434 protein-coding genes, 6 tRNA genes, 1 pseudogene and 1 riboswitch (2 of these 442 only partly in view) are annotated in these 461,373 nt (G+C 55.2%); of the genes and pseudogenes, 249 read left to right on the forward strand and 192 right to left on the reverse strand.

The features are described 5' to 3' along the window. Positions 1–2,110, forward strand: partial view of a putative bifunctional diguanylate cyclase/phosphodiesterase gene (locus ACWWD9_RS01050; RefSeq protein WP_455867443.1) — the 3' portion only. 59 nt of this gene lie to the left of the window's left edge; the window shows 2,110 of its 2,169 coding nt (coding positions 60–2,169); the start codon falls outside the window, past its left edge; the stop codon is at positions 2,108–2,110. Between the two features lie 31 nt (positions 2,111–2,141). Here ACWWD9_RS01050 and ACWWD9_RS01055 read toward each other — a convergent pair whose 3' ends face one another. Together ACWWD9_RS01055 and ACWWD9_RS01060 are read right to left on the reverse strand one after the other, a co-directional pair. After that, positions 2,142–3,545 carry an ArnT family glycosyltransferase gene (locus ACWWD9_RS01055; RefSeq protein WP_455867444.1) on the reverse strand — a complete coding sequence of 468 codons (1,404 nt, stop codon included), beginning with the start codon at positions 3,543–3,545 and terminating at the stop codon, positions 2,142–2,144. A gap of 307 nt (positions 3,546–3,852) precedes the next feature. Further along, entirely contained in the window at positions 3,853–4,782 is a 930-nt protein-coding gene (locus ACWWD9_RS01060) for a LysR substrate-binding domain-containing protein (protein ID WP_455867445.1), read from the reverse strand. A gap of 96 nt (positions 4,783–4,878) precedes the next feature. Here ACWWD9_RS01060 and ACWWD9_RS01065 point away from each other — a divergent pair, with 96 nt between their 5' ends. Then, positions 4,879–5,895 (forward strand): zinc-binding alcohol dehydrogenase family protein, encoded by a 1,017-nt coding sequence (locus ACWWD9_RS01065; RefSeq protein ID WP_455867446.1) that lies wholly within the window; start codon positions 4,879–4,881, stop codon positions 5,893–5,895. 51 nt (positions 5,896–5,946) lie between these two features. Here ACWWD9_RS01065 and ACWWD9_RS01070 read toward each other — a convergent pair whose 3' ends face one another. The 7 genes from ACWWD9_RS01070 to rnk form a co-directional block, all read right to left on the reverse strand. Further along, a complete protein-coding gene (locus ACWWD9_RS01070; RefSeq protein ID WP_455867447.1) occupies positions 5,947–6,933 on the reverse strand; it encodes a vWA domain-containing protein in 987 nt (328 codons plus the stop codon). Continuing rightward, on the reverse strand, positions 6,930–7,454 hold the full coding sequence (locus ACWWD9_RS01075) for a hypothetical protein (protein ID WP_455867448.1): 525 nt from the start codon (positions 7,452–7,454) through the stop codon (positions 6,930–6,932). Before ACWWD9_RS01075 ends, ACWWD9_RS01070 begins: the two co-directional genes overlap by 4 nt. Then, positions 7,451–8,434, reverse strand: a complete 984-nt coding sequence (locus ACWWD9_RS01080; protein WP_013443397.1) for a VWA domain-containing protein — start codon at positions 8,432–8,434, stop codon at positions 7,451–7,453. Before ACWWD9_RS01080 ends, ACWWD9_RS01075 begins: the two co-directional genes overlap by 4 nt. After that, a complete protein-coding gene (locus ACWWD9_RS01085) occupies positions 8,431–9,357 on the reverse strand; it encodes a nonribosomal peptide synthetase MxaA (RefSeq protein ID WP_455867449.1) in 927 nt (308 codons plus the stop codon). Before ACWWD9_RS01085 ends, ACWWD9_RS01080 begins: the two co-directional genes overlap by 4 nt. After that, positions 9,354–10,217, reverse strand: coding sequence for a DUF58 domain-containing protein (locus tag ACWWD9_RS01090; protein WP_013443395.1), 864 nt, complete (start codon positions 10,215–10,217; stop codon positions 9,354–9,356). The genes ACWWD9_RS01085 and ACWWD9_RS01090 overlap by 4 nt, the downstream gene beginning before the upstream one ends. 4 nt (positions 10,218–10,221) lie before the next feature. Beyond that, positions 10,222–11,256, reverse strand: coding sequence for an AAA family ATPase (locus ACWWD9_RS01095; protein WP_455867450.1), 1,035 nt, complete (start codon positions 11,254–11,256; stop codon positions 10,222–10,224). A gap of 136 nt (positions 11,257–11,392) precedes the next feature. Next, positions 11,393–11,749 carry a nucleoside diphosphate kinase regulator gene (gene rnk, locus ACWWD9_RS01100; protein WP_013443393.1) on the reverse strand — a complete coding sequence of 119 codons (357 nt, stop codon included), beginning with the start codon at positions 11,747–11,749 and terminating at the stop codon, positions 11,393–11,395. A gap of 131 nt (positions 11,750–11,880) precedes the next feature. Here rnk and ACWWD9_RS01105 point away from each other — a divergent pair, with 131 nt between their 5' ends. Continuing rightward, on the forward strand, positions 11,881–12,786 hold the full coding sequence (locus ACWWD9_RS01105) for a LysR family transcriptional regulator (protein ID WP_455867451.1): 906 nt from the start codon (positions 11,881–11,883) through the stop codon (positions 12,784–12,786). Positions 12,787–12,881: 95 nt separating this feature from the next. Here the strand turns inward: ACWWD9_RS01105 and ACWWD9_RS01110 are convergent, their stop codons facing one another. From ACWWD9_RS01110 to ACWWD9_RS01155, 10 genes are all read right to left on the reverse strand, one after another. Further along, on the reverse strand, positions 12,882–13,271 hold the full coding sequence (locus tag ACWWD9_RS01110; protein ID WP_013443391.1) for a hypothetical protein: 390 nt from the start codon (positions 13,269–13,271) through the stop codon (positions 12,882–12,884). Between the two features lie 89 nt (positions 13,272–13,360). Next, complete coding sequence (locus ACWWD9_RS01115; RefSeq protein ID WP_455867452.1) at positions 13,361–14,857, reverse strand: alginate export family protein; 1,497 nt, start codon at positions 14,855–14,857, stop codon at positions 13,361–13,363. Then, the gene (locus ACWWD9_RS01120; protein WP_455867453.1) at positions 14,835–15,560 is read right to left on the reverse strand and encodes a M17 family peptidase N-terminal domain-containing protein; all 726 of its coding nucleotides are present in this window, start codon (positions 15,558–15,560) and stop codon (positions 14,835–14,837) included. Before ACWWD9_RS01120 ends, ACWWD9_RS01115 begins: the two co-directional genes overlap by 23 nt. Positions 15,561–15,584: 24 nt before the next feature. Next, positions 15,585–15,815, reverse strand: a complete 231-nt coding sequence (locus tag ACWWD9_RS01125; RefSeq protein ID WP_013443388.1) for a DUF1427 family protein — start codon at positions 15,813–15,815, stop codon at positions 15,585–15,587. Further along, the gene (locus ACWWD9_RS01130; protein ID WP_015831144.1) at positions 15,815–16,051 is read right to left on the reverse strand and encodes a DUF1427 family protein; all 237 of its coding nucleotides are present in this window, start codon (positions 16,049–16,051) and stop codon (positions 15,815–15,817) included. Before ACWWD9_RS01130 ends, ACWWD9_RS01125 begins: the two co-directional genes overlap by 1 nt. Next, positions 16,044–17,684 (reverse strand): MFS transporter, encoded by a 1,641-nt coding sequence (locus ACWWD9_RS01135; protein WP_455867454.1) that lies wholly within the window; start codon positions 17,682–17,684, stop codon positions 16,044–16,046. Before ACWWD9_RS01135 ends, ACWWD9_RS01130 begins: the two co-directional genes overlap by 8 nt. Before the next feature lie 6 nt (positions 17,685–17,690). Next, positions 17,691–19,571, reverse strand: coding sequence for an amidohydrolase (locus ACWWD9_RS01140; RefSeq protein WP_455867455.1), 1,881 nt, complete (start codon positions 19,569–19,571; stop codon positions 17,691–17,693). 64 nt (positions 19,572–19,635) lie between these two features. Beyond that, a complete protein-coding gene (locus ACWWD9_RS01145) occupies positions 19,636–20,301 on the reverse strand; it encodes a hydrolase (RefSeq protein WP_013443384.1) in 666 nt (221 codons plus the stop codon). A gap of 139 nt (positions 20,302–20,440) precedes the next feature. Next, a complete protein-coding gene (locus tag ACWWD9_RS01150) occupies positions 20,441–21,319 on the reverse strand; it encodes an SDR family oxidoreductase (protein ID WP_455867456.1) in 879 nt (292 codons plus the stop codon). A 48-nt stretch (positions 21,320–21,367) separates the two neighbouring features. Next, positions 21,368–22,069 (reverse strand): pirin family protein, encoded by a 702-nt coding sequence (locus tag ACWWD9_RS01155; protein WP_455867457.1) that lies wholly within the window; start codon positions 22,067–22,069, stop codon positions 21,368–21,370. A gap of 158 nt (positions 22,070–22,227) precedes the next feature. Between ACWWD9_RS01155 and ACWWD9_RS01160 the strand changes: the two genes are divergently transcribed. Further along, on the forward strand, positions 22,228–23,172 hold the full coding sequence (locus ACWWD9_RS01160; RefSeq protein ID WP_015831138.1) for a LysR family transcriptional regulator: 945 nt from the start codon (positions 22,228–22,230) through the stop codon (positions 23,170–23,172). Here the strand turns inward: ACWWD9_RS01160 and ACWWD9_RS01165 are convergent, their stop codons facing one another. The 6 genes from ACWWD9_RS01165 to ACWWD9_RS01190 all read right to left on the reverse strand — a co-directional run bounded on the left by ACWWD9_RS01165 (position 23,173) and on the right by ACWWD9_RS01190 (position 29,520). Next, the gene (locus ACWWD9_RS01165; protein WP_015831137.1) at positions 23,173–24,000 is read right to left on the reverse strand and encodes a helix-turn-helix transcriptional regulator; all 828 of its coding nucleotides are present in this window, start codon (positions 23,998–24,000) and stop codon (positions 23,173–23,175) included. Positions 24,001–24,169: 169 nt separating this feature from the next. Further along, entirely contained in the window at positions 24,170–24,616 is a 447-nt protein-coding gene (locus ACWWD9_RS01170; RefSeq protein ID WP_013443379.1) for a MarR family winged helix-turn-helix transcriptional regulator, read from the reverse strand. A 55-nt stretch (positions 24,617–24,671) separates the two neighbouring features. After that, complete coding sequence (locus ACWWD9_RS01175; protein ID WP_455867458.1) at positions 24,672–25,661, reverse strand: catalase family peroxidase; 990 nt, start codon at positions 25,659–25,661, stop codon at positions 24,672–24,674. A gap of 251 nt (positions 25,662–25,912) precedes the next feature. Next, positions 25,913–26,716 carry an EAL domain-containing protein gene (locus ACWWD9_RS01180; protein ID WP_013443377.1) on the reverse strand — a complete coding sequence of 268 codons (804 nt, stop codon included), beginning with the start codon at positions 26,714–26,716 and terminating at the stop codon, positions 25,913–25,915. 101 nt (positions 26,717–26,817) lie between these two features. Further along, positions 26,818–28,623, reverse strand: coding sequence for a GGDEF domain-containing protein (locus tag ACWWD9_RS01185; RefSeq protein WP_455867459.1), 1,806 nt, complete (start codon positions 28,621–28,623; stop codon positions 26,818–26,820). A 261-nt stretch (positions 28,624–28,884) separates the two neighbouring features. After that, positions 28,885–29,520, reverse strand: a complete 636-nt coding sequence (locus ACWWD9_RS01190) for a TetR/AcrR family transcriptional regulator (protein ID WP_455867460.1) — start codon at positions 29,518–29,520, stop codon at positions 28,885–28,887. A 151-nt stretch (positions 29,521–29,671) separates the two neighbouring features. On the opposite strand from ACWWD9_RS01190, the gene ACWWD9_RS01195 reads away from it, so the two are divergent. From ACWWD9_RS01195 to ACWWD9_RS01220, 6 genes are all read left to right on the forward strand, one after another. Then, positions 29,672–30,844: an efflux RND transporter periplasmic adaptor subunit gene (locus ACWWD9_RS01195; protein WP_455867461.1), complete on the forward strand. Its 1,173-nt coding sequence runs from the start codon at positions 29,672–29,674 to the stop codon at positions 30,842–30,844. Between the two features lie 9 nt (positions 30,845–30,853). After that, positions 30,854–33,985: an efflux RND transporter permease subunit gene (locus tag ACWWD9_RS01200; RefSeq protein ID WP_455867462.1), complete on the forward strand. Its 3,132-nt coding sequence runs from the start codon at positions 30,854–30,856 to the stop codon at positions 33,983–33,985. A 2-nt stretch (positions 33,986–33,987) separates the two neighbouring features. Further along, positions 33,988–35,391, forward strand: coding sequence for an efflux transporter outer membrane subunit (locus tag ACWWD9_RS01205; protein WP_455867463.1), 1,404 nt, complete (start codon positions 33,988–33,990; stop codon positions 35,389–35,391). A 78-nt stretch (positions 35,392–35,469) separates the two neighbouring features. Continuing rightward, positions 35,470–36,936 (forward strand): MocR-like pyridoxine biosynthesis transcription factor PdxR, encoded by a 1,467-nt coding sequence (gene pdxR / locus ACWWD9_RS01210; RefSeq protein WP_455867464.1) that lies wholly within the window; start codon positions 35,470–35,472, stop codon positions 36,934–36,936. 167 nt (positions 36,937–37,103) lie between these two features. Continuing rightward, on the forward strand, positions 37,104–37,754 hold the full coding sequence (locus tag ACWWD9_RS01215) for an FMN-dependent NADH-azoreductase (RefSeq protein ID WP_455867465.1): 651 nt from the start codon (positions 37,104–37,106) through the stop codon (positions 37,752–37,754). A gap of 165 nt (positions 37,755–37,919) precedes the next feature. After that, complete coding sequence (locus ACWWD9_RS01220; RefSeq protein ID WP_455868125.1) at positions 37,920–40,397, forward strand: methyl-accepting chemotaxis protein; 2,478 nt, start codon at positions 37,920–37,922, stop codon at positions 40,395–40,397. Positions 40,398–40,511: 114 nt separating this feature from the next. Here the strand turns inward: ACWWD9_RS01220 and ACWWD9_RS01225 are convergent, their stop codons facing one another. Further along, complete coding sequence (locus ACWWD9_RS01225) at positions 40,512–41,243, reverse strand: siderophore-interacting protein (protein ID WP_455867466.1); 732 nt, start codon at positions 41,241–41,243, stop codon at positions 40,512–40,514. Positions 41,244–41,278: 35 nt separating this feature from the next. On the opposite strand from ACWWD9_RS01225, the gene ACWWD9_RS01230 reads away from it, so the two are divergent. After that, positions 41,279–41,749, forward strand: a complete 471-nt coding sequence (locus tag ACWWD9_RS01230; protein ID WP_455867467.1) for a MarR family winged helix-turn-helix transcriptional regulator — start codon at positions 41,279–41,281, stop codon at positions 41,747–41,749. Between the two features lie 84 nt (positions 41,750–41,833). Here the strand turns inward: ACWWD9_RS01230 and ACWWD9_RS01235 are convergent, their stop codons facing one another. After that, positions 41,834–50,557 carry a GH36-type glycosyl hydrolase domain-containing protein gene (locus ACWWD9_RS01235; protein ID WP_455867468.1) on the reverse strand — a complete coding sequence of 2,908 codons (8,724 nt, stop codon included), beginning with the start codon at positions 50,555–50,557 and terminating at the stop codon, positions 41,834–41,836. 28 nt (positions 50,558–50,585) lie between these two features. After that, positions 50,586–50,714, reverse strand: a complete 129-nt coding sequence (locus ACWWD9_RS01240) for a hypothetical protein (RefSeq protein WP_013443364.1) — start codon at positions 50,712–50,714, stop codon at positions 50,586–50,588. A 279-nt stretch (positions 50,715–50,993) separates the two neighbouring features. Between ACWWD9_RS01240 and ACWWD9_RS01245 the strand changes: the two genes are divergently transcribed. From ACWWD9_RS01245 to ACWWD9_RS01255, 3 genes are all read left to right on the forward strand, one after another. Continuing rightward, positions 50,994–51,722 (forward strand): Crp/Fnr family transcriptional regulator, encoded by a 729-nt coding sequence (locus ACWWD9_RS01245; RefSeq protein ID WP_013443363.1) that lies wholly within the window; start codon positions 50,994–50,996, stop codon positions 51,720–51,722. 143 nt (positions 51,723–51,865) lie between these two features. Then, entirely contained in the window at positions 51,866–53,173 is a 1,308-nt protein-coding gene (locus tag ACWWD9_RS01250) for a diguanylate cyclase domain-containing protein (protein ID WP_455867469.1), read from the forward strand. A 194-nt stretch (positions 53,174–53,367) separates the two neighbouring features. Further along, the gene (locus ACWWD9_RS01255) at positions 53,368–54,066 is read left to right on the forward strand and encodes a Crp/Fnr family transcriptional regulator (RefSeq protein ID WP_455867470.1); all 699 of its coding nucleotides are present in this window, start codon (positions 53,368–53,370) and stop codon (positions 54,064–54,066) included. Positions 54,067–54,097: 31 nt separating this feature from the next. Here the strand turns inward: ACWWD9_RS01255 and ACWWD9_RS01260 are convergent, their stop codons facing one another. The 8 genes from ACWWD9_RS01260 to ACWWD9_RS01295 all read right to left on the reverse strand — a co-directional run bounded on the left by ACWWD9_RS01260 (position 54,098) and on the right by ACWWD9_RS01295 (position 57,515). Further along, the gene (locus ACWWD9_RS01260; protein WP_455867471.1) at positions 54,098–54,307 is read right to left on the reverse strand and encodes a hypothetical protein; all 210 of its coding nucleotides are present in this window, start codon (positions 54,305–54,307) and stop codon (positions 54,098–54,100) included. Between the two features lie 8 nt (positions 54,308–54,315). Further along, positions 54,316–54,672, reverse strand: a complete 357-nt coding sequence (locus ACWWD9_RS01265) for a YqjK family protein (RefSeq protein ID WP_455867472.1) — start codon at positions 54,670–54,672, stop codon at positions 54,316–54,318. After that, complete coding sequence (locus ACWWD9_RS01270; RefSeq protein ID WP_013443358.1) at positions 54,669–55,061, reverse strand: phage holin family protein; 393 nt, start codon at positions 55,059–55,061, stop codon at positions 54,669–54,671. The genes ACWWD9_RS01265 and ACWWD9_RS01270 overlap by 4 nt, the downstream gene beginning before the upstream one ends. 3 nt (positions 55,062–55,064) lie before the next feature. Next, positions 55,065–55,385 carry a DUF883 family protein gene (locus ACWWD9_RS01275; protein ID WP_015831120.1) on the reverse strand — a complete coding sequence of 107 codons (321 nt, stop codon included), beginning with the start codon at positions 55,383–55,385 and terminating at the stop codon, positions 55,065–55,067. 30 nt (positions 55,386–55,415) lie between these two features. Next, the gene (locus tag ACWWD9_RS01280; protein WP_159354854.1) at positions 55,416–55,607 is read right to left on the reverse strand and encodes a hypothetical protein; all 192 of its coding nucleotides are present in this window, start codon (positions 55,605–55,607) and stop codon (positions 55,416–55,418) included. Positions 55,608–55,637: 30 nt separating this feature from the next. Continuing rightward, positions 55,638–55,955: a BON domain-containing protein gene (locus ACWWD9_RS01285; RefSeq protein ID WP_455867473.1), complete on the reverse strand. Its 318-nt coding sequence runs from the start codon at positions 55,953–55,955 to the stop codon at positions 55,638–55,640. Positions 55,956–56,300: 345 nt separating this feature from the next. Then, the gene (locus tag ACWWD9_RS01290; protein WP_455867474.1) at positions 56,301–56,906 is read right to left on the reverse strand and encodes a DUF1294 domain-containing protein; all 606 of its coding nucleotides are present in this window, start codon (positions 56,904–56,906) and stop codon (positions 56,301–56,303) included. Positions 56,907–57,068: 162 nt separating this feature from the next. Continuing rightward, positions 57,069–57,515, reverse strand: coding sequence for a hypothetical protein (locus ACWWD9_RS01295; protein ID WP_455867475.1), 447 nt, complete (start codon positions 57,513–57,515; stop codon positions 57,069–57,071). Positions 57,516–57,824: 309 nt separating this feature from the next. Between ACWWD9_RS01295 and ACWWD9_RS01300 the strand changes: the two genes are divergently transcribed. After that, the gene (locus ACWWD9_RS01300) at positions 57,825–58,817 is read left to right on the forward strand and encodes an alpha/beta fold hydrolase (protein ID WP_455867476.1); all 993 of its coding nucleotides are present in this window, start codon (positions 57,825–57,827) and stop codon (positions 58,815–58,817) included. Between the two features lie 149 nt (positions 58,818–58,966). Here ACWWD9_RS01300 and ACWWD9_RS01305 read toward each other — a convergent pair whose 3' ends face one another. Further along, positions 58,967–59,845: a LysR family transcriptional regulator gene (locus ACWWD9_RS01305; protein ID WP_041370223.1), complete on the reverse strand. Its 879-nt coding sequence runs from the start codon at positions 59,843–59,845 to the stop codon at positions 58,967–58,969. Between the two features lie 151 nt (positions 59,846–59,996). Between ACWWD9_RS01305 and ACWWD9_RS01310 the strand changes: the two genes are divergently transcribed. Then, the gene (locus tag ACWWD9_RS01310; RefSeq protein ID WP_455867477.1) at positions 59,997–60,926 is read left to right on the forward strand and encodes a pyridoxamine 5'-phosphate oxidase family protein; all 930 of its coding nucleotides are present in this window, start codon (positions 59,997–59,999) and stop codon (positions 60,924–60,926) included. 31 nt (positions 60,927–60,957) lie between these two features. Here the strand turns inward: ACWWD9_RS01310 and ACWWD9_RS01315 are convergent, their stop codons facing one another. Beyond that, positions 60,958–61,683, reverse strand: coding sequence for an AraC family transcriptional regulator (locus ACWWD9_RS01315; protein ID WP_202943913.1), 726 nt, complete (start codon positions 61,681–61,683; stop codon positions 60,958–60,960). 143 nt (positions 61,684–61,826) lie between these two features. Between ACWWD9_RS01315 and ACWWD9_RS01320 the strand changes: the two genes are divergently transcribed. Next, positions 61,827–62,708, forward strand: a complete 882-nt coding sequence (locus ACWWD9_RS01320) for a DMT family transporter (protein ID WP_159354858.1) — start codon at positions 61,827–61,829, stop codon at positions 62,706–62,708. Between the two features lie 49 nt (positions 62,709–62,757). Here the strand turns inward: ACWWD9_RS01320 and ACWWD9_RS01325 are convergent, their stop codons facing one another. Both ACWWD9_RS01325 and ACWWD9_RS01330 read right to left on the reverse strand, forming a co-directional pair. Next, positions 62,758–63,528 (reverse strand): alpha/beta hydrolase family protein, encoded by a 771-nt coding sequence (locus tag ACWWD9_RS01325; protein WP_455867478.1) that lies wholly within the window; start codon positions 63,526–63,528, stop codon positions 62,758–62,760. 69 nt (positions 63,529–63,597) lie between these two features. Further along, the gene (locus ACWWD9_RS01330; RefSeq protein WP_455867479.1) at positions 63,598–64,131 is read right to left on the reverse strand and encodes a carboxymuconolactone decarboxylase family protein; all 534 of its coding nucleotides are present in this window, start codon (positions 64,129–64,131) and stop codon (positions 63,598–63,600) included. Between the two features lie 63 nt (positions 64,132–64,194). On the opposite strand from ACWWD9_RS01330, the gene ACWWD9_RS01335 reads away from it, so the two are divergent. After that, positions 64,195–65,055: a cupin domain-containing protein gene (locus ACWWD9_RS01335; protein ID WP_455867480.1), complete on the forward strand. Its 861-nt coding sequence runs from the start codon at positions 64,195–64,197 to the stop codon at positions 65,053–65,055. Positions 65,056–65,259: 204 nt separating this feature from the next. After that, on the forward strand, positions 65,260–66,930 hold the full coding sequence (locus tag ACWWD9_RS01340) for a DUF4153 domain-containing protein (RefSeq protein ID WP_455867481.1): 1,671 nt from the start codon (positions 65,260–65,262) through the stop codon (positions 66,928–66,930). 75 nt (positions 66,931–67,005) lie between these two features. On the opposite strand, the gene ACWWD9_RS01345 is transcribed toward ACWWD9_RS01340, so the two are convergent. Then, complete coding sequence (locus ACWWD9_RS01345; RefSeq protein WP_015831108.1) at positions 67,006–67,758, reverse strand: GntR family transcriptional regulator; 753 nt, start codon at positions 67,756–67,758, stop codon at positions 67,006–67,008. 169 nt (positions 67,759–67,927) lie between these two features. Here ACWWD9_RS01345 and ACWWD9_RS01350 point away from each other — a divergent pair, with 169 nt between their 5' ends. Genes ACWWD9_RS01350 through ACWWD9_RS01365 form a run of 4 tightly spaced genes read left to right on the forward strand, consistent with a single transcriptional unit; the run spans position 67,928 to position 72,934 of the window. Beyond that, positions 67,928–68,758: an ABC transporter ATP-binding protein gene (locus tag ACWWD9_RS01350; protein WP_455867482.1), complete on the forward strand. Its 831-nt coding sequence runs from the start codon at positions 67,928–67,930 to the stop codon at positions 68,756–68,758. Between the two features lie 30 nt (positions 68,759–68,788). Then, positions 68,789–69,796 carry an ABC transporter substrate-binding protein gene (locus ACWWD9_RS01355; protein ID WP_455867483.1) on the forward strand — a complete coding sequence of 336 codons (1,008 nt, stop codon included), beginning with the start codon at positions 68,789–68,791 and terminating at the stop codon, positions 69,794–69,796. A 3-nt stretch (positions 69,797–69,799) separates the two neighbouring features. Then, positions 69,800–70,555: an ABC transporter permease gene (locus ACWWD9_RS01360; protein WP_455867484.1), complete on the forward strand. Its 756-nt coding sequence runs from the start codon at positions 69,800–69,802 to the stop codon at positions 70,553–70,555. 9 nt (positions 70,556–70,564) lie between these two features. Beyond that, positions 70,565–72,934, forward strand: coding sequence for a hypothetical protein (locus ACWWD9_RS01365; RefSeq protein ID WP_455867485.1), 2,370 nt, complete (start codon positions 70,565–70,567; stop codon positions 72,932–72,934). Between the two features lie 117 nt (positions 72,935–73,051). On the opposite strand, the gene ACWWD9_RS01370 is transcribed toward ACWWD9_RS01365, so the two are convergent. The 3 genes from ACWWD9_RS01370 to ACWWD9_RS01380 all read right to left on the reverse strand — a co-directional run bounded on the left by ACWWD9_RS01370 (position 73,052) and on the right by ACWWD9_RS01380 (position 75,829). Beyond that, entirely contained in the window at positions 73,052–74,524 is a 1,473-nt protein-coding gene (locus tag ACWWD9_RS01370) for a hypothetical protein (RefSeq protein ID WP_455867486.1), read from the reverse strand. A gap of 180 nt (positions 74,525–74,704) precedes the next feature. Then, positions 74,705–75,349, reverse strand: a complete 645-nt coding sequence (locus ACWWD9_RS01375; RefSeq protein ID WP_455867487.1) for a hypothetical protein — start codon at positions 75,347–75,349, stop codon at positions 74,705–74,707. A 39-nt stretch (positions 75,350–75,388) separates the two neighbouring features. Then, positions 75,389–75,829: a winged helix-turn-helix transcriptional regulator gene (locus ACWWD9_RS01380; RefSeq protein ID WP_455867488.1), complete on the reverse strand. Its 441-nt coding sequence runs from the start codon at positions 75,827–75,829 to the stop codon at positions 75,389–75,391. A gap of 57 nt (positions 75,830–75,886) precedes the next feature. Here ACWWD9_RS01380 and ACWWD9_RS01385 point away from each other — a divergent pair, with 57 nt between their 5' ends. Genes ACWWD9_RS01385 through ACWWD9_RS01400 form a run of 4 tightly spaced genes read left to right on the forward strand, consistent with a single transcriptional unit; the run spans position 75,887 to position 78,846 of the window. Next, positions 75,887–76,318 (forward strand): nuclear transport factor 2 family protein, encoded by a 432-nt coding sequence (locus ACWWD9_RS01385; protein ID WP_455867489.1) that lies wholly within the window; start codon positions 75,887–75,889, stop codon positions 76,316–76,318. A 44-nt stretch (positions 76,319–76,362) separates the two neighbouring features. After that, positions 76,363–77,223 (forward strand): SDR family oxidoreductase, encoded by an 861-nt coding sequence (locus ACWWD9_RS01390; protein WP_455867490.1) that lies wholly within the window; start codon positions 76,363–76,365, stop codon positions 77,221–77,223. After that, a complete protein-coding gene (locus tag ACWWD9_RS01395) occupies positions 77,220–78,047 on the forward strand; it encodes a pirin family protein (RefSeq protein ID WP_455867491.1) in 828 nt (275 codons plus the stop codon). Before ACWWD9_RS01390 ends, ACWWD9_RS01395 begins: the two co-directional genes overlap by 4 nt. 40 nt (positions 78,048–78,087) lie before the next feature. Then, positions 78,088–78,846: a siderophore-interacting protein gene (locus ACWWD9_RS01400; RefSeq protein WP_455867492.1), complete on the forward strand. Its 759-nt coding sequence runs from the start codon at positions 78,088–78,090 to the stop codon at positions 78,844–78,846. A 111-nt stretch (positions 78,847–78,957) separates the two neighbouring features. Here the strand turns inward: ACWWD9_RS01400 and ACWWD9_RS01405 are convergent, their stop codons facing one another. Together ACWWD9_RS01405 and ACWWD9_RS01410 are read right to left on the reverse strand one after the other, a co-directional pair. Continuing rightward, positions 78,958–79,677 (reverse strand): TSCPD domain-containing protein, encoded by a 720-nt coding sequence (locus ACWWD9_RS01405; RefSeq protein WP_013443335.1) that lies wholly within the window; start codon positions 79,675–79,677, stop codon positions 78,958–78,960. 69 nt (positions 79,678–79,746) lie between these two features. Beyond that, a complete protein-coding gene (locus ACWWD9_RS01410) occupies positions 79,747–81,891 on the reverse strand; it encodes an adenosylcobalamin-dependent ribonucleoside-diphosphate reductase (protein WP_455867493.1) in 2,145 nt (714 codons plus the stop codon). Positions 81,892–82,259: 368 nt separating this feature from the next. On the opposite strand from ACWWD9_RS01410, the gene waaA reads away from it, so the two are divergent. Continuing rightward, positions 82,260–83,576 carry a lipid IV(A) 3-deoxy-D-manno-octulosonic acid transferase gene (gene waaA / locus ACWWD9_RS01415; RefSeq protein ID WP_455867494.1) on the forward strand — a complete coding sequence of 439 codons (1,317 nt, stop codon included), beginning with the start codon at positions 82,260–82,262 and terminating at the stop codon, positions 83,574–83,576. 158 nt (positions 83,577–83,734) lie between these two features. Here the strand turns inward: waaA and ACWWD9_RS01420 are convergent, their stop codons facing one another. The 5 genes from ACWWD9_RS01420 to ACWWD9_RS01440 all read right to left on the reverse strand — a co-directional run bounded on the left by ACWWD9_RS01420 (position 83,735) and on the right by ACWWD9_RS01440 (position 88,800). Next, positions 83,735–84,340: a hypothetical protein gene (locus tag ACWWD9_RS01420; protein WP_455867495.1), complete on the reverse strand. Its 606-nt coding sequence runs from the start codon at positions 84,338–84,340 to the stop codon at positions 83,735–83,737. 6 nt (positions 84,341–84,346) lie between these two features. After that, positions 84,347–84,907 carry an isochorismatase family protein gene (locus ACWWD9_RS01425; protein ID WP_455867496.1) on the reverse strand — a complete coding sequence of 187 codons (561 nt, stop codon included), beginning with the start codon at positions 84,905–84,907 and terminating at the stop codon, positions 84,347–84,349. Between the two features lie 82 nt (positions 84,908–84,989). Then, a complete protein-coding gene (locus ACWWD9_RS01430; protein WP_455867497.1) occupies positions 84,990–85,652 on the reverse strand; it encodes a protein-L-isoaspartate O-methyltransferase family protein in 663 nt (220 codons plus the stop codon). A gap of 95 nt (positions 85,653–85,747) precedes the next feature. Next, the gene (locus ACWWD9_RS01435; RefSeq protein WP_455867498.1) at positions 85,748–87,121 is read right to left on the reverse strand and encodes a sigma-54-dependent transcriptional regulator; all 1,374 of its coding nucleotides are present in this window, start codon (positions 87,119–87,121) and stop codon (positions 85,748–85,750) included. After that, on the reverse strand, positions 87,121–88,800 hold the full coding sequence (locus ACWWD9_RS01440; protein ID WP_455867499.1) for a sensor histidine kinase: 1,680 nt from the start codon (positions 88,798–88,800) through the stop codon (positions 87,121–87,123). The genes ACWWD9_RS01435 and ACWWD9_RS01440 overlap by 1 nt, the downstream gene beginning before the upstream one ends. Positions 88,801–88,908: 108 nt before the next feature. Here ACWWD9_RS01440 and ACWWD9_RS01445 point away from each other — a divergent pair, with 108 nt between their 5' ends. From ACWWD9_RS01445 to ACWWD9_RS01520, 16 genes are all read left to right on the forward strand, one after another. Next, complete coding sequence (locus ACWWD9_RS01445) at positions 88,909–89,904, forward strand: hypothetical protein (RefSeq protein ID WP_455867500.1); 996 nt, start codon at positions 88,909–88,911, stop codon at positions 89,902–89,904. A gap of 65 nt (positions 89,905–89,969) precedes the next feature. Then, positions 89,970–90,443 (forward strand): hypothetical protein, encoded by a 474-nt coding sequence (locus ACWWD9_RS01450; RefSeq protein ID WP_455867501.1) that lies wholly within the window; start codon positions 89,970–89,972, stop codon positions 90,441–90,443. Positions 90,444–90,668: 225 nt separating this feature from the next. Next, positions 90,669–91,310, forward strand: coding sequence for a thermostable hemolysin (locus tag ACWWD9_RS01455; protein ID WP_455867502.1), 642 nt, complete (start codon positions 90,669–90,671; stop codon positions 91,308–91,310). An 8-nt stretch (positions 91,311–91,318) separates the two neighbouring features. Further along, on the forward strand, positions 91,319–92,845 hold the full coding sequence (locus tag ACWWD9_RS01460; RefSeq protein ID WP_455867503.1) for an AMP-binding protein: 1,527 nt from the start codon (positions 91,319–91,321) through the stop codon (positions 92,843–92,845). Further along, a complete protein-coding gene (locus ACWWD9_RS01465; protein WP_015831089.1) occupies positions 92,832–93,512 on the forward strand; it encodes a TenA family transcriptional regulator in 681 nt (226 codons plus the stop codon). The genes ACWWD9_RS01460 and ACWWD9_RS01465 overlap by 14 nt, the downstream gene beginning before the upstream one ends. Further along, complete coding sequence (locus ACWWD9_RS01470; RefSeq protein ID WP_015831088.1) at positions 93,509–94,333, forward strand: SDR family oxidoreductase; 825 nt, start codon at positions 93,509–93,511, stop codon at positions 94,331–94,333. The genes ACWWD9_RS01465 and ACWWD9_RS01470 overlap by 4 nt, the downstream gene beginning before the upstream one ends. Then, the gene (locus tag ACWWD9_RS01475; protein WP_015831087.1) at positions 94,330–94,977 is read left to right on the forward strand and encodes a tetratricopeptide repeat protein; all 648 of its coding nucleotides are present in this window, start codon (positions 94,330–94,332) and stop codon (positions 94,975–94,977) included. Before ACWWD9_RS01470 ends, ACWWD9_RS01475 begins: the two co-directional genes overlap by 4 nt. Before the next feature lie 137 nt (positions 94,978–95,114). Continuing rightward, positions 95,115–95,226, forward strand: a riboswitch (TPP riboswitch). Between the two features lie 67 nt (positions 95,227–95,293). Next, positions 95,294–97,177 carry a phosphomethylpyrimidine synthase ThiC gene (thiC, locus tag ACWWD9_RS01480; RefSeq protein ID WP_013443319.1) on the forward strand — a complete coding sequence of 628 codons (1,884 nt, stop codon included), beginning with the start codon at positions 95,294–95,296 and terminating at the stop codon, positions 97,175–97,177. Positions 97,178–97,310: 133 nt separating this feature from the next. Beyond that, positions 97,311–98,657, forward strand: a complete 1,347-nt coding sequence (locus ACWWD9_RS01485; RefSeq protein ID WP_455867504.1) for a pseudouridine synthase — start codon at positions 97,311–97,313, stop codon at positions 98,655–98,657. Between the two features lie 86 nt (positions 98,658–98,743). Further along, positions 98,744–99,139, forward strand: a complete 396-nt coding sequence (locus ACWWD9_RS01490; RefSeq protein ID WP_159354893.1) for a YidB family protein — start codon at positions 98,744–98,746, stop codon at positions 99,137–99,139. A 118-nt stretch (positions 99,140–99,257) separates the two neighbouring features. Further along, a complete protein-coding gene (locus ACWWD9_RS01495; RefSeq protein WP_455867505.1) occupies positions 99,258–100,076 on the forward strand; it encodes an undecaprenyl-diphosphate phosphatase in 819 nt (272 codons plus the stop codon). Between the two features lie 3 nt (positions 100,077–100,079). Next, positions 100,080–100,715, forward strand: a complete 636-nt coding sequence (locus ACWWD9_RS01500; protein ID WP_013443315.1) for an exopolysaccharide biosynthesis protein — start codon at positions 100,080–100,082, stop codon at positions 100,713–100,715. 93 nt (positions 100,716–100,808) lie between these two features. After that, complete coding sequence (locus tag ACWWD9_RS01505; RefSeq protein WP_455867506.1) at positions 100,809–103,499, forward strand: AsmA family protein; 2,691 nt, start codon at positions 100,809–100,811, stop codon at positions 103,497–103,499. A gap of 151 nt (positions 103,500–103,650) precedes the next feature. Next, positions 103,651–104,757, forward strand: coding sequence for an A/G-specific adenine glycosylase (gene mutY / locus ACWWD9_RS01510; RefSeq protein WP_455867507.1), 1,107 nt, complete (start codon positions 103,651–103,653; stop codon positions 104,755–104,757). Between the two features lie 125 nt (positions 104,758–104,882). Continuing rightward, a complete protein-coding gene (locus ACWWD9_RS01515; protein WP_455867508.1) occupies positions 104,883–106,499 on the forward strand; it encodes a SulP family inorganic anion transporter in 1,617 nt (538 codons plus the stop codon). Between the two features lie 123 nt (positions 106,500–106,622). Continuing rightward, positions 106,623–106,988, forward strand: a complete 366-nt coding sequence (locus ACWWD9_RS01520) for a hypothetical protein (protein ID WP_013443311.1) — start codon at positions 106,623–106,625, stop codon at positions 106,986–106,988. Positions 106,989–107,140: 152 nt separating this feature from the next. Here the strand turns inward: ACWWD9_RS01520 and fae (ACWWD9_RS01525) are convergent, their stop codons facing one another. The 3 genes from fae (ACWWD9_RS01525) to ACWWD9_RS01535 all read right to left on the reverse strand — a co-directional run bounded on the left by fae (ACWWD9_RS01525) (position 107,141) and on the right by ACWWD9_RS01535 (position 108,408). Next, on the reverse strand, positions 107,141–107,692 hold the full coding sequence (fae, locus tag ACWWD9_RS01525; protein ID WP_013443310.1) for a formaldehyde-activating enzyme: 552 nt from the start codon (positions 107,690–107,692) through the stop codon (positions 107,141–107,143). Between the two features lie 103 nt (positions 107,693–107,795). After that, the gene (locus ACWWD9_RS01530) at positions 107,796–108,239 is read right to left on the reverse strand and encodes a GNAT family N-acetyltransferase (protein ID WP_015831080.1); all 444 of its coding nucleotides are present in this window, start codon (positions 108,237–108,239) and stop codon (positions 107,796–107,798) included. Further along, positions 108,226–108,408, reverse strand: a complete 183-nt coding sequence (locus tag ACWWD9_RS01535) for a hypothetical protein (RefSeq protein WP_013443308.1) — start codon at positions 108,406–108,408, stop codon at positions 108,226–108,228. The genes ACWWD9_RS01530 and ACWWD9_RS01535 overlap by 14 nt, the downstream gene beginning before the upstream one ends. Before the next feature lie 88 nt (positions 108,409–108,496). Here ACWWD9_RS01535 and ACWWD9_RS01540 point away from each other — a divergent pair, with 88 nt between their 5' ends. Continuing rightward, the gene (locus tag ACWWD9_RS01540) at positions 108,497–108,877 is read left to right on the forward strand and encodes a DoxX family protein (RefSeq protein ID WP_015831078.1); all 381 of its coding nucleotides are present in this window, start codon (positions 108,497–108,499) and stop codon (positions 108,875–108,877) included. 78 nt (positions 108,878–108,955) lie between these two features. On the opposite strand, the gene ispH is transcribed toward ACWWD9_RS01540, so the two are convergent. The 3 genes from ispH to ACWWD9_RS01555 are packed head-to-tail and all read right to left on the reverse strand — an operon-like array spanning position 108,956 to position 111,378. Continuing rightward, the gene (ispH, locus tag ACWWD9_RS01545) at positions 108,956–109,882 is read right to left on the reverse strand and encodes a 4-hydroxy-3-methylbut-2-enyl diphosphate reductase (RefSeq protein WP_455867509.1); all 927 of its coding nucleotides are present in this window, start codon (positions 109,880–109,882) and stop codon (positions 108,956–108,958) included. Between the two features lie 48 nt (positions 109,883–109,930). Next, on the reverse strand, positions 109,931–110,848 hold the full coding sequence (locus ACWWD9_RS01550) for a CobD/CbiB family protein (protein ID WP_455867510.1): 918 nt from the start codon (positions 110,846–110,848) through the stop codon (positions 109,931–109,933). Next, complete coding sequence (locus ACWWD9_RS01555) at positions 110,845–111,378, reverse strand: GyrI-like domain-containing protein (RefSeq protein WP_015831076.1); 534 nt, start codon at positions 111,376–111,378, stop codon at positions 110,845–110,847. The genes ACWWD9_RS01550 and ACWWD9_RS01555 overlap by 4 nt, the downstream gene beginning before the upstream one ends. A 171-nt stretch (positions 111,379–111,549) precedes the next feature. Between ACWWD9_RS01555 and purU the strand changes: the two genes are divergently transcribed. Further along, positions 111,550–112,404, forward strand: a complete 855-nt coding sequence (gene purU, locus ACWWD9_RS01560) for a formyltetrahydrofolate deformylase (RefSeq protein ID WP_455868126.1) — start codon at positions 111,550–111,552, stop codon at positions 112,402–112,404. Between the two features lie 93 nt (positions 112,405–112,497). Here the strand turns inward: purU and lysA are convergent, their stop codons facing one another. Both lysA and lptM read right to left on the reverse strand, forming a co-directional pair. Further along, on the reverse strand, positions 112,498–113,745 hold the full coding sequence (lysA, locus tag ACWWD9_RS01565) for a diaminopimelate decarboxylase (RefSeq protein WP_455867511.1): 1,248 nt from the start codon (positions 113,743–113,745) through the stop codon (positions 112,498–112,500). A 61-nt stretch (positions 113,746–113,806) separates the two neighbouring features. Continuing rightward, a complete protein-coding gene (lptM, locus tag ACWWD9_RS01570) occupies positions 113,807–113,965 on the reverse strand; it encodes an LPS translocon maturation chaperone LptM (protein ID WP_013443301.1) in 159 nt (52 codons plus the stop codon). 169 nt (positions 113,966–114,134) lie between these two features. Between lptM and ACWWD9_RS01575 the strand changes: the two genes are divergently transcribed. The 6 genes from ACWWD9_RS01575 to ACWWD9_RS01600 are packed head-to-tail and all read left to right on the forward strand — an operon-like array spanning position 114,135 to position 121,071. Then, the gene (locus ACWWD9_RS01575) at positions 114,135–114,575 is read left to right on the forward strand and encodes a type IV pilin protein (protein WP_455867512.1); all 441 of its coding nucleotides are present in this window, start codon (positions 114,135–114,137) and stop codon (positions 114,573–114,575) included. After that, a complete protein-coding gene (locus ACWWD9_RS01580; RefSeq protein ID WP_455867513.1) occupies positions 114,575–115,144 on the forward strand; it encodes a GspH/FimT family pseudopilin in 570 nt (189 codons plus the stop codon). The genes ACWWD9_RS01575 and ACWWD9_RS01580 overlap by 1 nt, the downstream gene beginning before the upstream one ends. Next, the gene (locus tag ACWWD9_RS01585; RefSeq protein ID WP_455867514.1) at positions 115,138–115,599 is read left to right on the forward strand and encodes a type IV pilus modification PilV family protein; all 462 of its coding nucleotides are present in this window, start codon (positions 115,138–115,140) and stop codon (positions 115,597–115,599) included. The genes ACWWD9_RS01580 and ACWWD9_RS01585 overlap by 7 nt, the downstream gene beginning before the upstream one ends. 2 nt (positions 115,600–115,601) lie before the next feature. Then, the gene (locus ACWWD9_RS01590) at positions 115,602–116,714 is read left to right on the forward strand and encodes a PilW family protein (protein ID WP_455867515.1); all 1,113 of its coding nucleotides are present in this window, start codon (positions 115,602–115,604) and stop codon (positions 116,712–116,714) included. After that, the gene (locus tag ACWWD9_RS01595; RefSeq protein ID WP_455867516.1) at positions 116,714–117,325 is read left to right on the forward strand and encodes a pilus assembly PilX family protein; all 612 of its coding nucleotides are present in this window, start codon (positions 116,714–116,716) and stop codon (positions 117,323–117,325) included. Before ACWWD9_RS01590 ends, ACWWD9_RS01595 begins: the two co-directional genes overlap by 1 nt. Positions 117,326–117,336: 11 nt before the next feature. Further along, positions 117,337–121,071: a pilus assembly protein gene (locus tag ACWWD9_RS01600; RefSeq protein ID WP_455867517.1), complete on the forward strand. Its 3,735-nt coding sequence runs from the start codon at positions 117,337–117,339 to the stop codon at positions 121,069–121,071. Between the two features lie 62 nt (positions 121,072–121,133). On the opposite strand, the gene gshB is transcribed toward ACWWD9_RS01600, so the two are convergent. From gshB to ACWWD9_RS01625, 5 genes are all read right to left on the reverse strand, one after another. After that, the gene (gshB, locus tag ACWWD9_RS01605) at positions 121,134–122,069 is read right to left on the reverse strand and encodes a glutathione synthase (protein ID WP_455867518.1); all 936 of its coding nucleotides are present in this window, start codon (positions 122,067–122,069) and stop codon (positions 121,134–121,136) included. Between the two features lies 1 nt (position 122,070). Further along, on the reverse strand, positions 122,071–123,348 hold the full coding sequence (gene gshA / locus ACWWD9_RS01610; protein WP_041362419.1) for a glutamate--cysteine ligase: 1,278 nt from the start codon (positions 123,346–123,348) through the stop codon (positions 122,071–122,073). 419 nt (positions 123,349–123,767) lie between these two features. Further along, the gene (locus ACWWD9_RS01615; protein ID WP_455867519.1) at positions 123,768–125,204 is read right to left on the reverse strand and encodes an ammonium transporter; all 1,437 of its coding nucleotides are present in this window, start codon (positions 125,202–125,204) and stop codon (positions 123,768–123,770) included. A 12-nt stretch (positions 125,205–125,216) separates the two neighbouring features. Further along, the gene (gene glnK, locus ACWWD9_RS01620; RefSeq protein ID WP_013443291.1) at positions 125,217–125,555 is read right to left on the reverse strand and encodes a P-II family nitrogen regulator; all 339 of its coding nucleotides are present in this window, start codon (positions 125,553–125,555) and stop codon (positions 125,217–125,219) included. A 97-nt stretch (positions 125,556–125,652) separates the two neighbouring features. Then, complete coding sequence (locus tag ACWWD9_RS01625) at positions 125,653–126,471, reverse strand: TorF family putative porin (RefSeq protein WP_013443290.1); 819 nt, start codon at positions 126,469–126,471, stop codon at positions 125,653–125,655. A 242-nt stretch (positions 126,472–126,713) separates the two neighbouring features. Between ACWWD9_RS01625 and ACWWD9_RS01630 the strand changes: the two genes are divergently transcribed. From ACWWD9_RS01630 to ACWWD9_RS01650, 5 genes are all read left to right on the forward strand, one after another. Further along, positions 126,714–126,980 carry an accessory factor UbiK family protein gene (locus ACWWD9_RS01630; RefSeq protein WP_455867520.1) on the forward strand — a complete coding sequence of 89 codons (267 nt, stop codon included), beginning with the start codon at positions 126,714–126,716 and terminating at the stop codon, positions 126,978–126,980. Between the two features lie 9 nt (positions 126,981–126,989). Then, positions 126,990–128,480 carry a YifB family Mg chelatase-like AAA ATPase gene (locus ACWWD9_RS01635; protein ID WP_455867521.1) on the forward strand — a complete coding sequence of 497 codons (1,491 nt, stop codon included), beginning with the start codon at positions 126,990–126,992 and terminating at the stop codon, positions 128,478–128,480. A gap of 13 nt (positions 128,481–128,493) precedes the next feature. Further along, complete coding sequence (locus ACWWD9_RS01640; RefSeq protein ID WP_455867522.1) at positions 128,494–129,537, forward strand: VIT1/CCC1 transporter family protein; 1,044 nt, start codon at positions 128,494–128,496, stop codon at positions 129,535–129,537. A gap of 249 nt (positions 129,538–129,786) precedes the next feature. Next, complete coding sequence (gene metH, locus ACWWD9_RS01645; protein WP_455867523.1) at positions 129,787–133,656, forward strand: methionine synthase; 3,870 nt, start codon at positions 129,787–129,789, stop codon at positions 133,654–133,656. A 442-nt stretch (positions 133,657–134,098) separates the two neighbouring features. Beyond that, positions 134,099–136,213, forward strand: coding sequence for a TonB-dependent receptor (locus ACWWD9_RS01650; protein WP_455867524.1), 2,115 nt, complete (start codon positions 134,099–134,101; stop codon positions 136,211–136,213). A 94-nt stretch (positions 136,214–136,307) separates the two neighbouring features. Here ACWWD9_RS01650 and ACWWD9_RS01655 read toward each other — a convergent pair whose 3' ends face one another. After that, positions 136,308–137,576 carry an EAL and HDOD domain-containing protein gene (locus tag ACWWD9_RS01655; protein WP_455867525.1) on the reverse strand — a complete coding sequence of 423 codons (1,269 nt, stop codon included), beginning with the start codon at positions 137,574–137,576 and terminating at the stop codon, positions 136,308–136,310. A gap of 185 nt (positions 137,577–137,761) precedes the next feature. Here ACWWD9_RS01655 and mpl point away from each other — a divergent pair, with 185 nt between their 5' ends. Genes mpl through ACWWD9_RS01670 form a run of 3 tightly spaced genes read left to right on the forward strand, consistent with a single transcriptional unit; the run spans position 137,762 to position 140,458 of the window. Continuing rightward, complete coding sequence (gene mpl / locus ACWWD9_RS01660; RefSeq protein ID WP_455867526.1) at positions 137,762–139,135, forward strand: UDP-N-acetylmuramate:L-alanyl-gamma-D-glutamyl-meso-diaminopimelate ligase; 1,374 nt, start codon at positions 137,762–137,764, stop codon at positions 139,133–139,135. An 8-nt stretch (positions 139,136–139,143) separates the two neighbouring features. Next, positions 139,144–140,088, forward strand: coding sequence for a TonB family protein (locus ACWWD9_RS01665; protein ID WP_455867527.1), 945 nt, complete (start codon positions 139,144–139,146; stop codon positions 140,086–140,088). A gap of 52 nt (positions 140,089–140,140) precedes the next feature. After that, positions 140,141–140,458 (forward strand): (2Fe-2S) ferredoxin domain-containing protein, encoded by a 318-nt coding sequence (locus ACWWD9_RS01670; protein ID WP_013443281.1) that lies wholly within the window; start codon positions 140,141–140,143, stop codon positions 140,456–140,458. A gap of 30 nt (positions 140,459–140,488) precedes the next feature. On the opposite strand, the gene ACWWD9_RS01675 is transcribed toward ACWWD9_RS01670, so the two are convergent. Both ACWWD9_RS01675 and ACWWD9_RS01680 read right to left on the reverse strand, forming a co-directional pair. After that, positions 140,489–140,902 carry an HIT family protein gene (locus ACWWD9_RS01675; protein ID WP_159354911.1) on the reverse strand — a complete coding sequence of 138 codons (414 nt, stop codon included), beginning with the start codon at positions 140,900–140,902 and terminating at the stop codon, positions 140,489–140,491. Positions 140,903–141,014: 112 nt separating this feature from the next. Continuing rightward, entirely contained in the window at positions 141,015–141,671 is a 657-nt protein-coding gene (locus ACWWD9_RS01680) for a pyridoxamine 5'-phosphate oxidase family protein (protein WP_013443279.1), read from the reverse strand. Between the two features lie 288 nt (positions 141,672–141,959). On the opposite strand from ACWWD9_RS01680, the gene ACWWD9_RS01685 reads away from it, so the two are divergent. The 3 genes from ACWWD9_RS01685 (at position 141,960) to ACWWD9_RS01695 (ending at position 144,286) form a co-directional block, all read left to right on the forward strand. Beyond that, positions 141,960–142,256 carry a hypothetical protein gene (locus tag ACWWD9_RS01685; protein WP_230346114.1) on the forward strand — a complete coding sequence of 99 codons (297 nt, stop codon included), beginning with the start codon at positions 141,960–141,962 and terminating at the stop codon, positions 142,254–142,256. Between the two features lie 281 nt (positions 142,257–142,537). Then, the gene (locus ACWWD9_RS01690; RefSeq protein ID WP_455867528.1) at positions 142,538–143,341 is read left to right on the forward strand and encodes a 2OG-Fe(II) oxygenase; all 804 of its coding nucleotides are present in this window, start codon (positions 142,538–142,540) and stop codon (positions 143,339–143,341) included. 369 nt (positions 143,342–143,710) lie between these two features. Then, a complete protein-coding gene (locus ACWWD9_RS01695; protein ID WP_455867529.1) occupies positions 143,711–144,286 on the forward strand; it encodes a hemerythrin domain-containing protein in 576 nt (191 codons plus the stop codon). Positions 144,287–144,398: 112 nt separating this feature from the next. Here the strand turns inward: ACWWD9_RS01695 and ACWWD9_RS01700 are convergent, their stop codons facing one another. The 8 genes from ACWWD9_RS01700 to ACWWD9_RS01735 form a co-directional block, all read right to left on the reverse strand. Continuing rightward, positions 144,399–144,857 carry a hypothetical protein gene (locus ACWWD9_RS01700; RefSeq protein WP_455867530.1) on the reverse strand — a complete coding sequence of 153 codons (459 nt, stop codon included), beginning with the start codon at positions 144,855–144,857 and terminating at the stop codon, positions 144,399–144,401. A gap of 179 nt (positions 144,858–145,036) precedes the next feature. Continuing rightward, positions 145,037–146,038, reverse strand: a complete 1,002-nt coding sequence (locus ACWWD9_RS01705) for a hypothetical protein (protein ID WP_455867531.1) — start codon at positions 146,036–146,038, stop codon at positions 145,037–145,039. Further along, positions 146,035–147,477, reverse strand: coding sequence for a hypothetical protein (locus ACWWD9_RS01710; protein ID WP_455867532.1), 1,443 nt, complete (start codon positions 147,475–147,477; stop codon positions 146,035–146,037). Before ACWWD9_RS01710 ends, ACWWD9_RS01705 begins: the two co-directional genes overlap by 4 nt. A 321-nt stretch (positions 147,478–147,798) precedes the next feature. After that, entirely contained in the window at positions 147,799–150,633 is a 2,835-nt protein-coding gene (gene treY, locus ACWWD9_RS01715) for a malto-oligosyltrehalose synthase (RefSeq protein WP_455867533.1), read from the reverse strand. Next, a complete protein-coding gene (gene treZ / locus ACWWD9_RS01720) occupies positions 150,630–152,585 on the reverse strand; it encodes a malto-oligosyltrehalose trehalohydrolase (protein WP_455867534.1) in 1,956 nt (651 codons plus the stop codon). Before treZ ends, treY begins: the two co-directional genes overlap by 4 nt. Continuing rightward, positions 152,557–156,156, reverse strand: a complete 3,600-nt coding sequence (gene treS / locus ACWWD9_RS01725) for a maltose alpha-D-glucosyltransferase (RefSeq protein ID WP_455867535.1) — start codon at positions 156,154–156,156, stop codon at positions 152,557–152,559. The genes treZ and treS overlap by 29 nt, the downstream gene beginning before the upstream one ends. Beyond that, positions 156,157–158,310 carry an alpha-1,4-glucan--maltose-1-phosphate maltosyltransferase gene (locus ACWWD9_RS01730; RefSeq protein ID WP_455867536.1) on the reverse strand — a complete coding sequence of 718 codons (2,154 nt, stop codon included), beginning with the start codon at positions 158,308–158,310 and terminating at the stop codon, positions 156,157–156,159. 493 nt (positions 158,311–158,803) lie between these two features. Beyond that, a complete protein-coding gene (locus ACWWD9_RS01735; RefSeq protein ID WP_455867537.1) occupies positions 158,804–160,252 on the reverse strand; it encodes an iron-containing redox enzyme family protein in 1,449 nt (482 codons plus the stop codon). A 258-nt stretch (positions 160,253–160,510) separates the two neighbouring features. Between ACWWD9_RS01735 and ACWWD9_RS01740 the strand changes: the two genes are divergently transcribed. Both ACWWD9_RS01740 and ACWWD9_RS01745 read left to right on the forward strand, forming a co-directional pair. Beyond that, the gene (locus tag ACWWD9_RS01740) at positions 160,511–161,452 is read left to right on the forward strand and encodes a methyltransferase (RefSeq protein ID WP_455867538.1); all 942 of its coding nucleotides are present in this window, start codon (positions 160,511–160,513) and stop codon (positions 161,450–161,452) included. 5 nt (positions 161,453–161,457) lie between these two features. Further along, on the forward strand, positions 161,458–162,768 hold the full coding sequence (locus ACWWD9_RS01745) for a phosphoribosylamine--glycine ligase (protein WP_455867539.1): 1,311 nt from the start codon (positions 161,458–161,460) through the stop codon (positions 162,766–162,768). A 28-nt stretch (positions 162,769–162,796) separates the two neighbouring features. Here the strand turns inward: ACWWD9_RS01745 and ACWWD9_RS01750 are convergent, their stop codons facing one another. Together ACWWD9_RS01750 and ACWWD9_RS01755 are read right to left on the reverse strand one after the other, a co-directional pair. Beyond that, the gene (locus tag ACWWD9_RS01750) at positions 162,797–162,988 is read right to left on the reverse strand and encodes a hypothetical protein (RefSeq protein WP_455867540.1); all 192 of its coding nucleotides are present in this window, start codon (positions 162,986–162,988) and stop codon (positions 162,797–162,799) included. Between the two features lie 81 nt (positions 162,989–163,069). Then, on the reverse strand, positions 163,070–163,396 hold the full coding sequence (locus tag ACWWD9_RS01755) for a hypothetical protein (RefSeq protein WP_455867541.1): 327 nt from the start codon (positions 163,394–163,396) through the stop codon (positions 163,070–163,072). Between the two features lie 275 nt (positions 163,397–163,671). Here ACWWD9_RS01755 and ACWWD9_RS01760 point away from each other — a divergent pair, with 275 nt between their 5' ends. Next, positions 163,672–163,905, forward strand: coding sequence for a DUF2171 domain-containing protein (locus ACWWD9_RS01760; RefSeq protein ID WP_013443261.1), 234 nt, complete (start codon positions 163,672–163,674; stop codon positions 163,903–163,905). Positions 163,906–164,014: 109 nt separating this feature from the next. Here the strand turns inward: ACWWD9_RS01760 and ACWWD9_RS01765 are convergent, their stop codons facing one another. Beyond that, positions 164,015–165,886, reverse strand: coding sequence for a methanol/ethanol family PQQ-dependent dehydrogenase (locus ACWWD9_RS01765; RefSeq protein WP_015831030.1), 1,872 nt, complete (start codon positions 165,884–165,886; stop codon positions 164,015–164,017). Between the two features lie 484 nt (positions 165,887–166,370). Between ACWWD9_RS01765 and ACWWD9_RS01770 the strand changes: the two genes are divergently transcribed. Together ACWWD9_RS01770 and ACWWD9_RS01775 are read left to right on the forward strand one after the other, a co-directional pair. After that, the gene (locus ACWWD9_RS01770; protein WP_455867542.1) at positions 166,371–167,858 is read left to right on the forward strand and encodes an aminotransferase-like domain-containing protein; all 1,488 of its coding nucleotides are present in this window, start codon (positions 166,371–166,373) and stop codon (positions 167,856–167,858) included. A gap of 528 nt (positions 167,859–168,386) precedes the next feature. Next, positions 168,387–168,923 (forward strand): hypothetical protein, encoded by a 537-nt coding sequence (locus ACWWD9_RS01775; protein WP_455867543.1) that lies wholly within the window; start codon positions 168,387–168,389, stop codon positions 168,921–168,923. 120 nt (positions 168,924–169,043) lie between these two features. Here the strand turns inward: ACWWD9_RS01775 and ACWWD9_RS01780 are convergent, their stop codons facing one another. From ACWWD9_RS01780 to ACWWD9_RS01835, 12 genes are all read right to left on the reverse strand, one after another. After that, on the reverse strand, positions 169,044–170,342 hold the full coding sequence (locus ACWWD9_RS01780) for a sensor histidine kinase (protein WP_455867544.1): 1,299 nt from the start codon (positions 170,340–170,342) through the stop codon (positions 169,044–169,046). Between the two features lie 857 nt (positions 170,343–171,199). Then, positions 171,200–172,180 carry a lipoyl synthase gene (gene lipA / locus ACWWD9_RS01785; protein ID WP_455867545.1) on the reverse strand — a complete coding sequence of 327 codons (981 nt, stop codon included), beginning with the start codon at positions 172,178–172,180 and terminating at the stop codon, positions 171,200–171,202. Next, entirely contained in the window at positions 172,177–172,818 is a 642-nt protein-coding gene (gene lipB / locus ACWWD9_RS01790; protein WP_455867546.1) for a lipoyl(octanoyl) transferase LipB, read from the reverse strand. The genes lipA and lipB overlap by 4 nt, the downstream gene beginning before the upstream one ends. A gap of 2 nt (positions 172,819–172,820) precedes the next feature. Further along, positions 172,821–173,087 carry an HP0495 family protein gene (locus ACWWD9_RS01795; protein WP_455867547.1) on the reverse strand — a complete coding sequence of 89 codons (267 nt, stop codon included), beginning with the start codon at positions 173,085–173,087 and terminating at the stop codon, positions 172,821–172,823. Then, on the reverse strand, positions 173,080–173,952 hold the full coding sequence (locus ACWWD9_RS01800) for a D-amino acid aminotransferase (protein WP_015831021.1): 873 nt from the start codon (positions 173,950–173,952) through the stop codon (positions 173,080–173,082). Before ACWWD9_RS01800 ends, ACWWD9_RS01795 begins: the two co-directional genes overlap by 8 nt. Before the next feature lie 4 nt (positions 173,953–173,956). Then, a complete protein-coding gene (locus ACWWD9_RS01805; RefSeq protein WP_455867548.1) occupies positions 173,957–175,093 on the reverse strand; it encodes a D-alanyl-D-alanine carboxypeptidase family protein in 1,137 nt (378 codons plus the stop codon). 18 nt (positions 175,094–175,111) lie between these two features. Beyond that, on the reverse strand, positions 175,112–176,083 hold the full coding sequence (locus ACWWD9_RS01810) for a septal ring lytic transglycosylase RlpA family protein (RefSeq protein WP_013443250.1): 972 nt from the start codon (positions 176,081–176,083) through the stop codon (positions 175,112–175,114). Further along, positions 176,083–177,177 (reverse strand): rod shape-determining protein RodA, encoded by a 1,095-nt coding sequence (gene rodA / locus ACWWD9_RS01815; RefSeq protein ID WP_013443249.1) that lies wholly within the window; start codon positions 177,175–177,177, stop codon positions 176,083–176,085. The genes ACWWD9_RS01810 and rodA overlap by 1 nt, the downstream gene beginning before the upstream one ends. Then, a complete protein-coding gene (mrdA, locus tag ACWWD9_RS01820) occupies positions 177,170–179,101 on the reverse strand; it encodes a penicillin-binding protein 2 (protein WP_013443248.1) in 1,932 nt (643 codons plus the stop codon). The genes rodA and mrdA overlap by 8 nt, the downstream gene beginning before the upstream one ends. A gap of 6 nt (positions 179,102–179,107) precedes the next feature. After that, positions 179,108–179,584, reverse strand: a complete 477-nt coding sequence (gene mreD, locus ACWWD9_RS01825) for a rod shape-determining protein MreD (protein WP_015831018.1) — start codon at positions 179,582–179,584, stop codon at positions 179,108–179,110. A gap of 6 nt (positions 179,585–179,590) precedes the next feature. Further along, entirely contained in the window at positions 179,591–180,535 is a 945-nt protein-coding gene (gene mreC, locus ACWWD9_RS01830; protein ID WP_455867549.1) for a rod shape-determining protein MreC, read from the reverse strand. A gap of 128 nt (positions 180,536–180,663) precedes the next feature. Beyond that, a complete protein-coding gene (locus ACWWD9_RS01835) occupies positions 180,664–181,707 on the reverse strand; it encodes a rod shape-determining protein (RefSeq protein WP_013443245.1) in 1,044 nt (347 codons plus the stop codon). A gap of 201 nt (positions 181,708–181,908) precedes the next feature. On the opposite strand from ACWWD9_RS01835, the gene gatC reads away from it, so the two are divergent. From gatC to gatB, 3 genes are read left to right on the forward strand one after another with little or no spacing between them, the layout of a single operon-like run. Next, complete coding sequence (gene gatC / locus ACWWD9_RS01840) at positions 181,909–182,196, forward strand: Asp-tRNA(Asn)/Glu-tRNA(Gln) amidotransferase subunit GatC (RefSeq protein WP_013443244.1); 288 nt, start codon at positions 181,909–181,911, stop codon at positions 182,194–182,196. A 24-nt stretch (positions 182,197–182,220) separates the two neighbouring features. Next, positions 182,221–183,684 (forward strand): Asp-tRNA(Asn)/Glu-tRNA(Gln) amidotransferase subunit GatA, encoded by a 1,464-nt coding sequence (gene gatA, locus ACWWD9_RS01845; RefSeq protein WP_455867550.1) that lies wholly within the window; start codon positions 182,221–182,223, stop codon positions 183,682–183,684. Positions 183,685–183,686: 2 nt separating this feature from the next. Next, complete coding sequence (gene gatB / locus ACWWD9_RS01850; protein ID WP_455867551.1) at positions 183,687–185,117, forward strand: Asp-tRNA(Asn)/Glu-tRNA(Gln) amidotransferase subunit GatB; 1,431 nt, start codon at positions 183,687–183,689, stop codon at positions 185,115–185,117. Between the two features lie 53 nt (positions 185,118–185,170). Here the strand turns inward: gatB and ACWWD9_RS01855 are convergent, their stop codons facing one another. Both ACWWD9_RS01855 and pyrE read right to left on the reverse strand, forming a co-directional pair. Next, positions 185,171–185,710 carry a DNA-deoxyinosine glycosylase gene (locus ACWWD9_RS01855; RefSeq protein WP_455867552.1) on the reverse strand — a complete coding sequence of 180 codons (540 nt, stop codon included), beginning with the start codon at positions 185,708–185,710 and terminating at the stop codon, positions 185,171–185,173. Between the two features lie 28 nt (positions 185,711–185,738). After that, complete coding sequence (pyrE, locus tag ACWWD9_RS01860; protein ID WP_013443240.1) at positions 185,739–186,398, reverse strand: orotate phosphoribosyltransferase; 660 nt, start codon at positions 186,396–186,398, stop codon at positions 185,739–185,741. Between the two features lie 6 nt (positions 186,399–186,404). Between pyrE and ACWWD9_RS01865 the strand changes: the two genes are divergently transcribed. Then, positions 186,405–187,199 (forward strand): exodeoxyribonuclease III, encoded by a 795-nt coding sequence (locus ACWWD9_RS01865; protein WP_159354943.1) that lies wholly within the window; start codon positions 186,405–186,407, stop codon positions 187,197–187,199. An 18-nt stretch (positions 187,200–187,217) separates the two neighbouring features. Here the strand turns inward: ACWWD9_RS01865 and ACWWD9_RS01870 are convergent, their stop codons facing one another. Beyond that, a complete protein-coding gene (locus tag ACWWD9_RS01870) occupies positions 187,218–188,483 on the reverse strand; it encodes an AmpG family muropeptide MFS transporter (RefSeq protein ID WP_455867553.1) in 1,266 nt (421 codons plus the stop codon). A gap of 47 nt (positions 188,484–188,530) precedes the next feature. Here ACWWD9_RS01870 and ACWWD9_RS01875 point away from each other — a divergent pair, with 47 nt between their 5' ends. Then, positions 188,531–189,196 (forward strand): sulfite exporter TauE/SafE family protein, encoded by a 666-nt coding sequence (locus tag ACWWD9_RS01875; protein WP_455867554.1) that lies wholly within the window; start codon positions 188,531–188,533, stop codon positions 189,194–189,196. A gap of 31 nt (positions 189,197–189,227) precedes the next feature. On the opposite strand, the gene metW is transcribed toward ACWWD9_RS01875, so the two are convergent. Together metW and metX are read right to left on the reverse strand one after the other, a co-directional pair. After that, positions 189,228–189,848, reverse strand: coding sequence for a methionine biosynthesis protein MetW (gene metW / locus ACWWD9_RS01880; protein WP_013443235.1), 621 nt, complete (start codon positions 189,846–189,848; stop codon positions 189,228–189,230). After that, positions 189,845–190,984, reverse strand: coding sequence for a homoserine O-succinyltransferase MetX (gene metX, locus ACWWD9_RS01885; protein WP_015831010.1), 1,140 nt, complete (start codon positions 190,982–190,984; stop codon positions 189,845–189,847). Before metX ends, metW begins: the two co-directional genes overlap by 4 nt. 28 nt (positions 190,985–191,012) lie before the next feature. On the opposite strand from metX, the gene ACWWD9_RS01890 reads away from it, so the two are divergent. Together ACWWD9_RS01890 and ACWWD9_RS01895 are read left to right on the forward strand one after the other, a co-directional pair. After that, positions 191,013–191,576: a gamma carbonic anhydrase family protein gene (locus ACWWD9_RS01890; RefSeq protein WP_455867555.1), complete on the forward strand. Its 564-nt coding sequence runs from the start codon at positions 191,013–191,015 to the stop codon at positions 191,574–191,576. Between the two features lie 41 nt (positions 191,577–191,617). Next, complete coding sequence (locus ACWWD9_RS01895) at positions 191,618–192,163, forward strand: DUF6806 family protein (protein ID WP_455867556.1); 546 nt, start codon at positions 191,618–191,620, stop codon at positions 192,161–192,163. Between the two features lie 118 nt (positions 192,164–192,281). On the opposite strand, the gene prmC is transcribed toward ACWWD9_RS01895, so the two are convergent. The 4 genes from prmC to hemA are packed head-to-tail and all read right to left on the reverse strand — an operon-like array spanning position 192,282 to position 195,965. Next, complete coding sequence (gene prmC / locus ACWWD9_RS01900) at positions 192,282–193,175, reverse strand: peptide chain release factor N(5)-glutamine methyltransferase (RefSeq protein ID WP_455867557.1); 894 nt, start codon at positions 193,173–193,175, stop codon at positions 192,282–192,284. 3 nt (positions 193,176–193,178) lie between these two features. Further along, positions 193,179–193,619, reverse strand: a complete 441-nt coding sequence (locus ACWWD9_RS01905) for a DUF2127 domain-containing protein (RefSeq protein WP_015831006.1) — start codon at positions 193,617–193,619, stop codon at positions 193,179–193,181. Positions 193,620–193,625: 6 nt separating this feature from the next. Further along, on the reverse strand, positions 193,626–194,708 hold the full coding sequence (gene prfA, locus ACWWD9_RS01910; protein ID WP_455867558.1) for a peptide chain release factor 1: 1,083 nt from the start codon (positions 194,706–194,708) through the stop codon (positions 193,626–193,628). A gap of 9 nt (positions 194,709–194,717) precedes the next feature. Next, positions 194,718–195,965 (reverse strand): glutamyl-tRNA reductase, encoded by a 1,248-nt coding sequence (gene hemA / locus ACWWD9_RS01915; RefSeq protein WP_013443228.1) that lies wholly within the window; start codon positions 195,963–195,965, stop codon positions 194,718–194,720. A gap of 171 nt (positions 195,966–196,136) precedes the next feature. Between hemA and rpe the strand changes: the two genes are divergently transcribed. The 8 genes from rpe (at position 196,137) to hemB (ending at position 203,139) form a co-directional block, all read left to right on the forward strand. Beyond that, positions 196,137–196,835 (forward strand): ribulose-phosphate 3-epimerase, encoded by a 699-nt coding sequence (rpe, locus tag ACWWD9_RS01920; protein ID WP_013443227.1) that lies wholly within the window; start codon positions 196,137–196,139, stop codon positions 196,833–196,835. Positions 196,836–196,887: 52 nt separating this feature from the next. Further along, entirely contained in the window at positions 196,888–197,580 is a 693-nt protein-coding gene (locus ACWWD9_RS01925; RefSeq protein WP_455867559.1) for a phosphoglycolate phosphatase, read from the forward strand. Between the two features lie 144 nt (positions 197,581–197,724). Then, entirely contained in the window at positions 197,725–199,239 is a 1,515-nt protein-coding gene (gene trpE, locus ACWWD9_RS01930) for an anthranilate synthase component I (protein WP_455867560.1), read from the forward strand. A 2-nt stretch (positions 199,240–199,241) separates the two neighbouring features. After that, a complete protein-coding gene (pabA, locus tag ACWWD9_RS01935; RefSeq protein ID WP_455867561.1) occupies positions 199,242–199,808 on the forward strand; it encodes an aminodeoxychorismate/anthranilate synthase component II in 567 nt (188 codons plus the stop codon). After that, positions 199,808–200,833, forward strand: a complete 1,026-nt coding sequence (gene trpD / locus ACWWD9_RS01940) for an anthranilate phosphoribosyltransferase (RefSeq protein ID WP_455867562.1) — start codon at positions 199,808–199,810, stop codon at positions 200,831–200,833. Before pabA ends, trpD begins: the two co-directional genes overlap by 1 nt. Beyond that, a complete protein-coding gene (locus ACWWD9_RS01945) occupies positions 200,830–201,291 on the forward strand; it encodes a DUF3465 domain-containing protein (RefSeq protein WP_013443222.1) in 462 nt (153 codons plus the stop codon). The genes trpD and ACWWD9_RS01945 overlap by 4 nt, the downstream gene beginning before the upstream one ends. 41 nt (positions 201,292–201,332) lie before the next feature. Beyond that, entirely contained in the window at positions 201,333–202,121 is a 789-nt protein-coding gene (gene trpC, locus ACWWD9_RS01950; protein ID WP_455867563.1) for an indole-3-glycerol phosphate synthase TrpC, read from the forward strand. A gap of 13 nt (positions 202,122–202,134) precedes the next feature. Next, positions 202,135–203,139 (forward strand): porphobilinogen synthase, encoded by a 1,005-nt coding sequence (gene hemB / locus ACWWD9_RS01955; RefSeq protein ID WP_455867564.1) that lies wholly within the window; start codon positions 202,135–202,137, stop codon positions 203,137–203,139. Between the two features lie 32 nt (positions 203,140–203,171). On the opposite strand, the gene ACWWD9_RS01960 is transcribed toward hemB, so the two are convergent. Continuing rightward, positions 203,172–203,831 (reverse strand): hypothetical protein, encoded by a 660-nt coding sequence (locus ACWWD9_RS01960; protein ID WP_015830998.1) that lies wholly within the window; start codon positions 203,829–203,831, stop codon positions 203,172–203,174. 107 nt (positions 203,832–203,938) lie between these two features. After that, complete coding sequence (locus ACWWD9_RS01965; RefSeq protein ID WP_013443218.1) at positions 203,939–206,302, reverse strand: penicillin-binding protein 1A; 2,364 nt, start codon at positions 206,300–206,302, stop codon at positions 203,939–203,941. A 160-nt stretch (positions 206,303–206,462) separates the two neighbouring features. Here ACWWD9_RS01965 and ACWWD9_RS01970 point away from each other — a divergent pair, with 160 nt between their 5' ends. From ACWWD9_RS01970 to ACWWD9_RS02020, 11 genes are all read left to right on the forward strand, one after another. Then, positions 206,463–207,536: a pilus assembly protein PilM gene (locus ACWWD9_RS01970; protein WP_455867565.1), complete on the forward strand. Its 1,074-nt coding sequence runs from the start codon at positions 206,463–206,465 to the stop codon at positions 207,534–207,536. Then, the gene (locus tag ACWWD9_RS01975; RefSeq protein WP_455867566.1) at positions 207,533–208,114 is read left to right on the forward strand and encodes a PilN domain-containing protein; all 582 of its coding nucleotides are present in this window, start codon (positions 207,533–207,535) and stop codon (positions 208,112–208,114) included. The genes ACWWD9_RS01970 and ACWWD9_RS01975 overlap by 4 nt, the downstream gene beginning before the upstream one ends. Beyond that, positions 208,111–208,743, forward strand: coding sequence for a type IV pilus inner membrane component PilO (locus ACWWD9_RS01980; RefSeq protein WP_013443215.1), 633 nt, complete (start codon positions 208,111–208,113; stop codon positions 208,741–208,743). The genes ACWWD9_RS01975 and ACWWD9_RS01980 overlap by 4 nt, the downstream gene beginning before the upstream one ends. A 14-nt stretch (positions 208,744–208,757) precedes the next feature. After that, the gene (locus ACWWD9_RS01985; RefSeq protein WP_455867567.1) at positions 208,758–209,291 is read left to right on the forward strand and encodes a pilus assembly protein PilP; all 534 of its coding nucleotides are present in this window, start codon (positions 208,758–208,760) and stop codon (positions 209,289–209,291) included. Positions 209,292–209,300: 9 nt separating this feature from the next. Beyond that, positions 209,301–211,445 carry a type IV pilus secretin PilQ gene (gene pilQ / locus ACWWD9_RS01990; protein ID WP_455867568.1) on the forward strand — a complete coding sequence of 715 codons (2,145 nt, stop codon included), beginning with the start codon at positions 209,301–209,303 and terminating at the stop codon, positions 211,443–211,445. Positions 211,446–211,510: 65 nt separating this feature from the next. Then, positions 211,511–212,017, forward strand: coding sequence for a shikimate kinase (locus ACWWD9_RS01995; RefSeq protein ID WP_013443212.1), 507 nt, complete (start codon positions 211,511–211,513; stop codon positions 212,015–212,017). A 5-nt stretch (positions 212,018–212,022) separates the two neighbouring features. Beyond that, complete coding sequence (aroB, locus tag ACWWD9_RS02000; RefSeq protein ID WP_455867569.1) at positions 212,023–213,102, forward strand: 3-dehydroquinate synthase; 1,080 nt, start codon at positions 212,023–212,025, stop codon at positions 213,100–213,102. After that, on the forward strand, positions 213,099–214,226 hold the full coding sequence (locus tag ACWWD9_RS02005) for a deoxyguanosinetriphosphate triphosphohydrolase (protein WP_013443210.1): 1,128 nt from the start codon (positions 213,099–213,101) through the stop codon (positions 214,224–214,226). Before aroB ends, ACWWD9_RS02005 begins: the two co-directional genes overlap by 4 nt. Before the next feature lie 364 nt (positions 214,227–214,590). Next, the gene (locus tag ACWWD9_RS02010) at positions 214,591–215,793 is read left to right on the forward strand and encodes a porin (protein ID WP_455867570.1); all 1,203 of its coding nucleotides are present in this window, start codon (positions 214,591–214,593) and stop codon (positions 215,791–215,793) included. Between the two features lie 68 nt (positions 215,794–215,861). After that, complete coding sequence (locus ACWWD9_RS02015) at positions 215,862–216,113, forward strand: hypothetical protein (protein WP_015830991.1); 252 nt, start codon at positions 215,862–215,864, stop codon at positions 216,111–216,113. Between the two features lie 89 nt (positions 216,114–216,202). Beyond that, positions 216,203–217,345, forward strand: coding sequence for a tetratricopeptide repeat protein (locus tag ACWWD9_RS02020; RefSeq protein ID WP_455867571.1), 1,143 nt, complete (start codon positions 216,203–216,205; stop codon positions 217,343–217,345). Positions 217,346–217,386: 41 nt separating this feature from the next. On the opposite strand, the gene ntrC is transcribed toward ACWWD9_RS02020, so the two are convergent. The 4 genes from ntrC to glnA form a co-directional block, all read right to left on the reverse strand. After that, a complete protein-coding gene (ntrC, locus tag ACWWD9_RS02025; protein WP_013443205.1) occupies positions 217,387–218,775 on the reverse strand; it encodes a nitrogen regulation protein NR(I) in 1,389 nt (462 codons plus the stop codon). A gap of 44 nt (positions 218,776–218,819) precedes the next feature. Further along, the gene (gene glnL / locus ACWWD9_RS02030) at positions 218,820–219,902 is read right to left on the reverse strand and encodes a nitrogen regulation protein NR(II) (protein WP_013443204.1); all 1,083 of its coding nucleotides are present in this window, start codon (positions 219,900–219,902) and stop codon (positions 218,820–218,822) included. A gap of 123 nt (positions 219,903–220,025) precedes the next feature. Beyond that, positions 220,026–220,517 carry a DUF4124 domain-containing protein gene (locus ACWWD9_RS02035; protein WP_015830989.1) on the reverse strand — a complete coding sequence of 164 codons (492 nt, stop codon included), beginning with the start codon at positions 220,515–220,517 and terminating at the stop codon, positions 220,026–220,028. Positions 220,518–220,631: 114 nt separating this feature from the next. Continuing rightward, positions 220,632–222,041: a type I glutamate--ammonia ligase gene (gene glnA, locus ACWWD9_RS02040; protein ID WP_013443202.1), complete on the reverse strand. Its 1,410-nt coding sequence runs from the start codon at positions 222,039–222,041 to the stop codon at positions 220,632–220,634. 267 nt (positions 222,042–222,308) lie between these two features. Here glnA and ACWWD9_RS02045 point away from each other — a divergent pair, with 267 nt between their 5' ends. The 4 genes from ACWWD9_RS02045 (at position 222,309) to ACWWD9_RS02060 (ending at position 225,190) form a co-directional block, all read left to right on the forward strand. Then, positions 222,309–222,764, forward strand: coding sequence for a rhodanese-like domain-containing protein (locus tag ACWWD9_RS02045; RefSeq protein WP_015830988.1), 456 nt, complete (start codon positions 222,309–222,311; stop codon positions 222,762–222,764). A gap of 18 nt (positions 222,765–222,782) precedes the next feature. After that, positions 222,783–223,607: a shikimate dehydrogenase gene (aroE, locus tag ACWWD9_RS02050; RefSeq protein WP_455867572.1), complete on the forward strand. Its 825-nt coding sequence runs from the start codon at positions 222,783–222,785 to the stop codon at positions 223,605–223,607. Next, positions 223,604–224,296 carry a monofunctional biosynthetic peptidoglycan transglycosylase gene (gene mtgA / locus ACWWD9_RS02055; RefSeq protein ID WP_455867573.1) on the forward strand — a complete coding sequence of 231 codons (693 nt, stop codon included), beginning with the start codon at positions 223,604–223,606 and terminating at the stop codon, positions 224,294–224,296. The genes aroE and mtgA overlap by 4 nt, the downstream gene beginning before the upstream one ends. A 66-nt stretch (positions 224,297–224,362) precedes the next feature. Beyond that, positions 224,363–225,190, forward strand: coding sequence for an HDOD domain-containing protein (locus ACWWD9_RS02060; RefSeq protein ID WP_013443198.1), 828 nt, complete (start codon positions 224,363–224,365; stop codon positions 225,188–225,190). A 67-nt stretch (positions 225,191–225,257) separates the two neighbouring features. Here ACWWD9_RS02060 and uvrA read toward each other — a convergent pair whose 3' ends face one another. Next, complete coding sequence (gene uvrA / locus ACWWD9_RS02065; protein WP_455867574.1) at positions 225,258–228,071, reverse strand: excinuclease ABC subunit UvrA; 2,814 nt, start codon at positions 228,069–228,071, stop codon at positions 225,258–225,260. A 227-nt stretch (positions 228,072–228,298) separates the two neighbouring features. Between uvrA and ACWWD9_RS02070 the strand changes: the two genes are divergently transcribed. The 3 genes from ACWWD9_RS02070 (at position 228,299) to ACWWD9_RS02080 (ending at position 231,269) form a co-directional block, all read left to right on the forward strand. Next, a complete protein-coding gene (locus tag ACWWD9_RS02070; RefSeq protein ID WP_455867575.1) occupies positions 228,299–229,675 on the forward strand; it encodes an MFS transporter in 1,377 nt (458 codons plus the stop codon). 2 nt (positions 229,676–229,677) lie between these two features. After that, positions 229,678–230,175 (forward strand): single-stranded DNA-binding protein, encoded by a 498-nt coding sequence (locus tag ACWWD9_RS02075; protein WP_013443195.1) that lies wholly within the window; start codon positions 229,678–229,680, stop codon positions 230,173–230,175. A 227-nt stretch (positions 230,176–230,402) separates the two neighbouring features. Continuing rightward, positions 230,403–231,269, forward strand: coding sequence for an AraC family transcriptional regulator (locus ACWWD9_RS02080; RefSeq protein ID WP_455867576.1), 867 nt, complete (start codon positions 230,403–230,405; stop codon positions 231,267–231,269). A gap of 76 nt (positions 231,270–231,345) precedes the next feature. On the opposite strand, the gene ACWWD9_RS02085 is transcribed toward ACWWD9_RS02080, so the two are convergent. The 5 genes from ACWWD9_RS02085 to ACWWD9_RS02105 form a co-directional block, all read right to left on the reverse strand. After that, positions 231,346–232,770, reverse strand: coding sequence for an efflux transporter outer membrane subunit (locus ACWWD9_RS02085; protein ID WP_455867577.1), 1,425 nt, complete (start codon positions 232,768–232,770; stop codon positions 231,346–231,348). Further along, positions 232,767–235,976 carry an efflux RND transporter permease subunit gene (locus ACWWD9_RS02090; protein WP_013443191.1) on the reverse strand — a complete coding sequence of 1,070 codons (3,210 nt, stop codon included), beginning with the start codon at positions 235,974–235,976 and terminating at the stop codon, positions 232,767–232,769. Before ACWWD9_RS02090 ends, ACWWD9_RS02085 begins: the two co-directional genes overlap by 4 nt. Before the next feature lie 35 nt (positions 235,977–236,011). Then, entirely contained in the window at positions 236,012–237,247 is a 1,236-nt protein-coding gene (locus ACWWD9_RS02095; protein WP_455867578.1) for an efflux RND transporter periplasmic adaptor subunit, read from the reverse strand. Positions 237,248–237,317: 70 nt separating this feature from the next. Continuing rightward, positions 237,318–238,124, reverse strand: coding sequence for an alpha/beta hydrolase (locus tag ACWWD9_RS02100; protein ID WP_455867579.1), 807 nt, complete (start codon positions 238,122–238,124; stop codon positions 237,318–237,320). A gap of 45 nt (positions 238,125–238,169) precedes the next feature. Next, positions 238,170–238,925 (reverse strand): SDR family NAD(P)-dependent oxidoreductase, encoded by a 756-nt coding sequence (locus ACWWD9_RS02105; protein WP_013443188.1) that lies wholly within the window; start codon positions 238,923–238,925, stop codon positions 238,170–238,172. A gap of 133 nt (positions 238,926–239,058) precedes the next feature. On the opposite strand from ACWWD9_RS02105, the gene ACWWD9_RS02110 reads away from it, so the two are divergent. From ACWWD9_RS02110 to ACWWD9_RS02125, 4 genes are all read left to right on the forward strand, one after another. Further along, complete coding sequence (locus ACWWD9_RS02110; protein ID WP_202943912.1) at positions 239,059–240,003, forward strand: LysR family transcriptional regulator; 945 nt, start codon at positions 239,059–239,061, stop codon at positions 240,001–240,003. A gap of 65 nt (positions 240,004–240,068) precedes the next feature. After that, positions 240,069–240,144 (forward strand) — tRNA-Val (locus ACWWD9_RS02115). Positions 240,145–240,158: 14 nt separating this feature from the next. Beyond that, positions 240,159–240,235: transfer RNA gene (locus tag ACWWD9_RS02120), tRNA-Asp, on the forward strand. A gap of 302 nt (positions 240,236–240,537) precedes the next feature. After that, positions 240,538–241,350: a hypothetical protein gene (locus ACWWD9_RS02125; RefSeq protein WP_455867580.1), complete on the forward strand. Its 813-nt coding sequence runs from the start codon at positions 240,538–240,540 to the stop codon at positions 241,348–241,350. A gap of 168 nt (positions 241,351–241,518) precedes the next feature. On the opposite strand, the gene ACWWD9_RS02130 is transcribed toward ACWWD9_RS02125, so the two are convergent. Together ACWWD9_RS02130 and ACWWD9_RS02135 are read right to left on the reverse strand one after the other, a co-directional pair. Continuing rightward, positions 241,519–241,809 carry a MoaF-related domain-containing protein gene (locus tag ACWWD9_RS02130; protein WP_455867581.1) on the reverse strand — a complete coding sequence of 97 codons (291 nt, stop codon included), beginning with the start codon at positions 241,807–241,809 and terminating at the stop codon, positions 241,519–241,521. 136 nt (positions 241,810–241,945) lie between these two features. Continuing rightward, the gene (locus ACWWD9_RS02135) at positions 241,946–242,392 is read right to left on the reverse strand and encodes an SRPBCC family protein (RefSeq protein ID WP_455867582.1); all 447 of its coding nucleotides are present in this window, start codon (positions 242,390–242,392) and stop codon (positions 241,946–241,948) included. 193 nt (positions 242,393–242,585) lie between these two features. Here ACWWD9_RS02135 and ACWWD9_RS02140 point away from each other — a divergent pair, with 193 nt between their 5' ends. Together ACWWD9_RS02140 and ACWWD9_RS02145 are read left to right on the forward strand one after the other, a co-directional pair. Continuing rightward, on the forward strand, positions 242,586–243,257 hold the full coding sequence (locus tag ACWWD9_RS02140; RefSeq protein ID WP_013443183.1) for a response regulator transcription factor: 672 nt from the start codon (positions 242,586–242,588) through the stop codon (positions 243,255–243,257). Then, positions 243,254–244,669 (forward strand): sensor histidine kinase, encoded by a 1,416-nt coding sequence (locus ACWWD9_RS02145; RefSeq protein ID WP_455867583.1) that lies wholly within the window; start codon positions 243,254–243,256, stop codon positions 244,667–244,669. Before ACWWD9_RS02140 ends, ACWWD9_RS02145 begins: the two co-directional genes overlap by 4 nt. A gap of 65 nt (positions 244,670–244,734) precedes the next feature. On the opposite strand, the gene ACWWD9_RS02150 is transcribed toward ACWWD9_RS02145, so the two are convergent. Further along, a complete protein-coding gene (locus ACWWD9_RS02150; RefSeq protein WP_455867584.1) occupies positions 244,735–247,506 on the reverse strand; it encodes an EAL domain-containing protein in 2,772 nt (923 codons plus the stop codon). Positions 247,507–247,848: 342 nt separating this feature from the next. Here ACWWD9_RS02150 and ACWWD9_RS02155 point away from each other — a divergent pair, with 342 nt between their 5' ends. The 5 genes from ACWWD9_RS02155 to ACWWD9_RS02175 all read left to right on the forward strand — a co-directional run bounded on the left by ACWWD9_RS02155 (position 247,849) and on the right by ACWWD9_RS02175 (position 252,489). Beyond that, the gene (locus ACWWD9_RS02155; RefSeq protein WP_013443180.1) at positions 247,849–248,964 is read left to right on the forward strand and encodes an aminomethyltransferase family protein; all 1,116 of its coding nucleotides are present in this window, start codon (positions 247,849–247,851) and stop codon (positions 248,962–248,964) included. 53 nt (positions 248,965–249,017) lie between these two features. Further along, the gene (locus ACWWD9_RS02160) at positions 249,018–249,617 is read left to right on the forward strand and encodes a dimethylamine monooxygenase subunit DmmA family protein (protein WP_455867585.1); all 600 of its coding nucleotides are present in this window, start codon (positions 249,018–249,020) and stop codon (positions 249,615–249,617) included. Next, positions 249,614–250,567, forward strand: a complete 954-nt coding sequence (locus ACWWD9_RS02165) for a PDR/VanB family oxidoreductase (RefSeq protein WP_455867586.1) — start codon at positions 249,614–249,616, stop codon at positions 250,565–250,567. The genes ACWWD9_RS02160 and ACWWD9_RS02165 overlap by 4 nt, the downstream gene beginning before the upstream one ends. Before the next feature lie 11 nt (positions 250,568–250,578). Next, positions 250,579–251,619 carry a heme-dependent oxidative N-demethylase family protein gene (locus ACWWD9_RS02170; RefSeq protein WP_455867587.1) on the forward strand — a complete coding sequence of 347 codons (1,041 nt, stop codon included), beginning with the start codon at positions 250,579–250,581 and terminating at the stop codon, positions 251,617–251,619. A gap of 69 nt (positions 251,620–251,688) precedes the next feature. After that, positions 251,689–252,489: a TorF family putative porin gene (locus tag ACWWD9_RS02175; RefSeq protein WP_455867588.1), complete on the forward strand. Its 801-nt coding sequence runs from the start codon at positions 251,689–251,691 to the stop codon at positions 252,487–252,489. A gap of 55 nt (positions 252,490–252,544) precedes the next feature. On the opposite strand, the gene ACWWD9_RS02180 is transcribed toward ACWWD9_RS02175, so the two are convergent. Next, positions 252,545–253,945, reverse strand: coding sequence for a PAS domain-containing protein (locus ACWWD9_RS02180; RefSeq protein ID WP_013443175.1), 1,401 nt, complete (start codon positions 253,943–253,945; stop codon positions 252,545–252,547). A 47-nt stretch (positions 253,946–253,992) separates the two neighbouring features. On the opposite strand from ACWWD9_RS02180, the gene ACWWD9_RS02185 reads away from it, so the two are divergent. After that, a complete protein-coding gene (locus ACWWD9_RS02185) occupies positions 253,993–255,819 on the forward strand; it encodes a histidine kinase (RefSeq protein WP_455867589.1) in 1,827 nt (608 codons plus the stop codon). A 60-nt stretch (positions 255,820–255,879) separates the two neighbouring features. Continuing rightward, positions 255,880–256,533 carry a two-component system response regulator NarL gene (gene narL, locus ACWWD9_RS02190; protein WP_041370575.1) on the forward strand — a complete coding sequence of 218 codons (654 nt, stop codon included), beginning with the start codon at positions 255,880–255,882 and terminating at the stop codon, positions 256,531–256,533. 138 nt (positions 256,534–256,671) lie between these two features. Here the strand turns inward: narL and ACWWD9_RS02195 are convergent, their stop codons facing one another. Further along, a complete protein-coding gene (locus tag ACWWD9_RS02195) occupies positions 256,672–257,001 on the reverse strand; it encodes a hypothetical protein (RefSeq protein WP_013443172.1) in 330 nt (109 codons plus the stop codon). Beyond that, positions 256,998–258,074 (reverse strand): DMT family transporter, encoded by a 1,077-nt coding sequence (locus tag ACWWD9_RS02200; RefSeq protein WP_013443171.1) that lies wholly within the window; start codon positions 258,072–258,074, stop codon positions 256,998–257,000. Before ACWWD9_RS02200 ends, ACWWD9_RS02195 begins: the two co-directional genes overlap by 4 nt. A 314-nt stretch (positions 258,075–258,388) precedes the next feature. Here ACWWD9_RS02200 and ACWWD9_RS02205 point away from each other — a divergent pair, with 314 nt between their 5' ends. From ACWWD9_RS02205 to ACWWD9_RS02310, 22 genes are all read left to right on the forward strand, one after another. Then, positions 258,389–260,086, forward strand: a complete 1,698-nt coding sequence (locus ACWWD9_RS02205) for an APC family permease (protein ID WP_013443170.1) — start codon at positions 258,389–258,391, stop codon at positions 260,084–260,086. Between the two features lie 197 nt (positions 260,087–260,283). Continuing rightward, on the forward strand, positions 260,284–262,476 hold the full coding sequence (locus ACWWD9_RS02210; RefSeq protein ID WP_455867590.1) for an oxidoreductase: 2,193 nt from the start codon (positions 260,284–260,286) through the stop codon (positions 262,474–262,476). A 109-nt stretch (positions 262,477–262,585) separates the two neighbouring features. Further along, on the forward strand, positions 262,586–264,709 hold the full coding sequence (locus ACWWD9_RS02215; protein ID WP_455867591.1) for a heterodisulfide reductase-related iron-sulfur binding cluster: 2,124 nt from the start codon (positions 262,586–262,588) through the stop codon (positions 264,707–264,709). Then, a complete protein-coding gene (locus ACWWD9_RS02220) occupies positions 264,678–266,111 on the forward strand; it encodes a hypothetical protein (RefSeq protein WP_455867592.1) in 1,434 nt (477 codons plus the stop codon). Before ACWWD9_RS02215 ends, ACWWD9_RS02220 begins: the two co-directional genes overlap by 32 nt. After that, positions 266,108–266,911: an electron transfer flavoprotein subunit beta/FixA family protein gene (locus ACWWD9_RS02225; protein WP_455867593.1), complete on the forward strand. Its 804-nt coding sequence runs from the start codon at positions 266,108–266,110 to the stop codon at positions 266,909–266,911. The genes ACWWD9_RS02220 and ACWWD9_RS02225 overlap by 4 nt, the downstream gene beginning before the upstream one ends. Further along, positions 266,908–267,870: an electron transfer flavoprotein subunit alpha/FixB family protein gene (locus ACWWD9_RS02230; RefSeq protein WP_455867594.1), complete on the forward strand. Its 963-nt coding sequence runs from the start codon at positions 266,908–266,910 to the stop codon at positions 267,868–267,870. The genes ACWWD9_RS02225 and ACWWD9_RS02230 overlap by 4 nt, the downstream gene beginning before the upstream one ends. A 194-nt stretch (positions 267,871–268,064) precedes the next feature. Next, a complete protein-coding gene (locus ACWWD9_RS02235) occupies positions 268,065–268,319 on the forward strand; it encodes an FmdB family zinc ribbon protein (protein WP_455867595.1) in 255 nt (84 codons plus the stop codon). Between the two features lie 22 nt (positions 268,320–268,341). Then, a complete protein-coding gene (locus ACWWD9_RS02240; protein ID WP_013443163.1) occupies positions 268,342–268,962 on the forward strand; it encodes a DUF502 domain-containing protein in 621 nt (206 codons plus the stop codon). 10 nt (positions 268,963–268,972) lie between these two features. Further along, complete coding sequence (aspS, locus tag ACWWD9_RS02245) at positions 268,973–270,757, forward strand: aspartate--tRNA ligase (protein ID WP_015830955.1); 1,785 nt, start codon at positions 268,973–268,975, stop codon at positions 270,755–270,757. A gap of 32 nt (positions 270,758–270,789) precedes the next feature. Further along, on the forward strand, positions 270,790–270,861 hold the full coding sequence (locus ACWWD9_RS02250) for an SEC-C metal-binding domain-containing protein (protein ID WP_455868127.1): 72 nt from the start codon (positions 270,790–270,792) through the stop codon (positions 270,859–270,861). Between the two features lie 10 nt (positions 270,862–270,871). After that, positions 270,872–271,825 carry a tetratricopeptide repeat protein gene (locus tag ACWWD9_RS02255; RefSeq protein ID WP_455867596.1) on the forward strand — a complete coding sequence of 318 codons (954 nt, stop codon included), beginning with the start codon at positions 270,872–270,874 and terminating at the stop codon, positions 271,823–271,825. A gap of 11 nt (positions 271,826–271,836) precedes the next feature. Continuing rightward, entirely contained in the window at positions 271,837–272,433 is a 597-nt protein-coding gene (locus ACWWD9_RS02260; RefSeq protein WP_159354993.1) for a 2OG-Fe(II) oxygenase, read from the forward strand. Between the two features lie 23 nt (positions 272,434–272,456). Beyond that, positions 272,457–272,984 (forward strand): adenine phosphoribosyltransferase, encoded by a 528-nt coding sequence (locus ACWWD9_RS02265; RefSeq protein WP_455867597.1) that lies wholly within the window; start codon positions 272,457–272,459, stop codon positions 272,982–272,984. A 79-nt stretch (positions 272,985–273,063) separates the two neighbouring features. Further along, positions 273,064–273,531, forward strand: a complete 468-nt coding sequence (gene nudB / locus ACWWD9_RS02270) for a dihydroneopterin triphosphate diphosphatase (RefSeq protein ID WP_455867598.1) — start codon at positions 273,064–273,066, stop codon at positions 273,529–273,531. Positions 273,532–273,617: 86 nt separating this feature from the next. Then, positions 273,618–274,715 (forward strand): quinolinate synthase NadA, encoded by a 1,098-nt coding sequence (nadA, locus tag ACWWD9_RS02275; RefSeq protein WP_013443157.1) that lies wholly within the window; start codon positions 273,618–273,620, stop codon positions 274,713–274,715. 60 nt (positions 274,716–274,775) lie between these two features. Continuing rightward, complete coding sequence (locus tag ACWWD9_RS02280; protein ID WP_455867599.1) at positions 274,776–275,528, forward strand: endonuclease/exonuclease/phosphatase family protein; 753 nt, start codon at positions 274,776–274,778, stop codon at positions 275,526–275,528. Further along, entirely contained in the window at positions 275,525–276,682 is a 1,158-nt protein-coding gene (clsB, locus tag ACWWD9_RS02285) for a cardiolipin synthase ClsB (RefSeq protein WP_455867600.1), read from the forward strand. The genes ACWWD9_RS02280 and clsB overlap by 4 nt, the downstream gene beginning before the upstream one ends. A 250-nt stretch (positions 276,683–276,932) precedes the next feature. Then, positions 276,933–277,008 (forward strand) — tRNA-Thr (locus tag ACWWD9_RS02290). A gap of 158 nt (positions 277,009–277,166) precedes the next feature. Continuing rightward, entirely contained in the window at positions 277,167–277,460 is a 294-nt protein-coding gene (locus ACWWD9_RS02295; RefSeq protein ID WP_455867601.1) for a type II toxin-antitoxin system HigB family toxin, read from the forward strand. Next, positions 277,441–278,667, forward strand: coding sequence for an ImmA/IrrE family metallo-endopeptidase (locus ACWWD9_RS02300; protein WP_455867602.1), 1,227 nt, complete (start codon positions 277,441–277,443; stop codon positions 278,665–278,667). The genes ACWWD9_RS02295 and ACWWD9_RS02300 overlap by 20 nt, the downstream gene beginning before the upstream one ends. A gap of 1 nt (position 278,668) precedes the next feature. Continuing rightward, on the forward strand, positions 278,669–279,829 hold the full coding sequence (locus ACWWD9_RS02305; protein ID WP_455867603.1) for a beta family protein: 1,161 nt from the start codon (positions 278,669–278,671) through the stop codon (positions 279,827–279,829). Between the two features lie 12 nt (positions 279,830–279,841). Further along, on the forward strand, positions 279,842–280,090 hold the full coding sequence (locus tag ACWWD9_RS02310; RefSeq protein ID WP_455867604.1) for a hypothetical protein: 249 nt from the start codon (positions 279,842–279,844) through the stop codon (positions 280,088–280,090). A gap of 46 nt (positions 280,091–280,136) precedes the next feature. Here ACWWD9_RS02310 and ACWWD9_RS02315 read toward each other — a convergent pair whose 3' ends face one another. Next, positions 280,137–282,212, reverse strand: a complete 2,076-nt coding sequence (locus ACWWD9_RS02315; RefSeq protein WP_455867605.1) for a TonB-dependent receptor — start codon at positions 282,210–282,212, stop codon at positions 280,137–280,139. A gap of 221 nt (positions 282,213–282,433) precedes the next feature. On the opposite strand from ACWWD9_RS02315, the gene ACWWD9_RS02320 reads away from it, so the two are divergent. After that, a complete protein-coding gene (locus ACWWD9_RS02320) occupies positions 282,434–283,024 on the forward strand; it encodes an FxDxF family PEP-CTERM protein (protein ID WP_013443151.1) in 591 nt (196 codons plus the stop codon). Positions 283,025–283,121: 97 nt separating this feature from the next. Here the strand turns inward: ACWWD9_RS02320 and ACWWD9_RS02325 are convergent, their stop codons facing one another. The 4 genes from ACWWD9_RS02325 to ACWWD9_RS02340 are packed head-to-tail and all read right to left on the reverse strand — an operon-like array spanning position 283,122 to position 287,627. After that, positions 283,122–285,044: a diguanylate cyclase domain-containing protein gene (locus ACWWD9_RS02325; RefSeq protein ID WP_455867606.1), complete on the reverse strand. Its 1,923-nt coding sequence runs from the start codon at positions 285,042–285,044 to the stop codon at positions 283,122–283,124. 52 nt (positions 285,045–285,096) lie between these two features. Further along, positions 285,097–285,873: a phosphatase PAP2 family protein gene (locus ACWWD9_RS02330; RefSeq protein ID WP_455867607.1), complete on the reverse strand. Its 777-nt coding sequence runs from the start codon at positions 285,871–285,873 to the stop codon at positions 285,097–285,099. Continuing rightward, a complete protein-coding gene (locus ACWWD9_RS02335; RefSeq protein ID WP_455867608.1) occupies positions 285,870–286,676 on the reverse strand; it encodes a metallophosphoesterase family protein in 807 nt (268 codons plus the stop codon). The genes ACWWD9_RS02330 and ACWWD9_RS02335 overlap by 4 nt, the downstream gene beginning before the upstream one ends. A 12-nt stretch (positions 286,677–286,688) precedes the next feature. Continuing rightward, the gene (locus ACWWD9_RS02340; RefSeq protein WP_455867609.1) at positions 286,689–287,627 is read right to left on the reverse strand and encodes a diacylglycerol/lipid kinase family protein; all 939 of its coding nucleotides are present in this window, start codon (positions 287,625–287,627) and stop codon (positions 286,689–286,691) included. Positions 287,628–287,806: 179 nt separating this feature from the next. On the opposite strand from ACWWD9_RS02340, the gene ACWWD9_RS02345 reads away from it, so the two are divergent. The 5 genes from ACWWD9_RS02345 to ACWWD9_RS02365 all read left to right on the forward strand — a co-directional run bounded on the left by ACWWD9_RS02345 (position 287,807) and on the right by ACWWD9_RS02365 (position 293,568). Further along, a complete protein-coding gene (locus ACWWD9_RS02345; RefSeq protein ID WP_455867610.1) occupies positions 287,807–290,062 on the forward strand; it encodes a putative bifunctional diguanylate cyclase/phosphodiesterase in 2,256 nt (751 codons plus the stop codon). A 281-nt stretch (positions 290,063–290,343) separates the two neighbouring features. Next, positions 290,344–291,681, forward strand: coding sequence for a LysM peptidoglycan-binding domain-containing protein (locus tag ACWWD9_RS02350; RefSeq protein WP_455867611.1), 1,338 nt, complete (start codon positions 290,344–290,346; stop codon positions 291,679–291,681). Further along, a complete protein-coding gene (locus ACWWD9_RS02355; RefSeq protein ID WP_455867612.1) occupies positions 291,668–292,438 on the forward strand; it encodes a hypothetical protein in 771 nt (256 codons plus the stop codon). The genes ACWWD9_RS02350 and ACWWD9_RS02355 overlap by 14 nt, the downstream gene beginning before the upstream one ends. Positions 292,439–292,502: 64 nt before the next feature. Beyond that, positions 292,503–292,811 (forward strand): N-acetylmuramidase domain-containing protein, encoded by a 309-nt coding sequence (locus ACWWD9_RS02360; protein WP_455867613.1) that lies wholly within the window; start codon positions 292,503–292,505, stop codon positions 292,809–292,811. After that, complete coding sequence (locus tag ACWWD9_RS02365) at positions 292,798–293,568, forward strand: hypothetical protein (RefSeq protein ID WP_455867614.1); 771 nt, start codon at positions 292,798–292,800, stop codon at positions 293,566–293,568. Before ACWWD9_RS02360 ends, ACWWD9_RS02365 begins: the two co-directional genes overlap by 14 nt. A gap of 172 nt (positions 293,569–293,740) precedes the next feature. Here ACWWD9_RS02365 and ACWWD9_RS02370 read toward each other — a convergent pair whose 3' ends face one another. The 6 genes from ACWWD9_RS02370 to ACWWD9_RS02395 form a co-directional block, all read right to left on the reverse strand. Further along, positions 293,741–294,316 (reverse strand): ABC-type transport auxiliary lipoprotein family protein, encoded by a 576-nt coding sequence (locus tag ACWWD9_RS02370; protein ID WP_455867615.1) that lies wholly within the window; start codon positions 294,314–294,316, stop codon positions 293,741–293,743. 28 nt (positions 294,317–294,344) lie between these two features. Further along, a complete protein-coding gene (locus ACWWD9_RS02375) occupies positions 294,345–295,289 on the reverse strand; it encodes an MlaD family protein (protein ID WP_015830938.1) in 945 nt (314 codons plus the stop codon). 6 nt (positions 295,290–295,295) lie between these two features. Next, on the reverse strand, positions 295,296–296,090 hold the full coding sequence (locus ACWWD9_RS02380) for an ABC transporter ATP-binding protein (protein ID WP_015830937.1): 795 nt from the start codon (positions 296,088–296,090) through the stop codon (positions 295,296–295,298). Continuing rightward, entirely contained in the window at positions 296,087–297,202 is a 1,116-nt protein-coding gene (locus ACWWD9_RS02385) for an MlaE family ABC transporter permease (RefSeq protein ID WP_159355009.1), read from the reverse strand. Before ACWWD9_RS02385 ends, ACWWD9_RS02380 begins: the two co-directional genes overlap by 4 nt. A gap of 268 nt (positions 297,203–297,470) precedes the next feature. After that, the gene (locus ACWWD9_RS02390) at positions 297,471–297,938 is read right to left on the reverse strand and encodes a GNAT family N-acetyltransferase (protein WP_159355010.1); all 468 of its coding nucleotides are present in this window, start codon (positions 297,936–297,938) and stop codon (positions 297,471–297,473) included. 2 nt (positions 297,939–297,940) lie between these two features. Beyond that, the gene (locus tag ACWWD9_RS02395; RefSeq protein ID WP_013443137.1) at positions 297,941–298,588 is read right to left on the reverse strand and encodes a helix-turn-helix domain-containing protein; all 648 of its coding nucleotides are present in this window, start codon (positions 298,586–298,588) and stop codon (positions 297,941–297,943) included. A 214-nt stretch (positions 298,589–298,802) separates the two neighbouring features. Between ACWWD9_RS02395 and ACWWD9_RS02400 the strand changes: the two genes are divergently transcribed. The 8 genes from ACWWD9_RS02400 to ACWWD9_RS02435 all read left to right on the forward strand — a co-directional run bounded on the left by ACWWD9_RS02400 (position 298,803) and on the right by ACWWD9_RS02435 (position 308,296). Then, positions 298,803–300,044, forward strand: coding sequence for an FAD-dependent oxidoreductase (locus tag ACWWD9_RS02400; protein ID WP_159355011.1), 1,242 nt, complete (start codon positions 298,803–298,805; stop codon positions 300,042–300,044). Positions 300,045–300,090: 46 nt separating this feature from the next. Further along, a complete protein-coding gene (locus ACWWD9_RS02405; protein WP_013443135.1) occupies positions 300,091–300,354 on the forward strand; it encodes a sarcosine oxidase subunit delta in 264 nt (87 codons plus the stop codon). Then, a complete protein-coding gene (locus ACWWD9_RS02410) occupies positions 300,351–303,251 on the forward strand; it encodes a 2Fe-2S iron-sulfur cluster-binding protein (RefSeq protein ID WP_455867616.1) in 2,901 nt (966 codons plus the stop codon). Before ACWWD9_RS02405 ends, ACWWD9_RS02410 begins: the two co-directional genes overlap by 4 nt. Positions 303,252–303,253: 2 nt before the next feature. Next, positions 303,254–303,913 (forward strand): sarcosine oxidase subunit gamma, encoded by a 660-nt coding sequence (locus ACWWD9_RS02415; RefSeq protein ID WP_455867617.1) that lies wholly within the window; start codon positions 303,254–303,256, stop codon positions 303,911–303,913. A 48-nt stretch (positions 303,914–303,961) separates the two neighbouring features. Then, positions 303,962–305,296: a type III glutamate--ammonia ligase gene (gene glnT, locus ACWWD9_RS02420; protein ID WP_013443132.1), complete on the forward strand. Its 1,335-nt coding sequence runs from the start codon at positions 303,962–303,964 to the stop codon at positions 305,294–305,296. 87 nt (positions 305,297–305,383) lie between these two features. Then, complete coding sequence (locus tag ACWWD9_RS02425) at positions 305,384–306,280, forward strand: class II glutamine amidotransferase (protein ID WP_013443131.1); 897 nt, start codon at positions 305,384–305,386, stop codon at positions 306,278–306,280. Next, a complete protein-coding gene (locus ACWWD9_RS02430; RefSeq protein ID WP_013443130.1) occupies positions 306,268–306,960 on the forward strand; it encodes a GltB/FmdC/FwdC-like GXGXG domain-containing protein in 693 nt (230 codons plus the stop codon). The genes ACWWD9_RS02425 and ACWWD9_RS02430 overlap by 13 nt, the downstream gene beginning before the upstream one ends. A 1-nt stretch (position 306,961) precedes the next feature. Beyond that, on the forward strand, positions 306,962–308,296 hold the full coding sequence (locus tag ACWWD9_RS02435; RefSeq protein ID WP_455867618.1) for an FMN-binding glutamate synthase family protein: 1,335 nt from the start codon (positions 306,962–306,964) through the stop codon (positions 308,294–308,296). Positions 308,297–308,395: 99 nt separating this feature from the next. Here ACWWD9_RS02435 and ACWWD9_RS02440 read toward each other — a convergent pair whose 3' ends face one another. Together ACWWD9_RS02440 and ACWWD9_RS02445 are read right to left on the reverse strand one after the other, a co-directional pair. After that, a complete protein-coding gene (locus tag ACWWD9_RS02440) occupies positions 308,396–311,272 on the reverse strand; it encodes a DUF3857 domain-containing protein (protein WP_455867619.1) in 2,877 nt (958 codons plus the stop codon). Positions 311,273–311,347: 75 nt separating this feature from the next. Then, positions 311,348–312,361 (reverse strand): hypothetical protein, encoded by a 1,014-nt coding sequence (locus ACWWD9_RS02445; RefSeq protein ID WP_455867620.1) that lies wholly within the window; start codon positions 312,359–312,361, stop codon positions 311,348–311,350. Between the two features lie 234 nt (positions 312,362–312,595). On the opposite strand from ACWWD9_RS02445, the gene ACWWD9_RS02450 reads away from it, so the two are divergent. From ACWWD9_RS02450 to ACWWD9_RS02480, 7 genes are all read left to right on the forward strand, one after another. Beyond that, positions 312,596–312,820 carry a hypothetical protein gene (locus ACWWD9_RS02450; RefSeq protein WP_013443123.1) on the forward strand — a complete coding sequence of 75 codons (225 nt, stop codon included), beginning with the start codon at positions 312,596–312,598 and terminating at the stop codon, positions 312,818–312,820. A gap of 155 nt (positions 312,821–312,975) precedes the next feature. Beyond that, complete coding sequence (locus tag ACWWD9_RS02455) at positions 312,976–313,683, forward strand: type 1 glutamine amidotransferase (protein ID WP_015830930.1); 708 nt, start codon at positions 312,976–312,978, stop codon at positions 313,681–313,683. A 127-nt stretch (positions 313,684–313,810) separates the two neighbouring features. Next, positions 313,811–314,359, forward strand: a complete 549-nt coding sequence (gene fae, locus ACWWD9_RS02460; RefSeq protein ID WP_013443121.1) for a formaldehyde-activating enzyme — start codon at positions 313,811–313,813, stop codon at positions 314,357–314,359. A gap of 123 nt (positions 314,360–314,482) precedes the next feature. After that, positions 314,483–314,902, forward strand: coding sequence for a secondary thiamine-phosphate synthase enzyme YjbQ (locus ACWWD9_RS02465; protein ID WP_013443120.1), 420 nt, complete (start codon positions 314,483–314,485; stop codon positions 314,900–314,902). A 5-nt stretch (positions 314,903–314,907) separates the two neighbouring features. Next, the gene (locus tag ACWWD9_RS02470; protein WP_015830929.1) at positions 314,908–315,108 is read left to right on the forward strand and encodes a hypothetical protein; all 201 of its coding nucleotides are present in this window, start codon (positions 314,908–314,910) and stop codon (positions 315,106–315,108) included. After that, positions 315,108–315,704: an NAD(P)H-dependent oxidoreductase gene (locus tag ACWWD9_RS02475; protein WP_455867621.1), complete on the forward strand. Its 597-nt coding sequence runs from the start codon at positions 315,108–315,110 to the stop codon at positions 315,702–315,704. The genes ACWWD9_RS02470 and ACWWD9_RS02475 overlap by 1 nt, the downstream gene beginning before the upstream one ends. Positions 315,705–315,706: 2 nt before the next feature. Continuing rightward, entirely contained in the window at positions 315,707–317,554 is a 1,848-nt protein-coding gene (locus tag ACWWD9_RS02480) for a monovalent cation:proton antiporter-2 (CPA2) family protein (RefSeq protein WP_455867622.1), read from the forward strand. A 49-nt stretch (positions 317,555–317,603) separates the two neighbouring features. On the opposite strand, the gene ACWWD9_RS02485 is transcribed toward ACWWD9_RS02480, so the two are convergent. After that, entirely contained in the window at positions 317,604–318,032 is a 429-nt protein-coding gene (locus ACWWD9_RS02485) for a CBS domain-containing protein (RefSeq protein WP_013443116.1), read from the reverse strand. 180 nt (positions 318,033–318,212) lie between these two features. Between ACWWD9_RS02485 and ACWWD9_RS02490 the strand changes: the two genes are divergently transcribed. The 22 genes from ACWWD9_RS02490 to xerD all read left to right on the forward strand — a co-directional run bounded on the left by ACWWD9_RS02490 (position 318,213) and on the right by xerD (position 333,267). Continuing rightward, on the forward strand, positions 318,213–318,722 hold the full coding sequence (locus tag ACWWD9_RS02490) for a MarR family winged helix-turn-helix transcriptional regulator (protein ID WP_013443115.1): 510 nt from the start codon (positions 318,213–318,215) through the stop codon (positions 318,720–318,722). A gap of 49 nt (positions 318,723–318,771) precedes the next feature. After that, the gene (locus ACWWD9_RS02495) at positions 318,772–319,155 is read left to right on the forward strand and encodes a YybH family protein (RefSeq protein WP_013443114.1); all 384 of its coding nucleotides are present in this window, start codon (positions 318,772–318,774) and stop codon (positions 319,153–319,155) included. Between the two features lie 10 nt (positions 319,156–319,165). After that, positions 319,166–320,083 (forward strand): DMT family transporter, encoded by a 918-nt coding sequence (locus tag ACWWD9_RS02500; protein ID WP_013443113.1) that lies wholly within the window; start codon positions 319,166–319,168, stop codon positions 320,081–320,083. Positions 320,084–320,191: 108 nt separating this feature from the next. Beyond that, the gene (locus tag ACWWD9_RS02505; protein WP_455867623.1) at positions 320,192–320,917 is read left to right on the forward strand and encodes a YebC/PmpR family DNA-binding transcriptional regulator; all 726 of its coding nucleotides are present in this window, start codon (positions 320,192–320,194) and stop codon (positions 320,915–320,917) included. Between the two features lie 28 nt (positions 320,918–320,945). Further along, entirely contained in the window at positions 320,946–321,482 is a 537-nt protein-coding gene (gene ruvC / locus ACWWD9_RS02510) for a crossover junction endodeoxyribonuclease RuvC (RefSeq protein ID WP_455867624.1), read from the forward strand. A 73-nt stretch (positions 321,483–321,555) separates the two neighbouring features. Continuing rightward, positions 321,556–322,134 (forward strand): Holliday junction branch migration protein RuvA, encoded by a 579-nt coding sequence (gene ruvA, locus ACWWD9_RS02515; protein ID WP_159355021.1) that lies wholly within the window; start codon positions 321,556–321,558, stop codon positions 322,132–322,134. Positions 322,135–322,155: 21 nt separating this feature from the next. Continuing rightward, a complete protein-coding gene (ruvB, locus tag ACWWD9_RS02520; protein ID WP_013443108.1) occupies positions 322,156–323,193 on the forward strand; it encodes a Holliday junction branch migration DNA helicase RuvB in 1,038 nt (345 codons plus the stop codon). An 8-nt stretch (positions 323,194–323,201) separates the two neighbouring features. Then, positions 323,202–323,615 carry a tol-pal system-associated acyl-CoA thioesterase gene (gene ybgC, locus ACWWD9_RS02525; RefSeq protein ID WP_013443107.1) on the forward strand — a complete coding sequence of 138 codons (414 nt, stop codon included), beginning with the start codon at positions 323,202–323,204 and terminating at the stop codon, positions 323,613–323,615. Beyond that, a complete protein-coding gene (gene tolQ, locus ACWWD9_RS02530) occupies positions 323,615–324,289 on the forward strand; it encodes a protein TolQ (protein WP_013443106.1) in 675 nt (224 codons plus the stop codon). The genes ybgC and tolQ overlap by 1 nt, the downstream gene beginning before the upstream one ends. Before the next feature lie 9 nt (positions 324,290–324,298). Then, a complete protein-coding gene (locus tag ACWWD9_RS02535; RefSeq protein WP_015830922.1) occupies positions 324,299–324,685 on the forward strand; it encodes a biopolymer transporter ExbD in 387 nt (128 codons plus the stop codon). Positions 324,686–324,691: 6 nt separating this feature from the next. Continuing rightward, positions 324,692–325,474 carry an energy transducer TonB gene (locus ACWWD9_RS02540; RefSeq protein ID WP_455867625.1) on the forward strand — a complete coding sequence of 261 codons (783 nt, stop codon included), beginning with the start codon at positions 324,692–324,694 and terminating at the stop codon, positions 325,472–325,474. 68 nt (positions 325,475–325,542) lie between these two features. Beyond that, the gene (gene tolB, locus ACWWD9_RS02545; protein ID WP_041362382.1) at positions 325,543–326,817 is read left to right on the forward strand and encodes a Tol-Pal system beta propeller repeat protein TolB; all 1,275 of its coding nucleotides are present in this window, start codon (positions 325,543–325,545) and stop codon (positions 326,815–326,817) included. Positions 326,818–326,891: 74 nt separating this feature from the next. Continuing rightward, the gene (gene pal / locus ACWWD9_RS02550) at positions 326,892–327,428 is read left to right on the forward strand and encodes a peptidoglycan-associated lipoprotein Pal (RefSeq protein WP_159355023.1); all 537 of its coding nucleotides are present in this window, start codon (positions 326,892–326,894) and stop codon (positions 327,426–327,428) included. A gap of 6 nt (positions 327,429–327,434) precedes the next feature. Beyond that, entirely contained in the window at positions 327,435–328,247 is an 813-nt protein-coding gene (gene ybgF, locus ACWWD9_RS02555; RefSeq protein ID WP_455867626.1) for a tol-pal system protein YbgF, read from the forward strand. 101 nt (positions 328,248–328,348) lie between these two features. Beyond that, on the forward strand, positions 328,349–328,987 hold the full coding sequence (gene queE, locus ACWWD9_RS02560) for a 7-carboxy-7-deazaguanine synthase QueE (RefSeq protein ID WP_455867627.1): 639 nt from the start codon (positions 328,349–328,351) through the stop codon (positions 328,985–328,987). A gap of 1 nt (position 328,988) precedes the next feature. Further along, on the forward strand, positions 328,989–329,666 hold the full coding sequence (gene queC / locus ACWWD9_RS02565) for a 7-cyano-7-deazaguanine synthase QueC (RefSeq protein WP_455867628.1): 678 nt from the start codon (positions 328,989–328,991) through the stop codon (positions 329,664–329,666). 111 nt (positions 329,667–329,777) lie between these two features. After that, entirely contained in the window at positions 329,778–330,029 is a 252-nt protein-coding gene (gene rpsP, locus ACWWD9_RS02570) for a 30S ribosomal protein S16 (protein WP_013443098.1), read from the forward strand. 52 nt (positions 330,030–330,081) lie between these two features. Further along, a complete protein-coding gene (rimM, locus tag ACWWD9_RS02575) occupies positions 330,082–330,567 on the forward strand; it encodes a ribosome maturation factor RimM (RefSeq protein WP_013443097.1) in 486 nt (161 codons plus the stop codon). Then, positions 330,567–331,379 (forward strand): tRNA (guanosine(37)-N1)-methyltransferase TrmD, encoded by an 813-nt coding sequence (trmD, locus tag ACWWD9_RS02580; protein WP_013443096.1) that lies wholly within the window; start codon positions 330,567–330,569, stop codon positions 331,377–331,379. Before rimM ends, trmD begins: the two co-directional genes overlap by 1 nt. A gap of 17 nt (positions 331,380–331,396) precedes the next feature. Next, the gene (rplS, locus tag ACWWD9_RS02585) at positions 331,397–331,780 is read left to right on the forward strand and encodes a 50S ribosomal protein L19 (RefSeq protein ID WP_013443095.1); all 384 of its coding nucleotides are present in this window, start codon (positions 331,397–331,399) and stop codon (positions 331,778–331,780) included. A 111-nt stretch (positions 331,781–331,891) separates the two neighbouring features. Next, positions 331,892–332,374, forward strand: a complete 483-nt coding sequence (locus ACWWD9_RS02590; protein WP_455867629.1) for a methylated-DNA--[protein]-cysteine S-methyltransferase — start codon at positions 331,892–331,894, stop codon at positions 332,372–332,374. After that, positions 332,371–333,267: a site-specific tyrosine recombinase XerD gene (gene xerD / locus ACWWD9_RS02595; RefSeq protein WP_455867630.1), complete on the forward strand. Its 897-nt coding sequence runs from the start codon at positions 332,371–332,373 to the stop codon at positions 333,265–333,267. The genes ACWWD9_RS02590 and xerD overlap by 4 nt, the downstream gene beginning before the upstream one ends. 23 nt (positions 333,268–333,290) lie before the next feature. Here xerD and ACWWD9_RS02600 read toward each other — a convergent pair whose 3' ends face one another. From ACWWD9_RS02600 to folB, 3 genes are read right to left on the reverse strand one after another with little or no spacing between them, the layout of a single operon-like run. Continuing rightward, the gene (locus tag ACWWD9_RS02600) at positions 333,291–333,671 is read right to left on the reverse strand and encodes a YchJ family protein (protein ID WP_455867631.1); all 381 of its coding nucleotides are present in this window, start codon (positions 333,669–333,671) and stop codon (positions 333,291–333,293) included. Continuing rightward, positions 333,668–334,720 (reverse strand): TIGR03790 family protein, encoded by a 1,053-nt coding sequence (locus tag ACWWD9_RS02605; RefSeq protein WP_455867632.1) that lies wholly within the window; start codon positions 334,718–334,720, stop codon positions 333,668–333,670. The genes ACWWD9_RS02600 and ACWWD9_RS02605 overlap by 4 nt, the downstream gene beginning before the upstream one ends. A 43-nt stretch (positions 334,721–334,763) precedes the next feature. Then, complete coding sequence (gene folB, locus ACWWD9_RS02610) at positions 334,764–335,114, reverse strand: dihydroneopterin aldolase (RefSeq protein ID WP_455867633.1); 351 nt, start codon at positions 335,112–335,114, stop codon at positions 334,764–334,766. Between the two features lie 171 nt (positions 335,115–335,285). On the opposite strand from folB, the gene plsY reads away from it, so the two are divergent. After that, positions 335,286–335,876: a glycerol-3-phosphate 1-O-acyltransferase PlsY gene (gene plsY, locus ACWWD9_RS02615; RefSeq protein WP_159355031.1), complete on the forward strand. Its 591-nt coding sequence runs from the start codon at positions 335,286–335,288 to the stop codon at positions 335,874–335,876. Between the two features lie 10 nt (positions 335,877–335,886). On the opposite strand, the gene tsaD is transcribed toward plsY, so the two are convergent. Further along, on the reverse strand, positions 335,887–336,918 hold the full coding sequence (gene tsaD, locus ACWWD9_RS02620) for a tRNA (adenosine(37)-N6)-threonylcarbamoyltransferase complex transferase subunit TsaD (RefSeq protein ID WP_455867634.1): 1,032 nt from the start codon (positions 336,916–336,918) through the stop codon (positions 335,887–335,889). Between the two features lie 131 nt (positions 336,919–337,049). On the opposite strand from tsaD, the gene rpsU reads away from it, so the two are divergent. The 23 genes and pseudogenes from rpsU (at position 337,050) to ACWWD9_RS02735 (ending at position 365,059) form a co-directional block, all read left to right on the forward strand. Continuing rightward, positions 337,050–337,262 carry a 30S ribosomal protein S21 gene (rpsU, locus tag ACWWD9_RS02625; protein WP_013443087.1) on the forward strand — a complete coding sequence of 71 codons (213 nt, stop codon included), beginning with the start codon at positions 337,050–337,052 and terminating at the stop codon, positions 337,260–337,262. An 84-nt stretch (positions 337,263–337,346) separates the two neighbouring features. Continuing rightward, a complete protein-coding gene (locus ACWWD9_RS02630; protein WP_455867635.1) occupies positions 337,347–337,793 on the forward strand; it encodes a GatB/YqeY domain-containing protein in 447 nt (148 codons plus the stop codon). Positions 337,794–337,906: 113 nt separating this feature from the next. Beyond that, complete coding sequence (gene dnaG, locus ACWWD9_RS02635; protein ID WP_455867636.1) at positions 337,907–339,661, forward strand: DNA primase; 1,755 nt, start codon at positions 337,907–337,909, stop codon at positions 339,659–339,661. Positions 339,662–339,727: 66 nt separating this feature from the next. Then, complete coding sequence (gene rpoD / locus ACWWD9_RS02640) at positions 339,728–341,644, forward strand: RNA polymerase sigma factor RpoD (RefSeq protein WP_013443084.1); 1,917 nt, start codon at positions 339,728–339,730, stop codon at positions 341,642–341,644. A gap of 14 nt (positions 341,645–341,658) precedes the next feature. Then, a tRNA-Ile gene (locus tag ACWWD9_RS02645) sits at positions 341,659–341,737 on the forward strand. 111 nt (positions 341,738–341,848) lie between these two features. Next, positions 341,849–342,895: a tyrosine-type recombinase/integrase gene (locus ACWWD9_RS02650; protein ID WP_455867637.1), complete on the forward strand. Its 1,047-nt coding sequence runs from the start codon at positions 341,849–341,851 to the stop codon at positions 342,893–342,895. A 51-nt stretch (positions 342,896–342,946) separates the two neighbouring features. Continuing rightward, the gene (locus ACWWD9_RS02655; RefSeq protein WP_455867638.1) at positions 342,947–343,336 is read left to right on the forward strand and encodes a hypothetical protein; all 390 of its coding nucleotides are present in this window, start codon (positions 342,947–342,949) and stop codon (positions 343,334–343,336) included. Between the two features lie 406 nt (positions 343,337–343,742). Next, a complete protein-coding gene (locus tag ACWWD9_RS02660) occupies positions 343,743–344,612 on the forward strand; it encodes a hypothetical protein (RefSeq protein WP_455867639.1) in 870 nt (289 codons plus the stop codon). Next, positions 344,609–345,142 (forward strand): plasmid mobilization relaxosome protein MobC, encoded by a 534-nt coding sequence (gene mobC / locus ACWWD9_RS02665; RefSeq protein WP_455867640.1) that lies wholly within the window; start codon positions 344,609–344,611, stop codon positions 345,140–345,142. Before ACWWD9_RS02660 ends, mobC begins: the two co-directional genes overlap by 4 nt. A gap of 244 nt (positions 345,143–345,386) precedes the next feature. Beyond that, the gene (locus ACWWD9_RS02670; protein WP_455867641.1) at positions 345,387–346,184 is read left to right on the forward strand and encodes a relaxase/mobilization nuclease domain-containing protein; all 798 of its coding nucleotides are present in this window, start codon (positions 345,387–345,389) and stop codon (positions 346,182–346,184) included. 247 nt (positions 346,185–346,431) lie between these two features. Further along, positions 346,432–346,671, forward strand: a complete 240-nt coding sequence (locus ACWWD9_RS02675) for a hypothetical protein (RefSeq protein ID WP_455867642.1) — start codon at positions 346,432–346,434, stop codon at positions 346,669–346,671. A gap of 107 nt (positions 346,672–346,778) precedes the next feature. Beyond that, entirely contained in the window at positions 346,779–347,897 is a 1,119-nt protein-coding gene (locus ACWWD9_RS02680; RefSeq protein ID WP_455867643.1) for a type IV secretion system protein, read from the forward strand. A 10-nt stretch (positions 347,898–347,907) separates the two neighbouring features. Continuing rightward, on the forward strand, positions 347,908–348,300 hold the full coding sequence (locus ACWWD9_RS02685; protein WP_230344891.1) for a hypothetical protein: 393 nt from the start codon (positions 347,908–347,910) through the stop codon (positions 348,298–348,300). Between the two features lie 63 nt (positions 348,301–348,363). After that, positions 348,364–348,642: a hypothetical protein gene (locus ACWWD9_RS02690; protein WP_455867644.1), complete on the forward strand. Its 279-nt coding sequence runs from the start codon at positions 348,364–348,366 to the stop codon at positions 348,640–348,642. A 154-nt stretch (positions 348,643–348,796) separates the two neighbouring features. Beyond that, complete coding sequence (locus ACWWD9_RS02695; protein WP_455867645.1) at positions 348,797–348,997, forward strand: hypothetical protein; 201 nt, start codon at positions 348,797–348,799, stop codon at positions 348,995–348,997. Between the two features lie 343 nt (positions 348,998–349,340). After that, positions 349,341–350,627 (forward strand): TolC family outer membrane protein, encoded by a 1,287-nt coding sequence (locus ACWWD9_RS02700; RefSeq protein ID WP_455867646.1) that lies wholly within the window; start codon positions 349,341–349,343, stop codon positions 350,625–350,627. A 298-nt stretch (positions 350,628–350,925) separates the two neighbouring features. Then, positions 350,926–353,067 (forward strand): peptidase domain-containing ABC transporter, encoded by a 2,142-nt coding sequence (locus ACWWD9_RS02705; protein WP_455867647.1) that lies wholly within the window; start codon positions 350,926–350,928, stop codon positions 353,065–353,067. 8 nt (positions 353,068–353,075) lie between these two features. Beyond that, positions 353,076–353,546, forward strand: a complete 471-nt coding sequence (locus tag ACWWD9_RS02710; protein WP_455867648.1) for a hypothetical protein — start codon at positions 353,076–353,078, stop codon at positions 353,544–353,546. 19 nt (positions 353,547–353,565) lie between these two features. Then, on the forward strand, positions 353,566–354,987 hold the full coding sequence (locus tag ACWWD9_RS02715) for a hypothetical protein (RefSeq protein WP_455867649.1): 1,422 nt from the start codon (positions 353,566–353,568) through the stop codon (positions 354,985–354,987). After that, positions 354,984–355,127: pseudogene (locus ACWWD9_RS02720) on the forward strand (hypothetical protein); the annotation flags it as partial. The gene ACWWD9_RS02715 and the pseudogene ACWWD9_RS02720, both read left to right, overlap by 4 nt. A 102-nt stretch (positions 355,128–355,229) precedes the next feature. Further along, positions 355,230–362,357 (forward strand): putative Ig domain-containing protein, encoded by a 7,128-nt coding sequence (locus tag ACWWD9_RS02725; protein WP_455867650.1) that lies wholly within the window; start codon positions 355,230–355,232, stop codon positions 362,355–362,357. 27 nt (positions 362,358–362,384) lie between these two features. Beyond that, the gene (locus ACWWD9_RS02730; protein WP_455867651.1) at positions 362,385–363,773 is read left to right on the forward strand and encodes an HlyD family type I secretion periplasmic adaptor subunit; all 1,389 of its coding nucleotides are present in this window, start codon (positions 362,385–362,387) and stop codon (positions 363,771–363,773) included. Between the two features lie 62 nt (positions 363,774–363,835). Continuing rightward, positions 363,836–365,059 (forward strand): glycosyltransferase family 4 protein, encoded by a 1,224-nt coding sequence (locus ACWWD9_RS02735; protein ID WP_455867652.1) that lies wholly within the window; start codon positions 363,836–363,838, stop codon positions 365,057–365,059. Positions 365,060–365,434: 375 nt separating this feature from the next. Here ACWWD9_RS02735 and ACWWD9_RS02740 read toward each other — a convergent pair whose 3' ends face one another. The 7 genes from ACWWD9_RS02740 to ACWWD9_RS02770 form a co-directional block, all read right to left on the reverse strand. Then, positions 365,435–365,623, reverse strand: a complete 189-nt coding sequence (locus ACWWD9_RS02740; protein WP_455867653.1) for a type II toxin-antitoxin system MqsA family antitoxin — start codon at positions 365,621–365,623, stop codon at positions 365,435–365,437. A 492-nt stretch (positions 365,624–366,115) separates the two neighbouring features. Continuing rightward, positions 366,116–366,973 (reverse strand): abortive infection family protein, encoded by an 858-nt coding sequence (locus ACWWD9_RS02745; RefSeq protein ID WP_455867654.1) that lies wholly within the window; start codon positions 366,971–366,973, stop codon positions 366,116–366,118. Between the two features lie 15 nt (positions 366,974–366,988). Further along, positions 366,989–368,155, reverse strand: coding sequence for a GIY-YIG nuclease family protein (locus tag ACWWD9_RS02750; RefSeq protein ID WP_455867655.1), 1,167 nt, complete (start codon positions 368,153–368,155; stop codon positions 366,989–366,991). A 2-nt stretch (positions 368,156–368,157) separates the two neighbouring features. Then, entirely contained in the window at positions 368,158–370,077 is a 1,920-nt protein-coding gene (locus ACWWD9_RS02755) for a DEAD/DEAH box helicase (RefSeq protein ID WP_455867656.1), read from the reverse strand. Then, positions 370,070–372,733, reverse strand: coding sequence for a DNA methyltransferase (locus ACWWD9_RS02760; RefSeq protein ID WP_455867657.1), 2,664 nt, complete (start codon positions 372,731–372,733; stop codon positions 370,070–370,072). Before ACWWD9_RS02760 ends, ACWWD9_RS02755 begins: the two co-directional genes overlap by 8 nt. A gap of 175 nt (positions 372,734–372,908) precedes the next feature. Further along, positions 372,909–373,514 (reverse strand): hypothetical protein, encoded by a 606-nt coding sequence (locus tag ACWWD9_RS02765; protein ID WP_455867658.1) that lies wholly within the window; start codon positions 373,512–373,514, stop codon positions 372,909–372,911. Positions 373,515–373,521: 7 nt separating this feature from the next. Then, positions 373,522–374,742, reverse strand: a complete 1,221-nt coding sequence (locus tag ACWWD9_RS02770; RefSeq protein WP_455867659.1) for a Fic family protein — start codon at positions 374,740–374,742, stop codon at positions 373,522–373,524. 151 nt (positions 374,743–374,893) lie between these two features. On the opposite strand from ACWWD9_RS02770, the gene ACWWD9_RS02775 reads away from it, so the two are divergent. After that, positions 374,894–375,577, forward strand: coding sequence for a hypothetical protein (locus ACWWD9_RS02775; protein WP_455867660.1), 684 nt, complete (start codon positions 374,894–374,896; stop codon positions 375,575–375,577). A 404-nt stretch (positions 375,578–375,981) separates the two neighbouring features. Here the strand turns inward: ACWWD9_RS02775 and ACWWD9_RS02780 are convergent, their stop codons facing one another. Continuing rightward, complete coding sequence (locus ACWWD9_RS02780) at positions 375,982–376,770, reverse strand: SDR family NAD(P)-dependent oxidoreductase (protein WP_455867661.1); 789 nt, start codon at positions 376,768–376,770, stop codon at positions 375,982–375,984. 83 nt (positions 376,771–376,853) lie between these two features. Next, positions 376,854–377,603: an SDR family oxidoreductase gene (locus ACWWD9_RS02785; protein WP_015830888.1), complete on the reverse strand. Its 750-nt coding sequence runs from the start codon at positions 377,601–377,603 to the stop codon at positions 376,854–376,856. Positions 377,604–377,711: 108 nt separating this feature from the next. Between ACWWD9_RS02785 and ACWWD9_RS02790 the strand changes: the two genes are divergently transcribed. From ACWWD9_RS02790 to ACWWD9_RS02805, 4 genes are all read left to right on the forward strand, one after another. Beyond that, positions 377,712–378,635: a LysR family transcriptional regulator gene (locus ACWWD9_RS02790; RefSeq protein ID WP_455867662.1), complete on the forward strand. Its 924-nt coding sequence runs from the start codon at positions 377,712–377,714 to the stop codon at positions 378,633–378,635. A 134-nt stretch (positions 378,636–378,769) separates the two neighbouring features. After that, positions 378,770–379,156: a VOC family protein gene (locus ACWWD9_RS02795; RefSeq protein ID WP_015830886.1), complete on the forward strand. Its 387-nt coding sequence runs from the start codon at positions 378,770–378,772 to the stop codon at positions 379,154–379,156. Between the two features lie 94 nt (positions 379,157–379,250). Beyond that, the gene (locus ACWWD9_RS02800; RefSeq protein WP_455867663.1) at positions 379,251–380,246 is read left to right on the forward strand and encodes an LLM class flavin-dependent oxidoreductase; all 996 of its coding nucleotides are present in this window, start codon (positions 379,251–379,253) and stop codon (positions 380,244–380,246) included. 190 nt (positions 380,247–380,436) lie between these two features. Next, positions 380,437–380,928, forward strand: a complete 492-nt coding sequence (locus ACWWD9_RS02805) for a hypothetical protein (RefSeq protein ID WP_455867664.1) — start codon at positions 380,437–380,439, stop codon at positions 380,926–380,928. 80 nt (positions 380,929–381,008) lie between these two features. On the opposite strand, the gene trhO is transcribed toward ACWWD9_RS02805, so the two are convergent. The 3 genes from trhO to pip form a co-directional block, all read right to left on the reverse strand. Further along, positions 381,009–381,968 (reverse strand): oxygen-dependent tRNA uridine(34) hydroxylase TrhO, encoded by a 960-nt coding sequence (trhO, locus tag ACWWD9_RS02810; protein WP_041370559.1) that lies wholly within the window; start codon positions 381,966–381,968, stop codon positions 381,009–381,011. Between the two features lie 114 nt (positions 381,969–382,082). Further along, positions 382,083–383,363 carry a YhjD/YihY/BrkB family envelope integrity protein gene (locus ACWWD9_RS02815; RefSeq protein WP_159355056.1) on the reverse strand — a complete coding sequence of 427 codons (1,281 nt, stop codon included), beginning with the start codon at positions 383,361–383,363 and terminating at the stop codon, positions 382,083–382,085. Positions 383,364–383,457: 94 nt separating this feature from the next. Continuing rightward, on the reverse strand, positions 383,458–384,408 hold the full coding sequence (gene pip, locus ACWWD9_RS02820) for a prolyl aminopeptidase (RefSeq protein WP_455867665.1): 951 nt from the start codon (positions 384,406–384,408) through the stop codon (positions 383,458–383,460). A 278-nt stretch (positions 384,409–384,686) separates the two neighbouring features. On the opposite strand from pip, the gene ACWWD9_RS02825 reads away from it, so the two are divergent. The 5 genes from ACWWD9_RS02825 to ACWWD9_RS02845 all read left to right on the forward strand — a co-directional run bounded on the left by ACWWD9_RS02825 (position 384,687) and on the right by ACWWD9_RS02845 (position 390,270). After that, the gene (locus ACWWD9_RS02825) at positions 384,687–386,564 is read left to right on the forward strand and encodes a methanol/ethanol family PQQ-dependent dehydrogenase (RefSeq protein ID WP_455867666.1); all 1,878 of its coding nucleotides are present in this window, start codon (positions 384,687–384,689) and stop codon (positions 386,562–386,564) included. A 134-nt stretch (positions 386,565–386,698) separates the two neighbouring features. After that, the gene (locus ACWWD9_RS02830; RefSeq protein WP_013443073.1) at positions 386,699–387,613 is read left to right on the forward strand and encodes a substrate-binding domain-containing protein; all 915 of its coding nucleotides are present in this window, start codon (positions 386,699–386,701) and stop codon (positions 387,611–387,613) included. A gap of 123 nt (positions 387,614–387,736) precedes the next feature. Continuing rightward, positions 387,737–388,243: a c-type cytochrome gene (locus ACWWD9_RS02835; protein ID WP_015830879.1), complete on the forward strand. Its 507-nt coding sequence runs from the start codon at positions 387,737–387,739 to the stop codon at positions 388,241–388,243. Between the two features lie 125 nt (positions 388,244–388,368). After that, on the forward strand, positions 388,369–388,908 hold the full coding sequence (locus ACWWD9_RS02840) for a c-type cytochrome (RefSeq protein WP_015830878.1): 540 nt from the start codon (positions 388,369–388,371) through the stop codon (positions 388,906–388,908). A gap of 21 nt (positions 388,909–388,929) precedes the next feature. Next, complete coding sequence (locus tag ACWWD9_RS02845; protein WP_013443070.1) at positions 388,930–390,270, forward strand: NAD(P)/FAD-dependent oxidoreductase; 1,341 nt, start codon at positions 388,930–388,932, stop codon at positions 390,268–390,270. 93 nt (positions 390,271–390,363) lie between these two features. Here the strand turns inward: ACWWD9_RS02845 and lplT are convergent, their stop codons facing one another. The 6 genes from lplT to ACWWD9_RS02875 form a co-directional block, all read right to left on the reverse strand. Then, positions 390,364–391,527, reverse strand: coding sequence for a lysophospholipid transporter LplT (lplT, locus tag ACWWD9_RS02850; RefSeq protein ID WP_013443069.1), 1,164 nt, complete (start codon positions 391,525–391,527; stop codon positions 390,364–390,366). A 60-nt stretch (positions 391,528–391,587) separates the two neighbouring features. Then, complete coding sequence (locus ACWWD9_RS02855; RefSeq protein ID WP_015830877.1) at positions 391,588–392,985, reverse strand: PhoH family protein; 1,398 nt, start codon at positions 392,983–392,985, stop codon at positions 391,588–391,590. A 35-nt stretch (positions 392,986–393,020) separates the two neighbouring features. Further along, positions 393,021–393,473, reverse strand: a complete 453-nt coding sequence (locus ACWWD9_RS02860; RefSeq protein ID WP_015830876.1) for a peroxiredoxin — start codon at positions 393,471–393,473, stop codon at positions 393,021–393,023. A gap of 95 nt (positions 393,474–393,568) precedes the next feature. Further along, positions 393,569–395,035: a sensor histidine kinase gene (locus tag ACWWD9_RS02865; RefSeq protein WP_013443066.1), complete on the reverse strand. Its 1,467-nt coding sequence runs from the start codon at positions 395,033–395,035 to the stop codon at positions 393,569–393,571. Positions 395,036–395,037: 2 nt separating this feature from the next. Then, positions 395,038–395,811: an energy transducer TonB gene (locus ACWWD9_RS02870; protein ID WP_455867667.1), complete on the reverse strand. Its 774-nt coding sequence runs from the start codon at positions 395,809–395,811 to the stop codon at positions 395,038–395,040. A gap of 158 nt (positions 395,812–395,969) precedes the next feature. Next, positions 395,970–396,881, reverse strand: coding sequence for a quinoprotein relay system zinc metallohydrolase 2 (locus tag ACWWD9_RS02875; RefSeq protein ID WP_455867668.1), 912 nt, complete (start codon positions 396,879–396,881; stop codon positions 395,970–395,972). 259 nt (positions 396,882–397,140) lie between these two features. Between ACWWD9_RS02875 and ACWWD9_RS02880 the strand changes: the two genes are divergently transcribed. Next, positions 397,141–397,668, forward strand: coding sequence for a cytochrome b (locus tag ACWWD9_RS02880; RefSeq protein ID WP_015830872.1), 528 nt, complete (start codon positions 397,141–397,143; stop codon positions 397,666–397,668). An 82-nt stretch (positions 397,669–397,750) separates the two neighbouring features. On the opposite strand, the gene ACWWD9_RS02885 is transcribed toward ACWWD9_RS02880, so the two are convergent. Together ACWWD9_RS02885 and ACWWD9_RS02890 are read right to left on the reverse strand one after the other, a co-directional pair. Continuing rightward, positions 397,751–398,572, reverse strand: coding sequence for a quinoprotein dehydrogenase-associated SoxYZ-like carrier (locus tag ACWWD9_RS02885; protein WP_013443061.1), 822 nt, complete (start codon positions 398,570–398,572; stop codon positions 397,751–397,753). 224 nt (positions 398,573–398,796) lie between these two features. Continuing rightward, a complete protein-coding gene (locus tag ACWWD9_RS02890; protein WP_455867669.1) occupies positions 398,797–400,911 on the reverse strand; it encodes a TonB-dependent receptor family protein in 2,115 nt (704 codons plus the stop codon). A gap of 185 nt (positions 400,912–401,096) precedes the next feature. On the opposite strand from ACWWD9_RS02890, the gene ACWWD9_RS02895 reads away from it, so the two are divergent. After that, entirely contained in the window at positions 401,097–401,480 is a 384-nt protein-coding gene (locus ACWWD9_RS02895; protein ID WP_013443059.1) for a VOC family protein, read from the forward strand. A 41-nt stretch (positions 401,481–401,521) separates the two neighbouring features. On the opposite strand, the gene moeA is transcribed toward ACWWD9_RS02895, so the two are convergent. The 4 genes from moeA to moaA are packed head-to-tail and all read right to left on the reverse strand — an operon-like array spanning position 401,522 to position 405,013. Then, positions 401,522–402,802: a molybdopterin molybdotransferase MoeA gene (gene moeA, locus ACWWD9_RS02900; RefSeq protein ID WP_455867670.1), complete on the reverse strand. Its 1,281-nt coding sequence runs from the start codon at positions 402,800–402,802 to the stop codon at positions 401,522–401,524. A gap of 23 nt (positions 402,803–402,825) precedes the next feature. Next, entirely contained in the window at positions 402,826–403,371 is a 546-nt protein-coding gene (gene mobB / locus ACWWD9_RS02905; protein WP_013443057.1) for a molybdopterin-guanine dinucleotide biosynthesis protein B, read from the reverse strand. Between the two features lie 3 nt (positions 403,372–403,374). Next, positions 403,375–403,953, reverse strand: a complete 579-nt coding sequence (mobA, locus tag ACWWD9_RS02910) for a molybdenum cofactor guanylyltransferase MobA (protein ID WP_013443056.1) — start codon at positions 403,951–403,953, stop codon at positions 403,375–403,377. A 49-nt stretch (positions 403,954–404,002) separates the two neighbouring features. Continuing rightward, on the reverse strand, positions 404,003–405,013 hold the full coding sequence (gene moaA / locus ACWWD9_RS02915) for a GTP 3',8-cyclase MoaA (RefSeq protein ID WP_455867671.1): 1,011 nt from the start codon (positions 405,011–405,013) through the stop codon (positions 404,003–404,005). A gap of 159 nt (positions 405,014–405,172) precedes the next feature. Between moaA and ACWWD9_RS02920 the strand changes: the two genes are divergently transcribed. The 5 genes from ACWWD9_RS02920 (at position 405,173) to modC (ending at position 409,731) form a co-directional block, all read left to right on the forward strand. Next, a complete protein-coding gene (locus ACWWD9_RS02920; protein ID WP_455867672.1) occupies positions 405,173–405,508 on the forward strand; it encodes a winged helix-turn-helix domain-containing protein in 336 nt (111 codons plus the stop codon). 130 nt (positions 405,509–405,638) lie between these two features. Then, positions 405,639–407,159 (forward strand): OprO/OprP family phosphate-selective porin, encoded by a 1,521-nt coding sequence (locus tag ACWWD9_RS02925; RefSeq protein WP_455867673.1) that lies wholly within the window; start codon positions 405,639–405,641, stop codon positions 407,157–407,159. 21 nt (positions 407,160–407,180) lie between these two features. Then, positions 407,181–407,936, forward strand: coding sequence for a molybdate ABC transporter substrate-binding protein (gene modA / locus ACWWD9_RS02930; protein WP_455867674.1), 756 nt, complete (start codon positions 407,181–407,183; stop codon positions 407,934–407,936). Positions 407,937–407,948: 12 nt separating this feature from the next. Continuing rightward, positions 407,949–408,662, forward strand: coding sequence for a molybdate ABC transporter permease subunit (gene modB, locus ACWWD9_RS02935; RefSeq protein ID WP_455867675.1), 714 nt, complete (start codon positions 407,949–407,951; stop codon positions 408,660–408,662). Further along, on the forward strand, positions 408,649–409,731 hold the full coding sequence (gene modC / locus ACWWD9_RS02940) for a molybdenum ABC transporter ATP-binding protein (RefSeq protein WP_455867676.1): 1,083 nt from the start codon (positions 408,649–408,651) through the stop codon (positions 409,729–409,731). The genes modB and modC overlap by 14 nt, the downstream gene beginning before the upstream one ends. A gap of 55 nt (positions 409,732–409,786) precedes the next feature. On the opposite strand, the gene ACWWD9_RS02945 is transcribed toward modC, so the two are convergent. The 4 genes from ACWWD9_RS02945 to trxA all read right to left on the reverse strand — a co-directional run bounded on the left by ACWWD9_RS02945 (position 409,787) and on the right by trxA (position 413,714). Next, positions 409,787–411,436, reverse strand: a complete 1,650-nt coding sequence (locus ACWWD9_RS02945; protein ID WP_455867677.1) for an ArnT family glycosyltransferase — start codon at positions 411,434–411,436, stop codon at positions 409,787–409,789. 132 nt (positions 411,437–411,568) lie between these two features. Beyond that, positions 411,569–411,811 carry a type B 50S ribosomal protein L31 gene (locus tag ACWWD9_RS02950; RefSeq protein WP_015830863.1) on the reverse strand — a complete coding sequence of 81 codons (243 nt, stop codon included), beginning with the start codon at positions 411,809–411,811 and terminating at the stop codon, positions 411,569–411,571. Between the two features lie 176 nt (positions 411,812–411,987). Further along, entirely contained in the window at positions 411,988–413,247 is a 1,260-nt protein-coding gene (gene rho, locus ACWWD9_RS02955; RefSeq protein ID WP_013443047.1) for a transcription termination factor Rho, read from the reverse strand. Positions 413,248–413,387: 140 nt separating this feature from the next. Continuing rightward, positions 413,388–413,714, reverse strand: a complete 327-nt coding sequence (gene trxA / locus ACWWD9_RS02960) for a thioredoxin TrxA (protein ID WP_013443046.1) — start codon at positions 413,712–413,714, stop codon at positions 413,388–413,390. A gap of 169 nt (positions 413,715–413,883) precedes the next feature. On the opposite strand from trxA, the gene ACWWD9_RS02965 reads away from it, so the two are divergent. After that, on the forward strand, positions 413,884–415,137 hold the full coding sequence (locus ACWWD9_RS02965) for a sensor domain-containing phosphodiesterase (RefSeq protein ID WP_455867678.1): 1,254 nt from the start codon (positions 413,884–413,886) through the stop codon (positions 415,135–415,137). Here the strand turns inward: ACWWD9_RS02965 and ACWWD9_RS02970 are convergent. Beyond that, a complete protein-coding gene (locus ACWWD9_RS02970) occupies positions 415,134–416,693 on the reverse strand; it encodes a hypothetical protein (protein WP_041362877.1) in 1,560 nt (519 codons plus the stop codon). The two genes, ACWWD9_RS02965 and ACWWD9_RS02970, sit on opposite strands and share 4 nt — an antisense overlap. A gap of 128 nt (positions 416,694–416,821) precedes the next feature. On the opposite strand from ACWWD9_RS02970, the gene ACWWD9_RS02975 reads away from it, so the two are divergent. Both ACWWD9_RS02975 and ACWWD9_RS02980 read left to right on the forward strand, forming a co-directional pair. Continuing rightward, complete coding sequence (locus ACWWD9_RS02975) at positions 416,822–417,445, forward strand: YqhA family protein (RefSeq protein ID WP_455867679.1); 624 nt, start codon at positions 416,822–416,824, stop codon at positions 417,443–417,445. Between the two features lie 2 nt (positions 417,446–417,447). After that, entirely contained in the window at positions 417,448–417,906 is a 459-nt protein-coding gene (locus ACWWD9_RS02980; protein WP_015830859.1) for a TlpA disulfide reductase family protein, read from the forward strand. 109 nt (positions 417,907–418,015) lie between these two features. Here ACWWD9_RS02980 and ACWWD9_RS02985 read toward each other — a convergent pair whose 3' ends face one another. From ACWWD9_RS02985 to ACWWD9_RS03005, 5 genes are read right to left on the reverse strand one after another with little or no spacing between them, the layout of a single operon-like run. Next, positions 418,016–418,312 carry a DUF3579 domain-containing protein gene (locus ACWWD9_RS02985; protein WP_013443041.1) on the reverse strand — a complete coding sequence of 99 codons (297 nt, stop codon included), beginning with the start codon at positions 418,310–418,312 and terminating at the stop codon, positions 418,016–418,018. Positions 418,313–418,362: 50 nt separating this feature from the next. After that, complete coding sequence (locus tag ACWWD9_RS02990; protein WP_013443040.1) at positions 418,363–418,932, reverse strand: BON domain-containing protein; 570 nt, start codon at positions 418,930–418,932, stop codon at positions 418,363–418,365. A gap of 2 nt (positions 418,933–418,934) precedes the next feature. After that, positions 418,935–419,525 carry a phosphoheptose isomerase gene (locus ACWWD9_RS02995; RefSeq protein ID WP_013443039.1) on the reverse strand — a complete coding sequence of 197 codons (591 nt, stop codon included), beginning with the start codon at positions 419,523–419,525 and terminating at the stop codon, positions 418,935–418,937. A gap of 17 nt (positions 419,526–419,542) precedes the next feature. Beyond that, on the reverse strand, positions 419,543–419,878 hold the full coding sequence (locus ACWWD9_RS03000; protein WP_455867680.1) for a YraN family protein: 336 nt from the start codon (positions 419,876–419,878) through the stop codon (positions 419,543–419,545). A gap of 5 nt (positions 419,879–419,883) precedes the next feature. After that, on the reverse strand, positions 419,884–421,533 hold the full coding sequence (locus ACWWD9_RS03005) for a penicillin-binding protein activator (RefSeq protein ID WP_455867681.1): 1,650 nt from the start codon (positions 421,531–421,533) through the stop codon (positions 419,884–419,886). Between ACWWD9_RS03005 and rsmI the strand changes: the two genes are divergently transcribed. Together rsmI and pyrC are read left to right on the forward strand one after the other, a co-directional pair. Next, positions 421,525–422,376, forward strand: a complete 852-nt coding sequence (gene rsmI, locus ACWWD9_RS03010; protein WP_455867682.1) for a 16S rRNA (cytidine(1402)-2'-O)-methyltransferase — start codon at positions 421,525–421,527, stop codon at positions 422,374–422,376. The two genes, ACWWD9_RS03005 and rsmI, sit on opposite strands and share 9 nt — an antisense overlap. A 53-nt stretch (positions 422,377–422,429) precedes the next feature. Further along, a complete protein-coding gene (gene pyrC / locus ACWWD9_RS03015) occupies positions 422,430–423,464 on the forward strand; it encodes a dihydroorotase (RefSeq protein ID WP_455867683.1) in 1,035 nt (344 codons plus the stop codon). Between the two features lie 41 nt (positions 423,465–423,505). Here the strand turns inward: pyrC and ACWWD9_RS03020 are convergent, their stop codons facing one another. The 3 genes from ACWWD9_RS03020 to ACWWD9_RS03030 are packed head-to-tail and all read right to left on the reverse strand — an operon-like array spanning position 423,506 to position 426,955. After that, complete coding sequence (locus ACWWD9_RS03020; RefSeq protein WP_455867684.1) at positions 423,506–425,854, reverse strand: EAL domain-containing protein; 2,349 nt, start codon at positions 425,852–425,854, stop codon at positions 423,506–423,508. Between the two features lie 15 nt (positions 425,855–425,869). Then, positions 425,870–426,499 (reverse strand): methylamine utilization protein, encoded by a 630-nt coding sequence (locus ACWWD9_RS03025; protein WP_455867685.1) that lies wholly within the window; start codon positions 426,497–426,499, stop codon positions 425,870–425,872. A gap of 18 nt (positions 426,500–426,517) precedes the next feature. Then, positions 426,518–426,955 (reverse strand): group I truncated hemoglobin, encoded by a 438-nt coding sequence (locus ACWWD9_RS03030; protein WP_455867686.1) that lies wholly within the window; start codon positions 426,953–426,955, stop codon positions 426,518–426,520. Between the two features lie 141 nt (positions 426,956–427,096). Here ACWWD9_RS03030 and ACWWD9_RS03035 point away from each other — a divergent pair, with 141 nt between their 5' ends. Continuing rightward, the gene (locus ACWWD9_RS03035) at positions 427,097–427,981 is read left to right on the forward strand and encodes a DUF3034 family protein (RefSeq protein ID WP_455867687.1); all 885 of its coding nucleotides are present in this window, start codon (positions 427,097–427,099) and stop codon (positions 427,979–427,981) included. 19 nt (positions 427,982–428,000) lie between these two features. On the opposite strand, the gene ACWWD9_RS03040 is transcribed toward ACWWD9_RS03035, so the two are convergent. Beyond that, positions 428,001–429,056, reverse strand: coding sequence for an aldo/keto reductase (locus ACWWD9_RS03040; protein ID WP_455867688.1), 1,056 nt, complete (start codon positions 429,054–429,056; stop codon positions 428,001–428,003). 137 nt (positions 429,057–429,193) lie between these two features. Between ACWWD9_RS03040 and ACWWD9_RS03045 the strand changes: the two genes are divergently transcribed. Next, positions 429,194–429,922, forward strand: a complete 729-nt coding sequence (locus ACWWD9_RS03045) for a peptidase (RefSeq protein WP_455867689.1) — start codon at positions 429,194–429,196, stop codon at positions 429,920–429,922. Positions 429,923–429,929: 7 nt separating this feature from the next. Here the strand turns inward: ACWWD9_RS03045 and ACWWD9_RS03050 are convergent, their stop codons facing one another. Together ACWWD9_RS03050 and ACWWD9_RS03055 are read right to left on the reverse strand one after the other, a co-directional pair. Then, positions 429,930–430,634, reverse strand: a complete 705-nt coding sequence (locus ACWWD9_RS03050) for a 2'-5' RNA ligase family protein (protein WP_238525306.1) — start codon at positions 430,632–430,634, stop codon at positions 429,930–429,932. Positions 430,635–430,689: 55 nt separating this feature from the next. After that, complete coding sequence (locus tag ACWWD9_RS03055; RefSeq protein WP_455867690.1) at positions 430,690–431,100, reverse strand: SRPBCC family protein; 411 nt, start codon at positions 431,098–431,100, stop codon at positions 430,690–430,692. A 115-nt stretch (positions 431,101–431,215) separates the two neighbouring features. Between ACWWD9_RS03055 and ACWWD9_RS03060 the strand changes: the two genes are divergently transcribed. Then, positions 431,216–433,174 (forward strand): ATP-dependent DNA helicase, encoded by a 1,959-nt coding sequence (locus ACWWD9_RS03060; RefSeq protein ID WP_455867691.1) that lies wholly within the window; start codon positions 431,216–431,218, stop codon positions 433,172–433,174. 8 nt (positions 433,175–433,182) lie between these two features. Here the strand turns inward: ACWWD9_RS03060 and ACWWD9_RS03065 are convergent, their stop codons facing one another. Continuing rightward, a complete protein-coding gene (locus ACWWD9_RS03065) occupies positions 433,183–434,115 on the reverse strand; it encodes a LysR family transcriptional regulator (protein ID WP_455867692.1) in 933 nt (310 codons plus the stop codon). A 135-nt stretch (positions 434,116–434,250) separates the two neighbouring features. Here ACWWD9_RS03065 and ACWWD9_RS03070 point away from each other — a divergent pair, with 135 nt between their 5' ends. From ACWWD9_RS03070 to ACWWD9_RS03085, 4 genes are all read left to right on the forward strand, one after another. Continuing rightward, entirely contained in the window at positions 434,251–434,517 is a 267-nt protein-coding gene (locus ACWWD9_RS03070; RefSeq protein ID WP_159355088.1) for a DUF2798 domain-containing protein, read from the forward strand. 72 nt (positions 434,518–434,589) lie between these two features. Then, positions 434,590–435,504, forward strand: a complete 915-nt coding sequence (locus tag ACWWD9_RS03075) for an NAD(P)-dependent oxidoreductase (RefSeq protein WP_455867693.1) — start codon at positions 434,590–434,592, stop codon at positions 435,502–435,504. A gap of 15 nt (positions 435,505–435,519) precedes the next feature. Then, a complete protein-coding gene (locus ACWWD9_RS03080; RefSeq protein ID WP_013443020.1) occupies positions 435,520–435,885 on the forward strand; it encodes a YidH family protein in 366 nt (121 codons plus the stop codon). A 146-nt stretch (positions 435,886–436,031) separates the two neighbouring features. Further along, the gene (locus ACWWD9_RS03085) at positions 436,032–436,661 is read left to right on the forward strand and encodes a hypothetical protein (protein WP_013443019.1); all 630 of its coding nucleotides are present in this window, start codon (positions 436,032–436,034) and stop codon (positions 436,659–436,661) included. On the opposite strand, the gene ACWWD9_RS03090 is transcribed toward ACWWD9_RS03085, so the two are convergent. Next, complete coding sequence (locus ACWWD9_RS03090; protein ID WP_455867694.1) at positions 436,648–436,779, reverse strand: hypothetical protein; 132 nt, start codon at positions 436,777–436,779, stop codon at positions 436,648–436,650. The two genes, ACWWD9_RS03085 and ACWWD9_RS03090, sit on opposite strands and share 14 nt — an antisense overlap. Before the next feature lie 64 nt (positions 436,780–436,843). Here ACWWD9_RS03090 and groES point away from each other — a divergent pair, with 64 nt between their 5' ends. Together groES and groL are read left to right on the forward strand one after the other, a co-directional pair. Continuing rightward, the gene (gene groES, locus ACWWD9_RS03095) at positions 436,844–437,161 is read left to right on the forward strand and encodes a co-chaperone GroES (protein WP_230345899.1); all 318 of its coding nucleotides are present in this window, start codon (positions 436,844–436,846) and stop codon (positions 437,159–437,161) included. Between the two features lie 48 nt (positions 437,162–437,209). Continuing rightward, positions 437,210–438,832 (forward strand): chaperonin GroEL, encoded by a 1,623-nt coding sequence (gene groL / locus ACWWD9_RS03100; RefSeq protein WP_230345898.1) that lies wholly within the window; start codon positions 437,210–437,212, stop codon positions 438,830–438,832. 101 nt (positions 438,833–438,933) lie between these two features. Here groL and ACWWD9_RS03105 read toward each other — a convergent pair whose 3' ends face one another. From ACWWD9_RS03105 to ACWWD9_RS03125, 5 genes are read right to left on the reverse strand one after another with little or no spacing between them, the layout of a single operon-like run. Next, entirely contained in the window at positions 438,934–439,821 is an 888-nt protein-coding gene (locus ACWWD9_RS03105; protein ID WP_455867695.1) for a DMT family transporter, read from the reverse strand. Positions 439,822–439,851: 30 nt separating this feature from the next. Then, entirely contained in the window at positions 439,852–440,175 is a 324-nt protein-coding gene (locus tag ACWWD9_RS03110) for a hypothetical protein (RefSeq protein ID WP_455867696.1), read from the reverse strand. A 1-nt stretch (position 440,176) separates the two neighbouring features. Continuing rightward, positions 440,177–440,794, reverse strand: coding sequence for a DUF4202 domain-containing protein (locus ACWWD9_RS03115; RefSeq protein WP_455867697.1), 618 nt, complete (start codon positions 440,792–440,794; stop codon positions 440,177–440,179). A 39-nt stretch (positions 440,795–440,833) separates the two neighbouring features. Continuing rightward, positions 440,834–441,055, reverse strand: a complete 222-nt coding sequence (locus ACWWD9_RS03120) for a DUF3820 family protein (protein ID WP_455867698.1) — start codon at positions 441,053–441,055, stop codon at positions 440,834–440,836. Further along, positions 441,052–441,417 carry a DUF4144 domain-containing protein gene (locus ACWWD9_RS03125; RefSeq protein ID WP_455867699.1) on the reverse strand — a complete coding sequence of 122 codons (366 nt, stop codon included), beginning with the start codon at positions 441,415–441,417 and terminating at the stop codon, positions 441,052–441,054. Before ACWWD9_RS03125 ends, ACWWD9_RS03120 begins: the two co-directional genes overlap by 4 nt. A 6-nt stretch (positions 441,418–441,423) precedes the next feature. Between ACWWD9_RS03125 and arfB the strand changes: the two genes are divergently transcribed. The 10 genes from arfB to ACWWD9_RS03175 all read left to right on the forward strand — a co-directional run bounded on the left by arfB (position 441,424) and on the right by ACWWD9_RS03175 (position 449,445). Then, positions 441,424–441,945: an alternative ribosome rescue aminoacyl-tRNA hydrolase ArfB gene (gene arfB / locus ACWWD9_RS03130; protein ID WP_455867700.1), complete on the forward strand. Its 522-nt coding sequence runs from the start codon at positions 441,424–441,426 to the stop codon at positions 441,943–441,945. Positions 441,946–441,960: 15 nt separating this feature from the next. After that, positions 441,961–442,653 carry a tRNA (adenosine(37)-N6)-threonylcarbamoyltransferase complex dimerization subunit type 1 TsaB gene (tsaB, locus tag ACWWD9_RS03135; protein ID WP_455867701.1) on the forward strand — a complete coding sequence of 231 codons (693 nt, stop codon included), beginning with the start codon at positions 441,961–441,963 and terminating at the stop codon, positions 442,651–442,653. After that, a complete protein-coding gene (gene rimI / locus ACWWD9_RS03140; RefSeq protein WP_455867702.1) occupies positions 442,650–443,111 on the forward strand; it encodes a ribosomal protein S18-alanine N-acetyltransferase in 462 nt (153 codons plus the stop codon). Before tsaB ends, rimI begins: the two co-directional genes overlap by 4 nt. Continuing rightward, positions 443,108–444,241, forward strand: a complete 1,134-nt coding sequence (locus ACWWD9_RS03145) for a uracil-DNA glycosylase family protein (protein ID WP_455867703.1) — start codon at positions 443,108–443,110, stop codon at positions 444,239–444,241. Before rimI ends, ACWWD9_RS03145 begins: the two co-directional genes overlap by 4 nt. A 28-nt stretch (positions 444,242–444,269) precedes the next feature. Continuing rightward, positions 444,270–444,863, forward strand: a complete 594-nt coding sequence (locus ACWWD9_RS03150) for a LemA family protein (RefSeq protein ID WP_015830831.1) — start codon at positions 444,270–444,272, stop codon at positions 444,861–444,863. A 5-nt stretch (positions 444,864–444,868) separates the two neighbouring features. Further along, positions 444,869–445,729, forward strand: a complete 861-nt coding sequence (locus tag ACWWD9_RS03155; RefSeq protein ID WP_013443005.1) for a TPM domain-containing protein — start codon at positions 444,869–444,871, stop codon at positions 445,727–445,729. Between the two features lie 3 nt (positions 445,730–445,732). Continuing rightward, positions 445,733–446,242, forward strand: a complete 510-nt coding sequence (locus tag ACWWD9_RS03160) for a TPM domain-containing protein (RefSeq protein WP_013443004.1) — start codon at positions 445,733–445,735, stop codon at positions 446,240–446,242. Then, positions 446,223–446,870 (forward strand): hypothetical protein, encoded by a 648-nt coding sequence (locus ACWWD9_RS03165; RefSeq protein WP_455867704.1) that lies wholly within the window; start codon positions 446,223–446,225, stop codon positions 446,868–446,870. Before ACWWD9_RS03160 ends, ACWWD9_RS03165 begins: the two co-directional genes overlap by 20 nt. A 170-nt stretch (positions 446,871–447,040) precedes the next feature. Further along, positions 447,041–448,765 carry a proline--tRNA ligase gene (locus tag ACWWD9_RS03170; RefSeq protein ID WP_455867705.1) on the forward strand — a complete coding sequence of 575 codons (1,725 nt, stop codon included), beginning with the start codon at positions 447,041–447,043 and terminating at the stop codon, positions 448,763–448,765. Between the two features lie 68 nt (positions 448,766–448,833). After that, positions 448,834–449,445, forward strand: coding sequence for a lytic transglycosylase domain-containing protein (locus ACWWD9_RS03175; RefSeq protein ID WP_013443001.1), 612 nt, complete (start codon positions 448,834–448,836; stop codon positions 449,443–449,445). A 15-nt stretch (positions 449,446–449,460) separates the two neighbouring features. Here ACWWD9_RS03175 and ACWWD9_RS03180 read toward each other — a convergent pair whose 3' ends face one another. Further along, positions 449,461–450,351, reverse strand: a complete 891-nt coding sequence (locus tag ACWWD9_RS03180) for a hypothetical protein (protein WP_455867706.1) — start codon at positions 450,349–450,351, stop codon at positions 449,461–449,463. 169 nt (positions 450,352–450,520) lie between these two features. Beyond that, positions 450,521–451,576 carry a tRNA preQ1(34) S-adenosylmethionine ribosyltransferase-isomerase QueA gene (gene queA / locus ACWWD9_RS03185; RefSeq protein WP_455867707.1) on the reverse strand — a complete coding sequence of 352 codons (1,056 nt, stop codon included), beginning with the start codon at positions 451,574–451,576 and terminating at the stop codon, positions 450,521–450,523. 35 nt (positions 451,577–451,611) lie between these two features. On the opposite strand from queA, the gene ACWWD9_RS03190 reads away from it, so the two are divergent. Continuing rightward, positions 451,612–451,695 (forward strand) — tRNA-Leu (locus ACWWD9_RS03190). Positions 451,696–451,873: 178 nt separating this feature from the next. Here the strand turns inward: ACWWD9_RS03190 and alkB are convergent. Further along, on the reverse strand, positions 451,874–452,512 hold the full coding sequence (alkB, locus tag ACWWD9_RS03195) for a DNA oxidative demethylase AlkB (protein ID WP_455867708.1): 639 nt from the start codon (positions 452,510–452,512) through the stop codon (positions 451,874–451,876). Between the two features lie 203 nt (positions 452,513–452,715). Here alkB and ACWWD9_RS03200 point away from each other — a divergent pair, with 203 nt between their 5' ends. Beyond that, complete coding sequence (locus ACWWD9_RS03200) at positions 452,716–454,413, forward strand: sulfatase-like hydrolase/transferase (RefSeq protein WP_455867709.1); 1,698 nt, start codon at positions 452,716–452,718, stop codon at positions 454,411–454,413. A gap of 31 nt (positions 454,414–454,444) precedes the next feature. Here ACWWD9_RS03200 and ACWWD9_RS03205 read toward each other — a convergent pair. Continuing rightward, a tRNA-Arg gene (locus ACWWD9_RS03205) sits at positions 454,445–454,521 on the reverse strand. A 114-nt stretch (positions 454,522–454,635) separates the two neighbouring features. Here ACWWD9_RS03205 and ACWWD9_RS03210 point away from each other — a divergent pair. After that, the gene (locus ACWWD9_RS03210; RefSeq protein WP_455867710.1) at positions 454,636–455,598 is read left to right on the forward strand and encodes a c-type cytochrome; all 963 of its coding nucleotides are present in this window, start codon (positions 454,636–454,638) and stop codon (positions 455,596–455,598) included. A 49-nt stretch (positions 455,599–455,647) separates the two neighbouring features. Further along, the gene (locus tag ACWWD9_RS03215) at positions 455,648–456,502 is read left to right on the forward strand and encodes a symmetrical bis(5'-nucleosyl)-tetraphosphatase (protein WP_013442995.1); all 855 of its coding nucleotides are present in this window, start codon (positions 455,648–455,650) and stop codon (positions 456,500–456,502) included. On the opposite strand, the gene ACWWD9_RS03220 is transcribed toward ACWWD9_RS03215, so the two are convergent. The 5 genes from ACWWD9_RS03220 to ACWWD9_RS03240 all read right to left on the reverse strand — a co-directional run bounded on the left by ACWWD9_RS03220 (position 456,455) and on the right by ACWWD9_RS03240 (position 460,180). Then, the gene (locus ACWWD9_RS03220) at positions 456,455–457,213 is read right to left on the reverse strand and encodes a lysophospholipid acyltransferase family protein (protein ID WP_455867711.1); all 759 of its coding nucleotides are present in this window, start codon (positions 457,211–457,213) and stop codon (positions 456,455–456,457) included. The two genes, ACWWD9_RS03215 and ACWWD9_RS03220, sit on opposite strands and share 48 nt — an antisense overlap. Beyond that, on the reverse strand, positions 457,214–457,963 hold the full coding sequence (locus ACWWD9_RS03225) for a GNAT family N-acetyltransferase (protein WP_013442993.1): 750 nt from the start codon (positions 457,961–457,963) through the stop codon (positions 457,214–457,216). Between the two features lie 173 nt (positions 457,964–458,136). Continuing rightward, positions 458,137–458,556, reverse strand: coding sequence for a glycine zipper 2TM domain-containing protein (locus ACWWD9_RS03230; protein ID WP_455868128.1), 420 nt, complete (start codon positions 458,554–458,556; stop codon positions 458,137–458,139). Positions 458,557–458,600: 44 nt separating this feature from the next. Next, on the reverse strand, positions 458,601–459,542 hold the full coding sequence (locus tag ACWWD9_RS03235; RefSeq protein ID WP_455867712.1) for a carbohydrate kinase family protein: 942 nt from the start codon (positions 459,540–459,542) through the stop codon (positions 458,601–458,603). 74 nt (positions 459,543–459,616) lie between these two features. Further along, positions 459,617–460,180: a TetR/AcrR family transcriptional regulator gene (locus ACWWD9_RS03240; protein ID WP_230345855.1), complete on the reverse strand. Its 564-nt coding sequence runs from the start codon at positions 460,178–460,180 to the stop codon at positions 459,617–459,619. A 194-nt stretch (positions 460,181–460,374) separates the two neighbouring features. On the opposite strand from ACWWD9_RS03240, the gene ACWWD9_RS03245 reads away from it, so the two are divergent. Beyond that, positions 460,375–460,899: an SRPBCC family protein gene (locus ACWWD9_RS03245; RefSeq protein WP_015830816.1), complete on the forward strand. Its 525-nt coding sequence runs from the start codon at positions 460,375–460,377 to the stop codon at positions 460,897–460,899. A 53-nt stretch (positions 460,900–460,952) separates the two neighbouring features. Here ACWWD9_RS03245 and ACWWD9_RS03250 read toward each other — a convergent pair whose 3' ends face one another. After that, positions 460,953–461,373 carry the 3' portion of a hypothetical protein gene (locus ACWWD9_RS03250; protein ID WP_455867713.1) on the reverse strand. 338 nt of this gene lie beyond the right edge of the window, so 421 of the gene's 759 nt are visible here — the last part of the coding sequence; the start codon falls outside the window, past its right edge — the gene reads right to left on this strand; the stop codon is at positions 460,953–460,955.

A 461,373-nucleotide genomic window follows, 5' to 3' on the forward strand; every position in this document is an offset into this window, starting at 1 on the left:
CCTGCTGACCGCGCTTTGCCTTCAGTTTGAGATGATGGCGGCTGTGCTGGTGACGGGGCAGGGACATGTGGTGGTGCATGCGCCCGCGAATGTCAGCGCGCACTTGCGCGAGCAGGCGTCGCTTTTTTGTCAGCTGGCCCAGCAGCTGCCTGACCATATGCTGGTGGAGGATACACAGCTTAACCCGGCGTTTGCGCCGGTATTTGCTGCGCAGGCAAACCCCTCTATCCGGTTTTTTGCCGCCAGCCACTTGCGCGATGCCAACCAGGCCTGCCTGGGCTGGCTGTTCCTGTTGCATCCCGAACCCAGGCAATTGGCCCTGCACCAGCAAACCAGCCTGCGAGCAATGGCGGATACCGCCGCCCGCTGGTTGGCCATGGCGTTGCAGAATCAGGCGCTGGCGGCGAGCAATGCGCGCTGGAAATTTGCGCTGGATGGTGCGGGTCATGGCGTGTGGGATTGGGATCTGGGCAGTAACCGCGTGACCTTCAGCACGCAGTGGAAAACCATGCTGGGTTACGACGAGCAAGACATCGGCGACGATTGCCAGGATTGGTTGTCGCGCGTGCATCCGGCTGACCTTGCAAATTTCAAGACACTGATTGATGCCGTGAAATCAGGCGAAGCGCAAAGCCTGATCTGCGAATACCGCTTGCTGACCAAGACCAATGAGTGGTGCTGGATACTCTCCAAAGGCATGATCATGGCAGGCAAGGACCAAGAAGGTCCCCGCCGCATGATAGGCACCAACACCGACATCACGGCTCGCAAACAAAGCGAGCGCCTGATCTGGCAACAAGCCAATTTTGATGCGCTGACCGGCCTGCCGAACAAACACCTCCTGAATCAGCTGTTGAGCGAGCGCATCCATGGCGATCATGGCGCCAACAACATGGTTGCGCTGATGATTGTGGATCTTGATAACTTCAAGGATGTGAACGACGCCCTGGGGCATATCTATGGCGATATGCTGCTGATGGAGGCGGCGAGCCGCATTCAGGCCGCGGTGTTGCCAGCGGATATCGTGGCGCGTGAGGGGGGCGATGAATTCATTATCGTCACCACGGCGGCCAGCCTCGCTGAGCTTGAGAATACGGCCACCAATGTGCTGCGGGTGCTCGGTCAGAGTTACGAGTTGCTGTCTGAGGTGGTGTTTTGTGCCGCCAGTATCGGCATTGCCTTGTATCCGCAGCACACCCTCTCGCCCAATGTATTGATGAAATATGCTGATCAGGCGCTATATCTCGCCAAGAGCACGGCGCGCGGACAATATGCGTTTTACTCTCATGAGCTGGAAGAAGAGGCGCTCAAACGTTCCAAGCTGACGACCGAGCTGCGTTTTGCCGTTGAAGAGCAGGCATTCGAGGTGTTTTACCAGCCCATTTTCAGGCTGGATACACGCGAGACCGTCAAGGCCGAGGCGCTGGTGCGCTGGAAACATCCTGAGCGCGGCTATGTCAGCCCGGCGGAATTTATTCCACTGGCGGAATCTACCGGCCTGATCAATGCGATAGGCGATTGGGTGTTTAAAGAGGCGGCCATGTTCGCCAAGGCCTTGCGTGGAAGTTATGCGCCGGATTTCCAGATCAGCGTCAACAAATCGCCTATGCAGTTCCTCACGGTGGGCAAGCTGGATTGGGCCGCATTCCTGACAACTCTGGACCTGCCCGGCAAGGCGATATCGGTGGAAATTACTGAAGGCCTGCTCCTGCAGCAAAGCCAGGAGGTCAATGCGCGCATCAAGAAAATCCGCGATACCGGCATGAGCATTTCGCTGGATGATTTTGGGACCGGCTATTCCTCCCTGTCCTATTTGAGCTCGTATGAAATCGATTACCTCAAGATTGATCGTTCCTTCATTATCAACCTCACTACCTCGAGCAAGAACCAGGCACTATGCAAGGCCATTATCACCATGGCGCATGAGTTGGGCTACCAGGTGATTGCCGAAGGCATAGAAACGGAGCAGCAATTGCATCTGCTCGCCGCACTGGGCTGCGATCTGGGCCAGGGCTATTTCATCTCGCGCCCATTGCCGCAGCAGGACTTTGTCGCCTGGCTGGCAAGCAGTCTGTCAACGACGCAGCTGGCCGAAGCGGCTGCGGGCTAAGGCCGGCCAGCTCGGCGAGCGGACATGCTGCTTAATTCTTGAGCAGCAAATAATCACCATGCGTGGCGACCACATGCAGCCGCTGCTTGAATGAGTCTGGCAAGTTTTTATATGGTGTTTTGTGCATGGCGACATAGGCGTGGCCACGTTGCATGGCCGCCTCAAGCTCAGGCTCGGTAGCCGCCTTGATGGCTTTACCTTGGGTATAAAACTCGGTGGAATAATCCAGGAAAGGGTAGCCAACCAGCGGTTCGCCGGGCTGTTTTTCTTTCTGATATTGCCAGACCAGATTGCGCGTGGTGCTGAGGCTGCCCCAGCCATCCTCATATTCGTGTGCCAGATAGGCTGACCAGCCAACCACCACAATCAGCATGCCCGCTGCCAGTATGAGTACTACGCGCCGGGCTGGTCCGCGCCGCGCAAGCCAGCTTGCCGCCAGCATGGCAAGTCCTGCCAGGCCAGGCAGGGCATAGGTCCAGATGATGTTGGCGGCCGCTGTGAAGAAAATCCCCGGGCTCAAACCCCAGATCAGAAAATACCATTGCCGCAGACGGGCTTTGTTGTGGATATCGCGCAGCGCCAGCGGTTTTTTCCAACCGATAAAGAGCGGCAGCAGCAATGACCATGGCAGGGTGCCGATCAGTATAAAAATCCAGATGGCCCCGTGTGGAAAGGCATGGGCATGGCCGTAGCGGTCACCCTGCCAGTGCGGCGTCAGAAAGCGATGCCAGTGCTCACCCACAATGAAATAATCGATAAATCCTGGGGTTTTCAGCTCGGCGGCGATATACCAGGGCAGCGACATGGCGAGTGCCAGCAAGGTGCCGCGCACCCAAGGGAAGCTACGCAGAGCTTCCTGCAACCGTCCCGCCAGTAGACACCACAGCACAATAGGCACGCCGGTCAAGATACAGGCGATAGGTCCTTTTGCCAGCAGGCCTATGCCCGCGCCTATAAAGACTAGCCAGCGCTCTTTTGCCCGGCTTTGTTCCGGGCCATGCATGCCTTGCCAGAAGCCGCGCATCATCAGGATACAGCTTAGCGCCAGCGCCATATCGGTCATGACGGCGCCCATGGAGATGAAGAACAGCACCGAGACACTGAGTATTACGCAGGCATACAAACGCTCTGCGGGCCGGCGCGGGCCGAGCCAGCCCCAGATCACCCAGAGGATCGCCACACCCAGCAGAAAATGCGGTACGCGAGCGGCAAAGGCGTTCACCCCAAAGAGGTGATAGCTGCCGGCAGTCAGCCAGAAGGCAAGCGGCGGCTTGGCCCAGAATGGAACCCCATAGTCATACCAGGGGGTGATCCAGTCATTCAGCTCAAACATCTTGCGGCAGATTTCGGCGTAGCGCGATTCCGTGGAGTCAAACAAGGGAAACAGGCCCAGGCTGATCAGTTTGATCAGCAGGCCTGCCACGAGCAGCATCATGAGTAGATGCGTGGAAGAAAAACGACGATTATGCATACACCCGGTCAACATTAAACAAATGCGTAAAGGAGTTGCGTGATGGTAAAGACGCAAGCTTACAAATTCCTAACATGATGCATTTGCAAGTTAAGGGCCCGACAGCAATGCCTGAGCTAACCTTCGTTAACTATCTGTATTGAATGGTTTAGTTGGTGAATGCGGCTGCCTGGTGACATTCTCTTGTCTGCAGAAAATGTCAGAAACGCCAGCAAAGCCACGCAGAATTGCGCGAAATGAAGGTGGGTATAGAGGCTCGCGCCAAGGATGCTTAGCGATAAAGATAAGTGTTTGCCTGGAGGGCATAGGCCTCAAAGCGATGCTGCAAATGTTCACGCAACAGGCGTATGGTGGGTGATAGCTGGCGCCGATCGGGGCAAATCAGGTTCAGCGGCAAGGACTCTCCTTGCCATTGCGGGCAGATGACGCTGAGTCGCCCGGCGCTGACGTCGCGGCCCACATCCAGCCAGGAGCGGTAGCAGATGCCATAGCCGGAGACTGTCCAGTGCCGTACGGCATCTGCGTCATCCGCGGAGCGATTGCCGCGGACATCGATGTCCAGCACTTCGCCATCGCGGGTGAAGCGCCAACGGTTGTAAAGGGCATCGCCTACCCGAAAGCACAGGCAGTTGTGCTGGCTCAGCTCGGCAGGGCTGCTGGGCGTACCATGCGTTGTCAGATATTGCGGCGCAGCGCAGAGCACGCGCCGATTGTCGGTGACCAGCGGCAAGGCCACCTGGCTGGAATCAGGCGGCTGCCCGTAGCGAATGGCGACATCCACCGGCTCGCGCATGACATCGGCAATACGGTCTGACAATTGCACACGCAAGTGGAGGTCTGGATGCTGCTGCTGAAATTCATCCAGCCAGGGCAGTATGACATTGCGCCCAAGATCAGAAGGCAAGGACAGGCTGAGCTCACCGCGTATCAGGCTATGCCCGGCGACCAGTTCATCGGCCAAGTCGCGCAACTCATTGATCAGGGGCTGACTGCGCGCGAGCAAGCGCTCGCCTTCAGCCGTCAGCCGCAGGCTGCGCGTGGTGCGTACGAACAGTAATACCCCCAGCTCGCTCTCCAGCCGTTTGAGTGCGGCACTGGCCACGGCCGGGGAAATCTCCAGGCTGCGTGCAGCGGCAGACATGCTGCCATACTGGGCCGTGGTGATGAAAAGCTCGAGGTCTGCCAGATTTTTTATTTTCAAAATAATATTGAAGCTCAAACAAGTCATTGCCAGTTTATCAATTGGATCAAATCAATGAAACTGGCGCCATATTCATTTTTATGAGAGAGAGCCACCATGAAAGCCATTGCATATCAACATTCGCTGCCCATCAGCCAGGCCGAGTCGCTGGTCGACGTAACGCTGGCGGATCCCGTTGCCAGCGGGCGCGATCTGCTGGTCGAGGTAAAGGCGATTGCCGTGAATCCGGTAGATACCAAGATACGTCGCGGCCAGCAGCCACCTGCGGGCGAATGGAAAGTGCTGGGATGGGATGCGGCCGGTGTGGTGCGCGCCGTGGGGCCAGAGGTGAGTATGTTCAAGCCTGGAGACACGGTCTGGTATGCCGGGGCGATTAACCGGGCCGGCAGCAATAGTGAGCTGCAACTGGTGGATGAGCGCATTGTAGGTTCCATGCCAGCGACGCTGGATTTTGCCGCCGCCGCTTCCCTGCCACTTACCAGTATCACGGCGTGGGAGCTGCTGTTTGATCGCTTGCAAATCGAGCGTGGCGGCCAGGGCTATGGCAAATCGCTACTGGTCATCGGCGCAGCAGGCGGCGTTGGTTCCATCCTGGTACAGCTGGCACGCCGCTTGACCGGTCTGACGGTGATAGCGACCGCTTCGCGCCCCGAAAGCCAGGCCTGGATACGCCAGCTGGGCGCGCATCATGTGATTGACCATCATGCGCCGCTTGCTCCCCAACTGGCGGAGATCGGCCTGCCTGCGCCGGATTATGTGGTGAGCCTTACCCATACCGAGTCTTACTTTGATCAGATTGCAGAAGTGATCGCGCCACAGGGAAAGTTTGGGCTGATTGATGATCCGGCCACGCCGCTGGATGTGATCAAGCTCAAGCGCAAGAGCGTTTCGTTGCACTGGGAGCTGATGTTTACCCGTGCCCTGTTTGCCACCCCGGATATGCAGGCACAGCATCACATCCTGAGTGAAGTGGCATCTCTGGTGGATAACGGGGTGCTACGCACGACGGTGGCGGAGAATTTCGGCCGTATTACGGCAGAAAACCTGCGGCGCGCGCATGCGCTACTTGAGTCCGGGCTGGCGCGCGGCAAGATTGTGCTGGAAGGGTTCTAGGGCTTGCCGCAGGTTGAGCAGATCGGGTCGCTGGCAAAGGCGGCCCCTGAGCTATCGTGAGGAAACCGGACGGCCTGGCCTTTGCCGATAGCGCAGCCAGGTTTTCATCAGGGCTGGCGTATACACGCCCAGAATCAGTAGCAAGGCGAGGCCCAGATACAGCCAGCGGATGTTGTAATCGGTGACAAATACAGCGGCCGGTTTCTGCTGCTGGATATAGTCATAAAACCCGGCTTCATCTTTGCCTTCGATGTACTTCGCCTTGATTTCGCCTGCCAGTTCCTTGAGGTAGCCGTCTTCCAACTGGGAGAGGTAGCGGTCAAACTCGGCATAGGCCACGATAGGATCGGGTTCGTCCTTGGAGGTGTCGTTATAGGTAACGCCCACCGCACCGGCGGAGAATTCCTTGGCATCTGACGGCCAGAATCCCACCCATTTGTTATCGCTATTGAATCGGGGAATAGGCACCGGCTCATGTCCGCCCACGCCGACAAATAACCAGTGGCTGCCATCCATCGCGCCCAGGTCCAGCTTGTTGATGGCATTGACCTTGGGGGCTTCGTCACCATCGGTAAAGAACACCAGTTGCGCAGGTGCGTTCAATGAGTCCAGCACGGTCTCGCCCGACTTCACGCCAAAGCTAAGGCGGCTGTTGCCACGCCAGGCCATGCGCCAGTCCAGATGGTTGATGGTGTCAGTAATGATGTCGTAGTTGGCGCATACTTCCAGTGGCATGAAGAGCAGGCCTACGTTTTCCGCAGCAAACACGCCCACACTGAAATAGGTGCCACAGGGCGATGTCTCGACAATGCGCTTCATCAGATGGCGGGTATAGACCATGCGGCTTACCGGCTTGCCAGCCAGCATGGCGTCTTCTGCATTCATGCTCTGCGACACATCGGCAATCAGCAGATAGTTATGTACATCCTGCTTGAGCTGAATCTGCGGCTTGAACAGGGCGAGTAGCATGAGGGCCAGTGCCAGCACATACAGCACGGTGGCATAGTTGGCTTTCAGGGCATGGATCAGGCGCATCATGGCAAGCCTATCGGCAGGTTGCTGAGTTGTACGCCGGACTGCTCTTTTTCTGACTGTTGCATCCTGGCTGGCAGAATGGACAGCAAGAGGTCGAGGTTGAAACGCGCCGGTAGCAATGCGGGATTGAGTCGCAATGCCTGCTCATAGGAGGCGCGTGCCTGCATCAAGGCATAGCGCGCATCTTCGATCAGGCTGCCATCGTCGTTTACACGGCGGCTCAAGCCAAACCGCAGCAGGTTGTTGCCGACGTTGTAATGCACTCTGGCTTGCATCTCGTTATCCGGCGCCATTTCCAGCAATTGTCCATAGGTCTGGATGGCATGCTTGTATTCGCCTGAATTACCTTGCCGATACGCGGCAGCGAATTTTTCGGTCAGCGGATACTGGTCAAGAGGCAGGGTGGCGTTGTGCTTCAGTGCCGTATTGAAGCGCTCAATCTGCCACAGCTGCGTTGCTTCATAGGCACTGCCGATCACGCCTGTCAGCACCAGGACGGACAGCAGTGCGTTTTTAGTTTTCAAGCCGATTGCCATGCAGGAACCCTCAAGTGTTGGGTGATGAGCAGCGCCAGTCCCAGGACCAGTGCTACCAGAATAAAAATGCGGGAGTAATCGCGGCCCGCAATGGTGACCGAGTACTGGATGATGTTTTTCTCGCGGGCATCAATGTCCTGAATCGCCGACTGCAAGGTGGTGGGGTTGTGCGCCTCATACGCCTTGTATTTGATTTTCAGCGATTTGAAAAACAGATCGAGGGCGATGGCGGGTGGCTCATTGCCTTCTTCATACACCCGGTCCGATGAAAAAATACTGATGTCGTCGGGCTCGCGCAGCACAATCCAGTAGAGATTCAGGCCGCGTGCCGTCACCTGCTCGCGAATTTTGTTCTTGATGCGCGGGCTCAGTTTGCCAGCCCCATCCGACAACAGAATGATGGCGCGCGAGCCTGAACTCTGAATCTGGTCAAACAGGGCCACGGCCTCGGTCACCCCTGCGCCGATGTTGGTCTGGTTGATGCCGGCGCTGGTGGCGGCGGCAATCGCGGCATGGATGGCCTTGCGATTGGCGGTGATCTTGGTGCCATACAAGGCTGAGTTGGTGAACGCCACCACACCCATCATGTCGTCCGGCCGCGCATCAATAAAGCCGGTAATCAGGCGGCGGGCAGCTGCAGATTTGATCTCGGCGACGCGGCCACTGGTGGAATCACCCGCAAACGGGTGATCCATGCTGACGCTACGGTCAATCACCAGCACGGTCTGGGCGCCCTTGCCTACTCGCACGACCTGGCGTTCGGAGCCCTGCGGGGCGGCAATCGCCAGGATGATGCAGACAATCAGCAGTGCGGTCGCGGCCTTGATGGTCCAGTCCACGATATCGGACAAGGTGTCTTTAGGTGCGATATCCAGCCACGAATACATCTGCCCCTGGCTGCTTTTGAGCCAGAACGGGATCAGGGCCAGCGGCAGCAGGAGCAGGCTCCACGGATGCAAAAACGTCATCTTGCCCTCCGCTCGCAGTCGCGCAGCTGGCGGCACAGGTGGAGCAAGTCAGCCTTGACCTTGTTCTCGGTCTCGCTTTGCCGCCCGGCAAACAGGCTCGCAGCCGATGCCTGGAAGAAGGCTTCAATGTCTGCCTGCAGCGGGGCAAACCGCGGATGTTGCGCGATGAAGGCGGGGATATCTGCCGCGAACAGGCTGCTGCCATAGGTGCGGTTAAACGCCTGGTGCAGCAGCAGATAGGCCGCTTGCGTTGATGCGGCAGGCAGGCGTTTCAGGCGGCGATAAGCCTGGGCAAATGGCCCGCCCATCAGCGGCAGCCAGGCGCGCTCGGCGTTGATATACAGCAAGCCAAGCACACCCGCCGCCAGCAGGCCGAGGCAGGCATACAGGCGCAGTTTGTGCTCCTGAGTGGCGATAGGCGCGGGCGGCAGTTCAGGCATGACATTGGCCTTGGCGGAAGCCATGGTGCTGGCGGCCAGTGGCGATAGCCAGAAACGCCAGGCGGGCACGGGAATGGTCACTGCCTGCTTGTCGCCAGTCGCGGCGATGGTTTCTGCAGGGAGTTGCAGCACGCTGGGTTGGGTGCGATGGGCAAATATCTGGTAACGCAGGGTCAGCGTGTAATGCATGCCCTTGCCTGAAGATTTTTCCTCCAGCCTCACGTCTACCAGCTCTATGCCTTGCTGCTGGCTGCCCTTTTGCGGCAGCGCACTTTTGGCAATGCGAAAGCCAGGTGGCAGATCCACGGACACGGTGCGTGTCAGCACATCGCCGATAGTGAGCCCGACATTGCGGGATGGGTTTTCGATGCGGATGTCACCGGCATTGATGGGGGTTGGCGCTGACGCTGCTGCCCACATGGGCGTTGCCAGCGCCACCAATAGAAGGCCGCGTAGCAGGGAAGCAAGGAATCGATTTTTCATAAGCTCACGTATTGGTCAAAGTACCGGGTCATGACATCCGGCGTAAAGCTTTCAGAGAGAAAAAGCGGTTGGCTGTCGAACTGCAGAAACAGTTGCTCCAGCGCGGTTTTGCGCTGGGCGAAGGCCGCCATGAATTGCTTGCGTACATAATCGCGAAAGAAGACGGTGCGCATGGCGCCGGTTTCCGGGTCCAGCATATTGCCGATGCCGAATTTGGGCAGCTTGCTGAATTCGGCCTCATCCCACAGCACCACGGGCACCAGTTGATGGCGCGACAGCGAGTTGAGGGTTTCTTCAATCAGGTGCAGCGGCATGTGGAAATCCGAGATCCAGAACACCAGCCCGCGTTGCTGGCTGAGGTATTGCGATACCTCCAGTGCACCGCGCGCGCCCATTTGCATGCGGCGAAACTGGCGCAGCTCGGCCAGCAGGTCGAGCGACGATGCCAGGTGATGCGAGAGTGGCTGGCTGTAGGCTTCATCCACCTGGTCGTGATAGCTCACCAGGCTGAAGACATCGCCCGCTTGCCAGGCGGAGTAAGCCACGCTTTCGGCTATGGCAATCGCGCTATCCAGCTTGCGCGGGTTGCTCCCGTATTGCATGGAGCTCGATAAATCGCACACGGCATACACCGGCGTTGTGTTGTCCTGGTTGAACAGCTTGACCTGAACCTGCTCAAAAGGGTCGCGCACTGATTGCCGGAAGTCCATGCGGCGGGCATCCGGATATTCGACAAACGGCAGGTTGCCGCGGTACTCAAATCCCAGGCCGCGCTCGGTGCCGCGATGGTCGCCGAGGTGCATGCTTTTTGTGCGCCACGGGATACGGTAGCGGAACGCTTTTTCGTGATCGTGTGCCATCCGCTCAGGCCTTGGCGGCGACTTCAACGGTCCTGAGAATGGCCGAGCTCAACTCGCGTGCCAGCACGGTGCGCCGCATTTCGTACATGGGGTTGAACACCAGGCGATGAGAGATGATCTCGTGGAATACGGCATGAATGTCTTCCGGATACAGGCTGTCGCGCTCCTGCAGCCAGGCGTGCACACGGGCAGCTTTCAGCAGCATGCCCATGCCGCGCGGGCTTGCACCCGCCTGCACCAGGCGTGCTACATCCACGCTATCAAGGTGTATGCCAAACTTGGCAGGGTCACGCGTGGCATCCCACAAATCCAGCACATAGTCTTCAATGGCTTCGCTGGAGCGGATATGGTTTTGCAGCAGGTCCGAAAAGTCATTCATCTGATCAAAATGCAGCAGGTCTTCCTGCACTTCGGCGGTCAGGCGATCGGTATGCTGAAAGCGGGTATCAAACACCAGCGATTTGCGCAGCTGGCGATCTTCAGGAATCTCGATCGGGATTTCCATCATGAAGCGGTCACGCGCGGCGGAGGGAATTTCGAAGGTTTCGTTTTTCTCCACCTGGTTACGGTCGGCAAACACCAGCATATGCGGCAGCTTGTATTCACGCTTGAAGGCATGCACGCTGCGCTCAGCCATCACCCGCAGCATCAGCGCGTGCACTTGCGGCCGGGCCCGGTTGATTTCGTTGAAGAAAAATACCGAGAGGTTTTCCCCTGCACGCAACAGCGGGCCTTCGTCGATCTGCGGCCGACCTTCGGGCCCGAGAAAGGTGTGATACACCAGGTCATTCGGCATCAGGTCGACGGTGCCTTCAATCCGTTCATAAGCGCCGCCAATCGCCCGGGTGATCGCCTGCAGCAAGGTCGTTTTGCCAACACCCACGCCACCTTCCAGCAGCACATGGCCACGTGCGAAGATCGCCAGGTTCATCAGGCGGATGGCATGATCCTGCCCAACAATGACGTGCTTGACGCTGTTTTCAAGCTTGAGGGCTTTGTCGCGCCAATCGGCGAGCTGCGTGTCCAATGCGGGAGTCATTCTGCGTCCTTAAAAATCGTTGTAAAGGGAGTTCTTGCCTCATCTTATATACTGGTCTGTATATTGTAAACGGGAAATTTTCCCGATCCTCCTGCGAGGCATCCAAATTTCGCCTCACATCGGGCCAGTATGCGCTTTATGCCGATAAGGTGCTCACCACGCGCAAGCGACGCGGCATGCCATTGGGGAAAGGCCATTCAATGCTTTGTCCGGCCTTGAGCCCCAGCAGCGCCGTGCCTACCGGAGCCAGCACCGATATCTTGCCCTGTTCCATATTGGCTTCTTCTGGCAGCACCAGCTCAATGGTGCGACTAACGCCGTTACTTTCATCCACATAGGTGACGCGCGAATTGAGGCCGACGATATCCGGCGGCATTTTTTCACTTGGTACAACAATGGCGCGATCCAGCTCGTCGCTCAGGGCATGATGTCGGGTCAGGGTGTGCAGCACGGCATAATCCGGCTCTGATATATATAAGTACCTGTCTTGCATATTAAATATCCTTTAAAAACGAAAGCCCCCACCAAATGGCAGGGGCATGCCATCACATCATAAGCGCATATCAAGCCCGCCATAAGCCGCTATACTGGAAAAGGTAAGTTTCCTGAATGGATACAATAAACATGCATGATCTCAATTTGATGGCCATTTTTGCCCATGTGGCCCAGGAGCAAAGCTTTTCCACCGCCGCCAGAAAGCTGGGCATGTCGCGCTCTGCGGTCAGCAAGGCGGTCGCCAAACTGGAAACTGCTCTGGGCGCCCGCTTGCTCAATCGCAGCACGCGCCACCTCAGCCTCACGGAAGTGGGTGCTGGCATGCTGGAGCACTGCGCGCGCATCGTCACCGAGTCCGAGCGCGCCAGTCAGGTGGTGGAAAACCTTAACAGCAAGCCCAGCGGTACCTTGCGCGTTGCCGCTTCTGTGGCTTTTGGCACCTTGCATGTGGCGCCTGCCATGGCGGATTTTCTACAACAGTATCCTGAGGTGGAGCTGGATATGACCATTACCGATAGAGCGATTGATATGGCGGAAGAGGGTTACGACGTGATTATCAAGGTTGCCCAGGAGCCGCCATCCGCGCTGGTGGCGCGCAAGCTCGCGCCCGTGCGGCGCCAGGTATGTGGTACCCCGGCATATTTCCGGCAGCATGGTTTGCCCGCTTCGCCCATGGCGCTGACGGCGCACAATTGCCTGGACTATATCCATTCAGGGGATAAAGGCTATTGGCGATTCAGCGGGCCGGATGGCGAGATTGCGGTGCCGGTATCCGGCCGTGTGCGCATTAATGATGATGAAGCCCTGTCGCAGGTGGTGCTGGGGGGATTCGGGCTGGCGCTATTGCCAACTTTTATTGTCGGTAATCACCTGCAATCCGGGCATCTGCAATCGGTACTGTCTGATTACATTCCGGTCGAGCAGCATGTGTACGCCATGTATTTGCCCAATCGCTTTCTGCCGCTCAAGGCGCGTACCTTTATTGATTTCCTGCTGGAACGTTACGGTCCGGAGCCTTATTGGGATGCGCGTTGAGAGTCGGGGAGTCATCCCCTATTGAACATGAGAATGGCAAGAGTTGCGCAGGCAGCCCTTGCCAGGGTTGGCTTGCAGCGGGTGTTAATACCCACTCACGCCAAAGCGTGCATCAGCAGGGTATACGCTATCCACATAAAGCCAATGGTGGAAATCACGAAACTCAGCGCTGAGAATACCTTCCACTTTTTCTTGCTCCAGAAGTCGGGATCAAACGCTGCAATGGTAAAAATCGTGGGGTTGGTGAAACCGCCTATCGCCAGACACCAGCAGGCAATGACGGGGAGCTCGACGCCCGCGCCATAAAATCCCAGGCCGAATAAGGCCATCAAGGCATAGTCCACGTGCGCGCGTATCATGGTTTTGTAATCGACCACGAAAGCATCCACGCCTGGCAACGGAAACCATTTGGCAAAGGTCATCAACCAGGCGGATGAAATCAATGCGGTGATGCAAGCAACTGATCCTATGAGTAAAACATTCATTATCTTCTCCCTTGTGTTGTGAATGGAGAAGTTAGTATATATACAGGTCTGTATATATGGAATCCCTTGCATTTTACTTTTTCATGCCATCACCATAAAAAACTGAGCCACGTCGCCACATAATCCACATCGCCACCCCCTGCATTTTTCACATAACTGCTGGCATAAAGATGTACATATGACAGCGTGGCGACCATATGGCGGCTGGCCTTCCATTGCAATGAGCCTTCTGCCGTGGTGCCCACATACATGCCTTGTACATTGGCGGGCAGACTGACGGCGCCATTGGTGGCATATACCGCGTCTTCCTTGCTGAAGCGCCAGATCGCATCGGCGCCCAGAGTGGCGGTAAGGTTTTCCAGGGGCTGGGTTTGCAAGGAGACATGCAGATCCTTGATATTGGCGGGTCGCAGCAAGCTGGCATCATTGAAATACCCTGCCTTGAAAAAAAGCGGATTGAAGGTGCCAACCGTACCATCGCCCTGGTGGCGATCGCCACTGGCGATATCCAGCTTGAGTCCCAGCCTGGGCTGCCAGGGATGCTGCAGGAAAGTGTAGCCAATATCGTTTGCCAGTGTCCAGGCCCGTATATCCTGGTTGTCTACGTGCCCAAACTGGTAGACGGGCTCGATGTCATAGTCCCAATTGCCGCTTTTGCCAAACCAGCGGCTACCTATGGAATGGCGGTTTTCGAGGCCGCTGGCATCCACATAGGCGCTTTTTTCATCGCGAAAGCCCAGATAATAAAGATCTGCGCTAAGTTCGGAAGTCAGGGGGCGGGATGCATACACGCCATAAAACGCCTGCTCTTCATTTGCCGCATCTGGCCGGTAGCGCTGCTCTTCTACCGGGCGGACCGCAAAGGCATACAGTTTGGTTTTACCGCCCGCCGAGGCGATTAGCTGCACACCATCAAATTTGAGCGGAGTATTGGGAGCAGCCCGCGTGGCAACTAATCGGCTTGAGCCATACGCCATGGAAAATCGCCCGCCACGCAAGGTCAGGCGCTCTCCATTGGGGGTAGGTTCGCCCCAGGTGTAATCGACAAACGCCTGTTGCAGGTCTAGCGGATTCTGGTTGATCGGACTCTTGAATTCGCCACCAAACTGCACGCTGGAAATCCCTTGGGCAAACACGCGCAAGCGTTCGTTGAAGTGCAGGTCCGCGTGCAACAGCAGACGCTGTAAACCGTAGTCATTCTGCTTGGGGCCAGACACCCCGAATCCCTGGTTATGGTAGCTCTCATAGCGCTCGCGTACCTCGCCGCCCAGGCTTAGATAGCTCTCAGGATTGTTCGGCGTAAGGGGAATATATTTAAGCGAATCCAGCCCATCACGGGCATAGCCCGGTTCTGCAAGATAGGAATAGCGCTCGGTATAACGCAACAAGGTATACGGTGGTGGATGGCGGCTGGGATGGCCGGTGGTGGCATCCTCTGCCAAGGCCGAATCCTCGGGCAATACCAGTACCTTCCCGGTTTTGAGGTCCAAGGGTGTCACGTAGTCATCCGCGAAAGCCGGGCAGGCCGTGATCAGGCTGCCGAGCACGCCGGCTAGTGCCAGGTTATTTTTTGCTGGCGGCCACATAAGGTTCAGTGCCCTTTTTCAGAAGGGTTAGGCTTACCTGCTGGATTGCACGGTCAATTTGCGTATTCACGCTTTGATAGTATTTGGGGCCTGCTTCGATCACCCATTCCTGAATGTCAAAGGCGGGAGCCAGTCCTTGCGCCTGCAAGCGCTTCTCCGTGTCATAAGCCAGGAGCCCCTCTTCCACCACCGCAGCATCGCCTGCACCTACTTCAATCACGCTGCTGCCTTGATCACGTAGCGTGGGGGCAAATGACACATGATGGGCGTTCAGGCGCACGGCTTCACGAATGGCAATGCGTCCAGCCAGGCGCAAGCTTTCCAGCGAAAGGTTCTTTTCATCGCCTACGCCGATCAGCAGCACTTGCCTGGGCGTGATGGATTGGCCTGGTGGTGTATACAAAAAGGTTTCTCCAAGTTCACCAATAAACTCGCCACGCTCACGCAGCGCCTGTAGCAGACCGCCCTGCTTGTCATTGAAATCCTGCATGGCTTCAATATATTGATCGCCTTGCGGGTTATGCTTCAGCAAGGTAATGATTTGCAGATCGGTAGTCTGCGTAACCGGGCCTATCTGCTTGACCGTCACGGTCATGCCATGGGGTGAGGGGAAGGAAGTCTGCGGTGTATCGGCAAATACGTTCAGAGTGAACAGGCTGCTGAAAAGGCAGGCCGCGAGCGGGGCAAGTCGAAAAATAGGCATGATGCGTCCTTATTTGTATGGCAATTAGTGAGCGCTGGCTTTCAATCCAGCAAGGAGCGTTGAAGCGCCGTGGCTGGCGTGTACATTCGCTGGCGATGGCGCAAGCAAGGTGTTGGCAGTGAGAAAGCCCAGGGTCATAGATACAACCAGGAGCGCGCCCACCAGATTGGGTGGCGAAGGCAGCGGAATATCAAACCACCTGCAGCCAAAGCCTATCGCCAGTCCGAGGGCAATGCCGAGTAATAGGGTTTCCATCAAGCACTCTCCTTGTCATCTGCCGAAGCCGGCTTGCCAGTTGGGCCGCCGCATAAATGGCGGGTAGTGCTTTTGCGATGTTGTGCGATATTGTCTGCCAGCAAAAAGCCGATGGTCATGGCCAGCACCAGCAAGGCGCCGGCCAGTACCGGTGGCGCTGGTACGGGGACGCCTGCCCAGCGACAGAAAAAGCCTATGCCAAACCCCAGCACCAAACCCAGCACAATCTTAATCATGATGATCCTCCGGCAAGTGAATGCTATCTGCCCCGTGCTCTGGCGTTACCGCATGACGCACGATGGGCAGGGCATCGCCCTGATGCAAGGCGCGAATTTTTTCCTGCAATTGCTTGTGCGTGCCGGATACGCGCAAATGCTGGCGCATGTGCGCTACCCAGGATTCTTCAATGAAAATCTCGATAAACGTGCCGGGGCGCGCTACATCTTCAAACACGCCCCAATGCACCGCACCATCGCGTCGACGCAAGGCGCCCAGCTCGCGCATCAGGTGATGCATGGCATGGCTGTCTTCCTGGCGAATGTGATACTCAATGCTGACCAGCACTGGCCCACGGTCATGCGCCACCGGGGTTGATAGCACGGGTTCTGGCCAATGGCCGGATGGTACGAAATCGTCATGCTCCCCCAGGTTGAGCTTGAAGCGCCAGGTCAGGGGGATGCAAAGCAGGGAAATGGCGGCAGCCAATACCAGCGCGTGGGGCAACCCCAGGCTCATGGCAAGTTTGCCCCAGAGCAAGGATCCCGCCGTCATCGCACCCCAGAACATCATCTGGAAAATGGCCAGCCCGCGAGCCCTTACCCAGTCTGGCAGCGCGGTTTGTGCAGATACATTCAGCGATGAAATCACCATGATCCATGACAATCCGGCGAGTACGCCTGCCAGTACGCCCAGAGTAGCGTTACCGCCATAGGCGAAGAATCCCATGGCGAGCGCGGTTCCGAGCGTACCCAGAGCGACCACGGCATTGGCACCCAACTGCTTGCGTAATTTGCCGATAAGGAAAGTGCCTGCTACGGCACCCGCCCCGAGCGCGGTCAGGATGATGCCGTAAAGGCCGGGCCCCCCGTGCAGAAGCTCTTTGGCGATGAGCGGAAGCAAAGCCCAATATGCCGAAGCAAACGTGAAAAAGGCCAGCGCGCGAATAATGGTGCTGCGCAAGGCCTGGCTGCGCAGGGAGAAACGCAGTCCAGCACGCATGGCCCCTGCCATGTGCTCGCGTGGCAAGGTGTCGGTTTTGCCTGCACTGGCTCGCCACCACAGCAGGGCTGCGGCGACAAAAAGATAGGTAACGGCATCAAACAGTACGGTGGCCGTCGCCCCCGCGGCCACCAGAATAAACCCACCCAATGCCGGACCAATCGCCCGGGCAATATTGACGCTTACACCATTGAGCGCGATGGCTGGTTGCAGGGCTTCCTTAGCGACCAGGCGTGGCACAATCGCCTGCCAGGCAGGCATGGCAAAGGCAGAGCCCGCGCCGGTGAGAAAGGTGAACAACAGCAAGCCCCATGCGCTTACATGGCCTGCCCACAAGATGGCCGCAAAGACGAACAATGCTGCTGCAGAGGCAATCTGGGTGACGAGCAGCAATTTGCGACGATCAAAAATATCGCCCAGTGCGCCAGCCGGCAGGGCAAAGATAAAGATGGGCAAGGCCGTGGCCACCTGCACCAGCGACACCATGAATGGCGATGGTGAAAGCTCGGTCATGATCCAGCCGGAGGTGACGTTGAACATCCAGGTGCCGATGTTGGAGATGAGGGTTGCCATCCATAACACCGTGAAAATACGGTATTTGAATGGGGCAAATGCGGAGGCGGCCGTGGCCTGAGTCTGGGGAGTTGTCATGATGTCCTAGTAAGCAAAGCAGCCACAGCCAATGGCCCAGGGATTATCGAAACTGGGGCGCTGGCTATCCTGATCCAGCCCCAGCCAGCGGGAAAGTTTTCCATCGTGACCATGATGATGAGCATGGCCGTGTACTGAGCAGCCTGGAGAAGCGCATGCTGAGTGAGTGGCATAGTGCGTGTCCGGTGTCTGGTGGCCGCCAAAGTAGCGCACGGGAGACCAGTCGGGACTCGCCGGGGGCAGTGGCGCATCATGCTGCTGATAATCGCCCGCCGCGTAGACAATCTTGCCGCCGACGATGGTCATGACCGAGGTAATCGCCTTGATGGCTTCATCAGGAACCGTCATGAAGTCGGCGGACAATACCGTGAGGTCGGCATACATGCCGGGTGCGAGCGTCCCTTTTACGGATTCTTCATGCGATTTGTAGGCACTGCCGCTGGTCCACAGTCTTAGCGCCTCCTCACGCTCCAGGCAATTGCTTTCGCCATAAAGCGCGAGGCCGCCCAGCGTCTTGCCTGTGACCAGCCAGTAAAGCGATACCCAGGGGTTGAAGCTGGCCACACGGGTGGCATCGGTGCCGCCGCCAACGGGTACCCCGAGTTCGAGCATCTTGCGGATAGGCGGAGTGTGCTCGGCCGCTTTTTTACCGTAGCGATCCACAAAATATTCGCCCTGAAAGGCCATGCGGTGTTGGATAGCTACGCCGCCCCCCAGGCGCTTGATCCGTTCCAGGTTTTTGCTGGAGACGGTTTCGGCGTGGTCGAAAAACCAGCGCAAATCGCCAAAGCACGTGTCTCGGTCTATCGACTCAAACACATCCAGTGCGCGACCGATGGTTTCGTCGTAAGTCGCGTGCAGGCGGAATGGCCAGCGTTTCTCCACCAGAAAGCGCACCACCTCGCCCAGGTCCTGTTCCATGTGCGATGCCATCTCGGGTCGCGGCTGCAAAAAGTCCTCAAAGTCGGCAGCAGAAAATGCCAGCATCTCGCCTGCGCCGTTATGTCGCAGATAGCTGTCGCCGCTGTATGGCGTTACCATGCCGCTCCATTTCTGGAAATCTGCCAGCTCGCCGCCCTTGTTCTGGGTAAACAGGTTGTAGGCAATGCGCAACGTCATTTTCCCTTCGGCATGCAGCTGATCGATTACCTGATAGTCTTCCGGATAATTCTGAAAGCCACCGCCCGCGTCAATGCAGCTGGTAACACCTAGCCGGTTCAACTCGCGCATGAAATGGCGCGTGGAATTGATCTGATCCTCGAGCGGCAATTTCGGGCCTTTTGCCAACGTGGAATAAAGGATCATGGCATTCGGCTCGGCAATCAGCATGCCGGTGGGATTGCCTCTGGCATCACGCTCAATGCGGCCACCTGCCGGGTCTGGCGTCTCCTTTGTAATCCCTGCCGCCCGCAATGCCGCGGCATTCAGCAGGGCGCGGTCATACAGATGCAGAATGAAAACGGGGGTATCAGGCGCGGCTGCGTTGATCTCCGCCAGCGTGGGCATGCGCCTTTCCTTGAACTGAAACTCGCTCCAGCCGCCAACCACTCTTACCCATTGCGGTGCTGGTGTGCGTGCCGCCTGAAGTCGCAGCATGGCTAACGCATCCTGCACGCTGCCCACGCCTTCCCAGCGCAGTTCCATGTTGTAATTAAGGCCACCACGGATCAGGTGCAGGTGCGAATCATTGAGCCCGGGCAAGACGCGCCTGCCGGCCAGATTGATGATCACCGTATCTGGGCCGGCATGAGCGTGCATTTCCTGGTCGCTGCCGATAGCGAGCACCTTGCCTGCGGCGAGGGCGATCGCACTGGTCTCGGGCTGTTCGGCATGGAGTGTGGTGATGCGGCCGTTATATAAAACGGCGTCAGCGTAGGCGATCGACATGGGTACCTCGGGTCAACATGGGGCGAAATGCAGCCAGGCGAAGGCCTGGCCGCCGTAAACAGACTTACTTCACAACCTTGTGCGGGTATTTCGCACGTTGACCATAGTCATGCAGCAGGCTGGCGGCATAGTCGATACCCATGCCATAGGCGCCAAAGTGCTCGCGGGCGATATCGGTTGTGCCGACATAGGTTTCTTTGCGTGCCCAGTCGCGTTGCAGTTCGAGCAATACCTGGATAGATGTAATGGATTCGGCGCCATGGCTTTCGCAGCGACGAATCGCGGCATTGTGTGCTTCTACCGAAGTGCCACCGGATGCGTCGGTGACCATGAGCACTTCGTAGCCCTCAGCCAGCGCACACAAGGTAGGGAATACCAGGCAGGCTTCGGTCCATAACGCGGCAATTACCAGTTTCTTGCGGCCGGTTTTTTTGAGAGCCTCGATAAATTTCGGGTCTTCCCAGCTATTCATGCTGGTGCGTTCAATCGGATCTTGTTGCAGCACATCCATCAGTTCTGGCCAGATGTAACCGCTGAAAGACTCGGTTTCCACTGCGGTGAGGATGGTGGGGATATTGAACAGCTTGGCCGCTTTGGCAATAGCAACCGTATTGTTTTTCAACAGTTGGCGGTCAATATTGGTTACGCCAAATGACATTTGTGGCTGATGATCGATAAAGACAAAGACGCAATTGTCCGGGGTGATCAGTTTTTCGGTTGCTGCTGACATGGTGTTCTCCTCAAGATGAAAATAAAGGTGATGTGGTGTGCCTGAATGCTTTATAACAAGTGCTCGGACGGGTGTATTGAATGAAATTGACCGCCCTTGTTAAGATGGCCTGCCAGTGCTGCATGGCAGGCCATCTGTTTTAAATAAAGGTGGATTTGTGCTGTTGGACGAAGTCTTCAAACCGGGTGAGCGGACGCCCCAGCAGATTTTCGCCATCGGGTGAAATCACCGCCGCCTGATCGGAAGCAAAGACCTCAAACAGCTCCAGCACGCCTTTGGCTTGCCACTCTGGCCAGCCATCCTGAATCAGGGACTCATAAGTGCTGGTTGCCTGAGGCGATACATAGTCCACCTGGCGGCCGGTGACCCGGGTAAAAATGGCGGCCATGTCATGGCCGGACAGGAGCTCGGGGCCGGTGATGTTATAAGCCTTGCGCTCATGACCTTCCGTCGTCAGCACCCGGGCGGCAATGCCGCCGATGTCCTGCACATTGAGTGGTGCAAAACGGCCTTCGCGCACCCCGAAATAAAACGCACCCTGCTTGATGCCCGCGGCCCAGTTAAGAAAGTTTTCCTGAAACCAGATCGTGCGCAGATGCGTCCATGGCAGGCCGGAGGCTTCGAGGTATTTTTCTGCTTCGCGGAATTGGCGGGCAAACAGTATCGCCTCCCACTCTGCCCCCACAACCGAATACAGCACGAACTGCTTGACCGTACCGGCGGCTTTGGCTGCATCCACCGCATACTTGGCGTGTTGCGCCCGGTTTTCCACATTGCCGGGGATCATGAATACCCGATTCACGCCAATAAATGCGGGTGCCAGGCTGGCGGCTTGGTCAAGATCGACCACGACGGTTTCGATGGTCGGATACTTGGCCCGTAGTGCCTGGGCTCGGGCTTCGCTGCGCACCGCCGCACGAATGCGGATGTGATCGCCTGGTGAGCTTAGCAGGGCATTCAGGGTCGCCTGGCCGTTATTGCCGGCAGCCCCGATAAGCAGAATGGTTTCATTTTTCATGGCAGTACTCCTAAGTTAAAAATCGGTGATCTCAATGACAGTCAGTGATCAATAAGGAAGATCAAACAGCAGGAACTCCGCCTGGCTGGCCTGGCCGATGCTCAGGCTGGCAACGTCCTTGATCTTGAGGGCGTCACCAGTGGTCAGCTTCTGGCCGTTGACTTCCAGTGCGCCTTTGATCAGGTGCAGATAGGCGGTGCGGTTTGGCTCGATCTGGTAAGTCACGGCGTCATTCGCATCCAGGATGCTGGCGAACATGAGCGCATCCTGATGAATCACGACCGAACCATCGCGGCCGTCTGGCGAGGCGATCAGGCGCAACTGTCCCTGCTTGCTTTCCACTGGGAAGTGCTTTTCCTCATAACCAGGGTTAATGTCCTTGGCGCTCGGCTCTATCCAGATCTGCAAGAAGTGCACGCGCTCGGTTTTTGAATGGTTGAATTCGCTGTGGCGCACACCGGTGCCTGCGCTCATGCGTTGCACATCGCCATAGCGAATCACCGAGCCATTGCCCATGCTGTCTTTATGCTCAAGCGCGCCGCTCAGCACGTAGCTGATAATTTCCATGTCACGGTGGCCGTGAGTGCCAAAGCCTTGGGCAGGCTGTACACGGTCTTCATTGATCACCACCAGCGGGCCAAACCCCATCTGCTCGGGATTCCAGTAGTGGCCGAACGAGAACGAGTGGTTCGATTGCAGCCAGCCGTGGTCTGCTGCGCCGCGTTGCGAATTCTTCAGTAGCTCTAACATGGTGTGCTCCTTTGGGTAGTGGTTAATTGTTAATGCAGTTTTTTCGAATATCATTAATTGCTGGATATTCGCGTTTCGTTTAGCATGGGAGCCAGTATGAACGCGCTTTAATGCGAAGAAAAACGGAAAAATTACCCATATAGGATCGAAATTTTCGAATGTTTAGAATTAGCCTGGATGCCTTGCTGGTGCTGGATGCGGTAGATCGCCTGGGATCGTTTGCTGCCGCTGGTGGCGCCTTGTTCAAAGTCCCGTCGACGATTTCCTACACCATCAGCAAGCTGGAGCAGGATCTGGGCGTGCAGATTTATGAACGGCAGGGCCCCAAGGTTACGCTGACCAAGGTGGGACTCGAATTGCTCACGGAGGGGCGCCATCTGATCCGCGCGGCGGAGGAGCTTGAACAGCGGGTCAAGCGCGTGGCTTCTGGCTGGGAGACGGAACTCAATATCGGCATGGATACCATGTTTTCCACGCGGACCTTGATTCCAGACATTACGGCCTTCTGTGCTATTGCCGGAACACGGATCAAGCTGGTGCAGGAATCCCTGTCCGGTACCTGGGAGAGTTTGCTGGAAGGGCGCGTGGACATCCTGATTGGGGCTGCCGGTGAAGGTCCCTCGGGTGGCGGGTATGCCAGGGAAGTACTGGGTATGACGGAATTTGTATTTTGCGTAGCTCCCGCCCATCCACTCGCCGCGATCGATAAGCCTTTGGGCAAAAATGATCTGGCGCCTTATCGCGCAGTGGTGGTGAGCGATTCGGTGCGACGTCTGGCGCCGCGTACCGTGGGCTTGCTACTGGGGCAGGATACCTTGTCCGTTCCTACCATGCAGGCCAAGCTGGATTATCAGGTGGCGGGGCTGGGCTTTGGTTTTCTGCCACTTCCTCTTGCGCAACCGGCGCTGGATCAGGGCCTGCTAGTCGCCAGGCAAGTACAGGAGCCGCGCCCGCCAGAACCCGTATGTCTGGCATGGCGCACGGCAGAAGCAGGCGAAGGCCTCAAGTGGTGGATTGCCCGGATGAAAGAATCCCCTGATATCGTGGCGCGCCTGTGGGCAGATAGCCTGCACCAGAGCGCTAACGGTAAAGGTTTCCCCTGATCAAAGCGAATAGTAGCGCCCTGGCGTTACTCCCATTTTTTTGCGGAAGCTGCGGGTCAGGTGGCTTTGGTCGGCGAATCCGCACAGCGGTGCCACCTCGCTGAGCTTGTGGCCTTGCGCGATCAGTTTGCGGGCCTGAATGACACGGTATATCTGTAAATACTCATGTGGGGTGATCCCCAGATGTTTTTTGAATTGGCGGATCAGCACAAACGGATTCATGCCGATATGGGCCGCCAGCGCCGGCAACGTAATGGCATCACTGAAATATGCGCGCAGGTATTCAATGGCGAAGTTGAGTTTTTTGGGATTAGTCTGCCCCTGCTGCGCGATCTGGGGTGGCAGCTTGATATTGAGCAGCGCATAGAAAAACGTGGCGAGATAGCTGGATTTTGCCAGCGCACAATCGTTGCTTTCCATCAGGCTATGCGTGCGCATGAACAGTCGAGTCAGCGGCTCGAAGGCTAGCAATGGGTTGCTGTAATCCAGCGTTGGTTGGGGCAGCTCCAGCTGCGCGCATAATGCGTCGAGGTATTCCGGCGTAAATCGCAACTCACGGCAAACCGCGCCACTGGGGGAGATATACGCAGACTCCAGGGAAAATATCTGACCTGCATCCCGGATCACCAGGCAATCAGGGGTCTCAAAATAATAGCGGCCATTTTGCGAGCTATGCCAGGCGCAGCGTTCGAAGCCGATGATGGCGATTTCTTCATGGAATACTTTTTCCATGCTGATACGCGCACCCGCCGCCATGTCATAGCGGTAAAGGTGCAGGCCATCCTGCGCGATATGTGTAAGTTTTGTGTCTGCTGCCTTGCCCATCATCCCCCCTGCTGCAGTTCTGGCTACCTGATGAAGACGGCACTTTTGCCTTCAGGTCATCACCACGTTTCAGGATGCCACTCCAGGACATGCCCGCCGGGCATTCCTGTGTGATATGTGTTTCATGTACGATTAAATCGCGTGCGATGCAGTTGATTAAAAAAAATCGTGCTTATGCCGTCTGGTTCAAGTGATCCCTGAGGCTGTTGAGCTGTAAGCACATTTCTGCCATTTTTTTATCGCTCAGCCCTGATGCTTCACTGATGCAGGCCATGATGCGGGCGGATTCATGACGTGTCTGCTGACCTTTACCCGTCAGGCTCACCACCACCTGGCGTTCGTCATCGGAAGAACGCGCACGGTGGATGTAGCCGGTGGTTTCCATGCGCTTCAGCAAGGGGGTTAATGTCGCCGAATTGAGAGAAAGTGACTCGCCAATATCCGAGACGGTTAATCCATCTTGCGTCCATAACACCATGAGCACCAGATACTGCGGATATGTCAGCGACAAGCCTGCCAGCAAAGGACGGTAAACCCGCGACATGGCCAGCGAGCTGGAATACAGCGCATAACAGAGCAGATTGCTCAGCGTCGGGGTGTCGGTACTACCTTGGGACACAGGCTTGCCTCCTACTCGGAGTCTTGGCAACAAGACCCCGTATGGTTGAACTGGATTACTGCAAGCGGCGGCCAAAACTCACGGCATACGCCCCTGGGCGTGCCAGCAGGATGGGGTCATCGCTAGGTTCAATGCCATCGACCAGATTGAGCGGGCTGAACATCACCTGGCGTTCATAGCTCGCTCCGTCTGCCTTGATGTTCTTGATCTGCAACGTGCCCAGCTCCACCACGCGGCGGGTGTCTGGCCAGGTCACGGTAGCGTCATTCAGCGTATCGCCGGCGTCAGCAATCTGTACTGAAATTTTGTAGCTGTATGGGCCATTTTTCAGTCTGGCGGGCAGCTCGTTCATCAGGTAATTGGCATCGGCTGCCTTGGCAGCTTCTGGCGAGAGAAATTTCTGACCAGTCACCGGCTCGATGCGATAGCGGCCATAGTGGGTTTCGCCCTTGGCATTGGTGAACTTGAAGGCATTCACGCCAAAAAACGCCTGGGTGGCAAAACTCTCAGGCGGCAGCTTGGGCGTGGTGACAAATTTCAGCGCGGCGGGATGGCTGCCCAGGTATTTTTCAATGGTGGTGGGCTTGGTTGTTTCCTTGCCGGAGGCGGCAACGGCATTCAGCAGACCTAGAAAATCTTCAGGCGTTGCCGAAGGGAAGCCATTCACCGAGATGCATACGAGGTCAGCCAGGCTTTGGTCAGGCAGGTTGAAACGAATGGCGATACCCTTGGGAAATGCATTGCCATCGGCATCTGGAATATTCGGTACGCCGGTCGCATCGGAATAACGTACGGTGACAGGGTTGGATGTGGTGAAAATGCTGGCCTTGGTAATTTCGGCGGCGCTGGCGGCTGGCGTGAATACGCCCTCGGCGACAATGCCTTTGGCATGGTTGGCGCGAAACTTGGCATGTGGTCCGCCTGATAACTGGGTCAGGGTATCTACCAGTTGTTCGGTGACAGGTTTGGTCGTTTCTTCGGCAAATGCACTGCTGGATAAGCCCGCCAGCAGGACTAACAGCAAAGGTTTTAAGGCAATGTTCATGGAAGCTCCCAATGATATTTATTTTTACAAAGGGTAGAGGCAACCAACTCAAATGTATTGAATAAAATTGACTTTGCTCTACCGGGCTAACGCAATGGCGGCTCGCACTGCAGCCTTGCCTGGCACCACGGGTGATCCCGTAAGGTATTGCTGAGCATGAGTATTACGCGATATGGCAGATTGATCAATTTTGTTTATTTGATCAGTCCATTTGAAAAGTAAAACGCAGCCACGGCATATGGGTGCGGGTGCTATCTCCTGCTATCCCGAACCCGGCGCGATTTGACCAAGGGCCAGACCTCGTCAGGAACAGTAGGCAGACATTCAAAGCCGGGTTTTGCGAAGAAATACCCCTGGAACAAGGTGACCCCTTCGTCGGCCAGGGTAAGACATTCTTCTCGGACTTCAATCCCTTCTGCAATTACTTTGATAGACAGCTCGCGGCAAATCGACAGAATGCCGAATACCAGTGCGCGGCGAACGCGGTCCTGGTGGATATTTCGGGTCATCGCCATGTCCAGCTTGATGATGTCCGGTTGCCAGTCAGCGAGCAGGTTGAGCCCGGCATAGCCCGCACCAAAGTCATCGATGGCGGTGGTGAAGTTGTGTTTTTTGTATTCAATGAAGATATTGCGCAGGTGCTCGTTGTCGATGACGCGCTCGCCTTCCGTGACTTCAAACATGATCCTGTCGGTGGGAAAGTTGACTTCGGCCGCGGCTTCCAGCGTGGCGCGTATGCAGGTTTCCGGCTTGTAGACGGCATTGGGCAAAAAATTGATGCTGAGCATGCCCTGCAAATTCAGCTGTTGTGCCAGGTCGATGGCTTTGACGCGTATGGATTGGTCAAACAGGTAGCGGTTTTCATCATTGAGTTGGGAAAGAATGCTGGCGGCGCCTTCGTTATTGATGCCGCGCACCAGGGCCTCGTAACCAAAGATGCTGCTGTCTGAAATATCCACAATCGGCTGAAACGCCATGGTGAAGTCGATGCCGAGCTTGGTTTTGTCGCGGCATGCCTTGCAGCCCACCGGAACGAAGTTTTCTAATCTACCCATGTATCTGTCTCCAATGCATTGTCTTGCCCAGTCCAATGTCTAATCTAGCATGATTTAAATACAGCTGCCGCACACATTGGAATGGTCGGGGTGGAACACCGTCACAGCAGCGGATATTGTGCCGTAGCGGCAAGCGCGCTGTGGTCAAAGCGCTGTACGCGGTTACGCCCCAGGTTTTTTGCCATATACAGCGCACGGTCTGCCTGTTCGATCATCATATCCAGTGGCGGGTGCTGAAACTGGCTGCAGGTGATGCCTATGCTGACCGTGAGTTTGATCGGCGTTAAGTCTGGTCCAATGTCGACCATGGCGGCCTGGATCAGCGTGCGGATTTTTTCGGCAAACAGGCAGCCCTCTTCCAGATTGCTGTTGCCCAGCATGCAGATAAACTCTTCCCCACCATGCCGCGCCGAGATGTCGTGTATGCGCGAATTATCTTTCAGAATGCCGCCAATAAAGGTTAGTGCCCAATCGCCTGCGGAATGCCCGTAGGTATCATTTACCGTCTTGAAATGATCAATGTCGATGAGCATGATGCAGCTTTCGCAGGCATGCCGTTGTGCCCGGGCGTATTCGATATTGGCAGCCTCATAAAAGCCACGACGATTTTTCAAGCCGGTCAGGAAGTCCGTTGAAGACTGCAGGGTCAGCGTCTTCACCAACTCATCCCGTTCCTGCTCCAGGCCAATACGGACTTTGATCTGACGGTTCAAGGTGTTGATGCCTTCCATTACCTCGTCAATTTCTTCCGGCAGATTGTTTGAATGGCTAATTTCCTGATAATGGCCAGCACTGATCGCTCTGAGCGCGTGAGAGGCCTGCATCATCGGAACCACGACCTGTTGATGAATAATGCGCAGTTTCTTGATAGTCAATGCCAGAAAGACCAGCATCAGAATGCTCACCACACTGAGAGCAAGCAATGCATCTTGTTTGGCCTTGATCGTACTGGCTTCGGCTTCTGCCAACAGCGTATCCCGCAGGGTCAGAATCGAATCCATCAAGGGCACATAGATTTTGTAGAATGTGTCAGGGCTGGGGAGTGTCTGCAGATTCGTGGACGCTTCGATACTATCCAGGTAGGCAGTGGCTTCTACAAAATACTCTTCTTCCATTTTGGCTTTTGCATCGGCAATGGCGATGGGAAGCGCGGCCACGGCAAAGTGAGCGGAGAGGCGCATGTGCAATTCTTCAATATGGCCCTTCAGGCGCTCCAGCTTGAGCTGTTCTTTCAGGGTTCTTTCTCGCTTGAAGCTCAGTGAAGGGGTAAGTGCCGATCCTAATTGCCCCGCATACTCGCGCAATGTGGCGGCCAGGCGAGCTTCGGTAATCAGCAGACTGATATCCGATGACGAGGTGATGACATCGTTGCTAAGGGTCGTGATCAACGGCCTTATGGTGTTTATAAAGCCAACCATGCGTTCGATCTGCGCGCTGACTTGCTCATTTCCGCGTTCCTTCAGCGGAAGGCTTGCCAGCCTATCTATCGTTTTCCTCTCTTGCTCGAGTTCCTGCGCCAGCATGCCAAGCTCACTGATCAGTTTGTTTGGCGTTTTGTTACAGCCTATCGAAGCGCAGAGACGGGCATAAGCGTTATCCGTTTCCTGTCTCGCAAGCTTCAGAGGTTGTCGCAGTTGGCTGTCATCAGCATCGGCATTTCCAAGAATGGCATTGGTTGGCCCGCGCTCACGCGAGAGTTTTTCTGCATAAAGCAACAAAAGCTTGAGTTTGACGGTGGACTGATGGGCTGCACTGGCGCGTCTGAACTCCTGCCACTCCACTGTAATTAGAAAGGCGGCGAGGCTGATCAGTATAAGCAGCGATGAAATGCCGAAAGTAATAAAGCTCTTCATCAGGCTGCTCTTGCCTGTGTGCGGGATGTCGTTCGGATCCAGCGTGCTTACCATCGTGCATGGCCCCATTGCCATCTCGAAAGATCACCTATTCGGAAACGCAATGTTGTTTTTACGATGGCATTGTGGATGAACGGCATGATTTGGCGGCTTTTAGAGGTTATCTGGCTGACCTGTGATTTTTATAAACGCTACCAGTACAAACTGGCTGGCTGTGATGATATCGGCATTTTTTGACAGTACTTAAAGCCGCCACGACGGCATATGCCAAATAAAAAAGGGCCTTGCGGCCCTTGGAAGTCTTTTCTGCCTGTATCAGCGACTGGCAGTTTCGGGAATCTCCTGCTCGAGCATATAGCGAATGATCCTGCGCATCATGGGGATGCTGTGTTGCAGGGAGAGGTCGGGGTTGCGGATCAGCCTAATGGTAAGGCCTTCGAATAACGCTGCCAGCAGATTGCAGGCGGTATCCAGCGACTGTTCCGAGAATGTGGTCTCGCGCTGTTGCAATCCTTTTCGAAGATAATTCTTGATGCTTTCCATGGCGGTGGCCTCTGCCCGCCGGATGATATTGGCGATGCGAGGATTACGCGCAGCCTCGGCCACGATTTCCAGCAGTAGCGCCGCATCGGGATCGTAAAATGCATCGGCCGCGCTTTGCTCCACATCTGCCACCAGGGCATCAAAAATATCGCTCTTGCCTCGGCTTTGCTCTATGCGCTCTGGAATCTGCAATATTTTCAGCAGATCATTTTCCACAATCGCTTCAATAATGGCCTCTTTATTTTCAAAGTAGTGATAAATGTGGCCCACGCTCATGCCGGAGGCTTTGGATAATTGGGACATGCTGGTGCCGTGAAAACCATGCGCGCGGAAGCATTCCGTGGCGGCCGTCAGCACCTGGTTACGCCTTAGGTCGGCGCGGCTGATGGGGGGCTGGGAAGTGGTCATTGCTTCTCCTAACTTCAAATAACTTCAAAAAATGTAAAAAATTTGCCTTTTGCGTAGTTTATATTAGAATGATCGCTCAATCTAGAATGATTGATCTAAATTTTACGTGTTCTGTGCAATTCGTGCCTTCACGGGGTTAAAGGAAAGCCAAATGAAATCCAATGTAAAACACATACGCCTGTCAGCCACACTGCTGATATTGATCGCTGGGAATGCGCTCCTGGCAGGATGTCATCAGGGAGGCGCGCCCGCACAAACCTCTTCAGGCGCGGCACAGGTTGAAGTCGTGACAGTTCAGCCGCAGTCGGTCAATCTGACGACCGAACTGCCCGGACGCACCTCACCTTTCCTGGTGTCGGAGGTACGTCCACAGGTTGGCGGCATTCTGCAGAAACGCTTGTTTGTAGAGGGCGCTGATGTGAAAGCTGGTCAGCCCTTGTATCAAATTGATCCGGCCACTTATAAGGCGACACTGGATAGCGCACAGGCCAGCCTGAACAAGGCCGAGGCCAATCTGGTGGCGGCAAAGAGCAAGGCAACGCGCTATGGCGAATTGTCGACCATACAGGCCGTCAGCAAACAGGATCTGGAAGACGCCCAATCCTCACTGGGACAAGGGCAGGCGGATGTTGATGTTGCCAAGGCAGCCTTGCAGACCGCGAGAATTAACCTGGGATTCACTAGCGTCATTGCCCCGATTTCTGGTCGGGTGGCCAAGTCCAATGTGACGCCAGGGGCGCTGGTGACCGCCAACCAGGAGACCGCGCTGACCACCATTCAGCAGCTTGATCCCATCTATGTGGATGTAACCCAATCCAGTGCCGAATTGTTAAGGCTGCGTCATCAATGGGAAAGCGGTCTGTTGAAAAAGGCGGGCGAAAATCAGGCCGAAGTAAAACTGGTGCTCGAAGATGGCAGCACTTATAGCCTGAACGGCAAGCTTGCCTTTACCGATATTACCGTGAGCCAGACCACTGGCACCGTCACCCTGCGTGCGGTCTTCCCTAACCCCAAGGGTGTATTGCTGCCCGGTATGTATGTGCGTGCCGTGCTGGAACAAGGTGTGGATGACCGCGCCATCCTCGTGCCTCAAGGCAGCGTGAGCCGCGACTCCAAAGGTAACCCCACCGTGTTTGTACTGCGGGATGGCAAGGTGGAAATCCGCAATATCGAGGCAGACCAGACCCATGGTGATCAATGGCTGGTGCATAAAGGCCTGAATGCCGGTGATCAGGTGATTGTGAGCGGCTTGCAAAAGATACGTCCGGGCATGCCGGCACAGGTGGTTTCGCCCAATAAAACCAGCGCTAGCAAGCAAATCTAGGGGCTGATCATGTCAAAATTCTTTATTGATCGTCCCATTTTTGCCTGGGTGATCGCCATCGTGATCATGCTGGCGGGCGTGCTTGCCATCCGCTCGCTGCCGATTGCCCAATACCCAATGATTGCCCCGCCCGCGGTTTCCATTACGGCCACTTATCCGGGCGCGTCAGCCAAAGCGGTTGAAGACAGTGTCACGCAGGTGATCGAGCAGAAGATGAAAGGTATTGATCACCTGACATATATGTCATCCACTAGTGACTCATCTGGTAGCGTGACCATTACCCTCACCTTTGATGCAGGCACCAATCCAGATATTGCCCAGGTGCAGGTGCAGAACAAACTGGCGCTTGCGACGCCGCTATTGCCAGAAGATGTGCAGCGGCAGGGGGTGCAAGTCGCCAAGGCTTCCAGCAACTTCCTGATGGTGGTGGGCTTTATTTCGGAAGACAACAGCATGTCCAATATCGACCTCGGCGATTATGTCGGTTCGAATATCCAGGACATACTCAGTCGCGTGAATGGCGTAGGGGATACCCAGCTGTTTGGCAGCAAATATGCCATGCGCATCTGGCTGGATCCTGCCAAGTTGCATAACTATGCCCTGACCCCAGCGGATATCAGTAACGCTATCACGGCACAAAATGCCCAGGTGTCGGCAGGTCAGATTGGGGGCATGCCCGCCAGTCAAGGGCAGGCCTTGAACGCGACAGTGACGGCGCAAAGCCGCCTGCAGACCCCGGAGCAGTTCGGCGACATTCTTCTGAAAAGTACCACGGATGGCGCGGCTGTGAGGCTGCGTGATGTTGCCCGTGTAGAACTGGGTGGCGAAAGTTATGATGTTGTGGCCCGCTATAACGGCAAACCGGCCACAGGTCTGGCGATCAAGCTCGCCACGGGTGCCAATGCGCTGGATACGGCAGAAGCGGTCAAAGCCAAACTGGCCGAACTGGAGCCTTTGTTTCCGCAAGGCATGAAAGCGGTGCTGCCGTATGACACCACTCCCTTTGTCAAAATTTCGATAGAAGAAGTGGTGAAAACACTGATCGAAGCCATTGTTCTGGTGTTCATCGTGATGTATGTGTTCTTGCAGAATTTTCGCGCCACTCTTATCCCGACCATTGCTGTTCCCGTGGTGCTGCTTGGCACGTTTGGCGTGCTGGCTGCAGCAGGTTTCTCTATCAACACGCTCACCATGTTTGCCATGGTCCTGGCGATCGGCTTACTGGTCGATGATGCGATTGTGGTGGTCGAGAACGTAGAGCGGGTGATGCAGGAAGAAGGGCTATCACCGAAGGAGGCCACACGCCGTTCCATGGAGCAAATCACGGGGGCCTTGATCGGTATTGCCCTGGTGCTTTCCGCGGTATTTGTGCCCATGGCATTTTTCGGTGGCTCCACCGGCGTGATTTATCGCCAGTTCTCCATCACCATCGTGTCGGCCATGGCGCTTTCCGTGCTGGTGGCATTGATACTGACCCCCGCCTTGTGCGCCACTTTGCTCAAGCCCCATCGCCATGGCGACACAAAACGCAGCCTGGCCAGCCGATTGTTCGGCGGCTTCAATCGTGGTGTTGAACGTACAACCAGGTTGAATCAATCCTTGGTAAGACGCATGCTGAATGGTCTGGGCCGCTATGGTCTGGTGTATGGCCTGATCGTGTTGGTCATGGGCGTGCTCTTTACGCTCTTGCCTTCGTCTTTCTTGCCGGATGAGGATCAGGGCATTCTGTTTACCCAGGTGATATTGCCAGCAGGCGCCACCACCGAGCGCACCCAAGCCGTGTTGCAGCAAGTGGAACGGCATTTTCTGCAAGATCAGAAAGAAGCGGTTAAATCGGTGTTTACCGTATCCGGCTTCAGTTTCGGCGGTAGCGGGCAAAACAACGGTCTTGCCTTTGTCAGCATGAAGGACTGGTCTGAACGCAAGCGCCCCGATCTGAAAATATCCGCCGTGGCGGGCAAGGCCATGGGCTACTTCTCGCAAATCCGCGAAGCCATGGTCTTTGCATTCATTCCGCCGGCCGTGGTGGAACTGGGCAATGCCACGGGCTTTGACCTGCAATTGCAGGACCGCGCCGGTCTGGGCCACGACGCCCTGATGCAGGCACGCAACCAGCTGCTGGGCATGGCGTCGGCCAACCCGGCATTGGTTGGCGTTCGGCCCAACGGGCAGGAAGACGCTCCTGAATACAAGCTGGATATTGATCGGGCCAAAGCCAATGCGCTGGGTATTTCGCTAGCGGATATCAATTCCTTGCTATCAACTGCCTGGGGTAGCTCATATGTCAACGACTTCATTGACCGTGGCCGTATCAAGCGGGTTTACCTGCAAGGCGATGCTTCATCCCGCATGGACCTCGAGGATTTTGACAAATGGTTCGTCAAGAATGCCAACGGTGAAATGGTGCCATTCTCCTCATTTGCCACCGCGCACTGGGCGTATGGCTCACCACGGCTGGAGCGGTATAACGGCTTGTCGTCGACCGAAATCATGGGCTCCCCTGCGCCCGGGCACAGTACTGGCGAAGCCATGGCAATCATGGAGTCACTGGCTGCCAAATTGCCCCCCGGCATAGGCTATGAGTGGACTGGTCTTTCCTATCAGGAGCGCATGACAGGTTCGCAGGCGCCAGCACTTTATGCCCTGTCACTGTTGATCGTGTTCCTGTGCCTCGCGGCCTTGTATGAAAGCTGGTCTATCCCGTTTGCGGTCATGCTGGTGGTGCCACTGGGGGTCGTCGGTGCCTTGATCGCCGCATCCTTGAGAGGGCTTTCCAATGATGTGTATTTCCAGGTCGGCCTGTTATTGACCATAGGCCTGTCGGCCAAGAATGCGATTCTGATTGTGGAGTTTGCCAAGGAGCAGATGGAACAAGGCAAGGAGATGGTGGAAGCCACGCTGGAAGCCTTGCGATTGCGCTTCCGGCCGATTGTGATGACTTCGCTGGCGTTCATCCTCGGTGTATTGCCACTGGCGGTCTCCAGCGGAGCAGGCTCTGGTGCGCAGAACGCACTGGGTACCGGCGTAATCGGCGGCATGATTACCGCTACCGTGCTGGCAGTCCTGTTTGTACCGCTGTTCTTTGTAGCGGTGCGCAGAGGTGTTCAATGGATAAGCGAACGCAGCAAAAAGGAACAATGAAAATGAACAAGCATAGTTATCCTCTTGGAATCGTCGCCCTCATGCTGGCCGGGTGCATGAACATGCAACCCAAATACGAACGGCCAGCGGCGCCGATTCCCGCCCAGTGGCCAGCCACGGCGGATGCCGTGCAGAAGCAGGCCGCGGCGCCCGCGGTATTGGGCTGGGAGCAGTTTTTCACCGACCCGGACCTGAAAAGGCTGATACGGCAGGCGCTGGAAAACAATCGTGACCTGCGCGTGAGCACCTTGAATATCGAAAAGGCGCGCGCCCAGTATCAGATTCAGCGCGCAGACCTGTTCCCCAAGATCAATGCGACGGGCAGTGGCAGCAATCAGCGTACGCCAGCGGCAGCATCCACCACTGGCTCCACGTTGCTGACCCATCAGTATTCGGCCAACCTGGGTTTTTCGTCGTATGAGCTGGATTTCTTTGGCCGCGTCCGCAGTCTGCGTGACCAGGCGGTCTACCAGTATCTATCGACCGAAGAAGCCAAGCGTAGCGCCCAAATCACGCTGGTGGCCGAGGTGGCGAATGCCTATCTCACCATGGTGGCGGATATGGAAAGCCTGGAGTTGGCCCGGCAGACCTTGCGCACGCAGCGCGAATCCTACGACATGACCAAGCGCCAGCTGGAATTTGGCAGCGTTACCGAGCTCACCTTGCGGCAAGCTGAAACCAGTGTGGAGTCCGCACGGGCCGATGTTGCCAAATACATGACCCAGGTGGATCAGGATAGAAATGCCCTGGTGCTGCTGGTGGGAACCGCGCCTGAGGTCAATCTTGACGAGATGCGCTCGCTGAAGGCCGTCTCTCAAACTGCGACCCTCCCTGATGGCTTGCCTTCTACCGTGTTGCAAAACCGCCCCGATGTGCTGGAAGCCGAGCGCGATCTTCAAGGCTATAACGCCAATATTGGCGCGGCGCGGGCTGCGTTTTTCCCGACGATTTCGCTCACCGCCAGCGCAGGGGTGGCCAGCAATGAGCTGGGGAGTCTGTTTAACGGGAGCAATCGGGCCTGGAGTTTTGCACCGCAAATCGTGTTGCCCATCTTCAATGCCGGGCTCAATAAAGCCAATCTGAAAGTAGCGGAAGTGAACCGCGATATCAGCGTGGCGCAATACGAAAAAGCCATCCAGACTGCCTTCAAGGAAGTATCTGACTCGCTGGCCCAGCGTGCCACGCTGGAAGAGCAGTTATCCGCCCAAACTGCGCTGGTGAATGCGACGGAAAGAAGCTTCACGCTATCCCGCCTGCGCTTCGAAAAAGGCCTGGATAATTACCTGACCGTGCTGGATTCACAACGCAGCTATTACTCTGCCCAGCAGAATCTCATCACGGTGCGGCTGTCGGATGTATCCAACCAGGTCACGCTGTATAAGGTGTTAGGGGGCGGGGCGTTCTGAGTGTTGGGCTGATACATCGCCAATCACTGGCCTGCAAGGCATAATGAAAACTTCATTATTTATGCATTGCACTGGGCCATGGTGGAAAAGTCAGCCACATTAATCACGCTGAACAAGGCGGCTGCAGAGCCCATACACCTGCAGATTTACACGCGGTTCAAAGAGGCCATTGAAAGCGGCCTGCTGAATGATGGGGACCGCGTGCCCTCCACCCGGGTGCTGGCCAGTGCGCTTAACGTGGCGCGCGGCACGGTGGAAACGGCGTATTCCATGCTACTGGGCGAGGGCATTTTTGTGTCGAAGGGGCAGGCGGGTTCGTTTGTGCATGCGCCCTTTCGGCCCGCGGGCAAAGCCACCTCTGCACCTGTGCGGCCCCCGCAGGCTTCCTCTTTCTCGCATGCGGGTTCCGGCCCGGTGGCAAGCGGGCCTTCGCATGTCTTTCTCCCGGGCAGCCCGGCGTATGATGCCTTTCCCAGAAAAGTATGGTCCCGACTGGCTTCAAGACGAATGCGCAGTCTGTCGGCCCATGATTTTTCTTATCGCGATCCCCTGGGTTATTTGCCGCTGCGGCAATCGATAGCCACTTACCTTCGCTTGTCGCGCGGGGTGGTGTGCGAGCCCCAGCAAGTGTTTATCACGGTGGGTTACCAGGGCGCGCTGGATTTTCTCTCGCGCTGCCTGAATCTGCGGGGTGCCGATGTCTGGATGGAAGACCCGGGCTACATCCTGGCAACCCGCATGCTGGCCGACCTGGGCGCGCATCTGGTGCGGGTGCCGGTGGATCAGGAGGGCATGGTGGTGTCAGAAGGCATACGCATGTCGCCCAAGGCCCGCCTGGCGATCGTGACGCCATCGCATCAAAGTCCACTCGCCATGGCCTTGTCCTGGTCGCGCCGCATGCAGTTGCTGGATTGGGCAGGCAGCACCGGCGCCTGGGTGATTGAAGACGACTACGACGGCGAGTTTCGTTATTCCGGTTACCCCTTGCCCTCACTGAAAAGCCTGGATCAATATGACCGCGTCATCTATGCAGGCACCTTCAGTAAAACGCTCTTCCCTGCCCTGCGCCTAGGGTATCTGGTGATGCCGCACAGCCTGGTGGATAGTTGCACCGAGAAAGCCCAGCTCTATCCGCTGGGCAGCTCCATCGGCCCCCAGCTCGTCGTCAACGACTTCATCGCCGAGGGGCATTTTTCACGGCACCTTAAAAAAATGCGGTCTTTGTATGCTGAGCGGCGGGAGATGACCAGCAAGGTGTTGATGGATGTACTGGGCGACCTCATTGAAATCAACGCGCACAAGAACGGCATGCATTTCGCCGCCAGGATCACCAGCCAGCATGCGGATCAGGCTATTGCCGACGGCTTCAACCAGCTAGGCTATGGCATACATGCCTTGTCCCGCTGGACAGCCAATCCCGGTCAGTCGGCGCATTTGCCTGGCATACACTCTCCGCATAACGGCCTCATCATCGGCTTCACCAATATCCCGAATGCCAGGACGGCGGAGCTTGCCGCGCGGCAGCTGCAAACATTTTTTACCTGAGTCCGACGTCTTTTGCCTGCCTGAGCATTTCTGCTTCCTGGTGCCGCCTTAGATATCCGGCACCATTCATGGCCTACCCAAATACGCATTTTTTGGCTCTGTATCCGTCACGGCGCACTCCTTACCATCGTCACATGTTTAATCATGACGAAAAGGCAGTGACTGAAATGAGACTGATGCATGTAGACGCGAGCCCCAAGCGCCAGCTTTCCAACTCGAAAATGTTGTCCGCGTATTTTGTGGAAACCTTGAAAAAGCGTATTCCCGGGCTGACAGTCGATTACCTTGATTTGTCCGTTGAGACACCGCCGCATGTGAGCGGGGACTTTGCCAAGGCAACCTACACGCCTGCCGCAGAGCGCACCGACGCCATGAAAAAGACCCTGGAATATTCGGACCAGCTCTGCGCGCGTGTATTGATGTCGGACCTGCTGGTATTCGCCATGCCCATGTACAACTTCTCCATGCCATCCAGCTTCAAGGCGTTTATCGACAATCTGGTGCGTACCAACCTCACCTATAACTTTCATGAGGACGGCACTACGACCGGCAATCTCACCCGCCAGAAAACCCTATTCATCACCGCCAGGGGCGCTGACCTTCGGCCCGGCCTCAGCCCCTGGTCGCATATGGATGCCCTCACCCCGGCATTGAAATCCCCTTTTGCCTTTCTGGGCGTGGAAAATCCCTGGTTTGTTGACGCGCAGCCCCTGCAGTTTTCGGATCAGGTGGCCCGTGAAGAGGCTTTGAAACGTGCCCGCAGCGAGCTGGATGCTGTTGCTCAGGAATGGCTGAACAGCATCGCCAGACTGCAGTGATTAAAGCGCGGTTCATGAGGCTGGGTTAATAAGAGAAAGATCAAAACATGCGCTATTAATCGTGCAAAGGGTGGGGGCATAAGGTATGCAGCCCATATCGATGCAGCTTAAAGAGTATGAGAAAGTCGACGTAGTAGTAGCTACGTACACTCTTATAAGCTATCTATTTTGCTTTCGCGCCTCTTCTCAAAAAAAACAGCACGTGATCTTGAGCTACTGAATCTGCAACGTCAGTTAACTGCAATTGGCAATTCTCAAGGCGTTGTCGAATTCAGCATGGATGGGCATTTGATTACGGCCAACCAGAGGTTTCTGGATATCCTTGGTTACTCCTTGAATGAAGCCCTTGGTAAGCCGCACAGCACCTTTGTGGATGCGGAAACCCGAAACAGCAGCGAGTATCGGCAACTATGGGAGCGCCTGCGCTCCGGTCAATACGATGCCGGTGTCTACAAGCGCATGGGCAAGGGTGGCAAGGAGATCTGGCTGCAAGCCTCATACAACCCCGTACTGGATGCGGATGGCAAACCCTGCAAGGTTATCAAGTACGCCACGGACATTACAGCCCAGCAGCTAAAGGCGCTGGATGCTGACGGTCAGCTGGCGGCAATCGGCAAGTCGCAAGGCGTGATTGAGTTCAATCTGGACAGCACAGTAATCACGGCCAACCAGAAGTTTCTGGATATCATGGGGTACTCGCAGGAAGAGGCTGCGGGCAAACCGCATAGCACGTTTGTGGATATGGAAACCCGCAATAGCCGCGAGTATCAGCAGCTTTGGGAGCGCCTGCGCGCGGGCCAGTACGATGCCGGAATTTATAAACGCATCGCCAAAGGCGGCAGGGAAGTCTGGCTGCAAGCCTCCTACAATCCCATCTTTGACTTGCATGGCAAACCGTTCAAGGTCGTCAAATATGCGACCGACATTACCGAGCAGGCATTAAGAAATGCCGACCTTTCAGGGCAGTTGGCTGCGATCGGCAAGTCGCAAGGCGTGATCGAGTTCAATCTGGACAGCACCATCATCACGGCCAACCAGAAGTTTCTGGATATCATGGGGTACTCGCAGGAAGAGGCTACGGGAAAACCGCATAGCACGTTTGTGGATGAGGCTACTCGCAACAGCCGCGAGTATCAGCAGCTTTGGGAGCGCCTGCGCGCGGGCCAGTACGATGCCGGAATTTATAAACGCATTGCCAAAGGCGGCAGGGAAGTCTGGCTGCAGGCTTCTTACAATCCCATCTTCGACTTGAATGGCAAGCCATACAAAGTCGTCAAATATGCGACCGACATCACCGAGCAGGAACTAAGAAATGTCGATTTTTCGGGCCAGCTGGCGGCGATTGGTAAATCGCAAGGTGTCATCGAGTTCAGCCTGGATGGCACGGTGCTCACCGCCAACCAGAAGTTTCTCGATATTCTCGGCTACTCATTGCAAGAGGCGGCAGGCAAGCCGCACAGTCTGTTTGTGGATGCTGAGTCCCGCAACAGCCTTGATTATGCCCAATTCTGGGAGCGCCTGCGTTCCGGGCAATACGATGCCGGTGTATACAAACGCATGGGTAAGGGCGGCAAGGAAGTCTGGCTGCAGGCCTCTTATAACCCCATCTTTGATCTGAATGGCAAGCCATACAAAGTGGTCAAGTACGCGACGGATATTACTGCACAGGTGTTAAGCACTCAGGTAATGAACCGTGCTGTTGAAGAAACGCAGGCGATTGTCGCTGCCGCTAAAACGGGGGATCTGACCAGTCGCATTGTGCTCGATGATAAAACCTCTGAGTTGCGCATCCTGTGCGAGGGCGTCAATGCGTTGATCGATAACATGGCGGGCATCATTACGCAGATCAAGCGCTCCAGCGATACCATTTCCACCTCGGCCAATGAAATTGCGACAGGGAATAACGACTTGTCTCAGCGTACGGAAAAGCAGGCATCCATGCTGCAGGAAACCGCTTCCAGTATGGATGACCTGGCGTCGACCGTGCGACAGAATGCCAGTAGTGCCAAGCAAGCCCATCAGCTCGTACAAAGTGCTTCTGAAATCGCGATCAAGGGCGGTGATGTGGTGAATGAAGTTATCCAGACCATGTCCGGCATCAGCGAGAGTTCGAGAAAAATCGTCGATATCATCAGCGTGATTGATGGCATTGCCTTTCAGACGAATATTCTTGCGCTTAATGCGGCGGTAGAGGCTGCACGTGCCGGCGAGCATGGCAGAGGCTTTGCAGTGGTGGCAAGTGAGGTACGCAATCTGGCCCAGCGCTCGGCCTCCGCCGCCAAGGAAATCGCGCAGCTGATCACCATCTCGGTAGAAAAAGTGAAGGATGGCTCCACACTGGTGGGCGAAGCCGGGGCAACCATGAATGACATTGTGGCCTCCGTGCAGAGCGTCACCAATATCATGGCAGAAATCACCAGTGCCTCCAGTGAGCAAAGTACGGGTATTGCTCAGGTGAATGTCGCCATCAGCAATATGGATAGCGTGACCCAGCAGAATGCGGCGCTGGTGGAGGAGGCCGCTGCGGCCGCCATGTCGCTGGCGGATCAGGCGAATATCCTGATGGAAACTGTCGCGCGATACAAAGTCGAGGCCGGTAGCTCCCTATCTGCCCGCCCCTTGCTGGCAGTGGTAGGTCGATAAAACGGAGGGTATCGTGGCGGGTTTTATCCCTTAACCAACCCCCCGTTTAGTTTTCTCCTGCGCCAGAGCGCCAACTTGATGGCTATCTGGCGCCCGGCGCTGCGAAACGGCTGCCTAGATTTTCTCGTGAAAATCACGCGCGCCTTTTTTCCAGTAGGCAGCTACTTTCATGCGTTCTTTGGGCAGCCCTAGCGCCAGCAGTCTGCTGCGCACCTCAAGCATGCTGCTGTGTTCCCCCGCGGCCCAGACAAAGCCCTCGCCCTCTGGCCACGCCAGTGCTTCCAGCATTTCATGCAGCATGGCAGGCGTTTCCGGCCATTTGATGATGGCGCCCGCAGGCCGTTTGAGCTGGCGGCGGTCTTCTGCCTCCCCGATTTGAATCAGGGCGATGGTATGTGCATTCTCCGGCAGTTCCTCCAGTCGACGCGCAATTGCTGGCAGGCTGGAGGCATCCCCTATCAAGACATGCCAGTCAAGATCCTTGGGGATAATCATGGAGCCTTTGGGGCCTGCGATGGTCGCCTGATCACCAGGCTTGGCAAGCGCCGCCCAATAAGCGGCATCGCCATCCGCGTGCATGGCAAATTCGATGGTCAGCGTACGGTCACCTGCACGGAAGGAGCGGGGAGTATAGTCGCGCCGTACCCGTTCGCCATGCTGGTTGGTGAAGATAAACTTGATGTGGTCATCAAACGACAGACTGTTGAAACCCGCCAGGCTCTCGCCTGCAAAGGTCACTGCCACAAAGCCCGGCGTGGGTTTTTCTACACGAGACACGACAACTTCTCTAAACTCGATGGGGAAGCGCACCTTTTCAAATACGCGCTCAGTGATTAATGTTTCCATATATCCACTCTTTTTAGTTGATAATATCAACCATAATGCAAAACAAAGTAGACAATGTCAACTATAAGTTGAGCGATGCTCATGGCCTTTTTGAGCAATTGCATCTCCTGATGCATGTGTTTCGCGCACAGCAATTCCGTCTGATTCGTGAACAGGCGCTGGACATGACGCATATGGAATACAAGGCGCTGGGGTTTTTTGCGCGGCATCCCCATGCCACATTGAGCGATCTCGTCACCCACTCGGGACGCGATAAAGCCCAGCTCGCACGGCTGATCACGGACCTTCGCAAAAAGGGCCTGCTGGATGCCCAGCCCGATGAACATGACCGCCGCAGCACCCGGCTCAATCTATCTGCGCAAGGGGCTGCCATCATCCACGGACTGCAGGAAGCGGAGCATGCACTGTCGGCGCAGGCGGTGCAGGGCTTGAGTGAAGAAGAGCATCAGCAATTGTTGCGCTTGCTGAAGAAGGTAGGCGGCAATCTCGACAAATCCCAGGAGTAATACAACCCTGGGGCCGCACATGGCTGAGGGCCCCGTTGTATGGTGTGCACGACGAGGCTCAGTCATGTCTCAGGCCCGCACGATTCACCCCTCCAGATGAATCTCCATCACATGGTCTACCCCGTCATTGACCAGCATCAGGGTGTTGGGCGGCCAGCCTTCCATCAGTTGCCCATCCAGCCATATCTGCTTCATGACGTTGTGGTGGCTGCCGGTACAGCGGAAGTTGAGCTGGTAATGCGTTTGCTGATAGCGATAGCGGATCTGATACGTGGTCCAGTCAGCGGGGATGCGCGGATGGATGAGCAGGCGATCTTCGCGTAACTCCAGCCCTAGCAGGGTTTCCAGGCCCAGGCGATACATCCAGCCTGCCGCGCCGGTGTACCAGCTCCAGCCGCCACGGCCCATGTGCGCTTCTGCCGTATAAATATCTGCACTCATCACATAAGGCTCCACCTTGTAACGCAGCATGTCTTGCGGGTGGCTGCCATGATGAATGGGGTTCAGCATGCCATATAGCGCCCAGGCCTGTTCGGTGTCGCCTTGCATAGCGTAGGCCATGCTGGCCCACACGCCGGCATGGGTATATTGCCCGCCATTTTCGCGGATGCCGGGTACATAGCCCTTGATATAGCCGGGTTGCAGGCTGGAGGTATCAAATGCCGGAGTCAGGAGGCGAATGAGCTTTTCATCGCGCATGACCAGGCGTTCATTCACCGCTTTCATCGCCATGCGCGCGCGCATGGGGTTGCCGCCGCCGGAGATGATGGCCCAGCTCTGGCTGATGGAATCGATCTGACATTCGCTATTGCTGCTGGAACCCAATGGTGGGCCATCGTCAAAATAGGCGCGGCGGTACCAGCTGCCATCCCAGGCATGGGCTTCAATATGCTGGCGCAACAGGGCGGCCTGCCCGGTGCAGAATTCGGCAAAGGCGCTATCGTGGCGGCTTTGCGCCAGGGCGGCAAACTGGGTCAGATTGTCAAACAGGAACCAGGCCAGCCACACGCTCTCGCCCTGACCTGCCCGGCCGACCAGATTCATGCCATCGTTCCAGTCGCCACAGCCCATGAGCGGCAACTGGTGCACGCCAAAGCGCAAGCCATGGCGGATGGCCCGCACGCAATGCTCGTAAAGCGTGGCTTCTTCGGCCGAGCGTTGCGGCTGGTCGTAATAAGACTCTTCTTCCTGATTCAGCAGACGCCCTTCCAAGAAGGAAATGCGGCTATCCAGCACGGCTGCATCGCCCGTGGTCTGCACATAACGGCAGGTGGCGTAGGGCAGCCACAGATAATCATCCGAGAAGTGGGTGCGTACGCCTTGCCCGGCGGGCGGATGCCACCAGTGCTGCACATCGCCCTCACTGAACTGGCGTTCGGCGCAGGTGATGAGCTGCTGACGTGCCAGCCCTGGCGTGGTGTGCACCAGCGCCATGGTGTCTTGCAGCTGGTCACGGAAACCATAAGCCCCACCGGATTGGTAGTAACCACTGCGTGCCCATATGCGGCACGCCAGCGTCTGGTAAAGCAGCCAACCATTGGTGAGAATATCCATGGCTCGATCAGGCGTTGTTACCTGCACCGCACCCAGGGTCACCTCCCAGTAAGCCTTCACCTTTTCCAGGGCCGCATCGGCACCGGCAGGTCCGCAATATTGCTGAATATAGTGGTGCACTTCGTCGGTATTGGCGCCCGCGCCGAATACAAAAACGACTTCGTGTGTCTGCCCTTCGGCCAGCTCCAGTGGCGCCTGAATGGCGGCACAAGGGTCCAGGCAGGCACCCGTGCGGCCTGACAAGCGCTTGCGTTGCATGGCAGCGGGCTTGGCGAGTGTGCCATTACGCCCGATAAACTCGGCGCGGTTGCCCGACATGGAGCGCTCACTCAGGTTAACCTGGGCAAATACCACGCGATTCGCACACTCCTGGCCATACTGGTTGCGTGCCAATAAGGCGTGGTTGTGGGGGTCGATTTCGGTCACCACGTGCATCATGTTGGCATGGCGCCACTGCCCCAGCACCAGCTCCCAGTAGCCAGTGAGCGATAGCTTGCGCGCGCGGCCCGAGTGATTGCTCAATTTGATCACCACAAACTTGACGGGCGCATCCATGGCAACAAAGGTGGTCAGCTCGGAGCGTATGCCCGCTTCTTCATGCTCGAATACGCTATAGCCGAAACCATGACGGCAGACATAGCCTGACAGGCCGCGCGCCGGCAAGGGCGTCGGTGACCAGAAAGCGCCGGATTCTTCATCACGTACATAAAAAGCCTCGCCGCTGCTATCGCTCATGGGGTCGTTATGCCAGGTGGTGAGGCGGAATTCGTGTGCGTTCTCAACCCAGGTATAGCTGCTGCCGCTTTCGCTGATCACCATGCCGATATGCGGGCTGGCGATCACATTTGACCATGGTGCCGGGGTTGTCGCACCGGGCGGCAGGGTGATGATGTATTCGCGCCCGTCCTCGGAGAATCCGCCCAGGCCATTGAAGAACTGGCGCGATGGCGCAAGCAGCGGCACGTTGGGGGTGCTTTCATGCGGCAATACCGGCTGCAGCATATCGGATACCCGCTCGCTGGAGACGCGGCGATCAATCTGCTCAATCAAGGTATCCGCCGTATCATGCAACACCACACGGGCGACCGAGAGCAGCAGTACACGGGCATCTTCCGAAAGCTCCTCCGCCCGACGAATGAAGATGCCACCCGGTTTATCCATGACCTGCGCTTCGGAGCCGGTATTGATCAGCCCCATGATCTGGTCGTGCAGCAGGGCGCGATAGCCGGAAAAATCCTCATTGATGATCACCAGATCGACCACCAGCCCCTTCATGCGCCAATAGGCATGGGCTTGTAGCGCCTGCTTCACCAGATTCAGGCGGCTGATATCGCCCACCCGCAGCAGCACAATCGGCAGATCACCGGAAATGCCAAAGCGCCACAGGCCGGATTGCCCCTGCTGATTGCGCAGGATGACGGCAGACGGCGCCCGGCGCAAAGCGCTGGCATAAATGATGGAGGCAGCCAGGCGTGCATAGGTCTGGGCATCGGCCTCGCTGGCATTGATCAGGCGCAATACTTCCTGGCTATGAAACCAGGCCATCTCGAATGCGCGGTCCACGAAGTGGCGATCACAGTATTTATCCAGCAGAGCAAGTGCCTGCTCACGGGTATCTGCCACGCCGGAAATAATCTGGATGACGGCCGAAGCATCGGCGGGCAGGCTGATATTGCAACGGATGGCGACGATAGGATCCAGCACGGAGCCTGCGCTATTGGAGAGCAGTGCTGGTCCGGCGCGACTATCCATGACTACCGGATGGCTGGCGGTACGTCCGCGCCCGATAAACTGGGCGCGGTCTGTTTCAAACGACAAGGTGCCGGCCACCGCTCCGGGGGCTGCCAGCAGATGGAACATCCATGGCACCTGCTCCTCAGGCGTGCGCGGGCGGCGCGTGCAGAGAATGGCCTGGCGATCTGCCAGAATCTCGGTTTGCACAAACAGATTGCTGAACGCCCGGTGCGCCAGATCGGCATTCAGCGGCGCCAGCACCACCTCGGCATAGGTAGTGATTTCAATGCGCCTGTGCCGTGAGGATAGATTCGCCAGCGTCACGCGGCGGATTTCGACATCATCTTCCGGTGAGACGCTGATCTCGGTGTGGGTTTCAATGGCCTGGTCGCGCAGGCGGTACTCGGCTCGCCCCTGAACGAAAATCGCCTCAAAACTATCGGTTTTGCCATGGGTGGGCTGGTAAGCACTTGACCAGTAATAGCCGGTATCGCGATCGCGCAGGTAAATGAAGGTACCAAAGCCATCCATGGTGGCATCTTCACGCCAGCGGGTAATGGCCAGATCACGCCAGCGGCTGTAGCCGCCACCGGAGTTGGTGACCATGACATGGTAATGGCCGTTGGACAGTAAATGCACTTCTGGCAGGGTGGTGTGCGGGTTGGTAAGCACTCGCATGAGAGAACCACGGTCTGCCACCGGAGGCCTGGCGGCCGCACTTACTTCTGCGGCATGCGGATGCAAGGTGTCGCCCTTCTTGGGCACGCGCTCCTGCAGCAGCAAGGCCGTAGCCTGGACGGCAGGGGCCGCCATGAAGCGGCGCTGCATGGGTGCATCGCGCAGCACATGGTCAAACGCCAGCAAGCTCATGCCCTGATGGTGCACCATGTAAGACTTCACCACCGCATGGGTTTTGCCGCGCGGCACGCGTGACGGCGTGTAATCGATGGCTTCATAAAAGCCGAACTGCCCGCTAAAGCCCAGGCCCGCCATGGCTTGCAGGTTACGGCAGGCCTCGCGTGGCATGACGATCAGCGCCAGCGCCGTGGCGTAAGGGGCAATCACCAGATCATCTGCCAGGCCGCGCTTGAAGCCCAGACCAGGCACGCCAAATGCCCGATACTGATAGACATGGCTGGCGTCAGTGGCGTTGTAGCAGGATTCGGAAATGCCCCAGGGGATGCCGCGCTGCCGCCCATATTCAATCTGGCGCAACACCACGGCTTTGCAGGTCTGGTCCAGCAGGGTGTTGTCGTAGCTGGGCATCATCAGTCGTGGCATCAGGTATTCAAACATGGAGCCGCTCCATGAGATCAGGCTCAGTTCGCCGCCCTGGCTGGTCAGCAGGCGGCCGAGGGTGAACCAGTGCTTCTGCGGCAGCTTTCCTTCGGCGATGAACAGAAAGCTGGCGAGGCGTGCTTCCGAGGCCAGCAGATCGTAGCAGGAGGGGTCGCGCCTGCGTTCGCGCACGTCGTAGCCTATGCTCAATAAACCACTCTCGGCGTCATACAAGAAGTCGGCATCCATGACCGCCAATTGGGCACATTGCGCCATCAGGTCATCAATACGCGCATGGCGCGACTGGCTTTCGTGGGGTGCGCTCCCGTCATCCGGCACATGATGAGGGCTGGATGACAGCAGCGATAACTCCTGATAGGCCGCCAGGCATTGCTTGTCCAGTGCGTCTAGCCAGGTGCCGAGCTGCGCGTCGGTGTTTCCTTCGTTAGCCAGTGATATCGCCAGCGCAGCGGCGCTGTCGTGCAGTTGCTCCAGTATCGTGAAGGCGGCAGTCGGACTGGGTAAGGCAAGGCCAGGCGCGCAAAGCGCGTTCAGCTGCTTGCGCAGCCAGCTGAGGTGCGATTGGGCATCAGCGCCAGCGGTGGCAGGCACATGCTCCTCCAGCACCTGAAAGGTATCTTGCAAGCCGTGGAATGTCTGCGACGGTAGCGTGGTCTGCTTTTTCAACTCCAGCAGGCCCATTTGCAGGGTTAGCAGGCAGCCCGCCAGATTGCCGCTATCCACGGACGAGACATAGTGTGGGCGCAGCACTTCCAGCGTGCGGGTGTCATACCAGTTGTAAAAGTGGCCGCGATAGCGCTCCAGCAAGGCCATGGTGGATAGCGTGTGCTCGCTGCGCGTGATCAGCTCCCCGGCCGAAAGATAGCCCAGGTCATAGGCCGCCAGATTGGAGGTCAGGGCCATGCCGATATTGGTGGGTGAGGTGCGGCTCGCGATCATGCCCGCGGGGAATTCCTGGAAATTATCCGGCGGCAGCCAGTGATCATCCGGCCCGACCAGGGTGGCGAAATACTGCCAGGTACGCCGCGCCTGCTTGCGCAGGAACAACCGCTGTTCGGATGTAAGCTCGGCTGTGGTCTTGGGCAGCGGCAGGCTGATGCGCCAAGCGATGACGGGCGCGATGAACCACGCGAGCAAGACAGGCAGGATGACTTGCCAGGCAATCACTTGCCCTTGTTGCATGAGCCCGAGCAGGCTGGCAAACAGCGCGATGGCGAGGAAAGGCGCTATCCACATTTCCTGTACAAAGTCGCGCAGGGTGCGTTTGGCATTGCGCACGGCATAGGCGCGGGTATGCCATAGCAACAGCCCGCGGCGGGTAAACAGCATGCGCAAGCCGGAGCGCAGTATCGCATCGAGCGCAATCAGGGCTTCATAAGGCAAAAATACCAGGGTCAGCAGACCTGTCGACAGCGGTGGCATTATGGATTTGCCGGTCTGCGTCAGGTGCACAAGCCAGTCGCGGTCATCGGGTTTATGCCTGAGATCCACCAGGCTGGTCAGTAGCATGGGCGCAAACAGCACGATGAGGATGAGACTGGTCCAGAATATGGCGTCGCCTACCCCGAGCAGCCAGCCGCTTGCCAGCAGCATGAGCAAGGCGGGGGCCACCATGCTGCGTCGCAGATTGTCGAAGATTTTCCATATCGAGAGCGCGTTGATCGGATTAGCGGCGCGTTGTCCGCGCTCACCGCTTTCGCCCGCCGGACCGGGTACGCGCGGGAAAAGCCAGCCCACCAGCTGCCAGTCGCCGCGCATCCAGCGATGTCGGCGGCTGACATCTGCCAGATAACTGGCGGGGTAGTCCTCAATCAGCACCACATCGCTCACCAGCGCCGAGCGGGCATAGCCACTCTCCAGCAGATCGTGGCTCAGGATCAGGTTGTCCGGAAACTGCTGGTCCACCACCTGGCGAAAGGCATCCACATCGTAGATACCCTTACCGATAAAGGAGCCCTCACCAAACAGATCCTGATACACATCCGATATCTCGCGCGTATAAGGGTCTATGCCGGACTCCCCGGCAAACAGCCGGGTAAACCAGGAAGATGTGGCACTGGTCAGGCTGGTGGCGGCGCGTGGCTGCAAAATCGCATAGCCCTCCACAATACGGCCGCGCCTGGCGTCATACACCGGCCGATTCAGCGGGTGTGCCATATTGCCGACCAGAGTGCGCGCGGTATCGCGAGGCAGCTGGGTGTCGGTGTCCAGGGTGATCACATAGCGCACGCGCGGGAACAGCGTTGTATCGCCGAAAATCTCGGCAAACGCGGCCTGCCCGCTGCCGCGCAGCAGCGCATTGAACTGCTCCAGCTTGCCGCGCTTGCGTTCATAGCCCATCCATAAGCGTTCCACCGGGTTCCAGGTGCGCGGGCGATGCAGCAGGTAAAAGATGCAGGGGCGGTCATCGCGATAAGTCGCGTTAAGCGTGGCAATCGCCTGATGCGCATGGGCCAGCAAGGCCGCATCCGTCGGCAGGCTGTCGGTCAGTGCATCGGGAAAGTCGGTGAGCAGGGCAAAGTAAAGCTGGGCATCGCGATTCCCCAGATAGCGTATTTCCAGCGCTTCCATGTAAGCATCAATTGCGGCCATCGAGGTGAGCAGCGTGGGCACGATGACCATGGTGCAATGCTCGGGCGGGATGCCTTGCGAAAAATCCAGCCGCGGCAATACACGCGGCCTGAGCATCCAGGTGGCTACCAGATTGACCAGCGTGACCGACAAGGTGGAAAGACCAACCATGCTGAGCACGGCAAACAGCCAGTAATACATGCCGCCCAGCGCCAGCGGTTGCAGCTGGCGCAGTACGATGAACGCGGAGAGCGCCGTCAGCAGCGCCATTGGCGCCAGATACACCAGCAGCCGGTGGCGCAGATAAAACTGTCGCGCCGGTATCTTCCAGGAGGGTGGGCGGCCCATGGCTTTTTCCAGCACGGGCAAGCCGTGATCGACCAGAAAATAGCCGACATGGGCCGAGCGGTGTGCTGCTCCCTGGCTTGCTGCTGCCAGCCTGGCCTGTGTAATGGCCGCTTCGGCGACTACAGACTCGGCTTTGCCGCAACGGCGCGCCACATCTTCAATCACATGTCGGTAACGGTCCCGCGTGGTGAAGTCCTGCACGGCATACATGGCTGCCGGGTCATTGCGCAAGACCTGCTCGACCTTGCTGAGCGACTCCACATAATTACGCCAGTCCATGGTGCCGATAAAGCGCAGGCTGCTGATGCTGTTGGCAATCGAAATCTGGTTGGCGGCGGCGGTGCGGCTGGCCGCCTCGGAAAGCTGGGTGGCGGTGACGCCCTGCTCCTGCAGCTTGTGCTCTACCCACGCTTGCACAAAAGCCATGGCCGAGCCATGCGCTTGCAGGCGCGAGTAAAACTCCTCTACAAACGGCGCGGTCAGCGGCACGTCGGCATTGGCAAACTCGGCCAGCAATTGAATCAACAGCTGCGGCTCCTGCTCCGCGGTCGTCAGCATGCGGTCCGCCCAGGCGATGGCAGCATCGCGCTCTTCGCGGCGGCGGGCAATGCGTACGCCCACCCGGCGCAGGTTTTCCAGCAGCGCCAGTTGCAGCATGATGGGGAATGCCCACAGCTCGCCCAGGCGCAATACCTCTACGCTCTGGTAAGCCTCCACTACCTGGCTGGCGTTGTCGTTATCCACGCGGCCATCCATATGCGAAATCAGCGCCAGCGCCAGATCATAAATGCGCGGAAACCCGGCCGAGATGCCATTCGCCAGCCGTGGCAGCTGGCGACTGTAGCCGCGTGGCAAGTGCCGTTTTGCCAGGCTGATCTGTTGCTCGATCAGGTAAAAGTTATCCAGTAGCCAGCTTTCGGCGGGCACCAGATGCTGGCCCTCCGTCGCCGCGGTGGTCACGACTTCATAGGCTGCCAGAAGCACTCGTGCATTGTCTGCCAGTCGGGGCAGCAGGTGGTCCGGACCCGGCCCCGGCGTCAGCACATGCTGGGTGGCCAGCATGGCGGCATGCCGTTTCAGTTGTTCTATGCTGAACAATTCGGAGCGCAACAATTCCGTATCCTGCTCACTATGCCGGGGATGGCGGGGTCGCGACGAAAAGCCGAGTTCCTTGATGATGATCTGCTCCTGGTGAAAGTGCGGCCAATCACCGTGCGAAGGTAGCGGCGCGGTTATTGAATGGCAGAGTGTTGCTGGCTTGCGGAAGGGACGAGTGGGTAGCGATTGCCATGAAGCAGGCATGCTTGCCTGCGTTTCATGGCCGATGAGATCAGTGCTTGTCGGGCGTTAAAAATGGCTTGATGTCATCTTTTTTGGTTTTTTTGGCGGCGCGCTTTTCCTTGGCGCTCATCACGGGTTTTTTCTTGTCGGCTTTGTTGCTTTTCTGTTCCTTGCTCATGCTCGATACTCCTGAAAAGGGAAGGGAATGCATAGGGAATGCCCAGATTGGCAGGAAGGGAATGGATCTGCCCGGGCAGCTTTCCGAGCTGTTACTTTTAGCCTGAATTTTCAGGTCTGTCTGTGCGCCACCAGACAGACAGGCGGTGGATTGCCAAACTTGATTGCCGCGCCTGGTCTATGTACGGTAGCGTACATATCAGTGCTATTGTCTTGAACTAAAGTAGAGGCTAAACATAGCCTTGTCTAACAAGGCGCTGCATCTCAGAAAGGGGAGCCTATGTCTATACAGCACACCCCACACCAGAACCATTTGCTAGATGCCCTGCCAGCCCCCGAGCTTGCCCGTCTTCAACCTCATCTCGAGCTGGTGAAAATGCCACTGGGCCTGGCCCTGTACGAATCCGGAGGGCAGCTTCACCATGTTTATTTCCCGACCACCGCCATTGTGTCGCTGCTCTATGTGATGGCCGATGGCGCCTCTGCTGAGATTGCGGTGGTGGGTAACGAGGGCATATTGGGTATTGCGCTGTTCATGGGAGGCGAAACCACGCCCAGCCGCGCGGTTGTACAGAGTGAAGGTTATGGTTACCGGCTCAAGGCGCAGTTGCTCAAGGATGAATTCAACCGCGCCGGACCGGTCATGCGCCTGCTGCTGCGCTATACCCAGGCCTTGATTACCCAGATGGCGCAAACCGCCGTTTGCAACCGGCACCACTCGGTGGAAAAGCAGCTCTGCCGCTGGCTATTGCTCAGTCTGGATCGGCTGCCAGGCAACGAATTGAGCATGACGCAGGAGTTGATCGCCAACATGCTGGGCGTACGCCGCGAGGGCGTGACCGAGGCCGCGGGCAAACTGCAGCGCGATGGCCTGATCGAATACAGCCGTGGGCATATCATGGTGCTGGACCGTCCCGGCCTGGAGACGCGGGTTTGCGAGTGCTATCAGGTGGTCAAGACCGAATTTGACCGCTTGCTGCCTTCGCTGCACAACTCGGTGATTGATTAGCCTTCCCGGAACTACTTTGCGCCAATGTTCGCAAGGGCACGGTGCAGCCTCTGCAAGTGGAATAGGCTGATAGCAGCCAGGCATCACAGGATGCTATCGCCCCCGTGGCGCCAAGGCTTCCATCCGCCTTTTCAGGAGCTGCCATGGTGCTGCCAAGACAAATACTGTTGATTACCGATAAGGCCAGGGACGGACATCAGCTAAAAACAGTATTTGGCCGCGTGCGCGTGCATCCTTTCAAACTCACCTGGGTGCGTCGCCTGGCGCGGGCAATGCGTTTCCTCAAGACAAAAGAAGTGGATTCCATTATCGTGGACCTGGGCTTGCCAGACAGCGAGGGCATACCCACCTTTGAGGTCTTGTTTGCGGTGGCGCCCTACACGCCGATCATCACCTTGCAGACAGAAGATACCGCTGCAGCGGCGGCCCTGATAAAGGCGGCCTCTGAACGAGGCGCGCAGGGGTATTTGACGCATGCTCACTTCACCCCGGACCAGATTATCCAGACCGTGGAAAATGTGCTGCAGCGCAGTGTGTTTGAGCGCTTTATGCAGCAGGAAAAAGTGCGGGCAGAAATAGCCCTCAACTCGATCAGCGATGCCGTGATCTGCACCGATATGCAAGGCCAAGTGAATTACCTCAATCTCGCGGCTGAATCCCTCACCGGCTGGTCGCGGCAAGAGGCCAATGGCTTGCCCATCGTCAAGGTCTTTCAGCTGATTAACGGCGTCACCCGCCTGCATGACCAGAACCCGGTACACCGCGTGCTGACGCAGGACATAACGCAAGGGCTCAATCCGGATACGATATTGATACGCCGGGATGGCAGCGAAGTGGCGATCGAAGATTCCATCTCGCCGATTCACGATGGCAGCGGCAAGCTCACCGGCGCCGTGATTGTCTTTCATGATGTGAGTGCGGCGCGTGCCATGGCGAGCAAAATGGCGCATCTGGCGCAGCATGATTACCTGACCAATCTTCCCAATCGCATGTTGCTGAATGACCGGCTGTCGCAGGCCATCACTCTGGCCGAGCGTGGCACCAGTCAGCTGGCCGTGCTGTTCATGGATCTGGACAACTTCAAGCAGATCAACGATACCCTGGGCCATGTGGTGGGGGATGCGATTTTGCAGTCGGTGGCCAAACGCCTGATCGAGCTGGTCCGCAAGTCAGATACCGTGAGCCGGCAAGGCGGCGACGAATTTCTGATGCTGGTGGACGAAAGCAAACATGGCGAGGATGCCGCGTTGATTGCCAGCAAGATACTACGCGCCCTGGAAAAGCCCCACGCCATTGGCGGCAAGGAGTTGCATCTGACCGCCAGCATCGGCATCAGTCTGTATCCGCACGATGGCCGTGATGCCCAGACCCTGATCAATCATGCCGATAGCGCCATGTACGAGGCAAAAAAGCAGGGACGCAACAATTTCAAGTTTTTCAGGGGGTGTTAACGCATCGCCATCCCATCAGCGCATACTTGGTCTTCAAGCGGCGTGCGGGGTATGCGTGGTATCGCACAGATATTGCCCGGCTGATTCGTTAGCTTGAAGACATCGCGCTATTCCTTGCCATTGCCGAGCCCGTCTGGTGATGTCTGTTGCCCATGTGTACGTTTCTCTGCAAGGTGCTTCCCCAGATGCTTCATATGTCTACGTCCCCTTTTAATTGTCTGCTGGAGGCGTTGCCGCTTCCCGAACGACTCAGTTTTATCAGCACATGTGATTCGGTCGAGCTGGGCTTGACCCAGGTACTCAACCAGCCGGATGACACCGTTGAATATGTGTATTTCCCCCTGACCTGCATGGTGGCCCTGACCCTCAATCTGGAAGAGGGTGAGGGCATGGAGGTCGCCCTGATCGGCAATGAGGGCATGGTCGGCGCTTCCCTGATACTGGGCGTGGCGCAGAGTCCGTTCGGCGCCACGGTGCAAGGCCATGGCCTTGCCTTGCGCAGTTCAGCGCCACTGTTTCTGGAAGAGCTGGAGCGCCATCCGCAATTGCAGGAGCTGGTGAAACGCTATGTGCATGTCTCCTGCCAGCAGTTTGCGCAGATTGCCATATGCAACCGCTATCATGTGGTGGAGAAGCGCCTGGCACGCCTGCTGTTGATGACGCGGGACCGCATGCATTCGGAGGATTTTTACATCACCCACGAATTGCTGGCGAAGATGCTGGGCGTGCGGCGCGTAGGCGTTACCAAGGCTGCGGGCGCCTTGCATACCCAGCATTTGATCAGCTATCGCCGCGGGGTGGTAAGGATAGATGATGCCGCCGGGCTGGAAGCGGCGGCATGCAGTTGCTACGAGACGGATAAAGCAGTCTACGCCCGCTTGCTGGTGTGCTAGCAGGCGGCGGCCGATAGCCGCGCTGGTTCATTCAGGAAGGCAACAGTCCGGAGGTGGTCATGCTGTGTTTGACCAGCTGCAAGGAGTTTTTCAGCCTGGCATGCAGCGATGCCACGGCCGGGTCTTTTTCATTGGCCGTCAAGGCAATTGCCGACTCTGCCTCGGCCACCGCCTGATTAAAGGCATGCATGAGTGCCTGGGTATTTGCATCACAACTGAACTCTGGGCCGACGTGAGACATGATGACTCCTAGGGTGGGTTAATCACAAATGGGGTATGCATTTCAGCGGGTCGGTTATCCATGTCGGTGCTTGCCGTGGCCAATGAACGCAAGGCCCGCCATTGCTGGTAATAGCGCCATAAATGAAATATCCGGTAATACCAGTGACTGGAGGGGCTGCGTTGCCACCGTAGCAGTAGCCATAGCCCGGCCCCCAGTAAAAAGGCATGGTGGTGCATGAACTTGAATATGTGCAAGCCATGGTCCAGTCTTGCCAGCCTGGCTTGCCATACCTCGGCGTGCAGGGCGATCAGCGTGCGCTGTTGCGCAGATTGCTGCAACAGCTGGGCGCGCCGCCTTGCCAGAGCTTGCATGCGGGTACTCACGGCGGCGTTTTCATGGCTTGAATATCCTTGCCCAGCTCATCCATGCTGGTGGAAAACAGCTGAGGCTTGTGCCTGATTTTATGCAGTGCCAGCAGCCCAAGCAGCACGGCCATGGTAATAAACCCCGCGCTCAGGATCGCCAGCACGCGCAAGGGATAGGTATTCCAGAAGAAGGCGATCAGCAGTATGCATGCCAGAATCACGCCGATACCCAGGCAAAACAGCAGCGCCAGCGTGGTGACCAGCAAAGAAAAAAAGTGCAGCCGCTCCTCTTCTATATCCACCCGCAGCAGTGCCAGGCGGGTATAAAGGATGGCGAGCAGGGCCCCGCTCAGGGCCGTAAGCGAACCCAGTACGCCAGGACTGGCAGTGGCTGCATCGTTGGCCATGGGCTAAGGCGCCCGACGCCCAATTAACCAGCCAATGGCAACACCCACCGCCGCGCCTATGCCGATGGCTTCCCATGGGTTTTCATGCACATATTCATCGGTGGCTTTGGCGGCTTCGCGGGTTTTGGCGATGATGGCGGTCTGTGCTTCGGCCATATTGGCCTTGACCACGCCCAGCGATTTTTCCACCTTGTCGCGAATCTGCGCAAGCTGCTCACCGCCCTGGTTGGCCGTGGCCTTAAGCAATGCCTCGGCATCCGCCACGGCGACTTGAAAATCCGCAATCAATTGTTCGCGGCTGTTTGTTGTCTTGATGTCATCCATATGGTGCTCCTTGAGGGGTGGGGTGGGTATTTATGCCGTGTGGGCCATGCGGTAGGCATGCCATTTCAACGTTAGCCGCGGGCGCCAGATATGGATGCTGCGTTCCGTGAGAATGCCAAGCGCAATCACAGGCAGCAGATAAATCAGGCCGCCCATGGTGACCGACGCCCCCATGGCCAGCAGACACAGGGCAACTAAAACAAATGCAAAGGCTTCCAGCATGATGGTTCCTTTAAAGTGGATGCTTAACGACTATTTGGCTTTGAGCCGCATATCATTTTTTACCGACTTGACACCACTGACGCGCCCTGCCACGGCAATCGCCTTGTTGATGTCTTCCTGTGAATTAACAAAACCGCTCAGCTGCACCACACCCTTGAAAGTTTCGACATTGATCTCAGCCGATTTCAGGGTGGGCTCGTTGAAAATGGCTGCCTTCACCTTGGTGGTGATGACGCTGTCATCCATGTATTCGCCCGTGCCTTCTTTTTTGGAAGTGGATGCGCAGCCGACAGAGGTGATCAGTGCCAATGCCATGCTGAAGGCGACGATCAGTTTTAGTGCTTTCATGGGGTATTCCTTGTGTGATGGGTAAAGTGGGGTTGAAATATGGGAGGTGTGCTCAATAGCTCTTGCCATGGATGGCATCTCTGCAGTGCACGTCCTAATGGCCGTGGTGCCCAGGCGTGTTGCTCATGGAGCGTGATATTTTTTGTGGTTTGGCAGCCGCGACTGCGAATGTCAGTCTCAAGGCAGCCACACATGGCAGAAAGGAGCGTTTACCGAGGTGAAAGGGGGCTTGCTCTCAGTGCTTAACCCAGATTAGGGTTTCAGGCAGGTTTGGTCTGTGCGCAACTACACATAGCACGTTAATTTTGTTATGGAGGCCTGCTGCGCGTCCGGCCAGCTTGTAATTCAATGCCCCAGTGACTGCAGCACGCTGGCACCTGCGGGCGACAATGCCCACAGCAACACGCCACTATTGATCAGCACCGTTGCCCAGAAGATGATCAGAAACGAGCGCTTGGCGGTTTTGTGCCGGAATAGCCGTTGCCCGGCGATCGCCCCCGGCCAGCCACCCAGCAGCGCCAGCAGGTGCAATGTGTTTTCAGCTGTCCGCTGGCGATGATGTCGGGCTGCAGACTTGTCGATGGCATACGCCCCAAACGTGACGACACTCGCCGCCAGATAGAGCCCCAGTAAAGTGGCAGACAGCTGCCCAGCCCAGACCGCCCCTGCCACGCCGCAAAGAAAGATAAAGGCAAACAGTGGCAGTACAGGGCTGCGTTGGGATGAGGCAGGCGCTGGCCTATGACCCACAAACGCCACTTTCAACGCATGTGGGCGCCCTTTGGCATCCAGCGTGCGCTCATAGGTAACCAGCTCATCGCCCTCTGGGCGCCGCTTGCGATGGCTAAATGCGCTGATATGCAGAAAGACCGGATCACCCCCGCCATTTGGGGTAATGAAACCAAAGCCCTGCTTATCTTTCCATGTGGTAATTCGACCTTGATATCGCATCGATTCAGGTATCTTCAGCAAGGGAATGTGAGAAACGGTCTGGCGATGCTACATCAGCCGAGCCCGCCATCAAAATCGTGCGGTGAGCATCACCCAAAAACAAAACGCCCGACGAACATCATCGGGCGTTTTTTTACTGCCTGGCGACTAGTTAGTCAGACTTTAGTACAGAAACCAGTTAGTGACTTTGTTGTTTTTATCAAAGTCGATGGACAGGTTATCACCCTTGACGGCGGTATTGCCAGAGGATTTATCCATGACCTTGTTCAGCTTGCCGGAAGCTGAGGAAGCATCCTTGGCGCTGTTCAACGCAGAGTCGGCAGAGACGACGCCCGGTACTGAACCAGGGGCAGCACTCACCAGATCGGAAAGGGCATACAAAGCACCATGCTTTTTGTAGTTCCAGCTGGTTCTGCTGCTAGAGCTTTGCGACGACTTGTCAGGTACGCCATATAACGCTTTTACTTCTTCCTGCGTGGTTTTGCCAACGACGATATGTGCGTTAACGTAAGCGGCAGTAAACTTATCTTCGCCACCACCCAATGCCCCCGGGCCCCCCGCGCATGCTGTTGTCAGCATGGCCGCGAGGATGATTATGAATTTCTTCACGTTGCTTCCCTTTTATATTAAGAATGATTCTTAACTATACCAAAAAGGTTAAGGCTGGACATTGGGTGGGTGTCATTATTTGTTATGTGAGAATGTACATATCGTATGGGCGACGCATGAGTCAGATGCATGCCGTTTGATCTATGAGTCCCAGGAGTGATGGCAGAATAGTATAAAAATCAGCCTGTTATTTCCTGGCGAAGCGTATTGTTTCTTGGCGTGCAATGGTGAATTTCTCCGTGCGGCGATTCTAATCAAGAGGTATCTGGGCAAAACTGGAAGCGTCTAAAACAAACCAAAGGAATGAAGATGCTTCGCTACCTCCGTATTGCCAAACTGACTATCGCCCTGGGCTTAGTTGCTACTGCCACTGCGATTCCCCTTTCATTGCAGGCGGCTCCAACGGTTTCCAGCCAAGGGTCCGCTGCCACCAAGGCTGTTTCCTATCACACGGTGGATATTGACGGTGTGAAGGTGTTTTATCGGGAAGCCGGCCCTGCAAACGCGCCGGTGGTATTGCTTTTGCATGGCTTTCCCAGCTCCTCGCACATGTTCCGCAACCTGATTCCACAACTTGCCGAGCGCTATCATGTGATAGCGCCCGATTATCCCGGCTATGGCCAAAGTGATCAGCCCGCCATGGATAAATTTACCTACAGTTTTGATAACCTGGCGATGGTGATTGATAAATTGACCATCAGGCTTGGTCTGGGCAAATTTGCCATCTATGTACAGGATTACGGTGCCCCTGTGGGTTATCGCATAGCGAGTGCTCATCCGGAGAAGATCAGCGCTATTGTTGTGCAGAACGGAAATGCCTATGAAGAAGGCATAGACAACCAGTTCTGGGTACCTGTGAAGGATTACTGGAAGAACAAATCGGAAGCGAATGCGGCCAAACTGCGGCCGATTCTGGAGCTGGCTGCCACCAAATGGCAATACACCGAAGGCTTCCGCAATCCTGCGGCGAATGTAAGTCCGGATGCCTGGATGATGGATCAGGCGTATATGGATCGTCCTGGCAACAAGGATATTCAGCTGGAACTGTTCTATAGCTACGGCACTAACCCGCCGCACTATGCTGAGTGGCAGGCTTATTTCCGCCGATATCAGCCTCCGATGCTGATTGTGTGGGGCAAAAACGATAAGATTTTCCCGGCTGCGGGCGCTACCCCTTACTTGAGGGATTTGCCGAACGCCGAATTACATCTGCTGGATACCGGGCACTTTGCCTTGGAGGAGGATGGCGATGAGATTGCCAGACTGATGCGCGACTTCCTGGACCGCAATGTGCAACCTTGATGTTGGCTAAACCTTCAACGTGGTTCGTATGGAAAGCCACTGGCCTGAGACTCGTGCAGGCCAGTGGCTTTTTTAATTTCAGGGGATGTGTCTGAATCCTGATTGCGCTTATGCCAGCGCCAGCCGCTTCTGACGTACCACTGAGGGAGCTAAAGATGGGGATGCGCGCGCAGGCGCTCGACCATGAGGTCGATGAAAGCCCTCACCTTGGAGGAGCCATATTTTTCTTCACGATGCACCACATGTACCGGCCAGGGGGACTCTTCAAAGGTCTCAAGCAGCAGGCGCAAGCTGTCGCGCTCGACTTCGCTGCGTACCTGGTAAGACAGCAGCCGCGTGATGCCAAGCCCACCAATCGCGGCTGACAGGGCTGCGTCGTTGCTGGTGACTACCAGTCGCGGATTTATCTGCACCAGTTCTGGTTCATCGCCGCCTTCAAAACGCCACTCGACGCGGGGTGAAAGCGCATTGGAAACGATCATGGAATGCTGCAGGAGATCGGCCGGGATTTGTGGCGTGCCATGGGCTTCCAGATACGCAGGCGATGCACACAGCACGCGGCGCACCTGCCCGACCTTGACGGCCCGTAACGAGGAATCGGGCAAGTTGCCGATGCGGATTGCAACATCCATGCCTTCCTCGACCAGATTGGTCACCCGGTCTACAAAATTCGCATTGACCTTCACCAGGGGGTAGCGCTGCATGTATTCAATGATGGTGGGCATGACAAACATGCGCCCGAACAGCACCGGGGCCGTGACCGATAGCGTGCCGCGCGGCTCGGCATTGATGCCCGAGGCCGCCTCGTTGGCTTCGGCGATACTTTGCAGTATGGCCCGCGCGTCATCGTAATAGCGGAGGCCAGCATCGGTGAAGCGCACATTGCGCGTGGTGCGTTGCACCAGCTGTACGCCCAGTTGCTCTTCCAGTGCGCCTACGGCTCGGGTGACCGCTGCGGGCGATATATCCAGCTGGCGGGAGGCGGCGGCAAATCCGCCTTGTTCTCCAACGGCTACCAGTACGCGCATCAGGTGAATGTGGTCGATGATCGTTACTCCAGGCGAAATAATGAATTGCGGGCAGAGCTGATTCTATCAGGGGCATTATTTCCTAGAATGGCCTCATCAACAACGGCGTAGGCGATAAAGCCGGAGGCCGTGTTTCCATGAGGAGAATGCCATGCAAACCAGATTCCATTTTCATGCCGGGGAGCGCGCCGTACAGAGGCATGCTGGCCAGGCGTTTATTGCCGATAGAAATGCAGCGATGATTGCAGACACCATACTGGGCGGCGCTCGTCCCTTTATCGAGAAGCAGTTTATGGTCGTGCTGAGCAGTATCGCTTCCGATGGCGCGGTGTGGTCTTCCGTGCTGTATGCCGAGCCTGGGTTTGCCAGGGCCGAGGGCGATGCCGCCCTTGCCCTGCATATTCCTGTGGATGAGCGGGATATGTCTGACCCATTCTGGACCAATATCGACCACCACCCTGCCGTCGGTCTGCTCTTTATCGAACTTGGCTCGCGCCGTCGCTACCGTATTAACGGCATGATTCAGCGCATGCACGATCAAGGGATCGTCATTGGCGTGAACGAAGCCTATCCCAATTGCCCGAAATACATACAGCGTCGCCATCTGCAGCAATTCGAGAAGGCGGCCGCCCCGCATGAAGTTTTGGTCGGCACGCAGTTGCAGGCAAATATTGCAGCCTTGGTGCGTAACGCGGACACCATGTTTGTGGCCACCCATTATGCCGACACAGGGGCGGATGCCTCGCATCGTGGCGGCAATCCAGGCTTTGTGCAGATCATCAACGACAGCACCCTGCGCATCCCGGATTACCACGGCAATAGCATGTTCAATACCTTGGGCAATATGGAGATCGATGCACGCACTGGAGTATGCATTCCTGACTTTGCCGGGCAGCAGCTATTGCAGCTCAGCGGAAAATCCCGTCTGTTATGGGATCAGGACGATCCCCATAATCTGAGCGGTGGCACCGGGCGCTTCTGGGAGTTCGACATAGCGCAGTGGATATTGCGCAAGGTACCGCAGCATCTGGAATGGGAGTATCTCGACGCTTCTCCATTCAATTTGCCGGTAGAGGCCTGACGCCAGGTCAATATGTCGAGTCCATGGCCAGCTAGCGATAAAACATGGAGGGCGATACTCCAAAGTGCCGTTTAAACAGGGCGGCATAGGCACTTTGGCTGGTATAACCATGTTCCAGCGCGACCTGGATAATAGAGGCTCCCTCAGCAAGCCGCTCTAGCGAGCGCAATAGTCTTGCTAGCTGTCGCCACTGCGCAAAGGTAATGCCCGTGCTGCTACGGAACCGCCGGTGAAATGTGCGCACGCTCATGGCAAGCTTGCCCGACCATACGGCTATCTGTGTTTGATCATCGGGCGTGTCATAGATATGGTGACAAAGAGCAGCCAGCCTGGCATCGGTAGGCCAGGGAATATGAAATGGCAGCACGGGTAGCGCTTGCAACTCGTCCAGCAAGAAACGCATCAATCGGCCATTCCTGCTTTCCGTTTCATATTCCAGAGGCACCGAAGTGGCGGCCAGTATCAGCTCGCGCAACAGAGGCGAAACGGCCACTACCGCGTTACCTTGAGGCAATTCAGGGACGGCATCGGGATTTACAAACAAGGTGCGCATGCATACATCCCCGCGCATGCGGACCGTATGCTCAACATGGGCTTGCAGCCAGACGCCCCGGCTGGGCGGAACCACCCAGCGTCCGGTGCTGGTTTCAATAATCATCACCCCCTGAGTGGCATAGAGAAACTGCGCTCGCCGATGCGTGTGAGGCTGAATGAAATGGCGATCCGGATAGTCCTCTGCCATTGCGGTCACCGGCATCGTGGCATGTTCATAAGGAAGGTGTGAATCGACTGCCCGCATACGATTGTCACTTTCAAGATAATGCTTGGCATATTATCGTGAGACCGCCGCTGGTGCGAGCTTCATCATGCAAGTCCTTCTCGTTTGCATGGATGATTAAAATGAAACTCTGGATATACCCCCTGCTGACCATCATGCTGTGGGCTGGCAATGTGATTGTGTCGAAATTGGCCTCAGGGATCATTGCACCACCTGCTATTACCGCTTACCGCCTGCTGGTGGCGATCAGCCTGATGAGCTTGTTTGTCGCCCTGCCGGTATGGCGAAATCGCCGGATCATTATTCCTCTGCTGCCCAAGCTGGTGGTGCTGGGATTTTTGAGCATGGCGTTTTATCAATGCTTGTCATATTGGGCTGCAGATACTTCGACCGCCACCAGTATGGCGATCATCACGGCCATGACGCCACTGGCGACCTTGCTTGCAAGCAGCCTGCTGTTAAGGGATCCGCCTTCTGCCGAGATGTTGCTTGGGGCAGGGATAGCCTTTTTTGGCACCACATATCTCATCAGTGCTGGCTCCCCGTCGACCTTGTGGCATGGACACTGGCGTATGGGTGATCTGCTGATGCTGGGAGCAGTGACCAGCTATGCGGTATACAGCGTGCTTTTAAAGTACTGGAAGCTGCCTCTGCCGGCTTGGCAATCCACTTACATGCAGGCGCTATCCGCGCTGGTATTCATGGTTCCCATGCTGCTGCGTGTGCCGGCGGACCAGGCCCGGCTGAATGCACAATCAATTCCACTGATTTTGTATGCAGGCGTGCTGGCTTCGGTATTGCTGCCCTATTTCTGGATTAAGGGTATCGAAGCACTGGGACCCAATCGCTGCAGCATGATGATGAATCTGCTGCCCATCTTTACTGCAATATTGGCGATGCTGATGTTAAATGAACATCTTGCTGGTTATCACCTCATCGGTGGCGCGCTGGTTATCCTCGGCGTGATGTTGCCACAGCTGCGTCGATTCTGGTCCAGGGGGTAAACCTGAAGGCGCTGCATTCGAAGACCATCCAGGAATTGTCTCGTTGACATTACAGCGCGCCTTCAATATAACGCTTGCTCCACGCCGAGATCATCTCGGCGATAAATTCCGCATCCACTTTGTTTGTCACCAGGTGATCCGCCTCCCCCAGCGAGATAAAGCTCTTGGGGTGCGCGGCTGCCTGAAACAGGGCGGTGGCATGGCTGATGGGTACGGTCCTGTCACCGGGAGCATGCATGATCAGCAAGGGCTTATGCAGCCGCCCCACCTGTTGCAACACCTGCTGCGCCTGGACGTCATTCAGAAACTGTTTTCTGATATGAAATACACGCCCTTCCAGATTCACATCGGCGGCGCCTTCCCGTTCGATCACCTGCAGGCTGGGGGCGCCTATCAGCTCAAGCATATGGCGCGGATCGCTAGGCGAGCCTATGGTGACATAGCCCCTGGCCTCAGGCAGCCGCGATGACGCGGCGAGCACGGCGGTGCCGCCCAGGCTATGGCCAATAATCAGGTCAGGTGCCTTGTAATGAGCACGCAGCCAGTCGGCGGCATCCGCCACATCCTGGATGTTGGATGAGAAATTGGTGTCGGCAAACTCGCCTTCGCTGGCGCCAATGCCGGCAAAGTCAAAGCGCAATACGGCAAATCCCTGCGCGACGAGCCCTCTGGAGATGCGGCTGGCGGCCAACACATCCTTGCCGCAGGTAAAACAATGGGCAAACAGCACGGTAGCCCGATAAGCATCATCAGGGAGATCGAGCCGCGCAGCGAGTGAAATGCCACTACTGGCGGGTATTTGTATGGGGATGGTTTTCATGCTTTTCTCCTGCGCTTTTAGCCGACCGGACAGCGCCGGTCGGGTAATCAGGCGCATCGCGTTACATGCTCACAGTGGTACAACTGGAAAGTCGATATCTGTCGCCGCAATATGGTTGGTGTAATTGGTCAATGTATTCAGGGCCACATGCGCGAGGACCTCAATGATCAGCGCATCGCTCAGGCCTTCGGCCTTGGCGGCGTTGAATTCCTCATCGCTGAGCACGCCACGTTGCGCCACAACCTTGACCGCAAACCGGGCCAGCGCATCGTTCAAGGGCTCAGCCGAGCTGCCGTTTCTTGCATTCTTGATCGCCTCGGGGTTCAGACCTGCACCCTTGGCGAGCAGCGAGTGGGCGGAAAGGCAATATTGGCATTGATTGGTTTGCCCAATCGCCAGGGCCAATACCTCGCGCTGCGCCGCCGTCAGCTGGCCTTTGGTCAATGCGGTGGAAAATGCCAGGTAGGCATCCAGCACAGCGGGCGACTGAGCAAAGGTGGCGTAAAGATTGGGTACCATGCCGATCTTGGCCTTTACCGTATTGAATGTGGTTGCCAGTGGATCGGTGGCTTCGTTGCGGTTTACTGCGGGAATGCGTGCCATGATGAATCTCCTTTTGGGTAATGGTGGGTGCGCTTTGTGCGCTGGAGACATCATGCGATACTCATGAATACAATTGGTATCGACTATTTGACCGAAAGTATCGCCATGGATCAGCTCGCGCCTTTATTAAGGCAAATCACCTTTTCTGCCCAATCTTTTCACAGCGGCGAGCTATGCCAGCTGGTGGCGTTCGATGAAAACGCTGGCTACATACACATCGTTCGGTCCGGCAAGGTCACCATGACGGTGCGCAATGGCCCACCGCAATCCATCACCCAACCCAGCGTCATTTTCTTTCCCCGAACCTGTCCGCACGCGCTGGTGCCTGAGGGCGAAAACGCAGAGCTGCTCTGTGCCTATGTAGACTTGGGTGCCAAGGTTGGCAGCCCGCTTGCGCTCTCCCTGCCCGAGGCCATCGTGCTGCCCATGGACGACATGAGCCTGGTCAAACCCACCCTGGAGTTGCTATTCCGCGAAGCCTTGCAAGAGAGTTTTGGCCGGCAGGCAGCCCTCGACCGATTGATTGAATATTTCCTGATTCAGATGCTGCGGCACGTGCTGGCCATGGGCCAGCTGAATGGCGGCATCTTCGCCGCCCTGGCCGATTCCAGACTGAAACACGCCGTCAACGCCATGCACGAGCGCCCCGGTCACCCCTGGAGCCTGGATGAACTGGCTGATATCGCCGGCATGTCGCGCGCCCGCTTTGCCGTGAATTTTCGCGAGACCGTGGGGGTGACGCCGCTGGATTACCTCACCAACTGGCGCATGTCCGTCGCCCAGAGCATGCTGAAAAGCGGACGCCCCATCAAATCTGTCGCGGCTGCGGTGGGCTACCAGAGTCAGGCTGCGCTTGCCCGTGTGTTTGCCAAGCGTCTCGGGCAGGCGCCGACGGAGTGGTTGAAGCAGGTGGAGGTTTCCTGAAGCCAGGCAGGCTCTTCAACATGCGTTTGTTGCAGGCAAGTAAGCCTGCATTGGCCTTATCTCTGCGCCAGACCTATAATTTTGTTCAATCAACACGGACTTAAAAATTAAAAAATGAACCGGATATTGCTGCTGATAGGCGCCCTGCAGGGATGGGCATTGTGGGGATTGTGGAAAGCGCGGGAGGTGAAAGTCTGGCCTTCAATGGATCCCATAAGCGAGCGGATGCTGTTGTATGTGAGCCTCGCCTTGCCATTTGCCTATTACCTCTCCGAAAACCTCACCTTGCCAGACAATCGTCGACGGGCCGCCCTGCTACTGAGCATAGGGCTATTGTTCGCAGGGCTGGGCGCCTACAGTGGCTGGGCAGACTATACGCATATAGATGCCTTGGGAAGTGAATGGAATTTTCCACCCGCACGGCCTTCTGATTTGTTTGCTGCGGCGATACTGGGCTTCATCCTGATCCCTGTCATTGCTCATTACGAGGGCGGCCGGGCACGCTGGTCTTATCACGCGTTGTTTGAGACCGCCTGGCGCAATGGCTTGATGTTTTCCTATGCTGCCCTGCTGACGGGGGTATTCTGGGTGGTGCTGTTTGCGGGCTCCATGCTCATGAAAAGCATAGGGCTCAATTTTGTAGAGGATCTGATAAAGAAATCCATCTTCGCTATCCCGGTTACCGGTATTGCCTTTGCCGCCGCATGCGCGTTGACCTTGGCCAAGACGGATTGGATCATTACCCTGCGCCGTTTCTGCCTTTCGGTATTTGCCTGGTTGCTGCCACTGTTGCTGATGTTCAGCCTGATGTGGGTGATCGCCTTGCCGTTCACTGGCCTTGCGCCTTTGTTCAAAACGGGGAATGCCGCCTTTATCCTGCTCTGGTTTATTGCATTGTCGGTAGGCTTTGCCAACGCCGCTTATCAGGAGGGGAATGAGGCGCAACCCTATGGACGACGGCTGAGCCGATTAGTAGAGTTTGCCTGGTTAAGCCTCGTCGTGCTGGTGGTGATTGCCTGGCTGGCGATGAAGCAGCGTATTGCCCAATATGGCTGGACGGAGGATCGCGTCTGGGCAACCTTTATTCTGGTGCTTGCCACGGTGTATACCCTGGGCTATGCCTATTCACTGCGCCGCCGCCGCGGCTGGCTGGGCAATATCGGCAATACCAACATTGCAACGGCCCTGGTGATGGTTGCGGGGCTTGCGCTACTGTTGAGTCCGATTGCGGATGCCAGGCGCATCGCCGTTAAAAGCCAAATGAACCGCCTGCTGAATGGTTCTGCAAACAGCATCGACTATAGCTATTTGCGTTGGCAAGCGGGACGTTACGGGCTGGATGCCCTCAAAACACTGGCGGCGGGCATCGCGCACAAGGATAAAGCCCTTATTGCCACCAAGGCGAGCCAGGCACTGAAGCAGAAAGAACGCTATTCCGCTGCCGATGCTCAGAATACTATTACCCTGGAGCAGATGCGCCTGCGTTTCAGGGTATTGCCGCAAGGCGAAGTAGCGGATGACGCCTTGCTCAAGACAATCCAGACAGCGACACGCTGGAATGAGCAGCGTTGCTTGGAAACCAATGCACAATGCTTCATCTGGATGGTGGATATCAATGGAGATGGAGCAAAAGAAGCGGTAATCGTGCAGGAAAAACCCGCCCCGTGGGTGGGCGATGCTTATTTCTATCAGGCCTTGCCTTCAGGGCAATATCAGTATGCTGGCCAAGTTAATTTCCGCAAAGCCGGGGATGCTAAACGTGTTGATCAGGTGTTGAAAGATATCGCGCTAGGCAAGGCCAGGGTGATACCGCCTCGCTTCAATGATATCGAGATAAATGGTCAGCGTTTTAGCGTCATGGAAGAGCTGAAATGATGGTGGGCTCGCTGAGTGTGGCTAATCAAGCCCGGGCTTGGGGCATCGCAAGCAGGCTATCCGCGAGCGGCATTCTCATTTAAGCACGGGCTTGAAATAGCTGCTCATCACAAACTCATAATGCTGCGGCCGAATGTAGAACACCGAATGGTCGCAGCAGTCTTCATTGGATAAATACGAGAGCCGCCGCATGACCAGTAAAGGCATGCCGACGGTGATCTTGAGGCTATCGGCGAGCGGTTTGTCAGCGGCTTGAGCGCTGATGCCTATGTCGGCACGCACCACACGCAAGCCGGTGAGGGATTCAAGAATGGCGTAGGTGGGCTGCTGCTCGGTTTGCTCCCAGCTGAGGGTTTCCACTTCGACTGGCAAATAGCTTCTGCCGAGGGCAATCGGCTCGCCGTCGACCACATGCAGGCGTTCCAGCAGCAGGCTTCTTTCCATATTGACGCCCAGTGAGTTGCGCACATTGTCAGGCGTGTGGACGATATGGCGCGAGAGAATGCGCATCTCCGGTTTCAAACCCTGAATGACCAGCGACTCGTGAAAGCTGCGCAGGGTATCGAGCCCATGGCGTAGTTGTTTTCCGGCGACGAAGGTCCCTTTGCCCTGCTTGCGCTCGACTACATTTTCTTCCGTGAGTTTATCCAGCGCCAGTCTGACGGTGACGCGGCTAACGGAAAACCGCTGGCACAAGGCGGCCTCAGAGGGCAGCTTGCCAGAGGGGTCATACACGCCGCGGTTGATCTCCTCATGCAATAGCGATGCTATTTGCAAGTAAAGAGAGGCGGCATTCTCGCGCGCCAGGGTGGAAGATGACGGTTTCAATGTGTTAGTCCCAATTCACTTTGTCGATGATGACGGCAGCATGCAATCCCATTTTTCGCTACTGGAGACAGGGGCGGGATAATTACTTATAACAATATAAGTTTTTAATATTTTATTCATCTTGTATTAACTTGTATTATTCGGTTGAATTTTACAGGGTTGATCGTAGATGACAAATCACCACGGCCTCACCGGGGCCCATTCACAGGCTGTGCAACGCCCTGCGGCGGCCTTGTCCGTCGATAGTATCAATTTTTCCTATCCGAATGGGCATGAGGTTTTTCGCACGTTTTCCTTACACGCCAAACCGGGCGAGTTCATTGTGCTGCTGGGGCCTTCTGGTTGTGGCAAAACCACGCTGCTCAATCTGCTTTCCGGCTTTCAGAAACCGGCCTCGGGGACAATCACGATTAACGGTGCGCCAGTGCGTCCGGAAATGCCCGAGCTGGGCTATGTGTTCCAATCCCCGCAGCTCTTTCCCTGGCTGAGTGTGCTGGAAAACGTGCGCTTTGGCCTGCGCATGCAAAACCGCCTCAATGCCAAAGAGCAAACGGAAAAAGCGCTGCATTACCTCGCGCTGGTGGGGCTGGATCAGGCTGCCGACAAGCTGCCTTACCAGCTTTCAGGCGGCATGCAGCAGCGCGTGTCGCTCGCCCGTGCGCTGGCGCTTGAGCCTGCCTTGCTGTTGATGGATGAGCCATTTGCCGCGCTGGATGCGATTACCCGCAATAACCTCAATGAAGAGACCTTGCGTCTGTGGTCCGAGCTGGGCCAAACCGTGGTGTTCATTACCCATGATATCGACGAAGCCATCTTTCTGGCGGACCGGGTAGTGGTGCTGGAAATCGCGCCCGGCGGTATTCATAGCGAGCTGGCGATCGATATCCCGCGTCCGCGCACCAATCTCGACACGCGCAAACTTCCCCGTTTTGTTGAGTACCGCACCGCGCTGATGGAGGAAATCTCAGACGTGGTCCATGCCAATGTGAGTGTTCTTTAACTTCTTTTCCCGATTAGAAAATACCAAAAAATGATCAAGAAAACCGTGATTACCAGCCTGCTTACGCTCGCCGTATTATCTCTGTCCACCTTATCGGCCGCGGAGGAAAAACCCCTGCGCATAGGTTGGGTGTATGCCATGGCGAATGCGCCCGCCGTGATTGCAGAGAAAAAGGGCTTTTATGCGGCAGAAGGGCTGAATGTAGACAGTAAGCCGTTTACGGATGGTCCGCTGCTGCAACAAGCGGTGGCAGCCGGGGATCTGGATATAGCGTATGTGGGTTCGCCGCCGGTTTACCATTGGTTCTCGCGCGGTCTCAAGAGCAAAATCCTGGCGCAAGTGAATTACGGCCAGGCGGCCGTCATTGCCAACGCAAAAAGCCCGATCAACAGCGTGGCAGATCTGCGCAATAAAAAGCTGGCTGGTGTGGCCAAGGGCAGTGGCATGGATGTGCTGCTGCGCGGCTATGTGCTGAAAGAAAAGGCCAAGCTGGACCCCGATGAGGATCTCACTATCGTGGCGATGCCGCCCGGCAATATGAACGCCGTGCTGGAGCATGGTGACGTGGATGCGGCGTTCTCCTGGGAGCCGTTTGTCAGCCAATCCCTGTTGCGCGGTACCAGCAAGCTCATTCTGGATGTGAATAAAGACCTGCCGCAGTATCCCTGGTACGTGATTATCGGCGTTCCCAAAGTATTGCAAGACCGGCCAGACGACGTGGTGAAATTGCTGCGCGCACACCTCAAGGCGATTGCCTTTCTGCAGTCCCACCCGGAGGAATCGAATCAGATCATCGCAGAAGCATTCAAGCTGGAGCCAGTGCAGGGCGCGGATGGCAAGACCGTGAAGCCGGAAGATATTGTGAAAGAGGCGCGCAAGCGCATGGGCTGGTCCTCGCGCCTGGATGCGGCTGATCTGCAGTTTATCCAGCGGCTGATGGATTATTCCTCTTCCCTGGGTTTTATCAGCAAGCCGCTCAAGGTTGAGCAGGTGGTCGAGACTTCGTACCTGCAAAAGGCCGAGCAATCGTTGCGGTAATTGATGATGCGTCGTCTGGAAAAATTCAACTGGGGCTGGGCTTCCCTGCCTTTTCTGCTGCTGTGCTGGGTGCTGGTGGCGAGCCGGTTTCCTTCCTACATTCTGCCCCAGCCGTGGGAGGTGATGGCCGAAGCGCAGCGATGGATTGCCGATGGCAGCCTGCTCAAGCATTTAAAGGCCAGCCTGCTGGAAGAAGCCGGTGGCTTTGCCCTGGCAACGCTGGTCGCATTGCTGCTGGGTACCACGGCCGGGTTATTCCGCCGCTTCCGTGACTTCATCTCGCCGCTCAATAGCCTGTTCATGGCGATCCCTCCCGTGGCGTGGGCGCCGTTGACCATGATCATTTTTGGCCTGGGCTATTGGTCGATTGTCATGGTGATCTTCATTGCGGCGGTGTTTCCCATGGCGATCACCATGCAGGAAGGCATACAAAGCATACGCAATGGCGAGGTGCGCGCTGCCCGCACGCTGGGCGCGACACCGCTGCAAATGATCGTGCATGTTTACATGCCGGCGTCTCTGCCCTTTTTCACTGCGGCGCTGCGTATCGGCTTCAGCCAGGCATGGCGCGCGCTGGTGGCGGCAGAAATGATAGGCGCCTCCAAAGGCATAGGCTGGATGGTGTCGATGGGCGGGCAAGTTGGCAATACCAATCAGGTGTTGCTGGGCATCGTCATCATCGGCCTCATCGCCTGGCTGATGGAAAGCCTGGTATTCAAACGGTTAGAAAAGCACTACCAAACCTGGCGTGCGCATTAAAGGACTATCGTGAACACTTTTGACCCAAAAACTGAAGCTGGTGAATACATAGCCCCGCAAGGGCTGTATGAGCGCAACAAAAGCAAGCCTTTCCTGGGCAGCCTCACGTGCAACCGGCGCGAGATCGTGGCGGGGGAATGGACGGAACTGCAGCTGACCTATGAGGTGGGTGGCTCTGGCTTGGCCGATGGCGCCTGGCTCAAGCTGGCATTTAAATTTTATTCGGACTGGGCTTTGTTCCAGACCAGCGATCCCACGGCCGCCAACTATATTTCCGCGGAATATCACGCCGGTGAGCTGGTGCCGGGACAAAGCCCCGCCACGGTGCAGGCGCTCAAGGTCCGCTTTGACCAGAAAGGGCATGAGCGGCCTTTTCAGAAAACCGTGATTGTGGATATTGTGGATGGTTATCTGAATCCGGGCGATCGGATTGTCATCCGGTTGGGCGACCGTCGTCAGGGCGGTCCAGGCACGCGCGTGCAGAGTTTTGTGGAAAAGGATTTCCAGTTCCGGCTGTTTATCGATCCGCTGGGCAGCTCCAAGTTTGCCGAAGTGCCGGGCGATGTGTTGCTGAATATTATCCCTGGCGCACCCACTGGGCTCCATATTGTGGCACCGCGTCTGGTGAATCGTGATGAGCCGTTCGATATCATCGTGCGGGCGGATGATCTGTGGGGCAACACCTGTCGTCAGCTGCCGTTGCAAGGCCAGCTGACGTTAACAGACCCGGGCGGTGAAAAGCGCACGCTGCCATTTACCCTGGCCGAGCAAGGTTGGGCAGTGGTGCGGCTTGGTCAGCTTAAATTGGCAACTGCCGGTGAATGGAAACTACAGGCCACGGTGGCAGACGCCAGAGTGGAGGCTGCCACGGCCTATGTGAACATATCCAGCGAAGCCGGCACATTACGGCCGCTCTATGCCGATCTGCATGTGCATTCGGACGATACGGTGGGCACTAACGATACCCTCTACAACCTCAGCTACGGGCGCGATATTGCCGGACTCGATGTGCTGGGCTACACCGCCAATGATTTCAATATTACCGAGCAGCGCTGGGATAAAGCAGTGGCGCTGATCAATCAGCTGAATGAACCCGGACGCTTTGTGTGCTACCCGGGCACCGAGTGGTGCGGCAACTCCTGCGCGGGGGGCGATCGCAATATCGTGTTCCTGCGTGATAGCAAACCGCTGTTCCCGTTTGATGATCAGGGCCGCATGGTGCGCTCCTTCGAGTGGAACGAATTTACCCACGGCACCCTGAAGCCAGGCGCCTGGCCGGTGGATGATCTGTATGCGGCCTATGCGCACGACCCTGAAGGTCACCTGATGATGCCGCATGTGGGAGGCCGCCGTTGCAACCTCGATTGGCATCACCCCGAACTGGAGCGTTTGATCGAAGTCAGCTCCGCCTGGGGGCAATTCCACTGGGTATACGCCGAAGCCCTGCAACGCGGTTATCGTGTGGGTGCCGCTGCCAATAGCGATGAGCATCAGGGGCGTTGCGGCGGCGGCGTACCGGCGACCGCGGTGTTTGGTTCGCGTGGCGGCTTAACCGGCGTGCTGGCCGAAAAATTTGACCGCGAAGGCGTAGCCAAAGCCTTGCGCGCCCGCCACACCTTTGCCACTACCGGCGAGCGCAGCTTTGCCAGCTTGCGCCAAGGCGAATACCTGATGGGCGATGCTTACCAAACCAATGCCTCTGTTCCGCTGGAGTATCAACTGCTAGGGGATGGCGGCTGGGAAGAAGTCAGCCTGTATGACGGCGACCAGTGCATCTGGACGCGAAATCTGCATGAGGAAATCGGCCTGGCGAACAGGCGCATCCGCATCAAGCTCGGTGGCGCCCGAATCAAGGACCGCTATCGCGGTGCTTACTGGACCGGGGAAATCAGGATCAGTGGTGCCGTGATTCAGGACTTTACCGCGTATGGGCTGGACCATCCCGAGCAAGCCTGCTGGCGTGAAAATGCCACTACCATCGCCTTTCGCACCGACACCAATGGCGACAGCGATACCATCGAGATTCAACTTTCCCAGCTGAGAGGCTGCCAGATCAGCTTGTCTTCACGCATCGACAGCTACATCAAAGTCGGCGACCCACTGCAGCCTCAAGCCTATGTGCATGCTCCAGAAGTGGCTCTGGAACTGAATGGTGATGATCTGCTCGCCCGCCCTGCCCTTGTAAAGGAGTTGCCAGGGGCCGAGTTGCAAGTGGTGATCGAACGCGTGACGGATAAGCCCCTGCCACGGGAACTGTCCGGAAAGATTGAGCTCGATGCCTTGAAACTGGACACCAGTCGGGAACATCCACTGTTTGTGACGGCAAGACAGCGCGATCAGTCACGGGTATGGACATCGGCCTTGTTTGTGCGGTTTTGAGCCCACCTTTATCAATGATGCGGAGTGGTAATAAGGCGGGTAGAGAATGCTGGGCACCGAGGAGTGTGTTGATCATCATCCGACCGGAATAAGCAGTCGGATGATCCAGACTTGGCTTTATTTACTACGCTCAGGTAAGGCCGGGTCCCGGCGTGTGGGCACTGGCGCGTGATTAGCACGAGGCAGATTGATTAAAGAGCTGCTGACCACTTCAACAATAAAGGCGCGCATGGTGGGGTTCCAGATGTCATTGTGTCCCGCCATTACCCCCGCCGATGTGCGGATATTCAGGATGGGGGTGCCGACCGGGACTTTGCCTTCCTCATAGCTGCCTTTGGGTAGAAACGGCTTGCCATCAATATTGGTGCAGTCGTTGGGGTTGTCGCATCGTGTCAGCAATATCGGTTTTGCCACCAGATCGTCCGGCAGGCCCTGCTTGATTTGCATTTTCCTGATTTCATCAAAGCAATATTTATTGGCGGGCAACCCCACATTCACGGCATTTCTATCGATGGGTTCCGCGGCGGCTTGGTCTTTGCACTCTTGGCCTGGTTGCAGGGCGACCAGGCTATGCGTAATAAAAGGCACGTAATGCCCGACCGCGGTTGTATTCAGAGCGCGCTCTTCTGCCGAGTGATAATCCCAGAATAAGGTGGAAAGCGTACGGCCCGCTTTGAACAAATGGCGTGTTGGTGTATCGGCCTCAGAGGTCACTATCATCAGCATCGGGCGTGTGCTTTGCTGATATTCTTCTTTCGACCATGCAATATCGAGCAGGGGCTTTAACTTCATGGCTTCAAATGCAGGATTAATCAATACCACCATGTCGCCTATCGGATGTAATGGCTGATCTGAGGAGAGCTTTTCAACAAAGTGATGATGCAGGGTTGAATAGGTAACTGCGCCGCCAAAGCTGTGGCCAATAATCACCAGCCGCGATTTCCCCGCCCGCTTTGGGTCATACCGAAACTCATCCAGCTTAACGAATAATTCCTGCAATCCGCCATCGCCCACGGCGTGGGCTACATTTTTTCTATCCCAGAACGTGATGTTGTTGAGATATTCCACGTTGATCGACTCACCCCGCCAGCCCACATAAATCCCGACCACCGGTCTTGCCTTCGCGCCGTAGACTTTTTTCTCCAGGGTCGCGATCTCAGACAAGGTGTCGTTGGCAAAAGAGAGCAGATTGCCATCCTGCTTGCCCGCATTGTGATGCCAGCCATGCGTGAAGACGACGATCAGCGGCGGCCCCTCTTCCGCATCCTTGAGCGCAAGCTGCGCCATTAGGTCTTCTAATTGTCGACGATTGAAAAGATTGCCGTATTCATCAAATTCCACCACGCCCAGATAGTAATTATTGTCGGCGGGTGCAATTGTCCGGAGTTCGGTCGGTGCAGTGGTGGGCTTGGGGAAGCCTTCATCTCCCGGCTTTAACAGCTTGTGGCTGACCTGGCTGGGGCAACTCACCGCGTTGGCAGCATAGTGTTCCTTCTGATCACACTTCACCGTCCAGTAAGGGTCCGCGGGCGCGCAAGCTGTTAAAGTCAATAAGCTAGCCACCCACCATGCTGTTTTCAGATAACGCATGATCCCCCTTGGATTCCGCCGTTATTTAGATTGAGCGCGCCGCGGCCCTCGCGGCATAACATGCAATTTACACGCCAGTATAGTTAACTTGAACATATACTTCATGTCATTAAGTCGCAGCGAGCGACTTCATTCATACATAAACTACATTATTACAAGAGTCGCCATTAAATGATTTTGCTAAAAACTCCAGGCTAACTGTTCTTTGATTGGATATTTATTTATTTTTAATATCTCTCTGCCCGGAATTGGGTTGAAAGAGTTATCGATGCGTTCTTTTGAATCAAAGAGAGATCGCTGATGTTTCAATATGACGATAGATCTATTAAAGCGCCTATCTAATGTATCAGAAGTAATATGCCAATACTTGCTCAGTACTTTTTTATCCTGATTGAAGTGATCGAAGCTCACTACATACGCTTTAGCTTCTGAATAACTGGTTTCCAATAAATGCTCGTATTCTAATAATTCATCCCTGAATAATATTTCCGTCAGTGGATCGCTACTCTCCAACGCAGGTAAATCTAATGTCCAGCTTTCACCTTCTTTATCCTCTTTTGAGTGCATGCGAACTGCATTCTTGAGGGCCTGATCCGTCCATTTCACAAAACGATTATGCAACCTGCCAGTTATCCAGCGCAGATCTTTCGGCTCCCATAGAAAGGGCTGACGTTCATGACGATTAATAAAATCCAAAAGTAATAAGTAGGCTTCATTTTCCAGATCTTCAAAGGATGTTTCGCCTTTTGTTTTATATGCAATCTGTTTTAAATCAGGTCGGATGATGCCAAGAAGTTCTTTTATAAATGAAGAGTCAGGCAACATTTAGGTGTATGCAATTACACTATTTTATTTTTGTATCTTCTAACGTGACTCATTAAACCGTGCTCTTGCAGCTTCAATTTCAGGGCGGCTTTGCTCTACCCATTTAATCAGTATCGAAACAGGTTCCAATAGCGTGCGACCCAGTGGAGTAAGTTCGTAATCCACGCGTGGCGGTACGCTGGGGAACACCGTGCGTGTGACCAGGCCGTCACGTTCTAATCCTCTCAAGGTGAGCGTCAACATGCGTTGCGAAACTCCATCGATAGCACGCCGAAGTTCGCTGAAACGAAGTGGTCCTTCTCGTAGTGATCCTACTACGTAAAGGCTCCATTTATCGCCTATACGCTCCAATATCTCCCGCGTTGCTCGACATCCGCTTTCGCTTGGTTTGGTTAAATCAATGTGACTAGGTTTCATGGATGTACCTTCTTGTGGTGGCATGTGCCGAACTATATCATTCTGGTAACCATTAGTAACCATATTAGATATAGGTACTAATGAACATATGAGAACTATTGGAATTTACAGGAGATAAAAATGAATGAAGCACCCAGCCGGGAGGAAGCCATCGAGCTTGCCCGCACTTTTCTCGTCACCATGGATGTGCATAAAGACTTCCTTTCCCTTATGACGGATGACGTTGAATTAACCTTTCCGAAATTGGGCACTGTAAAGGGCAAGATGAATCTTGGCTCTTTTTTTCAAGCATTGGGAAGTTATGTAGCGGCGATTAGCCATCGTCCTGAAACGTTCAAATTTCTTGTGGGCGAAAGCAACGGCAATATGCGCGTCTGCATCGAGGGTCTGAGCAAAGGGCGCCTGCAGAATGGCAAGACGTGGGATGCGGGAAGATTCAGCGTGATATACGAATTCAGAGGCCGTCTGGTGAGCCACATTGGCATTTATATTGACCCTGACTATGTAGACGCCACTAACGCCTATTACCCATGGAATACATCCGAAGCTTAGAGCATCGGTTTCGATAATATGCCACCCATAAAGGAGATATTCTCTTGTTGAATTACGGTATAACAGGCGCCACAGGGCAACTGGGGCGTAAAGTGATTGCTGGTTTAAACGGTCTTGTACAGCGCGAGCAAGTCGTCGCGATTGCACGAGACCCTGTCAAGGCTGCCAATCTTGGCGTACCCGTCCGCACGGCGGATTATATGGATCGCCAGGGACTTGCTACCGCCTTTGAAGGCCTGGATACCCTGTTATTGATCTCATCCAGTTCTTTCGACTCGCGACAAGTCGAGCATCACAATGTGATCGAAGCCGCCAAGGAAGTTGGCGTGCGACGTATTCTCTACACCAGCCTGCTGCATGCAGACCATTGGGGTGTCTCGTTCGCCGAAGATCACCTGGCAACAGAAGGCTGGATTAAAGCCTCTGGACTCGAATTTACCATCCTTCGCAACGGATGGTATTGGGAAAATCACACCGCCTCACTCTTGGCGGCATTGGAGCATGGCGCGATTGTCAGCGGGTGTGGTGACGCGTCGATCTCCTGGGCAGCACGACAAGATTACGCAGATGCGGCCATTAAGGTGCTTATCGAAGAGGGGCACCAAGGTAAGACATACGAACTTGCAGGTGATACCGCCTATACCTTGACCGATCTGGCCGCCGAAGCTGCAAGCCAGAGCAGAAAACCGCTCCGCTATCACTATATGGATGAGTCAAGTTACGCTGATTTTCTCCATTCGATTGGGCTACCTTGGCCGGTTTGTAAACTGCTCGCTGAAATCGAGAGCCGAGGAATTAACAGTGGGGGTTTAGTGGATGAAAGCCGAGCTCTCGCAAACCTGATTGACCGACCAACGATGACATTAGCGGAAGCAGTGGCCAAGTCGCTGGAAAATCAAAAATGAGGATATCTCCTGTCTTGCTCCCTACGCCATACGGCGATGGTGGGGGCTTTTCGGTAGAGTCATTTGATTTTCATACCCTTGGCTATGATGCTTGCTCAGTGACCCAACTCGATGAATTTCGTGTGAATGGAGTTCCTTTTGGGCCTCATCCGCATGCAGGGTTCTGTGCTGTGACCTATGTGATGACTGACTCGCAAAGCGGATTGCGTAGCCGGGACTCATTGGGTAACGATATATCGGTTGGGCCCGGTGGAATTATCTGGACGCATGCCGGCCGAGGTCTCATACATCACGAGCTTCCTGCGCATCCAGGGATGCAAATGCACGGCTTGCAATTCTTCGTTAAGCTGCGATCAGAACACAAATTGGGCGCACCCCGCGTGTTTAGTCTTGACGGAGATGCTGTACCTGTATGGGGGAATGCCGACGGCAGTCGTGTTCGAGTTGTGGCAGGTACATTTGAACATATCAGCTCGCCTCTTCATCCTGTGGAACCCTTTAGATTTTTTGATGCTGCCTTCACTAAGACATTAACCCTCCCTGTGCCAGAAGATCATTGTGGATTGCTTTATCTGATTTCAGGAGAGGTAGATCTCTCTATTGATGATCATGCTCCGGTGATGATGGCTTCGCAGCAAGCAGTGACTTTAGATGGGGGAGGGTTATTGAAAGTGACGGCGAAGGGATGGGCACATTTGCTCTACCTGTCCAGCTCTCGAATCGATGAGCCACAAGTCATAGCAGGGCCCTTCATGATGAACAATAGTCAACAAATTGAAGATGCCATTCGCCGCTATCGAAACGGTGAAATGGGCATTTTGTGATAACCCCCGTGCGCGTATACATCCTCGTAAAAGGAAAACCATGGAAACTAACGAAATTATGAATGACTCTCGGAATGTCATGGGTTCACCATCAACAGGGCGGGTTGAGCAGCTTCTTTTACGATGGCTTGGTAAGAAAGTGAAGGTAAGTTCTGTCGAAGCCTGGTCTGAGAAGTTCCGATTGATTGAGCTTGAGGGAGAGGCCTTGCGAGGAATATCCTGGAATGCTGGTCAGAAAATTCAAATCCCTTTGCAAGGAATGCGTCTAACACGCACTTATACGCCGATCTCATGGGACGCCGACCGCGGAAGAACAAGTATTCTTGTCTGGAATCATGGCGCTGCTCCAGGCGCAACATGGTCTCAAAGCGTGCTCGAAGGTACGGATTGCCAAATCATGGGCCCACGCAAATCCGTAGATATTCCTCTTGGGCATGAGCGAATTTTGCTGTTCGGGGATGAAACGGCCATTGGGCTTGCTGCAGCGCTGCAGTTTGCCAATCCAGGTCGCCCTCTGTCGGTCGTTCTTGAGGTAACAAGTCAAAAAGAGAGTCAGCTGGTGCTTGATCGACTGGGATTGGATTCAACCGCTCTCTTTGTGCGTATCGCGGACGAAAGTCATCTGAATACCATTGAGGCCAAGCTTGCCGCAGATAAAAAAATAGATACGCTATTTGTGCTGGCCGGACGGGCGCCCGCTATCAAGCATATGCGCCGCGCCCTTGTGCAATCGGGAATAGCGTCCAAACGGATTTACGCAAAAGTCTACTGGGCTCCCGGAAGAACAGGACTGGATTAATCACAACGGGATACGAAGGGAGAACGCCGTCAACATCTAAATGTTTTGTACCGTTTTTGTAACGTAACACGGCGCTCAAAAAAGCCCGCTTTCGCGGGCTTTTCTGTCACATTAACCGCACTTGCTATCCCCGCAATTGAGGCAGGTCAGGCAACCATCCATGACGATGGCGGCTTTGGTGTTGCATTTGTTGCAGAGCTGCGCGCCAGGTGGGAAACCCTCTTCGTTCTTTGGCTCGTTGGCGTGTTTTTCGAGGTATTCGGCTTTCTTTTCCTCGATCAGTTTTTTCTGGTGCTCGTCCAGGCCGGGTTTTTTCAGCATGCCGATCTGGTAGAAGTGCTGCTCGAGCACTTCGCCGATTTCAGCGACCAGGCTGGGGATGAATTTGCCGCCTTTTTTGAAGTAACCGCCGCTGGGTTCAAATACACTGCGTAGCTCTTCCACCAGGAAAGTCACGTCGCCGCCCTTGCGGAATACGGCGGACATCACGCGGGTGAGGGCGACGATCCACTGGAAGTGCTCCATGTTTTTGGAGTTGATGAAGACTTCGAATGGGCGACGGTGTTCCTGCGGGGTGCCTTCGTTCATGATCACGTCGTTAATCGTGATGTAGAGCGCGTGCTCGGTAACCGGGGTCTTGATCTTGTAGGTGTTGCCTACCAGCATTTCCGGACGGCTGAGTGGCTCGCCGAGTTGCACGATCTGGGCCATTTTCTGGGCTGCTTGCTGCTCATGTGCTTCTTGCTGAGCGGCGGCTGCGGCTTCCTTGGCCTTGTCTTCTTCGGTGACTACGCTGTAGCCGGTGATCTTTTTTTCTATTTTGATAGCCATATTGTTCTCCTGTCAGTCGGGCAGGGATCGATATCCCGTGCCCATACCGTAGCGCTTCACGCGCTACGATTAAAACTTGCCGTAGTAACCCTCTTTCAGCGCGTCATACAGATTGGCTGCTGAGTGGATTTCACCGTCGTATTCGATTTCTTCATTGCCTTTGACTTCGACTACCGAGCCGTCATCCAGCGTGAATTTGTACGTGGTGTTTTCGAGGTCTTTTTCGGTGACCAGCACGCCCTGGAAGGCTTCCGGGTTGAAGCGGAAGGTGGTGCAGCCCTTCAGGCCTTTTTCGTAGGCGTAGAGGTAGATGTCCTTGAAATCGCCAAAGTCGTAGTCCGTGGGGACGTTGATGGTTTTGGAGATGGAGCTGTCGATCCACTTCTGGGCGGCGGCCTGGATGTCCACGTGTGCCTTGGCACTGATGGTGGAGGAGTCCATGAAGTATTCCGGCAACTGCTCTTCGGGTTTATCCGAGAAAGGCATGGCGCTGGCATTGATCAGTTCGCGGTAAGCCAGCAGTTCATACGAGAATACGTCGACCTTTTCCTTGGACTTCTTGCCTTCGCGGATCACGTTGCGCGCATAGTGGTGAGCGAAGGATGGCTCAATGCCGTTACTGGCGTTGTTGGCCAGACTGAGCGAGATGGTGCCGGTCGGCGCAATCGAGCTGTGGTGCGTAAAGCGCACGCCATTCTTGGCGATCTGCTTGCGCAGTTTTTCGGGGAACTGCTGCATGTAGCGGCTGTACAGGCCCATCAATACCTTGCCTTTGACCTTGTCGCCGAGCTTGATGCCGTCCTTGACCATTTCCGGACGTTTTGCCAGCAGGTCGGCGGTCACCACGAACTCTTCGTCCATGATCGGTGCCGGGCCTTTTTCTTCGGCCAGTTCCACACCGACTTGCCAGCCCACTTCGGCCATGATCTTGGTTACTTCTTCGGTGAAGGTCAGCGATGCATCATCGCCGTATTTCATTTTCAGCATGGTCAGGGTAGAGCCCAGGCCCAGATAGCCCATGCCATGACGGCGCTTGCGCATGATTTCCGCTTGCTGTTGTGGCAGTGGCAGGCCGTTGACTTCCACCACGTTGTCCAGCATGCGGGTGAAGGTGGCGACGACTTCACGATACTCTTCCCAGTCAAACCAGGCTTTGTCGGTGAAAGGCTCACGCACGAACTTGGTCAGGTTGACCGAGCCCAGCAGGCAGGCGCCGTAAGGTGGCAGTGGTTGCTCACCGCAGGGGTTGGTCGCGCGAATGTTTTCGCAGAACCAGTTATTGTTCATTTCATTGACGCGGTCGATCAGGATGAAACCTGGCTCGGCGAAGTCGTAGGTGGAGGACATGATCACATCCCACAGACGCTGCGCCTTGATGGTCTTGTACACGCGGCAAGCGACTTTGCCGTCAGATTCGCGGGTCAGGTACTTGTTCTTGACGGGCCATTCGCGCCATACCACCTGGGTAGGATCTTCCAGATTCAGGCTGTCCTGATTGGCTTCTTTTTCGGTGACAGGAAATGCGAGCTTCCACTCGGCATCCGCCTTTACCGCTTCCATGAATTCCTTGGTGATCAGGGTCGACAGATTGAACTGGCGCAGGCGACCAGCTTCGCGCTTGGCCTTGATGAAGTCAGTGACATCCGGATGCGAAATATCAAAGGTCGCCATTTGCGCGCCACGGCGTCCGCCAGCGCTGGAAACGGTGAAGCACATCTTGTCGTAGATATCCATGAACGACAGCGGGCCGCTGGTGTAAGCGCCAGCACCGGCCACGAATGCACCCTTGGGGCGCAGCGTGGAGAATTCATAGCCAATGCCGCAACCAGCCTTCAGCGTCAGGCCAGCTTCGTGCACTTTTTCCAGAATGCCATCCATGCTGTCTTCAATAATGCCGGACACGGTGCAGTTGATGGTGCTGGTAGCGGGCTTGTGCTCTTGCGCACCAGCGTTAGAGGTAATACGGCCGGCGGGGATGGCACCGCGACGCAGTGCCCACAGAAAACGCTCATACCAGAAGCTGCGCTTGGCATCGGTTTCTTCAGCATCTGCCAATGCACGGGCAACACGTTTATAGGTGTCGTCCATGTCCGCATCGATATGATCGCCTTGCTTGGTCTTCAGGCGATATTTCTTGTCCCAGATGTCGAGTGAAACCGGTTGCATGGGGACTTCTTGCGTGGCGTTGTCTGAAGCTTTCACAGCTTTTAGCATGGGGATCCTTCCTTGTGGCGATGCTTGATGGGTTAATCAAGCTGGTTATTTTAGGCCTGGCCTTCTAGGTCTGATTTAAGGCAAGACCACAATATATTGTGCTTTTGTGCAAAATTATGTCATTTCCTTGTGATGGTCAAGCAGATTTTTCGGTGCATCCGCGCCATTTCAGTGCCTGCTTTTGTGCATCAAATGACAAGACGCCAGCGGGCAGGCGTTAGCGTAAAGGTGAGCCCTTGCTAACGAGCGGAAAAATAAATTTTCGCGCGTGATATTGACCTTTTCAGGCATTGCTGCATGCCTGATTGCGCCCGATAGAGGGGCGGTAACACATGTCCAAGTCATCAAGGATGAAACGCAGGATGGATATGTGCGAAAATAGCCTTATGCCTCGTTTCCTCTATACCCTATTGCTGTATGGCTTGTTGCCATTTGCCCCCATCAAGCTGTTGTGGCGTGGCTTGCGGCGCCAGCCAGAGTATCTGCACCATTGGGGCGAGCGTTTCGGTTTTTATCGTGGTGTGCCGGCGCAACCCGTGATCTGGCTGCACTGTGTATCGGTGGGCGAGACCCGTGCTGCTGCGCCGCTGGTGCTGGCCTTGCAGGCACGCTATCCACGTCACCGCATCCTGTTCACTCATACGACCCCTACCGGCCGCGTCACCAGCGAGCAGCTGTTTGGCGACAAGGTAGACCGCGTTTACCTGCCTTACGATACGCCGGGAGCGGTTGCCCGTTTCCTGCGCCATTTCAAGCCCGAGATAGGCTTGATCCTGGAAACCGAGTTGTGGTTCAACCTCATTGCAGCCTGCCATGCACGCCAGATTCCGCTGTTGCTGGTCAATGCCCGCATGTCGGCCAAATCCGCCCATGGTTATGGCAAGGTGGCCAGGCTCACCGAGCAAGGCCTGGCAGGCTTGACTGCCATTGCCGCCCAGACCGAGCAGGACAAGCAGCGTCTGCAATCACTGGGGGCGCAGAATGTCAGCATATGCGGCAATCTCAAGTTTGATGTAGAGCCCCCCGCTGATGCAGATGCGCTGGGAACGGCACTGCGCGAGCGGCTGGGCGAGCTGGTCGGGCGCAATCGTCCGGTGTTTCTGGCGGCCAGCACGCGCGAAGGCGAGGAAGAGCAGATTCTGGATGCCATACGCGCGGCCGATGTGCCGCAGCTGTTGACCATACTGGTGCCTCGCCATCCGCAACGTTTTGCAGAAGTTGCGCAGTTGCTGAAAAAACGCGGGTTTTCCTACCTGCAGCGCTCGCGGCTGGCGCATGTCACCGCGGAGGAGGCCGTAGCCCTGAATGTTGAAGTGATCCTCGGCGACAGCATGGGGGAAATGTTTACCTACTATGCGGCTTGCGATCTGGCGTTTATCGGTGGCAGTTTGTTGCCCTACGGCGGGCAGAATCTGATTGAGGCCTGCGCCATGGGCAAACCAGTCCTGGTCGGGCCACATACCTTTAACTTTGAAGCCGCCGCCGAGTTTGCGATTGCGGACCGTGCCGCTTGGCGCGTGCGCGACTCCGGAGAACTGGCCAAGGCCATGCAGCGCTTGCTGGGCGATGCTGAGGCCAGGCAGGCCATGGGGTGGGCGGCGATTGAGTTCAGCCGCAGTGCTGGCGGGGCCGTGCACAAAGTGTGTGAGCTGGTGGCGCGCTACCTTGTACCGCAAACCCATTAGTTAATCTGGATCATGTAACCCGGCTGCTGTTCAGTTCCACCACTACCGATCAAGGTAGATTCAAATCCAACCATCCGCTTTCTCCGGCGACTTTCTGGTCGGGACTTCCATCCCACCTGGGTTCTATCCCTACCTGGGTTCCATGCCAGGCCTCATGCTCACTCCACAGTGAGTGATTTCACCAGCACCAGTTCGCATGCACCATTGCCGGTATCGGTGCGGGTTAGCGAGCTGCGCCAGGTCCAGCCATCGGCGCCTTTGGCTTCAATCAGCTGGCCCTGAATATTGACGCGCTGCCCCACCCGTATGGATTTCAGTTGCTGGGCAATGGTGTCGTCGGCAGGCACCATGTGCATGTTCGCGCTATGGCTTTGGATTTCTTCGCGCGGGATGGGAAACTGCTCAACGCGCCAGAAATAGAAGCGACCGCTCTGGCTGATGCTGATCTGGGATAACACCGTCTCATCGGACATGCGGCCCCAGCCAAGCGCCAGATCTACGGGTGCCAGTTGCGCCGCACGGTCCAGCTGGTAACGCTGGGTGGAGAGTACGCGGGCTTGCAGGCTGAAGTCTGCCAATGGGGTAATGGTGTAGTTGTTAAGCAGAAAGGAGCTTGGGTGGGAGATGGTTTGCTGTTGCGGGCTATCGGCAGCAATGACGCCCGGCCCATGCTGCTCGGCACGTTGCTGCCAGTGGTGATACGCGCCCCAGGCGATCAGCAGGATAAACGCAAGACGTCGCCAGGAAAGGCCTGCAAACGTCATGGTCAGTTAACGGATCAGCTTGCTGATCTGCTTGAAGGCATCGCTGCCAGCGGCGCCCAGCCATTCAAAGACGATAGACTCGGTATTGCTGACGATGACGCCAGCTTGCATCAGCCGCTGCAAGGCATTCTCCCTGTGGGCACTGCGGCGGGAGAGAACTGCATCGGCCGCGATGATCACCTGATGCCCATGGGCTTGCAGGTCCAGCGCGGTTTGCAATACGCAGATATGCGCTTCCATGCCGGTGAGTATGACTTGCGGCCTGTCGGTTGTCAGATGCTGACGAAAGCCCGGTGCCTGCCAGCATGAAAATACGGTTTTCTCGATGCGGGGGACATTGCCCAGCCATGGCTGCAAGGCATCGACTGTGGGCCCCAGGCCTTGCGGATATTGCTCGGTGTAAAGCGGTGGAACATCCAGCAGCGCAGCTGCCTGCAGCAATATGCCAATGTTGCGAACCACCGTTACCGCTTCGTCGGCAGGCATGGCGGCGCAAAGCTTTTGCTGCACATCAATCACTACCACTTGGCTCAAGTGGCGCTGGGCAAGGTGGGGTGGCTTGGTCATGAGGTTCTTGATCTACCCTGTGCGTGCTACTAGCACGCTACCCGCATGAGCACTTGATACCCATAAACGCGCATGCAGGAGCTTAGAATTCAAAGCGAGCTGGATGAGGCGCGTTTTGCAGAGGGGGCACCGAGGTTTCAAACAGCACATCGTGACGGAAACTGTCGGCGCTGACGCGACGTATCATGGTGGCTTCCATGGCAGGGCCTTCGCCTACCACGGCAAACAGGCGACCGTTGATGGCGAGTTGCTGTTCGGCAATCACGGGCAGCAAAGGCAGCGAGCCGGTGAACACGATGACATCATAAGGTGCGCCATTGGCCCAGCCCTGGCTGCCATCGGCAATTTCCAGGTTCACATTGTGTATGCCGTGCTGTTGCAGTTTGCGTTGGGCGGCAACGCTGAGGTCAGCATGAATTTCCAGGCTGACCACTTCCTTGGCGAGTGTTGCCAGCAAGGCGGTCAGGTAGCCACTGCCCGTGCCGATTTCAAGCACACGGTCAGTTTTGCTGATTTCCAGCGCCTGCACGATGCGGCCTTCCATCTTGGGTGACAGCATTTGCTGACCAGCGCCGATGGGGATTTCCAGATCAGCAAACGCCAGACCACGATATTGTTCCGGCACAAAATCCTCGCGGGGTACCTGACCTAACAGGTCCAGTACGCGTGCGTCCAGCACTTCCCATGTGCGGATCTGCTGCTCAATCATGTTAAAACGTGCTTGTTCTACATCCTTATGCATCATCTTGCTTCCGTCGCATGGTCAGTGAGTGCTTGATTATAGCGCCTGCACTCCGAGTTTCAATCAATACGGTTCAATCCCGTTTTCTCTGGCTGATTTCAATGACTTGAATCAGATGCTGGCTCATCATCCAGCTTGTAACGGCTGAGCTTGTACCACAGCGAACGCTCGCTGATATCCAGCAGCTTGGCGGCCCGGCTTTTATTGCCTTTGCTCTGCCGCAGGGCGGCTTCAATCAGTTTTTTCTCCAGCGCTTCGGTAGCCAGTGGCAACGATAATACGGCAGTGGCATTGTCCGGCGATACAGACGCTGGCAAGGGGCTGGCGCTGAGTATATCGGCAGGCAGGTGTTGCGGTTCAATGGCGGATTTCCCGCAAACGATGCATGCGCGTTCCAGCACGTTTTCCAGCTCGCGTACATTGCCTGGCCACGCATACGATTGCAGCGCAAACAGGGCAGCCTCACTGATGCTGGCCTGGCGTTTCTGCAGAAAATGCGACACCAGCAGGGGAATATCGCCGTTGCGATCGCGCAAGGGTGGCAGGTCTATGCGGAACACATTCAGGCGGTAATACAGATCCTCGCGCAGCTTGCCCTCCTTGACGGCTTGCATCGGGTCGCGGTTGGTGGCGGCAATCACACGGATATCCACGGCAGTGGCGCGGTTGCTGCCCAGGCGTTCGATCACGCCTTCCTGCAATGCGCGCAGCAGTTTGGCCTGCAGGTTGACCGGCATTTCCGTCACTTCGTCCAGAAACAAGGTGCCGCCATCGGCCAGCTCGAATTTGCCTATGCGCTCCTTGATGGCGCCGGTGAAAGCGCCGCGTTCGTGACCAAATAACTCCGACTCCAGCATTTCGGAGGGGATAGCGGCACAATTCACCGCGACAAACAGCGCATCCTTGCGCGGCGACAGCTGATGCACACCACGTGCCACCAGCTCCTTGCCGGTACCGGTCTCGCCGACGATTAGGGTGGTGGCTTTTTCCGGGGCGACCTGGCGGATGGCTTGCTGCACGCGCTGTATGGCCGTGCTCTGGCCGACCATGCCGTCATCGCCGTGCGCCTCTTCACGCAGGAACTGGTTTTCCAGCTTGAGTCGGCTGAGCGAAAGCGCGCGCTCAATGGCAATTTCCAGGGTTTCCAGGTCAAACGGCCGCAAAATGTAATCCGACGCGCCCAGCTTCATCGCCGCCACGGCGGTGCTGATTTCGCCCTGCGCCGTCACGATGATCACCGGCACTTGCAGCCCTTCTTTCTGCATGGCTTGCAGCAGTTGCAGGCCATCCATCACCGGCATATGCAAATCACTCACCACCAGGTCAGCGCCGCCTTCGCGCAGGATATCCAGCGCCTCCCGGCCATTTTCGGCCACTACCGGCTGGTAACCGGCTTGTCGCAGGCTGATCTCCAGCAAGCGGCGCATATTGGGTTCATCGTCCAGTGCCAGGATGCGTTTGAGAGGGGACATTAGTTTTCTACTCCGGAAAGAGGTAACAAAATACGGAATTCAGCGCCGCCCAGCGTGCTGGTGCTGGCGCGTATGCTGCCATGATGTGCTTGCACAATTTGTCGTACGACGGACAGGCCGAGGCCGATGCCGCCGCTGCGCTTGGTAAAGAAGGGGTCAAATACCTGCTCGCGCTGCTCTTCGGGTATGCCCGGGCCATTGTCGGATACGGTAATGCAGGCATGCTCACCAGCTGTGCTGCTACCCAGCACGATACGGCCGCCCTCTGGCAACACCTGAATGGCATTCAGCAGCAGGTTGAGCAAGACCTGCGTCATCTGTTCCGGGTCGCAGATGGCAATCAGGCCTGCATCCAGCTGGGTTTCCAGCGCGATATGTTTTTTTTCGGCCTGCATGCGCAGCATGGCGGCCGACTGGGAGCACAGCTGGCTGATGTCCACGGGCGTGAAATTGGGCAGGCGTGGCCGGGCCGAGTCGATGAGGGTGGAGACCAGTTTGTTCAGGCGCTCGGTTTCGCTGATGATGAACCCGCATACTTCTCGGCCTTCTTCACTGAGGGTGGGTTCGCGCAGCAACACCTGGGCTGAGGAGCGCAAAATGCCTAGCGGCGTGCGCACTTCATGGCTCATGGCGGCTGCCATTTCACCGACCACGGCGAGCTTGGCGGCGCGCGTCAGGTTTTCTTTGGAACGTTCCAGGTCTTCGATCATGCGGGCAAAGGCATGTGACATGGCATCAATTTCCGCCGGACCACCGCGCGGCGGGGCCAAATTGCTCGGTGCACGCATAAAGCCCAGGGCAAAATTCGTCAGTTTGGCGATGGGGCGGGTAATGGCGCGGGCAACCGGCACGGCAATCAGCGTCGCCAGCGCCACGGTCACCAGCAGCAGGGCCAGGAAGATAAACGCCATCTGACGCACCGGCGTCATGGCTTGTGCGCGGTTTTGCAGAATGTCCACGCGCCAGTCGAAGCCGGCAAAGTTCTGGTAACCATTGGTCTTGGCGTGGCTGCTCAGTTTTTTTGCCAGGTGAATGGCATGCCAGCGGCTGGTGCTGCTTAGGAGGTGCTGCTGATTATCGTAGAGCGCGGCGGCACTGCGGCCAGTGACTGCACTTTCCAGCACATGCTGCACCTGCAGCCAGTCGAACACGGCTACCAGTTGCCCGACCGGCGCTTCGGTGGAGGTGCTGTAGATGGTGGCGAGTATGGGCAGGCGGTCATGGTCTATCGCCCCCAGGCTGATCTGCGTTTGCGGCAGGCTGGCCTTTTGCCAGGGCTGGATGGGCTTGTGCGACTGGCCAATGCGCTGGATATTGCTCGATGCCACAATCATGCCCTGGTTGTTGACCACATACAGCTCGACGTAAATATCGCGGTAGCTTTGCTTGAGGTCGCTCAGGAATTTGGACAGTCGCTTGTCGACATCGTCAATGCGGATTTCCTGCATGATTTCGAGCTGGCTCCACGACGCCACGTTCTGCAAGCGTTCAAACATCATGCGATCCACTTCATCGGCCGTGGCGATCGCGCGCGTGGTCATGTCACGCTTGATTTCGGTCTTGAGGGCGCTCCTGGCCTCGTAAAACGCCATGCCGGTAATCAGCAGGGTGGGCAGCAAACCTGCCAGTAGAAACGCCCCTAACAGGATGTATCGTATCGGTAGCGCTTTGCTGAGCATGATTTCAGTGCGAGAATCCGCAAATCGGCATCAGACGCTCTTGGCAAAACGCAGCGCGCCTGAGGCAAGGGAAGGTGTATTTTTGGTGATTCATACGCTGGGGAATGTATGCGTGCATTAAGCTGCTATGGGGTGTTGAGTGTAGTCGTCGCACTCAGCCTCTGCAAGTCTGCTGCGGCGGACGATACGGCAGGCGGTTTTCTCGATGGCTTCAAGCTGGGCGGTTATTCCAGTGCCTATCTGAATGTGCATCCCGGTGGTAAATCCGAAGCCAGCCTGGAAGAGGTGAGCTTTTTGCTGCGCTGGGAAGGCGAAGGCCGCTGGCGGTTTTTCGCCGAACTTGAGCAGGAAAAACCCGTGAGCTGGAAGTCCGGCCAGGGCCTGACCAACGATGGTGCCAGGATAGACCTTGAGCGTTTCTACCTCGATTACAACATTTCCGAACAATACAATCTGCGCGCTGGCCGCTTCCTGACCCCGGCTGGCCGCTGGAATCTTATCCATGCCGCGCCGCTGGTGTGGACTACCACCCGCCCGCTGGCGACCAGCCGCCTGTTCCCGCAATCTACCAACGGCATCATGCTGTATGGTGCCAAGTCGTTTGATAACCGTGCCTTTGAATACACGTTTTTCATGGAGGCGCTGGAAGACCAGCACCTGGACGGCGACGAGATTCAGTATCGCGATACCCACGGCGCGCGGTTTGCCTTTACCGGCAAGCTCAATCTTGGCCTGACCCTGATGGAATTTACCGAGGATATCCCCGGCACGCCGCAGTTCCGGCTGATGGGGGCCGACTTCATGGTCAAGCACGACGACTGGGAGTTCAGCGGAGAAGCCTATCAGCGTTACTACAGCAATAACCGGGATGGTGGCAGTGGCGGTTATCTGCAGGCGGTAGCGCCTCTGGGCAATCGCTGGTTTGCCGTCGGTCGGCTGGAAAACTTCAAACGCCCTGCAGAAGGCTCGGCCGAACGCTGGGTCGTGGGCACCGCATGGCGCTTGCAGCCTAACCGGGTGTTCAAGCTCGAGTATGTGGGTGGCGATGAAGAACGTGCCGACGCGCCCAAGGGCTTGTTTACTTCGTTTGCCATCCTGTTCTGATGCTCTCCCGCCCTGGCATGTTGCGCTATCGAGACCTTCTGACGGTGTGGGTGTCACGTCCGTGCATGGCGATGCTCGCGCTCGTCTTCGCCGGCATGCTTTCCATGGGCCAGCCCTTGGCAGGCCCTGCGGATACGCTGGCGGTGGTGGTGCCCAAGACGCAGAGCGGCAAGATAGGCAGCCTGGTCGATCTCTCGCTGATTTACTGGCGCAAAAAACTGTATTGGTCAGAAGGTGTGCGTATGCAGCCGGTGAACCTGCCGACCGATAGTCCCCAGCGGCGACAGTTTTCGCAGCGCGTGCTGGGCAGCTTGCCCGAGACGCAAGCCGAATACTGGAACGAAGTGTATTACCACGGCACTACGCCGCCGCATGTGGTTTCCTCGCAAGAGGCGGTTCTGCGCTATGTGGCGGATACACCGGGTGGCATAGGCTATGTCGACGCCTGCAAGGTGGATTCCCGGGTCAAAGCCGTTGCCTGGCTGTTGGGAGATGGATCGTTTACCACTAGCCCGCCCGCGCTGAACTGCCCTCCTTAAGTGCTTGCCGCATAGCGATTTTTTTGATCAATTGCGAGGGCCGTAAACTCCCTGGTGCGATAAACCCTGCAATTTTTGTATGGTCTTGGCTTGCGCGTGACAATTCCTGCGCTTCGACTATTTGCCATTAAATATTTAAGTTGCTGATTTATAAAAAATAGTTGCCATTTTTTAACATGGCATGCCGATTGCGACATGATGACTACCACTTACAGGAGAGTCGTCATGTTGCCGGCACCGAGCTTTGATCCCCAGAAAATAACACAAGCGCATCAGTCATATACGACCAAGCGCCAGCAAGCGATTGTGCCCTTGCATATGGCAGGTGGCTTGCAAACCACGCTGGCCGGGCCGGATGCCCAGGATCGCGCGGAGCTGGAGCAGTTTGTGCGCAGCGTGTTCCGACTGGTGCATGGCGCCCGCATACGCCATTTCATGCCGACGCTGATGAGTCTGCGCGATGATGCAGGCAATTTGCATGCGGTATGTGGCGTGCGACATGCAGCCGAGCAGCCCCTGTTTCTGGAAACCTATCTCGATCAGCCGGTCGACTTGATCCTGAGTGCCGCGACCGGCAAGCAGGTCGCGCGCGACCAGATTCTGGAGGTGGGCAATCTGGCGGTATTTCAGCCTGTGCATATTCGCCATCTGCTCGCCAGCGTCAGCCTTTATCTGCATGGCAGCCAGGCCGAGTGGGCGGTGTTTACCGCCACGCCAGCCCTGCGCAATGCCCTGCTCAAGCTGAACATGCAGTTGGTGCATCTGGGGGCGGCCGATATTCAGCGCTTGCCCGCCGAAGAGCGCCCTGACTGGGGTCGTTACTATGACAATGCACCACAAGTGCTTGCCGTGCGTCGCATGCAGTAGGAGCTGCCATGTCTATTCTTACCACCATTCAGCAGCACTCAGAAACCAGGCCAGACCATACGGCCTTGCGTGGCAGCCACTTCAGCATCGCTTATAAAGCGCTCCCTGCTGAAATCAATGCAGCAGCGGCGTTCATTCAACAGTCCGGTCTTCCACAAGAGCGGCCACAGGCGGTAGCGATTGCCATGGAGAATGACCCTGCCTGGGCCGTGCTTGATTTGGCTTGTCTGCAACTGCAGGTGCCAGTGGTGCCTTTGCCTGGATTTTTCTCGCCGCAGCAAATCATGCATGCCATACAGGATGCTGGCATCGATACCTTGTTCTGCCAGCAGCCCATGGTCATGGAGCAACTGTTGCTGGCGCAGGGCTATCGCATCGTCCGCAAGCATCACCAGCTGGTGGGTGGGCAACTGGTCAGCCGCTTGCAGTTTGAAAACCCCGAACCCAGAGCCTTGCCAGCCGGCACGGCAAAGGTGACGTATACCTCCGGCACGACGGGCCAGCCCAAAGGGGTATGCCTCAGCGCGCAGGCCATGGAGCAGGTCAGCCGCTCGCTCGCCGATGCCACGGCGGCTTCCGCCGAGGATAGCCATCTCAGTATCCTGCCCTTGTCGACCTTGCTGGAAAACATTGCCGGGCTTTACCTGCCCTTGCTGGTTGGGGCAACCACTACCTTGTATTCATCTAGCCGTGTGGGCTTGAGTGGGGCGTCTGGCCTCAATGTGCCGCAGTTGCTGCGCACCATACAGGAAACCAATCCGACCACATTGCTGCTGATTCCCGAGCTGTTGCGTGCCTTGGTCATGGCCGCCGAGTCTGGCTGGGTTCCCCCTGCGAGCTTGCGCCTGATTGCCGTGGGTGGCGCCCGCGTGGCACCGCGTTTGCTGCAGCGTGCAGCAGAGCTGGGCCTGCCAGTGTGCGAGGGCTATGGCTTGTCGGAATGTGCTTCGGTGGTGGCATTCAATGCGCCCGGCCAGCAGCGGCCGGGTAGCGTGGGCAAGCTGCTTCCCCACGTGCAGCTGGCATTTGCCAGCGATGGCGAACTGCTGGTGGCAGGCAGCACCCTGCTTGGCTATGCCGCCCAGCCAGCCATGCATGTCACGTACTGGCCTACCGGCGATATTGGTTATCTGGACAAGGATGGCTATCTCCATATCACGGGCCGCAAAAAGAATATCTACATCACCTCATACGGACGCAATGTGTCGCCGGAATGGGTGGAAAGCGAACTGGCCCTGTCGCCGGTGATCGCGCAGGTTGCCGTGTTTGGCGAGGCGCGCCCCTGGAGCGTGGCGGTGATTGTGCCGCGTGTATCTGGCGATATAACGGCGCAGATTGAAGCTGCCGTGCAACAGGCCAATCAGACGCTGCCGGACTATGCCCGCGTGCAGCAATGGATTCTGGCCGAACATCCTTTTAGCCCGCAAAACCAGCAGCTCACCCCGAATGGCAGGCTGCGGCGCGATGCCATCTGGCAGCAATATGCTGCGCGTATAAATCCTTTATATGAAAGAGAACACCATGAAGTTTTATGATGAATTGCTTGCTGCGACGGAGTCGCAACGAAATGCGCTGTTCAGCCTGCCCTTGATTCGTGCGGGTGCCAGCGGTCAGGTGAGCCTGGATGCGTATATCGCGTTTTTGACCGAGGCTTATCACCACGTCAAGCATACCGTGCCACTGCTGATGGCCTGCGGTGCGCGCCTGCCTGAGCGTTATGAGTGGCTGCGTGAGGCGGTGGCCGAATATATTGAAGAAGAGCTGGGGCATCAGGAGTGGATTCTGAATGACATCAAGGCCAGTGGTGGCGATGCCGAAGCCGTGCGCCATGGCAAGCCCGGACTGGCTACCGAGATCATGGTGGCCTATGCCCACGACACCATACAGCGTGTTAATCCGATCGGTTTCTTCGGCATGGTGCTGGTGCTGGAAGGTACCAGTACCGCGCTGGCAACTCAGGCAGGCGAAGCCATCCGTACCAGCCTGGGCCTGGGCAAAGGTAGCTTCACCTATCTCACTTCGCATGGCGCGCTGGATGTCGGGCACACCGCTTTTTATGAAGGCCTGGTCAACCGTATTGAAGATGCGGATGACAGGGCGCAACTGATCCACAGTGCCCGCGTGTTCTACCAGTTGTATGGCAATATTTTCCGCGAGCTGGGTGAGCGTTTCCTGCCCGCGGCGTATCAGGAGGCCGCATGAATATCCAGAATGCCCGTATCCTGCTGACGGGTGCCACCGGCGGTATCGGCCAGGCCCTGGCAGTCGAGTTGGCGTCGCAGGGCGCCCATCTTGCGCTGGTGGGGCGCCACCCCGGTAAATTGCAGGAACTGCTGCATACACTGAGCGGTATGCCCGGCGAGCGTATTTCCATCGTGGCTGATCTTGAAAATGCCAATGCCCCACAGGGCGTGGTGGACACTGCCATTCAACAGCTGGGCGGACTGGATATCCTGATCAACAATGCTGGCGTCATGGATTTCATCCAGTTTGAAGACCAGAGCCCGGAACGCATTGCGCAGATTATCCAGACCAATGTCACCGCCCCGCTTTTGCTGGCCCGGGCAGTGCTGCCGCACTTTTTGACCAGGCAGCAAGGGCAGCTGGTCAACATCGGCTCCATTTTCGGCAGTATTGGTTTTCCGCATTACGCCAGCTATTGCGCCAGCAAGTTTGCCATGCGCGGATTTTCGCAGTCGCTGCGGCGCGAGCTGGTCGATACGCCAGTGCGGGTGACCTACATTGCCCCGCGTGCGGTGGATACTCCGCTCAACGATGCCACCACCACGCACATGCTGCGTGCTGCCAATATTTCACTGGATGCCCCGGAAGACGTCGCGCGCCAGATTGTGTGTGCTATTGCCCGCGAGTGCGAGGAGTATTACATCGGCCAGCCGGAATCCTTTTTTGCCTGGCTGAATAGCGCTCTGCCCAAACTGGTCAACATCGGCATGAAAAAACAGGCGCGCCTGGCCGCCCCTTTTGTGAATCGTCATTCCCATTCCTTAGGAGAAATTCAATGAAACGCACTTTTCTTGCGCTTTGCCTGCTCGGCACAGCGCTGCTTGCCGCCCCGGTATATGCGGATGACAAGGTAGACCCTGCCATCGTCAAGCTGCAGCATGACTGGGCGCATGCCAATTACCAGATACCCGATGCCCAGCAGGAAGCAGCGCTGAAAACCCTGTCAGAAGAAGCGCATCAGGTAAGCGCCGCCAACCCGGGCGCAGCTGAACCCATGATCTGGGAAGCCATTATTCTCAGTACTTACGCCAAGGCTAAGGGTGGTCTTGGCGCGCTCAAGCTCGCTGAAAAGTCACGTGATCTGTTGCTTGCCGCTGAGAAAATCAATCCGAATGCGCTGAATGGCTCGATTTATACCTCGCTGGGTTCGCTCTATTACAAGGTGCCAGGCTGGCCCATCGGCTTTGGTGACAAGAAAAAAGCCCGCGAGTACCTGGAAAAAGCACTGCAACTCAACCCCACAGGCATAGACCCCAACTACTTCTATGCCGATTTCCTGAGTGGGCAGGGCGAATATGCCAAGGCCGTGGAGTACTACAAAAAAGCCCTGGCTGCGCCTGCCCGCCCCGGTCGTGAAGATGCCGATGCCGGTCGTCGGCAGGACGTGGAAGAAGGTTTGAAGGCCGCAGAAAAGAAACGCTAGCGCTGGCCCCCTTGGCGCCTTGCGTCTTTGGGCACGGGTATGCAATTTCGCATGCCCGTGCCTTTTTTTATGATGCTTGCCCCCTTCGAGCAGAAGTCCTTCAAACTTGCTTTTATTGCTGGTTTCGCGTAAGTTTCGCCTATTGCTGGGGGTCTCTTAATCCTTTATCTAATCAGGGTTATAGAGTGAGAGTTACCCTTTGAACCTGACGCGGATAATCCCGCCGTAGGGAAGCCACTGATAAGCCTCACACCGTACCTCCTGTACATCTCCCCGTGAAGCCTGTTCGTGCTCCCTGCATCTTTTGGAGCATCACATGAACGCCACTGATAAAAACCTGAACAAATTCCTGAACGAGACCGCCGAAGTAGACGCGGGTGCGACGCAGCCATTTGCCAAATCGCGCAAAATTTATGTGGAAGGCTCGCGTCCCGATATTCGCGTACCTTTCCGCGAAATCTCGTTGTCCGACACGCCATCGGCGTTTGGCGCAGAAAAGAATCCACCGGTTGTGGTGTATGACACCTCCGGCCCTTACACCGATCCTGATGTGAAGATCGACATCCGCAATGGCTTGCCCGCCCTGCGCGCTGGCTGGATTGCCGAGCGTAACGATACCGAGCAACTGGATGGCCCGACCTCTGACTTCGGCAAGCAACGCAAGGAAGACCCCAAGCTGGCCGAAATGCGCTTCAACCTGACGCGCAAGCCATTGCGTGCCAAGCCCGGCATGAACGTAAGCCAGATGCACTACGCCCGCCGCGGCATCATCACCCCGGAAATGGAATACATCGCCATCCGCGAAAACCAGCGCCGCGAAAACATGAGCGAACTGCTGCAAACCCAGCACGCCGGTCAGCATTTTGGCGCCAGCATTCCCAAGGTGATTACGCCGGAATTCGTACGCGATGAAGTGGCCCGTGGCCGCGCGATTATCCCGGCCAACATCAACCACCCTGAAATCGAGCCCATGATCATAGGCCGCAATTTCCTGGTGAAGATCAACGCTAACATCGGCAACTCGGCGCTGGGTTCTTCCATCTCGGAAGAAGTCGAAAAAATGGTTTGGGGTACCCGTTGGGGTGGCGATACCGTGATGGATCTGTCCACCGGTAAAAACATTCACGAAACCCGCGAGTGGATCATCCGTAACAGCCCGGTGCCGATTGGTACTGTGCCGATTTACCAGGCGCTGGAAAAAGTCGACGGCAAAGCCGAAGACCTGACCTGGGAAATCTTCCGTGACACGCTGATTGAGCAAGCCGAACAAGGCGTCGACTATTTCACCATCCACGCGGGTGTGCGTCTGGCTTACATCCCGATGACAGCCAAGCGCATGACCGGTATCGTGTCGCGCGGCGGCTCCATCATGGCGAAATGGTGTCTGGCTCACCACAAGGAAAGTTTCCTGTACGAGCATTTCGAAGATATCTGCCAGATCATGAAGCAGTACGATGTGTCCTTCAGTCTGGGCGATGGCCTGCGTCCTGGCTCCATCTACGATGCCAACGACGAAGCCCAGTTTGCCGAACTGAAGACCTTAGGTGAGTTGACCCAGATCGCCTGGAAGCACGATGTGCAGTGCATGATCGAAGGCCCAGGCCACGTGCCCATGCACCTCATCAAGGAAAACATGGACCTGCAACTGGAACACTGCGGTGAAGCTCCGTTCTACACACTGGGACCATTGACCACCGATATCGCCCCAGGCTACGACCACATTACCTCCGGCATCGGCGCTGCCATGATCGGCTGGTACGGCTGTGCCATGCTGTGTTACGTGACGCCCAAGGAGCACTTGGGTCTGCCAGACAAGGAAGACGTGCGTGTGGGCATCATCACCTACAAGATTGCTGCCCACGCCGCTGACTTGGCCAAGGGTCACCCCGGCGCGCAGATTCGCGACAATGCCTTGTCCAAGGCACGTTTCGAATTCCGCTGGGAAGACCAGTTCAATCTTGGTCTGGATCCGGAAAAAGCCAAGGAATTCCACGATGAAACCCTGCCGCAGGAAGGCGCCAAGCAGGCGCACTTCTGTTCCATGTGTGGCCCACACTTCTGCTCGATGAAGATCACGCAGGATGTGCGCGATTACGCCGACAAGCTGGGCGTGGATGAAAAAGAAGCCCTGAGCAAGGGCATGCAGGAAAAAGCGATTGAGTTCGTGAAGAAGGGCTCCGAGGTATATCAGAAGGTTTAACCCTTTTTCGATACCTTAAGCCCTTGAATTGGAAAGCAGGCGTTCGCGCCTGCTTTTTTATTTCTTGCGATTCCCCTGCGCATGCACCCCACGATCAAGGTAAAATCTAGCCTTGTCTTACGAGACCCTAGCTGTGACCACTCTAAAACTCCCCCCCAAAGCAACACCCGCTGATTCCAATGCACCTTCCGGCCGTAAACCGGTGCGGCGCGCAGACCCGGCCAAGCGTCCGCGTGATGCGGCGTCAAAACCGGTGGCCCATGTTCCGGCCAAGGAAGCAGAGGCACGCGTTCCTGCCAACAAGCCGGCGCGAGCCGTCAGTGCCCGCCCAGCTGCTGACCGTGCGGCGCCCAAGCGTCAGCGCAATCATCGGCACGATGGCACCTTGCATGAACATCAGGTCGCCGACAGCCCGGCTGAAAATGATCGCCCACGCCGCGTAGCCGCGGATCGTGACGCCAGTGAGCGCCAGCCAGCAAGGCGTTCTGCATCAGATCGTCCGGCTCGTAGCGGCGAATCGCGCCCCAGTGCGGATAATGCACGCCCCGAGAATCGTCAGCGCGACGAGCGTCCGGCTGAGCGTAGCGAGCGCCCACGCCGCCCTGTAGCTGATCGCGCTGATAGGCTTGCCAGTGATCGTGATACTCCGCGTCGGGGTGGCAAGGCACGCGATGGTTTTGTGGCGGGCGATTTCAATCGCGATCGCACGCAGAACCCGATGTTCACGCCCAAGCCTGTGGCGTCGCAGCCTGATTTGCCGCGGCTTTCCAAGCGTATGGCGGAGCTTGGCCTGTGCTCGCGACGCGAAGCAGACGAGTGGATTGTGAATGGCTGGGTGCGCGTAAATGGCCAGGTCGTGGACGAATTGGGCTCCCGTGTGGAACCCGACGCCAACATCGAAGTCAGTAAAGAGGCAGAGAAACATCAGTCCGAGATAGTCACCATCCTGCTGCACAAGCCGGTGGGCTATGTTTCGGGTCAGGCAGAAGACGGGTATGAACCCGCTGTCGTCTTGGTGCATCCCGATAATCACTGGGCAGAAGACCCGGTACAAAAAGAGTTCAGACGTGGATTCCTGAAAGGTCTGGCCCCGGCCGGTCGCCTGGATATTGATTCCACCGGTTTGCTGGTGCTGACGCAGGATGGCCGCGTGGCACGCCAGCTGATTGGCGAGGATTCACAAACCGAAAAAGAATACCTGGTGCGTGTAGAGGGTACCTTGTCGGATGAAGGCTTGCGCAAGCTTAACCATGGCTTGAGCCTGGATGGTGTTCAACTCAAGCCAGCCAAAGTGTCCTGGCAGAATGAAGACCAGTTGCGTTTTGTGCTGCGCGAAGGTCGCAAGCGTCAGATTCGCCGCATGTGCGAGCTGGTAGGCCTGCATGTGGTGGGCTTGAAGCGCGTGCGTATCGGTAGTGTGGCCCTGGGTAAATTGCCTCCGGGGCAATGGCGTTACCTGCGTCCCGGCGAACGGTTTTAATGCTGACCAGGCTTTATCTTTCAGTGGAAAAAGCGCATACGAAGTCAACGACGTTGACGCCAGACTGAACAGTAAGGAGCTGAATCATGGGTTTATTTAGCAGCATTGCGGGCTCCGTGGCCGCAAAAATGGGTGGCGAACAAGGCCGCATGTTCCAGGTTGCCCTGGAAATTATCGAGCGCAATGGTGGTGCGCCTGGCGTGCTGCAGAAATTCCGCGATGCCGGCATGGCCGAAGAAGTCGATTCATGGCTGGCGAATGGTGAAAATCTGCCGCTGGCGCCTGATCAGATAGAAGCGGCTCTTGGCACACAGGTATTGACCGATATCGCGCAAAAATTTCATATGTCGCTGGATGAAGTCGCGCAAACATTGGCAAATTATCTGCCCAAAGTGGTGGACAAGCTCAGCCCCGACGGCAAGGTGCCACAAACCCAATCCGACCTGATGGCGCAGGCCCTGTCGGCCTGGCGACGCATGTAATCCTGCAGCTCAATATGCAGGCCCATAAGTTGCTTGGGTCTTAAGCGCAATATGGGAGTCATTTTGCAGGCTTATGCTGTGCCTTTCATTACAACACTGAACAAGAGAAATAATATCCATGGATTTGCTGTTACTCCTCAAAGCCGCCATTCTCGGCATCCTCGAAGGCGCCACCGAGTTTCTCCCCATCAGCAGTACCGGCCACTTGATCGTGGCGGGCGACCTGCTCAATTTCAACGACGACAAAGGCAAGGTGTTTGAGATCGTGATCCAGCTTGGGGCGATTCTCGCCGTATGCTGGGAATACCGTACGCGCCTGACCGGGATCGCTCAGGGGCTGACCAGCAACCCGAAATCACAACGCTTTGTCCTGAACGTATTTATCGGTTTTCTGCCAGCAGCGGTGCTGGGTCTGGTCTTTCACAGCTTTATCAAGACCCATCTGTTTTCGCCCATCAATGTCGCAGTGGCGCTGATCGTCGGCGGCTTCCTTATCTTGTGGATTGAACGCCATTTTGATGGCAAGGATGTCGTGCACAAGGCAGCCACGCTGGATGACATTACGCCCCTGCAGGCACTCAAGGTTGGATTTGCCCAATCGCTGGCCATGATTCCCGGCACCTCGCGTTCGGGTGCCACCATCCTGGGCGGCATGCTGTTTGGCTTGTCGCGCAAGGCGGCCACCGAGTTTTCGTTCTTTCTGGCGATTCCGGTCATGCTGGCGGCCAGTGGTTACGATGTGTTCAAAAACCGCGCTTTATTCAGCGCCGATGACATTCCCATGTTCGCCGTGGGCTTCATCATGGCGTTCATTGCCGCGCTGATCGCGGTAAAAACCCTGATTCGCTATGTGGCTAACCATGATTTCCGCGTATTTGCCTATTACCGCATCGTGTTTGGCACGCTGGTGCTGATCTACTTCCTCAAGTTCGCTTAAGGCATGCATAGCTACGAACGTGTCGTTGAGATATTGAGTGGCTTTGCCGAGACGGCGCAGCAGCGTCCGCTGAGCCTGGGCGAGGCGCTGGATAGTCTGGATCATGCCGCGTTTGGCTTGATTGCGCTGATATTGGTGTTGCCGCTGTTGCAGCCCATCCCGCTGGGGCCGCTCACAGTGCTGGGGGGCTTCACGTTTGCTGCTCTGGGCTGGCAACTATGGCGCGGGGCAGAGTCGCCGGTGCTGCCGCAAAAAATCCGTGGCGTGACCATGAGCGAAAAAAGCTGGCGCATGCTGGCCAAAATCAGCCTCAAGGTGGTCGGATTCTGCCGCCGCTTTAGTCGCCCGCAGCGATATCCACGCCTGGTGGAGGGGGAGCGGGGCCGCAAGATAGGCGGTTTCATCCTCATCGCCTCAGGTCTGTTGATGGCGATTCCCTTTGGTGTATTGCCGCTCAATAATGTGCTGCCCGGCCTGGCCATCTTGTTTTACTGCATAGGCCAGCTTGAGCAGGATGGCCTGATGGTAATGATCGCCTTTTTCTGGTTGATCTTCACCACCGTCTATTTTGGATTTTTCTTCTTTGGCATTTACTATCTGGGGGCGGAGGCCATGTCCAGATTCGGTTGGGGTGGCTGATACCCCGCTGCTGCACCTTATTGTTAGCGGTGTGAAATCACGAATAAGTAGCCGCCATGCCAGGCAGGCTGCAAATACGAGGAGGCGTTGTGCATGAATAAACTACTCAAATTCGGCCTGATAGGCCTGGCCGCTGTGGTGGTCGTTTTGCTGGTGGTGGTGGGTATTGTGGCCGCGACTTTCAATCCCAACGACTACAAGCAAACCGTTATCAACCTGGTCAAAGAGAAAAAACAACGCACCCTGCATCTGGATGGCGATATCAAGCTTGCCTTCTGGCCTAGCATAGGGGCGGATCTCGGCCGCATTTCAATTTCCGAACACAACAGTGACAAGGAGTTTGCTGCTGTTGATGGCCTCAAGGTCTCGTTGGCTCTGCTGCCATTGCTCAAAAAGCAGCTGGTGGTGGATACGGTGTATGTGGACGGCGTGCGTGCCAATATCGTGCGCTACAAGGATGGCACTACCAACTTTGACGATCTGATGAGCAAGGATGAAGAAGAGTCCGAGCAGATCAAGTTTGATATTGATGGCATCAACGTTACCAATGCCGCCTTGAACGTGCGCGACGAGATGACGGACAAGCAGCTGGCGCTGCGCAAATTCAATCTGAAGACCGGCCATGTGGCGCTGGGCACCCCCTTTGATTTGGCAAGCGATTTTGAGCTGGAGGCGAACAATCCTGCCGTTAAGGCCCGCGTGAGCATTAAGGGCAATGTGCTGGCCGACCCCGAGCAACAGCATTTTGCCGTCAAGGGCCTGGATGCAGGCATCAAGGGAGATATTGCCACCCTGAAGGATGCCGATCTGACGCTCAGTGGCGATGTGGATGCGCGACTGGAGCACATGGAACTGCTGGTGGATAGCCTCAAGCTTGCTCTGGCAGCCACGCAGGATGGCGCCAAGCTCAAAGTAGCGCTGGATGCTCCGCAAATCCGCGTGCAGCAGGACACGGTCAGCGGCAAGCAGGCCAGCATCAATCTCAGCCAGGAAAAAGGCAGCGACACCCTCACCGCCAAGCTGGTGCTGGCCGATCTTAAAGGCTCGCCCAAGGCGGTGCAAAGTAGCGGTATCAGCGGTGAAGTGAATGTGAAGCAGGGCGAGCATCAGCTGCAAAGCACCTTCAACTCGCCCTTCACTGGCAATCTTGAAACCCAGGTGTTTGATCTGCCCAAGCTGGTGGGCAAGATCAACGTGAATGACCCCGCCTTGCCCAAGCGCGAAATGCAGGGCGATTTTGCCTTCAAGCTGCATGCGGACGCCAAACAGCAGCTGGTGAATAGTGACTTCACGCTGAATCTGGATGCCACCCGGCTCAAGGGCGATGTGGCCGTGAGCAAGTTTGACCAGCCGGACATCCGTTTTAATCTGATTGGCGATGCGCTGGATCTGAATGCCCTGCTGGGTAGCCCCGCTAGCAAAGCCAGCACCAAGCCCGTAGCAGTGGATAAATCCAGCCCCGCCAAACCTGCAGATCTTTCAGCATTGGCGAATTTGCGCTTGCAGGGCAATGTGCAGATGGGCCGCATTGTCTATGACAAATACCAGCTGAGTAATCTCAAACTTGGTGTCAAAGCCGACGGGCAGACCCTGGATATCAAGCCGCTGAGCGTGAAGCTGGATGACAGCCAGATTGCCGGTAGCCTTGGTATCAGCCGCTTTGCCAACCCCATCTACCGCTTTGATATCGACATCGACAAGCTTGATGCCGACAAATACATCACCAAATCAGATGCTCCCCCCGCCAAGCCTGGTGATGCCGCTAAAAAGCCGCAGACCGATGCGCCTATTGATCTGAGTGCGCTCAAGCAATTCAATGCCAATGGCGAGCTGCGCATAGGCTGGCTGAAAGTGGCGAACATCAAGTCCACCAACGTGCGCCTCAAGCTCAAGGCAGAGGATGGCGTGGCTGAGTTGGCGCCCTTGTCGGCCAATCTGTATGAAGGCAGTGTGAATGGCAGCCTGAAAGTGGATGCTCGCACTACCCCCAGTATCACCGTCAGGCAGGACATGAAAGGCATCGCCATTGGCCCCTTGCTTACCGATGCTATCAATAACGATATGTTGAGCGGCAAGGGCACGCTCAATCTCGATATCACGACGCAGGGAGGGACCGTCAGCGCCCTAAAAAAAGCCCTGAACGGCAAGGCCGCGCTTAACCTTGCCGATGGTGCCGTCAAAGGGATTGATGTTGCGGGCACATTGCGCGGTGTGAAAGACAAGCTGAATGTGCTGAAGGGCCAGAGCAGTGTGACGGGCGACAAGAGCAAGAAGACCGATTTCAGTGAAATGTCCGCCAGCTTCACGATCAAAAATGGCGTGGCGCATAACGAAGACCTCAGCATGAAAGCGCCCCTGTTCCGCATTACCGGCAGTGGCGATATCGATATTGCCAATGAAACCCTGGATTACGTGGCCAAGCCGACGGTGGTGAATACCCTCAAGGGCCAGGGCGGTGCCGATTTGTCCGAGATGAATGGCCTGACCATTCCCATCAAGCTCAGTGGCACGTTTGCCCAGCCCGCGTATGCCATCGACTTCGCTGGCCTGGGCGCTGCCATTGCCAAGAACAAGTTGCTGGAGGGCGTGGGTGGTACCAAAGGTGAAGCCGTCAAGAACCTGATGGGCGGCAATAAGGAGGAAGCCCTGAAATCCTTGCTGGGTGGCAAGAAAGACGCCACCACGGCGCCTGCAGATGGCCAGCCTTCCAATACCGATGCCACGCCAAAAGAAACACCGGAAGAAAAGGCCAAGAAAAAACTCAACAAATTGCTGGGGTTTTGATTCTTGGATCATTTGTTAATGCAACTGCCGACCGACTTGCCTGTATCGCCTGACAAGGCGGTTGCGGATGGTGACTCCAGGCGCATTTGCCCAAGAGCCGTGCTCTCTGCAAACGGGGCGAACATGAGGGTGCCGCATGCAGGGGATAGGCATGCCTGAGTCAGTACATACTCTCTCGCCAGAGCCTGTACCTGCAGACTCTGAGCCCACATTCGCCAGCAAGTTGATCAGCTGGCAGAAGCGCTATGGCCGCCATGATCTGCCGTGGCAGAAAACGCGCGACCCTTATGCGGTCTGGGTGTCGGAAATCATGTTGCAGCAAACCCAGGTGGCGGCGGTGATAGGGTATTACCAGCGCTTCATGCAGCGCTTTCCTACCATTTCCAGCCTGGCGATGGCGACACAGGATGATGTCATGCAGCACTGGAGCGGGCTGGGTTATTACTCCCGCGCGCGCAATCTGCACAAGGCAGCCCAGCAGGTCATGGAAGTGCATGGTGGCGTGTTCCCGCAAACGCTGGAAGCCATACAGGCTTTGCCTGGCATAGGCCGCTCAACCGCCTCGGCTATCGCCTCATTTGCATTCGAGGCGCCGCATCCGATACTGGATGGCAATGTAAAGCGCGTATTTGCCAGGCATTTTGCCATTGAGGGCTGGCCTGGATTGCCACGCGTGGAACAGCAGATGTGGGCACTCGCAGAGCGCCTGCAACCAGCACAAGAGCACGGCCCCTACGCCCAGGCACTAATGGACATGGGCGCCACCTTGTGCACGCGCAGCCGCCCACGCTGCGATGCCTGCCCCTTGCAGACGACGTGTCTGGCATACCGTGAAGGGCGCACGCGTGAACTGCCTGCTTCCAAACCGCGCAAGGCGATCCCGGAAAAATCCACCACCATGCTGATATTGCTGCACGACAATCAGGTCATGCTGGAAAAGCGCCCCGGTTCAGGCATCTGGGGCGGCTTATGGAGCCTGCCCGAAGTCGATAGTGCATTGGATGCGCAGCAGGCCGCTGTTGAGCGTTATGGCTTTCAGACGCAGAAGTTACCACCCTTCGGCACGCTCACCCATGTGTTCAGCCATTTCAAGCTGCATATATTGCCGCAGCCCTTGGCGGTTGAAGCGGCACTGACGGCAAATCAAACCCCCGATATTCAATGGCTGACGCTGGAAGCCGCGGTGCAGGCGGGCATACCCGCGCCTGTGCGTGTACTGCTGGAGCAGTTGCGCTGGCAGCAAACCGCCTTGCTCTAATCCGCCTTACATGCACGAAGGCGTACTTGGGCCAGTGCCTATTTCTTCATTGCTTAATTCTCCCCGGATAGCGTAATACCCATTTGAAGTTAGCGGGTATTGTGTGCAAGAATGGGGGTGCCACCATGATTGCCATACTTGAAGCCAAACGCGCAGGATTGCTTACCCGGGAGCATTGGGTGGCAAATATTGTGTCTGGCGTCATCGTGGGGGTGGTGGCGTTGCCACTGGCCATGGCCTTTGCAATTGCTTCCGGCGCCAAACCCGAGCAAGGCTTGTACACCGCGATCATTGCCGGAGCCTTGACCTCACTTTTTGGCGGCAGCCGCCTGCAGATAGCCGGGCCCACCGGTGCCTTTATTGTCATTCTCTCGGGGATTACCGCACAGTACGGTATCTCAGGTTTGCAGATTGCCACGCTGATGGCGGGATTCATGCTCATTGGCATGGGCCTGGCGCGTATGGGCGGTGTTATCCGCTATATCCCGGATCCCGTCATCATCGGCTTTACCAGCGGCATTGCTGTCATTATCTTCGTCGGGCAGTGGAAAGACTTTCTCGGCTTGCCTGTGCAACCGGGTGCGGAGCACTTTCACCAGAAGCTCTGGCATCTGTTGCAGTCCATTCCGCAGACCCATGTTCCCACTTTACTCCTGGCTGCATTCACACTGATTGTCCTGCTGTATTCGCCGCGCGTGCTAAAGCGTATTCCGGCGCCCCTGGTCGCCATGCTGGCGGCAACTCTGCTGCATGCCGCTCTGGGGCTGGATGGCGTAGCCACCATAGGCAGTGCCTTCGGCGGGATACCGCAACAATTGCCGCAATTTGCCTGGCCGGAGACCAGCCTGTCTGAAGTGCTACATCTGATCGGACCCGCGTTTACCATTGCTTTGCTGGGGGCGATTGAATCTCTGCTATCCGCCGTGGTGGCCGATGGCATGGCGGGAACCCGCCATAATTCGAATCAGGAGCTGGTGGGCCAAGGTATTGCCAATATCTTCTCCCCACTGTTTGGCGGCTTTGCTTCCACCGGGGCGATTGCCCGTACGGCGACCAATATCCGCAATGGGGCCACCAGTCCGCTCTCTGGGTTGGTGCATGCGCTTACCTTGCTGTTGATTGTATTGATACTGGCGCCGCTGGCGGCGCATATTCCCTTGTGCGCGTTGTCGGCCATTCTGTTTGTAGTGGCGTGGAACATGAGTGAAATAGGGCGCTTCCGCCATATGCTGACGACGGCTCCTCGCGCAGATGTGGCAGTGCTGCTGATTACCTTCTTGCTGACGGTCTTTGGCGATCTGGTGATCGCGGTCAATATTGGCGTATTGCTGGCCGCTCTGCTGTTCATGAAGCGCATGTCCGATGCCGTGGTACTTACTCAGCAGACCGATGAGCAAGTGCAGCAGCATGCCGCTCACCATGGCTACACCTTGCCGCCGCAAACCGTGGTGTTCGATATGGACGGGCCTTTTTTCTTTGCTGCTGCCGAGCGGCTGGAAACCACGCTTGAGCATGTGCATGCCCATGCACGCGTGCTGGTGTTGCGACTGGAACATGTGCCGTTTGTGGATGCGACGGGTATGCAGGCCTTGTGGGATTTGCGCGATACCTGCAATAAACACGATACGCGCCTGGTCTTATGTGGAATGCGTGCCAATGTGCGTTACAAACTGCAACGCGCTGGCTTGTTAGGCCAGCTGGGCGCAGCCAATGTCATTGATGATCTGACGCAACTGACATAAGTCCCGGCAACGCTTTTCAGAGCGGTATCTGACGGGTCTTCCGATAAATATCTCAACTTTTCAAGCCTGGCATGGTCGTACTTATGCTTGATTGATAATGTTGATATAAAAAAGGAGAAGACGATGCAAGCTATGAAAACCCTGACTGCTGCCGCTATTCTGATGTTGGCTGGCAATGCCATGGCCGCCGAGGTGAGTGTTCCCCAACCACGTGCGGGCCAATGGAGCAGTATGGTCGCAATACTTGACCATCTGGATAATCACTACCTCATCAAAACAGGCGTTTACGATGATGTGAGTGCATGCTCCGAAGCTGTCCAATACATGGCAGGTAACGTGAATAAAGGCGGTGGGTTTATCTGGACCAACCGTGACCAGAGCGTGATTGAATTTGACGCGACCACAGACAAAGCCCCTAACAAGGCAAAAGTGCTGGAGTTGCGTTGCGTGCTGGAGCCATTCTCCCCCGAGTTGGTGAAGAAGTATTAAGCACTGACAGGCAAGGCCTGAATCGGCATCATTGGATTCAGGCTGCACGCCAATAAAAAACCCCGGAAAGGTAAAAACTTCCGGGGTTTTTTGATGCTAGGAGTCTCAGCGCATAATGCCTGCACTTCCTTCTTAAAACTCAGCGGGGCTGATTACTTCTGATCCCAGCTGTCTTCCCACATGCAATGCTTGATCTTGTGACGATTGGCGATCAGTTCATCAATGGTCGGCTCATCGTTCAGTGCACGCTTGATGGCGAGCTTGGTGGCATCGTAGTTGTTCTTGTACATGTCTGCCTTGTCCAGCGTGCCTTCCTTGGCCAGGGCTGCACAGCCCGGATCAATCCACACCAGGCTGATGATGCACAGGTCATTGACTTGATCCTTGGGGATAATGCCTTCGATCACACAGTCCAGAATCGCATCAGCGGTAGCAGCTTGTACCAGGCCACCGAACAGTTCGATGTTGGTGGAATCCTTCAGCGTGACTTTAGGCACCATCATGGTGGCAGGGCGTACCAGCTGGTTGATGTCGCGTACGGCGAACATGGCAGTGTGACCCTTGCTCTGCGCCATCATGTTGGCAAATGCGGTACCTACTGGGCCGTCTACAGCGCCGATGACGATTTCTGGCATCGCTGCAGTAACGTCTTTACCTTCGCTGAATACGGTAGCTTCACCGGCTTTCATGATAATTTTTGACATGCGGAATTCCTTTTGTGGGATAAGAAAAAGAGGGGTTTGAAGAAAATCTTGACCCTGCATTTTACCCAAGCGGGCAGGGTGGGGCAAACAGTCGTTGCGGGGCTTACAGCGTAAGGATCATGTCGCAATGCGGGATGCCCGCATCCATGTAGACCGCGCTGCACACCACAAAACCGGCCTTCTGGTAAAACGCGATGGCATGGGTTTGCGCGGAAAGTTTTACTTCGCGCAGGCCCAGATGGCTGCAATGCGTGACGGCTTTATCGAGCAGTGCCCGGCCAACCCCATGGCCGCGCCACCCCGGCATCACGGCCATGCGGCCAATATGTCCATCCGGCAGTATGCGCGCGCAACCGATCACCTCATGTCCAAAGGTGCAGGCCAGCAGATGGTGGGCCTCTTCATCCAGCCCGTCCCACTCCAGCGATTCTGGCACCTGTTGTTCCTGCATGAACACCGTGCGGCGCACATACATCAGGGATGCCCCTGCCTGCTGCCAGCACACTGGCTTGATAATGTAACCAGGGCAGGTATTACTCGGAGGCATGCTCAATCTGCTCGCGCTGTGCCTGCTCCGATTGCTGCAGGGTATTTTCCACCTGCTTGGCTTTATCCAGCGCCGCACGCGCTTCTTCCGCGACTTTGGGCGTGCTGTGATCCGGCTCGGGGCTGCATGCAACAAGCAGTAATGCGCCAAGGATAATGAGGATTTTCATGCTTGCTCCTTCGTGTTGCGGGCTTGCGGCCAGTCAGGCTTGCAGGCATCATGCCGTTTTGCCATGTTACCAACTCAGGAAAGTGTGTATGAACAAATTTTTCAGTCTGATCGGTCGTCTGCTGCTGGCGCAAATTTATCTGGTTTCCATCATTATCCAATTGATGCTGATTTTCAAGAATCCGGATGGTTATTCGGCATATCAGGACTTTCTGGCACAACACGGACTGGGCACCATATTCGCTCCCATCATGATACTGGTTCAGCTGGTGGCAGGTAGCCTGTTATTCCTGGGCTTCAAAACCCGTGGCGCGGCGATTACCCTGGCTATTTATTCCGTATTTGTCGCGGTCATACTCAAGTTCAATGAACCTATCGTCTTTATGCAGTACATGGCGATTGCGGGTGGCATGATCATTCTGGCGGTTAATCCCAAAACGGCGTTCAGCCTGGATAACCTCAAGAAGTAACAGGCGATTGAGTACTTCTGCATGAATAAAAAAGCCCCGCATCGCGGGGCTTTTTTGTAGGCTTTTTTGGGGTTTATTTCAGGCGGATTTGAGGTTTTTCGGCAGTTGGAATACCACATTCTCAACCACACCCTGCAACTCGGTGACCTCGGCCGCGCCCATTTCCTGCAGGCGCTGGATGACTTCTTTCACCAGAATCTCGGGTGCGGAGGCGCCAGCAGAAACGCCGATGCGCTTTTTGCCTGCAAGCCACTCGGCGTTCAGGTAGCTGGCGTTATCGACCATGTAAGACTCGATGCCCTGGTTCTGCGCCACTTCACGCAAGCGGTTTGAGTTGGAGCTATTGGGGGAACCTACCACGATCACCAGGTCACAATCCTTGGCCATGGCCTTTACGGCATCTTGCCGGTTTTGCGTGGCATAGCAGATGGAGTCGCTTTTGGGCGCGCTGATGAGGGGGAATTTGTCCTTGAGGGCGGTGACGATAGATGCAGCGTCATCAATAGAGAGCGTCGTCTGCGTGACATAGGCGAGTTTGGCGGGGTCTTTGACCTGTAGGCTATCCACGTCTTCCGGTTTTTCCACCAGATACATGCCGCCGTCGGACTGGCCCATGGTGCCTTCTACTTCAGGGTGACCCTTGTGGCCTATCATGACGATCTCTTTGCCATCCTGACGCATTTTGGCAACTTCATTATGGACTTTGGTAACCAGCGGGCAGGTGGCATCAAACACGCGCAGACCGCGCGCCTCGGCATCAGTGCGGACTTCGCGCGACACACCGTGTGCGCTGAAAATCACGGTATTGCCTGGCGGGACTTCTTCCAGTTCTTCGATAAACACGGCGCCCTTGCGCTTGAGTTCATCCACGACAAATTTGTTGTGTACGACTTCGTGGCGCACGTAGATAGGGGCGCCAAATTTCTCCAGCGCCTGCTCGACAATGATGATGGCGCGATCGACGCCGGCACAGAAGCCGCGTGGGTTGGCAAGTACGATATCCATAGAGTGTCTTCGATTCAGCTTAACAATGATGGGCAGCCCATGGCTGCCCTAGTTGCCCAGCCAGTGGGCAAAGGTTAACAGCAACAGCAGGCCGACCAGCAAGACCAGCACGCGCCACACGAGGCCCACCGCGCTTTTCAGATAATCGGCATCGGCCTCATCACCCAGGCCGAGCTCCGGACGGAACTGCAATACGCCGCGATATGGCAGCGGCTCACCCAATCTTACGCCCAGGGCACCTGCGCCACTCGCCAGAATGATCCCCAGGGATTGCTCTGGCCAGCCAGCAGCCTGTGTGCGCCAGCAATAAACGGCATCTTCAAAGTCGCCCACAATGGCAAAACACGCGCCCGAAATACGGATAGGCAGCCAGTCCAGCCACTCGAATGCGCGATGGGCGAAACGATGGAAGTGGTTATCCAGATGGGGTTCCCAGCTTTGCATGAAAAGGTGCGAAAGCCGATAAAGCATAGCGCCGCCGGGGCCCAGCAGCACAAACCAGAAAATAGGTCCAAACAGCCCTTGGTGGGCGCGGCGCAGCGTGGTTTCAATGCTGACACGGGCGACTTCAGCAGCATTGTAATGGCTGGTTTCCAGCGGGGGCTCCCACTGGCTGAGCAGTGTGCGGGCTTCATCTATGTTTTTGTCAGCAAGGGCGGTGGCAATGCGCTCGGCGCGCTGGCTGAACCGGCTGAAGCGCAGGATGAGGTAGAGCACGGCAATGCCGAACAGCATGCCAATGATGACGTTAAGCTCCATCAGGCCGTAATAAAGAAAGCCGATGACGATGGAAGGCAGCAGGGCACCCAGGGTCCAGGCTACAACGCCGTGCCGGTTTTTCCCGCCATTGAAGTTGCGTTCCAGCAATTGTGCATAAGGCGTGCAAATATGAAAAAGCCAGTCCAGGCTTTTATGCGGGCGGTAGTAACTGAGAGCGAGCGCGCTGACCAGAACAATGAAATTCATGGAGATGCATCCTGCGGTTCATGCGATAACGGCATTTCTACCCGTAATACGCTGTTTTCGAAAATTTCCAGCGTAGGTAATTGTAATGAAGAGTGGTGCTGATTCGTATAGTCCAATAGGGCACCGTAGGTTTTGCCATAGGCGAGCAGCGGGTGCGCCTTGATGCTGACAGCCACCACTTCACGTTTGGGAATGGTCGCGCTTTTAAGCGGAGATTGCAGCTTTGCATCTGCTGGAATCATATAGCCGGTGCGTGCCAGCAAGTCGGCGGGCTTGGTTTTGCGGGGGTCGGTCATCACCAGCGTAACTTCAGCGCCGTGGCTGATACCTTGTCTGTCCAGCTCCTGCTTGACCTCTGCCAGCGTTTCGCCGAGTTTGGAATAAACACCCTGCGCTTCCAGATACGCATAGTGATAATCGCCGGCCTGTTCAATCTGCAGCTTGGGGGTGCTGAAAAGCCCCCACCACCACAGCATGGCAGTAATGGGCAGAATGAAGGCGATAAAAATAATGGGTAGCTGTTTTTTCACGGGTATAGGTGCTTGAGGCGGGTGGCGGCATGGGAAGCAATAATCAAGGTAAAAGATACCACAACCCTGCCCGCCTTGCACTGATTCAGCTTGCGCCTATTCGTTTGTGCTGGCCTTAGTTGCTATAATCCTGTTTTTTCGAAAAAAGACGGCATCGCCGACCTGACCATGATGAAGAATACCGCCACATTGCTGGTGACCTGCCCGGACCAGAAAGGGATCGTTGCAGGTATTGCGGATTTTTTATACCGCCACAATGCCAATATCCTGCATGCTGACCAGCATCAGGACGCTGAAAACGGCCTGTTTTTGATGCGGGTTGAGTGGGATCTCAGCGATTCTGCCATCAATGCCGATAATTTTTCTGAGCATTTCACGCCAATCGCCGAGCGTTTCAGCATGACCTGGCAGCTCAAGCTTGGTCAGAGGCGCAATCGCATGGCGATCATGGTGTCGCAATACGATCATTGCTTGGTCGATTTGCTGCATCGTCACCAAAGTGGTGAACTGGCTTGCGAGATTCCGCTGATTGTCAGCAACCACCGCCATACCGAGCGGCTGGCTGAGTACCATGGCATCCCTTTCCATTATGTGGAAGTGAACCGTGACAACAAGGCCGAAGCCGAAGCAAAGCAGTTCGCGTTGTTTGACCGATACGGCGTGGACCTCATCGTGCTGGCGCGTTACATGCAGATATTGTCGCCTGCTTTTGTGCAGCGGTATCCGCAGCGCATCATCAATATTCACCATTCCTTCCTGCCGGCGTTTATTGGCGCGCGTCCGTATCATCGCGCATTTGAGCGCGGCGTCAAACTGATCGGGGCGACCAGCCATTATGTAACCGAAGTGTTGGATGAAGGCCCGATCATCGAGCAAGATATTGCGCGTATTTCCCATCGCGACCAGGTGGAAGATTTGATCCAGAAGGGGCGTGATCTGGAACGCGTGGTGCTATCGCGCGCCGTGCGTTGGCACATTGAAAACCGTATCCTGCTTTACGCCAACAAGACGGTGATTTTTGATTAGGCGGCTGCATTTAAGCGGCTACCAGTCGTAAAGCCAAACAAAAAAGCGAACGTGTAACCGTTCGCTTTTTTTGTTGTTTGCAGATGGATGACATCAGTCTTTTACGACATTTTCCAGCGCAAACAGCTCGGCAATAGTTTCCCGCTTGCGGATGAGTTGATAGCTTGCACCATCCACCATAATTTCCGCGGCCCGGGGGCGAGTATTGTAATTGGAGCTCATGCTCATGCCATAAGCACCCGCCGACAGGATCGCCAGCAGATCGCCTTGCTTCAAGCCGAGTTCACGATCATGGCCAAGAAAGTCGCCGCTTTCACAAACCGGGCCCACAATCTCGTATATCTCTTTGGGCGTGGCATCGGGGCTGACTTCGGCAATCTGGTGGTAAGCATCGTAAAGCGCAGGCCGCATCAGGTCATTCATGGCGGCATCCACAATCGCAAAGTTCTTGGCTTCGGTGTGCTTGAGGTATTCCACACGCGTCAGCAAGGCGCCAGCATTCCCTACCAGTGCACGGCCAGGCTCAAACACCAGCTTGACCTTGCGATCACCCAGCTTCTTTAACATCGCCGCGGCATAGGCGGCAAAATCCGGGGGTGTTTCTTCGTTGTAGCAAATGCCGATACCACCACCTGCATCGATGTGGCGGATAGCAATGCCAGCTGCTTCCAGCTGGTCAACCAATGCCAGTACGCGGTCAAACGCATCCAGAAACGGCGACAGCTCAGTCAGCTGAGAGCCGATATGGCAATCCACGCCGTGCACGTCAATGTTGGGCATAGCCGCGGCCTGCTGATAAAGCGCCAGTGACTGCTCGTAGGCAACGCCGAACTTGTTGTTCTTGAGGCCAGTGGAAATATAAGGGTGGGTTTTGGCATCCACGTTAGGGTTGACCCGCAGCGATACCGGGGCAATTCTGCCCATGCTGCCTGCCACCTCATTCAAACGTTCCAACTCGGCTGCGGACTCGACATTGAAGCAGAAAATCCCCGCGGTCAGAGCAGCCCGCATTTCATCGGCGGTTTTACCCACGCCGGAAAACACCACTTTGGAGGCATCACCGCCCGCTGCCAGTACGCGCGCCAGCTCACCACCGGAGACAATATCAAACCCGGCGCCCAGCTTGGCGAATACGCTCAGCACGCCCAGGCTGGGATTGGCTTTGACCGCAAAGCACACGAGGTGGTCTACGCCCGCAAAGCCTTGCTGAAAGTCGCGATAGGCCGTTTCCAGCGCCTGGCGCGAGTAGACGTAGCAAGGGGTGGAGAATTCCTCTGCCAACTGGTTCAGCGGCACTTGTTCGGCGTGCAGTTGGCCGTTCTTGAGTTGAAATGCGTTCACGTGAGTTGATCTATGCCGTGTGGGTGTAAGGGATTACAAAGAATTTCAGCTGCCAACTGCCTCAGGGCACCTGGTCGCTGCTTTGCTTGGCGGGTTTGGGTACCGCTTTTCGCTCCGCCGGATCGAGCGGATATTGCTTTTCAGGGATGTAAAGCGGCCCCTTGGTGCCGCAGGCAGCGAGGCTGATGGTAAATAAAAGGCCGAGGAGAACTGCGCGCATGGGGTGTGCCTGTACAAGTGAAAAGCCTGTGTATTTTAACACAAAGCCTCTATATCGCATGGCGGAGGCCTTGCGCGCCGCTTATCGCCCAAAATTGACCATACGTCGGGCGAGACTGGCGTTTGCGCGCTAAGATAAGCATGATTCAGTTACCTAGAAAGGGTACGCCATGCGCCAAGTATTCCGAGATTGCCAGCAAGCTGGTTTTACATTGATTGAATTGATGATCACGGTTGCCATCATCGGCATCCTGGCTGCCGTTGCTTATCCCAGCTATACCGATTATGTGAAGCGCGCCCAGATTCCTCAGGCAACCGGTGAGCTTTCGCAAATGCGTAACCGCATGGAGCGCTATTATCAGGATAACCGTACCTATGCGAACGGCGGTGCGTGTGGCGCGACGGCATCGACGATAAATCAGTTCACTGTGGCATGCGCAACCAGCAATGGCGGGCAAGCCTATACCATTACAGCTACGGGTAGCGGTGCTATGGCGGGGTTCATCTTCACCATAGACCAGAACAACGCCAAAACTTCACAGACCAAGTTCGGAAGCACAATCCAGACATCATCTACCTGTTGGCTGACCAAGGCAGGGAGCAGTTGCTAATGAGGTCTGTTCGCCATGCTACCGGTTTTACGCTGATTGAAATGCTGATCGTGATCAGCATTGTCGGCATTCTGGCAGCGGTAGCGATTCCCAGCTTTCGTATTTTCATGGCCAATGTACAAATCAAGTCAGCGTCTGAAGCCATTTTGAATGGCTTGCAACTGGCGCGCGCCGAGGCCGTGCGTCGCAATGCCCAGGTGCGTTTTACCCTGATAGGCCAGACCGGATGGCGCGTAGGTTGCCTGACGGTGGTGGGTGATAACGATGGTGATGGCTTGCAGGATTGCCCCGCCATTATCCAGAGTCGCGATGCTTCAGAAAGTGCGAGTTCGGTAAAGACTACAGTGATCCCCGGCGGTGCTGCGACCATTACATTTAATGGGATGGGGCGGATACCTGATCCGGATGTCGGTGGTGTGTCATTGGCAAGCTCCATCAGCGATATCACGATTGATAACGACAACATTACTTCTCAGCAAAGTCGGGAGTTGCGTATCCAGATCCGCGGCTCCACGGTGCGTAGCTGTGATCCGAATGTCACATTAACCGGAGATGGCAGAAGATGTTGATACCCGCTGCCCCTTATCAAAAACGAGCTTCTCAGCAAGGGTCGATTCTGCTGGAGGGCCTGATTGCCATTCTGATTTTTTCGATAGGGATACTCGCAATCGTAGGCCTGCATGCCTCGGCCATCAAAACCGTCGCCGACGCCCAGTATCGCCTTGAAGCCAGCCTTTATGCGGAGCGTATTGTGTCTTTGATGTGGGCAGATGTGCCCAATATTTCGACCTATACCTATCCGGGTGGCTCAGCAGCTGCCCTCACGCCCTGGCTGGCAAATATTGGTACCTTGCCCGGTGTCAACGTGCAGGGCAACCTCAATGCTCCTACTATCACTGTCGCTGGCAGCGCCGCTAATGGCTGGACGGTGACTGTCAATATTTTCTGGCAGGCCCCCGGTGCGACGGCCAATGAAGGGCGGCACAATTTCCGCTCAGTCTCCTACATCAGCGCACGGCAATAACCATGACAATCAAGCATTTTTCCCGTGGGTTCAGTCTGGTCGAGTTGATGGTTGGCATTGTCATCGCGTTGCTGGGCAGCCTTGTGATCACCCAGGTGTTTTCTATTACCGAGCAAAGCAAGCAGACCACCACTAGTGGCAGCGATGCGCAGCAGAATGGCGCGCTGGCCATGTTGCTGATGGACAAGGACCTGCGGCAGGCAGGCTATGGCATGAATGTGACGGCGTGTTCAGGGGTTTGTCCGTCATCTGGTTTCATGGGCGGCACCATCACCATTAACGATTCTGGTGCTCGTTCAGTTGCCGCCATGCCTTTTGTGTTTGCCCCTATCCTGATTGTGCAAGGCGCTGCAAACGCGCCTGATACCATCATCATCAGCTATGGCAATGCTTCGAATACCAGCGTGCCAGAATATTTGCGCACGCCGATGGCCGCTGGTTCTTATGACATTAATGTAAATAATATATATGGCTTCAGTATGGCAGACGTCATGGTGGTGGCGGATGCCACTACTGGTACTGGAGAGGTGATTCAGTTCAGCGGCTCTGACACAGTAGACAATCGCATCAAACATGAGAGCGGCTCCTACCAGTTGGGGCCCGTCACACAAAGCTTTCGCTATAACGATGGCAGTGTTGCCGCTTACCCGATCAACAGTCTTTTGTTCAATCTCGGCCAGGCTCCTGTCAACAATATTTACAGCATCGTCCGCGACAGTTCTGGTCGCAGCAATCTGGTGCAAACCAATAACATGCTGGGCACGCAGAGCATTCTCGCCACGGATATCGTCGACTTGCAGGCCGAGTATGGCAAAGATATGGATAACGACGGCGTCATTGAAACCTGGGATACGGTGACCCCTAGTGGTGCGAACGTCACCGCATTGAATGATGCCTGGATGCAGGTCAAGGCGATACGCTATGGTCTTGTGGCCCGTAGCATCAAGCGTGAAGCTGCCTGTAATGTCACCACTAGCTTGCCCGTCTGGCGGCCAGATGGGGTGACGACAAAATCCTTCAGCAATATCTCGACCAATAGCGACTGGCAATGTTATCGCTATCGCGTGTTTGAAACGACCAACGTCTTGCGTAACCTGGTATGGAATCCCGAATAATGCATACAACGCCTAACGCACAGCGCGGTGTGGTGATGTTCCTCGCCCTGATTTTTCTGGTGGCAATGACGCTTGCCGGTATCGCCTTGGTGCGGTCAGTGGATACCGGCAACATCATCGCCGGGAATGTGGCTTTCAAGAAATCGGCCCTGATGTCCTCAGACCGTGGCATCCAGATTGCCTATCAATGGCTTTCCGCCAATCAGAGCTCACTGAATTCGGATAGTCCAGGGAATGGCTATTTCTCATCATTGCCTGCGAATGGCGGCTCTCCGGGCTCTACTGTCGATGCATGGAATGACCGCAACTGGGTCGCTGAGTCTGCATGGAGCAGAGCCATTACCTTGGCGGCTGATGGGGCAGGCAACACCACGCAATATGTTATTCAGCGCATGTGTAAGGTGGCTGGCACTGCTTATAACGCGGAAGGACAGTCCTGTGTGAAACGCACGGTTGCCAGCGGTAACTCGCAAGGCAATGTGGGAATAGAGGGTGGGGGCAGCAATACTCTGAATGGACAGTTTATGGTGTATTACCGAGTTACTACCCGGGTAAAAGGTCCCCGTAATGCGGTGAGCATTACCCAGAGCACAATTACAGTGAAGCCTTAGGAGTCAGGAACATGCTTAACAGAAAACCTGAAATCGTCGTTGCCGTTTTTCTGACCTGGCTTACTTTGCTGACCGCAACGAATGCCAGTGCAGCGCTTACTGATATTGCGGCGGCGCCTATCTCCAATAACTCGGGTACGGTGGTAAAGCCGAATGTCATGTTTGTTCTGGATGACTCGGGCAGTATGGATTTCAATTTCCTGCCGGATAATGTGTTTCGTGTCCCAAATGGAAACAATATTTTGGGCGATAGCTTATATTATGACTGTCGTCTGGTTTCCGGCGGAAGCACTAAATGCAATGGTGGAAATATTGATGGTACCAGCATGATAGAAGGAGGGGCACCTCCTTTCTATAGTTACCGATTTAATCAGGCCTATTACAATCCAAACATTACCTATACTCCTCCGGTAAACCCTTGCGATCCTTCAACTAATCTTCCTACCCAGAACAGCTCCCAAACCAATGTTTGGGCTGCAGTCCGTGTAAATGGGCTTGCCTTGGGTAGCAGTTGTGGTCAAACCTCTGCGACAGTGAAATTGGTGTCTGGATTTCCTGAACTGGTTTACTGCGATCCTAATAATAACTCCGATTGCAAGCGCAACGGCATCGACTACCGGGCAAGCGGTTCTTATGATGATTATGATTTTCCTGATAACGCAAGAACTTCGCCTTACACTTCGACAGCAGGGACCTATCGGGTACCGAAAACCAAGTCCGATAGCTCTCCGCACTATTACGACATCATTCCCATTGAGTATTGCAAAAAGGCAGACCTGAAGGATTGTAGCGTTCAGTCAGCAGCCACAGCCACCTACAGCGTTCCTTCTTACGCTCGATATTGCAATACTGAGACAAACGCTGGCAGGGCGGATAATCCGCCAGTCAATGCTTGCCAAGCTACATACGTTTTGGCATCTAGCTTTAAGTACGTGCGTTATGGCAAATTCAAGCGGGTAAACATTGTCTCCGGCGCGACCTTTCCCAAGGCAGATAGCCGCACAGATTGCAGTGGCAGCACCTGCAGCTATGCCGAGGAAATGACCAATTTTGCCAACTGGTATGCCTATTACCGCACCCGGATGATGAATATGAAAAGTTCGGCAGGGCGGGCTTTCAGCTCGCTGGATGATGCCTACCGGGTAGGATTTATCACACTGAATACGGCTTCCAACAAATTCCTAAAACTGGATACCTTTAACGCGACCAACAAGAAAACCTGGTACCAGCGCCTTTACGGAATGGATCCTAGTGGCGGTACCCCCTTGCGAGAAGCGCTCTCCCGCGTGGGGCGCTATTATGGTGGCAAGACCAACGGCATTAACTCTATGACCACGGATGACCCCGTACAGTATTCGTGCCAGCAGAACTTTACAATTCTCACCACAGACGGTTATTGGAATGGTAACAAGGGTGTGATGTTGGATGGAGCTACTCTTATTTCCAACGAGGATAGTAAGGATGAGGGGTATTCAACGCGAGCTGATGGTGCTTATGATGGCGGCCTGTCCGGCTCTAAAGAAACCTTGGCTGATGTTGCAATGTATTACTATAAAACGGATCTGCGGCCTTCCATGGCAGCCAGTGATTTATTGAAATCTCCTACTGATAGCAATAATGAGCAGCATATGGTGACCTTTACTCTGGGGCTGGGGCTGAATGGTGAGCTTGACTACGACCCCTACTACCAGACCCCACAAGGGGACTTCAAGGATATTATTGATGGCGTTAGAAACTGGCCAGTACCTGTGGCGGACACCCTGACTGCCGTTGACGATCTGTGGCACGCCGCAGTAAATGGCCGTGGCAGGTATTTCAGTGCATCAGATCCATCTGCCGTAACCTCCGGATTGCAAACAGCCCTGGCCGCTGTCAACACCAAGTCTACCGACGCATCGGCTGCGACGACCAGCACCCCCAACCTGACATCCGGCGATAATTATGCCTTCAACTCTACTTACCGCACCGTGAAATGGGATGGTGAGGTCGTCGCTAGTACCATTGACTTGACGACCGGTCTGGCCAGCTCATCGAACTTGTGGTCTGCCCAGAGCCAGCTGGATGCCAAGGGGGGTATAGATACGGACACCCGTACTATCCTCAAAATGAATACCAGCCGTGTGTTGGTGAAATTTGATCCTGCCACCCTCAGCTCGACCGAGTTGCTGTTATTTACCAATCAATGCAGCAAGTTATCGCAATGCCCGGTTTTGAACTCGCCCACACAGGCGATCGCGAATAATCCCACTCATCTTATTAATTTTCTGCGCGGACAGAGTCAGCACGAAAATGTAGGCACCACTCCGCAGGCCAGCAAGGCTTTCCGCGATCGTGAGCATGTGCTGGGTGATCTGGCCAACTCGATCCCGGCTTATGTCAAAGCACCTCGCTATAACTTTGGCGACTATGTTTCCCCTAGTTATGGCACGTTCAAGACTGCCAATATCAATCGTCCCGCGACCTTGTATGTAGGGGGGAATGACGGCATGCTGCACGCGTTCAACGCCGATACAGGCGCCGAGCGCTGGGCTTTTGTACCGCGTACGGTCATGTCCAACATGTATGCCTTGGCAGATAAAAACTACTCATCCAAACACAAGTATTATGTCGATGGTTCGCCTATCGTCATGGATATCTTTGCGGGTGGTGGCTGGAAAACCATCTTGGTCGGTGGCCTGAATGGCGGCGGTCGTGGCTATTACGCGCTGGATGTCACAAACCCAGCTGACCCCAAAGGCTTATGGGAGTTCTGCAGTGACAGCAATGTGTGCGATGTCGCGGATGAAAATCTGGGCTATACCTTTGGCAATCCTGTGATCGGCAAATTGCCCAATGGTACCTGGGTGGTGATGGTGACTTCCGGTTACAACAATGTGACCCCAGGGGATGGCAAAGGCTATCTGTATGTGCTGAATGCCCTGACAGGCGCACTGATCAGGAAAGTATCGACCGGAGTGGGAGATACCACTACCCCTAGCGGCTTGTCCAGAATCAGTGGCTGGTCGGATAACGGCAACGCAGATGCTACCATTACGCAGGTCTATGGTGGCGACCTTCTCGGGAATGTCTGGCGCTTTAACATGAGCGATTACAATGTCACCACCTTGGCCCAGCTGAAGTACGGCAATACCGCCCAGCCGATTACCACCAAACCTGAGTTGGCCGCCATTTCCGGTAGCACTGCGCATATCGTATATGTGGCAACGGGCTCATATCTGGGGCTGACGGATCTGACCACGACGGGCGTGCAAACCATTTATGCCCTACGCGATACAGGGACTGCCATTAGCAATGCGCGTACCAATCCCATCACCATTTCAAAATCCGGCAATACCGCCACCGTCAGTGGCACGGGCGTTAACGGCAGTTGGTATGCCGATCTTCCGACAACGGGGGAGCGCGTCTTTGTTAACCCACAGTTAGGTTTGGGGACGCTGGTGGTGGCGAGTGGTATTCCCAGTGGTGATGCATGTAGTCCTGGTGGGGATAGCTGGATATATTTCTTTGATTACAAAACCGGACGGTTTACCACATCGGGAACTAGTGCGCAGGGCACCTATAATTCTTCTGGTGGTTTGGTCACAGGCCTATCGCTATATACACTTCCCAATGGCACCTTGCGCTACAGCACCTCGACAGTGGGCGGCGATACAACGAAAACCATAACTACGGGTGGCTCGGTTGCGACATCGGGTAGCTCCTTGACGCCAACGCGCTCCAGCTGGCGCGAAATTACAACGGAGTAAGGCATCTTTAGGGGGCTGCCTTTCAGCTCGAATGCTGAAAGGCAGCCGGCAGCATCAAAAAACTAGCTGGTCTGAAGTTTCTCCAGCGCATCCACCATCAATGCCGCCGGGTTGCAGTCAGTTTGTGCGGCAATCTCTACCATGCCGGTCGGGCTGGTGACATTCACTTCTGTGAGGCTGTCGCCAATTACATCAAGCCCAACCAGGAATAGCCCATTCGCTTTCAAGACTTTGCCGACGGTAGTGGCAATCTCGCGATCGCGTTCGGTTAACAGTTGCGCTACACCTTTGCCGCCTGCTGCCAGGTTGCCGCGTGTTTCGCCATTTTGCGGGATGCGTGCCAGGGCGTAAGGTACCGGCTCCCCGTCAATGATCAGGATGCGTTTGTCGCCTTTAACGATCTCTGGCAGATAGCGCTGGGCCATGACGGTACGCTTTTCGAAGTCGGTGATGGTTTCAAGAATCACGCCGATGTTCGGATCTTGCTGCGTCAAACGGAACACACTGCTACCGCCCATGCCATCCAGCGGCTTGACTACGATATCGCCATGCATCGCCAGAAACTCGCGAATAAGCCCACGCTGGCGTGTCACCAGAAATGGCGGGGCAAACTGCGGGAAGCGGGTGATGGAGAGTTTCTCGTTCCAGCCACGCACCGCTTGTGGCGCATTCAGAATGCGCGCCCCCTGCCGCTCGGCGATTTCCAGCAGGTAGGTGCTATAGAGAAATTCGTTATCAAAGGGCGGGTCTTTGCGCATCAGCACTGCGTCAAACTGCTCGGGTGCTGTTTCCTGCAACTCTCCCAGTACATAGCCATGCTCGCCAAAAGCAAAGTCGCGATATTGAATGGTGACTTTGTCATGTCGCAGCAGCACTTGCTGCTGTTCGCATACGGCCAGCGCATGGCCGCGACGCGCAGCCTCGCGCATGATGGCGAGGCTGGTATCTTTGTAAGTGACCAGCTTGTCCAGCGGATCCAGAATGAAGAGTAGCTGCATATTATTGGTCTGGGTCGTGTTCTTGCAGCTCAATTGCCGCTGCCAGCAAGGCTAGTCGCGCGACAACGCCATAGGCATAGAAACGATTGGGTGGCGCATCGGGCGCCCCTGCGCAGTCGGGCAGCGAGCAAGGTTTTTCAAAAGCCAGGGGTTCGAAGTGCATGCCAGGGGCATTGAGGTTTTCATCCACGCCACGTCCGGTATGCACACGATAGAAACCGCCCACCACAAAGTGATCCATCATGTAGACCACGGGCTCAGCCACCGCATCATGGATGCATTCAAACGTATATACGCCCTCTTGCAGTATCACTTCGGATACTTGCAGGCCTTCTTTGACCACGGCCATTTTATTGCGCTGCTTGCGGTTGAGGTCTTTGACATCATCCGGGCTTTTCACCGTCATGATGCCCATGCCGTAAGTGCCGGCGTCGGCTTTCACGATGACAAACGGTTCTTGCTCCACGCCATATTCCGCATATTTGATGCGAATTTTGGCGAGCAGCTGTTCCACTTTTTCAGCCAGCTCGGCTTCGCCTACGCGCGCATGAAAATCCAGGCCGCTACAGGTATCGAAATACGGGTTTACCAACCACTCATCAATGCCAAGCAGATTGGCGAAGTCTTGGGCAACGCGGTTGTAGGCACTGAAGTGCTGTGATTTGCGGCGGGTAGCCCAGCCAGCATGCAAGGGGGGAATCAGGTTCTGTTCCAGCCCTTGCAGAATCTCCGGCACACCACCGGATAAATCGTTATTGAGCAGAATGGCGCAACTGTCGAAATTATCGAGCACCAGACGATTGCCCTTGCGCTGCACAGGCTCGAGCAGAATGCTGCCCCCATCATGCGTTTCCAGGTAGGTCGGCTCGGTAATTTCGGGCGAGATACTGCCAATGCGTACCTCCAAACCAGCATGCCGCAGGATGTTGGTCAGCGCTGCTACATTGCGAAGGTAAAAGGTATTACGGGTATGGTTTTCGGGAATCACCAGCAGGCGCCGGGCATCCGGGCAGATCTTCTCAACTGCACTCATGGCGGCTTGCACGCAGAGGGAGAGAAATTCGGGATTCAGGTTATTGAATCCGCCGGGGAATAGATTGGTATCTACCGGAGCCAGTTTGAAACCGGCATTGCGCAAATCAACGGAAGCATAAAAAGGAACGCTATATTCGGCCCATTGGCTGCGAAACCAATGTTCGATTTGTGGCATGGCTGCCAGCATGCGTTGCTCAAGGGATAACAGGGGGCCGGTCAAGGCCGTTGTAAGATGAGGGACCATATTCAATCAAATTGTATGAGTCCGTAGGATTTTAGCTTAGTTGCATCCATCTGCCTAAAAAAAACGGGCGCAGATTGCGCCCGAAGAGGAGGAGATAATGCATGGAAACCGAGCAATAAAATGTTCGAAACACCGAGGTGTGGAGCAATTTATGCCTGATCATACATAAGCAAACGCTGTGCCAGCTCTTGAGGCGGCATTCTCTGCTATTTTCCTGGGGTAAACAGCCTGCCAAAGCTGAAAAATGTGCATTTGTGCACCATGAATGTGCAAAACCAGGCAATGGCTTGATGACTCTGTGTCAATCCATGGATGTTGCTGCGGCTTGGGTCGTCGCGTGCTGAATAATTTAATGTGCAATAAAAAAACGGGCGCATCACTGCGCCCGTTTTGACTAACTGCTACTTAAGCGTCAGGGCTTAGTAGTGGTAAGCACGTTCACCATGTTCAGTGGTGTCCAGACCTTCGCGCTCGGACTCTTCGCTTGCACGCAGGCCGATGACGATGTCAACAATCTTGAACAGGATGTAGCTGATAACGCCAGTCCATACCACAGTGATACCTACTGCGATGGCTTGGGTCGTTACTTGCTGACCCAGGGTTACACCTTCAGCATAACCAACACCGCCGAAGTCAGTAGACATCAGCACGCCGGTGCCGATCGCGCCCAGAATACCAGCCAGGCCGTGTACACCGAATACATCCAGAGAGTCATCATAACCCAGGGCATTCTTCAGCTTGGTAACGGCCCAGAGGCTGAGGAAGCTGGCCAGGAAGCCGAGGATGATGGAACCCATAGGGCCGATGAAGCCGCAAGCAGGGGTGATGGCAACCAGACCAGCAATCGCGCCAGAAGCAGCACCCAGCATGCTTGGTTTGCCCTTGAATAGCCATTCAGCAAATACCCAGCCAACAACAGCGGCACCAGTAGCCAGTTGTGTGTTGATCAGAACCAGACCAGCAACACCATCAACAGCCAGTTCGCTACCTACGTTGAAACCGAACCAACCCACCCACAGCAAAGAAGCACCGATCAGTGTCATTACCAGGTTGTGTGGAGGCATGGCTTCTTTGCCGTAACCAATACGCTTGCCGATAACCAGGGCACCTACCAGCGCTGCAATACCAGCGTTGATGTGCACAACAGTACCACCAGCAAAGTCCTTGGCGCCGTGACCGTTAAACAGTGGGCCAGCATCGCTCAGCAGACCGCCGCCCCAAACCATGTGGGCGATTGGGATGTAAACGAAAGTCACCCACAGTGCCAGGAACAGCAGCACGGCTGGGAACTTGGTACGCTCGGAGAAACCACCGATGATCAGGGCTGGCGTAATGGCAGCAAAGGTCAGCTGGAAGGTGATGAAGACATACTCAGGGATAACACCACTGAGGCTGTCAGGCGTCACACCTGCCAGGAAAGCTTTGCTCAGGCCGCCGACAATCGCGTTCCCTTCCGAGAAGGCCATACTGTAGCCATATACGGCCCACAGCACGGAGATCAGGGAGAAGGCAACGAATACCTGCATGCCCACGGACAGCATGTTCTTGGTGCGAACCAGGCCGCCGTAGAACAGAGCCAGGCCAGGTACCGCCATCATCACGACCAGCACAGTGGCAGTGATCATCCAGGCAGCGCTGCCGGTATCCAGTTTTGGTTCTGCAGCAGCAGCTGGTGCGGCTTCTGCAGGAGCAGCTGCCTCAGCGGCAGGCGCTGCTTCAGCTGGGGCAGCTGCAGGAGCTGCCTCGGTGGTGGTGGCTGCCGGAGCTTCATCTTCGGCAAAACCAATGGTGCTGGCGCCCAGTGTACCCAGGCCCAACATACCAACTAATGTAATCAGAGATAAAAATCGTTTCATGGCTGTCCCCTATTAGAGCGCGTCAGGACCGGTTTCACCGGTACGGATGCGATAAACCTGCTCAAGATCAAAAATGAAAATTTTGCCATCGCCGATTTTGCCGGTGGTGGCGGACTTCTCAATCACTTCAATCACCTGATCGAGCATGTCGTCTTTAATGGCGACTTCGAGTTTTACTTTTGGCAGAAAATCGACGACATATTCGGCACCACGATACAGCTCGGTGTGGCCCTTTTGACGTCCAAAACCCTTGACTTCAGTAACGGTGATCCCCTGTACGCCGATGGCGGAAAGAGCCTCCCGTACCTCGTCAAGCTTGAATGGCTTGATGATCGCGGATACGAATTTCATGCGTGTCTCCTGATGAGTGTTGAAAGTGATGAGGCGGGTTGCTCAGCCGCCTCATCCCAGTTTAACTAAACAATTTAACCTTGAGGGTTAAATGAATTTAGAAGGTTTTTTGAACGTAAACGGTAACTGCATCTTTACCGATGTTCTTGCCGTCAAGCTTCCAGGCATTGTCGGTGTCGGTGCCGGTGTAGTAAGCGCCAACGTTAACACCGTTGTCCCAGGCTTTAGCTACGCCCAGTTTCCAGTCGGTGTAGGTGAAGCGATCGTCGTTGTCTTCGCTAGTACCTTTGAGGGATTTTGCAGTGCCGTCAAAGTATTGGTAGCCAACGTGGGCAATCAGCGAGTAGCCAGTATCTGCAAATGGATATACAGCTGTCAGATCAACGTAGTTGGAACCACGGCCATCATCAACACCGAAAGCGCCGTCAGAAACAACGTAAGAATCTTTCAGAGTGAAGAACTTCCAAGTCAAAGCACCGTAAACTTCAGTGGTGTTAGGATCTTGTGCGCCGGTAACTTTCTTGCCTGGGTATACATACTGCAGCAAACCAACATCGTAGCCAATGCCAGTGTCACCGATGGTGCTGCGGTAGCCACCATAGATATCCCACTCAAGGCTGCTGTCTTGCTTGATCATGGAGTTGCCGCCAGCGTTGTTAGCATTGGTCCAGCTAACGTTGGAGCCCCAGGTGCCCAGGTAGAAACCGCTGGAGTGGGAGTAGTCAACGCCGCCTTGCAGAGCTGGCTCATTAGCGGTTTGTGTCAAACCACGGAAGATGTATTGGCTGTAAAGGCCAACGTTGTAGGTGAAAGTGTGTGGCGAAGCAGCTTCTTCAGCGGCAGCGTCGGCGGCCAAAACGGCAGCAGGTGCTGCGAAGGTGCCCAGAACGGCTACCAGTAAAAGCGATTTACGCATTGAATTTCCTTTCAGAGTAAAAAAACAACATAAAACGAGCAACAAACATAAAGCAACACTCGTGCCAAAAAGACAAAGCACGGAAAAACATTGAGTTACAATGCTAAAGTAATGAGCTGGGTGAAACAATGAGAGTATTTCCTTGTTTACAATAATTTGCGGCACCCCTATGGTGCGTTTACATATGTATGCGCGCACTGAATAACAGCCAATATGACGTAATGGATGGAGGTAAATGAAACATGAATTCGGCTTTTTTGAATGATTTGTCATTGAAAATAAAGGAAATTTCCAAATCATCCCCATTGGGTGATCTGGAGAAGAATTTAAATGCACTATTACAGGGCGCGTTCACCAAGTTGGAGCTGGTTTCTCGAGAGGAATTTGACGTACAGGCCGATTTGTTGCGGGTTGCAAGGCAACAGCTGGATGAGGCGCAGAGTAAATTGGAAAAAATGGAACAAAAACTGACAGAACTGGAAGTTTTGTTGCAAAAAACCAACAGTTAGATGTGAATCATGTCACTTGCGGTCATTAAAAGTCGTGCATTGTGTGGCATGGATGCACCACCAGTGGATGTGGAAGTGCACCTTGCCAATGGATTGCCCAGCTTTACGATAGTCGGTTTACCCGAAGCTGAGGTGAAGGAGAGCAAAGATAGAGTACGCGCTGCCTTGCAGACTGCGCAGTTCGAATTTCCTGCTCGCCGCATTACGGTCAACCTGGCGCCTGCCGATCTTCCCAAGGAAAGTGGGCGCTATGATTTGCCGATCGCGATCGGGATTCTGGCGGCGTCCGGCCAATTGCCGATAGAGGGTTTGGCGCAATATGAAATGGCTGGAGAGCTCGCCCTTACCGGGGAGCTGCGCCCCGTTAAGGGGGCCTTGGCCATGACCTATAAAGCCTGGCGCGATGGCCGGGCTTTTATTTTGCCCGAAGCCAGTGCAGCGGAGGCTGCGCTGGTGACGGATGCGCAGATACTGCCCGCCAGCAGCTTGCTTGCGGTATGCGCGCATTTGCTTGGTCAGTCGCCGTTGGCATTGCAGCAGCCGGAAGTGCCATCCACCACGCTAGCTTATGCTGACTTCGCCGACGTGAAAGGGCAGGCACATGCCAAGCGTGCTTTGGAAGTGGCGGCGGCAGGCGGGCACAGTATCTTGATGCAAGGACCGCCGGGCACCGGGAAGTCCATGCTGGCCGCCAGATTGCCAGGTATTTTGCCCGCGATGACCGAAGAAGAAGCATTAGAGTCTGCCGCCATTCAGTCGCTCAACGGCGCGTTTCGAGCAAGCGCTTGGCGGCAGCGGCCTTACCGCGCGCCACACCACACGGCATCGGCGGTGGCGCTGGTGGGCGGCGGCAGTGTGCCACGCCCGGGCGAAATATCCCTGGCGCACCACGGCATTCTGTTTCTGGATGAAGTGCCGGAGTTTGATCGCAAGGTGCTTGAGGTGCTGCGCGAGCCGCTGGAATCGGGGCGCATCACCATCTCCCGAGCTGCCCGGCAGGCAGATTTCCCCGCGCGCTTTCAGCTGGTAGCCGCGATGAATCCCTGCCCTTGCGGGTATCTGGGGCATTACAACAATAAATGCCGCTGCACGCCTGACCAGGTGTCGCGCTATCGCCATCGTCTTTCCGGCCCGCTGATGGATCGTATTGACATGCATATAGAAGTACCTGCCTTGCGCGACGATGAATTGCTGGCGCGTGAGAGCAGCGAAAGCAGTGATCTGGTGCGTCGCCGTGTCGAGGCTGCGCGTGCGCTGCAAGTGCAACGCCAGGGGAAAGCCAATGCACTATTGGAAAGTCATGAGATCGATATCTGGTGCGAGCTGGATGCCCAAGGCCAAGCCTTGGTAAAGCAGGCCATCAATCGGCTCAACCTGTCCGCCCGGGCGTATCATCGGATATTGAAGCTGGCCCGCACGATTGCCGATCTGGTGGGTGCCAGGGATATCGCAACTGCGCATGTGGCCGAGGCGATTCAGTACCGCAAGCACGAAATATAAAGGCTTACATCTCATGGAAAAATACCATTCCGCCTGGCTTGAAGAAATGCGATCCGCCTGCATTTACAGACAAATGTCAGTGCAGGAGCCCGTCGAGGCGCATCGCGAACTGTTCAAACAGCTGGCCGCCGAGGCGGAGTCTCAAGCCGGCATATGGCATAAACAAGGCATAGCCAAGGGTTTGGCTATGCCCCAGACCTATCAGCCCGATTTACGCACTCGTGTGGTGCTGCTGTTGCTGCGTAGCCTTGGAGGCCGGCGATTGAAGCCCTTGCTGGCTGCCATCAAGATACGCGGCCTATCCGTTTACCGTCAGCCGCGGCAGCAGAATGAACATCCGACGCCGCTTTCCATTAATGACGTCGAGCTTGGTCATCGTAATGCCGGTACCAGCGGCGGCCTGCGCGCTGCCGTGTTTGGGGTGAATGATGGTCTGGTTTCGATTGCATGCCTGGTGATGGGCGTCGCCGGAGCGGCGGCCAATGTGTCGACCATCCTCATGACCGGCGTGGCTGGCTTGCTGGCCGGGGCATTTTCCATGGCGGCGGGCGAGTATATTTCCATGCGCTCGCAGCGCGAAATGTTTGAGTATCAGATCGGGCTGGAACGCGATGAGCTGGCGCAATACCCCGAACAAGAGGCGCGTGAGCTGCAGCTGATTTATCAGGCCCGAGGCTTGAATGAAACCGAAGCGCGGGCCTTGGCCGAGCGCATGGTGGCCGACCCGGAAAAAGGCCTGGATGCCCTGGCGCGGGAGGAGCTGGGTTTGAATCCCGATGAGCTGGGCTCGCCGTGGACGGCGGCCCTGTCCTCCTTCCTGGCGTTTACTTTTGGCGGGGTGGTACCACTGTTGCCTTATCTGCTGGGCGGCGGTGCCCATGCGCTGATGGGGGCGATTGCCCTGACGGCGCTGGCCTTGTTTGGCATAGGCGCTGCCTTATCCCTGTTTACCGGGCGAAATGCCTGGCAGGGTGGCCTGCGCATGCTATTGATTGGCAGCGCTGCAGGTGCCATGACCTACTGGATAGGCAGCTTGCTAGGCACGTCGGTGGTTTGAACCAGAACTGGTGGCAGGCAGTGACAGGCAAATGATGTCTCAAAAATGCCTTGATCTGAACCCGATAGCGCAATTGCAGTCCTATGACCCTCGTTGTCTGCCATGAGCCAAGGAAAGCTGCGCATAAACAATCGCCTGTGCCTGAAAGCAGTGCCTGTTTTATAATGACGCCTTTGTCTTAACACCTGCTGACCGCAAGGTCTGCGCATGGCTGTCATGCCAGACTAGCCATCACTATATGAGCGCCCCATGAACCAGCCGTCTACGTTATCCACTGCCATTCCCATCTCTGCCACTGAGGTTCGCCTGCGCGAGTTGCTGGCAGAGCGCATCCTGATTCTGGATGGCGCCATGGGGACCATGATTCAGCGCTACAAACTGACAGAGGAAGATTATCGCGGTGGCCCGCAGGGCCGGTTTGCCGATTTCAAGCCAGGCTTGGCATTTTGCCCCAACGGTGATGGCTGTGGATGTGGTCAGCCGCATGCAGCGCCTGCAGAAGGCGAGGCGCGCGAACTGTTCGTCAAAGGCAATAATGAGCTGCTGACATTGACTCAGCCGCACATCATCCAGGAAATCCACGAGCAATATCTGGCGGCAGGTGCCGATATTATCGAGACCAATACCTTCGGCGCGACCACGGTTGCGCAGGAGGATTACCACATGGCGCACCTTGCGTTTGAGATGAACGTGGAAGCCGCCAAGCTGGCACGCGCCGCTTGCGACAAATACAGCACGCCGGACAAACCGCGCTTTGTGGCAGGCGCGCTCGGCCCTACGCCAAAAACCGCGTCCATTTCCCCCGACGTTAACGATCCGGCTGCCCGCAATATCACCTTCGATCAGCTGGTAAAGGCGTACCTGGAGCAGACCATTGCGCTAGTAGAAGGCGGTGCCGATATCCTGCTTGTTGAAACCATTTTTGATACGCTGAATTGCAAGGCCGCGCTGTTTGCGATTGATGCCTACTTTGAGCAAAGCGGCAAGCGCCTGCCCATCATGATTTCCGGCACGGTAACAGATGCCTCCGGACGCATACTCTCAGGTCAGACGGTGCCTGCCTTCTGGCATTCCGTGCGCCACGCCCGGCCACTGACCATAGGCCTTAACTGTGCCTTGGGTGCCGCGCTGATGCGGCCTTATGCCGAAGAGTTGTCCAAGATCGCCGATACCTTTGTCTGCATCTACCCCAATGCCGGTTTGCCTAACCCTATGTCGGACACCGGCTTTGACGAGGAGCCGCAGGATACCTCCAGCCTGCTGAAAGAATTTGCCGAGAGCGGATTTGTGAATGTGGCAGGCGGCTGCTGCGGCACCACGCCTGCGCATATCCAGGCCATTGCCGAGACGGTGAAAAACATCGCCCCCCGCCAGGTGCCTGCGCCTCGCCATGCCACGCTGCTGGCTGGTCTTGAGCCTTTTATCATTGATGACAGCTCCCTGTTTGTGAATGTAGGCGAGCGTACCAATGTCACCGGTTCCAAAGCCTTTGCCCGCATGATCCTGAACGAACAATATGAGGATGCCCTGCAGGTGGCGCGTCAGCAGGTAGAAAACGGTGCGCAGGTCATTGATATCAATATGGATGAAGGCATGCTGGACGCCGTGAAGGCGATGACGCACTTCCTGAATCTGGTTGCCTCCGAGCCTGACATTGCACGTGTGCCCATCATGATCGACTCTTCCAAGTGGGAAGTGATCGAGGCGGGCTTGAAGTGTGTGCAAGGCAAGTCCATCGTCAATTCCATCTCCATGAAGGAAGGCGAAGCCGAGTTTCTGCGGCAGGCGCGTCTGTGCCGTCGTTATGGCGCGGCGGTCATCGTCATGGCCTTTGATGAAAAAGGCCAGGCGGATACCTATGAGCGCAAGATCGAGATCTGCAAACGCGCTTATGATTTGCTGGTAAAAGAGGCGTCTTTCCCACCTGAAGACATTATCTTCGACCCCAATATCTTTGCTGTTGCCACCGGTATTGAGGAGCACAACAACTACGCCGTGGATTTCATCAATGCCACGCGCTGGATCAAGGAAAACCTGCCTTACGCCAAGATTTCCGGAGGCGTTTCCAATGTGAGCTTCAGCTTCCGCGGCAATGACCCGGCCCGCGAAGCCATCCATACTGTGTTCCTGTATCACGCCATCAAGGCGGGCATGACCATGGGTATCGTCAATGCCGGCATGGTCGGTGTGTACGATGATCTGCCTGCCGAGCTACGCGAGCGTGTAGAAGATGTGGTGTTGAATCGCCGTGAAGATGCGACGGAGCGCATGATTGAATTTGCGGCCACCCTGACTGCTGGTGGCAAGAAAGAGGCGCCCACGCTGGAGTGGCGCGGCACGCCTGAGCAGCCGGTATCGGTGGGCAAGCGGCTGGAGCATGCCATGGTGCATGGCATTACCGAATTTATTGTGGAAGACACCGAGGAAGCGCGCCAGCAAGTGATGGCCGCCGGGGGCCGCCCGATCAATGTGATCGAAGGCCCGCTGATGGACGGCATGAATGTGGTGGGTGATCTGTTTGGTCAGGGCAAGATGTTCCTGCCGCAGGTAGTGAAATCTGCGCGCGTGATGAAGCAGGCCGTAGCCCACCTGATTCCCTTTATTGAGGAAGAAAAAGCCGCGGAAGAAAAGCGCACCGGCGTGGCCGCCAAGCCCAAGGGCAAGGTGGTGATTGCGACAGTAAAAGGCGATGTGCACGATATCGGCAAGAATATTGTGTCGGTGGTGCTGCAGTGCAACAACTTCGAGGTGGTGAACATGGGCGTGATGGTGCCGTGCTCGGAAATTCTGGCGACCGCCAAGGTTGAAAATGCCGACATCATCGGCTTGTCGGGCCTGATCACGCCGTCGCTGGAAGAAATGGCCTATGTCGCCAAGGAAATGCAGCGCGACCCGCACTTCCGTATGCTGAAGATACCGCTGTTGATTGGTGGCGCGACGACTTCGCGTGCGCATACTGCGGTCAAGATCGCACCGAATTATGATGGGCCAGTGATCTATGTGCCGGATGCTTCGCGCTCGGTATCTGTGATGCAGTCGCTGCTGACGCCTGAGCAGCGTGAGAGCTACATCAATGAGGTTGCCGCGGATTATGACCGTGCGCGTACCCAGCATGCCAATAAAAAAGGCCCGACCATGCTGACCCTGGCAGAGGCACGTGCCAACAAGGTCAAAGCCAGGTTTGATGGTGCAAATGCCCCGGTGAAACCCAAGTTTATTGGTCGGCGCGTGTTCAAGAATATTGATCTGGCCACCATTGCCGATTACATCGACTGGGGTCCGTTTTTCCAGACATGGGATCTGGCTGGCTTTTATCCGGCCATCCTGACCGATAGCGTGGTTGGTGAAGCAGCCACCAAGCTGCTGGCAGAAGGCCAGGCCATGCTGAAAAAAATTATCGAAGGTCGCTGGCTGACCGCCAACGGCGTTGTTGCCCTATTGCCTGCCAATACCGTCAATGACGACGATATTGAAATCTACACCGACGATACCCGCAGCCAGGTGGCCTTTACCTGGTATGGCATGCGCCAGCAGACCGCCAAGCCGGTGATTGATGGCGTGGCACGCCCCAATCAGTGTCTGGCCGATTACATTGCGCCCAAGGCATCCGGCGTGGCGGATTACATCGGCATGTTTGCGGTGACAGGTGGGTTGGGCATCGACAAATACCTGGAACGCTTCGAGAACGACCATGACGATTACAGCAGCATCATGCTGAAGTCGTTGGCTGATCGATTGGCGGAAGCCTTTGCCGAATACCTGCATGCCCGTGTGCGTACCGACCTCTGGGGGTACGCCGCGGACGAGCAGCTGGATAACGAGGCCCTGATCAAGGAGCAATACCGCGGCATTCGTCCGGCACCAGGTTACCCGGCCTGTCCGGATCATACGGTCAAACCCGATATGTTCCAGGTCATGCAGTGCGATGAAATTGGCATGACGCTGACCGAGTCGCTGGCCATGATGCCTGCCGCTGCCGTATCCGGATTTTATCTGGCGCATGCTGATGCCAAGTATTTCAGCGTCGACAAGATAGGCCAGGATCAGCTCAAGGACATGGCGACAAGACGCGGGCTCTCGGAGGAGTATCTGGAGCGCTGGCTCGCGCCCAATTTATAGCAACGACTGGATGCCACCATGTGGGGAGCGCAATACTCTCCATATGGTGATCTAGCTGGCTACAGCTGCTTTTTTTCTATCTTCCTTTGTTGTTTTTCCTTTCTCAGCGGCCTTGTTCTCTAACTTCCTGCCTTGCTTTCGTTTTGCATTGTTCCCTGCCATCGTCCTTCAATATCTTGCTCTTTGATACATGCTTTACATGCCTGTCAGCTCTGGTTGCTGATCAGACACCAGCATAAAAATACTTATGTTGCAATTGAGAACAATTGTCATTTACAATAATTAACATCATTGGATAGGCAAGTCACCACCCACCGACGTAGTTCAGCGGTCCCCACCCAGCAGATCTCTTCTGCCCAATGCAATTCATCTCATCAGTTACTAAAAAACCAGAAAGGCTCAGGGGGCCATGTATCGCCATTCCAAATTGCATTTAGCATTAATGTTTGTATTCAGCAGTATTTCCACAGCTTCATTCGGCGCCACGCCAAATCCAGAAGACAGCCCCAGCGAACTGGAGGAAGTGAAGGTAAAAGCGCAAAAAGAAGTGTCTTCTCCTTATCAGGCTGTTGTCAGCACCACAGCAGCAAAAATCGATGTGCCTTTGCGTGATATTCCGCAGACGGTGAACGTGATCCCCAAGGCTTTGATGGAAGATCAGGGGGCCATATCGCTGCAGGATGCACTGCGCAATGTGCCCGGCATTGGCTTCAGCAATGGCGATGGTCAGCGTGACCAGGTAAATATTCGTGGATTCAGCGCGATTGCCGATCAGTTCGTGGATGGCATCCGCGATGATGCGCTTTACTTCCGTGATCTTGCCAATGTGGAGCAGATTGAGGTCTTGAAAGGCCCGGCAGCGGTGCTGTATGGCCGCGGCTCATCTGGGGGCCTGATCAATCGTATAACCAAGAAGCCGTTTGACAAGCCGATGATTAATCTCACTACGACCATTGGCAGCTATGATTTCCAGCGATACGAGGCTGATATCAACCAGCCGCTAGGGGATAATGTGGCTTTGCGTATCACTGGTGCCCGCCAGAAGAGCGATGGTTTCCGCGATCAATCCTTTACTGATCGTGAATTTATTGCGCCCTCCATCCAGTTTGATATTTCCGAAAAAACACGCCTTTTGTTGCAGGCGGAATATCTGGATGATCGCCGGCTGAATGACTTTGGCGTGCCTGCCATCAATGGTCGTCCGGTCAAGGTCAATATAGATACGTATTATGGTTCGGCCAATGCGCGGCGCGATGACTATGTGCAAAGCCGCGTCAGCGCGGGCTCTTTTGTGCTGGAACACAAATTCAGTGAAGATGTGAAACTGCGCAATGCTTTCCGCATGTATCACTATGATCTTGATCGCAACAACACCGTGGTTAGCAGCATTACCGGTACCATCAGCAACCCGATAGCTAATCGGCGCTACAGCACGGTGCAGCGTGAGGAAGATGGCTATTTCAATCAGACCGATCTCAGTATCAAAACGCGCGCATTCGGCCTTGAGCATGCCTTGCTGTTTGGCATGGAGTTTGGCGAACAGAAGAAAGATGCTCTGTCTGGAAACTACCAGAACCCTGCCTCGGTGAGCCTTTACAACCCGATACTGACGCCTTCTGCCCGCGTGGGCCTAAGCCCTTCGGATTCTACTGGCACCAGCACGACGGCGGCGTTTTACATGCAGGATCTGGTCACGTTGTCCGAGCGCTGGAAAGCGCTGTTAGGGGCTCGTTATGATCGCTTCAATCAGGAAACAAAAGACAATCTGAGCTCGGCCAAGCTTGATCGCGTGGACAAAGAGTGGAGCCCGCGGGCTGGGCTGGTTTATCAGCCGGCGGATGATGTCAGTTTGTATGGCTCTTATACCAAGTCGTTCCAGCCATCGCAGGAAACCTTCAATCTGGCCTTCACCAACAATGCCGCTCAGCTAGCACCAGAAGAAACCACCAATTATGAGGTGGGCGCCAAGCTGGACTGGCTGAATGGCAATCTGTCGACCATGGTTTCCCTGTTCCGGCTTGAGCGCACCAACATCAAGAGCGCAGATCCTGCCAACAATAATCGACTGATACCGGTCGGCGAGCAGCGTACCGATGGACTGGAGTTATCCGCCATGGGACGCCTGGCGGAAGGCTGGGACGTCAATGCTGGTTATGCCTATATGGATGCCAAGATTACGGACTCGCCTTCGACCATGGCCGTCAATATCGTCGGTGAACCTGCGCGAGTGGCACTTGAAGGCAATCGCGCCAGCCTCACGCCGCGGCATAGTGCCAACCTTTGGGTATCGCACCGATTTGGCAATGGCTTTGGCCTAGCCGGGGGCGTGGTGTTAGTGGGCGATCAGTATGCCTCTGCCAGCAATGTCGTGAAATTGCCCGGCTATACCCGCTTTGACGCCAGCGCTTTTTATGAGACCAAACGCTACGATTTGCGCCTGACATTGAACAACTTGTTAGATAAGGAGTATTACATTTCTGCCCATGGCGGCGCTGATTTGTACAACACCCCAGGAGCTCCACGTAGTGCGTTGCTGAGTTTGCGGCTCAAGTTCTGATTTTGTATTTAGCCAATTAGCACTATCGAAAAGAAAAAGCCGGCAGATTGCCGACTTTTTTGTGACGCCTTAGCGCAAGACTTTTATCATCCAATCACGCAGCCTGTTTGTTAAGCTCGGCGGCCCATTGCATGGCTTGCAGCTGGATGGAGGTAAAGTCACCGACGCTGATGCCCAATGCATGGAGATCGGCACGCACGGCTTCAAAGTCGGTGCGTTCTATTTCCTGCGCCAGTTGCAAGAGCTGGCCCAGCGGGCCTTCGTGCGCCAGGATGGCCTGTTTCAGGTGCTCCATCAGTCCGATTTCATTCAGGATTTTCTCGATGGGCACTTGCAACACGGCATCGACCAGCGACAGCATGCCGACCATGAAGGCCTGATCACTGAAGCGCGGCTCGGGTGATTGCAGCTTGAGTGCAATCAGCTCCATCAGGCGGGCACGGCTGGCAACTTGCTGCATCAGGTTGCTGGCGGTGCCAGCTTCGGGTGAAACGTATAGTAGGAGCTGTACCCAGCGCAGCAGCTGGCGCTGGCCCAGCACGGCAATCGCCTGGCGTATGGAGCCGATTTCCTGCTGACGACCGCCGCTGATACCGACCGAGTTGACCAGGCGCAGCAGGCTGACCGAGAGGTCGGGGCTTTGCTTGAAGGGTTCTTCCAACGCTTGCAGGTTGGCGTCACTGATCAGCATGCCCATGATGCGCATCAGCGTCATCTGGTTGGGCTGTGGCTTTTTGCCCTGCAGGATCACCGGCTGTGCAAAGAAATAGCCCTGAAACAGCTCAAAGCCAAGCTTCTTGAAAGCTTCAAATTCTTCTTCGTTCTGGACTTTTTCCGCGAGGAGTTGAATGTGATTATGTTTGCGCAACACGGTCAGCGATGGTGCCATGTGCTTGAGCGGGGTGATGGTAAGGTCGACTTTCACAATATCGACCAGGGGCAGGATATGGTCGTATTCCGGGCGGTAGAGAAAGTCATCCAGTGCGATACGAAAGCCCATTTCTTTCAAGGCGGCGCAACGTTCCACGATTTGCGCATTGATGGGGACATCTTCCAGGATTTCGAGGATCACGCGGTCTGGTGGCAACAACTCCAGCGTCTCGCTCATCAGCAGGCTGGCGGAGACATTCAGGAAGGCATCTTCATTGCCAAGCACCAGTTCAAGTCCGAACTCACTCAGCATGTTGACGATGACGGTGGAGGTGGCAAGCACGTCATCCACCACGTCTGCCGAGAGGCTGGCTTCCGATCGGAACAGCAGCTCGTAGGCTATGATTTTTCGGTTCGCAGTCAATATGGGCTGGCGTCCGAGAAAGACATCGGCCCCTCCTGAGCCTAATGGCTCGATTACTGCGCTACTCATCAACGGTGCTCCCCATATTCAAGTGATACTGACTGCCTTTTAGTCCTGCTATCGCTTATCATTATGCATAAAATGGTACAGGACACTATTTTTTAAATACTTTAAAAGCTAACGGGATCATTAAGCAATAGTTTTTACAACTCGGATACATTCCCTTTCCCGTCATCATTCGTTAAGAACACATCATGCATATTCACATCCTCGGCATTTGCGGAACATTCATGGGCGGCATTGCAGTGCTGGCCAAAGCCGCAGGCCATCGCGTGACCGGTTGCGATGCCAATGTCTACCCGCCGATGAGCACACAATTGGAGGCGCAGGGCATAGACCTGACCGAAGGTTTCTCCCCAGAGCAAACCGCACTCAATCCTGATATTTACGTCATTGGCAATGTGGTCTCGCGTGGCAACCCATTGATGGAGGAAATCCTCAATCGTGGCTTGCCCTATGTTTCGGGCCCGCAGTGGCTGGCCGAAAATGTGTTGCGCGATAAATGGGTGCTGGCAGTCGCCGGCACGCATGGCAAAACCACCACCAGTTCCATGCTGGCCTGGATTCTGGAATACGCCGGGCTGGCGCCTGGCTTTCTGATTGGCGGCGTGCCGCAGAATTTTGATATCTCTGCGCGCTTGCCCGGCGCTCCGCGGCAGGAGCCACAGGGGCGCTCGCCCTTTTTCGTGATTGAGGCCGATGAATACGATACGGCGTTTTTCGACAAGCGCTCCAAGTTTGTCCACTATCGCCCACGCACGGCCGTGCTCAACAATCTCGAGTTTGACCATGCCGATATTTTTGCTGACCTGGCCGCCATTGAAACCCAGTTTCACCATCTGGTGCGCACCGTGCCGCAGCAGGGCCTGGTGGTAGCCAATGGACGGGAAGAAAGCCTGGAGCGTGTGATTGCACGTGGCTGCTGGACCCCGGTGGAAACCTTTGGCGATGCGCATGGCTGGCATGCCGGCGCCGCCGATGCCGAGGGCAGTTTTGATGTGATACAAGGCGAGCAGGTATTGGGCCGCGTGCAATGGAGCCTGTTGGGCGAGCATAACCGTATGAATGCATTGGCCGCGTTGGCGGCTGCGCGCCATGTGGGCGTGCCCGTTGAGGTCGGTATTGCGGCGCTTGCCGAATTCCAGAATGTGAAACGCCGCATGGAAGTGCGCGGCGAGGTGAAGGGGATTACGGTCTACGATGACTTCGCGCATCACCCGACTGCGATTACCACCACGCTGGAAGGTTTGCGTGCCAAGGTCGGGTCGTCGCGCATTCTGGCGGTGCTGGAGCCACGCTCCAACACCATGAAGCTGGGCGTCATGAAAGCCGCCTTGCCCGCCAGTCTCAAGTCAGCCGACCGTGTTTACTGTTATGGGGCCAACCTCGGCTGGGACGCGGCCGAAGCCCTGAACGACATGGGCGAGATTGCCCAGGTGGAAACCGACATGACGAAGCTGGTGGAAGCCATCGCCCGCGAAGCACGCAGCGGTGACCATATTCTGGTCATGAGCAATGGTGGCTTTGGCGGTATCCATCAAAAACTGCTGGAAAGGCTGGCCGCTTGAACCTGCGCATGTTGAGCCGCCTTGATGCGCTGGGCGTCACCTTGCTGGTGTCGGCCGTGCTGCATATCGCGATCATTGCCAGTCTGGATTTCAAGGCGCCTAACTTGCAGGTGTTGAAGGACAAAATGTCGTCCATGGATGTTGTGCTGGTCAACACCAAAACCGAAAGCAAACCAGAGAAAGCCGATGCACTGGCTCAGGCCAACCTGAATCGCGGCGGTAATACTGATGCGGATCGTCGCATGAAATCGGCATTGCCACCGCCTGACCAGCCACCCAAGCAAACCACTCCCAAGCCGGAAGCGCAGTCACGCCAGAGTGCCATGCAAGCGTCTTCTACTACCTCTGAAGCGGAGCGTCGCCAGCAAAAAGTGGCTGAACTGGAGAAGCAGGTGCAAGAGCTGATGCATCAGCTGCAATCGACCAAAAAGGTGGAGACCCACCCCGCGCAGGAAGCCGCTGCAGTCAAGCCGGAAACCGGCGAGCAGTCGGCCAGCAGCAAGTCGCTCAAGGCCGCTGATTTGCTGGCCAGCAGTCTGGATATGGCGAGACTGGAAGCGCAGATTGCCAAGCAGCAGGATGAGTACCAGAAGCGCCCCAAGCGCAAGTTTATCGGTGCCCGTGCTCAGGAATACCGCTTTGCCGCTTACGTGGATAACTGGCGGCAGAAGGTTGAGAAAGTCGGTAGCCTCAATTATCCCGAAGCCGCCAAGGATAAAAAACTGTATGGCAAGCTGACCATGACCGTCTCCATCCGCGCCGATGGCAGCCTGGACAAGATCGAAATCAACCAGAGCTCAGGCTACAAGGAGCTGGATGATGGTGCGCGTCGGATTGTGGAGCTGGCGGCGCCGTTTGCCCCGTTCCCGGAAAATGTGCGCGCCGATACCGATATCCTGAGCGTGACCCGCACCTGGAACTTTACCCGTCAGGACAGTCTGACCACGGAGTAGCCGCCTTTATGCGGCCATGCCTTCATAACCTAGCCTCATGAAAATGAACGCCATGACACCCTATTTTCAGCATCATGTGTTTTTCTGCCTCAACAAGCGTGAGGACGGCTCAGACTGCTGCGCCAATCACGGCGCCGAGGCCGCCTTTGACTATATGAAATCGCGTATCAAGAAGCTCAAGCTGAGCGGCAAGGGCAATGTCCGTATCAACCGTGCTGGCTGCCTGGATCGCTGCAGCGAGGGCCCGCTGATGGTGATTTACCCAGAAGCGGTCTGGTACGGTTTTGTCGACAACGAAGACATTGATGAAATCATCGAGTCGCATCTCATCAATGGCAAGCCGGTTGAGCGGCTGATATTGCAGGGCTAGCCTGTTTCAGGTGGCCGGCCCTGCAACTGGCTAGCCAAGAATCTGCTGGATTTCCTGTTTCAGTGCGCTGGCCGTGGCGGCATCCAGTGGATGGCCCATGGTCTCGCGGCGGGCAGGCGCCCATATCGCAGCAGGGAAATGCCGGTCACGTTTATAGCGCGGGATAACGTGCCAGTGCACATGCGGCGTCATATTGCCCAGGCTGGCGAGATTGATCTTGTCTGGCCGCATGATCTTGCGCACTGCTCGTTCCACCTTGAGCACCACTTGCATCAGGCGCAGCTGATCTTCGCTGGCAAGATCCGTCATTTCTTTCACATGACGGTTAAGTATCACCCGGCAAAAGCCCGGGTAATCCTGGTCTTCTACCCGTACCACCCGGCAGAATTCATCCTGCCATTGCAACTCGCCCCCTGGCACTGCACATAATTCACAACTTGCCATTCTTATCCCTGTTATTTCTGGCACCTGACGCGCCTGATATGCCAGCTGGCATTATAACGCCCACCTGCCGCCGTTGCGCATAGGTGGGCGAGATGGGCGCTAAGACTGTCGCTTAACCTTCGCCTTTCATCACCAGCTCGGCATACTCTTCAAAACTGATCGTGCCGCCCAGCGATTCCGCTACATCCTTGTCGCGCGCTGGCAAGGCATCCTGCAGGCCGTCAATCCGCTTCCATTGTGGCAATGGCGTCGGGCAATGCGGCTGCGGTACATAGCGCGAGGTGGCAACGCGCTGATGAGGATGGATGTAGCGCGGACAGTTGATGAATATCTCTTCTATCGTCACGCGCACCACCAGCTCTGCTTCTTTATATTCCTGCAGCAAAGGGTCATTGGGCACAATTTGTGCCGTGCCATGCACGCGCACGCGGTGTGGGTGCTCAAAATCAATAAACAGCATGCCGATTTTCGGGTTGAGGGTCATGTTGCCCATGGAAAGGTACATGCCATTGCCGTCCAGACTGGGGAAGGCCAGGGTCTTGCTGTCCAGCACCTTCACAAAGCCAGTGCTGCCGCCTTTGTAAGAGCAGGTGGGGAAGCCTCTGTGATCAATGGTGGAGAGAAAAAACATGTCGCGGCTCTCGATGAAGCCACGGTGCTCATCGCTGATCTCGGGAACGACAATAAACTCGCTTACCCGGTCTGCCATGCTGACGGTATCAAACTGCTGCTGCAACACGCGGTGTTGCGCGCCATAAAGATCACTCATGTTCACCCTCCAAAAAACCAACGGTTAAACGACTGGACAGGCATTCTAACCTCATTTGCCATGCCATGAGCAGCCTGCAAATGCAGGGCTCGCCACCTTTGCCGGTGCCTGCAGGGAACGCAAGCGCCAGGCAGGACTCACAGCTAAGGCGAGACGCAAGCGCTTATCTGCTTGAGACCAGAGCCCGCGCGTGCGAGTAAAACGCCCCTTGTTCAATCAGTAGTATGATGTTTTATTCAGCTTGCAGTGCAGGCGTAGCGATCATTATTCATTTTATGGAGGTATGACATGACAGCCGAAAATTCATTGCCCGCCGTATCCATACGCATTTTTTTCACTAGCGACACGCTGGATGAAGAAGGCATTCCCTCCATTTACCGCAGTTACCAGATCAGCGGTCGTGCAGCCCTGCCAAATGAAGCCCCCAGTGGCTATGGTGTGGCCAAGGTGGCCCCCCTGTCGGACGATGCCCCGGCGCTGGTGCCCGATGAAGTGCAGGCTCCCGGCGGCGCAGAGGGGGCGATTGCCGCCGCCATTGAGCAGCTTAAAATGCTGAACCCTGGCCTGGAGTGCAAAGGGGCTTGATGCTTGCGCGTCTCGCCAGACATTTTTAACGCCGGAAGCTGTAATTTCTGTTCTAAGCTGAGAGGGTTTGGTGGGATAATTTCGTTAGCTGTTGTGTCAGCAAGCAGTTGCTGGCGCTACGGTTTTTGCAGATGTAATGGCCGTATATCCGATGGATAACGGTTCTGCCCCTTGCGCATGTGAGGGGCTTTGCTTTATCGACAGGGCGTAAGCCCGCTTAATAACCCGTCTATCGCACATCATGGTGTGTGCCTGCACTACGAAAGACGCAAGGAGCATTGATGCAAACAGTCAGCCTGACCCTTCCGATTGATACACAGGATGGGCCCTATCTGGAAGAGTCACAAGCCATCGCCTGCGGGGAAACACTAGCCAGCCAGTACCAGTCAGGGGAGCCATTTCCGCATATCGTCATTGATAATTTTTTACCGGAAGCGCTGGCTCAGTCCATCCTCGACCAATTCCCGCGCGAGCAGACCAGCAATGAGAAAGTCTATGAGCGTGGTTACCGTGGACTGCATAAGCGGCAGATTAGCCCGAATGCCTGCAACCGCGAGCTGCGTGAGGTGTTTGCCTTTGTAAACTCGGCGCCGGTGCTGATGTTCCTGCAAAAAATGACAGGCATAGATGGCCTGATTCCTGACCCCTATTTCAACGGTGGCGGTTTTCATGAAACCAGTCGCGGTGGGCTGCTCGGCGTGCATTCGGATTTTCGTATCAACAAGTCCATGCATCTGGAGCGCAGGCTCAACATGATTATTTATCTCAACAAGGATTGGCAGCCGGAGTACGGTGGCGACCTGGAATTGTGGGACACGAAAATGACCAAGTGCCTGAAAAAAGTCGCGCCCATTTTCAATCGCTGTGTGGTGTTCAATACCGATGAAGATAGCAATCACGGGCACCCTGAACCGCTCAATACCCCGGACGGCATTACCCGTAAATCCATGGCGCTTTATTACTACACGGCGTCCAAGCGCATTTACGAAGACATTGAAGTGCACAAGACCAACTACAAGCCACGCCCGCGCGATAAATTCAGCCTGCGTTATTTGTGGGAGCGGATACGCCCCAATCGTGGTTAGTCTGCGCTGACCAACGTGAAAAAAAGGGGGCAACACTGCCCCTTTTTCTTTTATAAACGACTAGCGCTCTCGTCAGGTAAACATCTCCAGCATGGCCGTGGTGATGTGTTGCCGCAGGCGTTCATAATCCTGCCAGGGATCCTGTTTCTGACGCGCAAGTCGCTATGGCAGATTGGCGATGGTGAAGGCGTCCGAACGTAATGCTGCTTGGTGCGCATGAAGATCTGCACTATGCCGATGCGATCCGACGGTTCCCCACATCAATCTCTACAGTATTTCCTACATGGCAATCAGCTTTATCTGCTGGTTGAGACTGACCGCTGGTGACACTCTGAAGGGGCATTAAAACCCCACCTTGAGGAGATGAAAATGACGTTACCACGACAAGCAGATGCGACCGTGAAATCCACCACCCGCCGCACGGCGCAGAAGAAAGACGTGATCGAGCAACTGGTTGATGATCACAAGAATGTGAAAAAGCTGTTCAAGCAATACTCCAAGCTGGCCGAGAAAGAAGACATCGAAGGCAAAACCCTGGTAGCCAACCAGATCTGTCTGGAGCTTACCGTGCACGCCCGTGTGGAAGAGGAAATTTTCTATCCGGCTGCGCGTACGGCGATTCATGACGACGATCTGCTGAATGAGGCGGTGGTAGAGCACAGCACCGCGAAAAGCCTGATTGGCCAGATTCAGTCCATGAATCCTTCTGATCCCATGTATGACGCCAAGATGACTGTGCTTAGCGAGTACATTGACCATCACGTGGAAGAGGAAGAAACAGAAATGTTTCCCAAGGTCAAAAAGGCCAAGGTTGATCTGGAAGAGCTGGAAGTCGAAGTAAGCAAGCGCCGTGGTCAACTCATGGCGGAAGTGGTCAATGCCGAAGGGGGCATTGATATCAAGAAACTGAAGGCGGCGGTTCAGCAAGCCATGCCCAAGCACTAGGTGCGACGCACATAAAAACAGGAGCCTTTGGGCTCCTGTTTTTTTTGTCTGTCTCTCGGATTCTCCAGGCGGGCAGAAGTGGGTCCTTTGTTTACTTGACTCGGCTTGCTATTTACCTGGCGTTTTCGCGGATCACAAAACCACCCGGTGGAGGTGCTACCTCGGGAATATCCTTGGCTGGGATATCGGGTTTTTCATCAATGATCTCCGGTTGCGGCTCGGTGGGGGCCGGGTCAGTTGGCGGATACGCCTTGTGCGGATCGGGTGTCACGGTTTCTGGTGGATGTTGCCGATAATCAGGGTCCGCAGTGGGCGGATTGGCTTGATCGAGTACATCAGGATCCTGTGGCGGCGGCGTTTCAGGTTGTTTTTCACGCGGATGTTTTCCAGCGTCCGGGAAAGCCTGCCCTACGGATACGTTTTCATTTTCCAGATTATCGTCGTCATTGCGGGCATCGGCATCAGCCGGGCAAATGCCGAATTCCTTCAGCAAATGATCAGAAGGGAATTGCCAGCGCGGAGGATGTTGAAAGCGGGAAGCAGGCGCACCTGCCACGAAGGATGAATGCATGATGGTCTCCAGAAAGGGTGGAAGTCAGCATTCACCTTAAATGGGGACAGGGAGACGAGGCATCGGAGAGTGGCTGCTCTGTGCGTCAGATTTTATGTAGGCATAGACGTCTGTATCGAGTTTGGACTAAATCCTATACCTGCCATTGTGCCATGTAAGACATGGTTGACATCGGCTGCTCAAAGCGCGGATTTCCAGTACCAGATCAGGCTGCCTGACAAGCCTGCTTCCCCCGCTCCCGGCATGGGCTCGCCCAGACGCAGGCGTACTTCCCGCATGTTGATGCGCGGGCACAGCCAGACGCCCTCACGTGGGCAAGCCTCGCCGGATAATGCGGAAAGCCAGGGTTCATCGCCCGCTGCGTTTTGCTGGGCCGCCGTGACGAGGCGGGTATCCACCAGACCACCGCCGGTATCGGCCACGCGCTCTACCAGCGTCCATACTGCAGGTTCGAGATGGTTGTAACGGATACCATCTGGAGTGCGGCCTATATTGGCCATGCTGGCTTCGGGCGCGTCTGGCAACGCCGGGATGAACTGGGCACAACTGTATGCGACATCCGGCAGATAAACCCCGGACTTCGGCACGTCTTCTCCGGTGGCGCACTGGTAAAGCGGATTAAGCTGGTAGGTGGGCCACTCCTTGGGAACTGTGATATCCCAACCCCGCAGGTTTTCTTTCAGGTCGCCCAACAGGTCGCCGCGTTTCCAGCCATAACGAAACGTAGGCCCGATATTGGCCGCGTATTTTTGGGCAATGCCCTGTTGCCGATAAAACTCCTGCAAGGGGTTGAAGCCGAGGCGGGCGACCAGTGCAGGCTCTTCCATCCAGCCATGCCAGTAATCGCTGGCACCGCGGATATCGCTCTGAATCGATGCAGGTGCCCACACACCTGGGTCGCCTTTGCTGATGCGATGGTGGATTTCACGCATGTGCAGCAATGTGCGGATGAGATTGGGTAAGACCCGGTTACCCCATACGATATCCACCTGTGTACCCGGTTCGCGCTGGCGATAGTTGGAAGGGATATGCCGCATGTAGTCGTCATAAGCGAGTTCGGCTACATCTACCATGCATTCCCAGGCGTTCAGCATCCTGGCGAAATAGCGCGGACTGCTGTATTGCTCTTGCAGCCAGATTTCCTGCGGGATCAAAGGCGTTTTGAGGTCCATGCTGCTCATTTGGAGTCCTTGTCCGACGTGGTGGGCCATTTGTGTTGCAAGACAGGCACGCCGATGAGCCTGGGGTTGCCTGGGTTGTAAGGGTTGTAACCCCAGTGTGTGGGCCACCGCTTTTGCAAGTGTTCACTCTTGAGATCATAAGGATCGAGCAGTATCTGCAGGCCTCCGCCTTCCAGGGTATAGCCAGTGCCGTACATCTCCTGCGAGGCGCTGATACCTTGCCAGCCTTTGAGCGTGGTGCCTTCCGGCACCTGGTATGTCATGAACTCGCCATTACTTTTCCAGATGCGCCACACGCCAAACTTACGCCGCCATTCGTCTTTGCTGGTGATGGCGTCGAACTCGGCTTTGCTGGTCCACCACTGACCGCTGGCAAATGATTTTTCTGTCGGATCTACAATCCGGTACAGCACGGTGCCCGGAGGATATTTGGCTGGCATCACATTGCCGTGAAAATTGGCAAACTCGTACTGGATATTGCGCGGGTATCCCTTCTGTATCATCTCATCGGCATTCGCCGGCATTTCATCCAGCCCCGGGTATTGGGGGCGCACCAGGCCCTTGTCCACCCAGACCGGCTTGGCCTTATCCATGGCTTCTTTTTCCATGTGCATGAGCCGGGGACCCTGGGCTGCAGGGGCGGCGGTTTTCAGCGCCCGTGCCTGTTCCTCATCCAGCCGCTTGGCCAGTTTCTCCAGCCATTCCTGCAAGGGCCTCACAATGCGTCCCATGATGCCATTGGCGCGTTCGCGTACGGCCTTGATCTCGCGCTGCAGTTGCACGACCTTGTGCTGGGTGGTGGTATTGCCATAGCGGCTGACGTAATCCAGCAGTTCGTTCAATGTCTGGTGCAGGTTGTCGAATGCCGTCAGCAATTCGTTTGCGGTGATGGTTTTGGAGAGCGCCCTCACCTGGGTTGCCAGCCAGCCATAGGGGTTGGTGATGCGCATGGTTTTGAGCGTTTTTCTGACGATGCCGCTGCTCATGTGCACATTCAGCCGCTGAATGCTGCGCTCTACAAAGGGAGATAGTGCATCCCACACATGCGTATTGGCTCGCATGGCTTTGGGAACGCCATGCCTCGCATAGCCAAACAGGATTTTGAGGCAGCCCTTGAGCAGCGAACCCAGGGTGGGGAAGAGACCCAAAAGCGTGAGGCAGAGTGCAAACCAGTGCCAGCCGTTATTGGGGTCTTTGTTGATCTGTTTGCAGTTGGCGATCAGGTCGCGCACATCGCAGACCTGATCAATGAGCGGCACCATCGAAATGATGGTGCCGGTTGCGAGCTGGGCGTTCGATTGATCAGTCTCGCCGAAATCTCCCTGCAAGACTTCCCACAGCCACTGCACTGTCTGCTCGCTGCCCTCATTAATGCCATCCACCCAGCCGGCTGGAGCGGCTTTCAGGGTTGCCAGTGCCACCTTCAGCTGTTCCCACATCGTCACGGTCTCCTGTCAGGGAGGGCATGACTGCCGAGACCTGCCATCCATAAAGGCAGGCGCAGGTGAGTGACAAGGGGAGGCAGAGTTCTCAGGAAGGGCATGCATCGTCTCCGTCAATTGAGAGGCGAGTCAACATGACTGGCCTACGCAAGACGATGATGCATAGGATTTTTAAACGGTGGCATTGCCCTAAAGGGCTAGCTGATGTCTGCCAGCCACCGGTTAAGGATTTTTATGACGCGAATAAGCCCTTACTGCAAGCCCGCGCGGCGCCAGGCAGGCAATGTCGATGCGTCGCGCAATGAACTGCCTGGCCAGTTATTCCGGTTCCAGCAGCAGAACGGCCAGCGGTAAAGTGGCAAACAGCTCTGCCAGGGGCAGGGTGTTGTGCTCCGCCAGGTGCAGCTTGCCCGTCAGGATGTCGCGATAACGCCCGGGCTCGCGCAAGCCCTTTTCCAGCCGGGTGTCGTGCCAGTTGGCCAGAGTCAGGCTGCCATGGTCGGCGAGCAAGGCATGGCAAAAGCGCGGTACCACCACCAGCAGGCACTGCTCATCATGCTGCCGCTGAAATGCCACCACCTTGTCGGCATGCATGCCTTGCGCATACAGCGCCTGGTAATCGCCAGCTTCAAACAGCGCAGCATGCTGTTTGCGTAGGCCAAGCAGCCGGTGGATGATGGCTTGCTTGATCCCGCCCTGGCGCCAGTTGGCGAGCAAGACCGGATTGGTCGGCGCATGGTCAGAAATCGCATCATGCGTGGTTGTATGCAAGGTCTGAGCGCGCAAGGCATAATCGACCGGGCGACGGTTATCCGGATCAACCAGGCTCAGATCCCAGAATTCGGTGCCTTGGTACAAGTCGGGGATGCCGGGCACCGTCATGCGCAATACCGTCTGCGCCAGGCTATTGATCGCCCCGGCGGGCGCAATCAGCTCCGTGAATTGAACCAGTGAATGCAAAAATTCACTGCTCTCCACCGGATCAAGCAGGTGGCGCAAAAAGTCAGCGCATGCTTCCTCATAGGGCTCATTGGCCTGCACCCAGCTCGACATCCATTTTGCCTCACGTATGCTTTTGATAAACCAGGCTTCCATGCGCTCGCCATATGCCTTCAAGCCTGCGGCATCGTTCACCTGCAAATCAAACGGCCATGCGCCTACCAGCATCTGGTACAGCATGTATTCATGCGTGACGCGCGGAGCGTCATACGCCACGAATTTCATTTCCTGAGGGAATACGCGGGTGTGAAAGCGCTGGTTCATTTCTATCCACCGCTTTACCTGCTGCTCCCATTGCATGGGTACCTGGCTGATGACCGCAATGCGAGCGCGCACATCTTCGCCACGCTTGTGATCATGGGTCGCCGTGGCGAGCAAATTGGCCGGATACATCGCCAGCCGCCGTTGGCAGGCATCATGAAAGGCGGCCATATCCAGCGTGAACATATCGGGGTCGCTACCCACTTCATTGCGGGATACCAGCCGGCCGAAGCGGTAAAACGCCGTGTCTTCCATGGACTTGGCGCATAAAGGCGGCATCAGTTGCTGGAAGCGGGTAATCGCTCGCTGCGACAGGTCGGATATTTCCGGCGACGGCGCGTCATGGATCAGATCCCCACGCAACCAGCTGAAAATGATGTCCACCAGTGGCTTATCGACATGGCTCAATGTGCGTCTGGCCTTGATGGCCGTGCTTTCAAACAGCTCCTGATCCTGGGCATCCATGCCATCCACCGTGACATAGCTGCGATACACCGGAAAGTGCACCAGTATCTCGGTAAACACGCGCCGGATCGAGGCCAGCGAATAATCGCGCGTATGCAGGTCAGCGCGGGCGATGGCATGCAGGGCATGTACTGCTGCCTCGAATTCGCTCACCAGATTTTCGGATAGCAACTGGCGACGCGCCTGCTCCACATGCTGATGAAAGGATTTTTCATTCTGGCTTAACTGATGCCACAGAGCGTTCAATGGCTGAACCCCTTGCGGGTCATGCAGCAGCGCCGATACCTGATCCATGAATTCATAGCCGGTGGTACCGTCCAGCCCCCATCCCTCGCGCAGCCATTCGCCGGGCGCCAGGATTTTTTCGGCTATCATGTAGACCGGCGTACGCAGATGCGGGGGCCGGTTAGGCATCAGGCCTTCCAGTCGCGCCCGCAGCTTGCGGCAATAATCCTGCGGCTGGGCCAGCCCATCAATATGGTCCAGTCGCACCCCATCAATCAGGCCCTGCGCGTACAGCTCAAACAGCAGCGAATGCGTGGCTTCAAACACTTCATCCAGTTCTACCCGTACCCCCGCCAGCTCGCTCACTTCAAAAAAGCGGCGCCAGTTGATCTGGTCCGAGGCATTGCGCCACCAGGTAAGGCGGTAGTGCTGTTTTTCCAGCAAGGGATGCAGTTTTTCTATGCCCTGGTCCGAGTAGCTGGCCAGGGCCGTATTGATGGCATCCTCGACTTCCGGATGCAGACTGAGGGTCGCCAGCGCGGCCAGCACCTGGTTGACCTGTGACTGTATGTCCAGAAAGGGCAGGCTATAGTCTATGCGTCTAAACTGCGCGAGCAGCCCCGCAACCCCCGGGTGATCTGCCCCTTGCAAAATATCCGCATAGTCAGCCAGCGCAATGGGAAAGGCATTGTCAAAATAGCGTGCCTGTATGCGTTGGGTCTGGCGGTCATACTCCAGATGGATATCTCCCTGGTCGATCACCACGCCATAAGCATCACCTAAAAAAGGCGCGAGAATCTTGTTGTGCAGATAAGGGTCGGGCGAATGCCAGTCGATATCAAACCACATGGCATACGGGCTATGGCGCCCCCACTCGAAAACATGCTGCCACCACGGGTTATCGGTACCGCCCACTCCCATGTGATTAGGCACGATGTCCACAATCAGCCCCATGTGGGCATGCCGCAACGCTTCGACCAGCCGGGCCAGGCCTTTGCGCCCGCCCAGCTCGGGGTTGATCTGCGTCGGGTCCACAATGTCGTAGCCATGGCTGGAATTGGGTCGCGCCGTGAAAATCGGCGACGCATAAATATGGCTGACACCCAGTGAGGAAAAATACCCCACATGTTCCAGGGCATCGGCAAAGGTAAAGCCCTTGTGAAACTGCAGGCGCAGGGTGGATAGCGGATGCTGGGGTGTCATGGTCGCGATTCTCCGGCGACTGGACTGGCTTCGTTATCCGTGCCCAGCGGGCCTTCCAGCAATACCAGGCAGCTATAAGCACCCAGAGTGCCTTGCATTAATGCTTCATGGCGGTTGCCCACATTGAGCAGGGTTTGCGCCAGTTTGTCTTCGGGCCACTGCTCGCCGAAATGCACGGGGCTATCGCCCAGATTCAGCAGGATTTCCAGCGTGGCCCCATTGCCCAGACGCCAGCGTGCCTTTACCGCTGCCGGGCCGATGGCATAGGCCGACAAGGTCCGGGTGTGTTCCAGATAAGGGACGATATGCTGGTGGCGGAGGCTCAGCAGCTGCCGTATCCACGCTTGCCATTCCGACGCGCGATTGATGTCCGGGTCGTGGCTGCCTACCGGCCGGGGAATGGAGGCGTTAAAACTTTCGATGTCATTCGGGTTGGGGATTTTTTCCGCAAAGCTCGCCTTGGTAAATTTCTCGAAGGTGGAGAATTCACGGCGCCGCCCTTCCCATACTGCCGCTGCCAGCTCGGGGTTTTCATGATCCGTGAAGTACAGAAAGGGCTGGGTAGCACCGAACTCTTCGCCCATGAACAGCAGCGGAATCTGCGGGCTTAGCAACACCAATCCCATGGCCGCCCGCAAGGCCGGTTCGGGAACCAGCGTGGTCAGGCGCTCGCCAAAAGGGCGGTTGCCGATCTGGTCATGGTTTTGCAGAAACAGCACGAAGGAGCTCAGTGGCAAATGCTGACTGTTTTCGCCCCGCACTTCGCCTTGCCGATGTTGCGAGACCTCGCCCTGATAGACAAACCCTTCCGCCAGGCAGCGCGCCAGTTTTTCCGCCGCATGCTCAGCGTAGTCCGAGTAATAGCCTTCGGTTTCGCCCGTCAGCAGCACGTGCAGCACATGGTGGCCGTCGTCATTCCATTGGGCAACAAAGCGGTCCCCCAACAGGCTGGCCGCATTGTCGTCGTTTTCTGCGACCAGATGCACATGGCGTTTGCCCTGATAGTGCTCGCGTACCTGCTTGATGGTATCGCCCAGCCAGGCTTTGTTCCAGATGGCGTGGCAGGCATCAAAGCGCAGGCCGTCAAAGCGATACTCTTCCAGCCAGTAGTAAATGTTGTCGACAAAAAATTGCTGGACATGCGGCTCGGCAAAATCAATGGCATCGCCCCAGGGCGTTTTGTAGGCATGGTTAAAAAATTCGGGCGCATAGTGCCACAGGTAATTGCCATCGGGGCCGAAATGGTTGTAAACCACGTCCAGAAAGATCGACAGCTCCAGTGCGTGGGCTTCATCCACCAGTGCCTTGAGTTCATCCGGCGTGCCATAACTCACATGCGGGGCAAATTGCAGCACGCCGTCATACCCCCAGTTATGTGCCCCGGGGAAACTTGCAATCGGCATCAGCTCAATCGCCGTAAAGCCCATGCCGGCCAGTTCAGCCAGTTTGGCACGCACCCCGACGAAGCCGCCCATCACGCCGGCATGGGCTTCATAAATCACGGTTTCATGCCATGGACGGCCCTTCCATGGCAGATGGCGCCAGCGATAGGCTTGTGGATCGACCACCACGCTGTTGCCATGCACGCTGCCCGTTTGCCTGCGCGAGTAAGGGTCGGGCACCAGCAGTTCGTTGCCTTCCTTGTTGATGGCGCGATAACGGTACTCCGTGCCCGCACCACATTCGGCCTGTGTGCTGAACCAGCCTGTGTTGGCCTCCTGCTGCATGGGGATGACGGTGCCCTTGTCGAGAATCAGGTCGACCTGGCGTGCATTGGGCGCCCACAGGCGGAACTCGGTTTCGGCCAGGCTGAGCAGCTGGGCGCCACCGGCAAGCCGATAGCGGAAAGTATTGCGCGAGGGCTGGTCAGATGCGTGATCGAGCCAGGGGTGGGCTGAGGTGGGCATTACGTTTTCCTTGGGGTTACTTTTCATCATGGTGGGGTTTGTCATGCGCCAACTCTTGCAGCAAAGACTTCAGTCCTTCCAGTGGCACCTCAGTCCAGGAGGGCCTGTGCATCAGTTCGTAGGCGATTTCATAGCCCACTTTTTCCAGCTTGTAGAGCTGTAGCAGCGCCATATCCGAGGCATGGGCATAAGCCCCTGCATTCAGGCTCTGCTCTGGCTGACTTAGTGGATGAGGCAAGGCGTGGTCAAAATAGCTTTGCAGGAAGGCCGTTTCGGAAATGTCCTTGTAGCGTTGCAGAATCTGCCGGCGGGGCAAGCTGCCACCACTGCTGGCGTACAGTTCGCTTTTTTCGATAAAGGCCGCGACATAGGAAAACGAGCGGATTAACCCGGCGACATCGCGCAAGGGGTTGTCTTTCTGCCGCCGCTCGGGCAGCGGGCGGGCTGGTTCACCTTCAAAGTCAATGAGCAGCACATCTTCGCCCACCACCAGAACCTGACCGAGGTGAAAGTCGCCATGAATGCGTGTCAGCGCTTGACCGCGGGCCTGGTCTATCAGCGCCTCCACGCGGGCAAACACTTCTTTTTGACGTCCCAGCATGTCGGGCAGCAATTGCGGATCAGCCAGATTGTCTGCCTTGAAATGCGCCAGCCCGGCAAATGCCTCGCGCCATTGCTGAACGATGCGCTGCTTGAGGGCGCTAATGTCGGCCTTGCCCATCTGCTGCGGCTTGAAGGCTTCGTGCACAGTGGGTAGTGAAAGCAGGTTGTGCAGCTCGGCTAGCCGTTTGCCAAGCGTGGCGGCAAAATTCTGCAGCTCTTTCATGGCATTGGTGTCTTCCGGTGCCAGGGCTTGCGTGGCGATATCCGCGGCATTCAGCTGCTGGATGGCAATGCCCAGGCGATCGATGGTCCATTGCCAGGCATCGCCCTGATTGTGCACATAGGCCTGCATGACAATCTGGGTGTAGCTTTCACCCTCGGCATTGGTAAACGCCATATGCCCCAGCAAGGCGGGCGTGTTGTGGTAACCCAGTTCATCCAGCCGCTGGGCCATTTCCAGCTCGGGGTGCGTGCCGGGCTGGAAGTGCCGCACCATTTTGACGATGGCAAGATCATTGATAATCAGCGAGCTGTTGGATTGCTCGGCATGCGGGCGACGGATATCGAGCCCGGGTTTGCCCTCGCTGGTCTTGAAATCCAGCGCGTCAAAGCTGGCGGTGGATTCGAAGCGCAGCTCGCGGGCGCCTTCACGATACTGGCCGGAATGCCGGAACTGCTCCAGCAGGGTAAGCGCAAACTCATCCATGCAATAGGCATCGACCAGCAAGCCGACTTTGGCGCCCTGACGTACCCGGCAGATCACATGTTGCTGGATCACCGTGGAAGTGGACATCTCCTCCGGCACTATGCCCAGCGGCATGAAAAACCAGGTATCGCTATTGCTGGCGGCAACGCTTACCAGCAGAAAATCCGCGGCGCTGTTGTCTGGCCTTGGCAAATGGCTGAGGTATTGCAGATGCACGGTCATTGGCCCCTTGGCCTGACCGGCGGTTTTTTTGCTACCGGTGTCGGCGTGGCTGGCAAACCAGCGCTGACGTGCGAGGTAGGCCGGGAATATTTCGGTTTCCAGGCGTTGCTGCAAGCGGGGCTGTATGAGGTCATGTATACCGGCGTTGAGCACGAGGGTGCGGTATTCGGGAGCGATGAAAGGCACGGCACTCAGACGCGAAGGCGTGGCCAGCGGGCTTTGCTCGTTGCTGAGACGGAACCAGTAAAAGTCGTACGGCGCCAGCGTCAGCACATAAGGCGAGGGGCCGATCACGGGAAACTTCTCCCCCATCAGCTCGGTGGGCGTATAGCCTGCATATTCCGAGAGGTCGAGCTCCACTGCCTGCGCGGTGCTGCCGACATTGGCCACGCACAGCAAAATCTCGTCACTCAAGGCCTTGATGCTGGCTGGCTGGTCAGAGGGTGTCTCGCCCGGCTTGGCCTCTCCCTGGGTTTTCTCCGGTGGCGGGGCGCTATTCGCACGTGCATCCGCCGTCGGGTCAAACGCAGTATTGGGGCTGCCATGCTCCAGAATGTCCTGCGGCTTGTACTCGCGCAGATAAGCGAGAATCTTGCGGTTGGCCGGGTATAACAGCCGGAAACTGCCTCGGCCAAAGGCATAGAACTGCTTGCGCACGGCCAGCAGGCGGCGCATCCAGTTAAGCAGGGAATGCGGGTCCGCGCTTTGTGCTTCCACATTCACGGCCTGGTAGCCGTAAAGGGTATCCATGTTCAGGGGCAGAACCAGCCGCGCCGGGTCGGTAAGGGAAAAGCCGCCATTGCGATCCGGTGTCCATTGCATGGGGGTACGCACGCCATCGCGATCCCCGAGATGGATGTTGTCGCCCATGCCAATTTCGTCACCGTAATAGATCACCGGGGTGCCAGGCATGGAAAGCAGCAGGCTGTTCAGTAGTTCCAGGCGACGGCGATCACGCTGCAACAGCGGGGCGAGGCGGCGCCTTATGCCAACATTGAGCCGTGCCCGGTTATCCGCGGCGTAAAAGTTGAGCATATAGGCCCGCTCATTGTCGGTGACCATTTCCAGCGTCAGCTCATCATGATTGCGCAGGAAAATCGCCCATTGGCAATCACTCGGAATATCCGGTGTCTGCTGCAGGATATCGGTAATGGGGAAACGGTCTTCCTGTGCCAGTGCCAGGTACATGCGCGGCATGAGCGGGAAGTGAAATGCCATGTGGCATTCATCGTTATTGCCGAAGTAATACTGCACATCTTCCGGCCACATATTGGCTTCGGCCAGTAGCATGCGATCGGGGTAACGCTGGTCTATGAACTGCCGGATTTTTTTCAGGATCTGGTGGGTTTCCGGCAGGTTTTCATTGGAGGTGCCTTCGCGCTCAATCAGGTAGGGCACGGCATCCAGCCGAAGGCCATCCACGCCCAGGTCCAGCCAGAACTCCATGATGCTCATGACGGTATTGAATACGCGGGGATTGTCGTAATTGAGATCGGGCTGATGCGAGAAAAAGCGGTGCCAGTAAAAGGCATTGGCCACCGGGTCCCAGGTCCAGTTGGAATTCTCGGTGTCGGTAAAAATGATACGGGTCTGGCTGTAGGCGGTATCGGTATCGGACCACACATAAAAGTTGCGCGCAGCCGAGCCCGGCTTGGCCTGGCGTGCACGCTGAAACCAGGGATGCTGATCCGAGGTATGGTTGATGATGAGCTCGGTGATGACGCGCAGCCCGTGCTTGTGGGCTTCGGCGATGAAGCGCTTGACGTCAAACAGGTTGCCGTAATCCGGATGCACGCCGCGATAATCGGAAATATCGTAGCCATCATCGCGGCGCGGTGACGGGTAGAAGGGCAACAGCCACAGGGTATTCACGCCCAGGCTGACGATGTAATCCAGCTTCTGGATCAGGCCGGCAAAATCGCCTATGCCGTCATTGTTGCCGTCAAAAAAGGATTTGACGTGCACCTGGTAAATCACGGCATCCTTGTACCAAAGCGGGTCGCGCGTGAATTGCAGTGCGCTGCTCCGGCGGTCGGTCCGTTTCTTGTCGGTGGTCTTTTTGTCTGTATGTTTGGAGGTTGGCATTTATCGGTTCCCGGCGTCCAGACGCCAAATAGCAAAGGGGCGATCAGCAGGGTCCAGGGTGATGGTCTGGAATTTTCCCTGCCAGCGGGTGGGCTGGTTTTCCCACAGGTCCAGCACGTCCACATCGGCGTCGTCCACCAGGCCAAGCAGGTAAAGCGGTATCTGCAGCGTGGCGCTTTGGGTGGCGTGCGGGTCCAGATTGATGGCGACCAGTACTACCGTTGCGCTGGGTCGGGTGACGTCGCGCTGGCCGGTCTTGGAGAAAAACAGCACCTGATCATTGCTGCTGGGGTGAAAGCGCACCCCCAGATGCGTTTGCAGTTGCGGGTTTTCGCGGCGGATCTGGTTGAGTCGGCTGATCTCGGCCACGATATTGCCCGGGCGCTGCCAGTCCCAAGCGCGGATTTCATACTTTTCCGAATGGTTGAATTCCTCGCTGTCGGGTACGGCATCGGCTTCGCATAGTTCAAAGCCGGACGAAATCCCCCACAGGCCTGACAGGGTAGCGGCGAGTGCAGCGCGGATCTGAAAGCCTGGCCGGCCGGATTCCTGCAGGAAGACCGGATTGATATCCGGTGTGTTGACAAAGAAATTGGGCCGGAAGAAATCGGCAATTTCGCCCTGCGCCATTTCCTGCAGGTAATCGGTCAAGCCCTGCTTGTCATTGCGCCAGGTGAAGTAGGTATAGGATTGGCTGAAGCCGGTTTTCGCCAGCCGGTACATCATTTTTGGCGTGGTGAAGGCTTCGGACAGAAACACCACATCCGGGTGCTGTTCACGCACGGTACGCAGCAACCATTCCCAGAAGGGCAGCGGCTTGGTGTGTGGATTGTCCACGCGGAATATCTTCACGCCCTTGGCAATCCAGTGCAGCAAGATATTCCGCAAGGCCAGCCACAAATGTGGAATCGCCTCTGGCGCATAAAACGCCACATTCACAATGTCTTCGTATTTCTTGGGCGGATTTTCGGCATGGCGCAGCGAGCCATCCGGCCGCCAGTCAAACCATTCCGGGTGTTGCGATATCCACGGGTGGTCAGGCGAGCACTGGATGGCAAAATCCAGCGCGATTTCCATGCCGTGCAGGCGCGTCTGTTCCAGCAGGTGATCCCAGTCTTCCCAGGTGCCAAGTTGCGGATGCAGAGCTTCATGCCCGCCTTCATGTGAACCGATGGCATACGGGCTTCCGGGGTCGCTGGGCTGGGCGATCAACGCATTGTTGCGGCCTTTGCGATGGGTGAGGCCGATGGGATGTATGGGCGGGAAATACAGCACATCGAAGCCCATGTCGCGGATGGCCGGCAGACGGGCAACGACATCCTGCAGGGTGCCATGACGCTCGGTATCCCCGCTTTGTGAACGCGGGAACATCTCATACCAGCTGGCAAAGGCGGCGGCAGTGCGCTCCACCATAAGGGGAAATTTGATGCTGCGCGCCATGAAGTTTCTGGGGTCCAGCGTTTCCATCATGTGGGCAACATCGCCGGACAGCAGCAGGCTGAGCTTGACCTGATCGCGCCCCGAATAGCTGGAGAGATCGAGCCCGCTGCTATCCACCTGTTGCAACTCAGCCTGCATGGCGCAGGCGGCGGTGATTTCGGGCGCTTCTAGGGCGCACACCAGCCGCGCAAGAAACTCCTTGGCGTTCAGCGCATTGCGGTGATCGGCAGGGCCGCCATTCGAATGGGCGAGGTATTTGGCAATGAGCAGGCGGCCTTCTTCAATTTCAAGTTCCACTTGCAGCCGTGCTTGCGCTTTTTTGCGCAGATTGGATACATAGGTACCAAATTCGTCGTGCCAGGCTTCGATGAAAAAATAGTGGCAGCCAATGTCTGGCGGTACAAAACTCGCCTGCCAGCGATCATTTCCCAGACTCTGCATGGCGATGTAGTGCGCCCGTCCATCTTCTCCGCTATGCCAGGCCAGGCACACACGCAACAGGTCATGGGTATCCATGAATACGTCGGCACTCACTACCACGGCTTCCTGCTGCTGGCGCTTGACGGCAAATCGCCCGCCATCCACGCAGGGGGTGACGTTTTCAATGGCAATGCGCGAGCGATGCAATATCGCAAAGCGATATTCCAGTACGGCCGCTTCCTTGCTCTGCTGCAAGGGGTCGGGGGTGTGATCTAGGTCTTCCGGTAACATCATCTTCAATGCTTTCCCAGGCTGAGATCCTGTTGAAAAAATGAGGGGTCATTCGCAAGCCGCCTTTTCCCCTGCCATGGCTCTGCGGACAGAGGCACATGACGGACACTGCATGCGAAGGGGCTGGAGTAATTCGGCCGGATGCGTCAGGTGGAATGCATCAACTTGAGCGTCGCATCACCTCAAGTTAAGTGCGGTATTCATTGCCTGACTCGGGCCGCAGGGCTTGCACTTGTAGCCTAAAGGCTGGGGATGGGAAGGGCTGTAGGAGAAAATTGGAAACGTCTGTAAGGATAGTTTGAGGCGGTTTTTATGGGCGCGAAGGCTTGGCCCATGGCAAGAAAACCGCAATCGAGGAATGAGTCAATTGCGGTATTTCGCGCACGGGGCCTGCCATACATCACGATCAGGGGAGATTTCTTGAGTCGGGGAGAGTCGAACAACGGGACTGGGCCATCTGCAAGAAGCACATGCAAATGAACTTTGGTTTAATGGCTTAATTCAGCCCCGTTTGCTGCATGTAAAGCCGCGTAGCGGCGAGCCCGGCAGAGGTGTGATGCTGGCCCGGAGCCAGCCATTTCGCCATGTTGTGCATCTGGCGGCTCGGTTGGGTCAGCAGGGCAGGCTCTATCAGCGACTGCAAGGTGGTATAGGAGGTATCCGCCGGTCGTTGCCTGCTTTCCGTCATGCTTCTCTTGCGCCAGTGCTCGCCAAGTCTGGCCTGGCGTGGCAGCGTCTCCAGCACCTCGCCGGCCATCCAGTCATACATCAGCTGTTTTTCATAGGGAGTGAATACCCCGAACATGCTGGCATGTTCCCCTTCCATCAATTTCCAGAAGCGCGATTGCGCAGGGTCCTGGTGTCGCGTCATCCAGCCAGCATCCACCAGCGCATGCAGCAGCTGGGGGATTTTTTGCGGATCAGATAGCCATTCATTGATGCTGTAAGCGCCGAGTTTGCACTGACTTGCATGCATGAATTTTCCCACCGAGGCTTTTTTGCGGAAAACGGCAGTGATCTCGGTTTCGGCATCAAACTGCTGGATCAGCGCAGGCGTTGCCAGTCCTACTGAATTAAGGGCCATGCCGCGCAATATGCGCATCATGAGTGCCTGGCGTTGCTGGCGTCTGGGCAAGGCTTCAAATACCGCCCAGGCGGCGCGCATGGCATGCCCGGTCATGGCGTTATCCACCGTGACATGCAGCATGAAGTAATAGGGGTCGATATTGAGCTCTTCCAGCTCGTGCGTGGTGATCAAAAGATGGAGCGGCAATTGCTCATAGGCCAGGTTGAAGCCGATGACTTCTGGCAGATAGCTTTCTGCATGATGGCCCAGCGCCAGCTGCGTGAGTCCTTGCACAAAATGGCTGTCATCCAGGGCATGCCACTCGGTATCGAGGTCATAGCGGCGCAATAGTTGCTGATACAGCACGACATGGTTCTTGTCGCTGCGTCCTTCGCCCAGCTCTTCCAGATAAGTCTTGATCAGGGAGGCATAGCGCGGATCATCCCACTGCCGTGTAAGGCCATAAAGCCAGGCACCATCCACCATTTTGGTGGGGGCCACCTGCAACAGAAAATTCAGTGCATGCGATTTACATGAAAAATAGCGCCGGAGCTCGCCGCGTTTGCGGCCTTCCAGGTATTCCTGATACTCCCGACCTGTGGCCTGTGCATTGCGTTGTATCCACGCCTGCAGGGCATGGGGCGAGTCTGCCAGCAGGGCATCAATTAATTCGGGATCTGACTCCATGGACGACGCATCTATGTGCGCCAGTTGCTGGGTCAGAAAGGCATTTGCCTGGTGTGAAGATTCCACATGGCGCTCTGCCGACAGGTCGGGATTAAGCAAATCAAAATACAGCGTTTTAATGGCAAGGGGAGCCTCGGCAGGCGCAGGCGGCGTGACAGCTTCCTCGTCAAATATTCTTGGGTCTCCGGGCATGTTGGTTCCTTCTCCTTAATGCGAAAAGTATGGGCGGAGTCGTCTCATCTGCTTATCCGCCCGGCTCCGAGATTGCTGTAAGACGGGGCTTACAGACGGTGCCAGTGGCTTTTGTTAAGCTGAGTCATGAATAGGTCGGCGCCTCAAGCTCCAGAAGGGTGCCAGGACGCTGTTTGATCACTCCATTGAAACCAGAGGCCAGCTTTGAACCCCGATGAACACGCGAACCAGCCAGAGCCCGTCAATCCCGAACAGATCATGTCTTCCGACCAAGCCACCGCGTTGCGGGATTTGCTTGTTTATCTACGAGGCGTGAATTACCAGCATGTGGCGATTACTCCCTTGAGCCATTCGCGCATTTACAAGCGAGATGCCCAGGCCTGGGCTAAAACGGTACGCGACATCGTGGGCTGGGGGCGGCCCTTTCATGCGGACGTTGCTGGTGAGCCGTTGTTTGGACTGATGGAAGCCGGTGATGTGTTGCAGCCCGTGGAAATGGGCTGGCGTAGCAAGGTGCGGGTGGCTTCCCTGAACGGCCAGCTCTTCCTGCATTCGGCTTATCCAACGCTGGAGGCGTCGTCAGTATTTTTGGGTCCGGACACTTACCGCTTTGTCCGGGCTGTGCAGCAGTATGCGCAGACTCGGCAGCCGGTTGTCAGGCGAGCAGTGGACATCGGGACTGGGAGCGGCGTCGGGGCAATTGCGCTGGCCGGTTTGTTCCCGGATGCCGAGGTGTTCGGTGTGGATATCAACCCGCATGCGCTGGCGCTGGCACGGGTGAATGCCTCAGCCAATGGCTGCGAGCGGGTGCAGATGGTGCACAGTGATTTATTGCGGGATGTGGCGGGCGAGTTTGATCTCATTATTGCCAATCCGCCGTATCTGGTCGATGCCGCTCAGCGCAGTTACCGCCATGGCGGAGGGGCGCTGGGTGCCGAGCTTTCGCTGAGCATGGTAGATGCCGCCATGGCGCGCCTGGCGCCGGGTGGTGCGCTGGTGCTGTATACCGGAGTAGCCATGGTGGATGGGGCTGATCCTTTCCTTGCTGACGTGCAGGCGCGTCTGCAAAACCGGTCTGGATTTTCCTGGCACTACGAGGAAATTGACCCCGATATTTTTGGTGAGGAGCTGGACCTGCCACCCTATGACATCGCGGACCGTATCGCGGCCGTTGTGCTTAATCTCAAGCGCGAGGCATAGCCGCCATGCGCATATTGGGGATAGGCGAATATTCTGACCTTGCTGCCATGTACAGCCGTCTGGCGCAGGAAGGGCACGAGGTACGGGTGTGGGTGGAAGATGAAGCCTATCGTGGCATACATCGCGGCCTCTTGTCGTTTACCGATGACTGGCACGATGAGTTGGACTGGGTGCGCGAAGCAGGCCAGGAGGGCTGCATCGTGTTTGAGTCTGCGACCAAAGGCGAGTGGCAGGATGCATTGCGGCGCGATGGATTTAATGTGATTGGCGGCAGCGCCTACGGCGATCGCCTGGAAGGGGATAGGCTGTTTGGGCAACAGGTCATGCAGGACATGGGGCTGGAGATAGCACGTTGCGAGCGCTTTTACGATATGGAGGCGGCGATACGGTTTATCGAAACCCACCCTGCGCGTTATGTGTACAAAAGCAATGGCGCGGATAGCGAGCGCACACGCAATTTTGTCGGGACGCTTGATGATGGCAGTGATGTCATCGCCCTGCTGGAGTTTTATCGTCAGCACTCACCTGCTACCGAGACTTCGCCGGTGGATTTCATGCTGATGGAGCATGTGCAGGGCATAGAGATGGGCATAGGCGCGTATTTCAATGGTGCCCGCTTTTTGTCACCGGTCTGTCTTGATTGGGAGCACAAGCATTTCTTCCCCGGCGATCTCGGCGAATTGACCGGCGAGATGGGCACAGTGGTGACTTACACGGGTGGACAGTCGCTGTTCAAGCGCACCCTGGCGCATCTGGAAGAGGCACTCGCCGAGAGCGGCTATTGTGGCTATATCAATCTGAACATGATCGTGAATGAAGCGCATATCTGGCCGCTGGAATTCACCAGCCGCTTTGGTTACCCCGGATTTGCCATTTGCAGTGCTTTGCATCGCCAGTCCTGGGCCACCATATTCAAAACCATGCTGAATGTTGATTCCACTACCCTGGAGACTGCACCGGGGTTTGCGACTGGCGTAGTGCTGACCGTGCCGCCTTTCCCCTATGCCTATGGTTACGAGCAGCTGGCCAAAGGCATGCCTGTGCTTTTTCATCCAGACATCAGCGATGCAGAGCGCCAGCGCGTGTTTCTGGCGGAAGTGGAGAAGGTGGGGGACTATCTGGTGACCAGTGGCGTGAGCGGCTACATCTGCGTGGCGACCGGCACCGGTTTGACGGTGCAACAAGCCAGCGCCAGTGCTTATGCGCTGGCGGGCAAGGTGATAGTGCCGAATGTGCGTTACCGCAACGATATAGGTCAGCGTCTGGCGAATGGCGAGCTGAAGCTGTTGCAAAAGTGGGGATATATCGACGCCTGATCAGGCGTTCTATATCCCCTTTACGCTGTTACTTTTCGACAGAACCCCAGCTGGCCTCAAATCGGAACTGACGCAGGTCCAGTTCGGGACGTTCGGTTTGAAATTGCGCTTTGCCTACGCGATATGCCTCATCAATATCCTTGGCAGACAGCGAATGCTCCCAGATGGGGGTGTCACGATGGGCGGATTTATCCCACGCGCTTATGTAGAACAAACCCATACGTATTCTCCTGAAATGAGATTGGCTGAATAGTTGACTGCCGCCCGGCAGGAACAACCGCCGCAGGCGGCAAGTGCTTGCTTAATGCGAGCCCGAGCTGCTGCCTGAACCACTGGAATTGCCAGACGAGCTGCTGCCGGTGCCAGAGCTGCTGCCTGTTCCTGTGCCAGCGCGGTTTGAATTCAATTCATCCGAACGCTTGGGGGTTTGTGTTTTTTCTGGCTGGTGGGTGCCCTTGCGCTGGCTGCCACTGCCGTCAGCCGGGGTCGATGTGGAGGTGCTGTTATCGCCCGGAGTGGCGTTGGTATTCGAGCCACTGTTGGTGCCTCCGGCAAAGGCCAATGGCGTTTGCAGGCATGCGAGCAGGATGCCAAGGACTAGGTATTTTCCATGGATACTGGTTTTCATGATGATCTCCTTGAAGTCTTGAGTTATGGAATGTATTGACTGTGCAAGGATGTATCGTGAAGGCTAAGCGCCACCGGCAACATCAAGGTATTTCTTATTGTGCTGTAGGAAAATCTATATCGAGCAAAACGGGCTAACAAAGTCCTACAGCAGTATAGGAGCTGACTCTCTCGCTGAGCATGCGTCTAATCTGTCATTGTGAATGTATGGTTTGCATGTCCGCATGCAACAGCACTGTTTACCAGATGATTTTTAGACGATATGGAGGTTTTGATATGTCAGTTTCTCACGCTATTTTGCCCGGCATGCCGGTGCTTTCCGCCCAGAACACCAAAGTGGGTACCGTCGATGGTCTTGAGGGTACCAATCTCATCAAACTCACCAAGGATGAGCAGGGCCAGCATCATTACATCCCCAAGGACTGGGTGGCTTCTACCGATAATGCTGAAGTGAAACTTTCGTGCGACGAAAAGCGTGCGGTGTCGGAATGGCTGACACAGCCCAACTGAAGCCACGGCTCGTGGCTGTATAGTTTCACGCCATAAAAAACCCGCCTCAATGTGAGGCGGGTTTTTATTGATCAATGCCTGTTGCCAGGCGATTGAGACAGCCGCTTGATTATAGGCTGAACACGTTCAGTGCACCGCCGCCAGGAGCAGCGTTGTACTTGGTCAGTTCCTTGTAACCACCCGCTGCACCCAGTGCATCGGAGTCGTTATCCAGGCCCAGGTTCATCGCAACACCTGCCCAACCGCCGATACCGGACAGTACGCCAACGTATTGCTTGCCCTTGTTGCTGTAGGTGAAGGCATTGCCGATCACGCCAGAGCCCACTTGGAACTTCCACAGCAGCTTGCCAGTTTGTGCATCCACTGCCTTGAAGTCACGCTCCAGAGTGCCGTAGAACACGAGGTCAGAAGCTGTTGCCAGTACGCCGCCCCATGAGGAGAACTTCTCCTTGTTGTACCAGACGGCCTTGCCCTTCAATGGATCCCAGGCTTCGAAACCGCCCATTACGCCATCAGGACCAGCAAACATGGTCAGGCTTGCACCCACCCACGGCTGACCAGCCACATACTTGGATTCCACTGGCTCGTAAGTCATGCAAACGTGGTTCAGTGGGATGTACATCAGACCAGTGCGTGGCGAGTAAGCCATAGGCTGTTGGTCCTTGACACCCAGCGCGGCTGGGCAGATACCCTTGGCGTTGTAGTCTTCGTGTGTGGAGTAGCGCGCATCTTTTTGTGGCACGCCAGACTTCAGATCAACCTTGGTTGCCCAGTTGATGAATGGGTGAGCCTTCTCAGCCACCAGCAAGGTGCCGTTGGTGCGGTCCAGGGTGTAGTTGAAGCCGTTACGGTCAGTGTGGAAAGCGTACTTCTTGTCGCCCTTGTCGAACAGCACGATTTCGTTGATGCCGTCATAGTCCCACTCGTCGTGAGGGGTCATCTGATAGCCCCACTTGGCGATGCCGGTATTCAAATCACGTGCAAACAGCGTCATGGACCACTTGTTGTCACCAGGACGTACGTCCGGATTCCACACGGAAGGATTACCTGTGCCGTAGTACACGTAATTCAGTTTTGGATCATAGGAGAACCAGCCCCATACGGAACCGCCGCCGTGCTCCCAGCCATTCTTGGTAGCTTGTGGCTTCAGCCAGGTGCGGGTGCCCAGTTCTTTTTCAGGGTACTTCAGCTGGTCCTTGGTCAGTGCCTTGAACGAACCACCTTCCTTGTTACCACCATTCACGTCCTGGTATACAGACAGCGCGTTGTAGTGCGGGTTAGCCTTGTTGAAGTCTTCGCCGATCAGCACTTCGCTGTCAGGACCTGTGGAATAAGCTTTCCAGGCCAGCGAACCATCTTTCAGGTTGTAAGCAGCCAGGAAGCAGCGCACGCCGAATTCACCACCGGAGCAACCGGTCAGCACTTTATCCTTGAAGACGTGAGGTGCGTTGGTGTTGCTGGCGCCCAGCTTGGGGTCTGTGTTCTTTACGTCCCAGATCTTGGCGCCGGTCTTGGCATCCAGGGCAACCAGCATGCCGTCATTCTGTTGCAGGAAAATCTTGCCATCGCCAAAGCCCAGGCCGCGGCTGACGTTATCGCAGCACAGAACCGCTTGTACGGATGGGTCTTGCTTGGGGAAGTAAGTCCAGAGAATCTTCTGGTTGTCGTTCAGGTCCAGCGCGTAAACGTTGTTCGGGAACGCAGTGTGCACATACATCACACCATTGATCACCAGTGGGGAGCCTTCGTGACCACGGTTAACACCGGTGGAGAAAGTCCATGCGGATTTCAGGCTCTTGATGTTGGATTTGTTGATCTGGTTCAGCGTGCTGTAGCCTTGGCCATTGTACTGACCACGTGGGCCAGCCCAGTTGGCAGGGTTAGCCATTGCGGCTTCCTGATCTGCTGCAGCAAATGCCATCATGGGCAGGGCAACGGTCATACCGACCACGGCGCCCAGTGCCAATTTCATCTTGCTCATCTTTAAAATCTCCATTGTTTAAGTCTTGCGCCACCATAGCTGGGGTAACGGGGTTGAGCCCCTTTTTCTGACCAAACCTTAATATGTAACGAGAATTAAGGTTTGAAGCAAAGGACTGTAACGAAACGTAAATTGGATGGCGTGAGCCAGATGAAATAACTTTTGGGGTCCACATGGTCCAGTGTGATATGAATCACATGGGCCAGATGCAGTGAATAGGTGGCAGCATGCTGCATCCCACGAAGAGTGACGGCCTTGGCAGGGCGATCAGGCGGGCTTGAGCGCGGTCGACATGCCGAACTACATGCAAAAACGGCAGTCACAGCAAGTACAAATTGTAACATTTGATATACAAATTGCTACATTTAAAACGGCAGCCAATGAGCGACAATTCATAAGCTGACTTCTCAATGAAATGTTCCATGCTGGATGTTGTAAATCTGATCATTCCTGATCATCTCAAGGTGCAAAAGGCATGCCTCGCATGATGCCATCTGTTGCCCCGGAAATGCGGCGTACCTGGAACCTGAATATAGACTTCAGGCCCTTTGAGCCAGGTACCGCGCTGTATTTGCAGATTGCTGAGCAGATCATCGAAAAAATCCGCCAGGGCCGCCTGCCGCCGCGAACGGTCATGCCCGGTAGTCGCGAGCTGGCTGCCATGCTGAATGTCAATCGCAAAACCATTGTGCTTTCTTACGATGAACTGATTGCACAAGGCTGGCTCACCACCCAGCATCGCCGCGGCACCTTTGTTTCCGAGGCGCTTCCATACCCTGCTAAAACCCAGCTGCTGGAAGTGCCTGAGCAAGATCTGGCGTTTTCATCCCATGGCCAGGCTATGACCGCCTTACCAACGCAAAAGTACATGCTGCTGTTGAGTGAGGGCTTGCCAGACAAACGCGTGATTCCCTATGACAAATATATCCGGGCCTCCAAACGGGCCATGGCAAAAGTTGCGCGCACTGCCACGATGGATACACCCGATTACAAAGGGCAGCCCATCTTCCGGGAGGCTGTCGCCTCCTTGTTGCATGAGGAATGTGGATTCAATGTTGGCATTGAGCATCTTTGCCTGACACGCGGTTTGCAACAGAGCATCTATATCAGTGCGCGCGCACTTATCTCGCCGGGCGATTACGTCATTTTTGAGCGATGGTGCCCATCCGAGGCACTCAGTGTCTTCGAGTCATTGGGTGCGCGTATTCTGTTCGCCGATATGGATGGTGCCGGTGTAAGGGATGACGATGTCGAAATGCTGTGCCGACACCATCCGGTCAAGGCCATTTTCGTGACGCATCAGGTGCAGTACCCCACCACAGTCTCTCTGCCGGTTTCGCGACGCAAGCGCCTACTCAGGTTGGCTGAGGAACTCAATTTTCACATCCTCGCGGCGGATTATTCCCAGCAACTCTATTTCAATCGGCCCGCCATGGCGCCAGTGGCGACGGGCAATATGCGCAAGCGCATCATCTACATAGGCGCATTGCCCAGCATCCTGCCTGCCGACAGGCAAGTCGGCTATATTGCCAATACTCCCCAGTTTATTGATAAATGTGCGCGCCAACGTCAGTTGATGGGCCAAGTGGATGATCCCGTCAGTCAATCCGCGATCACCGAGCTTATCCAGACCGGGGAGTTTCATCGTACAGCGCGTCGTGCCTCGCGCATCTACAATCTTCGCCGACTCAATACGGCAAATTTGCTGGCAGAGCAGCTGGATGATCTGGTGTCGTTTCATATGCCAGAGGCTGGCCTGTTTTTCTGGCTGACCCTGAAAACACCTGTCCCGGTTCAGGAGTTGATTGATAAAGCTGAGCAAGCGGGCATTCATCTGATCCAGCATATCCACTACGCCGGCGATAGCGGCAGAGTGCCAGGTTTGCTGCTTGGATATTCACATCTGGATGATTTTCAAATGAAAGAACTTATCCAGAAAATCAAACAAATTCTGGTTCCCTTTGGTGAGTGATGTAGGTCACTAAAAAACAAGAAACTACCCCTCCTGAAAGATGGCTGAAAACAGCCACTTCTCTACAGCTGAAAAAACGCTCCTCAGCAAAAAAATATACATACAGTCGCCGTCAATTTTTTCACTGGCAAAAAAAGCCATTTTTTATTCCTTCGCCTCATTTTCAGCTTTTCCTCTTCCTGCGTTTTCTGATAAATGCCATTTGCGCATTGAATCTAATTAAGTTAATTAAAATCATCATGTTGTAAGCTTATTCTCATTTCATTTTTGAGAGATTTTAACTAACTGATTAACCCGATGAGTAAAGTTGGGTTTCAGAATTGTGACAGTCCAAAAATGCTCGAACAGTGAGCACTCAGCCGTGTTTTCGGATGCGGAAAGTAAGCGAGTAATCACGGTGTATCACCCCCTCTGCCAAGCCCATTTTTCTTAAATTTCCATCCGCTGCATTGCCCCTTGGGGCTATTTATCCTGTTTTCGTATCTGGGAATACTCCGCATCGTAAATAAATCCCTCCGGAGTGTTCATATGAAATCCAGATTATTAGTAGCAGTTCTGTGCATGCTGTCAGCGCAGGTGTCATTTGCTGAGGCGCCAGTCTCAGCTGCTACCGCCTCTCAACAGGCGGTGACCGTTAATCTCATCCAGAACAAAGTCATCAAGGATGAAAAAGGCGTCGAGAAGCGCATCGACGCCTCCTCAGTAAAACCCAATGACGTTATTGAGTACCGCGTTACTTACAAGAATGTCACCGACAAACCCGTCAAAGGCTTGATCGCCAATCTCCCTATCCCTGATGGCCTCGAATACCTGGCCAGCAGCGCAAAACCATCACGCAATGCAGTCGTGGCTGCAGAGGACGCGAAGTACAGCCGTGAGCCTTTAGTCAAAAAGCTCCCAAATGGCACTACGGAGCAGCTCCCTTACAACGAATACCGTCACGTCCGCTGGGACATTGGCACCCTGGCGCCCGGCGCTTCAGTTGAAGTCGTCGCGCGCGCCAAGGTCGAGGCATTTTCTGCCAAGGCTCCAGCACTGGCGGCGGTGAAGTCCACTGCAAAGTGATGCTTGGAAAGGCATTCAAGCGATGGCAATTGTTCGTGTAATCCGTTCAGGCATCTCTTCAAGATCCGAACTCATTTTTAACCACTTTGGGAGAAATTAAAGTGAAAACTGTAAGCCCACCTAGATTTGCTGGAAAAATTCCAGGCAAATCCCATTGTTGGTAAATTGAATTTCACCGCTGTGCTCCAGGATGATGGATTTGGAAATAGCCAGCCCCAGGCCCAGGCCATTTTCCTTGGTGGTCAGGTAAGCCGTCCCGGCATTGCTCGGATCGGCGAAGCCCGGGCCTGTGTCGCGTATCTGAATGCAAGGTTTTTGATCTTCAATGCCGGCGCTGACATAAACAATGCGGGTGCTGGATGTTTTGCAGGCATCGATACTGTTACGGTAAAGATTGATCAGAACCTGGGTAAGTGGAATGGGATCGCCCAATATCATGATGCGCTTGGGAGATGTGCTGAACAGGAAGTCGACATCGGATTTCTTGGCATAGGCAGAAATCAGCTCATAGGCAGAGGCGATCAGTTCAACCAAATCCACCTGGGTAGGCGAGGCGGCCGTTGGTTTGATAAATGAACGAAGATTGCTAAGGATTCGTGAGGCTACCTGTGCCGCAAGGGTGATACGTTTGGCGGCAGAGACAATATCCGGATCTGCATGGGGCGATTGGAGCAGCAGGCGTTCTGTCAGCTGGGCTTCGAGCAGGATAGTGGACACTGGCTGGCTGATTTCATGAGCGAGGTAGGGTGTTAGCTCGGACAGGATTTTTTGCCGGTCTGAGCGCGCAATTTGGGAAAGCAGCATGTTTTTTTCCGGGGAGTTTCCGGTGGAGAGGTCATGGGGGATGGCTTTGGCTCTCACTGCATTGGCCGAGTGGAGCTCAAAAAACATGGCCAAGTACACGAACTGGCTGATCACCCCTGATAGCAGCAAACCGCACAGTACGATATGTTCATGTGTCAGTGTGTAAAACGCGTTGGCATGCAGGCCCTCCAGGCTGGAAAGCTGCAACATGCCCAGCAAGGCCGGGATGTAGGTATAGGCCAGCCACTTTGCACTCTGAACGTTTTTTTGCTTGTAAATGCTGAAGGCAAGAAAGGATAGGTAGCAAAGCCAGCTTGCGTACACAAACTGAATAAAGGCAATAATGAGTGCACCCTCACCATATTGACGCGTCAATTCGAAGCATGGATAAACCGCGATGGCAAAAAACAGGGGGATTTTTATGTCCATTTTTTTGCCAAGCTCGATCTGCAGTGCCTGGGCGCAAAAGATAAAAGCCACATTGATCACAAGAAACCCGACTCTCGACTCCACTCCCCCTGCCGTATCGTGTATCCCCATTGCCAGCAGCAGCCCGGCAAGTATCCATTGCCCCAGGCACCAGCAGTGAGTGCCTGCGGTGCGTCTATTCCCCATCAATGCCCACATGACAATAGGGAGCAGGTAGTTTGCAATCGACGTTAATAACAAATCAAAGTGTGCAGGATCGTGGTGCATGGTAGCCCAGGGATTTTTATTCTTGAGTTCTTGAACATTAGATGGGTCTGCCCTGCAGGGTAATATCCCCTTGGGGCAGTGTTGGTGTTAAAGCAAGAATTATTCTCCGTTACTTGTTTTTATTGTGTGATTTTAGTATTTACAGTCATTAACAATTTCATACAATCATTCGAAAATTTTTCATTATTTTTTAGCATTTAGGATCCCCGGGTTTATCTTATTGGCAAAGGTTGAATAAGATAGTTATTCAAAATAACGATTCAAGTTAAGCGAGTAACTTTGTTGCATTTTGTCGTGCCATTTTTTGAGTCAAAAGCAACATAGATTTTGAATTAAAGAGTTTATGAGTGTAATAAAAAATTGAATTTTCTGATTATATGGGCGTACTGTGACTTGTTAAATAACTCAATTCATGACGATATTTAAAAATAGTATATTGATGTTATGCGGCGATGATTTATGCAACTTATGTCTAATAACGGGCCAAATAATAAAATTCAGCGTGCCGGAATGCGATTTTTAAAAGCAAGTAAACAGCAAATGCAGGTTTATAAGCAGGTGGGGAAAGTCAACAGGTGAAGGCAGTGATTCACTGCCCTGCTCACCAGGAGGATCCTGGATGATGAGCTGTGGGAGGATAGGTCAGGGGATGTAGAGGGAGGGACGTTGATGGGCGATGCATTACGCATTCTCAATCATTGGGCAGGCGCCAACCTGCCTGCGCTAACGCGGACGGGGAACCCAGCAGCATCCGCGCTTGCAGGGCGTGGCGATGTTTATACGCCCGCTGCGTGAGCCTGCTGGTCTGCGTGGTAAGAGGAGCGCACCATGGGGCCGCATGCCGCATGGGTAAAGCCCATGGCCAGCGCTTCTTGCTCAAATTGCGCAAAGCGTTGAGGGGTGACGAAGCGCAATACGGGAAGGTGGTGTGGGCTAGGTTGCAGGTATTGCCCCAGTGTCAGCATGGTCACGCCATGCTTTCTTAAGTCGCGCATGACCTCGAGGATTTCCTCGTCGGTTTCCCCCAGGCCCAGCATAAGGCCAGACTTGGTTGGGACATTGGGATGTTGTTCGCCGAAGGCTTTGAGCAGGTCGAGTGAGTTCTGATAGTCCGAGCCTGGGCGTGCCTGTTTGTAAAGCCGTGGCACGGTTTCAAGGTTGTGATTCATCACATCCGGTGGCGCCTGGGTAAGAATCTCCATGGCACGGTCAAGGCGCCCGCGAAAATCCGGTACCAGAATTTCGATCTGGATTGCAGGGGAGTAGCGACGTACCGCTTCTATGCAATCGACAAAATGCTGCGCGCCGCCATCCTTGAGGTCGTCGCGGTCTACACTGGTGATGACGACATAGCGCAAACGCATTTGCGCGATAGTTCGCCCCAGGTTTTCAGGCTCGTTAACATCTGGCGCAAGTGGCTTGCCATGCGCTACATCGCAGAACGGGCAGCGGCGCGTGCAGATGTCGCCCAGAATCATGAAGGTGGCAGTGCCGCCGCTGAAGCATTCGCCGATATTGGGGCAGGATGCCTCTTCGCACACCGTGTGCAGATTGTTCTCGCGCAATACCTGCTTGATCTCCTGAAAGCGCGCACTGTCAGGCACTTTCATGCGTATCCATTCCGGCTTGCGCATCGCGGGTTGCGGCACAATCTTGATGGGAATACGCGCTGTTTTGGCCGCGCCGGTTTCCTTGACGCCCGCTACCTTGCGCGGCGGCGTGGCGGGGGGCGGGGTGATTTCCAGGGTATCGCTCATAGGGCTTCGGTTCTCAAGAATTCGTTTTCAGTATACCCCAGCTTGCCCGCCAGCAATTCCAGCAGGCGCTCGCCAGCCTGCGCGGGGGTGAGGGGCAGGCCCAGGTCACGTGTTTGCGTAACGGGCATGCCTTTATAGCCGCAAGGGTCTATCGCGCTGAAGGGGGCCAGGTCCATGTCCACATTCAATGCCAGGCCGTGATAGCAGCGCTGCTGCTTGATGCGCAGGCCCAGTGAGGCGATCTTGGCATCGCCCACGTAAACGCCGGGGGCATCGGCACGGGCGTAGGCGGTGGTGCCATGCTGTGCCAGCAAGTCGACGATGCTTTGTTCCATGGCATTTACCACATCGCGTATGGTCCAGCCTTGCCGCGCAAGGTCCAGCAACAGGTAAACCACCACTTGTCCGGGGCCGTGGTAGGTGATCTTGCCACCACGGTCCACCGGCAGCAGCGGAATGTCATTGCGCAGGGGCGGCGTCGCATCGCGACGGTTGAGTCCCAGCGTGTAGATCGGTGCATGCTCGGTAAGCCACAACTCGTCGGGCGTGTCGGCGTCGCGGCGAGCGTTGAATTCCTGCATCGCATGCCAGGTATCTTCATACCCGCTCAGGCCGAGCCGGCGAATATGCAAGGGCATGCTTAGAGCACAACCTTGACGCTAGGGTGCGAAGTCAGTGCGCGATAAATATTGTCGAGCTGTGGTTTGGAGGTGACGTAAACATAGCAGGTAAGGCTGATGTAGCGTCCACCAGAACTCGCGCGCATCTCGACGCGGGTAGCGTCGAATTCGGGCGCATGCACCCGGATAACGTCCACCACGGTGTCGGAAAAGGTCTCATGCGTTTCTCCCATGACCTTGATGGGGAAGTCGCAAGGGAATTCAATCAGAGTGTCTTGATCAGCCATGAGGTGTCTCCGCGCTACGCATAATGTGGTTTTTATAAAGCTGATACGCTTTATACATGCGCTTGAATATGGGGCCGGGCAGGCCGTTTGCAATGGGGGTGTTGTCCAGCCGCACAATGGGAAGGATTTCCTTGGTCGAAGAGGTCATCCACAGTTCGTCGGCGCTACGGATGCGCGCTTCAGGGAAATAGCCAATATCAACGGGGATGCCTTCGCTCTCGGCCAGTTCCAGGATCACATCGTAGGTAATGCCAGGCAGCATGTGCTGGTCTTTGGGCGGCGCCAGTATCACGCCTTTATCCACGGCAAAAATATTGCTGGCAGCGCCTTCGGTCAGCATGCCATCGCGGAACAGAATGGTTTCCACCGCACCTTCGTCGACAGCCATCTGGCGCAGCAACACATTAGGCAGCAATGAGATGGCTTTGATGTCGCAATGATCCCAGCGGATATCCTGGCTGCTGATGGCAACGGCGCCGCTTTCCACCAGACTGGCAGGCGGCGTGATCAGCGGATTGCTCATCATGAAAACGGTAGGCTCCACATGCGCAGGAAATGCATGGTCGCGAGGTGCAGGCCCGCGTGTGACCTGAATGTAGATGGACTGGTCTTCTGCTTCATTGCGCTTGACCAGCTCTTCCACATGGCGGCTCCAGGCGGCGCTGTCATACAGATTGGGTATGCGCAGACTGCTGAGGCTGGTACTCAGCCTGCGCAGGTGCTCTTGCAAACGGAAGGGGTGGCGCGAGTAAACCGGGATCAGTTCATACACGCCATCGCCGAAGATGAAGCCGCGATCGAGTACCGGAATGCGGGCTTCTTCTATCGGCATGAAGGCGCCGTTCAGGTACACGATCTGCGACATGAACTCAGGCAAACCAGAGTTTGATGGTATCCCACAGACGACCAAACAGGCCGGCAACTTCTACGTTCTTGGCAGCGACCAGCGTGCGCTTGTCGATCAGCTTGTCATCCAGGAAAAACTCAATGGTGCCGACATCTTGCCCTGCGCTGATCGGCGCGATCAAAGGCTGGCGACTGGTCACCTTGGCTTTGACGCGGGCATATTCGCCCTTGGGCAGAGTGATCGACAGGTCAGTGGGGACAGTGGCAGCCACCAGATTATCCTGGCCTTTCCAGACCTTGAGCTGGTTGATCGGCTGGCCGCGCTTGTATACCAGGTGGGATTCATAGAACTGGAAGCCATAGTTCAGCAGTTTCTGGCTTTCAGTCGCACGGGCGCTATCAGAAGGCGTGCCCAGCACAACGGAAATCAGGCGAGTCTCACCGCGCTTGGCGGATGAGATCAGGCAGTAGCCAGCGGTCTTGGTGTGGCCGGTTTTCATACCGTCGACGTAAGGATCCAGCCATAGCAGGCGGTTGCGGTTAGGCTGCGTAATGTTGTTGTAGCTGTACTGCTTTTGCGAATACAGACGCTTGTAATCTTCCGGGAAGTCGCGGATCAGCGCCGATGCCAGCAGCGACAGGTCATACGCCGTGGTGTAGTGCTGCGGATCAGGCAGGCCGGTGGCATTCATGAAATGGGTATTTTTCATGCCCAGGCGTGCTGCTTCCTTGTTCATCAGGTCAGCAAAAGCTTCTTCGGTAATCGCAATGCCTTCCGCCAGCGCAATGGATGCATCATTGCCAGACTGAATGATCATGCCATGCAGCAGCTCATCCACGGTGACTGGGCGATTAGGCTCAACAAACATTTTGGAGCCTTCCACCTTCCAGGCCTTGATGCTGATCGGCAGCGTCTGGGTCAATTGCAGATGGCCATTTTTCACTGCCTTGAAGGAGAGATAAGCCGTCATCAGCTTGGTCAGCGAAGCTGGCTCCACGCGTTCATCGCCGGCTTGCTGGGCGATGGTGGACTGGCTGTTGAAGTCGCGCAGAACATAGGACTTAACCGCGAGTGAAGGCGGTGGTGGAATCTCGGCGGCCTGCACAGTGAGACTGCAAATAGCAGCAACCAAGGTGAAAATGCGTGAAATATAAGACATGGCTTCCTACTTTGAAAATTACTTGCGGATAACGATGGCGGTCGTGCCCAGCGTCTGCTTGATGTTGGCTGCGGCGCGGTCAGCTTCTGCCCGGCTGCTATATGGACCCAGCAGCACGCGATAGGTGCCATTATTATACCAGCTCTGGGTGGCGACATTGCCGGCCAAGCCTTGCTCCCTGATTCTGTTGCTCAATGCATCGGCATTGGATTGTAATTTGAATGCGCCAACCTGCACGTAATCGCCGCTGGCAATGCTGGCGGTATTGTCCACTTGTGGCAGTGCATTGGCCGTGGCCGGCTGTGGCAATGGCGTATCGCTGACCGGAGCACTCGGTGGCGGCATGGGGGTGGCTGGGGCAGGCGTTACGACGGAGGGTAATGGTTTTGCGCCGGGACGCGTGTCGATGGCTTCAACTTCCACCAGGCCGCTGCCTTTCTGGCTCAGGCGCAGCTTGTAGGCCGCCGCATAGGAGAGGTCAATCAGGCGGTCACTATGGAACGGGCCGCGATCATTGATACGCACGATGACGGAACGGCCATTCTCGGGATTGGTTACCCGTACATAGCTGGGGAGCGGCAAGGTGGTATGCGCGCCCGTCATGCCGTACATATCGTAGATTTCACCGCTGGAGGTTTTCTGCCCGTGATAGCGCCGGCCATACCAGGAAGCAATGCCGCGCTGTTTGTATGGCTGATACTCGGTCATGGGTTTATACGACACGCCGAGCGCGATATAAGGCCGGTTGGCGCGTGGCAAGAGCGCTTCTGCCCGTGGCACGGCGTCAGGGATCGCATCGATATCCGCCGGAGGATTGTCCCCCGGGCCATCATCCAGATAGTAGCCACCGCGCTTGGGGGCTGGCGTTGTGGGGGTGCCGGATGTGCTGGCTCCCGGAGTCGTGTTGTCAGGTTTGACGGTGGTACTGCCACCGCACGCGCTTAGCCAGAGGGGAATGGCCAGGGCAATCAGATAGCGAGGTAGTCTCATCAGGAAGTCACCAGTTTTTTATGGGTGTGTATGCTCATCAAAATACCAAAACCCAGCAACAGGGTCACCAGCGAGGTGCCGCCGTAGCTGATCAAAGGTAATGGAACGCCAACGACCGGTAAAATTCCGCTGACCATGCCGATATTGACGAAAACATAGGTAAAAAAGGTGAGCGTGATACTGCCTGCCAGCAATCGGCAGAACATGTTTTGTGCCTGGGCGGCGATCACCATGCCGCGGCCGATGATGAGCGTGAACAACAGCAATAGCAGCAGATTGCCCATCAGGCCGAACTCTTCACCGAACACGGCAAAGATGAAGTCCGTGGTACGTTCCGGCAGAAAATCCAGCTGCGACTGCGTGCCATGCAACCAGCCCTTGCCCGCCATGCCGCCCGAGCCCAGCGCAATGGTCGCCTGTATGGTGTGGTAGCCCGCGCCCAGTGGATCCTGATACGGGTCAAACAGGATTTCAATGCGCTTGCGTTGATAGTCATGCAGCATGGTCCAGAAGATGGGCGCCATGACACCGGCAAACACGGCGAGGCCAATCAGCAGGCGCCAGCTCAAACCCGCCAGAAACAAGACATAAAAGCCGGAAGAGGCAATCAGCAGCGAGGTACCAAGGTCCGGCTGCTTCATGATGAACGCGACTGGAATTGCCAGCAGCAGCGCACCAATGGCATGGTTGCTGAGACGCAGGGTGTTGTCGCGTCTGGAAAAATACCAGGCCAGCAGCATGGGCACCGCGATTTTCATCAGCTCGGATGGCTGAATGCGTGCGACCCCGATATGCAGCCAGCGTCTTGCACCGTGGCTGATCTCACCGAAAAAGAACACCCCGACCAGCAACACCATGCCCAGGATGTAGAGCGGCAAGGCCAGCCGTTCCAGATGCTGGGGTGCAATATTGGCTGCGATCCACATGATGGCCAGCGCTGCCCCCATGTTGGCCGCTTGCGACAGCACGCGGTCCACATTCTGGCCGGAGGCGCTATAGAGCACAAACAAGCCTACCAGCATGGTAAACAGCAGGCTGCCCATGAGGAAGGAGTCGATATGCCTGACGATGTAGGAACCGAAGCGATTAATCATGCAATTCTTCCTCGTGTGCGGGTTCCGGCGCATTGACCGCCGCGGCATCAACGGCAGGCACCGGCGGTGGCGGCTCTTTGCCCAGCAGGTAGTAGTCCATGATCTTGCGGGCTATCGGGCCGGCCGTCGAGCCGCCGTGGCGACCATTTTCCACGATCACCGCTACCGCAATCGTCGGGTCATCGGCGGGAGCATAGGCAATGAACAAGGCATGGTCCAGATGCCGCTCGTTGATCTTGCTCTCGTTGTATTTTTCATTCTGCTTGATGCCGATCACCTGGGCTGTGCCGGTTTTGGCCGCAATGGCATACGGGCTGCCTGCTCCGACGCTCGCCGCTGTACCACCAGGCAAGGTCACATTGACCATGCCCTGAGTCACGATTTCCACATGGTGCGGATCCAGCGCAACGCGATCCACCACCACCGCCGGGTTGGGGGTGATGACGCCGTTGCGCGCCTCCTGAATGCTGCTCACCAGACGGGGTCGCATGGCGACGCCTTTATTCGCCAGAATGGCAGTAGCTTGGGCCAGCTGCAATGGCGTGACTAGCGTGTAGCCTTGCCCAATGCCGGTGATCACGGTTTCGCCGGGGAACCAGCGTTGCTTCCAGCGCTTCCATTTCCATTCCGGCGTAGGCAAGAGACCGCTCATTTCGCCCTTCATATCAATGTCAGTCTTGCGGCCAAAGCCGAAGTGACTGACAAAGGAAGTCAGGCGGTCTATGCCCATATCCAGCGCCAAGCCGTAAAAAAACGTATCGCAGGAGACGGTAATCGCGCGTTGCACATCCACCAGGCCATGGCCGCCGGGCTTCCAGTCGCGGTAGCGATGTGAGCTGCCGGGGAGCATGAAATAGCCGGGATCGCTGATGGTGAAAGGGGGCTCGCGTTTGCCCGCTTCCAATCCGGCCAGGGCAACAAAAGGCTTGAATGTGGAGCCGGGGGGATAAATGCCGCGCATGGGGCGATTGATCAATGGCTTGTCGATGGACTCGTTCAGCGCTTTCCAGCTTTCGCTGTCGATGCCGTCTACAAAAAGATTGGGGTCAAAGGTAGGTTGGCTGACATACGCCAGCACTTCGCCGTTCTTGGGATTGATGGCGACCAGGGCGCCGCGGTGATCGCCAAACGCTTCTTCGCCTATGCGTTGCAGCTTGCTGTCTATGCTCAGGATGAGGTTGTCGCCGGGCACCGGTGGCGTGCTCGACAATACGCGCACAGCGTGGCCATCCGCATCAATTTCCACTTGCTGGAAGCCCGTTGTGCCGTGCAACTGGCGTTCGTAATATTGCTCCAGGCCGCTTTTGCCGATGTGATCCGAGCCTTTATAATTGGATAGCTCGTTGGATTCAGACAGGGAGGCGAGGTCGCGATCATTAATGCGGCCAATGTAGCCCAGCATATGGGCACCCAGATTGTTTTCCGGATAGTGACGGAACAGGCGCGAGCGTATCTCCACCCCGGGGAAACGGTAACGGTTGACGGCAAAGCGCGCCGCTTCAACTTCGTTCAGGTGCGTGCGTATCGGCACGCTTTCAAAACTGTGGCTCTGCGTACGCAGCTTCTTGAAGCGCTTGCGATCCGCTGCGCTGACTTCAATGAATTCGCTTATTTCGTTGATGGTGTCTTCAACATTCTTGACCTTGGATGGCGTGATTTCCAGCGTGTAGGCAAAGAAGTTATGCGCCAGTATCACGCCGTTGCGATCCAGGATCAGCCCGCGATTTGGCACGATAGGCACCAGCGAGATGCGGTTGTTTTCTGCCAGCGTCTGGAAGTAGTCATACTTCATCATCTGCAGGAAGAAGAAGCGGCTACCCAGAATGCTAAAGCAGACCAGCACCAGCACGGCCATAAACGCCAGGCGCAGGCGGAAATTATGCTGTTCCAGCTGGTAGTTGCGGAGCTCGGAGCGGTAGTTCAATCGGGCTTAGTCCTGGTCCGTGTGGCCTTGAATGCCAAGGCGGGTCAAGATCACCGCGAGCCATAGCATGATGCCGCTGATACAAGGGTAAAAATAGCCCCAGCCCGGGCTCTCGCCACCGGCAAACATCTTGAGGATGAGTAATGTCAGCTGATTGAACACCAGCAGGGCAAATACATAAGCGGCCTGTTGCCAGATATTGAACAGGGTAAGGCGGCGCTGATAACTCAAGGCAAAGAACGCAGTTAAGGCATAGGCCAGCGCGGCCTGACCAAACAGGCCACCCGTCGCCAGATCAATCACCAGTCCGGCGAACCAGGCCGTGCCAATGTTGCATAGATGAGGCGCCCGCAACAGCCAATACAGCAGGACCAGCAACACAAAGTCAGGGCGTATGGTCAATGCCACGCCCGACCAGGGCAGAAGCTGGCAGAGCAGGGCCGCGAGCAGGGTCAGGTAGATGGTGCTGAGATTGGGGCGCATGTCAGATTATTCGGGTACTGTAGGATTTTTGACGGCAGGCGCTTTTTTTGCGGGCGAGGTTGCAGCAGGCGCTGTATTTTTCTTCTGCACGACCACGGGCTCGGGTTTCGGCATATCCAGCAACAGCACCTGTTTGTGATTTTCGATGCCGGCCAGCGGCTTGCATACGATATGAGCAAAAGGTGAGTTGGGGTTGCGCTCGACCGTGACTACCTCAGCGACCGCCAGCCCCATGGGATAAACGCCATCAATTCCGGAAGTGACCAGTCTGTCGCCCCGGCGGATATCGACGTTGGCGGGCAGATAGGGCAGGTCGAGCATGGTGTCACGGCCATGACCAAAGGCAATGGCGCGCAGGCTGTTGCGCTCCACTTGAATCGGTACCGAAAGTTCGCGGTCGGTAATCAGCGTGACTTCGCTGGTAAACGGGTAGACGCGGGTGACCTGTCCGATCACACCATCCCCATCAATCACGGCTTGTCCTGCCACTACCTCATGACGACTGCCGAGGTTGATGACCACACGGTGGGTGAAGGGGTCGCGCCCGATATGCAAAATCTCGCCCAGGCGTGCATTTTGGGGTGAATTGCGGGCCGCACCCAGCAGGTTGCGCAGGTGCTCGTTTTCCTGCTCCAGTGCCCGGAAGCGTTGCAGTTCAGCACTTTGCAGCAGGGCCTGCTCGGTCAATCGGCCGTTTTGCTTGAGCAGGCTGCTGTGCGTGGTGAGGTATTCATTGGCATCGTGCATCAGGTCGGATGGCGCATTGGCCAGTACCTGCAAAGGATGCATCAAGGCGCTGAAGCCCTGACGCACCTCGACCAGATAATGCAGGCGCGAGTCGGTCGCCATCAGGGTGAGCGAGACGGCGGCGAAGAAAATGAGGCGGGCAAACGGACTGGGGCCGCGGACAAAGAAGGCCGGTGAGTGTTGAGGTTCAAGCGGACGCGGCATCGATAGGTTCAGCCCTGAGTCTATCCTGTAGTGAAGGGCCCATCAGACTGGGCGCCAAACAAACTACGCTTATCAATTAAAACAGGCCGTTGCCGGCCTGTTACGGTTATGCAGATGCGTGTATCTGCTTACTCGCTGGCAAACACATTGCCGAGCTTGTCCATTTCTTCCAGTGCACGACCGCTACCGCGGGCAACACAGGTCAATGGATCTTCTGCCACGATCACGGGCAAGCCGGTTTCTTCCACCAGCAGACGATCCAGATCGCGCAGCAAGGCGCCACCGCCGGTCAGTACCATGCCTTTTTCGGCAATGTCGGCGCCGAGTTCAGGCGGGGTTTGTTCCAGTGCCGATTTCACTGCACCCACGATGGAGTTCAATGGCTCGGTCAGCGCTTCCAGGATTTCATTGCTGGAGATGGTGAACTTGCGTGGCAGGCCTTCTGCCAGATTACGGCCGGTCACTTCCATTTCCAGCACTTCGGAACCAGGGAAGGCGGAGCCGATTTTCTTCTTGATCAGTTCGGCCGTTGGCTCGGAAATTTGCATGCCGTAGTTGCGGCGGATGTAATCGATGATGGCCTGGTCAAACTTGTCACCGCCTACGCGTTCGGATTTGGCGTAAACGATACCACCCAGCGAGATCACGCCCACTTCGGTAGTGCCGCCGCCGATATCGACCACCATGGAGCCGGTGGCTTCTGCTACCGGCATGTCGGCGCCAATCGCGGCAGCCATCGGTTCTTCAATCAGGTAAACCTGACGGGCACCAGCGCCAATCGCGGATTCGCGGATCGCGCGGCGCTCTACCTGGGTTGAGCCTACTGGCACACAGATGATGATGCGCGGGTTGGGGCTGAACAGGCGGGATTCGTGAATCTTGCGGATGAAATACTTGAGCATTTGCTCGGTAATGGTGAAGTCGGCAATCACGCCGTCTTTCATCGGGCGGATCGCGGTGATGTTGGCTGGGGCGCGACCCAGCATGCGCTTGGCTTCCAGGCCAACTGCCAGCATGGTTTTCTTGCCTGCGGGGCCGCCTTCCTGACGGATGGCTACAACGGAAGGTTCGTCGAGGACGATGCCGCGGCCGCGGACGTAAATCAGGGTGTTGGCGGTGCCGAGGTCGATCGCAAGATCGTTGGAGAAGTAACTATTTAAAAGACCGAACATGGTTGTCTGTATCCTGAACGAACGGCCGCGACCTGGCTGAGGCAAGTCGCGGCTGAAGATGTGCATAAAATCAAGTTATAATACCCGATATAGTCGCGAATTTTAAGACTAGTTTTAAATTTGGGCTGGCGGGCACTGTTGCTCCCCGTTCACACTGGCCGCCAAGGCGGTTTAATTTTTCAAGCGTTCTGGAATAAACCCATGTCACTGAGCAGTTCAGATGTAAAGCGCATCGCGCATCTCGCGCGAATTGAGGTGAGCGATCAGGAAGCCGAAGCCACCTTGCAGAAATTATCCGGCATTCTTGGGCTGATCGAGCAGATGCAGGCGGTGGATACCACCGGCATCGTGCCCATGTCGCATTCGCAGGATGTGGTGCAGCGCTTGCGTCCCGATGTGGTTACCGAAACCGATCATCGCGCCGCTTTCCAGGCGATCGCGCCTGCCGTTGAAAACGGGCTGTACCTCGTTCCCAAAGTCATCGAATAACCCTAACGTTCGCGAATCAACTCCATGATAAACAGCAGCCTCAAACAGCTGGGTGCCATGCTTCAGGCGAAGCAGATATCCAGTACCGAACTGACGCAAGCATTCCTGCAGCGCATTGATCAGCATAACCCCGAGATCAATGCCTATATCACGATAGACGCTGAGCGCAGCCTCGCGCAGGCCAAAACCGCCGATGCCCGCATCGCCGCTGGCACTGCGCAGCCGCTCACCGGTATCCCCATTGCCCAGAAAGACATTTTTGTTGCCAATGGCTGGAAAACCACCTGCGGCTCCAAAATGCTGGACAACTTTATCGGCCCTTACGACGCCACCGTGATCAAGCTGTTTGATGAGGCGGGCGCAGTGAACCTGGGCAAGACCAATATGGACGAGTTCGCCATGGGCTCTTCCAACGAAACCAGTTACTACGGCAAGGTGCAAAACCCATGGGATCGCACGCGCGTACCGGGCGGCAGCTCGGGCGGCAGCGCCGCTGCCGTGGCAGCGCGCCTGTGTGCGGCGGCTACCGGTACCGATACCGGCGGCTCCATCCGCCAGCCAGCCTCGCTGTGCGGTTTGTCCGGCCTGAAGCCGACCTACGGCCTGGTGTCGCGTTACGGCATGATCGCCTTTGCCTCCAGCCTGGACCAGGCGGGCCCCATGGCCAAGTCCTGTGAAGACATGGCGCTGATGATGAATGTCATGACCGGCTTTGATGAGCGTGACTCCACCAGCCTGCAGCGTGACAAGGAAGATTACGAGCGTGAGCTGGGCAAGCCGCTGCAAGGCCTGCGCGTCGGTTTGCCCAAAGAGTTTTTTGCTGACGGCCTCAGCAGTGAGGTCGCTGCCGTGGTGGAATCGGCCATTGCTGAATATCGCAAGCTGGGTGCCGAGATTGTCGAGATCAGCCTGCCCAATACCCAGTTATCCATTCCGGTGTACTACGTGCTGGCGCCGGCGGAAGCCTCCAGCAACCTGTCGCGCTTTGATGGTGTGCGCTACGGGCACCGCGCTGCAGAGTATGACGATCTGCTGGACATGTATTGCAAGAGCCGCGCCGAAGGCTTTGGCGCCGAGGTCAAACGCCGCATCCTGATTGGCACCTATGTGCTGTCGGCAGGTTATTACGATGCTTATTACCTCAAGGCGCAGCAGATCCGCCGCCTGATTGCCGAGGACTTTGCCAAGGCATTCACCCAGTGCGATGTGATCATGGGGCCAACCGCCCCTGGTACCGCATTCCGCAGCGGTGAAAAAGCCAATGATCCGGTTTCCATGTACCTCGAAGACCTCTACACCATCGCCGTCAATCTGGCGGGTCTGCCTGGCATGAGTATTCCTGCCGGGTTTGCCAGTGTGGATGGCAAACAGCTGCCAGTGGGTCTGCAGGTGATCGGTAACTATTTTGACGAGGCGCGCATGCTGAATGTAGGCCACGCCTATCAGCAAGTGACGGATTGGCATAGCCGTATGCCGGAGGGGCTTTAATCATGCAGTGGGAAGTTGTTATCGGGCTGGAAACACATACCCAGCTTCAAACCAAATCCAAGATTTTTTCTGGCAGCAGCATTGCTTTTGGTGCCGAGCCCAATACGCAGGCCAGCGCGGTGGATATCGCCCTGCCTGGCGTGTTGCCGGTGCTGAACCAGGAAGCCGTGCAATGCGCTATCAAGTTTGGCCTCGCGGTGAATGCCGAGATCGCGCCGCGTTCGGTCTTCGCCCGCAAGAATTACTTTTACCCTGACTTGCCCAAGGGCTACCAGATCAGCCAGTACGAGCTGCCGGTGGTAGGCAAGGGCTCGCTCACCGTGCAGGTGGGCGATCAGGAGAAGACTATCCGCATTACCCGCGCGCATCTGGAAGAAGATGCGGGCAAGTCGGTGCATGGCGCTTCGGCTGGCATGTCCGGCATAGACCTTAACCGCGCAGGTACGCCGCTGCTGGAAATCGTGACCGAGCCGGACATGCGCTCTGCCGCTGAAGCTGTGGCCTACGCCAAAAAGCTGCACGAGCTGGTGCAGTGGATAGGCATATGCGATGGCAATATGCAGGAAGGCAGTTTCCGTTGTGACGTGAACGTCTCGGTACGCCCCAAGGGTTCCGACAAGCTGGGCACGCGCCGCGAAATCAAGAACCTTAACTCCTTCCGCTTCATGCAGCAGGCGATTGAATACGAAACCCGCTGGCAGATCGAGACGCTGGAAGACGGCGGCACCATCCAGCAGGCCACCGTGCTGTTCAACCCCGATACCGGCGAAACCCGCGCTATGCGCAGCAAGGAAGAAGCCAACGACTATCGTTACTTCCCTGATCCTGATTTGCTGCCTTTGCAGATTACGGTGGATGATATTGCCAAGGTGAAAGCCGTGATGCCAGAACTGCCCGGCGACATGAAAGCACGCTTCGAACGTGAGTATTCGCTCTCAGCGTATGACGCATCTGGCCTGACATCCTCGCGCGGCATTGCCGATTATTTTACGGCCGTGGTAGCGCAGGCTGCCGAGCCTAAAATGGCCGCCAACTGGGTGATGGGCAGTGTCGCAGCCAAGCTCAACGAGCAGGATCAGGATATCAGCGCATCGCCGGTGAGCCCGCTGCAACTGGCTGGTTTGCTCAAGCGCATTGCCGACAACACCATATCCAACAAGATCGCCAAGGAAGTATTCGAGGCAATGTGGGCTGGCGAAGGTGATGCCGACAGCATCATCGAGAAAAAAGGCCTGAAGCAGGTGACGGATAGCGGCGCCATCGAAGCCATCATTGATGAAGTGCTGGCTGCCAACGCTGCCATGGTGGAAGAGTTCCGCGCTGGCAAGGAAAAAGCCTTCAACGCGCTGGTGGGTCAGGCCATGAAAGCTTCCAAGGGCAAGGCCAACCCGGCACAGGTAAATGAGGTGTTGCGCCGCAAACTCGGTGCCTGATGAGCTGGCAATAGTTTGCGCGCATGAAAAAAGCCGGGACATCCCGGCTTTTTTCATTTTTGCATCGCGCTGCCTGCTAGTGCCTGCAGGATGCTTTGCCACTGCTGCCGTTTTGTCGTTTGCGGAATGCTGGCATTCGCCGGGCTGGTGGATGGCAAGGTGGTAAACCTCAGGCTTGCCTGCGCATCCTTGTTTAACTTTTCTGCTTTGATCACATGGCGCTGAAATGCCTGCGCCGCCTTTTGCCCATTGAAAAACACATGGCGGATCTGCGCATGTGTGGCAAAAAAACCGGCGAAGTCGTTGGCGACAATGCTGCCTTCATCAATGGCGCTATCCAGGCTGCCGGGGCGGAAGCATTGATGCATGACATCCCACAGCGCAATGTGGTGGCGTGTTAGCTGGGCCAGACGCTCGGCATACGGCAGATGGGGGTGAGCCCCGACCAGCTCGCCCATGATGGGCCAGAACAGATTGTGCGGATGGCCGTAATACTGATGCTGCGTGAGCGAGGCGATGCCGGGCATGGAGCCCAGAATCAGAACGCGGGCATCGTCCTGGGCAACGGCGGGGAAACCTTCAATGCTGGCCATGGTGCAAGGATGCCCGCCGTGTCGGAGATTAAGCGCAGCTGACGCCGTATTCGTTGCGGTAAGCCTCAATGGCGGGCTGGAATGTGGCAAGCTCAGGCGCATGTTTGAGGTAATCAATCAGGCTGCTTAAGCTCGCGATGCTGATCACGGGCATGCCGGATTGCTGCTCGACTTCCTGCACGGCAGAGAGGCTCCCCAGGCCGCGTTCCTGCCGGTCAATGGCAATCGCAACCGCTGCAGGTGTGGCACCTGCCGCACGTATCATCTCCACGGACTCCCGCACCGAGGTGCCAGCCGAGATCACATCATCCACAATCAGCACACGACCCTTGAGCGGGGCGCCGACGATGGTGCCGCCTTCGCCATGGTCTTTGGCTTCCTTGCGGTTGTAGGCATACGGTACATTGACGCCACGGCGCGCCAGGGCAATCGAGATGCTGGCGGCGAGGGTGATGCCCTTGTAGGCGGGGCCAAACAGCATGTCGAAGGGGATGCCGGACTGCACAATGGCGGCGGCATAATATTCGCCGAGCTTCATCAGGCTTTCGCCATCGTTGAACAGGCCCGCATTGAAAAAGTAAGGACTGAGGCGGCCAGCCTTGGTTTTGAATTCGCCAAAGCGCAATACTTGCTTATCAATGGCAAAGGCGATGAATTGTTGCGTAAAATCGAGGGCTTGATCAGACATGAGAGTATGGAAAAGGGGTTGAGCTTGTACCGAATTATATCTGCAAATCTGAATGGCATCCGGTCCGCGGCCAATAAAGGGTTCTACCCATGGCTGCAACAGCAGAATGCTGACATCGTCTGCATGCAGGAGCTGAAGGCGCAGCTGGCGGACATGACGCCGGAAATGCTGAACCCCGAAGGGTACTTTGGCTATTTTCACTACGCCGAAAAGAAAGGCTACAGCGGCGTGGGCATCTATACCCGCGTGCAGCCGGATGCGGTAATTGTGGGCCTGGGGATAGCCGATATTGATGCCGAAGGGCGCTATCTGGAGTTGCAGTTTGGCAATCTCAGCGTGGTGTCGCTGTATCTGCCCTCCGGTTCCAGCGGCGAAGAGCGCCAGGCCTTCAAATTCAGTGTGATGACGCGATTCCTGGTGCATCTCGAGACCTTGCGTGCCAACGGTCGCGATGTGGTGATCTGTGGTGACTGGAATATCGCGCACAAAGAGGCTGACCTTAAAAACTGGAAGGGCAACAAAAAGAACTCAGGTTTCTTGCCAGAGGAACGCGCCTGGCTGACCGATCTGTTTGATCGCGTGGGCTGGGTGGATGTCTACCGGGTGCTGCATCCCGATACCACCGACGAATGCTATACCTGGTGGAGCAACCGCGGGCAGGCCTGGGCCAAGAATGTGGGTTGGCGTATTGATTACCAGATTGCGACCCCGGATTTCGCTGCCAAGGCGATAGCAGCCAGCATCTACAAGCTGGAACGCTTTAGCGATCATGCGCCGCTGATCATTGATTACCAGCGCTAAGCTGCTTGCAGTACGCTTTTACTCGGGGTCGCGGATAGAAGGCGTGGCCAGCGGCTTGCCATGCCAGGGCGCGATCTTCAGCAGCAACAGCATGCCGGGAATCGCCGCCACAAAACATAGCAGGAAGAAATTCACCCAGCCCAGCATATCCACCAGATAACCGGTAGTGGCGTTGGCAAAGGTGCGCGGCACGGCCGCGAGGCTGGTGAACAGCGCAAACTGGGTGGCGGTGTAGAGCGGGTGCGTGGTCTGGGCGATATAGGCGACAAAGGCAGCGGTGCCCAGGCCTACGCCAAAGGCTTCCACGCCAATCACAACCCCCAGCCACAGCAGGTCGTGCCCCACGACGGCCAGCCAGGCAAAGCCCAGAATCGCCAGCATTTGTACCGCGCCAAACAGCCACAGCGAGCGGTGTATGCCGAGCTTGACCATCCAGATGCCGCCCAGCAGGCCGCCTATCACGCTCGGCCACAGCCCGGCATTTTTAGCGATGAGGCCGATTTCCGTCTTGCTGAATCCCATGTCCAGATAAAACGGCGTAGCGAGCGCCACCGCCATGCTGTCGCCCAGCTTGTACAAAAAGATAAACGCCAGAATCAGCAGGGCGGAACGCCAGCCATTGCGGTGGATGAATTCATTGAAAGGCTCGACGACGGCGGCGGCAAGGGTTTTGGGCCGTCCGGGCTTGAGCTCGGGCTCTTTGACCAGCAGCGTCATCACCATGCCGGGCAGCATGAAAAGCGCGGTAATCAGAAATACGCTATCCCACGCCATATGGTCGGCAAGGATCAGCGACAGTGAGCCGGGGATCAGGCCGGCAATCTTGTAGGCATTCACGTGAATCACATTGCCCAGGCCCAGCTCGGCATCGGGCAGGATTTCACGGCGATAAGCATCAATCACCACATCCTGGCTGGCGCTGAAAAACGCCACCACAGCCGCCAGGTAGGCGATGGTCCAGATATCCAGCACGGGATGCAGCTTGCCGAACAAGGGAATGCTGACCAGCAGGGCAACTTGCGTCACCAGCAGCCAGCCGCGCCGCCTGCCCATGGGCGGAATATAGCGATCAAACAGCGGAGCCCAGATGAACTTCCAGGTGAAGGGCAGCTGGATCAGGGCAAACAGGCCGATGGCCTTGAGGTCGACCCCTTCAGAACGCAGCCATGCCGGTAGCAGGCTGATCAGTATGAATAAGGGGAGTCCGGAGCTGAAGCCGGTGAAAATGCAGATCAGCATGCGCCGATTGAGCAGCGCCTTAAGCCAGGTGGGTTGTGCGTTCATGGGCGACACATTACCCGAAATCGGGTGCCGCATGCCACAATATCAGGATGTTGGAATTCACTTTATTTGGCGTGTTCATGGTCGGCTTGCTGGGTGGCGGTCATTGCGCCGGTATGTGCGGTGGCATTGTCGGCGCCGTTAGCATGAGCTTGCCGGGCGCACGACCACGCTTGCCGTTTCTGCTTGCCTACAATGGCGGGCGTATTTTGAGTTACACCCTGGCCGGGGTCTTGGCGGGGGCTCTCGGCGCCAGCAGCTTTTTTCTGGGGCATATTCTTCCCATTCAAAAAATACTCTACGGACTCAGCAGCGTGATGCTGGTGTTGCTGGGCTTGTACCTGGCAGGTGTCTGGCATGGCGTGACCTATGTTGAGCGGCTGGGCAGTGTGCTTTGGCGGCAATTGCAGCCCTTGTCCAAACGATTGTTGCCGGTGCAGTCGCCCTGGCAGGCCATATTGCTGGGGGCAGTGTGGGGCTGGTTGCCCTGTGGATTGGTTTATAGCGTGCTGGTGGCTGCGTTGGCGGCTGGCAATGCCGTGCAAGGGGGCTTGCTGATGCTGGCGTTTGGTCTGGGCACCTTGCCTACCTTGCTGGCGATGGGTGTGGCGGCGGTGAAGCTGAAAAAAGTGTTGCAGCAGGGCTGGCTCAGAAAGCTGAGCGGGTTGGCGGTAATACTGTTTGGCTTGTTCGGACTTTATCGCGTGCTGCTTTGAGCGCGCGCAGGGCAAGCATCAAAGGCGATGCTTACTCTGCGGGCTTGAGGTGGTACATGGCCAGACTGCCACGCAGATTGGGCATCATGTGGATGGGCTCCTGCTCGGTCAACACCAGCCGCTCCATCACTTCAATATGGTGGTTGATGCAGAACTCGTCAAAATCCTTGATGGTGCACAGGTGCACGTTCGGCGTGTCATACCACTGGTAGGGCAGATTCTTGGAAACCGGCATCTGCCCGGCAATCAGCTGAAAGCGGTGGCGCCAGTAACCAAAATTGGGGAAAGTGACGATGGCTTCGTGGCCCACGCGCAGCATTTCCTGCACGATGCCTTCGGTATTGAGTACCGCCTGCAAGGTCTGCGACAAGATCACCACATCAAATGACTTGGCTTCAAAGCCGGACAGGCCGGCTTCCAGGTCCATCTGAATCACATCGACGCCGTTGCTCATGCTGGCCAGCCAGTTGGCGTCATCTTTCTCAACGCCATAACCGCGTACCTGCAGGGTGTCGCGCAGATAGCCCAGCAGGGTGCCGTCGCCGCATCCCAGATCCAGTACCTTGGCGCCGGGTTTAATCCATTTTGCGATCAGCGCAAAGTCGTGTCTTGATTTTGCAGCATCGGCAAACTTGATGGAGGTGTTGCTCATGCCTGGCCTCCGACTTTAATTTTCTTGAGATAGTTGCGCAGAATGGCGTGGTAGTGGGCATCCTGCATCAAAAAGGCATCATGGCCGTGGGCCGCTGTCACTTCGGCATAACTTACCGACAACTCGTTATCCAGTAGCGCCTTTACGATCTCGCGTGAGCGTGCTGGCGAGAAGCGCCAGTCACTGGTGAATGAAATCACCAGAAAATCTGCCTGGGCCGGCGCCAATGCCTGCGAGAGATCGCCATCGTGCGCCAGGGCGGGATCAAAATAATCCAGCGCGCGCGTCATGCGCAGATAGGTGTTGGCATCAAATTCACCGGCGAATTTATCGCCCTGATAGCGCAGGTAGGACTCCATCTCGAACTCGACGTCAAAGCTGTACTTGATCTCGCCTTCGCGCAGTTTGCGGCCAAACTTGGCACCCATGGCATCGTCAGACAGATAGGTAATATGCCCCAGCATGCGGGCAATGCGCAGGCCGCGACGCGGCACGACCTTGTGCGCATAGTAATCGCCGCCGTGGAATTCGGGGTCGGTGATGATGGCCTGGCGAGCCACTTCATTGAAGGCGATATTCTGCGCAGTGAGGTTGGGCGCCGCCGCAATCACCAGCGCATGGCGCACCCGTTCGGGGTAGCTGATGGTCCACTGCAAGGCCTGCATGCCGCCCAGACTGCCACCGACGATGGCGGCCAGTTGCTTGATGCCCAGATAATCGGCCAGGCGGGCTTGCGAGGTGACCCAGTCTTCCACCGTGAGCAGCGGGAATGCCGAGCCCCAAGGCTTGCCGGTTTGCGGATGTATGCTCGATGGACCGGTGCTGCCATGACAGCCGCCCAGATTGTTGAGGCCGATGACGAAAAAGCGGTTGGTATCCAGGGGCTTGCCGGGGCCGATCAGGTTATCCCACCAGCCGGCATGTTTGTCGGTCTCGGCGTATTTGCCCGCCACGTGGTGGTGGCCGGACAGCGCGTGACAGATCATCACCGCGTTGGATTTGTCGGCGTTCAGCGTGCCGTAGGTTTCATAAACGAGGTCGTATTGCGGAAGGACTTCGCCGCTTTTCAGGGGCAGCGGTTCAGTGAAGTGCGCAATCTGTGGGGCTACAATGCCGATGGAGGAGGATTCTGACATTTCGCGATTATACTATGGCTAAAGCCCTATGCCCTATCTGGATAACAACATGTCTATCAGTGCTTTTCAGAGCCATTTTCCCGAGTTCGGTTCCCGCGTGTTTGTGCATGATGCTGCCACCATTATTGGTCAGGTCAGCCTGGGCGATGACGCCTCCGTCTGGCCGGGCGTGGTGATACGCGGTGACGTGAATTTCATCCGCATCGGCCATGGTACCAATATTCAGGATCTCAGCATGCTGCATGTCAGCCATCAATCGAGCTGGGATCCACCCGGCGCCCCGCTGATTATCGGCAACCATGTCACTGTCGGCCATAGCGTGATCCTGCATGGCTGCACGCTGGAAGATGAGTGCCTGATCGGCATGGGCAGTATTGTCATGGACAAAGTCGTGGTGCAAAAGCATGTGTTGCTGGGCGCTGGCAGTCTGGTGCCGGAGGGTAAGATTCTGGAAAGCGGCTATTTGTATATCGGCCGCCCCGCCAAGAAAGTACGTGCGCTCACCGAGGCCGAAATCGCCCATTTCAGTTATTCCGCGCAGCACTACATGCGGCTCAAGGATCGCTATCTGCATCCGGATGCCGCGGCCTGATCAGGTATAATCATCCCCTTGATTTTAATGAAGGAGTGGGCATGCCTACCGAAGTCCATGTGCATGGCTATCTTGAGCTGGTTGAGGGCGTGAGCGCGCGCCAGGTGGAGGATGCTTGCCGTCCTCTGCTGCAGGAAATGGAAGTGGCGCACCTGAGTGAGTTGAAAAGCATGGAGCCTGAGCAGCCCGGTTTTTTCTATAATGCGGGCAATTGGGCGCTGGAGATGTGTTGTACGCTGGAAGTGGAAGATACATTTTTCAAGGCGTTGGAAGCGGCCATGGTAGCGCTGGGGCCTTTATGCGACAAGGCGGCACCGGTGGAAGTCAGCACCTACCATGAAGATGGGCGCGACGAGCTGCAACTGATTTTTGTCGGCCCGACCGCAGCTGCGATTCTGGATGCGCAGCGCCGCGAAATGCTGGCGGATGTAGGTGGTCTGCTGGCGCGGCATTTTGGTCAGGGTGAAATCGATGAGGTGCTGGGGTTGGTCGATCAGCTGTTCCGGCGTCAGGGCCATGCCCTGCAGGCCAATGATTTCAGTGTGGGTCTGACCCCAGGCGGCAGTGATCGCCGTCGCTTGCACTAATCTATTTTTCCTGCACGCCGGGTGTGTTTCGGTGTGTGGGTATCTGAATTTCTCTATCCCTGTTTACTGTTGAATGCTGGTGGCTTCGGCTGCCGGCATATTGCTATGCCAGCAGGATCTAGCCAGTCCATTGCCCGAGCGTCACGCGGGCGATGCCTGCCAGGTCGTGCGCATGCTGAACATCGCTAAAGCCAGTATCGCGCATCAACGTGGCGACGGCGTCGGCCTGGTCGTAGCCATGCTCCAGCAGCAGCCAGCCTGATGGCAGGAGGTGCGCCGGGGCGTGCTGGACGATGATGCGAATATCATCCAGCCCATCCGCTCCGGAAGCCAGTGCGCTGAGGGGTTCGTGGCGAAGGTCACCCTGCTGCAAATGCGGGTCGTCATTGCGAATATAGGGGGGGTTGCTGACGATGACATCAAACTTCAAACCTGCCAGCGGGGCAAACCAGCTGCCCAGTCTGAATTCCACATTCCCTTTTGTTGTGCCATGGGTGTCGGGTTCGGTGATGGCTAACCCCAGTGCTTCCGCATTCTGTCGGGCAACCTGCAAGGCTGCCGCAGAGGCGTCGACCGCTATTACGCGGGATTGCGGGCGGTGCTCCGCTATGGCCAGTGCGATGGCACCAGTGCCGGTGCCGAGATCCAGCACCTGACGAGTTTCTTCACTGGGGATGCGCGCCAAGGCGGCTTCCACTAGCGTTTCGGTATCCGGTCGTGGAATCAGCGTGGCTGGCGATACCGCGAGACGTAATCCAAAAAATTCACGGTTGCCGAGAATATAGGCGACCGGTTCGCCCGCCAGGCGCCTGTGCAGTAAATCTTGGAATGCGGTTGCGGCTTCCGCAGGCATGACATCGCTTTCATGGGCGATCAGCCAGGCATACTCCACATTGCCTAATGCCTGACTCATCAGCATGCGAGCCTCATTGCGGGCTTCGCGGCTTTCCAGATTCAGCCTGGAGCCGAGTTGCTGCTGGGCTTCACGCAGGGCTTGCTGAATGGTGGACATGGCTTACTTGCGCAGGTGACGCCAGAGGATGATGACAATGCCGAGGTTAATCAGAAGCAGGGCGTAGCTCAGCACCGATGGCTGCCGCAGGATTTCCACCACTTCAAACGGCAGGTAGACACCCGCGCTGATCAGTCCCAGCCATTTGGCCCATGGCCGGTCGTACCATAGTCCATAGGCTTCTGCCCAGCGCAGTCCCACATACGCGAGTGCCCCGGCGGTGATGGCCAGCAGGCGCGGCTGGCTCACATCGGCGGCCAGTTGCAATAAAAAGCGCGGCGTTTGTCGGGCGGGATTTAAATGGAAATGCGCCACCAGTTGCTCGGCGGCCGCCTGCCAGTCGGTATGCAGATGCGTCAGCACGGCAAGGGCGGTGAGCAGGATCAGGGCGCCTTTGGCGGCTTCCAGCAGGGCGATGCTGCGCAGGCTGGCGGCAGATTTCATGGTCGCCTAGTTGTCTTCGCCCAGCGTGGCCAGCAGGTCGGCCTGATGCTCGTTGGCAAGGGCGTTGATCAGCTCGTCCATGTCGCCTTCGGTAATCGCATCGATCTTGTACAGCGTGAGGTTGATGCGATGGTCGGTGATGCGGCCTTGCGGGTAATTGTAGGTGCGGATGCGTTCGGAGCGATCCCCACTGCCGATCAGGCTGCGGCGTTCGCTGGCAATCTTGCTCTGCTGCTCGTTGACCTGCTTGGCCTTGATGCGGGCAGCCAGCACCTGCATGGCCTGTGCCTTGTTGGAGTGCTGGCTGCGGCCATCCTGGCATTCCACCACAATGCCGGTAGGAAAGTGCGTAATGCGCACGGCGGAGTCGGTCTTGTTGATGTGCTGACCACCGGCGCCGGAGGCGCGGAAGGTGTCGATACGAATATCGGCGGGGTTGATGGTGACATCGCTGACTTCGTCCACTTCAGGCAATACCGCCACGGTGCAGGCCGAGGTGTGGATGCGGCCCTGGGTTTCGGTTTCCGGCACGCGCTGCACGCGGTGGCCGCCCGACTCGAACTTGAGTTTGGAGTAAGCGCCAAAGCCTTCAATCTTGGCGATGATTTCCTTGTAGCCGCCGACTTCGGATTCGCTGGCGGATACCACCTCCACTTTCCAGCGCTGGCGTTCGGCATAGCGCGAATACATGCGGAACAGGTCGCCGGCAAACAGCGCCGACTCATCGCCGCCAGTACCGGCGCGGATTTCGAGGAAGATATTGCGTTCGTCGTTGGGATCCTTGGGCAACAGCAGTTTCTGCAGCGCCATGGCAATCTCTTCCAGCCGTACTTTGCCTGCCTCGATTTCTTCCTGCGCAAAGGCTTTCATCTCAGGGTCTGCCAGCATGGCATGGGCTTCCTTGAGGTCGTTCTCGCATTGCTCGTAGGCACGGTATTGCTCGACGATGGGCGTGATTTCGGCGTGTTCGCGGGAAATCTTGCGGTAGTTATCCATATCCGACGTGGCGTCTTCACTGGATAGCAGGCGGTTCAATTCATCAAGGCGCTCGCTCAGGGTGGCGAGCTTTTTCAGCATGGAGGGTTTCATTACGGATTCTTAATCGTGGTGGAGCTGGTAGAGTTGGCGCAACAGGCTTTCCAGTTGTTCGCGGTTGTCGCCATGGGCTTGATTCAGTGCGTGGCTGGGGCCATGCAGAAGTTTGTTGGTGAGCGCGGTGCTTAGCGCTTCCAGGGCGGCAATCGGGTCTTCGCCGCGGGCGATCAGTTTCTGGGCTTTTTCAAGCTCGCTGCGGCGGAAGTGCTCGGCCTGATCACGCAGCGCCCGTATGGTGGGGACGGCATCGCGGGTTTTCAGCCAGTGCATGAAATTGTCCACGCGCAGGGCAATAATCTTCTCGGCCTCGCGTGCGGCTTCCTGACGATTCACCAGGCCCTCCTGCACCACTTGCGCCAGGTCATCCACGGTATAGAGGAAGACGTCATCCAGCTCGGCTGCTTCGGCTTCAATGTCGCGCGGTACGGCGAGGTCGACCATGAACATGGGGCGGTGCTTGCGGGTCTTGATGGCGCGCTCCACCATGCCGAGGCCGACAATCGGCAGCTGGCTGGCAGTGGAGGTGACGACAATATCAAAATCGGCCAGGCGATCCGGAATATCGCCCAGCAGCATGGCGTGGCCGCCGATGCGGGCAGCCAGTTCGCTGCCGCGCTCCATGGTGCGGTTCGCGACGGTGATGGAGGCGGGCTTGTGCGTGGCGAAGTGCTCCGCACATAACTCGATCATTTCACCCGCGCCGATGAACAGCACATGCAGGCCATGCAGATTACCAAAAATGCGCTGCGCCAGCTTGACCGAGGCGGCAGCCATGGAAATGGAGCTGGCGCCAATATCAGTGGTGGTGCGGACTTCCTTGGCGACGGCAAAGGTGCGCTGGAACAGCTTGTGCAGCAGGGTGCCGAGGGTGCCTGCGTGTTCGGCGATTTTTACCGCCTGCTTCATCTGCCCCAGAATCTGCGCTTCGCCCAGTACCATGGAATCCAGCCCTGCCGCCACGCGGAAGGCGTGCTTTACGGCATCTTCGCTGGGCAGGGTATACATATAGGGCTGGATATTGTGGGTTTGCAGCTGGTGGTATTTTGCCAGCCAGTCCAGGGCTTTTTGCGGATCGTCGGTATTACAGTAAAGCTCTGTCCGGTTGCAGGTGGACAGGATGGCCGCCTCGCGCACGCCATGCGTGCTGAGATCGCGCAGGGCTTCTTCCAGGGTTTCGCTCTGAAAGGCTACGTGCTCGCGGATCGCAATGGGGGCGGTGGTGTGGTTCACACCGACGGTGAATAGATGCATTTCGTAATTTTCCAGTATCGCGCCAGCATAAGCAACAATTTCAGTCAGATAGATATCTTCCCTAGTAACGGCCAGTTGGGCGAAATGTTGACCTCTGGCGGGGCTAAAGGGCTGTCTAGACGTGCCAAATCCGGGTAAAATGCGGGTTTTTCAACTGATTGATTCGTAGCCATGGCCAAACCATTCAGAATTGCCCCAAGTATTCTTTCCGCCAACTTTGCCAAGCTGGGCCAGGAAATCAGCGATGTCATCACTTCCGGTGCTGATATCGTTCACTTCGACGTAATGGACAACCACTACGTTCCCAACCTGACCATTGGTCCATTGGTCTGTGAGGCCATCCGCCCAGTGACCGATGCCATTATTGATGTGCATTTGATGGTCAAGCCTGTTGATCGCATCATCCCTGACTTCGCCAAGGCTGGCGCCAACATCATTACCTTCCACCCTGAAGCTTCCGACCACATTGACCGCAGCCTGTCGCTGGTGCGCGAGCTGGGTTGCAAATCCGGTCTGGTATTCAACCCTGCTACTCCGCTGGATTACCTCGACTACGTCATGGACAAGGTCGACATGATTCTGCTGATGTCGGTTAACCCTGGCTTTGGTGGTCAGAAGTTTATTCCTGGCACGCTGGACAAGCTGCGTCAGGCCCGTGCTCGCATTGATGCCTACACCGAAAAGACTGGCCGTGAAATCTGGCTGGAAATTGACGGTGGTGTGAATACGGCCAATATCGCCGAGATCGCCCGTGCTGGTGCTGATACTTTCGTGGCTGGTTCTGCCGTGTTCGGTGCTGGCAAGGATACCGATCCTAACCGTTACGACACCATCATCGGCAACCTGCGCGCCGAGCTGGCCAAGGTGTAATCCTGCTGCCATCGCGCAAGCGGTGGCACATGGAGTGCCCTGCGGAATCCCCGTGGTGAATTTTCCGATCCCGGTGCGCGCCGTGGCGCTGGATCTGGATGGTACGCTTCTGCATACCGCTCCGGATCTTGCTGATGCGGCGAATCGCATGCTGCTCGCCCTGGGGCGTCCAGCCCTGCCTGAAGCGCTGGTCATGACCTATGTGGGCAATGGCGCCGCGCGGCTGGTCAAGCGTCTGCTGACGGGGGAGATGGAAGCGGAGCCTGATGCCGTGGCGTTTGAGCAGGCACAGGCCCTGTTTTTTGAGCACTATGCCGAGGTGTTGACGCGGCGCAGTGCGCCTTACCCCGGCGCGATGGAAGGGGTAAAGCAGTTGCATGCGGCCGGCTACAAGCTGGCCTGTATTACCAACAAACCGGAACGCTTTACGCTGCCACTGCTCCAAGCGATGGGTATGTTGCCGTATTTTTCGCTGGTGCTGTCAGGAGACAGCCTGCCGCGCAAAAAGCCGGACCCGTTGCCCTTGCTGCATATGGCCGAAATGTTTGGCGTCAGCCCCGCGCAGATGGTGATGATAGGCGACTCCTCTGCCGATGTGGGTGCAGCGCGTGCCGCGGGATGTGCGGCGATTGCGGTTTCGTATGGGTATAATCGCGGGCAGCCTGCCGATATGCTGGGGGCGGATGCGGTGATTGACAGCCTGCAAGAAGCAGCTTTTTTATTAACGTATGATCAACACGTGTGATCCAAGGTAAATTGATGAATTTCCAGGACTTTAAATGCCAGCTCAGCTGGCGATGGTGGCGCTGAACTCTGACGAACGTCCTGCGGGACGCATCTAGAGGGCGCATGCCTGCGCCTGACGCACATACAAGACTTGGGAATTACTATGTTACAAACCATCACTAAGCACGAGTTCAAAGCCCTGGCGGACCAGGGTTATAACCGCATTCCGCTGGTCGTCGAAACCTTCGCCGACCTCGATACCCCGCTTTCTCTCTATCTCAAACTGGCGAATCGCCCATTCTCCTATCTGCTGGAATCCGTGCAGGGCGGTGAGCGATTTGGCCGCTACTCCATCATAGGCTTGCCTGCCCGCACCCGTATCGTGGCGCATGATCGCGATATCAAGGTGTTGCAGGACGATGTCGTGATTGAGTCCGCCGCTGATATTAATCCGCTGGATTTCGTCAAACAGTATCAGGCACGTTTCAAAACACCGCCTTACCAGGGTTTGCCTCGCTTTACCGGCGGTCTGGCCGGTTATTTCGGTTACGAAACCGTGCGCTACATCGAGCCACGGCTCACGCGCAACGCGCATGCCAAGACCGATGCGCTGGGCGTGCCCGATATTTTGCTCATGGTGTCCGAAGAGCTGGCTGTGGTGGATAACCTGTCAGGCAAGCTTTATTTCATCGTGTATGCGGACCCCGCGACGGATAACGCCTATGAAGCAGCGCATCAGCGCCTGCAGCAATTGCTGACGCAGCTGCGTCAACCCGTCGCCATTCCTCAAGCGCCTGCGATGGCGCCGAGCGAAGCGGTGTCGGAGTTTGGCGAAGCCAATTTCAAGGCGGCCGTCGACCAGGCCAAGCGCTATATTTTTGATGGCGACATCATGCAGGTGGTGCTGGCGCAACGCTTGTCGCAACCGTTTGCTGCATCCCCCATGTCGCTCTACCGCGCATTGCGCAGCCTGAACCCATCGCCTTATATGTTTTATTACGATATGGGCGATCACCATGTGGTGGGTGCTTCACCTGAAATTCTGGTGCGGCTGGAAAACGATATGGTCACTGCCCGCCCGATTGCCGGCACCCGTCCTCGTGGCAAGACGCGCGAGCATGACGTAGCGCTGGCAGAAGAGTTGCTGGCTGACCCCAAGGAGCGGGCCGAGCATGTGCAGCTGATGGACCTCGGCCGTAACGATGTGGGCCGCGTCGCGGTGACGGGTTCGGTCAAGGTGACAGACAGCATGGTGATTGAGCGCTATTCGCATGTGATGCATATCGTGTCCAACGTGGAAGGCAAGCTCAAGCCAGGCATGGAGGCGATTGATGTGCTGAAAGCCACTTTCCCTGCCGGTACGGTGAGCGGGGCGCCAAAAGTGCGCGCCATGGAAATCATAGACGAACTGGAGCCTTCCAAGCGCGGGATTTATGCCGGTGCTGTTGGCTACCTTGGCTTCAATGGCGACATGGACCTGGCGATTGCCATCCGGACCGCCGTGATCAAGGACAAGACGCTTTATGTGCAGGCCGGTGCCGGTATTGTGGCCGACTCGGTGCCCGAGAGCGAATGGATGGAAACGCAGAACAAGGCAAGAGCCGTGATTCGCGCCGCCGAGATTGTGCTCGCCGGTCTGGACAGCAATGCCGGTCAACTGGCTCAAGGGAAGGAATAATCATGCTGCTGATGATCGATAACTACGATTCGTTCACCTATAACCTGGTGCAATATCTGGGTGAGCTGGGCCAGGATGTGCAGGTCTACCGCAACGATGAAATTGACCTGGCCAAGGTGGCCGAACTGAAGCCGGATCACATTGTGATTTCGCCCGGCCCCTGTACGCCCAATGAGGCGGGTATTTCAGTGCCGCTGATCCATGAGTTTGCTGGCAAGATTCCCCTGCTGGGGGTGTGTCTCGGCCACCAGAGCATAGGCCAGGCGTTTGGCGGGCGCATCATTCACGCCAAGCAGCTGATGCACGGCAAGACCTCGCAGGTATCCCATAGCAATGTCGGGGTGTTCAGCGGTTTGCCCAATCCGTTTACTGCAACCCGTTACCATTCGCTGGTCATTGAGCGCGAAACCATACCGGATTGCCTGGAAATCACGGCATGGACTAATGACGGCGAGATCATGGGCGTGCGGCATAAAACCCTGCCGGTGGAAGGCGTGCAGTTTCATCCGGAATCCATCCTGACCGAGCACGGGCACGATCTCCTGAATAATTTCCTGAAAGCCTACTGATGGACATGACCGTCAAGGCCGCGCTGCAAAAGCTGATCCAGCATCAGAATTTCACCCACGGTGAAATGCTCTCCATCATGCGGCAGGTGATGGGGGGCGAGCTCACGCCTGCGCAGATTGCCGGGCTGCTGATCGGTTTGCGCGTCAAGGGCGAAACGGTGGATGAAATTGCCGCAGCTGCCGAAGTCATGCGCGAACTTTCCACCAAGGTGGTGGTGGCGGATGACGCCTATCTGATTGATACCTGTGGCACGGGCGGGGCGGTGAACAAGGCCTTCAATGTATCGACCTGCTCGGCATTTGTTGCCGCCGGTGCGCAGGCTCGCATTGCCAAGCACGGCAATCGGGCTGCTTCATCCAAGACCGGCAGCGCGGATGTGCTGGAGGCGCTGGGCGTCAATATCAACCTGCAGCCGGAGCAGGTCGCCCGCTGCGTGAATGAGGTCGGTATCGGCTTCATGTTTGCGCCTAATCACCATAGCGCCATGAAACATGCTGGGCCGGTGCGTCGTGAACTCGGCGTGCGTACACTGTTCAATCTCCTGGGTCCGCTGACCAATCCGGCGGGGGCCAAACGCCAGGTGATGGGCGTATTCCACAAAGACCTGGTGCCCTTGCTGGCGCATGCGCTGCAACGACTGGGCAGCGAGCACGTCATGGTGGTATTCAGCGCCGATGAGATGGATGAAATTTCTTTCTCTGGCGATACCTATGTGGCGGAACTGAAAAACGGTGTGGTCACGGAATACACCTTGAACCCTCGTGATTTCGGGATGCCTTTGCATGATGTGGATAGCATACGCGTGGAAAATGCGGCGGAATCTGCCGAGTTGATCAAGGCTGTCCTGCGTGGTGAACAAGGCCCTGCGCGCGATATCGTGCTGCTGAATGCGGGTGCGGCGATTTATGTGGCTGGTCAGGCCGCTACCTTGCAGGCGGGTATTCAGCGTGCTGCCGAGGCGATCGACAGCGGTGCCGCCATGCAGAAACTGGACGCCCTGCGTAGCCTGGCTGCATCGGCATGAAGCGTTTGATACTGGCAGCGGCGATTGCCGCTGGGTATACCATTTGGCATTTTTCCTCTGCCGCGACTGAAGTGGCTCCGGCTCCCCAGCCCATCGAGCTGGCGCGGCCAGCGACCTGGCAGGATGGCGATGCGGTTATACAGCAGGCGTTTGACCACAGGCTCAGCCATGTGCAGGTCAAGGCGCGTGGCCGCGTGGTGAAGGTGCTCAAGGATGACAACGACGGTACGCGGCATCAGCGCATACTGGTTCGCCTTGAAAACGGCATCACGGTGCTGATTGCCCATAATATTGACCTCGCCCCGCGTATTCCCGCACTGGGGGTTGGTGACGAGCTGGCGTTTTATGGCGAATATGTCTGGAATGCCAAGGGTGGCGTGGTGCACTGGACGCACCATGACCCGCAGCAACGCCATACGCCAGGCTGGCTCGAATACCAGGGCAAAACGTATCAGTAGCAAGCGAATATCCATTAGCGTATTTTTCAATTGGAACCAGCATGTCCGATATCTTGAATAAAATCCTCCGCGTGAAGCAGGCGGAAGTGCAGGCCGCCATGGCCGCCTATCCGCTCGTCATGGTGCAGCGCGACGCGCAGGCCATGCCGGCGCCGCGAGACTTTGTGGGCGCCATTCGCCAGAAGATAAAAGCTGGCCAGGCCGCGGTGATTGCCGAAATCAAAAAGGCCAGCCCCTCCAAAGGGGTAATTCGCGAAGACTTCCAGCCTGCCCAGATTGCGGCAAGCTATGAAAAGGGCGGTGCAGCCTGTCTTTCCGTGCTGACCGATCGCGATTTCTTTCAGGGCTCGCCAGAATATTTGCAGCAGGCGCGGGCCGCATGTGCCTTACCTGTGTTGCGCAAGGATTTCATGATCGAGGCGTATCAGGTGTACGAAGCCCGGGCCATGGGTGCTGATTGCATACTGCTGATCGCCGCCGCCCTGGATCTGCCACGCATGCGCCAGCTGGAAACCATTGCCCATGATCTGGGCATGGCGGTGCTGGTGGAAGTGCATAACGGGGAAGAGCTTGATCTGGCGCTTCAACTGGAGACGCCTTTGCTCGGTATCAATAACCGCAATCTGCGCACCTTTGAGGTGACGCTGGATACCACGCTGGGATTATTGCCGCGCATTCCGGCGGGCAAAATCGTCGTCACCGAATCCGGTATTTTCACGCCGGAAGATGTAGCCCTGATGCGCCAGCATGAGGTGCATACCTTCCTGGTGGGCGAGGCGTTCATGCGCCAGCCTGAGCCAGGTGCTGAACTCGCCCGTGTATTTGCCTGAGGAGTATCACCCCATGTCCGCATCCAGCAAACAATTCCTTATGAGCCGTCCGCGCCGCATGCGCCGTGATGCCTTTTCACGTCGCTTGATGCGCGAAAATGTCATCACGACCAATGACCTGATTTATCCGGTATTTGTGCTGGAGGGCGAGCAGCGCCAGGAGGAAGTAGCCTCCATGCCGGGTGTGGTGCGGCAGAGCATAGATCATCTGCTGCAAACAGCGGCTGAATGCGTGCGTCTGGGAATTCCTGCACTGGCCTTGTTCCCGGTGGTGGATCAGGCAGGCAAGAGCCTGGATGCCAATGAAGCCTATAACCCGCAAGGTTTGGTGCCGCGCGCCGTGCGTGCACTCAAAGAGGCGCACCCTGAGCTCGGCATCATCACCGATGTGGCGCTGGACCCCTACACCACGCATGGTCAGGATGGCCTGATTGATGACAGTGGCTATGTGCTGAACGATGAAACCGTGGAAGTGTTGATCCGCCAGGCGCTATGTCATGCCGAAGCAGGTGCTGACGTAGTGGCGCCATCGGACATGATGGACGGCCGCATAGGTGCCATTCGCGAGGCCTTGGAGCAACACGGGCATATTCATACCCGCATCCTGGCCTACTCGGCTAAGTATGCATCAGCGTTTTATGGGCCGTTTCGGGATGCGGTTGGCTCGTCGTCAAATCTGGGACGGGGCAACAAGTACAGTTATCAGATGGACCCTGCCAATTCAAATGAAGCATTGGTTGAAGTTGCGCTAGATCTAGAGCAAGGGGCGGATATGGTGATGGTGAAACCCGGTATGCCATATTTGGATATTGTGCGTCGTGTCAAAGATGAATTTGGGGTGCCGACCTATGCCTATCAGGTCAGCGGCGAATATGCCATGCTGAAAGCGGCCTCGCAAAATGGCTGGCTCGATGAGCAGGCCTGCGTCATGGAAGCCATGCTGGCTTTCAAGCGTGCAGGTGCTGACGGAATCCTGACTTACTTTGCGATGGATGTAGCGCGCTGGTTGCGTGGCTAGCGCATTTCTTCAAAAACGCGCCAATTCAACAACTACATTTCAAGTTCCGGATTTAACCGGGACAAGGCGATCAACGCTTTCAGGCCATCCAGGTTGACACGAGTAGATGCTTGTCCGTTTGCCGGACTGCGGGTGGGGGTGCGAAGGTCGTCTATTTCAAATACGCTGAGCCGGATCAGGCCATGCGGCCCTTCCAGTGTAAATACCGGGACCTTCTTGCGGTCCCCGCCTTTACGGTCACTGCTGCGCCTTTCGCTGACGCGGTAGGATTTTTCGTTGGTTTCATAAGGAATCTGCTGATTCAGCAGGAACATCTCGACATCCTTGAGGCTGTCGGCGAAGAGATGGATGTGGGTTTCCGCAAATTTGCCGGCGGTGCCGTCCAGCACCGGGCCGGTCAAGTGCGGGTTGAAGCGCTCCAGCAGCCGCATCACAATCACGGCGTCGGCCCTTAGCTGGCGCAGGTTTTCCGGCTGATCTTCGCTGTTGTAGATCTCGTGATAGAGCCGGATTTCTTCTTCAATCTCGCTATTGGTCGGCAGGCAATTGATGTCAGTGGCCCCCAACTGCTTGCCCGCCTTGCGCTTGGCATGGCTGAAGTCGGTGATGCCTTCTTCGGCCATCATGCGCGCCGCCTGCTGTGCAATCAGCTGTCTCAGATGCTGCTGTCGGCCTGAACTGTCTTTTGCCATGATGCCTGCTCTACCTCGCCCGTTAGGGCATTGCTAACGCTTTATAAAATCTCTGTAAACCGCTCGCCAGAACAACGAATCTTCCCTAACCCCAGACTTTCGTCACGCTAGAACAACTGATCAGCACGGGTGGGGTCCGTTGCCGTGGATTCTGGCGGTTTGCTGGTCGGGAAGCCTGGAATCGGACTGAAGGTATTGTCTTCAGCTTCTGGTGGCATGAATTCCTGATAGAAGTATTCATATATGCCGCTTTCATCATCGCTCACCCGCATGCCGGTGTGGGGATTGATCTTCACCGACGTGATGCCCTGTGGCACAGAGTATGGCTCATCCGGCATATTGCGCAAGGCGCTGGTCATGTAGTCTATCCAGATCGGCAATGCGGCGCGACCGCCGGTTTCATTGCTGCCGAGCGAGCGTGGCTGGTCATAACCGATCCAGGTGATGGCGACTTGTTTCGGGTTAAAGCCTGCAAACCAGGCATCGACCTGGCTATTGGTGGTGCCGGTCTTGCCCGCAAGGTCATAACGGCCAATCTGGCGGGCCTTGGCAGCGGTGCCGATACGTGCCACGTCCTGCATCATGGAGGTCATGAGGAAGGCGTTGCGGCCATCAATTACCCGCACGGCATTTTTGCCAACTTCATCAAACTTGGTTTCTTCGATTACCTTGCCGCGTGGGTCCACGATCTTGCTGATGATGTAAGGGCGTACGCGGTAGCCGCCATTGGCAAACACGGCATACGCACCTGCCATCTGCCAGGGCGTCACTGAGCCAGAACCCAGCGCCATGGCCAGATAAGGAGGGTGGTCCTTGGGCGAAAAGCCAAAGCGGGTAATGTAATCTTGCGCGTAACGCACGCCTATGCTTTGCAAAATGCGGATGGAGACCATGTTCTTGGACTTGGTCAGCGCGGTACGCATGCGCATCGGGCCTTCGTAGGTGTTGTCGAAGTTTTTGGGTTCCCATGCCGAGCCACTGCCGGTTTCGGCAGCCGACAGCGTGAGCGGTTCATCCTCGATCATGCTGGCTGGAGTGAAGCCTTTTTCCAGCGCGGCTGAATAGATGAATGGCTTGAAGCTGGAACCCGGCTGGCGCCAGGCCTGTGTCACGTGGTTGAACTTGTTGCGGTTGAAATCAAAACCGCCGACCAGCGCACGTACCGCCCCGTTGGAAGGGTCCAGCGCAATAAAGCCCGACTGCACTTGGGGCAGTTGCGTAATCTGCCAGCCATCCGTGGTCTTCACGATGCGAACAATGGCCCCCGGTTGCAGCTTGCGCTTGGTCGGGTCTTTTTCATTCAGTGTTTTCTGCACCAGTGACAGGCCGTTGCCGGTGATCTGGATATCTTCGCCGCTCTGCGAATGCACGGTCACCAGTTTGGGGCTCAGGTTGATGACCATGGCAGGGATCAGGCCATTCGATACCTCTATCTCATCCAGGGCCTTGTCCACCCAGTTGGCTTCCTCTTCGGTGCCGTGTGCGGGTGGATGAATCACTTTTTCCGGGCCGCGATAGCCATGGCGGCTATCGTAATCCAGTATGCCTTGCAGCACGGCCTTGTTCGCGGCCTCCTGGTTGGATTTGCGGATGGTGGTGTAGACCTTGAGGCCGCTGGTGTAGATGTCATCCTTGTAGCGCTGATACATCATTTGCCGGGCGATTTCGGCCACATAATCGGCAGACAGGTCGCGCACTTGCTTGGTCTGACGGAATTTTTGCGGCTCTTTTAAAGCATTGTTGTAAGTATTTTCATCGATGTAGCGCAATTCCTGCATGCGCCGCAAAACGTAGTGCTGGCGCGCTGTGGCGCGTTTTGGATTGGCAAAAGGGTTGTAGCGGGAAGGTGCTTTTGGCAATCCGGCCAGCATGGCGGCTTCCGCCACACTCAATTTATTTAAAGGCTTGCCGTAATAGACTTGTGAAGCTGCGGCAAAACCATACGAACGCTGCCCCAGGTAGATCTGGTTGATGTAAAGCTCAAGGATCTGATCCTTGGTCAGGTTGTGTTCAATCTTGATGGCCAGCAGGGCTTCACTGAGTTTGCGCGAAGCGGTTTTTTCGCTGGAGAGAAAGAAGTTGCGGGCGACCTGCATGGTAATGGTGCTGGCGCCTTCCTTGAAGCTGCCGGAGGTGACGTTGGCAATGGCGGCGCGCAGGATGCCCATGGTGTCTACCCCGCCGTGCTTGTAAAAGCGTTCATCTTCAGCGGCAAGAATGGCGTGTTTGAGTGAGGCGGGTACATCCTCGATTTTGATGAAGGCGCGGCGCTCTTCACCAAATTCACCGATGAGGTAATTGTCCTCGGAATATACCCGTAATGGCACCTTGGGTTTGTAGTCCGTCAGTGCATCAAGCGAGGGTAGTTCCGGGTAGATAAGGGTGGCCGCGAGGCCGATGAGCGCAGTGAAAACCAATCCGAGTACCAGGGCAATCAGAATCAGAAACTGCCACCATTTTTTGGGAAGCATGGAGAGATTTAATCAGTAAACGATGTGGGGACATTATATGAGTCTGATCGGCCAAATGGAAAAATATAATTCGCTTTACACTATTTAAACTTGTTGCTAGCATTTAATGTAAATTATTAGTGTTGCGCGTAACTACTCAATATAGAAAGGGAATTTCATTTTGAAATTCGACTTTTTCAAAGAAAAGACGCAGCCGTTGGTGGGGGTGGACATAAGCGCTAGCTCCGTCAAAATGGTCGAGCTGTCGACGGGAAGCAAGGGTGGTTACCACCTGGAGGGGTACGCTATCGCCTCGCTGGCCAAAGATGCTGTCGTCGATGGCAACATTGCCGGTCTTGAGCAGGTGGCAGATGCCGTCAAGCGCGCCTGGAAGCTGCTCGGTTCCCGCGAAAAACGCACAGCACTGGCATTGCCAGCTGCGGCTGTCATCAGTAAAAAAGTCATCATGCCTGGCGGCTTGCGCGAAGAAGAGATGGAGCTGCAAGTCGAGGGCGAAGCCAATCAATACATCCCGTTCTCGCTGGATGAAGTCAATATCGATTTTCAAGTACTGGGCCCCGCTCCCAGCAGTGCCGAAGAAGTTGAAGTCCTGATTGCCGCTTCCCGCAAGGAAAAAATCGAAGATCGCGTTGCCGCGGTGGAAGGTGCTGGACTCAAGGCGCTGGTGGTGGATGTGGAAACCTACGCTACCGAGGCGGCCTACACGCTGATCGCCAATCAATTGCCCAATCAGGGGCGTGAGCAGACTGTGATGATTGTGGATATTGGCGCGGTGATGACTCACATCAATGTGCTGCACAACAATCAATCGGTTTACATCCGCGAACAGACGTTCGGTGGCGGCCAGCTTACCCAGGAAATCCAGCGCCGCTTTGGCCTCACGCCAGAAGAGGCCGAAATCTCCAAACGCAAGGGTGGCCTGCCAGAAAGCTACGAGGCCGAAGTCATGCAGCCCTTCATGCAGACCCTGGCGCTTGAAGTGGCGCGCGCCCTGCAATTCTTCACCAGTTCAACCCAGTACAACCGCGTCGACCATATCGTTCTGGCGGGCGGGTGTGCGGCGATTCCTGGCATTGATGCCTTGGTGCAGGAGCGTACCCAGGTAAATGCGATAATCGCCAACCCGTTTGCGGGCATGACGATCAACCCCAAGATCAAGCTGCAGCAATTAATGGCCGATGCGCCATCCATGCTGATTGCTTGCGGACTGGCGATGCGCGGGGTGCATGCATGATCAGAATCAACCTGCTGCCACACCGGCAGATTAAACGCGCCGAGCGTCAGCGTGAATTCAACCTCATGCTGGTGGGTACGTTGATTCTGGGCGTGGTCATTGTGTTTATGGTGCAGACCTTTATCGGTGCCAATATTGATTCCCAGGTGAATCGCAATACCCGCCTCGAACAAGCTAACGCCCAGCTTGACCAGCAGATTGCCGAAATCAAGGAGCTGAAAAACGAAATCAGTGCGGTGCTTGAGCGCAAGCAGGTGGTGGAAAACCTGCAAACCAACCGTAGCCAGACCGTGATGGTTCTGGATGAATTGTCACGTGAGCTGCCAGAGGGCATGTTCCTCAAGTCGATCAAGCAGCAAGGCAGCGTCATTACCATTGAAGGCATCGCGGATACCAATGCGCGTGTGGCCGCCCTGGTGCGTAACCTTTCCAGCTCGCCTGCCATGGAGTCGCCCAGCCTGGTCGAAATCAAATCCGCTACCGTCAATGGCATGAAGCAGAACGACTTCATCATGAACGTCAATATCAAGATCCGGCAGCCTGACAGCGCTGATGAGCCCAAGGGCAAAATCTCATGAATTTACAGGATTTCAACCAGATTGATCTGAAGACCGCTGGCAACCTGCCTTTGCCGGTGAAAGCGGTATTGTTGGGCGTGATGTTGCTGCTGATTGTGGCGGCTGGCTACTGGTTTGTCTGGAGCCCGTCGCTGGAAGAACTGGATCAGGCCAAAGCGAAGGAAGGCCAGTTGCGCGAAGTATTTGTCACCAAAAAGCGTCAGGCCATCAATCTGGAGGCTTACAAAAAACAGATGGTGGAAATCGAGCGAACATTTGGCGCACTGCTGAAGCAGTTGCCGGATAAATCGCAGATGGATGGCTTGCTCACCGATATCAATCAGGTGGGCCTGGAGCGTGGCCTGGAGTTTGAGCTGTTCAAACCCGGTCAGGAAGTGGTGGCGGATTTTTATGCCGAGATGCCCATTTCCATCAAGGTGATAGGCAATTACCACGATCTTGGCCTGTTTGCGGCGGATGTATCTCGCCTTTCTCGCATCGTGACTTTGAACGACATTGCGATCAGCAGCGCCAACAAGGATAGCAAGGATTCGAAGCTGGTCATGGAAGCCGTCGCCAAGACCTACCGCTATCTGGATGCCAATGAAGTGGCCGCCAAAAAAGCCGCTGACAAAGCGATCAAGAAATAAGGATGCGGCCAATCATGATGAATAATTCCCCAACCTCCACCCTGGCATCGCTGCGCGTGTTTTGCGCCATGTGTCTGGCATTGGTGCTCAGTGCCTGCGGCGGTGATCAGGGCGATGACCTTGACCAATTCATGCAGAACGCGGCCAAGGACATGAAAGTCAAGATCGAACCTATCCCCGAAGTGAAGCCTTACAGTCCGTTTGAATACAACGCGGATGGCACCTTGCATGATCCGTTCAAGGCGCGCAAGGCCCAGTCCGGAAGAGGTTTGCAGCCCAATCTCAGTCGTGCACGTGAGCCGCTTGAGGGTTATCCGCTGGAAAGCCTCAAATATGTGGGGTCGCTCAGCAAAGCCAATTTGAAGTATGCCTTGATAAAAACGCCGGATGAAAATATCCAGCAAGTAAAAATAGGCAATTACGTGGGTCAAAATTTCGGGATCGTGACCGATATAAATGATGACGCAGTGGTATTAAAAGAAATCGTACAGGACGAGCTCAGCGGCGACTGGACGGAAAGAACTTCAAGTATGGGATTGCAGGAATAGGGTGGTGAAATGACATACAGCAAATTTTTTAGCGGCCTGGCGGGCATCTTCGTGATGTTGACGCTAGTTTCACCGGCAGCGGCTGCGGATGAGCAGAACGCATTCCTCAACAAAATTGAAAAGGTCGAGTTTTCCGCCATGCCCGGTGGGCGTGTCGCCGTGCGTATTCAGACTACGCAGCCGCTTTCGAATGTGCCTGCCGGTTTTACCCTGACCAATCCCTCCCGTATCGCGCTGGATTTCCCCGGTGTGGGCAATGGCTTGCAGCGCAACAGCTTGCCTGCCGAGCAGGGCGTGCTGAAAAGTGTGAGCCTGGCACAGGCAAAAGACAGAACCCGGATGGTGCTGAATCTCAGCAAGTCTGTGGGCTATAGCACCAGTACCGATGGCAATGCCACGATTATTCTGTTGCAAACCACCGAAGTTGCTGCCAACCAGACCACGGTAACCCGCTTTGCCGAGCCCAAGGCGGGCGATAAATCGCATAGTGTGACCAATGTGGATTTCATGCGCGGCAAGAATGGCGAAGGCCGCGTGATGGTGGATTTGTCTGATCCTGCCGCCGGGATTGATATCCGCCAGCAAGGCAAAACCATCGTGGTGGATTTTGTGAATACCGATATTGCCGCTTCCTTGCAACGTCGGCTTAACGTAATCAACTTCAATACGCCTGTGCTGTATGTCGATGCCATGCAGCAGGGCAAGAATACCCGCCTGGTGATCGAGCCCAAAGGCAACTGGGAGCAGTCTGCCTATCAGGCGGACAAGAAATTCATTATTGATGTTCGCCCAGTGGTGGAAGACCCCAACAAACTGGTACAGGGCAGCAAGCCCGGGTATGCCGGCGAAAAGCTTTCCCTGAACTTCCAGAATATTGACGTGCGCTCGGTGCTGCAGGTGATTGCCGACTTCACTGGCTTGAACATCATTACCAGCGATACGGTATCTGGCAATCTGACTTTGCGCCTGAAAGATGTGCCTTGGGATCAGGCGCTGGATATCATCATGTCCAGCAAGGGCCTTACCCAGCGTAAATCCGGCAATGTCATCATGGTGGCGCCGATGGAAGAAGTCGCCGCCAAGGAGAAGCTGAGTCTGGAAGCCAGCCAGCAGATTGAGGATCTGGAGCCTGTGCGTACGGAAGTCTTCACCTTGAAGTACATGAAGGCCGAATCGCTGAAGAATATCCTCACCGATGAAAAGCAGAAGATATTGTCCAAGCGTGGCAGTGCCGTGCTGGACCCCAGAACCAATACCGTGTTTGTGCAGGATACCGCCAAGCATCTGGAAGAAATCCAGCAGATCATCAACAAGACCGATATTCCTGTGAAGCAGGTGATGATCGAGTCGCGCCTGGTGATTGCGGATGAAAAATTTGGCAAGAGCCTGGGGGCACGTTTCGGCATGACCCAGCAAAGTGCCGATGGCAGAAACGTGATTGGCGGTACCTTGGGTAACCGTATTACCGAAGTGTCCAGCGATGGCACCATCACTCAGGGTACACATAACGGTACCATCCAGACAGCCACCACAGGCAGCACGGCAACCAGCTCCGATGGCGAGCCCGACCTGATGTCCAATCTGCCGGTTTCCAATGCTTACGGCAACCTGGCCTTTACCCTGCTGCGCCTGCCAGCCGGTTTGCTGCTCAACCTTGAGTTGTCGGCACTGGAAACCGACAAGCGTGGCAAGGTGGTGTCCAGCCCGCGTGTGACCACGGCCAACCAGAAAAAAGCCCAGATCCAGCAAGGTACCAAGATTCCGTATTTGCGTGCCAGCAGCAGTGGTGCAACGAGCGTGCAGTTTGTGGATGCGACGCTGAGTCTGGAAGTGACCCCGCAAGTCACGCCGGATGACAAGATCATCATGGATCTCACCATCAAGAAAGACCGTGTGGGCCAGATTTTCTCCGGTGTGCCATCGATTGAAACGCAGAGTGTGGATACCCAGGTACTGGTATCTAACGGTGAAACTGCCGTGCTGGGTGGCATTTACGAGCAGACCGAACGTAATGACGTGGACAAGGTGCCCTTCTTTGGCGATTTGCCTTTCGTGGGTAACGTGTTCAAACGCCGCGTGAAGCAGAATGACAAAACCGAACTGCTGATTTTCATCACGCCCAAGATCATGGATGACAATCTGTCTATCCGCTAGACAATATCTGACAGTCCGAACGTAATCCCTTAAAATGCCTGTTATGAAAATAACAGGCATTTTTTATGGCGGGGAACATCTTTTTTGTCGGGCTGATGGGTGCAGGCAAAACCACCGTGGGCCGTGTGCTGGCCAAGCATCTGCATAAAGCGTTCTACGATAGCGATCACGAGATTGAGCGCCGCACTGGCGTCAGCATTCCCTACATTTTTGAAGTGGAAGGCGAGGCGGGATTTCGTCGCCGTGAAAGCGCCATGATAGATGAGCTGGTGCGCATGCCTGATGTGGTGGTTGCCACCGGCGGCGGCGCTGTACTGCTGGATGAAAATCGCAAGAACCTTAAGCAGCATGGCACCGTCATTTACCTGAGAGCGCATGTGAACGAGCTGTGGATCCGGACGCGCAACGATAAAAATCGCCCCTTGCTGCAAACGGCAGACCCGCGCAAGCGACTGGAGCAATTATTCGAGCAGCGCGACCCTTTGTATCGCGAAGTGGCGCATCATGTGGTGGATACAGGCGGCCAGTCGGTTAACACCATTGTTCACCAGATTGAATCATTGATTGGTTAAGGAATATGCAGACATTACAGGTTGAGTTGGGCGAGCGCGCCTATCCTATCCACATAGGCAGTCATTTGCTGGCGCGGGCGGATTTGATCCTGCCGCATCTCAAACGCAAGCAGGTCGCCATCGTGACCAATACCACGGTCGCGCCGCTGTATCTGGAACAGCTGTCGCAAACATTGCAGGCCGCGGGTGTTGCCGTTATCCCCATCATCCTGCCCGATGGTGAGCAGTACAAAAACAGCGATACCCTGAACCTGATCTACGACGCCCTGCTGCAGCACCGTTGCGAGCGCAGCACTACCTTGATCGCGCTGGGCGGCGGAGTGATTGGCGACCTGACGGGCTATGCTGCGGCCACCTATTTGCGTGGTGTTCCTTTCATTCAGATTCCCACCACCTTGTTATCGCAGGTGGATTCCTCTGTGGGTGGCAAAACCGGGATCAACCATCCCTTGGGCAAAAACATGATAGGCGCGTTTTATCAGCCGCAGCTGGTGCTGGCGGATATTGCCACCTTGCATACCCTGCCAGCGCGTGAGTTATCTGCGGGCCTTGCCGAGGTTATCAAATACGGCCTGATTCGCGACTTGCCATTTTTTGAATGGCTAGAAGTTCACATGGCCGAGTTGGTGGCCTTGGATGAAGATGCCTTGCGTTACGCGATCTATCGCTCATGCGAAAACAAGGCCGAAGTGGTTGCCAAAGATGAGCGCGAGTCTGGTGAGCGTGCCCTGCTGAATCTTGGCCATACCTTCGGGCATGCCGTGGAGAATGCCATGGGTTATGGCGTATGGCTGCATGGTGAGGCGGTGGCGGCTGGCACTATGCTGGCGGCCGATTTGTCACGTCGCATGGGCTGGTTGTCCGATGCGGATATTGCCCGCATGCGTGCTATTTTTGTAGCGGCTGGATTACCGGTGGAAGCGCCAGCTCTGGGTGTGGAGCGTTATTTGGACCTCATGGGGCTGGATAAAAAGGTAGTAGATGGCAAGATTCGTTTTGTCCTGCAACAAGGCATAGGCAAATCCCTGGTCACCAGCGATTACGATAAAGCCGCCTTGCAAGCAACGCTGGCGTTGGCAGCATGAGCCGCCTGGCGAACTACGCAGCCCATCCCGAGCGCAGCCTGGGGCGGCGGCATGCCGAGCCAGACCCGCAGGGTCGCAACCAGTTTCAACGTGACCGCGACCGCATCATTCACTCCAGCGCCTTCCGTCGGCTGGAATATAAAACCCAGGTCTTCGTGAATCACGAAGGTGATTTGTTTCGTACCCGCCTGACGCACAGCCTGGAAGTGGCGCAGATTGGTCGGGCCATTGCGCGTAATTTAAACCTGCATGAAGACCTGATCGAAGGGATTGCCCTGGCCCACGACCTGGGGCATACGCCATTTGGCCATGCCGGGCAGGATGCCTTGAATGAATGCATGCGCGATTACGGTGGGTTTGAACATAACCTGCAATCCCTGCGCGTGGTCGATCATCTTGAGCAACGCTACGCCGAATTTGATGGCCTGAACCTGACCTTTGAAATGCGCGAAGGCATACTCAAGCATTGCTCGCTGAAAAACGCCAGAAAGCTGGGCGATGTGGGCGAGCGCTTCATCAACAAGACGCAGCCCTCCCTTGAGGCGCAAGTAGCGAATCTTGCCGATGAGATTGCCTATAATAATCACGATGTGGATGACGGCTTGCGCTCCGGCCTGATATCGCTAGACCAGCTGGCTGAAGTCGCCATTTTTGCCGAGCACCTGCAACAGGTCAAAGACAAATATCCCAATCTGGCGGATCGCCGTCTGATCCATGAAACCATACGTCGGATGATCAATACCCAGATCGTCGATTTGTGCAGTGAAAGTAGCCGTCATATTGCCGAACATGCACCTTCTTCCATTGAAGAAGTCCGTCAAACGCCAGCGCTGATCAGTTTCAGTGCCGGCATGGCCAAACAGCAGGCCGAGCTCAAAAAGTTTCTGCGCACCAAGCTTTACCGCCATTACCGCGTTAATCGCATGAGCAATAAGGCGCATCGCATCATTACCGAGCTGTTTCGCGAGTTCATGCTGGACAGCACCATCATGCCTGACGAATTTCAACAACGCGCTGAACAAGACAAGCCTCGCGCGGTGGCTGACTATATAGCAGGCATGACCGATCGATATGCCATGCGTGAATACCAGCGCATGTTTTCGATCTCAGAACGCGAGCTTTAAATAGCGGGTTGAGGGCCTCATGCCAGTGGCGTTGAGGTTCTTTGCTGAATTCTGCATCGTCATCTCGATCGCGCGCGCCATCTCTTTTAATCTCTTAGAAGAATCTCCTAAGGGGCTGATGTCATTATTAATTTCCTCCAACACTCAGCCCTTATTTTTAGTGCAAATTTACACAAAGCTACATCGTGTTGCATGAAAACAACATTCGTTAATAAATTGTAACGAAATCGTATATTTGTCTTGCGGCGCAACTTTCGACTTTGGCATACTGCATCTACCTTCTCGCAAGGGGAGTTCGCGAACTCTTTCGATGCACATGCAAAAAGTGTACGAAAGTTAATATAAAACGCATTAGGAGATTTATATGAACAAGAAACTGGGCCTGGCAGTAGCTGGTGCTGTAATGGCATTTGGCGCATCTGCTGCTAACGCTGCGATCACCATCCCTGCTGGTGATTGGACAATCGACATCGGTGGTAACGTTAACGCTTACTACACTCACACTAAATTCTCTGGCGATCTCAGAACCGCAGGTCAGGAAGATGTAGCTAACACCGTGCAAACCGGTCTGCTGCCTTCCGCTCTGGGTATCGGTGGTAAGACTCGTCAAAACGATCTGGACATCGCATTCCAATTCACATTCTTCACCGGTGTTGATTCTGGTAATGGTTCATCTGGCGGTAATAACAGCCTGAATATTCGTCAAGCCTACTTGACCTTCGGTGACAAGAGCTGGGGTACTATCAAGGGTGGTCGTGATCTGGGCATCTATGGTTCTGACGCTATCTTGTCTGACATGACTCTGCTGGGCGTTGGTATCGGTGCTGGTAGCGGTGGTTCTTCAACACTCGGTCGTATCGGTTCTGGCTACATGTATGCAGACTGGGTTGGTCAAATCTCCTATACTTCCCCAAACTGGAATGGTTTTAGCTTTGCTGTAGGTGTACGTGAGCCTTGGAGTAATTCTCTGGGTTCCGCTACTACCGATAGTAACGGCAATGCAATCTCGGCAAGTAACTCGGCTATCCGTAACGACATGGGCTACGAAGGTAAGGTTAGCTATGAGTGGACTGGCGATTACGCTGGTAAGATCTGGGCTTCTGCAATCAGCCAAAAACATAGCAGCGATACAAGTGCTGTAGCATTTGATGGCTATACATCACGTGGTTATGACGTAGGCGGTAAGATCAGTGTAGCTGGTCTAGGTCTGGTTGGTTACTACTATGATGGTAAGGGCTTGTCTGGTACCCCTAACATTCTGAGCGGTCTGGTATTCACTGCTGGTCAGAAGACTGATGACAAGGGTGGCTACGTACAAGCTACTTACGTTCTTCCAGGTGTAGGTACCAAGCTGGGTGCTTCTTACGGTATCAGCAAAATCAAGCCTGAAGGCACTGGTAGCGAATTCGAGAACAAGTCTTGGATCGTTGGTGCTTACCATCCTCTGACTAAGAGCCTGAACCTGGTTGCTGAATACACCGACAACAAGCTTGAGAACGTTGCTTTCGACTCAACTCGTGACGGTAAAGCCAAGACTATCTCTCTGGGCGCGATTCTGTTCTTCTAAGATTTATTCTTAGTTGAATTGAAGCTTAAACGGCACCTTCGGGTGCCGTTTTTATTTAGGAAGAGAAAATGAAATTTGTGTTGATTGGCTTGTTTGCATTGGCTTTACCCGGATGTGCACAGTTGATGCACGGTGAACAACAGCCTGTGGTGCCCAAGGGCAATGGCGAGTATTACACCTCATGCAGTGGTGCGGTCGAGGACTGGAATTCCTGTCACGTAAAAGCCCGTAAGGCTTGCGCTGGCGAATATGAAACGATCAAGAAGAATGAAAGTGCAGTGGGCGGTCGACGTGAGTTGACGTTCCAATGCGTGCGTTGAGTTGGCTTTTATTCAGAAATAGCATGGGGTTGCGCGACTTGATTGGTCGCGTGGTCTCATGATCACCAAGCGCTAAGTGACAGACAGATATGGCATTCAATCAACAAGCTCCGGTAAGTCTATTACAGGCATTGCGTACGGCACATCAATTGCATGCCGCGGGCGATCAAAAACAAGCAGAGCTTATTTGCCAGCAAATACTCGCCGCTGATGCCCGACAGCCAGATGCGATTCATTTGCTTGGGGTGATCGCCCTGCAGGATGGCAATATGGAAAAGGCGACGCAGCATTTTCAAAAAGCCATCAAGATCAATAGCAAAAATCCGCAATTCCATAGCAATTTAGGCTTGGCCTGGCACGAGCAGGGTAAGCTCAAAGAGGCTGAGCAGTGTTATAAGCAGGCGATTGCATTGGATGCCCGTTATCTGGATGCCTGGTATAACCTGCATGCTTTGTTGATTCGGCCGGGTGATTATCTGCCGGCTTGTGAGGCGTTGAACAAGGTGTTGGCCTTGAATCCACATGATCAGGAGGCGCGCTTGATGCTGGCGATTCTGCTTGATTATGCTGGCAAGCTGGAGCAAAGCCTGCAGATGGAACAGATGCTGGATGTTACCAGCCCGCTGATGAAAGCGCGTCTGGATGCCTGGCATTATTTCCGTGCGTTGTCAGAGAAGCCGCTGATTACGGGGAGCAACCTTGCGACGTTCAAACGTGCCGTTGCTCAAGCCAATATCAAGGGCCTGGTAATGGAGTTTGGGGTGCGACATGGCAACAGCATCCGGCAACTGGTACAGCTGGTCGGGCAAGAAGCGCATGGTTTTGACAGCTTTCAGGGCTTGCCCGAGGATTGGCATGCCGAATCTCGAGGCAGTTACTCGACCAAGGGCGTGATACCCAAAGTGCCGCCTATGGTTAAACTGCACGCCGGGTGGTTTGATGAAACCTTGCCTGTATTCGTAGCAAAACACGAAGGCGCTGTTCGCCTCATCAACATCGACTGCGATATCTACAGCTCAACCAAGACAGTGCTGGATACGCTGGCAGATCGTATTGTTCCGGGTACGATAATCGTCTTTGATGAATACATTGGTAACGAGCATTGGCGCGAGGATGAGTACAAGGCTTTTCAGGAGGCGGTCGTTGCTTATGGTTGGCGCTACGAATATCTGGCGGTGAGTTTCTTTACCAAGCAGGTGGTGGTGAAGATTACCGAGGTGGGCCAGCACTGATCACTGGCCCGGTGTCCTCGTATCCTTATCGTTTCGTTTTGTTATTCCTCTATCCCTAACTCCTGAATCTTGCGGGTCAGGGTGTTGCGGCCCATACCGAGTTGTGTCGCTGCTTCGATGCGACGGCCCCCGGTATGGCTCAGCGCACGGCTAATCAGGATTTTCTCGAATTCCTTGGTGCGTGTTTCCAGAATTTCCTGCTCCCCGCGATTGAGCGCATCCATGACTTCCGCTGCCAGCGCTTCTTGCCAGGAGGTGGCGGTAGTTGGCTTGCTGCTATCCTCCTTCAATTCTGGCGGCAAATCTGCCACATCAATATTCTGGCCTGGCGCCATCACGGTCAGCCAGTGGCAGACATTCTCAAGCTGCCGCACATTGCCGCTCCAGCTCATGGTGGCAAGGTAACGTAGCGCACTTGCAGACGGTTGTTTGGCTTCTACGCCGAGCTCTTGCGCGCTTTGTTGCAGGAAGTGCTTGACCAGCAGAGGCACATCCTCACGACGCTCGCGCAAGGGCGGCAGACGCAGGCGTATCACATTCAGCCGGTGGAACAAGTCTTCACGGAACAGGCCGAGCTTCACGCGCTCCTCCAGATCCTGGTGAGTGGCGGCAATGATGCGCACATTAACCTTGACGGGTTGATGCCCGCCGACGCGATAAAACTGGCCATCGCACAACACGCGCAGCAAGCGCGTTTGCAGATCAGAAGGCATGTCGCCAATTTCATCCAGAAACAGGGTGCCGCCATCGGCTTGTTCAAAGCGGCCGCGTCGTGCTGCCTGCGCGCCGGTGAAGGCGCCGCGTTCATGGCCGAACAGCTCGGACTCCAGCAGATCCTTGGGGATGGCTGCCGTGTTGATCGCGATAAAGGGTTTGTCTGCGCGCGGACTATGCCGATGCAGGGCGCTGGCAACCAGCTCTTTGCCGGTGCCTGATTCGCCATTAATGAGTACGGTGGCATGCGAGCGGCTCAAGCGGCCAATGGCACGGAATACCTCCTGCATGGCAGGGGCCTGGCCAATGATTTCCGGTGTCGCTTCTGGTGTAACGGCTTCCGTGGCCTGACGCATGCTTTCTTCAACGGCGCGCCGGATGATCTCAATCGCCTGATCTACATCAAAAGGCTTGGCCAGATATTCAAAAGCGCCACCCTGAAATGCCGCAACGGCACTTTCGAGATCGGAGTATGCCGTCATGATGATGACAGGAATCTCAGGCAGGCGTTTTTTTACCTCATCGAGGAAGTCGAGGCCAGAACCGTTGGGCATGCGAATGTCGCTGACAATCACTTGTGGTTCTTCCCGGGTCAGCGCATTGAGTGCCTCGGGCACGGAGGCGAAGGTCTTGAAATCCATGTCGGTGCGCGCCAGCGCTTTTTCAAAGACCCAGCGTATCGATTTGTCGTCGTCAATAATCCAGATTGGTTTCATAGCTTGCCTGTGTGTTTAAAATCGTTCATGTGTTCTACGTGAGTTTACTGCTTGGCAATAAAGCCTTTCATGGCGGTCGTTTCGATGGGTAGCAGAATGGTGAAGCAGGTTTTGCCTGGTTCACTCTCGCATTCAATCATGCCGTGATGCTGGGTGATGAATGTCTGTGCCAGCGTCAGCCCGAGGCCGGAGCCACCTTCGCGGCCTGAGACTAGTGGATAAAAAATGCGATCGCGGATATCAGGAGGAATGCCAGGGCCGTTGTCGATAATTTGCAGGCGTATCGCTACCCGGTAGCGTTTCTTGGCTAACGTTACCTGCCGTTCGGCGCGGGTGCGTAGTGTGATCTGCCCGGTGCCCTGCATGGCCTGTGCAGCATTGCGGGCGATGTTCAGCACGGCTTGTATCAGTTTCTCACGATCGCCAATCAGCTCGGGCAGGCTGGTGTCGTAATCGCGCTTGACCATAATGGCTTTGGGTGACTCCGCCAGCAACAGGCTGCGCACGCGTTCCAGCACCTCATGAATATTCGTGGGTTCGTACTTAGGCACGCGGTGCGGCACCAGCAAGCGATCCATCAGTGACTGCAGGCGATCCGCCTCTTTGATGATGACCTGGGTGTATTCGCGCAAATTGACCTGTGGCAGTTCATGCTCCAGCAATTGTGCCGCCCCGCGCAGCCCGCCCAGCGGATTACGGATCTCGTGGGCGAGATTGCGTAACAACTCAGCGTTCGCTTGCTGCTGGATGAGCATGCGTTCCTCGCGCGCAATGCGCAGTTGCTGATCCATCTGCTGGAACTCAAGTACCAGGCAGGCCGGATTCACATCCACCGGGGTCACCGTGCAAGTGACAGCGACAGAACTTTGGCGCATGGTGGTGATGAGAAACTCATGTTCGCGAAATGGACTGCGATTGCTGATCGCATTTTCCACGGCCGAGTGCAGGATTTCGCATTCAGGAAATACCTGAAAAATATCCAGCCCGGTAATCTGTTTGGCGCTTAATGCAAACAGGATTTCAGCCCCCGGATTGGCATATATGACCTTGCGGGAATCATCCAGCAGGATGACGGCAGTGGCGAGATGTTCGAGACCAGCGAATGTCGGAGGAATAATATGTACCATGGCAGTGGTTAAGCAAAAGCCAGGCCAGAGCATGGCGTTAAGGCGGTGAAAAAGCGTTGCATAAGATTGACCTTAAGGATGTTGAATCTGCATCTTTAAAACGCAACACCATGAAACTTCAGCTTATTTCATGCCATTGAGCTCTTTTTGCAGCAGCTTTACATTGTTTTCGTGCGTGTCGACATCGGCTTTCAGCCGGCGCATTTTTTCTTCGAATTTTGTGACGTTTCTCAAGGTCTTGCCATCGGCAGTGCGATACACCTCGGGGTTCGCGCTGCCTTCGTTATAAGCTTGCCTTGCTTCTTCCAGCGCTTTTTTCTCAGTGGCGAGTTCATCCTGCAAAATCTGCCGGCGGGTATCATCCCGGCGGGTTTGCGTGCTCCTGTCTACCTTGGGAAAGTCCGAAGGCGTAGGCGTTCTTGCCCGCTCTTTTTTGCCTGAGGGCACGGGCAAGGCATTGTCGCCTTTCAGGAAAAGCTGGCAATTCTTGTAGAGGGTCCGCGTTTTAGCGTCCGTGAATGTCGGTTGGCCAGACTCATCAACGCATTTATAGATATCGGCCGCTTGCACCGTCAATCCAGCTAGCAAGCCGCAACACAGCAATAGAAATTTCATGCATTGAGTTTAGATGAGAAGCCATCGGGTGGCAACGCGCGTCAGTTAACAGGTGCGCAAGAGTGGCAGGCAATAAAAAAGGCGGGTTGCCCCGCCTTTTTTAACATGCTGTGATTAGCAGCTGTAGTACATGGCGAACTCGATAGGATGCGGTGTCATGCGCATTCTGGTGACTTCCTCCATCTTCAATGCGATGTAGCTGTCGATCCAGTCATCGGAGAACACACCACCACGGGTGAGGAACTCGCGATCCTTGTCCAGATATTCCAGTGCTTGTTCCAGGGAGGAGCAAACGGTTGGGATCGCTGCATCTTCCTCAGGAGGCAGATGGTAGAGATCCTTGGTTGCTGGCTCACCTGGGTGAATCTTGTTCTGTACGCCGTCCAGACCGGCCATCAGCAGGGCGCTGAATGCCAGGTATGGGTTGGCAGTAGGATCAGGGAAGCGAGCTTCAACGCGGCGAGCCTTGTCGGAATGCACGAAAGGAATACGGATGGAAGCCGAACGGTTCTTGGCAGAGTAAGCCAGCTTAACTGGAGCTTCAAAGCCTGGAACCAGACGCTTGTAGGAGTTGGTGCCTGGATTGGTGATCGCATTCAGCGCGCGAGCGTGCTTGATGATGCCGCCGATGTAGTACAGGGCGAACTCGGACAGGCCAGCGTAGCCGTTGCCTGCGAACAGGTTCTTGCCATCTTTCCATACGGATTGGTGCACGTGCATGCCGGAACCGTTGTCGCCAACGATAGGCTTAGGCATGAAGGTGGCGGTTTTGCCGTAAGCGTGAGCGGTGTTCAGTACCACGTACTTCAGCAATTGCGTCCAGTCGGCACGTTGTACCAGAGTGCTGAACTTGGTGCCGATTTCACATTGACCAGCCGTTGCCACTTCGTGGTGGTGCACTTCAACAGGCACGCCCATGTTTTCAAGGGCGATGACCATGGCAGAGCGCAGATCCTGGAAGGAATCGACTGGAGGTACTGGGAAGTAGCCGCCCTTTACGCCAGGACGGTGACCGGTGTTGCCGCTTTCGAACTTCTCGCCAGATGCCCATGCACCTTCTTCGGAGTTGATCTTGACGGAACAGCCTTCCATGCCGGCATTCCACTGGATGGAGTCGAAAATGAAAAATTCGGGTTCTGGACCGAAGTAGGCGGTGTCACCCAGACCGCTGGACTTCAGGTAAGCCTCAGCGCGTTTTGCCAAGCTGCGTGGGCAACGGTCGTAGCCCTTGCCGTCGGTAGGATCTACCACGTCACAGCTCAGAATCAGTGTAGGTTCGTCCATGAATGGATCGATATTGGCAGTCTCAGGATCAGGCATCAGTTGCATGTCGGAAGCTTGAATACCTTTCCAGCCGGCGATAGATGAACCGTCGAATGCGTGGCCTTCGGTAAATTTGCTTTCATCGAACGCTGAGATGGGTACAGTTACGTGCTGTTCTTTACCTCTGGTATCGGTGAAACGGAAATCAACAAACTTGATGTCATTTTCCTTCACCATTTTCATTACGTCGGCTACCGCCATTTCATTCTCCTAAAACGTAAAAGCGTAAATTAAGTAATCAAACCCCATGGTTTGATAGAAAAACTGCTGAATGTATCTAGCAGGAAACGTGCCATCGGAAACCCCGAGATTCTCATTTTCACATAATCACTTAGAAAAGAGAATAAAAAAGCGGGGCACCGAATTCGGGCGATCGATAGGGCAAATGCACCAAATTGGTGCTTTTGGCTCAGGTCGCAAAATTCTCGCTATACTTCGGGGTAAATCTACAAAATAATCGAGTGCACCATGGAAACTATCAATCAAATATTACAAAAAGCCAAGCAGCGCGCTCAGGTAAACAATTTGCCTTATGCAGGCGCTCTGACGCCAGAGGAAGCCCAGCAGCTGATGGCATCCGCTCCGGGCGCCTGTCTGGTAGATGTAAGAAGCCGCGCCGAGCTTGAGCTGGTGGGGCGCGTTCCTCAGGCATTGAGCATTGAGTGGGCATTTTATCCCGGCATGGTAGCCAACCCTGATTTTGCTGCGCATCTGGACAAGCAGGTGGATCGCGAAGCGCTGGTGATGTTTTTGTGCCGCACGGGTGGCCGTTCGCACAATGCGGCAGTGCTGGCTAACTCCATGGGGTACACCGAGGCTTACAACGTATTGGAAGGTTTCGAAGGCGCTACCGATCCGCAAACGGGTCAGCGTGGCAAGATTAATGGCTGGAAAGCGGCTGGCCTGCCCTGGACGAATAGCTAAAATACAGACAGGGTCGTGATGATGGATCGTTATGCCGTGATCGGCAACCCGGTCGAGCACAGCAAGTCGCCGCTGATACACCACATGTTTGCCGAGCAAACCTCGCAGCAGCTTGAGTACGGCCGTGTGCTGGCTCCCCTTGATGCGTTCATTGAGACCGTGCAGGCCATGCGGGCCCAAGGCTATAAAGGCGCCAACGTTACGGTGCCATTCAAGCTGCAGGCATATGCCCTGGCAACGCAGCTGACCGAGCGTGCCCATGATGCCGGTGCCGTTAATACTCTGATGTTTCAGGGCGAGCACATCATTGGCGATAACACCGATGGCGCTGGCCTGGTACGGGATATTCAGCACAACCTGGCGATTCCCTTGCACGGCAAGCGCGTGCTGTTGATCGGGGCTGGCGGTGCTGCCGAAGGCGTGTTGCATCCCATTCTGGCCCAGCAGCCTGCTCTGCTGGTCGTTGCCAATCGTACGCTGGACAAGGCACTTGCCATGGTGCGCAAAGTGGAAGCGCAGGGCGAGCTGCTGTATGTCTCGGTACAGGCGCTGGCCTTTGAAGATCTGCCGGGCCAGGCGTTTGATGTGGTCGTGAATGCCACTTCTGCCGGATTGACCGACTCTAAGTTACCCTTGCCGCCCACCATGTTTGCGGCAGGATCCCTGGCTTACGACATGATGTATGGTCGGGAGACCCCCTTCATGGCCTTTGCCCGCACGCATGGGGCTGAGCATGTGGTGGATGGCCTCGGCATGCTGATTGAGCAGGCCGCCGAATCGTTTTATCTGTGGCGCCAGGTGCGGCCTGATACCGCCCCCGTGATTGCACATTTCAAATCATGACATGGCGCCAATGGATATGGCGCGGCCTCTTGGCCTTGCTGCTGCTGATCGTGTTGTATCAGCTCTGGATATTCCTGCATATCTGCTGGTGGGTGCAGCACAATCCGGATAGCAGTGCTTTCATGCGCGATCGCCTGGAATTGCTGCAGGAAGATAAACCCGGTGCCGAGTTGCGGCATCAGTGGGTGCCTTACAGCCAGATATCCATCCATCTGAAACGGGCGGTAATCGCCGCCGAGGATTCCCGGTTTGTCGAGCATGAAGGCTTTGATTGGGATGGTATCCAGAAGGCTTATGAGAAAAACCTGAAAAAAGGCCGTATCGTGGCGGGTGGCTCTACCATCAGCCAGCAGCTTTCCAAAAATCTGTTTCTGTCGACGCGCCGCACACCCTGGCGCAAACTGGAAGAAGCCATGATCACGCTCATGCTGGAAAAAATGATGAGCAAGCGGCGTATCTATGAGATTTACCTGAATGTGATTGAGTGGGGAAATGGCGTATTTGGTGCCGAAGCCGCTGCAAGGTATTACTTTCATACTTCTGCAAAAGGCCTGACAGCACCGCAAGCCGCCAAACTCGCTGCCATGGTGCCAAATCCGCGCTATTATGACAGCCATCGAAATGCGCGCGGCTTGCTGAAAAAAACGGGCATCATCCAGGCGCGGATGAATGCTGTTAGTGTTCCTTGAGCGCCAGCCGTAATCAGAAGACCGGAAGCAATCCCGGCAACAACAATTAGTGGGGGTGATCTCAAGATGGACGTGGTAGACAAGTTTTTCCATTCAATACTCAACCTGCCAACCTTGCCCAAGGTCGTGCAGGAAGTCATTCTGATGCTGGACAATGAAGACGTGGACCTCAGCCAGCTGGGCGCGCGAATTGCGCACGATCAGGTGCTCTCGGCCAAAGTGCTGCGCATGGCCAACTCTTCCTATTACGGTGTCAGCCGCACCATCAAGACGATCCCTGATGCCATTTCGGTGATTGGGGTCAGCAAGCTGCGCACACTGGTGATTGCCTCTGGGGTAACCGGTACCTTTACCACCTTGCCCGGGCTCGATATCAATCGCTTCTGGCGTCACAGTCTGGTGACCGCAGCTGTTGCCGGCAAAATCAGTCAGGAGCTGAAAAAGCCCACCGAGACGGCCTATCTGGCAGCCCTCATGCACAGCATCGGGCAATTGCTCATTCATATCGTGTTCCCTATCCAGGCAGCCGAGATTGATGAAGAGTGCAAAGGCCTGAGTGTGATTGAGCGCAAGGCCCTGGAAAATGCCACGCTGGGGCTGGATCATTGCCAGGTTGGTGCCGAGCTGGCACGTCGCTGGAATTTCCCTGAGGATATTCAACGCGTGATTCGCTACTACGCTGACCCGCTGGATAAAATGGCGTGCGATCTGGCGCCTGTAGTGTTCATGGCAGCGCACATCGCGTTTGGTCTGGAAAATCTGGAAGAGTCAGCTCACATTGCCGAAACGCTGAAGCCGGAAGTGGCAAAAGCGCTGGGCGTGGACCGTATTGAGTGGATAGAGCGTATTGACAGTTATCGTCCGCTGATCCCGGAAGCAGAAAGCTTTCTTTAACACCTGACGTTACTGTTTATAAAAAGCCCCATGCAGCGCGAGCCGCATGGGGCTTTTTTGTTGATGGCTAGAGGTAATCCTTGAGGTATTTACCGGTATAGCTCTTGGCAATGGTCGCCACATGCTCGGGTGTGCCCTCTGCCACGACCATGCCGCCGCCATCCCCACCTTCAGGGCCCATGTCGATCAGCCAGTCTGCGGTTTTAATCACATCCAGGTTGTGCTCGATAATGACGATGGTGTTACCCGCATCGCGCAGGCGATGAATCACGTCCAGCAGCAACTGAATATCAGCAAAGTGCAGACCCGTGGTCGGCTCATCCAGAATATACAGCGTGCGGCCGGTATCGCGTTTGGATAGTTCCAGCGCCAGCTTGACGCGCTGGGCTTCGCCACCGGAAAGTGTGGTGGCCGATTGGCCCAGTGTAATGTAGCCCAGGCCCACATCCAGCAAGGTTTGCAGTTTGCGCGCCACGACGGGAACGGCGTCAAAGAAGGCGCGTGCCTGTTCTACCGTCATGCCCAGCACTTCGTGGATGTTCTTGCCCTTGTACTGGATTTCCAGGGTTTCGCGGTTATAGCGCTGGCCCTTGCAGACATCACAAGGCACGTACACATCCGGTAGGAAGTGCATTTCCACGCGCAGCACGCCATCGCCCTGGCAGGCTTCGCAGCGGCCACCTTTGACGTTGAATGAGTAGCGGCCTGGACCATACCCACGCGCACGGCTTTCCGGCACGCCGGCAAACAGATCGCGTATGGGCGTAAACAGGCCGGTGTAGGTCGCCGGGTTGGAGCGTGGTGTACGGCCAATCGGGCTTTGGTCTACATCGACCACCTTGTCAAAAAATGCCAGCCCATCAATCTCGGCAAATTCAGCCGGCTCGGTGGAGCTGCCATACAGATGCTTGGCCACCACACGATACAGAGTGTCATTCACCAGCGTGGATTTGCCGGAACCGGAGACGCCGGTGACGCAGGTCAGCAGGCCGACTGGGATCGCCAGATCCACATCTTTCAGGTTGTTGCCGGTGGCGTGGGTCAGTTTGAGCCAGCGCTCGGGGTCAGGCTGGTGGCGCTTCTTGGGAATGGCGATGGCTTTTTTGCCGCTGAGGTATTGGCCAGTCAGCGAGTTGGCATTGTCCTGGATTTCTTTCGGCGTGCCCGCCGCCACAATATGGCCGCCGTGCTCACCCGCGCCCGGACCGATATCGACCACATAATCCGCGGCCATGATCGCATCTTCATCGTGCTCTACCACGATCACGCTATTGCCGATATCGCGCAGGCGCATGAGGGTTTCCAGCAGGCGGTCATTGTCACGCTGATGCAGGCCGATGGAAGGTTCATCCAGTACATACATCACGCCGGTGAGGCCGGAGCCTATCTGCGACGCCAGGCGAATACGCTGCGCCTCGCCACCGGACAAGGTTTCTGCCGAGCGGGATAGCGAGAGGTATTCCAGGCCCACATTGGTCAGGAACTTGAGACGGCTGCTGATCTCCTTGACGATCTTGTCGGCAATCGCCAGTTTCTGACCGGTAAGCTCCAATGAGTCAAAGAACACCAGCGCATGCTTGAGCGCGATTTCGCAAACTTCGTGAATATTGCGACCACCGACTTTGACATGGCGGGCCTCGCGGCGCAGGCGGGTGCCGCCGCATTCCGGGCAAGCCTGCGAGTTGAGGTATTTCGCCAGCTCTTCACGCACGGTCACTGAGTCGGTCTCGTGATAGCGACGCTGCAGGTTATTCAGGATGCCTTCGAAGGTATGGGTTTTCTGATAGAAATTGCCGCGCTCGTTCAGGTATCTGAAGCTGATTTCTTCCTTGCCGCTACCATGCAGCAAAATATGCTGCACATGGGCGGGCAGCTCTTCAAAGGCCGTTTCCAGGTCAAAGCCATAATGCTGGCTCAGGGAAGACAGCAGCTGGAAGTAAAACTGGTTGCGTCTATCCCAACCTTTGATGGCACCACTCGCCAGCGAGAGATGCGGGAAGGCGACCACGCGCTTGGGGTCAAAAAAGCTGATCTGGCCCAGACCATCGCACTTGGGGCAGGCGCCCATGGGGTTGTTGAACGAAAACAGGCGTGGCTCCAGCTCGGCCAGCGAGTAATCGCACACCGGGCAGGAGAATTTGGCCGAGAACAGATGTTCTTTGGCGCTATCCATTTCCACCGCAATCGCCTTGCCCTCTGCCAGCCGCAACGCGGTTTCAAACGATTCGGCAATGCGCTGCTTCATATCGGCGCGCACCTTCAGGCGGTCCACCACCACATCCACATTATGCTTGGTGGTTTTTGCCAGCTTGGGCACGGCGTCAAGCTCGTAGGTCTCGCCATCCACCCGCACGCGCACAAAGCCTTGTGCCTTCAGCTCTTCAAACAGGTCCACCTGTTCGCCCTTGCGGTTGCTGACCACGGGCGCCAGGATCATGAGCTTGGTTTCTTCCGGCAAGGCCAGCACGCTATCCACCATTTGCGAGACGGTTTGTGCTTCCAGCTTGATGCCATGATCCGGGCATTCCGGGTCGCCCGCGCGTGCATACAGCAGCCGCAGGTAATCATGAATTTCCGTCACCGTGCCCACAGTGGAGCGCGGGTTGTGCGAAGTGGATTTCTGTTCAATCGAAATCGCGGGTGACAAGCCTTCAATCAGGTCAACATCCGGTTTATCCATGCGGGCCAGAAACTGGCGGGCGTAGGCAGAGAGTGACTCCACATACCGGCGTTGCCCTTCGGCATACAGCGTGTCGAATGCCAGCGAGGATTTGCCGGAACCGGAAAGCCCGGTGATGACGATCATCTTGTTGCGTGGCAGGTCGAGTGAAACGTTTTTCAGGTTATGCGTGCGAGCGCCGCGTATCCGTATGTATTCCATGCAAATCCAATCACCTAATCAAATCCGTGAAAATCCGCAGCCGAAGAGGCTTCCCTAATTGTGGACTAATGTTTGTGCAGGCCATGACTGTTGATGTATTCGGCCTGGCTGGTCTGCCCCCAGGCGCTTATATTCGGCGGCAACCAAAATAGCCCGAGTGAATCTAGGGCTGAGTGGAGGCAACCTGTTAATATACGCAATTTTCGGTCCCAACCCAATCTATTTCCATGTCATCTAATGAACGTATGTCCGCCCAGGAGTTGCGCGCCAGCATGAGCCTGGCATCCATCTATGGATTGCGCATGCTGGGCATGTTTTTGATCCTGCCGATTTTCGCCATTTATGCCGAAACCCTGCCCGGGGGCGATAGCCATCTGATGATCGGTCTGGCGCTGGGCGCCTATGGTTTGACGCAAGCGATCTTCCAGCTGCCGTTTGGCATGGCCTCTGACCACTTCGGCCGCAAAAAAGTCATTTATGCCGGGCTTGTTCTGTTTGTCATTGGCAGTCTGGTAGCAGGCTTTGCGCATGACCTCACTACCGTCATCATTGGCCGCGCCATTCAGGGCGCCGGGGCGGTGTCTGCCGCGGTGACGGCGCTGGTCGCCGATCTCACGCGTGAAGAACACCGCACCAAGGCTATGGCGATGATAGGCGGCACCATAGGCGTGACCTTCGCCGCCTCGCTGGTGTTGGGGCCCGCGCTGAATCAATGGATAGGCGTGCCCGGTATTTTCCTGCTCACCGGTGCGCTTGCCGCGCTGGCGATTCTGGATGTGAAATTCATGGTGCCTGACCCTATCGTCAGCCGTTTTCACTCCGATGCCGAGGCATCGACTTCCAAGCTGCGCGATGTGCTCAAGAACACCCAGCTCCTGCGCCTCAATTACGGCATTTTTGCCCTGCATGCCGCGCAGATGGCCATGTTTGTCGTCGTCCCCTTTGCCATCAAGCAAAGCAGCGGCATGGGCGAAAACGACCATTGGCAGATTTATCTGCCGGTGGTGCTGGTGGGCTTTATTCTCATGGTGCCTGCGATTATCTACGGCGAGAAACGCGCCAAGCTCAAGAAGGTGTTTGTGTCTGCCATTGGCCTCATGCTGGTGGCCCAGCTCATGCTGGCAAACTCCATCAGCCACTTCTGGGGCATCGTCGCTTCACTGGCGCTTTATTTCATTGCCTTCAATGTGCTGGAAGCCACATTGCCATCGATTATTTCCAAGATTGCGCCTGCCGCCTCCAAAGGCACGGCCATCGGTGTTTACAACACTTCGCAATCTTTCGGAGTGTTTCTTGGCGGCGTGATGGGCGGTTATTTATCGCACTACCATGGCTTTGCCGCGGTCTTCATTTTCTGTAGTGTGCTGATGGGCCTTTGGTTAATTTTTGCCTGGAGTATGACAAGCCCGCCCGCAGTTAAGAGTAAAATGTATCATTTACGCGATATGAGTTCAGCGGATGCGCAGCAGCTTTCCACCCGCTTGGCCGCCGTCAGTGGCGTGCGCGAAGTGGTAGTGCTGCCGGACGAAAGCATGCTCATGCTCAAGGTCGATCTGCAACACGCATTCGATGAAGCTGAAGTTTTGAGATTAATAGAGGATTAACCATGGCATCTGTGAACAAAGTTATTCTGGTCGGCAATCTGGGGCGTGACCCCGAAATGCGCTACATGCCATCCGGCGACGCGCTGGCATCCTTCAGCATCGCCACCACCGACACCTGGAAAGACAAAAACGGCCAGAAACAGGAGCGCACCGAGTGGCACCGCATCTCCATGTTTGGCAAGCAAGCCGAAATCGCCGGTGAGTACCTGAAAAAAGGCTCCAGCGTCTACATCGAAGGCCGTTTGCAAACCCGTAAATGGCAGGACAAAGAAGGCAACGAACGCCAGACCACGGAAGTCGTGGCCGACCGCATGCAAATGCTCGGTGCCCGTAGCGGCGGCGGCAATGCCTACGAAGTCATGGACGAAGATCAGTCAGCGTCCTATCAGCCACGTCAATCCGCCGCCCCAGCCCAAGCCCGTCCGGCACCAGCTGCGGCTACATCCAAGCCAGCGGGTGGTTCAGGCTTTGATGATTTTGATGACGATATTCCGTTCTAACTTTGTACTACTCAGCTTCTTGAAAGCTGCATATCAAGTTGCCCTCAACGTTATCCGGCGTTGAGGGCAATTTTTTTGAGGGTGTTCTTGATTTGCCTTCAATCAATCCTTCTGCGAGCACATGCTCATGACTTCTGTAACTCGCGATTAAATCCAAGTTAGCAATTTCGGTCAGGTTTTCGCCCAACATCTTAGGCATAGTTCGGTTTGTGGAGAACGGAGCCAACATGAGTCAACGCAGGGCAGAAGTATATGCAATGAGATTTCAAAAGGTGCTTGATCACATTGAGCAGCACCTGGATCAATCTTTAAGCATGGATGCTTTATGCGATATCGCGGGGTTTTCCAGATTCCATTTCCACCGGCAATTTGCCGATTACATCGGCATTACGGTTGCTCGGTATATTTTGCTGCTTCGTCTGCGACACGCGTCTTATCAGCTCGCCTTCGATCCCAAAGTGAAAGTTATCGACATCGCCTTGAATGCCGGGTTTGAAACTCCGGAATCTTTTACCCGTGCCTTCGGGAATATTTTTGGGCAGTCCCCGTCCGCGTTCAGGAAAAATCCTGATTGGGAGGCCTGGCATGTGGTCTATGGGTTCCGATTACCAGAAGGAAATAAAATAATGCAGGTCGAGATTGTGGATGTTGAAACGACGATGATTGCCGTAAAGGAGCATCGCGGCGCACCCGATAAACTGAATCATTCTGTTGGGGATTTCATTGCGTGGCGCAAACAGACGGGGTCCTCCCCTAAAAACAGCTCCAGGACATTTGGTATTGCATATGACAACCCCGATACGACGGAGCCTTCAGCATTTCGCTTTGATATTGCCGGGGAAATCAAAACTGATATCGCAGTGAATGAGCAAGGTATTGTGGTGAAGTCTATTCCGGGCGGACGTTGTGCAAGAGTCCGGCACCATGGCTCGCATACGCGGATTGGGGAAAGTATTTATCCCTTGTACCGGGAATGGTTGCCGGAGAGTGGTGAGGAGCTGCGTGATTTTCCGCTTTATTTTCATTACGTGAATCTGTTGCCGGAGACGCCTGAAGCCGAGTTGATAACAGACATCTACTTACCACTGAAATAAGGTCGTCTGGAAAAGAACAAAGGTGCAAGAGATGAGAGTCTCTTGCACCTTTGTTTTTGCATCAGTCCGTTTTACATCATGAGGACTTTTCTGTCGTTTCCGACCATCCCCCACCCAGTGCCCGTATCAAGCCCACCGAGGTCAGCATTCTGAGCCCGGCGCTTTGCACTTCGGCGCGTTGCACCGAGAGGCTGGTGCGTTGCGCGTCGATGACTTCAAAGTAGCTGGCGGAGCCGTTTTTGTAGCGGGTGTTGGCGAGGCGCTCGGCGACGCTGGCGGAGGCGATGGCCTGGCGCTGATAGTCGATCTGTCGGTCCAGCGTGCGCAGGCCGCTCAGGTTGTTTTCCACTTCCTGAAAGCCGACCAGCACTTGTTGCCGGTAGTTGGCGACTTCGCGTTCATAAACGGCATCGGCGCGCGACAGGTTGGCTTTGTTGCGGCCGCCATCGAGGATGGGCAGCGTGAGCGCGGTGCCGACCAGCGGGCCGAGCAGCCAGCTGCGGCTGGACCATTTGAACAGCTCATGCAGTTCGTTCGACTCGTAACCGCCAGTGCCGGTGAGCACAAGCCGTGGGAAGAACGCGGCCTTGGCCGCACCTACGCGGGCACTGGCGGCGGCAAGCGCACGTTGTGCCTGGGCAATGTCCGGGCGACGCTCCAGCAATTGCGAAGGCAGGCCAACCGGCACCCGCACCACGCTGAGTTGCAAGGGCGCTGCGGCCAGGGTGAATTCGGCCGGGGTTTTGCCCAGCAGAATGGCGAGTGCGTGGTCTTGCTGGGCGCGGTTGCGTACAACCGACTCCTGCTCGGCTTGCACGGTGGCGAGCTCGGTTTTGGCCTTGGCAAGGTCAAGCTCGCCGATATCGCCGAGGTCATACCGCCGCTGCACCATGCGCAACTCTTCCTGACGCAGGTCTATGGTCTTGCGCAGAATCTCCAGCTCCGAATCCAGTGCGCGCAGCGTGAAATATTGCTGGGCAATATCGGCCTGCAGCGCCAGCAATACCGAGCGATAGGCGGCCTCCTGGCCTTGCGCATCCAGACGGGCGGCGCGGCTCTGGTCAGACAGGCGGCCGATCAGGTCCACCTCATACGAGGCATTTACCTGGGCGCGCCACTCGGTATTGGCAGACGTGTCTGGATCGCGCTGGCGGGTGGGGCCTACGCCGCCATTCAGCTGGAACTTGCGGTCAGCATCGACCACGCCAGCATTGGCGCGGGCTTCTTTTACCCGCGCCAGCGCGATGGCCAGTGTCGGGCTGCTTTCGGTAGCGGCTTCGATCAGGTTATTCAGCTCGGTATCGTTAAACACCGTCCACCAGGCGCCACGGTCAATGTGGTCGGCCGGGTTGCCTGCTTGCCAGGCGCCATCCAGCTGGGTGGTTTCGCGATACTGGTTTGGCAGCTGCAGGTTGATCTGCTCCGGCGGCTTGGCGGTGGAGCATCCGGCCAGCACCAGCGCTGTTGCCAGCAAGCTGAGTTTCAGGCTGTGCTTGTTCATTCTTGAGTTCCTTTCTCTAAGGCAGGTGCTGGTTCAATGGCAGGTGCGGCAGCGTGATGCGCATGGCCGAAGTCCTGGCATTTGGTCACCATGGTACGAATCAGTACGTAGAACACAGGGGTGAGGAAGAGGCCGAATACCGTCACGCCTATCATCCCGGCAAACACGGCTATCCCCATGGCATGGCGCATTTCGGAGCCCGCGCCAGTGGATACCACCAGGGGCACCACGCCTGCGATAAAGGCGATCGACGTCATCAGGATAGGGCGCAAGCGCAGGCGGGCGGCTTCAATGGCGGCTGCATAAATCTTGCGGCCTTCCAGCTCCAGCTCACGGGCAAACTCCACAATCAGGATGGCGTTCTTGCACGCAAGGCCGACCAGCACCACCAAGCTCACCTGGGTGAAGATATTGTTATCGCCATTGGTCAGCCACACGCCAAAGATGGCAGACAGCAGGCCCATGGGCACAATCAGCAGCACCGCCAGCGGCAAGGTCAGGCTTTCATACTGGGCAGACAGCACCAGGAACACCAGCAGGATGGACAGCGGCAGGATCACGAACAGCGTGTTGCCGGCAATCTTTTCCTGATAGGTCAGCTCGGTCCACTCAAAGCCGATGCCACGTGGCAGGGTTTCAGCGGCAATGCGTTCCACCGCGGCCTGTGCTTCGCCTGTGCTGTAGCCCGGCGCAGCACCGCCATTGACGTCAGCCGACGGGAAGCCGTTGTAACGCATGGCGCGGTCTGGCCCATAGCTTTGCGTCATCTTCAGCACCGAAGCCAGTGGCACCATATCGCCCTGTGCATTGCGGGTCTTGAGCAGGCCTATGTCTTCCGCATGCGCCCGGAAAGGCGCATCTGCCTGCACACGCACCTGATAGGTACGGCCAAACTTGTTGAAGTCATTGACGTACAGCGAGCCCAGGTAAATCTGCAGCGTGTCGAACACTTCCGGGATGGAAACGCCGAGTTGTTGCGCATGCGTGCGGTCTACATCGGCATACAGTTGCGGCACATTGATCTGGAAGCTGGAGAACATGCCGGCCAGTTCAGGCGCCTTGCGGGCTTTTTCCATAAAGGCCTGCAGGGCATCGTTGAGCGCCACATTGCCCAGCGCACCACGGTCCTGAATCTGGAACTTGAAGCCGCCTATGGTGCCCAGACCTTGTACCGGTGGTGGCGGGAACACGGCAATAAACGCGCCCTGGATGCTGGCATATTGCTGGTTCAGCTGCTGCGCAATGGCAAAGCCGGACTGGTCCGCGCCCTTGCGCTCATCAAACGGTTTCAGCGTGGCAAACACAATGCCGGAGTTGGGGCTGTTGGTGAAGCCGTTGATCGACAAGCCGGGGAAGGCCACGGCCGATTCCACGCCGGGATGCTTGAGCGCAATCTCGCTCATCTGGCGAATCACGTCTTCGGTGCGATCCAGCGAGGCAGCATCCGGCAGTTGCGCAAAGCTCACCAGGTATTGCTTGTCCTGTGCCGGAATAAAGCCGGTAGGCACCAGATGAATCAGCAGCATGGTGGAGCCGATCAGCGCGCCATACAGCACCAGCATCACGCTCTTGTGGCGCAACACGCCAGTGACGCCGTTGCCGTACTTTTCCGAGCCGCGATGGAACACGCGGTTGAAGCGCACAAAGAACCAGCCGAACAGACGGTCAATCGTGCGCTGGAACGCGTCTTTCTTTTCGTCATGGCGCTTCAGCAAGAGCGAGGCCAGCGCGGGAGATAACGTCAGCGAGTTGAATGCCGAAATCACAGTAGAGATGGCGATAGTCAGCGCAAACTGCTTGAAGAACTGGCCAGTCAGGCCGCTTACAAACGCCAGCGGTACAAACACGGCCGACAGGGTCAGCGCGATGGCGACAATCGGGCCGGACACTTCGCGCATGGCGCGATAGGTGGCCTCCTTGGCCGAGAGGCCGCGCTCGATATTGCGCTCCACGTTTTCCACTACCACGATGGCATCATCCACCACGATACCAATCGCCAGCACCAGCCCGAACAGGCTGAGCGTGTTGATGGAAAAGCCCAGACCCATCATCACGGCAAAGGTACCGATGACCGACACCGGCACCGCGAGCAGCGGGATGATGGAAGCGCGCCAGGTTTGCAGGAAGATAATCACCACCAGCACCACCAGACCCACGGCGATCAACAGCGTTTCGGTCACGGCATGTATGGATGCGCGGACGAACTGCGTCGGGTCATACACGATGTGGTATTCCAGACCTTCGGGCATGTCTTCTTGCAGCTCGGCCATGGTCTTGCGCACATTTTCCGAAATCTGCAGGGCGTTGGAACCCGGTGCCTGGAAGATCGGAATGGCGACGGCGGATTTGTTATCCAGCAGCGAGCGCAGGGCATACTCACTGGCACCCAGCTCAACGCGCGCCACATCGCTCAGGCGCGTGACCACGCCATCGGGCGAGGTGCGGATGACGATGTTCTCAAACTCTTCTTCGGTATTGAGGCGGCCGCGTGCATTCACCGAAATCTGGTAATCGGTGCCAGGCAGAGACGGCGATGCGCCGATCACACCGGCAGCCACGTCCACATTCTGCTGGCGGATGGCGGTGACCACGTCATTGGCGGTGAGCTTGCGCTCGGCTACCTTGCGCGGGTCCAGCCAGATACGCATGGAGTAATCGCCTGCGCCAAACAGTTGCACCTGGCCTACGCCTTCAATCCGCGCCAGCCGGTCTTTCACGTTCAGCAGGGCGTAATTGCGCAGGTAGGTCATGTCGTAGCGACCATTGGGCGACAGCAAATGCACGACCATGGTGAGGTCGGGCGAGCTTTTCACCGTGGTCACACCCAGCCGTTGCACTTCTTCCGGCAAGCGGGGCAAGGCCTGGTTGACGCGGTTTTGCACCAGTTGCTGGGCCAAGTCGGGCGAGGTGCCGAGCTTGAAGGTGATGGTCAGCGTCATCAGGCCATCGGAGGTGGCTTGCGATGCCATGTACAGCATGCCCTCCACCCCGTTGATCTGCTCTTCAATCGGCGCTGCCACGGTTTCCGCGATGGTCTGCGGATTGGCACCGGGAAACTGCGCCTTGACGATGACGGATGGCGGCACGACTTCGGGGTATTCCGAAATCGGCAGGTTGAACATGGAGATCAAGCCGCCGATAAAAATAAGAACGGACAGCACGCCGGCAAAGATCGGCCTGTCCACAAAAAATCTGGATATATTCACGTTACATTCTCCCTGTACTGGTCAGTGGTGCCGACTCAGATGCGGATTTTCTTGGCAGCCGCGCTGGTGGGCGCGGGTACGAGACTGGCCGATTTGGCCGCTGGCGCAGCAGGCGATTCGGCGACAGGTGTGGGTGCCACGACATCATTCGGGCGTACGCGCTGCAAGCCGTTGACGATGATGCGTTCACCGGCGCTCAGGCCTTCACGCACGATGCGCATGCCTTCCACCATGGGGCCGATCTTGATCGGGCGATAGTTGGCCTTGTTGTCGGCATCCACCACCATCACAAATTTCTTGTCCTGATCGGTGCCTATGGCTTTGTCGTCAATCAGCAGCTCGAGCTTCTCGCCACCGCCACCCGTGCGCACGCGGGCATACATGCCGGGTGTCAGCGTGCCATCCTGGTTATCCAGCACGGCACGCACGCGGATGGTGCCCGAGGCAGTATCCAGGCGGTTATCGAATGAGCGGATCTGGCCTTGATGCGGATAGCCGGTTTCGCTGGCAAGGCCAATGGCGACGGGAATGCGATCGCTATGGGCGTTGTTGCCAGCCCCATGGGCCAGGTAACGGCCGTAGGTTTGCTCATCTACTTCAAAATTCACATACATGGGCGATACGGACACCAGCGTGGTCAACGCCGGGGAGTTGCCAGTAGGGCCGACCAGGTTACCCACGGTGATTTCAGCGCGCGATACGCGACCACTCACCGGCGCGGTGATGGCGGTGTATTGCAGATTGAGGCGGGCGGTCATCACGGCGGCTTCGGCCGCTTTCAGACGCGCATTGGCCACCAGGTAGGTGTTGTTGCGTTCATCCAGCTCGCGTTGAGCCACGGCGCGGTCTTCTATCAGGCGGCGGGTACGCTCCTGCTCGGTGCGGGCCAGCTCAAGGGCGGCTTCGGCGCTGGCCTTGTCGGCTTCGGCGCGGGCGAGTTCAGCCTGGAAAGGGCGTGGGTCTATGGTGAACAGCAGATCGCCCTTTTTCACCAGTTGGCCATCGCGGAAGTGAATGACATCAATGGTGCCGGTCACGCGCGGGCGTATCTCCACATACTCTACGGCCTCTACACGGCCAGAGAATTCATCCCATTCGATGACGGATTTTTCAATGACAGTGGCAACCGTCACCGGGGCAGGGGCGGCCGCGGTGGCTGCAGGTCGGGCGGCCTGGCTGTTGTGCGAAACGATGCCTGCCGTGCCGATGAGTGCCACGCCCAAGGCGAGCCATATCAGTTTGCGGTTAAAGCGGGGGGATGCTGCGTTCATGTGTAACTCCCTATTTTTAAAAATGGTGAATGCGTGAAACTTGAGGTGGCGCCTGGCTGGCGTGCGCTGGCTATGCCATCTCGGTAATAAACTGGGTCAGCAGTTGCGTTACCTCGTGAAACCCCTGGCAGCGGGGGCTGGCGAGGCTGTCTTTCTCTTTGTTGCATGACATGCGGCGCACCCTGACCGAGACACCTGCCGCGATCAGGCGCGAGGCATAAAGCTCGGCCTCATCGCGCAAGGGGTCGTTTTCGGAGGTCAGGATCAAGGCGGGTGCCAGCTCGGCCAGGCGTTTGGAATGCAAAGGTGCGGCATAGGGGTGCAAGGCATCGCTCGCCACTGGCAGGTAATCGGCCCAGGCCTTGCGGCAAGGGCAGTCTTCAGCGGCACGCATGGAGAGGGTGGACTGCCCCGGATCCAGCATGGGGTTGATCAGGATTTGTCCCTTGAGGTAGCTACCGCGGCCAAGGCCACGGTCGCGTGCCATCATGGCCACCACGGCTGCCAGATTGCCACCGGCCTGATCCCCTGCGACAAACAACTGTTTGGGGTCAGCGCCCAGTTTTTTTGCCTGCTTGTGTACCCATTGCGTGGCATCAAATACCACTTCCACGGTATCGGGGAAATGCAGCTGCGGCGCCAGCGGATAATCCACGCACACCACAACGCAGTCGTCGGCCAGCATGCGCGCGAGTCCGGCGGCATCTTCCACCGAACCGCAGTTGAACAGCCCGCCGTGAAAGTACACGATCACCGGTTTGGCGATTTCATGCTTGCCATGGCCAAAGACCTGGATACCGACCAGGCGGTCGGTATGCGCAGAGATAAAACTGGTGCTCCACGGCTGGCTTGGTTGATGATCGGGTACGGGTTTCATTGACGGCTGTTCCTGAATGTTGGCGATGGAGTATTTCCGGCGGGTTTAACGCAAGCCACCGGAGATAAACAGCGGCTCGCCGGTGATCCAGGCGGCATCGTCGGATGCCAGGAACAGGGCAGCAGGCGCGATATCCTGCACCTGGCCAATACGGCCCAGCGGTGTCTGGCTTTCGATGTGGCTGCGGAATTCGCCTTCGGCAAAGCCCACGCTATGCAGGCCTTCGGTTTCCACCATGCCAGGGTTGATGGCATTGACACGGATCTTGCGAGGGCCCAGTTCCTTGGAGAGCGAGCGCGTCACGGCATCCACCGCGCCCTTGGTGGCGCTGTAAACCGAACCTTGTGCCGGTGCAAACGTGCTGGAGACGACGGAGCTGATGTTGATAATGCTGCCGCCTGCTTCGGGGAAGTGCTTGACGGCTTCCTGGGTGGTGAGGATGAGGCCCAGCACATTCAGGTTGAACTGCTTGTGGAAGTGTTCTTCGGTGATGGCTTCCAGCGGGGAGAATTCGTAAACGCCGGCATTGTTGACCAGAATGTCGACCTTGCCATAAGCCTTGATCGCTTCAGCAAACAGGCGCTGGATATCGGCCTGCTTGGCCACATCGGCTTGCACGGCAATCGCCTTGCCACCTGCGGCGGTGATGTCTGCGACTACCTGTTCGGCACCAGCCTTGCTGGAGGCGTAGTTAACAACCACAGCGGCGCCTTCTGCAGCATAGAGCTTGGCAATGCCAGCGCCTATGCCTTTGGATGCACCTGTAATTACTGCCACCTTGTTGATCAGTTTGTTTGCCATGATGAAGCTCCTTGAAGTTTTAAAAATGAAGACTGCAAAAGTGTTAGTCGCACTTTATATTGAGCATAAATCAAGATAAATAGGCTAAAATCAGAATCACTGTGCAATAAAGCAGGACAATAGGGGGTTAAACATGGCAATGGACAGGTTTGAGGCAATGCAGGCCTTTACCCGCGTGGTGGAGCTGGCGAGTTTTACCAAGGCGGCTTTGTCGCTTAATCTCCCAAAAACCACGATTTCTGCCCAGGTGCAGGCGCTGGAAAACCGGCTGGGGGTGAAATTGCTCAACCGCACCACACGGCATGTGAGTGTGACGACGGACGGCGCCGCTTATTACGAGCGGGCCGTGGCGCTATTAAATGAACTGGAAGAAACCGAGGCCGCCCTGCGACAGGCCACATCGCGACCCAGTGGGCGGCTGCGGGTGGATGTGCCGGGCTCCATCGGGCGGCGCATCCTGATCCCGGCACTGGCGGACTTTACGGAAAAATACCCCGACATCATCCTTGAGATGGGCTGCAATGACCGCCCGGTGGATCTGCTGGAGGAAGGGGTGGATTGCGTGATTCGCGGTGGCGATCCTCTGGATCAATCGCTGGTAGCGCGGCGCGTTGCCTCATTGCGCTTTGTTACCTGTGCTACGCCGGGCTATCTGCGCAAACATGGCATCCCCATGCAGCCGCGCGATCTGGAGCGCCACACCGGCATCCATTATTTTTCATCCAAAACCGGCAAGGTGTACGAATTTGATTTTGAGCGCGACGGCGAGCGCTATGAAGTGTCCAGCCATCGGAAAATGATCTTCAACGATGGCGATGCCTGCCTGGCCGCCTGTCTGGCCGGGTTGGGCGTTTTTCAGGCGGCGACCTTCATGGTGCAGGAGCACATTGCCAGTGGCGAATTGCAAGTCGTGCTGGGCACCCATTTATCGGAAAACCTGCCCCTGTATGTGCTCTATCCGCAAAACCGCCACCTCTCATCCAAGGTGCGCGCGTTTATTGATTGGACCGCCGCCTTGTTCGAAACCAGCGACCTGGTGCAAACGCGCACCACCCTGCCCGGCGGAGCTTCCAGATAAAGCTTGCACGTTGTACTTGGCAAACGGCCCGGCCTTGTGTAATATGCGGGCCTTCGTGAGGAAACGGGTGCTTAGCTCAGTTGGTAGAGCGTCGCCCTTACAAGGCGAATGTCGGCGGTTCGACCCCGTCAGCACCCACCAAATCCTTAACGAATGGAGTGGTAGTTCAGTTGGTTAGAATACCGGCCTGTCACGCCGGGGGTCGCGGGTTCGAGCCCCGTCCACTCCGCCAATACCAAAAAGCCCGTTGATACAGTTCAACGGGCTTTTTTCATTCTACGCATTTGTCGGATTTTAACTGTTCAATTCATTTTCTTGATAGGTTGAGAAAATTTCTTTGAGTAAACAACTAATCAAATATTAAGTGCCAGCTTAGACAGTATTTTTAATTTTTTCTTCGCACTGTTGCATAAAGTTAACAATGCCCTTAAGGGTGATATTCCTTTTTTTTACGATTATTTACTCTGGTAAATATGAACTTTGAGATGCCAAGTTTCAGGTACATATTCATACACTACCATTGGGAGTAATAATTTGAAAATCAAGAATGTTTTATTGTCTGTCGTTGGGACTTTACTGGTCATTCCCGCATATGCGGCCACTCAGGATATCAAGTCGGTCAACAATCAAGTTGGTTTGCAGCTTACAACTATTGATGTTGATTATCTCGAAAAAGAAAGCGGTGAGAAGCTGGATTCTGAAGGTGGACATGTTCCCGGTTTCAGCCTGTCATTGTCTTTAATGAAAGATGTTCTCTTTACCAATGACTACTTCCATGTTGAGTATAGCCGGAATAAAGGCCATACCGATTACGTTGGTCAGTACATCAGTGGAGGAGGTTATGGATCTCTGAAAGATAGCTCAAAAGCAAAACTGACCGATTACAGTTTTCGCTATGGCAAAGGTTTTGAGTTAGGCGAGTCTTTCATGCTTACCCCATACGCTGAAATAGGGCAACACGAATGGGAGCGTGGGGTCAATGACGGCGAGACTTATAAAAACAAATGGTGGGGGCTTGGGGTCCTTGCGCAATACTCGCCAATTCAAAAATTTGTAGTAGGTCTGGATGCTATGGTTGGGCGTACCTTTAATCCAAAAATTGATATTAAAGGTACATATGGCTTTAACGATTCATTGGGTAAATCCAGCATTTATAGAATTGGCTTGTCTGGTGACTATGCCATCACAGACCATATTCATGCGAATGTCGGTGTTGATTATGTCAGCTATAAGTATGGCAAAAGCGATGAAAATGAAGTTGATGCCGCCCCAGGATATGTTTTCTGGGAGCCTAATAGTAAAACTGAAAATACAACGTTCAAGATCGGGGTTGGTTACTCTTTCTAAAGTAGCTTGAACAGCTACTAATTAAAAGAGTCGATAAATGTCGGCTCTTTTTTTAGTGTATTTGAAGTCTCATACAATTATCCGCCAATACCATAAAGCCCGTTGATTCATGTCATGTCAACGGGCTTTTTTCATGTCTATCAGACGCTCACACCGTATGGGCCAACATCACTTTTCCCGAACAATCTTGCCCGAGAGAACATAACGTTCTTTGCCATCAATAATGGTGGAGTACACCTTCATATTTTTCAGGTCGATGACTTGAGTGACGTTGATGTCTGTCTTTTCACGCCATGTGGCAAAGTAGATATTTTCATCCACCTTGATGCGCTCGGGTGTTTCCATTCCATGCGCGCCTTTTTCCGAGCCAGCGATGCATTTCCATGACATGGACTTGGCATCGTTCACCGTCACCCGGTAAACATTGCCGCCTTCATATTGATAAAGGAATTGGCCCATATATGCTTCTGATGCCTGTACGTACAAGGGTGAGGATGCAAGTAACAAGCTGATGACAAATAATCGTATGTGTTTCATGTAAAGGGCCTTATGCCGGACGGAATATTGCGTATTATCCGCGAGTTGGTCTTGCTGGCTATCCCGGAATATCAGGCTCTACCAGCGTGGCGAGTTGCGCCAGCGATTGCTGCCAACCCAGATAGCAACTCTCGACCGGGATCGCGGCGGGAATGCCCGTTTGCTGGATGGCGATGTCGGTACCACAGGAGACCTCGGTCAGGGTGACGGTGACTTCCAGCACGCCAGGCAGGTTGGGATCATCAAAGCGGTCGGTGTAGCGCAGTTTTGTATCAGGAATCAGCTCCAGGTATTCGCCACTGAAGGCATGTTGGTCTCCCGAGCTGAAGTTGGTGAAAGACATGCGAAATGTGCCCCCAGTTTTGGCTTCCAGATGATGAACATTGCAAGTGAAGCCGTAAGGAGGCAGCCACTTCGCCAGGGCGTCTGCATTGAGAAAGGCTTGATATACCCGCTGCGGTGGCGCCCGAAATACACGATGCAAATTCACGGTACCGGTTTTCATGAGACATACTCCTTTCATTGCATGGAGATGAAAGAACAGGCAGTTTAGCGCAGGCTGCACATGCGAGGAAATGCAGGTTTGTGCCGCGCTGCTGAGGCTGTGTTCATAAGGCCGGGTGTTAAGATAGGTTAATGTAAGCCGACTGTAAGTCGGCGGAAATACGCTTTTGGTTTATTTTGGCAAGGGGATCGTCATGCGGGTTTTGCTAGTGGAAGACGACGCCGTACTCGGTGATGCCATTCATCGCTCGCTGATCAAATCCGGTTATGCGGTGGACTGGACGCAGGATGGGCAGCAGGCGGATGTGGCGCTGCATGAGCAAGTCTACGATGCGGTGGTGCTAGACCTGGGTCTGCCGCGCATGGATGGCCTGGAGGTGTTGCGGCGCCTGCGTCAGCGCAAACAGCTGGTGCCGGTAGTGATACTCTCGGCGCGCGAGGGGCTGGATGACCGGGTGCACGGACTGGATCTGGGCGCTGATGATTACCTGACCAAGCCTTTCAAGCTGCCAGAGCTGGAAGCGCGGTTGCGGGCGCAGATACGTCGCAGTCATCAGGTGGTGACGTCGTATATAGATTTTGGTCCCATGCGTTTCGATAGCACTGACCGCACAGTCACGGTCAATGGTGCGCTGGTGGAGTTTTCGCAGCGGGAGTTGAGCGTGCTGGAAGCGCTGATCTTGCGCAGCGGGCGCGTGGTGAGCAAGGAGTCGCTGGTGGAAAATCTGTGCAACTGGGATGTCGACGTCGGCAACAATGCCATCGAGGTGTATGTCCACCGCCTGCGTAAAAAGCTGGAGCCCTACGGCATCCTGATCCGCACAGTGCGTGGTCTGGGCTATCTCCTGGAAAAGCAGTCGGCATGAAGTCGCGCTTTTCGGTACGTCGTCAGCTGCTCAAATGGTTGTTGGTGCCATTGCTTATATTGATCGCGGTGGATTCCACCATTCTTTATCGCATTTCGCTGCATTTTCTGCGCAAGGCATTCGACCATGCGCTGTACGACACTGCCTATGATGTTTCGCAGATTATTACCCAGAACCGCCTGAATAACGCCCAGCTGGAGCTGAAGCCGGAAGTCCGCAGCATGCTGCTCTCCAGCCAGGATGACGAGATGTATTACAGCGTGTATGACCCGCAGGGCCGCTTTCTGGGCGGCGACAAGGCGCTGGCTTATCAGGCGCCACAGAGCTGGCAGCGCAAAGTCATGTATTTTGTTGGCGGGCATGTGGCTGGGCAAGATGTGCGTGTGGTCTCGATACCGGCGGTGATTCCGGGCGATCAGGGTGATGAGTCCGTACGCATACAGGTCGCCGAAACCCGTAACCGGCGCCAGCACCTGGCTAGCCAGATTCTGCTGGGCATCCTGATTCCGCAATTGCTGCTGTTACTGGTTGCCGTGGTGCTGATGTGGTTTGGCATTGGCCGCGGCTTGCGCCCGCTTTGGGATCTGCATGCGGCTCTCGCCCAGCGCACCCCGCGCGACCTCAGCCCGGTGCAGCTCACGCAGGTGCCAGAAGAAGTCAGCATGCTGGTTGAGTCCATCAATCAGCTCATGCAACAGGTACAACGCTTGCTGGAATCGCAAAACCGCTTTATTGCCGATGCCGCCCATCAGCTGCGCACACCGCTGGCGGGCGTGATGGCGCAGACGGAGCTCGCGCAATATGAAACCAATCCGGAAGCCTTGCAAAAAAGTCTGGCCAATATCGCCATGAGCACCGAGCGGCTGGTGCATATGGTCAATCAGCTGCTGATTCTGGCGCGTGCCGAACCCGAGGTGATGCGTGCCATCCAGATGCATGTGCTTGATCTGCGCGCCCTGGCTCAGCATGTGACGGGCGACCTGATATCACTGGCCTTGCCCCGCAATATTGATCTGGGCTTTGAAAGCGAACTTTCCCATGCCTGGGTGCTGGGGGATGCGACCAGCCTGGAAGAAATGCTCTCCAATCTGGTGGACAATGCCATCCGGTACAGCGATGAAGGCGGCCGTGTCACGGTCAGTCTGACGCGCGATGACCAGGGTTTTGTGCTCAGCGTGGAAGACGATGGGCCGGGGATTCCGGAGGATGAGCGCGAAAAGGTATTCGAACGCTTTCACCGGGTGATAGGCACCGAGCAGCCGGGCAGTGGTCTGGGCTTGGCGATTGTGCTGGAAATTGCCCAGGTGCATGGGGCCACGATTCAGATGCAGGATGCGACGCCGGAAGGCGGCTTGCGTATCTCGCTGCGCTTTGCGGATCGCAGCGCAGAGGCGCCGGTAGCGGCAAGCTGATATCGGCATCAGGTCAGCCCGGCAAGGCTGGTGCCGGGCATTGGCCTAGGGCAATCAGGCGTTGGCTAAAAGTGCTCGAAGGTCTGCACCACATCCCGCTCAAACTCATCGGCGGGAACAGGCTTGCTGAACAGATACCCCTGATAGGCGTCGCAGCCGTAATTATCCAGAAACTCGCGCTGGCTCAGCGTTTCCACACCTTCCGCAATCACCTGCAGATTCAGGCTCTTGCCCAGCGCAATAATCGTGCGTGCAATCACGGCATCGTTGGGGTCAGTCAACACATCGCGTACAAAAGACTGGTCAATCTTCAGCTGATCCAGTGGCAGCAGCTTGAGGTAGGACAGCGATGAGTAGCCAATGCCGAAGTCGTCAATCGAGAAGCCGACGCCGATGTTTTTAAGCTCGGTCATCTTGGCGATCACGTCTTCAATATTGTTCACCATCAGGCTTTCGGTCAGTTCCAGCTTGAGGCGTTTGGGGTTGGCGCCGGTGACATTCAGCACTTCCACAATCTGATCGACAAAATCCATCTGGCGCAGCTGTTTGGCGCTGACATTCACCGCCAGGGTCAGGCTGGAGGTGAGTGGTTGTTGTGCCCACAGTACCAGCTGCTTGCACGCGGCATACATGACCCAGTTGCCCACGCTCACAATCAGCCCGCTATCTTCTGCCAGCGGAATAAAGGTGCTGGGCGGTATCATGCCGCGCTTGGGATTGCGCCAGCGCAGTAGCGCTTCAGCGCCCAGCAGGCGGCCCTGGTTATCCACCTGGGGTTGATAGCACAAGAAGAACTCGTCATTGCGCAGGCCATTGCGCAAGTCTTCTTCCATCTCGACGCGGTCGGCAATCAGCGCCTGCATTTCCGGATCAAAAAAGCGGATGACATTGCGACCCGCCGCCTTGGACTGATACATCGCCAGATCAGCGCGCTTGAGGATTTCATCCACCGTGGTCGGCTGCTGGTCAAACAGCGTGACGCCTATACTGGCGCTGGTGTGATGCTCATAGCCGCTGAACTGGAATGGGTGGGCAAAGCTGATCAGTATTTTTTCGCTGACCAGACGCGCCTGTGCGGCGGCTTCCTGATGATTGCCGCTCAGCTCATGCAGCAGCACAACAAACTCGTCGCCGCCAAAGCGCGCCACGGTATCGCTTTCGCGCAGGCAACCGGCAATGCGCATGGCTACCTGTTGCAGCAGCATGTCACCCAGGTCATGGCCCATGGTGTCGTTCAGGGTTTTGAAGTTGTCCAGGTCAATGAACAATACGGCGCCGGATTTGCTGGTACGCGCCGAATAGGCGAGGGTATGTTCCAGCCGGTCTATGAACAGCTGGCGATTGGGCAGGCTGGTGAGGGAATCATAAAACGCCAGATGCTGAATGCGGCTTTCTGCCACTTTCTGGGCGCTGATGTCCTGAATCGCGCCCTCGATGCGGGTGATGTTGCCATGCAGGTCATACACGGCCTGGCCAATGATGCGTATCCACAGCAGCTTGTCCTTGCAGGTGAGGATGGGCAGCTCTTCATCAAAGCTGTCGCCCTTTTGCAGGCATTCTTCCAGCGCCTGCACAATGCGGCTGCGCCATTCTTCGGGATAAAACGCCAGCGCGCTATCCAATGTCGGTGCAAACTCGGGTGGGCACTCGTGTATGTCGAGCACCTCTTCAGACCAGTACAGGGTTTTTTCCGGCAGGCTCAGCACCCAGCTGCCAACGCGCGCCATGCGGCTGGATATTTTGAGATAGGCTTCGGTTTGCTCGCGGCGGGCAATTTCGGCATGCAAGGCCTCGGTGCGCATGCGTACCTGGCGCCGCATCTGCACGTTCCACAAAATCACCAGCATCACGCACAGCAAGGTGGCGGCTACGCCAAAGGCAATCCAGCGGGTATTGAGCGTATTGGGGGTGGTGGCGTAGTGATAGATGAACTTGCGGGGCTCGTAGCTATCCGGTGCCAGTTTCAATCGCACCAGCAACTGGGCGATATGGCTCCAGCGATCGGTATTCATGTGGCCCATGTCCACGATATCCGGCATCACCAGCGGGCGCATGCTCTTGGCCTCGGCCAGCAGCGATTCCTGAGTGGCGCCACTTTGCTTGACGCCCGGCAGTTGCAGGATGAGGTTGGCGATTTCTTCCGGGTTGTCGAAGGCATAACGCCAACCCCTGAGCGTGGCTTTCAGGAACGCATCTGCACGCTCCGGGTGCGTCTCGATTTCCCTGCGTGAGGTGAAGAGGGTATCGCCGTAAAAATCCACATCGTAATCGATGGTGCTGATAATGGCCGGCTCGACGCCACGAGCGCGCAAACGGTAGGGCTCGTTGGTGGCATACGCCGCCATGGCATCCACCTTGCGATTGATCAGGTCATCCAGCTGCCCGGTGTGGGTGACGAAACGCACGCTGGTGGGGTCCAGCCCGGCTTTCAGCATCATGGCATCAAACTGCACGGCGCTGAGGTCATGTTTCATCATGACCGATTTGCCCATGAGGTCGGCCAGGCGGTGAATATTGCTGTCTTCACGGCTGATGATGATAAACGGCGAATGCTGGAAGATGGCGGCCATGGCGACCACGGGCTTGCCATGCATGTGGGCCATTAGCACATCGGCATCGCTGATGCCGTATTGCACGGAGCCGTTCAGTACGGCATCAAGGGCTGGTTTGCCAGGGCCGCCCTCGATGATATTCACATCCAGCCCGGCGTCTTTGTAAAACCCCTTGGCCTGGGCGGCGTAATAGCCTGCGAACTGGAACTGATGATGCCATTTGAGCTGCAGGTTGACTTTGGAGGCCTCTGCAAAGGCAGGCGGCGTAAAAAGGCAGATTAGCACTACCAGTTTTGTGCACCAGAAGAGCCTTGTAGTTATATCCAACGCTGACGTTCGGAATTTCATTGGCGCGGCAAAACCCATCGATTTGTCATGATTACTCTGGACGCGAACAGGGCAGCTAAGCCAGACCGATATTCGCGCATACTAATCGCGAATATATAGAATTAATGCGAAGAATTAAAGTGTTTTCATTGGCTTGTTTAAGGTTTTACATCTAAAAGCTTAGATTTCTTATGCGTACTTCTTTGGTAGTACGCCTTCAAGAGAATTTTGGTCCCCCGGTGATTTGGCTATCGTGATGCCAAGTTCAACACCGCATCAAATTTAAAAGGGGACATCCACATGGCAAGAAATTCCATCCTGAATGAACGGCATCGCGCACTCGGCTCCAAGCTCGATGGCGACACCTGGAACGACATGCCGATTCCGTGGAGCTACAACACCAGCGTGCATGACGAAGTGGTGGCGGTGCGCAGCAAGGCAGGTTTGTATGATGTATCGGCACTGAATATCGTCAAGGTCAGTGGTCCGGATGCCGAAGCCGTGATCGACCAGCTGGTGGCGCGCGATATCACCAAACTGGAGCCCGGCTGTTCCTTGCTAGCCGCCGAGGTCGATGAAACCGGCGCCCTGTGCGATGACATCATGGTCATCCGCGATTCCGCCACGGATTTCCGTCTCTCGCATGGCAGTGGCAAAACACCGGAACAACTGAAGCTGTTATCCGCAGGTAAAAACGTCAAGGTGGAGCCTGATCTGGATGTGCATATTCTCTCCCTGCAGGGCCCGTTGTCGCTGGATATCCTGGCACCGCATCTGAGCTTTGATCTGGCAGGGCTGCCGTATTTCCGCCATGTGCCTACCGTGCTGTTTGGCAAAAATATCGTGATTGCCCGCGGTGGCTACTCTGGGGAGCGTGGCTACGAGGTCTACTGTACCGCCGCCGATGCCGTTTTCCTGTGGGACAAGATTCTGGAAGTCGGCGCGCCTTTCGGTGCCATTCCCGCCTCCTGGAACTCCTTGGAGCTGACCCGTATTGAAGCTGCCCTGCTGTTCTTCCCGTTTGAAATGCCCGAAGGCGATACCACGCCATGGGAGGTCAATATGGGCTGGGGCGTGGACCTCGACAAGAAAGGCGATTACATCGGCAAGGCGGCCGTCCTCAAGCTGAAAGGTCGCGAGCGCGTGCGCCATGTTGGCCTCATCTGCCGCAGCGCATCGGCGATGGAAGCCGGGGCCAAGCTGTTCAAGGATGGCAAGGAAATCGGCGTCATCACCAGCGCCAGTTACAGCCGCTACCTCATGCTCTCGCTGGCGATGGCACATGTGAAGCCCGAGCTCTCGGCCATCGGCACCACGCTGGAAGTGCACAACAGCAGCGGTGTCAGCAAGGCCTATATCGCGCCTACGCCGTTTTACGACCCCTTGCGTTTGCGCACGCATCCCGAAGGCGCCTGAGTCAGCAGCTAAGTCAGCAGGATCAGGTTCAGCAGTTTAAGAGGACATTCAAGATGGAACGCGGTTACTGGATACGCAGCAAGCCGGTCTACACGGCGCTGCTCTGGAACGATAAAGCCACGGCGCACGCCGTGCTGACAGCGGGCGACGGCGGGCTTGCCGTGCTCAAGCTCTTTCAACAGGCTTTGCCTGAGCAGCCGATCACGGTGTTTTACAGCCCGGCAGGTGCTGACAAGGATTACCTGCCTGCCTTGCAGGCCGCAGTAGATGCGGATCTGCGGGTGTTTGCAACCACAGCCGAGCTGCTGGCTGCCTGGGCAGATTATCTAGCCACCGCCCGCATGGGCCTGCGCATTTACACCGCGGGCACTGAGAAGTTTATGTGGGATGTGACGGATGCCGCCGCCGACTTCGGCATTCTCAATCAAGACGTCATGAAAGAGTTGACCGGCTCACTGGCGCGCTCGGTGTATTGCGTGCATTGCAAGTCGCTCACGCATGAGGTCACCAGCAACATCGCCACCTGCTCCGGCTGCGGCCGCAAGCTGTTTGTGCGCGACCACTTTTCGCGGCGCATGGGCGCCTATATGGGGCTGATGGTGGATGCCGAAAACCCCGGCGAAGTGCCGCAGATCGAGGAGATTTATCCATGAGTCAGTTACAGGTCAAAGTGGCCTCCATTCAGGATGTCAGCGCTGGTGTGCGTCACTTCACGCTGGTGGATGCCCATGGCGGCGAACTGCCAGCCTTTTCTGGCGGTAGCCATATTGTGGTCACTATGCCGGCGCCCGGCCGCACCTATCGCAATGCCTATTCGCTGCTGAGTTCGCCGGAAGACCGCGCACATTACGAAATTGCCGTGCATCGCCAGCCACAGTCGCGCGGCGGCTCCATCTATATGCACGAAGAAGTGAAGGTCGGCAGCCTGCTCGACATCAGCTATCCGGTCAATCTGTTTGCCTTGTCGCGCGTAGCCAAGCATCACCTGCTGATAGCCGGTGGCATCGGCATCACGCCCTTCATGGCGCAGATTCATGATCTGGAGCGTCTGGGCGGCGATTACAGCCTGCACTATGGTTTTCGCTCACGCGAGCATGCCGCCTTTGCCGATGCTCTCAAGGGGCGCGTCAGCCAGCGCGCGGTGTGCTATGACGAAAGCCTGGGCCAGCGCATGGATTTTGACGCCCTGTTGCGCGCCCAGCCACTGGGCACCCATGTGTATGCCTGCGGCCCGCAAGGCATGGTCGAAGCGCTGGTGGCGACTGCCCGTGCGCTCGGCTGGCCCGAGCACCACATTCATAGCGAACAGTTCCTCGCTCCGCCAGTGGGCGAGCCCTTCACGCTCAAGCTCAGCAAGTCCGAGCTGGAAATTACCGTGCAGGGCGACATGAGCATGCTGGAGGCCCTGGAGGCCGCTGGCGTCGATGCACCTTCGCTATGCCGCGGTGGCGCCTGTGGCCGCTGCGAACTGGAAGTGCTGGGCACCGACGGCGAACTGCAGCATCACGATCACTACCTGAGCGACGCCGACAAGGCTAGCGGCCGCAAGATCATGCCCTGTGTATCACGGGCCAAATGCGGTTATCTGGAACTCAACCTTTGAGGAATGCTCCCATGAGCCTCGCTTTCAAGCAGGAAACCTTTCGCGACGACTATACCTTCCGCAATTCGCCGGAAGCCATACGCCGTTTTCCCTTTCCGTTTCCCGAAGACCAGTACATGTACTCGGTCAACATCGAGCCGCACACGCCTGGCCCCAAGGGCGCGGTGACTGAATTCACGCTGGATGTGGATGAGCATTACGTGGCCGAATGCCGCGACAAGGCGATTACCCTGGAGCAGGATCCCGGCCGCTGTGCTTCCTTGCCACACATGCTGGATGCCGAGTGGGATTTTCTGGAATTCACCATGGAAAGCCTGGCGCGCGATTATCCCGAGCAATTCAGCCTGAGCAAAAACGGCAAGGCCTGGACCTGGGTCAATCGTCCGCTGGGACTTGAGCAATCCTTTGTATTTGGCGATGCCGCCACACTGCCCATGGGCCCGTTTGAATACATGGGCCGCCAGGTGCAGGGCGACTTTGTGCTGCTGGATCAGCGTGAAGACACGCTGTTTGCCGATGCGGGCATTGTCACCAGCCAGGCGGACTGGTCGCTGGCATTCAATGTCGGCATGTCCTGGCATGAGTGGCATGGCCCGGTGCCGCAAGTCACCAAACTGGGGGTGATGGACCGTGCGCTGAAATTCCTGATGAGCCTGCAGCAGGCCAATCCGGTGCGCCGCCTCAACTGGACCATGACCATCAATCCGCGCCTGGATACCTCGCCGGAAAACTACCCGCTGTGGGGTGGCGACCGCAACAAGGTCAACGAGCAGAACGCAGGCGAACTCGCGCATTTGCGTGTGGAGCTGCAAACCCTGTTCCGCATGCCACGCAGCAATGCCATTGTCTTCAGCATTCGCTGCTACCTGATCAGCATGCAGGAAATGGCGACCTACCCACGCTGGGCCAAGCGTTTTCACCGTGTGCTGCGCGATCTTCACCCTGACCTGGTGGAGTACAAGGGCATCACCAAATACCAGCAGGCCGTGGTGGCCTGGCTCTCCAGATTCGACGACGGCGCCGACATCGGCACTGGCACCCAGCCTGAATAAGGCTTAAGCCATGGCACCGTGGTTACCGGGCAATTCCATTTGCATCTATCTTTTCATAAGGGGAACGTAATGAACCATGTAAAGCGTCTGAGTGTGGCCGGTCTTGTGGCCTGCAGTCTTTTCAACCTGCCGGCGTTTGCTGCGGATGAAGCCGCCGCCGAAGCCTCACCCCACACCCTGACCACCAATATCGGTTTCTTCGGTCAGTATGTGTTTCGTGGCATCACCTACACCAACGAGCGTCCTGCCGTGCAAGGCGGTTTTGACTATGCCCATTCCAGCGGTCTTTACCTGGGCGTCTGGGGCACCAATGTCGACAAGAATGCGCTCTACGGCAATACGCTCGAAGTCGATATCTATGGCGGCTATCTGCACCAGTTCACGCCTGACCTCAGCCTGAATGTCGGTTTCCTGCAGTTCTACTATCCTGACAATGAAAAGATTGCAGGGCAGTCTGCCAACACTACCGAGCTGAATGGCGCGCTGGGCTACAAGTGGTTCACCCTCAAGTACTCGCGTGCCGTGACCGATTTCTTCGGTTACAACACCAAGTCCATCGGCGGCACGCTGGGCCATGGCGATACCAAGGGTACGGATTACATTGAGCTGAATTTCAACTACAAGCTGCCCGTGCAGGATATCAATCTGGTGGCGCACGCAGGTCATCAGCGCGTGGAAAACTACGGTGACCTGAGCTACAGCGATTACCTGATTGGCCTTAACAAGGACTTCTCTGTTGGCAAGAGTGAAGGCTGGAATGCTGGCTTCAACTACACCGGTACCAATGCCGATGGGGATCTGTGGGTAGATGCCAAGGGCCGCAAGACGGGTGATGATCACCTGGTGCTGTTTATCCGCCGCACGTTCTGATCTGTTTGGATTGAGGTTGGATGGCTAGAAAGAGGGCGTTGCAAAACGCCCTCTTTTATTGGCCGCCGGGAATAGGCTGGGACTGGATCAGCTGCTGAATATCGGCAATCAGACCGGTGGGGGCATCGTCGTCGCTGATGTGGGCAATAAAGCCTTCCAGCGCCAGCAACTCGCCCGCACTGGAGTAGACGCCCTTGCCCTGTTCCCACACCCATTTGATGTGGCCTGCGCGGGTGATGATGCGATACACCAGCTGGAATTTATCCTGCATGGCGATTTTCTCCTGCACATGCTGCCAGGCTGATTCGCGGTCTTCCGGGTGAATGATTTCCACATAGGAAAAGCTGAGGTTGTTGATCATCTCGTGCGCTTCGTAACCCGTGACTTCGGCGCAGCCATCGCTGACGAATTCAAAGCTCCAGTTTCTGTCGTTTTTGCAGCGATAGATCATGCAGGGCGCATTGTTGATCAGCATGCTGAGCGAGCGGCGGTTGGTGCGCAGGCTGGCTTCGGCCTGCTTGCTGTGGCTGATGTCGGTGAGGGTGCCGACCACGCTGGAACGCTCCCCTTTGACGGAAGAGGTGTTGCGCGCGCGCAGCTCTACCCAGTGCGAATCGCCGTTTTTGCTGATGACGCGCGCTTCCAGCAGGCAGCGGCTGCGCTTGCCCTGAATCAGCGAATGCAGGCGGGCCTCGACCAGCGGTTTGTCTTCGGGGTGGATAAAGCTCAGCAGCGGTTTTTGCAGGCAATCCTCTACGTTGAAATCGAGCAGGCCCTGCCATGAGGGATTGAGGAAAAGAATGTTCTGCGCGGTGTCGACCTGGAACACGACTTGCTCGATCTGGTTGACCAGCAGATGATAAGGAAACTGCTCGCGAAAGCTGGCGCCCGGGGTGTCATGCGCGGACACGGCTGAAAACTGCAGCAACAGCTGCTCGTTATCCGGCGCTTCGCTGATGGGCGAGGCCGAGATGTGTACCGGCAGTATCGAGCCATCAAGGCATAACAGGCGTAGCCGTTGCGTGGATTTTTTATCATGCTCGGGCGATGCCAGCAGGGCCGCCAGGGTCTGGTGATCGCCGGGGTGGATGACATTGGTCAGCGGCATGCCCAGAATCTGGTCCGAGATGCCCTGCATGCCCAGCTCGGCAAGAAAGGCATTGTTGGCAAAGATGACGGTGTAACCTTCAATCACGGCAGCCGGTGTGGCCAGCAATGAAGAGACATTGATGCCCCAGGCACGGCGGTCAAAGCCCGGGGTGGTATTGCGCAGGAGCGGGCGGTGGCGTAACAGCGGGTATACCGCCAGCATCAGGAGCGCCGAAAAGGCCGTGGTGGCAATGATCACCATGCCCGCCAGGTGCATTTTGAAGGGGGCGGTGCCCGCCCACCAGGTGTTGAACACGAAGAGAAAGATGATACTGAGGATCAGGGTGCTGAATACGTATATGCTCATGCTTGTGTCCTGTGATCTTTGGGGTTTAGGGGAGTCCTTGTCCTGATATGCGCTGGTTGAAAAATCTTTACCAGTTGGCCGGTATCAAGGCCTTGCTGCGTCATACGCTTTACCTGCGACTGGTGGTGCTGCTGTTTTGCGTGCTGCTGCTCATCATCATGATGCAGGTGGGCTCCCTTTTTCTGCTGGATTACATTCCCGGCAATCAGTCTGCCATGCGCCAGCTCTACGCGCAAAAATTCCATTGGCAGGCACTGCGGGCGGAAGTGACGGCGCGTCCGACTGGCAGCCGGCTGCCCGCGCATGGGCTGAATCCTGATGCCGGTGTCATTGAATTTTCGTGGTTCAGACAGCAGCTGGGCTCGCGCCTGCCACCCGTCATCTCGCGGCTGGAAGCCGACACCGCCCATCTCGTCGCCCAGTACCCGCAACCGGAACATAGCGCGGGCTGGCTGCAGGCGGTCGACCAGGTGTTGCGCGATTACGATAGCGTGGCCGAGGAGCTGCAGCGCGATGTGGAGGTCAAGCAATCCGTCATCGGGCTGTTGCAGCTGGTGAGTGGTTTGCTGCTGGTGAGCTGCCTGTTTGCGCTGGCGCTTAAAGCCAAGCATCTGTTGATTGACCGTATCGGCCACCTGACGCGATTGCTGCCCGAGGAGTTTCAGCTGGAAGATGACCAGCCTTATGCCGATGAATTTGCCCGGCTGGAGCAGACCATTTACCGCATCGCAGCCCGTCTGGAAGGCTTCCGCGCCGAGAGCGAGTGGTTCAACCAGACCCGCAGTGAGCGCTTGCGGCGCGTGTTGCGTGCGCAGGGGTTTTTGCATCAGCTGGTGGGCATGATCAACACGCCCGACCTCAGCGAGGCACTGTTGCGCAAAGTGCTGTACATGCTGGAAAGCGCACTGGATGTGCAGAATGTTGCCCTGCTGTTTGCTGAAAAATCGGGCGGAGAGACAGTAGAGCGCACGCTGTTTTCGCAGCATCTGCCGCGCGCCATACCTCCCGGCCTGCTTGCCGAGCTTAGTACCAGCCAGGCTGCCAGTTATCAGCTGCCGGCCAGCGACGGGCAGGAAGGCGCGAGTGGCGTGGTGGCCGCCTTTACCAGCCCATGGGAAACGCTGGGCATGCTGACGGTAGAAGCCGAGGCTGCGCATGTGTTTGATGAAACCGACATAGAGCTGGTGGAGATGACCGCGCAATTGCTGTCCATGGTGATGGGCACGCAGAACCGCGAGCAGGAAGGCCGTCGTGCCGCCTTGCTGGATGAACGCGCCGCCATTGCCCGCGAGCTGCATGATTCGCTGGCGCAGTCGCTGTCCTTCATGAAAATCCAGATTTTCCGTCTGCAAAGCCATCCGCAGACCCAGCATGCCGACTTGCGCGGCATCGTGAACGAGTTGCGCCAGGGGCTGGATAACGCCTACCGCGAGTTGCGCGAGCTGCTGTCGACCTTCCGCGTGCACATGGATGTGCGCGGGCTGCGCTTCGCCATTCAGTCGGCGATTGATGAATTCATGCAGCGCTCCAATCTCTCGATTGCGCTGGATAACCGGCTGGTGAATTGCCGCCTGACGGTGAACGAGGAATTCCATATCCTGCATGTGATACGCGAGGCGCTGTCGAATATCGTGCGCCACTCCGGCGCCAGCACGGTGACGGTGGCGCTGGTGTATCAGAGCAATGGCTCGGTCATCGTCACCATTGATGATGACGGCATCGGCTATGCCAGCAAGCCCGGTGAGCCTGGGCATTACGGGCACAGCATCATGCAGGAGCGTGCCTACAGCCTGGGAGGCGAGCTGGCAGTTTTGCGTCGCCGCACCGGCGGCACGCGGGTAAGATTGGTATTTACGCCGCAATTGGCACAATGACAGGAGAGCACGACCTTGAGCACCCCTAGTATTTCGACCTCCAGTAACCCGATCTCTGAGCTGACATCCGGCGGTGCCAGCCCGACCAAGGTGTTCCTGATTGATGACCATGCGCTGTTTCGCAAGGGCGTCGGTCAGATGATAGAAGCCGACCCGGCATTCCGGGTGGTGGGCGAGGCAGCTTCCGGGAGCGAGGGCTTGTTGCTGGCTCCGCCTCTGCAGCCCGATGTGGTGCTGATCGACCTCAACATGAAGGGCCTGAATGGCATTGAAACCCTGCGCCGCTTCAAAACCGAAAGCAGTTTGCAGGCGCGCTTTGTCGTGCTCACGGTGTCGGATGCGGAGGATGATCTGCTGGAAGCCCTGCGCGCCGGGGCGGATGGCTATCTGCTGAAGGACATGGAGCCGGAAGACCTCTGTGCCAGCCTGAAAAAGGTGATCTCCGGCATGACGGTGATACAGGACAGCCTGACCGAAGTGCTGAAGCAGGCATTGCTGGAGCCGCGCACGCGCAAGGCGGATGATGATGTGGCGCTGACCGACCGCGAGCAGGAGATACTGCAATGTCTGGCCGATGGCCTCAACAACAAGACCATCGCGCGCAAGCTGGGCATTTCCGATACCACGGTCAAAGTGCATATCAAGCATCTGCTGAGCAAGCTCAAGCTCACCAGCCGGCTCGAAGCTGCCGTATGGGCCCATCGTAAAAAGTAAGCACCTGCTCTGCTGGCTAGCCTTGCCCGGCCTAGCGGCGGCTGACAAACAGCCGGGCAGAAATCAGGCAGATGAGACTAGCCAGACCGATGATGATGAGGGCCAGCACATCGGCCCCGGCGTATCCCCAGAAACTGTTCATGCGCAGTACTCCTCCATGGCAGTGCCATCCTTGCTTAACAAACCAGTGTCCTCCATGCGGGTGAGCCCAAACGGCGTCAGCTGGTAATAAAACGACAAAGCCTCGCGCGGCAATATATCCCCCACGGTTTCGGTGATGAGTTGCGGTTCATTGCGCACTACCAGACCAGCGGCGGATAACTCATCCAGCGCCACATGCAGGCTATTGATCGCATAACGTCCCCGCAGACTGTAGGCGTTCAGGGTCAGTTCGATCAGCGCCTGATCGCGCATGCCACCCAGCTGATGCAGCCGCGTCAGCAAAAATCCCTTGATGTGCAGTTTCATGCGTGTTCTCCCGCTGGGTTGTCGCGTAACTGGGCCACGTCTTCAGCCGATTCGCCAAACATGACAAAGCTGCCCGCCACGGTGAGGATGAGCCCGACCAGGAAATACCACGGTGGCATCTGCAGGGTAAAGGCCGCAATAAACAGCAGGGCAAATACCGCGTAGAGGTTGCCTATGGCTTCGCCGCGGCCGACGCCGATCAGACTGAAGCTCTTGTAAAACGCGGTGTAGCAATAGGCATGGCAGGCCGAGGCCAGCACTATCCACACCATGGCCTTGGGGTTTTGCACGGTAGTGAGCAGTAGCTCACCTATCGGCAGGCTGGTGAACAGCGCAAGGGCGGGCAGAATCAATATGCCCCAGAACAGAATCTCGAAACTGAAGCGGCAATGAATGCCTACGTCCGGGTCGGTCACATCCATGGCACGTGCTGCCACCGCACCTTCCATGCCCCATCCCAGTGCAGACATGATCCCACCAAGATAGCCCAGCCAGGCGTGGCTGTTATCGCCACCCACCTCGCCAAATAGCCCCGGGCCATAAATCACCAGGCCACCCATCATGATGATCACCATGCCCAGCGCGGCGCGCGTGGAGATTTTTTCGCGGTACCACAGGCGCGCTACTACAGCGCCGATGACCGGGTAAAACAAAGAGGTGACGGCGGCAAATACCGGCCCCACATAGCCCATGGCCATATAGGAGCCGAAGATCGCCATCGGCCCGCCACAGAGCGACGCCAGCGCATACCATTTCGAGATGCGCCTGAAGCGCACCATGGTGCGGGCGTAATCCCCCACCTTGCCCAGCACACCATTCCACAGCAGCAAAAACACAAACACCGCCAGCGCGTGTACCCAGGTCATCACCGCGGTGGCGGCCAGCCGCAATGATTGCTGATCCTGCGGGATATCGACATACGGCGCTTCATACCACAGCGCCGTGCCTGGCACATACCACGCGCCCCACAGTATCGCCGTCCACAAGGCCCACATGAATCCCCAGCGCTGGTTGCGGCTGTAATGGCGTTGCAGCGTGGCTTGCAGTCTGGCGGCATAGGGCGGGGCGTGCATGAGGCGGATTCCTTAATAAGCAGTATTTGCAGGAGATGGTAATGGCCGGGCAGGGCGTCTTTCCATACTCCTGAGGGAGTAGGCCGCTGCCAGCTGAGACGCATGCCGGGCAGATGCCCCAAGTTGGACCGGAACCTGCTTCAGATCCCGCGCACCGCACCATTTTCTTGCTACTTCTTAGGTAGTAATCCGTAGTGAGAATTGTGAGGCGGGGGCGGCGGGTATTCAATGGTGCCCAATGCAGGACATGCCAGCATCGTGCGTGCTGCCCGTGGGCCTGCTGACTGCATGACTTTTCGATAAGGGGAATTAAATTGAACAGTAATCCGCCCGTAGACGCGATAGGCGCCGATTTATCCGGCGATGTCGTCGCCCAGAACTCCACCCTGCACCGCAAGATCGGCTGGCAGGGTGCGTTCTGGGTTGCCAGCGGTGTACCCGCACTGGTGCTTTTTTCCATAGGCGCCATTGCCGCCACCGTTGGCAAACCTTCCTGGATGGTATGGATGATCTCCATTGCCTTCGGTTTTATCCAGGCCTTTACCTATGCCGAAATCGCCGGCCTGTTTCCACACAAATCCGGTGGCGCGTCGGTATACGGCGCCGTGGCCTGGGTGCGTTACAGCAAATTCATCGCCCCCGTATCAGTCTGGTGTAACTGGTTTGCCTGGTCGCCGGTGCTGGCGATTGGCTCCGGCCTCGCGGCGGGCTATATCCTGAGTGCACTGTTTGCGCCGGATGCGGTGATCAACACCTGGCAGATTACGCTGCTGGATCTGAGCTTCATCAAGACAGACCTCGCCTTGCGCATCAACGCCACCTTCATCCTCGGCGCTGCCGTGCTGATGTCGGTATTTGCCGTGCAGCATGGCGGCATTCTGCGTTCCGCCCGCGTCACCATGATACTGGGCATCACCGCGCTGATTCCCCTGATGCTGATTGGACTTATCCCTATCCTCACTGGCGATGTACCGCAGGTGAATTTCTTCCCCATGGCGCCGCTGAGCTATGACGCTGCAGGCAATGTGGTCGATGGTGTGTGGGGCATCGAGGGCTGGAAACTGATGGCCGGTGGTCTCTTTATTGCCGCCTGGTCTACCTATGGTTTCGAAACCTCTGTCTGCTATACCCGGGAGTTCAAGAACCCCAAGACTGATACCTTCAAGGCCATTTTCTACTCCGGCTTGCTGTGTATTGCCGTGTTTACCCTGGTACCGATTGCCTTTCAGGCGCACCTGGGCCTCGGGCAACTGGTGACGCCTGCCGTGGTTGACGCTGCAGGCACTACCGTCACCCCTGCGGTTTACAGCGGCATGCTGGCGCCAGAAATCTACAGCGGCATGGGCGTTGCCAGTGCCTTGTCCGACATGGCTGGCGGCGGCAAGATCATCGGTAATGTCATGGTCATCATGCTGGTGCTGGCACTGCTGCTTTCCATCATGACCTCCATGGCTGGTTCTTCCCGCACGCTGTATCAGGCCTCGGTGGATGGCTGGTTGCCCAAGTACCTGTCCAAGGTGAATGAGCACGGCGCGCCAACGCCTGCCATGTGGACCGACCTCTGCTTCAACCTGCTGCTGCTCCTGCTGTCCGACTATGTGTTCGTGCTGGCCGCATCGAATGTCGGCTACATCATCTTCAATTTCCTCAACCTTAACTCCGGCTGGATACATCGCCTGGACCGCCCCAACTGGATGCGCCCTTATAAGGCGCCGACCATTCTGCTGGCAGCCGGTGGCGTGCTGAGCTTCGTCAACCTGGCACTGATGGGCTTTGGTGCCGATATCTGGGGCGAAGGTACCCTGATGACAGGCCTGATCTTCGGTGCGCTGATCATCCCGGTCTTCATTTACCGTCACTATGTGCAAGACAAAGGCCAGTTCCCCAAGGCCATGCTCGAAGACATGCATATTGCCGATGAAGCCGGTGTCTCCAGCCGTGCCGGCATCCTGCCCTACGTCGCGCTGGTGGCGGGTGTGGTGGTGGTCTACGTGTTCCATCATCTCGGTTAGTATTCCGCGCTAGCCGGGCATGAGACGGGTCGCCGCAAGGTGGCCCGTTTTTATTTAAACATTTGATTATTAATGAAAGTTTATGCGGTCGATACTCCCTAGGTGGTAAGCCCTAAGGAGAATTGTGAGACCGCGCCTGCCCCTCGAAAATAGCTTCACAACAACGATTCACTTCGCCTATTTCGAGAGGACACTTCATGGCACGCGATCCCAAGCACGACATTCTGTTTGAGCCCATTCAGATTGGGCCGAAAATCCTGCGCAACCGCTTTTACCAGGTGCCGCACTGTATCGGCGCCGGTTCGGACAAGCCTGGCTTTCAGGCGGCGCACCGCTCCATGAAGGCCGAAGGCGGCTGGGGCGCGATGAATACCGAATACTGCTCCATCCACCCCGAGTCTGACGATACCCACCGCCTGTCGGCGCGTATCTGGGATGAGGGTGACGTGCGCAACCTGCGCGCTATGACCGATGAAGTGCATAAATACGGTGCCCTGGCCGGTATCGAGATGTGGTACGGCGGCGCGCATGCACCATGCATGGAGTCACGTGCCACGCCACGCGGCCCCAGCCAGTACGCTTCCGAGTTCGAGACCCTGACCTATTGCAAGGAAATGGACCTGAACGATATCGCCATGGTGCAGCAATACTATGTGGACGCTGCCTACCGCGCCCGCGATGCCGGGTTTGACATTGTGTATGTCTACGGCGCGCACTCCTACCTGCCTTTGCAGTTCCTGAATCCTTACTACAACAAGCGCACCGATGGCTATGGCGGCTCGCTGGAAAACCGCGCCCGCTTCTGGCTGGAAACGCTGGAAAAGGTACGCCGCGCCGTGGGCGATGACTGCGCGATTGCCACGCGCTTTGCCGTGGACACCGTGTACGGCCCAGGCCAGATCGAAGTTGAAGTGGATGGCATGAAGTTCATTGAGCTGGCCGATCCGCTGGTGGATTTGTGGGACGTGGATGTGGGTGACATTGCCGAGTGGGGCGAAGATGCGGGCCCGTCGCGCTTTTACCAGCAGGGGCACCAGGTGCCGTGGACCAAGTTCGTCAAGCAGGTTTCCAAGAAGCCGGTGCTGGGCGTGGGCCGCTACACCGATCCGGAAAAAATGACCGAGATCGTGACCAAGGGCTATGCCGACATTATCGGCGCCGCCCGTCCATCGATTGCCGATCCTTTCCTGCCGAAGAAGATTGAAGAAGGCCGCTATGACGACATTCGCGTCTGCATCGGCTGCAACGTGTGTATCTCGCGCTGGGAAATCGGTGGCCCACCGATGATCTGCACCCAGAACGCAACGGCTGGCGAAGAATACCGCCGTGGCTGGCATCCAGAAAAATTCCGCAAGACCAGCTCCAGCGATGCGGTGCTGGTGGTCGGGGCTGGCCCATCCGGCTCGGAGTGCGCACGGGTGCTGATGGAAAGCGGCTACACCGTGCACCTGTACGACAGCGCCGAGAAGATAGGTGGCCACCTCAATAGCGTGGCGACTCTGCCCGGTCTGGGCGAGTGGAGCTATCACCGCGATTACCGCGAAACCCAGCTCAACAAGCTGGTGAAGAAAAACAAGGATTCCGTGATCGCCCTCGGCCAGAAACGCCTGAGCGCCGACGATATCCTGCAATACGGCGCCGACAAGGTGGTGATTGCCACCGGCTCCAGCTGGAATACCGATGGCACCAACTGCCTGACGCACGATGCCATCCCCGGCGCCGATGCTTCACGTGCTGATCAGCTCACGCCTGAGCAGGTTATGGAAGGCAAAAAAGCCATCGGCAAGCGTGTGGTGATCCTGAATGCCGATACCTATTTCATGGCACCCAGTCTGGCCGAGAAGCTGGCCGTGGCGGGGCACGAGGTCACTATCGTCTCAGGTGTGCATCTGGCGAATTACATGCACTTCACGCTGGAGTATCCAAACATGATGCGCCGCCTGCATGAGCTGGGTGTGGAAGAACTGGGCGACCACTTCTGCTCACGCATTGAGCCGGGCCGTCTCGAGATCTACAACATCTGGGGCGATGGTTCCAAGCGTACCTATCGCGGTCCGGGCGTAGCTCCGCGTGATGCCAACAAGACCCACCGCTGGCTGGAGTTTGATTCGCTGATTCTGGTCACCGGCCGTCATTCCGAGAATGCCCTGTTCAACGACCTGAAAGCCCGCGAAAGCGAGTGGGAGGCCAATGGCATCAAGGGTGTGTACCTGATTGGCGATGCCGAAGCTCCCCGCCTGATTGCCGACGCGACCTTTACCGGCCACCGCGTGGCACGCGAGATCGAAGAAGCCAATCCGCAATACCCCTTGCCTTACAAGCGCGAGGTGGCGGTATGGGGCGCGCCGCACATGCCGGGCGGTCAGTTCAAGATCGAGTACAAGGTTTAGTCAACGGTTCACTTCACGGCCCAGTGCAGAAGCGGGAGGCAGGGCTTCCCGCTGGCTTGCAGGTCAGCCGCCCGGGCTGTGAAGAGCCGAAAAGCAAAAGAGACAGTTCATGAGCGATACCACCCTGGTCACCCGCATTCTTTTTCAGGATTTTTCTTCCTGGAGCATCACCCTGTTTTACCTGCTGGGCTACACCGCCATCGGCATCTTTGCCCACGGTGTGTACACCCAGGTGCGTAAATACCGGCGCGGCCGTCCGCTGGATATCGGCGCCTGGCGCCAGCGTGCCATCAACATGGTGCAGGATATGCTAACACACCGCACGCTGGTGCGGCGGGATCGCAAGGCAGGGCGCGCCCATGCGCTCATCTTCTTCGGCTTTGCCCTGCTGTTCATTGGCACGGCGACCATCACGCTTGAATATGACATTTTGCAGCCGCTGTTTGGCTGGCGCTTCTGGCATGGCGAGTTCTACCTGTGGTTTTCGCTGGTGCTGGATATTGCCGGCGCAGGCCTGATCGCCGGCGTGCTCTACATGATGTATCGCCGCCAGTGGCTGAAGCTGCCCAAGTTGGATTACGCCCGGCCGGACCGCAGCCCGCAAGACCCGGATTACGATCGCAGTGGCTATCGCCGTGAGGACTGGGCCTTTCTGTGGGCGCTGATCCTGATCGGCGTCACCGGCTTTGTGCTGGAAGCCACCCGTCTGGTCTGGCTGAGCGGTCAGCCCACGGTGTGGGACCTGCGCTTCTGGTCACCGGTCGGTGCTGTCATGGCGCATGTCATGCAATGGATGGGCTTGTCACCGGAAGGTGCCGGGCTGTTCCGCAGCGGCCTGTGGTGGTTTCACGGTCTGCTGGCGCTGACCTTTATTGCGCTCATTCCCTACAGCAAGATCAAGCATATTGTCACCGCGCCCACCTCGCTGATGCTGCGCGACCCCCTGGCAGGCCGTCGTCTGCCCAAGGTGCCGGAAGAGCAGGCCAGCGCGGGCTATCAGTACATCACCGATTTCAAATGGAAAGAGCTGCTGCATCTGGATGCCTGCACCAAGTGCGGCCGCTGCCACGAGGCTTGCCCGGCCAATGCCGTGGGGGCGCCGCTATCCCCGCGTGATGTGATTCTGTCGCTGCGCGAGTTTGCCAACCAGAGCCTCAATGCCGCCACCCTGCCGGAAAAAGCCGAGCTGGATGTGCATGGCAAAGGCCCGGGGCAGGTGTTCATGGAGACTCTGTGGTCGTGCCGTACCTGCCTGGCCTGCGTGGAAATCTGCCCGGTGGCGGTGGAGCATGTGCCGATTATTGTGCAGATGCGCCGCAAGCTGGTGGAAGACGGCAACATGGAACCGCTGCTGGAGAAAACCCTGCAGACCATCCATAAAACCGGCAATTCGTTTGGCGAATCCAAACGCAAGCGCGCCGCCTGGACCAAGGAGCTGCCGTTTACCATCAAGGATGCGCGCAAGGAGGCGGTGGACATGCTGTGGTTTGTCGGCGATTACGCCTCGTTTGATCCGCGCAACCAGAAAGTTACCCGTGCCTTTGCCCGGCTGATGCATCAGGCCGGGGTGGATTTTGGCCTGCTGTTTGAAGGTGAAATGAACGCGGGCAACGATGTACGCCGCGTGGGTGAGGAGGGGCTGTATGAATACCTCGCCACCGCCAACATCACCTCGATACGGGATTGCGAGTTCAAGTCCGTGGTCACCACCGACCCGCACTCCTACAACACCATTCGCAACGAATACCCGGACTTTGGCGGCGAATTCGAGATTCAGCATTACACCACCGTAGTGCGCGAGCTGTTGCTGCAAGGCCGATTGCGCCTGAGCAAAACGTTGGGTTACCGCGTGACCTTCCATGACCCTTGCCACCTGGGCCGCTACAACAAGGGCTTTGATGCGCCGCGCGACATCCTGCAGATGCTGGGTTGCGAGCTGGTGGAGATGGGGCGCAATCGCGACAACTCCTTCTGCTGCGGCGCGGGTGGCGGCCGTATCTGGATCCCCGATGCGCCGGGCACGGAAAAACCCTCGCAGAACCGCATGCACGAAGCGGGCGCCATCGAAGGCCTGCAAGTGTTCGTGGTGTCCTGCCCCAAGGATCTCACCATGTTTGAGGATGCCCTGAAGACCTCGGGCTACGAGGGCAAGTTTGTGGTGCGTGAGCTGATTGAACTGATAGAAGAATGTGTGGAATACGATGAGTCCCCAGCGCTTTCTGTCGAAGTCTGAGTCACAGGTTCCCATGACCGCACAGGCGCTGCTGGCGCATGTGCTGGAAAGTGGTGATTTTTATGCGGCGGTGGCCGTGCATGGCATTGCCGATACCAGGCAGCGCCAGCGGCTGGAGGAACGCTTGTTTGGCAGTCGCCGCGATGTGCTGATGCTGGCGCGCTGGGAGCATACGCCCGCCAATGTGCTGGATGCCCTGTCGCGGCTGGAGCACATGCCGCTGGCACGGCGCGTGGTCAAGCACCGCAATACCGGGGGCAGCACGCTCAAGCATCAGTTCAGCCAGTCGGACGACCCTGCGCTGACAGGCCTTCTCGCCCTGCACGCCAATACGCCTGCGCCCTTGCTGCTGCAGATTGCCATGGGCGATCACGATCAGGTGGTGTTGAAAGGGCTGGCGCGCAATCCCAGTGCGCAGCCTGAGGTATTGCGCCTGCTGGCGCAGCGTTTCCCCAGGCGTTTTGACAAGGAAATCGCCAGCCATGCGGCAGTGCCGGTGGATCTGCTGGCCACGCTCTACCACCGTGGTGACAAGTTTGTGCGGGCCGCCGTGCTGGGGCACAAGCATGTGCCGGAAGCCCTGCTGCTGCAAGCGGCCAAATCCACCGAAACCCTGATCTTGCGTGCCCTGGTCAAGCATCCGCAGTTGCCCGCTGCCCTGGTGGATACCCTGAGCCAGCACAAAGACAACGCCATACGTGCGGCACTGGCGACGCGGGCAGATTTGCCTGTGCATCTGACTGCGCGCCTGGCGCTGGACGAAAGCGATAGCGTGCGCCGCGCGGTGGCCTGCCGCGCCGACCTTGCACCTACGCTCATGCAGATGCTGGCGGAGGACCACGACCCCTGGGTGCGGCAATGGCTGGGCCGTAATCCCATGGCGGGCAAGCATGTGCTGCAAAAGCTCGCGCTGGATATTCATGAAGATGTGCGCCGTGCTGTGGCGCGTAATCCGAATTGCCCCATCACCCTGCTGGAGAAACTGGCTTCTGACCATAGAAGCTGGGTGCGTGCAGCGGTGGCGTATCAGCCCAATGTCACTTCCTGCCTGATGGCGAGCCTGGCGCGCGATAGCGCGGTGGATGTGCTGTCCGGTGTGGCGGCCAATCCACACACAGCGCCCGTGCTGCTGAAGCGCCTGGTGTTCTCCGAGGAGCTGGACGTGCGGCGCGGCGTGATCCTGAATCCGGCAGCGGGCCCTGATATTTTGCTGCCGCTGCTGCAAGACCCGTATTACCTGCATCGCGTGATGCTGGCGAGCAGCCCCAAGCTCAGCGACCAGGACAAATGGCAACTGCGGGACGACCCCGATGCACGGGTGCGTTTTGCCTTATTTCAATGGCTGGCCGCGCGCGCCTTGCGCCCGGTGGCCGACCGGTATTTCTACAGGAGGAAGGCATGAAAATAGTAGTGGCAGTAAAACAGGTGGCCGCGCTCGATGATGATTTCGAGATACGCGCCGATGGCCTGGATGTGGATGAGGATTTTCTGATGTATGACCTCAATGAGTGGGATGACTACTCGCTGGAAGAGGCCATGAAGATCAAGGAAGCCGCTGCCGAGGGCGCGGTGGAAGTGATTGCCGTCTCGGTGGGCCCGGAGCGTGTTGATGAAAGCCTGCGCAAGTGCCTGGCCAAAGGCGCTGATCGCGCCATCCGTGTGTGGGATGACGCCATGGAAGGCTCGGATGCCGTGACCATAGGCCGCATTCTGGCGAGCGTGGTGAAAAAGGAAGCACCTGCCATGGTGTTTGCCGGTGTGCAGTCCTCGGACCAGGCCAATGCTGCCACTGGCATGGCAATTGCCGCTAGCCTCGATTGGCCGCATGCCGCCGTGGTGGCCGAGCTGGAGTATCAGCCCGGTGCTGCCACGGCCCGCATCAAGCGCGAGCTGGAAGGCGGCATGCTGCAGGCAGTGGAGATTGATTGCCCGGCCGTGCTGACCTTGCAACTTGGCATCAACAAGCCACGCTATGCCTCGCTGCGGGGCATCAAGCAGGCGGCCGCCAAACCGATTGAACACTGGAGCCTGGGTGACTTGGGGCTGGATGCTACGCAAGTAGGCGCCACCGCTGCGCTATCCCGCGTGCGCCGCATGGAAATTCCGGTCAAGGGTCGCGCCCAGATGATAGAAGGCACGATCGCCGAGCAAGCTGCCAAGCTGATTGAAATCATCAAGGAATACAAGGGAGAAGCTGCATGAACACTATTCTTGTAGTAGCCGAACACCGGCGCGGCGAAGTGCGCCCGGTGACGCTGGAGCTGATCACCGCCGCCCAGCAACTGAAAACGGCGGCGGATGACCGCGTGCTGCTGGCGATTATTGGTCAAGAGGCGGAGTCGCTCGCCAGCCAGCTGCAATGGGCAGGTGTTGACGAAATCATTGCCTGCAAGACCAATAGTGCCGAGTTTGAACCTGAGCTGGCCGAACAGGCAGTGTCTGCGCTGATTGTCTCGCGCAAACCCATTGCCGTGCTGTTGCCGCACAGTGTGGATTCATTGGGCTACGCCACAGCGGTGGCGGTGAAGGGCGGGTATGGTTATGCCACCGATGTCTTCAAGCTCGCCTACGATGGCGGCGCGCTGGTTGCCACGCGTGGCGGCTATAACCAGAAGGTGAATGTCGAGGTGGATTTCCCCGGTCATGCCTGTGCGGTAATGACCATACGTGGTGGCGCCTTCAAGCCGGTAGAAACCGCAGCGGCTCCGCTGCTGACGGTGGATGACCGCAGTGAGCTGAGCGCCCGCAGCCGTCCGCTGGAGTTCATTGAGCAGGGCGGTGGTGGCGATATCGACATCACCACGGTCGAGTTCATCATGTCCATCGGCCGTGGCATCGGCGAAGAAGCCAATGTGGAAGACTTCCGCGAGCTGGCGGATAACATCGACGCCACCCTGTGCTGCTCGCGGCCGATAGCCGATGCTGGCTGGCTGCCCAAGTCGCGCCAGGTCGGGCAATCCGGCAAGGTGGTGAGTGCGTGCAAGCTGTATGTGGCGATGGGGATTTCCGGTTCCATCCAGCACATGGCGGGCATGAAGCATGTGAACACCATCGTCGCGGTCAATACCGATCCCGGCGCGTCGATTTTCACCATTGCCAAGTACGGCATCGTGGCGGATATCTTCGAGATACAGGAGGAGCTGCAAGCCCAGCTTGCCTGAGTCCGCGTGTTTCCGCTTTCATCCTGCTTGAAAGCGGCTGCCATACCAAACCGTCAGCCCTGGGGCTGGCGGTTTTTTTATTGTGGCGCGCCTGAGCCAAGCACTTGATAATTCGCCCTAATCGCCCTATGTATGGGCTTGTGTTCGGGTATAATTACGTTTTTTATCATTTACGTTTATATATAGGATTCGTCATGCCTATTTACGATTATCAATGCACCAGTTGCGGATTCAAAAAAGAAGTCATGCGCAAGATCAGTGAAGCGACCTTGAATACCGCCTGCCCCGAGTGTGGCAAGGAAACCTTTGCCAAGCAGGTGTCGGCCCCCAGCTTTCAGTTGAATGGCACGGGCTGGTATGCCACCGATTTCAAGGGTGGGAGCAGCAAATCCGAAAAAAAGACTGAGGCGGCCGCTGCCGCCTGCAACCCCGGCTGTGCTTGCCACTAACCCCTAAATCAAGAATCCCTACATGAAGCGTTATTTTATTACCGGCCTTCTGGTGCTGGTGCCGCTGTTCATTACTGCCTGGGTACTGGCGACCCTGATCGGCCTGATGGACCAGAGCCTGCTGCTGCTGCCGCTGGCCTGGCGTCCTGAAGCGCAGTTCGGCCGCAGCATCCCCGGCATTGGCGCCATCCTCACCTTGCTGATTATTTTCGTCACTGGGCTGGTGGCGACCAACTTTTTCGGCAAGCAGCTGATCGCCCTGTGGGAAAACCTGCTGGGCCGGGTGCCGGTGGTAAAAAGCATCTACAACAGCGTCAAGCAGGTGTCCGACACGCTGTTTTCCGATTCCGGCAATGCCTTTCGCAAGGCACTGCTGGTGCAATACCCGCGTGAAGGCAGCTGGACCGTGGCTTTCCTCACTGGTCAGCCTGGCGGCGATGTCTCGAATCATCTCAAGGGCGATTACGTCAGCGTGTATGTGCCGACCACGCCCAACCCGACGTCCGGCTTCTTTCTGATGATGCCGCGCGAGGATGTGGTCGAGCTCGACATGAGTGTGGACGAAGCGCTCAAGTACATTATTTCCATGGGGGTGGTGGCTCCGGCCGACAAATCCCCTATCATCACCAACCCGACAAAATAAGATATTCACTATGCGTACTCATTACTGCGGTCACCTGAACCGCGAACACATTGGCCAGACTGTTACCCTGTGCGGCTGGGCGCATCGCCGCCGTGACCATGGTGGCGTGATCTTTATCGACCTGCGCGACCGCGAAGGCATGGCCCAGATCGTGATCGACCCTGATACGCCGGAAGCTTTCAAGCTGGCCGAAACCGTACGCAGCGAATTTGTGCTGAAGGTGGTGTGCAAGGTGCGCGCCCGCCCTGAAGGCACGGTGAATGCCAATATTCCTACTGGCGAAGTTGAAATGCTGGCGACCGAGATTGAGATTCTCAACCCATCGCTGACGCCACCGTTCATGCTGGACGACGACAACCTGAGCGAAATGGTGCGCCTCGAGCATCGCTATATCGACCTGCGTCGCCCCGCCATGCAGAAAAACATGATGCTGCGCTACCGCGTTGCCAAGACCCTGCGTGACCATCTGGATAGCAACGGCTTTATTGAAGTCGAAACGCCTATGCTGACGCGCTCCACCCCGGAAGGTGCCCGCGATTACCTGGTGCCATCCCGCGTGCATCACGGCCAGTTCTTCGCGCTGCCGCAATCGCCTCAGCTGTTCAAGCAATTGCTGATGGTGTCGGGCTTTGACCGCTACTTCCAGATCACCAAGTGTTTCCGCGACGAAGACTTGCGTGCGGACCGTCAGCCTGAATTCACCCAGGTCGATATCGAAACTTCCTTCCTCGGCGAAGAAGAGATCATGAACATCGTGGAAGACATGATCCGCAAGATGTTCAAGAGCGTGCAGGATATTGACCTGCCTGCGCAGTTCCCCCGCATGCCATTCTCCGAAGCCATGAACAAATACGGCTCCGACAAGCCCGACATGCGCGTGACGCTGGAAATCACCGAGCTGACCGACATCATGAAAGATGTGGATTTCAAGGTGTTCGCCGGTGCTGCCAATATGGTAGGTGGTCGCGTGGCCGCCATGCGCGTGCCAAACGGCGCCGCCATCAGCCGTTCCGAGATCGATGCCTACACTGAGTTCGTCAAGATCTACGGTGCCAAGGGTCTGGCTTACATCAAGATCAACGACATCACCAAGCTCAACGAAGAAGGCCTGCAAAGCCCCATCGTCAAGAACATCCACGTTAACGCGCTGCAAGCCATTATCGACCGCACCGGTGCGCAAAATGGCGACATCGTGTTCTTCGGTGCTGATAAGGCCAAGGTGGTGAACGAAGCACTGGGCGCCCTGCGTACCAAGGTTGGCCACGAAAAAGGCCATGTCGATGGCCGTGCCTGGGCACCGCTGTGGGTGGTGGATTTCCCCATGTTCGAACACGACGAAGAAGCCGACCGCTGGGTCGCACTGCACCACCCCTTCACCAGCCCCAAGGATGGTCACGAAGACCTGCTCACCACCAACCCCGGTGCCGCCCTGTCCAAAGCGTATGACATGGTGCTCAACGGCTGGGAAGTCGGCGGCGGTTCCGTGCGTATCCACAAGCAGGAAGTGCAGTCCAAGGTATTCGACGCGCTCAAGATCAGCAAGGAAGAAGCCCAGGAGAAATTCGGCTTCCTGCTCGACGCGCTGCAATATGGTGCCCCACCGCACGGCGGCCTGGCTTTCGGTCTCGACCGCCTGGTTACCCTGATGGCCGGTGCTGAATCCATCCGCGACGTGATTGCCTTCCCCAAGACCCAGCGCGCGCAATGTCTGATGACCAATGCGCCCAACGAAGTCGACGAGAAGCAGTTGCGTGAGTTGCATATCCGCGTGCGGCAACAGAACGCTGCAGCCTGATGTTGCGATTAGCAAAGGCCTGAGCGAGATTGATGTCAGCAGCAAAACCGGGCCGCAACGATCCTTGCGTTTGCGGCAGCGGTAAAAAATATAAACAGTGCTAGGCTCAATTCCATGGTGAACGAGAACCAGCTGCTGGATCAGGCCTTGCTCTTGCAACAGCGAGGGCAGTTCAAGGAGGCGGAAGCCGTTTTTCGCCAGCTGCTCGGCATGCGATCACGCAACCCGGCGGTGTATCTCAACTATGCCAATCTGCATTACGTCTGCGGGCGCTTGCAGCAGGCGATTGCGATGTGCAAGCAGGCGCTGGCCATTCATCCGGATATTGCCGATGCGCATTACAACCTTGCGGTCTTCTATGTAGAGCAGAAGAAGATCAAAGAGGCGGTTGCCAGTCTGCAGGCAGCGATCAAGGTCAATCCGCAATATGCAGAGGCCTATTTTCTGCTGGGAGTGCAGCAAAAAGCATTGGGCCAGTTAAACGAGGCCATCGCCAGTTTTCGCTATGTGATTGCGAGCAATCCGCAGGTATGGGAGGCGCATTTCAATCTCGCCAATACCCTGGCGCAAGCCGGGCAGTACGCGGCGGCGATTGAATCGTATGAGCGGGTGCTGGCGATGCAGGGTGATCACCTGGAGGCCAGGTTCAATCTCTCGAATGCCTTGCTGAATGCCGGCAAGACGGATGAAGCCATTCAGCGCTTGCAGGCGATTATTGCCGGGTATCCGGATTTTCATACAGCGTATATCAACCTGGGCAACGCCTATCTGGCAAAGCGTCAATATGCCGACGCTATCACAAGCTATCGTACGGCCTTGCAACACATCGCTGATAAACCGGAAATCCTGCTCAACCTGGGCACAGCTCTCAAGGGGAGCGGCGATATTGCGGGTGCCATTGAAACCTATGAGCGTCTGATCAAGGCGCACAAGAATTTCAAGGAAGCTTTTGATAACCTGGGTAACCTCTATTTATCGCAAGGCATGCATACCAAGGGGCTGGAAACCATACGCAAGGGTTCCGGGTTTATACGATTCAGGCTGGGGAAGGGGTACGCCACGGTATAGGCGTGAAAGACATGGAACAACTCAATATTAGCTGTGAGACCAGCCCGCATTTTATCGGTGCCTGGAAGCTGGATGACGTATCCTTGTGCGATGAGCTCATCCGTTTTTTTGAGGAGCACCAGGACAGGCAGCGCCAGGGTGTCACGCTGGAAGGCTTTGATCCGAATATCAAAAACTCGCTGGATATGTCGATTGCTCCGGCGGATATCAATACGCCCAGCCATCGCTGCATCAAGGCGTATATCGCGCAGCTCTACGCTTGCTATACCGCTTACGCCAAGCAGTGGCCTTTTCTGGAGAAGACCTTTCCCGTGCTGGATATTGGCCGATTCAATATCCAGAAATACAATCCGGGCGGCCATTTTGCCCATGTACACAGCGAGCGCACGGACATTGCCTCTTTGCACAGGCTGTTTGCCTTCATGACGTATCTCAATGATGATTTTGAGGATGGCCATACCCACTTCGTGCATCAGCAACTCAGAATCAAACCTGAAAAAGGCAAAACCCTGATCTGGCCAGCCGAGTGGACGCATGCGCATGCTGGCGAAGTGGTGTCGCAGGGTTCCAAATACATCGTCACAGGCTGGTTGCTATTGCCTCATTGAGCTGATTTTTCACAAAAATATTCATGACCATCAAATCTCTTATCCGCACTATCCCCGATTACCCCAAGCCGGGTATCCAGTTTCGTGATATCACCACGCTGCTGAAAGATGCCGAGGGCTTACGGCTGACCATAGACCAGCTGGCGGCGCGCTATCGTGGCGAGACCATAGCCAAGGTGGTGGGCATTGAGTCGCGTGGCTTTATCGTGGGCGCAGCGCTGGCCTATCAGCTGGGCGTGGGCTTTGTGCCGGTGCGCAAGCGCGGCAAGCTGCCGGGCGAGGTGCTGGGGCATGACTATGCGCTGGAATATGGCACTGATCGTGTGGAAATTCATACCGATGCGATTGCGCCGGGTGAACGGGTTCTGTTGGTGGACGATCTGATTGCCACGGGTGGCACCGCCGAGGCGGCGGTGATGCTGATACGTCAGCTGGGTGGCGAAGTGACCGAATGTGCGTTTATTGTCGACCTGCCGGATCTGGGTGGGATGAAACGATTGGCCGCGCTGGGCCTCAAAGCTTATGCGCTATGCGAATTTGAGGGTGACTGATTTTGGGGAGAGCCAAGCTTTCGCCACTCACCCGCTGGTATAGTGCGATTCCACTTAACTTTTAGCCTGTCACTCGACCATGTCTTCTTTTAAAATTCCGGTATCGGCCCTGATCGTGATTCATACGCCGGATTTGCAGGTGCTGCTGATGGAGCGCGCCGACAAGGTGGGTTATTGGCAATCGGTGACGGGCAGTGTGGAACGCCTGTCCGATGGCACGCTGGAAGCTCCGTTTGATGCGGCCATACGCGAGGTGGCAGAAGAAACCGGACTGGATGCCCGGCAGTATGCCTTCAGCGACTGGCAGGCATCCAATGTGTACGAAATCTACCCACACTGGCGTTATCGCTACGCGCCAGGGGTAACGGAGAATACCGAGCATGTGTTCGGCCTTGAGTTACCTGCCCCATTGCCGGTGCAGCTCGCGCCGGATGAGCATGTGCGCTATGAATGGGTGGACTGGCGCGAGGCCGCCAAAAAAGTATTTTCATGGACCAATGTCGAAGCCCTGCGCATGCTGGGCGCCCGCCATGGTGAAACATTATAGAGTCAGGTGTTTTTTTGAAATTCGAGCCCCAGGCTCACAATAGGGCAGCAGCCAGATGCTTGCGCCCCAACAGGTAAACGGAAATCATGCAAACAGCCACCATCAAATTTGAACGCTACCAACACGCCGCCGAGGATGATTGCCAGGAACGCATTCTGGCGGCTAAGGCCAAGCTGGGCAAGCGCCTGGTGATCCTGGGTCACCATTATCAGCAGGAAAGCGTTTACCGCCATGCGGATTACACCGGTGACTCGCTGAAGCTGTCGCGCTTTGCCGCGCAGACGGATGCGGAGTACATCGTGTTTCTGGGCGTGCATTTCATGGCTGAGGTGGCGGATATCCTGTCGCGCCCCGAGCAGATCGCGATTCTGCCTGATCTGGCGGCTGGCTGCTCCATGGCCGATATGGCCAACCTGGCCAAGGTGGAGCGTTCGCGCCGCGAGCTGGCCAAGGTGCTGGATTTTGATGCCACCATTACGCCAGTCACTTACATCAACTCTGCAGCTGACCTCAAAGCTTTTTGCGGCGAGCACGGCGGCATCGTCTGCACCTCGACCAATGCGCCCAAGATTCTGGAATGGGCGTTTGCCCAGCGCGAAAAGGTCCTGTTCTTCCCCGATCAGAATCTGGGTCGCTGGAGCGGTTACAAGATGGGCATCCCACTGGAGCAAATGCCAGTGTGGGACCCGGACCAGCCCATGGGCGGCCTCACTGAAGAGCAGATCAAGAATGCCAAGATTCTGCTGTGGAAAGGCCACTGCGCCGTGCACCAGATGTTCCGCGAGCAGAACATCACCCGTTTCCGCGCCGAGCATCCAGATGGCTTTGTCATCTCACACCCCGAGTCACCGTTTGAGGTGTGCCTGAATTCGGACTATGTCGGCTCTACCGAATATATCCTCAAGACGGTCTCCGAAGCGCCTGCGGGCACCAAGTGGCTGGTGGGCACCGAACTGAATCTGGTGAACCGCCTGGCCGAGCAGATGAAGCCTGAAGGCAAGCTGGTGCAATTCATGTCGCACGTGATCTGCGAGTGCTCGACCATGGCGCGCATAGACCCGCAACACCTGGCCTGGACGCTGGAAAACCTGGCGGATGGCAATGTGGTCAACCGCATCAGCGTGCCGCCACACGAGGCCGAGTTGGCCAAGCTCACGCTGCAACGCATGCTGGATGCCTCATAAGCGAGGAACCTTGATGCCGATTCAGCGTCGCACCTTGCGTGTTCACTCAATCGGGATTCCATGCTGCCCACGCTGCGCGTAGCCACATTCAATATTCACAAAGGGCTGACGAGCTTCAACGCGCGTCTGGCCCTGCACGATCAGCGCGAGATGATCCGCAACCTGCAGGCCGACGTGGTGTTTTTGCAGGAAGTGCAGGACGAGCACCATGGCAACGGCCTGCGCTTCAAGCACTGGCCCGCTACCGGGCAAACGCATTTTCTGGCTGACGCCTGCGGCCCCAACTACGCCTATGGCAAAAACGCGGTTTACCCCGGCGGCCATCATGGCAATGCGGTGCTGTCGCGCTTTCCCATCCTGCAATCCACCACCCACGATATTTCTGCGCATGAAATCGAGCAGCGCGGCCTGCTGCATTGTGAAATCGCGATAGAAGGCTGGCCGCAAACCCTGCATTGCATCTGCGTGCATCTGGGCCTGCTGGCCCGCTGGCGCTTTAAGCAATTTGGTGCCCTGCGTGATTACATCCACGCGGTAATTCCGGAAGATGCGCCGCTGGTGATCGCTGGCGATTTTAACGACTGGCGCCTCTCTGCCGGGCATCAGGTGATGGATGGGCTGAACATGCGCGAAGTGTTTGAGCATGCCCATGGCAAACCAGCGCGCAGCTTTCCTTCCATGTTTCCGCTATTCCGGCTGGACCGCATCTATGTGCGCGGCTTCAATATTCATAGCGCGCATGTGCACGGTGGCCCCCGCACTGCACTCACCTCCGACCACGCCGCTCTTTCCGCCGTGCTGGAAAAACGATGAGACCACGCTACAGCCGGGGTAACGATATACGCCTGCTGCGCAATGGCACGGAATATTTCCCCGCCCTGCTGCAAGCGCTGGATAGCGCGCGCTACGAGATTTTCCTCGAAACCTATATCTACGAGATGGACGACATCGGCCAGCAGGTGACCGCATCGCTGATGCATGCGGCCGCCCGCGGCGTGCAGGTGCATCTGCTGCTGGATGGGTATGGCTCGCGATCTTTCCCGGAAAATACCCGCGAGCAACTGGAGCAGGCGGGCGTGCAGGTGCTGTTTTACCGCCCCAGGATTTCACCGTGGACCTTCAAGCGCAACCGCCTTCGACGCCTGCACCGCAAGCTGGTCACGGTGGATGCGCAAGTGGCTTTTGTCGGCGGCATCAACATCATTGACGACATGGACGTGCCGGGCAACATGGGCCCGCGCATTGATTATGCTGTGCGGGTGCAAGGCCCGCTGCTGCCCGAAATACAGCTGCGCGTAGAGCGCCTGTGGCGGCGCATCGCCTGGATGCACCTGCAAGTGCGCTACGCCTCCACGGTGGATGGCGACACCAGACCCGGCATCACAGGCAACGTACGCGCCGCCTTTGTCATTCGCGATAACGTGCTGCACCGGCGCGATATCGAGCGCATGTACCTGCAAGCCATCGGCCGCGCGCGCGATGACATCATCATCGCCAATGCCTACTTTTTGCCCGGCCGCCGCTTTCGCCGCGCCCTCATCGCAGCCGCCCAGCGCGGCGTGCGTGTGCGGCTGCTGCTGCAAGGGCGGCTCGAATACGTCTTTATGACCGCCACCCACGCCATCTATCACCAGCTGCTGGATAGCGGCATCGAGATTTACGAATACCGCAAAAGCTTCATGCACAGCAAAGTCGCTGTGGTCGATAGCAAATGGGCCACCGTTGGCTCATCCAATATCGACCCATTCAGCCTTCTGCTCGCGCGTGAGGCCAATGTCGTGGTCATGGACAATACCTTTGCCTTAACCCTCAAGCATGATCTGGAGCGGGCGATTCAGGATGGCGCCGTGCAGATACGCCCACAAGAATGGCAGCGTGGCCACTTCATCCGCCGCGGCTTCTCCTGGCTGGTGTTCGGCGCTGTCCGTTTCATCCTCGGCCTCATCGGCTACGGCAATCAGCACTAGGTTTTAGCGTGGGCAATGTCACGCCGCGGTTTGCCCTCGCCGCCGCAAGCCCTTATAATTCAAGCCCTGCATTCCTCATGCAGTTCTTTCAAGTGCCGGTGTAGCTCAGTTGGTAGAGCAGCTCATTCGTAATCGGTGCGCGATACTCGGCATGATGATGTAAAACGTAATAAAAACAACAGCTTGATGACTTCACTGGTCTGGCGGTGTGGTACATCAGAAGCAAGTTCAACAAGAGTTTTCAGGTTTAGCCGCTGTAGCTCAGTCGGTAGAGCAGCGCATTCGTAATGCGAAGGTCACCAGTTCGATTCCGGTCAGCGGCACCAACCAGAGAAGGGCCACCCAAACGGGTGGCCCTTTTTGCTTTATGGTTTCCAATCCTTCTTTGCATATCGCAGCATACTTTGAATCATGACAATATATTCTTAACCTCCCAAATTGGGAGGTTGACACAATTTTTTGTTTGTGTAATTATGCTCCCAAAGTGAGAAAGAAAATCATGGTGCTACTAGGACGTGAACGACTTGAAAAACTTCGGGGACTTAGCGAGCAAGCTCAGAAATGGCTTGTCAGTTGGGCCGCCGAGGTGACAGCAGCCAACTGGAAACATGCCGCGGACGTGAAGGCTCAATTCCCCAGCGTCCACACTATTGACCAGAGCTCATTTGTATTTCAGGTTGCAGATTGCGGTTGGAAAATTTGTTTGCTTATTGCCTATCCGCAAGGGGTAGTGCTTATTACGGAATTAAAGATTGAAGATGAAGCATATGGAAGCTAAGGTCATCCGTACCAAGGAACAGTACGACGCTTACCTCAGCGAAGTGCAGACGTTGATGGCGAAAGGAGTTGCTCTTGGTACTGAAGATAGCGAGCGATTAGAGTTACTGACTGTCCTTCTTGAGTCATATGAGAATACAAAGTATCCAATAGAAAGTCCTGATCCAATTGATGCGATATTGTTTAGGATGAACGAAAAAGGACTAAAAAGGGCTGACTTAATCCCATATTTTGGAACAAGCAGTCGGGTCTCCGAAGTTTTGGGGCGGAAACGACCGCTCACCGTGCAGATGATTAGAGCGTTAGCGGTTGGACTTGGCTTATCGGCAGAGACTTTAATTGGCTTGTCGTCTAGTGAAGATGCTCAGAAAAAAAGCGAAGTTGACTGGTCAAAATTCCCCATCCGTGAGATGACTAAACGCGGATGGTTCGGTCGCCTCTCGAATAGCGTCAAATCTACTGCAGAAGATGTGGTTAAGGAGTTTATTGCTGACGCAGGCTTAAGTTTTGGAGCTGCGTCATTTAGGCGATCTATTGGCGGGGAAGCGCATTCACCTACGACTAAGTATGCTTTGTACGCTTGGCTTGCACGTGTGATACAGACGGCCAGAGGTATGAAAGACCAACTTGGAAAGTTTGAACGGGAAGCTCTGAATGCAGCTTTTTTAAGAGAATTGGCGCAGTTAAGCTGGTCGGAGCGTGGCCCGCTTTTGGCGGTTGAGTTCTTAAATAAGCACGGTATTGCGGTAGTAATTGAACCCCATCTTAAAGGGACACTAGTTGACGGCGCAGCGTTAAAAGATTTAGATGGCACTCCTATTGTTGGGCTAACCCTTCGATATGATCGTCTTGATAATTTCTGGTTTACTCTTTTGCATGAGGTGGCTCACCTCTGGAAGCATGTTAATGACCAGGATGCCTTTATTGACGACCTTGATGCATCTTCGGAAGACAGGAGAGAAGCAGAAGCCAACAGGTTGGCAAGAGAAGCTTTTATTCCTAGGCTAATTTGGAAACGGAGTGACGCTTTTGTGTCGCCGAGTAGAGAATCAATAGATCGGCTATCTCGGGAATTACGAATACATCCTGCCATCATCGCCGGTAGGTTGCGTAGAGAAACTGGGAATTACCATTTGTTCACTGACATTTTGGGACAAGACCAGGTAAGAGCGATGTTCAATCAGTCGATAGATGACAGTGAGGCATAGCATGGCACAAACGTACGTCCCGATTTATAGAGCGAAGCCCGGCGAGTTTGAAGCGCTTTCTAATATTAATAAGGATCATGTAAAACGTGTCCTTCCCCTATTTGAAATCCCTCCTATCACGCCTAAAGTAAGTGAGCAGGTAAGATTTAAGGAGTGTGCAGCATTAACTTGTGCTTACTTGGATCATATTGCTCAGGGCATTGCTAATGTCCGCAAGGGCCACGACGCGATGGCTGACATCTCTCGGTGGAATCCAGAAGCCTTAGTAGAAACTGGCGAGCATGTGCTGCCTTATCTGTACTCGCAACTTCGAAAAATGGGTGTCAATGTTGTGCCGGTTGTTGGTTTTGATAGCTGGGAGAGCCCAGTGTATCGTGTAGCTATGCAAGGCGTCGAAATGCCCGATGATGGCTACTTCTGCATCCGGTTGGATTCGCAAGCGATCGAAGATGCCGCTGACCCATTCTTCTTGGAAGAGGGGATTCAAGAAATTCTCGACGGTCTCGGAATCGACCCCAAGCGTTGCGGAATCATCATCGATTTCGGCGATGTAACTGCACGTTCACTCATCGAGCTTATCGATCAGACTGATGGTGTACTGCAGGTATTGGCGCCTATGAGCTTTAAGTTTTTTGCGACAATCGGCTGCTCCTTACCTTCCACGATCGATAAAGCTGTAAAAGATCACGACTCTACCGGCAAAGTCGTTCGTAAGGAGATGCTTTTATGGCAGTCGATGTTGACGCAGTACCCCATGATTCCAATGCGTTATGGTGATTACGGGGTCCGTGGGCCAGGCTCGGTCGACGACGTCGTGGCACCTGATGCGAACGGAAAAATTCGCCATACAATCGATCAGAACTTTTATGTGCTCAGGGGGCACTCCATGCGGAAGGGTGATAAAGGTGCTCAGATGTATAAGCTGGCTGCGACATTGGTCAACTCACCCTATTTCATGGGTGAAGGCTTTAGCTGGGGTGACGCTGAGATTGCCTTGCGGAGCAAAAAGCTCAAGGACCCCAGCATCAAGATAGGGCCCGGAGGGCATGCCAAGTGGATTGCTTTCGATACCAGCCATCATCTGGCGTACGTAGTCGCAGAAGTTGACGACTTCCAATACAAAACTGCAGTTTCTGGAATCACTGTTACTCAAGACGAATAAAGGGGAGGCACCATGACACGTAACACGAAGCAAACATCAGCCAAGGTCGCATCCCTGGCATCGGAGACGCTTTTGAACAAGCAGGCATCGAATGTAGCTCGCAGTTTAGCGGCGTCGGCGCTTTCTCAGCGTGACGGCAACAAACAGACCGGAGCGAAAATGGAAACGTTGGCATCTAAGGTACTGCACAGTGAAAAGTATGCCGCTGCCACTAAAGAACTTGCCGCAACCGTATTGGCTCAAGCTAATAAGGAACGCTAGTTCTATAGTTAAGGAGGCCCGGGCCGTGCTTCTATCTGAGCCATGATCAAAAGTTATAAGTCAGCGTCACCCTCGCCGTCCTTGGCTCCACCGGGTGAAAGTGCACATCATCCACCCCGGACAGCGCTTCGCCTTGCAGACGGGATGTGTAGTAGTAGTCGATGTCACTGTTTTTGCGGTTGAAGAGGTTGAATATATCCAGGGTCAGCCGGGTTTTTGCATCCACTTTATAGCCTACGCGCAGGTAGGCGATGGTGGTTGCGTTGGAGCGCACGCTGTTGTCTTCGATCAAGGGTCTGGGGCCAAAGTAGCGCAGCTGAAAGGCGCCTGACCAGTTACCCAGCCGCGTGACCGTGGCGCCGAGCGAGGCGACCTGATTGATGGCGCCGGGGATGTAGTCACCGGCTGCATCATGCTCGGTGAAGCGGGCGTGGGTGGCGGCGAGGTCCATATCCAGCAGCAACCAATCGTTGGCGATGTAATGGTTGTTCCATTCCACGCCCACCCGTTTGCTGGCGCGGCTGGCTTCGGTTTCCCCGGCATCGCCGACAAACACCAGTTCGGAGGCGTTATCCAGCCGCCACACGGCGAGTGAGCTTTGCAGGCCGTGGATGACTTCGGTACGCAGCCCCAGCTCCATGCCGCGCGTGTTGACCAGCGGTGTGACGGCGCTGGTGGCGCCGCTGCCATTGGGTAGCTGGGTTTGGGTGGTGCCGCGGGCATCGTTGCTATGAAAGCCTTTGCCGATATTCACGAAGTATTCGGTATTGGCCCATGGCCCGAAGATCAGCGAGAGTTTGGGCGAAACCACATCGTCATGCGCGGTGCCGGAGTTGCCCTGAATGCTGCTTTCCACATCAAAGGCATAGCTGTCATAGCGTAAGCCGGCCACGCTGCGGAATTTGGGCAACCATTGCGTGGTGTTTTCGGCGAAAAGGCCGATGCTGGCTTCTTTCACCTGATCTTCGCGGATGGTGGCAAGCCGTTGCCGCGCCACGGTGTTATAGAGCCCGACGGGGGAGAGGCGGTCGTAACGCGTCTGCATGCCGAGCTTGTTTTGCACATCCAGCCCCGCCCAAGTGCTGAACCAGGTCTGGCTGACATTCAGGCCCGCCATGCGCCGCTGCTCGCGCTGGTTAAACTGGTCGCCATTTACTGGATCATTCAAAAAGTAAGAGAAGTTGCTGTAGAGGTCGAGGCTGGATTGCACCATGTAGGCATTCACCTCAAGTGCGCCTTGCTGGTTGCGCCGGTGCAAGCCGTAAGACAGGCTGTAGCGGGAAGACTCGCCGCCATCGGTGGTGTCTATTGCACCATAGCGGCTGATCAGGCCGGACGAGACGGCGCGCGCGGGTATCTGGTCGGTGGCGTTCCAGTGATTGTGGTAAGCCATCGCCGTGACGTTGAATCCATTAGCGGCATCGCCTTCGCTGTAGCGCAGCACGCCATTCACCTTGCGCAGGTTTTCCGGGCTATCCCACGGGCCATCGTTGCGGTTGATTTCCAGACCATACAGCAGCTGCCCATTGCCTGCCGCCATGGAGTTCGCCAGCAGGTAGCGGCGGTAGGTATTTTCCCCAGTCGACATCGAGGCCACGCCCTGCGGCAAGGTATTGGCCAGCTGCAAATGCGCCGCTCCGGCAGATGAAAAGTCCCCCTCTTCAGCATAATACGGGCCCTTGCGATAGTGAATGCGCTCGACCAGTTCGGGAATCAGAAAATTGAGATCAGTGTAGCCCTGGCCGTGCGCGTGCGAGCGCATGTTGACCGGCATCTCGTCCACATAGGTGGCAAAGTCGGTGCCATGGTCCAGATTGAATCCACGCAGATAATACTGGTTGGCTTTGCCATCGCCGCTGTGCTGGCTGACGATCATGCCCGGCACAAACTCCAGTATTTCGCCGGTGCGCAGGGTGGGGCGGTTGGCGATCAATGTCGACGTCACGCTGCCTTCACTGGCGGCATCCGAGGTGCCGATGGCGTTGTCGTAATGACTGGTGACGCTGACCGGGCTTAGTGTCAGCGCTTCACTGCCATACGCCGACATCGCGCTTGCCAGCGTCAGGCCGATGGTCCATATGCGACCCCATGAGGGGGCCACATATTCAGGGGGAAATGACATGCGTGAATTATTTAGATAGACACAGGCAAATTCAACCACAAAGCGTCCAGATATTTTATAAGCATGATGACGTATGCCTGCATGCCGCCCTGGCAAATATGAGGAGCACCAAGCAGGCGACTAGTACCAAAGTACTATTGTGCGATAAATCCCAAGCTCTACAATGGCGCCAGCATCAAGCAATACTACAAAAACAGATTAGCCAACTATGGGGAAGCCAAATGTTCAATAATTTTTTCAAGGGCCTGATTGCCAGCCTGGCCCTGCTGGCAAGTGTGGCCGCCAACGCCGCAACTGACACTTACGGTACGCTGTTGTCGGGTTCATTCACGCCTTCAAGTTCGTTCGCCACCTTGACTTACAGCAATGTTGGTAACGTCTATACCTTCACTTTGACTGCCAATGATCTCAATACCCTGTTCACTAACGATGCGTTTATCGGTGCCGTGGCTGTAGATTCTGCGGTAACGCCAACCGTATCGAATGTATCAGGCGATGCGCCAGTATCTATTGCTGCTGGCGGTGGTCCTGGTGGTGGTTTTGATTTCCGCTTTGATCTGACAGGTCCCAAGAAGGCACGTTTGACTGATGGTGAAAGCGTTACCTGGACGGCTACCTTTGCTAGCGCCGTTGAGCTGAGCGCCTCCTCGTTTGCGCTGCATGTGCAAGGCTTGACCAATGCACAAGGTGGTAGCGCCTGGTACACCGCCAGCACACCCACTGTTTCCGCTGTGCCTGAGGCTGACACCTACGCCATGATGGCGCTGGGTCTGGGCCTGATGGGCTTTGTTGCCCGTCGCCGTCGCGCCTGAGATTGCTGGTAATATGAAAAAGCCCCGCTCGCGGGGCTTTTTTTATGGGCTGACATACGCGGCATCAGGTTAGCGGTAGGCGCTGAAGCTGGCGCGGTCATGCAGAGATGCGTATCTGGTTCTTGCCGCTGCGTTTGGCCTCGTACATGGCATTGTCGGCCTCTTTCAGCAGCATATCTGGTTGCACATGGCTATTCGGCGCGTAGTAGGCAAGGCCCAGGCTACAGCTGATCTGACGTGGCTCGCCGCCCAACATCACAGGGTCGCGCAGCAGGGTCAGGATTTTCTGGGCCACGCCTTCTGCGTGCTGCTTTTCCGGCATGTTTTCCAGCAGCACCACAAATTCATCGCCCGCAAAGCGGGCAACGGTATCGGTTTGCCGTGTGGCGCTGCTCAAGCGGTTGGCGATTTCGCGCAGCAGCATGTCGCCAGCGTCATGGCCCAGCTCGTCGTTGATCTGCTTGAAGCCATCCAGGTCAATAAACATCAAGGCCAACCACTGCTGGGTACGGTCGGCGCGGGCCAGCGCCAGCGGCAGGGCTTCGGTAAAGGCGCGGCGGTTGGGCAAGCCGGTCAGCACATCGTGCTTGGCTTCTTTTTCCAGCAGGCTTTGCAGGTGTTTGCGTTCGCTGATATCGGTGAGAAAGGCGCTGAAGATGTGCTTGCCATGCACCTCGATTTTGCTGATGCGCACCTCGACGGGGACAATATGCCCATCCTTGTGTTTGGCTTCCAGCTCAAGCCGCTTGCCAAGCACCACGGCCTCGCCAGTGTCCATATGGCGTTGCATGCCGTTGAGGTGCGCTTGCTGCATATGGGGCGGGATGATGACCTGATCAAGGCGCTGGCCGATGGCTTCACGCGCCGACCAGCCAAAGGTGATTTCGGCCTGGCGGTTCCAGGCGGTGATGATGCCGGATTGATTGATGCTGACATAGGCGTCGTTGGCATTCTCGATCACCATGCTGATTTCCAGCTCGCGTTCCTTCAGCTCCTGCGCGGCCAGCGTTTGCTTGGCCATGGCAAATGACAGCATTTCATTGCTCTTGTTTAGTTCAAAGGTGCGCTGGGCCACCCGGTTTTCCAGTTCATGCTGCAACTCGTTGAGCGCCTGCTCGGCGACTTTTTTGTCGTGTATGTCTTTGACAATCGAAACAAAATACTCCAATTCGCCACGTGTATTGATCTGCTTGGTGACGCTGAGGCTGGCCCACCGTAGCTCGCCATCCTTGCGGATATACCGCTTTTCGATCTTGTAACGGTCTATCTTGTCTTCGGCCAATTGCTTAAGCAGATCCAGGTCGGCTGGCAGATCATCGGGGTAGGTGATGTCCCTGAAGCTCAGCAAATGCAGTTCATCCTGGCGATAGCCCAGAAACCGGCATAGCTCCTCATTCACACTCAGCCATCCGCCATCCGGGGCGACCAGCGCAATGCCAATCGCCGCTTTTTCAAAGATGGTACGGAAGCGCGCCTCGCTGGCATGCAGCACGGTTTGCGAGAGCTTGAGGTGCGACTCTGTGAGTGCCAGTGCTTCGCGCAGGCGGATTTCTTTGCTGACGAGGTCGGCAAGGCAGGTCAATATTTCCAGCTCGTGTTTGCTCAGCTCTCTGGGCTGGGCATCGATGGCGCACAGGGTGCCAAGGGCATAGCCTGCCGTGGTGCGTATGGGGATGCCTGCATAGAAGCGGATATTCGGAAATTGCAGCACCATGGGATTATCGGCAAACCGCTCATCCAGCAGGGCATCATTCACCACCATGGGCTTGGTCTGCAAGATGGCATGGGCGCAAAAAGCGACGTCACGGGGCGACTCTTCCGCCTCCACTCCAATGCGGGATTTGAACCATTGCCTGTCCGTATCCACTAGCGAAATCAAGGCGATGGGAACATTCAGGGTCAGGGCAACCAGTTGCGTGATTCTGTCGAATACGGGCTCGGGGTCGGTATCCAGCAGCCCGAGCGCATGCAGCATGGCGATGCGTTCTGCTTCATCTGGCGGCAAGGTGGCTGATTTCATATGGCTTTCTTACGCATCAATAACCGCAGCATAGGGGGATTGATGCGTGCATTCAACCCTTATCCGGAGAGGGTTGATGCGGTGACGGGTGAGATCGGGCGTATTCCATCACCGCAATACAGAAGGTGAGCCAGAGCAAACCCGACATCAAGCCTGCCAGCACATCGCTGGCATAGTGGTAATGCAGGAACACCCGGCTGGTGGCGATTGTGAAGGCAATCGAACTGCCCAGCAGCAGCGCGGGCAGGTGATAGCGGGGCGGCAGCAGACGCAGCACCAGGTAAGCGAGCAATCCATAGGCCACCAGCGACCCCGAGCTGTGCCCACTGGGGAAGCTCCAGCTATCGAGAGGTTCACTATAGGGGTTGATCGGCCGCAACCGTTCGAAGATATCTTTCAGGCTGACATTCAGTATGCTGTTGCCGCCTATGGCCAGCAGGCTGCCGAACGCCAGCGTGTATTGCCGCAACAAGAGCATGAGGAACACCGTCAGCACGCAGATGATGGTGAGCGTGGAGGTATTGCCCAAATGGGTCACCACGTGGAAATACCGCATGACGTAAGGGCTGGCGTATTGCCGCACCGTCTCGCTGAATTCGGCGTCCAATTGCTCCAGATTGCCGGTTTGCAGCAGATAGGCAATCCAGCTAAACACGGAGCCCGCCAGCGCCATGACGATCAGGCTGGTGGTGAGCCAGCGATTTTCGCCATCGGCGCTCGCCAAATGTGTCCGATAGGCCAGGGTCACGATTATCCAGATCGCCACCAGCGCCACTGCATAATACTCAGCGGCGTGGTTGGCAATGTGTATCCACCATGGTGTAGTCATGCCGCCTCCAGTGTCAGTGCCTCGGCAGAGACTTGCACAAACTGCTGCTGCGCTGCCGTGTAATCCCAGCGCTCCACCATGCAGGGTGTTTGCCGCGCCTGGTAGCGAATCAGATTAATGGAATTGCCCGCATTGCGGCGGATGCGGGTGGATACCGCCGTGCCAGCCTGCACCGCCCAGATGCGGTGGCGGATGTCCGGCCGTTTTTCGTGCAGAGCCATCACGAATGGCAGGTGGATGTGCCCGCCGAGGATGAGGTCGGCACCGGCTTCTGCCCAGGCGCGGACGGCGGCCTGATAGCCATGCAGCAGGTTGCTTTCATCGCGTACTTCGGTCACGTATACCGGCTGATGCGTAATCACCAGCCGCAGTTGCTGCGGGCTGGCTTGCTGCAATTGCTCGCATACCCGCTTGATCTGCGCAGGGGAGACCTCGCCGTCTTCATGCCGATAAGCCCGGGTGGTGTTGACGGTAATGGCGAGCGTTTTGTCATCGCGATACACCGGCTCAAGCTCCTGACCAAAGGCATGGCGATGGCGGCGATAGGGCGTCAGCACGCGTGCCAGCAGATTGAACAGCGGGATGTCATGGTTGCCGGGAATCACCAGCCGGTGCGGAATGTTCAGGCTGTCGACAAAGGCGCGGGCATGCTTGAACTGGCTGCGCCTGGCACGCTGCGTGATATCCCCGGAAAGGATGAGCAGATGCGGCGCCTGCTGCCACAACAAGCTCTGCAGCGCCTGCATCACGGCGGGCTGCTCGGTGCCGAAGTGCGGGTCAGAAAGATGGGCGATCAAGGTCATGGTTCCAGGGACTCAGGCAGGCTCGTCGAGTTTGATCAATTGCAGCGGCCGCGGCGCCACCTGAAACTGCAAGGGCGATTTGAGTCGCACGATTTCGCCATCGGTCGCCACCTTGATACGGCGGCGCGGAAACGAAAACTGGCGTATGCCCATGCTGGAAAAACTGAAGCTGACAATATTCTCGGCTTCGCCCAGGCGCCCCAGCGCCCCTTTCAGCATCAGGCCTAGCATTGCCAGCTTGCTGGTGGGTTTCAGCATGATGGCGGCCAGCTCACCCGACGCCAGCGCATCGGTTAATGGAATGCCAATTTGCTCAAGTTGTAGCTGATTGTTGCCGACAAAGAGAGTAGGCGTACGCAATTTGCGCGAGACGCCTTTGGTGTTCATCTCGATCTTGAGTACGCGGTGCTGGCGCAGCAAAGTGAAAAAGCCCGCGATCAGGGCCACCACGCGGCTACGGCCATATTGGCGCTTGAATTGTTCGCGTGCTTGCAACAGCTGGGGGTAAAGCCCCACGCTGGCATTCACCAGAAATACCTTGTCATTCACCAGGCCGATCTGCACCGGCTGCAGGCGGCCAGCGAGCAATACCTGCGTGGCTTCAGCCGTGTCTTCGGGAATATGGTGGGTGCGGCCAAAGTAATTGAAGGTGCCCTGCGGCAGGATGCCCATGGGGCAATCGCGTTGCCAGGCCTCCTGCACGATGGCATTGATGGCGCCATCGCCCCCGGCGGCCACGACAATGCCGCCCTGCTGCATGGCGGTAGCCACCGTTTCGCGGGCAATGCGGCTAAGGTCTTGCGGCTGGGCCACCTCGATGATGGTGCACTGGCGGCCTGCTTCATCCATGATGCGCTGGATGGTGTTCCGGACTTCGTTGCCGTCGTGCCGGCCGGAGCCGGCATTGAGAATCACAAAGAACGGGGCGTGCTGTGGTGTGCTTGTCGACATGGTATCCAGTGAGGTGATTGTTCTAGTTGAAAACTGGCGTACGAAGGTAAGGTTGCTAATTATATTTGATGTGATGGAAAAGCTTGCCCATAGTTCCTGATGTTTATGTTCATCAGAGCCGCGTGCATAAGAAAACGTGTATAACGCCTTTACGGCAATCAAAAAAACAGGGAACCGCGATGGACGTCATAACCAGTTTTTTCAGTACCGATGGCTTTATGCCGCATGGCCATTGTTATCTGTGGCAGCCGCCTCTGCTGTGGACCTACATCATCTCCGATCTCATGATTGCTGTCGCCTATTATTCCATCCCCATGGCGCTGGTGTATTTCGTTCGCAAGCGTCCTGATCTCCAGTTCAACTGGATTTTTGTGATGTTCTCCATCTTCATTTTTGCCTGCGGAACTACCCATCTGCTCTCGCTCTGGACCATCTGGAATCCGGATTACTGGGCCGATGCCTCGATGAAAGCCGTGACCGGTATTGCTTCACTGGTGACGGCCATCATGCTGTGGCGCCTGATGCCGCAAGCCTTGCGTATTCCCAGCACCCGCCAGCTGGAAGAGACGGTAGAGCGGCTGGAGCACGAAGTGGAAGAACGTGAGCTGGCCGAACGCTCGCTAGCCGCCTTCAATGACACCCTGGAAACCCTGGTGCAGCAACGTACCGCCGAGTTGGAGGAAATCAACCGACTGCTCAAGCTGGAAATTGACCTGCGGCGCGAAGCCGAGCAAACCCTGTATGCCGAGAAGCAACGCGCCGTGGTTACCCTGCAATCCATCGGCGATGGTGTCATCACCACCGACAAGCAGTCGCGGGTGAATTATCTCAACCCGGTGGCCGAGCGCATGACCGGCTGGAGCAACGCCGAAGCGCAGGGCAAGCCATTGCTGGAAGTGTTCCGCATTGTGAATGAAAGCACGCGCAAGCTGGTGCCCAATCCGGTGGATGTGGTGTTGCAGCATGGTGAAATTTACGGGCTGGCCAACCACACGGCGCTGATTGGCCGCCACGGCAACGAATACGCCATTGAAGATTCCGCCGCCCCCATCCGCGATCAGGATGGCAATGTGCTGGGCGTGGTGCTGGTGTTCCACGATGTGAGCGAAGCCCGCAACATGGCCAACAAGATGACCTATCTGGCCGAGCATGATTACCTCACCGGCCTGCCCAATCGCCTGCTGCTGAATGACCGCCTGAATCAGGCACTGACCATTGCCCGGCGTGACCAGGAATTCATCGCCCTCATGTTCCTGGACCTGGACCACTTCAAGAATATCAACGACAGCCTGGGCCACGAAGTAGGCGACCAGCTGCTGAAAATGGTGGCACGCCGCCTGGAAAGCTGCCTGCGTGCCAGCGATACCATCAGCCGCCAGGGCGGCGATGAGTTCATGATACTGCTGCCTGAGCTGACCAATTATTTCTCACCCGCCGAGGTCGCCGAAAAACTGCTGGCCGCCGCCACCGTGCCCTATGAAATCGGTGCGCACGAAATCACCGTCTCCGCCAGTATCGGCATTGCCGTATTCCCCGACGATGGTGAAAACGGCGAGCTCCTGACCAAAAATGCCGATGCCGCCATGTACCACGCCAAATCGCTGGGGCGCAACAATTACCAGTTCTTCACCCGCGCCATGAACGAGCGCGTGATGGAGATTGCCGAGCTGGAAAGCAAGCTGCGCCGCGCCGTGGAGCGTAACGAGTTTGTGCTGTATTACCAGCCCAAGATCGATATACGCACCGGGCAGGTGGTGGGGGCCGAAGCCCTGATCCGCTGGCAACACCCCAGCTGGGGGCTGGTGGCACCGGATCGCTTTATCCCGATTGCCGAAGACAGCGGCCTGATCCGGCCGATAGGCCTGTGGGTCATGCGCGAAGCCTGCCGCCAGAATCAGGAATGGCAAGCGGCTGGTCTCGCTCGCATTCCAGTGGCGGTGAATCTTTCCACCGTGCAGCTGCGCCAGCACAACTTCCTGCAAGAGGTCAGCGAGATTCTGCTGATGAGTGGGCTGGAGCCGGATTACCTGGAACTGGAAGTCACTGAAAGCGTGGCCATCCATGCCGAAACCGAAGTCATCAACTGGCTGCACAAGCTAAGAAGCATGGGCGTGAAACTGGCGCTGGATGATTTTGGCACCGGCTACTCCAGTCTTTCCTACCTCAAGCGCCTGCCGATCAACAACGTCAAAATCGACAAAAGCTTCATCCGCGATATCGAGACCGATCCTGACGATGCTACCATCATTACTGCGATTATCCGCATGTCACACGGCCTGCGCCTGAACGTGATTGCGGAAGGTGTGGAGAATATCAACCAGCTCGAATTCCTCAAAAAAGAAGGCTGCGACCAGATGCAAGGCTTTATCGCCAGCCGTCCGGTACCCGCTGACGAATTTGCCTTGTTGCTGCAGAACTGGCCAACGCCTATTTAAACGCCACTTTGTCCTGATCGCCCCATTGCGCGCGTCCCTCTGGCGCGCGCAATAAAGCATTCCACACCCCATTGCCACCAAGCCCTTTGGGGCAATGCCCACTTGTCGCAATTTTGTGCATGATCAATCTCCGCAAGGGGTGATGCACGCGGCATCAAGCCGGATCTATCCTCTTGCATACCTACATTGCAGATATTCACAAGAAGGACTGAACTTGAAGCCCTGCTGAAATCTGACGCATTCTGGACTGCGCAAGTCGGACTCCAAGAGGAAAAACCAACATGAACCAGCCTGTCACTCATACCGTGGCCCGTAATGAAAATCTATCCATCATCTCCCGCCGTTACGGCATCTCCGTACAAGAGCTGGTAGAAATTAATCAATTGCCAAATCCTGACGAGCTAAAGATCGGACAAGTACTCCACCTGCAGAAAGAAGAACCGCATGCGGTACAGGTGTTGCTGCTGGATGCCCTCCGCTATCCCATTGAAGGGCTCAAATGCCACGTCAAGTACGATGGACAGTTCATCCCTGCCACCAGTGATGAACGAGGAATGCTCCCCCGCATTGTCACGCGCAACCCCCAGTCAGTGGTTGAGATTTGGGTTGAAAACAGCGCAAAGCAATTACAAAAAATAGGCCGTACCGTCTCTGGCCTTGGTCACCAATGGCTCACCCTGATCTCCCCCGGTATCAAACTCAAACTCCCGATGGCTCCGCACCAGCCAGAGCTAGCACAGCAACCCGCGGAGCCAGCCAATAGCCCGGACAAACTCCATAACGGCAAGGCAAGCGGCACCCCCATCAAGCCAGGCCATCCGGTAACAGTCCGCCAAGGAGAATCCCATAACACCCAGGTACTGGAGATGGATATACCGCAAGGCCTGATTGCGTTGTTTAAACACTATCGGGATGAGCCTGTCACGGAAAAAAGCTGGCAAGACGAAGCCGATACTCTCTTATGCGATCCCAAAGTGCTAAAGGCTATTCACCATGTCGAATCTAGTGGTTCAGGCTTCAGCCAGATGCGATTAAACGATGGTACACGCCTGCCTAAAATCTTGTTTGAGCGTCATCTGTTTCATCGCCTTACCTGTGGCAATGGCCCCTTGCCCAATAGCAAAAAACACAAGCGCCACGGTATTGGTGTGCCGGGCTGCCAATCCCCGTATGATCAAGACCCTGATATTTGCTGGCCCAGCGGCTACATTCTGAGCAGAAAAAAACTGGGCGAAGAAAATGCCCGCATGCCGGATGGCTTAGTCGAGAAAAGCGACCTGTATGGCAATGAACGGGCCAACTATTTCAAATTGCTGAAAGCCTATCGCCTCAACCCGGAGGCTGCCCTAAAGGCCTGCTCCTGGGGCGCATTTCAGATATTGGGGATGAATTATGCGATTGCGGGGGATTATGACAATGCGCAGTTGTTTGTGAGAGATATGTGCACATCAGAGGCAAAGCAATTAAGAATTCTCCGGCAGTTCATTGATAAAAATCCTCGCCTGCGCAAGGCGGTACAGGACAAAGACTGGGACAAAATCGCCTATCACTACAACGGCCCCAAGTATGCCGAAAATCACTATCAGATCAAACTGAAAGAAGCCTATGAAAAGCTTTAAATCTTCGCTATGTATTGTTGCTATATTGTTTTACCCCTGCTTTATTTTAGCTGATGACATCATGATCATGACACCACAAAATGAAAAGGGAGATTTTTGGGCTGGGGATAAGTCCTCTCCGAATCCTAAATACGATACCCGACTAGATATGCTGAGAGAGGAAACAGTTAAGCCGTACGTACTTAAAAACGACGCGATATTTCCAGCATTGTCCAGTGAGGTGGAGCTTTGGTCCGGCGGCTCAAGTGTGCGCTTCTCGCTCAATGGACAAATGTATTCGATGTTCGCAAACACCTTTATGCATAAGTCCACGCCCGATGAGGTGTGCTCACGGCAAAAGGGACGCGATATGGGGCTGCCGCGTTACCAATGCGCCGAAGGACAGTGGGTACACTACGACTGCCACTTTTATTTCGTCAACGACGATAGCCAGATCAAGGCAGTGCATATTGCCAAGCTCTCAATCCCTGAATCCAGCCGCCCGCCGTTTTGCCAAACGGTATTGGGCGTAGGGGCTGCCAATAAAACAGCGCCTGCCTTGATGGTCACTGTGCAGTATTTCAATACCGAATCCCCTGTTGCCAAAACCGCCTCACAACTGGGCTCCAACTGGCTACGCAGCACGCTGCTGTTCAGGCTGCAAGAGAAAGATGGTGAGCTGGTGGTAACACAAGACGATAGTTGCCTGGGCAACCCAAACAAATTTGAGACGATCCCCGATGCGCGCAAGGCATTTAAGCAGCGAGGATGCAAATAGCGCACCCCGTGGCTTGTTCGCGTAAAGCGACCTGTATGGCAATGAACGGGCCAACTATTTCAAATTGCTGAAAGCCTATCGACTCAACCCGGAGGCTGCCCTAAAGGCCTGCTCCTGGGGCGCATTTCAGATATTGGGGATGAATTATGCGATTGCGGGGGATTATGACAATGCGCAGTTGTTTGTGAGAGATATGTGCACATCAGAGGCAAAGCAATTAAGAATTCTCCGGCAGTTCATTGATAAAAATTCTCGCCTGCGCAAGGCCGTGCAAGATAAAGACTGGGACAAAATCGCCTATCACTACAACGGTCCCAAGTATGCCGAAAATCACTATCAGATCAAATTGAAAGAAGCCTATGAAAAGCTATAAAACTTCGCTATGCATCATTGCTATGATGTTTTACCCCATCCTCACTATGGCAGATGGCTTGCTGCAAATAATGCCCGATAATGAAACCGGCCTGTTTTGGGATAAATTTGGATCATCCCCCGACCCTAAATATGAAAGCCGACTAGACATGCTTAGAGAGGAAACAGTTAAGCCATATGTCCTTAAAAATTTAGCGACATTACCTGTGAATCCAGCTATGACTGAACTCTGGTCAGGCAATTCAAGTGTGCGATTTTCTCTTAATGGGCATATGTATTCGATGTTCGCTAATACTTTCATGCATAAAACAAAACCTGATGAAGTATGTTCGTGGCTGAAAGCAGAAAAGAATGGCCTACCCAATTATCAATGCCCAGAAGGTCAGCCTCTGCACTTTGATTGTCACTTTTGCTTCGTCAACGACGATAGCCAGATCAAGGCAGTGCATATTGCCAAGCTCTCAATCCCTGAATCCAGCCGCCCGCCGTTTTGCCAAACGGTATTGGGCGTAGGGGCTGCCAACAAAACAGCCCCTGCCTTGATGGTCACTGTGCAGTATTTCAATACCGAATCTCCTGTTGCCAAAACCGTCTCAGAACTGGGTTCAAACTGGTTGCGCAGCACGCTGCTGTTCAGGCTGCAAGAGAAGGATGGTGAGCTGGTGGTAACACAAGACGATAGCTGCCTGGGCAACCCGAACAAATTTGAGACTATCCCCGATGCGCGCAAGGCGTTTAAGCAGCGAGGGTGCAAATAACAGGCTAGTGCTAATCGCCAAGATGTTCCCGCCTAACCAGCAACGCAAAGCCACTCCTTTCTTCTAGGCAGGCCTGCGCTTGAAATGCCGGGCAACCCAATCCGCTGGCGGCTGATGTGGGCGTGTGAGCGCGGGTTTGCGTTGCCGGAAAGAGCCTAAGCAGGACGGGAGTTTAGTTGCACGCGGCCTGGCTCTCGGCCCAAGTTAACAGCTCGCCCAGCAGCTGGTCACTGGCCTTGCTGAGGGCGGCAACCCCGCCAGCGGCGTCGGCGGTGGGGGCGGGGCTGCTAGCCTGAAATGTGCGGCTTGCCACGATCTGGCGCGATTTCTTTTGCTGCAGGCTGGCGCTGATCTGTACCAGGCCATGGCTCGCGGTCGGGCTGTCAAATACCTGATCAAAACTATCCAGTGAGAGTGTCAGCAAGCAGCCGTTGCTGGTCGCGGCGGGCGCTTGCCGGGTGCGCAGTTTTTGCGTCAGCAGTTCGGCGGGCGGGGCGGTCCAGCGGCTGTCGGCGTAGTAGGCCACCTGCTGGGTATTCTGGTAGGCCAGCCGGTAGCGTATGCGCTTATTGTTGAGGGCGTCGCCGCTGCGTATGTTTTCAATGCTGGTCTGGGTGGCGATGCGTTCGCCGGGTTCGCCCAGGCCAAAGTCAAAGGTCTGCGGGCCGCTTTGTGGCTTGTTGCCATTGAGGCTGAGGCAGGCGCTGAGGCTGCCCGCCAGTATCAGTAATGTGATCCATCGTTGCATGTCAGTTCCTCATTTGTCCTTGTCGGGGTTAAGGCTTGAAGCCAGCTTCGCCGGGGCCGGGCTGGGCTTTGGGCTTGCCCAGCAGCAGGCTTTGCGGGTGGTCTTCCAGCGTTTCCATCAATTGCTCAAACTGCTGGGAATCGCGCTGCAGGCTGTCGGTTAGTGCATTCAGGCGCGGCAAGGTGTCTTGCTGCAGACTGTCGCTGAGTTGCTGGCTGCTTTGCGTGAGCGTGCCTGTCATGCTGCTGAAATCACGTGCACTTTGGCCCAGGGTATCCATCAGCGGGCGTACGGCGTCTGAGGTTTGCTGCAGGCTTTGCAGCGTGCTTTCCAGTTGCTGGCGATTGCGTTCGGAGGCAAAGCTGCCCAGCCGGTTCATGGTGGCGGTGCTGGTGCGCAGCAGCGGCTCCAGCTGCGCCGAGGCTTTTTCCAGATTGGCAATGGTGCGGTTGAGTTGGTCGGTGTCTATCTTCTGCACCATCTCATGTGCGGTGGCGGCGAGCTGGCTGCTGCTTTTCACCAGGGTTTCCACCTGCTCGATGATCTCTGGCGCATGCTCGGTAAAGCGGTCCACGAACGAAGGGCGTAGCGGAATGGTGTCATCCGGCCCCAGTCGCTGCTGGCTGCTGCCGTCATCATTGAGGTCGATATACGCGAGGCCGGTCACGCCTTGCAGGCGCAGCTCGGCATAGGCGGCCTTGCTCAGTTGCAGGGTTTTGGTGACTTCAATCTCGACATGAATGTCATTCTGCGTGTTGTCATCCAGCGAGATATGCAACACCTTGCCGACTTCCACGCCGCGAAACTTCACCGAGGCTTCCGGGTTGAGGCCGCTGACCGGGCGATTGGAGTTGATGGTGTAATGCGTTTTTTCTTCGCGCGACCCGGAAAGCCACCAGAAGGCGAAGATGGCCGCGAGCCCCAGAATCAGGGTAAACAGGCCGACAGCAATGGCGTGCGAGCGATTTTCCATGGTTGATTAAGACCTTTCCATGCGGGCATGTATGCCCTGAAAGAAGTTGGTAACGAAGGGGTGGTCGACTTCACCCAATGCTTGCAGCGAGCAGGCGGTGATGATGTGCTTGTCCGCCAGCACGGCCACGCGGTCACTCATGGCGATCAGGGTGTCGATATCGTGGGTGACGAAAAGCACGGTGAGCCCCAGTGTTTGCTTGATCTGCTTGATCAGGGCGACGAATTTGCTGCTGCGGTCGGGGTCCAGCCCGGCGGTGGGTTCGTCCAGCACCAGCAGCTCAGGCTCCAGCGCCAGGGCGCGTGCCAGGCCCACGCGTTTGATCATGCCGCCGGAAAGCTGGGCGGGCAGCAGGCTGGCATGCTGCGGCTCCAGCTCCACCAGGGTCAGCTTGTGCATGACCAGGGTGTGTATGGTGTCTTCGTCAAACTGCTTCAGCTCGCGCAGGGGGAAGGCAATATTGTCGAATACCGACAATGCCGAAAACAGCGCGCCCTGCTGAAACAGCATGCCCAGGCGCGTCATCAGGCGTTGCCGACGCTCGCGCTCCAGCGCGTGAAGGTTTTCGCCAAACAGCAGAATATCGCCGCGTGACGGTTCGGTCAGCCCGACAATATGGCGCAGCAGGGTAGTCTTGCCACTGCCGGAGCCGCCGACCAGGGCCATGATCTCGCCGCGCTCCATCACCAGATTGAGGTCGCGATGTATCACCACATCGCCAAATTCGGTCCAGACATTACGCGCTTCGCATACTGGCGGCGCGGGTGGCGGGCTGGGGATGTTATTCGGGGTTTCGCTCATACTCCAATTCCACTCGTCAAAATGGCAAATGCCGCATCCAGCAGGATGACGGACGTAATGGCGGTCACCACCGAGCTGGTGGTGCTGGCGCTCAGGCTTTCGGTATTCGGCATGATGCGCAGGCCGAAGTGGCAGGCCACCAGTGTCACCACAAAGCCAAACAGCAGGCCTTTGAACAGGCTCAGCGTCAGGTTGACCGGCTCCACCACCATGGGCAGATAGTCAAAAAAGAAACGAAAGCTCAGGCCCAGCTCGGTATTGGCCGAAAGCGCTCCGCCCGCCAGCCCCCAGAAGGAGGTCCACAACACTAGAAATGGGGCGACAAAGGTCAGCCCGAGTACCTTGGGCAGCACAATGCGCAAGATGCGCGATACACCCATGGTGGTCAGCGCGTCGATTTCCTCGGTCACCCGCATCACGCCTATCTGCGCGGTCATGGCGGAGCCTGAGCGACCTGCCACCAGAATCGCCATCAGGATGGGCCCCAGCTCGCGGATCATGCTCAGGCCCAGAATGTTGACGATGAAAATGTCCGCGCCAAAGGTGCGCAGTTGCGACGACATCAGGTAACTCATGGCAACACCGATCATGAAGCCCAGCAGGCCGGTCACCGGCAATGCCGTGACACCACTCTTGTAGATATTGGCCATGAATTCGCGCCAGGGAAACGCCGATGGGCGACGTACCAGATAGAGCATTTCCAGCAGCAACAGGCCGATCAGCTGCACGAAATCGGTCAAATGTTGGGCAAATTTCATGACCAGCTCGCCCGTCGCTACCAGTGGAAACGCCCAGTCGATGTGGGAGCCGGTGCGTGCTGGCACGCGCAATCCCTGCAGTGTGGTGAACAGGGCGCGCTGCTCCTCCGTTACCTGCATGCGGGCATCCAGCTTGCCCTCCCAGCCGTTCAGCAGGATGGTCGCGCCCGCCGTGTCCAGTTGCTCGGTGGCGAGCAGATCCCATTGCGTAAAGGGATCAGAGAAGAAAGGCTGCAAAGCCTGTTTGAGTTCGGCAAAGTCGTTGTCCAGCGCGCGCAGGGACCATTGCCCCAGCAGACGCACGCGACGACGGCCTTTTGCATCCTGATCAATTTCGAAACTGGCAGCTGCCATGTTTACCCCTTGCGAACGCCCCGAAAGCGGGATGTCGCCTTGCAAAACGTATACAGGTGGAGATGTGTCTTGTTGTTGTCTGGCATCCGGCGGGTGAAGTGATTGCCTCACTCAAGGGACAGGCCGCAAGCGACACTGGTTCAACAGTGACACTGATTCAATATGATGAGCTCAACAATGCCCGACTTGGCAGAGGGCGACAAGTCGGGATTGTCCTACATGGCGGGGCAGAGGCGGGATGGAACCCGGACGGCTGAAAACAGGGCGCTTACAGAAACATGCGGCGCGCCTGCAGCTGGGTGGGTTGCCAGCCAAGATGCTGGTAATAACCCACGGCGGGCGTGTTTTCAGTATCGACCAGGATTTGCGCGCGGGTGACGCCCTGATCCTTGCACCATTGCAATACGGCATCGAGCAGGGTGCGGCCGATGCCGGCATGGCGATAGTCCTTGTCCACGATCATGTCTTCCAGCCAGGCGGCAGGCGTGCCCTGGGCGGTGGAGATGATGAGCTGCGCACTGACCATGCCGATCACCTTGCCTTCGGCGGTGCGGGCCACTTTGATAATGCCGCGATCCGGCGCTGCAATCAGCATGGCAAGCCCGCGCCGCTGGGCTTCGGTGTCCGCTTCAAAATCAGCTTCTATGCCGAACAGGTCTTCCAGCAGCAGGCATAGCGTGGGGATGTCAGCGGCGACGGCGTTATCAATAGAAATGCTGGTTGCTTGCAGCTGCATGCCTATTCCTCCGGCGTGTCAGGGAAATCGTGATGGATGATGGAGAGAAACTTCACTGGTGCGCTCACCAGCCGCTCGGGGCGGTGTGGCTGTTCACCGCGAAAGGTCAGTGAATCACCGGGCTGCAGCAGAAAGGTCTCATTGCCCACCTTGTATTCGACTTCGCCTTCCAGCATGTGGATGAACTCGGTGCCGCTGTGCTCGAAGGGCGGGAATTCTTCGCCCGGATCTTCCAGGGTAATCAGGAAGGGCTCGAAGGTTTTTTTCGGGCCCTGATCATAGGCCAGCAGGTGGTAGGTGTGCCCACGTTTGGTGCCACGGCGCACCACTTCCATGCCCTGGCCGTGCTTCACCAGCTGGGCGCTGCTGGTCTGGATGTTGTAGTCGCGAAATAGCCGCGACAGCGTCACGCCCAGCGCATTGGCAATCTGTTCCAGTGTTTCCAGGCTGGTGGACACCAGACCGTTTTCTATCTTGCTCAACATGCCGCGACTGATGCTGGCGCGCTCGGAAATATCCGCAATGGTCAGGCCATGCTGCAGGCGAATCTGGCGTATGACGTTGCCCAGATGGCGACCCAGCGACCGGGCGTCGCTGTCGCTCATCACCGGCGCAATGTCGGCGGAAGCAGTATTGGATGGGGTTGCCATGGGCTCTCCGGGGTTGCAAATCAGGGTTCAGTGTACAAGAAAAACAGGGGGCTAGCCACGATAAGTTTCCTGTGAAGAAAAAAAGTTGCAAAAAACTGTTGACGGCGAAATTCCGGGAATGCTTAAATAGCAACAAATGTTTCACCACAGTAAACAAAGTTATTAAACAGGAATATTTATTGCTTATGTACAGCATGAGCAATGGAGACAATCGATGCCCTTAAGACTGCTGAAATACGCCCTGAGCCGAAAGCACCCGGCCCCCCGCTTTTTCCGGGACTGTACCGAGCCCAAGAAAAGCTATGACGCCGTGATTATTGGTGGCGGCGGCCACGGCCTGGCAGCGGCCTATTACCTGGCCAAGGACCATGGCATTACCAATGTGGCAGTGCTGGAAAAAGGCTATATCGGCGGCGGCAATACCGGCCGCAATACCACCATCGTGCGTTCCAATTACCTGACACCGGAAGGCGTCAATTTTTACGACGCCAGCGTCAAGATATATGAAGGCTTGTCCGAAGAGCTGGACATCAACCTGTTCTACTCCACCCGCGGCCACTTCACCCTGGCGCACACCGAATCTGCACTGCGCACCATGCGCTGGCGTGCCGAGGTGAACAAGCATGTGGGCGTTGATAGCTATGTGGTGGGGCCGGATGATATTTCCCGTGCCTGCCCGCAGCTGGATATCAGCTGTAGCGGCAAGGCGCCTATTCTGGGCGCGCTGTACCACGGACCAGGCTCGATTGCTCGTCACGATGCCGTGGCCTGGGGCTATGCCCGCGGTGCAGACAGCATGGGCGTGGAAATTTTCCAGAATACCGAAGTGACCGGCCTCGACATCCAGTCCGGCAAGATCAAGGGCGTGCACACCAGCCGTGGCTATATCGCCACCAACAAGGTGCTGTCGGCTGTGGCCGGGTTTACCCCGCGCATCACCAATATGGCGGGCGTCGATACGCCCATCGTCATTCATCCGCTGCAAGCCTGTGTCAGCGAGCCAATGAAGCCCTGGCTGGACACGATTCTGGTCTCCGGCAGCCTGCATGTGTATGTCAGCCAGTCTTCGCGCGGCGAGCTGGTCATGGGCTCTTCGCTGGATCCTTATGAAGTGCATTCCACGCGCTCTTCGCTGGATTTCGTCGAGGGTCTCACCTCGCACATGCTCGATATGTTCCCTTTCCTTTCCAACGTGAAGATCGTGCGCCAGTGGGCAGGCATGGCGGATATGACGCCTGACTTCTCACCCATCATGGGCACGACTCCGGTGGAAGGCTTTTACCTGGATGCTGGCTGGGGTACCTGGGGCTTCAAGGCCACGCCGATCAGCGGCAAGACCATGGCCGCCACCATGGCCAACGACCAGGCTCCCGAACTGATCAAGCCATTCCGCTTGAGCCGGTTTGAAGATTACGACCTGACAGGCGAAAAGGGCGCTGCTTCCGTCGGCCACTAGGCACGGGGCAGATTGTTTGGCGAATTGTTAAGTTAAGGATGCTGTTTTGAAATTACTGACTTGTCCCGTAAATGGAACCCGTCCCCTGAGTGAGTTTGTCTTCGGTGGCGAGATTCGCAACATGCCTGACCCCGCGCAGGCGAGCGATAGCGCCTGGGCTGCCTATGTGTACAACCGCAGTGGTGCCCCCGGCCTGAAAAAGGAATGGTGGTATCACAGCCCAAGCGGCACCTGGTTTGTCGCCGAGCGCAACACCCTGACCGATCAGGTGGCGCGCACCTATCTTTACGGCCAGGAGGACAAGGCATGAGCAAGCGTTTACCTCAGCGTGCCAGTGAATGGCTGAAGCGCGACAAGCCCATCAGCTTTTATTTCGAAGGCCAGAAATACCAGGCCTATGAAGGCGACACCATCAGCAGTGCCCTGTGGGCCGCCGGTGAAACCGTGCTGGGTCGCAGTTTCAAATACCACCGCCCGCGTGGCGTGTTGAGCCTGGCCAATCATGACGTCAACGTCATGCTGGCCGATGGCACCGATACCAATATGCGCGGCGATGTATTGCCGGTGCAGGATGGCATGCAGCTGACCGTGGTGAATACCGATGGCGGCGTGAAGAACGACAAGAAGCGCTTTATTGATGCGATTTCATCGATATTGCCCGTGGGCTTTTATTACAAGGCGTTCCATACGCCACGCAGCCTGTTCCCGTTCTGGGAAAACATCATCCGCAAGTCGGCAGGCCTGGGCGTGGTCAACTTCAACTACCCACGTGAACTCAAGCGCAAGCTGCATACACATTGCGATCTGCTCATCATCGGCGCTGGCCCCACCGGCCTCACTGCCGCGCTGATGGCGGCTCCGCATGGCCTCAACATCATCGTCGTGGATGAAAATGCGCAAGCGGGCGGCAGCCTGAGCTATGACCTGGGCGGCTCCGACGAGTCGGCCAAGCGTCTGGCCGACCTGCTGGCCGAGCTGGCCAAGTATCCGAATGTCACGCTACGCACCGGCGCTTATGCCGCTGGCTATTACACCGATCACCTGATTCCGATCGTGGAAACCACCGGCATTACCAAGGTGCGTGCCAAAGCCGTGATCGTGGCCAGTGGCGCCTTTGAACAGCCTCCCGTGTTCCGCAATAACGATTTGCCCGGCGTGATGCTGGCAACTGCAGCCCAGCGCCTGCTGGCCCGCTACGCCACCAAGCCATGCGAAAGCGCCGTGGTGTTTGCCGCCAACAAGCAAGGCTACCGCGCTGCCATGGATTTGCTGGATGCCGGTGTCACCGTCAAGGCGATTGTCGACCTGCGGGCTGAGGGTGAACCCTGCAGCCTGGTGGATGCCATCAAGAGCCGTGGCGTCGCCATCTACAACGGCGCCTGTGTCTATGAAGTGCTGCCTGCGGCCAACAAGTTTGGCGTCAAGGGTGCCGTGATCTGCAGTTACGACGAAGCCAGCGCCAAGCCGCTGCTGCATGACCGTTTCACCATAGCTTGCGACGGCATCATCATGAGCGCAGGCTGGGCACCCGCCGCCGCCTTGCTCTATCAGGCTGGCACCGGCATGCGCTATGAAAAATCCGCAGAGCAGTTCGTGCCTGCCAAGCTGCCTGCCGGCATGTTTGCCGCGGGCAAGGTAAATGGGATTTTTGATCTGGCGCAACGTTTGCAGGATGGTGCCCGTGCGGCATCTGAAGCGCTGACCTATCTGGGCAAGCAAGTGCCCAGCGTCACCGTGGACCGCGAGTACATCGCCAGCCCCAGTCATCCTTACCCCATGGTGGAGCATCCCAAGGGCAAGAATTTTGTCGACTTCGACGAAGACATCAGCATCAAGGATTTTGTGCATGCCGCGCAGGAAGGCTTTGACAATATCGAGCTGATGAAGCGCTTTACCACCGTCGGCATGGGCCCTAGCCAGGGCAAGCATTCCAATATGAATGCCATCCGCATTCTGGCGCGTATCCGTCAGTTGCCGGTGGAACGCATTGGCACCACCACCGCGCGTCCGTTCTTCCACCCCACGCCGATTGGTCACCTGGCCGGACGTGGCTTGCACCCGCATCGCCTGACCACGCTGCATGGCTGGCACGAAGCGCATGGCGCCGAGTTTACCGATGTCGGCGTGTGGAAACGGCCGGCCTGGTATCGCCGCGCCGGTCTGGAAAAACAGCAGGCCATTTACGAAGAAGCCCTGGCCGTGCGCAAAGCCGCCGGCATGATCGACGTCGGCACGCTGGGCAAGCTGGAAGTGCGCGGGCCCGATGCGGCTGAGTTCCTGGAGCGCTTTTACACCGGGTCTTTCAAGACGCAGAAGATTGGCCGTACCCGCTATGCCCTGTTGCTGGACGAAGCCGGTGTGATGGTCGACGACGGCATTGCCTGCCGCATCGCCGAGGATTATTTCTACATCACGGCCAGCACCACTAACGCCGCTGCCGTGTACCGTGAAATGCAGCGCTGGCTGCAGATCTGGCAACTGGATGTCGGTCTGGTGAATGTCACTGGTGCCTATGGTGGCATCAACCTGGCTGGTCCGGCTGCGCGTGGCATTTTGTCCAAACTCACCTTGCGCCCGCTGGACGATGCCAGCCTGCCATTTGGCGCGGTATGCGATACCGAGATTGCCGGGGTTCCGGCCCGCCTGATCCGCGTGGGCTTTGTGTCTGACCTCGCGTTTGAAATGCACGTACCGGCTGGCAGCGCCCAGCATGTATGGAATGCCCTGCTGGAAAACGGCGTGGCTGAGGGCTTGCGCCCGTTTGGTACCGATACCCAGCGCCTGTTGCGCCTGGAGATGGGCAATCACCTGATCGGCCAAGACACCGATGGCCTGACCCAGCCGTTTGAAGCGGGCAGCGATGGTGCGATCCAGTTTGCCAAGCCCTTCTTCATCGGCCAGCGCAGCCTGCAGATTATCGCCCGCAAGCCGCTTAACAAGCGCCTGGTGCCATTTACCCTGTCCGAAGGTTATCAGGGTGAAACTATCAACGAATGCAATCTGGTGATTGGTACTGACGGCAACATCAAGGGTCGCGTCACCAGCATCGCCTTCAGCCCCACGGTCGGCCGCTTTATCGGCTTTGCCTATGTAGACCCGGCCAATGTCGCCGAGGGCGCTGCCTTCAATATCCGCACAGATAGCGGCAGTCTGGTCATGGCCCGTGTTGCGGCCACGCCATTCGTTCAACTGCAATCGGAAGCCTGATCATGACTTTTATCCAGACCTCTCCTGTCAGCCACGCCCAGCACCATGCACATCCGGTCATGGGCAGCCTGAATGGCATGGAAATCGCCTTGGAATTTGCTACCCCGCAAATCCAGCAAGCCCAGGCAGCGCTGGCCGGTGTCGCCGAGTTCAGCGCCTTTGCCCGCTTCGCCGTCAAGGGCGCAGGCGCTGCCGAATGGCTGAGCGCGCAGGGCATCACACTGCCACCGGCAGCCAACAGCTGGCTCATGCAGGATTCCACGCTGGTGCTGCGTTTGGGCAATAGCGAGTACTTGCTGGAGGACCAGTTTGTGGCGGGGCACGCCAGCCGTCTGGCGCAAGGCCCTGCCCCGGTGGGCGCCAAGCTTTATCCGGTGGCGCGCAGCGATGCCGCTCTGGTGCTGAGTGGTCAGCATGCGCTGTCGATACTGGCCGAAGTCTGCGCGCTGGATGTGGCCGCCGAGCTGGCCAATAACCAGCGCCTGCTGATGACGCAAGTCGCCAATATTTCGGTCACCCTGCTCAGCCAGACACTGAATGGCGAAACGGTTTACCGCCTGTGGTGCGATGGCACCTACGGCCCCTATCTGTGGCATGAACTGACCGCCATGGCCCAAGAATTCGGAGGCGGTCCGGTGGGCCTCTCCTTTTATTTCAAGTAAGCATATTCAAGTTACCAAACATTGCAGCATCTACAAGGGGATCACACGATGAAGTCACTGGAAGAAGCACAGAAGTTTCTGGAAGACCACCACGTCAAATACGTGCTGGCGCAGTTTGTCGATATACATGGCGTGGCCAAGGTGAAGTCTGTGCCTGCTTCGCATCTGAACGATATCCTGACTACCGGCGCCGGCTTTGCCGGTGGCGCCATCTGGGGTACGGGTATTGCGCCTAACGGCCCTGACTACATGGCGATTGGTGAGTTGAGCACCCTGAGCCTGATCCCCTGGCAGCCGGGTTATGCCCGCCTGGTGTGCGATGGCCATGTGAATGGCAAGCCTTACGAATTTGATACCCGCGTTGTGCTGAAACAGCAGATTGCCCGCCTGGCGGAAAAAGGCTGGACGCTTTACACCGGTCTGGAGCCTGAATTTTCCCTGCTGAAAAAAGACGAGCATGGTGCGGTGCATCCGTTTGATGACAGCGACACGCTGCAAAAGCCCTGTTATGACTACAAAGGCATTACCCGTCACTCGCCCTTTCTGGAAAAGCTGACCGAATCGCTGGTGGAAGTGGGCCTGGATATTTACCAGATCGACCACGAAGATGCCAACGGCCAGTTTGAAATCAATTACACCTATGCCGACTGCCTGAAGAGCGCCGACGATTACATCATGTTCAAGATGGCGGCGAGCGAGATTGCCAATGAACTGGGCATCATCTGTTCTTTCATGCCCAAGCCGTTCAGCAATCGTCCGGGCAATGGCATGCACATGCACATGTCCATCGGCGACGGCAAAAAGAGTCTGTTCCAGGACGACAGTGACCCTAGCGGCCTTGGCCTTTCCAAGCTGGCCTACCACTTCCTCGGCGGCATTCTGGCCCACGCTCCGGCGCTGGCGGCCGTGTGCGCCCCGACCGTCAACTCATACAAACGCCTGGTGGTGGGCCGCTCGCTGTCTGGCGCCACCTGGGCACCGGCCTACATCGCCTATGGCAATAACAACCGTTCAACGCTGGTGCGTATTCCCTACGGCCGCCTGGAACTGCGTCTGCCCGATGGCAGCTGCAACCCTTACCTGGCCACCGCAGCCGTGATCGCCGCAGGTCTGGATGGCGTGGCCCGCGAGCTTGACCCCGGCACCGGTCGTGATGACAACCTCTACGACTACAGCCTGGAACAGCTGGCCGAATTCGGCATTAACATCCTGCCGCAAAACCTGGGCGAGGCGCTGGATGCGCTGGAAGCCGACCAGGTGATCATGGATGCCATGGGCCCTGGCCTCAGCAAGGAATTCGTTGAGCTGAAGCGCATGGAGTGGGTGGATTACATGCGCCATGTGTCGGATTGGGAAATCAATCGCTACGTACAGTTTTACTAGTTTGGACTTTGAGCGCGCTGCCCGGCAGCGCATGGCGGAGTTAAGCATATCCGCCACCTGATGAATGAATTTGAAAGGAGCAACATCATGTGTGGAATTGTAGGTTTGCTGGTTAAAAACCCCAGCATGCGCGCCAACATTGGCGAGCTGATGATGCCGATGCTGATCGGCATGACAGAACGTGGCCCTGACTCTGCCGGTATGGCAGTGTTTACGGCGCCTGTGGCAGGCAACGAGCTGAAGTACAGCCTGTATGCCCCGACCATGGACTTCAACTGGCAAGGCCTGGCGCATGACTTTGATGCGCACCTGGGCAGCAAGGTCAGCCTCAGCACCAAGGGCAACCACGCCATCCTGATCTCGCATCTGGAAACCCCGACCATCAAGACCTGGATCAAGGAACACTATCCACAGATTCACATGCTGTCCGTTGGCCAGTCGATTGATGTGTACAAGGATACCGGCCTGCCAGCCGATGTGGCCGCCCGTTATGACCTGCCGCATGTCAGTGGTACCCATCTGGTAGGCCACACCCGCATGGCCACCGAGTCTGCCATTACCCCGGCCCACGCCCACCCATTCACCGCTGGTCGTGACTGGTGCCTGGTGCACAACGGCTCACTGTCCAACGCCAACAGCCTGCGCCGCAAGCTGCAGCACGAAGGCATCGACTTTGAAACCGATAACGATACCGAAGCGGCTTGTCGTTTTCTGGAATGGCGCATGCGTGAAGGCGACGATCTCAAGACCGCGCTGGAGCATGGTTTTGACGAGCTGGATGGTTTCTACACCCTGCTGATGGGCACCAAGGACCAGCTGGCCCTGATCCGCGATCCGTTTGCCTGCAAACCAGCTGTGGTGGCCGAGCATGATGATTACGTGGCGATTGCCTCCGAGTTCCGCTCGCTGGCCCACTTGCCCGATGTGAAGAATGCGCACGTGTTTGAACCTTCGCCCAAGGAGATGTATGTATGGAAAGTCTAAAATTTGATCTGGCGGCAACGCCTTTGCGCGAGGTTAACCAGTACCTGCACAGCCCGGCTTCCGAATTGAACGGCAAGCATGTGGTGATTGATAACCCGAATGGCGCCCACAATATCGCCGTCGGCCTCAAGTCCGATGTGAAGGTGACGATTGATGGTCACGCTGGCTATTACGCTGCAGGCATGAACCAGTTGGCCAGCGTGGTGGTAACCGGCAGCGCCGGCACCGGTGTGGCCGAGAACATGATGTCCGGCGTGGTGCACGTCAAGGGCTTTGCTTCCAACGCAGCCGGTGCCACGGCACAAGGTGGCCTGCTGATTATTGATGGCGATGCCGGCCTGCGCTGCGGTATCTCGCTCAAGGGCGCCGATATCGTGGTCGGTGGTTCGGTTGGCAGCTTCTCCGCCTTCATGGCACAAGCCGGTAACCTGGTGGTGCTGGGCGATGCGGGCGAAGCGCTGGGCGATTCGCTGTACGAAGCCCGCCTGTTTGTGCGCGGCGAGGTCAAGAGCCTGGGTGCCGATTGCGAAGAAAAACCGATGGATGACGAAGCCCGCCAGATTCTGGTGGACCTGCTGGCCAAGTCCGGCCATGCGGATGTCAGCCCCGACAGCTTCAAGCTCTTCGGCTCCGCCCGCACGCTGTATAACTTCCATGTCGATAACGCAGGAGCTTACTAATATGAGCGATACCCCAAAAACCCCTCAGACGCAGCCACGGTTCTCCGCGACCTTCGACCCTTACACCCTGTCTGAAATCCGCCGCGCTGCTGCGACCGGTATTTACGACATTCGCGGTGCCGGTGCCAAGCGCAAGCTGCCGCATTTTGATGATCTGCTGTTCCTGGGCGCTTCGGTCAGCCGTTACCCGCTGGAAGGCTACCGTGAAAAATGCGGTACCGATGTTATACTCGGCACCCGTTTCGCCAAGAAGCCGATACACCTGAAAACGCCGGTGACGATTGCGGGCATGAGCTTCGGCGCCTTGTCCGGCCCGGCCAAAGAGGCCCTGGGCCGTGGCGCCAGCGCCGTTGGCACCAGCACCACTACCGGTGACGGTGGCATGACGCCGGAAGAGCGTGGTCAGTCTTCCATTCTGGTATATCAATACCTGCCATCGCGCTACGGCATGAACCCGGACGACCTGCGCAAGGCCGATGCGATTGAAGTCGTGATCGGGCAGGGCGCCAAGCCGGGCGGCGGCGGCATGCTGCTGGGCCAGAAAATCAGTGACCGTGTTGCCAAGATGCGCTGCCTGCCCAAGGGCGTGGACCAGCGTTCTGCCTGCCGTCACCCTGACTGGACCGGCCCGGATGATCTGGAAATCAAGATCGCTGAGCTGCGTGAAATTACCGATTGGGAAAAACCTATCTACGTGAAGGTCGGCGCGACTCGTCCCTACTTCGACGTCACCCTGGCTGTGAAAGCCGGTGCCGATGTCGTGGTGCTGGATGGCATGCAGGGCGGTACTGCCGCTACGCAGGAAGTGTTCATCGAACACGTCGGCATTCCCACACTCGCTGCCATTCGTCCCGCTGTGCAAGCCCTGCAGGATATGGGCATGCACCGCAAGGTGCAGCTGATTGTGTCCGGTGGTATCCGTAACGGTGCCGACGTGGCCAAGGCGCTGGCCCTGGGCGCTGATGCCGTAGCGATTGGTACTGCCGCGCTGGTGGCGCTGGGTGACAACGACCCACGCCTTGAAAGCGAATACCAGGCCCTGGGCACCACCGCTGGCGCGTACGACGATTGGCACGAAGGCAAGGACCCTGCAGGCATCACCACGCAAGATCCCGAGCTGATGAAGCGTCTCGACCCGGTAAAAGCAGGCCGTCGCCTCGCCAACTACCTGGCCGTGATGACCATGGAAGCTCAGGTAATCGCCCGTGCCTGCGGTAAATCGCATCTGCACAATCTGGAGCCGGAAGACCTGGTTGCATTGACCGTCGAATCCGCCGCCATGGCCAAGGTGCCGCTTGCTGGCACCAGCTGGATTCCAGGCCAGGTGCAGTACTAGTTCATCTCATCCCGGCAGCTACCGCTTGCTGCCGGGGTGGCGTGAAATCAAAAGCCCGCGCAAGCGGGCTTTTGTCATTGGGGCATTGTGAGGTCTGGCCTAGTCAAAAAAGCCGCTACCCTCGTCTTTGCGTATGGTTTTGGGCTTGCCCAGCGCCAGGGTGGCGAAGTTATGCTCCTGAAACTCGGTGACCCCTTGGGCCAGGCATTTGCCAAAGGCTTCCTTGGCTTTTTCTGGCTGGTTGGTCATCTGGTAATACTTGCCGAGGTAGAAGTAGGCCTCGGAATACTGATCTTCCCTGACACCGATATCGGTAGAGGCGGCTTTTGCAATCAGCTCGTCGGGGCTGATCTTGCCAGTCAGCATCTCGGCCACGGCGCGCGGCCAGTCATCGTCGGGCATGCTATCCAGCACGGATGTCAGCGCGGCTTTGCCTGCTGCGGGTGATCCACTGGCAATGAATTGCCAGATGGCGCTTTGCAGTTTTGCTGCGCTGTTGTCTGCCAGGCCGATGGCGATAGAGAATTTTTCGCTGGCTTCCTGCGGTTTGCCGCTCATGAGCAGGCTTTGGGCATATTGCTGATTCAGCATCCACTGGTCGCTGATGGACATGGTCGGCTCGCTGGGTGCCAGTGCCGCAAAGCGGGTGATGGCAGCCTGATATTCGCCATTGCCGAGCAGGGTCGCGGCTTCAAACAGGCGATATTCAGGATTCTCAGGATCCAGTTGCTGCGCCATGCGAATATCCTTGAGTGCCTGCGCACTATCGCCTTTGTCATCGTAGGCATTGGCGCGCAGCTTGTAGGCCTTGGCGAGATTGCTGTTGGTGAGTTTGCCCGAGGCAATGTCGCGGCTGACGACAATCAGGTTGATCTGGTCCTTTTTGCGCACGGCAGCACGGCCTGAGTTGCTGCTGCCGTACTTCTGGTCAAACCGTGCAATCACCCGTTGCAGTGCCTTTAAATCGTCCATGTCATAGGTGTTGATGGGGATGCTGTAGGTCATGCCCATTTGATCACGCAGCTTGCGGGTTTCGGCGGTGTAGTCGTTGATCCTTTGCGCGGGTACGGCTTCCTTGTTCGCTTTCAGTGAGAGCGAGAGGGAATATTTTTGTGGCGTGGTGTTCGAGCTTGCGGTCATGCTCAGAAACTCGCCAGGCTTGTTATTGTTGGTTTTGGCTGGCTGGATTTGAGGCGAGAGCGGAAACTCCAGCTCAAATGTCTGCACAACACGCATATTCTTGGCAAGGCCGAAGGGGGCGCTGCGCTGCGTGTTTTGTGGCAGCTCGGCCCAGCTGGCGACTTCGGTGGCATAAAAGGCACCGACCAGGCGGCCTGGTTCATAGCTCAGCAGGTCGGCAATATTGAGCCTGGTCGTGATGGTGACCTGGTTATTGGTCTGGTCATCGGCGTATTCCACATTGCCATCTGTGCGGGCATGGGGGTAGAGGCGCAACAGGGTATCCTGAAATGCGTGATTGAATTGCTCGGCAGGCAGCTGCTCATGCATTTGTCGCAGGCTATCCGCGGCGTTGCGTGTTGCCTTGTAGACAGACACCAGCGTGGCTTCCCCTTTGAAGCTTGGTAATTTGATGCTGTCATTGCGCTGATAGAGCGATTCGTAAGTGTCCGGCAGACGCGTGTCCTGCAGCAATTGCGGGCTGTTAAGCACCAGCACATAACCATAATCGGCAAAGCTCAGGTTCGATAGCTTGCCATATTGCGGGGGGCGGGTAGCATCCAGCCAGTAGGTCTTTCCCTCTATCACGGCCTGCACAATGGCGTGGTCGAATACCGCATGCGAGGGCAGCATTTTTTCCACATTGCGGTTCATGGACAAGGAGGCCAGGGTGGGGCGTGCCTCAATCCCCAGGGCGCGCAGCATGGTGGCAAGCAGCAGGCTCTTGTCCTTGCAGTCACCATACTTTCTGCTGAAAGTGACATCCGGCGTGGCGGGCAGATGCGAGTTTTCGCCCATTTCAATGCCGAAATAGCGTATGTCCTGCTGCACCCAGCGCAGCACTTCAACCGCAAGTTCGGCCTGCGACAGCTTGCGGTTCTGCCATTCCTGCACTTTCTGCTGCAGCTCGCTGCTCAACGGGGCGTTATAGGCAAACAAGCCGCTTGCCCATTGATTCACCTCATCCCAGCTTTTGTATTCACTGATCTCGATCAGTTGTTGCGGGAGATACCAGCCTGGGGTTTTGTCTTCCTGAACGTAAGGTTTGATGTTGGACTGGCTGATGTCGATCTGCTTGATGCCGGCCTGGCTGCTTTCCTTGGCGGTCATGCCGGGCGGAAGCCTCCATGCTATCTGGCGAGTGTCGGGATATAGCATGCGGAAACGATATTCCCTGACAGGCTTCATCTGCATCATGTAGAACAGGTCGGCGTAGTGGTTGCCAAATACCGGGTTGCTGCCAGAGACGGTGTACTCAAGCTCCACAATATCCTGCACGCGAATATCCGGCAGAATGCCGATCGCGGTGACATCGCCCTCATACATGCTTTTTTCCAGATTGCTTTCCCGGCGCAGCAGATCCAGCTTCACCTTTTTCGTCAGATCAATGGCCTTGCCATCGCGCCATACGCGAATGGCATGCAAGGCCAATTGTTCAAAGGCCGGGTTGAACTGAATATAAACCTGCGAAACCGACTCAAGCGCATTGCTGGAATAAGCCGTGGTTTGTGTGTGCACATAGCGCTGCGGCGTTTTGTTGAGCAGGGATATTTGCCGCTCCTGCAGCAAAAATTCCTGGTCGCTATCGCTAGACGCTGATTTCTGGACTGGCCGGTTTATCGTTTGAACAAAGCTGGGAAGGGGTGTGATGTCGTAGCGAAAGCTTTCTGAGACTATGGCGTTGGCGTTTGTCGTCGCTTTGTTTGCTTTGTCGTTTTTGGTGGCGGCAAGCAGCTCGGTGCCGTGAAAACTCAGGGCGCTGATCAGAAGTGCGCAGGCGAGTCGGGTGATGCTCATTATGGTGATTTCCCCAGTTTCAGTCAGTAAGAGGGCACAGCCGCATGGCCATGCCCATGATGTTGTTTTCTATTTTTATTTTTCCAGGAAGCCAAGCGCGGTGGAGCCGTGCTTTTCAATCTTGTTGCCCACTATATTACCGGTGCCTTGCTCCTCCAGCCAGATGGCAGAGTAGTCCTCTCCCAGCACCCCTTTTACCACGTAAACCTTGTTGGCTTGCGGTGTGAATTCTACATCGCCCTTGATCTCGTACACCGTATTGGTGAGTGCCAGAATCGGCGCCGCGTAATGCGTTCTGCCCAGTAGCTGTACGCTGACTTTTTGCGTGGGCACTTCCTGATCCACCAGGTAAGGCGTCATTGTCAGCCCTCGGCCCTGATTCAGCTGCAGGGTTTTCTGCAGGCTGTTATTGGTTGCGGCCTGTTGAATTCTGGAGACGACAAAGAAGTCCGCTTTGCTGCTGCTGTAGGTTTGCACGGAGTCTTTGATCACCGCCGTGGAAAAATCATAATCGGCTGGAAAAGGCTTGCTCAGGGTAAGGGTGACGCTGCCTGACGGGGCATGCGGCAGCGCATGCTCAATGCCATTGTCTGTCATCGTGCCAAGCACCGGTTCGGGGTTTTCATCGGTATACATCACGACGAAGGATGTAGACGCGGGAATCGGGACGCTGGCATGGAAATAGCCGCCTTTCCAGAAGTCACTCTCCCGGGTCAGCCGGTATTTTCCAAGCTCGCCGACAATCTGTTTCTGCGCATCCAGAAACAGAAAACGCGGGACAAACACACTCGCAGATGGAATGTAACTGCTGGTGAGATAGGTGCTGATTTCCAGCTTGTGCGGGTTTTTTACATCTGGCACGGTCAGCCCGGCGGCAAAGCTTTTACCACTGGGGAAGAGATAGGCTTGCTGCTCGTTCATCTTGATACTCAACGGGACTTCCGATGCCAGGGGCCGGTAGTCGAGTTGATCGAGCGAGGTCGCCATCGATTGGCGATTGTTGAGCTCCTGCTTGAGTTCGCCAACAGAAACGCAACCGGCCAAGGCCAGTAAAAGCAGGCCGCAAAGTAAACGGAAGAATGTGTGCATGTTTTTTCAGCACCGGGCGCAAACCTGGCACTACCCCCTTAAAGTTTGATGACGTGACTGGTGATGGATGAATTTATTTTATGTGCTGCGACAACCGGAAGCGCCTATGTATACCACGCGGCAATATTCAGAATATGACCGGCCGATTAAAAGCATAAAAATCATGTGAACCTGGCAGCTTTTCACGTTTCTAATGCTATGCAGTTTGTACGGTACTTACAAGGAGGGATAAACATGAAAATCGATATCTACCAGAGCGCCAGCAGCAGTCAGAAGTATCTTTCCGTATTGTCGGGCGCGGATGTATCAAAAATTGCCGTGGATGACCCGGATTACGCCAAGCTGATCCGGCAGAAGACGGGTGTGGAGATCGGTGAGGATTCACTGGCGGCCGATGCCATCCGGGATATAGACCAGCAGGGCTACCATCTTCACAAGGTACGGTTCGCCATCAACTAAGCCTTCGCTACTCTCAGGATAAAAAATGCATCTTCCCCGGATGCATTTTTTATCGATAAATATTCCGATGTAGCCTTATTCAAGCCTGCTGCGGCACGATTCGTGCATGCTTTCGGTGTATCATTCACCTACTGTTTTTGAAATCGAAATTCGTCATGAAGCCCGTTGCCGTTGTCCAGTTTACCGCCAATGATACGCCCGCCTTTTTTGCGCATTATCTGAATCGCATGGGGATCCCATGGCGCCGCATTTCCGTGCATGCAGGCGATGCCTTGCCCCAGCCCATCACCGAATATAGTGGGCTGGTGATGATGGGCGGCCCCATGAGCGTGAATGATCCCTTGCCGTGGATACCGACCTTGCTGGAGATTATTCAGGATGCCGTGGCGCAGGATATCCCTGTGCTGGGGCATTGTCTGGGCGGACAGTTGCTGTCGCGCGCCATGGGCGGGCAGATCACCGATAACCATTGCGCGGAGATCGGCTGGCACACGGTGCAGGCGGCAGATGCACAGCTGGCGGAGGAATGGTTGGGGGGCGTGCGCGAATTCACGACCTTTGAATGGCATTACCAGACCTTCAGCATGCCGCCCAATGCCAAGCCCTTGCTCGGCAATGCCCAGTGCTGCAACCAGGCATTTGTCATGGGCAAACACATTGGTTTTCAGTGCCATATTGAAATGACGGTGGACCTGGTCAATACCTGGTGCACCACCAGCGCGCACGAGATCGAAGCCGCCTTGCACCAGCCCAGCGTGCAACCGCCGCAAGCCATCATGGAGGCCGCGCCCGATCAGGTGGCGGCGCTCAATCAGGTGGCGAGTGCGGTATACAGTCGCTGGATCACCGGGCTCAAGCACTAACTCGCGCAATAGCGCTGCAACTTCGCGCCGCAACCTGCGTCGTATCCAACATCATGCGTCACATATCGGCGGGCCTGCTTGAAGGCGGGCCCGCTTTCTTTTTTTAATCCATCTCAAGGAGCAGGGTATGAGTGATCCGATTGTTATGCGGGTAGGTGAAGCGTTGGTAGCAGGTGGCCCTCCAGGCACGGCAGCCGAGCCGGAAGTTGCCATTGGCGAAATGAGCGGGCCTATGGGCGTGGCGTTTGCCAATCTGCTGGGAGACCAGGTCAAGGGGCACACCCGGGTGCTGGCGATTCTGAATACCGATGTGATGGTACGCCCGGCGACATTGATGGTGAGCAAGGTGACGGTGGATAACTCCCGTTACACCAATATTCTGATGGGGACTGTGCAGGCGGCGATTGCCAATGGCGTGCTGGATGCCGTGCGCAATGGCGATATCCCCAAGGACAAGGTGAACGACATCGGCATTATTGTCTCGGTGTGGCTGCACCCCAGCGTGGCGGACAAGGATGACCTTGATCACAAGGTGCTGTTTGAACTGCACCGCAAGGCGACAGCCCAGGCCATCCATAAAGCGATGAGCAATGAACCCAGCATCGACTGGCTGCTGGAAAACCAGGAAAAGATCGTGCACAAGTACTACCAGATGGGCCTGGACGGCAAAATCTAGCGTTCGGTTTCCCCTCATTGGACACATGCAGGAGGCCGCTTCGGCCTCTTGTGCGTGTTTACTCGCCAGAAGCGCTGGCTATAATGCAGCTTGAATAATCCTCCATTGCAGAAAGGCGCTTCCATGAAAAGCTACCGCAAAGAACTCTGGTTCAACCCTCCCACCCGCGTTGCCTTTATCAATATCACCCCGCAAATCCGCGAGTGTCTGCGCGAGAGCGGCGTGCGCGAGGGCTTTGCCCTGGTGAATGCCATGCATATCACCGCCAGTGTGTTTATCAATGACGATGAATCCGGCCTGCACCACGATTACAAAGAGTGGCTGGAACGTCTGGCACCGCACGAGCCTATCCGCAATTACCGCCATAACGATACCGGCGAAGACAATGCCGATGCCCACATGAAGCGTCAGGTGATGGGGCGCGAAGTGGTGGTGGCGATTACCGAAGGCCAACTGGATTTTGGCCCGTGGGAACAGATTTTCTACGGCGAGTTTGATGGCCGCCGCAAAAAACGCGTGCTGGTCAAGATCATCGGCGAGTAAAGGCTATGTTACGTATCCTCTGCCTGCTGCTCATTGCGCTACTGGCTGGCTGTACCGGACGCCAGCTCTACGATAGCGCGCAAGCCACCCGCCAGGCAGAGTGCCGCCTGTTCACCGATCCGATTCAATGGCAGAACTGCATGGATGCGGCCAATCGCAGCTATGACAGCTACCGCATGGAAATGCCCAAGAAGGAAGCTCCCTGATGGCGCAACGTGTCCTCATCCTGTTTTCGCATCCCTACGCCGAGGCCTCGCGGGTGAACCGGGCCTTGTTGAATGCCGTGCTCGATTTGCCGGATGTCACCGTGCATGATCTGTATGAGCACTATCCGGAGCAGATGATTGATGTTGAGCATGAGCAGGCGCTAGTGGCGGAGCATGATGTGCTGGTGTTTCAGCATCCGCTGTTCTGGTATTCATGCCCGGCGCTGATGAAGAGCTGGCTGGATACGGTGCTGACCTTTGGCTGGGCCTATGGCGATGATGGCGATGCCCTGCGCGGCAAGCCCTGGGTGCATGCCATCACCAGTGGTGGCGCTGCCAATGTGTATCAGCGCATGGCGTACAACCAGTTTTCCATTGCCGAATTGCTGCGTCCTTTTGAGCAGACCGCCACTTTGTGTGGCATGCCATATTTGCAGCCTTTTTTAACGCAGGACGTGAATCAGCTCGATGAAATTGCGCTGCAAAAACGTGCCGCGCAATATGCAGCCTGGGTGCAGGCGCTGGTCGATGGTGACTTGCCGCCGGTAGTGCATACCGCGCATGCGCCACAAGTTGATTTCCTGGAAGGAGTATAAGCATGGCGGAAGCACATACCCCGGCCTTGCTCCTTCAAGGCGCTGTCTATCTGGGGGCCGCCGTGCTGGCCGTGCCCTTGTCCAAACGCCTGGGGCTGGGCTCCGTGCTGGGCTATCTCATCGCCGGTATTCTCATTGGCCCGTGGGGGCTGGGGCTGATTGCCGAGACTGAAACCGTGCTGCATTTTTCCGAATTCGGCGTGGTGATGATGCTGTTTCTCATCGGGCTGGAAATCGAGCTGGATAAACTGCTGGAGTTACGCATGCCGATTTTTGGCATGGGCGGCTTGCAGGTGTTGCTGACCATAGGCCTGGTGGTGGCGCTTGGACTCTTTCTGCATCTGGATTGGCGTCTGGCGCTGGTGGCGGGCATGGGCGTGGCGATGTCATCCACCGCGATCGCCATGCAGGTGCTGGCGGAACAGGGCGTGCTGGCCCAGCCCTCTGGCCGGTCGGCGTTTGCGGTCTTGCTGTTTCAGGATCTGGCGGTGATTCCGCTGATGATTCTGCTGCTGGTGATTGCGCCTGGCACCGAAACCGCTAGCGGTTTTCATATGGATTGGTTCGCCATTACCAAGGCGATTGCGCTGGTGGTGGTGCTCATTGTCGGCGGCAAATACCTGCTGCGGCCTATCCTGCGCTATATCGCCAATACCGGCTTGCGCGAGATTTTTATCGCCTTTGCCCTGTTCCTGATCATCGGCGTCTCCATCCTCATGACCTCGGTTGGCTTGTCCATGGGCTTGGGGGCTTTTATCGCTGGCGTGCTGCTGGCGGATTCTGAATACAGGCAGGAGCTTGAGTTGGATATCGAGCCATTCAAGGGCCTGCTGCTGGGGCTGTTTTTTATCGCGGTCGGCATGTCGGTCAACCTGCCCTTGATCATGCAGCAGCCCTGGCTGGTGCTCGGCCTGGGCCTGGGGTTTGTCATGCTCAAGTTGGTGTTGTTGTTTGGCCTGGCGCGCGCATTTGGCCACAAGTCGCAAGATGCGCTGCTGTTTGCGCTGACCTTGTCGCAGGTGGGCGAGTTTGCCTTTGTGATTTTCAATGCCGCTGCCGATGCGCGGATTTTTACCGACAATACAGCCAGCCTGCTGAATTCCGTGGTGGCGATTTCCATGCTGACCACGCCGCTATTCATGCTGGCGCATGGTGTTTACCTGCGCAAGCGGCTTAACCGCAAATCTTCCAGCCACGATGCATTTGAAGAGCAACGCGCGGTCATCGTGGCCGGCTTCGGGCGCGTGGGACAGGTGGTCACGCGTTTGCTGAGTAGTGTGGGCCAGCCGCCCACCGTGATTGATTTTGACCCGAACCAGATTGATCTGATGCGGCAGTTTGGGCACAAGGCGTATTACGGTGATATCACCCGGCCCGATGTCTTGCGGGCGGCGGGCATTGCCAAGGCCAAGCTGCTGATATTGGCGATTGATAATGCCGAGGATGCGCTGGAGACGGCGCGCTACGTACGCAAACACTATCCGCAGGTGACGATACTGGCGCGTGCCCGCAACCGCAGCTACGCCTTTGAGTACATGGACCTGGAAGTGGATTTTGTGCGGGAGACGTTTGCCGGAGCCCTGCAGCTGGGCGAAAAGGTGCTGACCGAGCTAGGCTACAGCCGCTTTCATGCCTACCGCACCGCCTGGCGTTTCCGTCAGCACGATGAAAAGCTGATGTGGGCGAGCCATCCGATACGCAATGACATGCAGCAAATGGTGGTCAACAGCCTGCGCATGCGCAACGACCTTACTCGTATCCTGACGGAAGAGCAGGGGGGAGACGACAAGCGTGAGCGCATCAACCAGGGCTGGGAACAACTCGGGCGTACCGAGGCAGACCGCAGCTGAGTTTGATCTCAGCCGCTTAGCCCTAGTGGTGCTCTGCCCGGGCGCTGGCTTAGCTCTGGATGTAGCTTTCCAGCTGCTGAATCAGGAATTGCTGATATTCGATGGTCGCCTTGACCAGATCGCCAATTGACAGCACGCCCACCACCTGACCATGCTCAATCACCGGCAAGTGGCGTATGCGTTTGCCTGACATCAGGTTCATGCATTCATCCACGGTCTGGTCTGGCGATACCGTAATCACCTGGTGCGACATGATGTCGGAGACCGGCGTGGTTTTGGAGGTCTTGCCCTTGAGCACCACTTCCCGCGCATAATCCCGCTCGGAAAAAATACCTACCAGTGCCTGTCCGCGCATCACGAGCAGAGCACCCACGCGATATTCGGCCATGATCTTGAGGGCGTCGTAAACCAGGCTATCGGGGCCGACGGATAAGATGGTATTACCTTTTTCTTCCAGCAACTGCCGTACTGTTTTCATACATCCTCCTCGAACGTTTTTAAGGCTTATTAAACTGCCTGTTCTTTTTTTTGGCCCGCGCTTGATGCACGCAAGGGCTTGTTTCGAAATTTGAATATACACCTATCAGCTGCGTAGTTGAACCTAAAATCCCATCATGTGCTTGACATGGTTAGCCAGCTAACTATAATGAACCTAATCATGTTGCAACTACGCGATCTCCCTACCCCTGAAGTGCTGGAGAAATTTGCCCAGCGCTATCCCGAGGCTGATGTCTCGGCGATTTCGTCTTTCCTGCATTTGTTGCGGGTCGCCACCGACCTGTCCATTGCGCTCGATACCTGCCTCAGTCGGCATGGTTTGCTGCAAGGGCGCTGGTGGGTACTGATTCTGCTGATGCGCGAAGAAACCCTGACATCAACGCCCTCAGTGCTGGCGCAAAAAGCGGGCGTTTCACGCGCCACCATGACCGGCCTGATTGATGGCCTGGAGCGCGATGGCCTGGTGGAGCGCATCTACGCCGGTGAAGACCGTCGCAACATCAGCGTGCGGCTCACCCCTGCAGGCCAAGCCAAGCTGGACCAGGTGATGCCGGATTACTACAGCCGACTCAAGCAATGCATGGCAGGCCTGGATGAGGCCGGGCGCAAGCATCTGCATGAGATGCTGCACCTGATCGTGGCGGGCGTTCCCGCCATGGTCCAGGCCTGACTACTCACTTTATCCAATTCGATTCGTTACTAACCCAAGGAGCAATACCATGCAAACCAATGACGCATTAAAGGCGCAATTCACCACATCGAACCAGGCGTGGGATTCGGCTTTCAACAGCCAGCAGCCCGCGCTGGTAGCTTCTTTTTACGACGATGAAGCCAGTCTTTTGCCATCCGGCGCTGCCCAGGTGACGGGCGGCAAGGCCATTCTGGAGTTCTGGCGTGACCTGATCGGCCAAGGCGTTGTTGACCACAAGCTGGAACTGCTGGAAGTGGGCGCGGATGAAACGCTGGCTTTTCAACGTGGCCGCTGGAGCGCTGCCGCCGTGAATGCCGCGGGTGAACGTCAGGAGTTCAGCGGCAATGTGCATCTGCTGTATCGCCGCCAGGCCGATGGCAGCTGGAAGCTGTATACCCACACCTGGAATTGATACTGCCAAGATGAATACCTCCGCCAGCGCCACGGTGCGCGCCTTCCTGGCCCTGCTTCTGCTCGCTGTACTGTGGGGGTATAACTGGGTGGTTATGAAACATGCCTTGCAATATGCGGGTGCCTTCCAGTTTGGCGCGCTCCGCACATTTCTGGGCGCGCTCTGTCTGCTGATCCTGTTGCCGATCTTGCGGCGGCCGATCCGTCCACGGCAAATCCCCACCTTGCTGTTGCTGGGCGTGTTGCAAACCTGCGGATTTACCGGCCTTATCATCTGGGCACTGGTGGAAGGCGGCGCGGGCAAGACGGCCGTGCTGACGTACACCATGCCATTCTGGGTGATGATCCTGGCCTGGCCTTTGCTCGGCGAGAAAATCCGCGGTACTCAGTGGTTGGCGGTGGCTTGTTCCATCATGGGGCTGCTCTTCATTCTGGACCCATTGCATCTGGGCGCTGACCTGTTCAGCATGGCGCTGGCGGTGCTCGGTGGTGTGTTCTGGGCCTTGTCGGTAATTGTCGCCAAGAAGCTGCATCAGCGTTCGCCCGAGCTTGATTTGCTTTCACTCACGGCCTGGCAGATGTTTTTCGGCTCGCTGCCATTGGTGGCGGTGGCCTTGATCGTTCCTGCGGGCCCTATTCAATGGACGCCCCAGTTCATTGGTGCCGTGGCCTTCAATGCCATACTCTGTAATGCCCTGGCATGGATGCTGTGGCTGTATGCCTTGCAGCGTCTGCCTGCCGGTATTGCCAGCATGACGTCGATGCTGGCGCCGGTGATCGGCGTATTGGCTGCCTGGTGGCAATTGGGTGAACGCCCCACGCCGGGGGAATCGATCGGCATGCTGCTGATTGGCGCTGCGCTCGTCATTATTTCGCTGCGCAGCATGCGCAGTCGCGAAGCCATAGACCCCGCCATGGGGCAGGATTAGCCTCACCTTTCTTCCCGTTTTATCGTGGATTGCTTGCTCGAGCGACTGCCAGCAGCAGGCCCGGCTATGGTAAAATCCGGCGAATTTAAAGGGTTAGAGGATTTAGTCATGGCAGGTCATTCCAAATGGGCCAATATTCAGCATCGCAAGGGCCGTCAGGATGCCAAGCGCGGCAAGATTTTTACCAAGCTGATCAAGGAAATTACCGTGTCGGCCCGTCTGGGCGGCGGTGATGTCAACTTCAACCCGCGCCTGCGTGCCGCGGTGGCGGAAGCCAAAGAAGAAAACATGCCAGCAGAAAACATCACCCGCGCCATCAAGCGTGGTACGGGTGAGCTGGAAGGCGTGAGTTACGAAGAAATCCGCTATGAAGGCTATGGCATTGGCGGCGCCGCCATCATCATCGACTGCATGACGGATAACAAGCAGCGTGCGGTGGCTGATGTGCGGCATGCCCTGTCCAAAAATGGTGGCAACCTGGGCACTGACGGCTGTGTAGCCTTCATGTTCAAGCATTGCGGTACGCTGGTTTTTGAGCCAGGCACCAGTGAAGAGCAGGTAATGGAAGCCGCGCTGGAAGCTGGCGCAGAAGACGTGATTACCGATGACGATGGCAGTATTGAAGTGATTACGCCGCCAGCCGATTTCACCGCGGTGAAGGAAGCGCTGGAGGCAGCAGGCCTCAAGGCGGTGCTGGCCGAAGTCACCATGAAGCCGCTCAATGAAACCGTGTTTACCGGCGACGATGCCGCCAAAATGCAGAAGCTGCTTGATGCGCTGGAAGATCTGGACGATGTGCAGGACGTGTACACCACGGCGGTAATCGAAGAGTGACGCCGTTATTGGCGACAGGACGCAGCTGATGCGCATTCTTGGTATTGATCCAGGCTTGCGCTTGACCGGTTTTGGCGTTATTGAAAAAACCGGTGAAAAGCTGAGTTATGTCGCCAGCGGTACGATCAAGACCACGCAGGGCAAGGGCGCCGAGATTGAAGATCTGCCCTCGCGCCTGAAAATCATACTGGATGGCCTGGCCGAGGTGATCGACACCTATGCCCCGGAGCAGGTGGCGATTGAAAAAGTATTCGTCAACGTGAACCCGCAATCCACGTTGTTGCTGGGGCAGGCACGAGGTGCGGCCATTTGCGCGGCGGTGATCCAGAACCTGCCGGTGGCGGAATATACCGCGCTGCAGGTCAAGCAGTCGGTGGTGGGCAATGGCCACGCCGCCAAGGAGCAGGTGCAGGAAATGGTGAAGCGTCTGCTGAAGCTGCCTGGTGTGCCCAAGCCGGATTCCGCCGACGCTCTGGCCTGTGCCATCTGCCACGCGCATGGCGGTCAGGGATTGGGGTTGCTGGCAACTGCCGGGTTCCGCGTACGGGGCGGACGGTTGGTGTGAGTCATGTTTTATTTCTGGCACGGCATTTAAAATTTAATCGTGTTGCAGCGGCAACACCTGTGGGAGTTTGTTCATGATTAGCCGAATCAGCGGAGTCCTGATCGAAAAGGCACCGCCGCAAGTGGTGATTGATTGCCATGGCGTCGGCTATGAATGCGAGGTGCCCATGAGCACCTTTTACAATCTGCCTGCCCTGGGCGAAAAAGTAGTGCTGCTGACGCAATTCATCGTGCGTGAGGATGCGCAGCTGCTGTATGGTTTTGGCACTGACCGCGAGCGGCAGACATTCCGCCAGTTGCTGAAGGTGAATGGCATAGGTGCCAAGTCAGCCTTGTCGATACTGAGTGGCTTGTCGGTGGATGACCTGGCGCAAGCAGTGGCCTTGCAGGAAACCGCGCTGCTGACCCGCGTGCCTGGCATAGGCAAGAAGACGGCCGAACGCTTGCTGTTGGAGCTGAAAGACAAGTTCAGCGTAGATGGTCTGACCGCGCCCGCAGGCCAGGCAAAATCGGCCAGTGGTGATGTGCTCAACGCCTTGCTCGCCTTGGGGTACAATGAGCGGGAAGCCATGGCAGCCGTCAAGCAATTGCCAGCCGATGTCGTGGTGGCCGACGGTATCCGTCTGGCACTCAAATCCCTTTCCAAATCCTGATAAAGACCGCCTGACAGGCCCATGATAGAAACCGACAGACTGATCGCCGCCGAGCCGCTGGGCCGGGAGGAAGAAGCGCTGGAGCGTGCCCTGCGCCCCAAGGTGCTGGACGAGTATGTCGGTCAGGAAAAAGCCCGCGGTCAACTCGAAATCTTCATCAATGCTGCGCGTGGCCGCAGCGAAGCTCTTGATCACGTTCTGCTGTTTGGTCCGCCCGGCCTGGGCAAGACCACGCTGGCGCACATCATTGCCCGCGAAATGGGAGTGAACATGCGTCAGACCTCCGGTCCGGTGCTGGAGCGCGCAGGCGATCTGGCCGCCTTGCTGACCAATCTTGAGCCCAACGATGTGCTGTTCATCGATGAGATTCATCGCTTGTCGCCGGTGGTGGAAGAGATTCTTTACCCCGCCATGGAAGACTATCGCCTGGACATCATGATAGGCGAAGGCCCGGCCGCGCGTTCAGTGCGGCTTGATCTGCCGCCGTTTACGCTGGTGGGCGCCACCACGCGCGCCGGCATGCTCACCAATCCGCTGCGCGATCGCTTCGGGATTGTGTCGCGGCTGGAGTTTTATACCTCGGAAGAGTTGGCGCGCATCGTACATCGCTCTGCTACCTTGCTGGATGTCAGCATGCAGGAGGCGGGTGCGCTGGAAATTGCCAAACGCTCCCGCGGTACGCCGCGTATTGCCAACCGCTTGCTGCGCCGTGTGCGCGATTACGCGCAGGTCAAGGCCGATGGCATCGTGACATCGGCGATTGCCGATGCGGCATTGCAAATGTTGGATGTCGACAAACTGGGCTTTGATGTCATGGACCGCAAACTGTTGCTTGCCGTGCTGGAGAAATTCGGCGGTGGTCCGGTTGGTCTGGATAATCTGGCGGCGGCCATCGGCGAGGAGCGCGACACGATAGAAGATGTGCTGGAGCCGTATTTGATACAGCAGGGTTACCTGATGCGCACGCCGCGTGGCCGTATTGCTACCCAGCAGGCGTACCAGCATTTTGGATTGCCTGCCCCGGCCAGCATGCAAAATGGAAGCTTATGGCAGGAATGAGTGAGAACATGCCCACGGATCAGTTTGCATGGCCGATCCGGGTTTATTATGAAGATAGCGATGCTGGTGGCATTGTCTATCACAGCCAGTATCTCAACTTCATGGAGCGCGCCCGCACCGAGTGGTTGCGCAGTCTCGGCTTTGAGCAGACGGAACTAACCGCGCAGTTTGGCATCATCTTTGTTGTGCGTAACATTCAGATCAAATTTAAAAAGCCCGCCCGTTTCAATGACGCCATCGTGGTGCATAGCCAGATTGCCAGCATGGGCCGCAGCCGCATGGTGTTTGAGCAAAAAATTTTCCGTGACGGGCAAGTTCTTACCGAAGCCGATGTCGAAGTGGTCTGCATCGATGCAGTCAACTACACGCCGGTGACGATTCCAGCCCCCATCCAACAGTCAATGAAAAAAATGGAGCAGTAATGAACCTCAGCGAGGATATGTCCCTATATACCCTGATTGCCGGCGCCAGCGTGCCGGTGCAGATTGTCATGGCCATCTTGCTTCTCACTTCCCTGGTGTCATGGTGGTACATCTTTATCAAGGTGTTCAGCATTCGCAGTGCCGAGCGTGATGCGCTGGCATTTGAAGAAGAATTCTGGCGCGGTGGTGATCTCAACAAGCTGTACGACAGCGTGAATGCTGGCCGTCGGCGTGCGCAGGGCATGGCTAGCATCTTTGAGGCCGGGTTCAAGGAGTATGCCAAGTTGAAACGCCAGGGCGGCTTGGAAATCAGCGATGTGACGCAAAGTGCACAGCGTGCCATGCGTGCGTCCTACAACCGCGAGATGGATGATCTGGACTCGCATTTGCCCTTTCTGGCATCCGTTGGTTCAGTCAGCCCTTATATCGGTCTGTTTGGTACGGTGTGGGGCATCATGAATGCATTCCGTGGCCTATCCAATATGGCGCAGGCAACCTTGTCCCATGTAGCGCCGGGGATTGCCGAAGCGCTGGTGGCAACGGCGATTGGCCTGTTTGCCGCCATTCCTGCCGTCATCGCCTATAACCGGTTTGCTTCTGCGGTGGACCGGCTGGCCGTGCGCTATGAAAGCTTCATGGAAGAGTTCACCAACATCCTGCAGCGCAACAAGTAAGGGGGCATCATGGCGAGAACCCGTAAACGGCGGATGATGAACCAGATCAACGTCGTTCCCTATATCGACGTGACGCTGGTGCTGCTGGTGATCTTCATGGTCACCGCACCGATGACCAATCCTGGGGTGGTGGAACTGCCGCAGGTGGGTCAGACGCTGAAGCAAACCGCGGCGCCACTCGTGATTACCGTCAAGGCCAATGATCAGGTTGAAATTGAAGGCAAGGCGCTGGAGCGCGATCAGCTGCTGTTTGAAGTGCGCACCATGCTGGAAAAAACGCCAGAGCGTGCCATCGTGATCGCCGCCGATAAAAATGTGAAATACGACCAGGTGGTCAGCCTGATGGATGGCCTCAAGCAATACAAGGTTGGGCTGCTGCTCAAACCCGCAAAATAGGTTGGCATGATACGCAAGCGTGAAAATTCATTTGCCATACGTGCTGGTGCCCTGTCGGTGCTGGTGCATGGCCTGTTGTTGATGTTGCTGCTGTTTTCCTTTCACTGGAAAACCGTGCAACCCATGAGCGTGGCTCAGGTGGAGCTATGGGAAGCGATCCCCGCTGAAAAAGCGGTGCAGCCACCCAAGCCTGAACCGACGCCAGAGCCACCCAAGCCCGAGCCAAAGCCTGAACCCAAGCCAGAGCCTAAACCGGATCCCGCACCTGAGCCACAGCCCAAGGCCGAGATTCAGGTGAAAAAGGAACCGGTCAAACCCAAGGAAGAAAAGCCGGTAAAACCGAAAGAAGAGCCCAAGCCTGAGCCTAAAAAGAAGGACGAAAAGCCTAAAGAGGACATGCTGAAAAAACTGCAGCAGGCCATGCTGGAAGAGGACGCGAAGGCGACACAGGCCGCCGCTCCCAAGACGGGTCCGGCAGCGTCTGCTTCGCCCAAGGTCGATCCTGGCGAGGTGGCTAAATATATCGGCCTGATCACGAACAAGATCCGCCGCAATGTGAATTCGCAATTGTGCGGTAGTGGCAAGCCTGAGTTGACGTTTAACCTGAATCTGATGCCGACGGGTGAGCTGATTGGTGCGCCACGGCTGGTAAAAGGCAGCGGCATTCCTGCCTGCGACGATGCGGTAGAACGGGCGATTTTGCAGTCTCAGCCCTTGCCATTGCCGACGCAGCCCGACCTGCTTGCACAGTTTCGTAACCTGGAACTCAAGTTCAGGCCGAACGAATAGCATAAGTTTGCTAGAATGACAGAGTTTGCATAAGGGAACTTTGCAAAACATATTTACCCTAATTACCCATGAACAAACTACGCCTACTACTTAGCTTTTTCCTCCTGGCCTTGCCGCTTGCCGGTAAAGCCGCATTGACAATCGAAATCGTTGGCGGCGCTGCACAGCAAATCCCGATTGCTGTCGTGCCTTTTGCCAAGACGCCGGGAGCGCAGGACGATATTGCCACGGTGGTGGGCGCTGACCTGCGCCGCAGCGGCCTGTTCCGTGTGCTGGAAACGCGTGGTGTGGTGAATCAGCCGCACGATCTGCCTGAGGTGAAATATCCGGAATGGGCGGCGATTCAAGCGCAGGCGCTGACCATAGGCTCTGTGGAAACCCTGCCGGGCGGTCGCCTGAAAGTGTCTTTCCGCCTGCTGGATGTGTTGAAACAGAATCAGCTCGCCGGTCTTGAATTCAACATTGCGGCTTCGCAGCAGCGTGCCACAGCCCACAAGATTGCCGACATCATCTATGAAAAGCTGACTGGTGAACCGGGTGTCTTCTCCACGCGCATTGCCTACATTACCAAGACCGCAGGGCGTTACGCCTTGCAGGTGGCGGATGCCGATGGTTTCAACCCGCAGACCGTCATGTCTTCGAATGAGCCTGTGATTTCGCCACGCTGGTCTCCCGATGGCACGAAACTGGCTTACGTTTCGTACGAGAAAAAGAAACCCATCGTGTTTGTGCAGTCATTGGTGACAGGTCAACGTAATGTGGTTGCAAACTTCAAGGGCAACAATAGCGCCCCGGCATGGTCGCCTGATGGCAATCGCCTGGCGATTGTGCTGACGCACAGCGCCAACTCGCAGGTGTATGTGATCAATGCCGATGGCACCGGATTGAAGCAGCTGACCTACACCACATCCATTGATACGGAACCCGTGTGGACACCTGATGGCTCGGCGATTTACTTTACCTCCAACCGTGGTGGTGGCCCGCAGATCTACCGCATGGCCAGCACCGGTGGCGACGCCAAGCGTGTGACATTCGATGGCAATTACAACGTAAGCCCGCGCATCTCGCCTGACGGCAAGACGCTGGCATACATCAAGCAGGATAACGGCAAGTTCCGCGTAGCGGTGCAGGATGTTGCCAGCGGACAAGTGCAGGTGTTGAGCGATACTGCGCAGGATGAATCGCCCAGCTTTGCGCCCAATGGCCGCATGATTTTGTATGCGACCAGCATTAGCGGACGCGGTGCATTGGCTGCCGTGTCTGCAGATGGTCGCGTCAAGCAGCGTCTGAGCGAAACCGGCGGCGATGTGCGTGAGCCCGCCTGGGGACCCGCAGCGAATTAGCCGTTTTGTGACGGAGTAGATTTTTTAGTAGTGAATTTTGGTTGTATTTTATTGATTTTAAAGGAGAGAAAAACATGAATAAAAGTTTAGTAACAAGCGTACTGCTGGCCATGATGCTGGCTGCTTGCTCAAGCAAGCCTGTAAAGAATGCCCCTGTTGTTGAAGACAAGAGCCCAGCACAAACTACCACCAGCCAAAGCTCTGACTCTGCTTCTACCAGCGGAGTACAGAACAGCAACCTGGCGGTTAACCCACTGACTGACCCAAACAACATCCTGTCCAAGCGCAGTGTTTACTTCGATTTCGACAAGGATGAAGTGAAGCCTGAGTACCGTGATCTGGTGAATGCCCATGCCAAGTACCTGGTTGAGCACCCAGATGCCAAGGTTATCCTGCAAGGCAATACCGACGAACGTGGTACCCGCGAGTACAACCTGGCCCTGGGTCAACGTCGTGCTGTTGCTGTCAAGCAAGTGCTGAACCTGCAAGGTGTTTCTGACAAGCAAATCGAAACAATCAGCTACGGCGAAGAAAAGCCACAAGCTGCTGGTTCCGACGAAGCTGCTTACAGCAAGAACCGTCGTGCTGACATCGTTTACCAAGGCGAGTAATTGACAATGCGTGGTTTGATAGTAGGTTTGGGACTGTTGATGGGTGTTTCTCAAGTGGCGCACGCTGCGCTGTTTGGGGATGATGAGGCACGCAGGAAAATTGCTGACCTTCAGCAACAGGTGCAAACCCAGAATCAAGCCACGCAAGCTGCGATAGATGAGTTGAAGAAAAATCAGCAGGCTCTGGAGCAACGTTACACCCAGAGCCTGACTGACATGCTGGGCAAGATTGATGCGCTCAATCAGCAGATCAGTCGTCTGCAAGGCCAATTGGAAGTGGCCAACCACAATATTGACATGACGCAACAGCGTCAAAAGGATTTATACGCAGACACCGATGGTCGTCTGCGCAAACTGGAGAGTGGGGCGCCAGCGGCGACTGCCGATGCAGCACAGCCTGCTTCAGGTGCCGTTACAGAGGCGCCAGCCAGTTCTTCGGAAGCCAAGGATCTGGATGCAGCCAATGCCTTGCTGCAGGCCAGCAAGTTCAAAGAGTCATTTGATGCCTATCAGAAGTTTCTGCAGGCATATCCCGCCAGCACTCACGCCGCAGACGCGATGTATGGCCTGGGATTCTCACAATTCTCTCTCAAGAATTACAAGGCTGCGATTGCTACGCAGCAGAAGCTTTTGAAGCAGTACCCGGACAGTGCCAAAGCGCCAGAAGCCAGCTTTAACATTGCCAATAGCCAGATTCAACTGGCGGATATTGATGGCGCCAAGAAGACCTTGCGCGACCTGATCAGCCAGTATCCCAAGAGCGATGTTATTCCTCGCGCACAAAGTCGTCTGAAGGTGCTGGAGTCCATCAAGCGCTAAACGCGCAGGCAATTCGCCAGAACTTGCCTAACTTCAAGTAAAATAACGTCTATTGATGGCCGACAACATTTTGTTGTCGGCTATTGTCCATTTATACGGCCATGAAACTTAGAATCCACGAAATCTTCCATTCGCTGCAAGGCGAGTCATCGCGCGTTGGCCTGCCCACAGTATTCGTGCGGCTGACAGGCTGCCCCATGCGCTGCGTTTATTGCGATACAGCCTATGCCTTTCATGGCGGCGGCAGTATGGAGATCGACGACATCCTGCAGAAGGTGGCCGAGTACGGTGCGCATTATGTGACGGTGACGGGGGGCGAGCCTCTGGCGCAACGTGATTGCCATGTGCTACTGACGCGGCTGTGCGATGCGGGTTACAGCGTGTCGCTTGAGACAGGTGGCGCGATGGATATCGCAAATGTTGATCCACGCGTTTCCGTCATCCTGGATATCAAAACTCCTGGTTCCGGCGAGCTGGAGAAGAATTTGTGGGGCAATCTTGCGCATCTCAAGGCGCAGGATGAGGTGAAGTTCGTGCTTTGCGATCATGCGGATTATCTCTGGGCCAAAGAGCTGCTGGATAAACAACCGCTGCATCGTACCTGCAGTGTGCTGTTTTCGCCGGTATACAGCCAGGTGAACCCGACAGAGCTGGCTGAGTGGATACTGGCTGACAAGTTGCCCGTGCGCATGCAAGTGCAGTTGCACAAGATATTGTGGGGCGAAAGGCCCGGAGTTTGATATGAGTAAAAAAGCGGTTGTGCTGTTATCCGGTGGACTGGATTCCGCCACTGTACTGGCGATTGCACGTAGCCAGGGCTATGAGTGTTATTGCCTGAGCCTGGATTACCATCAGCGGCATTCTGCCGAACTGCTGGCGGCCCAGCGTGTAGCCGAATGTCTGGGGGCGGCGGAGCACAAGACCGTGCAGCTGGATCTCTCCCTGTTTGGCGGGTCGGCTCTCACCGATAATCGCATTGATGTCCCGCAGTCTCCCACGGAAGGCATACCGGTGACCTATGTGCCAGCGCGCAATACCATCATGTTGTCATTGGCGCTTGCCTGGGCCGAGGTGTTGAAATCACGCGATATTTTCATTGGTGTGAATGCGCTGGACTACTCTGGCTATCCTGATTGCCGAGCCGAATATGTGCGGGCTTTTCAGTCTATGGCCAATCTGGCGACTAAGGCTGCTGTCGAGGGCGACACCATTACCGTGCATGCCCCGCTGATTGATTTGTCCAAAGCGGATATTGTGAAGCGCGGCAGTGCGTTAGGCTTTGATTACGGGATGACGGTTTCCTGCTATCAGGCCGATGAAGAAGGCAGGGCTTGCGGCAAGTGTGATTCATGCCGCTTCCGCCGCGATGGTTTTCTCGCGGCTGGCCTCGCGGACCCTACACGCTACCAGCCCGCATAGCAGGGGCTGACAGCGCAAGAATGCAGATAATCTGATATTCCCCTTGCCAAGCCCCTCATAAATAACGTAAAATCCGCGCCTTTCTGTGTCAATTAAAAGAGAACAACTATTATGGTGATCATTCGTCTCGCACGCGGTGGCGCGAAGAAATCCCCCTTTTACAGCGTAGTGGTAGCTGACTCGCGCAATCGTCGCGATGGTCGCTTCATTGAGCGTGTAGGTTTTTACAATCCTTTGGCTAAAGAAGGCCAAGAAGGCCTGCGCCTGAACGGTGAGCGTATTGCTCACTGGCAAAGCAATGGCGCACAATTGTCTGATTGCGTTGCACGTCTGGTAAAGCAATCTGCCAAAGCAGCTGCCTAAGCGGGGTGTCGCCTTTTAGCGGGCGATAATAACTGTGAAGGATATGGTCGTCATGGGGCGCGTTGTCGCCCCTTATGGCATTTATGGCTGGCTGAAAATTCAGCCTGATACCGAGACCATAGATAGCCTGTTCGATTACGATAACTGGTGGTTGGGGCGTGACCCCAAGTGGCAGGAATATCCGGTCGAAGCAGCGAAAGTGCATGGCAAGACCTTGCTGGTCAAGCTGGTCGGCATTGACGATCGTGATGCGGCATTTGCGGCCAAAGGCAAGCAGGTGTCAGTGCCGCGCGAGCAGTTGCCGGAAGCGGAAGAGGGCGAGTATTACTGGTCCGATTTGATTGGTTTGCGCGTCAGCAATTTGCAGCAGGTAGATTTTGGCACCGTGGTGGATGTATTCGAAACCGGTGCCAATGATGTGGTCGTGGTGAAAGATGATGCCGGACGTGAGCGTCTGGTGCCGTTTACCGCAGAAGCCGTGCCTGAGGTGAATGTTGAGGCAGGCACCATGCTGGTGGATTGGGATCCGGAGTTTTAATGTCGGTGCAGGAGCCTGCAGCCACACAATCCGCCACCAGGCAGTTTGACGTGGTCAGCCTTTTCCCGGAGATGTTTCAAGCTGTCAGTCAGTTTGGCATTACGGCAAGAGCGCTGGAGAAAGCCATTTATGCCCTGCATGTATGGAATCCGCGCGACTTCACCAGCGACAATTACCGGACAGTGGATGACCGGCCATACGGTGGTGGCCCTGGCATGGTGATGCTGGCCGAGCCGCTGGAAAAAACCATAAGTGCTGCCAAGGCCAGGCAAGAGAAAGCCGGAGTGGCAATGCCCAAGGTGATACACATGTCACCGCAAGGCAAGCCGCTTACCCATGCCGCAGTGATGCAGCTGGTGCAGGAGCCTGGCTTGATATTGCTGGCCAGTCGCTATGAAGGTGTAGACCAGCGCTTGCTTGACCGTGTGGTCGACGAAGAATATTCGATAGGCGATTATGTGCTATCGGGCGGTGAGTTACCCGCCATGGTGTTGATAGATGCGATTGTGCGCCAATTGCCCGGCAGTCTGGGTGATATGGATTCCGCACTGGAAGATTCATTTGTGGATGGCTTGCTGGATTGCCCCCATTACACCCGCCCGGAAGTATACGAAGGCGTGGCGGTGCCCGAGATTCTGATGTCCGGGCATCATGCAAAGATCAAGCGTTGGCGGCTCAAGCAGTCGCTGGCGCAAACAAGGGCTAAACGCCCGGATTTACTGGCCGAAAGGTCGTTGACGAAAGAGGAATCTCGGCTGCTGGCGGAGCTTGATGTTGAGCAAACGCTGAAGCAGGAACAAGAATCCTCATAATTAAAAGGAACTGAAAAATGGCAGACATTATCAAGTTGTTGGAACAGGAAGAAATTGCCCGTCTCGGCAAGAACATTCCTGAATTTGCACCAGGCGATACCGTGATCGTCGGTGTGAACGTGGTTGAAGGTACACGTAAGCGCGTACAGGCTTACGAAGGCGTTGTGATTGCCAAGCGCAATCGTGGCCTGAACTCTTCTTTCATCGTTCGCAAGATTTCTTCCGGTGAAGGCGTTGAGCGTACATTCCAGACTTACTCCCCACTGATCGCTTCTATCGAAGTGAAGCGCCGTGGTGACGTACGTCGCAGCAAGCTGTACTACTTGCGTGAGCGTTCAGGCAAGTCTGCACGTATCAAGGAAAAGCTCAAGCTGCGTGACAAGCCAGTTAGCGCTGAATAAATTTCAGCCTGAGCTGTCTGCAAAAAGCCCCGCAAGGGGCTTTTTGCTTTTTTGCGTAGCCCATGGCGAGCGAACTGGATGCGCCCTCAAGGATTGCGTTACCATAGCCTGATGAATTCCCAATCAAGTCCACGTGATTATGATGCCCTGATTGCCGCGCCGTTTGGCGCCATTGGCCTGCGCGTTCAGGATGACTTTGTGGTTGCCATCGAATTGTTGAGTGAGGCCAGCTCGACATATGCCGCGCCCACACCGTTTGTGCAGCATGCCGTGCATCAGCTGCAGCGGTATCTGCGAGATGCAAGGCTCGCGATCGATCTCCCCTATGTCACAGGTGGCACCTTGTTTCAGCAGCGCGTCTGGAAAGCCATTGCCGATATCCCCGCGGGAGCAGCCTTAAGCTACAGCCAGCTTGCCCAACGCGTCAGCTCTGGCCCCAGGGCCGTCGCTAACGTATGCGGGGCCAACAGGGTACCCTTGCTGGTTCCCTGCCATCGCGTGGTCGCCAAGAGCGGCCTGGGTGGCTTCATGCAGGGCAATCCGCATGGCCTTGCCATCAAGCAATGGCTGCTGGCGCATGAGGGCTTGGCATGAGTGCAGCGAATGCAGCACTGCTGGATAGCTTTGTGGATAATCTCTGGCTGGAGGATGGTCTGGCGAGAAATACCCTGGAAAGTTACCGGCGTGATCTTGCCCTGTTTGCTGACTGGCTATGGTCTGAACATGCGAAGTTGCTTAATCAGGCGGATCAGGGCGATCTTCAGCAGTATCTTGCCTTCCGCTTTCCAACCAGCAAGCCACGCAGTGTCAGCCGTCTGATTGCGAGCTTGCGGCGCTTTTATCGTTATGGCTTGCGGGAGGGGCAGATTAGCGTAGATCCCACGCTGCTGATTGATACGCCCAAGCTGCCGCGATCACTTCCAAAAAGCCTGAATGAGGACGAAGTGGTCGCCTTGTTGAACGCACCGGATATTGCACAGCCCATCGGGTTGCGTGACCGGGCCATGCTTGAAACCCTGTATGCCTGTGGCCTGCGTGTCTCTGAACTGGTGGGCTTGCGCTATACCGAGGTCAGCCTGAATGAGGGCGTGGTGCGCGTGACCGGTAAAGGCAGTAAGACCCGGCTTGTCCCATTGGGGGAGGAATCCGTCGACTGGTTGTTGCGATATGTGCGCGAAGGCCGGCCGCAGATTCTGCAGCAGCGCGTCTCGGATAGTCTTTTTGTGACGCAGCGCGGCGAGGCGATGACGCGCCAGGCATTCTGGTACCTGATCAAGCGCTATGCTTTGCAGGCTGGCATACACAAACCTTTGTCGCCCCACGTGTTGCGCCATGCCTTTGCCACGCATTTATTGAATCACGGGGCAGATTTGCGCGTGGTGCAAATGCTGCTGGGGCATTCGGATATTTCAACTACGCAAATTTATACGCATGTGGCGCGTGAGCGCCTGAAGCAGCTGCATGCCATGCACCACCCGCGTGGCTAGGGTGTGGTGATGTACTTCAGGTTCTACTCGCCGCTTGCATCCAGATAGTACCAATTGCCATTCAGCTTGATGAACCGGCTGATTTCATGCAGCTTTTCCGCTTTGCCGTTGATCTTGTAGCGCGCTTCAAACTCCACTATCGCGCTATCCCCCTGTACTTCATCACGCAAAATGCGCAGGCCTGTCCATTTGGTGGGCGCGTCTTCGCTTAAGCCAAGTCGCACCGGACGGGTGTCAGGATGCCAGGTTGCCAGCAGGTAATCTTCAAGCAGGAGAGCATAAGCCGCATAACGGGAGCGCATCAGCTCGGCAGGGGATTGCAGCTCACGGTTGCCGGTATGCCAGCGCTGGCAGCAAGCGGGGTAGTTCGCGGCACTGTGGCAAGGGCATGGCGCTGGCTTCATGGGCCCGGTGCACCCTGCGTTTTGGCATATGGAGCAGCCAGAGGTTCACCGATAAACAGCCCTTGTGCTGGCCATGCCACGCTTTTCCAGTAGCTTTCAATCAGGGTTTCGCCCTCAAGGTAATGTTTCATCACAATGCTGGGTGCCGGGAATTTCTGCCAGTAATTGCAGGGTTCGGACACTGTGCCATAGCTACCGGTAGCACCTGCATCCAGCCAACGCAGGCTGGACATCTGGGCTTTGCCCAGCAGATCGCCGCCACTGGATGTCAGGTGGTCGGCAATGGCGCCCGGCCTGAATGCCAGCGTATCCAGATGCGGCACGGAAATTTTGCCGGTGAAGTAAAACATCACATCTTTGCGGTCCTGAATGCTGTCTGCCTCTATGCGCTGAATGCTGAGCTGGCTGGCGGCAATCTGCATGGGTTTGGGGAACATGGGCACACGTGCATTGCGTGCCTGGTCCGAGGTCGTCAGTAGATAAGCGCTGCTGGGTAGCAGGCGGAAACTGCTGAACACGCCCCTGTCAATCAGGGCTTTTGCCTGCTCTACAGACTCGACTGGCAGCAACATGGTGGGGCGTATGCCAAGAGCAGTGTAAGGCTGGCTGATGGAGCTATTGAAATACGGACTCGGCTTGCCGGGGTCGCAGGTTTTTTTGCACTGCTCGGCGTCGTAGCCCAAGGTCATGGCAGAGGTAATGCTGTTGCATTCGACTGCATAAGGGGTGGTCCAGATCAGCACCATGGCTTGTATCTCCGGGCCAAGCCGCGGCAGGATGCTGCTGCGCAAACCGGCGAATTCCCAGGCGCTTAACTTGACCTTGCCGGTAGGCAGTTTCACCTTGACCAGGTTTTGCTGGGGAATCTGGCGCGCCTGCAGATAATACTCGCCCACCTCCACGCTGTTTGGGTCCGCTTCATTGACGATGACGGCAAGGTTGGCAGGTCCCAGTCGTGTGGGCGTGGACGCTGCGAGTGCGTTGAAGGATAGCAGGCAGCTGAGGCTGAACAGGGTGGCTATCTTGGCAAAGCGGGTGGATATCAACATGATGAAATATAAGGTTGAGCTTGAGCGTTGGGCTGGCTTAATACTATTTCGTTCGCTCGATGACAACACCCAGTGCTTTTAGTCCCGGCAAAATGCCTGGCTTGGCTACTTTGATCTTGACCCAGGGGGCGCCGAATTCATTCAGCACAATCTGACAGATATGCTCAGCCAGTGCCTCAACCAGTCTGAATGACCTCTCGCTCAGGGTTTCTCGTATGCGAGCGACTACCATGCCGTAGTCTATGGTGTCGTCGATTTCATCCGTCTGGCAAGAGCGGCTGTGCGGCATGGCGATTTCCAGATCCAGCACGATGGTCTGTGGCACCATGCGCTCCCACTCCGGCACGCCGAGGCGGGTTTGCACTTTGACTTCGCTCAAGAAAATCATGTCCATGCGGGGATATCCTTCATTGATCCAGGCTTGTTTCTGGTGATGCATGCCTTGCCACAGGCTATTGCATCAAGGTTTGCGTTCACGGCGGTGCGGTAATCCAGTATATTCCTGCTTTTGTGCGTGGTTCATGCGCACTGGCACCGTAAAAATTTCAGGAATTTTAAAGTATTTATGATGATTGATAGCGCTTTTATTCTGGCAGCCTATTTGCTGGGTTCCATTTCCTTTGGCATTGTCATCAGCAAGCTGTTTGGTTTGCCTGATCCGCGCACCGTTGGCTCCGGTAATCCGGGGGCGACCAATGTATTGCGCAGTGGCAAAAAGCTGGCAGCCCTGCTTACCTTGCTGGGCGATGCCGCCAAAGGCTGGCTGGCGGTGTTCATTGCGCAGCGTTGGGGATTTGACGCGGGTATGATTTGTCTTGTTGCGCTGGCCGTATTCATCGGCCATCTTTATCCCGTGTATTACGGCTTCAAGGGCGGCAAAGGCGTAGCAACGGCACTGGGCGTGCTGCTGGCATTTTCGGGCTGGCTGGGGTTGGCGGTGCTGCTGACTTGGGCGCTGGTGTTTGCCATCTGGCGATATTCTTCCCTGGCAGCTTTGGTGGCAGCGTCGATGGCACCGCTATATGCATGGTATTTGTTGCCCAGTGAGAGTTATGTGTGGACAGCGCTGGTGCTGGCACTGCTGCTGATCTGGCGCCATCGCAGCAATATCAGCAAGCTGCTGGCGGGGACCGAAGCAGGCTTCGGCAAAAAATAAGCCCTGAAACTCAGGCTGGACGCTGCAGGCTGGCCAGGTCCCAGCGGGGGCGCACGCTGAAGCTATGGTCGCCCGCAGTCTCGTGCTGCATGCGCATGGCACCTGCGAAGGCAATCATGGCGCCGTTGTCAGTGCAGAACTCCAGGCGTGGGTAGTGCACATGGCATAAACGTCGTTTGGTAGCGCGGTTGAGTTTTTCGCGCAGTTGCCTGTTGGCGCCTACGCCACCAGAAACCACCAGTTGATCCAGCCCGGTCTCGCGCAAAGCGGCCATGCATTTGGCGGTCAACACTTCCGTGACGGCTTCCTGAAACTCCAGCGCAATATCTGCCTTGGTCTGTTCATCTAATATACCGTCTGCATCGCTGTGGTCATTCACCAGCGTCAATACCGCGGTTTTAAGTCCGCTGAAGCTGAAGTTAAGATCGCCACTGTTCAGCATGGGGCGTGGCAGTTTGAAACGTACGGGCGTGCCAAGGTCGGCCAGGCGCGATACTGCCGGGCCGCCGGGGTAACTCAAGCCCAGCAGTTTGGCGGTTTTGTCGAAAGCTTCGCCGGCGGCATCATCCAGCGTATCACCCAGCAAGGTGTAATCGCCTATGCCGCCTACGCGCATCAATTGCGTGTGGCCGCCAGAAACTAGCAAGGCTACAAACGGAAATGCAGGTGGATTGGCTTCCAGCAATGGCGCCAGCAAATGCCCTTCAAGGTGATGCACCCCCACGGTGGGCACATTCAGGGTGAACGCCAGTGATTCTGCAATGCTGGTGCCGACCAGAAGCGCGCCAGCCAAGCCTGGGCCTTGCGTGTACGCAATCCCACCAATATCTGCCAGCGTCAGTTTGGCCTCATCCAGCACGCGCTGTATGAGGGGCAGGGTGCGACGCACATGGTCGCGCGATGCCAGCTCTGGCACCACGCCGCCGTATTCGGCATGCATATCTATCTGCGAGTGCAGCGCATGAGCCAACAGGCCTTGTTCCTGGTCATACAGGGCAATGCCGGTTTCGTCGCAGGAGGATTCAATGCCGAGAATAATCATAGTGAGCTGGGCTTGCAGTGCGCTGGGATAAGGGGCTGAGTGGGGCAAAAATACAATATAACGATTGATAAAACCGTAATGTGCCGCTAGAATAGCAGACTTTTTCGCCCTTTCTCAAGGAAAGTGATCTAATGTCCAGCGTACGTGTTAAAGAAAACGAGCCGTTTGACGTGGCTCTCCGCCGCTTCAAGCGCATGATTGAAAAAACTGGTCTGTTGACCGACTTGCGTGCTCGCGAGTTCTACGAGAAGCCTACCTGGGAGCGCAAGCGTAAGGCTGCTGCTGCTGTTAAGCGTCACTATCGTCGTATTCGCAACCAGACTCTGGCACCTAAGCTCTACTAAGATTCGTTAGCCGTATATTCGGCTGTGAGTTTTGTAGTGTGCTGTGAAACGTTGCTTGTACTGGTTTTATAGGGAGTGCCTGTTGTGTCGTTGAAGGTTCGCATTAGCGAGGATATGAAGTCGGCTATGCGTGCCAAAGACAGCGCGCGACTGGGTGCCATTCGTCTGTTGCAGGCTGCTATCAAGCAGCGCGAAGTGGATGAACGCATCGAGCTCGATGACATGCAAGTCATCGAGGCGATTGAAAAGATGCTGAAGCAGCGTCGCGACTCCATTTCCCAGTACGAGGCAGCCAATCGGCATGACCTGGCAGATGTCGAGAAGTTTGAAGTAAGCGTGTTGCAAGAGTATCTGCCACAAGCGCTGACCGAAGACGAGATCAAGGCGATACTTGAGCAGGTGGTGGCTGAAACATCCGCATCTGGCATCAAGGATATGGGCAAGGTAATGGCCGCGGTTAAACCGCTGGTTGTAGGCCGCGCCGACATGGGCAAGATATCCGGGGTGATCAAATCCAGATTAAGCGCCTGACCCTGACAGCTTGGTAATTTAAAAAAGGAGCTTTGGCTCCTTTTTTGCTTTTAATGGAATGGGTTTAGGCTATGATTTCTGCATTACGGTTTTTGGGTGCTGATCGTCTTTAAATGATTCCTGAGTCGTTTATCCAAGAGTTGCTCAATCGCGTTGATATCGTCGATGTCATTGACCGTAGTGTCCCGCTGAAAAAAGCCGGGGCCAACTATTCTGCCTGCTGCCCCTTTCATAACGAAAAATCACCCTCATTTACGGTAAGTCCCACCAAACAGTTTTATCACTGTTTTGGTTGTGGAGCGCACGGCTCCGCCATCGGTTTTGTGATGGAATATCAAGGTCTCAGCTTTGTAGAAGCGATTAACGAGCTGGCCAAGCAAGTGGGGATGATCGTGCCGCAAGAGACGCGCGAGCGCGATGCGGATGCCCCCCAGAAAAAAGCTGTGCCCGGCATGGTGGAAGCCATGCAGCAGGCCGTGTTGTATTACCGGGGCGAGCTCAAGAAATCCCAGCGCGCCATTGAGTATTTGAAAGGGCGCGGCTTGAGCGGTCAGATTGCCGCCCGTTTTCAGATGGGGTATGCCCCCTCTGGCTGGCAAAACCTGCAGGAAGTATTCAGCGATTACCAGGACGATGTGTTGAAGTCCATCGGCCTGGTCATTGAAAACGAACAGGGGCGGCGCTATGACCGTTTTCGGGATCGCGTCATGTTCCCCATTCACGATCAAAAAGGCCAGGTGATTGGCTTTGGCGGTCGCGTGCTGGGCACGGAAGGTAATGATGATGGGCCCAAATACCTGAATTCTCCCGAAACTCCTTTGTTTCAGAAGGGTCAGGAGTTATATGGCCTGTTTCTGGCCCGCCGTGCGATTCGCGATGCAGGGCGTGTGCTGGTGGTGGAAGGCTATATGGACGTGGTTGCGCTGGCGCAATACGGCATTGAGTATGCCGTTGCCGCTCTGGGCACCGCCACTACGCCGGTTCACATCACCAAGCTCATGCGGCAGACGGACGAAATCGTGTTTTGTTTTGATGGTGATGCCGCCGGCCGTAAAGCTGCCTGGCGGGCTGCCATGAATGCCTTGCCAGCGCTGACGGATGGCTTGCGATTAAGCTTCCTGTTTTTGCCAGCCGAGCATGACCCGGACAGCTATGTGCGTGAATACGGCAAGGAAGCGTTTGAGGCGGCCATGCAAACCGCATTGCCCTTGTCGCAATATCTCATACAACATTTGAGTGAAGATAACGGCCTGCAGTCGCAGGAGGACAAGGTGCGCTTTTTGAATGAGGCAGAACCCATTCTGGCGCAGATACAGGCACCGCGGCTTGCACTGTTATTGCGCAAACGCGTGGCCGAGTTGGCCGGGCTTTCGGATGAAGAAATGCGCAGCATGATTCGCTTGCCTGAGGTGCAGCGCCCCCGCCGTAGCCAGCCGCGGCAGACGCGCAGCACGCTCTCATTGCAGCGCCGTTTTGTATTGATGGTGCTGATGCAACCCGCGCTGGTCAGTCCCGATGACTTGGCATGGGTTCTGCATGAGAGTGAAGAAGATGCCCTGGTAAAACACGCGCTGGAAGCTGCGGTAGCCTACCCAAGCGCCAAGCCTGCGGGCTTGTTGCTGCAATTGCAAAATCGGGTGGATGCCAGGCTGATGCGCGAGCTGGAGCGCGAGATTCATTTACTGGATGAGCAAGTCGATTACTCTCTTGAATTTGAGGGCGCGCGCAAGCAATTAAGGGATATGTACGCCGAGCGGCAAGGAAAAACTCTACTGGCGCGCATGCAGGAAAAGAAAATCAGCGATATGACCGAGCAGGAAAAGGCATTGCTGAAAGCGATGGTAGGCGCGACTAAAAATAGGTCGTGATTTAAGGTATAATGCCGGGTTTTTCCGTAACCGCATTTAACAGGTTTAATGGATTTGAGGTCAAGCATGGCTAATGAGCAAAACGATAAGGTCAACGATAAAGTAGAAACGCAGATCAGCGATGCTGATATACGTCGTACACGGCTTAAGTCGCTGATCGTTCTGGGTAAAGAACGCGGCTACCTGACTTACGCTGAAATCAATGACCACTTGCCGGACGACGTTCAGGACTCTGAACAGATCGACGGCATTATCGGCATGATTAACGATATGGGTATTCAGGTGTACGAAGAAACACCTGATGCCGAAGCACTGCTGATGTCGGATGCTCCACCGCCAGTGGCCGATGAAGATGCCGTGGAAGAAGCTGAACAGGCCCTTTCTACTGTAGATTCCGAGTTTGGCCGCACCACGGACCCTGTGCGTATGTACATGCGCGAAATGGGTACGGTAGACCTGCTCACGCGTGAAGGCGAAATCGAGATCGCCAAGCGCATTGAAGATGGCCTCAAGCATATGGTGCAGGCAATTGCCGCCTGTCCTACCACCATTGCCGAATTGCTGGCCATGGTGGAAAAAGTTGAAAAAGACGAACTCAGTGTTGATGATCTGGTAGATGGTCTGATTGACTCTGACGTCGGCCTGGAAGAAGACATCCCGGTAGAAGCCGCTGAAGCCGAAGAAGAAGAGCCTGAGGACGATGAAGAAGACGACGGCGACGAAGACGGCGCCAAGGCCGCTGCCATCTCCGCTGAGGCGCTGGCCAAGCTGAAGGAAGAAGTGCTCACCCGCTTCGCCGTTATCCGTCAATCACACCAGAAAATGACGGTCATCCTGCAAGAGCGCGGCTCTCAGGATAAAGAATATCAAGCCCTGCAAAACGCCATTCTGGAAGAGCTGACCGCATTCCGCTTCTCCGCCAAGCAAGTTGAAGCCCTGTGTGACCAGGTGCGCAACATGGTGGAAGAAATCCGCGGCCACGAACGCAAGATCATGGAATTCTGCGTCGATAAATCCGGCATGCCACGTGCGCACTTCATCAAGGTATTCCCTGGCAATGAAGGCAATCTGGACTGGCTGGCAGGCGAGCTCACCGTTAACAAGCCATACGTTGAGCGGCTGGAGCGCTTCAAGCACTCCATCGTGGATCAGCAGCAACGCCTGCTGGACCTGCAAGACCGCGTGGGTATCCCCATCAAGGAGCTCAAGGAAATCAACAAGCAGATGTCCACCGGCGAAGCCCGTGCACGTCGTGCCAAGCGCGAGATGATCGAGGCCAACCTGCGTCTTGTGATCTCCATCGCCAAGAAATACACCAACCGTGGTTTGCAATTCCTCGATCTGATTCAGGAAGGCAACATCGGCCTCATGAAGGCCGTGGACAAATTTGAATATCGCCGTGGCTACAAGTTCTCTACGTACGCCACCTGGTGGATTCGTCAGGCCATTACGCGCTCGATCGCTGACCAGGCCCGTACCATCCGTATTCCGGTGCACATGATCGAAACCATCAACAAGATGAACCGCATCAGCCGTCAGATTCTGCAGGAAACCGGTCTGGAACCAGACCCAGCCACCCTGGCAGAAAAGATGGAAATGCCGGAAGACAAGATTCGCAAGATCCTCAAGATTTCCAAGGAGCCTATCTCCATGGAAACCCCGATCGGCGATGACGATGACTCCCATCTTGGCGACTTTATCGAAGACATGACCACGCTCGCCCCGGTAGACGCTGCTGTCTATGCCAGCCTGCGCGAAGCCACCAAGGAAGTGCTGGAATCCCTCACCGCGAGAGAAGCCAAGGTACTGCGCATGCGCTTCGGGATTGAGATGAACACCGACCACACGCTGGAAGAAGTCGGCAAGCAATTCGACGTCACCCGCGAGCGTATCCGTCAGATCGAAGCCAAAGCCCTGCGCAAGCTGCGCCACCCAACGCGCTCCGAGCGCCTGCGCAGCTTCCTCGAAACTGGCAACGACTAAACGCCTAAGTTACAGGGCCTCTAGCTCATGCCTGGTTAGAGCAGCGGACTCATAATCCGTTGGTGCTCGGTTCGACTCCGAGGAGGCCCACCAAAATAAACAAGGGGTTACGTGAAAACGTAACCCCTTTTTATTTTGTACTTTGTCAAAAAAGTACAAATTCAGTACAGTAACGAATCGTGACTTGCATAGAAAAAGCAAAAGATGGCAACGATTGTTAAAACTGAATCTGGCACCTGGAAAGCCTTGGTTCGCAAAACTGGCTGGCCAACCACATCAAAAACGTTTCGTACGAAACGTGATGCAGAAGACTGGGGGAGACGTACTGAGGATGAAATGGTCAGGGGAGTTTTCATTCAACGTACCCCATCTGAAAAAATGTCGATTCAGGAGGCATTGCAGCGCTATGAGCGTGAAGTATCGCCAACAAAGAAAGCATCTACCCAAAAGCGAGAAGATTTACGGATCAAGCTCCTCAAAGAAAAGTTTGGCCAATATTCCTTGGCTGCACTGACTCCGGATATTGTTGCTGATTACAGGGATCAGCGGCTCGCAGCCGGCAAGTCAAATAATACCGTTAGGCTTGAGTTAGCACTGTTAGGCCACCTTTATTCGACCGCTATCAAGGAATGGCATATCGCTTTACCTTCAAACCCTGTAGCCAATATTAGAAAACCTAGCCCGGGTGAAGGGCGGAACGTTCGACTAAATCAAAAGGATCAGCAACGCCTGTTAACAGAATTACAAACGCACTCTAATCCAATGCTTGCTTGGATTTTTCAGATTGCGGTTGAGACTGGTATGAGGCAGGGGGAGATTCTCAATCTGAAAACCTATCAGGTTGATGTTGAGCGACGTATTGTTTCGCTGTTTGACACAAAAAATGGCATGCCCCGGACGGTACCTTTGACTAGATTGGCAGCGCAAGTTTTTAAAGAAGCGCTAGGAAATCCTACAAGACCGAGTGATTGTCCACTGATTTTTTTTGGTGAGCCAGGCAAAGACAAAAAACGATCCCCCTATCAATTTAATAAGGTCTGGATGGATGTTAAAAAGAGCATCGGTCTTGGGAATTTGCATTTCCATGACCTACGACATGAAGCTGTCAGCCGTTTAGTCGAGGCTGGATTAAGTGATCAGGAAGTGGCCTCGATCAGCGGACACAAATCAATGCAGATGCTGCGTAGATACACTCACCTTAGAGCCGAAGACTTGGTAACCAAGCTCGATAAGATCAGCGATGGTAAGTGAAGTTAATTGAAACTATTGTATCAATTTAATTATTTATGGTAATTTATAGACATGAATGCACGTCAAGCAAATAGGTATGCTAAGGCAGCTTTGGGTCACCAAGTCCCATTGATGCAAGTGCTATACGTTGTGTCGACGGTGTTGTTTTTTGGTTTGTTATTCACTGGCTTGTCGCCAGAAACTTCTTTGCTTATTTATGGGGTGGTAATTGGCCTCTGTGGTGCCTTCAGTCAGGTCAACCATGAGGCAGCCCATGCTTATACCTCCATAGCAGAGGCTATAACTGAGGCGAAGTCATTCGCTTCATATCTATTCAAGCTACTTCAGATTTTCTCGAAAAATTCAGCATTACTTTTATCCTCTTTTCCTAAAGTAAATCTGAATCTGATTTTCTCTGTAGCGCAGCCTGTACCAGCTGCCCCCCTCGCGTTCCGCTCTTAAAAATCCTTAATTAATCGACATTTCGCACCCCTCAAAGGGAACGTATTCACTTGCGCGCTAGCGCTATAGATTAAGTAAGGATTTCACATGCAATCTCAGACAACTACTGAGTCGTTACTCATCAGCACCTATGGGCCAGTGATGACCCTTCCTGATTTGGCTGAGTGTTTTAATCGGTCCATTAATGGCCTTCGTGTGAGCCTCTCACGAGATAACGAGACTTCAAGGCTCTTGCGGAAAGCCAGATTCAAGATGGGCCGCCGTTGTTACTTTCGCACGGAAGCAATCGCTCAAGTTATTAATCAGCTTTCTCAAGAGGGGGCTTGAACATGACTGTGATAACGATTTTTCCAGTTAATCGAGCCGTTAAAAAAGAGAAATTGCACACAAGCTTAAGGGGCCAATCATGAGTATCGTGAAGTTGGCCAAATTTGACTCAGGGTTTGAGTTATTGGCTCGCGAGACATTGCAAGACTCCAGGCTGTCTCTTAGTGCTCTAGGCGGGTTGGTAAGAATGTTATCTCTGCCCAATGATTGGGAAATTCGGATCGGGCCACTTGAAAGAGAAATTCTTCACGTAGGGCCTGATTTAAGAAAGCGCCTTTTCAAAGAGCTAATAGACGCTGGATATATCAAGCGCAGCCAATCTCGAAACTTGAACGGGACATGGGATTGGCATTTCACGGTATTTCCGACTTCCGCTTTAAAAGCTAATGAACCGAATGAGGGTGAAAGCTTCCAGGAAGATCATAAATCCACCGGGGGAGAGGCCATGGATGGAAAAACCATCGATGGCTTATCCATCGATGAAAAATGCATCGATATACATAAAACAGACTTACTTAATACAGACTTACTTAATACAGACTTACATAAACCACAACTACAAAAACCTCCCCAACCAACCTCCTTGTCCGAGCTGGCTTTTTTTTATAGTTTTCCAGAGGCAATACGGGCGCAGGTTTTACTCATGCTGGATGGACTTGATTTTGAGCTTGCTCAGCTACTGCTGGATGAGCTGTCTGGCATGGCGCTTAGTAAACGTATAAAGGTGTCGCCGATTTCAGTCTTAAAAGGGTTGCTGAATAGTCATCATCAAGGAAAATTTACTCCAAACCTTGCTTTAGAAGTGCAATCAAAGCGTGAGCAGCGGATAGCCGAGCAGGCAAAATCAAAACAAAACCTCAAGAAGAAACCTTCTACCGAAGCGCGGTGTGAGCCGAGGCGTAAGGAGCGGGAAGCCATGAGGGCCGCGCTAAGGAGGGACGCAAAATGACCTCTCCAGTGCTATCGGTTTATTTGGGAAACGCCTTACGCTCGCAGTGGGATGCCCACTGCAAGTCTCAAAATGTACGGTCATCAACGGCATTGAAAGAGGTCGTTGTTTATCTTCTCAGTAAAAATAACCGCCCACAAAATTTTCAAGAAATCATCAGCACTCCTGACACCACTAAAGTCAGGCTGGAACTAAGGTTGAGTGCCAGTGAATATGAAGCTACTAAGGTATTAGCTGACGTGACGGGAGCCAACGTTAACCGGTACGTGGCTAATTTGTTACGGAGTCATCTGACGCAAGCCCCACAGTTTCACCAGCGAGAGCTAGATGCAGTTACTCAATCAAATGCTCAGCTAATGAAGATCGGCTCCAATCTGAATCAAATTGCCAGAGCGATCAACCGTAATCCCTTAGAAACTGACTTCGCTAGAGTTGACCTGATGAGGGATGTCAGCAGCCATATCAAGGACCATACACGTTCTATTGCCATGCTTATCCAGGCTAATTTGCAACGCTGGAAGGTGAAATGACCATGGCTCATATTGAACATCCAGTAGTCATTGATGGGGTGGTCCTCAAGGAAATTGGCGATCGCCTATTTTATGAAGCAGTGAAACCGAGAAAACAAACGCCACGGAGGACCATGACAGGGTTTTTCGGTTGCCCGAGCATCAGCCCGTCAAGAGGGACGTCCATTACATCCAGAGAAAGCTTGTTTTCACAGTCCGTAGAGCCCCTGAAGTGATGGTCAAAATAAGTGGAGGGCCGAAAGGTATGGCACATATCAAAGCGCATCTTGAGTACATCTCGCGTAATGGGCAACTCAAGCTTGAATCGGAAGACGGCGCAATTTGGGGCGGCAAGGATGAGCTAAAAGACCTGCAGGACCAGTGGCGCTATGGCGGCTATCCGATCGTCGAAGATACTTCCAAACAGGCTTTCAACGTGATTCTCTCCATGCAACCTGGAACGGATCGAGCTGCCGTAACTTCAGCTGCAAGAGAGTTTGCTAAGGCTCAATTCTCCGAGAATCATAGCTACGTATTTGCAACGCATGACGACGAAAAGCACCCTCACGTGCATTTATGCGTAAAAGCCATGGGTCATGATGGAACCCGCCTTAATCCTCGCAAGGCCGATCTCCAGCAGTGGCGCGAGCTATTCGCAGAGAAGTTGCGTGAGTTTGGTATTGAAGCGAATGCAACCAGGCGTCCGGTCAGAGGTGTCACCAAGCGTCCCAGAAAACAGGCAGTTGTGCATCTCGAGAAAAGAGGTTTGATGTCTCTGCAACGGGAAGCTTTGATACAGGCCGCCACTGCATTCATCCGGAGTGGCAACCCAATCTCCAATCCACTTAGCGCAAAAATTCTTCGCACAAGGCAATTTGTGGTGGCTAGCTGGAACGCTATTGGCCATGCCCTGCAGGCACAAAGGGAAAGCAAACTGTCAGCAGAGGTAAAAGCATTTGTAGAGGCCCTGCCTCCAGCCGAGAGCGTAGGCGAGCGTTTGGAGCAGCAATTGCGAGCGCAGATCAATAACCAGAAGCAAAAAGACAAGGGAGTGGACAGATGAGATTAATAACTATCAATGAGTTGATGAGGGGTGGCGTGCCTGTTGGAATGGAACTGATTGGCATACAAACCCAATTGGGAGTGCGGCTTGTCGCAAAAAATAAAAAACGATCCGTTTATGTGATGGATGGTGATTCGGCCCCTGCGTTATTCAAAGGTGAGTCCTTTGTCGAGTTTATGAGGATGGTGCCAGGGGTAGATCAGCTGGTCGTGATGTTGCATCCCAAAATTCGAACGGGGAGTACGAAATGAAGCTGAATTTATATATTGCCATCTTGGCTGCAGTGGTTTTGAGCGCTTGCGGTAAGGAGCCCATAGTCGATCAGGTGGATGTGGACAAGATCGCTACATGTGCATTTGGCAAGGATGGAAATAAACAGATAGCCGCTTGTAGTCAGCTGAATGCTACTGAGAAAAGAATCATGGCATGTGCCTCGCCCAAAGGCGTGTCTCGGCGAGTTGCTTGCAAGGGTCTGTCTGCTGAATAGCTGCACTTTATTCCCCAGCTGGATGCGTTGAAGCCTGTGGGGACGCACTTTGATTTCACCATCCGGCAACCAGGCAAGTAAATTCCATTTTGGGATAGGAGTAGATTATGACCAATATTTTCGAGGTGCTTGGTGCAACGTTAGAGAGCGCAACCCAGCACTATGCAAGTCAGCACTCGGCCGCATTGGCGCTGGCCATTTTCCCGTATGTTTCAAGTGGCATCCTGGTCTGGCTCACAATCATGGGCTTCCAGACCATCTCGGGAAGGCTGCAGGCGCCATTTATCAATGTTGTCGAGCGATGCGGCGCCATCACTTTTCTTGCAGCCATTGCTTTTGGCTCATCGATATACCAGGTCGAAATCCTGAACGATTTTGACGCGCTGCAAAATGCACTTTTAAGTGCGGTCTCCGGGCTTGAAACCACCCCATATAAAGCGGCTGATGCTGCATTGCAAAGAGGGTTAGATTTGGCAACGGAGTTTTCCCATGAGACCTCCATTACGGGGTTAGAGACCTTTTATGGCTGGGCAGTGGGTTCGCTGATTATCTATGGCGGAACCGTCATCCTAACTACTATGGCGGCTGGATCAATCATGATTGCAAAAGCAAGTCTTGCTATTGCACTGGCCTTTGGACAGATCGCCATTGCTTGCGCCATGTTCCCAGCTACCCGCAAAATTTTCGATGCATTTATAACGACGGTTCTCAACCGAATTGTCTACATCCTTGTTATCTCCATGGTGCTGGGCTTTGCTTTAGATATCTTCAGCGCGGTCGCGGCAGGTTATACAGACGCAGCCCAACCACTGGCCTTTGCCTGGGAGTTGCTCATTGCTGTGGTTGTCTGTGGATTGTTAATCTGGAGCGCAGGATCACTTGCATCCGAGTTGGCGGGAGGTGTGGCGCTAGCCGTAAGCAATCCCATCATGGCTGCTGCTCGAATGGCAGGCTACCCAGCCACTTCAGCAATGAGATACCTCAACGGTCAGTCTTCTCGAACAAATGCCGTCACCGGTCAGCAAGAGTGTGCGAGTCGTGCATCTCATATTGCGAGGGGTAATACAGCCCTCAATCCAGCATATAGGCAGAAGGCAGCCATGAATATGCAAAATGGATGGGGCCCATCCTCTGGAGGGGAAGCCAAACCTATGACGTCGAGCCAATCCAATGTTGAACGCATTAAAGCGATGGCTAAAAAACGTGATGACATCATGAAAAAGTGAGGAGTACGGCATGTTGCAAGCGATACAAGAATTTGGAATTTTTCTCGACAGCTGTTTGAACTATGTGGTCTCTGCTGTGGTTTTTTCATGTGCCTTATGGATAATCGTGAGCCATTTCTGGGTATATCGAAGGGGAGGTCTTGCGGGAGTGTTCCGCTGGTATAGGCATACGAAACACATCTGCGGGTTCAACGATGCTGCTTATTCTTCGGCTATTTTAGGCTTGTCTGCAGTTGTCTTAACCGTGAACATTTATACGCCATCATTCTTCGCGGTAACAACGGGCCTTTTGCTGAACGTCATGCTTTTTTTTGCATTAAGCATATTGGTTGGTGAAAGACGTAAGCATTGGAAAGTCTTGAAATCCAGTGCGTGCGAGGTCATCCTGCGGCCATACCAATAATCTCTCTCAAGGCGCGTTGATAATATCAACGCTTTTCACAAAGCATTTATTAAGGATGGACTTATGACCGAAAAAATCGATGTGGCATCTCTTAGAGATGTTAACCCTGCAAAATATATCACTGACAAAGAGGACTTTAAGGCATACCTTGATGTATTAGAGGAGGAGGGGGAGCTTGGAGCGCTTAGCGAAGGGTTGCTGATATTATTCCAAGCTAAAGGCGCTCTAACCGTTGCAGAAGCTTTGGGCGTAGATGTCCGTGAGGTCTGGGATGCTCAGCAACAGCCCGTAGAGCATCAGCAATTATTGCTTCGCATTATAGAATTACTGAAGAAGGGGTGACTATCAATGGCCGGCTTAAAGAACCCTCATCGGGGCAGCGGTTTCGATGCGTTCCTGAAAAAGGAGGGCATATATGAAGAAGTCACTAAACGAGCTTTAACAAGGGTTGCAGTTATGCAGCAAGCTATTAGTGCCCAATCGACGCAGATCCATCATGTCCAAGAAAACAAGAAATCAAAAACATGACGCCAAGAAATTGATTGATGCTTTGCCAGTAGTTGTTACGCAGGCAAAGCTTAAAAAACGTTCTACGTTAGGAGATTTGCTGATGCACTGTGATCCCCAGTCCCCTGCACCCGTTTTATCTGGCTGGGATGGGCTAGATAGCCCGCTGGTCGGAGATGAGTTGATTTGAGTAATTTACAACGCAGCAATATCGTCAGTACGCCGACACACACCACGCAATGCAAGCTTGCTGATTTGCTCTCGGTGTTACAGCTAAAAAAATAAGCACTCTGCTACGATGATAAACCTGCTGGTAAAGAGGCTCAGGGAAATGGAGCGTCGATCTGAAGGGGTGCGTCTTCAATCCTACGCTTGGAAAAGTTGATCAAAGCAAACAGTCTTCTGACAGGACATTTTTTGGGAATTAAATGTAGGTCAGGTCGGTTCATCAAAATACATAGATACACTCGGGGAGAGTTATGTTGGGATTCATATGGTCAAGGGGGGTTGTCTTAGCATGTTTGATAGTACCTATGGAATCAAATGCAGCGGATTTGATGCAAATTTACGATCTTGCCATCAAGAATGACCCTGTTCTCTCTTCAGCGTTTCATGAGAACCAAGCTGTTCAGGAGCGGCTTGAACAAGGAAAGGCGCTCTTTCGGCCATCTGTCAGCCTTACTGGAACTACTAATCGATCTGAAACGAATATCGAGTACGTAGGCTCCGGTAATGTGTATCGAAATAATGGACACGAGTCTTTTGATAGCTATGGGTATAGCGTAAATATCAATCAGCCCGTTTTCCGGAAACAGATAAGCGCTCAGTACGAACAAGCTAAATCTCAAGTGCGGCAAGCGGACGCTCAGCTAGTAATAGCTCGTCAAGATCTTATTGTTCGAACATCTCAGGCTTATTTTGATGTTTTGTTTGCCCAGGACACGATAGACCTGATTCAGGCTCAGAAGTCAGCAATCACCCAGCAGCTAGATTTTGCAAAGGCAAACTTTGAAGCTGGTGTGGCCACTGTGACAGATGTATATGAAGCGGAAGCCAAATATGACTTGGTGAAAGCGCAGGAGATTTCAGCTAATAATCAATTGCAGGTGAAGCAACGTGCTTTACAGTCAATCATTAAACAAGCACCTCCCCGGTTGAATATAGTCGCTACTATGGATGCTACCCAAATGCCTGTACCCGGCAACCTTGATGAATGGCTCGCGATTACCGAACAAAACAATCTCAATCTCATCGTAAAGCAGCGAAGTGTGGATATTGCGGCGCAGGAAGTGGAAAAGCAGAGAGCGGCTCATCTTCCGACGCTGGATGCTGTGGCAAGTTACTCAGATAATCGAGCGAATGGAGGGGTTAACGGATTTGGTAATAATCTGCAGAATGCAACGGTGGGCTTCCAGTTGCAGCTCCCCATCTATCAAGGGGGAAGTGTGAATTCTCGTGTGCGTGAAGCGGTTGCAAATAAGATGAAGTCTGAGGACGATCTGGAAGAAACGAGAAGAAAGGTTATGTTGGATACTAGTCAGTCATACCTTGATTTGATGAGCAGCCTTTCCCAGATAACGGCTTACGAAAAGGCGCTAGAGTCGGGGCAAAGTCAGGTCGAAGCAACCACCAAGGGGTATCAGGTCGGATTAAGGACAACGGTCGACATCCTTAATGCGCAGCAACAATTGTTCAGCGCAAAAAGAGATTTGCTTCAGGCCAAATATGCTTATTTGGTCAATACCTTGAAATTGAAATTCTCCGCTGGCTTGCTGACAGAGCAGGATCTTCGAGCATTAAATAAAGCTGTCCAACCCTAACGCTGGGGGTATTTTCTTCTTGTTTGTTATCACGAGGAGTAGTCGAGTTAAGTAGGCTTAGTTTTAATGTTTAGGCCTAGGTGTCTTTTAACATCTGGAGCATGGGCCGCGGAAGGCTTTAGCTGGCTCTCAGGAGCAATTAAATCCTTTTGGTAGTCAAAATAAATGTGTGTCGGGAAAACCTCCCGGCAGAAAACATTTGCTTTTTAATGGTGAGTTATTTAGATTGGTAGCTGTTAATTTGTGTAACTGTTAACAATAACAATAACTATTTATAAAACAAATCACAGGGCGGCAAATGGGGATTACGTTAGGCAAAGACGGTTTTGTCTGGGGGCTGAGCGCGCTATGCCAGCTCAATCGCATTCCTTTCGATGCGGAACTTTTACTTCAACGTTACACGCCCCCATACGATACGACATTATTGCAGCAGGCGGCGATCGATCTAGGATTTAAGGTCGCACTGCAATCCTCGCGTTTAAAAGATATCCATCCCTCCGCGTTCCCCCTCCTCGCATTACTGAAGCCCCCTCAACATTCTCTACAATCGCAAGACGCCTCAGAGCCTGAATCTACTGGTGTCGCTTTAGTTCTTAAAGCAGACCATCAGCGCGTATTACTTATTTCGCCTGGCGATGCAACCCCAAGAACCATTTCATTTGAAGAGTTCGAACAGCAAACCACAGGCCAAGTGTTTTTTGCATCCCGTCAGCATGAGTCAGTAACAGACAATGGCTCTGCTCCGAAACCCAAAGATAAGCAAAAACAGGCATTTGGTTTTCGTTGGTTTATTCCCGAACTAATGAAACATAAAAAAATCTGGCGCGAAGTCTTGTTGGCATCGTTTGCTATTCAGCTTGTGGCCTTAGCAACACCACTTTGCACTCAGGTTGTGATTGATAAAGTCGTGGTACATCACACGACTAGTACCTTAGTTGTTATTGCCATTGCCCTGGGGCTGTTTCTTATTTTCAATGCCTGCATGGGTTGGGTCCGACAGTACTTAGTCCTGCATACGGGTAATCGCATGGATGCGGTGCTCGGACATAAAGTATTCGCTCACATGCTGAAGTTGCCAATGCGCTACTTTGATCATCGGCCTACAGGAACGTTGGTCGCCAGGCTCCATGGGGTCGAAACCATACGTGAATTTCTGGCGGGGAGTTTGATTACGCTTATTTTGGACTTCCCTTTTCTTATTGTCTTCTTGGCAATCATGTTCTGGTACAGCTGGCAGCTAACTTTAATTTCACTAGCATCACTCGCCTTAATTACCATCTTAAGTCTTGCCGTTACTCCAATACTTCGCAAAAAGTTAAATCATCAATTTTTATTGGGTGCGAGAAATCAAGCATTTCTGACGGAATACGTGTCTGGCATGGAAACGGTGAAATCTCTGCAGTTGGAGCCTCAGTTAGAAAAGAAGTACGGCGACTACCTTTCCACCTACCTGGCAAGTACGTTTGACTCTAAACAGTTATCAAATACATACAACACCATAGCAAATACGCTGGATCAGTTACAGACGCTCGGCATTCTTTGTGCGGGTGCCTGGATTGTGATGCACAACCCGGAGTTCACCATTGGTATGTTGGTGGCTTTTCAGATGTTCTCTGGACGTTTATCAGGGCCTGTGTTGCGCTTAGTGGGAATGTGGCAGGAATTTCAGCAGGCTGATATTGCAGTGAAGCGGTTGGGAGATTTGATGGATGCACCTGCAGAGCCGTATTCCATCGTTCCAAGCCGTGTCAATAAACAGGCGGGTAGTCTCGAATTCGAAAATGTCAGTTTTAGGTATAGCGAGAATCACCCCTGGCTTTATCAAAATCTTAACCTGTCGATCAAGCCTAATGAATGCACGATTGTTATGGGGCCTTCAGGTTGCGGTAAAAGCACATTAGCCAAATTGTTGCTTGGTTTTCTGCAACCAGAAGAGGGGCATATCAAATTAGATGGTAAAGACATACGCTATTTATCGGCGAATGAGCTAAGGAATGCCTTCGGAGTTGTGCCACAGGAAACGACATTATTTGCGGGTACTCTTTATGAGAATTTCACCTTATCTAATCCACATGCGAGCTTTGAGGAGATTGCCCACGCTTGTCAATTGGCTGGTATTCACGAAACAATCGAGCAGCTACCTGAAGGCTATAACACCGAAATTGGTGAGGGGGGTGCAGGCCTAAGTGGCGGGCAAAGACAGCGTATTGCAATTGCACGAGCATTGTTGCGTAAGCCAAATATATTAATTTTTGATGAGTCAATTTCTAATCTTGACGAAAATACTGCAGCTCATTTTTCAGAAACAATAAAATCATTAAAAAGCTACGCTACTATAATTTTTATTACTCACAATATACCAGGTGAGCTTAGTGAAGAGGTTAGGGTAAATTTAAATGAATGTATCAATGTAAATGAGAACAGAAAAAAAACAATATGAGATCTTTTATGACTGCAAAAAAAATAACAATTATAAGTGTAATTGTTATATTAATATTTTGGATAGGTATTCCAAAAATCATTATATGGAAGGCTGATAAAAAAGTAGATAAATTGTGCTCAACACAAACACTTTTTAATGTTTATGAGCAAATTTATATGGCGAATGAAGAATATAATAAATTTAGAATAATAACATTATCAGGTCCGCAATATGATGATCCAAATTTATCTTATTATGCATGGACATCGACTACAGTAATTGAGGGAGATGTAAACTCAGCGGAGGCTACATCTTTGGTTATATCTAAGACAAGTTATAAGGTTTACTCATCTTCACCACATCGACTTTTGGGCGAAAGTGTTACCTTTTCACGAAGTGGTGGAGACCCCTGGTTGTCATTTATGCCTTCAAGGCATTCATGTAATATCGATCAAATAAATGGTCTTCTAAGTAAAGTATTTATTAAAGTTAAATAAGTTAATGATCGGGGAAATTATGAGCAACATAAACGATTTATATAAACAATCAATGTTGGCTTTTGCATCATATGCTGAGCTTGCCCCTGGAGTACCTTCACTTGATTCTTTGAAAGATGCTCGTATGGTGGAGAGTCAAGCCACGATATTTTTGAATTCATTTAATGTTGTTGAACAGTATTCTGATGATGCAACGGGGGCCTCGGCTACTGTGTTTGAGGAAATTGGAACTGGTGTAAAGTATCTTGCAATAAGGGGAACGGAATCATTAGGCGACTATATTTCTGATCTGCTTTTGGCGACAGTCGCCTTGCCACAATTGAATCCGCAGTACATGGTAATTGAGGCGAAAGTAGCAGAATGGATAAGCACAGGTATTTTAGATTCGAGTTTTACAATAACTGGACATAGTCTCGGTGGATACTTGGCAACTGCAATTGGCATGAAATTTAACGATAATGTATCCAATGTTTTTACCTATAATTCCCCCGGTTTCGTATCTCTTACAGGTAACGTAATCGATATTTTTAAACAGTCTTTTGGGCTAGGTGATCTGGCGTTGATTGACGGAATTTTTAACGTGCGCGGAACAGCTGGGATTTCTGCCATATCTGGATTGGGGGTTCAGTTATCACCACCGATCTTAGTGGAGACTGAGTATAATGATACTCTAATACCAAACCATTCAATTATAAACGTTACCGATTCGTTAGCATTATTCGATTTTGCTTCACAATTGGATCCATATGTTACTCTGGCAAAATTAAATAATTTGGTCAAGTCTTCTGGAGCCTCGGATGAGTTGGAACAAGAGAATACATTGGATGCATTCCGGAAATATTTTGGTTATACCTTGCCTACCACAACAAGAGAAGATTTTTGGTGGAATTTATCGCAATTAAAATTAATTGGTGCAGCCTCAGAATTATTTGGAAATGTGGAAATATTAACATCGCCGCAATCTCTAGAAGATGCTAAAAATAATTTCGAATCTTTTTTAAGCATAATGTTCCTCTCACCATTTACATTGAATACTGAAAGTGGCTATTTCGAGTCGATTCATAGTAATTTATATGATAAATGGGCAAGTGATGGATTGCTAAGTGATGAAGATAGACTTGTTGGTCTGGCAAATTATTCTGATCAATTTTTAAAAGATAGAATAGCAATGCTTGGCTGGGTGAATAAAGAAAACTTTTCTGATTACGGCGACTTATTATTGTCGAGTGCAGACGTATCTAAACCCGATAGTTATTTTATTGATATATCAACTAATAAGGTGATTCGACTTGGGTCCGTATTCAATGAGGACTCCAGTCGTATCCATTATGTTTTTGGAAGCATTAGCTCGGATGCAATTTTTGGGGGGGGGAATCAGATCGTCTGTACGGACTGGAGGGGGCTGATAACATTGTCGGTAATGCTGGAAATGATTGGATAGAAGGTGGTGATGGCTCCGATAATTTAAACGGTGGTGAAGGATCTGACCAACTTTTTGGTGGTGCGGATAGTGATACTTTAATTGGCGGAGCTGGTATTGATTCTCTCTATGGTGGATCAGGAAGTGATACGTATATTCACAATACTGGTGATGGTAATGATGTAATTGTTGATCAAGATGGTGCAGGTCAAATCATTCATAATGGACAATCAATTACTGGCGGTGTTAAACAGTTTGATACTTTGTGGAAGAGTAATGATGGGCAAACTTTATTCTCGGTATATCAATCTAATGATGGTTCAAAGACATTAAATATTTTTCTCAATAATGGCGAACGATTGTATATCAAAAATTGGAGTGAAGGCAATTTAGGAATTAGCCTGACTGATGGTAACTCCAATTCAAATAATACGTACGCACAAACTGCTATAGGTACGTCGGATGATGAGCAATTTATTGGTGGTGTTAGAGAAGGATATGGGGATTCCGGAATACCTGAAGCTCTGAATGCATATGTTGATGCTGGTGATGGCAATGATGCCGTTATGGGAATAGGGGATGGGACTACTGCTAGAGTATGGGGCGATCCAAACTATAGTGATGATATGCTTATTGGTGGTTCTGGTAACGATGCCATTACTGGGCTGTCTGGAGAAGATACTATTGATGGTGGTGAAGGCAATGACTTTATTGTCGGGGGGTATGGCAAAGATCTTATACAAGGGGGGGAAGGAGACGATTTCATTATTAGCGGTTTAATTTATGCATACGACCGCTATCACGATTATGACGTAACATATTTTTATTACCGGAATGATGATACAGCCAAATGGAAGGACGGAGCAGCTGGATTTGGTTGGACAGTTGAAACCCTTACTACCTCCGGAGGTACTCAAATATTAAATTACTACAATTCATCTGATCAGCCTTCCTTTAATTGGATCCTAAATCCCGGATTTAATTACGTAGATCAAAGAATAGGTGCATCTCTGCTTCCTGAGTTTGGATTGGACGTTCATGGCGATACTGTTGATGGTGGTGATGGTAACGATATGATTCAAGGATCGTCAGGTAGTGATTACATTCAAGGTGGTGATGGTGATGATGCGATAATTAGCTTAGAGAGCGTGGATTTTGTTTGGGGTGGTGCAGGAAATGACTCAATCGATACCGGAAAAGATGATGATTATCTTGATGGAGGCGATGGTAATGACCTCTTAGCTGGAAACTATGGAAATGATGTTATTTATGGTGGAAATGGAAATGATTACATTAGTGGAGATTTGTGGCGCATAACTGATACATCGATGTATCCCACTTCGACAGTTTTTGCGTTGATGGGAGATGATTGGATTGATGCTGGTGCTGGCGACGATTCAGTTGAAGGGGGAGGCGGGAATGATTTATTGATGGGGGGGGATGGGGATGACGTACTTCAAGGGGACTCCCCTAACCTTCCTCAAGAGTATCATGGAAGAGATACCTTATACGGTGGAGACGGTAACGATACTCTCCGCGGCGGGGGTGCTTCAGACTTTCTATATGGTGACGCCGGCAGTGATAGTCTCTTGGGTAATGAAGGAGACGACTTTTTGGATGGCGGTTCCGGTAGTGACTTAATGTTTGGGGAAGCCGGTTTTGACACTATTTTGGGCGGAGACGGTGATGATACGCTCTCTGCGGGAGAGGGAGATGACTATCTGAGTGGGGAGGATGGAGTCGATATTCTCCAGGCAGACGGCGGAAATGATTTAGTCGACGGAGGGGACGGAAATGACTATCTGGATGGCGGCTATGGGGACGATATTATAATTGGGGGCGTAGGCGTCGATGAGCTTTATGGTGGGGCAGGCAACGATACATTTATATTGAATTTAGGAGATAGCGAAATTACAGAATCTCTTCTTGAGTCAATCAATGACACAGAAGGGAATAACAAAATCCAATTTGGTGCTGGTATCTCTAAAAGTGATTTGATTCTCGATTCAACCTACGCTAATGGTTCCGGTGACTTGATTCTGCAGTATTCTTCCATCGATTACATCTATATAAAAAATGGACTATTCGGATCGGTTCAATTATTTGAATTTGCAGATGGCTCATTAGCATCTCTCCCCATGCTGTTGGCGCAACAGCTAAACTCCCCCATTGACATTAGTGCCTCCCAGACGGGCCTTGCAATGTATGGGGGCAATGCAGACGATATTATTGTAAATTATGGAGGATCGTCCATATTTACCGGCGGTGCGGGAAATGACAGTTTAACGGGATACAGTGGTGGAAATACCTATATCTACAATTTAGGTGATGGCCTAGATACTATTACAGATACAGGGGGTATTTTAAACGAAAGTGGACAACTACTTGCCAATACGCTTAAGTTCGGTACAGGGATTAGCGTTGAGGATATTAAGCTTTCGATAAGTGTAGAAAATGGTAATGCACTCAGATTGAATATTGGAAGTGATGGTAATGGTATTTTGCTTAACAATTTTTCGCACGATACTTTATCCCCTGCGATTGACAGATTTGAGTTTGCTAACGGAAATGTGCTGAGCTATCCAGAACTATTAGAATTGGGAATAGAGGTTAGTGGTACTACTGCTGGAGAGACAGTTCGAGGGTCAATAGTTAACGATACAATTAATGGGTATGCTGGTGACGATGTATTAATTGGAGGCGATGGAAACGATACATATATGTTCGCCTTGGGTGATGGCGCTGACATTATTGAGGATAGTGCTGGAATAAATCAGGTTATATTTGGAAGTGGAATTTCTCCTGATAGCATAGTACTTTCTCAATTCCAGGCTGATGATGGTAGTTATTACCTTGAGGTTCGTTATGGAAGCGGCAACGACAGTCTGTTAATTAAAGATGGATTGAGTGGCCGGATACTTTCATATACTTTTTCAGACGGGACTATCCTTACACATGCAGAGCTTGTCGAGGCTACAAATCTTCCTATAACCGCGTACGGAACCTCTGGTGATGATTTCATGTTCGGCACAACTCGGGACGACTCGCTTAGTGGTGGATATGGGGATGATCAACTGACAGGCTTCGCTGGTAACGATACTTTGCGTGGAGGCCGTGGTAATGATCTCATTGATGGGGGGGATGGTAATGATGTCATAGACGGTGGTTCCGGAAATGATTCTTTATCAGGTGGTTCAGGCACTGATGCCTATTTTATGAAATATGGTATGGGCAAAGATATTATTTTTGAGTCTGGACTTTCTGAAGAAAATGTTATTCGTCTCGAAGCGGGCTTAAGTTTTGATAGTCTCGTTTTCAATGCAATAGGTAACGATTTATATATAAACATCCAAGATTTGGACGAAGGGGTGTTAATTAAAGACTATTATTTGAATTCACAATCCTGGACTCTCCTCAACACTGAAAATGAGAGTAAAGCACTAACGGAAATAATAGATAACCCTTCCCCCAGTCCTCTAGGACTGATTGACTCAGCCATTGCGAGTTACGAAAACAAAGTTCGAAGTGTTTATTTCAAGGGGTTGGGCGAGCATGGTTATGCCTTAAACTCTAATGGTGGTACAAAAACTGAAGTTACTTCTGATGAGAATAGCATCGAAACGACAAATTATTCCTCATCAATAAATGACATTGAAATATATTCTGATGATGCAGTTATTCAAAGATCATCCCAAAACTTTACAGCAATCAGCAATTTAATCTCATCTCAAATAATTCAATCTCAACTTTTAGCGGGCTCTACAATAGGAGCCACAATTGGCGTAGCTACAGGTTCGGGTGGAGCGAAACCTGTTTTTATTCCGACTTCTCCAGGGTCCGGGGATGACTCAACTCATGATTTTTCCGATGCTTCTAATGTCATTACCGTCCCTGGAAAAGGAGTCTGGATTTTGCCTCCCGGTAGTCAATTGGGAGGCGGTGGTTCAAGTGGAGGTGGGGCAAGTTCAGATTTCTATAAATACTATTTCTCAGAGACTTCACAACTTACGTTTGAAAAATTAATCGCTGGAGCCTCTGATAATTTTATTTCTTCGTCAACTCTAGGTGGATTGGGATGGTTGGTAGATGCCGGTGCAGGTAATGATGTTATCTATGGCGGCAGAGATATAAGCTTCAATTTTAATGCCTATATTTCAGTAGGATATGACTATCTTGTTGGTGGTCCATATTATAGCGAGATGAATCTTGGTTCTCTTCTTTATGGAAATTCAGGCAATGATATTGTAGTTGGTGGTGATTTGAATGACATTTTAGTTGGTGGAGATGGTAACGATTTCCTTGATGGTTCTTTCAGCTCAGATACATATTTAATATCTTCTACTGATATTGGCACTGATGTAATTTTTGATTCAGGTTATGACTTCATGTGGTATGTGGATGGAGAGTACCTTGAGATTCCTAGAGGTTATACGGGTGATCGAACAATTGAAGCAATTTATGAAGCCGGTTATACAACAAAAGATACTGTTGAGTTTGATGATGGTATTAGTCTGGCAGCGCTTGAGTTTTCATGGGGTACCATAACTCAGCTCTCTTCAGCGTATCCCTCGTTCATTAATGCAGCTTTCGATCCATTTCAAGATAGCAATTTGTCTCAAGAAATGGTAACTCTTGAACTTAAATGGGGCGCAGAAAAAAGCGTTAAAATTGCGATCCCGTTTAAAAAAATTCTGCAAGATACGACTTCTGATCTCAACCCCATTTCGAAGTGGAATTACGGGGAGGGAATTGAGTTATTTAAGTTTGCTGATGGTACTGTCTTAACAATGGAGCAACTGCTTCAATTGGCCCCCCCCATGCCAATCACTATGATGACGTTCAATCAGGGGGACGGGTATATTGAAGTGGATAGCCAATTTTGGGGCGCGGCTATCAAGTTTGGTAACGACATTTCGATCGAAAATATATCTTTTGCTCGCGATGGGAATGACTTGTTAATGACCTATGAGAATAGTAATGATCAAGTTCGAGTAAAAGGTGTGTATGTTAACCCAGAAAAATATGCCCATGTATCGGGGATTTTTCACAACATAGATTACTATGTGGACATGGCCAACATCCCACTTGATATTACAGGCACAGAAGAAAACGACCAACTGGAGGCTATCGACGGTGCTAGCTATCGCATCTTTGGGCAGTCTGGGAATGATACTTTGGTCGGCGCAAATGGCAATGACACATTATTTGGAGAATTGGGCGATGACATTCTCTCGGGTGGCGCGGGCAGTGATACTTATCGAGAGTTATTAGGTAATGATCGCATCATAGAAACCAATACCGGGGCTGATGAGGATGTTATCGAGCTATTTGTTGGACCAAACGATGTATCTCTTACTCGATCAGAAAATAATTTGGTGCTGGCATACGGGGAAAATACATTAACAATTGATAATTGGTATGGATCAAATGGCAAAAATATAGAGAAAATTGTATTTGGTGATGGAAGTACTTGGGATAAAAGTACTCTTGAAGCGATGGCCCCAGCCAGTCTTAATAATGCGCCTGTTACTGCGATCGAACTTTCCGATGCAGTCATTGCTGAAGATTCTCCTTTGAGTATTGATCTTTCTATCGGGTTTGCTGACAGCGATACTGGTGACCAGCTTATTTATACAGCTGAATTAGAAAATGGAAATCCCTTGCCTAGCTGGATTTCTTTCGATCCTGTAACTGGCATATTAAGTGGATTACCACAAAACTCCGAGGTTGGAAGTACGAATTTAAAAGTAACTGCCACAGATCTAGCTGGGGAGAGTACTAGCCAAACCTTCGTTCTCACTGTCATTAATACAAATGATGCGCCGGTGCTGGTCGGAAGCATTGAGAACCAACAAGTGGTTGATGGCAATACTTATACCTATACCATTCCGAGCACTCTCTTCCAGGATGTTGATCTGGGAGATACGCTAACGTTATCAATGACTCAATCAAATCAGTCTCCTTTACCAACGTGGTTAACTTTTGATCCTCAAACATTAACGTTGACTGGTTCTCCATCGGCGGCCGATATTGCGACCCCTCTGAATCTTACTGTGACTGCCTCTGACACATCTGGCAGTTCAGTGTCGACCAGTTTCATATTGACGGTAGCCGCGATGGCAGCGCAATCGCTAGTGGGAACTGCAGACAATGACGTGCTGGCTGGAGGTAGCGGGAACGATACGCTAAACGGCGGAGCTGGTGCTGACAGTATGTCAGGAGGATATGGCAATGATCTTTATATTGTCGATAATTCTGGCGATGTGATTACTGAGAATGCCTCAGAAGGTTCTGATACCGTGCAAGCTCCATTCAACTACGTTTTGGCAGCGAATGTCGAAAATCTTACTCTTACCGGCACTGGAGCCACATTGGGAACCGGAAATGCTTTGGCCAATGTCATTATCGGCAATAGCGGTAATAACACACTCCGCGGGAATGGCGGAGCAGATACATTAAATGGTGGTGCTGGCACAGACACAGTGACATATTCTGGGCAAAACCCATCTGTACGAGTCAATCTAACGACTGGTCTCGGTAAAGGGGGGGATGCGGAAGGTGATGTGTATATTTCCATTGAAAATGTCACAGACTCATGGAGTAATGACCTGATTATTGGAAATAGTGTTGCAAATAGACTTGATGGGACGTCCGGTAATGATATTTTGCAGGGGATGAGTGGCAACGATTCACTAGCAGATTCTTATGGCAGGAACGTACTAGATGGCGGGGATGGTCATGATTATATTTATGACAGCGATCAGAGCGAACTTATTATTGGCGGTAAAGGTAATGATGAAATCTACACTGGTGCCGGTCAGGATATCATTTCCTTCAATAAAGGCGATGGAGTAGATGATTATTACGGTGGCGCTGCAACTGATAATACCCTGAGTCTGGGGGGTAGTTTTAGTTATAACGAGCTCAGCTTTAGAAAATCTGGAAACGATTTGGTCCTAAATGTAGGAACAAGTCAAATTAATCTTAAAAGCTGGTATGCAGCAACACCTATTAAATCGGTCCTTAATCTTCAGGTAATTGCAGAGGCCATGGCGGATTTCAATGCCAATGGAACTGATACGATGCTAGATAATAAAGTGGAGAAATTTGACTTTATTGGCATAGTCAATCAGTTCGACACAGCGCTTGCAGCGGATGCTAACTTGACAAGCTGGTCCCTGACGAATGCCTTGTTGGATTACCATCTGGGTGGAAGTGATACCGCGGCTATTGGCGGTGATCTTGCGTACCAATATGGTCTCAATGGATCGCTCGCGGGTATGGGCTTGTCGGCGGCTCAAAGTGTGATCAATTCAACTAGTTTTGGTCAGTCAGCTCAGACATTGCATGCATCGACGTCATGGCAGTCTGAAACCACAAAACTCGCATAATAGAAGGCAGTGAATTGAGTCAGTTGCATGGTTGATCCTAAATCCGATGCGCCATCGGAGGTAACAAAGAAACGTCTGCAGCAATATGGCCTGGAGTTCGCTCCAGGCCTGCTGAGTATTCAGGAGCAATCCCCCTCACCTTTGCCAAGAATGGTATTACGAGGGATCCTATTGTTATTGATGGCATTATTGATATGGGCCATTTGGGGGCGGCTGGACGTGGTAGCCGTTGCTGAAGGCAAGCTCGTCCCTATCAGCTATCTGAAGATTGTTCAGCCAGCAGATGCAGGGATTGTGCGAGAAATCGCAATTGCTGAAGGACAGCATGTTGAAGCTGGTCAGGTACTTGTCCGTATGGATAGTAATCTTTCTGAAGCTGACAGCCTGACCATCCAGCACGCCTTGCAATATAAGTCTCTGGAATTACGCCGTATCGAAGCAGAGCTAAACGGTGCAGCCTTTATTCGTCAAAAAGACGACTCTCCCGAATTGTTTTCTCGTATCGCGGCCGAGTATGCTTCCAATCGCCGAGCATTAGATGACGATTTGGATGCTGAAAGAGCGAGCCTCCAAAAGGCCAAGCACGATTTGTCTGCGACGTTGGCTATTCAGCGGAAATTAGAGGAGACATTGCCTTCATATCGGCAGCAAGAGGCTGCATATGAAAAATTGGGCAAAGATGGTTTTGCAGGCAACCTCATGGTTATGGATAAGCGAAGGGAGCGCATCGAGAAGGAACAAGATTTAAATGCCCAGCAATATAATGCTCAAAGCTTGCAGTCGGGCATTGTGCAGTCGGAGCGCCGCATGGCGCAAATTCAGTCCGATTATCGTCAAAAGCTTGAAGCTGAGCGCGTCAGTACGTATGCCGAATATCAACGATTGCAACAGGAATGGGCAAAGCAATCCCACAAGAATAGCCTTCTTGAGCTGCGTGCACCCCAGTCCGGCTTTGTAAAAGATCTCGCAACGCATACTCCGGGCACGGTGGTCTCACCTGGCACAGTATTAATGACCTTAGTGCCTAATAATGAGGCCTTGCAAGCTGAAGTTTGGGTCAAAAATGAAGATGCTGGTTTTGTTCGCCCAGGGCAAGAGGTCAAGCTTAAGCTATCTGCCTATCCCTTCCAAAAATACGGCATGATTGACGGCGAGGTAATCCAAGTAAGTGCGGATGCGACGGATAAAAGTAATCCTCAACAGTCACCTGACGTCAATTCACCATCTGCTGGTCAGCTCACGTTTAGAACCTTAATTCGTTTGAAGCAGCAAGAACTTGTCCTCGATGGTGATCGCCTGCATTTGTCGCCTGGCATGCAAGTCGCGGGAGAAATCAAGTTGGCGGACCAGACGGTCATGGAGTATTTGCTTTCCCCTGTTCGTCGCGCATTTCATGAGGCGGCCCGAGAGCGATAGTCAAATTCCTCTTAATCAGCATAGGTCATTCCCCACTACAGCTTCAGTACCTGTGAAATTTAATGCGCTATCTTTTTATACACCAGAATTTCCCCGGCCAATATAAGCACCTGGCTCCCGCCCTTGCCAATATTCCTGGAAATCAAGTGGTTGCCTTGGTCGATGAGCAGAATCGAAAACCTGCCGGCCAGCCATCATCCGTCACGGTTATCGCATATAAATATAAGCCTGTGGCGAACGAAGCTACGCATCATTACGTTAGAGGGTTTGAATCAAATATAAGGCGGGGGCAACACGTCGTTAGAGCATGTCTCGATCTTAAAAAGAAAGGTTTCGTGCCGGATGTGATTGTTGTTCATGCGGGCTGGGGAGAGGCACTTTTTCTGAAACAGATTTACTCTGACGCTCGAATAGTCAGTTACTTCGAATTCTATTACCAAGCAGTAGGTGCTGATATTGGGTTTGATATGGAGTTTGGTTCCCCAACCATTGATGACCTATGTCGGCTCAGCATTAAGAATGCAACCCATCATCTTTCATTGGATAGTTGTGACTTGGGCATGACTCCGACACATTGGCAAGCTCAGCAATTCCCGGAATATTTTCATTCTAAATTAAATGTTGTTCATGAAGGTGTAGACACAAATGTGGTCAAGCCATGTTCGGAAGCCGTATTTGATTTGAATGGGCGCTCCTTCACGCGAGCAGACAGCGTTATTACGTTTGTAAATCGTAACCTGGAACCCTACCGCGGCTTTCATGTGTTTATGCGTACCATTCCTAAGATACAGGCGGAGTGTCCGAATACGCATATTATTATTGTGGGAGGTGATGATGTCAGCTACGGACGTAAACCCAGCGAGGGTGGCAATTGGCGAGAAAAAATGTTGCTCGAAATGGCTGGCCGCATTGATCATTCCCGGGTCCACTTTGTAGGGAAAATTCCTTATGAAAAATACCTTAGCTTGCTTCAAATCTCATCAGCGCATGTATATCTGACATATCCATTCGTCTTGTCCTGGTCAATGCTCGAAGCCATGGCGGCAGGATGTACATTGATTGGATCCAATACACCTCCCGTTTCCGAAGTCATTCGCCATAACGAGAATGGGCTGTTAGTGGATTTTTTTGATAAAGATTCGATCGCAGAAACGGTTGCGGACGTTATACATCATCCGGAAGCGTACAAAAACATGCGGGCCAGTGCTCGATCAACAATTGTTGACCGCTATGACCTGGAGCGAGTTTGTTTGCCCAAGCAAATCAAACTATTGCAACAGATATAAAATATACCTGGCTGCAATTGATCTTTAACGAAAGGATTCTTTACAGTACAAGAAGAGGGGACAAGTGGAAACCATAGCAGGGTTGGGAACATTGACCAGTTAGCAGAGTACTCTGTCGTATATTTCGCGAAGCGCTTTAGACGTATTTTTTCAGCGCAGGGCGCAAGTGGCGAAGCCAGTTCTGCCATACACCGGTTTTCTCCACGCAATTTCAGCTACTGTTCGTGTTGATATTATCAACACATTTCTAAAATCTCGGCCTAATGCCGGATTTCCGAATCCAAAGTTGATATGCCGTTAGGGGAAGATCAAGGAGGCGGAGGCTAAGCAATTGTTTCATGAACTGATGAAATTGCTACAAAGGAAGAATTGACCTCATTTATTGAAATCCTCCATCAAGTCCATAACTCGACGCGACTCATCGGCATTAAGAACCGATTCATTGCATGCTTGGCAGAATTCACCAGCAACATTTTGAATGACCTTCAATTGTCCCTTGTAGGTATAAGGAAGATCGCGGGTGTCAGCAACAAGTTCTGCTTGACCACAAACAGGACATTTCATATCAACCTCTCCGACTGAGACGACATTTAATCGCGATGCATAGATATTGTGATCGTTTGGGGGCTTATTAGCAAAAATGTCGGTGATACCTTATTCATTGCAGGGCAATGCAGTTTCTTCTTGCTGCTTGCAAATGCCCCTGCGCCAGAGGCTGGCGCAGGGTTTCAAAAGTGTTGATATTATCAACGCAATTAAGGCATTCCTTCCTAGTGCAGGATAGGCTGTCGCCGGTATTTCTAATATATATCGGATGAAAATAAATGATCGGCAATAGAGTGTTGGCATTAAGTTGGGCATGATGTGGTATGTATAGGATACAAGGTGCAACTCATTCACTATCCAGTCTACGAACCTAAAGACACATAAAATTGTTCAAACTTTCAGGGGCTCATTAAGTGCAGAAGAATTGATGAGGTGTTTATTTGGCAACGCAAAAAAGTTAGAGAGCGGTATGCTCCCAAAGCTAAAGTGAGGTTCAAAAGCTCCTGAATTTCACGGGCATTGTGTTTTGCTGGGCAAAGTGCCTTTCTCCTTCTGGTATGCCATGGTCTCAAAGAGAAAATCCGCTACAGTTTTGGCAGCATTGACTGCAAGTTTTGCGTGGTGCTTGGCTGGCTTGTAGGAGGTTGCGTGAGCATCAGACATTTTATTGCGCATGCTAGCCAATCCATGCACTACTGAGGTCAGTCCAGACAAAACCTGCTTTAATGCGTCAGAGATATCTTTTCGGCTGGGATCAAGGTTCAGAAGAACTCGAACCCGGTTGTAAGACTTCACCAAGTCGCCATCAGGCTCAGGTGCATTCGGGTCAAGTTCCTTTTCAATAGATGTCAGTATGGTCTCTACCAAAGACCGAGCATTGGTGATCGCACCGGCATAGTCGCCCGATGCAATCTTTTCACGGCATTTGTTAATTTGCTCTTCAATAGCAATCTCGGTGAGGGCAGATACCTTTTTGAATGGAACCTCTACCTTGATGAGTGAACCGCTGAGCTCTCTGACCTTGAAGAACGTCCCGTCACGTATAATCTCGTAGTTGTCGTATTTGACGAGGTCATTTACTTGGATAGCGCATTCCTCCACTGGCTTCAATACCTTTTTAGCATTTATCCAATTACGAGGGTCCAGCAAATCCTTGATGACCTCCTTTAGCGTATCTTTGCTATTCAATGCATTGAGTTTTTCCTCGACAAAGACATACCTTGTTGGGAATCCCTGTTCATATACGTCTCTGAATCCGTAGCTGTTGAATAGTTTGACAAGTTCTGGGCCACTGCGATACGGCCAACCTTCAGTATCGCCAGAAATCATCTTGGCGAGATGCTTGATGGTGAATGGAGCTAACTTCATAGCGGGCGGCTTTCTTTACCGTTCTTCTATGCTCTGAGCATCAGGGGCATATCGGTAGTGCACAATCTCGCCATTGATTAGCATGTTGGCTGCTGCCTCAATAATATAAAGAGGGGCGATGAACCACTCGCGCGGGGAGAACCGTTTGCCCTGCTTGTCATACACATCAACATTAAGGCATGCCTTGCCGAAGAAGGTGTGCAACAGCAGTTCAAATTTCTGCGGGTTGAGGTTGTAGCATTCAAACACAGAAATGACCTTCACCGGAGCCATGAGGTAGGTGGGTTCTTCGGGCGCATTCTTGATCCGCTCCTGCACGGGCACTGTAGAGTAACCAATTTTGAAGAGGTTCTTCGTCTCAGCGATCTCAGGTACAGTGCTCAGGGACTTAAGGACGTAGAGATAGCCTGACTTCTCGTCGCCTACTCGTATCTGCTCCAAAGCTTCAAGAGCCTTCTCATGTGGGTCAAGGATGCGGCGGCCCGTCTCGTCCTTGTAGAGTTCTGTGGCAAGGGAACGAAGCAGCATGTTGGACTCGGTGCCGTTCTCAAAGATGCAGCGAAGCCGGGCATTGACCTTGCCGTTCTTCACTTCCTTCTCACCGACTTCAGCCACATAGGCGGTTATGCCGTGGAGGATGAAGAAGTGACCAGGCTGAATCTGCTGCTCACCCGTGAAGCCGCGTGCCTCACGGACACCGGCAGCAAGCTCGGCATGGCACTGTTTGAACAAGGGCTCAAACTGCTCAAAATCTGGGCAGCGTTTGCGTTGGGCGATCTTATCGGGCATCTCCTTCACCAAAGGCACGTGCTTCAGTTCGAAGATGCTGGCGGCTTCGTCGTCCAGCAGGCCCAACGAGTCGTCCTTGAAGATGTCAGCCACAGAGGTGATGGGTTTGGCTGGCTCCATATAGGTCAGCAACTTGAACTCATCGACCCCCTGCAAAGCTTCGCACTTCTCCTTGCTGGCACGAAGTCCCTTCAGCCGGTTGAACAGTTGGAACTCAACGATGTTGGACGGGTTGGAAATAGGTTCTTTGCCGTGCTGTCGATAGAAATCGTTGATCTGCTGGAACGAGGCCAGTAGTCGTTCGTCTACCGTGATCGCAGCACGCTTGGGCTTGATATTGAGCAGGCCCATGTCATCGTCTTCCAGAATCTTCTGGAGGGCATCCTTCTCCACGGTCAGACTCCTTGCTGACGTCGCTGGGCTTTCAGGTAGACCACGGCATCTGCCATACGGCGTTCTAGAGGATCTAGCGAAGCGATGTTTGGCTCTCTGCCGTGGGTCTTCACAAAATCCTTGATCTTGGGCCAGAGCAGGATGGCTTCTTCGTCACTCATCTGCACACGTGTCGCTTCAATGGTGTCCTGAATTACCTTGAAGATCTTCGTGGTCAGCGACTTGGACAGAATTTCAAATGCCTTCTGGAAGGGGTTCACCCGGTCGATCAGATCAATGTGCAGGTCGTCTATGTTGATGAACTTGTCAGCCATGCGTACAAAACGCTTGTCGCCTTCCTGCTTAATCTCCCCATTCTTGATAACCGAATCCACCACGACGTGTTGACGAACTTCTTCAACTTCCTCGTCACTCAGTTCAGGGTACTTAATCTTGATAATTTTCGGAATCATGACCTTGTTGATCACTTCGGGGTCAACATTGCCAGGCAGCGCCTTCACAAGTTTGTCGTCAGAGAGGATTGCTGCCTTCAGATCATTCAAGTCAGATTCAATGATGTCCTTCACTCGCTTGGAGGTTGGTTCCTTCAAACCACGAACCTTGATTTCGGTGTCGGTGCTCTTATCGTCGTCGTTGACCTTGGTCTTGAATTTGAAGTTTGGTGCCAGAACCTGCTCCATAAGGAGGGAACAAGTGATGGCTTTGAGCATGTTGTTCACCGAGAGCTTTACAAGCTCGTCAGTGGCATCAGGCTGGGCGATGAGGTTGGTGAATTGAGCGTGGCTCTTGTTGTTGCTGTCGCGGGTGCAGCGGCCAATGATCTGAATGATTTCGGTGAGCGATCCGCGGTAGCCAACGGTCAGGGCGTGTTCGCAGAACTTCCAGTCAAAACCTTCCTTTGCCATGCCCAGTGCAATGATGAGATCCATGTCTTCTGGCTTCTCAATCTTGCGCAGGTAGTCAACGATGCGATCGCGTGCCTTGGGTTCGTCATGAACGAGATCGGCAACCTTCAAGTCCTTGCCATCACCATGTCGCTTGACGTGAATGACACAGGTTTCAGGGTCACGGTGAGTGACCGTGCCAATGATGTCCAAAATACGATCCACCTCGTCATACTTGTCTTTGGTGGATTCACCTGACTGGACATTGGGTATGTGAAGAATGGTCTTCTGATCGGTGTTCAGAATTTCACAGATGGCGGTGGTGTACTTGCCTTGGTAGAAGTGATACCCGATCCCCAAAGACTTGAGGAAGGTGTAGCCGTTCAACTGCTCGTAGTAGTTGTAGGTAACTTTGGTAAATTGAGCTTCGTCTTCAGGCAGGAGGACCGGCACGCTGTCACCACGGAAGTAGGAGCCTGTCATTGCCACGATGTGCACGTCGGACTTCGCCATGACGGTGCGCAGCAACTCACCAAGCCGGTTCTCACCATCAGCAGAGACATGGTGGAATTCGTCAATGGCGAGTAGCACGTTGTCAAAGTCGGACTCTTCCAATGCCTCAAAAGCAAAGCGAAGGGTGGCATGGGTGCAGATCAGAATCTTGTCTGGACCCTTCATGAAGTCGACCAATGCTTGAACCTTCCCCTGATCGCCACCAGGCGTGCAGAGGTTGTTCTTTGGCTCGACGGTCCAGTCTGAGAAGAAGCCAAACTTGCTCAGTTCTACGGTGTCAAACGAAGCACCAATGGAGCGTTCAGGCACTGCAATAATTGCCTTGGACAGCCCTTGGTTGATGAGCTTGTCCAGAGCGATGAACATGAGGGCACGAGACTTCCCAGAAGCAGGAGGTGCTTTCAGCAGCAGGTATTGAGCATTACGAGCTTCAAAGGCTCGTTCTTGCATCTCCCGCATGCCATATTGGTTGGTGCTGGTGCTTTGACCAGTCTGTGCATAGGTGACATCGACGATATTAGGCATTCTGGTTCCCCGTCATTTTTTCGTAGAGCTTGAAAAGGTGCTCAAGCCGATCTTCATCATTGCCAAATGGTTTGGCTCGATAGACACTTTCCACAACTCTATCCATAGACTCATGTGCATAAAGCAAGTCTTCAGGCATCTTCTCTGGATCATAGAGTTGAGCCAAATTCCTCTCAGGGTAGCTCTCTCTCGCGGCAAGAATCATGAAAACACATTCAGTGATTGCGGCCTTTTGAGTGTCTGTGGCTTTTGGGAATGGGAAGGTGTTGTAGGTAAGCTGAACGGAATACTGAAAATCATTGCGCATTCTGGAGCTTGTCACAGACAGCCAAACCATATGCATCTTCGATGACAACACACCAAAGAGGTATGGTTGAGCATCGTATGCAGCTAGGGCCTTCTCACTAATGATAGTGTTCTGATCCAGGAATCCAGCGGGGACATAAACACGTCTACTGGATGTCGTTTTAGGGAAAATGATTGAAGGTGTTTCTTGGTGTGGTTGAGTGCGGAAGCGATAGCTAACCTCAACATGCTGGCGTGCAACGACACCTCCAGCTTGCCTAAATTCACGGCATTTGTTGATTCTCTCCATGATTGGAGGAATAGCTTCTGCTTCATCTTTGGTGGCATCCGTGACCCATAAGCAGTAGCGATAGTTGCCACTCATGAAGTCAGCAGCACCCATGTACTTCCTGATGAATTTCTTGGCTGCTGGTGCTCTTCTAAGTATCTCGTCTTTCTCTTCTTCAGAAAGAATGAAGTTGTTCCCGTCCAGGGGCACATTTCCAATGCTCATCTTCCCAATGTTAGAGATGGCCCGATTGGTTGGGGTGACAATGACTGTATCTGAGTCAATCAGGTAAGGGCTAATGTTCTTGACCTGTTTGGAGACAGTCTCGTTGTAAAGGACCTTTGTTTTTATGCTTTTGGCATTCTTGAGTCCAGCAATGATGCATGTGACCTTTGCTTGATTCTTGGCATTGTTGCCCCAATCAAAAGATTGATGAGCAAAGCTAATCTCTAGGCCAAGAGAGAAGACATGAGGCCAAATAATGCAAACCTGTTCGCCTTGGCAGATGGAATTGGTGGAAACGAAAGCAAAGGATGCATTGCTTGATCCAGCTATGTAGTCTGCTGCTTTTTTGAACCAGCAGCCAATATAGTCAATCCGCTTGAAATTTTCAAAGCCATCAAAGACATTGATGATTTCTTCTTTTTGTTCATCTGTTTGATTCTGGAAGCCAACATAGGGAGGATTGCCAAGAATGAAAACATCCTCATCCTTCTTGGGGCAAACCGTATTCCAATCAATGCTTGTAGCATTGGCACAAATGACATTGCCGCCACTCTTCAAAGGAAGTGAGGGGGTGGCATGTCCAAACAGAGCCTTGAACTTCAGATTCATTTGATGTTCTTTGAGCCACAGGGAAAGAATGGCGATTTCGTGCGCGAAGTCGTCTAGTTCAATGCCATAGAACTGAGATAACTTGATGCGTGAAAGGGGTATCAATCCTTCTTTGGAAAGCTCTTGCAGTCGCTTGAAAATTTCCATTTCAAGCTCACGAAGCTCTTTGTAGGCAATAATCAAGAAGTTTCCTGATCCGCAAGCTGGGTCAAAAATCTTCAGGTGTTCCAAGCGGAGAAGAAGCTGCTCCAGCTTCGCTTTGCTGTCTGCGTGCTTCTCAAACTCTTCCTTCAGTTCGTTGAGGAAAAGGGGTTCAATGACCTTCATGATATTGGGCACAGACGTGTAGTGCATGCCCATGTTGCCCCGCTGGCTGGGATCAACCACTGCCTGAATCATCGAACCGAAAATATCGGGATTGATCTCGGACCAGTTCAGATCGGCGCCGCATTCAATGAGCATGGCCCGCGACTTCCGATTGAATTTCGGAACGGGCAGCTTGTCAGCGAACAGTCCGCCATTCACATAGGGGAAATCGACCAGGTACTCAGGCACACCCTCACGGCTTTCCTGATCCATGATGTCAAAGGCACGCTTCAGGTAGTCGTCTAGGTCGCTACCGTCAGCAGCGGTGTGCGAGCCGATATGGTTGGTGAAGAGTTTGGGCGGGAAGATGCCTGTGTCTTCAGCAAAATAGCAAAACAAGATCCTGGACAGGAACACGTTCTGCCAGTGAATTTCTTGTGCCGTGGTTGCGGGGTTGTCGGCACGCAGCAGGTCAAACAGCTTCGCCATCTTTTCGGCGGCTTTGACGTCTGCGGGGTTTTCACCTTGAGCCTGGGTCTTCTCCAAACCTGCCCACGGAAGGAAGAAATCAAACTTCTTGTTCAGTTCTGCCAGAGGGATGTCTAAGGTGTCCTCTGATTTGGTATCAATCGCCAAAAGGTGAGTGGTGTTGATGGCGATGATGAAGCGTGGCTGGTGCTTGGCAACCACCTCGGAGTGTTTCATTTCATCGATGACCGTCAGTAGCTTGTCGCTGTTGGAAGCCTTGTAGTAGACCTGCTTCTTCCAAAGAACCTCATCAGCAATCTTGGAGAGGTTGTAGCTGCCCTTGCCAACCATTTTTAGGCGGGTGATGGAGGCTTTTGGCTTACCGTAAACGTCCAACAAGTCATAAATAAAATTTGCTTGGTTGGATGTTTTCAGTAACTTTTTGACATTCTCTTCAATCTGCGCGATGTTCATATGCTGTTGTCAGTGTTTCAATGTTTTGTATAGTACACAATCCCCCGCGTTGATGAAGCCAAGATTTTTCTTCTCGTAACCGTTTCCTTTCTTCGGCAGCCTCACGTTGAATTAAGGTGCGGTAAAACCATCCCTTTTTATTTTGTGGGTACATCCGTCCATTGACGAGTTAGAGCTATCGGCGCGATAGTGCATACAAGAACATAGCTGCAACTCCACCAATCGGATAACCGAAAGATTGCGCGAGTGAGAGTTTTGGGAATAGCCAATAGCAGAGTCCGCCAGCATATATTGGAAGCCAAACAAAGCAGCAACCAATAAAGAGACGTACTACTCTCTGACGATCAACATCGCTCCACCCATTGTGAATGTATGTCACAAGATATTGCGTTATTTTCTGGACGATATAAAACGATGGCAGAACGAAAAAAGTAAACAGCGTGAATGCCAGGTGAAGGGTGCTGACAGAGTGCGAGGCAGATATTCTTGTCTGCTCCAAGTCGATTACCCCATTCATACTCTTGATGAGTAAGGGCAGTAGAGTAGCAATACCCAGCAACATAAAGAGATTTAGTAGCATTGCCAAAGAAGCCATTACAAATTCTCGGCGCTCTTGGTTGTGCATTCGTCTTGCCTGTATTTCTTTGGGGTGCGATGAATATACTTCGGGTGCTGTTTCGCCGAGTGGCGGCGGTATATTTATCAGTGAGGCCCCAAGTGATTTTTTGATGAAATCGGTCATGAAATTAGCGATGATTCCAAGGATGATATTCTCGAACATATTGGGCCTATTTATCTATAGCTAAGATGCTTAGTCTCTTTTCCGCAATATACTCATTTATTTCCATCGGTGACCCGGCAGGAAATAGATTGGGGAAGTAATAACCCGTCACTGCGGCAGGGAAGGCAATCCTAACAGGGCCTTTTGCTGAGTCGGAACTTAAAAAGCCAAGCCTTAGCAGCTCACCGAGCATGTCTCTGGCCATGCGCTCGCCGAATCCTGTAATCCGTGAAGCCTCGCCACGTGAGAACTCCCCTCTTCGCAATGCCTCCATAACTAAAAGATGGGATTCTTTTTTGATGTTTGTTGATGTCGAAAGCACGCCAAAAAAGTATTCGATCCGCTTCACCAGGTTGTCCAAATCAAACATTTCAGACATGAATTTCACTTGGTCTATGCAAGTATCTACAAAAAATGTACTAAAGGCCTGCAAGGCACTTAGCGACAAGTTGCCACGGCCATCTAAATCACCTCTGCGTAGACTGTCGGCATCTTGTAATAGAGATTTGTACTGATCCACATTGCGCGCCAATCCGCGTGCTGGAGACCATAACCCTATACCTTCAATGCCTGCTGTTTTCATTGCTAATACAGAAAATAATCTTGCAACACGTCCATTACCATCTAGGAAGGGATGGATCCAAAGCAGGCGCTGATGCGCACAGGCAACCAAAGGCATGCACTGGTATGGGAGTTTGCTTTTCCATGCGGCTTGATAGCCAGATTCAAACCTTTTCATGAACTCTGGCAAAGCTTTATATCGCGGGGGGTAATGCCTACCTACCTCTACTTCGGAGGACCTCAAGTTGCCAGGTATGATTTTTTCGGTTTTCTTGCCATCCGCTGAGGTTGACCAATATAACTCTTCTGGTAATTTGGCATAAAAGTCACGATGAATAGAACAAATCAGATTGGTTGAGAAAATATCAACCTTAGCTTCCGCTAGATATGCTTTCTCAACCTCAACATGCGCCCTTGCTTCAAGTTGGAGTACTCGTTTTTCAGCTGAGTTGGAATAGTCACCTGATAATGCGCGTTCAATATCAATTGGCTTAGTGTTATGACCCTCAATCAAATTCGAGTAGTAACAATTCATATTGCTGACAAGGTTAGCTACGGCATCTATACATATCGGGTGGATGGATGCTGAAAGTTTGGCTGACGCTATGGCCAAGGCATAACTTTTCTCTAGAAGCATGCTGTCAGCTTCGAAAAGAAGTGGTTCCATCTGCCTTGGGTGATCTGGAAATATGTAAGACATTTGCCGATTATTATGCCTATCTAACTTATTGTAAAGTAATTATTATTTATAGTAATGCTATTATTTTATTGCCGGTATTATTTCCGATGTTTGAGTTATGCAATTTAGAGCGTGAAAATTGAGTGATGAGCTTAATGGGGGCATCGCTACTGGGAGTGATGTGACGGTAACTAGGCTGCTAGTTACTGCATTTTCTCAAGCTGCTGCAAGTCAGAGGGCTATATATGAGCGCTGGATAAATACATCTATCAGAGTGGGGGGCTTATTGCCAAAATCAACTTTGATGATTTCTGTGCAGTCGCTTGGTCATTTGGACATGATGATAAGGGGGATGGAAAATGACTTCTACAGTCCGGAAAGTTTACGATCCGATGATATGGTCATTGCTTATGCCCTTACATATCAAAGGTTATTATCCGAGCTTTGGGTAGGTTCGGCGTACGAAATAGCTCGATTGCTACGAGCGCGAGGGCTGGCACCTGGTGCTGACGATTTCAATAGACTTATGACTGACCTCGAGCTTTTGAGGATGCCTTTAGAGAAACATGAGATTGCGAAGGATTACAAGCTGGCTGAGCCACTGGTAATGCGTAGAATGCCGTCAAGACCTGACGACGTGGACTTTATCTACGATAAAACGGATAAGCAACGTGCGCATATCGTGCCGAGCGGCATATCTGAACGAGGCTCTTATATGTGGTCGATAGTTGATATCAAGGCCAAGACGGAGCGCTGGGTTGAATGGCGTGTATTGTCGGATTTGTTCCTCGACGTATTTACTGCAGGTAATCAGGGGCAATGAGTACTAGGTACAATTTCAGTACAGTACTTAGTTTTTTTAAGCTAATAAAAATTACGCTAAGTTACTGATCCTAAATTGATATTAGTTACGCTTAGATAATATTTATTTTCTATAATAATCAATTGTTTAATGTGTTATTGGCCGACTCATAATCCGTTGGTGCTCGGTTCGACTCCGAGGAGGCCCACCAAAATAAACAAGGGGTTACGTGAAAGCGTAACCCCTTTTTCTTTTGTACTTTGCTTTTTTTTAATAGAGCCAGCGTATGCAGCTAGTCACCGTAAAGCATAGATAGTGATCAGGTGAGAATTTAAAAAAGAAAGCACTGGTAGCGGCACATGCAAGATGGGCTTCCCTTCTTGCACAATCAACTGTGAAGGGGCTTCAAGGTGCTGCAAAGGATGTTAAAACGCCCCCTTCAATACGCCACCTTCCACCCGCAAGGCTGCGCCTGTTGTTGCAGATGCTAGCGGGCTAGCGACATAGGCCACGAGAGAGGCGACTTCCTCAGGGCTGGCAAAGCGCTTGATTAATGAGGTGGGTCTCACTTTTTCAAAGAACTCTTTTTCGAATTCTTCAAACGTCTGTCCGTCTTGTCCCAGAGCATCCACAAAATCTACCACGCCTCGCGTTTTTGTTGGCCCCGGTAACACGCTATTGACGGTAATGCCTGTGCCTGCCACGGTTTCAGCCAAGCCTCTTGCTACGGCAATCTGGGCGGTCTTGGTCATGCCGTAATGCACCATTTCGGCGGGTATCTGGATCGCACTTTCACTGGAGATAAAAATAATGCGGCCCCAGTCTGCTTGTTTCATGGAGGGTAGGTACATGCGTGATAACCGTATTCCGCTCAATACATTTACATCAAAAAATCGTATCCAGTCGGCATCGGGGATTTCTTCAAACGGCTTAGGTTCGAAGATACCTAGATTATTCACCAGGATTTCTACATTGGGATATTGTTTGAATAGTGCGTCGGCTCCATCTGCTGTGCTTAAGTCGCCTGCGAAACCAAGGACTTCAGTATTGGTGCTGGTTTTGATTTCAGCTATTGCTTTGTTAACAGCTGACTGTGTCCTGCCATTAATGATGACTTTGGCCCCCTCGCGTGCCAGAGTGGCAGCGATGGCATATCCGATGCCGGCTGTACTGCCAGTTACTAATGCCAGTTTTCCATTTAATTTAAGATCCACGATGATGTCCTTTTGAAAATATGTAACAGGTGGGAATGTGCGAAATCGACTATTTATATTGATGGGTCAGATAAGTTGCGGATTTACAATTGGCTCATGCCGCCATCTACAATCAGCTCGGTCCCTACAATAAATGCTGCATCCGTAGAGGCAAGATAAGTCACTGCACTTGCTACTTCTTCTGGTGTACCAAACCGCTTGAGCGGCACTTGAGCTTCTATGCTTGAAGCTACCGCATCCAGCTGTTCTGCAGGAATACCCAACTTACCATATAGTGGCGTTACCACTGGCCCTGGACTCACTACATTGATGCGGATGCCACGTCCAACAAGTTCAGCGGATAAGGTCTTAGCCAAAGAAATCAATGCGGCCTTGCTGGCAGCATAGATGCTGGAATTAGGCATGCCAATATGGGCATTGATGGATCCATTCAGAATGATGGCTGCGCCTTTATTGAGATAGGGGAGTAGTGCCTGGATGGTGAAATAGGCACCTTTGATATTGGTATTGAATGTCATATCCCACAGGCCTTCATCCGCGTCTTCCAGGGATGCGAATTTGGCCACGCCGGCATTGATAAAAATGGCATCAAGTTTGATATTCGCATTAGAAATGACTTCTGCCAATGCTTTAGCTGCGGCGAGATCGCCTGCATCATTTTGCAATGCCATGGCGGATTCTCCCAGCGACTTCTTAGCTTCATCCAATGTTTTCTGATCTCTTCCTGTAATCACAACGCGGGCGCCTTCTTTACTGAAAGCCTGAGCCGTTGCAAGGCCGATGCCGCTATTGCCGCCTGTCACTAATACTGCCTTATGTTGAAAACGATTCATGATGAGAACTCCCTTGTGATGAATGATGAGTTCAGTATGGGCATGTTATTGCTTGCGTACTAGTCATGTATAAGTAGAATGACTTTATACCAAAAGTAGAAGGTCATTATGGAAACCCTACGTGGCATTGAATCATTTGTACGAAGTGCAGAACTGGGTAGCTTTTCAGCGGCCGCCCGAAGGTTAAGTATGACGGCGGGTGGCGTTAGCAAAAACGTGGGGAAACTTGAGGCGGATATGGGAGTCCGATTGTTTCAGCGTAGCACCCGAAAATTGACACTGACGGAGGCCGGCGAGCAGTTCTTGCAACAAGTGGCTGGAGGGTTGGATACGATCCAGGCCGCGATAGCCAATACTAGCAATGCCGGAGGCAAGCCAGCGGGCACGCTTAAAGTAGGAATGGCGATGGCATTTGGTCGTGATCAGATACTTCCTTTACTTGGGGAATTCTTAAGGTTGTATCCGGATATAAAACCAGACTGGCGTTTTGATAATCGACAGGTAGACCTGATTGCAGAAGGGTTTGATGTGGCTATAGGCGGCGGCATTCAGATTTCGCCGGGTATTGTGATGCGACAGTTGGCGAAAGTGCATCTCATCCTCGTGGCATCGCCGGGATATCTCAAGAATAAAATCTTGCCCAAGACCCCTGAGGATTTATATACATTTGATACCTTGATGCGCTTTTCTCAGACTACTAATCGTGTAACGCCTTGGCACCTCCAAACGAAGACGGGTGAGCAAGTGACTGTAGAGCCATTGCCACGCGCGATCTTGAATGATCCAGAAGCACTTTGCCGCGCGGCGTTAATGGATTTGGGCATAGTTCATGTACCAATGCCGCACGCTACGCCCTATTTGAGAGATGGTAGCCTGCTGAGGGTGTTGCCGGGCTGGTATAGCGAAGGAGGTGAGATATCCATTTACTTTACCGCGAAAAAACTGATGCCCGCCAAAACGAGAGTGTTCATTGACTTTGTCATTGAACATTTCAGGAAGCAAGATTTAGCAAAACGGTGGTCAGCCATTTAAATCGCAAATGGCTTCTTTGCGTCGACAGTACAAATTAAAACCATCCTCTTTAATTTGGAAAAGTTTTATCTGGATGACAGAACATCCAATTGAGCTGGGAGCTCATAATATCTATCCATGATATGGAGGTCGCAATGTTCGATCACATCGGTATTGGTGTTACAAATCTGTCCGAGAGCACGGCATTCTATCTAAAAGCGCTTAAGCCGTTAGGGGGTGAAATCGCGATGGAAGGGCCATCCAGCGTAGGGATTGGCCGAAATAATAAGCCTTCGCTGTGGCTTTCCGAGACAAAGGTGCAACCCTCTCACATGCACCTTGCTTTTACGGCGGAAAATCGCAGTCAGGTAGACGCATTCCATGTTGCTGCAATGGCAGCAGGCGGAAAAGACAATGGGCCGCCGGGTTTGCGCCCGCATTATCACGAGAATTATTACGCTGCCTTTGTCATTGGTCCGGATGGCCACAACATTGAGGTGGTGTGCCACCAACCCAATATTGGGAATTCTGAAAGCAATTAAGAGGAGTCCAGTTCCACAGCGATACTTTCACGTGAATAGACCTTTCTAATATAATCATTGTCCAAACATTCACTTACGACGCACATGAAGCCGAATGTCTCATTTTTCTGTACTGGATCTATCTCCCATTGCACAAGGCCGTACTGCGGCCGAATCTTTTCAAGCCACATTGGATCTTGCGCAGCATGCGGAGCGCTGGGGATTTCGTCGTTTTTGGCTGGCTGAACATCATGGAATGCCAGGTATCGCCAGCGCAGCTACCTCTATCTTGATTGCCCACGTAGCAGCGGGGACTTCCTCGATTCGCGTGGGTGCGGGTGGCATTATGCTACCTAACCACTCACCATTAGTCATCGCGGAACAGTTTGGCACATTGGAGTCTTTATTCCCGGGACGGATTGATCTTGGGCTCGGACGGGCACCAGGATCGGATCAAATGACGGCACGTGCGCTGAGGCGCAATCTATCCTCTGACGCAGACGATTTTCCTGAAGATGTGATGGAACTGATAGATTATTTCTCAAATGAACCGCGAGGGCCTGTTCGGGCTGTGCCAGGAACGGGGCTTAACATTCCCATATGGATTCTGGGATCAAGTCTCTACGGTGCCCAACTCGCCGCAGCGATTGGTTTGCCGTACGCATTTGCATCTCATTTTGCTCCAGCACAAATGATGCAGGCCATTGAGGTTTACAGAGCTACATTTAAGCCTTCAAAGTTCTTAAGCCAACCTTATGTCATGCTCGGCTTTAATGTCATCGCAGCGGAGACTGACCAAGACGCAAATTTGCTAGCTTCGTCAATGCAACAAGCATTCATTAACTTGCGCACAGGAAATCCCTCAAAGCTTCCTCCGCCGATTAATAACTACCTGGAGAAAATTGGCGGGGCTGAACGTGCACTCCTCAGCCAAATACTCTCATGCTCAGCGATAGGTGGCCCAGATAAGGTCAAAGAGGACGTCGATGCATTTATTGCTAGAACTCAGGCGGATGAATTAATGATTACATCGCAAATTTTTGATCATGCTGCCCGCCTTCGGTCTTATGAAATTGTTGCGAATCTTCACGAAAATTTCGTCATTGCATAATCTCAACTAACAAGACATCTTGAATCAATAAAAGGTTGAAGATGCAGGGGGGGATTTTCATCCACCAACAGTGTTGCTCGAATTTTATTGGAGAGCTAACACTTTCTGACAGCAACTTCAGCGTTTAGCTTATGGCTCCCTGCCTCTTCAAGGTTTAGTTTTTACGAAACGAAACCTTAAGGAGCACGCCGTGAAGTTGATTCGCTTATGGTCTATTGCATTGATGTTGATATGGGGTGCCAACCTGCAGGCAGGGGGCGTGGGCGCGGGCGGCGGTACGGCAGGGGCGCCAGCCGGCGGTGGTGGCACAGGGGCGACGACTTCTCCCGCGCCAACGACTTCTCCTTCTTCGCCTAATACTGTGGCCCCTGCGGGGACTGGCACGCGTCAGGGTACTGAGCCTTCTTCACCCGATACTTTTGCGCCTGCTGGCTCGCAGCGTTCGCCGGGGACAGACTCTACCTCGCCGGATACTTTTTCGCCTGCAAATCCAACGGCCACTCCTTCCAACCAGGCCCCAGCAAGTGCGCCTCCCGTGACCGGGACCAGCGCGCCACCTGTGTCGGGTAAAACGGCGCCCGCGACGTCTACTATTCGTAGTGCTCCGCCGGTCACTTCGCCGGATGGCAGTGCGCCACCCGTGACGAGTGATCCCAGTGCGCCTCCAGTCACCACGCCTTAGATCAATTTTCTGAAAGTGCAGTACATCCAATAAAAAAGCGCTGACTATGCAGCGCTTTTTTATTGGTGAAGCGTGTGAAGCTATTCTTCGTGATGCTTGGTGGCTTTGATCTGCTCCAGCTTGGTTTTGGCCGCGTCGCCGATATGGGCTTCGCCGCGTTTTTTTGCCAGCTCTATCTGCTTTTGCCGCTCCAGGATGCGGGCTTTTTTCTCGTCTGAGATTTTGTCGTAGCAGTGCGGGCAGGACACGCCGGCCATGTAGTGCGGGGATGCTTTTTCTTCGGGCGAGATAGGGTGGCGGCAGGCGTAGCATTGGTCGTACTCGCTTAGTGCCAGGCCATGGCCGACGGCCACGCGCTGATCAAACACAAAACATTCGCCTTCCCACAGGCTTTCTTCCTTGGGCACGTTTTCCAGGTATTTGAGAATGCCGCCCTGCAAGTGGTAGACGTTCTCAAAGCCTTGCTCCAGCATGAAGGCGCTGGCCTTTTCGCAACGTATGCCGCCGGTGCAGAACATGGCAACCTTTTTGTGTTTGTTGGGGTCGAGATTCTTGCTCACATACTCGGGGAATTGCCGGAAAGTGGTGGTGTGCGGATCAAGCGCGTTTTTAAAGGTGCCGATGTCGTATTCGTAATCGTTGCGGGTGTCGATGACGATGACATCCGGGTCGCTGATCAGCGCGTTCCAGTCTTCGGGCTTCACATAGGTGCCGACTTTTTTATTGGGGTCTATGCCAGGCACGCCGAGGGTGACGATCTCTTTTTTCAGGCGCACTTTCATGCGGTAAAACGGCATTTCTTCGGCGAAGGATTCTTTGTGCTCCAGGTCAGCCAGGCGCGGGTCTGATTTCAGATAGGCGAGCATGGCATCTATGCCTTCACGGCTACCGGCCACAGTGCCGTTAATGCCTTCAGCGGCGAGCAGCAATGTGCCTTTCAGGCCTTGGGCGTTACATAGATCGAGCAAGCCGGGCTGCATGGTTTGGTAGTCATCCAGCGGGGCAAATTTATATAGGGCGGCAACAATAATATCGGGCACTGCAAAGGTCTCCTGCGTAATCCCGCTATGATAATCCATGTTTGAAACAAGGCTAAATGGTTTGACGGGTTAAGGTCGGCATTTTACCGGAATTTATACTGAAAAATCGCAGGCTTAGAGCGTGTGGTTGCTATGTTGCAGGCGGCGCGCCATGTGCTTGAGAAAGCGCATGGCCACCTTGGGCTCACCCATGAGCAGGGTTTCGATGTTGTCGGCGCTGATAATCACAACATCGGCATGGTCGGTGATCACCTTGGCATCGGCCACGCGCGGGCTATCTGTAAGCAGGGCCATTTCACCAAAGTAGTCTCCAGGCCCAATCTCTCGAATGGTGCCGCCAGGGAAGATCAGCTGCACCTTGCCCATGACGATGTAGTAAAGATCCAAGCCATGCTCGCCCTGGCGGAAGACATATTCATCTCGCTGGTAGATTTTGCCGTAGCGGTTCATCAACTCTTGCAGGTAGTGTTCTTTGTCCTTGGGCAATTCGCCAAATAAACCACGCAGCAATAACACGTCTTTTTTGTGCAGGGTGGAGATCAGCTCGGTGCCTAGCAGAAATACAGCAAAGGTGTAGTACAGCCAGCCGATGGAAATGAACATGTTTTTCATGCCGCCAAACACCGTGTCATAAGACTGATTCAGCGAAAGAAAAAGGCCGAAGGCGGGGCGCATGGCAATCCACATGATGCCGGTAATGGCCGAGCCGATCAGGATGTTTTTAAGTGAAATGCGTGCCGGGAAAAAGATGCGATAAAAAATGGCGATCAGCACGGTGCAGATGACAATGGAGCTGACGTTATCAATCAGCTTGGTGTGCGTGGCGGATGGATTGAAAAAATCAATCACCTTTTCCAGTCCCAGCCCCATGAGGGTAAAGATAAAGAACAGTAGCAGAATGCCAAGTACGCCAATCACATCCTTGAATTTACGCTTGATAAAGGAGGGCTCTTCTACCATGGAGGCTATGGTGTGAAAGGCTGAGCGCAAGGCCCCGGCCAACGGCGTCACAATCCAGAATAGCGCGAACATGCCAAACGCCCCCCATACTGCCTGGTGTTTGGAGACGTTATAGACCTCGATCATGATGCGGTGGCTGAACTTGGGCACCAGGTTGCTGGTAAGGATGGCCAGCTTGACGATGGCGTAGTTGGATGACACCACCAGATGGCTCAGCATGAAGAAAATCAGCAGCGCCATGGGGATCAGCGCAAACATGGCATAAAAGGATAATGATGCCGAAATGCTGAAGCCGTTATGCAGCTGGAAGGCGCTCAGGGTCTCGCGAAAGATGAAAAAGGGCGTGCGATAACGCCGCCTGGCGTAGGCGTTGAGCGGCATGGCAAGTGCCGGGTGATTGCCTATGTCTTTTACCTGATTGAGCTTGATAGCCAAAGTAACCTTGCGCCAGTTGCGTGGATGGAAATGCTGGCTGCATTAAACCTTAGATAACGAGCCAGCCGCAAGTGTATAAGCTGGCTCGTCATGCTTACAGCTTTTTAAACTCTTCGGTGGCTGCCACCAGTGCCGAGAGCGTGCCTGCTTCCATGCCGGAGTGCCCGGCATCCGGCACCATATGCAGCGCTGCATGAGGCATGGCTGCATGCAGTTGATAGGCGCTAATCGGCGGGCACACCATGTCGTAGCGGCCTTGCACAATCACAGTCGGGATGTGTGCCAGGGCTTTGGCCTCTTGCAGCAAATCCCGCTGGCCGACAAAGCACAGATACTTTATATAGTGAATCTGCACTCTGGCACGTGCAATTTGCACTTCATTGCTGGCCGAGCCTTCATTCTTGCCGGGCAACAGTGTCATGATGCTGCCTTCAAACGCATTCCAGCGCGTGGCGGCTGGGGCGCTAATGGCGGGGTCATCATTAAAGACAAGTTTGCCGTAAGCCTGCAGCACATCACCACGATCCTCTTCTGGCAGATAGGCTAGCAGCTTTTGCCAGGCTTCCGGGTAAAAGTGTTTCACATCGCCCAGAAACCAATCGAGCTCTGATGGTCGGCTGAGGAAGATGCCGCGCAATATCAGACCACGTACTTTGTCGGGATGTGCAATCGCATAACACAGTGCCAGCGTGCTACCCCAGGAGCCGCCAAACACCAGCCAGCGATCAATGCCCAAGTGTTCGCGTAGCTGCTCTATATCGCTGACGAGCAGATCCGTCGTGTTCTCTTCCGTGCCGCCATGAGGGTGGCTGCGCCCGCATCCCCGCTGGTCCAGCAGAATAATGCGGTAATGCGCCGGGTCGAAATATCGGCGCTGCGCCGGATTGCAGCCGCTGCCTGGCCCCCCATGCAGAAATACCACCGCAGGGCCGGCAGGGTTGCCGCACTCCTCAAAATAGATCTGGTGCCTGGCTGATACATTTAGCCAGTCACTGCGGTACGGGAGAATTTCTGGAAACAAATTGTAAGTATGCGAATTATTCATGTGGGTATAAGGTAACTCTTTGTTTTATTTGGTGATGATTATTTAGGAATTTAGGGAAAAACTCATTCTGCACAAGGGAAAAACTTAATTGTAAATAAAATGTAAATAGAGTATTGCAAAACATTTTGGAGTGATCTAATATTCGGATCAACTCACTTATAAGGTGAGTGAGAGCAACAACTAAATATGCCGTAAAAACCTATAACAATAAATAGGTGGCTGTTATCTAGTTAGCGCTTTGATTAAACCCTTAGTAGTAACAACTATGGAGATTTAAAATGGAGATGAGCAAGATTAAATTGGCTCTGGGCGTGGCAATCGGTATGAGCATGGCTCTTCCTATGGTTGCTTCTGCTGCTGCAGACCAAGAGGCTGCGATGGCCAACCCAAACAACTGGGCACACCCACGCGGTCAGCACAACAACAATGCATACAGCACCCTGAATCAAATCAACAAGGGTAACGTTAAGAACCTGAAGGCTGCCTGGACATTCGCTACCGGTGTTAACCGTGGTCACGAAGGCTCCCCACTGGTGATTAACGGTGTGATGTACGTTCACACTGCATTCCCAAACAACGTTTACGCTCTGGACCTGAACGACAACCAGAAGATCATCTGGTCGTACTTCCCTAAGCAAGACCCATCCGTACAAGCTGTTCTGTGCTGCGATAACGTAAGCCGCGGTCTGGGCTTCGGCGACGGCAAGATCTTCTTGCAACAAAACGACGGCATGCTGGTTGCTCTTGACGCTAAGACTGGCGCCAAGGTTTGGGATGTTAAGAACACTGATCCTAAGGTCGGTGCTACTAACACCAACGCTCCTCACGTTATCAAGGACAAGGTTCTGACCGGTTGCTCCGGTGCTGAATTCGGTGTTCGCTGCTTTATCGCTGCTTACAACCTGAAAGACGGCTCCCTGGCATGGAAGGCCTACTCCACTGGTCCTGACAGCGAAGTGCTGATTGGTGCTGATTTCAACAGCGCTAACCCACACTACAGCGCTCTGTCTGTATACCAAGACGTGAACGGTGGTAATAAAGAAGGCGGTTCTTTCAAGGCTCTGTCCAAAGACCAACTGAAGTTCCCTGAAAAAGACCTGGGCGTTAAGACCTGGTTGAAGCCACAAGCTGTTAAAAACGGCTGGGAACACGGCGGCGGTTCCGTATGGGGCTGGTGGCCATATGATCCTAAGTTGAACCTGGTGTACTACGGTACTGGTAACCCATCTGTTTGGAACCCAGACGTACGTCCTGGTGACAACAAGTGGTCCATGACTATTTTCGCTCGCGATCTGGACACCGGTATCGCTAAGTGGGGTTATCAAATGACTCCTCACGATGAGTGGGATTATGACGGCATCAACGAAGTTGTTCTGTTCGAAAAGGGTGGCAAGAAGTACGCATTCCACACTGACCGTAACGGTTTCAACTACACATTTGACGCTGTTGACGGCACCCTGCTGGTTGCTGAAAAAGCTCACCCCTTCATCAACTGGGCTACCCACGTTGACTTGAAGTCCGGCGTTCCTCATAAGGATCCTAAGGCTTCTACTCACCAAGACTACAATGCCAAGGGCATCTGCCCAGCAGCTCTGGGTGTTAAGGACCAACAGCCAATGGCTTACTCGCCACGCACTGGTCTGATGTACATCCCATTGAACCACGTATGTATGACTTACGAGCCAGTTGAGTCCAAGTACGTTGCTGGTCAACCATGGGTTGGCGCTACTCTGACCATGTTTGCTGGTCCAGATGGCGTAATGGGCGGTTTCGAAGCCTGGGATCCATTGAAGGGTAAAGCAGTTTGGTACAACAAAGAGAAGTTCTCGTCATGGGGTGGTGTTCTGACTACTGCTTCTGACCTGGTGTTCTACGGTACACTGGAACGTGACTTCAAGGCAGTTGATGCACAAACTGGTAAGCTGTTGTGGAAGTTCCAAGTTGGTTCTGGTGTGATCGGCAATGCCTTCACATACAGCCACAAGGGTAAGCAATACGTTGGCGTACTGTCCGGTATCGGCGGTTGGGCTGGCGTAGCGATGAACCTTGGTATGACCAATGACACCGACGCACTGGGTGCTGCTGGTGGCTACAAGGAACTGACCAAGTACAACGCTGCTCCTGGCGGCGGTGCACTGAACGTGTTCAGCCTGTAATAGTTGAAGAAATTCAAATATTTACAGAACTAACCGTTAGTTAGTGTGTCATATAAGCACCCCGCTTCGGCGGGGTGCTTTTTATTATTATAAGAAGATAAAATAGGCCGCTAACAGACACGAGGACAAAGGTAATGCTGATTAATTTCAAAAAAGTATCACTGGTTTTACTTTTCACTGCTCTGGCAAATAGTGCATTTGCTGCAGATGAAAATACGCTGGAAGTCGATCCGAACGTTGGTCGTGGTGGTGAACCTTCCCGTATTGATGATCCAACCGAATTCAAAGTTTGTGCAGACCAGGATAACCTGCCTTATTCAAACTCAAAGCAAGAAGGTTTTGAGAATAAAATTGCCCAGTTGATTGCGCAGGATCTGGGCAAAAAATTATCGTATCAATTCTGGTATGACCGTATGGGCTATATCAGAAACACATTGAATGCGCGCCGATGTGATGTGATTATGGGTACCGTGGCCGGCAACGATATGGTGCTGACTTCGAAGCCATATTACCGTTCGGGCTATGTCTTTGTTACACGTAAGGAAAGTAATCTGAATATCACGGATTGGGACTCCCCTGATCTGCGTAAAGGCATCATTGGTGTGGTTGGTCAAACCCCGCCATCTCGCCCAATTTACGATAAAGGTCTGATGGAAAACGCCCGTCCTTATCGTATTCAACGTGACTTGAATCTGCCGCCCAGTTTCATGATTGACGATCTGGTCAAAGGCGATATTGATATCGCCATTGTCTGGGGACCAATTGGTGGGTATTATGCCAAACAGTCCAAAGTTCCATTGGTCGTTGTGCCAGTACCTGAGTATGAAGATACGAATGTGCATGGCAAGGAGTACTGGAATATTTCAGTGGCTGTGCGCAAGAAAGACAAGGAACGTCTGGCCATGATTCAGGAAGTGCTGGATCGTCGGCATGCGGACATCATGAAGATTCTGGATGATTTTGGTATTCCACATCTGGATGTCGTTCCCGGTGATAGCGTTGAAAAGAAACGCGAAACGCGCGGTGATGTAATTCCGAAATTCGAATAATGAATTGGCGTTATCAGGTTGCTTGGGTCAACCGTACATAACGCCTGTTCGTTATACGTATTACAAGTTGGTCATGGTTTGGCATGATCAAACTGTAGCTCTATTTTCAAACGAGGAGATGACATGTTAGGCAATAAGGTAGTTAAGGCGACGTTATTTGTTTCTATGCTTGCTCTGGTTGGATTGACTCTTCCACTGCAAGCTAGCGCCGAATGTAAATTGGTTGCGACTCAGGACGGCTCGCCGCTGGACATCAAGGCTGATGCCTTTGATACTCCAGAAGCAAAGCAATTCCTGGACACCTGTAAGAACCCCTACATTGGCAATGAAGCTGCAACTAAGCGCGGTCAGAAGTTGTTCCAATTGTATTCATGCACTGCATGTCACGGCGGTCAGGCTGAAGGCGCTGTAGGCCCAAGCTTGCATGGTCCTAACTTCAAATATGCCAAGAACGCCACTAACAAGGGTATGTTTGAAACGATCTGGCACGGTACTAACGGCGGTATGGGTGCCAAGGGTAAAGGCTTGATGGATCCTTCCGATCCAGAAAACGGCCTGACACCAGATGAAGTGTTGAAGATTGTTGCCTGGGTGAGAACTCACAGCAAGACATTCACTGGTAACGAATAAGCGCTTATCGCTAAAATTCGGCACTAATTAAAATAAAAGCGGTCATTGTTAAAAGCGGTGACCGCTTTTTTTATGTGTAGCAATACCTGTTGGAGTAAAATCAATAACGTTAGAGGAGAGTATCAATGCGAAAAATTACACTAAGCACTCTGGGTATTATCTTGCTGGCTAGTTTGGCTGGCTGTGGTAAATCAGGCGATAGCGCAGGCGGTGGTGATAAGGCAGCCGCAGCCTCATCTGGTGAAATGATCAAGTTTGTTACTACTCAAGATGGTTCTCCACTCACCATCAAAGCCGAGTTGTTTGATACGGCTGAAGCCAAAGAATTTATGACAACAGGCAAAAACCCCTACATCGGTAATCAAGACGCGATCGCCAAGGGTAAAAAACTCTTCCAACTGTATTCATGCACACAATGTCACGGTGCTGACGCGCAAGGTCAGGTTGGCCCCAATCTGACAGGTCCCAACTATAATTACGCCAAGGATGCCACTAATAAGGGTATGTTTGAAACCGTGTGGCATGGTACCAACGGTGGTATGGGAGCAAAAGGTAAGGGCTTGATGGATCCTACCGATCCATCGAATGGTTTGTCCCCGGACGAACTGCTAAAAATAATAGCCTGGATACGTAGCCACGGCACGGCGACAGGTAACGAGTCATAGCAAATAAGAAAGGCATCATTTATGCAATCGCAAGTAGAGTCAGGTTCGGGTTTGCACCACGTCGTCATTGTCGGCGGTGGTGCAGGTGGATTGGAGCTTGCTACTCGCCTGGGAGATAAGCTGGGGCGCAAGGGTAAGGCGGAAATCACGCTGATTGACCGTACCCGTACGCACGTCTGGAAGCCTCTGCTGCATGAGATCGCAGCAGGCAGCATGAACCCGGACAAGCATGAGCTGGAATATCTCGCTCAGGCGCACTGGCATCATTTCCGTTTTCGCCTGGGGAGCATGGACGGTCTGGATCGTGCTAAAAAGGAAGTGTATATCGCGCCTTTTTACGATGAAGATGGCGTGGAAATCATCCCGCGTCGCACCTTCAAGTACGATACGCTGATCATTGCCATCGGGAGTACGACGAATGACTTTGGTATAGCTGGCGCAAGAGAGCATTCCATTGCGTTGGATACCCAGGATCAGGCGGAGCGTTTCCACCGGCGATTGCATAATGCCTTGGTGCGTGCCCATACGCAAAATGTCCCATTGCAAGCGGGGCAGCTTGAAGTGGCCATCGTCGGCGCTGGTGCTACCGGCGTTGAACTTGCTGCGGAGCTGCATAACACCACACGCGAGCTGGCGGCTTACGGCCTGGACAAGATCAACGCAGATCGCGATGTCAAAATCTCGTTGATTGAAGCCAGTGATCGCGTGCTGCCTGCCTTGCCTCCCCGTCTTTCCCAGTCGGTAGAGCTCGAGTTGCGCAAGCTGCGCGTGCATGTGTACACGGGTGAGCGCGTCACCGAAGTGACCGATAAGGGCATTTACACCCATAGCGGGCGTTTTATCCCGTCTTCTCTGGTGGTCTGGGCGGCAGGTATCAAGGCGCCGGATTTCCTGAGCCAGCTGGATGGGCTAGAGGCCAACCGTATCAACCAGCTCGTGGTGCGTCGCACCTTGCAAACCACGCTGGATGATGACGTGTTTGCCTTTGGTGATTGCGCTGCCTGTCCTTGGCCTGGGCATGATGAGAACGTGCCACCGCGTGCGCAGTCTGCTCACCAGCAGGCTTCCATGCTGGTCAAGACAGTCAAGAAGCGTGTGGCAGGCAAGACTACGGCCCTGCCTGAGTACACCTACCGCGACTATGGCTCACTGGTTAACCTGGGCAAATACACGACCGTAGGTAACCTGATGGGCTCCGTCGGCGGTTCCAGCCTGTTCATTGAAGGCATGTTTGCGCGCTTTATGTATCAGTCGCTCTACAAGATGCATTTGATGGCACTGCATGGCTTCTTCACTGTGTTCTTGCAGACATTGGCACGCATGATTACCCGTCGTACCGAGCCGCACGTCAAACTGCATTAATGCACGATTGCCGTTAGCAATAAAAAAGCCTCAGGAAACTGAGGCTTTTTTATTGGGCTTTTGATGGTGAGTCAGCTGGTTATTGGCTAAGCATCAAAATGTTTTCAGCTTATAGAGGCGATAGATCCCACTCATGCTGAGGCTGACAAATAAGCCGAAGGCAATCACGATCAGGTTAATGGAAAGCTCAGCCTTGACCATGAGGGCATACACGCCGATCAGTACCAGTATTCCCAGGTTTTCATTGAAATTCTGCACCGCGATGGAGTGACCTGCGCCGATGAGCAAGTGCCCCCGATGCTGAAGCAAGGCGTTGAGCGGCACCACGAAGAATCCACTCAATGCCCCAATCAAGAACAGCAAGCCGCTGGCGACACGCCAGTCATGAATCAGCACCATTGCCATCACCAGCAAGCCCATCAGAATGCCGGCTGGCAATACCTTGATAGAGTCTTCAAGCTTGATGTACTTGGCAGCAAACACTGACCCCACAGCAATCCCCACCGCCACCATCGCCGTAAGCTGGGTGGCGTGCTCCAGGCCGAAATCCAGTGCTACAGCGGCCCAGGCTAGTACAACCAGGCGCAGCGTGGCACCAGCACCCCAGAAAAGTGTCGTGACGGCCAGTGAGACTTGCCCCATGGGGTCTTTCCATAACACTTTGAATGAGTGCCAGAAATCCTTGAAGATATACAGTGGATTACGTTTGGGCAGCTTGTGGTCAATAGGCAGCTTGGGGATATACATATTGAATGTGGCGGCGGCCAGATACAGGCCCGTAATAATCCACATCGTCATCTGTACATCAATACTCGCCAGTTTACCGCCGATGATCGCCCCCAGAATGATGGCAAGCACGGTAGAGCCCTCCATCCAGCCGTTGGCTTTCACCAGCATGTTCGGTGGGAGAAATTCAGTGAGAATGCCGTATTTGGCCGGCGAATAAGCAGCTGCGCCTATGCCGACAATGCCGTAGGCATAAAGCGGTGGCAAACCGAAAATCATGGCAATGGTGCCTATGAATTTGATGCCGTTGGAAATAAACATCACTCGCCCTTTGGGGAAAGCATCGGCAATGGAACCGACGAAGGGGGCGAGCACAATATAGGAGATAACAAAGAACTCCTGCAGCAGTGGCGTATGCCAGTCAGGGGATTGCATTTGCTGCAACAGGGCAATGGCGGCAAACAGCAAAGCATTGTCTGCCAATGCAGACAAAAACTGCGCCAGCAGTATGATGTAAAAACCTAGATTCATCGCAGGGTGTCGCCCGGCCGAAGCACGGGCGATTCTAATTCCATTTCAGCTTAGAGCTGGCTAAAGAGCCTCGGCAGCAAAATCTGCCAAGCGTGAACGTTCACCGCGTACCAGGGTAACGTGGCCATTATGCTGCCAACCCTTGAAGCGGTCGACAACATAGGTGAGGCCAGAGCTGCCCTCTGTCAGGTAAGGCGTATCAATCTGGGCAATATTGCCCAGACAAACCACCTTGGTCCCGGGGCCGGCACGGGTAATCAGTGTTTTCATTTGTTTCGGGGTCAGGTTCTGCGCTTCATCAATGATGAGGAATTTGTGCAGGAAGGTGCGTCCGCGCATAAAGTTGAGCGACTTGATCTTGATACGGGTACGTATCAGATCCTGTGTCGCCGCGCGGCCCCACTCCCCGGCATCTTCGTCGGATTTGTTGAGCACATCCAGATTATCCTCCAGAGCGCCCATCCATGGTGCCATCTTTTCCTCTTCCGTACCTGGCAGGAAGCCAATGTCTTCGCCCACTGGCACGGTTACGCGGGTCATGATGATTTCGCTGTAGATTTTCTTGTCCAGCGTTTGCGTCAAGGCAGAAGCCAGGGTGAGCAGTGTTTTGCCGGTACCCGCCTGGCCCAGCAGCGTGATGAAGTCCACATCCGGATCCATCAGCAGGTTAAGCGCGAAATTCTGTTCACGGTTGCGGGCGGTAATGCCCCAGATGCTGTTTTTGTGCTGGGTGTAATCCTTGACCACTTCCAGCACCGCGGTATTGCCTTGCTGGCTGCGGACGATGGCATGAAAAGGTTTTTCGTATTCGTAATAGACAAACTCATTCACCAGCAGGCTTTTGCAGATCGGTCCGGTGATGCGGTAAAACATGCGGCCGGCATCCTGCCACGATTCCATTTCCTTGCTGTGCTTTTCCCAGAAATTGGCTGGCAGTTCGCGCATGCCGGTATACAGCAGGTCAGTGTCTTCGAGTACTTTGTCGTTGAAATAGTCTTCTGCAGCCACGCCAATGGCGCGGGCCTTGATGCGGATGTTGATGTCCTTGCTGACCAGGATAACCTGGCGTTCAGGTTGCTTTTTCTGCAGGTCGAGCGCAACGCCCAGAATCTGGTTATCAGCCTTGCTACCGGCCAGCATGGGCAGGTCGATGCTCACTGCCGAAGTCTGCATGAACAAGCGGCCGCTCAGGTGTTTGTTGCCATTGATCGCCAGCGGACAGCCATCATCCAGATTGTTGAGGCTGGTGCCTACGATTTCTTCCAGGTTACGGCTCGCCTGGCGGGCATTGCGGGCAACCTCGGTCATGCCCTTTTTGTTGTTGTCCAGCTCTTCCAGCGTGACCATGGGCAGGTAAATGTCATGCTCTTCAAAGCGAAACAGGCTGGAAGGGTCATGCATCAGTACGTTCGTATCAAGGACAAACAGTTTGGTACTTGTGACACTTTTTTTAGCCATGAGCTTATATTCCCCAGGTTGAGATTGAGTGTGCGTTAAAGCGATTTAATGAAATCAAGTACTTCAGCCGCATGGCCTTCCACTTTGACGCCGCGCCACTCGTGCACCAGCTTGCCCGAGCTGTCGATGACAAAGGTACTGCGCTCAATGCCGCGTACTTCCTTGCCGTACATCTTTTTCATCTTGATTACATTGAACAGAGAACACGCCAATTCATCCGTGTCGGCCAGAAGATCGAAGGGGAACTCGAACTTGGCTTTGAATTTTTCGTGGGATTTAAGGGTGTCGCGCGAGATACCCACAATCACTGCGTTCAGAGCTTGAAACTCCGGGTAGCGATCGCGGAATTGCATACCTTGCGTAGTACAACCTGGCGTTGCATCCTTGGGGTAAAAATAAACAATGAGGGTTTTGCCGAGGAACTCAGAAAGCTTGAACTGCCCACTGGTCGAAGGTAATTCAAAATCAGGAACGGGTTGGTTCAACATAAGTATGGGGTGGCATATACACGTCTCCATTGTTGTTAAAAACGCGCTATAAGGCAAGCCCGATATGGGTGAATCGAAAAGATTTTTTACAGGCGTTAAGAAACAGCGGGTTGGTGGAAGCGGGGCAGCTCGATCTCGATCAAGGTGCCTCCGCCTTTGCGTGGGCTGAAGGTGATGCGCCCCAGCAAGGAATCACATACCTTGAAGGCGAAGGGAATGCCCAGCCCGGTCCCAAAGCGCTTGGTCGAAGGGCCGGGGCTGATGGCATGGGGATCTGGTGTGAACGGCATGCCCGGGCCGCGATCCGCAATCATCAGGCGCACGGTTTCGCGGCTGAGGTCGGCATGTATTTCCAGCTTGGAGTGGTTAGGCACGGCTTCGATGGCATTCAGCAACAAGTTGTACAGCGCCTGTTCAAGCAAGTGCTCATCGGTGTAAATGCTGTCGTCCTGTTTTTCCCACGCCGGTAATTCCAGTTCGATGGATTTTTCTGCCAGCTTTTGTTGCAAGGGCGAGAGCGAACCCTGAATGATCTGGCTGAGCTTGCTCAATGTGGGTTGCGGCTGCATGGGGTGCAGATAGGACAGCAGCGAGCCAGTCCAGCGTTCCAGCCGGTCAACGGTGCTGATGATATCGCGCAGCGATTCACGGGTATCCTGATCCAGCTCGGCACTGTCTGCGACCTGCGCCGAGGCACGAATGCTGGCGAGCGGGTTGCGAATGTTATGCGCCAGCATGGGCACCAGCAAGCCCAGTGTGGCCTGCTTCTCGGTGCGAATCAGCGCATCCTGGCTTTGTGTCAGCTTGTCGGCCATGTCATTGATCGCGCCGGACAGGGTAGCCAGTTCCTCCGCACCCCTGCGAGGCGCTTTGTGCTCCAGCCTGCCTGCACTGATTTCGGTGGTCGCGTGCAGCAAGGCCTTGATGGGCAGAACAATGGCACGCTTCAAAAATACCCGTGAAAACAGCAGCAGCAATGTTGCCAGCAGGATAGGGATGGTCAGCAGGGTGAGGGAGGTGCGCTTGGACTCATCCAGCCGTTGCTGCAACTCCTGCTGCTTCAGGGAGAGCAGGCGTTCAGCCCGCGCTGACACAATCTCATAGCGCTGGAAAATCCCGGATTCCAGGTTGGAGTTCAGCGTTTTTTCAATCAGCTCGTCAGAAACCTCATTCTGGTGATTGAATATGGTGCTGGTTTCCGTGATAAAGGTCGCATAGCTTTTTCTGAGCTCGTCGATAGCAGCGCGTTCCTCGTCGCCTACGGCGAGGCTGTTCAGCTTGACGAAGTGAGCCCCAACCGAGACGGTATAGGCGTCGTACTCATCCTTGGCTTGTGGGTCTTTGAGAAAGTAAGCGTCGAACAGCTCTTTCATCTGGCGATACAGGTCCCCCCGCGTTTGCTGGATTTCCTGAATCAGCAGGTTGATACGTTGCGATTCATGGGAGGATTTATCCCACAGATGAATGCCCACACCGCCAGCCGCCCCTGCCAGGCAAACCAGCATGATGAAAGCAAGCTCGTGTATCAGCAGCAGGTCTTTCAGCGATTTTGGTTTTGCCATGACTAACGTTCTTCCAGGCGAAACGAAATGGGAATGCTCAGTGTGGTGATCTTGCCCTGCAAGGTAGAGGGAGCAATCGGCAGTGAGGAAAGGGCCTGGCGATACATATCCAGGACCTGGCGATCCAGCACCTCATAGCCCCCGGACTGCTTGATGCGGCCATTGATGATGTGCCCCTGGGCGTCCAGTTCCAGCTCCAGTACAGGGGTGCCTTGCATATTGTTTCGCCGTGCGATGTTGGGATACTTCTTGTATTTGGCCAGCACGTTAAACACGCTGTTTCCGAATTCATTTTTGGCTGCATCCAGATCTTGCTGACTGGTCGCGGCTACTTTCGGCGGTTCAGCCGGGGCCGCTGGAGCGGGCTGGGCTGCTGCAACTGGGGCTGGAGCAGGTGCCGTTTCGGCTTTCGGGGCCTCGGGTTGCGGCGTCGCGGTCATCACCGGTGGGCTGGGGTCAGGCTTGCGCTCCACAGGGGGAGGGGCAACCTCGGGTGAGGGCTTGATCACCGGTTTGGGCTGGGGTTTTACTTCCGGCTTGACCACGGGCTCTGGCTTTGGGGGTTCCGGCGCAGGGGCTGGCGCTTCTGCTGGCGTTTCCTGTTGCTTTTTGACTGGTGGGGCGAGTTCAATCTGTAACACCTGCGGTTCAGGCGGGCTGTCAAATTTGAGATTGGGCAACTGCCAGATCAGGATGGCATGAACGGCAATGGAAATAATCAGCGCCCATTGAAGCCGGTAAGAGGGCACCGAGATGCTGGGTGAGTAAGTTGCCAAGTTCACACGCTCAAAAATAGTCAGATAGGGGCCGGGAGGCCATCGTTATTATGATTTATTGTATTGGTTTGCCTGGGGCAAGGCCTTGATTCTGCCATAGAAACTGGAGTTCTGCAGCCTGCCTGCCATGGCTTCTCTTGTCTTCCTGAGTTCTACGATCATTCCCACTCCAGTGCCGGGTAAAGAATATTCACATTTCGTCGATTGACGATATCAAACAGCGCCCATTTGCCTTTTTCACTGCTGGCGGCGGTATCCATGGCTTTTTCCATGACCTCGCCTTTTTTGATACTGGCACGCACATCGTTCAGCAGAGTTTGCAGGTAACGTTGTTCACCATTCAGCGCCTCTTTCCAATGGGTACTTACCGGGCCGTGGCCGGGGACTGCACGCGCTGCCGGGACTTCCTTAAGCTGGTTGATGGCATTAATCCACCCCTTGATATCCCCATCGAGGGAGGGCGTGCGTTCAATGAACAGCAAGTCGCCCGTCCACAGGGTTTGGTTGAGGGTGTCGTAAACGGTGAGGTCGGTACTGGTATGGGCGGGAGGGTAGGCCTTGAGTGCCAGCTGGCGTCCACCAAGATCAATTTCAAGCGCGTCGGATACCGCTAGCGTTGGCTTGATGATTTCGCTGCCGGCAAAATCCTGGCCTTGCCACTGCTGGTTGCTGCGGAGATAGCTGTCGCGGCGCCGCTCAAGCGCGTCGGCCAGTTTGGCATGGCCTATGAATTGCGGATGATCGGCAATAAATGCAGCGTTGCCGAAAACATGGTCAGGATGCACATGGGTGTTGATCACATACAGAATAGGCAACGGAGTCAGCTGGCGTATGGCCTCATGTAAGGCCTGCCCCACCTTGAGGTTGCCGCCGGTATCAATGACGGCGACACCGTTTTTGCCTATCACGACACTGATATTGCAGATGTCACCGTGATAGCCTTCCGATAGGTCCTCATGTACACCCTGGTGCACATACACGCCTGGACTGATTTCGGTCAATGTCAGTGCGGTTGCCTGTGCATACGGCATTACCGCGAGTAAAATCAAGCCCTGAAGAAATCGCCACATCCTGAAAGTCTCCTCGTTATGATGACCGGTGTCGTGCGGCGACATGAGATGTCACCAAGGCATGGCAGGCAGGCATCTTGGCATTAAGCCTGACGATGGTCAATTGGCGCTGGGAAGATAGGGAACTTTTCCCGATAATCCCGGGTTTAACACATAATGCCAGTGCGACTGTTATGCTGGCGTATGCGCACCCGCCTTTGATTGCATGGTCAGGATGCAATGGTTTTTTGTGCGAGAACCCCAACCTACAAAAGAAAGAATGGAAATGAGTGCTGCCCGCTATACCACGACTGCCAAAATACTCCACTGGCTGATTGCGCTGACAATTTTTGGAATGTTCGCGCTCGGCTGGTTCATGACGGATCTGCCGCGTGAAACCCCAGACCGTGCCTTTTACTTCAATCTGCATAAATCGATAGGCGTTACGCTGTTTGCCCTGGTGCTGTTCCGCCTCTTCTGGCGTATCGGCCACAAACCTCCTGCTTTGGTGAGTACCCTGAAGGCATGGGAGCGCAAGCTGGCACAAGCGGGGCACCATTCGCTGTACTTGCTGATGGTGCTGGTACCGGTGAGTGGCTTGATCATGAGTGCGTTCAGCAAGTTCGGCGTCAAGTGGTTCGGTCTGCCCCTGATCCCTGGTCTGGATGACAAGGCGCTGCGGGATGTGTTTACCGAAGTGCATGAGGTCATCGGTCTGATCTTGCTGGTGGTCATTATCGTGCATGTATTGGGGGCTCTTAAGCATCATTTCCTGGATAAGGATGAAACCCTGAAGCGCATGCTGTAAAAGGGGATCCCATTAAAAAAGGCGTCTTGAGGACGCCTTTCTTATTTGCCCTTTGCCATGGCCTGATGGTTAATTGCGATGATCAGGAGGCGTTTTTGACATCAAGCTGCTGCGAAAACTTGGCACCCTCGTTATCTTCAGCCTGGACTTCCAGTGTGCCGGGTGCTGCAGGAGTGAAATCAAAGCGCAAATAGGGGTCTTCGCTGGTGCCCACGCCAAAATCCACACTCATCACCGGCTGATTGTTATATGTGAATGCTGCTTTCTGGATATAGAAGGCAGGGCGGAAGCCTTGCGAAACCAGGTCGCGTTGCAAGCCGGTATACATGGGATGTTTGATGATAAAGGTCGCGGGCGTGGCCTGACCAAACTTCACGGGCGATTCCACATTCAGCTTGATCTTGCCAGACGCTGCACGTATGGCAGCCTCATCGCCATCGACCGAGCCACCACAGCCGCCCGCCGCGCGAATCTGGATGGTGGACATATACAGCTTGCCGTCCGCTGTTTCGCCAATGGCGCGCACAAAAGAGTCGGTTTCCATGCGGATGCGGGTGGAGAGCTGCAGATTGCCAAGCAATTCCGTCAGGTGATAGGTCGCCGCCAGCTGAATCGGGTTGGCGTCCACGATGATGTACACATTCTTGATGGCGGCCGGGCTTTGCGACTGGTTCACCGTCAGGGTGACGGGTACTTGGGCGCCACTTTCCGCACGACGCGGGCCGGTGAGTTGTATGAAGGGCACTTCTTCGATGGTGCGGTTGGCAAAAAACGCCTCCTTCACCACAGGCCACAGCTTGTCCGAGGCCTCGGCCCAAGCCCCCGTGCTACATGCCAGCAGCATGCCTGCCATTACCCATTTGCCCAACATCATGTTGGAATTACCTGCACTATGCTTGACCACGGCCTCTTCTCCTTAGAACACTGTTTTTATAATAGATAGCGCTTAGACATAAGAATGGCGATGACATTCGGCAGTCGCGCTTGCATCGTTTTTGCGTGTAGCAGCCTTAAAAAAACACAAGGCATCACTATACGATGATAGAGATGCCTTGTAGCTTAGCCGACTTTGGCAGATGGCGTCTGTGACTGAAGTTACTTAAGCCAGCCCAGTCGTTTTACCGTCTATTAAAAACGATAATTGGCGTTCAGGCCCAACAGCCAGTTACGGCCAGCTGCCGGTTCAAAGAAGCGGCTGTTGCCATCATTTACCCGTACAGAACCAATGTAATCCTTGTCGAAAATGTTTTCAACACGGACAAACTCGCTGAAGCGCCAGCTCTTGAGCTGTTGCTCAAAACCTGCGCGTACATTGAAGATGGTATACGACGGTGCGCTATCGGTATTGGTATCGTTGACGTAAGCCTTGCTGTTGTGACGCGCTTCGAATGCGGTGCGGAAACCGGACTCGATATGCTTCCAGGCGGCTTCGGCGTATATCTGCGTGTGGTAAGTGCCAGGAATGGTATTGCCTGAATTGACCAGTCCGAGATTGCCGACATAATCCGAATCAAATTTCGCATTCAACAGCGTATAGGCGCCATACAGCGAAATGTTGTGTGCGAGCTTGGACTCAATGGAAACTTCCGCACCATTGCGTTTTGTTTTTGCCGCATTGGTGTAAGTTGCAAATGTGCCGGTGGTCAGCGCAATGATTTCGTCGTCGGTCAATGTCTTGAAGATGGTGGCATTCAGCAGCGTATTGTCTGACAGGAAGGCCTTGGTCCCGATTTCGAAGTTCTTGCTGGTACTGGGCTTGAGGCCGAAGTTGGGGGTGCTGTTAATGTTGCTATTCAGGTAGGCCACTTCGATAAAGGTAGGTGTTTCAAAGCCTTTGCCATAGTTGGCGTAGAAATTGAGCAGCGGGTTTACTTTCCAGACAGCGCCAATCACTGGGGTGGTTTTTTCGTAGGTCAGGCTACCGCTATTGTCTGGATTGGTATTGGTGATGAATTTGTCATCAATCTCCAGGGATACTTTGGTTCTGCGCAGACCAGCATGCAGGTCAAGGTTATCGAGCACAGACCATTTGCCTTGCAGGTATTGGTCGGAGTTGGACGCGATGTTTTTTTCATTACGCGTGGCCGCCGCACTTTTCTCGCCATTGGTCGTCGGCGTGTCCAGACGGTCATCATTCATTTTTCCGTATACCAGGCCTGCGCTCAAGGTGTAAGGCTTGCTAAGCAAGAAGCCCTGATTGTTCCAGCGCAATTCGCTGCCCCAGAACTCTCTGGAGATGGCACTGGCTCGACCGCCTCCGGTACTGTTCAGAGAAAGGTACTGCAGGTTTTCGCGTGTACCGACATAGTTGATGAAGTTAATGGAGTTATTGTCATTGATCGTATGCTCAAGGTTAAAGCCGACCTGAGTGTTACTGCGAGAGACGCGTGTGTTAGAGCGCAGCGTTGCACTGCTCACACTCTTGGGGTCGTTAAATGCTGAGGGCTCGGTGGCCGAGGCATTGCGCGTTAAACCACCTGGATCCTGTGCATCCTGATCAAACCAGTTAACCAGTGTAGTCAGCTTGGTGTCTTCATTGAGGTTGATCTTGAATTTGGCGGTGCCTTGTTTTTTGCTGCTGGCGCTGTGGTCGCGATAGCCATCAGATTCGTAATTGGAATAGTTCACCAGATACTCAATGCCTTCCGAAGTACCAGATGCCCGCACGCTTTCCTTGCTGGTGCCATAACTGCCAAACACCACACCCGCAGAAACTTCAGGTGTTTTGGCCGCGTCTTCTGTCAGCATCTGGATCACGCCACCGGAGGAGTTGCCATACAGGGCGGAGAATGGGCCGCGTAACACTTCTACGCCCTGGACAATATCAAGATCCACATTGCCTGGCTGGCCCTGGCCATCGGGCATGGTCAGCGGAATGCCATCAACGTACACACGCACGCCACGCACACCAAACGATGAGCGGGCGCCAAAGCCACGGGTGGAGATTTGCGGGTCTTGCGCCATCTGCGTGCGGTTTTGCGCGCTGATGCCGGGGACGCGGATCAGGCTTTCTGACAGCGTCATGCGGGCCTGACCGTCCTGTATGTTTTCTTTTTCAACGACATCAATCGCCACCGGCAGGTCAAAACTATCCTGCGCTTGACGGGTGGCGGTGACCACGATGGGGGCCAAGATGGAAATGCGCTCTTCGTGACCAGTATCGGTAGTTTCAGCGGCCATGCCGGGTTGGGCAAAGGCGCATGCGCTCAAAACGGCGTATGGCAGTGTTTTTCGGATGAACATGATGCTCCCTTGAGAAGTTAATTTTTGTAATGGGCGGAGCATAGTACATTCGGTGGTTTGAGCGCATCAGGATAATCATGAATCTTCATTATGATTCGTGGCTGCAGTGCATGGTGTATGGGCCAAGCAGGCGGTGCCCCTGGAGGTGTAGAATATTCAGCCTGACCTACCAAAAAGGACATCTTGTGGCCGTTACCGGATTTAATCATTACAACTTGCGGGCGACGCGCGAGCAGATGGCAGTGTTGCTCGACTTTTACACCAGGGTGGTGGGCTTGACCCTGGGCGAGCGTCCTGGGCTCAGCAGCTTTGGCTACTGGTTATATGCCGGTGCCAAAGACGTGCTGCATTTGTCGGAAGTGAAAGAGGGGGTGGAACCCGCGTTGAATGTGCAAACCACGTTTGATCATGTGGCTTTTACCTGCACGGATTATGCCGCCATGGAGCAACATCTTCAGGCCCATGGCGTTCAGTTTGGCAGCCGCGTCGTCAAGGCGACCAATGTCAGGCAGATTTTTTTCAAGGATCCGTTTGGCAACGGCGTTGAGTTTAACTTCGACGAGAGTTAACGCCGGGCTGGCCCTTGGATAGGCCAGCCTGATAGTGAATGTTAAATAATGCCTTCCAGCAACTGTACTCTGACCAGTTGATTCGCGGGCAGGTTGCCCGTGTCTTCATCCAGCACAATAAAGCAATTGGCGCGCGACATGGAGCTCAGCATGCCTGAGCCTTGCGCGCCTGTGGTTTTGACTTTCCAGGTACCATCTGCATCGGCAAATAAAATGCCGCGCTGAAACTCGGTGCGGCCTTTGGCTTTGCGTATCTCTTCCACACAAATGGCCTGCAGCATGGGCAATGGCGGCGGCGATGCTTGCCCCATCAGCACCAGCATGGCTTCGCGCACAAACTGGTAAAAGGTCACCATGACAGCGACCGGATTGCCAGGCAAGCCGAAATAATGCGCGCTACCAATTTTGCCGTACGCCAGCGGGCGGCCGGGTTTCATGGCGATTTTCCAGAACAGCACCGAGCCCAGCTTTTGCAGCAATTGTTTCATGTAGTCGGCCTCGCCCACGGAAACCCCACCGCTGGTAATGACCACATCGGCTTCCGCCGCCGCCTTGGTCAGCACCTGCTCCAGCACCTGCGGGTCATCCTTGATGGCGCCCAGATCGATGATCTCGACCCCCATGCGGGTGAGCATGCCGTGCAGGGTGTAGCGATTGCTGTCGTATATTTGTCCTGCCTGCAAGGCTTGGCCGACACTGACCAGCTCATCGCCGGTGGAGAAAAAAGCGACTTTGAGACGGCGATAGACACTGACTTCGCCAATCCCCAGCGAGGCTATCAAACCCAGGTCGGCACTGTGCATGAGATGCCCCTGCGGCAATACTACTTCACCTGCGCGCAGATCTTCCCCGGCAAGACGGATATTGCTGCCGGGTTTGGGCTGCTCAGCATGCCGCATGGTGTCACCCTCCTGCACCACGCGCTCTTGCATGATGACGGCATCGGCACCTGCCGGTATCACTGCGCCAGTCATGATGCGTACGCATTCCCCCGCTTGCAGGCTGCCTGCCCAGGGCTGGCCGGCATAGGCCGTGCCGACAATCTTGAGGCGGGTTTCGCCCTCGCTTTGACTGTCCGCTGTGCGCACGGCATAGCCATCCATGGCGGAGTTGTCATGGTTGGGGACATTCACGGGCGAGCTAATGCTGGCAGCCAGAATGCGGCCCAGGCTTTCCCGTACGGGCAGGGTTTCTATTTCACTTACCGGGCTGAGGTAACGCCTGATATAGTCGCGCGCCTTTTCAACGGACATGGAGTTGGGGTCGTAGTCATCGGCACAGCTGGGGCTACGGGCAAGGTCTGCGAGGGGTTTTTCGGACATCTTGGATGGGCGCTAAAGTGAAATTAATGAGGGGTGGTCGATAGCCACAGACGTATGTAGTCGGCGATCTCGGCAGGCTGATTGAGGTCAAGCACGCGCAGGGTATGTTCAAAAGGCACATCGCTGGCAATGGCAATAATGCTGTGATCCTGATCTGCCAGCAGTGGATGCCCGAGAGAAGGGCGGTGAATTTCGATCTTGGGGATATTCGCCAGCTTGAAGCCTTCGACAAGTACCAGATCGCACATGGTAGGGTCGATATGATCGACCAGCTCAAACAGTTCAGGCTCAGGCTTGCCCGCCCGCTCCAGCTCGGTGATCAGTGCCCAGCGACGGCTGGAGCCGACCAGTGTTTGCACGGCGCCAGCTTCGCGCAAGCGATAGCTATCCTTGCCTGGATGGTCAATATCAAACTGATGGTGGGCATGCTTGATGACGGAAATACGCAAGCCACGGGCGATCAGCACCGGTATCAGGGCGGTGAGCAGGGTAGTTTTGCCGCTGCCGCTCGCCTGTGCGCAAAAGCCCAGAAGTCTGGGGCGCTGGTGATGGGCGGCAACATTGGGCATGGCTCAGGCTGCCTGTTCCAGGGTCAGCAACTCATCGCTGGTGTTGATGTTGCTGAATGCCAGCGGATGCTGGCTGAATTGGACTTCCACGACTTCGTGCCCTTGCTGCCAGGTATCCACCTTGCGACCGCCTTCTTGCAGGTATTTTGTCAGGCTGGGCAACAGGGCGCGACGACAGAGGCTGATGACCGGATGTGCCTGCATGCCGGTTTTGGCTATGGCAATATCTGCATCATGCGCCATCATGCTATCCATCAGCTTGGCCAGCAGGTTGCGGGGCAGCAATGGCGCATCGCAGGGCACGGTGAGGATGTAGGCGGATTCGGTGGTGGTCATGGCCTTGTGCAAGCCTGCCAGCGGGCCGGCATAGTCTGGAATGTCATCCTGAATCACGGGGAAACCGAACGCCGCATAGCGTTCAATTTCGCGGTTGGCATTGATCAGAATTTCCGGCGTTTGCGAACGCAGACGCTCGATGACATGCGCCACCATCGGCTTGCCGAGAAATTCGACCATGCCTTTGTCGACACCACCCATGCGACGACCTTTGCCCCCGGCCAGTACAACTGCGGTAATGGACATAATTAAGTTTCCCTGTTTAGTTATTCTTCAGATAAAAGCCGGTTGGCGCTTAGCCGCCGGTAACCGACATGAAGCGCACAACGGCGGGTTGTGCGCGTGCCAGATCAAAGTCATGACCCTTAGGTTTGATCTGCATGCTGTTCACAATCGCATCCACCACCGGTTGGTCATCGTGGGGATGCTCGCGTAGCAAGGGCATCAGTTCCACCATATGGTCTTGCCCGAGGCACAGGTAAAGTTCGCCCTTGCAGGTAATGCGCACCCGGTTACAGGACTCACAGAAATTATGGCTGTGGGGCGAAATGAACCCCACGCGCGTTGCTGTACCTGGAATCCGCCAGTAGCGGGCCGGGCCGCCGGTGCTTTCGGTGCTGCTGATCATCGAGTAATGCTGCTGCAGCCGTTTCAAGGTTTCGGCATTGCTCACATAGGTATCGCCGCGCGCATGATCGACTGCGCCCAATGGCATCTCTTCGATATAGGAAATATCAATCTGTTGGTCAATGGCAAAGCGCAACAGATCAAGGGCTTCATCATCGTTGACGCCGCGCATGATCACGCTGTTGAGTTTGATATTGTCGAAGCCGGCGTCCTTCGCTGCCTGAATGCCTCGCAGTACTTTGTTCAGGTCGCCGACACGGGTGATCTGGCGAAAACGGTCAGCATTCAGGCTATCCACACTGATGTTGATGCGTTTGACACCCGCCTGGCGCAATGCGGCAGCCTGATGTTCGAGTTGTGAACCATTGGTCGTGACTACCAGTTCTTTCAAGCCGGGTAGATGGCCGATTTCTTCAAACAGCCATTGGGCATTTTTACGCACTAGCGGCTCACCACCGGTAATGCGCACTTTGCTAACCCCCATCTGCACGAAAATTTTGACCAGGCGGGCACATTCTTCCAGACTCAGCACTTCATCGCGAGGCAGGAAGGTCATGTCTTCTGCCATGCAGTAGACGCAACGAAAATCACAGCGATCCGTGATCGACAGGCGTATATAGTCCACCTTGCGACCAAACTGGTCTATCAATGCGTCCGGAATGTGCAGCTGTTTACCCATAAAATGCCAGTGCCTTGCAGCGAGACCTTGAATTTTAAGACTTTACCCCCGTCAGCACAATGCAAAACGACGCAATGCGGCACCGGGAGTTATGATGTTGGACCACGAATTTGGCATTATGCTCATAATGATTAAACGCAAAAAACGGAGATCACGCCTATGCCCAAGTTAAAAATCCGGATTTCCCACGGCAATGTCACTGCCATGGGCCCAGGCAAGGCCGATCTGCTGCGTGCGATTGAATCCACCGGATCCATTTCAGGCGCGGCAAAAGCCATGAAAATGTCCTATCGCCGTGCCTGGCAGCTGGTGGATGCGATGAATGCCTGTTATCGATTGCCGCTGGTGGAAACCGCCATGGGGGGCGCGAATGGCGGCGGCGCCAAAGTTACGGAATTCGGTTTTCATATTCTTCGATGCTATGAAGAGCTGGTGCGCAAAAGTGAGCTGGCAGCGGTTGCCGAGTTACAGCAACTCATGGATTTTGCCGTTTAAGTAGAGGGGTAACAAGATAGTCTGCGGTAGTTGAAGTGCTGTTCCAATACGAATCGCTATTCCCGAATGGAAATAGCGATAGTATGATGCTGTACCTAATTTCTTATAAATACATTCAGGGAGAGTCAACATGCAAACGTACAAACGACGCACGATTTCTTTCATGGTAGCCAGTCTTTTCTCCACACTTGCCCCTGCGCTAATGGCGGCTGAGGTGGATCCGGAAACCCGCATTCGCCAGCTTGAACAGATGATGCAGCAAATGCAGCAGCAACGCGCTGAGCAAGACAAGCAAATTGAGATGCTCACCAAAGAGCTGGTCGGCATTGAAAACCAGATCAGCCAATCCAAAATCGCCAAAACCGAAGAAAAAGGCAAGAGCGAGGGAAGCCCCGTCTATGCAGCATTCAAGGATGGCCTGGTGTTTGATGATGCCAGTGGCAACTGGAAGTTGCAGATCAATGGGCGGGTCCAAATGGATTACCGCGACTATGAGGAAAATGACTGGAGAAAAGATACGTTCAGTATTCGGCGTGCGCGTTTTGGCGGCACATTTACCTTCCTGAAAGACTATGCCGTGCGCATCGAAGGCGAGTATGCCAACGCCACGGATGGCTCACGTGGAACTACAGCGCTTACCTACGGGTATCTGGATATCAACTGGTGGAAACAGGCCCGTATTCGTATTGGTCAATTCAAGCCGTTTTTTGGGCTCGAGCGTGCCTATGGCACCAATTTCACTGACTTTACCGAGCTTTCGCTCGCCACCAATAATGGATCCTCCTTTAACTCGACCTATGACCGCGGCGTCATGGTGTTTGGCGATCCTTTGCCATGGCTTAATTACAACGCCTATGTCGTGAATGGTACCGGGCAGAACGACGACGAAATTAACAGTACGGGAAATACGCCAGCGACCAAGGTCGATAATACAAAGGATGTTGGGGGGCGCGTCAATGCCAACCTGGCCAAGCTCTGGAATATAGACAACGCCGTCATTCATATTGGCGCCTCTTTCAGTGACGGTAGTTTGTCACCGGCCACCACGCCAGCCTCGACGGCATTTACCCAAGCCATTAATCAGTCCACCGAAGCTAACGGGGTTCAGTTTTTCAGTGTGTCCGGCATCCAGTTGGGGCATGCAGATCGCAGGCGTGCCGGGCTGGAAACCGCGCTTACTTATGGCCCCATCAAATTGCAGTCTGAATATATCCGTACCAATTTTGAGGGCACCAAACTCACTGCGCCTCTCGGCAATTTCGATAATGACATCAAGGCCTGGTATATCAATGCCACCTGGATGCTGACGGGAGAGTCGTATGCCGACAGCTACAAAGGCGGTGTTTTTGGGCGTATCAAACCCAAAAACAACATGGCCATGGGCAAAGATGGTTGGGGGGCCTGGGAAGTTGGCGTTCGCTACAGCAAATTTGACGCTTCGGATTTCAAAAACATGCTGGCCAACACTTCTACCAACATTTATACCGCGGAGGCCGATTCATGGACGGCAGGCCTGAAGTGGATCATGACCCCCAATGCCCGCATGATGCTGAATTACATCCATACCGATTTTGATACCCCGGTGCTGGTGAATGGCAAGCGTAGTGATCAGGAAAGCGCCATGGTCATGCGCGCGCAATACGATTTCTAATTTCAATCTCAGGAATATCTTATGAAAAAGATGACGTTTGCATGGGGTCTGTTAGCCATGCTCATCACCTCCTCGGCACTTGCCGAGGACAAGGTGACGGTATTTGCCGCAGCCAGCCTCACCAATGCCCTGGCCGAGATAAGTGCGGCCTATGAAAAAGAGAAGGACGCCAAAGTGACGCAGTCTTATGCCGCTTCCTCCGCCTTGGCCAAGCAGATTGAAAATGGTGCTCCGGCCGATATTTTTATTTCGGCGGATACCAAGTGGATGGATTATCTGCAGGACAAGAAACGCATTGAGGCCGCCTCGCGTAGCAATCTGCTCGGCAATAAAGTGGTGTTGATCGCGCCCAAGGGGCGTGGATTCAAGGTCGACTTTAATGCGGGCTTTGACTTTGCCAAGGCGTTTGATGGGCGGCTATGCACGGGTGATGTGGAGGCGGTGCCTATTGGTATCTACGCCAAGCAGGCGCTGGGCAATCTCAACTGGTGGAATGGGGTGAAAACCCGGATTGTCGGAGCGCAGGATGTGCGTGCGGCGCTGGCGTTTGTGGCACGTGGCGAGTGTGCTGCCGGGATAGTGTATGAAACCGATGCCAAGGTGAGTGACAAGGTCGAGATTGTTGGCGTGTTTCCGCAAGAGACCCATGCGCCAGTGGTGTATCCTGTTGCGCGGGTGGCGGGGGCAAAAAATGCTGACAGTGCTTTTCTCACGTATTTGAAAAGCCCGTTTGCTGCCGATATCTTCCGCAAATATGGATTTACCCCCTTATTTTAAAGGCGTGTTCTGGTGTCGATATTGCAGTTAACTCCTGAGGAAATGGCGGCCTTATGGCTATCCGCCAAGGTTGCCTTTTTTTGTACCTTGCTGATTCTCATCCCTGGCGTATTGCTAGGGTGGGTGCTGGCTCGCAAGCGCTTTTTCGGCAAGGCCTTGCTGGATAGTGTGGTGCATTTGCCATTGGTGCTGCCGCCCGTGGTGCCGGGTTTTCTGCTTCTGCTGCTGTTTGGCAGTCAGGGCTTCTTGGGCAAATGGCTGCAAGAGACATTTGGCATCAGTATTGCGTTTACCTGGATGGGGGCGGTGGTGGCCTCGGCCATCATGGCCTTGCCCTTGATGGTGCGATCGGCGCGTCTGGCCGTCAGCCAGGTTGATCGCGGTCTGGAGTTAGCTGCGCAGTCTTTGGGCGCACACCCATTGCGCGTATTTTTCAGTATCACCTTGCCATTGGCTTTGCCCGGTATTCTCACGGGCATGGTGCTGGCGTTCAGCCGCAGCCTGGGCGAGTTTGGCGCCACGATTACCTTTGTGGGCAATATTGAAGGGGAAACACGGACATTGCCGCTGGCGATCTACACCTATACGCAAATACCGGGAGGCGATATGCCTGCGCTGCGCCTCGTCTTGTTGAGTTTGTTATTGGCATTTGCGGCGCTTTATTTCAGTAATGTCATGGAGCAGCGCGCCTTGCGTCGCATCGGGAGTGGCGATGATAGAGCTTGATTATGCGCTGCGCCGCGGGGAGTTTGCCACGCGCGTCAACGTCACGCTCGATGATAGTGTCACCGGCGTGTTTGGCCCGTCCGGCGCAGGAAAAACGACCTTGCTGGGGACATTGGCAGGCTTGGTCAGGCCGGATGCCGGGCGGCTGGTGCTGGATGGCGAATGCCTGCTGGATACTGAACGCGGCATTGACCTGCCTTTGCACAAACGCAGGATAGGCATGGTGTTTCAGGATAGCCGGCTGTTCCCGCATCTCACTGTCAGCCGCAATCTGGAATATGGTTACCATCGATTGCCTCGTGAGCAGCGCCGCTTCAGCCTGGCGCAGATTGTTGAACTGCTTGAGCTAGGCGCTTTGTTGCGGCAAAAGCCGCATCAACTTTCGGGTGGTCAGCGGCAGCGGGTCGCACTTGGACGAGCCTTGCTGAGCTCACCGCGTCTCCTGTTGCTGGATGAGCCGATGGCATCGCTGGATGTCAGGCTCAAGATGCAGATTTTGCCGTTCATGCAGCGCGTGCGCGACGAGATTGATATTCCCATGCTGTATGTCAGCCACGCCATTGATGAGGTGCTGCAACTGACCTCGCGCATGCTGGTGCTGGAGCAGGGGCACGTGATTGGCTATGGTGATTTTGTGGATGTGATGCAGGATACCCAGGTGCTTGCTCTGGCGCGCTCGCTGGGCATGGAAAATGTGCTGCAGGTGGAATTGCTTTCGCATCATCCGGCAGAAGGCTACTCAGTTGCCAGGCTCGGCGCTCAATCCCTGTTTATCCCGCTTTCCGCAGGGGCGGTGGGCGATCGCATCACCATTTCCACGGCGGCGTCCAATGTCGCCCTGGCGAGCGAGCCGGTTTCAGGCATCAGCATACAGAATCAGCTGCCAGGCACGCTGGGCCAGATGCGGCAGGTGGACCACCGCATGCTGGTCGATGTGGTGCTGGAGGCACATACGCTGGTGGCTGAGGTAAGTGCAAAGGCCATTCAGGATCTGGCCCTAAGCCCGGGGATGAAAGTGCATGCGTTGATTAAAACCCAGGCCTTGCACCTTTACGGTCAGGCGCTGTGAGGGGCAGGAGCGTTGTCGCGGATGTGAAAACCGGGCATTTGAAGCCCGGTTGATATTAATTGCGCTGATACAGCCTGAAGCTTTCGCGGCGGTCTGTCGCGCGTTTGCCGTGCCAGATCATGTTCCATTCCGGGCCCGGCTGGAACTTGGCCCGACCACGTTCATCCTGAATCAGATACAGATCGCAGCGACGACCTGCATGCGATTCCGCGGCGTGAGGGCGAATGCCCAGGTAATAATCCAGCAAGGCGTATTGGGAGCTGCCCAGATTCCGCTCCACCATGCAGTGGTAATTGGCCGGCAGGGCTTTTTGCATGCTGCTCATCACCGGGCCATAGCTCTTGGCAGTATCAATCCATGGTAACCATAGTGCCATCAGCAGGCTCCAGGCCATGGTGATGCCGACGGCCCAGTCCGTCACTGCAGCACGTATTGAGCGTTTGGCGTTAATGACAACGGCCAGCCAGATCAGCGTGATGAGAAAAGCAGCGGCAAAGCCAATCCAGTTGAACACCGGATGGTGAATCGAGGAAAGAAACTGCATGCGTTCGGCCAGCTTTTCGGGCCAGCCCGTCATCATGGCAAACCACCCCAGCCAGATGAGGAAGCCGATCATGCCAAACAGAATGAGACCAAACCAGTTCAATGCGCTGGCGGCACCGCGCTTCAGCGTTTCAACGCTGCCACCGGCCAATACGGCTAATGGCAACAATAAAGGCAGGGCGTAAATCTCGCGCGTATTGGCACCAAAACCAATCACGATAAAACTGATGGCAAAGAATGTAATCAGTAACTGAAAACGGGGTTTTAGCAGCAGTACCGTGCGATAGCGCCATAAGCCCCAAAGCGCAATGGGCAGTGCTGGCCACGAAAACCATGCCAGCGTATTCAGGAAGTACACATGGCTGGATTGCGTGAAAAGCTCGCTATTGGAATGTTGCCATGCGGCAAACAGGTCAGGCGATGTGTGCCAGAGCAGTAGCGGCCATATGGCCAGCCAGGGGGCCGCCACCAGTATGCTCAGGCCGAGAACAATGGCATAGCTTCGGGTACGCCAGGAGCTGAAGAGAATGGGCAGCAGCAGGGCGGTGAACAGAATCGGGATGGCATACAGCAAGCCGGTCGTCAGGAAGCAGATGCCTATGCCCGATCCCAGCAAGGCACTGGCGCGATACGGACGACGCTTGGCCAGTGCCAGCGCATACAGGCCCATGGCGGAGCCCGTGAGGGCTGCCACCTCTGGCATCAGCAAGTGGGCGGAAACAACCAGCCCCAGCGATCCCAGGAAGATAAACGTGGTTTGGCGCCCGGCACCGCGACCCCATAATTCGCGGCCCAGCATGCCAACCAGCAACAGGGTGAGTGCCATCCATACGCCGCTTACCAAGCGGGCGCCATCGTGCATAGGTAGCCAAGGTTGTAGCAGTTTTGCCATGCCAGCGGCGCTGAGGTAGTACAGCGGTGGATTTTCTATCGTGCTGTCACCCGCGACTACGGGGGCAATCAGGGCATGGCCGTGCAACATGGATTTGACGATATTGATGGCTTGGGATTCGTCAGGCTTCCAGGGGGCGTGGCTGATCAGGCCCAGGCATACCCACACTGCGCACAGGAGGATAAGCAAACGCGTTTTTGCGCTCTCGCCTATGCGGGCGCGTGGTGTGGCCAGATTGCCTTGCCAGTCATGTTCCAGCTCAAAAGCCATGTGCTATCTCAAGAGGTTACTGCTGCAGTGTATACGATGTCATGCGCCCAGTCTGCCGATAGGCCGGGCTTGGTGCGACACAAATGAAAAAGGCAGCCCAGGCTGCCTTTTTGCGTGCATGTGCACAAGAAATTACATGCCGTACTTTTGGCGGAATTTCTCAACGCGACCAGCAGTATCCAGAATCTTTTGCTTGCCGGTGTAGAACGGGTGCGATTGCGAAGAAACTTCAATCTTCACCAGTGGATATTCTTTACCGTCAGTCCACTTGATGGTTTCACGTGTGGAGATGGTAGAACGTGTAATAAAGCTAAAATCGGCGCCGATGTCCTGGAAAACAACTTCGCGATATTCAGGATGAATGCCTGATTTCATAATCATTTACCTCAAATTGGCCGGTATGTGCGGCGGGTAGTGGTTCACATGCGACAACTGCGAAAGGTGAGCATTATATTGATTCAATGGTTCTTTTGCAATACTCGCCTGCAAGTTGCCTGTTGTGACAGAAAAAGGGGATTTTCCGCTGATCTAGCAGCAAGCTGCCCTGATTTTTAGCCTCGACGCATGGAGTCGAAGAAATCGGCGTTGTTCTTGGTGGCCTTGAGCTTGTCCAGCAGGAACTCCATCGCTTCGAGATCATCCATGGGGTAGAGCAGTTTGCGCAGCACCCAGATTTTTTGCAGGATGTCTTTTTCAATCAGCAACTCTTCGCGGCGGGTGCCGGATTTGTTGACGTTGATGGCGGGGTATTGGCGCTTTTCGGCCATACGGCGATCCAGGTGGATTTCCATATTGCCAGTGCCCTTGAATTCTTCGTAAATCACATCATCCATGCGCGAGCCGGTATCGACCAGCGCGGTGGCAATGATGGTCAGCGAGCCGCCTTCTTCAATATTGCGGGCAGCGCCAAAGAAACGCTTGGGACGTTGCAATGCATTGGCATCTACGCCGCCAGTCAGTACCTTGCCGGAGGCCGGTACTACCGTGTTATAGGCACGCGCCAGGCGTGTGATCGAATCCAGCAGGATCACCACGTCTTTTTTATGCTCGACCAGGCGCTTGGCTTTTTCCAGCACCATTTCGGCGACCTGAACGTGGCGGGTAGCGGGTTCGTCGAAGGTGGAGGCAACCACTTCGCCCTTCACCGAGCGGGTCATTTCCGTCACTTCTTCCGGACGTTCGTCAATCAGCAGCACGATCAGGCTGACGTCCGGGTGATTGGCGGTAATGGCATGGGCAATGTGTTGCATCATGACCGTTTTGCCGGATTTCGGAGGGGCCACCAGCAAGGCGCGCTGGCCTTTGCCGATAGGCGCAATCATGTCAATGACGCGGCCGGTCACATTCTCTTCACCGCGAATATCGCGTTCGAGTACGAGAGGCTTGGTGGGGAAGAGGGGGGTGAGGTTTTCAAACAGGATTTTGTGCTTGGTGTTTTCTGGGGCTTCGCCGTTGACGCTGTCGACTTTTACCAGGGCAAAGTAGCGTTCGCCGTCTTTGGGGGTGCGAATCTCCCCCATGATGGAGTCGCCGGTATGCAGGTTGAAGCGTCGAATTTGCGAAGGTGAAACATAGATGTCGTCCGGACCTGCCAGGTAGGAGGTGTCGGGTGAACGTAAAAACCCAAATCCATCCTGCAATACTTCCAGCGTGCCATCCCCAAAAATGCTGTCTCCCTTTTTGGCTTTGTTTTTCAGCAGAGCGAAGATGAGGTCCTGCTTGCGCATGCGGCTCGCGCCTTCAATCTCGTTGGCGATCGCCATTTCGACCAGTTCGGTCACGGGAAGATGTTTTAGATCGGATAAATGCATAAGAGGAGGGCTCGCTGAAAATCGAAACTGCAGGGAGTGCAGTGAACTGCTAGGGAATTAGCGCCTGATTTCTAATTGGATGAATGACGCGTGGAGTTAAGAATCACGGTAACACAAAATCAGGCGCAAGCGTAGCGGTATTAAATATTGCTGTCAATAAAAGCAGTCAGTTGGGATTTGGACAGGGCGCCCACTTTGGTGGCTTCTACATTGCCGTTCTTGAACAGCATCAGGGTAGGGATGCCGCGAATGCCATACTTGGGAGGTGTTTGCTGATTTTCGTCAATGTTCAGTTTGGCGACTTTCAGGCGACCTTCATATTCTTTTGCGACTTCATCCAGGATAGGGGCAATCATCTTGCATGGGCCGCACCACTCAGCCCAGTAGTCAACCAGCACGGGCACTTGGGATTGCAGCACTTCCTGCTCGAAAGCGCTGTCGCTAATATGGGTAATATGGTCGCTCATGTGTGAACCTCTATAGAAAATGGGACTTGTAATTAAGATAGTGAAAACGAAGTATTGCGCTATCCTAGCGAAAAAAGACGCGTAAGTGAAGTATTCATGTCGGCATGATAATTGCTGATGATTGCCGGGTTACAGGGAAGGTTCAATACTAAAATCATGTGTTGTCGAAATGAATAGAATTCTGATGGATATTCTCGAACTGATCGAGGATGCCACTATCCCCAACATGGGGCATTCACAAGCAAATTACAAGGGAATGCGCTTAAGTAGTGCATTCCAGCCTATTTTCAGTCTTTCGCATTGCCGGGTGGTGGGCTATGAAGGCCTGATCCGGGCGTTTGATGAGCAACAGCAGGCGCTGCCGGTCTGGCGGATTTTTGAGCAGGCGATAACCGAGGCGGAGATTGTCGAGCTGGATCGTTTGTCGCGTGCCTTGCACATGCATAATTTCATGCAGCAGGGCCAAGCCGGCCAATGGCTGTTTCTGAATATCAATCCGCAGGTGATTGTGAACGGCAGGCACTATGGGCAGTTCTTTCAGGACCTGTTGGAACATTATGGTGTGTCGCCTTCCATGGTGGTGGTGGAGATCATTGAGGGCGCGATAGAAGATGAATCGCAACTCTCCGAGTCCGTGCAGTTTTACAAGAATCTCGGCTGTCTGGTGGCGATTGATGATTTCGGCGCTGGCCATTCCAATTTTGAGCGTATATGGCGGCTTTCTCCCGATATCGTCAAGCTGGATCGTTCCATGATTACGCAGGCGGCGAGCACGGCGGTGGCACGTCGCGTTTTGCCTGGCGTGGTGTCTTTGATACACGAGGCAGGTAGCCTGGTGTTAATCGAAGGCGTGGAAACCGAGCAGGAAGCCATTATCGCCATGGATACCGATGTAGACCTGGTACAAGGCTATTATTTCGGTCGGCCTGCGCCCTATCTGCTGCAGGAAACCCGCTCCGAATCCATTGCCAAATTATTCCAGGGCTATCGGCAATCCACCGTGCCTGAGATTCGCCATCAGAAAATGCAGGATGCCGTGGCTGCATTTCTTAAAGCGTCTGAGCAATTAGAGGCTGGCGCGCCACTATCCGGCGCCGTGCAAGCCTTGCTGGCTATTCCTGGCGTTGATCGTTGCTATTTGCTTAACCAGCAAGGCGTGCAGATAGGCACCAGTGAAGTAGCACCAACTCGCCGCTCCATCATGAGCGTGCGCTATCAGCCCCTGGCCGATGGCTCAGGAGCCAACTGGATCCGGCGGCCTTACCTGCGTCGCGCCCTGGGCAATCCCGGTGAGGTGCAGATGACGCGGCCATATTTGTCGATTGCCACTGGCGAGCTTTGCCTGACGATATCCATCGCCATCAAGCCCATGGGCGTTGTGCAAGTGCTGTGCTGTGACCTGGATTGGGATGTCAGCGCTTAATCCAGCGCGGTGAACTGAAAGCGCTCGAAGCCATGCGTACGCTCCACCAGTCTGGTGAGTACAATACGCCGGGTGCGGCCATCATAATCCAGCTCCATGATACGGTCTGGTGAATAACTGCCCACGGCCCCGACAATGCTGGCCTGCTGCTTCAAGGCATGGATGGCGGGTAGCAATAGCGCAAACTCAAACGACGGCTGGGATGGACGGCGCAAGCCGATGGCCCTGGCGGTCGGCGCAATGAGCTGGATGCCAATATCCAGATTGTCCTTTTCATCATGCATGGCCCAGCGGATGACGCCCGTCGCCCAGCCCTGCATATGGTCTTCTTTTACTGCAATCACTTCTCCCACATGCAACTGGCTGGTGAGCTTGGCTGGTTTGCGCAAGGCCATGCCTGCCGCGCTGACGTTGACTACCGCCCAGCGGGCCGCCTGCAGTTGCTCTGACAGCAGACCGGTACGGCCCACACTGGCAGGTTTGCTGCCCTGCCACGCGCGATTCGCCAGGGCATGCGCGGCAGGCATGCCGATAACCATGGATACACTGCTGCTCTTGCGCGAGCGCTTGAACACGCGCTTGGGCACTTTGCCCCAATGCTGCAGCAAGTAGCGCAAGAGATCGATATAACGCCCATCGGTGGCATCATCCGGCAATTCATGCGTGCTGATGATGGCGTTTTTCTTCTGCAATAACTGGATATGCTGATGCACCATGCGCGCCAGGCGTATGGTCAGCAGCAGAAGGTCGCTGCCGGTGGGTGGCAGGCTTTCATGCTTGCTGTAGGCTATGGGCGGCATATCGGTGTTGAGCTTGACCAGAAATACCGCCGCCGGATTTTCAATGCGCCCGGTGGCATGCAGTTCTGCCAGGGCGGCATGGCGCTCGATATAGTCGGCGACGCGACGAATCTCAGACGGTGTCAGGTTCTGCGGCTCAGCCAGTGCCATCAGCAATATCTGCTTGAACTGCGTGCTGATGCTGGTGGTTTTGCGTTCACCCTGTTCAATGGGCAGGTCTTGCAGTTCGGCCTGGACAGCATAGCGATACAACTGATGAATATCGCTCCATACACTGCCCGGCGCCGGAAAGTAAGTTTGAAAATAGATATGGATCAGGCCATTGAGGGCTTCAAAGGCGCGCAGCAATAGCAGTGCCATATGCTTGGGGTTGCTGTTGATCTTGAACAGCTTCTGCTGTTCGTCGATCAGCGCAATTTTGTAGCCATACGCCATTTCCAGCCACAAGGATTCCGCGATTTTGACATAAGCACGTGCTTCTACAGGCAAGGGCAGGCTGGCTTTGCCATAAATGCCTGCCAGGCGTCGATTCATGCTGATAACCAGCGGGCGATAGGTTTCCAGCGCCCGAAAACGGGCATCCGCAGGCACGACCTGCCGATTGAGGTTTTCCAACTCGTCGGCCATGGCAGATGAGGCCTCCAGCATGGGCAACTTCAGCCACTGGCCCATCAGCGTTTGCAGCTTTTGCGGCTGTGTCTCGGCAGGGATCAGGGGCTTGTCGGTAAGTGCTGGAATAGTGAGTGTTAATGCCATATTGCCTTCCACGAGTATGTAAACCAATGTTAAGACCTATGATGCCTTTTGTCACGGTGAACCCGGCAAGCTCTGTCAGTCATGAGTTAGAATAGCCCGCAACAAGGGATCACATAGGAACATCAGCAATGAAATGGTTGGAACAGGTATTTGAGGGCATCTTATGGAAGAGCCGTTTTGTCGTGATGCTGGCGGTGGTGGCCAGTTTGCTCGCGGGCTTTGCCATTTTCTACATCGCCACCGTCGATGTGTTTTTCCTGATCAAGCATGTCGCGCATTACGCCGACCCCGACCTGACCAATGAAATACGCAAAACCCTGCACGATGACACCGTCTCGCATGTGGTGGAAGTGGTGGATGGTTATCTGCTCGCTACCATCATGCTGATTTTTTCGCTGGGTCTTTATGAGCTCTTCATCAGCGACATTGATGCGGCCCAGGGTAGCAAGGCATCCAGCCGTGTGCTGGTGATTCACGATCTGGACGATCTCAAGAACCGTCTGGCCAAGGTCATCGTCATGATCATGATTGTTTCGCTGTTTGAACATGCGCTCAAAATGAAAATGACCGACCCGCAGGACCTCCTTACCTTTGGCGGCAGCATCGCTCTCATCGGGCTGGCTTTATTCCTGATGCATCGCGGCGAGCATCATCCCGCCTCTGCCCAGCACGCTGAACCTCACCATGGTGAATCGCACCCTGTTCAGCATAGTGCCGAGCATCAGCCGCATAGTCCCACAGGGAAATCCTGATTATGTACGCCCGCCTTCTGCTTGCCTTTATGTTGCTCATGCTGAGTGGCATTGGCATGGCGGAAGACGGATTCAAGCTACGCGATACCTCTGGCAAGGTGCAGCGATTATCGGATTACAAGGGGAAATGGGTGCTGGTGAATTACTGGGCGACCTGGTGCCCGCCATGTCTGGAAGAGGTCCCGGATCTGGTCAACCTGCATGATCAGCGGCACAAGCGTGATCTGGCCGTGATCGGCGTGGCCTGGGAATACAAGAACCCCGCCGAAGTGGCCCATTTTGTGGATGACATGCTGATGTCTTACCCGATAGTGCTGGGGGACGCGGAGGTTGCTGCCCAGATTGGCCCCAACACCGTACTGCCCACCACCTACTTTTACAACCCGCAGGGACAACTGGTGAAGGTGAAGCGCGGTCTGGTGACGCGTGCCTTTATTGAAAGCGTGGTTTCGGGGAAATAAGTTTTTGCTGCCGGACGGCGTCTATACATAGCACCCATAAAGCATACACCCATAAAAAAACGCCACGCGCAGCAGGCTGCGACGTGGCGTTTTTTATGGTGTTTACCGCTTAGTTTGGCGTTGGAATGCTGTTACCGGCAGAATCCAGAACATTGAGTTGATTCTCTTCAGCAAAATGCATGAGCTGGGTATAGCCTTCCGGATTCACCACCTTGAGCTTGAGATCCACCGCCAGGCAACGCACGCCATTGACGACGCGTGGCTTGAGGTAAGGTGAATAGCGCAGCTTGCGATCTGGCCCGAAGGTGGCGTAGGTGCTGCACATACGGTCCACCCAGTCGCTGGGCCGGAACGGTTTGCCTGCGCGGGTCAGGCCTTCAATGATGATTTCGTCAGGTAAGCTCATGGTCGGTTTGCCAAAAATTTCAATAATATCCGGATTATAGCAGTGCGCTCTTAGTCCATGTATTCAAAAACTTTGACCACTTTTTCCACGCCTGAGGTGCCGCTGGCGATATCCACCGCATCGGCAGCTTCCTGTTTGGTCACCAGACCCATCAGGAATACGGTGGATTTCTCAGTCACCACTTTCACGTAATTGGCGGGGAAGCGGTTTTCGGTCACCAGGCGGCCTTTTACCTTGGACGTGATGTAAGTGTCATTGCTGCGTGAGCTTAATGAGCTCTTGGGTGCCACCACCAGTTCATTGGTCACGCTGCGGACATTTTCCACTTCCTTCACAATCGACTCGGCTTTGGCTTTGGTTTCTGCATTGAATGCTTCGCCGGTGATCAGCACATTGCGGTTGAAGCTGGTGACGTTGGCGTGAATGTTTTCGCCTAGCTCACTGGCAATGCGTTGCGAGGCCTTGAGCTCAATGCCTTCGTCTTCAATGTAGATGCCGGATGTACGGCGATCTGCCGCCATGACACCGGTGGCAGCGGCGCCACCGACAATCGCAGGGAAGCAGCCCGCCAGTTGAGTGGCGAGGGCGGTAGCGATAAACGCTTTGGTGATGAAACGCATGGTTAGTTGACTCCTAGTAAAGTGCAATCAATTGCATCGCAAAGGCAATGCAATATCAGAATATAGGCTTCCTGTACGCGCGATGCATTGTCGTGCGGGACGCCTATGTGGATATCCTCATCCGTCAGAAGTTCAACCAGCTCTCCCCCATCGCCACCGCTGAGTGCGATCACGGTCATGTTGCGGTCCTTGGCCGCCTCAATGGCGCGCAGGATATTGCGGGAGTTGCCGCTGGTGCTGATGGCGAGCAATACATCGCCGGTGTGGCCGAGGGCCGTCACCTGCTTGGAAAAGATATGGTCAAAATTCCCATGGTTGGCAATGGCCGTCAGCGTTGAATTGTCTGCGCTGATGGCCACGGCGGCCAGGCCCGGGCGCTCCATTTCAAACTGGTTCAACATGCGCGAAGCGAAATACTGCGCGCTGGCCGCCGAACCGCCGTTGCCGCAGGCGAGCACTTTTTTCTCGTTGAGCTGGGCCTGCACAATCATCTCGGCCGCCGCCACAATCGGGCGCGCCAGCAGATCGCCCAGTTGCAGTTTGAGATTGGCGCTCTCGGTAAAGTGGCCGGCTATGCGTTCTGTGATGTCCATGACTTGTGGCTTTTCATTCAAGCTTCAAAAGCGTTGCGTATCCATACGATGTTGTATGCCTGATCCAGCAGAACGGCGTCAAAGCGGCAAACGCTGGCGCCATGTTGCTGCAAATAGTGTTCAGCCGTGAGAACCAGCTTTTTCTGCTTGGCCGGCGTGATGCTGGCAGCAGCACCACCAAAGCGATCGCTTTTGCGCATCCTGACTTCAATAAACACCAGGCTCACACCATCGCGCATGATCAGGTCTATTTCCCCAAAACGCGAGCGGTAATTGCGTGCCAGCAGTTTGAGCCCATGCTGTTGCAAATAGATGGCAGCGCGCTCTTCCGCTTCGGTGCCCTGGGTGTTCACGTGGATTAAGGCAGGCGCTCGACTGTGATGCCATTACGGCCGAATCGGGCTACCGCCAGCTCACGGCTGACGCTGCCATCGGTATTCAGGCGCAAGGTGCCGCTCAGACCCTTGATGGTGGCGGGCGTGCCAGGGTGCTGTACCACGGCTTGCAACAGGCTGAAAGCATCCGCGCCCAGGGCAAACCAGCGCTGCATTTCGCCGCTGGGTAAATCCTGTGCGGCCGGTTTGTAAGCGGCAAACGTGTCCGGGCTCAGCAGCCATGGCATGTCGACAAAGCGCACAGCCAGCAGCGGCGCATCATCCGCATTATCCAGCACACCAGCGTAGATGTGCGACAGGCCAAAGGTCGGCGTCGCGGCATCCAGTGCCGGGCGGATCTGGCGGGCATTATCGGCCGTGGTGGCAAGGAAGATCATGTCGGTGGGATGAGCCTGAATATCGGTTTTCAGGGCGTTCATATCGGTGTCTTCATTGACGCCAAATTGCTGGCTAACCTGGCCGCCATCGGCTATCCAGGCATCACTAAAAGTCTTGATCATGCGGTTCGAAAGACTGCTTTCGGTACCGACGATAGTGGCGGTCTGCATGCCAAGGTCACGAGCGATGCGCACCACCTGCTGGGCTTCGCTGTCGACAGCCAACCCATAAAAATGGATATTGCGGTTGCTGGTGGCAAGGTCACTCTGATTGAGCGCCACCGTGGGCAGGCTAACGGGCAGTTCGCTCAGCGCTGTCACCTCATCCCGCGTCAGCGGGCCGACAATATAGTTGGCACCTTCGCTGACGGCTTGCTGGTAGACGGCAGCGAAATCATCACGGCCACCCGTGGAGGCATAAATCTTGACTTCGGCATTGCTGTTGGCAATGGTTTGAGCGGCAACAAAGCCGCGCTCGATAGCATCGGATGCCGGGTAATAGGCTTCAGAAGAAAACGGCAGAATCAGCGCAATCTGACCGCTCAAGGCCTTGGTGTTGGCGGCGGGGGCGGCTGTATTGGCAGCGGAGCTGGTCGCGCTGCTGACGATGAGCGCCGCCAGCAATTCATCCATGGCAACATGGTCTGGATAGGCGTTGCGCCATTGGTTGACGTCATCCTGGCTCAAGCCATCCTGTCCAGCCAGCGCCAGGTCTATCCAGCCCTGCAGGGTGGTGTCGGTGATATTGCCACGCATGGCAATCAGATCGACCTTGTTGGTCCTGCTCAAAAACTGCCACAGTTGCTTTTGTGCAGTGAGCAGTGCATCGCCCGCCAGGCCTGACTGCGCCTGGACATACTGCTCCAGTGCACGCAATGGATCGTCCTGGTTTTCGTAGGCGAGAGCCAAGCTTGTGTGTAAACTTGCGCTTGCCTCAGCGGATATCGATTTGTCCGCTTGCAAGGGAAGCAGAATCAGCAAGGCCTGATCGTAATCCTGCTGGCTGGCGGCGATGTTGCCTGACAACACCTTGGCATACGGCGACATGGCCGGAATGCTCGCCAGCGCCAGCTGCGCACAGGGAATATCCTGTTTCTTCAGGCAGCCCATGCCGAGACTGAATTGCGTCTCGGGCGTTTTCTTGAGGGGAGAGCCAGTAGCGACGGTATCGGCGGCTGCCGGGCCCGCATTCAGCCACAAGCACATGAACAGCAGAGTGAGTAAGCGTTGAATCATATCGGCACATTATATGTTGTAGCCACGCCAATTGGAAACTTGCAGGACATTACTTTACGCGCTTTGGAAACCCTGAAAACGGTAGACCTGATTGCAGCGGAAGATACCCGGCATAGTGGCGGCCTGCTCGCCCACTATGCCATCCAGAAAAAGCTGCTGGCCGTGCATGAGCACAATGAGCACCGCTCGGCGGAAATCCTGCTGGAACGCTTGCAGGCCGGACAGTCCGTCGCCCTGATTACCGATGCCGGCACGCCTGGTATCAGTGACCCGGGTGCCGTGGTGGTGGATATTCTGCGTGAAGCCGGGGTGACCGTGGTGCCCGTGCCGGGCGCCAGTGCGGTGATTGCCGCTTTATCCGCCTCGGGCATTACTGAAAACGGATTCCGTTTTGTCGGGTTTTTGCCCGCCAGTGGCAGCCAGCGCAAAAAACAGCTGCAGGCCTTGGAGCATGAACCGACCACGCTGGTATTTTATGAAGCGCCGCACCGCGTGCTGGAAAGCGTGCAGGACATGGCCGCCGTGCTGGGCCCGCTCAGACGCATCACCATTGCGCGCGAGCTGACCAAAACCTTTGAAAGCTTTCACCGTTGCCCGCTCGGCGAGGCGCATGACTGGCTGCTGGCCGATGCCAATCGTCAGCGCGGGGAGTTTGTGCTGCTGGTGGAAGCCGCCCCACCTGCGGAAGACGATGCCGATACACGCGAGGCTGAGCGCATACTCCGCCTGCTGCTGGCCGACCTGCCGCTGAAACAGGCGGTAAAATTGGCGGTGGATATTACCGGTGGCAAAAAGAACGCCTTGTACCAACTGGCCTTGCAGCTGAATGATGCGCAAGACTGAGTGAATTGAAGTTGAATTATTTTGTTGAATTTGAAAGATAGTGGAAGCCTGACATGACCTCCTCCCTCACCATTACCCGCCCGGATGACTGGCACTTGCATTTGCGCGATGGCGCTGCCCTGCAGGCGGTTTTGCCCGACACGGCGCGTCGCTTCGGCCGTGCCATCGTCATGCCCAATCTGCGTCCGCCGGTGACGACCACCGAACTGGCACAGGCCTATCGCCAGCGCATTCTGGCCGCCTTGCAACCTGGGGATCGCTTTGAACCCCTGATGACCTTGTATCTCACCGACAAAACCTCTGCCGAAGAAATCCGCCTCGCCAAGGCCAGTGGCATCGTGCATGGCGTCAAGCTGTATCCGGCTGGCGCGACTACCAATTCCGACTCCGGCGTGACCAACCTCGGCCACTGTGTGCCTGCGCTGGAAGCCATGCAGGAGCTGGGCCTGCCCTTGCTGGTGCACGCCGAGGTGACCGATGCCGATGTGGATGTGTTTGACCGCGAGAAGGTCTTTATCGAGCGTAATATGCGCCCGCTGTTGCAGCGTTTTCCTGCACTGCGGGTGGTGTTTGAACATATCACCACGCGGGAAGCTGCGCAGTTTGTGGCGGAGTCGCCGGACAATATTGCGGCCACCATCACTGCCCACCATTTGCTGATGAACCGCAATGCCATGTTCAGCGGTGGCATGCGGCCGCATCATTATTGCCTGCCCGTCCTCAAGCGCGAGGATCACCGGCTGGCGCTGGTCGCGGCAGCAACTTCAGGTTCGCCCAAGTTTTTCCTGGGTACCGATAGCGCGCCGCATCCACAATCTGCCAAGGAATCTGCCTGTGGTTGCGCGGGCATGTACACCTCGCATGCAGGCATTGAGCTGTATGCCGAAGCCTTTGAGGAAGCGGGTGCGCTGAATCGTCTGGAAGGGTTTGCCAGTTTTTATGGGGCAGATTTTTATGGCCTGCCACGCAATACCGACACGGTGACGCTGGTGAAAGAAAGCTGGCAGGTGCCCGACGACTTGCCCCTGGGCGAGGAGCGACTGGTGCCATTACGCGCAGGTCTAAGCATAGGCTGGCGTTTGCTTTAGCCAGATTGGCAGCTACCAAGGGCTGCCAAAGTCAGGCCGGATCAGGCGGTTTGTAGCTCCTGTGCCTGCCAGCGTTGCAGCCATGCCGGAAAATCCGCCGCTGGCATGGGCTTGCTGATGTGATAACCCTGACCAAAGTCGCAGCCCATGCTGGCTAGCAGGTCCCACGCGGCGCGACTTTCAATCCCTTCCGCTACCACCTTGAGATTGAGGTTATGGCCAAGGTCTATGGTCGAGCGGACTATCTTGCGATCGCTTTCGTCCTCTTCCATTTTCAGCACAAACGATTTGTCGATCTTGAGCTCACTCACCGGCAGGCGCTTGAGATAGGCCAGCGATGAATAGCCAGTGCCGAAATCGTCAATCGACAGTTGCAGACCCATGTCCGACAGGCGCTCCAGTGTTTGCTGCGCACGTTGCGGGTCATCCATCATGCTGCTCTCGGTGATTTCCAGCGTAATGCCTCCGAGTACCAGCCCCGCATCCTGATGCAAGGTCAGAATCTTGTGTGGCAAGTCCTGGTCAATCAGGTCGCGGGTTGAGAGATTGACTGCAATCGGCGCATCAATACCCAGCTTGCGCCACGCTACTTCTACCCGGGCTGCTTCGGCCAGCACCCACAGGCTTACAAGTGAAATCAGACCAGACTGTTCGGCAAACGGAATGAACTGATCCGGGAACATCAGGCCTTTTTGCGGGTGGCGCCAGCGGATCAGGGCTTCTACCGCGCTGATCTTGCCATTCTGCAGGTCAATCTTGGGTTGCACATATAAGGCCAGCTCATTCGTGGCAATGGCCTGTCGCAACTCCGAGGCAAGCGATAAATTGCCCTGGCTGCTGATATCAAATGCCGGATCAAACAGTACCGCACCGGACTGCTTGGCCTTGGCGACATGCATGGCCATCTCGGCATTGCCCAGAAGTTTTTCCTGGGCACTGGCATGTTCGGGGTAACAGGCAATGCCTATGCCCATACTGGTATCTACCGACTGGTTCGCGATGTTGATAGGGGCTTCCAGTTTTTGCAGCAGCATGTTCGCCACATGGGTGGCATTCGCTATGCCGGTGCGCGGCAGCAGCAGGGCAAATTCATCACCGCCCAGGCGCGCCACCAGGTCCGACTCTTGCCGGATGGAGCTTTGCAGGCGTTGCGCAACGCCTCTCAGCAAATCATCTGCCGCGGCGTGGCCCAGCACTTTGTTAATCTGCTTGAAATGGTTCAGGTTCATCACCAGCACCGACAGATGCTCTTGCTGATCCTGCGCCTGTTGCAGCGCCAGCCCCAATTCGCGCAGGAACGAGGCGCGGTTGGGCAAACCGGTCAGCTCATCCCAGTAAGCCAGTCGGGTAATGCTCTGCTCGCGGCTGGCAATGGCATCCACCATGCTGCCAAAGGCGCGGCTGAGCTTGCCCAGCTCATCTTCCCGACTGCTGGTGAGGCGGATGGCAAAATTGCCTTCTTCCAGCTTTCTGGCGGTAGTGGCCAGTTCGGTAATCGGCTGGGTGATGCGCCGGGAAACATAAAAAATGACCAAAGCGAATACCAGCGCGCCCAGCATGGTGAGCAGCAGCAGATTGCGCTGCAGGACGAGATAAGGCGCCGTGGCTTCATCAATCGAGCGCTGCAGGATGGCGACCAGTGACTCATCGCCATGCTCCATGATGGGGACGTAGCGCGTGCCATAGTCAGCATTGCCCATGCTCAATTCGGTGAGGCGGCCGGCCGAGGCTTTTTCCAGCAGTTTTTCGGTGAGAGACGCCCCGAGTGTGGAGGCCATGGAGTTCCAGTCGCTGCCATTGGAGCGGCTGATGAAGGTAACATCCAGATTGCTCAGTTTGTGCAGGTTCTGGGCCAGGGTATCGTCGATCTGAAAGCCCATGATAATCCAGCCTATGGTCAGCGGTGCCTTGACTGGTACGGCCACTAGTTGATAGGGCTGATGATTGAAGATGGCATAGCTTTGCGCATAGCCTTGCTGGCGCCCATCCTGGATCAGCTTGTCTACAATCGGGCCCGCTTCCACATGTGACACCTTGCCCGAGATCGTGAGGTTGCCCGTGGCCGAGGATTCGAACATGGCAATGTCGGCGCCGATGCGGGACTGGTGATTGCTGAGTGCGGAGAGGATGGTCTCGTAATCCAGACTGGCAATGGCCTGCCGGAAGCCATAATCACTCGCCAGTATCTTGGCGCCCTGGCTCAGGCTGTCGCCATTTTGCTTGAGCAGGTTCAGGAATACCCGTTCGCCAATTTCCAGCTGCTCATTGACCGCGGCGCGCGAGTTTTTGTTGATGCTGTATTTGATCGCCAGAAACCCCGCAACCTGAATGGCGAGGATGAGCGTGAGGAAGATCACCGCCATGCGGCTTTGTAGGCTTTTGAACTGCATGGTGATCGCGTTTCTTTACCGTTTCTGGAGGGCGCTCGTATTGATATCCAGTTTAACGGCAGTTTGTTCGTCGGCTTTAACTACTATCGCTTTTTCAAAGAGGGCATTTTCGTTGCTTTGCGCGTAATGCCAGACAGCCAGGGTGTAGGGGCCGTTGGGCACATTGCTGAGGGTGGCTTTGCCGGTGCTGTCGCTCAAGGCGAAATAAGGCGTGTTCACCACGCGGATGAAGGCCAGCATCTGGTCGTGGATATTGCAACCCAGCACCACCGTCCCCGCCTTGTCGAACACTACCGGTGTGCTGGGGACGCCGGAATACAGCTTCAGCTCAAAGGTTTTGGCGGGCGAGAAGGAATAAACATGATGTTTCACCTTGTCCCGATTGGGGAAGCTTACGCTGGTGCCGGTTTGCACCACGCTGACCAGCGGCAGAAACTGCCGGTTTTTCTGTTCGACGGCTGCTGTGCCTGGAACGGGCAAGGCGAGTTTGGTATTGGGTTCTGCCCACACCACGGCATCTGGCAGCGGGGTGCCACTGGCATCCGTGACGGTGATGGTCAGCTCCGCTGCCCATGTGCTGTATGCAACAAGCAGGAATGCAACTGTCAGCAGCCTGAGGGAACGACGGAAAAGGGAAGGCTGCATGGGGGATTCCTGACAGGGTTAATGCGCGACGATATCGCGTTTCATGGGCGCCAGTATTTTCAGCAGCTCGTTCTTTTCGCGTGTGCCCACGTGCTGGTGATCCAGCGCCGTGCGCATGGCATCCACCATCAGCTCAAATTCGGCATTGGTAATTCTGGCATCGGCATGGGCATTTTCCATGGTTTCGCTTTCGTACTGACAGCCGCCGCCGGTGAGTGAGCAAAGCTGGCTGACGATGCTCTCTTTCAGCACTGGCAGCTTGACGCCATCAAACGAGCGGCTGGTTTTGGGGTCCTGGCTGACCTTGTCTATGGTTTCATCGACCACCGCCGTCAACACCGCATTTCCGCCGATACGATCGTACAGACTGCGCTCGGGCTTGACCGGGCTGCAGGCACACACAAAGGCGACTAAAAAGATGAGGCTGGCGATAGAGAATGGCTTCATGTTTTGCATTTTATGCCGTAACTGAAATGATGGATTTCGACGGGAATGCTGCCAATTCTGGCGCAGCGCCAAGCCTGATGTGCTGGATTTCCCGTGCGTGATGCCTTGGCATCATAACGAATAATTAATTGTGTCGGATATTGAATAAGTATGGTGCGTGAAAAAATGATGGCAAGACGATGGAAAAAATGGGGGATGTGCCTGTTGCTCAGTCTGGCAATGGCTGGGCAAGCACAGGCGGGTGATCGTCTGCTGGCAACCGGTGGTGTCAGTCAGGTGGAAGGTTCTGGTGGCGGCGGGCTGGTGCCCTGGGCACTGATTTCAGGCTACAGCACCGACCAGCAGGTCAGTGCGACCGGCTTTTATACCGAGGCCCGCACGCGCGGCGGTTTTGATCTTAATGTGGTCGGGGTCAGCGTGGGCATTGCCAACCGGCTTGAGCTGTCGCTGTCTCAGCAGCATTTTGGCCTGGGCAGTACGGTGCACGGCGAGACCATACGCATGAATACGGCGGGCATCAAACTGCGCCTGTTTGGCGATGCGGTGTATGACCAGGATCGCTGGTGGCCGCAGGTGGCGGTGGGCATGCATCTCAAGCACAACGAGGATTTTGATCGCATTCCCGCCGCGCTCGGCGCCAAGCATGCCAGCGGAGCAGATTTTTATGTCGCCGCCACCAAGCTGTATCTGGACGCTGTGGGGGGACATAACCTGCTGCTGGGGGCGACCTTGCAGGCGACCAAGGCCAATCAGTTTGGCCTGCTGGGTTTTGGTGGCGACCGCCATGATGATTACCGTGCGCAGCTCGGCGTGTCAGCCGCTGTCATGCTCACCGACCGCACGCTGCTGGGGGCCGAGTATCGCAGCAAGCCCAATAATCTCAGCGTGTATCGCGAAGATGACGCCAAGGATATCTTCCTCACCTGGTTTGCCCACCGCAACTTCTCGATTACCGCAGCCTATCTGGATCTGGGCCGCATCGCCGACAAGGATAACCAGACCGGCTGGTACCTGTCGGGTCAGCTCGGGTTCTAAACCCCGACCATGAAAAAGCTCAAGGCGCCGGATTCATGTAGGTGAGGTGCAGCGCCTCGATTTCCTGCAGGATCTCCGGGCTTAAGCGGGTTTGCCAGGCGGCAATATTTTCCTGCAGCTGGGTCATGCTGGTGGCGCCAATGATGGTGCTGCTTACAAACCAGCGCTGATAGACAAACGCCAGCGCCAGCTGCGTGGGGGTCAGGCCATGGCGGCGTGCCAGTGCGGCGTAAGCGGCGCTGGCCGGGCCGACATTCGGTTTTTTGTAGCGCTGGGCGTAGCCCAGAAACATGGTGACCCGGCCCACGGCTTGCGGGTCATCAATATATTTGCCGGTGAGGTGACCAAACGCCAGGGGCGAGTAGGCCAGCAGGCCGACGTTTTCGCGATACAGCACCTCGGTCATGCCGAATTCCATGCCGCGGTTGATCAGGTTGTAGCAGTTTTGCACCGTCGCCACGCGCGGCAGATCGTATTCCTTGGCAATACGCAGAAACTCCATCAATCCCCAGGGCTGCTCGTTGGACAGCCCGATGTAGCGTACTTTGCCTTCTTTCACCAGCTCGGCCAGCGTTTCCAGCTGGTTGCGTATGCTTACCCATTCCTTTTGCTGGCCGTTTTCAAACTCCTGGGCGGGGTCGAATTGATACTGACCAAACATCGGCACATTGCGCTCAGGCCAGTGCAGCTGGTAGAGATCAATATAGTCGGTTTGCATGCGCTGCAAAGAGCCCTCAATGGCGGCGCGGATATTGGCGCGATCCAGCGATGGCGGGCCGCCGCGTATCCAGCCCAGGCCGCGCCGGGGGCCTGCCACCTTGCCACTCAGAATAATCTTGTCGCGCGGCTGGTGTTTCAGCCAGTTGCCCACCATGGTTTCGGTGCGGGTGTAGGTTTCGGCCTTGGGCGGCACCGGATACATCTCGGCGGTATCAATGAAATTGATGCCTTGGGCGATGGCGTAATCCAGCTGCTGATGCGCCTCGGCCTCGGTGTTCTGGTCGCCATAGGTCATGGTGCCCAGGCAGATGGGCGAAACGTGCAGGTCGGTGTGGGCGAGTGGGCGTAATTGCATGGGATATGGGCGCGTTGCGTAAAAACCAAAGTGTACGTCAATTTGCGTAGAAAGCTGAAACCGGGCCGGTCACGGGTTGTTGCCCGCAGGGTGGGTGAGTATGATGCTAGTTCTGTTCAAATCTGCTGATCAATCTCATGACTTATTGTGTTGCCCTGCTGCTGGATGAAGGTCTGGTGTTTGCCTCGGATACCCGCACCAATGCTGGTGTGGATCAGGTTGCCATCTTCCCCAAGATGAATATTTTTGAAGTGCCGGGCGAGCGGGTGATCACCTTGCTGACGGCGGGCAATCTGGCGATCACGCAAGCCGTGGTCAATCGCCTGCGCGAAGCCATCAAGGCCGAAGACGGTGCACACCTCAATAATGTCAGCAGCATGTTTGAGGCCGCCCAGCTGGTGGGCGATGTCATGCGCGAAGTGTTTGAGCGCGATGCCGAACATCTCAAGAACCACAATACCGATTTCAATGCCAGCATCCTGCTGGGCGGCCAGATCCAGGCTGAAAAGCCCAGGCTTTTCAATATCTACGCCGCCGGCAACTTTATTGAAAGCTGTCGCGAAACCCCGTATTTCCAGATTGGCGAAACCAAGTACGGCAAACCCATCATCGACCGCGTGGTGAAGTACAACAGCGACATGATGGATGCCGTGAAGTGCGTGCTGATTTCGTTTGATTCCACCATCCGCAGCAATATCTCGGTGGCGGCGCCTATCGACCTCATGCTGTATCGCGTCGATAGCCTTAACGCCAACTGTCGCCAGCGCATAGAAGAAAAAGACCCGTACTATGCCACTATCCGTCAGGGCTGGTCGGAAGGCCTGAAATCCGTCTTCAGTGGCCTGCCCAGTCCTGACTGGTGCTAGTGCTCGCTTACGCGGTAGCCGGCATGTGCCAAGGCAGGTAGCCTGACTTCACCATCTGCAGCTTGTTCTCGTGCAGATGGTATCGACACACGGGAAACAGGCCTCCTGCAATCTCGGCGCTGGCATATACGGCCAGCGTGATCGTGTTTATTTCCAGCGATATTTCCGGCAATGCCAATGCGGCAAGTTTCTGCTGCACGTCGGTCATGGGGAGGCGCCGACGGTAAAACCCCGCTGTGATATGCGGTACATAAGACTGTGTTTCGGCCGCGCGCAGTCTGGCGCGCATTGCGTGCAAGGGTTCGATGTCGCCTTTCAATCCCAGGTAAGCCGCGGTGGTAAAGCTGTCAGCCGCCCCCGTGCTCAGTTGCAGCGAGGCGGGCGATGAAGTCTGCAAACAGGCGATGTCGCGGTGAAAGTCAGCCTCGGTGTAGCTGTGCGCATCCGTGGCATAGGTTTGCGGAAAACCGCACACCGCCAGCGTGATATGCGGCTGGCGCCGATAGTCCGGCAGCAGCCAGTCGCCCAGATGACGGCGCATCGCGCTGATATTGGCGCGCATCTCTACCGTATCCGCTTCTATTATCCATACCGCATAAAACGGTCGGCCCAGATGCCAGCGTACAAAGTTGTCGGCCCGGCAGGCGGTGGTGTGCGAGGCCATCTCCTCAGCACTCGTTGTACTGATGATGTCTGCGGCAGTTGAACTCAAGATAATGGCGCTGTCTGATGGCATGCGAAGGCGGATGTGTGGATATCCTAAGGCCTCACGCAGCGTGTGCTTCGAGCAGGCTTTTCAGGTTGGCAAGGTCGCGCAGCACCCAGGCCTCGTCTTCGGCAAATTGTTCATCACTGATGCCGGGCTGGCGAAACAGCGTAAACATCAGCTCGGCGGCATTGCCGTTGGCGATCACCCGCATGGGGATGTAGATCTCGTTATCGTCATCCGGGTAAACCCAGTGGTCCAGCACGCCATGGTCATTCGGTTCGCAAAAACATATACGGATAGGACCTTCCGGTCCGTCCGCCACCCAGTGATCCTGGACCCGGCGGATGCCACGGCCCAGCCCGGTGGCCCATGCAGAAAGATTCTCTGGCTGAGACGCAAAGCGGTAGACCTCTTGCCATGGCCGCTGGATCACGATGCTGATAATGCAGGAAAGCGTGGCTGTGCTCATGAGAAAACCCTTGGGGTTGATGAGGACGGATCAATATAATACTACCTTGGGTCAGCCGCCCGCCTGGGCGATTGCACCTGATTTTATGAGCACCTCTTTTTTCTGAAAGTTCGGCTTGAGCGATCTGGATTCTGTTTTTTCCCTTGAAGGTCCGCTGGCTGCCAGCATTCCCGGCTACCGCACCCGCGTGCAGCAGCTGGAAATGGCCAAGGCCATTGAAGAAGCCATCAAGCTGGGGCGCCAGCTGGTGGCCGAAGCGGGCACGGGGACCGGTAAAACCTTTGCCTATCTGGTGCCCGCTCTGCTCTCCGGCGGCAAGGTCATTGTGTCGACTGGCACCAAAACCCTGCAGGATCAGCTGTTCAATCGCGATCTGCCCGCCGTGCGCGATGCGCTCAAGGTGCCCGTAACCGTCGCCATGCTCAAGGGCCGCGCCAATTACGTCTGCCACTTTCACCTCGACCGTGCCATGAACGAGGGGCGATTTATCTCGCGTGAAGATGCCAATTACGTGCACAAGATTCGCGCCTTTGCCGACAACAGCTCCACCGGCGACAAAAGCGAGCTGACTGATGTGCCGGAAAACGCCACCATCTGGCCTGCGGTGACCTCCACCCGCGATAACTGCATGGGCCAGGAGTGCGCGTTTTACAAGGAATGTTTTGTCATGGAAGCCCGCAAGCGCGCGCTGGCTGCCGATGTGGTGGTGGTCAACCATCACCTGTTTTTTGCCGATGTGATGCTGCGCGATGAAGGCGTGGCCGAACTGTTGCCCAGCGCCAATACCGTAATTTTTGACGAGGCACACCAGCTGCCGGAAGTCGCCGGGCTGTTTTTTGGTGAAGATGTTTCCACCAGTCAGCTCATGGAGCTGGCACGCGATGCCCATGCCGAATACATCACCACTGCCAAGGATTGCACCGCCTTGCCCGAAGCCACCGCTGCGCTGGAAAAAGCCGTGCGCGATTTTCGGCTGGTGTTCAGTTTTGAAGGCAGCCGCATGCCGGTGCAAAAAGCCCAGGCGCTTAAAAACTTTGATTCGGCCTACGCCACCATGCAGGAAAAGCTCAATGTGCTGGCGCAAGTGCTGGAAAGCCAGGCCGAGCGCGACCCTGCCATTGAAAATTGCTGGCAGCGCGGTCTGGCCCTGCAGCAAAAACTGCAAGCCTGGCAAAAAGCCGACAACGCCAATCTCGTGCGCTGGGTGGAAGTCTTCAGCCAATCGGTGCAGCTGCATGCCACACCACTCTCCGTGGCCGAAGGCTTTGGCAAGCAGCTGAACGCCCAGCCGCGCGCCTGGATATTCACTTCTGCCACGCTCGCCGTCAAAAGCGATTTCAGCCACTACCTTGGGCAGATGGGCCTGCAAGAAGCCACCACCGGCTACTGGAACAGCCCGTTTGATTACGGCCAGCAAGCCCTGCTCTATGTGCCGAATGGCATGCCGGAGCCAAACAGCCCCGGCTACAGCGCTGCCGTTGCGGCCGCCGCCTTGCCGGTGATCCGCGCCAGCCGTGGCCGCGCCTTTGTGCTGAGCACCAGCCTGCGTGCCATGCGCGAAATCCACGCCCTGCTCAAGGATGCATTCTCAAGCGAAGGCATGGAATACCCGCTGCTCATGCAGGGCGAGAGTGCCCGTACCGAGCTGCTGGATCGCTTTCGCGCCTTGGGCAACGCCGTGCTGGTGGGCTCGCAAAGCTTCTGGGAAGGCGTGGATGTCCGCGGCGAAGCCTTGAGCGCCGTCATTATCGACAAACTGCCCTTCGCTCCGCCCGATGACCCGGTGCTCGCTGCGCGCATAGACAAAATGAACGCCGAAGGTCGCAATGCCTTTATGGAATACCAGCTGCCGTATTCCGTGATCACCCTCAAGCAGGGCGCCGGCCGCCTGATTCGCGACGAAGCCGACCGCGGCGTGCTGATGATCTGCGACCCCAGGCTGATCGCCAAACACTACGGCCGCCGCATCTGGCAAAGCCTGCCGCCTTTCAAGCGCACGCGGGATATTGCCGAGGTGGAAGCATTTTTTGAGCAGGCTGCAGACGATGCGCTCGCAGAGGCTGGCAAAGCCTGACCTCAGGGTTAGGCCATCTTCCACTCCTCCGGCATCACCTCCACCAGATAATCCACGAACACCCGCAGCTTGTGGGTCATGGCGTGCTTGTCCTGATAACTCACATAAAAATCCAGCGGTTCAATATCGGCAGTTACCGCGCCTTCGCTGGTTGCATGCCCGGTAAACAAGGCCTCCAGTTGGCCGCTGTCGATCAGCGCTTGGGCGACGAAGGCGCCCAGGCGGGCGATGCCTGCACCACCTACCGCGAGGCGGGCGAGGGCGTCGATATCATTGCTGTTGACGGTGGGGGTGATGTCCGGCTCGAAGCGCAAGCCATCGCGCAGAAAGCCCCAGCCCAGCATGCGGCCACTGGCGGGCACGCGAAACGTCAGGCAGGCGTGGTGCGATAGCTCTTCAGGCTGGGTAGGGCGTCCGGCACGGGCGAGGTAGTCGGGCGATGCGCAAAACAGGATGGGCACGCGGGCAATGTGGCGCGCGATCATGCCGGGCTCCAGTTGCTGCTTGAAGCGGATGCTGATGTCGATGTTTTCGGTGATGTGGTCGATGGGGTTATCGGTCGTGATGAGTTCGACCGAGATGCGTGGATAGCGGCGCATGAAGGGCGGAATCATGTCGGCAATGACATTGCGGCCAAATGCGGCCGAGCAGGCGATGCGCAGGCGACCTTGAGGTTCGCCCTGAAATTCGGTGATGCTGGATTTGGCGAGCTCCAGATCGCGCAGAATATCTTTCACGGCGTTGTAGTAAAGCTGTCCGGCGTCCGTCAACGCCATGCTGCGGGTGGAGCGGCTGAGCAGGCGTATGCCCAGCGTGGTTTCCAGCCGCTGAATATTCTGGCTGGCGGCCGCCGCCGTAATGCCGATCTGGCGGGCGCCGGCGGCAATGCTGCCGTGCTCCACGGCGCGGACAAAGGTCTCGATGCTGCGCAGGGTATCCATAATCTATTGGCTGCCAATATTGATGTGATTCGATAGTTTATCTTGCGAATGTAACAAGCTCCAGCTATCTATTGCGCGGGCAGGCTTTGCGATAAAGTGGCATCAACAGTGCAGGATTAATAGAAAGGAAAGATCATGCAAGATATTCAAATCAAGGCGCAGCGCCTGCCTAAAATTCCAGCGCGTTATACCCCCGTGGCTTTTGCCTTCTACATGGCGGGCATCATGGCCTTGCTGATGTCGTTCGTCATTGTGGCCATCAATGGCGGCATCGGGCATCACTATATCGCCAGCGTATTTCACGCTTACTCGATGGCGATGCCGGTGGCCTTCTGCTGTGTGCTGATGGTACGTCCGGTCGTGGTGAAGCTGGTAGCGCTGACGGTGGCTCCGCCTGCCTGAGAATATCGGGTGTGACGTTTGCACAGAACCATGGTCAGACACGCCATGGGATTAACATGAAGGAATGATGAGATGAATGCAACAAGCAACAATCTGGTGATCGGTTTCATAGGCCTGGGAGCCATGGGCGAGGGCATGGTGGCCAATCTGCTGGCCGCAGGCCATGCAGTGCGCGTGTATAACCGCAGCGCTGAAAAAGCCGCCGGCTCGGTCGCCAAAGGGGCCGTGCTGAGCGATACGCCTTTTGCCGCCGCGCAGGATGCTGATGTCGTGATTACCATGCTATCGAATGATGCCGTGCTGGAATCGGTCACCCTGGCTGAAAACGGCGTGCTGGCGGCGCTGAAGCCAGGTGCGGTGCATTTATCCATGAGCACGGTTTCGCCCGACACCTCGCGCAAGCTGGCCGAGTTGCATGCAGACAAAGGCGCGCACTTGCTGGCCGCCCCGGTGTTTGGCCGACCAGACATGGCGGCCGCCAAAAAGTTGTGGATCTGCGTGTCGGGCCATGCGCCGTCGATTACCATTGCCCGCCCGGTGCTGGAAGCCATGAGCCAGGGCATCTTTGAATTTGGTGACGACCCCGGTGCCGCCAATGTGGTGAAGCTCAGCGGCAATTTCATGATTGCCTCCTGTGTGGAAACCATGGCTGAAGTCGCCACCCTGGCCGAGAAAAATGGCATCAAGCCCGAAGCGGTCCTGGGCATGCTCACCAGCACCATCTTCGCCTGCCCCATGTACCAGCGTTATGGCGAACTGATACTGAAGCAGCAGTATGAGCCCGGCTTCAAGCTTTCGCTGGGTTTCAAGGACATGAACCTGATTCAGAAGGTGGCGCTGGAGAGCGCGACGCCGATGCCGTTTCTTGGTATTGTGCAGCAACGCTACCTGAGTGCCATGGCCGAGGGGCGTGAAGGCCAGGATTGGAGCGCGATTGCGCTGAATGCCCGGCATGATGCAGGCCTGCCGGTGCAGCGCCAGTTCTGAATTCAAGAGGTGAGTATGTCTGATCCACGTGTTTTTTTTGCCGCTGAGCGTACCTTGCTGGCCTGGGTGCGCTCCGGCGTGACCATCATGGCGCTGGGATTTGTGGTGGCCAAGTTTGGTTTGTTTCTCACCCTGATGAGTGCAGCTTCGGGCGCCACGCACCTGGTACATCATCATGCCTGGACCGATACCCTGGGCGTGATGCTGGTGGCAGCAGGAGCGCTGGTGATTCTTGGGGCACAGTACAACCATCATCTGTATGTACGCACCTTGCCGGAACATGATGTGCCCACCATGGCACTGCCCTGGATGACGGTAGCCCTTTCACTGTCGGTGGTGCTGTGTGGCGTGCTGCTGGCGATCTATCTGGCGCTGGGGTAAGTGATGTCTGCGCGTGCTTGCGGCAGTAGGCATGCGCATTTTTCTGTCATGTCAGACTGACATTTTATGACGCTGGCCGCTTGCGGCTGGTATCCAATTTGCTAGATTGTTTATCGTGAAGCGCTTGTACTATGGAGGTTGCGACGATGGATATCCTGCAAGTGGTAAATGCACAAATGAACGCCCTTGGCATGCCCTTATATGCCGTCACCCTGACTGCCGTTCCCCGAGCGGACACTCCCCTCTTACTCATGTTGCACTGGCATGGCTTTCGCCGTGAAGAAGTGGAGGGTCTGCCTTCACGCTTTGCGCCGCTCTATGCCGTGCCGGGCTCGGCACTGCAACTCAATGAACGCTGGAACCGCATGGAAATGCTGGACGAAGCCATGCTGGAAGCCGGCTGGAAACTCGGCGCCTGGGATGTGGTGCGCGATGCGCGTCGCGGATGCAACTGGATAGGCGCCAGCGAGCAGGAGGCGCTGGAGTGCCGGCAGGCGTTTGGCGATTATTCACCACTGGGCGATCAGGAAGACCACCTGCTGGTAGAGGCCCCCGACCGCCTGGAGATGATGCATCTGGCCGCTGCCGTCGGCTATGTGCGCTGGATGTTCCGCCCGGTGAAAGACAGCATCTGGCGCCAGACCGCCGAGGATGACACGCTGGATGAGGTTGGCGGCCGCAATACGCCATGCCCGGTCAACCCGATTACCTACACCTCCAAAAATCTGCATGTGGCCTATCGCCTTGGCCGCGTAGAGCGCATCATCCTGCCCTGAAACCCTTGCCGTGACTGGCTTGGCGAGGTTGCTGAAAATTTTTTTCAGCAACCTCTTGAAATCCTTTTTCCCCACCCATATCAAAAAAAATGTCAGCGTCGGCGGCGGTTGTTCTCATGTCAGGCACCGCCCTGGGCTGAACCTAATGTTGACTAACGTTGATATCGCTAAGGAGATTAGAAATGAGCATTCGTCCCCTTTATGACAGGGTCGTCGTCAAGCGAATTGAAGCGCAACGTACGACCGCTTCCGGCATCGTGATTCCGGATACGGCATCCGAAAAACCCGAGCAGGGCGAGGTGATTGCCACCGGCAACGGCCGCCGTCTGCAAGATGGCACGCAAGTGCCGCTGGAAGTGAAGATCGGTGACCAAGTGCTGTTTGGCAAATATGCCGGGCAGACCGTCAAGCTGAATGGCGAGGAGCTACTGGTGCTGCGCGAGGAAGATATTCTCGGCGTGGTCGAGTCCAGTGATGCCAAGCTCAAAAAAGTCGCTTGATCCTCATTGTTAACCGTTTAATTCTGGATATATCAGGAGAACATCAACATGGCTGCAAAAGAAGTCAAATTTCATGACCACGCACGTACGCGCATCGTCCAGGGCGTCAATGTACTGGCCGATGCCGTGAAAGTGACTTTGGGCCCCAAGGGCCGCAATGTGCTGATCGAGCGCAGTTTTGGCGCTCCGGTCATTACCAAGGATGGCGTATCGGTCGCCAAGGAAATCGAACTGCAGGACAAGTTTGAAAACATGGGCGCCCAGATGGTAAAGCAGGTGGCCTCCAAGACGGCGGACATCGCTGGCGATGGCACCACCACCGCTACCGTGCTGGCCCAGGCCATCGTGCAGGAAGGCATGAAGCACGTGGTCGCCGGTGTGAACCCCATGGATCTCAAGCGCGGCATTGATAAAGCCGTGAATACCGTGGTGGATGAACTGCACAAGCTGTCCAAGCCGATTACCACCAACAAGGAAATCGCCCAGGTCGGTTCCATTTCCGCCAACTCCGACCATGCCATTGGCAAGATCATCGCCGATGCCATGGAAAAAGTCGGCAAGGAAGGGGTGATCACCGTTGAAGATGGCAAGTCGCTGGAAAATGAGCTGGATGTGGTGGAAGGCATGCAGTTCGACCGTGGCTATCTCAGCCCTTACTTCATCAATAATCCGGAAAAGCAGACCGTCGAGTTTGATGATCCGCTGATCCTGCTTTACGACAAGAAGATCAGCAGCATCCGCGATCTTCTGCCCACCCTGGAAAACGTGGCAAAAGCCGGCAAGCCTTTGCTGATCATCGCCGAAGACCTTGAAGGTGAAGCCCTGGCAACGCTGGTGGTGAACAGCATGCGTGGCATTCTCAAGGTGGCGGCGGTCAAGGCACCTGGATTTGGCGATCGCCGCAAGGCCATGCTGGAAGACATTGCCATCCTCACCGGTGCCACCGTGATCTCGGAAGAAACCGGCAAGCAGCTGGAAAAAGCCACGCTGGAAGACCTGGGCCGCGCCAAGCGCGTGGAAGTGCAAAAGGAAAACACCATCATCATTGATGGCGCTGGCGAGCAAAAAGCCATCGAAGCCCGCGTCAAGGCGATCCAGGCCCAGATCGAGGAAAGCAGTTCCGATTATGACCGCGAAAAACTGCAGGAACGCGTTGCCAAGCTGTCTGGCGGTGTTGCAGTGATCAAGGTCGGCGCCGCCACCGAAGTGGAGATGAAGGAGAAGAAAGACCGCGTGGACGATGCCCTGCATGCCACCCGGGCTGCGGTGGAAGAAGGCATCGTGCCTGGCGGTGGTGTGGCGCTGTTGCGTGCCCGCAGCCGGATTGCGGACCTCAAGGGCGACAACGCCGATCAGGATGCCGGCATCCGCATTGTGCTGCGTGCGATCGAAGCGCCGCTGCGCGCGATTGCCGCCAATGCCGGTGATGAGCCTTCGGTGGTCATAAACAAGGTACTGGCTGGCTCTGGCAACTTTGGCTACAACGCCGCCACCGGCGAGTATGCCGATCTGGTGGAAACCGGCGTGGTAGACCCCACCAAGGTTACCCGCACCGCGCTGCAAAATGCGGCCTCGGTGGCCAGCCTGATCCTCACCACGGATGCCTCGATTGCCGAGCTGCCCAAGGAGGATAAGGCTGCCGTACCTGCCATGCCGGACATGGGCTACTAAGCCTGGCCGGAGGCAACATCCTGTTCCGGCTATTAAGTCGGCAGGATGAAAAAAGCCCTTCCAGTATTTGCTGGAAGGGCTTTTTTTATGGGCTGATCAACTCAGGTGGTGGCGCTTGGGCTGGCTGTCGGTTGCTGACGCGGCCAGCTGGCAAAACTGACGGCACCAATCACCAGGGCGGCGCCGGTCAGTTGTATCGTCGTGGGTGGCACGCCTTCCATCGCCGCGATCACCATGGAGGTGACTGGCACCAGATTCAGAAAGATGGCGGCGCGGCCCGCGCCCAGTCGACGAATCCCTGCGTTCCAGCACAAGTAAGCCAGCACGCCGCCGCCTATGGTCATGATCAGCAGCGCTATGGCGGCATGCTGGCCCGGCATAACGAACTGCTCGCCTGAGAGCAGCGCCACTAACGTCAGCGCCAGGGCACCCACGGTCATGATGGCGGCGGTGCTGGCGATGCCGCTGGTGTCGGTCGGCATCATTTTTTTGACGCAGACGTTATAAGCCGCCCAGCTCAGGCTGGCGAGGAAAATCAGGATGTCGCCGTGCGATATTTCCAGATGCGCGCCTGCGCCGAGCACTACAATCGCCACGCCCAGCAAGCCGATGGGAAACGCCAGCCACTGGCGCATTTGCAGGCGCTCGCCTATGGTGGCCCAGGCAATGAGCGCGGTCAGCAATGGATTCAGCGCCATGATGAGGGCGCCATTGACCGCCGAAGTGCTTTGCATGCCGAGGAAAAACAGGAGGTTGAAGCCGAATACGCCTACCAGTCCCAGCACAATGTAGGCACGGGCATGGCGTAGCGGAACATGTTCGCCCCGGATATAGGTCAGCGTCAGCATGATCAATGCGGCCAGCAGGTAACGCGTGGCTCCCGCCACTACCGGCGGCATTTCGGCCACGACGGGAATGGCCAGATTGAAGTTGGCGCCCCATTGGATGGCGGCGAACAAGACACAGAAATAAGTAAAAGCGAGACTCAAGGGCAAGGTTCCTGATGAGGTGGCGGCAGCTCAGGCCGGAAGGTCAAGGTCGATGGCGAGCGATTTGGCAATGATCACCCGCCCGCCATGGTATTGGCTGAATAACGCCAGGGCTGGAGCGAGCCAGGGTGCCAGCTGGGCTTTCCACTCGGGACTGGCTTCGGCAGATTCCAGGCTGAACAGCGGGGTTTCTTCTGGCGAGTTGGCAGAGCGCAGAGTGCGGAAATGCAGGCGGATTATAACCTGTCCAGCCCAGGCAAAAACAAGGGCATGTGACTCCACGTGCAAGGCAAGCTGGCGCCCATCCTCCAGATGCAGGATGGCGGCCTGCCGGCTTTGTGGCTCGATGCGCATATCAGGCGGGCAGCCAGCCTTCTTCCTGCATCACCTGGGTAATGGCCGGTACCAGCGCATCCGGCAGGCGGATGATGGTGAGGGCGGCCTCGCGGCCTTGTGGCGATGTCTTGCGCAAGGTCTTGCGCAGAATATCCAGCAGTTTGGGCGTGTCGTAATCCGGGTGCTGCTCGACAAAGGCTTGCAGATAATCCTCCACAAACACCAGCACGATCACGTCTTCCAGCGTTTGCATATCCGGATCGCTAAGCGGGGCGGCCTTGCCCACCAGCTGGGCCACGCGCTGGATAGTGATGTCGTCATAGCCAACGTCACGCAGGATGTCGGAGGCAAGCTGGGCATGCATGGCTTTCAGCGCATTGCGCCATTGATGGTAGCCAGGCTTGGTCATGGGGTAGCTGTCGCGCGCAATGCTCCAGCGGCAGATGTGCTGGCAGCGGGCGGCCAGCTGCAGCACCTCGCTGGCATCGGGCCGGTAGCGCTGCAGCATGGCGCTCATGCGCTGGGCATACAGCAGCTCATTGGGGATGGCATTGCCATCGACCACCGTGTGCTTGGGATCTTCGGCATTGCGGGCATCAAAGGCATCCAGTGCCTGTTGCAGCTGAGGGCTGGTCATATAGTTTCCTGGGTATAGTCTGTATATATTGCAGTGCGCCTAGCGCTGGCCGGGGACCCGCAATGGGTCCAGCAGGGGTTTCAGGCCATTGTGATCCAGCTCCTGCATCAGGGCCAGCAGGCGGCCGATCTCGCCGGGCGGAAAGCCTTCGCGGGCAAACCAGTTGAGGTAATTAGCCGGCAGGTCTGCCAGCAGTCTGCCCTTGTATTTGCCATAGGGCATTTGCATGGTCACCAGGCGGTGCAGGTCTTCGGGCTTCATGGCGTGTTGGGCTCGTCATCATTCGCCATGGCGATGGCGGCTGCGATGGAAGGCGCGTAGAGCTTGGCGATGCAGGCCTGGCCTTCGCGTGCCAGATGTGCGCGTACCAGTTCCAGCACCTGATCCAGCGACAGATGCTGGCCGGTGGCCTGGGGGATGACCCGCTGCTGCGCCCGTGGTAGCAGCGTATAAATGGCGCCATCGGCATCAATCAGCCGATCGCGGGCATGATAAATATGGTGCTGCAGGTCGGCCGCGGCTTGCCACTGCGCCAGGCTGCCAATGTAGGCCAGCTCGGGCTGGCCATCAAAATGCACAATGGCGGGCCAATGTGGGTGGGCAAGAGCGGGGCTAGTGGACATGCCCGCATGGTAACCATGCCCTTGCCTGCTGGCAACCCGTTTGCTGCTGTCAGGGTGACACGCCAACGGCGCGGCAGCCCTGCGTTACAATGCCTGGTACCCCAGAATGCCGAGCCCCTTTTCATGCAGCCCATCGTGATTCCTGACAGCGAATTTGAACTGACCGCCATGCGGGCGCAGGGCGCGGGCGGGCAGAACGTCAACAAAGTCTCCAGTGCGGTGCATTTGCGCTTTGATATCTGTGCTTCTTCGCTGGATGAGGCGCACAAGGCCAGACTGCTGGCGCTGCGGGATGCGCGGGTGAGCAGCGAAGGTGTGCTCATCATCAAGGCGCAGCGCCATCGCAGCCAGCTGCTCAATCGGCAGGATGCCATCGAGCGTCTGCATGCCTGGGTAAACCAGGTGGCGCGGCCGCCTGCCGTGCGCCATGCCACGCGGCCCACACTGGCTTCGCGCAAAAGAAGGCTGGAGGGCAAGACGCGGCGCGGGCATATCAAGGCAATGCGTGGCAAAATAGCGTCTGAATAACAGACTGAAGTTTTTATGCGGCTGCTCGCACTCGATACCTCTACCGAATACCTTTCCCTGGCGCTCCATCTGGACGGCCGCCTGTTGACGCGCGAGCTGCATGCCGGACAGACGCATTCCCAGCGCATCCTGCCTTTGCTGCGCGAGTTGCTGGACGAAGCCGGACTCGCCATGACCGATCTGGATGGCATTGCCTTTGGCGCCGGGCCCGGTTCGTTCACCGGTTTGCGCATAGGCTGTGGCGTGGCCCAGGGCCTTGCGTTTGGCGCGGGTCTGCCGGTGGTGGGTGTCTGCACTCTGCTCGCTTTGGCTCAGGCCAGTGACGCTGACCAGGTGATTGCCTGCCTGGATGCGCGCATGGGCGAGGTGTACCACGCCGTGTATCGCCGGCAAGGCGATGTCTGGCAGGAAGTCATCGCCCCAGGCTTATACAAGCCGGAAGACGTGCCCGCCGTCGAGGGGGCTGGCTGGGTCGGGATTGGCAGCGGTTGGGCCAGTTATGCCGATGCGCTCCATGCTGCTTATTCGGAACAAGTGGCGAGCACACAGCCAGATCGCTATCCCCGTGCGCAGGAAATTGTGGCTTTGGCCTTGCCGGTGTTTGCCGCGGGTGAAGGGCGCCCGGCAGCTGAGGCAGCGCCTTTGTATATTCGTAACAAGGTCGCGCTCAAAACCAGCGAGCGCGCCAAGATGGCAGGGCTGAAATGAACGCCGTGCTCAAGCCCCGCGTGGCATTCTGCCCCATGCAGAAAGACGATCTCGATACCATCGTCGCCATCGAACAGGTGATTTTTCCTTACCCATGGACCCGCGGCAATTTCATGGACTCGCTGAATGCGGGCCACAGCTGCTGGGTTATGCAACAGGATGAGACTATCGTCGGCTATGCCATCGTCATGATGGTGCTGGATGAAGCGCATCTCCTGAATATCAGCGTGGCGCAGGCCATGCAGGGCAGGGGGCTGGGCCGCCTGCTGCTGGAGCATGTCATGCAGATCGGCCGTCAGTATGGCGGCCTCAATATGTTTCTGGAAGTGCGGCCATCCAACACCTCGGCATTGCGTTTGTATGAAAGCATGGGTTTCAATGAAATGGCCATCCGCCGCAATTACTACCCGGCCAAGCATGGCCGCGAAGATGCCGTGCTGATGGGGGCCGCCTTATGAGCCTGACGCGCGAAGACATGCTGCGCGAACTGGAGCTGCTGCCGGCCTGGCATCTGCGGCAGCCGCTTCCGACGCCGGTGGCACCCCTTGAAGCGGCGCATGCGGCCCCCGTTGAAAGCCCGGCATCAACCACCTTGTCATCACCTGCAGCGCAGCATGCCACGGAGCCAGCTGCCGCGACGCTGCCCACGCCAGCCAGTGAGGAAGTACTCACGGCTGAGCCTGTAAGCGCTGCTGCCATCACGCCTGTAAGCGGAATGGATAACAGCGCCGCTTCTCCTGTGAACGCGGATGCAACAAGCCATGCTGCCTATGCCCTGCCCGATGCAGACACCGCTGTTGCCGCTGGCGTGGCGGCGGAGACCACTACACCAGACACAAATACAGCGGACGACGCATTGACCACGTCACCGCCCTGGGATGATGACATTCCTCCTCCGGATGAGATGCTGCTGCCCATCTTTGATGACGATGATCACTTGCCTGATATGGCAACATCACTGGGCCAGGGCCGTCGCGACAGCATTGCCCAGCTGGACTGGCAAGGTCTGCAGTCTTGCGTGGCCAATTGCCAGGCTTGCAGTCTTTCACGCACCCGCACGCAGACCGTATTTGGCGTGGGTGACCCTGCCGCCGAATGGCTGATTGTGGGCGAAGCTCCCGGCGCAGAGGAGGACAAGCGCGGCGAGCCCTTTGTCGGCCAGGCCGGACAGTTGCTGGATAACATGCTGGGGGCGATAAAGCTCAAGCGCGGGCAGAATGTGTACATTGCCAATGTGCTCAAGTGCCGCCCGCCGCAGAATCGCGATCCGCAGGGAGAAGAAGTCCAGCAGTGCGATCCTTTTCTCAAGCGTCAGGTGGAACTGATCAAGCCCAAACTGATCCTAGCGTTGGGCAAGTTTGCCGCGCAATCCCTGTTGAATTCGGATGCCACCATCGGCAGCATGCGTGGACGACAGCATGAATACAACGGCGTGCCGGTCATTGTCACTTACCATCCTGCCTATCTGCTGCGCAACCTGATGGATAAGGCCAAGGCATGGGAAGATTTGTGTCTGGCGCGCGCGACCATGCGCAAACTGCAGGAAGATGCCTTGCAATCGGCAACGGCACCCTCATCTAAAGACTGAATTCATTTAACACTAACGAGGACACAACATGCGATCCCTGATGCTTAAACTGGCGACACTGCTGCTGGTGCTGAACCTGACCGGCTGTGGCTACAACACTTTCCAGCAACTGGATGAAGAAGTGAACGCCAACTGGTCCGAAGTGCTGAACCAGTATCAGCGCCGTGCCGATCTGGTGCCCAATCTGGTGAGCACCGTCAAAGGCTATGCCAGCCATGAAGAAAAAGTGCTGACCGAAGTGACCGAAGCGCGTGCCAAGGTAAGCAGCATTCAGGCAACCCCTGAGCTGATCAACGACGAAGCCGCATTTGCCAAGTTCCAGCAGGCACAAAGCCAGATGACATCGGCATTGTCCCGCCTTCTGGTGGTGGCAGAAAACTATCCGCAACTGAAGGCGGATGCCAGCTTCCGTGATCTGCAAGCCCAACTGGAAGGCACCGAAAACCGTGTGACCGTGGCCCGCAACCGTTACATTCAGGCCGTTAAGGAATACAACGTGGCGATTCGTACCTTCCCGAACAACCTGACCGCCAGCATGTTTGGCTACAAACCCAAGCCTAACTTCAGCGTGGAAAACGAGAAGGAAATCTCCAAGGCCCCTGCTGTTAACTTCGACAAGTAAGCTACGTGAAGAAGTTGAGCGCCTTGCTGCGCTGGTGCCTGCCCCTGCTGTTGCTTGCCTCTCTATGGCAGGCGGGAGCGGCGCAGGCGCTGGAAGCCATTCCACCGCTGACCCAGCGCGTGACCGACCTGACGTCGACCTTGACGGCCGAGCAGCAGGCAGGGCTGGAAGCGCGCCTGCAGGCATTTGAGCAGCAAAAAGGCAGCCAGATTGCCATCTTGATCGTACCGACGACCCAGCCTGAAGATATCGCCCAGTATTCCATCCGCGTGGTGGAAGCCTGGAAACTGGGGCGCGAGAAGCAGGACGATGGCGTGCTGATCCTGCTGGCGAAGAATGATCGCAAGATGCGCATTGAAGTCGGCTATGGCCTCGAAGGGGCGATTCCCGATGTCACCGCCAAACGCATCATCAGCGATGTCATGGCGCCATACTTCCGGCAGGGCGATTTTTATGGTGGCTTGAATGCTGCCGTGGAGCGTATCGCTGCGCTAATCGATGGTGAAGCCCTGCCTGCGCCGCCGCAACAAGCGCGTGGTGGCGAGCATGACTGGGGCGATATGCTGCCGATTCTGCTATTTGGCGGCCTGATTGCCGGTGCCATGTTGCGCGCCGTGCTGGGCAGCTTTTTTGGTGGTGTGGCCACCGGTGGCCTGATAGGCGCTGCGGTCTGGATACTGGGTGGCGGCCTTATCATGGCGTTGGTGCTGGCTTTCATTGCCTTCGTCGTCACGCTGGCCGGTATTGGCAGCCTGGGTGGGTTTGGTGGCTATGGCGGCGGCGGATTTGGCGGCGGTAGCGGTGGTGGCGGTTTTTCTGGTGGAGGCGGCGGCTTCGGCGGCGGCGGGGCTTCGGGAGACTGGTAAATCATGCTGAAAAAATCCGGATTTTCACGTTTCATGGCCCACTTGCTGGCAACGCCATGGCACTTCAAGCGCCACTTCAGCCAGCAGGCACTTGTCAATATTGAGAAGGCCACGGCCGCGAGCGAACGCTCACATAATGGCGAAATCCGTGTGGTGGTGGAGGGCAGTCTTTCGCCCATGCATATCCTGCAAGGGGTCACGCCGCGTCATCGCGCCATTGAGCTGTTTTCGCAATTGCGGGTATGGGATACCGCGGCCAATAATGGCGTGCTGATCTACCTGTTGCTGGCGGATCGCGATGTGGAAATCATCGCCGATCGCGGCATTCACCAGCATGTGGGTGAAGCGGGCTGGGAAGCAATCTGCCGCGAAATGGAAGCCATGTTTCGCCAGGGGCATTTCGAAACCGGCGTACTGCATGGGATTAGCCGCATAGGCGCCGCCTTGGAGCAGCACTTTCCCCCCACTTCTGATGATCAGAACGAGTTGCCCGATGCGCCGCTGGTTCTCTGATTCTGGCGCCTCAGTTGCCAGATTTGCCAGTGCGCTTGCCGCGTTCTGCCTGCTGTTATCATCCCCTGCCTGGGCCGATAGCGCGGCACTGACGCAGGTATTGCAACAAAAACCCACGCTGGAAGGCTTTGACATGTGCTACGGCGGCGGCTGTGCCGCCATGGCGCGGATTACGCTGAGCGCCGAAGAATGGCAGCGCGTGGTGCAAGTCTTTACGCCCACGCCGGAAAATGCAGCCGCCGAACGTGTGGCCATCAGCCACGCGCTGGGGGAAATGGAAAAGATGGTGGGAGCCAAAACCGGTACATCGGTCGACAAGGCGGGGACCTTTGGTGTCTGGGGCAAGCCCGGCCAGCTGGATTGCAATGACGAAGCCGCCAACAGCACCGCCTACATGAAGCTGATGCTGAAAGAGGGCCTGATCCGTTTTCACGATATTCTGGATACCAAGCGCCGCGGCTTCTTTCTCAATGGCTGGCCGCATACCACCGCCGCCATACTTGACCGCGCCTCGGGCGAGCGTTTTGCAGTGGATTCCTGGTTTTACGATAACGGCCAGCCGGCGGTGATTGTTCCGCTGGAGCAATGGAAGTCGGGCTGGAAGCCGGAAAACAGCCCCGCCCGATGAGCATCGCGCGCAGGCTGCCGGGGTGTTTTTCGTTGTATTTGATTTAATCCCGCACGCAATCCGGGCCGTTTTTACCCCGTGAAACGCCTCTCGGCTGACTTCGCGGGCATTTCTCTATAAAATCCACACCTTAAGTTTTCTTCCATCCCCCATTTTTTTAAGAGTTACTCATGCGCGCCTCTCAGTTTTTTATTGCCACCCAAAAAGAAGCCCCACAGGAAGCCGAGCTGCCCAGCCATAGACTGATGTTGCGAGCCGGTCTGATCAAGCGCCTGGGCTCTGGCCTCTATACCTGGATGCCGCTGGGGTTGCGCGTATTGCGCAAGGTGGAAACCGTGGTGCGCGACGAAATGAATAAGGCCGGTGCGCTGGAACTGCTGATGCCTGCGGTGCAGCCTGCTGAACTGTGGCAGGAAACCGGGCGCTGGGATGTGTTTGGTCCCCAGATGCTGAAGATTACTGACCGCCACGAGCGTTCTTTCTGTTTCGGCCCTACGCACGAAGAAGTGATCACCGATCTGGCGCGGCGCGAAATCAAGAGCTACAAGCAATTGCCTCTCAACTTTTACCAGATCCAGACCAAGTTCCGCGATGAAATCCGCCCCCGCTTTGGCGTGATGCGCGCCCGCGAATTTGTCATGAAGGATGCCTATTCCTTCCATACCAGCCTGGAATCGCTGGAGGCAACCTATGCCTCCATGTATCAGGCATATAGCAATGTGTTCAACCGCCTGGGCCTGAAATTCCGCGCGGTGCGTGCCGATACTGGCGCCATCGGCGGCGATGGCTCGCATGAGTTTCATGTGCTGGCGGATTCAGGTGAAGATGCGCTGGCCTACTGCCCAGCCTCTGACTATGCCGCCAACGTGGAGCTGGCAGAAGCCCTGCCACCAGCGGCACCACGCGCCGCCGCGCAGGAAACCCTGCGTGAAGTGGATACCCCAAAGCAGACCGCCTGCGAAGATGTCGCCGCCTTGCTGGGAATCAGCGTCACCCGCACGGTGAAGGCAATTGCCCTGATGGTGGCCCATGGCGAAGGCAGGTCCCGCTTTGTGCTGGCGTTGCTGCGCGGCGACCATAGCCTGAATGAGATCAAGCTGGCCAAGCAGCCTGGCTTTGCCGATTTCCGCTTTGCCACTGAAGAAGAAATCCGCGCGCATCTGAGTTGCCCTCCTGGCTTTATCGGCCCGGTAGGCGTGAGTGCCGAAGTGAGCGTTATTGCCGACCATACCGTGGCCGCCATGAGCGATTTTGTCTGTGGTGCCAACAAACCCAAGTTCCACCTGGCGGGCGTCAACTTTGGTCGCGATTTGCCTGAGCCTTCGCTGGTGGCGGATATCCGCAATGTAATCAATGGCGACCCAAGTCCGGATGGCAAGGGTGTACTGGAGCTATGCCGTGGTATTGAAGTGGGCCATATTTTCCAGTTGCGTACCAAATATGCTGAAGCCATGAACGCGACCTACCAGGCCGAAAATGGCGAGCTCAAGATCATGGAAATGGGCTGCTACGGTATTGGTGTATCCCGCATCGTGGGCGCTGCGATCGAGCAGGGCAACGATGCCCGCGGCATTATTTTTCCCGCCGCCATGGCGCCTTTCAGTGTGGCGATTGCGCCTATCGGCATGGATAGAAGCGATGCCGTCAAAGACGCGGCGCTGGCGCTGTATGCAGAACTGCAGCAGGCAGGCATTGATGTGTTGCTGGATGACCGTGGCGAACGGCCTGGCGTCATGTTTGCTGATCTGGAACTGATCGGTATCCCGCACCGCGTGGTGATTGGCGACCGTGGCCTGAAGGAAGGCCAGGTCGAGTATCAGGCACGTACTGACGAACAGGCGCAGTCTGTTGCGCTGAGCGATATTGTCAGCAAGCTGAAGCAGGCACTGGCCTGAGGTTTGGCTTTTTGTGGGCTGCGGGCTAAACCTGCAGCGTGTTGCGCCGTAACAGACTGATGATGAGGATGCGCGCATTGAATAAACTCTGTATATCCGGCTGGCTGGCCTGGGCACTCTTAAGTGCGTTGCCTGCCCATGCCGGTGCGCAGAAAGAAGAGCCGCTCTCGAATAGTGTACGGGCGCTGATGCAGAAGTCCGTCAGTGATCTGGCCGCGCCCAGGCTGGTGTTTGCCAGTGAGGTGGAAGGCCAGCGCTGGATGCAGGACATGTCGGAGCGTCTGAAAAAGCGCATGCCGGACCAGACCATGCGCGAGGATTTTTTACGGTCTGTGCATTACGAGGCATCGCGTGCGGGGCTGGATCCGCAAATGGTGCTGGGCTTGATTCAGGTGGAAAGCGGCTTCAAGAAATATGCGGTGTCGGAAGTCGGCGCGCGCGGCTTCATGCAGGTCATGCCGTTCTGGGTGCGCAGCATAGGCTCGCCGGAGCACAACCTGTTTCATCTGCGCCTGAATCTGCGCTATGGCTGTACCATACTGCGGCATTATCTGGATATCGAAAATGGGGATTTGTACCGGGCGCTTGGCCGCTATAACGGCAGCCTGGGGCAGCCGGAATATCCCAATATGGTATTAAGCGCCTGGCGCAATAACTGGAGCTATCGCCCCGGTTACTAGCACCAGGCATTAGGATCAGGGGGCAACCTGGTCCGAGACCTTGAAGCCCAGATACGTCCCGAATTCTCCTTCGCGTTCTGCGTACACAAACACCATGCCATTGCTGTAGCCAACGCCGTTGTAATGGTTTTGCGATAACAGCTTGAGCGTGGGTGGCAGCGCGCTCTTGCCCACCAGTTTGCCATTCAGATCAAATACCAGCACGGCCTTGTGGTCGACATCCAGCACGGCCAGTTCTTCGCCTGCAATGCCGGTGTAGGCAATGAAATGATCGCTGATGTCATCAAATCTGGCGCCCGCGGCATCCAGATCCAGCACGATCTCGCTCACTTTTTCGCGTTGCTTGGGGTCTACGACCCACACCCGGTTACTGCGCTCCTGCTTGGCATAGTAGCGCTGGGATTTTGCATCATAGCTTGGCATGGTGGCCGCATCGCCAAACGCCGGGTTGAAGCTGATAATGTCGCGCGTATTTTCCGTCAGCTCACCCTTGTCATTGATTTCCAGCGAGTAAATGCCAGTACCCGGTGTAAAACCGGCGCTGCTGGAGACATTGTAGGTAATGGTTTCGATGAGCTGGGTGTTGGGATTGAAATAGATGGCGCGATTATCCAGGCCGGGCAGGGCGGATTGCAGGTATTTGCCGCTGGCGTCAAACACATGTACCTCCGAGCGCGAGGTGGTGATGTCCATGGAGCCCGGTACCGGGCCCAGGCCGCCATCGGCGACAAAATAACGCTGATGCAGCGGCGAATAGGCAACGCCCATTGGCCGGGTAGTTGGTTTCTTTGCCAGCGGGATGCGTACCCCGATCTGGGCTTCAGGCAGCACCTGGGCGCTAGCAGGCAGCGCCAGCCAAAGGCTGGCAAACAAGGCGGATATGGCAGTAAAGCGATTTAACGTCATGGCAACTCTCATCTCACTCTCAAATTCACGGCGCATTGTGGTCATGGCCTGGGTCATCTGTCGGGATTCAGTCCCGCTCAGGATTGGGAAGAATACCCGATTATGAAGCGGACAGGCAGCAGGAGTTCCGTTGCCCACCTTGGGCGTGCACAGCTTGTTTCTTTTGATGTTAACCAGGGGTGGGCGCTTGGTCGATGGATTCCCGACGTTCTAGCAGCATGGCATCGCCGTAGCTGAAAAAGCGGTAACGGCTGGCAATGGCATGGGCATAGGCCGCGCGGATATGTTCTTCCCCGGCAAAGGCCGATACCAGCATCATCAGCGTGCTTTTGGGCAGGTGAAAGTTGGTCAGCAAGCGCTCGACCACCTGAAAGCGGTAGCCGGGCGTGATGAAAATGTCGGTTTCGCCGCTGCCCGCGACCAGAGTCCCTGAGCGCGCTGCGCTTTCCAGGGCACGCAAGGCGGTGGTGCCAACGGCAGTAATTTTGTGACCGGCTGCGCGCGCGGTATTGATCAGATCGACGGTGGCAGGCGGTACGGTATAAAACTCGCTGTGCATGCGATGCTCGCTGATGTCATCCACACGCACAGGCTGAAACGTACCCGCGCCTACATGCAGCGTAACGTAGGCGATCTGTATGCCCGCCGCCTGCAGGCGATCGAGCATGGCCTGGTTGAAATGCAGGCCGGCCGTGGGCGCAGCAACGGCGCCCGGCGTTCTGGCATAGACGGTCTGGTAACGCTCATCGTCTTCGGCATCGGCCGCATGGGTAATATAGGGTGGCAAGGGCAGGGCACCATATTGATCAAGCAGATCCAGCAAAGGTGTCGCGTGCTCCACTTCAATCAGGAACAGGTCGTCCTGACGCTCGATCACGCGTGCCGGAATGCCATCGCCAATAAAGATGCGGCTGCCAGGCTTGGGCGAGCGCGATGCGCGAATATGCGCCAGCGCTCTATGCGTATCCAGCGGCCGCTCAATCAGGAGCTCAATGCTGCCGCCACTTTCCTTGTGGCCTTGCAAGCGGGCTTTGATCACGCGCGTATCATTGAATATCAGCACATCGCCCGCGTTTAAAAACTGCGGAAGTTCGCGAAACTGATGGTCGGCAATGGCGCCGCTATTACCATCCAGCCTTAAAAGGCGGCTGCCATCACGCTCGGCCGCAGGGAATTGGGCGATCAGTTCTTCAGGCAGGAAAAAATCAAAATCTTCGGTTCGCATATTGCTCAAGCTTTGTTATAATCGCGTTCCACTCAGCCGGGGTGGCGGAATTGGTAGACGCAGCGGACTCAAAATCCGCCGCCGCAAGGTGTGGGGGTTCGAGTCCCCCCCCGGCACCACAAAAAGTTATTTTACCATAATAAACAATGGCTTAAAAATAACGATCCTGTTGTAAATCTCTCGTTTGATAATGTTCCCCAGTAGCTCCAACTCGCTAGCAAGACGCTGAATTTTCGCGTTTTTGGCTTGCCAAATGCTTACTTCATCTCGCCATCCAGGTGACATGCACTCACGGGTTTAGCCCGCCTTGCGAAACGTCAGGTTGATGCGGTCTTCGCCGGTCAGCGGGTGCTGCTGCGGCTTGATAGGCAACACGCCGTGAAACCGTAAGCGGTCTTCACCACCCCACACCAGGACATCGCCATGTTGCAGGCTGATACGCGATGCTTTGTCGCTGCGCTGCATGCCTCCCAGTTGAAACACCGCACTTACGCCCAGCGATACCGAGACGATGGGCGCGCTGTAATCCACCTCATTTTTGTCCTGATGCAGACTCATGCGTGTGCCGGGTGCATAGCGATTGATCAGGCAGGCATCCGGCAAAAAACCCTCAAATCCGCAGAGCGCAGCTGCTTCGGTGGCCAACTGCTGCATGGCGGGTGGCATGGCTGGCCACGGCTGATCTGTCAGTGGATCGATAGGGCTGTAGCGATAGCCTTTGCGGTCGCTGACCCAGCCCAGCGGACCACAGTTGCTCATCGCCACCGACATGGTAAATCCCCCAGGCGTCTGCATGTGGCGCAAGGGCGAGCGACGCAGGATGGCCTGGATATCACGCCACAGAATGTCCTGCCGGGCGAGTGCAAATCCAGCAAGCATAAATGTGGCCGCTGCCAGTGCTTGTGGAGCGTCTGAGGCAAAAAGATCACGACTCATGAGATATCTGCTGCTTATCCTTTAACGAGGATGGAGTAAGCGGAATTCCGCGGGTATGCGCTTGAGACGTTTTTTGCAGGATGAGGTTGCCGGGTCTGCAAAAAATGCCATGGCGATGCACCGGAATTTTAAGATAACATTCATTAAATCAGATACATGCTTAAAAATTCTCTGTAGGCCTGCTCGTTGCAAGCACATGCAGCATGCCCAGTTTACTTCTCTCTTCTTTTGTCGGGCGCGGCCGCAATGCAGGCTGGCGTCCTTTTGTTTTCATCTTGCTGCTCAGTTTGCTAAGCGCCGCCCTGCTAATGGCGGACGATCTGCTGTTTCATGCGATGGGTGGCGCGCATTATGCCGTGTTTGAGCCTGTCTATGGGCTGGTCATCTGGCTGCTGGCGCTGGGGTTCTGGTTGTGTCGCCAGCGATGGCTGGTGGCACTGGTGCTTATGCTGTTCGTCTTCATGCAAATCATCCAGTTTGCCAACCTGGCGTTTACCGGCGAGCCGCTCAGCGTCAGTGATCTGCAAAACGCCCTGCAAAATCCTGAGGATATCCGCCAGGCGCTGCAGGCCAGCTGGGCGCCTTATGCCTGGGTGCTGGTGGTAGTGGGGTTGCCGTATGGGGCAATGTTTCTGTTGCATGGCTGGCTGCAGCCCCGTCTGGGGCTTCCGTATTTCAGTCTGGCGTGGTTACTCATATTGCTCATTCTGGCGGCAAAGCCGATACGCGCGAGTTACCGCGATCTGGAAGACTTTTTGCCCGGCCCTACGCGCAGCGCTTTGCACAACAGCATGAATGTCTTTTCATTTTTTGCCGTCAAGGGCTTTCAAGGTGACACCACAGCGCCCGCCTCCGACATGCACGCCATGGTGCCTTATCGCATGACGCGGCAAGCTTCGCCCTCCATGCCACGGCATATCTGGCTGGTGGTGGCTGACTCCTTGCGCCCGGACCGCATGAGCCTCTACGGCGCCAGCCGGCAGACCACGCCGCATCTGCAACGCTGGATGAGCCAGATGAACGGGATACGGCTGAAGGGCATTGCCGCCGGGGTCAGCACGGCTGTCAGCCTGCCTGCATTAATGAATGTGATACGCGAGCCTGGGCAGGAAGCCTGGATGAAAGACAAGCGGCATAACCTGTTCCGTCTGGCGCAAGAGCAGGGTTATGAAACCTATTGGTTGTCATCGCAGGAGTCCAAGCTGCTCACCTATATCGGTCGGCCTTTCATCGATCACGTGGTAACCCGAGAAAATCGCATGGTCGGCTTTATGCAGCGCCGCGATGCTCTGCTGGCCGATATTATTGAAAAGCAAATGCCCACGGATAAAAGCTTTACCGTTTTCAATATGCGCGCCGTGCATTTTCCCTACGAAGAAAACTACCAGCAAGATCGCGCCTTTACACCGCCCTGGCCCACGACCAGTGAACTCAGCCATGAAACCCGCATGCTTAACGCCTACGATAACGCCATGCTGCATTGGGATGGCGTCATGGATCGCATCCTGCGTGCTTTTTCAAAGCTTGATGGCGAGAAGTATCTGATTATTACCGCCGACCATGGGCAGCTGCTGGGAGAGGAGGGCCGCTGGGGCCATAACCGCCTGCAACCGGAGGTGGTTGAGATCCCGATGATGGTCCTCAGTGGCAATACCGCGCAACCCGCGGACCTCGTTCAGGATTCATGGGTCAGTCATTACGAGCTTGGCCTGTGGCTGGCTCAACGCCTGGGCGTGCAGATTAATAACCCCAATGCGGACGTCACCCTGCATTTTAATCACGGCGACCAGTTGCTTGGTGACCGGTTCGTACTCCCCATCCGTGAATGGCCGGATCGGATTGAATACCATGAGCCGGTGCTGCTGAGTACGCTCAAGCCTCGGCAAGCGGCGGATAGGTGACGTTTGAAAAGAAATTCTGGAGCTTAAAATCTGGCGCGCCCGACAGGAGTCGAACCTGTGACCTTTGGCTTCGGAAACCAACACTCTATCCAACTGAGCTACGGGCGCGTATAGAAATACTGCGAACAAGATTATAGCAAATGCACGCTAGCTTGTCCTTTTACCTGTAGGCGCTTCAACGTATAATCACTACTTTTCGTATGGGTATAAGGGTTTATCGTCATGGGTGAGCATCATCACGAATTTCCAAAAACAACAGTGACGCAGGTGGTGCTGGCTACCTTGGGGGGATTGTTTGCACCCGCGCTGGTGATTTTTCTGATTGTTAAGATGTTGTTTGGTATACAGGCTTCGCATCTGGTGGATGCAGACCCTGCTATTCAGCAAGCCGTGGTTGAAGAGCGTATCAAGCCGGTTGCGCAGGTGGAAGTGGCTGACAACAGCGGTCCACACGTGGACAAAACGGGTGAACAAGTCGTAACGGCTGTCTGTTCTGCCTGTCACGCCGCCGGTGCATTGGGTTCGCCCAAGATTGGCGACAAGGCTGCCTGGGGCCCACGTATTGCCCAAGGGTATGAGACCCTGATCAAGCATGCTATTGAAGGTATTCGTTCCATGCCTGCGCGTGGCGGTAATCCGGATCTGACCGACAATGAAGTTGCCAATGCCGTGGCTTATATGGCGAATCAATCGGGTGCAAGTTTCAAATCGCCTGAGCTGGGTGGTGCCTCACATGGTGGCGCAGCGCCTGCCGCCGCCGCTGAAGCTGCCCCTGCTGCTGCGCCAGCCGCGGCTCCTGTTGCTGCCGCTCCTGCACCAGCTCCTGCTGCACAAGCCAAGGCTGCAGCCCCAGCGGCTCCTGCTGCTCCGGCGGAAGAAGCCAAGCCAGTCGTGGTTGCAGAAGCTCCTAAACCTGCTGCCAGTGGCAAGTCTGGCGAGGAAGTGGTCAAGGGCGTTTGCGCCATGTGCCATGCGGGCGGTCTGATGGGCGCGCCTAAAATCGGTGACAAGGATGGTTGGGCACCACGTATTGCGCAAGGCTACGATACTCTGGTGCAACATGCGATTCATGGTATTCGCATGATGCCAGCCAAGGGTGGCAATCCCGGTTTGAGTGATGCGGAAGTTGCCCGTGCGGTGGCTTATATGGCAAACCAGGGCGGCGCCAACTTCAAGGCCGACTAATTTGATCATGCGGTGCTGCCATGCAGCATCGCTTAAGTGAGTTCATGCTATGGCAACCTACGCAATCGGTGATCTGCAAGGTTGCCATTTTTCATTTCAGCATCTGCTGAGCCATATTCAATTTGACCCTGCCCGCGATCGCCTCTGGCTGGTGGGCGATCTCATCAATCGCGGCGGACATTCCCTGCAAGTATTGCGCTGGTTGCATCAGCACCGGCAATCCATCGTCGCCGTGCTGGGCAATCACGATCTGCATGCGCTGGCAGTAGCCGAAGGGTTTGTGCAGCCGCACCGAAGTGATACCTTGCAGGAAATACTGGACGCGCCCGACCGCGATGACCTTCTGAATTGGCTGCGCAGCTTGCCGCTGGTGCATGCTGAGGCGGAGTATCTGATGGTGCATGCGGGTTTGTTGCCGCAATGGAGCGCTACGGACGCACTGGCGCTGGGTGCCGAGGTGGCTGAAGCCCTGCGTGGGCCTGACTATCACGACTTTCTTCGCCATATGTATGGCAACCATCCGGTTGCCTGGGATGATAGCCTGCGTGGCATGGACCGGCTGCGAATGATCACCAACGCCATGACACGCTTGCGTATCTGCACGCTGGCGGGGGAAATGGACTTCAAGTTCAAGAGCGAGCTGGATGAGATTCCTGCAGGTTATGTGCCGTGGTTTGAGGTGCCACACCGGCGCTCTGTCGATACCGCCATCGTGTTTGGGCACTGGTCAGCCCTGGGGTTGCAGCAGCGGGATAATCTTTTCGCGCTCGACACTGGATGCTTGTGGGGTGGCAGCCTCACCGCCATGCGCCTGGAAGACCGGACCATTTTTCAGGTGCCCTGCAGCCCGGAAGACTCACCCCGCAAGATCAAGCCGGCTGGCAATCGCTTGCCTGGCCTGTAGCGTCAGGCTGCGCCTGTCATGCCCGGCGGGGCTGATGGGCGGCGCAAAGTCGAGTTCCACAACGGGTTTGCGGCAGGCCAGTACCTTGGCAATCGACTGCATCAGGGTGATATCTCCCCAATACGCCATCTCGGTATTTGCACTGCCATCGTCCCGCGGGTAGCGAATCGCTACCGGCCACACCATGCTGTCGGCATCAATCGCGGCTTGCATCAGGCTGCCCTTGAAGGGTTTCAGCTCGGTGCCATCCGTCGTCGTGCCTTCGGGGAAATAACAAAGGCAATCGCCGGCTTGCAGGCTGCTCACCGCTTCAGCCACCATGCGCGAGGTATCCTGCTTGCGCTGGCGATCTATGAAGAATGTATTCACCTTGCGCGCAAACCAGCCAAATACCGGCCAGTCCCGCACTTCAGATTTCGCGATAAAACGCACCGTGCGCACGCTGTTAAGCGCATGGATATCGACCCAAGAAACATGGTTGCCAACCAGCATGGCGGAGGCGATGTCCGGATGCGGTGGCGATCCTTTCACCACCACGCGGATATTCATGACCTGCATCAAACCACGTGCCCAGCGGCTGATCACCCGGTCGCGCTGCCGCGCACTGAGGCGCGGCAGCAGCAGGGTGGCAATCAGCATGCCATTGAACATGTGCAGGACGATACGGATTACCCGGAAAATGCGGGTGATAGGGGAGCTTGGTTTTTCCAATTATTTGAAGAAGTGAGCCGCATAGCGCTTGTTGATACGCGACAAAGGTAACATGACCAGCATGTCTGCGGTATTGAAATCTGGATCCCAGGCTGGCTCGCCGCAGATGTAGGCGCCCAGGCGCAAATAGCCCTTGATCAGCGGTGGGCAATTCACGTCAAGCGAGGTCTGCAGCGCGTTCAGTGGCAATGGGCAACGTGGGAAAACACGATATTCCGGCGGGCTGAGGTGATCCTGCGCCAGCTGTGTATACAGGCTGGCTGCCATGTGGCCGCCATCGGCCATGCCTACGCTGCCGCAGCCTATCATGTACTCATAGCGATGCGTTTGCATGTATTTGGCAAGGCCTGCCCACAACAGGGTAATGGTGCCGCCCATGCGATAGTCCGGGTGTACGCAGGCACGGCCTACTTCCACGGTGCGATCAAACAGATGTTGCAAACGGCTCAGGTCAAACTCGCCAGCGGAGTAGTAACCACCGGCTTCAGCGGCCATGGTGGGGTTCAGAATACGGTAGGTGCCAACGACTTCACCGCTTTTTGTTTCACGTACCAGCAAATGATCGCAAAAGGCATCGAAGCCATCACGGTCCAGACCGTCCTGCCCATTGATGCGGGCGCCCATTTCTTCAGCAAATATCTTGTAGCGCAAACGTTGTGCTTCTGCAATTTCGGAAGGATTGCGCGCCAGAGTCACGTGCAGATGGCTGGGCTCGCTGTGCAAGCCGGTTGAGACATGCTTTTCTAGCAATTGAATCTCTCCTGCTGATTTAAGATAGGAGAGAATTTACGAATCTTTTATGACGGAACGGTGACGGCCATTTGAAGCTTGCATGAATTGCCCGTCGGGAGTGATGGCGGCAACGGGCAAAATAAAACCCGGCAATCTCTCGCCGGGTTTTATGGGGTGCAGATAATGTCTGCTTAGTGGCTGACGCGAGTGGTACCGCCGCTTTCCAGGATACGCACACGTTCGCCAGGCTGGAACTGGTCGTCTGCTTCCTGCACTACGGCGATCATGGTGCCGCTATCCAGTTTGACGGTGATCTCCAGACCATCCTTGCGGGTCAGGCCTTCTTCTGCCGCTGAGCCTGCCAGGCCGCCGACAATCGCGCCCAATACGGTAGCAATTGCCTGGCCTTTGCCTCCGCCCACAGTGCTGCCTGCCACGCCACCAACCACGGCGCCGCCAGCGGTGCCGACCGGCGATTTGGTGCCTTCCAGCTTGACCGTGCGTACGCTTTCCACGACACCCATTTTAACCGTTTGTACCTTGCGGGCTTCATCCCGGCTATACACGCTGCCAGAGTTTGAACTGGCGCATGCGCCCAGCATGGCCAGCATGACTGCAATCCCCACTAATTTCACTGTATTCACTTATGACTCCTTTAACCCAGATTGATTGAGCTGCCAAATGCCTGTTGATACCTCTGTGCGATTTCTTCGCGGCTTGGCTGATGGTTTTGTGCACCGCGATGCGCAATTTTAATCGCCCCCATCACCGAAGCCAGCTGCCCGCTCTGTTGCCAGTCCCAGCCTTGGCTGATGCCGTAAAGCAAGCCAGCGCGGTAGGCATCGCCACACCCGGTAGGGTCGGTCACTGCTGAAGCTTCAACGCATGGAATATGCAGGCGTTTACCTTCCGTATATATGTGTGACCCCTCGCTACCCAGTGTCACGATCAGTGCCTTTACCTTGCCAGCAATGGTATCAAGGGTAAGACCGGTTTTTTCCTGCAGAAGTTGCGCCTCGTAATCATTGACGGCCACATAGTCGGCCAGCTCAATGAAATGCAGCAGTTCTTCACCATTAAACATGGGCAGGCCCTGGCCGGGATCAAACAGGAAGGGGATGCCCGCATCGCTGCATTCTTTGGCATGAAGGAACATGGCATCGCGGCCATCAGGCGCAATAATGGTGAGGCTGACATCTTTGGCATCGTGCACGCTATTGCTGTGCGCTGCGCTCATGGCGCCGGGGTGGAAAGCCGTGATCTGGTTGTCATCCTGATCGGTGGTAATGAAGGCCTGTGCGGTGAAGGTATCGGGAATCACCTTGATGTGCGCGCTATCCAGCGACTGTTTGTCCAGCCATTTGCTGTAGGGCTGAAAGTCTTCGCCGACGGTCGCCATGATCAAGGGGGCGCCGCCCAGGAGTTGCAGATTGTAGGCAATGTTGCCAGCGGTACCGCCAAATTCGCGCCGCATTTCTGGCACAAAAAAGCAGACATTCAGCATGTGAATTTTTTCGGGCAGGATGTGATTCTTGAAGCTGTCCCCAAACACCATGATGGTGTCGTAAGCCATCGAGCCGCAGATCAGAGTTTTCATTATGTGGGCTAAGAAGATAAAGCCACATTATCAGCGAGTAGCGGCTCGCCGGGCAAGTGCGCTGACGTGCTATGTCAGCTTTTAAGTGCGTTATCGATCAGGACTTTGGCGGCTTTTTTGGCATATTTCACTGCACCTGAGCCGCGCTTCATCTGTTCGGCCTGCATGGCGCCTTCAATCAGCAGCGACAGTTGCAGGGCCAGACCCTCGGTATCCTGAATGCCGGCTTCGGTGGCAAGGCTAGCCAGATACTGCCGGAACTGCCGGGATTGCTCGGCCGACAGGCGATGCACCGGATTCTCTTCATTGGGGAACTCGGCAGAGGCTTTGAGAAAGGCCATGCCGCGGAAGTCAGGCGACGTTACCCATTCTTCAATGAAGTCGAACAGCTTTTGCAGTTTTTCAGCAGGCTTTTTGGTGTTGGTCTCGAACTTCTGCTGCAGCCAGGATTGAAAGTCCTGATGGCCTTGCTGCAATACTTCCAGAATCAAGTCTTCCTTGCTGTGAAAGTATTTGTACAAGGTCATTTTGGTGGTGCCGGCGACGGCGACTATGGTGTCGACGCCGGTAGAGTTGATGCCCCGTGTCTGGAAGAGATCGGTAGCCACACTAAGTATTTTTGCCCGTAATGGAGACATGGTCTGGTGTTTCCTGATGATGATTAAATTCTATCGTAAAGCATTCAATAAATATACAAATCTGTATATTTTTATGCAGCGCCCTTATTCATCCATAAGAACGGGATTTTTTCACAGGCGCCAGGCGAAAAAGTCATGTACAGTCCTTGCGCCGTAAGTCATGCGGCCATTTTCATTTATTAACCGAGGTATGTATGCGTACACTTAAAAGAGCTTTAGTTCTGGCTGCTTTTGCTTTACCGGTGGTATCAATCGCGGCGATTGATGAAACCCTGAGAATCCGTGAAACCATCGAAATCAATGCCCCTGCTGACAAGGTTTGGGCACATGCCGGAAACTTCGCCGATATGTCCTGGCATCCCGCTGTGGCTAAAACCACGCTGTCCAGTGGCACTGCCAATGCTGCAGGCGCCCAGCGTGTACTCGTGCTCAAAGATGGCGGCACTATTCACGAAACGCTCACGGAGTTTGATGATGCGAATCATGTGTTGAAATACACCATCACGGAAAGCGTGCTGCCGCTGCGTGAATATGACTCCACGCTGCAAGTGCAAGCAGTGGGCGAAGGCAAAACCAAAGTGACCTGGAAGAGCATGTTCAAGCGCAAGGATCCAGCGCATGAGCCCAAAGCCGGGGAAGATGACAAGACTGCACGTGATACGGTGACTTCCATTTACCAAAGCGGCCTGCAAAATCTTAAAGCACTGTCCGAAAAATAATACTGCCCGCTATACGTAATAAAGCCGGCATTGGCCGGCTTTATTATTTCTACCTAACTCGTTGAGTTTTTCATCAGCATTGGCGTGTAGTTGCAGCTGACTTGCTGCAACAGTTTGTTTACAACATCCTGATCGCTGACCTTGGTCGATACCTTGCCGTTCACGACATACTCAATATAAATTCCACGTTCCGATTCGGGCAGCACCAGTGCTTGCGGGTAGTCGCAGCTTCCTGTGCGCATCTGTTCAATTTTGGCGTACATGGCTGCCGTGCGGGCCGGATTGGCGACCGAGAAATCAGGGGCCATGCGCGTCTCCGCGGGTTTTGCCGAGGCATTCAAGGCTGCGACGATAAATGGCCCTGAGGGCTGGAATTCGCTTTGCAAAGCGATGCTGGTGCTGCCCAGCAAGGTAAACAAACCTGCTGCCATGGCATAAGCCAGCACCTTGCCTGCAGGTTTTTGCTCAGGTGCC

Source organism: Methylovorus sp. SPW-M1 (assembly GCF_053848825.1).

Coding starts and splice junctions, on each gene's coding strand:
- ACWWD9_RS01055 (WP_455867444.1), bottom strand. CDS start 3,545: ATGATGCTGCTCGTGGCAGGCCTGCTGATCAAACTGATCAGCCTGGGC.
- ACWWD9_RS01065 (WP_455867446.1), top strand. CDS start 4,879: ATGAAAGCCATTGCATATCAACATTCGCTGCCCATCAGCCAGGCCGAG.
- ACWWD9_RS01070 (WP_455867447.1), bottom strand. CDS start 6,933: ATGATGCGCCTGATCCATGCCCTGAAAGCCAACTATGCCACCGTGCTG.
- ACWWD9_RS01080 (WP_013443397.1), bottom strand. CDS start 8,434: ATGACGTTTTTGCATCCGTGGAGCCTGCTCCTGCTGCCGCTGGCCCTG.
- ACWWD9_RS01085 (WP_455867449.1), bottom strand. CDS start 9,357: ATGAAAAATCGATTCCTTGCTTCCCTGCTACGCGGCCTTCTATTGGTG.
- ACWWD9_RS01090 (WP_013443395.1), bottom strand. CDS start 10,217: ATGGCACACGATCACGAAAAAGCGTTCCGCTACCGTATCCCGTGGCGC.
- ACWWD9_RS01095 (WP_455867450.1), bottom strand. CDS start 11,256: ATGACTCCCGCATTGGACACGCAGCTCGCCGATTGGCGCGACAAAGCC.
- rnk (WP_013443393.1), bottom strand. CDS start 11,749: ATGCAAGACAGGTACTTATATATATCAGAGCCGGATTATGCCGTGCTG.
- ACWWD9_RS01105 (WP_455867451.1), top strand. CDS start 11,881: ATGCATGATCTCAATTTGATGGCCATTTTTGCCCATGTGGCCCAGGAG.
- ACWWD9_RS01110 (WP_013443391.1), bottom strand. CDS start 13,271: ATGAATGTTTTACTCATAGGATCAGTTGCTTGCATCACCGCATTGATT.
- ACWWD9_RS01115 (WP_455867452.1), bottom strand. CDS start 14,857: ATGTGGCCGCCAGCAAAAAATAACCTGGCACTAGCCGGCGTGCTCGGC.
- ACWWD9_RS01120 (WP_455867453.1), bottom strand. CDS start 15,560: ATGCCTATTTTTCGACTTGCCCCGCTCGCGGCCTGCCTTTTCAGCAGC.
- ACWWD9_RS01125 (WP_013443388.1), bottom strand. CDS start 15,815: ATGGAAACCCTATTACTCGGCATTGCCCTCGGACTGGCGATAGGCTTT.
- ACWWD9_RS01130 (WP_015831144.1), bottom strand. CDS start 16,051: ATGATTAAGATTGTGCTGGGTTTGGTGCTGGGGTTTGGCATAGGCTTT.
- ACWWD9_RS01135 (WP_455867454.1), bottom strand. CDS start 17,684: ATGACAACTCCCCAGACTCAGGCCACGGCCGCCTCCGCATTTGCCCCA.
- ACWWD9_RS01140 (WP_455867455.1), bottom strand. CDS start 19,571: ATGTCGATCGCCTACGCTGACGCCGTTTTATATAACGGCCGCATCACC.
- ACWWD9_RS01145 (WP_013443384.1), bottom strand. CDS start 20,301: ATGTCAGCAGCAACCGAAAAACTGATCACCCCGGACAATTGCGTCTTT.
- ACWWD9_RS01150 (WP_455867456.1), bottom strand. CDS start 21,319: ATGAAAAATGAAACCATTCTGCTTATCGGGGCTGCCGGCAATAACGGC.
- ACWWD9_RS01155 (WP_455867457.1), bottom strand. CDS start 22,069: ATGTTAGAGCTACTGAAGAATTCGCAACGCGGCGCAGCAGACCACGGC.
- ACWWD9_RS01160 (WP_015831138.1), top strand. CDS start 22,228: ATGTTTAGAATTAGCCTGGATGCCTTGCTGGTGCTGGATGCGGTAGAT.
- ACWWD9_RS01165 (WP_015831137.1), bottom strand. CDS start 24,000: ATGATGGGCAAGGCAGCAGACACAAAACTTACACATATCGCGCAGGAT.
- ACWWD9_RS01175 (WP_455867458.1), bottom strand. CDS start 25,661: ATGAACATTGCCTTAAAACCTTTGCTGTTAGTCCTGCTGGCGGGCTTA.
- ACWWD9_RS01180 (WP_013443377.1), bottom strand. CDS start 26,716: ATGGGTAGATTAGAAAACTTCGTTCCGGTGGGCTGCAAGGCATGCCGC.
- ACWWD9_RS01185 (WP_455867459.1), bottom strand. CDS start 28,623: ATGGTAAGCACGCTGGATCCGAACGACATCCCGCACACAGGCAAGAGC.
- ACWWD9_RS01190 (WP_455867460.1), bottom strand. CDS start 29,520: ATGACCACTTCCCAGCCCCCCATCAGCCGCGCCGACCTAAGGCGTAAC.
- ACWWD9_RS01195 (WP_455867461.1), top strand. CDS start 29,672: ATGAAATCCAATGTAAAACACATACGCCTGTCAGCCACACTGCTGATA.
- ACWWD9_RS01200 (WP_455867462.1), top strand. CDS start 30,854: ATGTCAAAATTCTTTATTGATCGTCCCATTTTTGCCTGGGTGATCGCC.
- ACWWD9_RS01205 (WP_455867463.1), top strand. CDS start 33,988: ATGAACAAGCATAGTTATCCTCTTGGAATCGTCGCCCTCATGCTGGCC.
- pdxR (WP_455867464.1), top strand. CDS start 35,470: ATGGTGGAAAAGTCAGCCACATTAATCACGCTGAACAAGGCGGCTGCA.
- ACWWD9_RS01215 (WP_455867465.1), top strand. CDS start 37,104: ATGAGACTGATGCATGTAGACGCGAGCCCCAAGCGCCAGCTTTCCAAC.
- ACWWD9_RS01225 (WP_455867466.1), bottom strand. CDS start 41,243: ATGGAAACATTAATCACTGAGCGCGTATTTGAAAAGGTGCGCTTCCCC.
- ACWWD9_RS01230 (WP_455867467.1), top strand. CDS start 41,279: ATGCAAAACAAAGTAGACAATGTCAACTATAAGTTGAGCGATGCTCAT.
- ACWWD9_RS01235 (WP_455867468.1), bottom strand. CDS start 50,557: ATGCCTGCTTCATGGCAATCGCTACCCACTCGTCCCTTCCGCAAGCCA.
- ACWWD9_RS01240 (WP_013443364.1), bottom strand. CDS start 50,714: ATGAGCAAGGAACAGAAAAGCAACAAAGCCGACAAGAAAAAACCCGTG.
- ACWWD9_RS01245 (WP_013443363.1), top strand. CDS start 50,994: ATGTCTATACAGCACACCCCACACCAGAACCATTTGCTAGATGCCCTG.
- ACWWD9_RS01250 (WP_455867469.1), top strand. CDS start 51,866: ATGGTGCTGCCAAGACAAATACTGTTGATTACCGATAAGGCCAGGGAC.
- ACWWD9_RS01255 (WP_455867470.1), top strand. CDS start 53,368: ATGTCTACGTCCCCTTTTAATTGTCTGCTGGAGGCGTTGCCGCTTCCC.
- ACWWD9_RS01260 (WP_455867471.1), bottom strand. CDS start 54,307: ATGTCTCACGTCGGCCCAGAGTTCAGTTGTGATGCAAATACCCAGGCA.
- ACWWD9_RS01270 (WP_013443358.1), bottom strand. CDS start 55,061: ATGGCCAACGATGCAGCCACTGCCAGTCCTGGCGTACTGGGTTCGCTT.
- ACWWD9_RS01275 (WP_015831120.1), bottom strand. CDS start 55,385: ATGGATGACATCAAGACAACAAACAGCCGCGAACAATTGATTGCGGAT.
- ACWWD9_RS01280 (WP_159354854.1), bottom strand. CDS start 55,607: ATGCTGGAAGCCTTTGCATTTGTTTTAGTTGCCCTGTGTCTGCTGGCC.
- ACWWD9_RS01285 (WP_455867473.1), bottom strand. CDS start 55,955: ATGAAAGCACTAAAACTGATCGTCGCCTTCAGCATGGCATTGGCACTG.
- ACWWD9_RS01290 (WP_455867474.1), bottom strand. CDS start 56,906: ATGCGATATCAAGGTCGAATTACCACATGGAAAGATAAGCAGGGCTTT.
- ACWWD9_RS01300 (WP_455867476.1), top strand. CDS start 57,825: ATGCTTCGCTACCTCCGTATTGCCAAACTGACTATCGCCCTGGGCTTA.
- ACWWD9_RS01305 (WP_041370223.1), bottom strand. CDS start 59,845: ATGCGCGTACTGGTAGCCGTTGGAGAACAAGGCGGATTTGCCGCCGCC.
- ACWWD9_RS01310 (WP_455867477.1), top strand. CDS start 59,997: ATGCAAACCAGATTCCATTTTCATGCCGGGGAGCGCGCCGTACAGAGG.
- ACWWD9_RS01315 (WP_202943913.1), bottom strand. CDS start 61,683: ATGCCGGTGACCGCAATGGCAGAGGACTATCCGGATCGCCATTTCATT.
- ACWWD9_RS01320 (WP_159354858.1), top strand. CDS start 61,827: ATGAAACTCTGGATATACCCCCTGCTGACCATCATGCTGTGGGCTGGC.
- ACWWD9_RS01325 (WP_455867478.1), bottom strand. CDS start 63,528: ATGAAAACCATCCCCATACAAATACCCGCCAGTAGTGGCATTTCACTC.
- ACWWD9_RS01330 (WP_455867479.1), bottom strand. CDS start 64,131: ATGGCACGCATTCCCGCAGTAAACCGCAACGAAGCCACCGATCCACTG.
- ACWWD9_RS01335 (WP_455867480.1), top strand. CDS start 64,195: ATGAATACAATTGGTATCGACTATTTGACCGAAAGTATCGCCATGGAT.
- ACWWD9_RS01340 (WP_455867481.1), top strand. CDS start 65,260: ATGGATCCCATAAGCGAGCGGATGCTGTTGTATGTGAGCCTCGCCTTG.
- ACWWD9_RS01350 (WP_455867482.1), top strand. CDS start 67,928: ATGACAAATCACCACGGCCTCACCGGGGCCCATTCACAGGCTGTGCAA.
- ACWWD9_RS01355 (WP_455867483.1), top strand. CDS start 68,789: ATGATCAAGAAAACCGTGATTACCAGCCTGCTTACGCTCGCCGTATTA.
- ACWWD9_RS01360 (WP_455867484.1), top strand. CDS start 69,800: ATGATGCGTCGTCTGGAAAAATTCAACTGGGGCTGGGCTTCCCTGCCT.
- ACWWD9_RS01370 (WP_455867486.1), bottom strand. CDS start 74,524: ATGCGTTATCTGAAAACAGCATGGTGGGTGGCTAGCTTATTGACTTTA.
- ACWWD9_RS01375 (WP_455867487.1), bottom strand. CDS start 75,349: ATGTTGCCTGACTCTTCATTTATAAAAGAACTTCTTGGCATCATCCGA.
- ACWWD9_RS01380 (WP_455867488.1), bottom strand. CDS start 75,829: ATGGTTACTAATGGTTACCAGAATGATATAGTTCGGCACATGCCACCA.
- ACWWD9_RS01385 (WP_455867489.1), top strand. CDS start 75,887: ATGAATGAAGCACCCAGCCGGGAGGAAGCCATCGAGCTTGCCCGCACT.
- ACWWD9_RS01395 (WP_455867491.1), top strand. CDS start 77,220: ATGAGGATATCTCCTGTCTTGCTCCCTACGCCATACGGCGATGGTGGG.
- ACWWD9_RS01400 (WP_455867492.1), top strand. CDS start 78,088: ATGGAAACTAACGAAATTATGAATGACTCTCGGAATGTCATGGGTTCA.
- ACWWD9_RS01405 (WP_013443335.1), bottom strand. CDS start 79,677: ATGGCTATCAAAATAGAAAAAAAGATCACCGGCTACAGCGTAGTCACC.
- ACWWD9_RS01410 (WP_455867493.1), bottom strand. CDS start 81,891: ATGCTAAAAGCTGTGAAAGCTTCAGACAACGCCACGCAAGAAGTCCCC.
- waaA (WP_455867494.1), top strand. CDS start 82,260: ATGTGCGAAAATAGCCTTATGCCTCGTTTCCTCTATACCCTATTGCTG.
- ACWWD9_RS01420 (WP_455867495.1), bottom strand. CDS start 84,340: ATGACGTTTGCAGGCCTTTCCTGGCGACGTCTTGCGTTTATCCTGCTG.
- ACWWD9_RS01425 (WP_455867496.1), bottom strand. CDS start 84,907: ATGACCAAGCCACCCCACCTTGCCCAGCGCCACTTGAGCCAAGTGGTA.
- ACWWD9_RS01430 (WP_455867497.1), bottom strand. CDS start 85,652: ATGATGCATAAGGATGTAGAACAAGCACGTTTTAACATGATTGAGCAG.
- ACWWD9_RS01435 (WP_455867498.1), bottom strand. CDS start 87,121: ATGTCCCCTCTCAAACGCATCCTGGCACTGGACGATGAACCCAATATG.
- ACWWD9_RS01440 (WP_455867499.1), bottom strand. CDS start 88,800: ATGCTCAGCAAAGCGCTACCGATACGATACATCCTGTTAGGGGCGTTT.
- ACWWD9_RS01445 (WP_455867500.1), top strand. CDS start 88,909: ATGCGTGCATTAAGCTGCTATGGGGTGTTGAGTGTAGTCGTCGCACTC.
- ACWWD9_RS01450 (WP_455867501.1), top strand. CDS start 89,970: ATGGCGATGCTCGCGCTCGTCTTCGCCGGCATGCTTTCCATGGGCCAG.
- ACWWD9_RS01455 (WP_455867502.1), top strand. CDS start 90,669: ATGTTGCCGGCACCGAGCTTTGATCCCCAGAAAATAACACAAGCGCAT.
- ACWWD9_RS01460 (WP_455867503.1), top strand. CDS start 91,319: ATGTCTATTCTTACCACCATTCAGCAGCACTCAGAAACCAGGCCAGAC.
- ACWWD9_RS01465 (WP_015831089.1), top strand. CDS start 92,832: ATGAAGTTTTATGATGAATTGCTTGCTGCGACGGAGTCGCAACGAAAT.
- ACWWD9_RS01470 (WP_015831088.1), top strand. CDS start 93,509: ATGAATATCCAGAATGCCCGTATCCTGCTGACGGGTGCCACCGGCGGT.
- ACWWD9_RS01475 (WP_015831087.1), top strand. CDS start 94,330: ATGAAACGCACTTTTCTTGCGCTTTGCCTGCTCGGCACAGCGCTGCTT.
- thiC (WP_013443319.1), top strand. CDS start 95,294: ATGAACGCCACTGATAAAAACCTGAACAAATTCCTGAACGAGACCGCC.
- ACWWD9_RS01490 (WP_159354893.1), top strand. CDS start 98,744: ATGGGTTTATTTAGCAGCATTGCGGGCTCCGTGGCCGCAAAAATGGGT.
- ACWWD9_RS01495 (WP_455867505.1), top strand. CDS start 99,258: ATGGATTTGCTGTTACTCCTCAAAGCCGCCATTCTCGGCATCCTCGAA.
- ACWWD9_RS01500 (WP_013443315.1), top strand. CDS start 100,080: ATGCATAGCTACGAACGTGTCGTTGAGATATTGAGTGGCTTTGCCGAG.
- ACWWD9_RS01505 (WP_455867506.1), top strand. CDS start 100,809: ATGAATAAACTACTCAAATTCGGCCTGATAGGCCTGGCCGCTGTGGTG.
- mutY (WP_455867507.1), top strand. CDS start 103,651: ATGCCTGAGTCAGTACATACTCTCTCGCCAGAGCCTGTACCTGCAGAC.
- ACWWD9_RS01515 (WP_455867508.1), top strand. CDS start 104,883: ATGATTGCCATACTTGAAGCCAAACGCGCAGGATTGCTTACCCGGGAG.
- ACWWD9_RS01520 (WP_013443311.1), top strand. CDS start 106,623: ATGCAAGCTATGAAAACCCTGACTGCTGCCGCTATTCTGATGTTGGCT.
- fae (WP_013443310.1), bottom strand. CDS start 107,692: ATGTCAAAAATTATCATGAAAGCCGGTGAAGCTACCGTATTCAGCGAA.
- ACWWD9_RS01530 (WP_015831080.1), bottom strand. CDS start 108,239: ATGCCTCCGAGTAATACCTGCCCTGGTTACATTATCAAGCCAGTGTGC.
- ACWWD9_RS01535 (WP_013443308.1), bottom strand. CDS start 108,408: ATGAAAATCCTCATTATCCTTGGCGCATTACTGCTTGTTGCATGCAGC.
- ACWWD9_RS01540 (WP_015831078.1), top strand. CDS start 108,497: ATGAACAAATTTTTCAGTCTGATCGGTCGTCTGCTGCTGGCGCAAATT.
- ispH (WP_455867509.1), bottom strand. CDS start 109,882: ATGGATATCGTACTTGCCAACCCACGCGGCTTCTGTGCCGGCGTCGAT.
- ACWWD9_RS01550 (WP_455867510.1), bottom strand. CDS start 110,848: ATGAATTTCATTGTTCTGGTCAGCGCGCTCGCTCTCAGTTACTACCGC.
- purU (WP_455868126.1), top strand. CDS start 111,550: ATGAAGAATACCGCCACATTGCTGGTGACCTGCCCGGACCAGAAAGGG.
- lptM (WP_013443301.1), bottom strand. CDS start 113,965: ATGCGCGCAGTTCTCCTCGGCCTTTTATTTACCATCAGCCTCGCTGCC.
- ACWWD9_RS01575 (WP_455867512.1), top strand. CDS start 114,135: ATGCGCCAAGTATTCCGAGATTGCCAGCAAGCTGGTTTTACATTGATT.
- ACWWD9_RS01580 (WP_455867513.1), top strand. CDS start 114,575: ATGAGGTCTGTTCGCCATGCTACCGGTTTTACGCTGATTGAAATGCTG.
- ACWWD9_RS01585 (WP_455867514.1), top strand. CDS start 115,138: ATGTTGATACCCGCTGCCCCTTATCAAAAACGAGCTTCTCAGCAAGGG.
- ACWWD9_RS01590 (WP_455867515.1), top strand. CDS start 115,602: ATGACAATCAAGCATTTTTCCCGTGGGTTCAGTCTGGTCGAGTTGATG.
- ACWWD9_RS01595 (WP_455867516.1), top strand. CDS start 116,714: ATGCATACAACGCCTAACGCACAGCGCGGTGTGGTGATGTTCCTCGCC.
- ACWWD9_RS01600 (WP_455867517.1), top strand. CDS start 117,337: ATGCTTAACAGAAAACCTGAAATCGTCGTTGCCGTTTTTCTGACCTGG.
- gshB (WP_455867518.1), bottom strand. CDS start 122,069: ATGCAGCTACTCTTCATTCTGGATCCGCTGGACAAGCTGGTCACTTAC.
- gshA (WP_041362419.1), bottom strand. CDS start 123,348: ATGGTCCCTCATCTTACAACGGCCTTGACCGGCCCCCTGTTATCCCTT.
- ACWWD9_RS01615 (WP_455867519.1), bottom strand. CDS start 125,204: ATGAAACGATTTTTATCTCTGATTACATTAGTTGGTATGTTGGGCCTG.
- glnK (WP_013443291.1), bottom strand. CDS start 125,555: ATGAAATTCGTATCCGCGATCATCAAGCCATTCAAGCTTGACGAGGTA.
- ACWWD9_RS01625 (WP_013443290.1), bottom strand. CDS start 126,471: ATGCGTAAATCGCTTTTACTGGTAGCCGTTCTGGGCACCTTCGCAGCA.
- ACWWD9_RS01630 (WP_455867520.1), top strand. CDS start 126,714: ATGAATTCGGCTTTTTTGAATGATTTGTCATTGAAAATAAAGGAAATT.
- ACWWD9_RS01635 (WP_455867521.1), top strand. CDS start 126,990: ATGTCACTTGCGGTCATTAAAAGTCGTGCATTGTGTGGCATGGATGCA.
- ACWWD9_RS01640 (WP_455867522.1), top strand. CDS start 128,494: ATGGAAAAATACCATTCCGCCTGGCTTGAAGAAATGCGATCCGCCTGC.
- metH (WP_455867523.1), top strand. CDS start 129,787: ATGAACCAGCCGTCTACGTTATCCACTGCCATTCCCATCTCTGCCACT.
- ACWWD9_RS01650 (WP_455867524.1), top strand. CDS start 134,099: ATGTTTGTATTCAGCAGTATTTCCACAGCTTCATTCGGCGCCACGCCA.
- ACWWD9_RS01655 (WP_455867525.1), bottom strand. CDS start 137,576: ATGAGTAGCGCAGTAATCGAGCCATTAGGCTCAGGAGGGGCCGATGTC.
- mpl (WP_455867526.1), top strand. CDS start 137,762: ATGCATATTCACATCCTCGGCATTTGCGGAACATTCATGGGCGGCATT.
- ACWWD9_RS01665 (WP_455867527.1), top strand. CDS start 139,144: ATGTTGAGCCGCCTTGATGCGCTGGGCGTCACCTTGCTGGTGTCGGCC.
- ACWWD9_RS01670 (WP_013443281.1), top strand. CDS start 140,141: ATGACACCCTATTTTCAGCATCATGTGTTTTTCTGCCTCAACAAGCGT.
- ACWWD9_RS01675 (WP_159354911.1), bottom strand. CDS start 140,902: ATGGCAAGTTGTGAATTATGTGCAGTGCCAGGGGGCGAGTTGCAATGG.
- ACWWD9_RS01680 (WP_013443279.1), bottom strand. CDS start 141,671: ATGAGTGATCTTTATGGCGCGCAACACCGCGTGTTGCAGCAGCAGTTT.
- ACWWD9_RS01685 (WP_230346114.1), top strand. CDS start 141,960: ATGACAGCCGAAAATTCATTGCCCGCCGTATCCATACGCATTTTTTTC.
- ACWWD9_RS01690 (WP_455867528.1), top strand. CDS start 142,538: ATGCAAACAGTCAGCCTGACCCTTCCGATTGATACACAGGATGGGCCC.
- ACWWD9_RS01695 (WP_455867529.1), top strand. CDS start 143,711: ATGACGTTACCACGACAAGCAGATGCGACCGTGAAATCCACCACCCGC.
- ACWWD9_RS01700 (WP_455867530.1), bottom strand. CDS start 144,857: ATGCATTCATCCTTCGTGGCAGGTGCGCCTGCTTCCCGCTTTCAACAT.
- ACWWD9_RS01705 (WP_455867531.1), bottom strand. CDS start 146,038: ATGAGCAGCATGGACCTCAAAACGCCTTTGATCCCGCAGGAAATCTGG.
- ACWWD9_RS01710 (WP_455867532.1), bottom strand. CDS start 147,477: ATGTGGGAACAGCTGAAGGTGGCACTGGCAACCCTGAAAGCCGCTCCA.
- treY (WP_455867533.1), bottom strand. CDS start 150,633: ATGACACCCCAGCATCCGCTATCCACCCTGCGCCTGCAGTTTCACAAG.
- treZ (WP_455867534.1), bottom strand. CDS start 152,585: ATGACAAACCCCACCATGATGAAAAGTAACCCCAAGGAAAACGTAATG.
- treS (WP_455867535.1), bottom strand. CDS start 156,156: ATGCCAACCTCCAAACATACAGACAAAAAGACCACCGACAAGAAACGG.
- ACWWD9_RS01730 (WP_455867536.1), bottom strand. CDS start 158,310: ATGATGTTACCGGAAGACCTAGATCACACCCCCGACCCCTTGCAGCAG.
- ACWWD9_RS01735 (WP_455867537.1), bottom strand. CDS start 160,252: ATGCCCGGAGACCCAAGAATATTTGACGAGGAAGCTGTCACGCCGCCT.
- ACWWD9_RS01740 (WP_455867538.1), top strand. CDS start 160,511: ATGTCTTCCGACCAAGCCACCGCGTTGCGGGATTTGCTTGTTTATCTA.
- ACWWD9_RS01745 (WP_455867539.1), top strand. CDS start 161,458: ATGCGCATATTGGGGATAGGCGAATATTCTGACCTTGCTGCCATGTAC.
- ACWWD9_RS01750 (WP_455867540.1), bottom strand. CDS start 162,988: ATGGGTTTGTTCTACATAAGCGCGTGGGATAAATCCGCCCATCGTGAC.
- ACWWD9_RS01755 (WP_455867541.1), bottom strand. CDS start 163,396: ATGAAAACCAGTATCCATGGAAAATACCTAGTCCTTGGCATCCTGCTC.
- ACWWD9_RS01760 (WP_013443261.1), top strand. CDS start 163,672: ATGTCAGTTTCTCACGCTATTTTGCCCGGCATGCCGGTGCTTTCCGCC.
- ACWWD9_RS01765 (WP_015831030.1), bottom strand. CDS start 165,886: ATGAGCAAGATGAAATTGGCACTGGGCGCCGTGGTCGGTATGACCGTT.
- ACWWD9_RS01770 (WP_455867542.1), top strand. CDS start 166,371: ATGATGCCATCTGTTGCCCCGGAAATGCGGCGTACCTGGAACCTGAAT.
- ACWWD9_RS01775 (WP_455867543.1), top strand. CDS start 168,387: ATGAAATCCAGATTATTAGTAGCAGTTCTGTGCATGCTGTCAGCGCAG.
- ACWWD9_RS01780 (WP_455867544.1), bottom strand. CDS start 170,342: ATGGGGAATAGACGCACCGCAGGCACTCACTGCTGGTGCCTGGGGCAA.
- lipA (WP_455867545.1), bottom strand. CDS start 172,180: ATGAGCGATACCCTGGAAATCACCCCGCCCCCCGCCACGCCGCCGCGC.
- lipB (WP_455867546.1), bottom strand. CDS start 172,818: ATGCCCTTGCATATTCGCCGGCTCGGCCTGAGCGGGTATGAAGATACC.
- ACWWD9_RS01795 (WP_455867547.1), bottom strand. CDS start 173,087: ATGGCTGATCAAGACACTCTGATTGAATTCCCTTGCGACTTCCCCATC.
- ACWWD9_RS01800 (WP_015831021.1), bottom strand. CDS start 173,952: ATGTCGCAGATCGTGTACCTGAACGGCGCCTTCATGCCGATAGAAGAA.
- ACWWD9_RS01805 (WP_455867548.1), bottom strand. CDS start 175,093: ATGTCTTATATTTCACGCATTTTCACCTTGGTTGCTGCTATTTGCAGT.
- ACWWD9_RS01810 (WP_013443250.1), bottom strand. CDS start 176,083: ATGAGACTACCTCGCTATCTGATTGCCCTGGCCATTCCCCTCTGGCTA.
- rodA (WP_013443249.1), bottom strand. CDS start 177,177: ATGATTAATCGCTTCGGTTCCTACATCGTCAGGCATATCGACTCCTTC.
- mreD (WP_015831018.1), bottom strand. CDS start 179,584: ATGCGCCCCAATCTCAGCACCATCTACCTGACCCTGCTCGCGGCCCTG.
- mreC (WP_455867549.1), bottom strand. CDS start 180,535: ATGCCGCGTCCGCTTGAACCTCAACACTCACCGGCCTTCTTTGTCCGC.
- ACWWD9_RS01835 (WP_013443245.1), bottom strand. CDS start 181,707: ATGTTCGGTCTTTTAAATAGTTACTTCTCCAACGATCTTGCGATCGAC.
- gatC (WP_013443244.1), top strand. CDS start 181,909: ATGTCACTGAGCAGTTCAGATGTAAAGCGCATCGCGCATCTCGCGCGA.
- gatA (WP_455867550.1), top strand. CDS start 182,221: ATGATAAACAGCAGCCTCAAACAGCTGGGTGCCATGCTTCAGGCGAAG.
- gatB (WP_455867551.1), top strand. CDS start 183,687: ATGCAGTGGGAAGTTGTTATCGGGCTGGAAACACATACCCAGCTTCAA.
- ACWWD9_RS01855 (WP_455867552.1), bottom strand. CDS start 185,710: ATGGCCAGCATTGAAGGTTTCCCCGCCGTTGCCCAGGACGATGCCCGC.
- pyrE (WP_013443240.1), bottom strand. CDS start 186,398: ATGTCTGATCAAGCCCTCGATTTTACGCAACAATTCATCGCCTTTGCC.
- ACWWD9_RS01865 (WP_159354943.1), top strand. CDS start 186,405: ATGGAAAAGGGGTTGAGCTTGTACCGAATTATATCTGCAAATCTGAAT.
- ACWWD9_RS01870 (WP_455867553.1), bottom strand. CDS start 188,483: ATGAACGCACAACCCACCTGGCTTAAGGCGCTGCTCAATCGGCGCATG.
- ACWWD9_RS01875 (WP_455867554.1), top strand. CDS start 188,531: ATGTTGGAATTCACTTTATTTGGCGTGTTCATGGTCGGCTTGCTGGGT.
- metW (WP_013443235.1), bottom strand. CDS start 189,848: ATGAGCAACACCTCCATCAAGTTTGCCGATGCTGCAAAATCAAGACAC.
- metX (WP_015831010.1), bottom strand. CDS start 190,984: ATGTCAGAATCCTCCTCCATCGGCATTGTAGCCCCACAGATTGCGCAC.
- ACWWD9_RS01890 (WP_455867555.1), top strand. CDS start 191,013: ATGCCCTATCTGGATAACAACATGTCTATCAGTGCTTTTCAGAGCCAT.
- ACWWD9_RS01895 (WP_455867556.1), top strand. CDS start 191,618: ATGCCTACCGAAGTCCATGTGCATGGCTATCTTGAGCTGGTTGAGGGC.
- prmC (WP_455867557.1), bottom strand. CDS start 193,175: ATGTCCACCATTCAGCAAGCCCTGCGTGAAGCCCAGCAGCAACTCGGC.
- ACWWD9_RS01905 (WP_015831006.1), bottom strand. CDS start 193,619: ATGAAATCTGCCGCCAGCCTGCGCAGCATCGCCCTGCTGGAAGCCGCC.
- prfA (WP_455867558.1), bottom strand. CDS start 194,708: ATGAAACCCTCCATGCTGAAAAAGCTCGCCACCCTGAGCGAGCGCCTT.
- hemA (WP_013443228.1), bottom strand. CDS start 195,965: ATGCATCTATTCACCGTCGGTGTGAACCACACCACCGCCCCCATTGCG.
- rpe (WP_013443227.1), top strand. CDS start 196,137: ATGGCCAAACCATTCAGAATTGCCCCAAGTATTCTTTCCGCCAACTTT.
- trpE (WP_455867560.1), top strand. CDS start 197,725: ATGTTACAAACCATCACTAAGCACGAGTTCAAAGCCCTGGCGGACCAG.
- pabA (WP_455867561.1), top strand. CDS start 199,242: ATGCTGCTGATGATCGATAACTACGATTCGTTCACCTATAACCTGGTG.
- trpD (WP_455867562.1), top strand. CDS start 199,808: ATGGACATGACCGTCAAGGCCGCGCTGCAAAAGCTGATCCAGCATCAG.
- ACWWD9_RS01945 (WP_013443222.1), top strand. CDS start 200,830: ATGAAGCGTTTGATACTGGCAGCGGCGATTGCCGCTGGGTATACCATT.
- trpC (WP_455867563.1), top strand. CDS start 201,333: ATGTCCGATATCTTGAATAAAATCCTCCGCGTGAAGCAGGCGGAAGTG.
- hemB (WP_455867564.1), top strand. CDS start 202,135: ATGTCCGCATCCAGCAAACAATTCCTTATGAGCCGTCCGCGCCGCATG.
- ACWWD9_RS01960 (WP_015830998.1), bottom strand. CDS start 203,831: ATGGCAAAAGACAGTTCAGGCCGACAGCAGCATCTGAGACAGCTGATT.
- ACWWD9_RS01965 (WP_013443218.1), bottom strand. CDS start 206,302: ATGCTTCCCAAAAAATGGTGGCAGTTTCTGATTCTGATTGCCCTGGTA.
- ACWWD9_RS01975 (WP_455867566.1), top strand. CDS start 207,533: ATGATCAGAATCAACCTGCTGCCACACCGGCAGATTAAACGCGCCGAG.
- ACWWD9_RS01980 (WP_013443215.1), top strand. CDS start 208,111: ATGAATTTACAGGATTTCAACCAGATTGATCTGAAGACCGCTGGCAAC.
- ACWWD9_RS01985 (WP_455867567.1), top strand. CDS start 208,758: ATGATGAATAATTCCCCAACCTCCACCCTGGCATCGCTGCGCGTGTTT.
- pilQ (WP_455867568.1), top strand. CDS start 209,301: ATGACATACAGCAAATTTTTTAGCGGCCTGGCGGGCATCTTCGTGATG.
- ACWWD9_RS01995 (WP_013443212.1), top strand. CDS start 211,511: ATGGCGGGGAACATCTTTTTTGTCGGGCTGATGGGTGCAGGCAAAACC.
- aroB (WP_455867569.1), top strand. CDS start 212,023: ATGCAGACATTACAGGTTGAGTTGGGCGAGCGCGCCTATCCTATCCAC.
- ACWWD9_RS02005 (WP_013443210.1), top strand. CDS start 213,099: ATGAGCCGCCTGGCGAACTACGCAGCCCATCCCGAGCGCAGCCTGGGG.
- ACWWD9_RS02010 (WP_455867570.1), top strand. CDS start 214,591: ATGAACAAGAAACTGGGCCTGGCAGTAGCTGGTGCTGTAATGGCATTT.
- ACWWD9_RS02015 (WP_015830991.1), top strand. CDS start 215,862: ATGAAATTTGTGTTGATTGGCTTGTTTGCATTGGCTTTACCCGGATGT.
- ACWWD9_RS02020 (WP_455867571.1), top strand. CDS start 216,203: ATGGCATTCAATCAACAAGCTCCGGTAAGTCTATTACAGGCATTGCGT.
- ntrC (WP_013443205.1), bottom strand. CDS start 218,775: ATGAAACCAATCTGGATTATTGACGACGACAAATCGATACGCTGGGTC.
- glnL (WP_013443204.1), bottom strand. CDS start 219,902: ATGGTACATATTATTCCTCCGACATTCGCTGGTCTCGAACATCTCGCC.
- ACWWD9_RS02035 (WP_015830989.1), bottom strand. CDS start 220,517: ATGAAATTTCTATTGCTGTGTTGCGGCTTGCTAGCTGGATTGACGGTG.
- glnA (WP_013443202.1), bottom strand. CDS start 222,041: ATGGCGGTAGCCGACGTAATGAAAATGGTGAAGGAAAATGACATCAAG.
- ACWWD9_RS02045 (WP_015830988.1), top strand. CDS start 222,309: ATGGAAACTATCAATCAAATATTACAAAAAGCCAAGCAGCGCGCTCAG.
- aroE (WP_455867572.1), top strand. CDS start 222,783: ATGATGGATCGTTATGCCGTGATCGGCAACCCGGTCGAGCACAGCAAG.
- mtgA (WP_455867573.1), top strand. CDS start 223,604: ATGACATGGCGCCAATGGATATGGCGCGGCCTCTTGGCCTTGCTGCTG.
- ACWWD9_RS02060 (WP_013443198.1), top strand. CDS start 224,363: ATGGACGTGGTAGACAAGTTTTTCCATTCAATACTCAACCTGCCAACC.
- uvrA (WP_455867574.1), bottom strand. CDS start 228,071: ATGGAATACATACGGATACGCGGCGCTCGCACGCATAACCTGAAAAAC.
- ACWWD9_RS02070 (WP_455867575.1), top strand. CDS start 228,299: ATGTCATCTAATGAACGTATGTCCGCCCAGGAGTTGCGCGCCAGCATG.
- ACWWD9_RS02075 (WP_013443195.1), top strand. CDS start 229,678: ATGGCATCTGTGAACAAAGTTATTCTGGTCGGCAATCTGGGGCGTGAC.
- ACWWD9_RS02080 (WP_455867576.1), top strand. CDS start 230,403: ATGAGTCAACGCAGGGCAGAAGTATATGCAATGAGATTTCAAAAGGTG.
- ACWWD9_RS02085 (WP_455867577.1), bottom strand. CDS start 232,770: ATGAACAAGCACAGCCTGAAACTCAGCTTGCTGGCAACAGCGCTGGTG.
- ACWWD9_RS02095 (WP_455867578.1), bottom strand. CDS start 237,247: ATGAACGCAGCATCCCCCCGCTTTAACCGCAAACTGATATGGCTCGCC.
- ACWWD9_RS02100 (WP_455867579.1), bottom strand. CDS start 238,124: ATGAAACCCGTACCCGATCATCAACCAAGCCAGCCGTGGAGCACCAGT.
- ACWWD9_RS02105 (WP_013443188.1), bottom strand. CDS start 238,925: ATGGCAAACAAACTGATCAACAAGGTGGCAGTAATTACAGGTGCATCC.
- ACWWD9_RS02110 (WP_202943912.1), top strand. CDS start 239,059: ATGGCAATGGACAGGTTTGAGGCAATGCAGGCCTTTACCCGCGTGGTG.
- ACWWD9_RS02130 (WP_455867581.1), bottom strand. CDS start 241,809: ATGGGCCAATTCCTTTATCAATATGAAGGCGGCAATGTTTACCGGGTG.
- ACWWD9_RS02135 (WP_455867582.1), bottom strand. CDS start 242,392: ATGAAAACCGGTACCGTGAATTTGCATCGTGTATTTCGGGCGCCACCG.
- ACWWD9_RS02140 (WP_013443183.1), top strand. CDS start 242,586: ATGCGGGTTTTGCTAGTGGAAGACGACGCCGTACTCGGTGATGCCATT.
- ACWWD9_RS02145 (WP_455867583.1), top strand. CDS start 243,254: ATGAAGTCGCGCTTTTCGGTACGTCGTCAGCTGCTCAAATGGTTGTTG.
- ACWWD9_RS02155 (WP_013443180.1), top strand. CDS start 247,849: ATGGCAAGAAATTCCATCCTGAATGAACGGCATCGCGCACTCGGCTCC.
- ACWWD9_RS02160 (WP_455867585.1), top strand. CDS start 249,018: ATGGAACGCGGTTACTGGATACGCAGCAAGCCGGTCTACACGGCGCTG.
- ACWWD9_RS02165 (WP_455867586.1), top strand. CDS start 249,614: ATGAGTCAGTTACAGGTCAAAGTGGCCTCCATTCAGGATGTCAGCGCT.
- ACWWD9_RS02170 (WP_455867587.1), top strand. CDS start 250,579: ATGAGCCTCGCTTTCAAGCAGGAAACCTTTCGCGACGACTATACCTTC.
- ACWWD9_RS02175 (WP_455867588.1), top strand. CDS start 251,689: ATGAACCATGTAAAGCGTCTGAGTGTGGCCGGTCTTGTGGCCTGCAGT.
- ACWWD9_RS02180 (WP_013443175.1), bottom strand. CDS start 253,945: ATGAGCATATACGTATTCAGCACCCTGATCCTCAGTATCATCTTTCTC.
- ACWWD9_RS02185 (WP_455867589.1), top strand. CDS start 253,993: ATGCGCTGGTTGAAAAATCTTTACCAGTTGGCCGGTATCAAGGCCTTG.
- ACWWD9_RS02195 (WP_013443172.1), bottom strand. CDS start 257,001: ATGAAACTGCACATCAAGGGATTTTTGCTGACGCGGCTGCATCAGCTG.
- ACWWD9_RS02200 (WP_013443171.1), bottom strand. CDS start 258,074: ATGCACGCCCCGCCCTATGCCGCCAGACTGCAAGCCACGCTGCAACGC.
- ACWWD9_RS02210 (WP_455867590.1), top strand. CDS start 260,284: ATGGCACGCGATCCCAAGCACGACATTCTGTTTGAGCCCATTCAGATT.
- ACWWD9_RS02215 (WP_455867591.1), top strand. CDS start 262,586: ATGAGCGATACCACCCTGGTCACCCGCATTCTTTTTCAGGATTTTTCT.
- ACWWD9_RS02220 (WP_455867592.1), top strand. CDS start 264,678: ATGAGTCCCCAGCGCTTTCTGTCGAAGTCTGAGTCACAGGTTCCCATG.
- ACWWD9_RS02225 (WP_455867593.1), top strand. CDS start 266,108: ATGAAAATAGTAGTGGCAGTAAAACAGGTGGCCGCGCTCGATGATGAT.
- ACWWD9_RS02230 (WP_455867594.1), top strand. CDS start 266,908: ATGAACACTATTCTTGTAGTAGCCGAACACCGGCGCGGCGAAGTGCGC.
- ACWWD9_RS02235 (WP_455867595.1), top strand. CDS start 268,065: ATGCCTATTTACGATTATCAATGCACCAGTTGCGGATTCAAAAAAGAA.
- ACWWD9_RS02240 (WP_013443163.1), top strand. CDS start 268,342: ATGAAGCGTTATTTTATTACCGGCCTTCTGGTGCTGGTGCCGCTGTTC.
- aspS (WP_015830955.1), top strand. CDS start 268,973: ATGCGTACTCATTACTGCGGTCACCTGAACCGCGAACACATTGGCCAG.
- ACWWD9_RS02255 (WP_455867596.1), top strand. CDS start 270,872: ATGGTGAACGAGAACCAGCTGCTGGATCAGGCCTTGCTCTTGCAACAG.
- ACWWD9_RS02260 (WP_159354993.1), top strand. CDS start 271,837: ATGGAACAACTCAATATTAGCTGTGAGACCAGCCCGCATTTTATCGGT.
- ACWWD9_RS02265 (WP_455867597.1), top strand. CDS start 272,457: ATGACCATCAAATCTCTTATCCGCACTATCCCCGATTACCCCAAGCCG.
- nudB (WP_455867598.1), top strand. CDS start 273,064: ATGTCTTCTTTTAAAATTCCGGTATCGGCCCTGATCGTGATTCATACG.
- nadA (WP_013443157.1), top strand. CDS start 273,618: ATGCAAACAGCCACCATCAAATTTGAACGCTACCAACACGCCGCCGAG.
- ACWWD9_RS02280 (WP_455867599.1), top strand. CDS start 274,776: ATGCTGCCCACGCTGCGCGTAGCCACATTCAATATTCACAAAGGGCTG.
- clsB (WP_455867600.1), top strand. CDS start 275,525: ATGAGACCACGCTACAGCCGGGGTAACGATATACGCCTGCTGCGCAAT.
- ACWWD9_RS02300 (WP_455867602.1), top strand. CDS start 277,441: ATGAAGCATATGGAAGCTAAGGTCATCCGTACCAAGGAACAGTACGAC.
- ACWWD9_RS02305 (WP_455867603.1), top strand. CDS start 278,669: ATGGCACAAACGTACGTCCCGATTTATAGAGCGAAGCCCGGCGAGTTT.
- ACWWD9_RS02310 (WP_455867604.1), top strand. CDS start 279,842: ATGACACGTAACACGAAGCAAACATCAGCCAAGGTCGCATCCCTGGCA.
- ACWWD9_RS02315 (WP_455867605.1), bottom strand. CDS start 282,212: ATGTCATTTCCCCCTGAATATGTGGCCCCCTCATGGGGTCGCATATGG.
- ACWWD9_RS02320 (WP_013443151.1), top strand. CDS start 282,434: ATGTTCAATAATTTTTTCAAGGGCCTGATTGCCAGCCTGGCCCTGCTG.
- ACWWD9_RS02325 (WP_455867606.1), bottom strand. CDS start 285,044: ATGAAATCAGCCACCTTGCCGCCAGATGAAGCAGAACGCATCGCCATG.
- ACWWD9_RS02330 (WP_455867607.1), bottom strand. CDS start 285,873: ATGACTACACCATGGTGGATACACATTGCCAACCACGCCGCTGAGTAT.
- ACWWD9_RS02335 (WP_455867608.1), bottom strand. CDS start 286,676: ATGACCTTGATCGCCCATCTTTCTGACCCGCACTTCGGCACCGAGCAG.
- ACWWD9_RS02340 (WP_455867609.1), bottom strand. CDS start 287,627: ATGTCGACAAGCACACCACAGCACGCCCCGTTCTTTGTGATTCTCAAT.
- ACWWD9_RS02345 (WP_455867610.1), top strand. CDS start 287,807: ATGGACGTCATAACCAGTTTTTTCAGTACCGATGGCTTTATGCCGCAT.
- ACWWD9_RS02350 (WP_455867611.1), top strand. CDS start 290,344: ATGAACCAGCCTGTCACTCATACCGTGGCCCGTAATGAAAATCTATCC.
- ACWWD9_RS02355 (WP_455867612.1), top strand. CDS start 291,668: ATGAAAAGCTTTAAATCTTCGCTATGTATTGTTGCTATATTGTTTTAC.
- ACWWD9_RS02365 (WP_455867614.1), top strand. CDS start 292,798: ATGAAAAGCTATAAAACTTCGCTATGCATCATTGCTATGATGTTTTAC.
- ACWWD9_RS02370 (WP_455867615.1), bottom strand. CDS start 294,316: ATGCAACGATGGATCACATTACTGATACTGGCGGGCAGCCTCAGCGCC.
- ACWWD9_RS02375 (WP_015830938.1), bottom strand. CDS start 295,289: ATGGAAAATCGCTCGCACGCCATTGCTGTCGGCCTGTTTACCCTGATT.
- ACWWD9_RS02380 (WP_015830937.1), bottom strand. CDS start 296,090: ATGAGCGAAACCCCGAATAACATCCCCAGCCCGCCACCCGCGCCGCCA.
- ACWWD9_RS02385 (WP_159355009.1), bottom strand. CDS start 297,202: ATGGCAGCTGCCAGTTTCGAAATTGATCAGGATGCAAAAGGCCGTCGT.
- ACWWD9_RS02390 (WP_159355010.1), bottom strand. CDS start 297,938: ATGCAGCTGCAAGCAACCAGCATTTCTATTGATAACGCCGTCGCCGCT.
- ACWWD9_RS02395 (WP_013443137.1), bottom strand. CDS start 298,588: ATGGCAACCCCATCCAATACTGCTTCCGCCGACATTGCGCCGGTGATG.
- ACWWD9_RS02400 (WP_159355011.1), top strand. CDS start 298,803: ATGCCCTTAAGACTGCTGAAATACGCCCTGAGCCGAAAGCACCCGGCC.
- ACWWD9_RS02410 (WP_455867616.1), top strand. CDS start 300,351: ATGAGCAAGCGTTTACCTCAGCGTGCCAGTGAATGGCTGAAGCGCGAC.
- ACWWD9_RS02415 (WP_455867617.1), top strand. CDS start 303,254: ATGACTTTTATCCAGACCTCTCCTGTCAGCCACGCCCAGCACCATGCA.
- glnT (WP_013443132.1), top strand. CDS start 303,962: ATGAAGTCACTGGAAGAAGCACAGAAGTTTCTGGAAGACCACCACGTC.
- ACWWD9_RS02425 (WP_013443131.1), top strand. CDS start 305,384: ATGTGTGGAATTGTAGGTTTGCTGGTTAAAAACCCCAGCATGCGCGCC.
- ACWWD9_RS02430 (WP_013443130.1), top strand. CDS start 306,268: ATGGAAAGTCTAAAATTTGATCTGGCGGCAACGCCTTTGCGCGAGGTT.
- ACWWD9_RS02435 (WP_455867618.1), top strand. CDS start 306,962: ATGAGCGATACCCCAAAAACCCCTCAGACGCAGCCACGGTTCTCCGCG.
- ACWWD9_RS02440 (WP_455867619.1), bottom strand. CDS start 311,272: ATGAGCATCACCCGACTCGCCTGCGCACTTCTGATCAGCGCCCTGAGT.
- ACWWD9_RS02445 (WP_455867620.1), bottom strand. CDS start 312,361: ATGCACACATTCTTCCGTTTACTTTGCGGCCTGCTTTTACTGGCCTTG.
- ACWWD9_RS02450 (WP_013443123.1), top strand. CDS start 312,596: ATGAAAATCGATATCTACCAGAGCGCCAGCAGCAGTCAGAAGTATCTT.
- ACWWD9_RS02455 (WP_015830930.1), top strand. CDS start 312,976: ATGAAGCCCGTTGCCGTTGTCCAGTTTACCGCCAATGATACGCCCGCC.
- fae (WP_013443121.1), top strand. CDS start 313,811: ATGAGTGATCCGATTGTTATGCGGGTAGGTGAAGCGTTGGTAGCAGGT.
- ACWWD9_RS02465 (WP_013443120.1), top strand. CDS start 314,483: ATGAAAAGCTACCGCAAAGAACTCTGGTTCAACCCTCCCACCCGCGTT.
- ACWWD9_RS02470 (WP_015830929.1), top strand. CDS start 314,908: ATGTTACGTATCCTCTGCCTGCTGCTCATTGCGCTACTGGCTGGCTGT.
- ACWWD9_RS02475 (WP_455867621.1), top strand. CDS start 315,108: ATGGCGCAACGTGTCCTCATCCTGTTTTCGCATCCCTACGCCGAGGCC.
- ACWWD9_RS02480 (WP_455867622.1), top strand. CDS start 315,707: ATGGCGGAAGCACATACCCCGGCCTTGCTCCTTCAAGGCGCTGTCTAT.
- ACWWD9_RS02485 (WP_013443116.1), bottom strand. CDS start 318,032: ATGAAAACAGTACGGCAGTTGCTGGAAGAAAAAGGTAATACCATCTTA.
- ACWWD9_RS02490 (WP_013443115.1), top strand. CDS start 318,213: ATGTTGCAACTACGCGATCTCCCTACCCCTGAAGTGCTGGAGAAATTT.
- ACWWD9_RS02495 (WP_013443114.1), top strand. CDS start 318,772: ATGCAAACCAATGACGCATTAAAGGCGCAATTCACCACATCGAACCAG.
- ACWWD9_RS02500 (WP_013443113.1), top strand. CDS start 319,166: ATGAATACCTCCGCCAGCGCCACGGTGCGCGCCTTCCTGGCCCTGCTT.
- ACWWD9_RS02505 (WP_455867623.1), top strand. CDS start 320,192: ATGGCAGGTCATTCCAAATGGGCCAATATTCAGCATCGCAAGGGCCGT.
- ruvC (WP_455867624.1), top strand. CDS start 320,946: ATGCGCATTCTTGGTATTGATCCAGGCTTGCGCTTGACCGGTTTTGGC.
- ruvA (WP_159355021.1), top strand. CDS start 321,556: ATGATTAGCCGAATCAGCGGAGTCCTGATCGAAAAGGCACCGCCGCAA.
- ruvB (WP_013443108.1), top strand. CDS start 322,156: ATGATAGAAACCGACAGACTGATCGCCGCCGAGCCGCTGGGCCGGGAG.
- ybgC (WP_013443107.1), top strand. CDS start 323,202: ATGCCCACGGATCAGTTTGCATGGCCGATCCGGGTTTATTATGAAGAT.
- tolQ (WP_013443106.1), top strand. CDS start 323,615: ATGAACCTCAGCGAGGATATGTCCCTATATACCCTGATTGCCGGCGCC.
- ACWWD9_RS02535 (WP_015830922.1), top strand. CDS start 324,299: ATGGCGAGAACCCGTAAACGGCGGATGATGAACCAGATCAACGTCGTT.
- ACWWD9_RS02540 (WP_455867625.1), top strand. CDS start 324,692: ATGATACGCAAGCGTGAAAATTCATTTGCCATACGTGCTGGTGCCCTG.
- tolB (WP_041362382.1), top strand. CDS start 325,543: ATGAACAAACTACGCCTACTACTTAGCTTTTTCCTCCTGGCCTTGCCG.
- pal (WP_159355023.1), top strand. CDS start 326,892: ATGAATAAAAGTTTAGTAACAAGCGTACTGCTGGCCATGATGCTGGCT.
- ybgF (WP_455867626.1), top strand. CDS start 327,435: ATGCGTGGTTTGATAGTAGGTTTGGGACTGTTGATGGGTGTTTCTCAA.
- queE (WP_455867627.1), top strand. CDS start 328,349: ATGAAACTTAGAATCCACGAAATCTTCCATTCGCTGCAAGGCGAGTCA.
- queC (WP_455867628.1), top strand. CDS start 328,989: ATGAGTAAAAAAGCGGTTGTGCTGTTATCCGGTGGACTGGATTCCGCC.
- rpsP (WP_013443098.1), top strand. CDS start 329,778: ATGGTGATCATTCGTCTCGCACGCGGTGGCGCGAAGAAATCCCCCTTT.
- rimM (WP_013443097.1), top strand. CDS start 330,082: ATGGGGCGCGTTGTCGCCCCTTATGGCATTTATGGCTGGCTGAAAATT.
- trmD (WP_013443096.1), top strand. CDS start 330,567: ATGTCGGTGCAGGAGCCTGCAGCCACACAATCCGCCACCAGGCAGTTT.
- rplS (WP_013443095.1), top strand. CDS start 331,397: ATGGCAGACATTATCAAGTTGTTGGAACAGGAAGAAATTGCCCGTCTC.
- ACWWD9_RS02590 (WP_455867629.1), top strand. CDS start 331,892: ATGAATTCCCAATCAAGTCCACGTGATTATGATGCCCTGATTGCCGCG.
- xerD (WP_455867630.1), top strand. CDS start 332,371: ATGAGTGCAGCGAATGCAGCACTGCTGGATAGCTTTGTGGATAATCTC.
- ACWWD9_RS02600 (WP_455867631.1), bottom strand. CDS start 333,671: ATGAAGCCAGCGCCATGCCCTTGCCACAGTGCCGCGAACTACCCCGCT.
- ACWWD9_RS02605 (WP_455867632.1), bottom strand. CDS start 334,720: ATGTTGATATCCACCCGCTTTGCCAAGATAGCCACCCTGTTCAGCCTC.
- folB (WP_455867633.1), bottom strand. CDS start 335,114: ATGGACATGATTTTCTTGAGCGAAGTCAAAGTGCAAACCCGCCTCGGC.
- plsY (WP_159355031.1), top strand. CDS start 335,286: ATGATGATTGATAGCGCTTTTATTCTGGCAGCCTATTTGCTGGGTTCC.
- tsaD (WP_455867634.1), bottom strand. CDS start 336,918: ATGATTATTCTCGGCATTGAATCCTCCTGCGACGAAACCGGCATTGCC.
- rpsU (WP_013443087.1), top strand. CDS start 337,050: ATGTCCAGCGTACGTGTTAAAGAAAACGAGCCGTTTGACGTGGCTCTC.
- dnaG (WP_455867636.1), top strand. CDS start 337,907: ATGATTCCTGAGTCGTTTATCCAAGAGTTGCTCAATCGCGTTGATATC.
- rpoD (WP_013443084.1), top strand. CDS start 339,728: ATGGCTAATGAGCAAAACGATAAGGTCAACGATAAAGTAGAAACGCAG.
- ACWWD9_RS02650 (WP_455867637.1), top strand. CDS start 341,849: ATGGCAACGATTGTTAAAACTGAATCTGGCACCTGGAAAGCCTTGGTT.
- ACWWD9_RS02655 (WP_455867638.1), top strand. CDS start 342,947: ATGAATGCACGTCAAGCAAATAGGTATGCTAAGGCAGCTTTGGGTCAC.
- ACWWD9_RS02660 (WP_455867639.1), top strand. CDS start 343,743: ATGAGTATCGTGAAGTTGGCCAAATTTGACTCAGGGTTTGAGTTATTG.
- mobC (WP_455867640.1), top strand. CDS start 344,609: ATGACCTCTCCAGTGCTATCGGTTTATTTGGGAAACGCCTTACGCTCG.
- ACWWD9_RS02670 (WP_455867641.1), top strand. CDS start 345,387: ATGGCACATATCAAAGCGCATCTTGAGTACATCTCGCGTAATGGGCAA.
- ACWWD9_RS02675 (WP_455867642.1), top strand. CDS start 346,432: ATGAAGCTGAATTTATATATTGCCATCTTGGCTGCAGTGGTTTTGAGC.
- ACWWD9_RS02680 (WP_455867643.1), top strand. CDS start 346,779: ATGACCAATATTTTCGAGGTGCTTGGTGCAACGTTAGAGAGCGCAACC.
- ACWWD9_RS02685 (WP_230344891.1), top strand. CDS start 347,908: ATGTTGCAAGCGATACAAGAATTTGGAATTTTTCTCGACAGCTGTTTG.
- ACWWD9_RS02690 (WP_455867644.1), top strand. CDS start 348,364: ATGACCGAAAAAATCGATGTGGCATCTCTTAGAGATGTTAACCCTGCA.
- ACWWD9_RS02695 (WP_455867645.1), top strand. CDS start 348,797: ATGTCCAAGAAAACAAGAAATCAAAAACATGACGCCAAGAAATTGATT.
- ACWWD9_RS02700 (WP_455867646.1), top strand. CDS start 349,341: ATGGAATCAAATGCAGCGGATTTGATGCAAATTTACGATCTTGCCATC.
- ACWWD9_RS02705 (WP_455867647.1), top strand. CDS start 350,926: ATGGGGATTACGTTAGGCAAAGACGGTTTTGTCTGGGGGCTGAGCGCG.
- ACWWD9_RS02710 (WP_455867648.1), top strand. CDS start 353,076: ATGACTGCAAAAAAAATAACAATTATAAGTGTAATTGTTATATTAATA.
- ACWWD9_RS02715 (WP_455867649.1), top strand. CDS start 353,566: ATGAGCAACATAAACGATTTATATAAACAATCAATGTTGGCTTTTGCA.
- ACWWD9_RS02730 (WP_455867651.1), top strand. CDS start 362,385: ATGGTTGATCCTAAATCCGATGCGCCATCGGAGGTAACAAAGAAACGT.
- ACWWD9_RS02735 (WP_455867652.1), top strand. CDS start 363,836: ATGCGCTATCTTTTTATACACCAGAATTTCCCCGGCCAATATAAGCAC.
- ACWWD9_RS02740 (WP_455867653.1), bottom strand. CDS start 365,623: ATGAAATGTCCTGTTTGTGGTCAAGCAGAACTTGTTGCTGACACCCGC.
- ACWWD9_RS02745 (WP_455867654.1), bottom strand. CDS start 366,973: ATGAAGTTAGCTCCATTCACCATCAAGCATCTCGCCAAGATGATTTCT.
- ACWWD9_RS02755 (WP_455867656.1), bottom strand. CDS start 370,077: ATGCCTAATATCGTCGATGTCACCTATGCACAGACTGGTCAAAGCACC.
- ACWWD9_RS02760 (WP_455867657.1), bottom strand. CDS start 372,733: ATGAACATCGCGCAGATTGAAGAGAATGTCAAAAAGTTACTGAAAACA.
- ACWWD9_RS02765 (WP_455867658.1), bottom strand. CDS start 373,514: ATGTTCGAGAATATCATCCTTGGAATCATCGCTAATTTCATGACCGAT.
- ACWWD9_RS02770 (WP_455867659.1), bottom strand. CDS start 374,742: ATGGAACCACTTCTTTTCGAAGCTGACAGCATGCTTCTAGAGAAAAGT.
- ACWWD9_RS02785 (WP_015830888.1), bottom strand. CDS start 377,603: ATGAATCGTTTTCAACATAAGGCAGTATTAGTGACAGGCGGCAATAGC.
- ACWWD9_RS02790 (WP_455867662.1), top strand. CDS start 377,712: ATGGAAACCCTACGTGGCATTGAATCATTTGTACGAAGTGCAGAACTG.
- ACWWD9_RS02795 (WP_015830886.1), top strand. CDS start 378,770: ATGTTCGATCACATCGGTATTGGTGTTACAAATCTGTCCGAGAGCACG.
- ACWWD9_RS02800 (WP_455867663.1), top strand. CDS start 379,251: ATGTCTCATTTTTCTGTACTGGATCTATCTCCCATTGCACAAGGCCGT.
- pip (WP_455867665.1), bottom strand. CDS start 384,408: ATGAATAATTCGCATACTTACAATTTGTTTCCAGAAATTCTCCCGTAC.
- ACWWD9_RS02825 (WP_455867666.1), top strand. CDS start 384,687: ATGGAGATGAGCAAGATTAAATTGGCTCTGGGCGTGGCAATCGGTATG.
- ACWWD9_RS02830 (WP_013443073.1), top strand. CDS start 386,699: ATGCTGATTAATTTCAAAAAAGTATCACTGGTTTTACTTTTCACTGCT.
- ACWWD9_RS02835 (WP_015830879.1), top strand. CDS start 387,737: ATGTTAGGCAATAAGGTAGTTAAGGCGACGTTATTTGTTTCTATGCTT.
- ACWWD9_RS02840 (WP_015830878.1), top strand. CDS start 388,369: ATGCGAAAAATTACACTAAGCACTCTGGGTATTATCTTGCTGGCTAGT.
- ACWWD9_RS02845 (WP_013443070.1), top strand. CDS start 388,930: ATGCAATCGCAAGTAGAGTCAGGTTCGGGTTTGCACCACGTCGTCATT.
- lplT (WP_013443069.1), bottom strand. CDS start 391,527: ATGAATCTAGGTTTTTACATCATACTGCTGGCGCAGTTTTTGTCTGCA.
- ACWWD9_RS02855 (WP_015830877.1), bottom strand. CDS start 392,985: ATGGCTAAAAAAAGTGTCACAAGTACCAAACTGTTTGTCCTTGATACG.
- ACWWD9_RS02860 (WP_015830876.1), bottom strand. CDS start 393,473: ATGTTGAACCAACCCGTTCCTGATTTTGAATTACCTTCGACCAGTGGG.
- ACWWD9_RS02865 (WP_013443066.1), bottom strand. CDS start 395,035: ATGGCAAAACCAAAATCGCTGAAAGACCTGCTGCTGATACACGAGCTT.
- ACWWD9_RS02875 (WP_455867668.1), bottom strand. CDS start 396,881: ATGTGGCGATTTCTTCAGGGCTTGATTTTACTCGCGGTAATGCCGTAT.
- ACWWD9_RS02880 (WP_015830872.1), top strand. CDS start 397,141: ATGGAAATGAGTGCTGCCCGCTATACCACGACTGCCAAAATACTCCAC.
- ACWWD9_RS02890 (WP_455867669.1), bottom strand. CDS start 400,911: ATGTTCATCCGAAAAACACTGCCATACGCCGTTTTGAGCGCATGCGCC.
- moeA (WP_455867670.1), bottom strand. CDS start 402,802: ATGTCCGAAAAACCCCTCGCAGACCTTGCCCGTAGCCCCAGCTGTGCC.
- mobB (WP_013443057.1), bottom strand. CDS start 403,371: ATGCCCAATGTTGCCGCCCATCACCAGCGCCCCAGACTTCTGGGCTTT.
- mobA (WP_013443056.1), bottom strand. CDS start 403,953: ATGTCCATTACCGCAGTTGTACTGGCCGGGGGCAAAGGTCGTCGCATG.
- moaA (WP_455867671.1), bottom strand. CDS start 405,013: ATGGGTAAACAGCTGCACATTCCGGACGCATTGATAGACCAGTTTGGT.
- ACWWD9_RS02920 (WP_455867672.1), top strand. CDS start 405,173: ATGCCCAAGTTAAAAATCCGGATTTCCCACGGCAATGTCACTGCCATG.
- ACWWD9_RS02925 (WP_455867673.1), top strand. CDS start 405,639: ATGCAAACGTACAAACGACGCACGATTTCTTTCATGGTAGCCAGTCTT.
- modA (WP_455867674.1), top strand. CDS start 407,181: ATGAAAAAGATGACGTTTGCATGGGGTCTGTTAGCCATGCTCATCACC.
- modC (WP_455867676.1), top strand. CDS start 408,649: ATGATAGAGCTTGATTATGCGCTGCGCCGCGGGGAGTTTGCCACGCGC.
- ACWWD9_RS02945 (WP_455867677.1), bottom strand. CDS start 411,436: ATGGCTTTTGAGCTGGAACATGACTGGCAAGGCAATCTGGCCACACCA.
- ACWWD9_RS02950 (WP_015830863.1), bottom strand. CDS start 411,811: ATGAAATCAGGCATTCATCCTGAATATCGCGAAGTTGTTTTCCAGGAC.
- rho (WP_013443047.1), bottom strand. CDS start 413,247: ATGCATTTATCCGATCTAAAACATCTTCCCGTGACCGAACTGGTCGAA.
- trxA (WP_013443046.1), bottom strand. CDS start 413,714: ATGAGCGACCATATTACCCATATTAGCGACAGCGCTTTCGAGCAGGAA.
- ACWWD9_RS02965 (WP_455867678.1), top strand. CDS start 413,884: ATGAATAGAATTCTGATGGATATTCTCGAACTGATCGAGGATGCCACT.
- ACWWD9_RS02970 (WP_041362877.1), bottom strand. CDS start 416,693: ATGGCATTAACACTCACTATTCCAGCACTTACCGACAAGCCCCTGATC.
- ACWWD9_RS02975 (WP_455867679.1), top strand. CDS start 416,822: ATGAAATGGTTGGAACAGGTATTTGAGGGCATCTTATGGAAGAGCCGT.
- ACWWD9_RS02980 (WP_015830859.1), top strand. CDS start 417,448: ATGTACGCCCGCCTTCTGCTTGCCTTTATGTTGCTCATGCTGAGTGGC.
- ACWWD9_RS02985 (WP_013443041.1), bottom strand. CDS start 418,312: ATGAGCTTACCTGACGAAATCATCATTGAAGGCCTGACCCGCGCAGGC.
- ACWWD9_RS02990 (WP_013443040.1), bottom strand. CDS start 418,932: ATGCGTTTCATCACCAAAGCGTTTATCGCTACCGCCCTCGCCACTCAA.
- ACWWD9_RS02995 (WP_013443039.1), bottom strand. CDS start 419,525: ATGGACATCACAGAACGCATAGCCGGCCACTTTACCGAGAGCGCCAAT.
- ACWWD9_RS03005 (WP_455867681.1), bottom strand. CDS start 421,533: ATGATTCAACGCTTACTCACTCTGCTGTTCATGTGCTTGTGGCTGAAT.
- pyrC (WP_455867683.1), top strand. CDS start 422,430: ATGACCTCCTCCCTCACCATTACCCGCCCGGATGACTGGCACTTGCAT.
- ACWWD9_RS03020 (WP_455867684.1), bottom strand. CDS start 425,854: ATGCAGTTCAAAAGCCTACAAAGCCGCATGGCGGTGATCTTCCTCACG.
- ACWWD9_RS03025 (WP_455867685.1), bottom strand. CDS start 426,499: ATGCAGCCTTCCCTTTTCCGTCGTTCCCTCAGGCTGCTGACAGTTGCA.
- ACWWD9_RS03030 (WP_455867686.1), bottom strand. CDS start 426,955: ATGCAAAACATGAAGCCATTCTCTATCGCCAGCCTCATCTTTTTAGTC.
- ACWWD9_RS03035 (WP_455867687.1), top strand. CDS start 427,097: ATGGTGCGTGAAAAAATGATGGCAAGACGATGGAAAAAATGGGGGATG.
- ACWWD9_RS03040 (WP_455867688.1), bottom strand. CDS start 429,056: ATGCAATTACGCCCACTCGCCCACACCGACCTGCACGTTTCGCCCATC.
- ACWWD9_RS03045 (WP_455867689.1), top strand. CDS start 429,194: ATGACTTATTGTGTTGCCCTGCTGCTGGATGAAGGTCTGGTGTTTGCC.
- ACWWD9_RS03055 (WP_455867690.1), bottom strand. CDS start 431,100: ATGAGCACAGCCACGCTTTCCTGCATTATCAGCATCGTGATCCAGCGG.
- ACWWD9_RS03065 (WP_455867692.1), bottom strand. CDS start 434,115: ATGGATACCCTGCGCAGCATCGAGACCTTTGTCCGCGCCGTGGAGCAC.
- ACWWD9_RS03070 (WP_159355088.1), top strand. CDS start 434,251: ATGCAAGATATTCAAATCAAGGCGCAGCGCCTGCCTAAAATTCCAGCG.
- ACWWD9_RS03075 (WP_455867693.1), top strand. CDS start 434,590: ATGAATGCAACAAGCAACAATCTGGTGATCGGTTTCATAGGCCTGGGA.
- ACWWD9_RS03080 (WP_013443020.1), top strand. CDS start 435,520: ATGTCTGATCCACGTGTTTTTTTTGCCGCTGAGCGTACCTTGCTGGCC.
- ACWWD9_RS03085 (WP_013443019.1), top strand. CDS start 436,032: ATGGATATCCTGCAAGTGGTAAATGCACAAATGAACGCCCTTGGCATG.
- ACWWD9_RS03090 (WP_455867694.1), bottom strand. CDS start 436,779: ATGAGAACAACCGCCGCCGACGCTGACATTTTTTTTGATATGGGTGGG.
- groES (WP_230345899.1), top strand. CDS start 436,844: ATGAGCATTCGTCCCCTTTATGACAGGGTCGTCGTCAAGCGAATTGAA.
- groL (WP_230345898.1), top strand. CDS start 437,210: ATGGCTGCAAAAGAAGTCAAATTTCATGACCACGCACGTACGCGCATC.
- ACWWD9_RS03110 (WP_455867696.1), bottom strand. CDS start 440,175: ATGCGCATCGAGCCACAAAGCCGGCAGGCCGCCATCCTGCATCTGGAG.
- ACWWD9_RS03115 (WP_455867697.1), bottom strand. CDS start 440,794: ATGACCAGCCCTCAGCTGCAACAGGCACTGGATGCCTTTGATGCCCGC.
- ACWWD9_RS03120 (WP_455867698.1), bottom strand. CDS start 441,055: ATGAAGCCCGAAGACCTGCACCGCCTGGTGACCATGCAAATGCCCTAT.
- ACWWD9_RS03125 (WP_455867699.1), bottom strand. CDS start 441,417: ATGTCCACTAGCCCCGCTCTTGCCCACCCACATTGGCCCGCCATTGTG.
- arfB (WP_455867700.1), top strand. CDS start 441,424: ATGGTAACCATGCCCTTGCCTGCTGGCAACCCGTTTGCTGCTGTCAGG.
- tsaB (WP_455867701.1), top strand. CDS start 441,961: ATGCGGCTGCTCGCACTCGATACCTCTACCGAATACCTTTCCCTGGCG.
- rimI (WP_455867702.1), top strand. CDS start 442,650: ATGAACGCCGTGCTCAAGCCCCGCGTGGCATTCTGCCCCATGCAGAAA.
- ACWWD9_RS03145 (WP_455867703.1), top strand. CDS start 443,108: ATGAGCCTGACGCGCGAAGACATGCTGCGCGAACTGGAGCTGCTGCCG.
- ACWWD9_RS03150 (WP_015830831.1), top strand. CDS start 444,270: ATGCGATCCCTGATGCTTAAACTGGCGACACTGCTGCTGGTGCTGAAC.
- ACWWD9_RS03160 (WP_013443004.1), top strand. CDS start 445,733: ATGCTGAAAAAATCCGGATTTTCACGTTTCATGGCCCACTTGCTGGCA.
- ACWWD9_RS03165 (WP_455867704.1), top strand. CDS start 446,223: ATGCGCCGCTGGTTCTCTGATTCTGGCGCCTCAGTTGCCAGATTTGCC.
- ACWWD9_RS03170 (WP_455867705.1), top strand. CDS start 447,041: ATGCGCGCCTCTCAGTTTTTTATTGCCACCCAAAAAGAAGCCCCACAG.
- ACWWD9_RS03175 (WP_013443001.1), top strand. CDS start 448,834: ATGCGCGCATTGAATAAACTCTGTATATCCGGCTGGCTGGCCTGGGCA.
- ACWWD9_RS03180 (WP_455867706.1), bottom strand. CDS start 450,351: ATGACGTTAAATCGCTTTACTGCCATATCCGCCTTGTTTGCCAGCCTT.
- queA (WP_455867707.1), bottom strand. CDS start 451,576: ATGCGAACCGAAGATTTTGATTTTTTCCTGCCTGAAGAACTGATCGCC.
- alkB (WP_455867708.1), bottom strand. CDS start 452,512: ATGAGTCGTGATCTTTTTGCCTCAGACGCTCCACAAGCACTGGCAGCG.
- ACWWD9_RS03200 (WP_455867709.1), top strand. CDS start 452,716: ATGCCCAGTTTACTTCTCTCTTCTTTTGTCGGGCGCGGCCGCAATGCA.
- ACWWD9_RS03210 (WP_455867710.1), top strand. CDS start 454,636: ATGGGTGAGCATCATCACGAATTTCCAAAAACAACAGTGACGCAGGTG.
- ACWWD9_RS03215 (WP_013442995.1), top strand. CDS start 455,648: ATGGCAACCTACGCAATCGGTGATCTGCAAGGTTGCCATTTTTCATTT.
- ACWWD9_RS03230 (WP_455868128.1), bottom strand. CDS start 458,556: ATGCTGGCCATGCTGGGCGCATGCGCCAGTTCAAACTCTGGCAGCGTG.
- ACWWD9_RS03235 (WP_455867712.1), bottom strand. CDS start 459,542: ATGAAAACTCTGATCTGCGGCTCGATGGCTTACGACACCATCATGGTG.
- ACWWD9_RS03240 (WP_230345855.1), bottom strand. CDS start 460,180: ATGTCTCCATTACGGGCAAAAATACTTAGTGTGGCTACCGATCTCTTC.
- ACWWD9_RS03245 (WP_015830816.1), top strand. CDS start 460,375: ATGCGTACACTTAAAAGAGCTTTAGTTCTGGCTGCTTTTGCTTTACCG.